Source organism: Streptomyces sp. 549 (assembly GCF_030124175.1).
Lineage (GTDB): Bacteria > Actinomycetota > Actinomycetes > Streptomycetales > Streptomycetaceae > Streptomyces.
The window spans coordinates 1-393,718 of record NZ_JASKMT010000003.1; the positions used below are offsets into that span (position 1 = coordinate 1).

374 protein-coding genes, 4 tRNA genes and 5 pseudogenes are annotated in these 393,718 nt (G+C 71.9%); 162 read left to right on the forward strand and 221 right to left on the reverse strand.

All coding sequences use genetic code 11. From position 1 onward, the window contains the following. The first annotated feature begins 1,027 nt into the window (after positions 1 to 1,027). From QNO07_RS04105 to QNO07_RS04120, 5 genes are all read left to right on the forward strand, one after another. Positions 1,028 to 2,230, forward strand: a complete 1,203-nt coding sequence (locus tag QNO07_RS04105) for an IS701 family transposase (protein ID WP_283990076.1) — start codon at positions 1,028 to 1,030, stop codon at positions 2,228 to 2,230. A 37-nt stretch (positions 2,231 to 2,267) separates the two neighbouring features. Beyond that, positions 2,268 to 3,860, forward strand: coding sequence for an FAD-dependent monooxygenase (locus QNO07_RS04110; protein ID WP_283990077.1), 1,593 nt, complete (start codon positions 2,268 to 2,270; stop codon positions 3,858 to 3,860). Positions 3,861 to 4,002: 142 nt separating this feature from the next. After that, a complete protein-coding gene (locus tag QNO07_RS27515) occupies positions 4,003 to 4,197 on the forward strand; it encodes a hypothetical protein (RefSeq protein WP_349636803.1) in 195 nt (64 codons plus the stop codon). Continuing rightward, positions 4,170 to 4,361, forward strand: coding sequence for a hypothetical protein (locus QNO07_RS27520; protein WP_349636807.1), 192 nt, complete (start codon positions 4,170 to 4,172; stop codon positions 4,359 to 4,361). Before QNO07_RS27515 ends, QNO07_RS27520 begins: the two co-directional genes overlap by 28 nt. A 920-nt stretch (positions 4,362 to 5,281) precedes the next feature. After that, positions 5,282 to 5,944, forward strand: a complete 663-nt coding sequence (locus QNO07_RS04120) for a ScbR family autoregulator-binding transcription factor (protein ID WP_283990078.1) — start codon at positions 5,282 to 5,284, stop codon at positions 5,942 to 5,944. Positions 5,945 to 5,948: 4 nt separating this feature from the next. Here the strand turns inward: QNO07_RS04120 and QNO07_RS04125 are convergent, their stop codons facing one another. From QNO07_RS04125 to QNO07_RS04140, 4 genes are all read right to left on the reverse strand, one after another. Further along, complete coding sequence (locus QNO07_RS04125; protein ID WP_283990080.1) at positions 5,949 to 6,530, reverse strand: TetR/AcrR family transcriptional regulator; 582 nt, start codon at positions 6,528 to 6,530, stop codon at positions 5,949 to 5,951. Positions 6,531 to 6,654: 124 nt separating this feature from the next. Next, a complete protein-coding gene (locus QNO07_RS04130; protein WP_502961782.1) occupies positions 6,655 to 8,310 on the reverse strand; it encodes an FAD-binding oxidoreductase in 1,656 nt (551 codons plus the stop codon). A 77-nt stretch (positions 8,311 to 8,387) separates the two neighbouring features. Further along, the gene (locus QNO07_RS04135; RefSeq protein ID WP_283990082.1) at positions 8,388 to 10,028 is read right to left on the reverse strand and encodes an FAD-binding oxidoreductase; all 1,641 of its coding nucleotides are present in this window, start codon (positions 10,026 to 10,028) and stop codon (positions 8,388 to 8,390) included. A gap of 119 nt (positions 10,029 to 10,147) precedes the next feature. Next, complete coding sequence (locus QNO07_RS04140; protein WP_283990083.1) at positions 10,148 to 10,606, reverse strand: SRPBCC family protein; 459 nt, start codon at positions 10,604 to 10,606, stop codon at positions 10,148 to 10,150. A gap of 301 nt (positions 10,607 to 10,907) precedes the next feature. On the opposite strand from QNO07_RS04140, the gene QNO07_RS04145 reads away from it, so the two are divergent. The 18 genes and pseudogenes from QNO07_RS04145 (at position 10,908) to QNO07_RS04230 (ending at position 30,115) form a co-directional block, all read left to right on the forward strand. After that, positions 10,908 to 12,317 (forward strand): MFS transporter, encoded by a 1,410-nt coding sequence (locus tag QNO07_RS04145; protein ID WP_283990084.1) that lies wholly within the window; start codon positions 10,908 to 10,910, stop codon positions 12,315 to 12,317. Between the two features lie 94 nt (positions 12,318 to 12,411). Beyond that, positions 12,412 to 13,173, forward strand: a complete 762-nt coding sequence (locus QNO07_RS04150) for an SDR family NAD(P)-dependent oxidoreductase (protein ID WP_283990085.1) — start codon at positions 12,412 to 12,414, stop codon at positions 13,171 to 13,173. 386 nt (positions 13,174 to 13,559) lie between these two features. Further along, positions 13,560 to 13,814 carry a helix-turn-helix domain-containing protein gene (locus QNO07_RS04155; RefSeq protein WP_283990086.1) on the forward strand — a complete coding sequence of 85 codons (255 nt, stop codon included), beginning with the start codon at positions 13,560 to 13,562 and terminating at the stop codon, positions 13,812 to 13,814. Between the two features lie 39 nt (positions 13,815 to 13,853). Then, the gene (asnB, locus tag QNO07_RS04160) at positions 13,854 to 15,704 is read left to right on the forward strand and encodes an asparagine synthase (glutamine-hydrolyzing) (RefSeq protein ID WP_283990087.1); all 1,851 of its coding nucleotides are present in this window, start codon (positions 13,854 to 13,856) and stop codon (positions 15,702 to 15,704) included. 188 nt (positions 15,705 to 15,892) lie between these two features. After that, positions 15,893 to 17,053, forward strand: a complete 1,161-nt coding sequence (locus QNO07_RS04165) for a 3-deoxy-7-phosphoheptulonate synthase (RefSeq protein WP_283990088.1) — start codon at positions 15,893 to 15,895, stop codon at positions 17,051 to 17,053. A gap of 61 nt (positions 17,054 to 17,114) precedes the next feature. Continuing rightward, a complete protein-coding gene (locus QNO07_RS04170; protein WP_283990089.1) occupies positions 17,115 to 17,888 on the forward strand; it encodes a 2,3-dihydro-2,3-dihydroxybenzoate dehydrogenase in 774 nt (257 codons plus the stop codon). Between the two features lie 22 nt (positions 17,889 to 17,910). After that, entirely contained in the window at positions 17,911 to 18,558 is a 648-nt protein-coding gene (locus QNO07_RS04175) for an isochorismatase family protein (protein ID WP_283990498.1), read from the forward strand. Continuing rightward, complete coding sequence (locus tag QNO07_RS04180; RefSeq protein WP_283990090.1) at positions 18,555 to 20,480, forward strand: anthranilate synthase family protein; 1,926 nt, start codon at positions 18,555 to 18,557, stop codon at positions 20,478 to 20,480. Before QNO07_RS04175 ends, QNO07_RS04180 begins: the two co-directional genes overlap by 4 nt. Next, positions 20,468 to 20,800 (forward strand): hypothetical protein, encoded by a 333-nt coding sequence (locus QNO07_RS04185; protein WP_283990091.1) that lies wholly within the window; start codon positions 20,468 to 20,470, stop codon positions 20,798 to 20,800. Before QNO07_RS04180 ends, QNO07_RS04185 begins: the two co-directional genes overlap by 13 nt. A gap of 152 nt (positions 20,801 to 20,952) precedes the next feature. Further along, a pseudogene (locus QNO07_RS04190) lies at positions 20,953 to 22,145 on the forward strand (3-hydroxybenzoate 6-monooxygenase). 37 nt (positions 22,146 to 22,182) lie between these two features. Further along, positions 22,183 to 22,365, forward strand: a pseudogene (locus QNO07_RS04195) (chorismate synthase); the annotation flags it as partial. Between the two features lie 292 nt (positions 22,366 to 22,657). Then, entirely contained in the window at positions 22,658 to 23,053 is a 396-nt protein-coding gene (locus QNO07_RS04200; protein ID WP_283990092.1) for a hypothetical protein, read from the forward strand. Positions 23,054 to 23,117: 64 nt separating this feature from the next. After that, a complete protein-coding gene (locus QNO07_RS04205) occupies positions 23,118 to 25,358 on the forward strand; it encodes an amino acid adenylation domain-containing protein (protein WP_283990093.1) in 2,241 nt (746 codons plus the stop codon). Positions 25,359 to 25,394: 36 nt separating this feature from the next. Then, positions 25,395 to 26,651, forward strand: coding sequence for a hypothetical protein (locus tag QNO07_RS04210; RefSeq protein WP_283990094.1), 1,257 nt, complete (start codon positions 25,395 to 25,397; stop codon positions 26,649 to 26,651). A gap of 179 nt (positions 26,652 to 26,830) precedes the next feature. Continuing rightward, complete coding sequence (locus QNO07_RS04215; protein ID WP_283990095.1) at positions 26,831 to 27,820, forward strand: serine/threonine protein phosphatase; 990 nt, start codon at positions 26,831 to 26,833, stop codon at positions 27,818 to 27,820. Further along, complete coding sequence (locus tag QNO07_RS04220) at positions 27,817 to 28,965, forward strand: protein kinase domain-containing protein (RefSeq protein ID WP_283990096.1); 1,149 nt, start codon at positions 27,817 to 27,819, stop codon at positions 28,963 to 28,965. The genes QNO07_RS04215 and QNO07_RS04220 overlap by 4 nt, the downstream gene beginning before the upstream one ends. 14 nt (positions 28,966 to 28,979) lie before the next feature. Continuing rightward, positions 28,980 to 29,690, forward strand: coding sequence for a vWA domain-containing protein (locus QNO07_RS04225; protein ID WP_283990097.1), 711 nt, complete (start codon positions 28,980 to 28,982; stop codon positions 29,688 to 29,690). Then, positions 29,687 to 30,115, forward strand: a complete 429-nt coding sequence (locus tag QNO07_RS04230) for a hypothetical protein (RefSeq protein WP_283990098.1) — start codon at positions 29,687 to 29,689, stop codon at positions 30,113 to 30,115. Before QNO07_RS04225 ends, QNO07_RS04230 begins: the two co-directional genes overlap by 4 nt. An 85-nt stretch (positions 30,116 to 30,200) precedes the next feature. Here QNO07_RS04230 and QNO07_RS04235 read toward each other — a convergent pair whose 3' ends face one another. Continuing rightward, a complete protein-coding gene (locus QNO07_RS04235) occupies positions 30,201 to 30,608 on the reverse strand; it encodes a hypothetical protein (protein WP_283990099.1) in 408 nt (135 codons plus the stop codon). Positions 30,609 to 30,786: 178 nt separating this feature from the next. Between QNO07_RS04235 and QNO07_RS04240 the strand changes: the two genes are divergently transcribed. Next, on the forward strand, positions 30,787 to 31,197 hold the full coding sequence (locus tag QNO07_RS04240) for a hypothetical protein (protein WP_283990100.1): 411 nt from the start codon (positions 30,787 to 30,789) through the stop codon (positions 31,195 to 31,197). A gap of 752 nt (positions 31,198 to 31,949) precedes the next feature. Here the strand turns inward: QNO07_RS04240 and QNO07_RS04245 are convergent. Continuing rightward, complete coding sequence (locus QNO07_RS04245; RefSeq protein WP_283990101.1) at positions 31,950 to 35,237, reverse strand: S8 family peptidase; 3,288 nt, start codon at positions 35,235 to 35,237, stop codon at positions 31,950 to 31,952. A gap of 157 nt (positions 35,238 to 35,394) precedes the next feature. Here QNO07_RS04245 and QNO07_RS04250 point away from each other — a divergent pair, with 157 nt between their 5' ends. Next, the gene (locus QNO07_RS04250) at positions 35,395 to 38,691 is read left to right on the forward strand and encodes a tetratricopeptide repeat protein (protein ID WP_283990102.1); all 3,297 of its coding nucleotides are present in this window, start codon (positions 35,395 to 35,397) and stop codon (positions 38,689 to 38,691) included. Positions 38,692 to 38,787: 96 nt separating this feature from the next. Here the strand turns inward: QNO07_RS04250 and QNO07_RS04255 are convergent, their stop codons facing one another. Beyond that, positions 38,788 to 39,039 carry a hypothetical protein gene (locus QNO07_RS04255; protein WP_283990103.1) on the reverse strand — a complete coding sequence of 84 codons (252 nt, stop codon included), beginning with the start codon at positions 39,037 to 39,039 and terminating at the stop codon, positions 38,788 to 38,790. A gap of 4 nt (positions 39,040 to 39,043) precedes the next feature. Beyond that, complete coding sequence (gene mca / locus QNO07_RS04260) at positions 39,044 to 39,916, reverse strand: mycothiol conjugate amidase Mca (protein ID WP_283990500.1); 873 nt, start codon at positions 39,914 to 39,916, stop codon at positions 39,044 to 39,046. A 148-nt stretch (positions 39,917 to 40,064) separates the two neighbouring features. On the opposite strand from mca, the gene QNO07_RS04265 reads away from it, so the two are divergent. Together QNO07_RS04265 and greA are read left to right on the forward strand one after the other, a co-directional pair. Continuing rightward, positions 40,065 to 40,484: a DUF4307 domain-containing protein gene (locus QNO07_RS04265; protein WP_283990502.1), complete on the forward strand. Its 420-nt coding sequence runs from the start codon at positions 40,065 to 40,067 to the stop codon at positions 40,482 to 40,484. Between the two features lie 157 nt (positions 40,485 to 40,641). Then, a complete protein-coding gene (greA, locus tag QNO07_RS04270) occupies positions 40,642 to 41,139 on the forward strand; it encodes a transcription elongation factor GreA (protein ID WP_283990104.1) in 498 nt (165 codons plus the stop codon). A gap of 106 nt (positions 41,140 to 41,245) precedes the next feature. On the opposite strand, the gene QNO07_RS04275 is transcribed toward greA, so the two are convergent. The 3 genes from QNO07_RS04275 to ilvA all read right to left on the reverse strand — a co-directional run bounded on the left by QNO07_RS04275 (position 41,246) and on the right by ilvA (position 44,575). Then, positions 41,246 to 42,115: an ABC transporter permease gene (locus QNO07_RS04275; protein WP_283990105.1), complete on the reverse strand. Its 870-nt coding sequence runs from the start codon at positions 42,113 to 42,115 to the stop codon at positions 41,246 to 41,248. Further along, positions 42,112 to 43,107: an ATP-binding cassette domain-containing protein gene (locus QNO07_RS04280; protein ID WP_283990106.1), complete on the reverse strand. Its 996-nt coding sequence runs from the start codon at positions 43,105 to 43,107 to the stop codon at positions 42,112 to 42,114. The genes QNO07_RS04275 and QNO07_RS04280 overlap by 4 nt, the downstream gene beginning before the upstream one ends. 211 nt (positions 43,108 to 43,318) lie before the next feature. Continuing rightward, entirely contained in the window at positions 43,319 to 44,575 is a 1,257-nt protein-coding gene (gene ilvA, locus QNO07_RS04285) for a threonine ammonia-lyase (protein ID WP_283990107.1), read from the reverse strand. A 319-nt stretch (positions 44,576 to 44,894) separates the two neighbouring features. Here ilvA and QNO07_RS04290 point away from each other — a divergent pair, with 319 nt between their 5' ends. From QNO07_RS04290 to QNO07_RS04300, 3 genes are all read left to right on the forward strand, one after another. Beyond that, positions 44,895 to 45,401: a MarR family winged helix-turn-helix transcriptional regulator gene (locus tag QNO07_RS04290; RefSeq protein WP_283990108.1), complete on the forward strand. Its 507-nt coding sequence runs from the start codon at positions 44,895 to 44,897 to the stop codon at positions 45,399 to 45,401. A gap of 198 nt (positions 45,402 to 45,599) precedes the next feature. Then, positions 45,600 to 46,145, forward strand: a complete 546-nt coding sequence (locus QNO07_RS04295; protein ID WP_283990109.1) for a sigma factor-like helix-turn-helix DNA-binding protein — start codon at positions 45,600 to 45,602, stop codon at positions 46,143 to 46,145. Continuing rightward, positions 46,142 to 46,393, forward strand: a complete 252-nt coding sequence (locus tag QNO07_RS04300) for a hypothetical protein (RefSeq protein ID WP_283990110.1) — start codon at positions 46,142 to 46,144, stop codon at positions 46,391 to 46,393. The genes QNO07_RS04295 and QNO07_RS04300 overlap by 4 nt, the downstream gene beginning before the upstream one ends. A gap of 42 nt (positions 46,394 to 46,435) precedes the next feature. On the opposite strand, the gene QNO07_RS04305 is transcribed toward QNO07_RS04300, so the two are convergent. Next, entirely contained in the window at positions 46,436 to 47,578 is a 1,143-nt protein-coding gene (locus QNO07_RS04305) for a cystathionine gamma-synthase (protein WP_283990112.1), read from the reverse strand. A gap of 200 nt (positions 47,579 to 47,778) precedes the next feature. On the opposite strand from QNO07_RS04305, the gene QNO07_RS04310 reads away from it, so the two are divergent. From QNO07_RS04310 to QNO07_RS04325, 4 genes are all read left to right on the forward strand, one after another. Further along, on the forward strand, positions 47,779 to 48,993 hold the full coding sequence (locus QNO07_RS04310; protein ID WP_283990113.1) for a hypothetical protein: 1,215 nt from the start codon (positions 47,779 to 47,781) through the stop codon (positions 48,991 to 48,993). 133 nt (positions 48,994 to 49,126) lie between these two features. Next, a complete protein-coding gene (gene msrA, locus QNO07_RS04315) occupies positions 49,127 to 49,792 on the forward strand; it encodes a peptide-methionine (S)-S-oxide reductase MsrA (protein WP_283990114.1) in 666 nt (221 codons plus the stop codon). A gap of 189 nt (positions 49,793 to 49,981) precedes the next feature. Next, positions 49,982 to 50,338: a DUF6247 family protein gene (locus tag QNO07_RS04320; protein ID WP_283990116.1), complete on the forward strand. Its 357-nt coding sequence runs from the start codon at positions 49,982 to 49,984 to the stop codon at positions 50,336 to 50,338. Continuing rightward, positions 50,335 to 50,607, forward strand: a complete 273-nt coding sequence (locus QNO07_RS04325) for a hypothetical protein (protein WP_283990117.1) — start codon at positions 50,335 to 50,337, stop codon at positions 50,605 to 50,607. Before QNO07_RS04320 ends, QNO07_RS04325 begins: the two co-directional genes overlap by 4 nt. A 103-nt stretch (positions 50,608 to 50,710) precedes the next feature. Here the strand turns inward: QNO07_RS04325 and QNO07_RS04330 are convergent, their stop codons facing one another. Further along, positions 50,711 to 51,088 (reverse strand): VOC family protein, encoded by a 378-nt coding sequence (locus QNO07_RS04330; protein ID WP_283990119.1) that lies wholly within the window; start codon positions 51,086 to 51,088, stop codon positions 50,711 to 50,713. 501 nt (positions 51,089 to 51,589) lie between these two features. Here QNO07_RS04330 and QNO07_RS04335 point away from each other — a divergent pair. From QNO07_RS04335 to QNO07_RS04355, 5 genes are read left to right on the forward strand one after another with little or no spacing between them, the layout of a single operon-like run. After that, entirely contained in the window at positions 51,590 to 51,772 is a 183-nt protein-coding gene (locus QNO07_RS04335) for a hypothetical protein (RefSeq protein ID WP_283990120.1), read from the forward strand. Between the two features lie 13 nt (positions 51,773 to 51,785). Continuing rightward, positions 51,786 to 52,481, forward strand: a complete 696-nt coding sequence (locus QNO07_RS04340) for a hypothetical protein (protein WP_283990121.1) — start codon at positions 51,786 to 51,788, stop codon at positions 52,479 to 52,481. Continuing rightward, on the forward strand, positions 52,478 to 53,503 hold the full coding sequence (locus QNO07_RS04345) for a DUF6895 family protein (RefSeq protein WP_283990123.1): 1,026 nt from the start codon (positions 52,478 to 52,480) through the stop codon (positions 53,501 to 53,503). The genes QNO07_RS04340 and QNO07_RS04345 overlap by 4 nt, the downstream gene beginning before the upstream one ends. After that, the gene (locus QNO07_RS04350; protein WP_283990124.1) at positions 53,500 to 54,435 is read left to right on the forward strand and encodes a DUF6895 family protein; all 936 of its coding nucleotides are present in this window, start codon (positions 53,500 to 53,502) and stop codon (positions 54,433 to 54,435) included. The genes QNO07_RS04345 and QNO07_RS04350 overlap by 4 nt, the downstream gene beginning before the upstream one ends. After that, positions 54,432 to 55,505 carry a serine hydrolase domain-containing protein gene (locus QNO07_RS04355; RefSeq protein WP_502961774.1) on the forward strand — a complete coding sequence of 358 codons (1,074 nt, stop codon included), beginning with the start codon at positions 54,432 to 54,434 and terminating at the stop codon, positions 55,503 to 55,505. The genes QNO07_RS04350 and QNO07_RS04355 overlap by 4 nt, the downstream gene beginning before the upstream one ends. Positions 55,506 to 55,977: 472 nt before the next feature. Here QNO07_RS04355 and QNO07_RS04360 read toward each other — a convergent pair whose 3' ends face one another. Continuing rightward, entirely contained in the window at positions 55,978 to 56,979 is a 1,002-nt protein-coding gene (locus QNO07_RS04360) for an SGNH/GDSL hydrolase family protein (protein ID WP_283990126.1), read from the reverse strand. A 226-nt stretch (positions 56,980 to 57,205) separates the two neighbouring features. Beyond that, on the reverse strand, positions 57,206 to 57,550 hold the full coding sequence (locus QNO07_RS04365; RefSeq protein ID WP_283990128.1) for a DUF1330 domain-containing protein: 345 nt from the start codon (positions 57,548 to 57,550) through the stop codon (positions 57,206 to 57,208). 228 nt (positions 57,551 to 57,778) lie between these two features. On the opposite strand from QNO07_RS04365, the gene QNO07_RS04370 reads away from it, so the two are divergent. Continuing rightward, the gene (locus QNO07_RS04370) at positions 57,779 to 58,321 is read left to right on the forward strand and encodes a type 1 glutamine amidotransferase domain-containing protein (protein WP_283990129.1); all 543 of its coding nucleotides are present in this window, start codon (positions 57,779 to 57,781) and stop codon (positions 58,319 to 58,321) included. 181 nt (positions 58,322 to 58,502) lie between these two features. Here the strand turns inward: QNO07_RS04370 and QNO07_RS04375 are convergent. Beyond that, positions 58,503 to 59,744, reverse strand: a pseudogene (locus QNO07_RS04375) (L,D-transpeptidase); the annotation flags it as partial. Between the two features lie 256 nt (positions 59,745 to 60,000). Beyond that, complete coding sequence (locus QNO07_RS04380; RefSeq protein ID WP_283990130.1) at positions 60,001 to 60,429, reverse strand: hypothetical protein; 429 nt, start codon at positions 60,427 to 60,429, stop codon at positions 60,001 to 60,003. 104 nt (positions 60,430 to 60,533) lie between these two features. Between QNO07_RS04380 and QNO07_RS04385 the strand changes: the two genes are divergently transcribed. Beyond that, positions 60,534 to 60,899: a hypothetical protein gene (locus QNO07_RS04385; protein ID WP_283990131.1), complete on the forward strand. Its 366-nt coding sequence runs from the start codon at positions 60,534 to 60,536 to the stop codon at positions 60,897 to 60,899. A gap of 21 nt (positions 60,900 to 60,920) precedes the next feature. Here the strand turns inward: QNO07_RS04385 and hutH are convergent, their stop codons facing one another. The 5 genes from hutH to QNO07_RS04410 form a co-directional block, all read right to left on the reverse strand. Further along, positions 60,921 to 62,480: a histidine ammonia-lyase gene (hutH, locus tag QNO07_RS04390; RefSeq protein ID WP_283990132.1), complete on the reverse strand. Its 1,560-nt coding sequence runs from the start codon at positions 62,478 to 62,480 to the stop codon at positions 60,921 to 60,923. Positions 62,481 to 62,577: 97 nt separating this feature from the next. Continuing rightward, a complete protein-coding gene (locus QNO07_RS04395; protein ID WP_283990133.1) occupies positions 62,578 to 63,711 on the reverse strand; it encodes a GGDEF domain-containing protein in 1,134 nt (377 codons plus the stop codon). Positions 63,712 to 63,865: 154 nt separating this feature from the next. Then, complete coding sequence (locus QNO07_RS04400) at positions 63,866 to 64,660, reverse strand: enoyl-CoA hydratase/isomerase family protein (protein ID WP_283990135.1); 795 nt, start codon at positions 64,658 to 64,660, stop codon at positions 63,866 to 63,868. Between the two features lie 90 nt (positions 64,661 to 64,750). Beyond that, complete coding sequence (locus tag QNO07_RS04405; RefSeq protein ID WP_283990136.1) at positions 64,751 to 65,905, reverse strand: adenylate/guanylate cyclase domain-containing protein; 1,155 nt, start codon at positions 65,903 to 65,905, stop codon at positions 64,751 to 64,753. A gap of 24 nt (positions 65,906 to 65,929) precedes the next feature. Then, positions 65,930 to 66,826 carry a biotin--[acetyl-CoA-carboxylase] ligase gene (locus QNO07_RS04410; RefSeq protein WP_283990138.1) on the reverse strand — a complete coding sequence of 299 codons (897 nt, stop codon included), beginning with the start codon at positions 66,824 to 66,826 and terminating at the stop codon, positions 65,930 to 65,932. A 258-nt stretch (positions 66,827 to 67,084) separates the two neighbouring features. On the opposite strand from QNO07_RS04410, the gene QNO07_RS04415 reads away from it, so the two are divergent. The 5 genes from QNO07_RS04415 to QNO07_RS04435 all read left to right on the forward strand — a co-directional run bounded on the left by QNO07_RS04415 (position 67,085) and on the right by QNO07_RS04435 (position 71,990). Continuing rightward, the gene (locus QNO07_RS04415) at positions 67,085 to 68,692 is read left to right on the forward strand and encodes an acyl-CoA carboxylase subunit beta (protein ID WP_283990139.1); all 1,608 of its coding nucleotides are present in this window, start codon (positions 67,085 to 67,087) and stop codon (positions 68,690 to 68,692) included. A 13-nt stretch (positions 68,693 to 68,705) separates the two neighbouring features. Further along, positions 68,706 to 68,909 carry an acyl-CoA carboxylase epsilon subunit gene (locus QNO07_RS04420; RefSeq protein ID WP_283990141.1) on the forward strand — a complete coding sequence of 68 codons (204 nt, stop codon included), beginning with the start codon at positions 68,706 to 68,708 and terminating at the stop codon, positions 68,907 to 68,909. Between the two features lie 132 nt (positions 68,910 to 69,041). Beyond that, a complete protein-coding gene (gene mmpB, locus QNO07_RS04425; protein WP_283990142.1) occupies positions 69,042 to 69,170 on the forward strand; it encodes a morphogenic membrane protein MmpB in 129 nt (42 codons plus the stop codon). Between the two features lie 51 nt (positions 69,171 to 69,221). Then, on the forward strand, positions 69,222 to 69,839 hold the full coding sequence (locus QNO07_RS04430; RefSeq protein WP_283990144.1) for a nucleoside triphosphate pyrophosphatase: 618 nt from the start codon (positions 69,222 to 69,224) through the stop codon (positions 69,837 to 69,839). Between the two features lie 372 nt (positions 69,840 to 70,211). Next, complete coding sequence (locus QNO07_RS04435) at positions 70,212 to 71,990, forward strand: acetyl/propionyl/methylcrotonyl-CoA carboxylase subunit alpha (protein WP_283990145.1); 1,779 nt, start codon at positions 70,212 to 70,214, stop codon at positions 71,988 to 71,990. A gap of 125 nt (positions 71,991 to 72,115) precedes the next feature. Here the strand turns inward: QNO07_RS04435 and QNO07_RS04440 are convergent, their stop codons facing one another. Both QNO07_RS04440 and QNO07_RS04445 read right to left on the reverse strand, forming a co-directional pair. Beyond that, positions 72,116 to 73,039: a DeoR/GlpR family DNA-binding transcription regulator gene (locus QNO07_RS04440; RefSeq protein WP_283990147.1), complete on the reverse strand. Its 924-nt coding sequence runs from the start codon at positions 73,037 to 73,039 to the stop codon at positions 72,116 to 72,118. Positions 73,040 to 73,173: 134 nt separating this feature from the next. Continuing rightward, positions 73,174 to 74,604, reverse strand: coding sequence for an NAD(P)H-quinone dehydrogenase (locus QNO07_RS04445; protein WP_283990504.1), 1,431 nt, complete (start codon positions 74,602 to 74,604; stop codon positions 73,174 to 73,176). A gap of 97 nt (positions 74,605 to 74,701) precedes the next feature. Between QNO07_RS04445 and QNO07_RS04450 the strand changes: the two genes are divergently transcribed. From QNO07_RS04450 to QNO07_RS04460, 3 genes are all read left to right on the forward strand, one after another. Beyond that, positions 74,702 to 75,139, forward strand: a complete 438-nt coding sequence (locus QNO07_RS04450; protein ID WP_283990148.1) for a gamma-glutamylcyclotransferase family protein — start codon at positions 74,702 to 74,704, stop codon at positions 75,137 to 75,139. A 146-nt stretch (positions 75,140 to 75,285) separates the two neighbouring features. Next, positions 75,286 to 76,098: a purine-nucleoside phosphorylase gene (locus tag QNO07_RS04455; protein ID WP_283990149.1), complete on the forward strand. Its 813-nt coding sequence runs from the start codon at positions 75,286 to 75,288 to the stop codon at positions 76,096 to 76,098. A 193-nt stretch (positions 76,099 to 76,291) separates the two neighbouring features. Beyond that, a complete protein-coding gene (locus QNO07_RS04460; RefSeq protein WP_283990506.1) occupies positions 76,292 to 77,986 on the forward strand; it encodes a phospho-sugar mutase in 1,695 nt (564 codons plus the stop codon). Between the two features lie 88 nt (positions 77,987 to 78,074). Here the strand turns inward: QNO07_RS04460 and QNO07_RS04465 are convergent, their stop codons facing one another. The 3 genes from QNO07_RS04465 to QNO07_RS04475 form a co-directional block, all read right to left on the reverse strand. Next, entirely contained in the window at positions 78,075 to 78,608 is a 534-nt protein-coding gene (locus tag QNO07_RS04465; protein ID WP_283990150.1) for a GNAT family N-acetyltransferase, read from the reverse strand. 114 nt (positions 78,609 to 78,722) lie between these two features. Then, positions 78,723 to 79,337 carry a PH domain-containing protein gene (locus tag QNO07_RS04470; protein ID WP_283990151.1) on the reverse strand — a complete coding sequence of 205 codons (615 nt, stop codon included), beginning with the start codon at positions 79,335 to 79,337 and terminating at the stop codon, positions 78,723 to 78,725. Positions 79,338 to 79,436: 99 nt separating this feature from the next. Then, positions 79,437 to 79,676, reverse strand: coding sequence for a hypothetical protein (locus tag QNO07_RS04475; RefSeq protein ID WP_283990152.1), 240 nt, complete (start codon positions 79,674 to 79,676; stop codon positions 79,437 to 79,439). Positions 79,677 to 79,846: 170 nt separating this feature from the next. Here QNO07_RS04475 and QNO07_RS04480 point away from each other — a divergent pair, with 170 nt between their 5' ends. The 5 genes from QNO07_RS04480 (at position 79,847) to QNO07_RS04500 (ending at position 85,180) form a co-directional block, all read left to right on the forward strand. Then, positions 79,847 to 81,025, forward strand: coding sequence for a sensor histidine kinase (locus tag QNO07_RS04480; RefSeq protein ID WP_283990153.1), 1,179 nt, complete (start codon positions 79,847 to 79,849; stop codon positions 81,023 to 81,025). A gap of 100 nt (positions 81,026 to 81,125) precedes the next feature. Next, entirely contained in the window at positions 81,126 to 82,082 is a 957-nt protein-coding gene (deoC, locus tag QNO07_RS04485) for a deoxyribose-phosphate aldolase (protein ID WP_283990507.1), read from the forward strand. Positions 82,083 to 82,092: 10 nt separating this feature from the next. Further along, positions 82,093 to 83,523 carry an aldehyde dehydrogenase family protein gene (locus QNO07_RS04490; protein ID WP_283990155.1) on the forward strand — a complete coding sequence of 477 codons (1,431 nt, stop codon included), beginning with the start codon at positions 82,093 to 82,095 and terminating at the stop codon, positions 83,521 to 83,523. Then, on the forward strand, positions 83,516 to 84,427 hold the full coding sequence (locus QNO07_RS04495) for an aldehyde dehydrogenase family protein (RefSeq protein ID WP_283990156.1): 912 nt from the start codon (positions 83,516 to 83,518) through the stop codon (positions 84,425 to 84,427). The genes QNO07_RS04490 and QNO07_RS04495 overlap by 8 nt, the downstream gene beginning before the upstream one ends. Before the next feature lie 156 nt (positions 84,428 to 84,583). Then, positions 84,584 to 85,180: a pentapeptide repeat-containing protein gene (locus QNO07_RS04500; protein ID WP_283990158.1), complete on the forward strand. Its 597-nt coding sequence runs from the start codon at positions 84,584 to 84,586 to the stop codon at positions 85,178 to 85,180. A gap of 65 nt (positions 85,181 to 85,245) precedes the next feature. Here QNO07_RS04500 and QNO07_RS04505 read toward each other — a convergent pair whose 3' ends face one another. Further along, the gene (locus tag QNO07_RS04505; RefSeq protein ID WP_283990160.1) at positions 85,246 to 85,599 is read right to left on the reverse strand and encodes a hypothetical protein; all 354 of its coding nucleotides are present in this window, start codon (positions 85,597 to 85,599) and stop codon (positions 85,246 to 85,248) included. 126 nt (positions 85,600 to 85,725) lie between these two features. On the opposite strand from QNO07_RS04505, the gene QNO07_RS04510 reads away from it, so the two are divergent. Next, the gene (locus QNO07_RS04510; RefSeq protein ID WP_283990161.1) at positions 85,726 to 86,331 is read left to right on the forward strand and encodes an ATP-binding protein; all 606 of its coding nucleotides are present in this window, start codon (positions 85,726 to 85,728) and stop codon (positions 86,329 to 86,331) included. 157 nt (positions 86,332 to 86,488) lie between these two features. On the opposite strand, the gene QNO07_RS04515 is transcribed toward QNO07_RS04510, so the two are convergent. After that, complete coding sequence (locus tag QNO07_RS04515) at positions 86,489 to 87,406, reverse strand: SigE family RNA polymerase sigma factor (RefSeq protein WP_283990162.1); 918 nt, start codon at positions 87,404 to 87,406, stop codon at positions 86,489 to 86,491. Between the two features lie 216 nt (positions 87,407 to 87,622). On the opposite strand from QNO07_RS04515, the gene afsQ1 reads away from it, so the two are divergent. The 5 genes from afsQ1 to QNO07_RS04540 all read left to right on the forward strand — a co-directional run bounded on the left by afsQ1 (position 87,623) and on the right by QNO07_RS04540 (position 91,421). Next, complete coding sequence (afsQ1, locus tag QNO07_RS04520; protein WP_283990163.1) at positions 87,623 to 88,300, forward strand: two-component system response regulator AfsQ1; 678 nt, start codon at positions 87,623 to 87,625, stop codon at positions 88,298 to 88,300. Beyond that, positions 88,198 to 89,793 carry a sensor histidine kinase gene (locus tag QNO07_RS04525; RefSeq protein WP_502961783.1) on the forward strand — a complete coding sequence of 532 codons (1,596 nt, stop codon included), beginning with the start codon at positions 88,198 to 88,200 and terminating at the stop codon, positions 89,791 to 89,793. Before afsQ1 ends, QNO07_RS04525 begins: the two co-directional genes overlap by 103 nt. Then, positions 89,790 to 90,437: a hypothetical protein gene (locus QNO07_RS04530; protein WP_283990165.1), complete on the forward strand. Its 648-nt coding sequence runs from the start codon at positions 89,790 to 89,792 to the stop codon at positions 90,435 to 90,437. Before QNO07_RS04525 ends, QNO07_RS04530 begins: the two co-directional genes overlap by 4 nt. An 89-nt stretch (positions 90,438 to 90,526) precedes the next feature. Continuing rightward, positions 90,527 to 91,126, forward strand: a complete 600-nt coding sequence (locus tag QNO07_RS04535; protein WP_283990166.1) for a VanZ family protein — start codon at positions 90,527 to 90,529, stop codon at positions 91,124 to 91,126. Positions 91,127 to 91,223: 97 nt separating this feature from the next. Then, positions 91,224 to 91,421 carry a PspC domain-containing protein gene (locus QNO07_RS04540; RefSeq protein WP_283990168.1) on the forward strand — a complete coding sequence of 66 codons (198 nt, stop codon included), beginning with the start codon at positions 91,224 to 91,226 and terminating at the stop codon, positions 91,419 to 91,421. Between the two features lie 145 nt (positions 91,422 to 91,566). Here QNO07_RS04540 and QNO07_RS04545 read toward each other — a convergent pair whose 3' ends face one another. After that, on the reverse strand, positions 91,567 to 92,436 hold the full coding sequence (locus tag QNO07_RS04545; RefSeq protein WP_283990170.1) for a hypothetical protein: 870 nt from the start codon (positions 92,434 to 92,436) through the stop codon (positions 91,567 to 91,569). A gap of 140 nt (positions 92,437 to 92,576) precedes the next feature. Beyond that, positions 92,577 to 93,746 carry an adenosine deaminase gene (locus QNO07_RS04550; RefSeq protein WP_283990171.1) on the reverse strand — a complete coding sequence of 390 codons (1,170 nt, stop codon included), beginning with the start codon at positions 93,744 to 93,746 and terminating at the stop codon, positions 92,577 to 92,579. A gap of 159 nt (positions 93,747 to 93,905) precedes the next feature. Between QNO07_RS04550 and QNO07_RS04555 the strand changes: the two genes are divergently transcribed. Continuing rightward, positions 93,906 to 94,646: an alpha/beta hydrolase gene (locus tag QNO07_RS04555; protein ID WP_283990172.1), complete on the forward strand. Its 741-nt coding sequence runs from the start codon at positions 93,906 to 93,908 to the stop codon at positions 94,644 to 94,646. A 73-nt stretch (positions 94,647 to 94,719) separates the two neighbouring features. Here QNO07_RS04555 and QNO07_RS04560 read toward each other — a convergent pair whose 3' ends face one another. Both QNO07_RS04560 and QNO07_RS04565 read right to left on the reverse strand, forming a co-directional pair. Beyond that, entirely contained in the window at positions 94,720 to 95,934 is a 1,215-nt protein-coding gene (locus tag QNO07_RS04560) for a spore photoproduct lyase family protein (RefSeq protein ID WP_283990173.1), read from the reverse strand. A gap of 197 nt (positions 95,935 to 96,131) precedes the next feature. Further along, positions 96,132 to 97,094 (reverse strand): LysR family transcriptional regulator, encoded by a 963-nt coding sequence (locus QNO07_RS04565; protein ID WP_283990174.1) that lies wholly within the window; start codon positions 97,092 to 97,094, stop codon positions 96,132 to 96,134. Between the two features lie 92 nt (positions 97,095 to 97,186). On the opposite strand from QNO07_RS04565, the gene QNO07_RS04570 reads away from it, so the two are divergent. Then, positions 97,187 to 98,458 (forward strand): MFS transporter, encoded by a 1,272-nt coding sequence (locus tag QNO07_RS04570; protein ID WP_283990175.1) that lies wholly within the window; start codon positions 97,187 to 97,189, stop codon positions 98,456 to 98,458. Positions 98,459 to 98,759: 301 nt separating this feature from the next. Continuing rightward, complete coding sequence (rox, locus tag QNO07_RS04575; RefSeq protein WP_283990508.1) at positions 98,760 to 100,238, forward strand: rifampin monooxygenase; 1,479 nt, start codon at positions 98,760 to 98,762, stop codon at positions 100,236 to 100,238. 55 nt (positions 100,239 to 100,293) lie between these two features. On the opposite strand, the gene QNO07_RS04580 is transcribed toward rox, so the two are convergent. The 11 genes from QNO07_RS04580 to QNO07_RS04630 all read right to left on the reverse strand — a co-directional run bounded on the left by QNO07_RS04580 (position 100,294) and on the right by QNO07_RS04630 (position 113,883). Beyond that, positions 100,294 to 101,562 (reverse strand): thymidine phosphorylase, encoded by a 1,269-nt coding sequence (locus QNO07_RS04580; protein WP_283990176.1) that lies wholly within the window; start codon positions 101,560 to 101,562, stop codon positions 100,294 to 100,296. Between the two features lie 84 nt (positions 101,563 to 101,646). Then, a complete protein-coding gene (locus QNO07_RS04585) occupies positions 101,647 to 102,054 on the reverse strand; it encodes a cytidine deaminase (RefSeq protein ID WP_283990178.1) in 408 nt (135 codons plus the stop codon). Further along, the gene (locus QNO07_RS04590) at positions 102,051 to 103,310 is read right to left on the reverse strand and encodes an ABC transporter permease (protein WP_283990180.1); all 1,260 of its coding nucleotides are present in this window, start codon (positions 103,308 to 103,310) and stop codon (positions 102,051 to 102,053) included. The genes QNO07_RS04585 and QNO07_RS04590 overlap by 4 nt, the downstream gene beginning before the upstream one ends. Next, the gene (locus QNO07_RS04595; RefSeq protein ID WP_283990181.1) at positions 103,307 to 104,422 is read right to left on the reverse strand and encodes an ABC transporter permease; all 1,116 of its coding nucleotides are present in this window, start codon (positions 104,420 to 104,422) and stop codon (positions 103,307 to 103,309) included. Before QNO07_RS04595 ends, QNO07_RS04590 begins: the two co-directional genes overlap by 4 nt. Further along, on the reverse strand, positions 104,419 to 106,029 hold the full coding sequence (locus QNO07_RS04600) for an ABC transporter ATP-binding protein (protein WP_283990509.1): 1,611 nt from the start codon (positions 106,027 to 106,029) through the stop codon (positions 104,419 to 104,421). Before QNO07_RS04600 ends, QNO07_RS04595 begins: the two co-directional genes overlap by 4 nt. Positions 106,030 to 106,277: 248 nt before the next feature. Further along, a complete protein-coding gene (locus QNO07_RS04605; RefSeq protein WP_283990182.1) occupies positions 106,278 to 107,321 on the reverse strand; it encodes a BMP family lipoprotein in 1,044 nt (347 codons plus the stop codon). Between the two features lie 259 nt (positions 107,322 to 107,580). After that, positions 107,581 to 108,846, reverse strand: coding sequence for a M20 family metallopeptidase (locus QNO07_RS04610; RefSeq protein WP_502961784.1), 1,266 nt, complete (start codon positions 108,844 to 108,846; stop codon positions 107,581 to 107,583). A 137-nt stretch (positions 108,847 to 108,983) separates the two neighbouring features. Beyond that, on the reverse strand, positions 108,984 to 110,186 hold the full coding sequence (locus QNO07_RS04615) for a hypothetical protein (RefSeq protein ID WP_502961775.1): 1,203 nt from the start codon (positions 110,184 to 110,186) through the stop codon (positions 108,984 to 108,986). Continuing rightward, the gene (locus QNO07_RS04620; protein ID WP_283990183.1) at positions 110,167 to 111,135 is read right to left on the reverse strand and encodes an N-acetylneuraminate synthase family protein; all 969 of its coding nucleotides are present in this window, start codon (positions 111,133 to 111,135) and stop codon (positions 110,167 to 110,169) included. Before QNO07_RS04620 ends, QNO07_RS04615 begins: the two co-directional genes overlap by 20 nt. A 13-nt stretch (positions 111,136 to 111,148) precedes the next feature. After that, the gene (locus tag QNO07_RS04625; protein ID WP_283990184.1) at positions 111,149 to 112,375 is read right to left on the reverse strand and encodes a cytidylyltransferase domain-containing protein; all 1,227 of its coding nucleotides are present in this window, start codon (positions 112,373 to 112,375) and stop codon (positions 111,149 to 111,151) included. Positions 112,376 to 112,503: 128 nt separating this feature from the next. Beyond that, entirely contained in the window at positions 112,504 to 113,883 is a 1,380-nt protein-coding gene (locus QNO07_RS04630; protein WP_283990185.1) for a DUF6716 putative glycosyltransferase, read from the reverse strand. Positions 113,884 to 114,070: 187 nt separating this feature from the next. Here QNO07_RS04630 and QNO07_RS04635 point away from each other — a divergent pair, with 187 nt between their 5' ends. Both QNO07_RS04635 and QNO07_RS04640 read left to right on the forward strand, forming a co-directional pair. Beyond that, positions 114,071 to 115,132: a glycosyltransferase family 2 protein gene (locus QNO07_RS04635; RefSeq protein ID WP_283990187.1), complete on the forward strand. Its 1,062-nt coding sequence runs from the start codon at positions 114,071 to 114,073 to the stop codon at positions 115,130 to 115,132. Beyond that, entirely contained in the window at positions 115,129 to 116,454 is a 1,326-nt protein-coding gene (locus QNO07_RS04640; RefSeq protein ID WP_283990188.1) for a hypothetical protein, read from the forward strand. Before QNO07_RS04635 ends, QNO07_RS04640 begins: the two co-directional genes overlap by 4 nt. A 72-nt stretch (positions 116,455 to 116,526) precedes the next feature. Here the strand turns inward: QNO07_RS04640 and QNO07_RS04645 are convergent, their stop codons facing one another. Further along, the gene (locus QNO07_RS04645) at positions 116,527 to 117,108 is read right to left on the reverse strand and encodes a SecDF P1 head subdomain-containing protein (RefSeq protein WP_283990189.1); all 582 of its coding nucleotides are present in this window, start codon (positions 117,106 to 117,108) and stop codon (positions 116,527 to 116,529) included. A 136-nt stretch (positions 117,109 to 117,244) separates the two neighbouring features. Beyond that, positions 117,245 to 117,766: a gluconokinase gene (locus tag QNO07_RS04650; RefSeq protein ID WP_283990190.1), complete on the reverse strand. Its 522-nt coding sequence runs from the start codon at positions 117,764 to 117,766 to the stop codon at positions 117,245 to 117,247. Between the two features lie 290 nt (positions 117,767 to 118,056). Between QNO07_RS04650 and QNO07_RS04655 the strand changes: the two genes are divergently transcribed. Further along, entirely contained in the window at positions 118,057 to 119,061 is a 1,005-nt protein-coding gene (locus tag QNO07_RS04655) for a L,D-transpeptidase family protein (RefSeq protein WP_283990191.1), read from the forward strand. Between the two features lie 362 nt (positions 119,062 to 119,423). On the opposite strand, the gene QNO07_RS04660 is transcribed toward QNO07_RS04655, so the two are convergent. From QNO07_RS04660 to QNO07_RS04670, 3 genes are all read right to left on the reverse strand, one after another. Next, positions 119,424 to 120,560 (reverse strand): hypothetical protein, encoded by a 1,137-nt coding sequence (locus QNO07_RS04660; protein WP_283990192.1) that lies wholly within the window; start codon positions 120,558 to 120,560, stop codon positions 119,424 to 119,426. Continuing rightward, positions 120,560 to 121,207: an RNA polymerase sigma factor gene (locus QNO07_RS04665; protein ID WP_283990194.1), complete on the reverse strand. Its 648-nt coding sequence runs from the start codon at positions 121,205 to 121,207 to the stop codon at positions 120,560 to 120,562. Before QNO07_RS04665 ends, QNO07_RS04660 begins: the two co-directional genes overlap by 1 nt. Before the next feature lie 345 nt (positions 121,208 to 121,552). Then, on the reverse strand, positions 121,553 to 123,163 hold the full coding sequence (locus QNO07_RS04670) for a beta-N-acetylhexosaminidase (protein WP_283990195.1): 1,611 nt from the start codon (positions 123,161 to 123,163) through the stop codon (positions 121,553 to 121,555). A 283-nt stretch (positions 123,164 to 123,446) separates the two neighbouring features. On the opposite strand from QNO07_RS04670, the gene QNO07_RS04675 reads away from it, so the two are divergent. The 7 genes from QNO07_RS04675 (at position 123,447) to QNO07_RS04705 (ending at position 129,546) form a co-directional block, all read left to right on the forward strand. Beyond that, on the forward strand, positions 123,447 to 124,010 hold the full coding sequence (locus QNO07_RS04675; protein WP_283990196.1) for a 2-oxo-4-hydroxy-4-carboxy-5-ureidoimidazoline decarboxylase: 564 nt from the start codon (positions 123,447 to 123,449) through the stop codon (positions 124,008 to 124,010). 133 nt (positions 124,011 to 124,143) lie between these two features. Beyond that, entirely contained in the window at positions 124,144 to 124,524 is a 381-nt protein-coding gene (gene sdhC / locus QNO07_RS04680) for a succinate dehydrogenase, cytochrome b556 subunit (RefSeq protein WP_283990197.1), read from the forward strand. A gap of 6 nt (positions 124,525 to 124,530) precedes the next feature. Then, positions 124,531 to 124,986, forward strand: a complete 456-nt coding sequence (locus QNO07_RS04685; RefSeq protein WP_283990198.1) for a succinate dehydrogenase hydrophobic membrane anchor subunit — start codon at positions 124,531 to 124,533, stop codon at positions 124,984 to 124,986. A 19-nt stretch (positions 124,987 to 125,005) separates the two neighbouring features. Beyond that, positions 125,006 to 126,760 carry a succinate dehydrogenase flavoprotein subunit gene (sdhA, locus tag QNO07_RS04690; RefSeq protein WP_283990200.1) on the forward strand — a complete coding sequence of 585 codons (1,755 nt, stop codon included), beginning with the start codon at positions 125,006 to 125,008 and terminating at the stop codon, positions 126,758 to 126,760. After that, a complete protein-coding gene (locus QNO07_RS04695; protein ID WP_283990202.1) occupies positions 126,760 to 127,530 on the forward strand; it encodes a succinate dehydrogenase iron-sulfur subunit in 771 nt (256 codons plus the stop codon). Before sdhA ends, QNO07_RS04695 begins: the two co-directional genes overlap by 1 nt. 291 nt (positions 127,531 to 127,821) lie before the next feature. Beyond that, positions 127,822 to 128,274, forward strand: coding sequence for a phospholipase (locus QNO07_RS04700; RefSeq protein WP_283990203.1), 453 nt, complete (start codon positions 127,822 to 127,824; stop codon positions 128,272 to 128,274). Between the two features lie 264 nt (positions 128,275 to 128,538). Next, a complete protein-coding gene (locus QNO07_RS04705) occupies positions 128,539 to 129,546 on the forward strand; it encodes a trypsin-like serine peptidase (RefSeq protein WP_283990204.1) in 1,008 nt (335 codons plus the stop codon). Positions 129,547 to 129,651: 105 nt separating this feature from the next. Here QNO07_RS04705 and QNO07_RS04710 read toward each other — a convergent pair whose 3' ends face one another. Continuing rightward, entirely contained in the window at positions 129,652 to 129,867 is a 216-nt protein-coding gene (locus tag QNO07_RS04710; protein ID WP_283990205.1) for a DUF397 domain-containing protein, read from the reverse strand. After that, positions 129,864 to 130,694, reverse strand: coding sequence for a helix-turn-helix domain-containing protein (locus QNO07_RS04715; RefSeq protein WP_283990207.1), 831 nt, complete (start codon positions 130,692 to 130,694; stop codon positions 129,864 to 129,866). The genes QNO07_RS04710 and QNO07_RS04715 overlap by 4 nt, the downstream gene beginning before the upstream one ends. Positions 130,695 to 130,811: 117 nt before the next feature. Here QNO07_RS04715 and QNO07_RS04720 point away from each other — a divergent pair, with 117 nt between their 5' ends. The 8 genes from QNO07_RS04720 (at position 130,812) to QNO07_RS04755 (ending at position 136,301) form a co-directional block, all read left to right on the forward strand. Next, positions 130,812 to 131,024 carry a hypothetical protein gene (locus QNO07_RS04720; RefSeq protein ID WP_283990209.1) on the forward strand — a complete coding sequence of 71 codons (213 nt, stop codon included), beginning with the start codon at positions 130,812 to 130,814 and terminating at the stop codon, positions 131,022 to 131,024. Beyond that, positions 131,021 to 131,239, forward strand: coding sequence for a hypothetical protein (locus tag QNO07_RS04725; protein WP_283990210.1), 219 nt, complete (start codon positions 131,021 to 131,023; stop codon positions 131,237 to 131,239). Before QNO07_RS04720 ends, QNO07_RS04725 begins: the two co-directional genes overlap by 4 nt. Then, positions 131,236 to 131,454 carry a hypothetical protein gene (locus QNO07_RS04730; protein ID WP_283990211.1) on the forward strand — a complete coding sequence of 73 codons (219 nt, stop codon included), beginning with the start codon at positions 131,236 to 131,238 and terminating at the stop codon, positions 131,452 to 131,454. The genes QNO07_RS04725 and QNO07_RS04730 overlap by 4 nt, the downstream gene beginning before the upstream one ends. An 823-nt stretch (positions 131,455 to 132,277) precedes the next feature. Next, entirely contained in the window at positions 132,278 to 132,880 is a 603-nt protein-coding gene (locus tag QNO07_RS04735) for a hypothetical protein (RefSeq protein WP_283990213.1), read from the forward strand. Between the two features lie 611 nt (positions 132,881 to 133,491). Continuing rightward, positions 133,492 to 133,752, forward strand: a complete 261-nt coding sequence (locus tag QNO07_RS04740; RefSeq protein ID WP_283990215.1) for a hypothetical protein — start codon at positions 133,492 to 133,494, stop codon at positions 133,750 to 133,752. Positions 133,753 to 133,887: 135 nt separating this feature from the next. Next, positions 133,888 to 134,463: an MOSC domain-containing protein gene (locus tag QNO07_RS04745; RefSeq protein WP_283990513.1), complete on the forward strand. Its 576-nt coding sequence runs from the start codon at positions 133,888 to 133,890 to the stop codon at positions 134,461 to 134,463. A gap of 65 nt (positions 134,464 to 134,528) precedes the next feature. Further along, a complete protein-coding gene (locus QNO07_RS04750; RefSeq protein ID WP_283990216.1) occupies positions 134,529 to 134,780 on the forward strand; it encodes an SCO4848 family membrane protein in 252 nt (83 codons plus the stop codon). 51 nt (positions 134,781 to 134,831) lie between these two features. After that, the gene (locus tag QNO07_RS04755; protein ID WP_283990218.1) at positions 134,832 to 136,301 is read left to right on the forward strand and encodes a metallophosphoesterase; all 1,470 of its coding nucleotides are present in this window, start codon (positions 134,832 to 134,834) and stop codon (positions 136,299 to 136,301) included. Here QNO07_RS04755 and QNO07_RS04760 read toward each other — a convergent pair. Next, positions 136,205 to 137,992 (reverse strand): sensor histidine kinase, encoded by a 1,788-nt coding sequence (locus QNO07_RS04760; protein ID WP_349636804.1) that lies wholly within the window; start codon positions 137,990 to 137,992, stop codon positions 136,205 to 136,207. The genes QNO07_RS04755 and QNO07_RS04760 overlap by 97 nt on opposite strands. Further along, positions 137,989 to 138,813, reverse strand: coding sequence for a response regulator transcription factor (locus QNO07_RS04765; protein WP_283990219.1), 825 nt, complete (start codon positions 138,811 to 138,813; stop codon positions 137,989 to 137,991). Before QNO07_RS04765 ends, QNO07_RS04760 begins: the two co-directional genes overlap by 4 nt. A gap of 220 nt (positions 138,814 to 139,033) precedes the next feature. Here QNO07_RS04765 and QNO07_RS04770 point away from each other — a divergent pair, with 220 nt between their 5' ends. Both QNO07_RS04770 and QNO07_RS04775 read left to right on the forward strand, forming a co-directional pair. Then, a complete protein-coding gene (locus QNO07_RS04770) occupies positions 139,034 to 141,643 on the forward strand; it encodes an MMPL family transporter (protein WP_283990220.1) in 2,610 nt (869 codons plus the stop codon). A gap of 140 nt (positions 141,644 to 141,783) precedes the next feature. After that, the gene (locus QNO07_RS04775; protein WP_283990221.1) at positions 141,784 to 141,981 is read left to right on the forward strand and encodes a hypothetical protein; all 198 of its coding nucleotides are present in this window, start codon (positions 141,784 to 141,786) and stop codon (positions 141,979 to 141,981) included. Here the strand turns inward: QNO07_RS04775 and QNO07_RS04780 are convergent. The 5 genes from QNO07_RS04780 to QNO07_RS04800 form a co-directional block, all read right to left on the reverse strand. Further along, positions 141,971 to 142,627: a hypothetical protein gene (locus tag QNO07_RS04780; protein ID WP_283990222.1), complete on the reverse strand. Its 657-nt coding sequence runs from the start codon at positions 142,625 to 142,627 to the stop codon at positions 141,971 to 141,973. The genes QNO07_RS04775 and QNO07_RS04780 overlap by 11 nt on opposite strands. After that, positions 142,624 to 143,133: an RNA polymerase sigma factor gene (locus QNO07_RS04785; RefSeq protein ID WP_283990223.1), complete on the reverse strand. Its 510-nt coding sequence runs from the start codon at positions 143,131 to 143,133 to the stop codon at positions 142,624 to 142,626. Before QNO07_RS04785 ends, QNO07_RS04780 begins: the two co-directional genes overlap by 4 nt. Positions 143,134 to 143,237: 104 nt before the next feature. Then, entirely contained in the window at positions 143,238 to 144,095 is an 858-nt protein-coding gene (locus QNO07_RS04790) for an SCO4651 family lipoprotein (RefSeq protein ID WP_283990224.1), read from the reverse strand. Positions 144,096 to 144,414: 319 nt separating this feature from the next. Next, a complete protein-coding gene (gene ppk2, locus QNO07_RS04795; RefSeq protein WP_283990225.1) occupies positions 144,415 to 145,407 on the reverse strand; it encodes a polyphosphate kinase 2 in 993 nt (330 codons plus the stop codon). Positions 145,408 to 145,517: 110 nt separating this feature from the next. Then, entirely contained in the window at positions 145,518 to 145,907 is a 390-nt protein-coding gene (locus QNO07_RS04800; RefSeq protein ID WP_283990226.1) for an STAS domain-containing protein, read from the reverse strand. Between the two features lie 396 nt (positions 145,908 to 146,303). Here QNO07_RS04800 and QNO07_RS04805 point away from each other — a divergent pair, with 396 nt between their 5' ends. Beyond that, positions 146,304 to 146,477 carry a CsbD family protein gene (locus tag QNO07_RS04805; protein WP_283990227.1) on the forward strand — a complete coding sequence of 58 codons (174 nt, stop codon included), beginning with the start codon at positions 146,304 to 146,306 and terminating at the stop codon, positions 146,475 to 146,477. 425 nt (positions 146,478 to 146,902) lie between these two features. Further along, positions 146,903 to 147,073: a hydrophobic protein gene (locus tag QNO07_RS04810; protein WP_283990228.1), complete on the forward strand. Its 171-nt coding sequence runs from the start codon at positions 146,903 to 146,905 to the stop codon at positions 147,071 to 147,073. Positions 147,074 to 147,178: 105 nt separating this feature from the next. On the opposite strand, the gene QNO07_RS04815 is transcribed toward QNO07_RS04810, so the two are convergent. Then, positions 147,179 to 148,048, reverse strand: coding sequence for an endonuclease I family protein (locus QNO07_RS04815; RefSeq protein WP_283990229.1), 870 nt, complete (start codon positions 148,046 to 148,048; stop codon positions 147,179 to 147,181). A gap of 405 nt (positions 148,049 to 148,453) precedes the next feature. Here QNO07_RS04815 and QNO07_RS04820 point away from each other — a divergent pair, with 405 nt between their 5' ends. Further along, on the forward strand, positions 148,454 to 150,019 hold the full coding sequence (locus QNO07_RS04820) for an ABC transporter substrate-binding protein (RefSeq protein WP_283990230.1): 1,566 nt from the start codon (positions 148,454 to 148,456) through the stop codon (positions 150,017 to 150,019). A 203-nt stretch (positions 150,020 to 150,222) separates the two neighbouring features. Then, complete coding sequence (locus tag QNO07_RS04825) at positions 150,223 to 151,494, forward strand: D-alanyl-D-alanine carboxypeptidase family protein (RefSeq protein WP_283990231.1); 1,272 nt, start codon at positions 150,223 to 150,225, stop codon at positions 151,492 to 151,494. On the opposite strand, the gene QNO07_RS04830 is transcribed toward QNO07_RS04825, so the two are convergent. The 3 genes from QNO07_RS04830 to trpS all read right to left on the reverse strand — a co-directional run bounded on the left by QNO07_RS04830 (position 151,448) and on the right by trpS (position 154,225). Continuing rightward, positions 151,448 to 152,419, reverse strand: a complete 972-nt coding sequence (locus tag QNO07_RS04830) for a YihY/virulence factor BrkB family protein (RefSeq protein ID WP_283990232.1) — start codon at positions 152,417 to 152,419, stop codon at positions 151,448 to 151,450. The two genes, QNO07_RS04825 and QNO07_RS04830, sit on opposite strands and share 47 nt — an antisense overlap. 130 nt (positions 152,420 to 152,549) lie before the next feature. Then, positions 152,550 to 153,146, reverse strand: coding sequence for a 2'-5' RNA ligase family protein (locus QNO07_RS04835; protein ID WP_283990233.1), 597 nt, complete (start codon positions 153,144 to 153,146; stop codon positions 152,550 to 152,552). A gap of 65 nt (positions 153,147 to 153,211) precedes the next feature. After that, on the reverse strand, positions 153,212 to 154,225 hold the full coding sequence (gene trpS, locus QNO07_RS04840; protein WP_283990234.1) for a tryptophan--tRNA ligase: 1,014 nt from the start codon (positions 154,223 to 154,225) through the stop codon (positions 153,212 to 153,214). A 414-nt stretch (positions 154,226 to 154,639) separates the two neighbouring features. Between trpS and rocD the strand changes: the two genes are divergently transcribed. Beyond that, positions 154,640 to 155,842: an ornithine--oxo-acid transaminase gene (gene rocD / locus QNO07_RS04845; RefSeq protein ID WP_283990235.1), complete on the forward strand. Its 1,203-nt coding sequence runs from the start codon at positions 154,640 to 154,642 to the stop codon at positions 155,840 to 155,842. Between the two features lie 63 nt (positions 155,843 to 155,905). Here rocD and QNO07_RS04850 read toward each other — a convergent pair whose 3' ends face one another. The 7 genes from QNO07_RS04850 to QNO07_RS04880 all read right to left on the reverse strand — a co-directional run bounded on the left by QNO07_RS04850 (position 155,906) and on the right by QNO07_RS04880 (position 165,849). Further along, a complete protein-coding gene (locus tag QNO07_RS04850; RefSeq protein ID WP_283990237.1) occupies positions 155,906 to 156,871 on the reverse strand; it encodes a glycine betaine ABC transporter substrate-binding protein in 966 nt (321 codons plus the stop codon). Between the two features lie 354 nt (positions 156,872 to 157,225). Then, positions 157,226 to 158,323: a DNA alkylation repair protein gene (locus QNO07_RS04855; protein ID WP_283990238.1), complete on the reverse strand. Its 1,098-nt coding sequence runs from the start codon at positions 158,321 to 158,323 to the stop codon at positions 157,226 to 157,228. A 181-nt stretch (positions 158,324 to 158,504) separates the two neighbouring features. Further along, positions 158,505 to 159,476: an ABC transporter substrate-binding protein gene (locus QNO07_RS04860; RefSeq protein WP_283990239.1), complete on the reverse strand. Its 972-nt coding sequence runs from the start codon at positions 159,474 to 159,476 to the stop codon at positions 158,505 to 158,507. 101 nt (positions 159,477 to 159,577) lie between these two features. Then, positions 159,578 to 161,617 (reverse strand): ABC transporter permease, encoded by a 2,040-nt coding sequence (locus tag QNO07_RS04865; protein WP_283990240.1) that lies wholly within the window; start codon positions 161,615 to 161,617, stop codon positions 159,578 to 159,580. Beyond that, complete coding sequence (locus tag QNO07_RS04870) at positions 161,614 to 162,726, reverse strand: quaternary amine ABC transporter ATP-binding protein (RefSeq protein ID WP_283990241.1); 1,113 nt, start codon at positions 162,724 to 162,726, stop codon at positions 161,614 to 161,616. Before QNO07_RS04870 ends, QNO07_RS04865 begins: the two co-directional genes overlap by 4 nt. After that, positions 162,726 to 164,267, reverse strand: a complete 1,542-nt coding sequence (locus tag QNO07_RS04875) for a GMC family oxidoreductase (protein WP_283990242.1) — start codon at positions 164,265 to 164,267, stop codon at positions 162,726 to 162,728. Before QNO07_RS04875 ends, QNO07_RS04870 begins: the two co-directional genes overlap by 1 nt. Before the next feature lie 79 nt (positions 164,268 to 164,346). Continuing rightward, entirely contained in the window at positions 164,347 to 165,849 is a 1,503-nt protein-coding gene (locus tag QNO07_RS04880; protein ID WP_283990244.1) for an aldehyde dehydrogenase family protein, read from the reverse strand. Between the two features lie 204 nt (positions 165,850 to 166,053). Between QNO07_RS04880 and QNO07_RS04885 the strand changes: the two genes are divergently transcribed. Then, positions 166,054 to 166,842: a LolA-like protein gene (locus QNO07_RS04885; protein ID WP_283990246.1), complete on the forward strand. Its 789-nt coding sequence runs from the start codon at positions 166,054 to 166,056 to the stop codon at positions 166,840 to 166,842. Between the two features lie 105 nt (positions 166,843 to 166,947). Here the strand turns inward: QNO07_RS04885 and QNO07_RS04890 are convergent, their stop codons facing one another. From QNO07_RS04890 to QNO07_RS04905, 4 genes are all read right to left on the reverse strand, one after another. Next, positions 166,948 to 167,937: a malate dehydrogenase gene (locus tag QNO07_RS04890; RefSeq protein ID WP_283990247.1), complete on the reverse strand. Its 990-nt coding sequence runs from the start codon at positions 167,935 to 167,937 to the stop codon at positions 166,948 to 166,950. Positions 167,938 to 168,182: 245 nt separating this feature from the next. Further along, on the reverse strand, positions 168,183 to 169,280 hold the full coding sequence (locus tag QNO07_RS04895) for a helix-turn-helix domain-containing protein (protein ID WP_283990248.1): 1,098 nt from the start codon (positions 169,278 to 169,280) through the stop codon (positions 168,183 to 168,185). A gap of 484 nt (positions 169,281 to 169,764) precedes the next feature. After that, entirely contained in the window at positions 169,765 to 170,388 is a 624-nt protein-coding gene (locus QNO07_RS04900) for a DUF3017 domain-containing protein (RefSeq protein ID WP_283990249.1), read from the reverse strand. 3 nt (positions 170,389 to 170,391) lie between these two features. Then, complete coding sequence (locus tag QNO07_RS04905; RefSeq protein ID WP_283990250.1) at positions 170,392 to 171,258, reverse strand: bifunctional methylenetetrahydrofolate dehydrogenase/methenyltetrahydrofolate cyclohydrolase; 867 nt, start codon at positions 171,256 to 171,258, stop codon at positions 170,392 to 170,394. Between the two features lie 237 nt (positions 171,259 to 171,495). Here QNO07_RS04905 and QNO07_RS04910 point away from each other — a divergent pair, with 237 nt between their 5' ends. Together QNO07_RS04910 and QNO07_RS04915 are read left to right on the forward strand one after the other, a co-directional pair. Beyond that, on the forward strand, positions 171,496 to 172,179 hold the full coding sequence (locus tag QNO07_RS04910; RefSeq protein ID WP_283990251.1) for a hypothetical protein: 684 nt from the start codon (positions 171,496 to 171,498) through the stop codon (positions 172,177 to 172,179). A 101-nt stretch (positions 172,180 to 172,280) separates the two neighbouring features. Then, positions 172,281 to 172,841: a hypothetical protein gene (locus QNO07_RS04915; protein ID WP_283990252.1), complete on the forward strand. Its 561-nt coding sequence runs from the start codon at positions 172,281 to 172,283 to the stop codon at positions 172,839 to 172,841. Between the two features lie 430 nt (positions 172,842 to 173,271). Here the strand turns inward: QNO07_RS04915 and purH are convergent, their stop codons facing one another. Together purH and purN are read right to left on the reverse strand one after the other, a co-directional pair. Further along, a complete protein-coding gene (gene purH / locus QNO07_RS04920) occupies positions 173,272 to 174,852 on the reverse strand; it encodes a bifunctional phosphoribosylaminoimidazolecarboxamide formyltransferase/IMP cyclohydrolase (RefSeq protein ID WP_283990254.1) in 1,581 nt (526 codons plus the stop codon). Continuing rightward, complete coding sequence (purN, locus tag QNO07_RS04925) at positions 174,849 to 175,481, reverse strand: phosphoribosylglycinamide formyltransferase (protein ID WP_283990255.1); 633 nt, start codon at positions 175,479 to 175,481, stop codon at positions 174,849 to 174,851. Before purN ends, purH begins: the two co-directional genes overlap by 4 nt. A gap of 296 nt (positions 175,482 to 175,777) precedes the next feature. On the opposite strand from purN, the gene QNO07_RS04930 reads away from it, so the two are divergent. The 3 genes from QNO07_RS04930 (at position 175,778) to QNO07_RS04940 (ending at position 178,503) form a co-directional block, all read left to right on the forward strand. Continuing rightward, entirely contained in the window at positions 175,778 to 176,599 is an 822-nt protein-coding gene (locus QNO07_RS04930) for a hypothetical protein (protein WP_283990256.1), read from the forward strand. A gap of 130 nt (positions 176,600 to 176,729) precedes the next feature. Continuing rightward, complete coding sequence (locus QNO07_RS04935; protein ID WP_283990258.1) at positions 176,730 to 177,416, forward strand: GntR family transcriptional regulator; 687 nt, start codon at positions 176,730 to 176,732, stop codon at positions 177,414 to 177,416. Between the two features lie 79 nt (positions 177,417 to 177,495). Then, positions 177,496 to 178,503, forward strand: coding sequence for a 1-aminocyclopropane-1-carboxylate deaminase (locus tag QNO07_RS04940; RefSeq protein ID WP_283990260.1), 1,008 nt, complete (start codon positions 177,496 to 177,498; stop codon positions 178,501 to 178,503). A gap of 58 nt (positions 178,504 to 178,561) precedes the next feature. Here QNO07_RS04940 and QNO07_RS04945 read toward each other — a convergent pair whose 3' ends face one another. Beyond that, positions 178,562 to 180,418: a cell division protein PerM gene (locus QNO07_RS04945; protein ID WP_283990261.1), complete on the reverse strand. Its 1,857-nt coding sequence runs from the start codon at positions 180,416 to 180,418 to the stop codon at positions 178,562 to 178,564. A gap of 161 nt (positions 180,419 to 180,579) precedes the next feature. On the opposite strand from QNO07_RS04945, the gene QNO07_RS04950 reads away from it, so the two are divergent. Continuing rightward, positions 180,580 to 181,632 carry a SigE family RNA polymerase sigma factor gene (locus QNO07_RS04950; protein ID WP_283990262.1) on the forward strand — a complete coding sequence of 351 codons (1,053 nt, stop codon included), beginning with the start codon at positions 180,580 to 180,582 and terminating at the stop codon, positions 181,630 to 181,632. Positions 181,633 to 181,738: 106 nt separating this feature from the next. Here the strand turns inward: QNO07_RS04950 and sucD are convergent, their stop codons facing one another. The 5 genes from sucD to QNO07_RS04975 form a co-directional block, all read right to left on the reverse strand. Beyond that, on the reverse strand, positions 181,739 to 182,623 hold the full coding sequence (gene sucD, locus QNO07_RS04955; RefSeq protein ID WP_283990264.1) for a succinate--CoA ligase subunit alpha: 885 nt from the start codon (positions 182,621 to 182,623) through the stop codon (positions 181,739 to 181,741). 45 nt (positions 182,624 to 182,668) lie between these two features. Continuing rightward, entirely contained in the window at positions 182,669 to 183,841 is a 1,173-nt protein-coding gene (gene sucC, locus QNO07_RS04960) for an ADP-forming succinate--CoA ligase subunit beta (protein ID WP_283990266.1), read from the reverse strand. Between the two features lie 318 nt (positions 183,842 to 184,159). Continuing rightward, the gene (locus tag QNO07_RS04965) at positions 184,160 to 185,368 is read right to left on the reverse strand and encodes a VWA domain-containing protein (RefSeq protein ID WP_283990267.1); all 1,209 of its coding nucleotides are present in this window, start codon (positions 185,366 to 185,368) and stop codon (positions 184,160 to 184,162) included. Continuing rightward, positions 185,365 to 187,935 carry a DUF5682 family protein gene (locus QNO07_RS04970; RefSeq protein ID WP_283990516.1) on the reverse strand — a complete coding sequence of 857 codons (2,571 nt, stop codon included), beginning with the start codon at positions 187,933 to 187,935 and terminating at the stop codon, positions 185,365 to 185,367. Before QNO07_RS04970 ends, QNO07_RS04965 begins: the two co-directional genes overlap by 4 nt. A gap of 17 nt (positions 187,936 to 187,952) precedes the next feature. Beyond that, positions 187,953 to 189,053 carry an ATP-binding protein gene (locus tag QNO07_RS04975; RefSeq protein WP_283990268.1) on the reverse strand — a complete coding sequence of 367 codons (1,101 nt, stop codon included), beginning with the start codon at positions 189,051 to 189,053 and terminating at the stop codon, positions 187,953 to 187,955. Between the two features lie 194 nt (positions 189,054 to 189,247). On the opposite strand from QNO07_RS04975, the gene QNO07_RS04980 reads away from it, so the two are divergent. Together QNO07_RS04980 and QNO07_RS04985 are read left to right on the forward strand one after the other, a co-directional pair. Beyond that, positions 189,248 to 190,594 carry an SWIM zinc finger family protein gene (locus QNO07_RS04980; RefSeq protein ID WP_283990269.1) on the forward strand — a complete coding sequence of 449 codons (1,347 nt, stop codon included), beginning with the start codon at positions 189,248 to 189,250 and terminating at the stop codon, positions 190,592 to 190,594. A gap of 128 nt (positions 190,595 to 190,722) precedes the next feature. After that, on the forward strand, positions 190,723 to 192,468 hold the full coding sequence (locus tag QNO07_RS04985) for a DUF5691 domain-containing protein (protein WP_283990270.1): 1,746 nt from the start codon (positions 190,723 to 190,725) through the stop codon (positions 192,466 to 192,468). Between the two features lie 43 nt (positions 192,469 to 192,511). Here the strand turns inward: QNO07_RS04985 and icmB are convergent, their stop codons facing one another. Continuing rightward, complete coding sequence (icmB, locus tag QNO07_RS04990; protein ID WP_283990272.1) at positions 192,512 to 192,922, reverse strand: coenzyme B12-dependent isobutyryl CoA mutase small subunit; 411 nt, start codon at positions 192,920 to 192,922, stop codon at positions 192,512 to 192,514. Positions 192,923 to 193,194: 272 nt separating this feature from the next. Between icmB and QNO07_RS04995 the strand changes: the two genes are divergently transcribed. The 3 genes from QNO07_RS04995 to QNO07_RS05005 all read left to right on the forward strand — a co-directional run bounded on the left by QNO07_RS04995 (position 193,195) and on the right by QNO07_RS05005 (position 196,677). Continuing rightward, positions 193,195 to 193,971, forward strand: a complete 777-nt coding sequence (locus QNO07_RS04995; protein WP_283990273.1) for an alpha/beta fold hydrolase — start codon at positions 193,195 to 193,197, stop codon at positions 193,969 to 193,971. 206 nt (positions 193,972 to 194,177) lie between these two features. Further along, a complete protein-coding gene (locus tag QNO07_RS05000) occupies positions 194,178 to 196,058 on the forward strand; it encodes a M23 family metallopeptidase (RefSeq protein WP_283990517.1) in 1,881 nt (626 codons plus the stop codon). Positions 196,059 to 196,353: 295 nt separating this feature from the next. Further along, the gene (locus tag QNO07_RS05005; RefSeq protein ID WP_283990274.1) at positions 196,354 to 196,677 is read left to right on the forward strand and encodes a MiAMP1 family antimicrobial peptide; all 324 of its coding nucleotides are present in this window, start codon (positions 196,354 to 196,356) and stop codon (positions 196,675 to 196,677) included. 75 nt (positions 196,678 to 196,752) lie between these two features. On the opposite strand, the gene pcrA is transcribed toward QNO07_RS05005, so the two are convergent. After that, positions 196,753 to 199,236: a DNA helicase PcrA gene (gene pcrA, locus QNO07_RS05010; RefSeq protein ID WP_283990275.1), complete on the reverse strand. Its 2,484-nt coding sequence runs from the start codon at positions 199,234 to 199,236 to the stop codon at positions 196,753 to 196,755. Positions 199,237 to 199,294: 58 nt separating this feature from the next. On the opposite strand from pcrA, the gene QNO07_RS05015 reads away from it, so the two are divergent. Further along, positions 199,295 to 199,912, forward strand: coding sequence for a DUF1707 SHOCT-like domain-containing protein (locus QNO07_RS05015; protein WP_283990277.1), 618 nt, complete (start codon positions 199,295 to 199,297; stop codon positions 199,910 to 199,912). Positions 199,913 to 200,153: 241 nt separating this feature from the next. On the opposite strand, the gene QNO07_RS05020 is transcribed toward QNO07_RS05015, so the two are convergent. Beyond that, complete coding sequence (locus tag QNO07_RS05020) at positions 200,154 to 200,279, reverse strand: hypothetical protein (RefSeq protein WP_283990278.1); 126 nt, start codon at positions 200,277 to 200,279, stop codon at positions 200,154 to 200,156. A gap of 104 nt (positions 200,280 to 200,383) precedes the next feature. Here QNO07_RS05020 and QNO07_RS05025 point away from each other — a divergent pair, with 104 nt between their 5' ends. Beyond that, a complete protein-coding gene (locus tag QNO07_RS05025) occupies positions 200,384 to 201,451 on the forward strand; it encodes a C40 family peptidase (RefSeq protein WP_283990279.1) in 1,068 nt (355 codons plus the stop codon). 27 nt (positions 201,452 to 201,478) lie between these two features. Here QNO07_RS05025 and QNO07_RS05030 read toward each other — a convergent pair whose 3' ends face one another. Further along, complete coding sequence (locus QNO07_RS05030; RefSeq protein WP_502961776.1) at positions 201,479 to 201,841, reverse strand: nuclear transport factor 2 family protein; 363 nt, start codon at positions 201,839 to 201,841, stop codon at positions 201,479 to 201,481. 500 nt (positions 201,842 to 202,341) lie between these two features. On the opposite strand from QNO07_RS05030, the gene QNO07_RS05035 reads away from it, so the two are divergent. Both QNO07_RS05035 and QNO07_RS05040 read left to right on the forward strand, forming a co-directional pair. Then, positions 202,342 to 203,625, forward strand: a complete 1,284-nt coding sequence (locus QNO07_RS05035; protein WP_502961777.1) for a hypothetical protein — start codon at positions 202,342 to 202,344, stop codon at positions 203,623 to 203,625. A 284-nt stretch (positions 203,626 to 203,909) separates the two neighbouring features. Continuing rightward, entirely contained in the window at positions 203,910 to 204,431 is a 522-nt protein-coding gene (locus QNO07_RS05040; protein ID WP_283990281.1) for a DoxX family protein, read from the forward strand. Between the two features lie 115 nt (positions 204,432 to 204,546). On the opposite strand, the gene QNO07_RS05045 is transcribed toward QNO07_RS05040, so the two are convergent. From QNO07_RS05045 to QNO07_RS05055, 3 genes are read right to left on the reverse strand one after another with little or no spacing between them, the layout of a single operon-like run. Next, positions 204,547 to 205,026, reverse strand: coding sequence for an OsmC family protein (locus tag QNO07_RS05045; protein ID WP_283990282.1), 480 nt, complete (start codon positions 205,024 to 205,026; stop codon positions 204,547 to 204,549). Positions 205,027 to 205,064: 38 nt separating this feature from the next. Continuing rightward, positions 205,065 to 205,316, reverse strand: coding sequence for a hypothetical protein (locus tag QNO07_RS05050; protein ID WP_283990284.1), 252 nt, complete (start codon positions 205,314 to 205,316; stop codon positions 205,065 to 205,067). Further along, positions 205,313 to 206,809: a PspC domain-containing protein gene (locus QNO07_RS05055; RefSeq protein ID WP_283990286.1), complete on the reverse strand. Its 1,497-nt coding sequence runs from the start codon at positions 206,807 to 206,809 to the stop codon at positions 205,313 to 205,315. Before QNO07_RS05055 ends, QNO07_RS05050 begins: the two co-directional genes overlap by 4 nt. Positions 206,810 to 206,944: 135 nt before the next feature. Here QNO07_RS05055 and QNO07_RS05060 point away from each other — a divergent pair, with 135 nt between their 5' ends. Together QNO07_RS05060 and QNO07_RS05065 are read left to right on the forward strand one after the other, a co-directional pair. Next, positions 206,945 to 208,216, forward strand: a complete 1,272-nt coding sequence (locus QNO07_RS05060) for an ATP-binding protein (RefSeq protein ID WP_283990287.1) — start codon at positions 206,945 to 206,947, stop codon at positions 208,214 to 208,216. Further along, positions 208,213 to 208,917, forward strand: a complete 705-nt coding sequence (locus tag QNO07_RS05065) for a LuxR C-terminal-related transcriptional regulator (RefSeq protein WP_283990288.1) — start codon at positions 208,213 to 208,215, stop codon at positions 208,915 to 208,917. Before QNO07_RS05060 ends, QNO07_RS05065 begins: the two co-directional genes overlap by 4 nt. Before the next feature lie 80 nt (positions 208,918 to 208,997). Here the strand turns inward: QNO07_RS05065 and QNO07_RS05070 are convergent, their stop codons facing one another. After that, on the reverse strand, positions 208,998 to 209,420 hold the full coding sequence (locus QNO07_RS05070) for an ATP-binding protein (RefSeq protein ID WP_283990289.1): 423 nt from the start codon (positions 209,418 to 209,420) through the stop codon (positions 208,998 to 209,000). Positions 209,421 to 209,618: 198 nt separating this feature from the next. Here QNO07_RS05070 and QNO07_RS05075 point away from each other — a divergent pair, with 198 nt between their 5' ends. Next, a complete protein-coding gene (locus QNO07_RS05075; protein WP_349636806.1) occupies positions 209,619 to 210,497 on the forward strand; it encodes a helix-turn-helix domain-containing protein in 879 nt (292 codons plus the stop codon). A 2-nt stretch (positions 210,498 to 210,499) separates the two neighbouring features. Beyond that, on the forward strand, positions 210,500 to 210,694 hold the full coding sequence (locus tag QNO07_RS05080) for a DUF397 domain-containing protein (protein WP_283990291.1): 195 nt from the start codon (positions 210,500 to 210,502) through the stop codon (positions 210,692 to 210,694). Positions 210,695 to 210,865: 171 nt separating this feature from the next. Here QNO07_RS05080 and QNO07_RS05085 read toward each other — a convergent pair whose 3' ends face one another. After that, positions 210,866 to 211,504 carry a Uma2 family endonuclease gene (locus QNO07_RS05085; RefSeq protein WP_283990293.1) on the reverse strand — a complete coding sequence of 213 codons (639 nt, stop codon included), beginning with the start codon at positions 211,502 to 211,504 and terminating at the stop codon, positions 210,866 to 210,868. Positions 211,505 to 211,657: 153 nt separating this feature from the next. After that, positions 211,658 to 213,259, reverse strand: a complete 1,602-nt coding sequence (gene guaA, locus QNO07_RS05090; RefSeq protein WP_283990294.1) for a glutamine-hydrolyzing GMP synthase — start codon at positions 213,257 to 213,259, stop codon at positions 211,658 to 211,660. A 290-nt stretch (positions 213,260 to 213,549) separates the two neighbouring features. Between guaA and QNO07_RS05095 the strand changes: the two genes are divergently transcribed. The 3 genes from QNO07_RS05095 to QNO07_RS05105 all read left to right on the forward strand — a co-directional run bounded on the left by QNO07_RS05095 (position 213,550) and on the right by QNO07_RS05105 (position 216,573). Continuing rightward, positions 213,550 to 213,903, forward strand: a complete 354-nt coding sequence (locus QNO07_RS05095) for a chorismate mutase (protein ID WP_283990295.1) — start codon at positions 213,550 to 213,552, stop codon at positions 213,901 to 213,903. A gap of 434 nt (positions 213,904 to 214,337) precedes the next feature. Then, positions 214,338 to 214,964, forward strand: coding sequence for a hypothetical protein (locus tag QNO07_RS05100; protein WP_283990296.1), 627 nt, complete (start codon positions 214,338 to 214,340; stop codon positions 214,962 to 214,964). A gap of 541 nt (positions 214,965 to 215,505) precedes the next feature. Beyond that, positions 215,506 to 216,573, forward strand: coding sequence for an LAETG motif-containing sortase-dependent surface protein (locus QNO07_RS05105; RefSeq protein WP_283990298.1), 1,068 nt, complete (start codon positions 215,506 to 215,508; stop codon positions 216,571 to 216,573). 140 nt (positions 216,574 to 216,713) lie between these two features. Here the strand turns inward: QNO07_RS05105 and QNO07_RS05110 are convergent, their stop codons facing one another. Together QNO07_RS05110 and QNO07_RS05115 are read right to left on the reverse strand one after the other, a co-directional pair. Further along, positions 216,714 to 218,549, reverse strand: coding sequence for an FAD-dependent oxidoreductase (locus QNO07_RS05110; protein ID WP_502961785.1), 1,836 nt, complete (start codon positions 218,547 to 218,549; stop codon positions 216,714 to 216,716). A 252-nt stretch (positions 218,550 to 218,801) separates the two neighbouring features. Then, positions 218,802 to 220,400, reverse strand: coding sequence for a succinic semialdehyde dehydrogenase (locus tag QNO07_RS05115; RefSeq protein WP_283990300.1), 1,599 nt, complete (start codon positions 220,398 to 220,400; stop codon positions 218,802 to 218,804). A gap of 89 nt (positions 220,401 to 220,489) precedes the next feature. Between QNO07_RS05115 and QNO07_RS05120 the strand changes: the two genes are divergently transcribed. Beyond that, a complete protein-coding gene (locus QNO07_RS05120) occupies positions 220,490 to 220,672 on the forward strand; it encodes a hypothetical protein (protein WP_283990301.1) in 183 nt (60 codons plus the stop codon). Here the strand turns inward: QNO07_RS05120 and QNO07_RS05125 are convergent. Both QNO07_RS05125 and QNO07_RS05130 read right to left on the reverse strand, forming a co-directional pair. Continuing rightward, entirely contained in the window at positions 220,642 to 221,049 is a 408-nt protein-coding gene (locus QNO07_RS05125) for a tetratricopeptide repeat protein (protein ID WP_502961778.1), read from the reverse strand. The genes QNO07_RS05120 and QNO07_RS05125 overlap by 31 nt on opposite strands. 109 nt (positions 221,050 to 221,158) lie before the next feature. After that, the gene (locus tag QNO07_RS05130; RefSeq protein ID WP_283990302.1) at positions 221,159 to 221,719 is read right to left on the reverse strand and encodes a CGNR zinc finger domain-containing protein; all 561 of its coding nucleotides are present in this window, start codon (positions 221,717 to 221,719) and stop codon (positions 221,159 to 221,161) included. Between the two features lie 97 nt (positions 221,720 to 221,816). Here QNO07_RS05130 and QNO07_RS05135 point away from each other — a divergent pair, with 97 nt between their 5' ends. Continuing rightward, the gene (locus QNO07_RS05135; protein ID WP_283990303.1) at positions 221,817 to 223,052 is read left to right on the forward strand and encodes an MFS transporter; all 1,236 of its coding nucleotides are present in this window, start codon (positions 221,817 to 221,819) and stop codon (positions 223,050 to 223,052) included. Between the two features lie 43 nt (positions 223,053 to 223,095). Here QNO07_RS05135 and QNO07_RS05140 read toward each other — a convergent pair whose 3' ends face one another. Further along, positions 223,096 to 225,531 carry a serine/threonine kinase C-terminal domain-containing protein gene (locus QNO07_RS05140; RefSeq protein ID WP_283990304.1) on the reverse strand — a complete coding sequence of 812 codons (2,436 nt, stop codon included), beginning with the start codon at positions 225,529 to 225,531 and terminating at the stop codon, positions 223,096 to 223,098. 461 nt (positions 225,532 to 225,992) lie between these two features. On the opposite strand from QNO07_RS05140, the gene QNO07_RS05145 reads away from it, so the two are divergent. Further along, on the forward strand, positions 225,993 to 227,825 hold the full coding sequence (locus QNO07_RS05145; protein ID WP_283990306.1) for a glycoside hydrolase family 15 protein: 1,833 nt from the start codon (positions 225,993 to 225,995) through the stop codon (positions 227,823 to 227,825). A gap of 7 nt (positions 227,826 to 227,832) precedes the next feature. Here the strand turns inward: QNO07_RS05145 and QNO07_RS05150 are convergent, their stop codons facing one another. Next, positions 227,833 to 229,737 (reverse strand): serine/threonine protein kinase, encoded by a 1,905-nt coding sequence (locus QNO07_RS05150; RefSeq protein WP_283990308.1) that lies wholly within the window; start codon positions 229,735 to 229,737, stop codon positions 227,833 to 227,835. Between the two features lie 107 nt (positions 229,738 to 229,844). Beyond that, complete coding sequence (locus QNO07_RS05155) at positions 229,845 to 231,551, reverse strand: glycerol-3-phosphate dehydrogenase/oxidase (RefSeq protein WP_283990310.1); 1,707 nt, start codon at positions 231,549 to 231,551, stop codon at positions 229,845 to 229,847. 183 nt (positions 231,552 to 231,734) lie between these two features. Here QNO07_RS05155 and QNO07_RS05160 point away from each other — a divergent pair, with 183 nt between their 5' ends. Beyond that, on the forward strand, positions 231,735 to 232,997 hold the full coding sequence (locus QNO07_RS05160) for a nucleotide sugar dehydrogenase (protein WP_283990311.1): 1,263 nt from the start codon (positions 231,735 to 231,737) through the stop codon (positions 232,995 to 232,997). A 42-nt stretch (positions 232,998 to 233,039) separates the two neighbouring features. On the opposite strand, the gene QNO07_RS05165 is transcribed toward QNO07_RS05160, so the two are convergent. Beyond that, positions 233,040 to 233,567 (reverse strand): DUF6584 family protein, encoded by a 528-nt coding sequence (locus QNO07_RS05165; protein ID WP_283990312.1) that lies wholly within the window; start codon positions 233,565 to 233,567, stop codon positions 233,040 to 233,042. 235 nt (positions 233,568 to 233,802) lie between these two features. Here QNO07_RS05165 and QNO07_RS27660 point away from each other — a divergent pair, with 235 nt between their 5' ends. Further along, entirely contained in the window at positions 233,803 to 234,165 is a 363-nt protein-coding gene (locus QNO07_RS27660) for a hypothetical protein (protein WP_502961779.1), read from the forward strand. A 102-nt stretch (positions 234,166 to 234,267) separates the two neighbouring features. Here QNO07_RS27660 and QNO07_RS05175 read toward each other — a convergent pair whose 3' ends face one another. The 4 genes from QNO07_RS05175 to QNO07_RS05190 all read right to left on the reverse strand — a co-directional run bounded on the left by QNO07_RS05175 (position 234,268) and on the right by QNO07_RS05190 (position 238,691). Beyond that, the gene (locus QNO07_RS05175) at positions 234,268 to 235,383 is read right to left on the reverse strand and encodes a GuaB3 family IMP dehydrogenase-related protein (protein ID WP_283990313.1); all 1,116 of its coding nucleotides are present in this window, start codon (positions 235,381 to 235,383) and stop codon (positions 234,268 to 234,270) included. A 166-nt stretch (positions 235,384 to 235,549) separates the two neighbouring features. After that, positions 235,550 to 237,052, reverse strand: a complete 1,503-nt coding sequence (guaB, locus tag QNO07_RS05180) for an IMP dehydrogenase (protein ID WP_283990315.1) — start codon at positions 237,050 to 237,052, stop codon at positions 235,550 to 235,552. A gap of 80 nt (positions 237,053 to 237,132) precedes the next feature. Then, positions 237,133 to 237,717: a sigma-70 family RNA polymerase sigma factor gene (locus QNO07_RS05185; RefSeq protein WP_283990317.1), complete on the reverse strand. Its 585-nt coding sequence runs from the start codon at positions 237,715 to 237,717 to the stop codon at positions 237,133 to 237,135. A gap of 362 nt (positions 237,718 to 238,079) precedes the next feature. After that, a complete protein-coding gene (locus QNO07_RS05190) occupies positions 238,080 to 238,691 on the reverse strand; it encodes a response regulator transcription factor (RefSeq protein WP_028426699.1) in 612 nt (203 codons plus the stop codon). A 455-nt stretch (positions 238,692 to 239,146) separates the two neighbouring features. On the opposite strand from QNO07_RS05190, the gene QNO07_RS05195 reads away from it, so the two are divergent. Then, on the forward strand, positions 239,147 to 239,458 hold the full coding sequence (locus QNO07_RS05195) for a WhiB family transcriptional regulator (protein WP_283990319.1): 312 nt from the start codon (positions 239,147 to 239,149) through the stop codon (positions 239,456 to 239,458). A 165-nt stretch (positions 239,459 to 239,623) separates the two neighbouring features. On the opposite strand, the gene QNO07_RS05200 is transcribed toward QNO07_RS05195, so the two are convergent. Then, the gene (locus tag QNO07_RS05200; RefSeq protein WP_283990320.1) at positions 239,624 to 240,523 is read right to left on the reverse strand and encodes a LysR family transcriptional regulator; all 900 of its coding nucleotides are present in this window, start codon (positions 240,521 to 240,523) and stop codon (positions 239,624 to 239,626) included. An 81-nt stretch (positions 240,524 to 240,604) separates the two neighbouring features. On the opposite strand from QNO07_RS05200, the gene QNO07_RS05205 reads away from it, so the two are divergent. Both QNO07_RS05205 and QNO07_RS05210 read left to right on the forward strand, forming a co-directional pair. Continuing rightward, complete coding sequence (locus tag QNO07_RS05205; protein ID WP_283990321.1) at positions 240,605 to 241,267, forward strand: MOSC domain-containing protein; 663 nt, start codon at positions 240,605 to 240,607, stop codon at positions 241,265 to 241,267. A gap of 167 nt (positions 241,268 to 241,434) precedes the next feature. Continuing rightward, positions 241,435 to 242,208, forward strand: coding sequence for an SDR family NAD(P)-dependent oxidoreductase (locus QNO07_RS05210; protein WP_283990322.1), 774 nt, complete (start codon positions 241,435 to 241,437; stop codon positions 242,206 to 242,208). 139 nt (positions 242,209 to 242,347) lie between these two features. Here the strand turns inward: QNO07_RS05210 and groL are convergent, their stop codons facing one another. Further along, a complete protein-coding gene (gene groL, locus QNO07_RS05215; RefSeq protein ID WP_283990323.1) occupies positions 242,348 to 243,973 on the reverse strand; it encodes a chaperonin GroEL in 1,626 nt (541 codons plus the stop codon). Between the two features lie 102 nt (positions 243,974 to 244,075). After that, positions 244,076 to 244,384 carry a co-chaperone GroES gene (groES, locus tag QNO07_RS05220; RefSeq protein WP_283990325.1) on the reverse strand — a complete coding sequence of 103 codons (309 nt, stop codon included), beginning with the start codon at positions 244,382 to 244,384 and terminating at the stop codon, positions 244,076 to 244,078. 296 nt (positions 244,385 to 244,680) lie between these two features. Here groES and QNO07_RS05225 point away from each other — a divergent pair, with 296 nt between their 5' ends. Continuing rightward, a complete protein-coding gene (locus QNO07_RS05225) occupies positions 244,681 to 245,301 on the forward strand; it encodes a Uma2 family endonuclease (RefSeq protein ID WP_283990326.1) in 621 nt (206 codons plus the stop codon). A gap of 40 nt (positions 245,302 to 245,341) precedes the next feature. Here the strand turns inward: QNO07_RS05225 and QNO07_RS05230 are convergent, their stop codons facing one another. Next, positions 245,342 to 246,364, reverse strand: a complete 1,023-nt coding sequence (locus QNO07_RS05230; RefSeq protein WP_283990327.1) for a polysaccharide deacetylase family protein — start codon at positions 246,362 to 246,364, stop codon at positions 245,342 to 245,344. 243 nt (positions 246,365 to 246,607) lie between these two features. On the opposite strand from QNO07_RS05230, the gene QNO07_RS05235 reads away from it, so the two are divergent. After that, positions 246,608 to 247,747, forward strand: coding sequence for a THUMP-like domain-containing protein (locus QNO07_RS05235; protein ID WP_502961786.1), 1,140 nt, complete (start codon positions 246,608 to 246,610; stop codon positions 247,745 to 247,747). 46 nt (positions 247,748 to 247,793) lie between these two features. Here QNO07_RS05235 and QNO07_RS05240 read toward each other — a convergent pair whose 3' ends face one another. The 4 genes from QNO07_RS05240 to tsaB are packed head-to-tail and all read right to left on the reverse strand — an operon-like array spanning position 247,794 to position 250,405. Next, positions 247,794 to 248,027: a hypothetical protein gene (locus tag QNO07_RS05240; RefSeq protein ID WP_283990523.1), complete on the reverse strand. Its 234-nt coding sequence runs from the start codon at positions 248,025 to 248,027 to the stop codon at positions 247,794 to 247,796. 20 nt (positions 248,028 to 248,047) lie between these two features. Beyond that, positions 248,048 to 249,214: a tRNA (adenosine(37)-N6)-threonylcarbamoyltransferase complex transferase subunit TsaD gene (gene tsaD / locus QNO07_RS05245; RefSeq protein WP_283990329.1), complete on the reverse strand. Its 1,167-nt coding sequence runs from the start codon at positions 249,212 to 249,214 to the stop codon at positions 248,048 to 248,050. After that, a complete protein-coding gene (rimI, locus tag QNO07_RS05250; RefSeq protein ID WP_349636805.1) occupies positions 249,207 to 249,737 on the reverse strand; it encodes a ribosomal protein S18-alanine N-acetyltransferase in 531 nt (176 codons plus the stop codon). The genes tsaD and rimI overlap by 8 nt, the downstream gene beginning before the upstream one ends. Continuing rightward, positions 249,734 to 250,405, reverse strand: a complete 672-nt coding sequence (tsaB, locus tag QNO07_RS05255; RefSeq protein WP_283990330.1) for a tRNA (adenosine(37)-N6)-threonylcarbamoyltransferase complex dimerization subunit type 1 TsaB — start codon at positions 250,403 to 250,405, stop codon at positions 249,734 to 249,736. Before tsaB ends, rimI begins: the two co-directional genes overlap by 4 nt. 138 nt (positions 250,406 to 250,543) lie before the next feature. Here tsaB and QNO07_RS05260 point away from each other — a divergent pair, with 138 nt between their 5' ends. Next, the gene (locus QNO07_RS05260; RefSeq protein ID WP_283990331.1) at positions 250,544 to 251,107 is read left to right on the forward strand and encodes a hypothetical protein; all 564 of its coding nucleotides are present in this window, start codon (positions 250,544 to 250,546) and stop codon (positions 251,105 to 251,107) included. 97 nt (positions 251,108 to 251,204) lie between these two features. Here the strand turns inward: QNO07_RS05260 and QNO07_RS05265 are convergent, their stop codons facing one another. From QNO07_RS05265 to QNO07_RS05275, 3 genes are all read right to left on the reverse strand, one after another. Then, a complete protein-coding gene (locus QNO07_RS05265) occupies positions 251,205 to 251,411 on the reverse strand; it encodes a hypothetical protein (protein WP_283990333.1) in 207 nt (68 codons plus the stop codon). Between the two features lie 229 nt (positions 251,412 to 251,640). Then, entirely contained in the window at positions 251,641 to 252,150 is a 510-nt protein-coding gene (tsaE, locus tag QNO07_RS05270; RefSeq protein WP_283990334.1) for a tRNA (adenosine(37)-N6)-threonylcarbamoyltransferase complex ATPase subunit type 1 TsaE, read from the reverse strand. Between the two features lie 728 nt (positions 252,151 to 252,878). Continuing rightward, positions 252,879 to 254,231: a DUF8189 domain-containing protein gene (locus QNO07_RS05275; RefSeq protein WP_283990335.1), complete on the reverse strand. Its 1,353-nt coding sequence runs from the start codon at positions 254,229 to 254,231 to the stop codon at positions 252,879 to 252,881. A gap of 374 nt (positions 254,232 to 254,605) precedes the next feature. On the opposite strand from QNO07_RS05275, the gene QNO07_RS05280 reads away from it, so the two are divergent. Next, positions 254,606 to 256,207 carry an ABC-F family ATP-binding cassette domain-containing protein gene (locus QNO07_RS05280; RefSeq protein WP_283990336.1) on the forward strand — a complete coding sequence of 534 codons (1,602 nt, stop codon included), beginning with the start codon at positions 254,606 to 254,608 and terminating at the stop codon, positions 256,205 to 256,207. 101 nt (positions 256,208 to 256,308) lie between these two features. Here QNO07_RS05280 and QNO07_RS05285 read toward each other — a convergent pair whose 3' ends face one another. From QNO07_RS05285 to QNO07_RS05300, 4 genes are all read right to left on the reverse strand, one after another. Then, positions 256,309 to 257,286 (reverse strand): oxygenase MpaB family protein, encoded by a 978-nt coding sequence (locus QNO07_RS05285; protein ID WP_283990337.1) that lies wholly within the window; start codon positions 257,284 to 257,286, stop codon positions 256,309 to 256,311. A gap of 57 nt (positions 257,287 to 257,343) precedes the next feature. After that, the gene (locus QNO07_RS05290) at positions 257,344 to 258,546 is read right to left on the reverse strand and encodes an alpha/beta fold hydrolase (RefSeq protein WP_283990338.1); all 1,203 of its coding nucleotides are present in this window, start codon (positions 258,544 to 258,546) and stop codon (positions 257,344 to 257,346) included. Beyond that, on the reverse strand, positions 258,543 to 259,688 hold the full coding sequence (gene alr / locus QNO07_RS05295) for an alanine racemase (RefSeq protein WP_283990339.1): 1,146 nt from the start codon (positions 259,686 to 259,688) through the stop codon (positions 258,543 to 258,545). The genes QNO07_RS05290 and alr overlap by 4 nt, the downstream gene beginning before the upstream one ends. A 115-nt stretch (positions 259,689 to 259,803) precedes the next feature. After that, positions 259,804 to 260,367 carry a hemerythrin domain-containing protein gene (locus QNO07_RS05300; protein ID WP_283990340.1) on the reverse strand — a complete coding sequence of 188 codons (564 nt, stop codon included), beginning with the start codon at positions 260,365 to 260,367 and terminating at the stop codon, positions 259,804 to 259,806. Between the two features lie 262 nt (positions 260,368 to 260,629). Between QNO07_RS05300 and QNO07_RS05305 the strand changes: the two genes are divergently transcribed. The 3 genes from QNO07_RS05305 to QNO07_RS05315 all read left to right on the forward strand — a co-directional run bounded on the left by QNO07_RS05305 (position 260,630) and on the right by QNO07_RS05315 (position 263,478). Next, the gene (locus QNO07_RS05305; protein ID WP_283990342.1) at positions 260,630 to 261,835 is read left to right on the forward strand and encodes an FUSC family protein; all 1,206 of its coding nucleotides are present in this window, start codon (positions 260,630 to 260,632) and stop codon (positions 261,833 to 261,835) included. 157 nt (positions 261,836 to 261,992) lie between these two features. Next, positions 261,993 to 262,229: a DUF6480 family protein gene (locus QNO07_RS05310; RefSeq protein WP_283990343.1), complete on the forward strand. Its 237-nt coding sequence runs from the start codon at positions 261,993 to 261,995 to the stop codon at positions 262,227 to 262,229. 67 nt (positions 262,230 to 262,296) lie between these two features. Further along, complete coding sequence (locus QNO07_RS05315; RefSeq protein WP_283990344.1) at positions 262,297 to 263,478, forward strand: zinc-dependent alcohol dehydrogenase; 1,182 nt, start codon at positions 262,297 to 262,299, stop codon at positions 263,476 to 263,478. Between the two features lie 109 nt (positions 263,479 to 263,587). On the opposite strand, the gene QNO07_RS05320 is transcribed toward QNO07_RS05315, so the two are convergent. The 5 genes from QNO07_RS05320 to QNO07_RS05340 all read right to left on the reverse strand — a co-directional run bounded on the left by QNO07_RS05320 (position 263,588) and on the right by QNO07_RS05340 (position 268,868). Further along, complete coding sequence (locus tag QNO07_RS05320; protein WP_283990345.1) at positions 263,588 to 264,475, reverse strand: SDR family oxidoreductase; 888 nt, start codon at positions 264,473 to 264,475, stop codon at positions 263,588 to 263,590. Between the two features lie 157 nt (positions 264,476 to 264,632). Continuing rightward, the gene (locus tag QNO07_RS05325; protein WP_283990346.1) at positions 264,633 to 266,069 is read right to left on the reverse strand and encodes an NAD(P)H-hydrate dehydratase; all 1,437 of its coding nucleotides are present in this window, start codon (positions 266,067 to 266,069) and stop codon (positions 264,633 to 264,635) included. A gap of 95 nt (positions 266,070 to 266,164) precedes the next feature. After that, positions 266,165 to 266,533: a holo-ACP synthase gene (locus tag QNO07_RS05330; RefSeq protein ID WP_283990347.1), complete on the reverse strand. Its 369-nt coding sequence runs from the start codon at positions 266,531 to 266,533 to the stop codon at positions 266,165 to 266,167. Positions 266,534 to 266,609: 76 nt separating this feature from the next. Further along, positions 266,610 to 268,457: a glutamine--fructose-6-phosphate transaminase (isomerizing) gene (gene glmS / locus QNO07_RS05335; RefSeq protein ID WP_283990348.1), complete on the reverse strand. Its 1,848-nt coding sequence runs from the start codon at positions 268,455 to 268,457 to the stop codon at positions 266,610 to 266,612. 66 nt (positions 268,458 to 268,523) lie between these two features. Then, a complete protein-coding gene (locus QNO07_RS05340; RefSeq protein ID WP_283990349.1) occupies positions 268,524 to 268,868 on the reverse strand; it encodes a hypothetical protein in 345 nt (114 codons plus the stop codon). Positions 268,869 to 269,222: 354 nt separating this feature from the next. On the opposite strand from QNO07_RS05340, the gene coaA reads away from it, so the two are divergent. The 3 genes from coaA (at position 269,223) to QNO07_RS05355 (ending at position 272,174) form a co-directional block, all read left to right on the forward strand. Continuing rightward, on the forward strand, positions 269,223 to 270,143 hold the full coding sequence (gene coaA, locus QNO07_RS05345; protein ID WP_283990525.1) for a type I pantothenate kinase: 921 nt from the start codon (positions 269,223 to 269,225) through the stop codon (positions 270,141 to 270,143). A 214-nt stretch (positions 270,144 to 270,357) separates the two neighbouring features. Continuing rightward, positions 270,358 to 271,329 carry an ABC transporter ATP-binding protein gene (locus QNO07_RS05350; protein ID WP_283990350.1) on the forward strand — a complete coding sequence of 324 codons (972 nt, stop codon included), beginning with the start codon at positions 270,358 to 270,360 and terminating at the stop codon, positions 271,327 to 271,329. Then, positions 271,326 to 272,174, forward strand: coding sequence for an ABC transporter permease (locus QNO07_RS05355; protein WP_283990351.1), 849 nt, complete (start codon positions 271,326 to 271,328; stop codon positions 272,172 to 272,174). The genes QNO07_RS05350 and QNO07_RS05355 overlap by 4 nt, the downstream gene beginning before the upstream one ends. A 122-nt stretch (positions 272,175 to 272,296) precedes the next feature. On the opposite strand, the gene glmM is transcribed toward QNO07_RS05355, so the two are convergent. The 3 genes from glmM to rplM all read right to left on the reverse strand — a co-directional run bounded on the left by glmM (position 272,297) and on the right by rplM (position 274,900). Next, positions 272,297 to 273,655 carry a phosphoglucosamine mutase gene (gene glmM / locus QNO07_RS05360; protein WP_283990352.1) on the reverse strand — a complete coding sequence of 453 codons (1,359 nt, stop codon included), beginning with the start codon at positions 273,653 to 273,655 and terminating at the stop codon, positions 272,297 to 272,299. Between the two features lie 256 nt (positions 273,656 to 273,911). After that, a complete protein-coding gene (gene rpsI, locus QNO07_RS05365) occupies positions 273,912 to 274,415 on the reverse strand; it encodes a 30S ribosomal protein S9 (protein ID WP_283990353.1) in 504 nt (167 codons plus the stop codon). Between the two features lie 41 nt (positions 274,416 to 274,456). After that, positions 274,457 to 274,900: a 50S ribosomal protein L13 gene (gene rplM, locus QNO07_RS05370; protein ID WP_283990354.1), complete on the reverse strand. Its 444-nt coding sequence runs from the start codon at positions 274,898 to 274,900 to the stop codon at positions 274,457 to 274,459. A gap of 306 nt (positions 274,901 to 275,206) precedes the next feature. Between rplM and QNO07_RS05375 the strand changes: the two genes are divergently transcribed. Beyond that, positions 275,207 to 276,214, forward strand: coding sequence for a YdcF family protein (locus QNO07_RS05375; protein ID WP_283990526.1), 1,008 nt, complete (start codon positions 275,207 to 275,209; stop codon positions 276,212 to 276,214). 77 nt (positions 276,215 to 276,291) lie between these two features. Here QNO07_RS05375 and QNO07_RS05380 read toward each other — a convergent pair whose 3' ends face one another. The 3 genes from QNO07_RS05380 to QNO07_RS05390 form a co-directional block, all read right to left on the reverse strand. After that, entirely contained in the window at positions 276,292 to 276,834 is a 543-nt protein-coding gene (locus tag QNO07_RS05380; RefSeq protein WP_283990355.1) for a Uma2 family endonuclease, read from the reverse strand. A gap of 126 nt (positions 276,835 to 276,960) precedes the next feature. Beyond that, complete coding sequence (locus QNO07_RS05385; RefSeq protein ID WP_283990358.1) at positions 276,961 to 278,580, reverse strand: ABC-F family ATP-binding cassette domain-containing protein; 1,620 nt, start codon at positions 278,578 to 278,580, stop codon at positions 276,961 to 276,963. Between the two features lie 61 nt (positions 278,581 to 278,641). After that, the gene (locus QNO07_RS05390) at positions 278,642 to 278,896 is read right to left on the reverse strand and encodes a GntR family transcriptional regulator (RefSeq protein ID WP_283990360.1); all 255 of its coding nucleotides are present in this window, start codon (positions 278,894 to 278,896) and stop codon (positions 278,642 to 278,644) included. 194 nt (positions 278,897 to 279,090) lie between these two features. Here QNO07_RS05390 and QNO07_RS05395 point away from each other — a divergent pair, with 194 nt between their 5' ends. The 7 genes from QNO07_RS05395 (at position 279,091) to QNO07_RS05425 (ending at position 285,895) form a co-directional block, all read left to right on the forward strand. Further along, the gene (locus tag QNO07_RS05395; RefSeq protein WP_283990361.1) at positions 279,091 to 279,474 is read left to right on the forward strand and encodes a hypothetical protein; all 384 of its coding nucleotides are present in this window, start codon (positions 279,091 to 279,093) and stop codon (positions 279,472 to 279,474) included. Next, positions 279,471 to 279,878, forward strand: a complete 408-nt coding sequence (locus QNO07_RS05400; protein ID WP_283990362.1) for a hypothetical protein — start codon at positions 279,471 to 279,473, stop codon at positions 279,876 to 279,878. Before QNO07_RS05395 ends, QNO07_RS05400 begins: the two co-directional genes overlap by 4 nt. Before the next feature lie 113 nt (positions 279,879 to 279,991). Next, a complete protein-coding gene (locus QNO07_RS05405) occupies positions 279,992 to 280,516 on the forward strand; it encodes a DUF421 domain-containing protein (RefSeq protein WP_283990364.1) in 525 nt (174 codons plus the stop codon). Positions 280,517 to 280,620: 104 nt separating this feature from the next. After that, positions 280,621 to 281,469 carry a hypothetical protein gene (locus tag QNO07_RS05410; RefSeq protein ID WP_283990366.1) on the forward strand — a complete coding sequence of 283 codons (849 nt, stop codon included), beginning with the start codon at positions 280,621 to 280,623 and terminating at the stop codon, positions 281,467 to 281,469. Between the two features lie 169 nt (positions 281,470 to 281,638). Then, the gene (locus QNO07_RS05415; protein ID WP_283990367.1) at positions 281,639 to 282,688 is read left to right on the forward strand and encodes a glycerophosphoryl diester phosphodiesterase membrane domain-containing protein; all 1,050 of its coding nucleotides are present in this window, start codon (positions 281,639 to 281,641) and stop codon (positions 282,686 to 282,688) included. Between the two features lie 83 nt (positions 282,689 to 282,771). Continuing rightward, positions 282,772 to 283,863: a hypothetical protein gene (locus QNO07_RS05420; RefSeq protein ID WP_283990368.1), complete on the forward strand. Its 1,092-nt coding sequence runs from the start codon at positions 282,772 to 282,774 to the stop codon at positions 283,861 to 283,863. A 79-nt stretch (positions 283,864 to 283,942) separates the two neighbouring features. Continuing rightward, on the forward strand, positions 283,943 to 285,895 hold the full coding sequence (locus tag QNO07_RS05425; protein ID WP_283990369.1) for a hypothetical protein: 1,953 nt from the start codon (positions 283,943 to 283,945) through the stop codon (positions 285,893 to 285,895). A gap of 55 nt (positions 285,896 to 285,950) precedes the next feature. Here the strand turns inward: QNO07_RS05425 and QNO07_RS05430 are convergent. The 36 genes and pseudogenes from QNO07_RS05430 to QNO07_RS05605 form a co-directional block, all read right to left on the reverse strand. Further along, a pseudogene (locus QNO07_RS05430) lies at positions 285,951 to 286,229 on the reverse strand (DNA-binding protein); the annotation flags it as partial. A 36-nt stretch (positions 286,230 to 286,265) separates the two neighbouring features. Then, on the reverse strand, positions 286,266 to 286,667 hold the full coding sequence (locus tag QNO07_RS05435) for a hypothetical protein (RefSeq protein WP_283990370.1): 402 nt from the start codon (positions 286,665 to 286,667) through the stop codon (positions 286,266 to 286,268). Positions 286,668 to 287,101: 434 nt separating this feature from the next. Beyond that, positions 287,102 to 288,010, reverse strand: coding sequence for a tRNA pseudouridine(38-40) synthase TruA (truA, locus tag QNO07_RS05440; protein ID WP_283990371.1), 909 nt, complete (start codon positions 288,008 to 288,010; stop codon positions 287,102 to 287,104). 82 nt (positions 288,011 to 288,092) lie between these two features. Continuing rightward, on the reverse strand, positions 288,093 to 288,704 hold the full coding sequence (gene rplQ, locus QNO07_RS05445) for a 50S ribosomal protein L17 (protein ID WP_283990372.1): 612 nt from the start codon (positions 288,702 to 288,704) through the stop codon (positions 288,093 to 288,095). Between the two features lie 182 nt (positions 288,705 to 288,886). Next, positions 288,887 to 289,909, reverse strand: a complete 1,023-nt coding sequence (locus QNO07_RS05450; protein WP_283990374.1) for a DNA-directed RNA polymerase subunit alpha — start codon at positions 289,907 to 289,909, stop codon at positions 288,887 to 288,889. 265 nt (positions 289,910 to 290,174) lie between these two features. Further along, positions 290,175 to 290,579, reverse strand: coding sequence for a 30S ribosomal protein S11 (rpsK, locus tag QNO07_RS05455; protein WP_004571845.1), 405 nt, complete (start codon positions 290,577 to 290,579; stop codon positions 290,175 to 290,177). 66 nt (positions 290,580 to 290,645) lie between these two features. Then, complete coding sequence (rpsM, locus tag QNO07_RS05460) at positions 290,646 to 291,026, reverse strand: 30S ribosomal protein S13 (RefSeq protein ID WP_283990377.1); 381 nt, start codon at positions 291,024 to 291,026, stop codon at positions 290,646 to 290,648. A 191-nt stretch (positions 291,027 to 291,217) separates the two neighbouring features. Further along, entirely contained in the window at positions 291,218 to 291,331 is a 114-nt protein-coding gene (rpmJ, locus tag QNO07_RS05465) for a 50S ribosomal protein L36 (RefSeq protein ID WP_003956441.1), read from the reverse strand. A 59-nt stretch (positions 291,332 to 291,390) separates the two neighbouring features. After that, the gene (gene infA / locus QNO07_RS05470) at positions 291,391 to 291,612 is read right to left on the reverse strand and encodes a translation initiation factor IF-1 (RefSeq protein WP_003948620.1); all 222 of its coding nucleotides are present in this window, start codon (positions 291,610 to 291,612) and stop codon (positions 291,391 to 291,393) included. Positions 291,613 to 291,881: 269 nt separating this feature from the next. Beyond that, entirely contained in the window at positions 291,882 to 292,718 is an 837-nt protein-coding gene (gene map, locus QNO07_RS05475; RefSeq protein ID WP_283990383.1) for a type I methionyl aminopeptidase, read from the reverse strand. 134 nt (positions 292,719 to 292,852) lie between these two features. Continuing rightward, positions 292,853 to 293,503, reverse strand: coding sequence for an adenylate kinase (locus tag QNO07_RS05480; RefSeq protein WP_283990384.1), 651 nt, complete (start codon positions 293,501 to 293,503; stop codon positions 292,853 to 292,855). Further along, a complete protein-coding gene (gene secY / locus QNO07_RS05485) occupies positions 293,503 to 294,819 on the reverse strand; it encodes a preprotein translocase subunit SecY (RefSeq protein WP_283990385.1) in 1,317 nt (438 codons plus the stop codon). Before secY ends, QNO07_RS05480 begins: the two co-directional genes overlap by 1 nt. Positions 294,820 to 295,022: 203 nt before the next feature. Then, positions 295,023 to 295,478, reverse strand: a complete 456-nt coding sequence (rplO, locus tag QNO07_RS05490; RefSeq protein ID WP_283990386.1) for a 50S ribosomal protein L15 — start codon at positions 295,476 to 295,478, stop codon at positions 295,023 to 295,025. 1 nt (position 295,479) lies between these two features. After that, positions 295,480 to 295,662 (reverse strand): 50S ribosomal protein L30, encoded by a 183-nt coding sequence (rpmD, locus tag QNO07_RS05495; protein ID WP_283990387.1) that lies wholly within the window; start codon positions 295,660 to 295,662, stop codon positions 295,480 to 295,482. Next, entirely contained in the window at positions 295,662 to 296,267 is a 606-nt protein-coding gene (gene rpsE / locus QNO07_RS05500) for a 30S ribosomal protein S5 (protein WP_283990388.1), read from the reverse strand. The genes rpmD and rpsE overlap by 1 nt, the downstream gene beginning before the upstream one ends. A 41-nt stretch (positions 296,268 to 296,308) precedes the next feature. Further along, positions 296,309 to 296,692, reverse strand: a complete 384-nt coding sequence (gene rplR, locus QNO07_RS05505; protein ID WP_283990390.1) for a 50S ribosomal protein L18 — start codon at positions 296,690 to 296,692, stop codon at positions 296,309 to 296,311. A 3-nt stretch (positions 296,693 to 296,695) separates the two neighbouring features. After that, positions 296,696 to 297,235 (reverse strand): 50S ribosomal protein L6, encoded by a 540-nt coding sequence (rplF, locus tag QNO07_RS05510; protein WP_283990391.1) that lies wholly within the window; start codon positions 297,233 to 297,235, stop codon positions 296,696 to 296,698. A gap of 23 nt (positions 297,236 to 297,258) precedes the next feature. Then, on the reverse strand, positions 297,259 to 297,657 hold the full coding sequence (gene rpsH, locus QNO07_RS05515; RefSeq protein ID WP_283990392.1) for a 30S ribosomal protein S8: 399 nt from the start codon (positions 297,655 to 297,657) through the stop codon (positions 297,259 to 297,261). Positions 297,658 to 297,894: 237 nt separating this feature from the next. Continuing rightward, the gene (locus QNO07_RS05520) at positions 297,895 to 298,080 is read right to left on the reverse strand and encodes a type Z 30S ribosomal protein S14 (RefSeq protein ID WP_004571834.1); all 186 of its coding nucleotides are present in this window, start codon (positions 298,078 to 298,080) and stop codon (positions 297,895 to 297,897) included. 2 nt (positions 298,081 to 298,082) lie between these two features. Next, positions 298,083 to 298,640, reverse strand: coding sequence for a 50S ribosomal protein L5 (gene rplE / locus QNO07_RS05525; protein WP_283990394.1), 558 nt, complete (start codon positions 298,638 to 298,640; stop codon positions 298,083 to 298,085). Continuing rightward, entirely contained in the window at positions 298,640 to 298,963 is a 324-nt protein-coding gene (gene rplX, locus QNO07_RS05530; protein WP_283990395.1) for a 50S ribosomal protein L24, read from the reverse strand. The genes rplE and rplX overlap by 1 nt, the downstream gene beginning before the upstream one ends. A 2-nt stretch (positions 298,964 to 298,965) precedes the next feature. Continuing rightward, positions 298,966 to 299,334, reverse strand: a complete 369-nt coding sequence (rplN, locus tag QNO07_RS05535) for a 50S ribosomal protein L14 (protein ID WP_283990396.1) — start codon at positions 299,332 to 299,334, stop codon at positions 298,966 to 298,968. Positions 299,335 to 299,444: 110 nt separating this feature from the next. Next, positions 299,445 to 299,726 carry a 30S ribosomal protein S17 gene (gene rpsQ / locus QNO07_RS05540; RefSeq protein WP_283990397.1) on the reverse strand — a complete coding sequence of 94 codons (282 nt, stop codon included), beginning with the start codon at positions 299,724 to 299,726 and terminating at the stop codon, positions 299,445 to 299,447. After that, on the reverse strand, positions 299,723 to 299,950 hold the full coding sequence (gene rpmC, locus QNO07_RS05545; RefSeq protein WP_283990398.1) for a 50S ribosomal protein L29: 228 nt from the start codon (positions 299,948 to 299,950) through the stop codon (positions 299,723 to 299,725). The genes rpsQ and rpmC overlap by 4 nt, the downstream gene beginning before the upstream one ends. After that, positions 299,950 to 300,369 carry a 50S ribosomal protein L16 gene (gene rplP, locus QNO07_RS05550; RefSeq protein ID WP_283990399.1) on the reverse strand — a complete coding sequence of 140 codons (420 nt, stop codon included), beginning with the start codon at positions 300,367 to 300,369 and terminating at the stop codon, positions 299,950 to 299,952. Before rplP ends, rpmC begins: the two co-directional genes overlap by 1 nt. 5 nt (positions 300,370 to 300,374) lie before the next feature. Beyond that, the gene (gene rpsC, locus QNO07_RS05555; protein WP_283990401.1) at positions 300,375 to 301,229 is read right to left on the reverse strand and encodes a 30S ribosomal protein S3; all 855 of its coding nucleotides are present in this window, start codon (positions 301,227 to 301,229) and stop codon (positions 300,375 to 300,377) included. Continuing rightward, positions 301,229 to 301,576, reverse strand: coding sequence for a 50S ribosomal protein L22 (gene rplV, locus QNO07_RS05560; protein WP_283990528.1), 348 nt, complete (start codon positions 301,574 to 301,576; stop codon positions 301,229 to 301,231). The genes rpsC and rplV overlap by 1 nt, the downstream gene beginning before the upstream one ends. Before the next feature lie 44 nt (positions 301,577 to 301,620). Then, the gene (rpsS, locus tag QNO07_RS05565; protein ID WP_028427761.1) at positions 301,621 to 301,902 is read right to left on the reverse strand and encodes a 30S ribosomal protein S19; all 282 of its coding nucleotides are present in this window, start codon (positions 301,900 to 301,902) and stop codon (positions 301,621 to 301,623) included. Positions 301,903 to 301,914: 12 nt separating this feature from the next. Then, positions 301,915 to 302,751 (reverse strand): 50S ribosomal protein L2, encoded by an 837-nt coding sequence (gene rplB / locus QNO07_RS05570; protein WP_283990405.1) that lies wholly within the window; start codon positions 302,749 to 302,751, stop codon positions 301,915 to 301,917. A gap of 39 nt (positions 302,752 to 302,790) precedes the next feature. Further along, positions 302,791 to 303,138: a 50S ribosomal protein L23 gene (rplW, locus tag QNO07_RS05575; protein ID WP_283990406.1), complete on the reverse strand. Its 348-nt coding sequence runs from the start codon at positions 303,136 to 303,138 to the stop codon at positions 302,791 to 302,793. Further along, positions 303,138 to 303,821, reverse strand: coding sequence for a 50S ribosomal protein L4 (gene rplD, locus QNO07_RS05580; protein ID WP_283990407.1), 684 nt, complete (start codon positions 303,819 to 303,821; stop codon positions 303,138 to 303,140). The genes rplW and rplD overlap by 1 nt, the downstream gene beginning before the upstream one ends. A gap of 5 nt (positions 303,822 to 303,826) precedes the next feature. Then, positions 303,827 to 304,471, reverse strand: coding sequence for a 50S ribosomal protein L3 (rplC, locus tag QNO07_RS05585; RefSeq protein WP_283990408.1), 645 nt, complete (start codon positions 304,469 to 304,471; stop codon positions 303,827 to 303,829). Between the two features lie 13 nt (positions 304,472 to 304,484). Beyond that, positions 304,485 to 304,793: a 30S ribosomal protein S10 gene (gene rpsJ / locus QNO07_RS05590; RefSeq protein WP_016473429.1), complete on the reverse strand. Its 309-nt coding sequence runs from the start codon at positions 304,791 to 304,793 to the stop codon at positions 304,485 to 304,487. A 561-nt stretch (positions 304,794 to 305,354) separates the two neighbouring features. Next, the gene (locus QNO07_RS05595) at positions 305,355 to 305,897 is read right to left on the reverse strand and encodes a hypothetical protein (protein WP_283990410.1); all 543 of its coding nucleotides are present in this window, start codon (positions 305,895 to 305,897) and stop codon (positions 305,355 to 305,357) included. Beyond that, complete coding sequence (locus QNO07_RS05600) at positions 305,894 to 308,092, reverse strand: hypothetical protein (RefSeq protein WP_283990411.1); 2,199 nt, start codon at positions 308,090 to 308,092, stop codon at positions 305,894 to 305,896. Before QNO07_RS05600 ends, QNO07_RS05595 begins: the two co-directional genes overlap by 4 nt. Positions 308,093 to 308,105: 13 nt before the next feature. Beyond that, positions 308,106 to 308,558: a hypothetical protein gene (locus QNO07_RS05605; protein WP_283990412.1), complete on the reverse strand. Its 453-nt coding sequence runs from the start codon at positions 308,556 to 308,558 to the stop codon at positions 308,106 to 308,108. Between the two features lie 309 nt (positions 308,559 to 308,867). Between QNO07_RS05605 and QNO07_RS05610 the strand changes: the two genes are divergently transcribed. Further along, positions 308,868 to 309,590 carry a S1 family peptidase gene (locus tag QNO07_RS05610; RefSeq protein ID WP_283990413.1) on the forward strand — a complete coding sequence of 241 codons (723 nt, stop codon included), beginning with the start codon at positions 308,868 to 308,870 and terminating at the stop codon, positions 309,588 to 309,590. A gap of 145 nt (positions 309,591 to 309,735) precedes the next feature. On the opposite strand, the gene QNO07_RS05615 is transcribed toward QNO07_RS05610, so the two are convergent. After that, on the reverse strand, positions 309,736 to 310,596 hold the full coding sequence (locus QNO07_RS05615; RefSeq protein WP_283990414.1) for a helix-turn-helix transcriptional regulator: 861 nt from the start codon (positions 310,594 to 310,596) through the stop codon (positions 309,736 to 309,738). A 323-nt stretch (positions 310,597 to 310,919) separates the two neighbouring features. Between QNO07_RS05615 and QNO07_RS05620 the strand changes: the two genes are divergently transcribed. The 7 genes from QNO07_RS05620 to QNO07_RS05650 all read left to right on the forward strand — a co-directional run bounded on the left by QNO07_RS05620 (position 310,920) and on the right by QNO07_RS05650 (position 318,036). Beyond that, a complete protein-coding gene (locus QNO07_RS05620) occupies positions 310,920 to 311,843 on the forward strand; it encodes an NADP-dependent oxidoreductase (protein WP_283990415.1) in 924 nt (307 codons plus the stop codon). A 161-nt stretch (positions 311,844 to 312,004) separates the two neighbouring features. Next, on the forward strand, positions 312,005 to 312,514 hold the full coding sequence (locus QNO07_RS05625; protein ID WP_283990417.1) for a hypothetical protein: 510 nt from the start codon (positions 312,005 to 312,007) through the stop codon (positions 312,512 to 312,514). Positions 312,515 to 312,570: 56 nt separating this feature from the next. Continuing rightward, positions 312,571 to 313,086 (forward strand): stress protein, encoded by a 516-nt coding sequence (locus QNO07_RS05630; protein ID WP_283990418.1) that lies wholly within the window; start codon positions 312,571 to 312,573, stop codon positions 313,084 to 313,086. A 37-nt stretch (positions 313,087 to 313,123) separates the two neighbouring features. Then, on the forward strand, positions 313,124 to 313,525 hold the full coding sequence (locus QNO07_RS05635; protein WP_283990419.1) for a hypothetical protein: 402 nt from the start codon (positions 313,124 to 313,126) through the stop codon (positions 313,523 to 313,525). An 84-nt stretch (positions 313,526 to 313,609) separates the two neighbouring features. Then, positions 313,610 to 314,017: a hypothetical protein gene (locus tag QNO07_RS05640; RefSeq protein ID WP_283990420.1), complete on the forward strand. Its 408-nt coding sequence runs from the start codon at positions 313,610 to 313,612 to the stop codon at positions 314,015 to 314,017. A gap of 246 nt (positions 314,018 to 314,263) precedes the next feature. Next, positions 314,264 to 316,351, forward strand: coding sequence for an AAA family ATPase (locus QNO07_RS05645; protein ID WP_283990421.1), 2,088 nt, complete (start codon positions 314,264 to 314,266; stop codon positions 316,349 to 316,351). A 254-nt stretch (positions 316,352 to 316,605) separates the two neighbouring features. Beyond that, positions 316,606 to 318,036 (forward strand): hypothetical protein, encoded by a 1,431-nt coding sequence (locus QNO07_RS05650; protein ID WP_283990422.1) that lies wholly within the window; start codon positions 316,606 to 316,608, stop codon positions 318,034 to 318,036. Between the two features lie 155 nt (positions 318,037 to 318,191). On the opposite strand, the gene tuf is transcribed toward QNO07_RS05650, so the two are convergent. The 15 genes from tuf to QNO07_RS05725 all read right to left on the reverse strand — a co-directional run bounded on the left by tuf (position 318,192) and on the right by QNO07_RS05725 (position 337,269). Further along, positions 318,192 to 319,385 carry an elongation factor Tu gene (gene tuf / locus QNO07_RS05655; RefSeq protein ID WP_283990424.1) on the reverse strand — a complete coding sequence of 398 codons (1,194 nt, stop codon included), beginning with the start codon at positions 319,383 to 319,385 and terminating at the stop codon, positions 318,192 to 318,194. Between the two features lie 224 nt (positions 319,386 to 319,609). Beyond that, positions 319,610 to 321,733, reverse strand: coding sequence for an elongation factor G (fusA, locus tag QNO07_RS05660; RefSeq protein ID WP_283990425.1), 2,124 nt, complete (start codon positions 321,731 to 321,733; stop codon positions 319,610 to 319,612). A 38-nt stretch (positions 321,734 to 321,771) separates the two neighbouring features. Next, on the reverse strand, positions 321,772 to 322,242 hold the full coding sequence (gene rpsG / locus QNO07_RS05665) for a 30S ribosomal protein S7 (protein WP_283990426.1): 471 nt from the start codon (positions 322,240 to 322,242) through the stop codon (positions 321,772 to 321,774). A 2-nt stretch (positions 322,243 to 322,244) separates the two neighbouring features. Next, a complete protein-coding gene (rpsL, locus tag QNO07_RS05670) occupies positions 322,245 to 322,616 on the reverse strand; it encodes a 30S ribosomal protein S12 (protein ID WP_003948652.1) in 372 nt (123 codons plus the stop codon). 290 nt (positions 322,617 to 322,906) lie between these two features. Then, positions 322,907 to 323,380 (reverse strand): DUF1707 and DUF4190 domain-containing protein, encoded by a 474-nt coding sequence (locus QNO07_RS05675; protein WP_283990529.1) that lies wholly within the window; start codon positions 323,378 to 323,380, stop codon positions 322,907 to 322,909. 328 nt (positions 323,381 to 323,708) lie between these two features. Continuing rightward, positions 323,709 to 327,608, reverse strand: coding sequence for a DNA-directed RNA polymerase subunit beta' (locus QNO07_RS05680; RefSeq protein WP_283990530.1), 3,900 nt, complete (start codon positions 327,606 to 327,608; stop codon positions 323,709 to 323,711). A 111-nt stretch (positions 327,609 to 327,719) separates the two neighbouring features. Next, positions 327,720 to 331,202 carry a DNA-directed RNA polymerase subunit beta gene (rpoB, locus tag QNO07_RS05685; RefSeq protein ID WP_283990427.1) on the reverse strand — a complete coding sequence of 1,161 codons (3,483 nt, stop codon included), beginning with the start codon at positions 331,200 to 331,202 and terminating at the stop codon, positions 327,720 to 327,722. Positions 331,203 to 331,806: 604 nt separating this feature from the next. Next, the gene (gene rplL / locus QNO07_RS05690) at positions 331,807 to 332,193 is read right to left on the reverse strand and encodes a 50S ribosomal protein L7/L12 (RefSeq protein WP_283990428.1); all 387 of its coding nucleotides are present in this window, start codon (positions 332,191 to 332,193) and stop codon (positions 331,807 to 331,809) included. A gap of 120 nt (positions 332,194 to 332,313) precedes the next feature. Next, complete coding sequence (gene rplJ, locus QNO07_RS05695) at positions 332,314 to 332,868, reverse strand: 50S ribosomal protein L10 (RefSeq protein ID WP_283990430.1); 555 nt, start codon at positions 332,866 to 332,868, stop codon at positions 332,314 to 332,316. A 381-nt stretch (positions 332,869 to 333,249) separates the two neighbouring features. After that, positions 333,250 to 334,149 (reverse strand): SCO4651 family lipoprotein, encoded by a 900-nt coding sequence (locus QNO07_RS05700; RefSeq protein ID WP_283990431.1) that lies wholly within the window; start codon positions 334,147 to 334,149, stop codon positions 333,250 to 333,252. A gap of 202 nt (positions 334,150 to 334,351) precedes the next feature. Further along, positions 334,352 to 335,068, reverse strand: coding sequence for a 50S ribosomal protein L1 (gene rplA, locus QNO07_RS05705; RefSeq protein ID WP_283990432.1), 717 nt, complete (start codon positions 335,066 to 335,068; stop codon positions 334,352 to 334,354). A 77-nt stretch (positions 335,069 to 335,145) separates the two neighbouring features. Then, positions 335,146 to 335,580, reverse strand: a complete 435-nt coding sequence (gene rplK / locus QNO07_RS05710; RefSeq protein ID WP_283990433.1) for a 50S ribosomal protein L11 — start codon at positions 335,578 to 335,580, stop codon at positions 335,146 to 335,148. Positions 335,581 to 335,803: 223 nt separating this feature from the next. Next, positions 335,804 to 336,724, reverse strand: a complete 921-nt coding sequence (gene nusG, locus QNO07_RS05715) for a transcription termination/antitermination protein NusG (protein ID WP_283990434.1) — start codon at positions 336,722 to 336,724, stop codon at positions 335,804 to 335,806. Between the two features lie 71 nt (positions 336,725 to 336,795). After that, positions 336,796 to 337,077, reverse strand: coding sequence for a preprotein translocase subunit SecE (gene secE / locus QNO07_RS05720; RefSeq protein ID WP_283990435.1), 282 nt, complete (start codon positions 337,075 to 337,077; stop codon positions 336,796 to 336,798). Between the two features lie 119 nt (positions 337,078 to 337,196). Next, positions 337,197 to 337,269, reverse strand: a tRNA-Trp gene (locus tag QNO07_RS05725). 262 nt (positions 337,270 to 337,531) lie between these two features. Here QNO07_RS05725 and QNO07_RS05730 point away from each other — a divergent pair. Continuing rightward, positions 337,532 to 338,791, forward strand: a complete 1,260-nt coding sequence (locus QNO07_RS05730) for a pyridoxal phosphate-dependent aminotransferase (RefSeq protein ID WP_283990436.1) — start codon at positions 337,532 to 337,534, stop codon at positions 338,789 to 338,791. A gap of 269 nt (positions 338,792 to 339,060) precedes the next feature. Further along, positions 339,061 to 340,086 (forward strand): adenosine deaminase, encoded by a 1,026-nt coding sequence (locus QNO07_RS05735; protein WP_283990437.1) that lies wholly within the window; start codon positions 339,061 to 339,063, stop codon positions 340,084 to 340,086. A 56-nt stretch (positions 340,087 to 340,142) separates the two neighbouring features. Here QNO07_RS05735 and QNO07_RS05740 read toward each other — a convergent pair whose 3' ends face one another. Then, positions 340,143 to 340,769, reverse strand: a complete 627-nt coding sequence (locus QNO07_RS05740) for a TetR/AcrR family transcriptional regulator (RefSeq protein ID WP_283990438.1) — start codon at positions 340,767 to 340,769, stop codon at positions 340,143 to 340,145. Positions 340,770 to 340,857: 88 nt separating this feature from the next. On the opposite strand from QNO07_RS05740, the gene QNO07_RS05745 reads away from it, so the two are divergent. Then, positions 340,858 to 341,487 (forward strand): NAD(P)-dependent oxidoreductase, encoded by a 630-nt coding sequence (locus QNO07_RS05745; protein WP_283990439.1) that lies wholly within the window; start codon positions 340,858 to 340,860, stop codon positions 341,485 to 341,487. Positions 341,488 to 341,588: 101 nt separating this feature from the next. Here the strand turns inward: QNO07_RS05745 and QNO07_RS05750 are convergent, their stop codons facing one another. The 6 genes from QNO07_RS05750 to QNO07_RS05775 form a co-directional block, all read right to left on the reverse strand. Next, complete coding sequence (locus QNO07_RS05750) at positions 341,589 to 342,644, reverse strand: UDP-N-acetylmuramate dehydrogenase (protein ID WP_283990441.1); 1,056 nt, start codon at positions 342,642 to 342,644, stop codon at positions 341,589 to 341,591. Between the two features lie 127 nt (positions 342,645 to 342,771). Next, the gene (locus tag QNO07_RS05755; RefSeq protein WP_283990442.1) at positions 342,772 to 343,206 is read right to left on the reverse strand and encodes a MaoC family dehydratase; all 435 of its coding nucleotides are present in this window, start codon (positions 343,204 to 343,206) and stop codon (positions 342,772 to 342,774) included. Next, the gene (locus QNO07_RS05760) at positions 343,203 to 343,661 is read right to left on the reverse strand and encodes an FAS1-like dehydratase domain-containing protein (protein ID WP_283990443.1); all 459 of its coding nucleotides are present in this window, start codon (positions 343,659 to 343,661) and stop codon (positions 343,203 to 343,205) included. The genes QNO07_RS05755 and QNO07_RS05760 overlap by 4 nt, the downstream gene beginning before the upstream one ends. A gap of 142 nt (positions 343,662 to 343,803) precedes the next feature. Next, complete coding sequence (rpmG, locus tag QNO07_RS05765) at positions 343,804 to 343,968, reverse strand: 50S ribosomal protein L33 (RefSeq protein WP_003956487.1); 165 nt, start codon at positions 343,966 to 343,968, stop codon at positions 343,804 to 343,806. A gap of 95 nt (positions 343,969 to 344,063) precedes the next feature. After that, positions 344,064 to 344,136 (reverse strand) — tRNA-Met (locus tag QNO07_RS05770). A gap of 48 nt (positions 344,137 to 344,184) precedes the next feature. Then, positions 344,185 to 344,257 (reverse strand) — tRNA-Thr (locus tag QNO07_RS05775). A gap of 343 nt (positions 344,258 to 344,600) precedes the next feature. On the opposite strand from QNO07_RS05775, the gene QNO07_RS05780 reads away from it, so the two are divergent. Both QNO07_RS05780 and QNO07_RS05785 read left to right on the forward strand, forming a co-directional pair. Then, a complete protein-coding gene (locus tag QNO07_RS05780; RefSeq protein WP_283990446.1) occupies positions 344,601 to 345,869 on the forward strand; it encodes an amidohydrolase family protein in 1,269 nt (422 codons plus the stop codon). A 75-nt stretch (positions 345,870 to 345,944) separates the two neighbouring features. Further along, complete coding sequence (locus QNO07_RS05785; protein WP_283990448.1) at positions 345,945 to 346,604, forward strand: NAD(P)H-binding protein; 660 nt, start codon at positions 345,945 to 345,947, stop codon at positions 346,602 to 346,604. A 233-nt stretch (positions 346,605 to 346,837) separates the two neighbouring features. Here the strand turns inward: QNO07_RS05785 and QNO07_RS05790 are convergent. Next, positions 346,838 to 346,919 (reverse strand) — tRNA-Tyr (locus QNO07_RS05790). 187 nt (positions 346,920 to 347,106) lie between these two features. Between QNO07_RS05790 and QNO07_RS05795 the strand changes: the two genes are divergently transcribed. After that, positions 347,107 to 347,595 (forward strand): YajQ family cyclic di-GMP-binding protein, encoded by a 489-nt coding sequence (locus QNO07_RS05795; protein WP_283990449.1) that lies wholly within the window; start codon positions 347,107 to 347,109, stop codon positions 347,593 to 347,595. 157 nt (positions 347,596 to 347,752) lie between these two features. Here QNO07_RS05795 and QNO07_RS05800 read toward each other — a convergent pair whose 3' ends face one another. The 18 genes from QNO07_RS05800 to QNO07_RS05885 all read right to left on the reverse strand — a co-directional run bounded on the left by QNO07_RS05800 (position 347,753) and on the right by QNO07_RS05885 (position 368,591). Beyond that, on the reverse strand, positions 347,753 to 348,154 hold the full coding sequence (locus tag QNO07_RS05800; protein WP_283990450.1) for a YccF domain-containing protein: 402 nt from the start codon (positions 348,152 to 348,154) through the stop codon (positions 347,753 to 347,755). Further along, positions 348,151 to 349,014: a zinc metalloprotease HtpX gene (htpX, locus tag QNO07_RS05805; RefSeq protein ID WP_283990451.1), complete on the reverse strand. Its 864-nt coding sequence runs from the start codon at positions 349,012 to 349,014 to the stop codon at positions 348,151 to 348,153. Before htpX ends, QNO07_RS05800 begins: the two co-directional genes overlap by 4 nt. A 293-nt stretch (positions 349,015 to 349,307) precedes the next feature. Beyond that, positions 349,308 to 350,816 (reverse strand): NADH-quinone oxidoreductase subunit N, encoded by a 1,509-nt coding sequence (locus tag QNO07_RS05810; RefSeq protein ID WP_283990452.1) that lies wholly within the window; start codon positions 350,814 to 350,816, stop codon positions 349,308 to 349,310. Then, positions 350,813 to 352,390, reverse strand: coding sequence for a complex I subunit 4 family protein (locus QNO07_RS05815; protein ID WP_283990453.1), 1,578 nt, complete (start codon positions 352,388 to 352,390; stop codon positions 350,813 to 350,815). Before QNO07_RS05815 ends, QNO07_RS05810 begins: the two co-directional genes overlap by 4 nt. Before the next feature lie 3 nt (positions 352,391 to 352,393). Continuing rightward, positions 352,394 to 354,406 carry an NADH-quinone oxidoreductase subunit 5 family protein gene (locus tag QNO07_RS05820; RefSeq protein ID WP_283990454.1) on the reverse strand — a complete coding sequence of 671 codons (2,013 nt, stop codon included), beginning with the start codon at positions 354,404 to 354,406 and terminating at the stop codon, positions 352,394 to 352,396. Further along, positions 354,403 to 354,774 (reverse strand): NADH-quinone oxidoreductase subunit NuoK, encoded by a 372-nt coding sequence (nuoK, locus tag QNO07_RS05825; protein WP_283990455.1) that lies wholly within the window; start codon positions 354,772 to 354,774, stop codon positions 354,403 to 354,405. Before nuoK ends, QNO07_RS05820 begins: the two co-directional genes overlap by 4 nt. Beyond that, complete coding sequence (locus QNO07_RS05830; RefSeq protein WP_283990456.1) at positions 354,774 to 355,331, reverse strand: NADH-quinone oxidoreductase subunit J family protein; 558 nt, start codon at positions 355,329 to 355,331, stop codon at positions 354,774 to 354,776. Before QNO07_RS05830 ends, nuoK begins: the two co-directional genes overlap by 1 nt. Beyond that, positions 355,328 to 355,957: a NuoI/complex I 23 kDa subunit family protein gene (locus tag QNO07_RS05835; RefSeq protein ID WP_283990457.1), complete on the reverse strand. Its 630-nt coding sequence runs from the start codon at positions 355,955 to 355,957 to the stop codon at positions 355,328 to 355,330. The genes QNO07_RS05830 and QNO07_RS05835 overlap by 4 nt, the downstream gene beginning before the upstream one ends. 5 nt (positions 355,958 to 355,962) lie before the next feature. Further along, complete coding sequence (locus tag QNO07_RS05840; protein WP_283990458.1) at positions 355,963 to 356,919, reverse strand: complex I subunit 1/NuoH family protein; 957 nt, start codon at positions 356,917 to 356,919, stop codon at positions 355,963 to 355,965. After that, the gene (locus QNO07_RS05845) at positions 356,919 to 358,016 is read right to left on the reverse strand and encodes an NADH-quinone oxidoreductase subunit C (protein ID WP_283990459.1); all 1,098 of its coding nucleotides are present in this window, start codon (positions 358,014 to 358,016) and stop codon (positions 356,919 to 356,921) included. The genes QNO07_RS05840 and QNO07_RS05845 overlap by 1 nt, the downstream gene beginning before the upstream one ends. Next, positions 358,013 to 358,729 (reverse strand): NADH-quinone oxidoreductase subunit B, encoded by a 717-nt coding sequence (locus QNO07_RS05850; RefSeq protein WP_502961780.1) that lies wholly within the window; start codon positions 358,727 to 358,729, stop codon positions 358,013 to 358,015. Before QNO07_RS05850 ends, QNO07_RS05845 begins: the two co-directional genes overlap by 4 nt. Then, complete coding sequence (locus QNO07_RS05855) at positions 358,720 to 359,097, reverse strand: NADH-quinone oxidoreductase subunit A (RefSeq protein ID WP_283990460.1); 378 nt, start codon at positions 359,095 to 359,097, stop codon at positions 358,720 to 358,722. Before QNO07_RS05855 ends, QNO07_RS05850 begins: the two co-directional genes overlap by 10 nt. 91 nt (positions 359,098 to 359,188) lie before the next feature. Then, complete coding sequence (locus tag QNO07_RS05860) at positions 359,189 to 360,613, reverse strand: DUF6177 family protein (RefSeq protein WP_283990461.1); 1,425 nt, start codon at positions 360,611 to 360,613, stop codon at positions 359,189 to 359,191. A gap of 88 nt (positions 360,614 to 360,701) precedes the next feature. Beyond that, the gene (gene eccCa, locus QNO07_RS05865) at positions 360,702 to 364,745 is read right to left on the reverse strand and encodes a type VII secretion protein EccCa (protein ID WP_283990462.1); all 4,044 of its coding nucleotides are present in this window, start codon (positions 364,743 to 364,745) and stop codon (positions 360,702 to 360,704) included. Positions 364,746 to 364,752: 7 nt separating this feature from the next. Beyond that, on the reverse strand, positions 364,753 to 365,946 hold the full coding sequence (locus tag QNO07_RS05870; protein WP_283990464.1) for a CpaE/TadZ family protein: 1,194 nt from the start codon (positions 365,944 to 365,946) through the stop codon (positions 364,753 to 364,755). 8 nt (positions 365,947 to 365,954) lie between these two features. Continuing rightward, positions 365,955 to 367,295, reverse strand: coding sequence for a type VII secretion integral membrane protein EccD (eccD, locus tag QNO07_RS05875; RefSeq protein ID WP_283990466.1), 1,341 nt, complete (start codon positions 367,293 to 367,295; stop codon positions 365,955 to 365,957). Beyond that, on the reverse strand, positions 367,289 to 367,621 hold the full coding sequence (locus QNO07_RS05880; RefSeq protein ID WP_283990467.1) for a hypothetical protein: 333 nt from the start codon (positions 367,619 to 367,621) through the stop codon (positions 367,289 to 367,291). Before QNO07_RS05880 ends, eccD begins: the two co-directional genes overlap by 7 nt. An 85-nt stretch (positions 367,622 to 367,706) precedes the next feature. After that, entirely contained in the window at positions 367,707 to 368,591 is an 885-nt protein-coding gene (locus tag QNO07_RS05885) for an RDD family protein (protein ID WP_283990468.1), read from the reverse strand. A 984-nt stretch (positions 368,592 to 369,575) separates the two neighbouring features. On the opposite strand from QNO07_RS05885, the gene QNO07_RS05890 reads away from it, so the two are divergent. Together QNO07_RS05890 and QNO07_RS05895 are read left to right on the forward strand one after the other, a co-directional pair. Further along, positions 369,576 to 369,887, forward strand: a complete 312-nt coding sequence (locus QNO07_RS05890; RefSeq protein ID WP_283990469.1) for a hypothetical protein — start codon at positions 369,576 to 369,578, stop codon at positions 369,885 to 369,887. Positions 369,888 to 370,009: 122 nt separating this feature from the next. Continuing rightward, entirely contained in the window at positions 370,010 to 370,603 is a 594-nt protein-coding gene (locus QNO07_RS05895; protein WP_283990470.1) for a hypothetical protein, read from the forward strand. Between the two features lie 82 nt (positions 370,604 to 370,685). Here the strand turns inward: QNO07_RS05895 and QNO07_RS05900 are convergent, their stop codons facing one another. The 5 genes from QNO07_RS05900 to QNO07_RS05920 all read right to left on the reverse strand — a co-directional run bounded on the left by QNO07_RS05900 (position 370,686) and on the right by QNO07_RS05920 (position 375,598). Continuing rightward, a complete protein-coding gene (locus tag QNO07_RS05900; RefSeq protein WP_283990471.1) occupies positions 370,686 to 371,423 on the reverse strand; it encodes an immunity 49 family protein in 738 nt (245 codons plus the stop codon). Positions 371,424 to 371,553: 130 nt separating this feature from the next. Then, the gene (locus tag QNO07_RS05905; protein ID WP_283990472.1) at positions 371,554 to 374,493 is read right to left on the reverse strand and encodes a hypothetical protein; all 2,940 of its coding nucleotides are present in this window, start codon (positions 374,491 to 374,493) and stop codon (positions 371,554 to 371,556) included. Further along, complete coding sequence (locus QNO07_RS05910) at positions 374,490 to 374,882, reverse strand: DUF6507 family protein (protein WP_283990473.1); 393 nt, start codon at positions 374,880 to 374,882, stop codon at positions 374,490 to 374,492. Before QNO07_RS05910 ends, QNO07_RS05905 begins: the two co-directional genes overlap by 4 nt. Positions 374,883 to 374,938: 56 nt before the next feature. Beyond that, complete coding sequence (locus QNO07_RS05915; RefSeq protein WP_283990474.1) at positions 374,939 to 375,247, reverse strand: pore-forming ESAT-6 family protein; 309 nt, start codon at positions 375,245 to 375,247, stop codon at positions 374,939 to 374,941. Between the two features lie 18 nt (positions 375,248 to 375,265). Then, on the reverse strand, positions 375,266 to 375,598 hold the full coding sequence (locus QNO07_RS05920) for a hypothetical protein (protein WP_283990475.1): 333 nt from the start codon (positions 375,596 to 375,598) through the stop codon (positions 375,266 to 375,268). Positions 375,599 to 376,014: 416 nt separating this feature from the next. Between QNO07_RS05920 and QNO07_RS05925 the strand changes: the two genes are divergently transcribed. From QNO07_RS05925 to rarD, 7 genes and pseudogenes are all read left to right on the forward strand, one after another. After that, positions 376,015 to 377,310 carry a sensor histidine kinase gene (locus QNO07_RS05925; protein ID WP_283990476.1) on the forward strand — a complete coding sequence of 432 codons (1,296 nt, stop codon included), beginning with the start codon at positions 376,015 to 376,017 and terminating at the stop codon, positions 377,308 to 377,310. Continuing rightward, on the forward strand, positions 377,307 to 378,626 hold the full coding sequence (locus QNO07_RS05930) for a sensor histidine kinase (RefSeq protein WP_283990477.1): 1,320 nt from the start codon (positions 377,307 to 377,309) through the stop codon (positions 378,624 to 378,626). The genes QNO07_RS05925 and QNO07_RS05930 overlap by 4 nt, the downstream gene beginning before the upstream one ends. A gap of 164 nt (positions 378,627 to 378,790) precedes the next feature. Further along, positions 378,791 to 379,444 (forward strand): response regulator transcription factor, encoded by a 654-nt coding sequence (locus QNO07_RS05935; protein ID WP_502961787.1) that lies wholly within the window; start codon positions 378,791 to 378,793, stop codon positions 379,442 to 379,444. 195 nt (positions 379,445 to 379,639) lie between these two features. Further along, positions 379,640 to 381,565: a 2-oxoacid:acceptor oxidoreductase subunit alpha gene (locus QNO07_RS05940; protein ID WP_502961781.1), complete on the forward strand. Its 1,926-nt coding sequence runs from the start codon at positions 379,640 to 379,642 to the stop codon at positions 381,563 to 381,565. Then, entirely contained in the window at positions 381,558 to 382,658 is a 1,101-nt protein-coding gene (locus QNO07_RS05945; RefSeq protein WP_283990482.1) for a 2-oxoacid:ferredoxin oxidoreductase subunit beta, read from the forward strand. Before QNO07_RS05940 ends, QNO07_RS05945 begins: the two co-directional genes overlap by 8 nt. A 136-nt stretch (positions 382,659 to 382,794) precedes the next feature. Then, positions 382,795 to 383,403: pseudogene (locus QNO07_RS05950) on the forward strand (MmyB family transcriptional regulator); the annotation flags it as partial. Positions 383,404 to 383,603: 200 nt separating this feature from the next. Further along, positions 383,604 to 384,620: an EamA family transporter RarD gene (gene rarD / locus QNO07_RS05955; RefSeq protein ID WP_283990483.1), complete on the forward strand. Its 1,017-nt coding sequence runs from the start codon at positions 383,604 to 383,606 to the stop codon at positions 384,618 to 384,620. Between the two features lie 42 nt (positions 384,621 to 384,662). Here the strand turns inward: rarD and QNO07_RS05960 are convergent, their stop codons facing one another. From QNO07_RS05960 to kilB, 5 genes are all read right to left on the reverse strand, one after another. After that, positions 384,663 to 385,043 carry a DUF4180 domain-containing protein gene (locus QNO07_RS05960; RefSeq protein WP_283990484.1) on the reverse strand — a complete coding sequence of 127 codons (381 nt, stop codon included), beginning with the start codon at positions 385,041 to 385,043 and terminating at the stop codon, positions 384,663 to 384,665. Then, positions 385,040 to 385,480, reverse strand: a complete 441-nt coding sequence (locus tag QNO07_RS05965) for a helix-turn-helix domain-containing protein (protein WP_283990485.1) — start codon at positions 385,478 to 385,480, stop codon at positions 385,040 to 385,042. Before QNO07_RS05965 ends, QNO07_RS05960 begins: the two co-directional genes overlap by 4 nt. 94 nt (positions 385,481 to 385,574) lie before the next feature. After that, positions 385,575 to 386,150: a dihydrofolate reductase family protein gene (locus QNO07_RS05970; protein WP_283990486.1), complete on the reverse strand. Its 576-nt coding sequence runs from the start codon at positions 386,148 to 386,150 to the stop codon at positions 385,575 to 385,577. A 148-nt stretch (positions 386,151 to 386,298) separates the two neighbouring features. After that, a complete protein-coding gene (locus QNO07_RS05975) occupies positions 386,299 to 386,946 on the reverse strand; it encodes a dihydrofolate reductase family protein (RefSeq protein ID WP_283990487.1) in 648 nt (215 codons plus the stop codon). Positions 386,947 to 387,189: 243 nt separating this feature from the next. Beyond that, positions 387,190 to 387,654 carry a plasmid transfer protein KilB gene (gene kilB, locus QNO07_RS05980; protein ID WP_283990488.1) on the reverse strand — a complete coding sequence of 155 codons (465 nt, stop codon included), beginning with the start codon at positions 387,652 to 387,654 and terminating at the stop codon, positions 387,190 to 387,192. Positions 387,655 to 387,817: 163 nt separating this feature from the next. On the opposite strand from kilB, the gene QNO07_RS05985 reads away from it, so the two are divergent. Next, positions 387,818 to 388,564 (forward strand): VOC family protein, encoded by a 747-nt coding sequence (locus tag QNO07_RS05985; protein ID WP_283990489.1) that lies wholly within the window; start codon positions 387,818 to 387,820, stop codon positions 388,562 to 388,564. A gap of 64 nt (positions 388,565 to 388,628) precedes the next feature. Here the strand turns inward: QNO07_RS05985 and QNO07_RS05990 are convergent, their stop codons facing one another. From QNO07_RS05990 to QNO07_RS06005, 4 genes are all read right to left on the reverse strand, one after another. Further along, positions 388,629 to 389,324, reverse strand: coding sequence for an ester cyclase (locus QNO07_RS05990; RefSeq protein ID WP_283990490.1), 696 nt, complete (start codon positions 389,322 to 389,324; stop codon positions 388,629 to 388,631). Positions 389,325 to 389,479: 155 nt separating this feature from the next. After that, complete coding sequence (gene cpt / locus QNO07_RS05995) at positions 389,480 to 390,013, reverse strand: chloramphenicol phosphotransferase CPT (RefSeq protein ID WP_283990491.1); 534 nt, start codon at positions 390,011 to 390,013, stop codon at positions 389,480 to 389,482. Between the two features lie 188 nt (positions 390,014 to 390,201). After that, the gene (locus tag QNO07_RS06000) at positions 390,202 to 390,774 is read right to left on the reverse strand and encodes a DUF6199 family natural product biosynthesis protein (RefSeq protein ID WP_283990492.1); all 573 of its coding nucleotides are present in this window, start codon (positions 390,772 to 390,774) and stop codon (positions 390,202 to 390,204) included. Positions 390,775 to 391,632: 858 nt separating this feature from the next. Continuing rightward, positions 391,633 to 392,439 (reverse strand): AAC(3) family N-acetyltransferase, encoded by an 807-nt coding sequence (locus QNO07_RS06005; protein ID WP_283990494.1) that lies wholly within the window; start codon positions 392,437 to 392,439, stop codon positions 391,633 to 391,635. 184 nt (positions 392,440 to 392,623) lie between these two features. Here QNO07_RS06005 and QNO07_RS06010 point away from each other — a divergent pair. Then, positions 392,624 to 393,718, forward strand: a 1,095-nt coding sequence (locus QNO07_RS06010; RefSeq protein ID WP_283990497.1) for a M28 family metallopeptidase, incomplete at its 3' end; no start/stop codon positions are given.

Genomic DNA, 393,718 nt, shown 5'->3' on the forward strand with positions numbered 1-393,718 from the left:
AGACCGCACTCGCAGCCTGACCACCACACCAATGGTGTCCGTCAAAGCGGAACAAGCTCAGTCCGCGTGCTGGAGGAGGTAGGGCGACTGCGAGTCAGCCAGTCGGTTCACGTCTGCATCGTCGCACGGTCCACAGCGCCGGGCCCACCTTGCGAGGCCGCAGCCTGGGAGCGAAAGCCGCACGCCGTACTCCCCTCCTTACAGCCCGCATGCGTAGAGGCAGTGTCAGGACCATGACCACCCGGCGCCCAGACAAGTGGAGAGCCTGCTCAGGGAAACAACCGATGGCGTGATCCCACTCAGCCGCACCGCCAGGCTGGCTTCCCGCCGAACGATGTGGCCGCTCAGGAGTGGGCGACGCGCGGGCGTCTACCCCAGGACCCGCGGCCTCAGCCCGTCACTGCCCCTTGTGCAGAGGCATGCCTTCGCGGAAGCCTCCCTGGTGAACGACCCGGTTCAACCGGAGGGCAGTACGTGATGACCGTCCCGCGGGTCCGACTCGACGCGGCTGCTTGGAGTTTCAGTGCATACGGCCTGGCGAAGTCGAGTCGATCACCGAGTGGTGCGAGCGGGCTCCTGAAGACACCCGTCGAGGCAAGAGGCAACCGAAGCACCCGTCGCCGTCCCGCACGAGCGCTGGAGCGGGAACTCCACCTGCTGGCCATCTCTCGGACACGCAGTTGACGGGAAGGCAAACCTTATTGCGAAATGAACGGTCAGTTTGGTATTGCGGGTTCAACACCCTTCCCACATCACTCGACCGCAACACGCCCACGCCGCCACGACCCCGCAGGTGAAGACGCAAACCGGCTCGAGGAGGGGCTCTACCTGCGCATATCCCGAGAGCGTGGCGGAGCGGGCCAGAGTCGCAGGAATTCAGGCCGTTCCACTGGGGCATGTGATCTGGATGACCATGGCCAATTACTAAAACGTGTGTTCAACTAGACTCGGCCAACGGACAAGGGGGGCTCCTGATCCAGCCGCGGGGAGGCGACGGGTCCAGGTGTCCGGCGGAGGGGTTGTCATCGTGGACGTACACCGTTTTCATCGCACACACGAGATCGTCTGGAGCGGGGTCGCCGACGATTTCGTCACCGAGTACAGCCGACGGATGGTGATGTCGCTGCCGCGCCGCGACCAGCGCGAGAACGGCGAACTGTACATCTCCGGACTGCTGTCGCTCACCAGCCGCAAGTCGATGCGCTCGATAGCGTCGATGACCGGAGACGGGGCGGCTGAGCAGCGGCTGCAGCACTTCATCAGCAAGTCGTCGTGGGACTGGGGCCCGGTGCGCAGAGCTCTGGCTGCAGACCTCGACAAGGCGCTCGACCCCCTGGCGTGGGTGGTGAAGCCCATGGTGGTCCTGAAGGCGGGCGAACACACCGTCGGAGTGACCGAATCGTACGTTCCACATCTCGGACGCGTCGTCAACAACCAGCACTCGTACGGCGTCTGGCTGGCCAACGACAAGCAGAGCGCACCGGTCAACTGGCAGCTGAGACTCTCCGGGAAGTGGCTGGCCGATGCCGAGCGCAGACAGCGCGCGGAGATTCCGGAGTGGGTCGGCACCGACGACGTTGGCGTCCCGCCTGCGGCGGCAGCCGCGCTTGAGCTCACTCAGGCGTGGGGGCTGAGGCCTCGTCCGGTGATCGCAGAGGCCCGTGCGGAAGAGGCGAGAGGCTTAGTGCGGCACCTGTCGGCTGCGAAGGTCCCCTTCGTGCTGCGGATTACCGGTGCCACACGGCTGAACCCGTGGAGCGCGGTGCGGGAAGGCCGAGCGATCCGGGCGATGACGGCGCAACACCTAGCCGAAGGGGCGGACCGCAGCGGACGTCCGGTCCGGTGGCTGGACCGCATTGATCCCGTCGGCCGGTCCGCCCTGGTCACCAGCACCGATGTCGTGCTGCCGCCCGGCTCCGGTACCCCGCCGCTGCGGCTGGTCGGCGTGCAGCGTCCTGGAGAACGAAGGGCGCGGGAGCTGTGGCTGTCGAACATGACCGATGTACCTCCCGCGCACGTGGTGCGCCTGGGCCGCCTCCGCGAACGCGTCGACCAGGACTTCGCCGAGATCAGTACCAAGGTGGGCGCGATGGACTTCGAGGGCCGCACCTTCAGGGGCTGGCACCGGCACATCACTCTCAGTGCCGTGGCGCAGGGCATCGTCACCCTCTCCGCGGTACCCGACCATTCAGTGGCGCTGCCGAGCGGCGACCGCCTGCAGATCGCCTGACTGACCTGCCTCAATCCCACAGGAACAGAGGCGCCACATGGAGAGGAGGCCAGCAGCCGTGGTCTCGGGCGGCACAAGGGAAACAGCCGGTGAACTGAACCCGGACGTGGTGATCGTCGGCGGTGGGCCGGTCGGCATGCTTCTGGCCGGCGAACTGAGCCTGCACGGGGTCCGTACGACCGTGTTCGAGAAGGCTCTGCGGCCCTCGAGTGAGTCGAAAGCGGGAACCCTGCACGCCAGAACCGCACAGTCGCTGCATCGGCGCGGGCTGCTGGAGGCCGTGCAACCGGGTCAGTACACAGCCGGACGGGCCCCTCGGCAGCACGTGCCGTTCCACTTCGGTGGTCTGCCACACCTCGACCTGGCCCCGGCCGTCGAGGAGTTCCCCGCAGTGGTCGCCAGTCCGCAGGTCTACGCGGAGGCAGTCTTCGCCCAACGCGCCATCCGACTGGGCGCGCGGGTGGTGCGAGGCGCTGAGGTGACCGATGTCCGCGAGACCGACCGTCAGGTTGAGGTGACCACCCGCCAGAAAGGTGGCATGACGAAGCGGGTGCGAACAAGCTGGGTCGTGGGGTGTGATGGTGCCCGCAGCGTAGTACGGCAGAACGTCGGCATCGCGTTCGGCGGCACGCTGCCGACCATCTCCTGTCTGATGGGGGACGTCCGGTTGTCCGACCCCTCCAGCGCACCGAGCGGCTGGAACCGGACCCCGCGGGGCTGGACGATCTTCTGGACCAATCCCGCAGGCCACAGCCGCATCGGCACGTACGACTTCCGGGGCCCGCACCCCGACCACAGGTCCCCTGTCACCTTCCATGAGTTCAAGTTGGAGGTCGAGCGAATCACTGGCTGTTCAGTCGAGATGGACACGCCCCGCCATCTCTCCCGGTTCAGCGACGCCGCGCTGCTGGCAGAACGCTACCGATGCGGACGCGTCCTGCTGGCCGGGGACAGCGCGCACGTGCACTTCCCCGCCGGGGGCCAGGGTCTCAACACAGGCCTTCAGGACGCGGTCAACCTGGGGTGGAAGCTGGCCGCCTGTGTGCGGGGGGAAGCGCCGACCGGACTGCTCGACACCTACCACACGGAACGGCGCCCCGTCGCCGCACGGGTGTTGGACAACGTCCGAGCTCAAGTGGCGTTGATGCACCCGGGCGCGCCCACCGACGCCCTGCGCAGACTGTTCGCCGACCTCATGAGCGTGGACGAGGTCAACTCATACCTGGCAGGCATGGTCAGCGGCTCGGACATCGCCTATGACGTGGGGCGGCCCGCTGACATGCTGGCGGGACGCTTCATCCCCGAGACACGGCTGAGGACGGCCAGCGGCACGACCGGCCTGGCGGCGCTGCTGCACGCCGGGCGGCCGGTGCTGCTCGACCTGGCGAACCGGGCGGATGTCCGGCAGGCGGCAGCGGGCTGGGCTGGGCGAGTGGACGTCGTCACAGCCCACGCGCTGGAGGATCTGCCTGCGGACGCGCTCCTGCTGCGCCCCGACGGTTACGGAGCCTGGAGCGCGCCAGCCGGAGGGTCCAGCGCCGCCGGACTGCACGCGGCGCTGCGGCGCTGGTTCGGTGAACCGGTCGACGGCACGGAGACGGCGGACCCGCCGGAAGGATTGCGACTGTGACGGACGCTCCTCGACTGCTCAGCGGGGATGCGGCTCTCATCACCCGAGGCCAGCAGCGGCATAGGCGCCGCCGCCCACGTCTTCGCCCGGGAGGGGGCCGCCGTCATCCGCCGCCCGCCGGGAGGAGCGGCTCGCCGAACTCGTGCGGGACCTGCGCAACGACGGTCACAACGCCTCGTACGTCGTGACGGACGCGTCGCACCCCGAGGACACCGCACGCGCCGCACGGCACCTCGTCGAGGTACACGGCCGACTGGAGGCCGCGTTCAACAACGCCGGTGTGGGCGGTGACCGGCACTGCTCCACCTCATGGACGACACCGTGTACGACACCGTGATGGACACCAACGTGCGCGGGCTCTGGAACTACCTGCGGCACGAGATCGCCGCAACGTTGGAAAGCGGAGGAGGGGCCGTGGTCAACACGGCCAGTGTGGGCGGGCTGGTGGCGATCCCCCAGCCGCCCCATACGTGGCTGCTGGGCACGCGGTCGTGGGGCTGACGAGGGCGGCGGCGGACGAGTACGCGGGGCGCGGCATCCACCATGACGGCGCCGCTGCGGTACGTCGACCGAGCAGTCGCCTCGATCAGGCACGGCGCGTCCAGTTCCACGTAGCTCTCGAAGGCGTCGGCGGCGAACACCGGCCGGAAACCCGGACCGACCAGCGCACGGGCGCCCTGCTGGACGGCCTCGACCAGGACCAGCCCGGGGATGTGGTCGATCTGGTGGTCGAGCAGCAGCCCGGTTGCGCGTCTCGATGCGCAGCCGCCGGCGACCCGGCGCGGCGGGGGCGAACAGCCCGCCGGCGTGCCGGAACTCCGCGGTGATGTGCAGCCCGGCCGGGGCGCTGCCACGGCGGCCGCGCCCGGCACAGTGGGCGAGGACGTCCAGCGCGACGGGCCCGTGTGCGGGCAGCGGCTGCTCCGGGCCGACGGTGAGGCTCAGGTTGTGTGACAAGGTCTCGTTGGTGCGGGGCACCGCGTAGGCAGAGTGCGCGATGAGCAGGCCGGCCTGGCCGTAGGTCGCGGCCACGAGCATCGGACCAGCATCTGTCTGGAGCCCGGAGACCGGCACTCGGCCGCCACGCGCCTCGGGCCAGGAGGCGGTGAACCGGCACTCGGCCGGTCCGGCCCTGGCCCAGCGCGTCAGGTGCACTGAGGAGCGGTGCGTGAGGTGCAGGTGGTCCATGAGTATGTCGCCAGACCCCTCTGGTCCGGTACCGTCCAGCGGATCGGTTCCGGTGGCCTCCCGTCTCCACTGGCTCGCCGCGCGCGGGACAGCAGCTCAGGCACCTCGTGTCCCCATACGCTAATCTGACGGCCCTCACCGGGCCGCGCCCTGGGCTGGATTGCATAATCAACGTTCCATTATCCCATCCCCAGCCGAAGTCGAGGAGTGCAGTGGCATCGAAGGCACGTGGCATGCGCACCCGCAGGCAGTTGCTGGACGCTGCCGCTTCGACGTTCCTGGAGTACGGGTACGAGGGCGCGAGCATCGGCGAGATCACCAGCCGGGCGGGGCTCACCAGGGGCGCCGTCTACTTCCACTTCACCTCGAAGGAGGAGCTGGCCCAGGGCGTACTGGACGAGGCTGTGACCACCGAGGGGGTAGGGCCGCAGCTGCTCAAACTCCAGGAGCTGGTCGACGCCGCGATGGCGCTGGCTTACCGGCTGCCGAGGGAGCCGGTGCTGGCCGCGGCGCTGCGTCTCGCGGTGGACAACGGGGTTCGCCGCGGCGTGCGCACAGCATGGCCGGAGTGGATCGCGCTACTCACCGGAATGCTCGAGGAAGCCAAGCGCAGTGGGGAGACGCTGCCGCACGTGGATGCGGGTCGGACGGCGCGGCTGGTGATGAGCAGCTGGACGGGGGCCGCCCTCGTCCTGGACAGGGTGCCCGACGGCCACGATCTGGAGCACCACATCGGCACGCTGCTCGACCATCTGCTGCCGTCGATCGCGGTTCCGGCGGTGCTTGCCCGGCTGGACACCGCGGCCGGGCGCGGTGCGCGGCTGGTAGCCGCGGCGGTGCAGGACGCCCCCCGGCTGTGTTCTCCCGTGGGAACCGGCGTACGGGCCCCGTTGTGAGCGGTCAGTCCAGCGCGGCCAGTGCGAGGCGGGCAGCATCCCGCAGTCGCCGGGCTTCCGGCGCGGCCCGCGCAATCACCCGCACCCCCTGCATCACCACGAGCAGGAAGTGAGTGATCTCGTGGGGGTCCTTGTCGGCGGCCAGCTCGCCCTGAGCCTGGGCCCGGAGCAGGGAGGAGGCCAGCGCCGTCTCCACGACACTCCAGCTCACCTCCACCTGGCGGGTGACCTCCTGGTCGCGTGGGGACAGTTCCACCGCCGCGTTCACCACCATGCAGCCCCGGCGGTGCGGGTCGGTCAGAGCCTCGGTGACCCAGCTCTCCACGAAGGCACGTACGGCCGGCAGAGCCGGTCCCGGCTGTGCGAGCGCGGTGACGAAGCCTGCCTCACTGCCCCGCAGATACCGTCGCATAGCGGCCAGGTACAGGTCGTGCTTGCTGCCGAAGGTGCCGTACAGGCTGGCCCGGCCGATGCCCAGGTGCTCGACGAGGTCGGCCATCGAGGTTGCTTCATAGCCCCGTTCCCAGAACAGTTCCATCGCGCGCCCGAGCACCGTATCGGGATCGAATTCCTTGGTTCTGGCCATGTCCCCGAGGCTAACAAAAACAGACCGGGCAATCCAGAAAGCCAGCGCCGGGACAGCCGGGCGGGCCTTCCAGCTGTCGGGCGCCGGTGGGCGGTGTCCGGGGCCGGTGGCGGAGCGCGATTGCTCAGCGCCCCGGCAGCCGGATGGACTGGCCGTGCCGGAAGAAGTCGGTCGGGTCCCACTCGGCCTTCACGCGCTGCAGGCGCGGGTAGTTCTCGCCGTAGTAGAGCGTGGTCCAGGGCACGCCCGACCGGTTGCGGCGCGGGTCGCTCAAGTCGATATCGGGGTAGTTGACATAGCAACCGTCGGTGTTCCTGTCAGGCAGCGGCACACCTCCGGTTCTGGCGTAGACGTCCTCGTAGATGTCGCGCAGCCAGGCGATGTTGATGGCGTCCTCGTCGGCTGAGTGCCAGTACGTCTGGTACAGCAGCTTGAACGCCGAGTCTCGGTGGACGGAGGCAGTGGCAGTCCGCGACACGGAGTTGACGGCTCCCCCGTAGGAACTGAGCAGCACCATGGCGTTCGGGTTGGAGAAATCGGTGCGGGTCAGGTGCCGGTACATCGTGGCGATCTGCTGCCGGGGAATGTTGCTACGCAGGTAGGCCGACTTGTAGTCGCCGCGCAGAGTGGGGTCGACCAAGACCGGGTTGGTGACTCCCAGGTAGCGCGTGGCCTGGAGCCAGGGCAGCCGCTGCGGGGTGGCGAGGTCCGGCATCGGCCCGTGTTCGCCCATCGCGTTGGTCACCGCGCCGTGAGGCACACCCACGCCCTCCGAAACGGCCCGCAGGAACGTGTCCAGCAGTCCACGGGCGTCTGGGACCGTGGCGTCCGCTTGGGTCAGCAGACCGATCTGACCGTTGCAGCGGTGGTTCAGGCTCAGGTTGGCGACCAAACCGTCGTACGGGCTGCCCGGCGCGGCGTGCGCCTCGTGCCAGGCGCCGTAGTTGCGCACCAGGCGGGTGAAGGCCTGCTCCGTCATCTCCCCCCAGGGCCAGGCAACCGCGCTGAGCAGCACTTGGGCCGGAGGCCTGGGAAGCAGCTCGCCGGGCGTGGTGCCCGTCGCGCCCGGCGTGCGGAACCAGTACCGCGTCACCACACCGAAGTTGCCCCCGCCTCCGCCGGTGTGGGCCCACCACAGATCGCGGTTGGGGTCGTCCTGCTCTCGGGTGGCGACCACCACGCGGGCCTGGTGCCGGGCGTCCACGACGACCACCTCGACGGCGTACAGGTGGTCCACGATCAGACCGTCTCTGCGGCAGAGCATGCCCCAGCCGCCGCCACTGACATGCCCACCCACACCCACCGAGTAACACACGCCGCCCGGCACGACGACTCCGTACGCTTTGTAAAGACGCTCGTAGACATCGGTAAGCGTGGCGCCTGCCTGAACCTCGAAGGCGCCGCGCTGCTCGTCGAACCGCACCTCAGTCATCTCGGAGAGGTCGATGACCGTCTCAACGGCGTCGTTGAAGACGAAGTCCTCATAGCAATGGCCACCACCGCGCACGGTGAGCCGCTTGCCCGCGTCGACCGCCTGCTGGACCGCGCTGTGTACCTGCTCGGTGGAGGCGGTCAGACGAACGCTCTCCGGCCGGGCCGTCCAGCGCTGGTTCATGCCGCGCACCAAGTCGGGATAGCGGGCGTCGCCGGGCCGGACGGAAGCAGCCGGGAACGGCGCCGCCTCCGCTGTCCCGGCCGCACCCGCCGCCGTCAGCGCGGCAGCGGGGCGGCCGACGGCGACCGGCACCCCGGCGCCGGCCAGGACGGCCGCGCCCGCCATCAGCCGTCGCCTCGACCAGCCGGCCTCCGCGGAGTCTCCAGCACGGTCGTCGGGGAAGGAGGTACTGGACATCACGGTCACCCCGCCTTGATCGACAGCGAGTGGTTGAAGAGGTCCTTGGGGTCCCACTGGGCCTTGACCGCCTGCAACCGCCGGTAGCCGGACTTGAAGTACAGCTCGTACCACGGGATGCCCGAGCGGTTGTACCGCGAGTCCGCGAGGTCCGCATCGGCATAGTTGATGAAGCAGCCGTCGGTGTCGGCGTTGGACGCGGGCACGCCGCCGGAGGCCGCGTACACGTCCTGGTAGAAGGAGCGGACCCAGTTCAAGTGGGTGGCGTCATGGGCAGGGTCGGTCCAGAAGCTCACGTAGTGGAGCTTGAGGATCGAGTCACGCTGCGGGACCGCCGTGTCCCCTGCCGGCACGGTGTTCGTCTTGCCACCGTACGCAGTGATCATGACGAGCGACGCGGGGTGAGCGTGGTCAATGCGCGTCATGTGCTTCCAGAACGCCTTGAGATTGGCGTCGGTGAACCCGCGCCGCATGTACGCCGACTTGCCCTTGAAGCGTGTGGTGGTGTCGGTGCCGGTGAAGCCGGGCCACTGGGTGACCGCGTGCAGCCAGGAGATCTTGCGGCGGTCGTCCACCCGGAAGTCGACGCCGGTTCCCTCGTTGACTGCGGCCAGGTAGGAGTCAAGCAGCGCGCCGGCGTTCGGTGCGGACGCGTCCACCTGCGTCGTCATGGAGAACGAACCAGCCGATCTGTGCTGGGGCTTGAGCTGGCTGAAGAGGGTTGCGTACGGCGACTCGGGCGAGCTGTTGGCCTCGTACCACTTGCCGAAGTTGCGCAGCAGGCGGGTGAACGCAGCCTCGGTCATGTCGCTCCATGACCAGGTGACGTTCGAGACGAGGACTTCGGACGGCGGCTTGGGCAGTTGTTCGGACGGGGCCGTGCCGGAGACGTCGGGCGAGCGGAACAGATACCGGGTGACCACGCCGAGGCTGCCGCCACCCCCACCGGTGTGCGCCCACCACAAGCTGCGGTTGGGGTCGTTGTCCTCGCGAGTGGCGACCACCTTCGACACCCTGCCGGCCGAGTCGACGACGACCAGTTCCACGCCCCACAGGTGGTCGACGATCAGGCCGTGCCGCCTGGACAGCGGGCCGTACCCGCCGCCGGACACGTGCCCGCCTATGCCCACGGTCGGGCAGCTTCCGCCCGGCAGGGTGACGCCCCACTGGCGGTACAGGGTCCGGTACACGTCACCGAGGCGGGCGCCCGGCTCGACGTAGAAGGCCCCGCGAGTCTCGTCGTACCCGATCGCGCTCAGGTTGGACAGGTCGATGACGGTTCGGACGCGGTCGTTGGTGACGAAGTCCTCGTAACAGTGGCCACCGCTCCGCACCGCGAAGCCCTTGCCGGCGCGGACAGCCTGCTGGACGGCGCGCAGGACCTGGGCCGGCGTGCTGACCAGCTGGATACTGTCCGGAGTGCCCACCCATCGCTGGTTGCTGCCCCAGGTCAGGTCGGGGTAGCGGTGATCCCCTGGCGTTACCGTGACGACGGCCGCTCCGGCTTCCGCCGCCCCGGCCGCGGCGGCCTTCGACGGCTCAGCGGCGGCAGCCGCCGGTGCGGTGGCGACGGCGGGCAGTACGGCCGTCACGCCACCTGCCAGCGCGACGTTTCTGGCGAACGCGCGACGGGAGTGGCCTGGCATGGTCGTGTGCTCCTCTTCCGGATTCCGGGCAGGTCGTGTGTGGGGCGTGCGGCACTTGGGGGACGCGTGATCCGGTGCCCCGTGGAGGGAGGGAATGGGGGAATCTGCCGGCGCAGCGGTCAGCGCGCATCGCGCTGGACGAGACCGTCGACGATGAACTGCAGCGCGTCCGAGAAGTAGCGCTTCGTCTCGTGCAGGAAGTATCGGGTCTGCTCGGCTTTCTCGGCACCGGCGGGGCTGAGGACGACGCGCAGGGTCAGCGTGGGGCGACCCGTCTCGTCCGTGCCGAGTTCGTTGACGATCTGCTCGATGCAGGGGTCGTTGACCGGCCGGAAGACGACTCGCTCGTGGTCCTCGAAGCTCACGCGCTCCTGCACCCGGTCGGCGTCGCGGACGGTGATCTCACGAAGGAACCCGTCGTCGTAGCGTTCCAGCACGCGGCAAGCCGTCACTGCCGGTACGTACGGGCTGGGGTTCTCCGCCTTGTGGAGCAGCCCCTCCCAGACCTGGTCGGCGTCCGGCCTGACCGGGCTCTCGCCCGGACCGGCGACAGGGAGTGTCCAACTGAGAATGGCCATATGCCAGTGCCTTCCTGATCCGTGGGTCAGCTCGGAGTCTGGTCGGCCCGCGGCCCCAGGACATCGCATGAACGTGCGATCTCTTGTGCTCCACAACCGCACAGCATGGGTGCCGATCTTGTTCCGCGGCCGACCTGCCGTCGGCTCGTCACTGGCCGGGACAACCTGCTCGCGTCGTGCTTCGCCAGAGTGGCGACCTCTAATCTAGATCGATCGTTCCGGAGTGTGGTAGCTTTCAATCGCCGCAAGCAAGGGGAATCCGCAAGGACTTCGGCCTCTATAGTGGAATGAGCATTCATTTATGGGTTCCGTCTCTGTGGACGACTCGCCCTACACGGCCCCGCCTCGGATGCGGGCCGGGCTGTCCTTCGCACTCCTGGGCGCCGTCCAGGTCACTCTGATCGCGACAATCACCGTGATCACGGTGGCCCTACCGGTGATCCAGCGAGATCTGCAACTGACCGACACGGATCTCGTCTTCGCCACCTCCGCGTACAGCCTGTCCTTCGGAGGGCTGCTGGTCCTGGGTGGCCGTCTTGCCGACCTGCTCGGTCACCGGGCGGTGTTCGTGGCGGGGGTGGTGGTTTTCGGTACCGCCTCAATCGCTGCCGCAGCCGCCACCTCGCTGTGGGTCCTGGTGGCCGCCCGGTTCGCGCAGGGCATAGGAGCAGCCCTCGCGGCCCCCGCCGCGATGGCACTGCTCAGCTCGGTCTTTCCGGAGGCGGCACGGCGTACCCGGGCGCTGGCCGTATGGGGAGTGCTTGCCAGTATCGGGGCCAGCTCCGGCACCATCCTGTCCGGGGTGATCCTCTCCTGGGTTCAGTGGCGCTGGGTGTTCGTCGGGCCGGCCGTCGTCTCCGCGGTGATCGTCCTGTTCGCGCCACTCCTGCCGACGGGTCCGCCACGCCGACCCGAACGGCTCGACATCCCGGGCGCCCTGCTCATCACCGCGGGACTGACCGCGTTCATCTTCGGGCTGGGCGAGTCGGACTGGCTGTGGATCGGCATCGGCGCCTCGGGTCTGGCCCTGTTCGCGGTGACCCAGGCTCGGTCGTCCCGGCCACTGGTGCCGCCGGCGCTGCTGGCGTCGACCCACAGGCTGGCAGCGCTGCTGGCCATCGGCCTGACGGCCGCCGCGATGGCGTCGTACTTCTTCCTCCTGGCGATCTACTTCCAGAAGACGCTGGACTACTCCCCCCTGCGCACCTCGGCGGCGTTCCTCCCGCCCGTCTTCGCGGTGCTGTTCACCGCGACGGTCGGCGGCTGGGCCACGCGCCGGTTCGGGGCCGGTCTCCTGACGGCTGCGGGGCTGGCTCTTGGTGCGGCCGGGTTGGGCCTGCTGAGTCAGCTCGGCGCGGACTCGTCGTACTGGGGGCTGCTCGTGGTCGGGATCACGCTCTTTCCGGTGGGAGCCGGATTCACCTTCTCCGGGGCGACCGTGTGGGCCGTGCAACGCACCGCCTCCGAGGAGGCCGGCCTCGTGGGAGGGGTCGTGAACACGGCCATGGAGATCGGCCCTCCGGTCGGCCTGGCCGTCCTCGTCCCGCTCGCCGTCTCACACGCCGCGGGGCACGGAGGCGGCGGGGCCGCAGCGGACGGGAGCGGCTACGGCTTCGCCTTCGGCACGGCGGCCGTCGCTCTGGCCGTGACAGCCGGGCTCGTACTGCTCCTACGCGCAGCGGCTTCTTCGAAGGCCGCGACGCGCGGCTGAGTACCGGTTGACCGCGGGCGCGGCGAGTGTCGTGGTCCGCGACTGATACCACCCGAAGCACAACACGACATCACAACATGGAAATGGAGTTCTCATGAGTGCACGCTTCACCGACAAGGTCGTTCTCGTCACCGGAGCCGGTGGCGTACTGGGCCGGACCGCGGCGCTGTCCTTCGCCAAGGAGGGCGCGACCGTCGTTGTCGCCGACGTCAACGAGAGCGGCGTGAGCGAGACGGTCAAGTTGATCGAGGCCGAGGGCGGCAAGGCCTCTGGCGTCGTCGTCGACGTCACCAGCTCCGAGAGTGTCAAGGCGATGGTGGACACCGCTGTCTCCCGCCACGGCAGTCTGCACGTCGCCTTCAACAACGCCGGCATCCTCGGTGGCGGCACGCCGGTCGGCGAGCACGACGAGGACGTGTGGGACAAGGTGCTCGCAGTCAACCTCAAGGGCGTCTTCCTCGCGCTGAAGCACGAAACCGCGCACATGGCGGTCAACGGCGGCGGCGTCATCGTCAACACCGCCTCCAACCTGGGCGCCCACTGGCGCCTGGCCGGCATGAGCGCCTACTCGACATCCAAGGCCGGCGTCAGTTTTCTGACCCGGACCGCCGCACTTGAGTACATCGAGCAGGGCGTGCGCATCAATTCCATCAGCCCCGGCCCGATCGACACTCCGATGTCCTACCTCCCGGGCGAGACCCGCGAGCAGCGTGACGCCCGCCTGGCCCCCACCGTTCCGCTGGGGAGGGTTGCCGACCCGCAGGAGGTCGCCAACGCCGTCCTGTGGCTGGCCTCGGAGGAGTCCAGCTACGTCGTGGGGCACGACCACGTGATCGACGGCGGTGCCACCGCCTGACCATCGGAAGGCGTACGGCGCGGTGACGCGCCACGAGGGGGGCTGCGGACGCCGCGGCCCCCCTCAGGCATGCCCAGTGATGTGGCGTTCCCTGCCGAGCTGACGAAGTCTGTCGGTTCTGACGCAGTCTCCCGGACCTGACGGAACGCTGCGAAGCCCACGGAGTCCTCCTTCCGTGACGACATCCCACTCACGTCAGGTTGTGCCGGGTGCCTGACATTTCCCGGCGCGTCTGACGATGTCGCGCATTCCGCTTTGCCGTCCAGCCAGAAGGCAAGGCAGTCTCGTACCCGTGACCTCCCCGGAAACGCAGCGGATCTCACACAACCGCAACGTGTGGCGGATATTCACCGACTTCGTAATGAAGTGATACGGAAAGCGAGTCGATGCAGACGCTCAAGGCAACGAGGAGGGCTCGTCCGACCAGCTCCCGATCGGGATGGAGTTCGCTGACACCGGCCGAGTTGCAGGTAGCTCGCCTGGTGGCCGTAGGACTGAGCAACCGTGCCGTGGCAGAAGAACTGATGGTGTCCCCGCACACGGTCAACACGCATGTGCGGAACGCGTTTCTGAAACTCGATGTCTCCAGTCGGGTGCAGTTGACGCGACATGTACTACTCCATGACCCGGAAGCTTTTTGACCGCGCACTCCCACATTCAACGAAAGGACCTGAATCTTCATGTGTGGAATGGCCGGATGGGTGAGCTATGGACGCGACTTGAGCGGGTCGGCTGAGCTCGTCTCCACGATGACCGAGACCATGACCTGCCGGGGCCCTGACGAGGGCGGCCTGTGGGTGTCGGAGCGCGCGGTACTCGGGCACCGCCGCCTCGCGGTCATCGACCTGGAGGGCGGTCGACAGCCGATGGCCGAAGCGGAAGACGGCAGCCTCCCGGTCATCACTTACACCGGTGAGGTATACAACTTTCCGGAACTACGGGATGAACTGGCCTCGCTGGGGCACGAGTTCCACACGTCCAGCGACACCGAAGTGGTACTTCGGGCCTATCTGGAGTGGGGTGCCTCGTTCGCCGATCGTCTCAACGGCATGTATGCGTTCGCCATCTGGGATCCGCGTACCGAGGAACTCCTCCTGGTCCGCGACCGGATGGGCGTCAAGCCCCTCTATTACTACCCGACCGCGGACGGCGTGATCTTCGGCTCCGAGCCCAAGGCCGTCCTCGCCCACGACGAGGCAGAGGCGATCGTCGACGCCGAGGGCCTGCGGGAGATCTTCGGTATCGTCAAGACGCCGGGCCACGCGGTGTTCAAGGGCATGCGCGAGGTGCTGCCGGCCACCGTGTTGCGGTTCTCGCGCGGCGGCAACAGCGCCACGACGTACTGGAAGCTGGAGGCCCGCGAGCACACCGATGATCTGGAGACCACGGTGGCTCGGGTCAGATCCCTGCTGGAGGACATCGTCGACCGGCAGCTCGTCGCGGACGTCACCGTCGGCACGCTGCTCTCCGGCGGACTCGACTCCAGCGCCGTGACGGCGCTCGCAGCAGCCGCCCGGGCCCGGCGTGGCGTCACCGAGCCGATCCGGGCCTTCTCCGTGGACTTCGTGGGACACGAGCAGCGCTTCGAGTCCAACGTCCAGTGGGAGGACCCGGACACCCCGTTCGCCATCGAGGTGGCCGAGCGGGTGGGTGCCGAGCACATCATCGTCGAGCTCGACAGCGACGACATCCTCGACTCCGAAGTCCGGAACGCGGTGCTGCGGGCACAGGACCTGCCGGTGTCCACCGGCGACATGGAGTACTCCCTGTTCCTGCTGTGCCGCGCCCTCAAGGAGCGCATGACGGTGGCACTCTCGGGCGAGGCGGCCGACGAACTGTTCGGAGGCTATACCTGGTTCCACGACAAGGAAGCCGTGGAGCTCGACAGCTTCCCCTGGCACCACCCCTTCGAGAAGGCCGGCGGTATCGGCGCCCTCCGGGACGTCGGGTTGTGGGGCCGCCTCGACCTCGACAGCTACGTCAAACAGCGCTACTCGGAGGCTCTCGAGGAGGTCCCGCGCCTTCCCGGAGAGAGCGGCCACGAGGCCCGGATGCGCGAGCTGACCTATCTCAACATCACGCGGTGGGAGAACTTCCTGCTGGACCGCAAGGACCGCATCAGCATGGCCGTCAGTCTGGAGGTCCGGGTGCCGTTCACCGACCACCGCCTGGTCGAATACGTCTACAACACCCCCTGGGCGATGAAGAACTTCGACGGGCGGGAGAAGAGCCTGCTGCGCTCAGCCATGCGTGGAGTACTGCCCGACTCTGTCCTGGACCGGAAGAAGAACCCCTACCCGTCCACTCAGGACGGCAAGTACGAAGTCGCCCTGCGGCAGAAGGTCGAGGAGATTCTCACCGAGGGCGCCCCGGTCCTGCGAATAGTCTCCGAGGAGGACGTGCGGCGGCTGCTCGACCGGCCCGTGGGCTCCTTCGCCATCGGCGGTCCCTGGAGTGCCCGGGCCGTCCTCGAGCGCCTGGTCGAGTTCAACGCGTGGGTCTCCGAGTACGACGTCCGCGTCGAGATCTGACCGACCCCGCACCCACGCAGGCAGGCATGGCGCGGACACAGCACCCCCGCTGGTGCAGTCACCCGCCTGTCTGCGTGCTGGCCGGCGCCATGCCGACGCCCGCACCCGTTCTGCACTCGCTCCCGATTCCCTGATGCCGTCCCGCGACGGTGTACCGGCCTATCATCCGTGGGGTTCCAGTGACCGACATGTCATCGCATCTCCGCATGCTGCCCGCACTTCAACAGCCTGACTGGTCAGGCGAACGGCACGTGTCCCAGGTACGCGACGAACTGGCGCACATGCCGCCGCTGGTCGATGCCGAGGCGGTGCACCACCTGAACGACCTCCTGGCGGAGGCCGCCGCCGGGCACATCCAGATCGTGCAGGCGGGCGACTGCGCCGAGGACCCGGCCGAATGCAACCCGACCGACATCGCCCGCAAGGCCGCCCTGCTGGACGTGCTGGCGGGCACCATGAAGCTTGCCTCGCTGAAGCCGGTACTACGGGTGGGGCGGCTCGCCGGTCAGTTCGGCAAGCCGCGCTCCCGGCCCACCGAAGTCGTCGGCGGTGTGGAGCTGCCGGTCTACCGAGGCCACATGGTCAACCGCCCCGAGCCTGCGCCGGAAGGGCGCCGTCCCAACCCCGCACACCTGCTGTCCGGTTACCGCGCCGCCAGCGACGCGATGCACCACCTTGGCTGGCGTACGTCCCGGAGGCACCGCCTCGAGCTTCCCGTGTGGACCAGCCACGAGGCACTGCTACTGGACTATGAGATTCCTCTGCTGCGCCGCGAACCGGACAACTCCCTGCTGCTGACCTCGACGCACTGGCCGTGGGTCGGGGAGCGCACCCGACAGGTCGGCGGCGCACACGTCGCGCTCCTCGCCGCCATCAGCAACCCGATCGCCTGCAAGGTCGGTCCCGGCGTCTCGGTGGATGAGTTGATCGCCCTGTGCCAGAAGCTGGACCCCGAACGGCGTCCCGGCCGGCTGACGCTCATCGCCCGGATGGGCGCGGAGGCCGCCGCCGACCGGCTGCCGGAACTGGTCCAGGCGGTCGTCTCGGCGGGACACCCCGTCATCTGGCTCAGCGATCCCATGCACGGCAACACCGTCAACGGCCCGGACGGGCTGAAGACCCGGTTCCTGGAGACCGTCGTGCGGGAGATCGACCACTTCCAGCAGGCCGTGCGCGAGAACGGTGGCACGGCCGGTGGCCTGCACCTGGAAACGACGCCGGAAACGGTCACCGAGTGTGTGCGCAACGCCTCGTTCCTCGACCGTGTGAGCGAGAAGTACCTGAGCTACTGCGACCCGCGGCTCAACCCCTCGCAAGCCGTCGAGGTGGTCTCGGCCTGGCGTGGTTGACCGGGACCGGGTTCTTGGACCGACACCGACCGCAGCGCCACGTCCACGATACGGAGGAAACATGGAAGGCAGGATCGCCCTGGTCACCGGGGCGGCCGGGGGTATCGGCGAAGCCATCGTGCGTACCCTTGCAGAGCGCGGCGCCCGGGTCGCCGCGGTGGACCGGGACCCGGCTCGGCTGGCGGAGGCCGTGGCCCGACTGACCACCCGGGAGTTGCGGGTCACCGCCATCCCCGCCGACATCACGTCGAGCGCGGACGTCAACCGGGCCGTCGACGCCGTCGAGGACACCGTGGGACCGGTGGACTACCTGGTCAACTCGGCGGGCGTGCTGCGGCTCGGCGAGACCCGCAAGCTCACCGACCGAGACTGGACCGACACCTTCGCCGTCAACGCCACCGGCGTCTTCCACGTCTCCCGTGCGGTGGTGGACCGCATGGTGGCCCGGGGTGGCGGGGCCGTCGTCACAGTCGCCTCCAACGCCGCCGGCACCGCACGTACCGAGATGGCCGCGTACGCCGCCTCCAAGGCCGCGGCGGCCATGTTCACCAAATGCCTGGGCCTCGAGGTGGCTCCTTACGGCATCCGCTGCAATGTGGTCGCCCCCGGCTCCACGGACACGCCGATGCTGCGCGGCATGCACGAAGGCGACACCGCCGTCCGTACCTCCGTGACCGGAACGCCTTCGGCCTACAAGGTCGGCATCCCCCTCGGCAAGGTCGCCCGGCCCGAGGACATCGCCGAAGCGGTCGCCTTCCTGCTGTCAGACGAAGCCGGCCACATCGCGCTACACAGTCTGACCGTGGACGGCGGGGCGACACTCGGTGTCCAGTGAGGAGAGTACGGTGACCAGCCCCATCCTGGGCATCCCGCCCATCGAGTCCTACCCGATACCCGCCGCCGGCGACCTGCCGGCCGACACGGTCTCCTGGGTCCCCGACCCGCGCCGGACCATCCTGCTGATTCACGACATGCAGCGCTACTTCCTGGCGCCGTTCGCCGGCAGCAACACGCCCGGCGGTCCGCTGGTACGCAACGCGGTCCTGCTCCGCGAGTGGTGCGCCACCGCCGGCATCCCGGTGGCGTACACCGCCCAGCCCGGCGACATGAGCGTCGAACAGCGCGGCCTTCTGAGCGACTTCTGGGGACCGGGCATGCGCACATCGCCCGAGGACCGCCAGGTGATCGACGAGCTGGAGCCCGCACCCCAGGACTGGCTGCTCACCAAGTGGCGCTACAGCGCCTTCGTGCACACCGACCTACTGGAGCGGATGCGTTCCGCAGACCGCGACCAGCTCATCATCTGCGGCGTCTACGCCCATATCGGTGTGCTGATGAGCGCGGTGGATGCCTTCACTCACGACATCCAGCCGTTCCTCGTTGCGGACGCGACGGCCGACTTCTCCGCCGCCTACCACCGGCTGGCCCTGACGTATGCCGCTGAGCGTTGCGCCCGCGTGGCCACCACCAAGCAGTTGCTGACCGAGTTGGAGGCTGCCCGGTGACCGGTCCGCACCACACCACTCAGCACCGCGCCGACCTGCTGGAACGAGTCCTCGACAGCCGCCCACCCACCTTCGCCCTTCTGCACCGGCCGCACACCACCGGCTCCGGCGTCGTCGACCTCGTACTCGGTGACATCACCGGGTGCGACTCGCTGACGGACGTTCCGCTGGCGGAAGCACCGGACCGGGACGGAGCCGGCAGCACGGACGGCCGGCACGAGGTACTCGTCCTGGTGCCTTACCGGCAGCTCGCCGAGCGCGGGTTCGCCGCCGTCGACGACGGCGAGCCCCTGCTCGTCATGAAGGTGGGCGAGCAGGACTCGCTGCCGCTCGGCGAGGTTCTTCGCCGTCTGCCCGACCTACCGGTATCTCTGACGGGCGGCCGCTTCGACACGGACGACGACGACTACGCCTCGGTGGTGCGCCGGGTGATCACCGACGAGATCGGCAACGGCGAGGGCGCCAACTTCGTCATCAAGCGCTCATTCACCGCGAGCATCCCCGGATACACTCCGGCGACCGCCCTGTCGTTCTTCCGGCGGCTACTGGAACGCGAGACCGGCGCCTACTGGACGTTCCTGATCCACACCGGTGAGCGCACGTTCGTCGGCGCGACACCCGAGCGGCACATCAGCCTGCACGACGGCACCGCCGTGATGAACCCCATCAGCGGCACCTACCGCTACCCGGCCGACGGCCCAGCCCTCAACGGCGTACTCGATTTCCTCGGCGACCCCAAGGAGACCGACGAGCTGTACATGGTCGTCGATGAGGAACTGAAGATGATGGCCCGGATCTGCGAGACCGGCGGCCGGGTGACCGGCCCCCACCTCAGGGAGATGGCGCGGCTGGCGCACACCGAGTACTTCATCGAGGGCCGCACCAGCCTGGACATCCGCGACATCCTGCGTGAGACGCTGTTCGCACCGACCGTCACCGGCTCCCCGCTGGAGAGTGCCGCGAAGGTCATCAACAGGTACGAGCCCGCCGGTCGTGGCTACTACAGCGGCGTCGCCGCCCTCATCGGCCGGGACGCTTCCGGTACCCGCAGCATGGACTCCGCCATTCTCATACGCACCGCTGACCTCGACCGCTCCGGCCGGCTGCGCATCGGCGTCGGGTCGACGCTGGTGCGCCACTCCGACCCGGCGTCCGAGGTCGCCGAGACCCGAGCGAAGGCAGCCGGGCTGCTCGCGGCGCTGGACGGCGCCGGTTCCGCCCGCCTCGCCACCGAGCCGCAGGTCCTCAGCGCACTCGCGCGGCGCAACGAGACCATCGCCGACTTCTGGCTGACCGGGGCGACCGAGGGGGGTGTCGAAGGCGCCACCGAGCTGGCGGGCCGCAGCGTGCTGGTAGTCGACGGGGAGGACACCTTCACTTCCATGATCGGTCACCAGCTCATCTCGCTCGGCCTCACGGTGACGGTGCGACGGTTCGATGAGCCGTACGACATCGACGCCCACGACCTTGTCGTGATGGGACCCGGCCCGGGCGACCCCCGCGTCACGGGCGACCCGAAGATCGCGCATCTGCGTGGCGCGCTCGGCCGACTGCTGCAAAGCCGTCGTCCGTTCATGGCGGTCTGCCTGAGCCACCAGGTGCTCGCCATGCTCCTAGGCCTGCCGCTGGTCCGGCGGGACGTACCCAACCAGGGCGTGCAGCGCGAGATCGATCTCTTCGGGCGGCGGGAGCGCGTCGGCTTCTACAACACCTTCGCCGCACGCTCCGACTCCGACAAGGCCGAACATCCTGTCCGCGGCGTCGTGGAGCTCTGCCGTGACCCCGGCACCGGCGAGATCCACGCCATGCGCGGCATCGGGTTCGCCTCGCTGCAGTTCCACTCCGAGTCAGTGCTCTCCCAGCACGGCGTGGCCGTTACCGCCTCCCTCATGACGGAGGTGCTGCGCTCGTGCAGGCGGTGATCGTGTGGTGGGACCTCGCCGACTCCGCACAGACGGTGCAGTCCCTGCGCTTGTACCTGCGGGACGAGGCCGTGGACCGCTTCGCCCAGGTGCCCGGTCTGCGAGTGAAGTTCTGGCTCTCCGACGCGGCGCGGCAGCACTGGGGCGCGATACTCCTGTGGGAGTCCGCTGAGGCCGCTGCGGTTCCGCTGGCACCGCGGGCTGCTGAACTCATCGGCTACCCCCCTACTTCTGTGTCCGCCTTCGCCGTCGAGGCCACCGTCGAGGGGCTGTTCACCGCAGGGGCCCTCGCCGGCCGCGGACTCGCGTTGGAGGGGTGAACGCGAGCCGCCGACACCACGGCACGCCCGGAGGCTTCGACCGCGCACACCGGTCTCCAAGCACACCACCGAGCGCTGCGGGCCGCGCGTCCGCACCGCGCCGGGCGGCCGTCATCCGACCGTACGACATTGGAAGGGATTGCTCACACATCATGGCGAGGATCATTGTCGCCGGGGGCGGAATCGGCGGCTTGGCAGCCGCGCTCAGCGTCGGACGGCGAGGGTATGAGGTCGTCGTACTGGAACGCCGTCGGGCCTTCGAGGAGTTGGGCGCCGGCATCCAGCTGGGCCCTAACGCCTTCTGGGCCTTGGACCGCCTCGGCGTGGGCGCGGACGTCCGCGACAAGGCCGTTTTCATAGACGAGCTGCGCTTGATGGACGGCACGTCGGGTGCGTGCGTGACCCGGATGCCGCTCACGGATTCCTACCGCGCGCGGTTCCGCAACCCGTATGCCGTCGTGCACCGCGGCGACCTGTACGAGCCGCTCCTGCGGGCCTGCCGCGCCATCTCCCGTATCAAGCTTGTCGCAGGTGCCTCGGTGACCGGCTACTCGCAGGACACCGCTGGAGTCACGGTCGCTCTGGCGGACGGCACCTCGGTCACGGGCGACGCGCTAATCGGCGCGGACGGGATCCGCTCGATGGTCCGCACCCAGCTCGTCGGCGACGGTGAACCGCGGGTGTCGGCCATACCATCTACCGCTCCGTGATCCCGATGGAGAAGGTCCCCGAAGACCTGAGATGGAACGCCGTCACCCTGTGGGCGGGCCCTGCATGGCACTTCGTCCACTACCCCATCGGGGGCGGCAAGCACCTGAACCTCGCCGCCACCCGCGACGACGGCGCGACCGTGGCCGTAGCGGGGGAGCCCGTCGAGCGCACCCGAGTGCTGTCGGACTTCCCCGGCCTGGGCAACACCACACGCCGCCTGCTGGAGCTCGGAGAGAGTTGGAGGACCTGGGTCCTGTGCGACCGCGACCCCGTAGGCAACTGGACGGACAGCCGGGTGGCGCTACTCGGCGACGCCGCCCATCCCATGCTCCAGTACGCGGCCCAGGGCGCGTGCATGGCACTGGAGGACGCCGTCGTCCTCGGCGAACTGCTCGACCACGACGCCATCGCCCCGAGCCTGCAGAAGTACGCCACGGAGCGCTACGATCGCACGGCCAAGGCACAACTCGTCGCCCGCGAGATGGGTACCCGGCTGTACCACCCCGCCGGCGACGAGGCAAAGGCCCGCAACACCATGCTGTCCGCCTTCTCCGAGGCCGACCTGCACGACAAGGTCGACTGGTTGCACGGCTTCCCGCCCTCGGGCGGCCTCACCAGCGGAGCGGTTCGTTGAACGCCCTGCGCCGGCTGTCCGCAGAAGAGCCCCAAGCTTCGACGAGGCGCGCCCGATCCTGGAACGGGCCTCAGCACGCGGGACGGCGGTGCGGGTGGCGCTGGGGGAAGTGGCGCAGTCGTAGCCGAGTGAGACGGTATGCACCGAAATCCTCTCCCACGTCGTGGCAGTGGCGGAGGCGAACGCCCCGTACGGCGTCTACCCAGCCCCGGCCGATGTGCCAGCTCAAGTAGCCTGCTCAGCGGCCCGATGATCACTGCCAAGGCCACGCGCGGACCCCGACGCTTCGCGCCGGGAACCTCACCTCGCGGACAAGGCGTGAAGCCACCACGGCAGAGGGGTCGCGCACCAGTTGCAGACGGTTCACGTGCCCGCTGATCTTTGCAAAGGACAACTTTCAGCCAACCTGTGCCAAGGATGGGAAAAGGCCCACTCATCTTCCACTCGCGTGGCCTAGCTTTCGAGACGGACCGCATGTGCCATCGGTCCGTGGGTGAATTCGGGGGAACGAGATGGATCCTGTGACGGCTGTCGCGGCCGCGGGTGTCGCGCTCGTGGTCAAGGGGGCGTTGGAGAGCGCGGGCCAGGAGGCCGGGCGTTCGGGTTGGGACGGCGGGGCGCGGCTCGTCGCGCGGATCCGAGCGCGGTTCCGCGGCGACTCCACCGCCGTGGCCGCGCTCGACGAGGCCACCCGGGCGCCCAGCGACGAGAGCGCCCAGCAGGCCCTGGAGCGAGTGCTTGCCGCCCACATGCTGCTCGACCGCAGCTTCGAGCACGAGGTGCGCCAGATGGTGAACGAGGCCGTTGCCGCCCGGGGCAGTGGTGCGCAGGTCAATGCGGCACTGATCAAGAACTCCCAGGTGTTCAACGAAAAGGTCGAGGTCAAGGGCGACTGGAACATCTCGTAGTTGTCCGAACGCCCTCCGCGCAGTTGACTTCACGTCACCGCCACGTCCGGAAGACCAAGATCCCTTGAGTGAGGAAGCAGCATCGGATTCCCGACCGCCGGTCGTTACCGCACCTGGCAGCGCTCCGACGGAGGCCCCGTCGCCTACGAAGGACTCCCCGAAAGGCGAGCCGCGCCCCTTTGACGAGGAAGAGGACGGGCCCGTCAGTGAGTCGGACGCGCTGCGTTCGCTCACCTCGGACAGGGGGCACGACGACGCCGAGCAGGTCGAGGCGCGGCGGGCGTCTGCCATCGCCGACCTCATCGCCGCACGCCTGAGCGACGACGCGTCGGGAACACGCATCGGCACGCTCGCGCTGTTCAACGAGACCGTCAGCTTCGGAGGCGGATTCCACACCGAAGGTGTGCGCGAAACGGCGGCATCCCGGTGCACAGGTGTGGTGGTCGTTCTCGACAGCGTCGAACTCGCTGAGTACACCGATCTGTTCGTCCAGCCCGACGGGTACGACGCGGCCCTCGACGACCTTCGGGAGCAGGCCTTGCTCGTGCTGACCGGGCCGCCCGGCAGCGGGCGCGCGGCCACCGCCGTCAACCTGCTGTCCGAGGCCACCGCCCTCAGCGGCAGCCAGGACGGTGGCTGTCACCGCCTGCTCGATCCGACAGCCCTGACCGAGCCCGGCTGGGAGCCGCCCGCCAAGAACTGCGGCTATCTCGCGGAGGTCGATGAAGGACCTGCGGGCGTGGGGGGGTTCGGGCCCCGCCAACTGGGTTCCGTTGCCGCCGCACTGCGTGCGGCCGGATGCCGGCTTGTCCTCACCGGCGGCCGCGACCTCGCGCTCGCCGCCACCAGCACGAGCGGTAGCGAGACGTTCGCACGTCACGAACTCAAGCCGCCCGACCCACTGGTGATCCTTGAGCGCCGGGTGCTCGGCCATGCGCCGGAGCCCGGGGCCCGGGCTCAGCTGCACGCGCTTCTCAAGGCCGCCAACGCCGTCAGCGCGCTGCGGGAACAGACCGCTGCCCGGCACGCCGTACGACTCGCGTCGGTGATCACCGCGGACGGCGATCTGGCAGCCGCAGTCACGGCTCTGCGTGATCCGAGCGACCAGGTCCGTTCCTGGTTCCAGCAGTACCGGACGCCAGAGGCGGTCGCCTTCGCGCTCGCCGCCGCGGTGCTGGAGGACAGCAGCTACCTCACTGTCGCCGAGGCCGCCGTGAAGCTGCACAGCGCGCTGACACCGCCCGAACCGGCTCCGCCGGATCTGCGGTTCGCCGACCGTCTCGCCGATGAGCAGCAGTGGATCCGGCTAGATTCTCCCCGCTCGGGACCGCTCGGTGCGGGCGGTCCGCCCCGGGTCCGGTTCCGGGGCCCGCTACTCGGCCAGGCCGTCCTGGTCCATGCCTGGAGCACGCTGGACGGGCGCCGGGATGCCTTCATCGAGTGGCTGCGCCGGTTGCTCGGCCACCGCGACCTCGAGGTGCGGGCCCGCGCCTCCGTCGCCGCCGGTGTCCTCGCCTGGGCGGACCACCACTACGCGGTGCACCGCTTCCTCACCGGCTGGGCGGGCTCCACGTCCTGGCCGCCGCGGCAGGCCGCCGCGACCGCACTCGGCGTGGCCGGCAGCCGGCCCGAGACTGCCGGGGCTGTCTGGGAGTTGCTGGACGAATGGGCCCGGGGCGGCAGCTCCGCGTACCAGCGGCGCCTCGCGGGCACCGCGGCGAACGCGGCGGGCGGGATCCTGGGACGTTCCGCCCCCGACCGCGCCGTCGGCGTGCTGCGCGGCGCGCTCGACCGCGGCGACGACTGGGGCACGCTGCCTGCGGTCGCCTGGGGCGGCGTCCACCTCCTCCATCAAGGACAGGCCGCCGCGCTCCTGGACGCCTACCTGGACTGGTCCGCCCCCCAGGACCTGTCCCCCATGGTTGTCAAGACGCTGTCCGCCTTCGTCTTCGCGGTCTCCCGGCCGTACGAGCGCCCGTCGGCGGACGTGGGAACGCCGGGCGTCGGGGGTGTGCCCCTGCTGCTCACTTCCCTGCCCGAGCACGGCGAGCAGGTCGCGGAGCTGTGGGCGCGCGCGCTGGCCAGGCGGCCGGTCCAGGACTCCGCGCTGGCGGCCCTGCGGGAGTGGATCGACACCTACGCGCCCTTGAGTCCAGAGAACCTCGACCGCGTCACGGCGCTCCTCGCCGACATCGCCCGCAGGCCCGGCAAGCACCGGGAGCGGCTGCTGTGGTGGCTCGGCAAGTGGGCTGCCGACCGCGACCGCCCCTCGGTGAACGCGGCGCGGCTGAGCCGCCGCATCTGACCCGTAGACGCAAGAGAGCGAGGTGACAGCCAGACCATGCAGGAACAGACGTACGATCCGGTCCTCGATGTCGCGGAGCTGCCAAGGTGGCGGCTGACGAGTCCGCTCCATCCGCCGGACCCCGGCCGGGCCCTGGTCCTGGTCCGGGACAGCGGCCCATCGTTGACGATCCGCAGCGGGGAGGAGATCCCGTCCGCGCGGTACGGCACCTATCGCTCGGTGTTCACGGTGGATGTCGGGGAGCACCGCCTCGTCCTGGACATCCCGCTGCTCAGTCGCGACCCCACGTTCTCCTTCCGCAGCCGCGTCGATCTGACCTGCAGGGTCGCGGACCCGGCGGAGGTCGTCGCCCGCGGCATTCGTGACATGAGCGGTGCCCTGTACGGGTATCTGCGCAGGACGCTGCGGGAGGTGGCGCGGGACCACGACATCGCCGACTTCCACGAGGCGGAGCAAGCACTCAACACCGCGCTCGCCTCGTTCACCGGCGACGACGCCGTCCGGCTGCGCAACATCCACGTCGAGTTGCTGGTGGACGAGGACGAGATCGCCGCCAGTGGGCGCGAGTTCCGGGACGTGGTGCGGGAGACCAGGCTCTCGCGCATGCGGCGCACCCGGCACGTCGAGATGATCCGCGAGGAGGGCGTCGACGGCCTCATCGGCGAGATCATGGAGAAGGAGGGGCCGCGCGCCGCTCTCGCCTGGATCGAGAAGAGCGAGGCGGAGAAGCGCGAGGCGAAGCGCGAGGTCATGCGGATGGTCCTGGAGCGCGGCGACCGTGACCGGGAGCCGTTCGAGCAGACTGAGCTGGAACGCGCTGTTCTGGACGAGGTGCTTCGGGACGGAGACGGTTTCTTCGAAAGGGCGACACGGCGCGGGCGCCTGCGCGGTTCGCTGTCCCGGGCCATTGAGCCGGCCACGCCCGAACCCATCGGGGACGACTTCCCGGCGCCGCCCCTCAGGGGCGAGGTGCTGCGCGAGGGCCACGAGACGCGGGGCACTGCCAGTCGGAGCTCCACAGACCCTGGGGCCGACCACCCACGCGGGTTCCCCGCGGACGACGCCCCGGGCGGCGGGCGGCTCACCGGCCGTGGCGCGCGCCCGGGACCTGCCGCCGCCTCCGGCCCACCGCCCGAGGACGAGCCGCTACCGGCCCCGGGCGGTGCCCCGCCCTCGCCTACCTCCCCTCCCTCGCGTCTCTCCGCTCCCGAGTCGCCGAAGCCGAAGCCGAGAGTGAGCCGGGTGCGCGGCACCGCCAAACGCCGGCCCGCCGACCCCGGCGGGGAGCCGTGATGGACCATTCCCGGCAGGACGGCTACGTCCCGCCCCCTCAGTTCCGGCCCTCACAGACCGGGTCGGGGGCGGCAGCGCTCATGCCCGGGCCCGCCGCGGCCAGCGAGCCGCCGGCGTCTCCGCTCACTCCACCCCAGCTCGCCTGGGGCGAGGCAAGGGGATGGGTACAGGCGCTGTCCGTGTGGACTGAGCGGATCCCGGGGCGCGGAGAGGACGCGGAGCCATTCGTCGCCCACCACTGGGAGTCCGGGCAGGGACTGCTCGCCGTGTTCGACGGTTCGGGCGGCGCCGGCGCGGCCCCGGCGTGGCAAGCACCCGACGGCACGTCCCGTACCAGTGCCTGGGTGGGCGCGCGCACCGCCCGGCTGGCCACCGAGTGCTGGCTCCACGACGTCACAAGGGACCGTCAGGACGTAGAACCGCAGTCGCTGCACACGTATCTGAAGTACTTCCTCGACAAGGCACCGCAGCGGCACAGCAAGATCGGCGGCACCATGCGCCGCCAGCTGCCCACCACCCTCGCGGGCGTCCACTACCAGGTCGCCGACGGAGAGGCGGAGGTCGAGCTGCGCCCGCTGTGGGCGGGTGACTCACGGGCCTACGCACTGCTGCCGGAGAGCGGGCTGCACGTCCTCACCCGCGACCACACCCAGGAGAGCGACGCACTGGAACTCCTGCGCAGCGACCCGCCGATGACCAACATCGTCTGTGCAGACCGGGAGTTCGACATCGACACTCATCACCTGGTCATGCGGCTGCCGTGCGTGCTCGTCGCGGCCACGGACGGGTTCTTCGGCTACGTGCACACACCTGCCGACTTCGAGGATCTCCTGCTGCGCACTCTGCAGCAGGCCGGGAGCGCGGCCGAGTGGGCCCACCTGCTCCGCCACCAGGTGGAGTCCTTCACGGCCGACGACGCCTCCCTCGCACTGCTGGCCCTGAACTACCGGGACTTCGACGACCTGCGTGCTCGATTCTCCCGCCGGCTGGAGCAGTTGTCCGCTCAGCAGTCGCGGGGCAGGCCGAGTGCCCTCACCGCGGTACCGGACCCCATCGCGGAGCCGCACGACACCGCGGCCCGGATCAGAGCCTGGCAGGACCAGTCGTGGCAGGTGTACCGCCGCGACTACGAGTCGTATCTGCCACACCCGCCCGAGGAGCTCGTATGAAGCAGGGAGACGTGATCGCGGGCTACCGCATCACCACCGCGCCCACCAACGCCAACGGCGGGAAGTGCATCTGGGCGTTCGCTGAGAAGTCCGGCTCCGCCTACTTCGTCAAGCAGTTCCTCGAACCCAAACGGCCCAAGAACGACGACCGTGACTCGCCTAGCCTGCGGATCAGGCGGCAGCTGGCCCGGGAGTTCGAGGAGCGACATCGCACGATCATGAAGCTGCTGCGCCCCGACGCCCCCGGCGGCGGCAACCTCGTGCTCGCGACTGACTTCTTCCACGAGGGCAGTACCTACTACAAGGTCACCGAGCGCATCGACACCTCCAGCCTGGAGAAGCCGCAATCGCTGGAGCCGCGCCAGAAGATGGTCCTGCTCAAGACGCTCGGGACCAGCTTGAGGCAGCTGCACGACATCGGCGTGGTACACGGGGACCTCAAGCCGCTCAACGTGCTCGTGCAGAAGCGGGACGACGCGGCTTTCCACACGGCGAAGCTGATCGACTTCGACGACTCGTACGTCGCGGGGAAGCCGCCCGCGCCTGAGGACATCTCCGGCGACTCCCTGTACGGGGCACCGGAGTGGCGACGCTATCTGCAGCAGGACGGCTCCGTCGGGCCCGATCGGCTGATGTGCGCCGTGGACGTCTTCGCGCTCGGTCTCATGACCCATCTCTACCTGACGGGCGAGCTCCCTCGCCACGACAGGCGGTTCGGCTCTCCGGCGGACGCGGTTAACGGTGGCGGGCGGCTGCGCCTCGATCCGCGCCTGTCGGACGAGATGCAGGGGCTGATGCGGGCGATGACCCAGGCGGACCCCAAGCAGCGTCCGCGCATGGTGACGTATCTCAAGGCCCTGTCGGATCCGAAGGTCTGCGCCCTCCAGCACCGCAGGCCCGGCTCCGCGGCGCCTGTAGAGCCCTCCGCAGGGGAGAGTTCCGCGCCGCACGCACGATCGAGCCGGGTCCGCGCCAACCTCAGGCCGCGTACGGGCGGCCCCGCTCCCGTTCCGCGTCCCGCGGTGACCGATCCCCCACCCCCTGAGCCGGCCACCGGGCCGGCCCCCGCCAGCCCGCCCCCTACCAGGTCCTCCCGCGTCCGCATCAACCTTGGCGACCGCGGCCGTGACCGCAACACACCGTGAACCAGGAGACTTACATGAACCCCGTCAACGACCAGTACCAGGGCAACCTGCAGTACGCCGTCGACATCGTGCTCTGCGTCGACGCGACCGCCAGCATGTTCCCCGTCCTCGACCACGTGAAGTCGAGCGCGCTGCAGTTCCACGACCGCCTCACCGACGTGATGGCGAAGAAGGGCAAGGCGATCAGCCAGCTGCGGCTGAAGACCATCGCGTTCCGGGACTTCGGTGACGATCCGGCGACGGCGATCGAGCAGACCGACTTCCTGCGCCTGCCCGAGCAGGCCGAGGACTTCGAACTTTTCGTGCGCGGCATCGACGCGGGCGGCGGCGGTGACATCCCGGAGTCCGGTCTCGAAGCGCTCGCCCTCGCCATCAACTCCCCCTGGGAGACGGGCTTGGACCGCAGGCGCCACGTCATCGTGATGTTCACGGATGCCCCCGCTCACCCACTCGGCACCGTAGGCGCCTCCGCGCAGACGTACCCGGCGAACATCCCACGCTCCATCGACGACCTCTTCGAGCAGTGGGGGTACGCCCGCAGCCAGACCGCCGTCATGGAGCAGTCGGCCAAGCGACTCGTTCTGTTCGCGCCGGGCCAGGAGCCGTGGAAGGAGCCGATCTCCGAGGAGTGGGATCTGACCCTGCACTTCGAGTCCAAGGCGGGCGAGGGCCTTGAGGAGTTCGAGATGGACGAGATCATCGAGACCATCGCGAACAGTCTGTGACCCCGCTACTGGAGTGGCCCGGGTTCCGACTCGACTACGCCGAGGGCGTCCTGAGCGTGGGGTTGCCCGCCACCGCGGACCTGGAGGTCAAAGCCGAGCGCTGCGTCGAGGTCTCTCTACGCCCCAGACCCGAGGGCAGCTCCGGACAGCTGCTGTTCTGCTTCCGGAGTGCACCGCCCGAGGCGGCCGACCTGATCGCGGTGCGGGTCGTTGTCCCAGCCGTCCACTTCCGGGACGTCGAGCAACTGATCCAGCGTCTGCGGCGCGACCACGGCGTGCCGGACCGGCAGGCCGACGAGGACGGGACCGCGGAGCTCGCCCGGGTTCCCCCGGGGACGGACGGCTGGGTCCTGGCGCCCACGGGCTCCGCATCCGAGAAGCTGTTCGACGAGGTCATGGTTCGGGTCGAGAGCGACGCCGACTGAGCCGGGCCCCTCCCGACCCACTCGACCAGGAAAGGCAGTACAGGGTGGCGGCAACAGCCAACTGGCGCTGCGCGGACTGCGATGTCTACAACGAGCCTGCGGAGAAGGCCTGCACGATCTGCGGCAGCACCCGACGCGCGCCCGCTCCACCCAAGGCCTCTCCCAGCAGGAGCGCCCCGCGGCCGGCGACGAAACGACCGTCACCGGCCAGACCGGCCGCGGACTGGCGCTGCGCCAGATGCGACACCAACAACGTCGCGTCGGACGCCTCCTGCTTCGTCTGCGGTACCGGCTGGAAGGCAGCGGCAAGACCCGCGGCCAGACCGGCCGCGAAGAAGTCGGCGCCCAAGTCCGCCTCGCCTGCGTCGGGCGGCTCGGCAAGACCGGGGGCCAAGAAGCCGACCCCGAAGAGGACCTCGTCCTCGTCGAGCTCGTCAGCCAAGAAGGCCGCCACGAAGCGGCCGGCCCCGAAGCGGCCGTCGTCCACCCGCACGCCGGCGAGCCCGCGCCCCGAGAGTCTCTTCCACCCGCCGCCCACAGCCACGACGGGCTACACCCCGGCCACTCCGCGGCCCACCCCAGCGCCTACCCCGCCTCCCGCGCCCCGCTGGTCACCGCCACCGGCTCCAGCGAAGAGCAACAACTGCGCGAGTTGTCTGGGCACCCTCGTCATGAGCATCGTGCTCCTCGTGGTCGGCCGGAGCTGCGTCAGCGCACTGGACGGCTCCACCTCCGGCCCCCCTGATGGTTCCGCCACACGACCGAGCACTTCCGCCACCTGCCCACTGCGCGTCGCCGACGCGCTGCCGTCGGGTGACGGTGCGGAGCTGGTCGAGGCCTTCCGCACGAGGAACAAGCAGATCACGCTGTGCCGCACCAGCGGGGGAAAGCTCTACTACTTCGGCGAGTTCAGCGATCGCCGTGAGCCGGGCATCGCCATGCCGGCCAAGCGGATCAGCGGCGGGTACGAGGCGCACAACCCTCCGTACCGCTACGACATCCGCGACAGTGTCGTGACGATCTACAAGTCGGGCGCGCGCATCGGCCAGGAAGAACTGAGTCCGGAGCCTTCACCCAAGTGATCCCGTCGTGCTCGCCGCAAGGCGGCCGGTGCCGGGCCCACCGTCTCGGGCGGGCGGGTAGCCGGGGCGTCGTCTGCCCGGTCGGGGCCGGAGGGGATGCGGTCGTTGCCACCCGCATTCGTCGGCGGCCGACGGCGCCGGTACACGGGGGACCCGCAGGCGGATCACGGGGGCTGGACTCCCATGTGGCCGGTGAGCCTCACGAGCAGCAGCAGCTCCTGCTGCACGACGAAGCCGAACTGATCACCCGCGGCCCGTGCGGAGGCGTCGGCCGCCTCCGCACGGGCCGCGCACCGTTCTCCGCCGGCCGTTCCCGCTGGTGCTGGAGCACCGCGAACAGGCCGACCGCCAGGTGGCTCGCCCGGTAGAGCCCGGTCGCCAGGATCATGAAGGACCGGGCGCGTCGCAGGCCCGACCCGGCCGCTGCCGTCCCCGGCCGTGCCGCCGGTCGCCGTAACCGTGAGAACACCGTCGGCACGTCCCCGCCTTCCCGGTCCGGTCGCGGCGCGGAGTCCGACGTCGTCCGGTGCGGAACGGGCTGGGGACCTCGGCGCCGACATGTGTGCACGACGCCCCGTATTCTGCCCCCGCATATGCCCGCCCAGACCCGCCGCGTACGGACGGATCACGCCGGTTCGCCGGGAGCCGGGCCGCTCCCCGCGACCCCCGCCGCACGGGTGCGGCCCGCCGGAAGGGTCTCCGGCGGGCCGCTGGACCACGTCACCGGGCGGGGCCCGGGACGCGGGGTGGTGCTACTTGCCGCGGTAGGCGTCGATCAGGGTCTGGGTGGTGGTGTTGCCCTTCTTGTCCACGGCCTTGGCCTTGAACGAGACGGCCTTGCCCTTCTTCGGGGTCTTCACCTTCACCTTGCCCTTGGTGACCTTCAGCGTGGTCCACTTCTTGCCGCCGTCGTAACTGGCCTGGACGGTGAGCGACTTCAGCTGCTTGCCGGCAGCCGATCCCTCGACCTTGACCGGCACGGTGAGCGTGGAGCCCGCCTTGGCGGTCGCGTCCAGCGCCAGCTTCGGCGCGAAGCGCACCGCGCTGGCGGGCAGCGCGGTGTCCTTGTTCGTCCGCTGCGAGGTGAACGAGTAGGAGGCGCTGACCTTGGTGCTGACGGTCGCCACGCCGCTGCGCTGGATCGTCGTGACGAGCCGGTAGTTCGCCTTGCCCGCCGGCACCTCGAACTCGGCGAAGTCGATGACGTCGCGCACCGTCCGGAACTTGTTGCCGTTGCGGTAGAGCGTCGTCGAGGCCTTGGTGTAGGTGCTGCCGCCCAGGTGGCCGGCAGCGTCGGCGAACGGGTTCACCGCACCGTAGATGGTGTTGCCGGAGCGGAACAGGCCCTGGTACTTGCCCAGCTTCGGCGCGAACACGGCGTGGTTGAAGCTGGTCGTCCGGCTCTTGCCCGCGGTGTAGGCGCGGGGGTTCTCCTGGTAGACGGCCTCGAAGTCGCCCTTCTTGTCGAGCTGGTAGAAGTCGTGGCCCCACTTGAGGCCGGCGGCCCGCACGTACACGGTGGTGGTGCGCGGCAGCTTGTGGGGCGCCGGGAAGCCGCCGCCCATCGACACGGTCGGCGTGGTGACCAGCACACCCGTGCGGCCCTTGGCCGAGGCGCCCTCGCGGGCGACGACCTTCGCCATCTGGTTCTGCTTGGTGTGCTGGGTCAGCCCGGTGTACATGCTGCCCTTGCGGGCGTGCGCCGAGCGGTACTCGGTGGCGCCCCTGGTCCAGGTGGTGGCGGCGGCGGCGTTCACCTTCGTGCCGGAGGGCAGTGCGCCGACCTGCGCGGTGCGGAAGCCCTGGCTCAGACCGTCGGTGATGAAGCCCATTCCGTAGTAGATGTCCCGGCCGCTCTCCATTTCGAACTCGGCGGTCAGCTCGGTCTGCTTGGCCTTCTTGTCGGCCACCGTCATGGTCATCGGCTTCGCCTTGCGGGCGTCGTAGACGAGCGTGGTGTCCTTCGTCAGGTTCAGCATCGGCGTGACGAGCCAGTCGATGCCGAGCACCGCCGTGCCCGCCTTGTTGAACAGTCCGACGCTGGCGTCAGCGGTGTAGGCGCCCTTGGGGAGCCGGACCGTCGCCGGGGATGTGGGGTCGAACGACACCCACTGGTGGGAGGTCAGCGAGACGAGGTCGCCGAACCAGTCCTTGGCCGGCTTGCCGTCGCGGCCGATGGCGCGCATCGTCACGTTGTACGACTCGGCCTCGCGGTCGACGGCAGCGGCGGTGCGCACCACCTGGCCGCCGCCGGTGGCGGCGATCTGGAGGCTGTAGCCGCCGTTGAGGTTGCCGCCCGGGCGGGTGTCGGCGGTGACGTCGACGGTGGCGGTGCCGCCCGCCGGGACGGTCAGCTCGGTCGCGGCCAGCGTGAACATGCCGGCCGGGGCCGGCTTGCCGGTCGGGCCGGTGCCGGTGCCGGCCAGCTTCAGCGTCACGTCGGTGTCACCCAGGTTGCGGTAGGTGAGCGGCTTCGTGATCGGCTTGTCGTCCGTGTGCGGCCACTGCGCGGTGCCGAAGCTGATCGACGAGGGCTCGGCGACGATCTGCTGGTTGATGGCGCGCGCCAGGTCGGCGCGTCCCGAACCGGTCTGGAACGCCGAGTAGCCCTTGGCCGCCTTTGTGGAGGCGGTCAGGACGGACTTGATGCGCTCACCGCTCCAGTCGGGGTGCTGCTGCGCGAGCAGCGCCGCCGCGCCGGCGACGTGCGGCGTAGCCATCGAGGTGCCGGAGATGGCGACGTAGCCGGGGGCGACCGGGGCGCCCTCCTTCTCGATGAGGCTGCCCTTGGCCGCCGCCGCGCCGATGTCCACTCCGGGCGCGGTCAGGTCGGGCTTGACCGCGCCGTCACCGATGCGGGGGCCGACGGAGGAGAACTCCGCGAGCTTGTCCTTCTTGTCGACGGCGCCGACGGTCAGCGCGGCGTCCGCGCTGCCCGGCGTGCCGACGCTCTGCGGGTTCGGGCCCTCGTTGCCCGCCGCGATCACGAACAGCGCGCCGCTGGAGGCGGACAGCTTGTTGACCGCCTCCTCCATGGGGTCGATGTCGGCGGTGTCGCCGCCGCCGAGGCTGAGGTTGATGACCTTCGCGCCGCGCGCTACGGCCCACTCCATGCCCTCGATGATGCCGGAGTCGAAGCCGTAGCCGTCGTCGTCGAGGACCTTGGCGTTGAGCAGCCGGGCCTTGGGGGCCACACCCTTGTACTTGCCGCCGGAGGCCGCGCCGGTGCCGGCCGCGATGGAAGCGACGTGTGTGCCGTGGCCGACGAGGTCGCGGGTGTTGCGGGAGTCGCTGAAGTTCTTCGACGCGACGACCTTGGTACCCGACAGGTCCTTGTGGGTGGTGTCGATGCCGGTGTCGAGGATCGCGATGGTCGTGCCCTCGCCCTGGTAACCGGCCTGCCAGGCGGCGGGGGTGCCGATCTGCGGCACGCTCTTGTCCAGGCGCACCTGCCGGATGCGGTCGAGGGAGACGGTGTCGGTGCCGGCCTTCTCGGTGAGGGCCTTCCACGCCGCCGCCGCGTCCTCCTCGGCGACGGTGACGGCCTCACCGTTGACGGTCGGGAGGCCGGCCCGGATCTCCGGGTCCGCCGTGGCCCGCAGCGCGGCCTTGGCCGCGGGGCTCTTGCCGCGGTAGGTCACGATGAACGGCACGCCGGTGCCGGCGGTCTTGCGGTACTGCTCGCGGCTGAGTTCGGTGACGTCGAAGAGTCCCCGGTCGACCTTGCCGGCCCGGATCAACTTCTCGGCGTCGTGCGGCAGGACGAAGGTGCTGTCGCCGGTCCGCTGCGTCCGGACGGGTATGTGCTCGCGCCCCTGGGCACGTATCAGCCCGGTGACCTTGCCCTGCGGGTCAAGCAGGACGCGGTCGCCGGTGAGGAGGGTGACGGTGCTTCCGTCGGTCCGGCCCGTCGTGTTCCCCACCCGCTCGGCCCCCTGGGCCTTCAGCGCGGTGGGCGCGGGCTGCGCCGCGTACGACGGGCCGGTGGCGCCCGCCGTCAACGCGATCACCACGGCTGTCGCCAGCGCGGTGGCACCCATTGTGGACTTGTTTCTCAACTTTCCCCCTGGTGATGTGTGTTCACCAATCGGGGACCCCGTGGCCCCCGCGATCAGAAGTATGCCGTGAGGGTCATGGGGTGTCGTACCTGGACGGAAAACCGAAGAACTGTTGTTACGAAACGACCGAGAGGTGTGTATGGCGGGGGCAACGAGCGAACTGCGGGAAAGCGACCGGCTGGAGGCGGAGCGCCTGCTCGCACAGGCCGTCGAGGAGGAGGTGCGCCGGTCCGGCGGCACCGCGGACGGCCAGGTGCTGTACGCCCGCGCCCGCGCCTCGCTGGACGAGATGACGGCGCGGGCACACGAGGAGTACGCCGGGTACGTGCGCGCCGTGGACGCGGCGTCGCCGAGCCGGCTCTCCGAACGGTTCACCGGGCGGTCGCTGGGCCCGGCCGCGGGCGGAGTGTCGGCCGCGGCGGTGGCGATCCTGCTGTTCGACCGCGGTCACGGCTTCGCGGAGGCGATGGGCGCTGCGGCGGTCGTCGCGGCCGTCGGCGTCCTGGGCGTGGTGACGCAGGCCCTCGTCGCGCACCTGTGGGCGGCTCAGCGCGGCGCGGGCACTCAGCAGCAGCCCGGCGGCGTCGAGTCGTTGAAACGGGAGTGGCTGACGGCCCTGGAAGTGCGGGGCGTGCGGCCCTTCCTGGAGCAGCAGCGCATGGTGGTACCGCGCCAGCAGCGCGGCGGCAGCGCCGCGGTGCAGCGGCGCCGGGCCCAGCCGCAGCTGCGCGGCCGGGACCGCAGCGCCGCCGCCCGGCAGCGCAACCTGCTGGAGCAGTCGTTCGTACAACTCCCCTCTCCTGAGGCGCAGTTCGCCGGACGCCGGGTCGAACTGGGGCAGATCGCCCAGTGGGTGCGGCAGGGCCGGGCCAGCACCGCCACCCGCTCCACCGTGGTGGTGCTGCACGGGCCGGCCGGGTCGGGGCGGTCCGCACTGGCCGTCCGCGCCGCCCACGACCTGCGCGACCTGTTCCGCGGCGCGTGCCTGGTGGACCTGCGCGGCGACTCCTCCGAGGGCAAACCGCTCAGCACCCGCGACGCGCTGCTGCACCTGCTGAACCGGCTGGGCGCTCCCCGCGAGCAGCTGCTGTTCCGCGGCTCGGGGCGGGAGGGCCCGCAGGACGACCAGCACCAGCGCCGGCTGGTGGAGCTGTACCACCGCCACCTGGCCGAACTGGCGGTCACCGTGGTCCTCGACGACGCCACCGACGCCGAGCAGGTGGCGGCGCTGGTCCCGGCCCGCTCCGACTCCCTGGTGCTGGTGACCGCCCCGGGTCCGCTGGACCTGCCCGAGGACCTGCCCGCCCACGTGCACCAGTTGGAACTGGGCCGGCTGGACGAGGCAGGGGCGGAGGAGGTGCTGCGCGCGGCGGCGCCGGCCGGCGGCCCCTACGACGCGAGCGGCTACGAACGGGTCGCCCAGTGGTGCGGCGGGCTGCCGTTCCCACTGCGGCTGGCCGGGTCCGCGCTGAGCGCCGACCGCACCGCGGCCCGGGTCGCGGACGACCTGGCCGCCTACGGCCCGGCCGGTTCGGTGGAGCCGGTGCAGCGCGCCCTGGCACTGCGCTACGCCGACCAGCCGGAAGCGGCACGCCGGCTGCTGCGGCGGCTGGCGCTCGCCGGGCGGGCCAGCCTGGGTCCGGCCGCCGGGGCGGCACTGCTGTCGACGACCGAACGGGAGGCGGGCCGGCAGCTCGCTGAGCTGGCCCGGGCCGGGCTGATCCAACCGGCCCGCGGCGACCGCTACCGCCTGCACGGCCTGGTGCGCCGGTTCGCCCGGTCCAGGCTGCTGGACGAGGAGCCCGCCGAGGAGCGGAGCGCCGCGCAGGAGCGGCTGATCCGCAGCTACGCCGAGCTGGCCGACACCGTGATCCGCATGGTCGACGGCAAGACGTCGACCCGCGCGGACCACTTCGGCAGCCACGGCTTCCCCTCGCTGGACGCGGCGCTGCGCTGGCTGGACGACGAGTCCAGCTTCATCACCGCCACACTGCGGCACGTCAACGAGGGCGTCGACCAGGCAGCCGTGCTGCACCTGCTGGGCGCGCTGTGCGACTACTGCCTGCTGCGCGGCGACCTGTACCGGTTGGGCGAGCTGAACGAGCTGACGCAAGCCGTCGACCGGGGACTGCTGACCCGGTCCGTGCAGTGGCGCACCGGCGTGGCGGCCCGGCAGCTGGGCGAGCTGGACCGTTCGCACACCACGCTGTCGTCGGTGGTGAACCTCTACCTGGAGGCCGACCACCAGGCCGGGGCCGCGCGCACCCTGCGCGAGCTGGGCATCACCCTGCACCACCAGGGGCAGCTGCCCGAGGCCGCCGCGAAGCTCACGGAGGCGCTGCGGCTGCAGACCGGTGAGGGACTGGAGGGCGACCGGGGGTGGACGCTGCACGCCCTGGCGGCGGTCGAACGGGACCGCGGCCGGGTCGGGCCGGCCATCGACATGCTGCACCGGTCGCTGGCACTGCACCGGGCCAGCGAGAGTGTGCACGGCCAGGCGTGGGCCCACTTCCAGCTCGGCCAGACGCTGCTGCTCGTCGGGGACGTCGCGGGCGCCGAGTCGGAACTCGACGAGGCACGCGAGGACTACCGGCGCAGCCAGGACCGGCGCGGCCAGGCGTGGGTGGAGACGCAGCTCGCCCGCGCCCGCCTGTACGCGGGTGAGTCGGCAGAGGCGCTGGAGTCCCTGGTGGGTGCGCTGGCCCGGCACCGGGAGAGCGAGGACGCCCGGGGTGAGGCGTGGACGCTGTACTACCTGGGGCTGGCTCACGAGGAGGCCGGGGACCGGGACAGCGCCGTGCAGGAACTGGAACGGGCCAGGTCCGGATTCAGCCGGATGCGGGATGTCTACGGACTGGCCTGCGCCCGGCACCACCTGGGCCGCGTCACCCGGGACCAGCGGGCCGCGAAGACCGGGACCCTGCACAACAGCGGCTTCGCCCGGCAGCTGCTCCAGGACGCGAGGACGGACTTCCGCCGGGTCGGCGCCGCGCACGGCGAGGCCTGGTCCTGCCTGGAGCTGGCGGTGGTCGACGCCGGCAACGCCAAGGCCGTGCAGGCCCTGGAGCTGGCCGACGAGGCGCTGCGCCTGTTCACCGGCGGCTACGGCGACACGGCCGGTGGCGGGTCCGCAGCCGGGGACGACGACGGCGCGGGCGACCGGCGGGGAGCGGACTGGGCGCGGTTCCTGCGCTGCACGCTGCTGCCGTTCGCCTCACCGGGCGGCTCCGAGGTGGGCGCCGCCGTGGCGCAGCAGGAGCTGGCGTCACTGCGACGCGAGGGCCACCCGCAGCGCGACCCGGCGGTGGAGGAGGCCGCCGAGACCTACGCCCTGATGCTGGACCGCGGGGTGCAGCCCGAGTCCGGCTGGCAGGCCTGGCACCTGGGCCTGGTGCCCACCCGGCAGGCCCGCGACGTGCTGGGCGTCACCGGCTGAGCACCGGGCACCCCGCGCCCGGGCACACCGGCCCGACAGCCCGGCACACCAGCTTGCCGGGCCGGGCGGGGTGCGCCGGGCCGCCGACTGCGGCCGTCAGCTCCGGCCACGGCCCGCGGGGCCGGAGGCCGGAGCTGACGCGCCCGGCTTCTCGGCGTCCTCGGGCGCCTCGTCGAACTCGACCTTCTGCATCTGCCGGTTCATCGACTTCATCAGGAACCAGACGGCCAGGCCCATCGCTGCGAAGACGAGAAAACCGAGCACGCCCGGCGTGACCTTGTTCTCGTCGAACGTGTCGGCGAGCTGGACGAGCTCGGGCGCGTACATCAGGCTCTCCATGGCACTCATGACGTCAATTGTCGCGGATGCCGGCGAAGAGGTCGTCCTCGGGTAGCGAAGTGTCCACCAGCGACTTGGCCAGCTCGTACTCCTCCGTCGGCCAGACCTCCTGCTGGATCTCCATCGGCACCCGGAACCAGCCGCCGTCCGGGTCGATCTGCGTGGCGTGCGCGATCAGCGCCTTGTCGCGGATGGCGAAGAAGTCGGCGCACGGCACGAAGGTGGTCAGCTCGCGGTCCTTGCGCTGGAACTCGTCCCACCGCTCCAGCCACTCCCCGTAGGGGGAGTCCATGCCGCGGCTCAGCAGCGCCTCGTGCAGGGCGAGCGTGCGCTGCCGGTTGAAGCCCTGGTTGTAGTAGAGCTTCTGCGGCTGCCAGGCCGGGCCCGCCTCCGGGTAGCGGTCCGGGTCGCCGGCCGCGTCGAAGGCGATCATGGAGATGGTGTGCGTCATGATGTGGTCCGGGTGCGGATACCCGCCGTTCTCGTCGTACGTCGTCACGACGTGCGGCCTGAACTCGCGGATCAGCCTCACCAGCGCCCCGGCGGCCTCCTCCGGGTCCTGCAGCGCGAAGCACCCCTCGGGCAGCGGCGGCAGCGGGTCGCCCTCCGGCAGCCCGGAGTCGACGAACCCCAGCCACGCCTGCTGCACGCCCAGGATCTCGCGGGCCTCGTCCATCTCCTTGCGGCGGACCTCGTGGATGTTCTCCTCGACGTACTTGTCGCCCTTCAGCCTCGGGTTCAGGATCGAGCCGCGCTCGCCACCCGTGCAGGTGGCGACCAGCACGTCCACTCCCTCGGACACGTACTTCGCCATCGTCGCCGCACCCTTGCTCGACTCGTCGTCGGGATGCGCGTGGACGGCCATCAGCCGGAGCTGCTCAGTCAAGACAGTCAAGACCCGTTCCTCGTTAACTCGTCACGACCCCACGGCCGTCAGCGGGCTTCGCGGGCGGCTCCTATAGTGACCGACCCCGACCCCTGTTGTATTCCCGGTCCACCGTCCCGGGTACTTTGGTCCCGTGGCCACGTCTGACATGTCTCACCAGCACGAAGCACCGCCCGAGGGCCGGTACGGGCGCTCCGGCGGCGACGAGGCCCGCACCGACCGGCGGCTCAAGCTGCTCGGTGCCGTGCTGGGAGCGGCCTTCCTCGGCCTGATCGGCTGGATCGGCTTCTCGCACATCTCCAGCGGCAGCCAGATCAGCGGTGAGCTGATCAAGTTCCAGGTGGTCTCCGACGAGGAGGTGCGGGCGCACCTGGAGGTCCGCAAGGGCTCCGACGTGGAGGGCGTCTGCGCGGTGCGCGCGCTCTCCGAGGACAAGGCGGAGGTCGGCCGCGCCGACTTCGCCTTCGACGGCGCGCGGAGCCGCATCGACGAGGTCGTCTCGCTGCGCACCACCGCCCGCGCCACCTCCGCCCAACTGCTCCGCTGCCAGCGCACGGACGGCGACTGAGCGGACGGACACGGAGTGTCACAGCTCTGACACCGAACGCTCGCCCTTCTTCCGTTTTCCCCGGTAATTGTTAGAGTCGACGTTTCGCCCACCCTCGAAGGCGCACCTTCTCGGGTAGGGCGTTGCTTTATATCCCGAGTACCTGCAAGGAGCACCTGTGACCCAGACCAGCGACAACGTCACCTGGCTGACCCAGGAGGCGTACGACCAGCTCAAGTCGGAGCTGGACTATCTGTCGGGTCCCGCACGTACCGAGATCGCCAAGAAGATCGAGGCGGCCCGGGAAGAGGGTGACCTGCGAGAGAACGGCGGATACCACGCGGCGAAGGAGGAGCAGGGCAAGCAGGAGCTGCGGGTACGCCAGCTGACCCAGCTCCTGCAGAACGCGAAGGTCGGTGAGACCCCCGCTGACGACGGTGTGGTCGAGCCCGGCATGGTCGTCACGATCGCCTTCGACGGCGACCCGGACGACACGCTCACCTTCCTGCTCGCCTCGCGGGAGTACGCCAGCTCCGACATCGAGACCTACTCCCCGCAGTCGCCGCTCGGCAAGGGCGTCAACACGAAGAAGGTCGGCGAGGACGCCGAGTACGAGCTGCCGAACGGCAAGATGGCCGCGGTGAAGATCCTCGACGCCAAGCCCTACCAGGGCTGAGCCGCACCGGGCCCGGCCCGGCCTCGGACGTTGCGGAACCCCCGGCGACCGCACGCCGGGGGTTCCGCCGTGTCCGGAGCCGGACACGATCGCTCCGCGCGCGGCCTCAGACGGTGGCCGAGCGGTACTTGCGGACGGCCAGGGTCCGGAAGACCAGCACGATGAGCACCGAGTACAGCACCGACGCCAGCACCGGGTTCTGCATCGGCCAGGCGTCCGGCGCCTGGTAGCCCGGCGGCAGGTTGCCGAACAGCTCGCGGGCAGCGACCACCGTCGCACTGAACGGGTTCCACTCGGCGACGTGCTGGAGGAACGCCGGCATGTTCTGCGACGGCACGAACGCCACCGAGACGAACGTCAGCGGGAACAGCCAGATCAGGCCGCCGGAGGTGGCCGCCTCTGGCGTGCGCACGCTGAGGCCGATCAGCGCGCCGATCCAGGTGAAGGCGTAGCCGAGAAGCAGCAGCAGGCCGAAGGCGGCCAGCGCCTTCGGTACGCCGTTGTGCGCGCGCCAGCCGACGAGCAGCGCGACGACGGCAAGGACCACCAGAGTGAGCGCCGTCTGCACCGCGTCCGCCAGGGTGCGTCCGGTCAGTACCGCGCCGCGGGCCATCGGCAGGGAACGGAACCGGTCGATGAGGCCCTTGTGCATGTCCTCGGCGATGCCGGCCCCGGCGCCCGCGGTGGCGAAGGTGACGGTCTGCGCGAAGATGCCCGCCATCAGGAACTCGCGGTAGGCGGCCGGGTCCAGCCCGGCGCCGGGAATGTTGATCGAGCCGCCGAAGACGTAGCTGAACAGCACCACGAACATGATCGGCTGGATCAGCCCGAAGATCACCACCTCCGGGATGCGCAGCATCCGCAGGAGGTTGCGCTTGGCGACGATCAGCGAGTCGGAGACCGACTGGCCGATGCCGCCGCCCTTGGGAACGACGGGTCGGGGCGCCGTTCCGGTGGTGTCGGTGGGGGCACTCATATGGTCGCCTCCGTGTTCTGGTCGTCGGTGGAGTCGCCGCCCTCAGCCCGCTCGGCTGCGGCGTGGCCGGTGAGCGAGATGAACACGTCGTCGAGCGTGGGACGACGCAGCGCGATGTCGTCGATCTCGACACCGCGCCCGTCGAGGTCGCGGATGATCTCGGCGAGCAGCTTCGCGCCGCCGCTGACCGGCACGGTCAGCTTGCGGGTGTGCTGGTCGAGGGTGACCGCGCCCTTGCCGACCCCGCCGAGGACCTCCCGGGCGGCGTCGATCTGGTCGCGTTCGTGGACCACGACCTCCACCCGCTCCCCGCCGGTGCGGGCCTTGAGCTGGTCGGAGGTGCCGCGGGCGATGACCTTGCCGTGGTCCACGACGGCGATGTCGTCGGCCAGCCGGTCGGCCTCCTCCAGGTACTGGGTGGTCAGCAGCAGCGTGGTGCCGCCGGCCACCAGTTCCTGGATGACGTCCCACAGTTCCTGCCGGTTGCGCGGGTCGAGGCCGGTCGTCGGCTCGTCCATGAACATCACCGGCGGGCTGACCACCAGCGCGGCGGCGAGGTCGAGCCGGCGGCGCATGCCGCCCGAGTAGGTCTTCGCGGTGCGGTCCGCGGCGTCAGCGAGGTGGAAGCGCTCCAGCAGCTCCCCCGCCCGGCGCTTCGCGTCCCGGGCGGACAGCTGGTACAGCTGTCCCACCATCTGCAGGTTCTCCCGGCCGGTGAGGTATTCGTCGACCGCGGCGAACTGGCCGGACAGGCCGATCGAGCGGCGTACCTCGTTGGGCTGCTTGAGCACGTCGAGGCCGGCGACGACGGCTCTGCCGCTGTCGGGCACCAGCAGCGTGGTGAGCACCCGCACGGCGGTGGTCTTGCCCGCACCGTTGGGGCCGAGAAGCCCCAGCACGGTGCCTTCGGGGACGTCGAGGTCGACGCCGTCCAGTGCCCTGACCTCTCCGAAGGTCTTCACCAGACCTTCGGCGTAGATGGCGCCTGGCATGAATGGTCTCCCAAGGTATGGGGTGTGATGTGCAAAGCGTAGGTTCGCCGGACGAAACCGGCATCAGAAAGGCGCACGGCGACCACGTCCATGACGCGGGCCGCGGGCCGCGGTGACCGCCGCCACTCTACGAGAACGCGATGTATCGCGTCATCCGCTTTTCCGCCCGGTTTTCGCTTCCGCGGGGGCGGGACGTGGTGCGGTGCGGGGCTCAGGCGCGCGGGCCGGCGGCGCCGCGGCTGTCGCCGGGGAACGGGTGCACGGTGTACCCGGCGCGGCGCAGCGCCTCGGCGACCTCGGCGCAGTGCTCGGGGCCCTTGGTCTCCAGGTGCACCTCGACCTCGGCCTCGGTCAACCCCAGCCGCGGATCGGTCCGCACGTGGCTGACGTCCAGGACGTTGGCGTCGGCGGCCGACAGCTCGCCCATCAGCGCGGCCAGTGCGCCCGGCCGGTCGGTGAGGCGCAGCCGCAGCGACAGGTAGCGGCCGGCGGCGGCCATGCCGTGCCGCAGGGTGCGCTGGAGCACCAGCGGATCGACGTTGCCGCCCGACAGCACCGCCACGACCGGGCCCTCGAACGCCGCCGGATCGCTCAGCAGCGCCGCGACCGGGCTGGCCCCGGCGGGCTCGACGACCAGCTTGGCGCGTTCCAGGCACAGCAGCAGCGCGCTGGACAGCGCGTCCTCGGAGACGGTCCGGATCTCGTCGACGAGGTCGCCGACGATCCGGAACGGGACCTCGCCCGGCTGGCCCACCTTGATGCCGTCGGCCATGGTGGCCACCGAGTCCAGCGCCACCGGCCGGCCCGCCGCCAGCGACGGCGGGTACGCGGCGGCGCCCTCCGCCTGCACGCCCACCACCCGCACGTCGGGACGCAGCGCCTTCACCGCCAGCGCGACACCCGCCACCAGGCCGCCGCCGCCCACGCCGACGACGATCGTGCGAACCTCGGGGCACTGCTCCAGGATCTCCAGCCCGACCGTGCCCTGGCCGGCCACCACGTCGGGGTGGTCGAAGGGGTGGATGAACACGGCGCCGGTCCGCTGCGCGTACTCCACGGCCGCGGCCAGCGACTCGTCCACCACCTGCCCGTGCAGCACCACCTCGGCGCCGTACTCACGGGTCGCGGCGAGCTTGGGCAGCGGCGCGCCGACCGGCATGAACACCGTGGAGCGCACACCCAGCAGCGACGCGGCCAGCGCCACGCCCTGCGCGTGGTTGCCGGCACTGGCCGCGACCACGCCCCGGGCACGCTCCTCGGCGGTCATCGCGGCGATCCGCACGAAGGCGCCGCGGATCTTGAAGGAGCCGGTGCGCTGGAGGTTCTCGCACTTGAAGTGCACGGGGGAACCGACCAGCTCGGTGAGATGCCGGCTTCCCTCCATCGCCGTCATCCGGGCGACGCCCGCGAGCACCTTGTGGGCGCTGTGGACGTCGTCGACGGTGAGGGCACGGGGGCTTTCAGCCATGCGGCCAGTGTGGCAGCACCGGGCCCCTCGCCACGAACCGAGCCGCCGGGCCCGAGCCGGGCGTGAGCGGAAGCCGAGCCCCAGCCCGGACCGAACCCGAACCCGAACCCCAGCCGCGAACCCCAGCCGTGCCGTGCCCGTGCCGTGCTGCCGTGCCGTGCCGTGCCGTGCCGCCCGGAACGCCTCCGGAGGCCGGTCGGCAACGATCTCGGTGCCGATCCCGCAGCAGCGGCACGGGACTCCGGCAACCGGCGTACTCTGTCCCCCACCCTCACCGCAGTTCCGACGTCGTACCTCCAACGAAGCGAGCACCCCGGCCATGCCCACGCACCCGGACATGACGACTGACACCGACCAGAACCGCACCGACTCCCCCCTCCTCGACGCGATGCAGCACCAAGTCGCGCTCTTCGCCCGCCGAGCAGAGCAGACCCGACTCGGCGGCGTCGGCCAGGCCCGCAACTCCATGGACCGCGCCGCGTACCTCCTCCTCAACCGCCTTGACCAAGACGGCCCGACAGGCGTGAAGGCACTCGCCGCCGGCATGGGGATCGACTCCTCCACCGTGACCCGGCAGGTCGCGCCACTGGTCGACTCCGGTCTGGTGAAACGCACTTCGCATCCCGAGGACGGCCGTGCCGTCGTCCTCCAGCTCTCCCCGCGCGGCGCCGGGCGGTTGGAGCAAGTACGCTCCTCCCGACGCGAGTTGATGGCGCTGCTGACCGAGGACTGGTCGCAGACTGAACGCGACACGTTCTGCGACCTGCTGACCCGGTTCAACGAGGCGCTGTCCGAGCTGCATTCGCCGGACGCCTCCTCCTCCTGACGCGGAGCCCCGCCCCTCCTCCCTCCTGCTTTCCGCAGTTCTGCGCACCTCCCCGCGGCACGTCCCGGCCGCCGCACGCCCGCGGTCACCCGCGACGGCCGGGCTGGGGCTGACCGGCCCGGCCGGGAAACCGCCGTGGCGCGTTCGTGACCGGGCGGCCCCTTGACCGGGCGGGCGGTCCGGAGCCCTACTGGCAGGGTGGGAGAGCGGCGGGAAGCCCGGGATCGCCGTCTCGCCCGTGACTTCGACACGTTCGTCACGGGTGCCGGCGGCCGGCTGCTGCATGTCGCGGCGCTGCTCACCGCCGAACCTGCCGAGTGCTGCCCGGCCGCGCGCCGGCTGCTGACCGCGGCGCTCGCCCGCACCTACGCGTCCTGGCCCGGTCTGCACGGCGAGGACCCCTACGACCGGGCCCGGCAGGAACTCGTCGCCCTGTTCGCACACACCGCGTGGCGGTACCGCCGTGCGCGCGGTGGGCCGCTGGGCCGGCTGACGCCGCTGGAACGGCTGGTGGTCGTGCTGCGGTTGCACGAAGGGGTCGCCGAGGAGCAGGCCGCCGCCGTGCTGGGGCTGCCCCCGGACCGGGTGCGGGCGGTGTGCGCCCGCGCCGTGACCGCCCTGCGCCGCCCCGCACCCGCGACGCCCGCCGGGGCCGGTGCGACGGGCGCGGCTGCCGGGGCTGGCAGCACTGGTGCGGCTGCCGGGGCGCTCGGCGAGCCGCCCCTCGCGGAGGTGCCGCGATGAGCGCGCAGGAGCGCAAGGAGCAGCAGGTCAGGCAGCTGATGGACGGTCCGCGACCGGCCGTGCCGCCGGAACTGGGCAGTCAGGCCGCCGACATCGGGCGGCGGCGGCTGCACCGCCGCCGGGCCGCGCTGGCCGCACTGTGGACGGTGCTGACGCTGGCCACCGCCGTGTTCTGCGTCTGGGCCGCCGTCACCCGGCCGTGGGAGGCGCCACCCGACATGGTGACGCCCCCGCTGTACGGCTGGTGACCCCGAGCGGGCCACCCGCCGTGCGGCGGGGGCGTTCGTACGTCAGCCCAGGGCCGCGGTGAGGTCGGCCAGCAGGTCGTCGACCGACTCGATGCCGACCGACAGCCGCACCAGGTCCGAGGGCACCTCCAGCGCCGAACCCGCCACCGAGGCGTGCGTCATCCGGCCCGGGTGCTCGATCAGCGACTCCACGCCGCCCAGCGACTCACCGAGGATGAACAGCTCCGCGCGGTTGCAGACCTCCACCGCCGCCTCCTCGCCGCCGGCGACCCGGAACGACACCATGCCGCCGAAGGAGCGCATCTGCTTCGCGGCGATCTCGTGCCCGGCGTGCGACTCCAGGCCCGGGTAGAACACCTCGGCGACCTTCGGGTGCGCGGCCAGCGCCTCCGCGATGCGGGCGGCGTTCGCACTGTGCCGGTCCATGCGGACGGCGAGCGTCTTCACTCCGCGCAGCACCAGCCACGCGTCGAACGGCCCGGCGATGGCGCCCATGGCGTTCTGGTGGAACGCCAGCTCCTCGCCGAAGGCCGCGTCGGAGGTGACGAGCGCACCGCCGACCACGTCGGAGTGGCCGCCCATGTACTTCGTCGTCGAGTGCACGACCACGTCCGCGCCCAGCGCCAGCGGCTGCTGGAGGTAGGGGCTGGCGAAGGTGTTGTCGACGACGAGCCGGGCCCCGGCCGAGCGGGTGATGTCGGCGACCATGGCGATGTCGGTGATGCCCAGCAGCGGGTTGCTGGGCGTCTCCACCCACACCGCGCGGGTGGTGTCGCGCAGCGCGCCGCGGATCGACGCCGGGTCGGAGGTGTCGGCGACGGACCACTGCACGCCCCAGCGCTCGGCGACCTTCGCGAACAGCCGGAACGTGCCGCCGTAGGCGTCGTTCGGGATGACGATGTGGTCGCCGGGGGACAACATGGTCCGCAGCAGGCAGTCCTCGGCGGCGAGGCCGGAGGCGAACGCCAGGCCGCGGCTGCCGCCCTCCAGGGCGGCGAGGTTCTCCTCCAGCGCGGTCCTGGTGGGGTTGGCCGAGCGGCTGTACTCGTAGCCGCCGCGCAGGCCGCCGACGCCGTCCTGTTTGTAGGTGGAGACCTGGTGGATCGGCGGGACGACGGCACCCGTGAGGGCGTCCGGCTCCTGCCCGGCGTGGATCGCAACGGTCTCGAAGTGCTGGTGGCTCATGGGTCGAGCCTACGGGCTGTTCCGCGGTCCCCGCCGGACGAGCGCACGGTTCCCGATCCGTCGCATCCGCAGGGCGGCGAAGCGCTGCGGCTGCCGTCGTGCGCCCGCCGCGACTGCCGGACTGGCTGACTGGCTGACTGGCTGACGGGCTGAGGGACTGGCCTCGGGGCTCCGTACCGGGGACGCCGTACCGTGGACCCATGGAGTTCTTGCTGTCCCTCTTGCTCGTCGGCGCCGTCGTCGGCCTGTTCCTGATTCCCGCACTGCGGCGGCGCAAGGCCGTCAAGGACGCCGGGCGGGGCTTCGCCCGGGCGAACGACCCGCACACCTACGGCTTCGTGCCCGCCGAACAGCTCGACGTGCGCCTTCCCGGCCCCGACCAGGAGCTGGTCGACGCGCTGTCGGAGACCCAGCGCACCCAGGACTGGCGTCCCGTGGCCCGGCTGCTGGCGCTGAGCGCCGACTCGCCGGAGCACTGGGAGCTGCGCTGGCAGCGGGTGCAGTCGCTGGCGGGCGCGGCGGCCGTCGAACTGGCCCAGAGCCGCTCCGCGGGCGTGTCCGGCGACGCGGCCCCGGCGGAACCGGGCGGCATCTCCTTCGACAAGGCCGCCGGCCCGTCGTTCGACAAGCAGGCCCCGGGCGCGGCGAACCAGGACGGCCGCTGGCTGCGGAACTGGCGTGCCGAACGGCCCGACGACGCGGGCGGCGCGCAGGTGTACGCCCAGTTCCTGGTGTGGCAGGCGCTCGCCGAACCCGACTCCGCGGACCACCGCATCGTCCTGGAGGAGGCGCGCAACGTGGCCCACGAGGCCACCGCGCTCGCCGACGCCGACCCGACCCCGTTCATCACCGAGCTGTTCATCGGACGGGCGCTGGGCTACCGCAAGGCCGACTTCGAGTCGCTGTGGCACCAGGTGGTCCGCCGGTCCCGGCACCACATGGGCGCGCACCTGGCGGCGCTGCCGTACTGGTCGGAGAAGTGGCACGGCTCCCGCGACGAGGCGTACGCCTTCGCGCAGAGCGCCGCCGCGTCCGCGCCTCCCGGCAGCCTGCTCCCGGCGCTGCCGCTGTTCGCCGTCTACGCCCACCTGCCCGACGCACAGCTGGTGCGCGGCATGTACCAGAGCAAGATCGTCGAGGACGCGATCGAGGCCGCCGAGTTCGCGGTCGACGGCGTGCCCGACGAGCACCCGGTGCGGCCCCACGTGCTGCACCTGCTGCTGTGCTTCCTGGTGCGTGCCGAGCGCTACGACGAGGCGATGGAAGCTTTGCGGGTCGTCGACGGTTATGTGGGGGCGAGCCCGTGGGTCGACAGCGGAAGCCCGGTGACCGAGTACGCGGCCTACCGGGCGCTCGCCGTCGCCGGCTACGAGAGCCAGGGCGGCGACACCGCCGCCACCCCGCCCCCGCACTGATCCCCGCCCGGCTCCCCGGCTCCCCGGCTCCCCGGCTCCCCGGCTCCCCGGGCCACCGTCCGCCACCGCCCACGCCGCCCGCCCGTCCCCGCTCGCCGCCCACGCCGTCGAGACGAAGCGCCAAGGAGCGACCATGCTGTTCAGCCACCACAAGAAGCAGCTGCCCACTGCCGAGGAAGCCCTCAGGGGCCGCCCCGAGCCCGCCTTCGACGTCCCCGACCGGCACACCGTGCTGGGCAACCCCCTGGCCGACCCCTACCCCGAGCACCTGGAGACGGCCGACTTCGGCATGGGCTGCTTCTGGGGCGCCGAGCGGATCTTCTGGCAGCGCGAGGGCGTGTGGACGACGCTCGTCGGCTACCAGGGCGGCCGGACTCCGAACCCCACCTACGAGGAGGTCTGCTCGGGCCGCACCGGGCACACCGAGGCCGTCCGTGTCGTCTTCGACCCGGCGAAGGTCGGCTACGGCCAGCTGCTGAAGCTGTTCTGGGAGTCCCACGACCCGACCCAGGGCTTCCGCCAGGGCAACGACGTCGGCACCCAGTACCGCTCGGCCGTCTACACCCACACGCCCGCCCAGCAGAAGGAAGCCGAGGCGTCCCGAGAGTCCTACCAGCGCATGCTGGCCGCCTCCGGCTACGGCGACATCACCACCGAGATCCTGCCCGCCGAGGACCTGCCCTTCTACCCGGCCGAGGCGGCCCACCAGCAGTACCTCGACAAGAACCCGGCCGGCTACTGCGGCATCGGCGGCACGGGCGTCTCCTGTCCCGTCGGCGTCGTCCGCGCCGAGGGCTGAGCAGCTGCGGCGAACAGCCCGGCTTCGGCCGACGGATGACTCGTCCCGCCCCACTCGCTTCGGAGGGGGCGGGCGAGTCAGTCGGCGCAGAGGGCGTATCGGTTCTGCCTCACCCGTTCGAGCGGTCAGGCAGCGTCCACGCCCGATAATCTGACGCGCGGGACAAGAATCGCGCCCATGGGAGCAACCATGACCTACACATCCTCCGCCGGGCAACCGCTCATCCCCCAGCCCCCAGCCACGGTGGCCGCGCTGCGTCAGGCAGTCCGCCAGATCGCGCCAGCCGCTCTACCGGCCTTCACTCGTGAACTGGACCTTGCGGCCGACCAGTCCCGCCAGGGTTCCGACCTGGCGCCACTACAGCGTTTTGTCGCCCAGTGGGCCGTGTACGTCTACATCGAGCGTCAACCCCACCTGTCAGCGTCTCTCCGGGGCTGGGAGGAGAACGCCGAGACGGGCGATGCCGCCCAGGCGCAGCGAGCCGCCTCAGAGATCGGCCGCATCCTTGATCAGGCCCACGCCGCCGTCGGCGTTCCGTCCCGGTGAGTGAGAGGTGGCGGTGGGAGTACGACCCTGACCACGCCCACGTGGCAGGCGGCATCCCCGCGCACGTCGTGGCGGAGGTGGAACGTCTGGCCGACCAACTCGTGGACCTGGCCGCCACCGGCATCGACATCAGCGATTTGGGCAACGGCCCCCGCCCAGGCGGACTGCGCCGGATGGACGCCGCCGGCGGATGGTTCTACTTCCTCGTCGCGCCTCGTGACCTGATGATCATCGTCGTCCGCATCGTGCCGCCTTTCGACGCGCTGTAGCCCGATCACAGCAGGCTGGTTCAGAGGACCGGTGGCAACACGCCGCTCGGCGTGCTGCCCGTACGGGCAGCGCCCCGCCCAGCGCCGGGTGTCCGCCGCGCTGTCAGGCGGTGGCGAGGGTGAAGGGGTGTCCGGAGGGGTCGGCGAAGGCGCGTACGTCGCGGGTGCTGCCGTTCTCGTCGACGTCCAGCGGCTGGCCGCCGAGGCCGATGATCTCGCGCTCGGCCTGGTCCACCTCGTCGGCCGCGACGAGCAGCCTGACGTACGTCTGCTGCGTGATGCCCGCCTGCGGCCAGACCGGCGGCACCATGTTCTCGTTGCGGCGCACCTGGAGGTACGGGCCGCCCGGGCCTGACACGGTCAGGTGCTCGAGGTCGGTCTCCACCTGTATCTCGCCGCCCAGGAGTTGGGCGTAGAAGTCGGCCAGCTTCTCGGGCTCGCTCGAGTCGAGCACCAGCACGATCGCCCTCTGATTGGCCATGGTCTCTCTCGTTTCTGCTTGTCCGTCAGGATGAGGCTGTGCACTCGTTCGCCGCCTACCCCGGATGGCAGCGCACACGCGGCCTGATCTCGGCTCAACTCCCCTGTTGACAAGGTGAGGTGCAGGTTCCGCAGCCGGCGGGCACGGCGACCGGGTGACTTGCGGACGGCCCCCGTGACCGGTCGGCGGCGGCTCACGGCCGCGGCGAGGCGCGCGTGCGGACCCCCGCCGCAGACCGGCAGCAAACCGGTCGCGGACCGGCCACCCCTACCCCGAATTCGGTACACCCGCCATTCGGCGGCTCCGCCATGTGCTCCCTCCGCCGCTTCTCCGCAACTCACCCGAGAGAAATCACGGCAGGCGTGAAGTTGATTCTTCATAAACGTGCCCGGTTGAATTTTCCAACAATTGGCGTAGTCGGTCGAGCAGTTGCGAGGGCCCCGAATCTGGGTTGAACTGGATGACGTAAGCGAAAATCGCTTCCCACAAGGGGATGGTTTGATGTACTCCACGGAACAGACCGCCAAGGACGTACAGAAGTCTCTTGAGATGGACGTCGACGCGGCACTGAACCCGGCTGAGGCTGACGGCACCTACCGCGACTCGCGTGAATGTGCGGCGCTGCTTCTGCTCGCCGGCGCACTGCTGCTGTCGCCGCCGACACCTCGACCGAAGAAGGGATGACGGGGCTCGTTTGATGGAGCAGTTGTCGGGCGCAGTGTGCGACCTTGCTGCGGAGGTGGTCTCCGTCCTCACGGGCGGGGATCACCGTCCCGTCGCGGGGTCGGCCGCCATGGGCGGCGACGAAACGGTGGGGGTGGCAGCGGTCCGCGTGCTCGGGGCCGACGTGCTGCTCCCCAGCACGATCTTCCGCCGGGCAGCCGCGCAGCCGGATCTTGACCTGGTGCTTGCCGCCGTGCGGGCCTACCCGCCCGGCCCCGGCGCTTCGGTGTCCACCGCGTGGAGCCACTGGGCGATGACCCACACCCTGCGCCAGGTCGCCGGGAAAAACGCGCCGACCTGGCCGGACGCCGTGTCGGCGGAAACGGAGGAGCCGGACGCGTCCTGGCTGTCCACGGCCTCGTGGCAGGAGCTGACGCACCAGTTGGCCGTCCTGGGCGCGCTCGCCGTGCCGGCGGCCTCGTCCCGGGTCGCCGTCGAGGCCTCCCGCCGCCCGGTGGACATCTCCCGCGGCTTCGTGCGCGCGGTGCGCCGCCGGGACTGGCTGCAGGCGGCCGGGGCGGCGCGGTGGCTGGCGGTGACGGGCGGCGTGCCGGACTCCCTGGGGCTGGACGCGGGCCTGGAGTTCGTCCTGCACATGGGCGGCGCCGACCCGCGGGTGGCGCTGCACGCGCACGCCGCACAGCTGATGCTCGCCGGGGGTGAGCGGTGAAAGCGGAAATGCTGGACCGGTTCGCCCTGTCCTGCCTGCAATGGGCGCACCGGAACAGGGAACGGTTCCGCATTTCCCGCGACGTCACGGACCCGGAAACCGATCTGAACTGGACGATGAAACCGCTGGGGGAACTCGCCCAGCTGAGTGGTTCCGTCCGGCAGCTCACCGGCAGCGGGCCGGTGCAGCGGCTGGCGCGGGAACTCCAGGAACTGTGCTGGCAGGAAGTGCGGTCCGGAAAGGTACTGCTCGACCTGTTCCGCGCGGAACCGCAGGCGACCTATCCGCTGGAGATCTACGCCGCGTTCGCCGGTGCGGGAATGCGCGACCAGGAGTTCGAGCGGTTCGCGGCGACCGTCTGCGGAACCCGTGCCTGGCGGCTCACGGAGCAGGAACCGAACCGGCGGCTGGGCATTCTCAACGCCGAGCGGCGCAGCGGCTTCACCCCGCACGGGCCGTTCGGTCCGGCGCTGCGGCGGACCTGGCTCGGCGGCCTGCCCGAGCCGTGGACGTTCGAGCGCGCGGCGGGCTACCACCTGACGCACGCCGTCTTCCACGTCACCGACTGGGGTGCGGCCCCCCACCGGCTTCCCGCGGACCTGGGCGACTACCTGCGCATGTGGCTGCCGTGCTGGCTGGACGCCTGCCTGGAGGCCGAGCAGTGGGACCTGTGCTGCGAGCTGCTGGCGGTCGGCGCCAGCCTGCCGGAGCCGCCGCCCGGGGAGTTGCTGGACCCGGCGTGGCTGCGCCTGTCGGAGGTGCAGGGCGCGGACGGCTCGCTGCGCGAGACCGGGTCGGCGCCGACCGGCAAGGGCCCGGAGCTGGCGTTCGCGTACAGCTACCACTCGACGCTCGCCGCGGCCTTCGCGGCGACGCTCAGCGCCGGACGGCAGCGGCAGGGAGACCGGCCGCAGGCACAACAGCAGCAGGCGCAGCCGGCGCGGGGACGGCAGCGGCAGAGAGGGCGACGGGACGGCGCGCCGGACCGCGCCCCGAGTGAGTGGACGGGGGAACGCGTATGACGACGCCGGTTGCGGACACCGGCCTGCTCCACGGCGTCGGGGCCCGTGCCATCGAGTGGCTGCACCGGCACCGGGACGGGTTCCGGCCCCGGCAGGACGCGGACACCTCCGACTGGGAGGTGAAGGACCGGCTGAAGCCGATCGGGGAGCTGGCGCTGATCGGCAAGGTGCTGTTCCGGGAGGGCGTCGCCGGCTCCCGGCAGGCGGCGCTGACCCGGCAGCTGCTCGACCACGCGTGGCGGGAGCTGCTGGACGGCGGGCAGCTGCTCACCTGGATGCAGCGGCACGAGCCGCTGTCACCGATCCCGTTCGAGATCTACGTCCCGTTCAAGGAACTGGGCTACTGCGAGCCCGCGTTCGAGGACGCGGCCCGGTTGGCGCACCGGCTTCGCAGCTGGGCGGCGATGGAGGCGGTACCGGTCCGGCGGCTGGGCATCGCCGCCTTCGAGCGGCGCTTCGGGCTCACCCCGCACCTGCCCGTGGCGGACGCCCTGCGCGACACCTGGCTGGGGCGCAGGCCCGAGCCGTGGACGGTGGAGCTGAACCTCGGCTACTCCGTCACGCACACCGTCTTCCACCTCACCGACTGGGGTGAGAACCCGGCCGGGCTGCCCGAGGACATCGCCGGCTACCTCGCGGACTGGCTGCCCGCCTGGACGGACGACTGGCTGGAGATCGGCCACTGGGACCTGCTCGGCGAACTGCTGGTGGTCGACGCCTGCCTGCCCCGGCCCTCGCTGGACGCCCGCGTCTGGGAGGCGTTCGCCGCCGCCCAGGCGCCGGACGGCGCGGTGCCGGCCCACGGCCCGATGCCGGAGGGTGAACCGGACGACGTGTTCGACGCCGTCTACCACCCGACACTGGTGGCCGCGTTCGCCTCGGTGCTGGCCACCTCCCGTTCCATGGGCGCCCTTTCGGACGCCACCCCGTGAGCGGTCCGGAACCCGGGACGCGGCAGGTGGAGTTCACCGGGGACGGCTCCGGCCGTGCCGCGGGACGGCGGGTGCGGGAGCGGCTGGCGGACGCCGTGCGGTCGGTGGACGCGCCCGACGTGGTGTTCGCCTGGTCCCGCGACGGCGAGCGGGTGGTGTGCAGCGGCGGCACCGCGCCGCGTCCGCCGGTCGGCCGCGACCGGCTGCGGTACGAGATCGGCTCGGCGGGCAAGACCTTCACCGGCCTGCTGCTGGCCGACCTGGTCCGCTCGGGTGAGGTGCGGTGGCTGGACCCGGCCGCCGCGTTCCTGGCGCCGGACCTGGCGCCCGGCCGCAGACCGGTGAGTCTGCTGCACCTCGTCACGCACACCTCAGGACTGCCGCGCCTGCCGGCGGACTTCTACCCGCAGGCCCTCCCGCGCTGGACTGGCAACCCCTACGCCCGCTACTCCGCCGCGCGGGTGGTGGCCGCCTTCCTGCGCGGGCACCGGCGCCACCGGCCGGGCAGCCGGTGGCGGTACTCCAACTTCGGGGTGTCCGTCCTCGGCCACAGCCTGGCCGCCGCCACCGGCACGCCGTGGGCGGACCTGCTGGACGCGCGGGTGCTGACGCCGCTGGGGCTCGCCGGGACCGCGACGCGTCCGGCCGGTGGGCACCGCGACGCCGTGGGCCACGGCCGGGACGGCCGCACGCCCGTGCCGCCGCTGCTGATGGGCGGCTTCGAGCCTGCCGGCGCGATGCGGGCCACCCCGCACGACCTGCTGCGCTACCTGGAGGCCCATCTGGGGCCCGCCGGGACGCCGCTCGCTGACGCCCTGCGCACCGTGCGCCGTCCGGTCCTGCGCCGCGGCCCCGGCCACCGCCACGTGCACACCGCGACCTGGTTCCAGGAGGACACCGAACGCGGGCCGATGCTCTTCCACTCCGGAGCGACCTGCGGGCAGCAGGCCTACCTGGGCTTCCGCCCGGCCACGGGGACGGCCGTCGCCGCCGTGTGCACCCGGCGCTTCCGGCTCAGCGACCCGTTCCTCCCGGCTGCCTGCGCGCTGCTCGCCGACCCCGCGCTGTGACCCGGCTGCCGCGCTGTGACCCGGCTGACGCGCCTCGCGCCGGTGCCGTTCCCGGTGGGCGGTCGCGGGCATGCCGGAGCCGGAGCCCGGCGGCTGTCCGGGCTCCGGCTCTGCTCGGCACGCAGCCGCGGGTCGGCGCACCAGCGGTGCACGGCCCTGCGGCCACTGCGGAGCGGCAGCGGTACGACGTCACAGGAATCGAGTGGAGTCGGAGGAACGGGACGGAACAGGTAGCGGAAGGAGGTCAGTTCATCGGGCTCCCGGCGGATCGGTGGCGGACGCGGGTCGAGGGGTGTCGGACGAACACGGCAGGTGCGGCTGGATCTGCCTCGGAGGTGGAACGCCCCAAGGCTGCCCATCTCCACGGGCCCTGCACCTGCCGCGCCCCCGCTTCACCCGAAAGCGTCACACCACACCCGGCACGCTGACCTGCCACGAACGACCGGTGCGGGCAGGGCGGGGCCGGGTGCGGTCAGCGGCGCAGGTGGGCGTGCACGGTGTCCGCGATGGCTTGGGTGTACCGCACGATGCCCGGGGACGGCACCGGGCAGGGCCGCGGAGTGGACGTCGTCGGGGCCAGGCAGAAGTGCAGCAGATCGTCGGAACGGTGCATGCGGGCCGTCCCGTTCTCGCAGAAACCCGCGCGGGCCCGCTCGGCGGCGGTGCACGGCAGCCGCTCGGCGTAGGCGTAGCGGTCGGCTGCCGGGGCGACGCGGGCGCCCGCGTCGGCCAGCACGCCGCCGGTGGCCCGTGCGTGCGCGGTGTAGAGGTCGTTGACCCTGCGCACGCGGTCGGGGCGCATCGCGTCGGGCCCCTGGAGTACCCAGACCAGCGTCGGACGGGCGAGGCCGGCGTCCCGGGCCGCGTCGTGGATCTCCCGCGTCAGCGCCCGTGCGTCGTCGGCGTAGCGGGCGTAGTAGGCGGCGGTGTCGGACTCCGTCTGCCGCATGCACGGCGTGTAACCCCAGGAGTTGCCCCAGAACTGGAGCACCACGGTGGTGGGCCGGAACGCGCGGACGAGTTCGGCGGCCTTGTCCTCGGGCGGCACCAGCGAGTCGTCCTGCCGCCCGGCCAGGTAGTCGCAGAGCGTCGTGCCGGAGTAGGGCGCGCCGCGGTAGGCGTGGCCCCGCTCGGTCAGGCGGTCGCCCAGCTCCCGCTGGGTCTCCGTGCCGAGCGAGTCACCGAGGTACAGCACCCGGCCGGACGCCTCCCGCTCCCCCGCGCCCGAGCCGTCCGCGGCCCGGGACTGCTGCGGTGCGGGGGGCTCGGCGGAGGGGCCGGCGGACGGCGGGGCGGACGGCGACGGGGACGCCGGGGTGGGGGCGGGCGAGGCGGGCAGGTACTCCGGGCGGTCGTCGGGGACCGCGGGGGTGGTCCGGGCCTCGGACGCCGTCAGCCCACCGAGGCCGAGCAGGCCGATCAGGCCCAGCGCCAGCGCGCCTGCCGTGCACAGCAGCCACCACCGCACGCGCATGAAGTCTCCCCCCACGTCCCACATCCCACGGCCCGTCACGGTCGGGGACGGGCCGTACCGGCGGGCGGGGTTGTGGTGTCCTGCCGCCGGTGGTCAGCCGACAGGACACCACAACCCCACCCGCCGGGGGAAGGGCCAGCCGAAACCGCGCCGGGCCCGGGAAACGGCTCCGGCCCGGGCATATGGGCGGGCCCGGGCACAAGACCGGACGGACCGTCAGGACGTGTCAGACGTCCAGTGCCTCGGCGAGCGCGTCGGCCTTGGCGGCCGGGTCGTAGTCGGGGCCCACACCCTCCACGATGGCCACGTCGCCCCCGAAGTGCTCGGTGCGCAGCGGCAGGATGCGCTGGTACGCCGGTGAGCGGTACCAGGCGTGCGCGGTGGCGGCGTCGGGGAAGGCGATGAGCACCAGGTCTCCCGGCCAGGAGCCCTCCAGCACGTCCAGGCGCCCGCCGTGCACGAGGAACCGCCCTTCGAAGGGGTCGAGGGTTTCCTGGATGCGGCGGATGTACTCCAGCACGTCAGGGTGCGGGCTGCCGGAGTGCAGGTGCGCGATCCCGTAAGCGGTCATGGGCGGCCTCCGTGAGGTGTCGGGCGGTGCCGGGCGGACCGGGAGGGCCGGATGCCGCGGCACGGTCCACCTGAGCCTCGCCGGGAGCGCAGGCGCCGTCGATTACCCGGCAGGTCATGCCGGACGGACGCCGACTTGACGTTTCGCTCCGTGCGCGGGCATACGTCCTCGTTTGCAGGGAAACCGGTCTCCCGTCCGTGCACCACATCAGGGAAGGAAGTGAGGGACGTGCGGGTTGCCTTTCTCGTCGCACACGAAGGCGTCGAACAGGTCGAGCTGGCCGAACCGCGGCAGGCGGTGACCGACGCCGGGGGAACGGCGTATCTGCTGTCCACCACCGACGACGACGTGCAGGCCTTCGACCATCTCGACAAGGCCGACACCTTCACCGTCGACCGCCGGGTCTCCCAGGCCAGGGTCGAGGACTACGACGGGCTGGTGCTGCCGGGAGGTGTCGCCAACCCCGACGCTCTGCGGATGGACAGCACGGCGGTGGCCTTCGTCCGCGAGTTCTGCCAGACCGGCAAGCCGGTCGCGGCGATCTGCCACGCGCCCTGGGTACTGATCGAGGCGGACGTGGTCCGGGGCCGCATGCTGACGTCCTGGCCGAGTCTGCGGACGGATCTGCGCAACGCCGGCGCCGACTGGGTCGACGAGCAGGTGGTGGTCTGCGAGCGCGGGCCCAACGTGCTGGTCACCAGCCGCAAGCCGGACGACCTGAAGGCGTTCGGCGAGGCGTTCGTCGCCGAGTTCCGCAAGGTGGCCGCCTGACGGCGGTCCACCGCACCGCAGCCGGGCCGCGGCGACGCGCCCGAGCACGCCGGAACACGCGGAGCGTGCGCGACATGACGCAGGCGCCCGGGGGGGCCGGCGCCCCCCCCGGCGCCTCCGGCCTGTGCGGGCGCGCGTCCCCGCCGGGCCCGGGGCCGGGCCCGACGGCCCCGCGGCCGCCCCACTCGTTCCAGGACATGTTCCAGCCGTTGAGGCCGTTGTCCGGCGCGATGGAGCGGTCCGGGGAGTTCTTCACGACGACCAGGTCGCCGACCATGGACTGCTTGAAGAACCAGGCGCCGTCGGTCGAGGGGTCGTCCGCGCCCTTGACGTCCTTCAGGCCCACGCAGCCGTGGCTGGTGTTGCCCGAGCCGAAAGGCGCGCCCCAGTAGTTGCCGTGGATGAAGGTGCCCGAGGTGGACAGGCGCATGGCGTGCGGCACGTCGGGGATGTCGTACTCGCCCTCGCCGTCGTCGTCGGTGAAACCGACGGTGGCGCCGTTCATCCGGGTCTCCTTGAACATCTCGGAGACCACCATCTGACCGTTGTAGGTCGGGTTCTCCTTGCTGCCCGCGGAGATCGGGATGGTCTTGAGCGTCTTGCCGTCCCTGACCACGGTCATGGTGTACGCCGCCGTGTCCACGGTGCTGACCTGGGAGCGGCCGACGGTGAAGCTGAAGCTGCGGTCCTGGACGCCGGTGACGCCGTTGGCGCCCTCCACGCCGTCCAGGCTCATCTTCACGTCGACCTTCGAACCGGCCTTCCAGTAGTCCTGGGGCCGGAAGTCGAGCCGCTTGTCGCCGAACCAGTGGCCGACGATCTCCTGGCCGCTGCTGCTGTTGACCTCGATCGCGGCCTGGACGTCCTTCTTGTTCTCGATCGGCTTGTCGAAGTTGAGCGAGACGGGCATACCCACCCCGACGGTCGAGCCGTCCTCGGGGGTGAAGTAGCCGATGAAGCTGTTGTCGGGCGACACCGTGCTGAAGGTGGAGTTCTCGGTCGCCTCGCGGTCCTCGCCGTCCTTCGCGACGGCCTCGATGCGGTACTCGGTCGCCCGCTCCAGCCGGTTCGAGGGCTTCCACGACGTGCCGTCGCCGCTCAGCTCGCCCTCGACGGCGTCGCCGCTCTTGACGGCGGTCATGGTGACCTTCTCCAGCTTGCCGCCCTTGACCTTGACCGCGACGTCGTTGTTGATGCCCGCGTTGTCCGCGCCGTTCTTCGGGGTGATGGTTATTCGGGCGTCCGAGGAGTTCTCCGCCGCGGCCCGGTCGGCCTTCGACCGCTCCTCGCTCTTGTCGGCGCCGTCACCGCCACCACCACCACCACCGCTGCAGGCGGAGAGCACAAGCACACCACTGGCGAGAGCCGCCGTCATCGCAAAGCCCCTGCGGTGGTTCCTGACCGGGTTCACTCGCATCTCCATACGCCTTCCAAGCCCCTGACTCCCGAGAACGACCCCGCCCGAAATCCGGGCATGTCACGTCACAGTTGTACGTACGAGAACGCAAGGGAGCTGTGGCGCGTTCCACCCGGAGCCCGATTGTGGGCCAGGACACGCCCCAGTGTGGCGGAGATCACCGCGCGGGCGCCACGCCGCCCCGCCCCGGAGCCTTTCCGGGCCGTCCGGGGGCGGGGGCGCGTCGGCACCGCGTGGAGAAGCGGAAGGGGGCGCGCGGAACCTACCGGCCGCCCGCCGGATCCGCCGACCGGTCACGGGCCGCCCCGGCCGGGCCGGGGGCGGCGGACGAGGCGGTCCCGAGGCCGGGCGGCTCGTCCTCGTCGAGCGGCTCGTCCAGCTCCTCGAACTGCCACTGCTCGGCGTCGGGGTCGTAGTCCACCGTCTCGCTGCTCCACGACGCCTGGGCCAGCTGGACGCCGGGAACCGCGCTGACCAGGTCGATGGGATCGACGAGGTACGCCAGGGCCTCGGCGGGGTCGCCGGTGACCGCGGCGGTGGCGTGGCCCCGTTCCTCGTCGGGCATCAGCTCGTCGCCGCGGATGTGGTCGAGTGCGGCCCGGCCGAGCTGTTCCGGGTCGGCGACCTCAAGAACCAGCTCTACCTGGAGCCGTACGTGGCGGGCGGAAGCGGAATCTTCTTCACCGTTCATGCCACGGAGGGTAAGCGGCTTGCCCGCCCGGACTTCCCCACGACCCGCCGCCGTCGCTAACATCGGTTTCCGCACTGCTGTTTCACCGCACGAAGGGGGCCCGAGTGGCCGCACACCGCCGCCCGCTGGTGACCTCCGCCGTGGCGGGAGGGCTGCTCTGCGCTCTGTGGTTCGTGCCTACGGCAAAGGCGACGCACGAGACGGAGCCGCAGGCGAGCCCGCCCCCGGCGGCGACCACCACCCAGTCGGACGTCTCCGGGCAGGACGTCTCCGGGCAGGACGCCGCCGGGCAGACCGCCGACGCACAGAACGCGGAGCCGGAGGCCGCGTCGCGCGCTGCCGGCCCCCGGCTCGCCGACACCGGAAGCTTCGACACCACGCCGTACGTCACCGGCGGCATCGCCTTCCTGGGCGTGGGCGCCGGGCTGATGGTGCACGCGACCCGGCGCTCGCGCACCGTCGCCCTCTGACGCCCACGGCCCTCCCGGGCGTCAGGCCAGCGGGCCCGTGACGGACTCGGCGGCCCGGACCAGGCCGCCGTGCCGCACGAAGGCGTCGGCCGCCGCCAGGTCCGGCGCGAGGAAGCGGTCCTCACCCGCGCCGCCCACCCCGGCCGCGCGGGCCGCGGCGAGCACGGCCCGGGAGGCGGGCGCGGGCTCAGGGGCGCCGACCGCCGCCGCACGCAGTTCCAGCGCACGGGCGGCGGCGTACAGCTCGACCGCGACCACCCGCGTCAGGTTGTCCACGGCGGTGCGCAGCTTGCGGGCCGCGGACCAGCCCATCGAGACGTGGTCCTCCTGCATGGCCGACGACGGGATGGAGTCCACCGACGCGGGCACGGCGAGCCGCTTCAGCTCGCTGACCAGGGCGGCCTGGGTGTACTGGGCGATCATCAGCCCGGAGTCGACCCCGGCGTCGTCGGCCAGGAAGGGCGGCAGGCCGTGCGAGCGGTTCTTGTCGAGCAGCCGGTCGGTGCGGCGCTCGCAGATCGACCCGAGGTCCGCCGCCGCGATGGCGAGGAAGTCGAGCACGTAGGCGACGGGCGCGCCGTGGAAGTTGCCGTTGGACTCCACCCGCCCGTCGGGCAGCACTACCGGGTTGTCGACGGCCGCCGCGAGCTCCCGCTCGGCGACCAGGCGCGCGTGGTCGAGCGTGTCCCGGCCCGCGCCCGCCACCTGCGGGGCGCACCGGACCGAGTAGGCGTCCTGGACGCGGGGGGCGTCGTCCTGGTGGTGCCCGGTCAGCCCCGACCCCGCCAGGACCTTGCGCATGTTGGCGGCGCTCGCGGCCTGCCCGGGGTGCGGGCGGATGGTGTGCAGGTCGGCGGCGAGCACCCGTTCGGTGCCCAGCAGCGCCTCCAGGGACAGCGCGGCGGTGATGTCGGCCGCGGTGTGCAGCCGGGCCAGGTCGGCGCAGGCCATGACCAGCATGCCGAGCATGCCGTCGGTGCCGTTGAGCAGCGCCAGGCCTTCCTTCTCGCGCAGCTCGACGGGGGTGATGCCGTGCGCGGCGAGCAGTTCGCCCGCGGGCCGGACCGTGCCGTCGGGGCCTTCCGCGTCGCCCTCGCCCATGAGCGTCAGGGCGCAGTGCGAGAGCGGCGCCAGGTCACCGGAGCAGCCGAGCGAGCCGTACTCGTGCACGACCGGGGTGATGCCGGCGTTGAGCACGTCGGCCATGGTGAGCAGTACCTCGGGTCGGACGCCGGTCCGTCCCGAGGCCACGGTCTTCAGCCGCAGGAACATCAGCGCCCTGACCACCTCCCGCTCGACGTGCGGGCCCATGCCGGCCGCGTGCGAGCGCACGATGTTGCGCTGGAGCCGGGCGCGGAGTTCGGGGCTGATGTGCCGCACGGCGAGTGCGCCGAAGCCGGTGGAGACGCCGTAGACCGGGTCGGGCTTGGCGGCCAGCTCGTCGATGAACTGCCGGGAGGCACCCACCTCGGCCAGCGACTCGGCGGAGATCTCGACCCGGGCGGCGCCCCGGGCCACGGCGATGACGTCGGCCGCGGTCACACCGGAGGGGCCGACCACGACAGTGTTCTGCATATCCATATTCACGCACCCTAGGCACTGAATCTGAATCTGTCACGGGTGGTGCCCGCACCGACCCCTTACCGATCATCGACCGCACCGGCCCACCGGCCACCGGTCACCGGCCGCGGAAGCGGCGGCGGTCGCCGGGCGGCGGCGGGGTCTCGTCGGCGAGGTGCACTATCTCCCGCCCGGCGACCACCGGCTTCACCGACTGGGCGGCCTTCGCCCGGTACTGCGCGGCGTCGGCCAGCCGCAGCAGGCGGCGGGCTGACCGGACCGGACCGATGGGGTCGCCCGTCGAGGCCACGCCGCAGGCGACACCGCGTCCGCCGTCCAGGTCGAGCGCGCGCACGCACAGCTCACCGGCCACCCGGACCACCTCGTCCGCGGGCGGACCGACCGCCAGCAGGCAGAACTCGTCCCCGCCCAGCCGCGCCGCGAGCGCGCCCGGCAGTATCGCGCCGCACCGGGACAGCAGCGAGCCGAATCGTTCCAGCAGGCGGTCGCCCGCGTCGTGCCCGTAGGCGTCGTTGACCTCCTTGAGGCCGTTGACGTCGCAGACGACGAGGCTGACCACGCTGCCGTCCGCGCGGTGCCGCTCCAGCACCTCGTCCAGGCGCATGTCCACCGCCCGCCGGTTCCCCAGGCCGGTCAGCGGGTCGGTGAAGGCGAGCCGTCTGACCTCCTCCAGCCGCTCGGTCTGCGCGACGCCCGAGGCCAGCACCGCCGCGAGCACGGTGGCGAACTCCGCGTCCGCACGTGTGAAGACCGGGTCCGCCGGGCCCCTGGCCACATACAGCTCACCCCAGGCCCGGCCGTGCAGCACGATCGGCGCCACCACGCAGCTGCCGCGTCCGCGCCGGCGCAGCGCCGCGACCCGCTGGTGGCAGTAGGCGCCCTCCCCCGCGGACGGGGACGGTTCAGCGGTGGCCCTCTCCACCCAGGCGTGCGGTTCGCCGCCGCCGCCCGCCCAGCGCTCGTGCAGGAACTCGGTGATCTCGGGGAAGTCGTGCACGGGGTAGCACTCGTCGGCCGGTTGCGGCTCCTCGCCCTCGGCCAGTTCGCCGTCGTTGACCAGCACCCGCAGCTGACCGCGGTCCCGCTCCCAGACCGAGACGGCGGCGAAGGTCCCGGCCATGGCCGTCCGCGCCCGTTCGGCCGCGACCCGGGCGACCTCCCGCCTGCCGCACGCGGCAGCCATCGCCTGGGCGAGTCCCACCACCGCCTGCAACCGCGCGTCGTCTGCCATACGTCCCAGGTTATGGTTCTTCGCCCCGCTCCGCCCTGCACGGCACCGGCCGGCGGGCGTCCCGTACACCTACGGCGCACCACCCTGTCCGCGCCGGGCGCACGCCGGGCGCGGACAGGGCCCCGGGCGGTTCGGGCTCACGACGCCGGGACGGCTACTCGCCCGGCCACTGCGGCGTGCGCTTCTCGTTGAACGCCGCGACGCCCTCCGCCCGGTCGCCGGAGAAGGCCACCGCGCGCCAGGCCGCGTCCTCGACCTCCAGGCCCGCGGCCAGCCCCAGCCCCCAGCCGGTGCGCAGGGCGCGCTTGGCCGCCCGCAGCCCGACCGGTGAGTTGGCCGCCATCCGGCGGGCCAGCGAAAGCGCCTCCGCGGTGTCCTGCCCCTCCTCCACCAGCAGGTCGACCAGGCCCAGCTCCGCGGCCTCCGCGGCCTCGACCCGGCGCGCGGTGAAGACCAGTTCGGCCGCCCGCGCGGCCCCCACCCGGCGCGGCAGCAGCTGCGTGCCGCCGCCACCGGGAATGACGCCCACCGACACCTCGGGCAGCCCGACCACGGCGGTGCGGTCGGCCACGATGACGTCGCAGGACAGCGCCAGTTCGAAGCCGCCGCCGAGCGCGAAGCCGTGCACCGCGGCGACGGTCGGCATCGGCAGGTCCAGCACACCGGTGTAGGCGGCACGGGCGTGCGGGCGCTGGCGGACCAGCTCGGCGTCGGTGAAGGAGTTGCGCTCCTTGAGGTCCGCGCCGACGCAGAAGGCCCTCTCGTGCGTGGAGGCGAGCACCACCGCCCGCACCTCGCGGTCCGCGGCGAGCGCGGCGCACGCCTCGGCGAGGCCGCGGGCCAGCTCGGTGGACACGGCGTTCATCGCCTTCGGCCGGTCGAGCACCAGCTCGGCCACATGTGTGGCGGCGTCCTTGCGGACCTCGACCCATTCGCCGTAACGCTCCATGGCACGTCCTCCCCAGGGGTTAACGATCGCTCACACCCTAAGGGCTGGCCCTGCGGCGGCGAAGGCCGTGCGGCGGCGGTGCGGGCAGCGTCACGGGCGGCGGGTGAGCAGCCACGGCTCGACGATGCCGAGGCCGCGGACCGGGCGCTGGTACAGCGGTTGGAGCGCGAAGCGGTACGTGTCGCCCCCGGGCCCGTCCTGCTCGGAGTCCTTCTCCGACTCCGGGGCGTCCCCCGCGCCCGTCAGCTCGTCCCGCACCGAACCGTCCACCAGCACGGTGTCCTTCGGCGCTATCGACGTCAGGCGGCTGGCCAGGTTGACGGTGTTGCCGAAGACGTCGCCCATGCGCGTGGTGACGGTGCCGAAGGCCAGCCCGACCCGCAGCTCCGGCATCGTCTGGTCGTTGGACAGCGTCTCGATCATCCGCAGCCCGATCTCCGCCGCGGTCCCCGCGTCGTCGGCGACGTAGAGCACCTCGTCGCCGAGCGTCTTGATGAGCCGTCCTCCGTTGGCGACCACCAGGTCGGCGGCCGTGGTCTCGAACGCCTCGACCAGTTCACCGAGTTCGTCCTCCTCCAGCCGCCGGGTCAGCCGGGTGAAGCCCACCAGGTCGGCGAAGGCCACGCAGAGCCGCCGGTCGACCATCTCCTCGTCGTCCTGGGCCTGCACCACCCGGCCGGTGGCGGCGGCGAGCTGCCGCCGCCACACGTAGACGAGGAACTCCTCCAGCTCCGGCAGCAGCAGCTCGACCAGCGGGTAGGTGACCTCCATGCGGCTCATGCCCGGCTCCGGGGAGACGGTCAGGCCGGCCAGGAAGGAGTCGATCTGCCACTCCGCGAGCCGTGCGGTGGTCTGGCCCGTGGAGCGGGCCACCTGGATCGCCGTCGCCTCGTTCAGCAGGCCCGCCTCGACGAGTCCGGCCAGCCGCCGCAGCGCCAGCACGTCCGCCTCGGTGAGCGCGCGGGCCTGGCCGATGTCGGCGAAGCCCATGGCCCGCCAGAAGCGGGACGCCAGCTCCATCGGCACACCGGCGGCCCTGGCCGCCTGGAAGGGGGTGTAGGTGCGCTCCGCCCCGAGGATGAGCTGCTCGACCTTCAACGCGATCGGGTCGTCCTCGGCGCTGTCCTCGCGCGACGGGACATCCGGTTCGTCCGCGGTCACACCCCGCCCCTTGCCAGATCCGTGCGCACTGCTGTTCCGATCGTCTCCGCCGGCGCCCGCCGCACGCGCCGCAGCCCCAACCATACGGCAGATGTGCCGTAGCTCACGTCATACCGGCGGTCGCAGGTGCACGACGTCACCAGCCGAGACGGGCTGCAGCACGCCGTCGGAGGTGGCCAGGACCAGGCATCCGTCGCCGTCCACCGCCACCGCCTCGCCCTCCGCGGCGTGCCCGCCCGGCAGTTCGGCGCGCACCGGGCGGCCCAGCGTGGCGCAGCCCGCCGCGTACGCCTCCGCGAGCCCGCAGGCCGCCGCGTCGCCGCCGGCGTCCCGCCACCGGGTGTACCAGGTCTCCACGGACCGCAGCACCGCGCGCAGCAGCGGGTCGCGGTCGGTGCCCTGGGCCCCGGCCAGCAGCAGCGAGCCGGCCTGCGGCACCGGCAGCTCGTCGGCGCGCAGCGAGACGTTCAGCCCGATGCCGACGACCACCGCGCTGTGCTCGGGGTCACCGATCAGCTCGGTGAGCACACCCCCGATCTTGCGTTCGGAACCGTCCACGTCGGCCAGCAGGTCGTTGGGCCATTTGAGAGCGGTGTCGACACCCGCGGTGCGGGACAGCGCGGTGGCGGTGGCGACGCCCGCGAGCAGCGGCAGCCAGCCCCAGTGCCGCAGCGGCACGTCAGGCCCCGGGCGCAGCACGAAGGACAGGAACAGGCCGCTGCGGGCGGGGGCCGTCCAGTCGCGGTCCAGTCGGCCGCGCCCGGCCGTCTGCCGCTCGGCGACGAGCACCGTGCCCTCCTCCACCGGCCCCTTGTGGAGCCGTTCGACGAGGTCGGAGTTGGTCGAGCCGGTCTCCTCGACGACGTCCAGCTCCGTCCACAGCCCGTCCGGGTCGAGCAGGGCCCGGCGCAGGGCCGCCGCGTTCAGCGGCGGGCGGTCGAGGTTCGACCAGCGGCTGCCGGGACCGTCGTGCGGGGGCCTGTTCGGGGGCATATCGGGTGTCATGGGCCCACCCTAGGTGTGGCCAACGCCGCACCGCCGAAATGTGCTCACGCCGATACGCTACGAGTCGGTAGGTTCCGCCTGCCGGTACCTCCGGTGTGCGGCCGGCGCCCGGTGCGTCGCCCGCATCCGCGGAGGCCGCCGGGGGCGACCGCCTGCCGGGAAGGTCCCGACCACGCAGCGAGCGCGTACCAGGCACCCGATGTCCCGGAGACGACCGGGCGGGGTCTGGGCGCCGAGGACGACTAGGAGCCGCTCCCCGTGTCCGAGCAGGAAAACCCGGCCCCCGCCACGCACCAGGGCCACACCACGGCGGGCAAGATCGCCGACTTCCGGCAGCGGGCCGCCGAGGCCACCCACGCGGGCTCGGCGCGCGCCGTGGAGAAGCAGCACGCGAAGGGCAAGCTGACCGCTCGCGAGCGGGTGGAACTGCTGCTCGACGAGGGCTCCTTCACCGAACTGGACGAGTTCGCCCGGCACCGCTCGACGAACTTCGGACTGGAGAAGAACCGTCCCTACGGCGACGGCGTCGTCACCGGCTACGGCACGGTCGACGGGCGCCCGGTGTGCGTCTACTCGCAGGACTTCACCATCTTCGGCGGTTCGCTGGGCGAGGTGTACGGCGAGAAGATCGTCAAGGTGATGGACTTCGCGCTGAAGACCGGCTGCCCCGTCGTGGGCATCAACGACGGCGGCGGCGCCCGCATCCAGGAGGGTGTGGCGGCGCTCGGGCTGTTCGCCGAGATCTTCCGCCGCAACGTGCACGCCTCCGGGGTGATCCCGCAGATCTCGCTCGTCATGGGCCCGTGCGCGGGCGGCGCGGTGTACTCGCCGGCGATCACCGACTTCACCGTGATGGTCGACAAGACCTCACACATGTTCATCACGGGCCCCGACGTCATCAAGACCGTCACCGGTGAGGACGTGGGCTTCGAGGAGCTGGGCGGCGCCCGCACCCACAACGCGACGTCCGGCGTCGCGCACCACATGGCGGGTGACGAGAAGGACGCCATCGAGTACGTCAAGGCGCTGCTGTCCTACCTGCCGTCCAACAACCTGTCCGAGCCGACGGTCTACCCCGAGGACGTGGACCTGGAGACCTCGGACCGGGACCGGGAGCTGGACACGCTCATCCCGGACTCGGCGAACCAGCCGTACGACATGCACACCGCGATCGAGCACGTGCTGGACGACGGCGAGTTCCTGGAGACGCAGGCCCTGTTCGCGCCGAACATGCTCACCGGCTTCGGCCGGGTTGAGGGCCGCCCGGTCGGCGTGGTCGCCAACCAGCCGATGCAGTTCGCCGGCTGCCTGGACATCGACGCCAGCGAGAAGGCGGCCCGCTTCGTGCGGACCTGCGACGCGTTCAACGTGCCGGTGCTGACCTTCGTCGACGTGCCCGGCTTCCTGCCCGGCACCGAGCAGGAGTTCAACGGCATCATCCGGCGCGGCGCGAAGCTGATCTACGCCTACGCGGAGGCGACGGTGCCGCTGATCACCGTCATCACCCGCAAGGCGTTCGGCGGCGCCTACGACGTGATGGGGTCCAAGCACCTCGGCGCGGACCTCAACTTCGCCTGGCCGACGGCGCAGATCGCGGTGATGGGCGCCCAGGGCGCGGTGAACATCCTGCACCGCCGGGCGCTGGCCGCCGTCGAGGACGCCGAGGAGCGCGAGCAGTTGCGGGCGCGGCTGACGGGCGAGTACGAGGACACGCTGCTCAACCCGTACGTCGCCGCCGAGCGCGGCTACGTCGACGCGGTGGTGCTGCCGTCGGAGACACGCCGGCACATCATCCGCGGGCTGCGCACCCTGCGCACCAAGCGGGAGCAGCTGCCCCCGAAGAAGCACGGCAACATCCCGCTCTGACAGGAGGCTGTCCATGATCAAGGTTGTCCGGGGCAACCCCACCCCCGAGGAGCTGGCCGCCGCACTGGCGGTGGTGCAGGCCCGGGCGTCGGCGGCAGCCGCCGCGGCGCCCGGCCCGCAGCCCCCGCCGGAGTGGTCCGACCCCGCCCGTGTGGTCCCGCGGCGCCTGCCGCAGCCGGGACCGACGGCCTGGCGTTCCACCTTCTGGCCGGTCTGACCGGCCCTGACCGCCCTGACCGACCTGACCGCCCTGGCCGACCTGACCGGAGCCGGGGCGAGTCGTACGGCTGCCGCCGCCTGAGTACCCGTACTCAGGCGGCGCGGCACGATCCGTCGCAGGCTGGGAGGCATGCTGTGGTCCGACCCCGACGACCAGCCCCCCGAGCTGCTGCGAGCCGCGCAGGCGCGCCTGCGGCGGGCGGGGTGGGTGCTGGCCGTCGTACTGTTCCTGCTGACGCTGGCCATCGGCGTCAAGTAGGGCATCCGCCGGCTTCCCGGGCAGCCTCGCCGACCTCCTACGATGGGGCCCATGACCACTCGCGCCCTTCCGGCCCGCCGCCTTGTCCTGGCTTCGCAGTCCCCGGCCCGCCTGGGGCTGCTGAGGCAGGCCGGGCTGGCGCCCGAGGTGATCGTCAGCGGGGTCGACGAGGACGGCGTCACCGCGGCGACCCCCGGCGAGCTGGCGCTCGACCTGGCGAAGGCGAAGGCCGCCGCGGTGGCGGCCCGGCCGGAGGCCGCCGGCGCCCTGGTGGTGGGCTGCGACTCGGTGCTGGAACTGGACGGCCGGGCGCTGGGCAAGCCCGCCGACGCGGCCGAGGCCCTCACCCGGTGGAAGGACATGCGGGGCCGCTCCGGGGTCCTGATGACGGGCCACTGCGTCGTCGACACCGCCGACGGCCGCCGGGCTGCGGCGACCGCCGCGACCACGGTGCGCTTCGGCGAGCCCTCCGACGAGGAGATCGCCGCCTACGTGGCCTCCGGCGAACCGCTGCACGTGGCCGGCGCGTTCACCCTCGACGGCCGGTCGGCGCCCTTCATCGACGGCATCGACGGCGATCCCGGCAACGTCATCGGCCTGTCCCTGCCGCTGCTGCGGCGCCTGCTTGCCGAGCTGGACGTGCCGCTCACCGGCCTCTGGACGGCCTGACCGCCCGCCCCGGGCCGCAGCCCCTCCCCGCACCGTCCCTACCGCCCGGTAACGTGCAGCGCGGCAGGTCGCTTCCGGCGTGCGCCGGGGGCAACGGCCCGACGGCGGACGCCCCGCAAAGAAAACCCCGGCGCTTAGTGGAGATCCCACAAAAATCCCGGTGAACTCTCCGCATGAACCTGCCGAGATCTAGGCCACATTCCAGGATTCAAGTCAGACTCGTTGACCCGGCGTACCGTGGGGGAACAGGGGAATCCCGGGGTGGCCGAGCGCCCCCACTACAGTGCGTGTGGGCAAGCTCACCCCACCGGACGACTCGGCGTGCGGTGTCGCCAGTACCTAAACTCAGCTTGTTTCAAGGAGGGAGTCATCGTGCGCAAGGTGCTCATCGCCAACCGCGGCGAAATCGCTGTCCGCGTGGCCCGGGCCTGCCGGGACGCGGGGATCGCGAGCGTTGCCGTCTACGCCGAGCCGGACCGGGACGCGTTGCACGTCCGGGCAGCCGACGAGGCTTTTGCATTGGGCGGTGACACTCCGGCAGCGAGCTACCTGGACGTCGCCAAGGTCCTCAAGGCCGCCGCCGACTCCGGTGCTGACGCGATCCACCCGGGATACGGCTTCCTGTCGGAGAACGCCGAGTTCGCCCAGGCCGTGATGGACGCCGGCCTGATCTGGATCGGCCCGCCCCCGCAGGCCATCCGCGACCTCGGCGACAAGGTCGCCGCCCGGCACATCGCGCAGCGCGCCGGTGCGCCGCTGGTCGCCGGCACCAAGGACCCGGTGTCGGGCGCCGACGAGGTCGTCGCCTTCGCGGAGGAGCACGGCCTGCCGATCGCCATCAAGGCCGCCTTCGGCGGTGGCGGGCGCGGCCTGAAGGTCGCCCGCACGCTGGAGGAGGTGCCCGAGCTGTACGACTCGGCGGTGCGCGAGGCGGTGGCCGCCTTCGGCCGCGGCGAGTGCTTCGTCGAGCGCTACCTCGACCGCCCGCGGCACGTCGAGACCCAGTGCCTGGCCGACACCCACGGCAACGTGGTGGTCGTCTCCACCCGTGACTGCTCCCTCCAGCGCCGCCACCAGAAGCTCGTCGAGGAGGCGCCCGCGCCGTTCCTGACCGAGGAGCAGAACGCCGAGCTGTACCGCGCCTCCAAGGCCATCCTGCGCGAGGCGAACTACGTCGGCGCCGGAACCTGCGAGTTCCTGGTCGCCGTCGACGGCACCATCTCCTTCCTGGAGGTCAACACCCGCCTCCAGGTCGAGCACCCGGTCACCGAGGAGGTCACCGGCATCGACCTGGTGCGGGAGATGTTCCGCATCGCCGACGGCGAGGAGCTGGGCTACGACGACCCGCCGCTGCGCGGTCACTCCTTCGAGTTCCGTATCAACGGCGAGGACCCGGGCCGCAACTTCCTTCCCGCGCCGGGGACCGTCAGCACGTTCGCCCCGCCGTCCGGACCCGGTGTCCGACTGGACGCGGGCGTCGAGTCCGGCTCGGTCATCGGCCCCGCCTGGGACTCGCTGCTCGCCAAGCTGATCGTCACCGGTGCCACCCGCAGGCAGGCGCTGGAGCGGGCGAAGCGCGCGCTGGAGGAGTTCCGCGTCGAGGGAATGGCCACGGCGATCCCGTTCCACCGCGCGGTGGTGCAGGACCCGGCCTTCGCGCCGGAGGTGCACGGCCGCGAGGGTGAGGCGTTCACCATCCACACCCGGTGGATCGAGACGGAGTTCGTCAACGAGGTCAAGCCGTTCACCGGTCCCGGCACCGACGAGGACGAGGACGGCGACACCCGCGAGACGGTGGTCGTCGAGGTCGGCGGCAAGCGCCTTGAGGTCTCGCTGCCCTCCTCGCTCGGCATGCCGCTGGCCCGCGCGGCCGTGGCGGGCGGCGCCAAGCCGGCCCGCCGCAAGAGCGCCAGGAAGTCGGCCTCCGCCGCGTCCGGCGACGCGCTGCCGTCGCCGATGCAGGGCACCATCGTGAAGGTCGCCGTCGAGGAGGGCCAGCAGGTCGCCGAGGGCGAACTGATCGTGGTGCTGGAGGCGATGAAGATGGAGCAGCCGCTCAACGCGCACCGCGCGGGCACCGTCAAGGGGCTCAGCGCGGAGGTGGGCGCGTCCATCTCGTCCGGCACGGTCATCTGCGAGATCAAGGACTGACCCCGCCGCCGGCCCGCACCTGTTCGACCGGCAGCCCGGCAGCGTCCCTCGTGGACCTGCCGGGCTGCCGCGTGGGGTGCGGGGAGCCGGGAGCACGCCGCGCGGCGGGACCCGGCGGCGTCCGCTCAGCCTCTGCGGCGCGGCGCCAGGTCGGCCACCTGGGCCCCGGCGGCCCGCAGTTGCGGTGCCGGGCCGCCGCCGGGCCCGTGGGTGCGGCGCTGCACGGGCAGCGGCACCTCGCGCCGACCGGCGCTGTCCACCGCGGGGCCGGTACCGGCCACCGCGATCTGCACGCCCTGGTCGGCGAGCGCCTGGAGTTCGGAGGCAGCCCGGTCGTCCTGCAGCGGCGGCTCGTCGGTGACCAGCCGGGTGATCAGGTCGGTGGGCACGGTCTGGAACATCGTGTCGGTGCCCAGCTTCGTGTGGTCGGCCAGCACCACCACCTCGGCGGCGGCCTGCACCAGCGCCCGGTCCACGCTGGCCGACAGCATGTTGGACGTGGACAGGCCGCGTTCGGCCGTGAGGCCGCTGCCGGAGAGGAAGGCCCGGGACACCCGCAGCCCCTGGAGGGACTGCTCGGCCCCGCTGCCCACCAGTGCGTAGTTGGAGCCGCGCAGGGTGCCGCCGGTCATGACGACCTCCACCCGGTTGGCGTGCGCGAGCGCCTGGGCCACCAGCAGGGAGTTGGTGACGACGGTGAGGCCGGGGATGCGGGCGAGGCGGCGGGCCAGCTCCTGGGTGGTGGTGCCGGCGCCCACCACGACGGCCTCACCCTCCTCGACCAGACCGGCGGCGAGGTCGGCGATCGCCGTCTTCTCCGCGGTGGCGAGGTGCGACTTCGGCGGGAACCCGGTCTCCCGGGTGAACCCGCCCGGCAGCACCGCACCTCCGTGCCGGCGGTCGAGCAGTCCTTCTGCCTCCAGCGCGCGCACGTCACGGCGTACGGTCACTTCGGAGGTCTGGACGACGCGGGCGAGCTCACGGAGCGACACGGCTCCGTTGGCGCGCACCATTTCTAGGATCAGTTGGCGACGTTCTGCAGCGAACACAGAACTGACAGTAACGCCAACGACCGTCTACTTTCAGCACTATGCGGTGATTAACCGAAGTTGTTCCGTCGCGACCGGCCCTCGTGGTATATACGGCCGACAACGCCCGGATCGGATCGCCGGGCCGGTGCGGGTCAGGCGTCCGCGGCCTTGCGGGTGTGCAACTGCCGCGCCACCTCGGCGAGCGAGCCGGACAGCGACGGGTACACCGTGTACGCCTTGGCGATCTGCTCCACCGTCAGGTTGTTGTCCACGGCGAGCGAGATGGGGTGGATCAGCTCGCTGGCGTGCGGCGAGACCACCACGCCGCCGACCACGATGCCGGTTCCGGGCCGGCAGAACAGCTTCACGAAGCCGTCCCTGATGCCCTGCATCTTGGCCCGCGGGTTGCGCAGCAGCGGCAGCTTGACGGCCCGCGCGTCGATCCGCCCCTCGTCGATGTCGGACTGCGAGTAGCCGACGGTGGCGATCTCCGGGTCGGTGAAGATGTTCGCCGAGACGGTCTTCAGGTCCAGCGGCGCGACCGTCTCGCCGAGGAAGTGGTACATCGCCGTGCGGCCCTGCATCGCGGCGACCGAGGCCAGCGCGAACACGCCGGTGCAGTCACCGGCGGCGTACACCGAGGGCGCGGAGGTGCGCGAGACCTTGTCCGTCCAGATGTGGCCGGAGTCGGTCAGCTTCACCCCCGCCTCCTCCAGGCCGATGCCGGAGGTGTTGGGCACGGCGCCGACCGCCATCAGGCAGTGCGAGCCGGTGAAGACGCGCCCGTCGTCGAGCGTCACCTCGACCCGGTCGTCCAGCCGCTTCACCGACTTGGCCCGGGAGCGGGCCATGACGTTCATGCCGCGGCGCCGGAACACGTCCTCCAGCACGGCCGCCGCGTCCGGGTCCTCGCCCGGCAGCACCCGGTCGCGGGAGGAGACCAGCGTGACCCGGGAGCCGAGCGCCTGGTAGGCGCCGGCGAACTCGGCACCGGTGACACCGGAGCCGACGACGACCAGTTCCTCGGGCAGCTCGTCCAGGTCGTAGACCTGCGTCCAGTTGAGGATGCGCTCCCCGTCCGGGCGCGCGTCGGGGATCTCCCGCGGGTGGCCGCCGGTGGCCAGCAGGACCGCGTCGGCCACCAGGGTCTCCTCGGTGCCGTCCACCGCCGTGACCACCACCCGGCGCGAGCCGTCCGCGCCCTGGTGCGGCTCCAGCCGCCCGTGACCGCGCAGCACCCGGGCACCCGCTCGGGTGACGGAGGCGGTGATGTCGTGCGACTGGGCCAGCGCGAGGCGCTTCACCCGGCGGTTGACCTTGCCCAGGTCCACCCCGATGGCGCGCTCGGCGGCGCTGTCGCCGACGGTGATGCCCAGCTCCTGGTAGGAGGCGTCGAAGCTGGTCATCACCTCGGCGGTGGCGATCAGCGTCTTCGAGGGCACGCAGTCGGTGAGCACCGAGGCACCGCCCAGCCCGTCGCGGTCCACGACGGTCACCTCGCCGCCGAGCTGCGCGGCCACCAGTGCCGCCTCGTAGCCGCCAGGTCCGCCGCCGATAATCACGATCCGAGTCACGTGCTCCAGTGTCTCGCACGCCGCCCGCGCGCACCCGTCCGGCCCCCCGCCCGCGCCACGGCCCGTCCGCCGCTGCCCCGCGCGCCCCTCCCGTACCCTCTTACGCATGTCGCTCTACGCCGCATACGCCGGAAACCTCGATGCCCGGCTGATGTCCCGCCGCGCACCGCACTCCCCGCTGCGCGGCACCGGATGGATCTCGGGCTGGCGCCTGACGTTCGGCGGCGAGCACATGGGGTGGGAGGGCGCGCTCGTCACCATGGTCGAGGCGCCCCGGTCACAGGTCTTCGTCGCCCTGTACGACATCGCGCCCATGGACGAGGACTCGATGGACCGCTGGGAGGGCGTCGGCCTCGACATCTACCGGCGGATGCGCATCAAGGTGCACACGCTGGACGGCGACGAGCCGGCCTGGACGTACGTGCTGAACGGCTACGAGGGCGGCCTGCCCTCGGCCCGCTACCTGGGGGAGATCGCCGACGCCGCGGAGTCCTGCGGCGCCCCGCACGACTACGTGATGGAACTGCGCAAGCGCCCCTGCTGACGGCCGCTCCCCCGGCGTGCGCCCGGCGTCGGCCGTGCCGCCGGAGGCGTCGGAAAGTACCGCGAACCGGTCCCTCGGTTTGTGGTTTCCACCGTACTCGCGCCGCCTTTCTACGCGCGTAGGCGAAGAGCGGTTACCCTCGTCGCGTGAACGCATCCGATATCACCGCCGACCCCCATGGTGCCGCCGAAGCCGCCGCCGCCCGCCTGCGCGAGCTGACGGGCGACGAGAGCCACGACGTCGCCCTGGTGATGGGTTCCGGCTGGGTACCCGCCGCCGAGGCTCTCGGCCGCCCCGAGCACGAGTTCCCCGTCACCGAGCTGCCCGGCTTCCCGCCGCCCGCCGTGGCCGGGCACGCCGGCAAGATCCGCTCGTACCGGATCGGCGACCGCCGGGCCCTGGTCTTCCTGGGCCGCACGCACTACTACGAGGGCCGCGGCGTCGCCGCCGTCGCCCACGGGGTGCGCACCGCGGTCGCCGCCGGCTGCCGCACGATCGTGCTCACCAACGGCTGCGGCGGCCTGCGCGAGGGCATGCGGCCGGGCCAGCCGGTGCTGATCAGCGATCACATCAACATGACGGCCACCTCACCCATCGCGGGCGCCAACTTCGTGGACCTCACCGGCCTGTACTCGCCGCGCCTGCGCGCCGTGTGCCAGGAGGTGGACCCCTCCCTGGAGGAGGGCGTCTACGTGCAGTTCCCCGGCCCGCACTACGAGACGCCGGCCGAGATCAACATGGTCCGCGCCATCGGCGGCGACCTGGTCGGCATGTCCACCGTGCTGGAGGCCATCGCCGCCCGCGAGGCGGGCGCGGAGGTGCTCGGCATCTCCCTGGTGACCAACCTCGCCGCCGGCATGACCGGCGAACCCCTCAACCACGAGGAGGTGCTCCAGGCCGGCCGGGACTCCGCCGTGCGCATGGGCACCCTGCTGGCCAAGGTCCTCGGCCGGCTCTGACCGACCCCCGACAGACGGCCCGGCCCGGCCGACCACCGCGTCAAGCCGCGGCGGGCGGGGCACCCGTGCCGCCCGCGCGGCACGCAACGCACATCACTCGCGAGAGGCAGGGACCGTGACCCACAGGGACGACGCGAGCACGCGCGTCACCGCGGACGAGGCGGCGGCGCAGCAGGGCTTGTCGGGGGAGCAGGTGGCGACCGGAGGCACGGTCGCCGCCGAGGACTCGAGCAGCGCCGCCGAGCAGGCGCGGCGGTGGCTGGCGGAGGACCCTGACCCGCAGACCCGGCAGGAGCTCGCCGACCTGCTGGAGCGCGCCGGGAGCGAGCAGGCGGCCGGCGAGGAGCTGGCCGCGCGGTTCGCCGGCACGCTCCAGTTCGGCACCGCCGGGCTGCGCGGTGAGCTGGGCGCCGGGCCGATGCGCATGAACCGGGCCGTCGTCATCCGTGCCGCGGCCGGGCTCGCCGCCTACCTGCGGGCCGAGGGCCACGACGGCGGGCTGGTCGTCATCGGCTACGACGCCCGGTACCGCAGCGAGGACTTCGCCCGGGACACCGCGGCCGTGGTGAGGGCCGCCGGCCTGCGGGCGGCGCTGCTGCCCCGGCCGCTGCCCACGCCGGTGCTGGCGTACGCCGTCCGGCACCTGGGCGGGGTGGCGGGGGTCATGGTCACCGCCAGCCACAACCCGCCGCAGGACAACGGCTACAAGGTCTACCTGGGCACGGGCTCGCAGATCGTTCCCCCGGCCGACGTGGACATCGCCGCGCAGATCGCCGCCGTCGGCTCACTCGCGGACGTGCCGCGCGCCGAGTCTGGCTGGGAGGTGCTCGGCGAGGACGTCGTCGACGCCTACCTCGACCGGGCGGTGTCGGTGGTCGCACAGGACGCGCCGCGCGACCTGAAGGTGGTGCACACCGCGCTGCACGGCGTCGGCACCGCGACGCTCGTGGAGGCGTTCACCCGGGCGGGGTTCCCCGCGCCGCTGACCGTCGCCGAGCAGGCCGAGCCGGACCCGGACTTCCCGACGGTGGCGTTCCCCAACCCGGAGGAGCCCGGCGCGATGGACCTGGCGTTCGCGGCGGCCCGCCGCGAGCAGCCGGACCTGGTCGTCGCCAACGACCCGGACGCGGACCGCTGCGCGGTCGCCGTGCCCGACGCGTCCGCCGAAGGCGGCTGGCGCATGCTGCACGGCGACGAGGTCGGTGCGCTGCTCGCCTCCCACCTGGTCTCCCGCGGCGCCACCGGCACGTTCGCCGAGTCGATCGTCTCCTCCAGTCTGCTGGGCCGGATCGCCGCGGCGGCCGGGCTCGCCCACGAGGAGACGCTGACCGGCTTCAAGTGGATCGCCCGCGTCGACGGCCTGGCCTACGGCTACGAGGAGGCGCTGGGCTACTGCGTCGACCCCGAGGGTGTACGCGACAAGGACGGCGTCACCGCCGCGCTGCTGATCGCCGAGCTGGCCGCGGCACGCAAGGCCGCCGGGGGCACGCTGACGGGCCTGCTGGACGAGCTGGCCGTGGCCCACGGGCTGCACTCCACCGGCCAGCTGTCGGTCCGCGTCTCCGACCTGTCCCTGATCGCCGACGCCATGGGTCGGCTGCGCGGCAACCCGCCGACCGAGCTGGCCGGGCTGACGGTGGAGTCGGCCGAGGACCTCACCCTGGGCTCGGACAAGCTGCCGCCGACCGACGGGCTGCGCTACCGCCTGGGCGGTGAGCTGACCGCACGGGTGATCGTGCGGCCCAGCGGCACCGAGCCCAAGCTGAAGTGCTACCTGGAGGTCGTGGTTCCGGTCGCGGACGCCGCCGCGCTGCCGGCGGCGCGCCAGCGGGCCGACGCGGCGCTGGACCGGCTGCGCACCGACCTGGCCGCCGCAGCCGGCATCTGACCGCGCCCGGCTGCCCCCCGTCCCTCCGGCCGCCTCTCCGCCCGTCCGCCCCTCCGCTCTCCTGTGGCGGGGCGGGCGGGCGGTGCCGTCACCAGACGTCGCCGTCCCGCCAGTCGCAGGTCAGCTCACCGGTGAGCGCCAGCGGCACGGAACCGGGCAGCACGAACACCCCGCCGTCGTCGTCGGGGGTGGGCTGCGGTCCGCCGGGGCCCAGCACGGACGTCGGGCCCCGCCAGCGCTGCCAGCCGCGCGCGGCGTAGAACCCCAGGGCCTGCTCGCTGGAGCTGAGCGCGCCCAGCTGGTAGCCGCCGCGCACCAGGTGCTCAACGGCGTCCATCAGCCGCGCGCCGAGGCCGCGTCCGCGGTGGCCCGCGTGCACCGCCACACCCTCCACGTAGCCGGCGCGCAGCGACCGGCCGCGGTGCAGCAGCCTGCGCTGCACCACGCAGGCGTGCCCCACGGTCCTGCCGCCCTCGCGGGCGAGCACGTGCATGCCGCCCAGGCCGTGGTCCCAGTCGTGGTCGTCGAAGTCGCCGTCGAACGCCTCGGTGAGCAGCGCGCGGACGGCGGCGAGTTCCGCGGTGTCCAGCTGGGCGGTGTGCGCGACGGTCAGGCCGGCCATACCGGCTCCCTCCTGCGGTGGCGGTGGTGGTGGTGGCTGTTACGGCCGTGGCTGTTGTGTCGGCCGGCGGCGGGCCCGGCCGGGGCGCCCGGCGGGCGGGGCGTGCCGGGGCGCTCAGCCGGCCAGAAGGGCGACGAGCAGGGCGAGGGCGCCCGCGGCGGCCGGGCCCAGGATCTCGTACGCCCAGCGCACCGACACACTGCCGGTGCGGTCCGCGCGCTGCCGCGCCAGCTCGCGCAGCTCGCCGATCGCCTCGTCCGAGGGCGCCTGCCGCTCGGTGCTGATGTCCTCCACCCGGCCCATGCCCAGCAGGCCGCCGGGCGGGCGCCCGGAACTGATCCGCTCGTTGTGCCGGTTGGCCTTCTTGCGCTCGCGCAGCGACACCGGGATGGCCCACAGCTGGTAGGTGGCGCCGTCCGCGAGGACCTCGCTGGAGTAGCCGGACCGCACGGTGGCGACGGACGCCCACGGCAGTTCCACGGTCCGGAAGGGGTTGCGGACCCGCAGCCGGTCCTCGCCGGCGAGCACCGCCGGGCGCAGCGTGAAGGCGACCACGAGCGGCACGGCCAGCAGCAGCGCCGCCGCGGCGACCAACGGGGTGCTGCCCTCCCCGCGGATCATGGCGTCGCCGCCCAGCCAGGCCGCCAGGCCAAGCATCAGCACTCCCCCGGCCACGGCGGTGCCGGAACGGTAGACGCGTTCTGCGGGGGCGGTGGGCTCACTGGTCATGCACCGATTCTGCCCGACCGTCCGCATCGCGGACGTTGCGGTCCCGCATCGTTCGCCCGACCGGCCGCCCGGCCCGGCGCGGGACAGCCCCGGGCCGGGTCAGGCCGACGCGAGCAGGGTGACGGTGCCGGCGATCACCACGGCGGCCAGGATGGCCCAGCGCTCGGTGCGGTGCAGGAAGGCCGAGCCGCCGGAGCGGCGCTGCTGCCGGTGGACCACGACGGAGAAGCCGATCACCGCGGGCACGGTGAGCCAGGCGTTGACCTGGAAGGCGCCGATGACCGCCAGTACCGCGAGCGCGCCGATGAGGGCGGCGACAGGACGTACGGGAAGTGTCATGGCCGCCACCATAGACGAGGCTTTTGTCATGCATCGACCGACTCGCCCCGTCGCACCCCCGCCGCTTCACCGGGACGGCTGCGCCCGGTCCGGCTGTTAGGTTCGGTGGCCACATCGACAGGGGGCGCCGTGGACCGCACAGGGGTGGGCCGAGAGGCCGAGGTGGCCCGGTGGAACCCGTGAGGTTCTCCCGCCGCGCGGAGGACGCGGTACTGCTGGCGCCCGCGGCGCTGGAGCTGCTGACGATACTGAGCTTCGCCTCGGCGCTGGAGCTGGGCTGGCACGCCGCCACCGTGGCCGTCCTGCTGCTGCGCCGCCGCTGGCCGCTGCTGGTGCTGGTGGCGGTGCTGCCGGTGGCGTTCGGCGGCTACCTGCTGCTGGCACCGATGGTCGCGCTGTACCAGGTGGCCAGGGACGTGCCGGGGCCGCGGCTGGTGGCGGGCGGCGCGGTCGCGCTGTTCGCCGCCGGGCTGATGCCGTGGTGGCCCGCCGCGGGTGAGCCCTGGTCCTACGAGGACGGCCTGTTCGGTGTGCTGTCCGCCGCCATGCTGAGCGCCGGCCCGGTGGCCCTGGGCCGCCTGGTGCGGGTGCGCGCCGAGCTGTCCGCGCGGCTGGCCGAGCTGGCCCGCGCCCAGCGCCGCGAGCAGCGGCTGCTCGCCGAGCGGGCCGTCACGGAGGAGCGGGCCCGGCTGGCGCGCGAGATGCACGACGTGGTGTCCCACCAGGTCAGTCTGATCGCGGTGCAGGCCGGCGCCCTGCAGGTCACCACCGGCGAGCCGGAGAGCCGGGAGCGGGCCGGCACGATCCGGGAGCTGGGCGTCGCCACCCTGGAGGAGCTGCGGCACCTGGTCGGGGTGCTGCGCACGGCCCGCGAGTGCCCCGGCCTGGCGGAGGTGCCTGCGCTGGTCGCGGCCAGCGGCCTGGACGTGCGCCTGGACCGGTCGGCGGCCGGGCCCTGCTGGCCGGAGGCGGTGGAGCAGGCGGCGTACCGCACGGTGCAGGAGGCGCTGACCAACATCCGCAAGTACGCCGCCGACGCCTCCGTCGAGGTGTCGCTGGGCCGCCTCGGCGACGCGCTGACGGTGGTGGTGCGCAACGCCCCGCCGGGCTCCCCCGCCACCACCCCCGCCCCCGGGCCCGGCCTGCCCGTCGGGGGCGGCCACGGGCTGCGGGGCCTGCGGGAGCGCGCCGAGCTGCTGGGCGGTCGGTTCGAGGCCGGTCCGACGCCGGAGGGCGGCTTCCTGGTCCGCGCGGTGCTGCCGCCGCCCGCCGGGGCGCACCGGGCGGAGCCGGACGACGACGCGGGGCCGGACGGCGACGCGGACCCGGTGGCCGCTGTTCCCGGCTGAGCCGGTCCGGCCCGCGCCGGACCGGTCCCGCGCCGTGCAAACGATTCGACCTCGGGGGATGACAGGTCGCTACGCGCGTAGATATGCTCCTCTGGTGACCATGCCATCCACGCACACCGCAGTATCCGCACTGGCGGACGTGACCGCGTCCGACGCCGCGCTGCGCCGGTTCCTGCACGGCCTGCCCGGTGTCGACGGCGTCGGCCTGGAGGCCCGCGCCGCACAGCTCGGCACCCGCTCGATCAAGACGACGGCCAAGGCGTACGCCATCGACCTGGCCATCTCCATGATCGACCTGACGACCCTGGAGGGCGCCGACACACCGGGCAAGGTCCGCTCGCTGTGCGCCAAGGGCGTCCGCCCCGACCCGACCGACCCCGAGACCCCCTCGGTCGCGGCGATCTGCGTCTATCCGGACATGGCCGCCACCGCCAAGGAGGCGCTGGCCGGCTCGTCGGTGCGGGTGGCGTCCGTCGCGACGGCCTTCCCCGCCGGCAGGGCGGCGCTGCCGGTCAAGCTCGCCGACACCCGCGACGCGGTCGCGGCCGGCGCCGACGAGATCGACATGGTGATCGACCGCGGCGCGTTCCTGGCCGGGCACTACCTGCGGGTGTTCGAGGAGATCAGGGCCGTCAGGGAGGTGTGCGGCACCGCCCGGCTGAAGGTCATCTTCGAGAACGGCGAGCTGTCCACCTACGACAACATCCGCCGCGCCTCCTGGCTGGCGATGCTGGCCGGGGCGGACTTCATCAAGACGTCCACCGGCAAGGTCGCCGTCAACGCGACCCCGGCGAACACGCTCCTGATGATGGAGGCCGTACGCGACTTCCGGTCGGCTACGGGTGTGCAGATCGGCGTGAAGCCGGCCGGCGGCATCCGCACCACCAAGGACGCGGTGAAGTACCTGGTGATGGTGAACGAGACCCTCGGCGACGACTGGCTGAGCAACGAGTGGTTCCGCTTCGGCGCGTCCAGCCTGCTCAACGACCTGCTGATGCAGCGCCAGAAGCTGCGCACCGGGCGCTACTCCGGTCCCGACTACGTGACGGTGGACTGAGGCACACACGATGACTTTTGACTACGCTCCCGCCCCCGAGTCCCGCGCGGTGGTCGACATCGCGCCGTCCTACGGGCTGTTCGTCGACGGCGAGTTCCGCGAGGCCGCCGGCGGCAAGGTGTTCAAGACCGTCTCCCCGGCCACCGAGGAGGTGCTCTCCGAGGTCGCCCAGGCAGGCGAGGAGGACGTCGAGGCGGCGGTGAAGGCCGCCCGCAAGGCGTTCGAGAAGTGGTCGGCGCTGCCCGGCGCCGAGCGCGGCAAGTACCTGTACCGCATCGCCCGCATCATCCAGGAGCGCTCCCGCGAGCTGGCCGTGCTGGAGTCGCTGGACAACGGCAAGCCGATCCGCGAGACCCGCGACGCCGACCTGCCGCTGGTCGCCGCGCACTTCTTCTACTACGCCGGCTGGGCCGACAAGCTCGACCACGCCGGTTTCGGCCCGGCGCCGCGCCCGCTGGGTGTGGCCGGACAGGTCATCCCGTGGAACTTCCCGCTGCTGATGCTGGCCTGGAAGATCGCCCCGGCGCTGGCCACCGGCAACACGGTGGTGCTCAAGCCCGCCGAGACGACGCCGCTCTCGGCGCTGTTCTTCGCCGACATCTGCCGCCAGGCCGGGCTGCCGCGCGGTGTGGTCAACATCCTGCCCGGCTTCGGGGACACCGGCGCCGCGCTGGTCGCGCACGAGGGCGTCGCCAAGGTCGCCTTCACCGGTTCGACGGCGGTGGGCAAGGAGATCGCCCGCACTCTCGCCGGGTCGAACAAGAAGCTCACCCTGGAGCTGGGCGGCAAGGGCGCCAACATCGTCTTCGACGACGCGCCGCTCGACCAGGCGGTCGAGGGCATCGTCAACGGCATCTTCTTCAACCAGGGCCAGGTCTGCTGCGCGGGCTCCCGGCTGCTGGTCCAGGAGTCGGTGCAGGACGAGCTGCTGGACTCCCTGAAGCGCCGCCTGGGCACGCTCCGGGTGGGCGACCCGCTGGACAAGAACACCGACATCGGCGCGATCAACTCCGCCGAGCAGCTGGCGCGCATCACCGCGCTCGCCGACGCGGGCGAGGCGGAGGGCGCCGAGCGCTGGTCGCCCCGGTGCGAACTGCCTTCCTCGGGCTACTGGTTCGCACCCACGCTGTTCACCGGCGTGTCCCAGTCGCACACCATCGCGCGCGACGAGATCTTCGGCCCGGTGCTGTCGGTGCTCACCTTCCGCACCCCGGAGGAGGCCGTCGCCAAGGCGAACAACTCCGCCTACGGGCTGTCGGCGGGTATCTGGACGGAGAAGGGCTCGCGCATCCTGGCGGTCGCGGGCAAGCTCCGCGCCGGCGTGGTGTGGGCCAACACGTTCAACAAGTTCGACCCGACCTCGCCGTTCGGCGGCTACAAGGAGTCGGGCTTCGGCCGTGAGGGCGGCCGTCACGGTCTGGAGGCGTACCTCGATGTCTGAGATGTCTGAGCGGAACGGCCGGTCGGAGCGCCTCAGCGTGCTGAAGACCTACAAACTCTTCATCGGGGGCAAGTTCCCCCGGTCCGAGAGCGGGCGGGTGTACGAGGTGACCGACTCCAAGGGCGGCTGGCTGGCCAACGCACCGCTGGCGTCCCGCAAGGACGCCCGCGACGCGGTGGTGGCGGCCCGCAAGGCGTTCGGCGGCTGGTCGGGCGCGACGGCCTACAACCGCGGCCAGGTGCTCTACCGGGTCGCCGAGATGCTGGAGGGCCGCCGCGACCAGTTCACCGCGGAGGTCGCCGCCGCTTCGGGCCTGTCGAAGTCCAAGGCGGCTGCCCAGGTGGACGCCGCCGTGGACCGCTGGGTCTGGTACGCCGGCTGGACCGACAAGATCGCTCAGGTCGCTGGCGGCGCCAACCCCGTCGCGGGCCCCTTCTTCAACCTGTCCACGCCGGAGCCCACGGGTGTGGTGGCGGTGCTCGCTCCGCAGGACTCGGCGTTCCTCGGCCTGGTGTCGGTGATCGCCCCGGTGATCGCCACCGGCAACACCGTGGTGGTGGTGCCCTCCGAGAAGGCACCGCTGCCGGCGCTGTCGCTGGCCGAGGTGCTGGCGACCTCCGACGTGCCGGGCGGCGTCGTCAACGTGCTCTCCGGCCGGGCGGCCGAACTGGGCGCCCCGCTGGCCGCGCACAGCGACGTCAACGCGCTCGACCTCACCGGCGCTGACGGCGAGCTGGCCCGCGAGCTGGAGGTCTCAGCCGCCGACACGCTCAAGCGGGTGCTCCGCCCGCGGGCGCAGGACTGGTCCGCCGACCAGGGAACTGGCCGCCTGCTGGCCTTCCTGGAGACGAAGACGGTCTGGCACCCCACGGGCAGCCTGGGCGCAGCCGGTTCGTCCTACTGACGGCCCGCTGACGGCCCGCTGACGGCCGCCGGGCTGTACCCGAAAGGGCCGCCCGCCCCCGTTCGAACCCCGCTCCCCCGCCGTCCGGGGAGCGGGGTTCCGCCGTTTCCCGGCCACGCGGTGCCGCTGTCAGTGGCGGGAGGTTGAATCGGCCCCATGGACGACGACCCGGACGAGGGCCGCGTGGTGCGCGGCGAGGACTGGTACGGACGACACCTCGCGGGCACCCGCCACCTGCGGTGGACCTTCTACGACACGGACTGGACGGAGGTCGCCGACGAGGGCGCGGTCTTCGAGGAGTGCACGTTCTCCGGGGTCCGCTTCAACGCCTCCCGCCACACGGGCGCGGCGTTCACCAACTGCGTGTTCAGCAACTGCACGTTCTTCGACACCCGCTTCGACAACTGCAAGCTGGTCGGCAGCCAGTTCAGGAGCTGCACCTTCCACCTGTTCGCGGTGGACGGCGGCGACTGGTCGTTCACCACCCTGCCCGGCGCCGAGCTGCGACGGGCCGAGTTCGACGGCGTCCGCATGCGGGAGTCCGACCTGAGTGGCGCCCGCCTGGAGGAGGCGGTGCTGCGCCACTGCGATCTGTCCGCATGCGCCCTGGAGGGCGCCGACCTCTCCGGCGCCGACCTGCGCGGCAGTGACCTCTCGACCCTCGACCCGCTGACCGTGCGGCTGCGCGGCGCGCGGATCGGCCTGGAGCAGGCGGCGGTGCTCGCCACCGCCCTGGGCCTGCGCGTGGAATGAGGCACCCGCCGCCGCCCTGCGCCCGCCTCTGCGGCGACGGCCCCTCGACCGGGCCGCGCCGCCGGTCAGCCGGGGAGCAGCCCGGTCAGCTCGCCGGTCAACGGCAGGCTGCCCAGAGTGCCGCCCTGGGTGAGCGGTGCGGTGAGCTGCGTGGTGCCCAGCGGCTGGAAGTCCGCGATCTGGGTGCCGACGCCGTTGTCGAGCGGGTCCACTCCGGTGTTGGCCAGCGGGTCGAGCTGGAGCTGCTTGATCGGGGTGACGGCGTGCCCGACGGTGCCCAGCGGGTCGGAGGTGTTGACGATGTCGGCCTGCGCGGCCCCGCCCGAGACCAGGGCGACAGCGCCGGCGGCGGAGAGCGTGAGCCCGGCCTGGAGCAGGGTGCGGGCGCGGGGGCGGGCGTGACGAGCGTGCGAGGCCATGAGTACCTGTCCGTCGGTTACGTGGTGTACACGGGCGGCATCGAAGCGTAGTACCGCGCTGTCGGTCCGGTCACGTCCGTCACCGGGGGCTCACCCGGACGGGGGAATGCGGGACAATGGGTTCCCGTGACCGCCAACGCCCACGTGATTCTGCTGACCGGCCCCTCCGGCTCGGGAAAGTCCTCGCTCGCCGAACGGACCGGCCTGCCGGTGCTGCGTCTCGACGACTTCTACAAGGAGGCCGGCGATCCGACGCTGCCGCTGCTGCCGGGCGGCGCGACGGACTGGGACGCCCCCGCCTCGTGGGACGCGGACGCCGCCGTCGCGGCCGTGCACCGGCTGTGCACGACGGGCCGCACGCCGGTTCCGGTGTACGACATCTCGGCCAGTGCCCGCACCGGTGAGTCGGAGGTCGTGCTCGATTCGACCGGCCTCTTCGTGGCGGAGGGCATCTTCGCCGCCGACATCGTGGGCCGCTGCCGCGAACTGGGCCTGCTCGCCGACGCGCTGTGCCTGCGCGGCCGGCCCTCCACGACGTTCCGGCGCCGCCTGCTGCGGGACGTGCGCGAAGGCCGCAAGTCACTGCCGGTGCTGGTGCGGCGCGGGTGGCGGCTGATGCGGGCCGAGCCCGGCATCGTCCGGCGGCACACCGACCTCGGCGCGTACGCCTGCCGCAAGGACGAGGCGCTGGCCCGCATCGCGACCGCGGCCCGCACCCCAAGCAGCGTCTGAGCCGCACCCCGCGCGCACTGCACACAGCAGAGGACGGGCACTGGCAGACCCCCCGGCCGCCCGTGCCCGTCCCCCCTTGCTCCCCCGTACCCCGCTCCCCTCGGGACTCCCCGTTACCCCCGTGCCTCCCCCGTTTCCCCCCGGCTCCGGCAGTCGCTCACGCGACCAGTTCGCCGAAGCACTCCTTCTGGTCCCGCCCGAAGGCCAGGACCTCGTCGTCGCGCAGCCGCCGCAGCGACCGCCAGATGCTGCTCTTGACCGTGCCGACGCTGATGTCGAGTATCTCGGCGATCTCCGGGTCGGTACGGCCCTCGTAGTACCGCAGGACCAGCATGGTGCGCTGCGGCTCGGGCAGCCGGGCGAGCGCCTGCCACAGCACGGCCCGCAGCTCGGTGCCGCGCATCGCGTCCTGGTCGTCGCCGCTGGGCGACTCCGGCAGTTCCTCGGTCGGGTACTCGTTGAGCTTGCGCCGGCGCCACGCGCTGATGTGCAGGTTCGTCATCGTGCGGCGCAGGTAGCCGCCGACCGCCGCCTTGTCGCTGATCCGGTCCCACGCCCGGTAGGTGGAGAACAGCGCGCTCTGCAGCAGGTCCTCCGCCTCGAAGCGGTCGCCGGTCAGGTGGTAGGCGGTGGCGTAGAGGGAAGCGCGGCGCTCCCGCACGTAGGCGGTGAACTCCGCCTCCGAAGCGGAGGCGGTGAGGCCAACCTCCGAAGCGGAGGCGGTGAGGCCAACCTCCGAAGCGGAGGCGGTGAGGCCAACCTCCGAAGCGGAGGCGGTGAGGCCAACCTCCGAAGCGGAGGCGGTGAGGCCAACCTCCGAGATGCTGTCGCCGCGCTCCCCCGCCGCAGGCCCGGTGTCGCTGTCGCCGCGGCGGTCCCCCCGGGCCGCCACGGCACCCCCCTCGGGCACCCCGGCGATGTAGGCCGGGAACGCCGGGCGCTGCCGCCCGGTGCCGCGAGCGCACCCCCGCCCGCTCACGGCACCGGACTTCTCCGTGCTCCGGACGGGAACCGAGGGGGTGTGCAGACGCGTGTGAAGTACTGCGCTGGTGTGGGTCTTGTGCAGTGTGGTCATCTCGCGCCTCCCTCGGAAAGCCAGCCCGTCGCTTGCCTTGTGACGAACAGCCTGCCGGGCCAGTTTCATGACGGGGTCCCCCGATTGTCACAGCGGTGTCACAGCGGTCGGCGGCCGACGGCTGCGGCGGGCTGCGGACGGTGAAACCGGGTCCTCACCGAACCGTGCCCGGCCCACGGTCGTCCTGGGGGCCCCTGATGGGCCAGAATGGCGCGCGTGCCATTCCTGTTGCTGATCGAGGACGACGACGCCGTCCGTACCGCCCTGGAGATGGCCCTGACCCGTCAGGGCCATCGCGTGGTGACCGCCGCGTCCGGCGAGGACGGCCTGAAGCTGCTGCGCGAGCAGCGCCCCGACCTGATCGTGCTGGACGTGATGCTGCCGGGCATCGACGGGTTCGAGGTGTGCCGCCGTATCCGGCGCACCGACCAGCTGCCGATCATCCTGCTGACCGCCCGCAACGACGACATCGACGTCGTGGTGGGCCTGGAGTCCGGCGCCGACGACTACGTGGTCAAACCGGTGCAGGGCCGTGTGCTGGACGCCCGCATCCGCGCCGTCATGCGGCGCGGTGAACGCGAGGCGAGCGACTCGGCCGCGTTCGGCAGCCTGGTCATCGACCGGTCCGCGATGACGGTGACGAAGAACGGCCGCGACCTCCAGCTCACGCCGACCGAGCTGCGGCTGCTGCTCGAACTCAGCCGCCGCCCCGGCCAGGCCCTGTCCCGGCAGCAGTTGCTGCGGCTGGTGTGGGAGCACGACTACCTGGGCGACTCCCGGCTCGTCGACGCCTGTGTGCAGCGGCTGCGCGCCAAGGTCGAGGACGTGCCGTCGTCCCCGACGCTGATCCGTACCGTGCGGGGCGTCGGCTACCGGCTGGACTCCCCGGCGTGACGGCTGCTCCCGGCCGGGTGCGGAGCCGGCTCGCCGGGGTGCTGCCCAGTCTGCGGCTGAGGCTTGTGGTGGTGTTCGCGCTGGTCGCACTCACCGCGGCGGTCGCCGCCTCCGGCATCGCGTACTGGCTGAACCGCGACGCCGTGCTCACCCGCGCGCAGAACGCCGCCCTGGACGACTTCCACCGGACGCTGGGCGAACGGGCCGGCGCGCTGCCGCCCCGCCCTGAGTGCTCCCGGCTGAAGGAGACCGCCGAGGCGATGGCGACCACCACGCAGAACTACCAGGTGGTGCTGCTGGACCGGCAGCAGGACGGCCAGCGCTGCGCGGTGACGTCCGGCGGCCGGTTCTCCCTGGACGACGTGCCGCGCAAGCTGCGCGACGCGGTCACCGAGGAGCGGCCCGTCAACACGGGCAACAGCGCGCCCTACCACCTGTACTGGCAGCGGATATCCATCGACGACACCCCGTACCTGGTGGCCGGGGCGACCGTCGTCGGCGACGGCCCGACCGGCTACATGCTGAAGTCGTTGGAGCCCGAGCGGGACGACCTCAACTCGCTGGCCTGGTCGCTGGCCATCGCCACCGCGCTGGCGCTGATCGGCTCCGTGCTGCTCGCCCAGGCGTCGGCCTCGACGGTGCTGCGCCCGGTGCAGCGCCTCGGCGACGCGGCCCGGCGGCTCGGCGAGGGCAAGCTCGACACCCGGTTGCAGGTGTCCGGCGGTGACGAACTGGCCGAGCTGTCCCGCACCTTCAACGCGGCGGCGGCGTCCCTGGAGGAGCGGGTGGCCGACCTCAGCGCCCGCGAGCAGGCCAGCCGCCGGTTCGTCGCCGACATGTCGCACGAGCTGCGCACCCCGCTCACCGCGATCTCCGCGGTCAGCGAGGTGCTGGAGGACGAGCAGGACAACCTGGACCCGATGATCGCGCCCGCCGTGCAGCTGGTCGTCAGCGAGACCCGGCGGCTGAACGACCTGGTGGAGAACCTGATGGAGGTGACGCGCTTCGACGCGGGCACCGCCCGGCTGGTCCAGGACCACGTCGACGTCGCCGACCAGATCACCGCCTGCATCGACGCCCGCGCCTGGCTGGACGCCGTCGAACTGAACGCCGAGCGCGGCGTGATGGTCCGCCTCGACCCGCGGCGGCTCGACGTCATCCTGGCCAACCTCATCGGCAACGCGCTCAAGCACGGCGGGTCACCCGTGCGGGTGGCGGTGCGGACCGACGGATGCGACCTCCTGGTGGAGGTCTCCGACCGGGGGCCCGGTATTCCCGAGGACGTGCTGCCGCACGTCTTCGACCGCTTCTACAAGGCCAGCGCCTCCCGTCCCCGCTCGGAGGGCAGCGGTCTTGGACTGTCCATCGCCATGGAGAACGCCCACATCCACGGCGGTGACATCACCGCGCGCAACAGCCCGCACGGCGGTGCCGTGTTCACGCTGCGGCTGCCGCTGGAGGGCAGGCCCACGCCCGAGGAGGACGAACGGTGAGCCCCCACCGCACCCCCCACCCCGCCCCGCGGCAGCCCGCGAGGGCCCCCCGCAGCCTGCGGGCGGCGGGCGCCGCGGCGCTGGCCGCGGTCGCGCTCACCGGCTGCGGGATTCGCGCCACCGCCGTGCCGGTGGACGCCGGCGCCGCGCCGTCCAGAGTGGCCTGCGCGCTGCGCGGCGACGACGCCGGGTCCGACACCGGTACCGCGACCCGCGTGTCACTGGTGTGCAGCTCCCGGGTGGTGGACGTCGAGCGGCGTCTTGACCTGCCGAGCGACGGCGATCCCGCCTCGCGGACCGCGCTCGCCCGGGTGCTGCTGGCCGAGCTGCGCCGCGAGCCGGGCCCGCAGGAGCGCCAGTTCGGCTTCGCCACCGCGGTCCCCGACGACCTGCGCGTGGTGGGCCCGGCCGACGGCGACCCCCGCACGGCGCTGCGCCTGAACCGCGTGCCGCGTGAGCTGCCGGGCTTCGCACTGGCACAGATCGTCTGCACCTACGCCGACTCCGCGCTCGCCGACGCCGACAGCCGGGTGGTGCTGGGCGGCCCGGCCGGCGACACCGGCGAACCGCTGCGCCGGTTCGGCTGCTCGGCGGAGCTGCGCACCACGGAGCAGGCCGCGGACGGCGCGGGCGCACCGCTGTGACCTGTACAACCGTGGTCCGACCGGGTGATTGCTGGTGACGTGGGGAACACCCGGGAACCGGGTCGGCGACCTCAGGCGTCCTCCTTGCCGTGCAGCGTCATCGACCCGGCGGCAGTGCCGCCCCTCGGCTCCGGACGGCGGCTCGATTCGTCCTCGCCGGTTACCTGCTGTTCGTCGCCTGGCTGACGCTGCGTCCCCTGACGGTCCCCTGGATCGACCCGGCCAGCCTGGAGCTGTTCGCCACCGTCGAACGCGAGCTGGCCCGCGGTCCGCGCGAGGCGCTGCGCACGCTCGGCGGGGAGGTGCTGCTGCTGTCCCCGCTCGGGGTGCTGCTGCCGCTGGCCTCCGCCGCGGTCGGCTCGTGGATCGGTTCGTTCGTACGCACCGTGTCGGCCGGCGGCCTGCTGGCCCTCGGGCTGGAGGCGCTGCGCTCGGTCGTGGCGGGCCAGATGCTCAACGTGGACTCACTGCTGCTCAACACCACCGGCGTCGCGCTCGCCCACCTGCTGCTGCTCCCGGTGGTGCGCCGGATCGTGCGGCGGCCGGAGCGTCGTGAGCGGCGGCCCCGGCAGGGGCCGGGACGGCCCGGACGGCTGCGGCGGGCGGCTCAGGGTCTGACCCCGAGAGCTCCCAGGGTCGACATCGCCCCGTGGGCCGACGCCTCCGGACACCGGGCGCCCTACGTTTGACGCATACCGGGAGAACCTCCCGGAAAGGCTGCTTCCCGCCCGGTCAGGCCGGGCAGACGGACGGCAGCGACCGGCGGACGAACGAAGGAGTCACGTGATGGCGGCACTCTCCCGGCCCCAGGAGAACAGGTGGATCGCCGGTGTGTGCGCCGGCCTCGCCCGGCGCTTCGGGATCTCGGCCAACTCGATGCGGGCGATCTTCCTGGTCTCGTGCCTGCTGCCCGGACCGCAGTTCCTGATCTACATCGCCCTGTGGGTGATGCTTCCCGACGAGGGAGCGGCCAAGTCCTGGTGAGGCGCCCCGCGCCCCGGCACCCGGCGCGCACACGCACCCGCGGCCCGTCCCCCTGCACCTTGGGTTCCAGGGGGACGGGCCGCAGCCGTGCGGCCCCGGCACCGGTGGGGGCGCGGGGTGCCGGGGGCTCTGCGCCCGTGGACGATCAGGCGGGGAGACCGCCCGCGAGGTCGCCGGAGATGTCACTGGAGAAGGCGCCGCCGGTCAGCCCTTCGAGCGGCAGGCCGCCGGTCAGCTGCTCGGTGGGCAGGCCGCCGTTGAGCACGTCGGTGGGCAGGCCCCGGCTGGCGACGGCGTCGGTGGGCAGACCGCCGACCCGGCGGCTCTCGGCGGGCACGGCGTCAGTCGGCAGCGCGCCGGTGAGGGAGTCGGTGGGCAGGGCACCGGTCAGCCCGTCCGTCGGCAGGCCGCCCGTCAGGCTGTCGGTGGGCAGGGCACCGGCGCGCAGCGTGTCGGTGGGCAGGGTGCCGGTGGACCCGGAGGTCAGGGCGTCCACCGGGAGCGCGCCCAGCAGGTCGGCGGTGGGCAGGCCGCCGGCGTCCAGCGCGTCGGTGAGCGGCGCGGTGCTGAGCACGTCGGCGGGCAGGGCACCGGTCAGGGGGTCGGCGGGCAGGCCGCCGGTCAGCTGCTCGGCGGGCAGGCCGCCGGAGAGCACGTCGCTCAGCACGTCGGTGGGCTGGGCGTCGGCGGGCAGCGCGCCGGTGAGCGTCTCGGTGGGCAGGCCGCTGCGCAGGTGGTCGCCCGCGACGGGGAGGCCGCCGAGCAGTTCGCCGGCCGGGCCGGACGCCGGGCCGCGCGGGTCCTCGACCTGCTCGACCATGGCGTAGGTGGCCTCGGAGGCGCGGGCCACGCTGTCCGGGAGGTCCAGGACGGAGTCCTCCACGCTCATCGTCTCGACGCCCGCGAGGCTCGCGTAGGTGTCGGCGGGGTCGGCCGCCGCGGCGGAACCGGCGGCTCCGGCGAGTGCGGCGCCGAGCGCCGCGGCGCCGAGGGTCTTGATGGGGGCCTGCTTCATGTCAGCTACGTCCTCTTACGTGGTGGCTTCGGGCGGCTCACCGAACGTAGTCAGGTATTCACTCCGGTCGCAAACACCGCAACGCGGCCGGGGGTGAATCGTTCCCGGCCGCGTCGCCCATGGCGCCGTGTGGTGGCGCGTCAGCTCTGGTAGCGCGAGGAATCGCTGGTCACGGCGTGCACGGCGGGGGTCTGCCGGAACAGCCATGCGGACTTCAGTTCGGCGTAGCCAGGCTTGATCACGTCGTTGATCATCGCGAGACGTTCGTCGAAAGGAATGAACGCCGACTTCATCGCATTGACCGTGAACCACTGCATGTCGTCGAGCGTGTAACCGAACGTCTCCACCAGGTGGGTGAACTCGCCGGTCATGCTGGTGCCGCTCATCAGGCGGTTGTCGGTGTTCACCGTCGCGCGGAACTTGAGCCGCCGCAGCAGGCCGATGGGGTGGTCGGCGTAGGAGGAGGCCGCGCCGGTCTGCAGGTTGGAGCTGGGGCACAGCTCCAGTGGGATGCGCTTGTCGCGGACGTAGGAGGCCAGGCGGCCCAGCTGCACCGAGCCGTCGTCGGCCACCGTGATGTCGTCGATGATGCGCACGCCGTGGCCGAGGCGGTCCGCGCCGCACCACTGGAGTGCCTGCCAGATCGACGGCAGCCCGAACGCCTCACCGGCGTGGATGGTGAAGTGGTTGTTCTCCCGCTTGAGGTACTCGAAGGCGTCGAGGTGGCGGGTGGGAGGGAAGCCGGCCTCGGCGCCGGCGATGTCGAAGCCGACGACACCCTGGTCCCGGAAGCGGTTGGCGAGTTCGGCGATCTCCAGGGCGCGGGCGGCGTGCCGCATCGCCGTGAGCAGGGCGCCGACCCGGATGCGGTGGCCCGCGGCGAGCGCCCGGCGCTCACCCTCGCGGAAGCCCTCGTTCACCGCGTGGACGACGTCCTCCAGGGAGAGGCCGGCCTCCAGGTGCTGCTCGGGCGCGTACCGCACCTCGGCGTAGACGACGCCGTCCGCGGCGAGGTCCTCGGCGCACTCGGCGGCGACCCGGAACAGGGCGTCGCGGGTCTGCATCACCGCGCAGGTGTGGGCGAAGGTCTCCAGGTAGCGTTCCAGCGAGCCGGAGTCGGCCGCTTCCCGGAACCAGACACCGAGGGCTTCGGGCTCCGACTCGGGCAGCGCGTCGTAACCGGCGTCCCGCGCCAACTCGACGATGGTGGCCGGGCGCAGGCCGCCGTCGAGGTGGTCGTGCAGGAGCACCTTGGGGGCGCTGCGGATCTGCTCCGCTGTGGGCTGCTGGCTGAGGGTCTCGCTGGTCATCTCCGCACTCTAGTTCCTACGCGCGTAGATTCCCAGTGCGGCGGCCCCGGCCCGCCGTCCTGCCCACGGTCCGGCCCTGGCGGGGGCGGGCAGGGGTTCGAAGCGGAAAGTCCGGTTCGGCCGGTGTTCCACCAGGGCGTCTTCTGCCATCGTTCTCCCATGGTTCAGCAAGCGCTGCCCGCCCGGGACGCCCGGTTGGGGCGAGCCGCCGGTGCGACGGGCACGGTGCACGGTGTGGTCCTGGTACTACCCGGCGGGGAGCCGGAGTCGGTGCGGCGCACTTCGGCGCGGACCGCGGCGGCCGTGCGCCCGCTGGTCCGCCACCTGGCCCGGGCGGCCCCCGAGGAGTCGCTGGTGGCGCACGTGGTCCACTACCGCTACCGCGGCTGGAACGGGGAGGCGGCGCACCCGGTGGCGGACACCGCCTGGGCACTGGACGAGGTGGCCGACCGCTACGGGGACGTGCCCGTGTGCCTGGTCGGCACCGACCTGGGCGCCCGCGCCGCGCTGCGGGCCGCCGACCACCCCGCGGTGGTGTCCGTGGCGGCACTCGCGCCGTGGCTGCCCGCGGTGGGCGAGGAGCCGGTGCGGCAGCTCATCGACCGCCGGGTGCTGCTGGTGCACGGCACCGACGACCGGCACACCGACCCGGAGCTGTCGTACCGCCTGGCCGAGCGGGCCAAGAAGGTCAACGCCGACGTGTGCCGGTTCGAAGTACACACCGAACGGCACACGTTGCGGCACCGCAGGGCCGATGTGCAGGCACTGGCCGCGGACTTCGTACTGGGCACGCTCTGCGGCCGGGACTTCTCCCGGCCGTTGACGGACGCGCTGGCCGCGCCGCCGCCGCTGGGCCTGCGCATGCCGCTCGCCACCGGCTTCGGCCGCCACCCGCGCTGACCCGCCGCTCAGACGTGCCCGGGAGTGCGGCCCGGAGGTGCGGCCCGGTCGCCGGTGGCGGTGGTGGGCGGCCTCAGAAGGCGTACCGCAGGCGCAGCCAGGGCGCGTGGGTGGCGATCAGCCCGCGCAGGGTCTCGACGGCGGCGCTCTTGACGCCGGTGCGGTAGCGCACGTTCCAGCTGCCGTTCTCGGAGCGTTTGGCCTGCTGGAGTTCGGGCCGCCACAGCACCTCCTCGGCCTTGGGGTGCCAGCCGAGGTTGACCTCGTGCAGGTCCCTGTTGTGGGTGAGCAGGATGGCCTCAGCGGCTGCCTGCCGCTTCACCTCCGGCGTCAGCACGTCGTCCATCTCCCGCAGCAGGTCCGCCCAGGCGTTCTCCCAGCCGGGGCGCAGCACCACCGGGGAGAGGTTGAAGTGCACCTCGTAGCCCGCCGGCAGGAAGTCGTTGGCGGCGGCGATCCGGTCGGTGACCGGGCTGGTGCGCAGGTCGAGCAGCCTGGAGTCCTCCGACGGCATGACGGAGAAGCGGATACGGGTGCGGCCCTGCGGGTCGAGCCCGAGCAGGTCGGGGTTGACGAACTTGGTGGCGAACGACGCCTTCGCGGTGGGCCACCGCCGGAAGGCGCGCACCAGGTCCGCGGTGTTGTCGCAGAGCAGCGCGTCCACAGAGCAGTCGCCGTTCTCCCCGACGTCGTACACCCAGGCGCGCGGATCGCACTGGTTGGGTTCCGGCTTGGGGCCCTGGCGGGCGACGTGCCGGCCCAGGTGGTCGATGACGCGCTCGATGTTGGTGAACACCGTGATCGGGTTGGCGAAGCCCTTGCGGCGCGGCACGTAGCAGTAGGCGCAGGCCAGCGCGCAGCCGTTGGACGGGCCCGGCGCGATCCAGTCGGCGGAGCGGCCGTTGGGCCGGGTGGTCAGCGACTTGCGTTCGCCCAGCACCAGCGTCTCGCTCTTGACCCGCACCCAGCGCTCGACGTTGCCCTCGTTGCCGTGCAGTTCCGGGATGCGCCAGTGCGAGTCAACCTCCACCACGCGTGCATCGGGGAAGCGCGCGAGGATCTGCCGGCCGCGTACGGACGCGGCGGCGGCGGGCTCGGCGTAGACCTCCCGGACGTCCAGCAGCCGGGCCGCCTCCGGCGAGTCCCGGAAGGCGGGTCCGGGTGCGGCGTGTGCGGCGCCGGTGGGCGAGGCGTCGGGCGGGGCGTCCCCCGCCTCCGGGCCGGTCAGTGCGTCCAGGCCGAACAGCGTGTCGGCCTCGCCCTGCGGGCGGCCGGGCGAGGGAGGCATGCGCTGCTCCGCGGGTCGGTGGCGCCCCGGCCCCGGCGCCCTGGACGGGCGGCCGACCGAACGACCGGCGACGCCGTCCAGTGTACAAAAGCGACCGGATTGCCCGCTTGGTCCGGGGTGCGCGCAGCCGTGGTCCGGGTTGTGCGCAGCCGCTGACGACGCACCGCCCGAGCAGGCCCCCGCGACCACCCCCGGGGTCAGGCCAGGAGTCGGCCGCGGCGGCTGAGCAGGAACCGCTTGAAGGCGGCCACGGGCGGGGTGTCGGGGTGGCCGTCGAGCCAGGCGACGCCGATCTCCCGGGCGGCTCTCGGCGCCGTGACCGCCAGCTCCCGCACGCCGGGCCGGGGCACCGTGGGCGGCGGCAGCAGTGCCACACCGAGACCGGCGGCGACCAGGCCGCGCAGCGTCTCGGACTCCTCGCCCTCGAAGGCGATCCGCGGCCGGAAGCCGGCTTCGGCGCACAGCGCGTCGAAGATGCGCCGCATGCCGTAGCCGGGTTCCAGCGTGATGAACGACTCGTCGCGGGCCTCCGCGAGCCGGACCCGTTTGCGCCCGGCCAGCCGGTGGTCGTCGGGCACCACCAGCCGCAGCCGCTGCTCGTCCAGCCGCCGCACCACCAGGTCGGGGGCGTCCGGCACCGGCGAGATCAGGCACAGGTCCAGGTCGCCGGCGCGCAGCCGCTCCAGCATCGCCTCGCCGTAGTTCTGCACGAGCGAGAAGCGGATCCGGGGATGGTCGGCGCGGAAGGTGCGGATGAGTTCCGGCACGGTCTCCGAGCCGAGCGTGTGCAGGAAGCCGAAGGCCACCTTGCCGGTGGCCGGGTCCGCGTCGGAGCGGACGGCCTCCGCGGCCTGCTCGACGGAGGCGAGCGCGGGCTCCACGGAGTTCAGGAACGCCCGCCCCGCCGCGGTGAGCGAGACCGTCCGGCCGTGCCGGGCGAACAGCGCGACGCCGAGGTCCGCTTCCAGCCTGGCCATGGACCGGCTGAGCGTGGACTGCGGTACGGCCAACTCCCGGGCGGCCCGGGTGACGTGCTCGTGGCGGGCCACGGCGACGAACTGGGCCAGCCGCGGGGTGAGCGTCGCTGCCCAGGAACCGGCGTCGATGTCCGCTGTGCGTGGTGTTGCCGCGATGTCTTTTTCGTTTCCTGACGGTGACACAGCACCCCCTCACCTGGCTTCATGCACCACTGCATCAGTATCTGCGAGTTTGTGCATTGGACGCATCAGAGTCGCGACTCTACCTTCGAACCATGCCTTCCGTTGATACCGGGGCACCCGCCACCGTGGGTGCCTCCGCTCCGCCGTTCCCCGCCCCCGGCAACCGCCGGATCAATCTCGCGCTGTTCGCCGTGGGCCTGGCCACCTTCGCGCTGCTGTTCTCCACCCAGGCGCTGCTGCCCGCGCTGTCCGCCGACTTCGGCGTGACTCCCGGGCAGGCCAGTTGGACGGTGTCGGCGGCCACGCTCGCCCTCGCGGTGTGCGTGCTGCCGCTGAGCATGCTCTCCGAGCGGTTCGGCCGGCGGCGGCTGATGACGGTGTCGGTGGCGGTCGCGGTGGGAATCGCGCTGGTGCTGCCCCTGGCTCCGAACCTCACCACGCTGATCGTGCTGCGCGCGGTGCAGGGCGCGGCGATCGCGGGCATCCCGGCGTCGGCTATGGCGTACCTGTCGGAGGAGCTGCGGCCGAGCGCACTGGTCGGCGCGATCGGCCTGTTCGTGGCGGGCAACAGCGTCGGCGGCATGACCGGGCGCATCCTCACCGGCTGGGTCGCGGACGGCTGGGGGTGGCGGACGGCGCTGCTGGCGGTGGCGCTGCTCGCGCTGCTGGGCGCGGTGGTCTTCCGTCTACTGGCTCCCCGGGCCCACAACTTCACCCCCGCGCCGCTCGCCCCGCGCGCGCTGGTGCGCACCGTGCGCGGCCACCTGGGCGATGCGCTGCTGCGCCGGCTCTACGCCATCGGCATGCTGTTCATGGTGGTCTTCGGCGCGGTGTACACCGTGGTCGGCTACCGGCTCGTGCAGGAGCCGTTCTCGCTGTCGCAGGGCGTGGTCGGTTCCGTCTTCGTCATCTACCTCGTCGGTACCGCCTCGTCGGCGGCGGCAGGGCGGATCGTGGGCCGCCTCGGCCGGCGCGGCACGCTCTACCTGGCGATCGGCACCACCGCGGCCGGGCTGGCACTGAGCCTGGTGGAGAGCCTGACGGCGGTCCTGGCAGGCCTGGTACTCATCACGGCGGGCTTCTTCGCCGGGCACGCCACCGCCTCGTCCTCGGTGAGCCGCAGCGTCAGTTCCGGCCGGGCGCAGGCCTCGGCGCTGTACCAGATGGCCTACTACCTGGGCAGTTCGCTGGGCGGCACGGTCGGCGCGCTCGCCTTCCACGCCGCCGGCTGGCACGCGACGGTGCTGATGGCGCTGGCCGCCCTGGCCGCCGCGGGCGGCATCACGGTCTACGCGACCCGCCGCGCCGTCGTCGAGCGCCGCCAGGCCGCCGCCGCGGCCACCGTCACCGCCGCCCCGGCCTGACACGCGGACCGGCCGCCCGCCCCCGGTGGGGGGGAACGGCCCGCGGAAACAGCAAAGGCAAGGAGGTCACCGCCTCCTTGCCACTCTCAAGGTATAGCCGACCGGGGGGCTTGCCGCAAGGCCCGGGGTGTGCCGCAGAATCGCCACTCGAAGCCGGAACCTGCGGATTTCAGCGGTTCGCCGGGTGCGTGTGCTTCTGTCGCTCCACGGATGAGCTTCTGCGTCCCGGGTGCCGCAGGAGACCGTGCGCACCCGCCGCAGCGACCGGCCGGTAGACGACCTTGTGGGACGGGGCGAGGACATGATCGACGTGATCGTTGCCGGCGGCGGGCCGACCGGCCTGATGCTCGCCGGTGAACTGCGGCTGCACGGCGTGCGGGTGGTGGTGCTGGAGCGGGAGCCGGAACCGACCGGCCCGTCCCGCTCGCGCGGGCTGCACGCGCGCAGTGTGGAGGTGATGGCCCAGCGCGGCCTGCTGGAACGGTTCCTCGCGCATGGTGAGAAGTTCGCGGTCGGCGGCTTCTTCGGCGGCATCGACCGGCCGTGGCCCGAGCGGCTCGACACCGCGCACTCCTACGTGCTCGCCATCCCGCAGCACGTCACCGAGCGCCTGCTGACCGAGCACGCCACCACTGCGGGCGCCGAGATCCGGCGCGGCCAGGAGGTGACCGGGCTCAGTCAGGACGCGGACGGGGTGACGGCCGAGCTGGCCGACGGCACACGGCTGCGTGCGCGCTACCTGGTCGGCTGCGACGGCGGTCGCAGCACGGTGCGCAGGCTGCTCGGTGTGGGCTTCCCCGGGGAGCCCAGCAGGGTGGAGACGCTGCTGGGCGACGTGGAGGTGGACGTGCCTCCGCAGACGCTGGCCGCGGCGGTGGACGAGGTCCGCAGGACGCACCTGCGGTTCGGCGCCATGCCGCTCGGGGAGGGGGTGTTCCGCGTCATCGTGCCCGCCGAGGGTGTGGCCGCCGACCGCGGCGTGCCGCCGACCCTGGAGGAGCTGAAAGAACGGCTGCGGGTGTTCGCCGGCACCGACTTCGGCGTGCACTCGCCGCGCTGGCTCTCCCGCTTCGGTGACGCCACCCGGCTGGCCGAGCGCTATCGGGCCGGCCGGGTGCTGCTGGCCGGGGACGCGGCCCACATCCACCCGCCGACCGGCGGGCAGGGGCTCAACCTCGGGCTGCAGGACGCGTTCAACCTCGGGTGGAAGCTGGCTGCCGAGGTCAACGGCTGGGCGCCCGAGGGGCTGCTGGACAGCTACCACAGTGAGCGGCACCCGGTGGCCGCCGACGTGCTGGAGAACACCCGGGTGCAGATGATGCTGCTGTCACCGGAGGCGGGTCCGCAGGCCGCCCGCCGGCTGCTGTGGGAGCTGATGGGCTTCGAGGAGGTGAACCGGTACCTGATCGAGAAGGTCACCGCGATCGGGGTCCGCTACGACCTCGGCGACGGGCACCCCCTGCTGGGCCGTCACCTGCGGGACGTCGAGCTGGAGAGCGGGCGCCTCTACGACCATCTGCACGGTGGCCGGGGCCTGCTGCTTGACCGCACCGGCCGGCTCTCGGTGAAGGGCTGGTCGGACCGGGTCGACCGGCTGGTCGACGTCGGCGGCGCCGGCGGCACGGACAGTACCGGCGACACCAACGGCACCGGCGGCGCCGATCGGCTGGACGTGCCCGCGGTGCTGCTGCGGCCGGACGGCCACGTGGCGTGGGTCGGCGACGAGCAGCAGGGCCTGGAGGGCCCGCTGGCGCGGTGGTTCGGCGCGCCCGCCGCCTGAGCGTGCGGCCCGCCGCCGCTGCGCGGTGCGGCGGCGGGCCCGGGACCGGGCCGGATCAGGCGATGCGGCTGAGCACGATCGGCCGGTCGGTGTGCTCACCGCCGACGTCCACCGCGTCGTCGAGCGCGGAGAGCGCGTACGGGAACGCCTCGGGAGTGTCGGTGTGCAGGGTCATCAGCGGCTGGCCCTCGCGTACCTCGTCGCCGGGCTTCGCGTGCAGCTCGACGCCCGCGCCCGCCTGCACCGGGTCCTCCTTGCGCGCCCGGCCCGCGCCGAGCCGCCACGCGGCGACCCCCACGGCATAGGCGTCGAGGCGGCTCAGCACGCCGGACGCGGGGGCGGTGACCACGTGCTGCTCCCGGGCCACGGGCAGTTCCGCGTCCGGGTCGCCGCCCTGGGCGGAGATCATGCGGCGCCAGTGGTCCATCGCGGAGCCGTCGGCCAGCGCCTTCGCCGGGTCGGCGTCGGGCAGGCCCGCCGCGTCGAGCATCTCGCGGGCCAGCGCCAGCGTCAGCTCCACCACGTCGGCCGGGCCGCCGCCGGCGAGCACCTCCACCGACTCGCGGACCTCCAGCGCGTTGCCCGCGGTCAGACCGAGCGGGGTGGACATGTCGGTGAGCAGCGCGACCGTGCGCACGCCGTGGTCGGTGCCCAGGCCGACCATGGTGCTGGCCAGTTCGCGGGCGTCCTCGACGGTCTTCATGAAGGCGCCCGAGCCGACCTTGACGTCCAGGACGAGGGAGCCGGTGCCCTCGGCGATCTTCTTGGACATGATGGAGCTGGCGATCAGCGGGATGGCCTCGACGGTGCCGGTGACGTCCCGCAGCGCGTAGAGCTTCTTGTCGGCGGGGGCCAGGCCGTCACCCGCGGCGCAGATCACCGCGCCGACGTCGCGCAGCACGTCCATCATGCGCGCGTTGGACAGCAGCGCCTGCCAGCCGGGGATGGACTCCAGCTTGTCCAGGGTGCCGCCGGTGTGGCCGAGGCCCCGCCCGGAGAGCTGCGGCACGGCGGCGCCGCAGGCGGCGACCAGCGGGGCGAGCGGCAGGGTGATCTTGTCGCCGACGCCGCCGGTGGAGTGCTTGTCGGCGGTGGGGCGCGGCAGGGACGAGAAGTCCATGCGCTCGCCGCTGGCGATCATCGCGGCGGTCCAGCGGGCGATCTCGGCACGGTCCATGCCGTTCAGCAGGATCGCCATGGCGAGCGCGGACATCTGCTCGTCCGCGACGGCGCCCCGGGTGTAGGCGTCGATGACCCAGTCGATCTGCTCGGGGCTGAGCGGCTGCCCGTCGCGCTTCGTGCGGATGACAGAGATCGCGTCCATGTGGTGCTCCTTGCGTGTCGAGCGGAATGCGGGCGGGCCCGGCCGGGTCCGTGCGGGGACTGTTCCGGCCGGGCCCGGCGGGGCTCAGCGGTTGGCGAGGTCCTCGGGGCCGAACGCGTCGGGGAGGAGTTCGGCCATCGGGCGCACACCGTGTGCGGTGTCCACCAGCAGGTCGGGCCCGCCGTGCTCCCACAGCAGCTGGCGGCAGCGTCCGCACGGCATCAGCAGGTCGCCGTTGCGGTCGCAGCAGCTGAAGTGGGTGAGCCTGCCGCCGCCGGTGGCGACGAGTTCGGAGACGAGCCCGCACTCGGCGCACAGCGCGACCCCGTACGCGGCGTTCTCCACGTTGCAGCCGCTGACCGTCCGGCCGTCGTCGACCAGGGCGGCGGCTCCGACGGGGAACCCGGAGTAGGGGGCGTAGGCCCGGGCCATCGCGGCCCGGGCCTGCCGCCGCAGGCCCTCGAACGGCGAGCCCTCGGGCACGGCCGTCACTTGCCCTCGCCCTTGCGGTAGGGCTTGCCGTTGGCCTTGGGCATGCGCAGCCGCTGGGCGGACAGCGCGAGCACCAGCAGCGTCGCGACGTAGGGGGCGGCGCTGACGAACTGGCTGGGGACCTCGTCGACCGCCAGGTACCAGCCGAACAGGCCCAGGGCGGTGGCGCCCGCGGCCAGACCGGTCAGGTACTTCTTGCGGTAGATCTCCCACGCGCAGGCCAGCACCAGCAGGATGGCCAGGAGCAGCAGCAGGGCGTGCACGTTCTGCCCGCCGCCGCGCAGGTTGAGGCTGTCGGCGTAGCCGAAGAGGCCGGCACCCAGCGCCATGCCGCCCGGCATCCAGTTGCCGAAGATCATCGCCGCTAGGCCGATGTAGCCGCGTCCGCCGGTCTGCCCCTCCTGGTAGATGTTCGACGCCACCTCGGCGAGGAACACGCCGCCGAGCCCGGCGAAGCCACCGGAGATGACCACCGCGAGGTACTTGTAGCGGTAGACGTTGACGCCCAGGGACTCGGCGGCGATCGGGTTCTCGCCGCAGGAGCGCAGGCGCAGGCCGAAGGAGGTGCGCCACAGCACCCACCAGCTGCCCGGCACCAGCAGCAGCGCCACCACGGTCAGCAGCGACAGGTTGGTGGTGAGGCCGCCGGCGAAGCCCGCCAGGTCGGAGACGAAGAACCAGTGTTTCTGGTTGAGCGTCTGCATGGCGTCGGAGAAGCCCGGCACGGTGATGCGCTCGATGGCCTCGATGGGCGGCGACTGCTTCACGGTGCCGCCCTCCATCTCGGCGAAGGTGAAGCTGGCCAGGTAGCGGGTGACGCCCACGGCGAGCACGTTGATGGCCACACCGGACACGATGTGGTTGACGCCGAAGCCGACGGTGGCGATGGCGTGGATGAGGCCGCCGAGCGCGCCGCCGAGGATGCCGAAGATGACTCCGGTCCACGGGCCCCACTGCACACCGGCGTAGGCGCCGAACCAGGTGCCGAGGATCATCATGCCCTCGAGGCCGATGTTGATGACGCCGGCGCGTTCGGCCCACAGGCCGCCGAGGCCGGCGAGGCCGATCGGCACGGCCAGGTGCAGCGCGGTGGAGACCTGGCCGACGGAGGAGATGCCGTTCGCGCCGGTGATGAGGCGCACGACGGAGAACAGCGCCAGTCCGGCGGCGAGGACGAGCATCCACTCCGCGAGGCTGAGGCGGCGGCGTCCGCCGGGCTTGGGCGCCGTGGCCGGCTTGCTGAGGACGGTGCTCATGCCGAGGCCTCCTTGGCGGTGTGCGGGCCGTTCCCCGCGGCGGCTGCCAGTTCCTCGCCGACCTTCTGCTGCTGGCGGCGCAGGCCGTAGCGGCGTACGGACTCGTAGCTGACGACGACGGCGATCACGATCAGGCCCTGCATGATCGTCGCGATCTCCTTCTCGTAGCCGTTGTAGTCGAGCGTGGCCGACGCCTTGTCGAGGAAGGCGATGAGCAGCGCGCCGAGCGCGATCCCGATCGGGTGGTTGCGGCCCAGCAGGGCGATGGTGATGCCGGTGAATCCCACGCCGGCGGGGAAGTCGAGGCTGTAGGTGTGGGAGTCGCCGAGCAGGACGGGCATGCCGGCCAGGCCGGCGATGCCGCCGGAGATGACCATGCTGGCGAGGACCATCCTCTTGGCGTCGACACCGCTGGCGGCTGCCGCGCTCTGGCTGGCGCCGGTGGCGCGCAGGTCGAAGCCGAAGCGGGTGCGGCCGAGCACCAGCCAGTAGACGAGGCCGCACAGCGCGGCGACGACGATGAAGCCGTAGATCTCGCCGGCCTCGCCCATGTCGAAGCTGGGGAACCAGCCGGACTCGGGGATGGCGCCGGTGTTGAGGTTGTTGCCGCGCTGCTGGCCGAACTGCGCCGGCAGGATCAGGTAGGCGATCAGGCTGGTCGCGATGGCGTTCAGCATGATCGTGGAGACGACCTCGCTGACGCCGCGGGTGGTCTTCAGGATGCCCGCGATGCCGGCCCAGAACGCGCCGACGAGCATCGCCACGGCGAGGATCAGCAGCACGTGCAGCGGGGCGGGCAGGCTGACGGACGCACCGACCAGCGCGGCGGCCATCGCCGCCAGGCGGTACTGGCCGTCGACGCCGATGTTGAACAGGTTCATCCGGAAGCCGACCGCCACGGCCAGCGCGGCCAGGTAGTAGGTGGTGGCCTGGTTGATGATGAGCACCTGGATGTCGGCGTTGGCCGCGTACTCGATCATCAGCAGGTACGGCTCGACCGGGTTGCGCCCGGTCAGCAGCAGTACGGCGGAGGTGAGCAGCACGGCGACGCCGATGGCGAGGACCGGTCCGGCGGCTGCCAGGATGATGCGGTCCTTGTCGAACTTCTTCATCGTTCCTCTCCCCCGGCGTCCCGCGGGCCCTCGGCCGCGTCGCGGTCGGAAGCTTCCAGGTGGCCGCTGGCGGCACCGGTCATGGCGGAGCCCAGCTCCTCCGGAGTGATGGTCGCCGGGTCGGCGTCCGCGACGAGCCGGCCGCGGTAGATGACACGCAGCGTGTCGGAGAGGCCGATCAGCTCGTCGAGGTCCGCCGAGATCAGCAGCACGGCGAGGCCCTCGCGCCGGGCGTCGCGGATCTGGTCCCAGATCTGCGCCTGCGCCCCGACGTCGACACCCCGGGTGGGGTGCGCGGCGATCAGCAGCCGCGGGTGGTGGCTCATCTCGCGGCCGACGATCAGCTTCTGCTGGTTGCCGCCGGACAGTGACGCCGCGGTGACCTCGATGCCGGGCGTGCGCACGTCGTACTCGCGCACGATGCGCTCGGTGTCGGCGCGGGCGGCCTTCAGGTCGAGCCAGACGCCGCGGCTGTTGGGCGCCTCGCTGACGTGGCCGAGGATGCGGTTCTCCCACAGCGGCGCTTCCAGCAGCAGGCCGTGCCGGTGGCGGTCCTCGGGGATGTAGCCGACGCCGCCCTCGCGGCGCCTGCGGGTGGCCCAGCGCGTGATGTCCTGGCCGCCCAGCTCGATGAGGCCGCCGTCCAGGGGACGGGTGCCGATGAGTGCGTCGATGAGTTCCGTCTGGCCGTTGCCCTCGACGCCCGCCAGGCCCAGCACCTCGCCCTCGTGGATGGTGAAGCCGATGCCGTCCAGCAGCTTGCGGTGGCCGTGCGCGGCGTCGTCCGTGAGGGTGAGGTCCTCCACCCGCAGCATCGGCCTGGTGGTGACCGTGGACTCGCGGGTCTCGGGAGAGGGCAGTTCGCTGCCGACCATCAGCTCGGCGAGCTGCCTGGTGGTCACCTCGGAGGGCTGGACCGAGGCGACGGTGGTGCCCCGGCGGATGACGGTGATCTCGTCGGCGACCGACAGCACCTCGCCCAGCTTGTGCGAGATGAAGATGACGGTGAGGCCCTCGGCCTTGAGTTCGCGCAGGTTGGCGAAGAGTGCGTCCACCTCCTGCGGGACCAGGACGGCCGTCGGCTCGTCGAGGATCAGGGTGCGCGCGCCCCGGTAGAGGACCTTGAGGATCTCCACCCGCTGGCGGTCGGCGACGCCGAGGTCCTCCACGAGCACGTCCGGCCTGATGCCCAGGCCGTAGGACTGCGAGATCTCGTTGATCCGGTCGCGGGCGCCGGACCCGATGCCGTGCAGCTTCTCGCTGCCGAGAACGGTGTTCTCCAGCACGGTCAGGTTGTCGGCCAGCATGAAGTGCTGGTGCACCATGCCGATGCCCTGTGCGATGGCGTCGCCCGGGCTGCCGAAGGCGACCGGCTCGCCCTGGACGCTGATGGTGCCCTCGTCCGGCTTCTGCATGCCGTAGAGGATCTTCATCAGGGTCGACTTGCCGGCGCCGTTCTCACCGACGATGGCGTGGACCGTGCCCGTGCGGACGGACAGGTGGATGTCGTGGTTGGCCACGACTCCGGGAAAACGTTTCGTGATCCCTGCCAGTTCGACGGCTGGCGGGCTGCTGGAGGCGTTGATGCTGCACTCTCCTCGGGGAATAAGGAGTCGCTCGGGGTTGGTTGCCGCGCTGCCGGGAAACACCGGTAAGACGCCGGGAAGCTGCCGGAAGCTGCCGGGAACCCAGGTGGGCGAGGGTTGACGCTACCGTGCCGGGACTCGCGCTACGCGCGTAGAGCGCGGGGCCGGATACCGGCCCGCCCGGGAGAGGTGGGGTACCCCTCCCGGGACGGGCCGGAGGTTGCCGCCGCTGCCCGGCCGGCGGCCGGCCGGGCGGCGACCGCGGGACGTCAGGGTGAGGTCTTGACGGTGATCTTGCCGTCGATGATCTCGTCCTTGGCCTTCTTGACCGCGTCCTGCAGCTCGGTCATCTCGGTGAAGGCCGGGTTGGAGTCGGCCAGGCCGACACCGTCGTCCTCCAGGGAGAAGCGCTGCACGCCCTCCAGCGGCTTGCCGTCCTGCACGGACTCGATCAGCGCGTAGACCGCGCCGGAGACGTCCTTCGTCATGGACGTGAGGATGCTGTCCTTGAACTTGGCCAGCGTCTTCTGCGAGTACTGGTCTGAGTCGACACCGATGACCCACTTGTCCTTCGCGGCCGCGGCCTCGATGACACCCTGGCCGGCGAGGCCGGCGGCGTGGTAGACGACGTCCGCGTCGTCGTCCAGCTGGCCCTGTGCGGCGGCCTTGCCGAGGTCCGGCTTGGAGAAGCCGCCCATGTCCGGCGGCTGCGTCAGGTACTGGCGCTTGATCTCGACCGAGTCGTCGGTGTCCTTGACACCCTGGACGAAGCCGGCCTCGAACTTCTTGATCAGCGGGATCTCGACACCGCCGACGAAGCCCACCGTCTTGGTCTCGGTCGTCTTGGCGGCGGCGACACCGGCCAGGTACGAGCCCTGCTCCTCGGTGAAGACCATGTTCACGACGTTGTCGGCCTTGACCGTGTCGTCGTCGATGAGGCCGAAGGTGACGTCCGGGTTCTTCTTGGCGGCGTCCTCGATGGCCGCGGCGTAGGCGAAGCCCACGCCGATCACCGGGTTGTAGCCCTGGCGGGCCAGCTCGTTGAGGCGGTTGACCTTGTCGGCGTCGGCCTCTCCGTCGGAGGGCTCGACGTCCCGGCCCTCGAAGCCGAACTCCTTCTTGGCCTTCTCCAGGCCCGCGAAGGCGGCGTCGTTGAAGGACTGGTCTCCACGGCCGCCGACGTCGTAGGCGATCGCTGCGCCCTTCTCCTCGTCGGAGTCGGACTCGGTGGAGGTCCCGCCGCACGCGGCGGTGGTGAATGCGAGGGCCGCGGTCGCGGTGACCGCGGCGGCGACTTTGCTGAACCGACGCAAGAGAGGGTCTCCTTCGACTCCCGAAGCGCCTCTTCCGGCGCTGGCTTCGGCTCAGAGTAACGCGCGTAGATGTCAGGTAAAGGGCCGACTGGCCTCCGTTACCGATTCGGTGTTAACGGAGGGTTTCAGCCACCCCCACCGACAGTGCCGGGCAGGCGAAGAAAGCGTTTTCAGCTCGGCCCCGGTCCGGATTCGGACCGGATTCGGACCGGGTTCGGTCTGAGGTCGGACCGGGCTCGGACCGCGGCCGGGCCGGGGTTCACTCCCCGGCGGCGTCCAGCAGGGCGGCGGCCGTGAACAGCTCCACGCCGACCGTGATGGCGCTCTCGTCGGCGTCGAAGTCGCCCTGGTGGATGTCGCGCGGGACGGTCTCGCCAGGCGGGCGCACACCCAGCCGGGCCATCGCACCTGGCACGTGCTCCAGGTACCAGGAGAAGTCCTCGCCACCCAGGCTCTGCTCGGTGGACTCCACCGAGTCGGCGCCGCGCCGGGCCGTCATCGCCTCGCGCAGCAGCGCGGTGCTGGTCGCCTCGTTGACGACCGGAGGCACGCCGCGGATGTAGTTGATCTCGGACTTGGCCCGGTACATGCCGGCGACCTCGTCGACCGCGGCGTGCACCAGGTCCGGCGCCAGGCGCCAGGCGTCCAGGTTGAGGCAGCGCACGGTTCCGGACAGTTCGGCGTGCTGCGGGATGACGTTGCACGCGTGGCCGGAGACGACCTGCCCCCAGGTGAGCGCGAGCCCGGAGCGCGCGTCGACCCGGCGGGAGAGCAGCGCGGGGGCCTCGGTGACCACCTTCGCGGTGGCGGTGATCAGGTCGGTGGTCAGGTGCGGACGAGCGGTGTGGCCGCCCGCGCCCTCCAGGGTGACCTCCAGGCGGTCGCAGGCCGAGGTGATCGGCCCGGTGCGCAGGCCCAGGCGGCCGGCGTCGACCCGCGGGTCGCAGTGCAGGGCGAGGATGCGGCCGACGCCCTTCAGCGCGCCGCTCTCGATGGCCTCGGTGGCGCCGCCGGGCAGGACCTCCTCGGCCGGCTGGAAGACCAGCCGCACCGGCCGCGGCAGCCGCCCCTCGCGGGCCAGCTCGGCCAGCACCAGGCCCGCGCCGAGCAGCACGGTGGTGTGCACGTCGTGGCCGCACGCGTGCGCACGGTCCGGCACGGTGGAGCGGTAGGACACGGACTTGGTGTCCGGAATGGGCAGCGCGTCGATGTCCGCGCGCAGCGCCAGCATGGGCCGGGCGGCCTCCCGGGGTGCGTTCTTGCCGGGCTTGCCGGGGAGGATGTCGCAGATCAGTCCGGTACCGGAGTCGAGTACCCGCGGCTTCAGGCCGGCACGCTCCAGCCGCGACTTGATCGCGGCGGTCGTGCGGAACTCCTGGTGCCCCAGCTCGGGGTGCATGTGGAGGTCGCGGCGGAAGCCCACGAGCTCAGCCCGGAGCGCCTCCGGGAGTGCGCCGGGCAGGGCGGGCAGTCCGGGCAGGGACGTCTCATCGGTGGTCCGGGTGCTGGACTCTGATGTCAGCAGGTGGTTCACCCAACCGAGCGTATGCCCAGTAGGGGGGCTCATGGCGACTGATCAAGGAAAGTTAAGCCACTCAGGGGAAAATTTTACTGACGGCTCGTGCATAGCCGCATACTCGATTGGGTATGGCATGACGCCCACTACGTCGCCGGTCGGGCCCCCACTCGCGCCAGGCGATGCACGTCGCGGGCCGTTCCGGTCACCCCGGCGAGAAAGCTCTGCGCCCTGGGAGACGCGTGTGACGTGAGCCATGCGGGATCCACATCACACACCGCCACCTTGACCTCGGTACCTACCAGGGCCAGCGGCAGCGTGTGCACCACCGTGGACGGGAAGCTGAGGATGGTACGGCCGATCGGCCCCCGCCGCGCCACGAGCTCCAGCGGCAGGTCGGGACGGACGATCTCCAGCCCGGCGGCCACGGAGACCCGGTGCAGCTTGTCGGGGCTCTCCCGGCGGTGCGCGAAGTAGCGGGTGGCGCCGTGCCGGGCGGCCAGCGCCACGACGGCCTCCAGGTAGCGGTCCGCGTCCACCACGCCGGTCTCCACCAGCGAGGTGCCGACGAGGTCGGTGCCGCGGGTCAGCCGGGGCGGGCCGAAGCGGGCCCGCGTCCAGGCGAAGGTGTTGGCGGTGACGGCCACCTGCCCGGGGGCCTCGACCGGCATGGCGCTGAAGACCTCCACCGGCCGTGCGCCCCCGGCGGTCAGGCGGCGGCGGGCGGCGGCCGAGACCGGCGCGAAGGCCAGCGCGCGGGCGCCGCCCGCGCCCTTGCGGTGCCAGCGCACCAGGTGCCGGTCGCCCTGCGCGAGCTGGTTGACGAACTCCATGGTCGCCGTGCCGTCGTCCACCACCGTCACCGCGACGTCCGGGTCGGACATGGCCAGCAGCAGCTGGACGTAGCGGGAGAAGGGGTCGCCGATGACGATGCGCGCGGCCCGGCGCAGCGGCCGGACCAGTGCCGACACCGTCCTCAGCGGCGCCAGCGCGCCGCCGCGGGCCTGCGCCCACTCCACGCGGTGGCCCTCGTCCCGGGCCAGCTGCGCCATCCGGCGCAGCTGGCCGCGGGTCATCGGGTCGTGCGGCGGCAGCACGACCACGGTCAGCGGCGGCCCGGGGCGGGCCGCGGGGCCCGCCTCCGTGTGGACCGAGGGACCCGCCCCGGGGCCCGGCTGCCGCTTCCCGGCCGGCTGCCCGCCGTGCTGGAGATGCGACCACTCCAGCACGTTGAGCAGCTGCACCGGGCTCTCCACGAAGGCGAGCACGCCCCCGGCGCGGACGCGGTCAGGCGCGTCCGCGGCCGGGGAACCGCCCCGCCCGGTGACGTCAGACCTGCGCCGGCTCACGGGCGTCCGTCTCGGAGGCGGCCTTCTCGGCGTTCCCGGCGTTCTCCGCCACGACGCCCTGGAAGCGGCGCAGCTTCTTCATCGGGCCCAGCTCGCTCTCGTACACCTTCTTGACGCCGTCACCGAGCGACGCCTCGATGGTGCGGATGTCGCGGACCAGGCGCTGCAGGCCGCCCGGCTCGACGGAGGCGGCCTGGTCCGAGCCCCACATGGCGCGGTCCAGGGTGATGTGGCGCTCCACGAACGCGGCGCCGAGCGCGACGGCGGCGAGCGTGGTCTGCAGGCCGGTCTCGTGGCCGGAGTAGCCGATGGGCACGTTGGGGTACTCGGCCTGGAGCGTGTTGATCACCCGCAGGTTCAGCTCCTCGGCCTTCGCCGGGTAGGTGGACGTGGCGTGGCAGAGCAGGATGTTGTCGCTGCCCAGCACCTCCACCGCGTGCCGGATCTGCTTCGGTGTGGACATGCCGGTGGACAGGATCACGGTGCGGCCGGTGGCGCGCAGCGAGCGCAGCAGCTCGTCGTCGGTGAGCGACGCGGAGGCCACCTTGTGCGCGGGCACGTCGAACTTCTCCAGGAAGGCGACGGCCTCGGTGTCCCACGGGGAGGCGAACCAGTCGATGCCGCGCTTGCGGCAGTGCTCGTCGATGGCCCGGTACTCGTCCTCGCCGAACTCGACGCGGTGGCGGTAGTCGATGTAGGTCATCCGGCCCCAGGGGGTGTCGCGCTCGATGTCCCACTGGTCGCGCGGGGTGCAGATCTCCGGGGTGCGCTTCTGGAACTTGACCGCGTCGCAGCCGGCGTCGGCGGCGGCGTCGATCAGCGCGAAGGCGTTGTCCAGCTCGCCGTTGTGGTTGATGCCGATCTCACCGGTGACGTAGACCGGGTGGCCGGGGCCCGCGGTCTTCGAGCCGAGGGTGCGCAGACGGTTGCCGGCGGGAGTTGCAGACATGGTGGGTGGTTCCTTAACTCTCGAGAGTGGGGCCGAGAATCCACGAGGCGATCTCGCGGATCGCGCCGAAGCCTCCGGGGACGGAGGTGACCGCGCGGGCTGCGCCGCGTACGACGTCGTGGGCGCCGGCCACGGCGACCGGCCAGCCGACCAGGCCGAAGCACGGCAGGTCGTTGACGTCGTTGCCGACGTAGAGCACGCGCTCCGGCGCGATGCCCTGCTCCTCGCACCACTGCTTCAGTGCGAGGTCCTTCCGGTCGATGCCGTGCAGCACGGGGACCTGGAGCTTCCTGGCCCGTGCGGCGACGACCGGGTTCTGTTCCGTGGACAGGACCAGCAGCTTCAGCTCCGCCCGGCGGAGCGCGGCGATGCCGAGTCCGTCGCCGCGGTGCACGGCGACGAGTTCCCGTCCTTCGGAGTCGACGAGCACCCGGTCGTCGGTCTGGGTGCCGTCGAAGTCGAGTACCACCGCGTCGATGTCGGCGCGGCCCGGCAGGGCGGGCGCGCGGCGGGCGTCGAGCAGCGGGGCCAGGGCGCGGGCCCTGGCGAGTTCGTGCGGGTCGTCGATCTCCAGGACCCGCGCGGGGTCGGTGCGCACCGGCTGGGTGCGGCCGAAGAACCGGTGCCCGGCCGTGCGGAACCCGTCGGCCCGCATGGCGTATGCGGCGCCGGTCTCCAGCAGGTCCTGGGGGCGGTCCTGGCGGCGGGGGCGGAAGGACTTGTCGTGGTTGACGCCGTAGCCGCCGTCCTGCGCGTCGCCGCTCTCCCCGGCGGTCCCGTCTTCGCCGGTGCCGCTGCCGTCGCGCCACAGGAAGCCGTGGAAGGGGGCCACCGTGAGCGAGCTGTCGGCGCCGTCCTCCAGGACGGCCGCGGCCACCGCGGCCACGTCCTCCCGGTCCAGGAACGGGCTGGTGCACTGGACGAGCAGCACCACGTCGGCGTCGGTGCCGTGCCGCTCGCGGTGCGTGTCCATCGCGTGCAGCACCGCCGCCTCGCTGGTGGCGGTGTCACCGGCGATGGCCGGGGGCCGCTCGACGACCCCGGCGCCCGCGCCGCTGGCGGCGGCGGCGATCGCCGGGTCGTCGGTGGAGACGACGACGTCGGTGACGTGCCGGGCGGCCAGGCACTCGCGGACGGCCCGCACGACCAGCGGCACACCGCCGACGGGTGCCAGGTTCTTCGCGGGCACGCCCTTGGAGCCGCCCCTTGCGGGGATCACGGCGAGGACGGTGGCGGGCACGGGGGCTCCTTGCTGGTCGCTTCGGTCGTGCTGCGTGCTGCGGTTGTGGTGTGTGCCGGGGTTGTGGCGTGCACCGGTGTCGGGGCGTGCGCCGGGGGCGGGACCGGCGCCGGCCGCGGCGGGGGGTGTCACAGCTGCCCCATGCGGCGGATGACGGGCGCGACGCGCTGCACGCCGTGCCGGTAGGCGCCGCGGGCGGCGCGGCGCACGGCGTTCCGCGCGGCGCGGCGCACCGCCGAGACGGGCCGCGTGTCGGCGGTGGAACCGGCCCGCGGGGTGCCGTCGGGACCGAGGCCGTGCCGGGCGAGCACACCCGGCAGGTAGCCGGGTGCGGTGGTCGCGGTGTAGTAGGGCCGCACGGGGGGAAGTTCGGCACGGTCGCACAGTGCGGCGAGCCGCTTCCCGGCGGCGTCGAAGACCGCCTCCCGGGGCCCGGTGGAGGTGACGCCCTGGTGCGCGGTCCAGTCCGCGTCGGCCCGGGGCAGCAGGCCCGCGTCGAGCTGGTCCCAGGAGGCCAGGCAGCCGGAACCCAGGAAGTGGTGGTTGCCCAGCTCCTCGCGGACACCCAGGTCGGTCAGCACGGCGGTGGGGATCTGCCGGTGCAGGGACTCCAGGGCGGCGGTCGAGCTGACCGTCACCAGCAGGTCGGTGCGGTCCAGTACCTCGCCCATGTGCCCGTACGTCAGGCGGCAGTTGGCGGGCAGGCCGCCGGGCAGCCGGTTCGCCAGCCGCTGGTAGGGCTGCTCCTCGATGTGGGTGGTCTGCTCGCCCGGCTTGCTGCGCAGCTTCACCAGCACCTCGCGGTCCGGGTGCGCGGCGGCGTGCTCGGCGGCGCGGCGCAGCAGGTACAGCCGGTGGGCGCGACTCGCCGGCACCGACGGCTGCACGGCGAAGGTGACGGTGAACGGCCGCTCGCCGGAGGGCTGGTAGGGGGCGCCGTCGAGGAACGGCAGCGCGCACTCCACCACCGGCTCGGTGCCGGCGCCCACTCCGGCGTAGACGGCGCGGAACCGCTCGGCGTCGTAGGCGGAGTTGGCCAGGACGAGGTCCGCGCCGTTGCGCAGCAGCAGCCCGTCGGCGAGCTTCTCGTAGACGACGCCCACGTACCCCGTGACCAGCACGGGCCGCGGGCCACCGGCCGCGTCCGCCCAGCGCCGGCCGACGCCGTGCAGCATCGCCTGCACGGTGCCGCCCACGCAGGACAGCACCACCGCGTCGTAGGGCCGCCGCCCGGCGGGCACCGCGCCGTCACCCTGCGGCGACGGACCGACCGCGTCGAGGAACTCGGCGGCGGTGACCTCGCGCAGGGAGGCGGCGTCCACGCCGACCTCGGCGAGCTGCCGTGCGGTCGGGGTGGCCCTGCCGTTGAGCAGCAGGCCGTCGATCACCGCGCCGGGTGCGAGGCGGTGCGCGGTGAGCGCACCCCACTTCCAGCGGGTGTCTGAGTCGGCGAGGACGGCGACACGAAGCGGTCGGTCACCGGTCTCGGGAGCGGTACGAGTGGGCACGTCGACGACGCTAGGAAGCAAGAGGGCTGAGCGGCCCAACGCGAATACAACAAACGGTTAACAGCACACCGACTTACGGCCAACCGCCTTTTGAGGCAAGGCCATTCACCGCGAATACATACGGAGTTCACGTAACGGCCGGGCGGCGGTAAAGACGTCCGCCGGGTGGACGTCTAACGTCACCCGCGTGGTTAAGCTCTCGGTCATCGTGCCGTTCTACGACGTGCGGCCCTACGCGCCGGACGCACTGCGCAGCCTGCGCGCCAACGCCCGCCCCGGCTACGAGTTCCTGCTGGTCGACGACTGCTCGACGGACGGCACGGCGGAACTGCTGGAACGGGCCGCCGAGGAGATCCCCGGCGCCCGGCTGCTGCGGCACGAGCAGAACGCCGGAATTTCCGCCGCCCGGAATACCGGCCTGTCGGCGGCGCGCGGGGAATACGTCACCTTTCTCGACGGCGACGACTGGCTCGCCCCCGGCCACTATCCGGAACTGGTGTCCGCGATCGAGGAACTCGGCTGCGACTTCCTGCGCACCGACCACGTGCGCGCCACGGGGACGAAGCGCACCGTGCGCCGTGTGCCGCACGGGCGGCGCGGCGTGGTGCTCGACCCGCGCGCGGCGATCCTGCCGACCGGCCGGACCACGTGCGTCGACTACTCCTACGCCTGGGCGGGCGTCTACCACCGCCGCCTGCTGGAACAGGGCCTGCTGCACTTCCACCCGGGGCTGCGCACCGCGGAGGAGCGGCCGTGGATCTGGCGGCTGCACCGGGAGGCGGCCTCGTTCGCCGTGGTCGGGCTGCTGGGCGTCTTCTACCGGCGCGGCGTCACCTCGTCGCTGACGCAGATCGGCGACGCCCGCCAGCTCGACTTCGTCCGCGCCTTCGACCTGCTGGTCGAGGAGACCTCACGCGACCCCGAGGCCGCGGCGCTGCTGCCGAAGGCGGTGCGGACGTACTGCGCGGTCATCCACCACCACCTCGTCAACGACCGCTACGACGCGGCCATGGCCCGCCGCGTGCGGACCGCGGGCGCCGCCGCGCTGCGGCGCCTGCCCGCCGCCCTCGTCACGGAGGCGCTGGACACCATGGACGCCCACCGCTCGGTTCGGCTGCGCCGCCTGCGCCACCGCCCGTCCCTGGCAGCGCGCCCGTCACCGCCCGCCGCAGGTGTGGCCGGGCGGCCACCCGCGGACGCCACCGCAGCCGGCCCCCGCACGGCGAACGCTGCGGAGGCGGACCGGTGACCGCCTCCCGCCACCTGGCCCCGACGCGCCTGTTCGTCGCCACCAGCGCCCTGGAGGCCGCCGTGCACGCGGCGGCACTGCACGCCGGGCTGTTCCCGGGCCCGGCCCGGAACCTGCTCGTCACCGCCGACACCTCACCCGTGCCGGAGGTGTCATGGACCGCCACCGGCCCGCTGCCGACCGACCCCCGCTTCGACGGCGTCCTGTCCTGGAACGCCGCCGTGCACCCGCGCCACCCCGCGTCCTGGCAACCGCGGGAGTCGGACGAGCCGCTGTGGGAGCGCCTGCTGCGGCAGTGGTGGCAACTGGGCGACGGTCCTGTTGAGTTGGTCGCGGCCGATCCGGAACACGCGCTGGCCCAGGTCTTCGCCGACTCCCCCGTCGACGTCTGCGTCGGCAGCACCGCCGCCTACCTGCCGTCCGCCGCCGCGCCGGACACCCGCACCGGCACCCGCGTCGGCCGGCTGCTCCACCTCGACCTGCTGCCGGGCGTGACGCCGCTGCTGCTGGACGAGTTCGGCGTGCCCGCCCGGACCGTCCCCGCCGACGCGCTGCGCGCCGTGCTCGCCGACCACCCGGCGCCGTCCCCGCTGGCCGGCTCGCCCGGCTCCCCGACTCCCGGCTCCCCGACTCCCGGCTCCCCGACTCCCGGCTCCCCGACTCCCGATTCCCCACCCCGCGGGACGGCGCTGCTGCTCGCCGGGCCCGACAAGCGGTCCGCCGCGCGCACCCTGAGCGCCGCCGCGGACCTGGGCCACCACGACGCCACCGTGCAACTCGACGCCGCCCGGCTGCTGCGCAGCGGCCCGGCCTGGCGGGAGCAGGCGGAAGCGGCAGGCGTGCGCCTGCACGTCCTGCCCGCCGCCGAACCCGCCGCCCTAGGCTGCCGTCTGCTGCGCCCGGCAGCGGTGATCGGCGAGGCGTCCCCGGAACTGCTCCTGGCGCACGCGGTCTTCGACGTGCCCGCGCACCGCGTGGGCAGTGTGCGCGCCACCGCGGGCGGCAGCCCGGAACGGGCGGCGCTCGCCGTGGTGGCGGACGCGCTGTGGCCGTCCGGCGACCGCCCGGCCGCGAGCCCGTCGGAGCTGGCCGGGCGCCTGCGCGCCCTGGCCTACCTGCGTCGGCCCGCCGCCCTGCCGGAGCTGCGCGGCGACGCCCTCCGTCACCTCGACGACCTGCCGCCCGCGCTTGTCCCCCGCCGCACCCGGGCGGCCCTGGGCCTGCCCGGCGGCCTCCCCGCCCCCTTCACCACTGCGGCGCGCACCCCTGTGGCCCGCCGCACCGTCCGCCGCCTCCGCGCACTCCGCCCGCCGGCGGAGTGACGGGACCGCCGACTGGCCGGGCGTCTGCTGAGCGCGCACTCCAACGGGACAGCGGGACAGCGGATCAGCGGGTCACTGTGCGCCGAGGTCGGCGCCGAGGTCGGCGGCGAGGGCTTCGGCCTGCTTGCGGTCCTGGTAGCCGGTGAACTGGAGTTCGCCGTTCTTGATCGTCTCGTTCACCTGGGGGGCCATCAGCAGACGGTCCGCGCCCAGCAGTACGGCGACCCGGTTGGCAGGGGCCTGGTTCTTGGCGAGCCGGGCGGTGAAGTCGGCGAACGAGGTGGCGTCGGCCTCGGTCAGTGAGACCTGCACGGTCCAGCCGATGCCGGACGCCGTGCCGTCGGCGGTCTCGACCGTCCGCGTCCGGGACACGGTGAGGGCGGGGTCGGCCAGCGTGAGGCAGCCGTCGCCGCCCGCGACCTCGACGGTCGCCTTGCCGTCGGCGGAGGCGCCTTCGGGGCACTTGCTCTCCGTCACCGCGTCCACCTGATGGAACGTCAGTTTCTCGGCGAGCGGCCCGCCGGTCGCCTCGGCGCCCTTCGCGGAGTCCGCGCCGGCGTCCTTCTCCCCGCCGCCGCAGGCCGTGGCGGTGAGCGCGAGCAGGGCCGCGCCGATCACGAGGCGTCCGCGCACGCTGTGCAGAATGTTGGTCATGCGCGGATTGTTCCACTCGTCCACACCGAACCGGCCCCGTTCCGCGCCGGGTCACCGGGGAGAGTTCGCACACGAACCTGTGTCCCAGCCCTGCGTACCGCCGCCCCCGTGCCGCCGGCAGGAGTGACGCAGGCGTTCAGCTCCCGCGAGACGCCTCGGCCCCGGGCAGGACGCCAAGGGCCCGCTCGGTCAGCGTGGGCGGTTCCGCCTCGACGGAGAGTGTGACGCCGCGCTCGTCGTCCCCCAGCGGCTCCAGCGCCGCGAACTGCGAGTCGAGCAGGTCCGGCGGCATGAAGTGGCCGGTGCGGCCGTGGAGCCGGGCGGCGATCAACGACCGGTCGCCTGCCAGGTGCACGAAGAACACGTTGGGCGCGACGGCCCGCAGTCGGTCCCGGTAGGCGCGCTTCAGCGCCGAGCAGCTGACCACCCCGCCCAGGCCGTCCCGGGACCGGGCCCAGGCTCCGACGGCGTCGAGCCACGGCCGACGGTCGTCGTCGTCCAGCGCGACACCGACCGACATCTTCGCGATGTTGGCCGGCGGGTGGAAGTCGTCGGCCTCCGCGTAGGGCACGTCCAGCCGGGCCGCCAGCAGGCTGCCGAACGTCGTCTTGCCCGTTCCGGACACGCCCATGACCACGACGGTGTCGGGAGCCTGCATTCCTGACCTCACTCTTCACTCTTCCCTTCGGTGTCCGCCGCTGCTGCTCGCCCTGCCACCTGTCCGTCGCCGTCGGCGGCACGGCTGCGGTGCGGGTACCCGTTCCAGCCGGGTCTGCCCCTGCTCCGGCCCTCCTGCGCGGCGGCGGGGGTCGGCTGTCGAGGAGTGGGCCGGGCCACAGGAGGGAACCGATTGGGGGCGGATCGCGTCTCGTGAGCCAGACGGCGTGGAGTGTGCACGGGTCCGTCGGTGGGGTGATCCGGTACACGATCAGGAGCGGGGGTTCGGTGATGACCTGGGGAACACGCAGGCCGGCACGGACGCTGGGTGCCCTGGCGTCGGTGGCCGCCCTGGCCCTGACGGTCGGGTGCGAGGCCCGTGCGGTGGAGGGGGCCGGCACGGATCCCGGGCCGCAGCGACCCTCCGAGGCCGGGTCGCACCTGTCGGTCGACACCGGCTGGGACGACCCGAAGCCCGACACCGACGCCGAGCGCAGGGCCCCGTCCCAACCCGAGCCCGCCTCCGGGTCCCGTACGCCGGCGCCTGCGGACGCCAAGCCCGGCGGCGACTCCCCGCGCCCGCACACACCGGCGCCCGCCGCGTCCGCACCGGCCAAGCCTTCCCCGGCCGCACCTGCGACGACGGCGCCGCCGCCCGACCCGTCGGCGCCCGTACTGGCTGAGGGGGCGCAGGGGTCGGCCGTGCGTGAGGTGCAGGCCCGGTTGTTGCAGCTGCGGTTGTTCGAACGCAACCCGACCGGCTACTACGGCACGATCACCTCGACCGCCGTGCGCTCCTTCCAGGGGTCCCGCGGTCTGGCGGCAAGCGGCACGACGGACGCGGCGACCTGGCGGACCCTGCGGGCCCAGACGCGGAAGCCGACGGCGATGGAACTGGACCCGCCGACGAGCCTGCCGCTGGCCGTCCCCGATCCGCGGTGCACGACCGGGCGGGCGCTGTGCGTCAGCAAGAAGAGCCGCACACTGGCCTGGATGGTGAACGGCCGGGTCGTCTCGGCGATGGACGTCCGGTTCGGCACGGAGTACACGCCGACCCGGGAGGGCACCTTCAAGGTCGACTTCAAGAGCCGCGACCACCACTCGACGCTGTACGACACCCCGATGCCGTACGCCATGTTCTTCAGCGGCGGGCAGGCCGTCCACTACTCGGCGGACTTCGCCGCCGCCGGCTACAACGGCGGTTCGCACGGCTGCGTCAACGTGCGGGACAAGGAGAAGGTCGCGAAGCTCTTCGACGCGGTCAAGCCGGGCGACAAGGTGATCGTCTACAGCTGACAAGCGGAGAGGGAGGAAGAGGCGCGGGCGGGATCGGGGGAACGAATCCCGCCCGCGCCATCGCGCGGCCCCGTAGGTACGGGGGGAACCCCGGGTGCCGCGCTCGCCGATGACCAGTCGGCTCACTCTGTACTGCGCCGGACGGCGAAAAAGTGTCACACCTGCGCCGCACGGGTGCCCGAACGGGCGTCAGCGCCGGTCGCAGGAGCGTGTCACGGGCGCGCGTCGGAGCACGGCGGCGGGCGGTCGGTGCGGGGTGCCGGCGCGTCGGCGGGCGGGGAGGGCGGTCGGACGGGCCACACCGCCGGGGCTCCAGCGTTCACGCCCTCCGCAGCAGCGGCGGGCCTGGGACAGGAACGGGCCTACGGCAGGGTGACGGGCGTTGCGTCGGGTTCGGGGCTCGCTGCCGAGGCGGTGTCGCCGGGCTCTTCGACGACCTCGTCGCCGCCTTCGTCGCCTCCCTCGTCACCGCCCTCGCTCCCGCCGCCGGGCCCCTGACCGCCGGGGTTACCGCCACCGCCGGAACCGCCGCTGCCACCGGAACCGCCGCCCGGGCCGGAACCGCCCCCGTTCCCACCGGAGCCGTTCCCACCACCGCCGTTGCCGTTCCCGCCGGAGCCGTTGCCGCCGCTGCCGTTCCCGCCACCGTTGGAGCCGCCGCCACCCGAACCGCCGGAGCCACTACCACCCGAGCCGCTACCCCCAGAGCCGCTACCGCCGGAGCCGCTGCCGGGCGCACCCTGGCACAGTTCGGTGGCCCTGGCCGGGCCGCCGGCCGCGAGTTCCAGTTCGCGGCGGTCGACGGCGGACAGCTCGGCGGCGAGGTAGGCATCGCACACCGACGCGGCCACCGCCCGGTCGGGGTGCGCGGGGCCGTACGCACGGAACGGGTTCAGCGGCAGTCGTACGGGAGCGTCGCGGCTGCCCTCGGTGCCGTCCGTGCGGCTGCGGCCGTCGTCGGGGCCGCCGCCCGCACCGGCCTGGGTGTCGCCGGACCGCAGCGGCGCCGGGGCGCCGGGAGAAGAGGTGTCGCCCCGGGCCGGGCCGGAGCCCGGCGAGGCGGAGCCGCCGGGCCAACCGCCCGGGTGGTCGGAGTCGCCCGGTACCGGGCCGGTGCTGGCGCCGCCGTCGAAGGGGGTGGGGAACACGCCGGTGGTCGCGGCGAACGCGACGCCGCCCAGGGTGAAACCGGCGACGGCCACGGCGAGGCCGGCCCGCAGCGGGCGTCCGGAGAGGCCGGCGGTGCGCATCCGGCGGGACGCCCGGGCGGGCAGTCCACCGCTGGTCGCGGATGTGCCGCGGGCGGCCCGGAAAGCGGCGAGCGCCGCCGTCTCGCCGGGCAGTTCGGTGTCACGGGGCAGTTCGGGCGGCTGTGCGAGTGCGTGCAGGGCGGTGGCCAGACGCGCGGCGTCCGGGTCGGCTGCGGGGTCGACGGGCCCGCCGCTCAGCAGGCGCTCCGCGGCTTCCTCGTCGAGCCAGCCGTACCGCTCGTCGGACATCACGTTTCTCTCAGCGTTCGCGCGGCCCTTTCCGTCACACCTCGCGCGCCGTTCGGGCGCTGATCTGGAATGGCCTCGTCCGGCCCGTCGGGCAGCGCGTCGCCGTCCAGCATCTCCGCCAGGCGCCGCAGTCCGCGGTGCGCCGCGGTGCGGACGGCACCGGACCGCTTGCCCAGGACCTGGGCGGCGCTCTTCGCGTCAAGCCCCATCACGACACGCAGCACGACGGCTTCCGCCTGGTCGTCGGGCAGCCGCCCGATGAGCGCCATGGTGCGTCCGGTACCGAGCGCCTCGATCGCCTCGTCGGCGGTGTCCGCGCCCGCGGGCAACCCGGTCAGTTCGCTCTCGTCACCGCCGGTGACGGGGCGGCGGCTGCGGGCCCGGATGTGGTCGAGGGCCCGGTTGCGGGCGATGCGGGCGGTCCAGCCGCGGAACCGGTCGGCGTCGCCGCTGAAACCGGCGAGGTCGCGCGATATCTGGAGCCACGCCTCGGATGCCACGTCCTCCGCGTCGGCCTCCGGCACGAGTGTGCGCACATAGCCCAGCAGCCGCGGCTGGACGGCACGATATACGGCACGGAAGGCGGTTTCGTCGCCCTGCTGTGCCGCACGCACCGCGGCGGTGAGTTCCGCCTCGTCCCCCTGCACGCTGACGTCCTGCCCTACTTTGCGTGGTGGTCCCGGCCACGCCCCTGGCCGGGCGAACCGCTCGGTTCGGTCTGTTCAACCTTCGACCAAACCCTGTTGTGCAGAACGCTACGGCCTTTCCCGCTCTCCCGTCCATGCCGGACCGGTGAGTAGATGTACTTGCATCTGTACTTGCAGGCGAACGTGCACGGGCTCCGGACGTGCTGTGTAACACATTGCGGCCCCTCGGCGCTGAGTGGAGTGCGGACCTGCCTGCGCAGTCCGTACTCGACGACGGCCGGGGTCTCTCCTGTGGGGGGTGGCGACTCCGGCCGTCTTCGGCGTTTCGGGGCCATGCCCCGGCGACTACCCGGTCCGGTCCGCGAGTGCGGTGAAGTCCTCCCAGCTCAGCGGCGGTTTCCCCGGGTCCCACACCTTCTGCGCCAGAGCCCGCAGCGGCATCCGGATACCGTCCGCGACCTGCTGCGGCGTCTGTGCGTCCGCCAGGTCGCACCACACCGCGAACCGCCCGCCGAGCACCCGGTCGGGGCCCGAGACACCCTCCGGCACCGCCTCGGAGCCGCGCAGCACGGCCGGCGTCCACTCCCGGTAGATGCGCTCCCCGGTGGGATAGGTGAACTGCTGCGGCTCACCGAGCACGTAGTAGAGGTACTCGTCGTTGACGTTGACGAGGTTCCACCCTTCGTCCAGATAGGCGAGTGGTTGCCGGGCGCCTATCTCCTTGCCGGTCCAGTACGTCACCTCCCGGCCCGGCGAAGGGCGCACGCTGCCGCCGGCGTGCATGCCGTCGTTCCACACCTGCGGCGTGCGGCCGAGGTCGGCGGCGACGGCCGCCCGGTCGTTGAGCCAGCCGGCCGCCAGGTCCTGCACGGTGGCCTGCGGTCCGTGGCGCTCCCGGGCCGCACGTCGCAGGCCCGGGTAGGACGCTCCGGGGTCGGCAGCGGTCAGCGGCGCGTACTCGTCCCCGCCGAGGTGCAGGTAGGGACCGGGGAACAGCTCCGCGACCTCGCGCAGCAGCGCGTCGACGACCTCGCCCGCCTTCGGGTCCGCGATGTCGACGGCCCCGCGCACCGGCTTGCCGGACGCGTCGCGCAGTTGCAGGTCGGGGTGGGCGTCCAGGACGGCCTGGAGGTGGCCGGGCGAGTCGATCTCCGGGATGACGGTGATGTGCAGGGACGTGGCGAGGTCGACGATCCGCCGCACCTCGCGGCGGGTCAGGTGCGGATCGGACACCACCTCGGGGTGGCTGCGGCTCTCGATGCGGAACGCCTGGTCGTCGGAGAGGTGCAGGTGCAGCTGGTTGAGCTTGAGGTCGGCCATCTCCCGCAGGCGGTCCTCGATCCACTCGGCGCTGAAGTGCTTGCGCGCGACGTCCAGCATCAGGCCGCGCTGCGGCCGGTCCGGCCGGTCCCGCACCTCGCCCTCCGGCATCCGCCCCCGGTCGCGCACGGTCTGCAGCAGGGTGCGCGTGCCGTAGAACACTCCGGCCTCGGCGCTGCCCACGACGGTGACCCGTTCGTCCGCGGTGCGCAGCACGTAGCCCTCCCGGCCGCCCGCCGTGCCCGGCCGCAGTGCCAGCTCCACGTCGCCCGCACGGGCGGGGGCGGCACCGAGCCCGATTCCCAGCTCCCGGGCGAGTGTGCGGGCCTCGTCGACCAGGGGGCCGTCCGGGTCGGTGACCACCCGGCTGCCGTCGGCGGGCTGCCAGCCCGGGCCGCGCCCGGCCGACCACTGCCGCACCGACGGCACGGTCCGGGGCTCGGGTGCCGGTTCGACGCGGAGGGTCGTCCGGGAGGGGGCCGGGGCGGTGGTGCGTCCGGCCGAGGGCCCGGCGGCGTCGCGGGACCCGTCCCCGCCCCGGTCGGTGACGACCACCAGTACCGCGACGACCGCGGCGACGGCGGTGACCAGAGCGATCACGACCGGCGCTAGCCTGGGCGGGCGCCTGTGAGCCATTCGGCCACGGTATTACCCGTTCGAGTGGATCGCGCGTCAGCTCACCCGCGCGGGTGTCCTCCCGCCGGGTGAAAGTTCGCTCGTCCGTCGCGTTCCGTATCCCGCACCTCGCTACGGTGGCTCTTGCTTTTCGCAGCCGCCGCGCACCCCCCGTGACGGACGCTGTGACGGGCGCCCCCACGGACGCCGCCATCCCGTCACAGCCCCGGGCCCCGCGCGGCGCAGGCGGGGTCCGTCCGTCCCGTCCCGTCCCGCTGCCACACCGTCCCGCAACGAGGAGCCCATGGAGCCCACGCGCCTGCCCGCCCCGCGCGCCAGCCTGTCGCCCCTCGACCGGCTGAACGACGCCGACCGGACGGCGGCGGAGGCGGCGCTGCTCGCGTGCTGCGGCAGCCGCCGCTGGGCCTGGCGACTGGCCGGACACCGCCCCTATCCCGACGCCGAGTCCCTGCTGGCGGCGGCCGAGGAGGCCAGCTACGACCTGACCTTCGCGGACCTGGCCGAGGCGCTGGCCGCCGAGTCCGGCCGTCCGCTGCCCGAGTGCGGCGACGCCGCACCGGCCGCGGCCCCCGACGCGCCGGGTGCGCGCGCCGCGCGCACCGCGCTGGAGGCGGCGCGGGCCGCCTACGAGAGCCGCTTCGGGCACGCCTTCGTCATCTGCCTGGACGAGCTGCCGCCGACGCAGCGGCTGGACGGCATGCTGGCCGGCATCCGCACCCGGCTGGGCAACGAGGCCGACGAGGAACGGGCGGTGTCGGCGGACGAACTGCGCCGCCTGGCGCGGGGCCGACTGCTGCGCCTGGTCGTACACGACGTCACGGTCCGTAGCCCTTCCGTGCCTGATTGATCACATCCACGCCCCCAGCGCAAGGTCGGCGACGACTCATCGCTACCATGGCGGCGGCCGGTGGACCGTACCCGGCCGGGCCGACCGACACTGAAGCCGGCAGGCCCCAATCCCCGCTCCCGGAGGGTTTTCCGTGCCGGCTGGAACGCTGTACCGCGGCCGGGAAGGCATGTGGTCATGGGTGGCTCATCGAGTCACCGGCGTCCTCATTTTCTTCTTCCTGTTCGTACATGTCCTGGACACCGCACTCGTCCGCGTCTCCCCCGAGGCGTACGACGAGACCGTGGCCGTCTACAAGACCCCTCTCGTCGCACTGATGGAGTACGGCCTCGTGGCTGCCGTCCTCTTCCACGCGCTCAACGGCCTGCGGGTCGTCGCGGTGGACTTCTGGTCGAAGGGCGCCAAGTACCAGAAGCAGATGCTCTGGACCGCGATGGGCATCTGGGCCGTGCTGATGGCCGGCGCCTTCTGGCCCGTCCTGTCACACGCCTTCCACGAGCTGTTCGGGAGCTGATGACCCATGTCTGTTGAATCCCCGCAGAGTGCGACCCCCTCGGTGGACAACCCCGCACCGCTCATCGAGGCGCCCCGCGCCCGGACCAGCAAGACGCCCAAGGCGACCCGCACGAACTTCGAGCTGTACGGCTGGCTGTTCATGCGCCTGTCCGGCATCCTGCTCGTGGTCCTCGTCCTGGGGCACCTGCTGATCCAGCTGGTGCTGGACGGCGGCGTCAGCAAGATCAGCTTCGCCTTCGTGGCCGGCCGCTGGGCCTCGCCCTTCTGGCAGGCCTGGGACCTGATCATGCTGTGGCTGGCGATGCTGCACGGCGCCAACGGGCTGCGCACCATCATCAACGACTACGCCGAGCGGGACAACACCCGGTTCTGGCTGAAGATGCTGCTGTACACCGCGACGGTGTTCACCGTCCTCCTGGGCACGCTGGTGATCTTCACCTTCGACCCGAACATCCGCTGAGGGCTGAGGTACCGACCCAATGAAGATCCACAAGTACGACACGGTCATCGTCGGTGCCGGCGGTGCCGGCATGCGTGCGGCCATCGAGTCGACGAAGCGCAGCCGCACCGCGGTGCTCACCAAGCTGTACCCCACGCGTTCGCACACCGGCGCCGCCCAGGGCGGCATGGCCGCCGCGCTGGCGAACGTGGAGGAGGACAACTGGGAGTGGCACACCTTCGACACGATCAAGGGCGGCGACTACCTGGTCGACCAGGACGCCGCCGAGATCCTGGCGAAGGAGGCCATCGACGCCGTCCTCGACCTGGAGAAGATGGGTCTGCCGTTCAACCGGACGCCGGACGGCACCATCGACCAGCGCCGCTTCGGCGGGCACTCCCGCAACCACGGTGAGGCGCCGGTCCGCCGGTCCTGCTACGCCGCGGACCGCACCGGCCACATGATCCTCCAGACGCTGTACCAGAACTGCGTCAAGGAGGGCGTGGAGTTCTACAACGAGTTCTACGTCCTGGACGTGCTGCTCAACGAGGTCGACGGGGTCAAGAAGACCGCCGGCGTCGTCGCCTACGAACTCGCCACCGGCGAGATCCACGTCTTCCAGGCGAAGTCCGTGATCTTCGCCTCGGGCGGCAACGGCAAGTTCTTCAAGGTGTCGTCGAACGCGCACACCCTGACCGGTGACGGCCAGGCCGCCGCGTGGCGCCGCGGACTGCCGCTGGAGGACATGGAGTTCTTCCAGTTCCACCCGACCGGCATCTGGCGGATGGGCATCCTGCTCACCGAGGGTGCCCGCGGTGAGGGCGGCATCCTGCGGAACAAGGACGGCGAGCGCTTCATGGAGAAGTACGCGCCGGTCATGAAGGACCTCGCGTCCCGTGACGTCGTCTCGCGGTCGATCTACACCGAGATCCGCGAGGGACGCGGCTGCGGTCCGGAGGGCGACCACGTCTTCCTGGACCTCACCCACCTGCCGCCGGAGCAGCTCGACGCGAAGCTGCCCGACATCACCGAGTTCGCCCGGACCTACCTCGGCATCGAGCCCTACACGGACCCGATCCCGATCCAGCCCACCGCGCACTACGCGATGGGCGGCATCCCGACGAACGTCCAGGGTGAGGTGCTGGCCGACAACACCACGGTCGTGCCGGGCCTGTACGCCGCCGGCGAGGTCGCCTGCGTGTCCGTGCACGGCGCGAACCGGCTGGGCACCAACTCGCTGCTCGACATCAACGTCTTCGGGCGCCGGGCCGGCATCGCCGCCGCCGAGTACGCGTCCACGGCCGACTACGTGGAACTGCCGGAGGACCCGGCGGGCCAGGTCGTCGAGCAGGTGGAGCGGCTGCGCGCCGCCACCGGCAACGAGCGGGTCACCGAGATCCGCAAGGCGCTGCAGGAGACCATGGACAAGAACGTCATGGTCTTCCGCACCGAGCAGACCCTGAAGGAGGCTGTCGAGGATGTCGCCATGCTGCGCAAGCGGTACCTCAACGTCAGCGTCCAGGACAAGGGCAAGCGGTTCAACACCGACCTGCTGGAGGCCATCGAGCTGGGCAACCTGCTCGACCTGGCCGAGGTGACGGCCGTTTCCGCCCTGGCCCGCAAGGAGTCCCGCGGCGGTCACTACCGCGAGGACTACCCGACCCGCGACGACGTCAACTTCATGCGCCACACCATGGCGTACCGCGAGGTCGGCGCCGACGGGACCGAGTCGATCCGGCTGGACTACAAGCCGGTCGTCACGACCCGCTACCAGCCGATGGAGCGTAAGTACTGATGAGCAGCCCCACCCTGGACAAGGTCGAGGACGCGCGGCCCGCGAGCGGCGACGACCTGCCGTACATCACGGCCACCTTCCGCATCCGCCGGTTCAACCCGGAGGTCGCCGCAGAGGCGAGCTGGGAGGACTTCACGGTCGAGATCGACCCGAAGGAGCGTGTCCTCGACGCCCTTCACAAGATCAAGTGGGAGATGGACGGGACCCTGACGTTCCGCCGCTCCTGCGCGCACGGCATCTGCGGGTCCGACGCGATGCGGATCAACGGCCGCAACCGGCTGGCCTGCAAGACGCTGATCAAGGACATCAACCCGGAGAAGCCGATCACCGTGGAGGCCATCAAGGGCCTCACCGTCCTCAAGGACCTCGTGGTCGACATGGAGCCGTTCTTCCAGGCGTACCGGGACGTGATGCCCTTCCTGGTCACGACCGGCAACGAGCCGACCCGGGAGCGCCACCAGACCGCCGAGGACCGCGAGCGGTTCGACGACACCACCAAGTGCATCCTGTGCGCGGCGTGCACGTCGTCCTGCCCGGTGTTCTGGAACGACGGCCAGTACTTCGGCCCGGCGGCCATCGTGGGCGCCCACCGCTTCATCTTCGACTCGCGTGACGAGGCCGGCGAGCAGCGGCTGGAGATCCTGAACGACCGGGACGGCGTGTGGCGTTGCCGCACGACGTTCAACTGCACCGAGGCGTGCCCGCGCGGCATCGAGATCACCAAGGCGATCCAGGAGGTCAAGCGCGCGCTGATCACGCGCCGCTTCTGACCCCCGCGACGCCCGACGTGCGTGTGTCGGCCCCCGTACCCGCTCCGGCGGTGCGGGGGCCTTCGCGTGGGCGGCGGCCCCGGCTGCGACGGCCCCGGCCGCGTCGGCTGCCCCGGCTTCGACCCGGCCCAAACCCGTTGCGTGGTGGAGAAGTTGAACACCTGTCGTCGAGCAGTTGTGCCTTCCTGTGTCACACCGCTACCCAAGTGTCATGTTCACTGCTGAAGCTGGTGCCTCCCCACACAGACCGCCGTCCGCGACCCGGACCGGCGGCCGACACGGAGGTCACCAATGCGTCGGAGTGCCACCAAGACCCTGGCCGCCTCGGGCATCGCACTCACCGCCGTCATCGCGGTCGGCTCCCCGGCAAACGCCGCTCCCGCCGACAAGCCCCAGGTGCTGGCGAGTTGGACCCAGACCAGCCAGGCCAGCTACAACGCCTGGGCCTCAGCCAACGCCAACAAGGCCGCCTGGTCGGCATACGGCTTCGACTGGACCACCGACTACTGCTCCTCCTCGCCTGACAACCCGTTCGGCTTCCCCTTCGCCGCGTCCTGCAACCGGCACGACTTCGGCTACCGCAACTACAAGGCCGCCGGCACCTTCCCGGCGAACAAGAACCGCCTGGACAGCGCCTTCTACGAGGATCTGAAGCGCGTCTGCGCCCGCTACTCCGGCGCCACCAAGTCCTCCTGCGACGGCACCGCCTGGACGTACTACCAGGCGGTGCGCCTGGTCGGCTGACCCTCCCAGCATGATTGCCCCCACACGCTCCCGCCCCGGCCCCGGCCCCGGTGACCGGGGCGGGCGCGGTGCGTCCGCCGTCGGCGGCAGCGCCCAGCGGTGCCTTTTCGGCCAGCTTCTTGACGTGCCCCTGCCCAAAGTGCCCGCTGCCTGTCACCCTGCTGGTCTGCACGTCCCCACCGCTCGTCTGCTCGGGCCGCCGCACCCCGCGGCCCGTCCCCCACCGCCGCGCCCACCGGCGCGGCCACCGCAGAAGGAGTACGCGTGAGACGCACCCCCCGAACCCTGCTGGGCACCCTGCTCGCCACCGGCGCGCTGCTCGCCACCGGCGCCCTCGCCGGCCCGGCCGGAGCCGCTCCCGCCCCCGACACCGTGCACGAGGCCGCCCGCACCGCCGCCGCGCAGGAGCGGGTGCGGGACTTCTGGACCCCGGCCCGCATGCGAGCGGCCACCCCGCTCGACCTGCGCACCGCGTCCCCCAACGCGGCGAAGAGCGCGGCGAAGAGCGAGACGGGGCTCGGCGCACCGCAGACCGTGCGGCCCACCGCACCCGCCGCGAGCAGCCCCCAGGCGGACGTCGGCACGCTCGCCTTCCCGCAGCGCGGAGGACCGTGGACCAGCGGCGGGGACGTCGTCACGACGGCCGGGCGGGTGTTCTTCACCTACGGCGGACGCACCGCGTCCTGCTCCGGCAACGCCGTCACCAGCGCCAACCGCAGCACGGTGATCACCGCCGGGCACTGCGTGAAGATGGACGGCGCCTGGCACACCAACTGGGCCTTCGTACCCGGCTACCGCGACGGCCAGCGCCCCTACGGCACCTGGGCCGCGACCCGCACCCTCGCCACCGCCGCCTGGACGGCCCGCGAGGACATCAACCAGGACGTCGGCGCCGCCGTCGTCGCCCCGCTCGGCGGGCAGCGGCTCACCGACGTCGTCGGCGGGCAGGGGTTGGCGTTCAACACCGGCTACAACCGCGACATGTACGCCTTCGGCTACCCCGCCGCCGCCCCCTACGACGGCGAGCGGTTCATCTACTGCAGCGGCCGGACCTCACGCGACTTCCTGCTCTCCCGCAGCCACGGCATGACCTGCAACATGACCGGCGGCTCCAGCGGGGGCCCGTGGTTCACCGAGTTCAACGAGAGCACCGGACGCGGACTGCTGTCGTCGGTGAACAGCTTCAAGTACAACTTCCTGCCCAACTCGATGTACGGCCCCTACTTCGGACCCGAGGCCCAGACCCTGTACCAGCAGGCCCAGGCCGGCTGACCCCGCCTGGCCCGGAGGCACCGGCCTCCGCAACCCCCGACAGGGTTGCGGAGGCCGGTACTCGGTTCGACCAGGCGCACGGGCAGCCGTCACGACCTACGCAGGTCAGGCCGCCGGGAAACCATCCCGGCCGACACCGGCCACGAACGCCGCCCAGGCGGACGAGCCGAACACCAACGCATCCCCCTCCGGCACCTTGGAGTCCCGCACGGGCACCACGCCGGGGAACCCGTCAGCGACCTCCAGGCACTCGCCCCCGTTGTTCCCGCTGTAACTGGACTTCCGCCAAGCTCCCTCAGGGACACGTATGAGGTCGGTCATGAGTGACATTCCTTCAGGACGGAGTCGATCAACGGTGCTGTCTCGTCCGGAGCCAGCGCCGTCGCCTTGAGCAGATCATAGGCTTCGGACGCCTCCCTGACCTCCTCGCGATCGGCCAAAACGTAGCCCCGGGGAAAGCCGTCCACATGGACCACGTCCGCCCCCTCCTCGAATGACAGGAGCCCGAACGGGCTGCTCCAGCCGTGATAGGGCCGACCCCGTTCCGCGATGATCTGTACGACATGCGGGGGCGTCCGGGCGACCTCCCGAAGCCGCAGCAACTGCGCGACCATCACGTCAGCGTCCCCAACGGTTCGACGAAGCACGCCCTCGTCAAGGATCAGCCAGAGCCGGGGCGGTTCCGGCCGCTGGAGGATGTGCTGCCGTTCCATTCGCGCCGTGACCAGGTCGTCGAGATTGGTCGGGCGGCCCGTGCGCAGCACAGCCCGCGCGTACGCGGCCGTCTGCACGATCCCCGGCACCAGTTGCGGATGGAACATGTTGATGGCCGTAGCCGACAGTTCAAGCTCGACGTACTCCCGGAACCAGGGCGGGAACGCATACCGCATGGCGAGCGGCCACAGCCGCGCGAACCGGCCACCCGCGCCGGGGAACACCCGGTCGCAGGACTCGGCGAACTCCCGATGCGGCACTCGCTGTCCAGCCTCGATCTTCGCCACCAGCGAGTAGCCGCAGTTCGCCGCCTTACCCAACTCCGCCCGGGAAAGCCCCAACCGCTCGCGCTCCAACCGGACCTCCGACCCGAAGTGGGCAAGCGCCGAAGCAGCCGGGTCATTCGGTGCGATCTGGTCTCGTTCCACTCGCATGGGCGCCTGTACTCCCCCTTGGACAGTCGTGCTTGTCCAGCCTTCTCCCCTTCCCGAGCATAGAAGCACAGGGCGACGCTTGATGTACGGAAAGTGAAACCGACTCCGAGGTGCACCATGACGTCTCCCCCACCGGAAGCCCCCGACCTGCGACGCGTAGCAGACGCAGCCCTGCTCGGCCTCACCCCCGCCCTCGCCACCCGAGACCTGGAATGGCTGACACCACCGACGCCGCCACGCCACCCCGTCACCTTCACCGCCCCGGACGCGCTGACCGCCGACGACTGGCACCGCGTCCTCACCGGCCTGCGCCACCGGGTCCGCCAGTGATCGCCGCACGGTCGGCTGGCGAAGCCGCCCTCGCCGCTGACCAGTTGCGCGCTGCCCTGACCGCAGCAGGCATCCGGGTCACCGGGACGGGAGTCGATCCGCTGGTGTGGGACTCCCTCGCAGACGGGCCGATCCGCCTCGTCGAACTCGGCAGCGCCCACCCGTCGGACGTGCACCGACTCGCCGCCATCATCCTCGCGGGGGCGGGCACATGACCGACCGTTGGGGCCTGGAGATCGTGCGCGACGCCGCACGCGACGAGGTGGGCGTCATCGTCGTCCACGGCCCGGTCCACGTCGTCCTGCGCCCCATCGGCGGTGGACCCCACTGGCAGGCCGCACTCACCGACATCGGACCCGTCACCCGCCCCGAACTCCTCCGCGCCAAGGTCCGCGACCTGAACCAGCGCAGCACCAGAGGGCGTCCCTGACAGCGGCAGGCCGTTCCTCACCCGGCCCACGCCTTCACAGCCAACACAGCTGATGCTGTTGACCCGGCCGGACCGGAACGGAGTGGAAGGCGTCGGCGTTGGCAGGAACGGAGCCGCCGCCGCGCGGTGGCGGCAGGAGCCGACTTCCGAAACCGGGCTGACCTGCCAATGGCAGGGACATAGCGGTAACCGGAAGTAACGTCGGCCCACACGGTCCGGGTGGCATGCCAGAAGCTCAGACCTTGCTCAAATTCATGTCTCATAAACGTACTTGCCGCTTAGGATGTGCAACGCGCCGTGTCTCGGCGCGGCTTTCGGCTCCTGACCAGAGCCGGCGCCGTCACCACGGCGGCCCACGCCGCCGCAACTCAGACGGGGTTCGATCTTGCGCACGTCCAGTCGACCATCAGATCGGTACGGATTCCTGGGGGTAATATCCGCGCTTTCCGCCGCCGCACTTCTCGTACCTGCCGCTCCATCCTGGGCACACTCGCCCTCCCACGGGGGAGCGGCGAGTGCGAATGAAGCTGCCGCCGTGGTCGAGAGGACAACAGGCACCGAGGATGTGACGTCAGTTACTCCAACCGCACATGGTGCTGCCAGCGCAGTGACACGGACCAGCGAACGCAGCGTCACTGTCACCATGCCATCGAGCGCAGATGGCCATATCGACGCCGAGTCCGATGGCCGTGATTCGGTCAAGATCAGTTTGGAAGGCGCGAGCAAGAACTCCCCAGCGAAACCCTCGACCACCGGCACTGTCTTGTACGAGGACGCCGTCGTGGCTACAGATCTGTAGGCACAAGCAACCTCCGATGGCGGCGTGCGCACGCTCGTCACTCTCAAGAACCCCTCAGCCCCCAGCGAGTACCGGTTTCGCGTCGAACCTCAACCTGGTGTCGGACTGGTCGAGGACGGAGCCGGTGGATTCCTACTGGCCCGCGACCCCCAGGACGGCGTCGGCGAGGTAGTGGGCGCGCTGGAGGCCCCCTGGGCGAAAGACGCCAACGGCCGCCCCGTCCCCACCAGCTACCGGCTGGAAGGGAACACCGTCATTCAGACGGTCGAGACCTCCCGCGACACGGCGTTCCCAGTGGTGGCGGATCCCAAGATCACCTTCGGAGCCGGAATCTACTTCAACGCCTGGGGAGCCGAGTGGAAGGCATACACCATCGCGGCAGGAAGCGTCGCATACTTTGCCAATGTCGCGGGTTGTGCCTTTACTGACAAGGTCCCCCACCTGGTCCTCAAGAGGGCTGCAACGGTGATTTGCTCTGCGGTGGGTTACAAGACCCTGAAGGACTGGGGCACCTTCCTTCGCACTACGATCAAGGACAAGAAGCTGATCGGGGGAGCTTGTTATCAAACCAGGCTCACCCCGAAGAACAGTAAGCTCACTAAGGTCAGTGCGGGAAACTGTAAGTAGATTCGACTCATTCACCGCTCGCCCATTGCACCGAGAACAAGCGTCAGGACCCTTTATGGAAACGCCACCATTGAAAAGGCCTTGGTGGGGATGGGCGACCGTCTTCCTCCTTGCTTTGGTCGCTGCTGTACTGCTTGATCTCGGGTGGTACTGGGCTGCAGTGATCGGGGTCGGTGCCACGGCGGTATTCGAGTACGCCTGGAACTGGTACGCCTCCAAGCGTATGACTGAAGAGCGAAAGCAAGGCCCCCATTTCGGGTGAGCGCTGCTCGGTCCTACCGCTGTGACACAGAGGCGGCTCACCTGTCGCGGCAAGGCTCGGCGGGATCGCCTCGTCAGGCCTTGCCGCTCCCGGCCGTGCCGGCCTTTGCGACATCGGGCGATACCGAGGTGCGTAGCCCGTGCGCCTGAGATCGAGGCGTCGTCCCCAGCCCCACCGTGTGAATCGGGTCGGCAGTCACCGCCTGGCCGCTTCAGGACGCCCCGAGAGCGGTAGTCAGGCCGAGTGCACGGACCGCAGGCGCGCCCAGTGGGCCGTTCGGGTCATCGGGCGTGCGGCATGCCCTCGGACGGTGCAATCAGGGACTGTGAGGACGAGGGCTGGTGGACTGATGGCTCACCACTTCCTACTCCTTCAGGAGCAGAACATGATGCGTATCCGCACCACTGCCGCCGCTGCCGCCCTGGCCGCCGCTGGTCTGTTCGCCGGTGCCGGCGCCGCTGCCGCCTGCGATGGTCCCGGCCACGGCCACCACGGCCCCAGCCACGGCTACACCCCGGCGCAGGTGCTGGCCGCTGACTGCAACTCGCACACCTCCCAGAAGGGCGACTTCAGCTCGTCCTTCACCGGCAACGTCTGCATCAACTTCTGATCGGTTGACGGCTCGCCCGCCCCGGAGCACAACCGCTCCGGGGCGGGCTTCGGCGTCCCAGGGAACCCCTCCCGCATGCCACCCACCCGTCGACTTGGGGATGCGAGGATGGACGTTGGAAGGGGTGGCGGCGGCATGGACGACGGCAGGAGCAGCGGCGGGCAGACGCGGCACGGGTCGGTGGTGGCGGTGGCCAGGGACGGTGAGCACCACTTCAGCAAGCAGCCGCAGCCGGGTGTGCGGCTGCTGGCCGGGCTCGGGGTCGAGGGGGACGCGCACCTCGAGGTGACCGTGCAGCACCGCTCCCGCGTCGCGCAGGATCCCGACCAGCCGAACCTTCGCCAAGTGCACTTCATCCAGGAAGAGTTGTTCGCCGAGCTGGCCTCGGCCGGGCACACCGTCCGCCCCGGGGACCTCGGCGAGAACGTGACCACGCGCGGTGTCGACCTGCTGGCCCTGCCCACCGGCACGCTGCTGCACCTCGGCGCGGAGGCCGTGGTCGAGCTGACCGGGCTGCGCAACCCCTGCCGTCAGATCGACGGATTCCAGGACGGCCTGCTGCGTCAGGTCGTCGGCCGTGACGCCGACGGCACGCTGGTGCGGAAGGCCGGCGTCATGGGCGTCGTGCGGCACGGCGGCGAGGTGCGGCCCGGTGACCCGCTCACCGCACGGCTGCCCGGCGGCGAGCACCTGCCGCTGCGAAGGGTCTGAGCGGCGCCGCAAAGGCGCCGGGCCCGACCGGGAGCTGGGGGACGAGCCCCCGCATACTGGACGGTATGAAGCTCAGCCGTCCCGTTTCCTGGTTCCTGCTCGCCTTCGGAGTGTGGTCATGGTTCATCTGGGTCACGTTTGTCAAAAACTTGTGGAACGACGCCAGCGGGCTCGCATTCGACGAGGCGGGTGACCCCACCGGGTACTTTTGGGTCCACCTGCTGCTCGCGATCACCTCGTTCGTCCTGGGGACGGTGATCGGCGTCATCGGCCTGCGCGGTCTTCGCGCGCTGAGGCGCACGGAGAGTCGTTCCTGAGCCGGCGGGCGTTGTCGAGTCGACGTCCCGGCGGGGCGGGAAGGTCCAGTCATGGCCGTATTCATCGTGGTCCTCCTGTCGATCCTGAGCGTCTTCACCGCGGCGCACTACTACCTGTGGCGGCGCCTGGTGCGGGACGTGTCCGCGCCCCGCACCTGGTACCGGCGGGTCGGCACGGTGCTGATCGTCGCGCTGCCGGTGGTGATGATCGCCGCCCAGCTCACGGGCCGGACCGGGACGCCGTTCGTGGTCCAGCAGATCCTGGCGTGGCCGGGCTTCATGTGGTTCGCGCTGCTGGTGTACCTGCTGCTGGCCCTGCTGGTCCTGGAACCGCTGCGGCCCCTGGCCCGGCGGTTGCTGGAGCGGCGTGCGGTGCGGGCGACGGACGAGGTGGCGGCGATGGCAGCCGGGTCCGCCGGGTCGGTGAAGGACGCGGACGCCGAGGAGGTGCCGGCCGGTGTGGGCGCCGCCCACCGGCGGGCCGGATCGGCCGCCGACGGATCGGCCACGGCGGGTGACGCCCCGGCCACCACTCCGGGGCACGCCAGCGGCGACAGTGACGCGGTGGACGGTGACACGGCGGCGGGCGCGACGGAAACCACGGGCACGACGGAGACCACGGGCACCACAGCCGCCGCAGGCACCTCAGGCGACGCGGGCGCCCAGGCTGCGCCTGGCTCGGACGCGGGCGGGCAGTCGCGGCGGCTGTTCCTGTCCCGGGCCGCCGCCGTCACCGCGGGCGCGGTCGCCGCGGGCACGGTCGGCTACGGCACGTGGGGCATGCTCGGCGCCGGACCGAAGCTGAAGCGGGTACGGGTGCCGCTGGCGAAGCTGCCGCGTGCGGCGGACGGCTACCGCATCGCGGTGGTCAGCGACATCCACCTGGGCCCGATCCTCGGACGGTCGCACACCCAGCGCATCGTCGACCTGATCAACAGCACCAACGCCGACGCGATCGCCGTCGTCGGTGACCTGGTGGACGGCTCGGTGGAGCACCTCGGCGGCGCCGCCGCACCCCTGGCGCAGCTGTCGGCGCGGGACGGCTCGTACTTCGTCACCGGCAACCACGAGTACTTCGCGGGCGCCGAGGAGTGGGTGGACCACGTCCGCGAGCTGGGCCTGCGGCCGATGGCGAACGAGCGGACCGAGCTGCGCCACTTCGACCTGGCCGGGGTCAACGACGTGGCGGGTGAGGACTACGGCGACGGGCCCGACCTGGAGGCCGCCCTCGGCGACCGCGACGCCTCGCGTGCGTCGGTGCTGCTCGCCCACCAGCCGGTGGTCATCCACGACGCGGCCCGTATGGGCGTGGACCTCCAGCTGTCCGGGCACACCCACGGCGGCCAGATGTGGCCGGGCAACATCCTCGCCGACCTGGCCAACCCGACCCTCGCCGGGCTGGAGAGCTACGGCGACACGCAGCTCTACGTCACCCGGGGCGCCGGGGCCTGGGGGCCGCCGGTGCGGGTCGGCGCCGAGGCGGACATCACCGTCGTGGAGCTGGCCTCCAGGCAGGCCTGAGCCACCTCCCGGGCGTCCACCGGGTCCGTTTCCCGGCCCCCGGCCTGGGCCTGCTGCCGGGCGGCGGGCGTTCCGGGCACGTCCGGGTCGGCACCCGCCGCGTCCGCTGCGGGCAGCCGGACGGTGACGGCGAGCCCGGCGCCGGGTGCGGTGGTCACCGAGACCTCGCCGCCCAGTGCGTCCGCCCCGGCCCGGACGATGGCCATGCCCAGGCCGCTGCCCTCGGTGGCGCCGGTGCGGAAGAAGCGGTCGAAGATGCGCTCGGCGTCCCGCGGGTCCATGCCGGGGCCGTCGTCGGCGACGCGCAGCACCACCTGCTCCCCGGACCGGGCCACATGCAGCCGCACCGCGGCCTCCGGCGGTGTGTGCACCCGCACGTTGGCCAGCAGGTTCGCCACCACCTGGCGCAGCACCGGCTCGTCCGCCAGCACCAGGCCGTCCCCGGCGGCCGGGCCACCCGCCTCACCCGCCCCCTCACCGGCACCCTCACCGGCGTCCACAACCGCCGGGACGGCCAGGCTGACCGGTCCCTCACCACCCCCCGGCAGGTCGAGTTCGACCGGTCGGCCGGGCTGCTGCGCGGACAGGTCGGCGGCGGCCTCCCGGACGAGGGCGGGCAGGTCCACCGGACGCGGGCGCAGCTGCGGGCCCTGGTCGATCCGGGCCAGTGCGAGCAGTTCGTCGACGAGCCGCGCCATGCGCTCGGTCTCGGCCGTCATCCGCGACAGGGCGCGCCGCTGCTCGGCGGGCTCGGTGATCATGCCGCGCTCGTACAGCTGGAGGTATCCGCGGATGGCCGACAGCGGGGTGCGCAGCTCGTGCGAGGCGTCCGCGACGAACCGGCGCAGCTGCTCGGCGGCGTGCTCGCGGGTGAGGAAGGCCGCCTCCACCTGGTGCAGCATGGCGTTGAGTGCCGTCCGCAGCTGCTCGACCTCGCAGACCGCCTTGCCCTCCCGGCCGGCTACCCGCCGCGACAGGCTGGAGCCGTCGGGTGAGCCCTCGGCGATGGCCGAGGCCGTCTCCACCATGTCCTCCAGCGGGCGCAGCCGCCTACGGGAGCCGTGGAAGGTGGCGAAGCCGAGGCCTGTGATCAGCAGGATGCCGGCGACGAGTTCCAGCTTGACGACCTTGCGCACGACGGCGTGCACGGACTGGGTGGAGGTCGCCATCAGCACCAGTTCGCCGTCCGCCAGGCGCACGGCGGTCGCCCGGTAGTGCACGCCGCCCGCCTCCACGTCGTGCGGTTCGTCCGAGGCGAGCAGGGCGCGGGGGTCGTCGACGGCGTCGGCCAGCGCCATCTGCGCGTCGTGGGGTTCGCGACCGCGGACGTCGCGGGCGCGGCCCTCGTCGTCAAGCAGCGCGACGACGGTCTGGTGGCCGGTGATGCTGTGCGGATCGGCCGGGCCGTCCGGCCGTCCGAGGTCGGCCACCGCGGCGAGCGCGGCAGCCTGCTCGACGCTGAGCCCGGACCGCTGCACGCTCTCCCGGCCGGCCGTCAGATCGTTGTCGATGTTCGACATCAGGTAGTGCCAGATGCCGCCGACGCTGACGCAGGTCGCGACGACGATGCCCAGCGTGACCATGGCGATCGAGCTGAGCGTGAGCGTGCCGCGCAGCGTGGGCATGCGGGCACCGGCCGGGCAGCGGCCGAACCCGCGGCGCAGGCGGAGGGTGAAGGGGCTGGGGATCATCCCGCCGCCCCCGGCAGGGGCGCGGCGGCGGGCGCGTGCAGGCCGTAGCCGACACCGCGGCGGGTGCGTATCAACGGCGGGCCGAGCGGGGCTAGTTTGCGCCGCAGATAGCTGATGTAGGTCTCGACGACGGTGGACTCCACACTGTGCTCGAAGCGCCACACGTGCCGCAGCAGCTGCTCCTTGGGCACGATCCGGTCGGCGTGCCTCACGAGGTGCCGCAGCAGGGCGAACTCGGTCGGGGTGAGGTCGGCGGACCGCTCGCCGCGCCGCACGGTGTACGTGGCCTCGTCCAGCTCCAGGTCGCCGTGGGTGAGCACCGGCGGGCGAGGGGCGGGTGCCGCGTCCGGCTCGGGGGCGGCGGGGCGGATGCGGCGCAGCACCGCGCGCAGCCGGGCCACCACCTCGTCCACGTTGAACGGCTTGGTGATGTAGTCGTCGCCGCCGAGGGTGAGGCCCTGCACGACCTCGGCAGGGGCGTCCCTGGCGGTGAGGAACACCACCGCCAGGTCGGTGCGCTCCGCCCGCAGCACCCGGCACACCTGCCGCCCGTCGCCGTCCGGCAGGGCGATGTCCAGCAGCACGGCGTCCGGGTGGTGCTGCCGGGCGGCGGCGACCGCGGCGTGCACGCCGCCGGCGAGGACCACGTCGAACCCGTGGAAGCGCAGGGTGATGCCCAGCACGTCGGCGATGCTCGGCTCGTCCTCGACGACCAGGACCGTCGCGTTCCTGCCGCGGCCCGGAGCGCTGTCGAGGCTGCTGCGAGCACTGCCGTGGCCGGTGCGAGCGCTGCCGTGGCTGCTGCCGGGGGCGGAGTTCATGGACCCAGTATCTGGCTGAAGCACCGGGATTACTCCACAGAACCCTTGGAGCTTCCTGTGATTCCGGGCCGCCGTTCCCTGGCGGGTGGCCGGACGACGCACTGTGTTGCCTGCCCGGAAAGCCCGTCCGCGTACCGTGCGGACGACGTGCGGGGAGGTCCGCCGGCGCCCGGCAGGGGCGGCTGCGCGGACCGGAAGACATCAGGGGAGATGGGGAAGCATGGCGGCATTGGCACGTTGGTGCCTGCGGCATCGATGGGTGGTGATCGGCCTCTGGCTGGTCACGCTGCTCGGTACGGGGACGGGGGCCGCGGTCGCGGGCAGCTCGTACGCGGCGGTGTTCAGCAGCCCGGGCAGCGAGTCGAGCAAGGCGATCGAGCGCATGCAGGAGGCGTTCCCGGACCAGGCCGGCGACACCAGCAGTGTGGTGTGGCGGGTCGCGGACGGTTCGGTGCGCGACCCGGAGGTTCGGGAGCGCATGACCGAGGTGCTGGACGGCATCGGCGGCATGCCGGACGTCGGCCGGGTGGTCAGCCCGTACAGCGAGGAGGGCGCCGCGCAGGTCAGCGAGGACGGCACCATCGCATACGCGCAGGTGACGTTCACCGAGCAGGCGTTCGAACTGAAGCCGGCCAACACCGAGGCGCTGATCGAGCACGCCCGGGAGGCGGCCACCGACGACCTGGACGTCGCGCTGGGCGGCATGGCGATCGAGCAGACCCAGAATCCGGCCGCAGGGCTGGCCGAGGCGGTGGCCATCGTCGCCGCCGCGATCGTGCTGTTCGTGGCGTTCGGCTCGCTGTTCGCGATGCTGCTGCCGCTGCTCAACGCCGGGTTCGCGGTGGGCACCGGCGTCGCCGTGACGATCCTGCTCACCCACGTGTGGGACCTGCCGGACGTGGCGACGCTGCTGGGTTCGCTGATCGGCCTGGGCGTCGGCATCGACTACGCGCTGTTCATCGTCACGCGGCACCGCAAGGGCCTGCGCATGGGCCTGGACCCGCACGAGTCGGCGGTGCGCGCGATGAACACCTCGGGGCGGGCGGTGCTGTTCGCCGGCGGCACGGTGTGCGTGGCGCTGCTGGCGATGTTCACCCTGCGCCTGCAGTTCATGGACGGCATAGCCATCGCCACCACGCTGACCGTGGTGCTGAGCGTCATCGCCGCGGCGACACTGCTGCCCGCCATGTTCGGCGTGCTGGGCCTGCGGGTGCTCAGCCGCAAGGAGCGGCAGCGGCTGGCCGAGGACGGCCCGGTCGACGACGAGACCGCGTCGGGGCTGGCGATCCGCTGGTCGGGCGTGGTGCAGCGGCGCCCGAAGCTGCTGGTGGTGGTGTCGATGGTGGTCATGCTGGTTCTGTCCATCCCGGTGCTGTCGCTGCGGCTGGGTGCCAACGACCAGGGCAACCAGCTGGAGTCGCAGACCACGCGGCAGGCGTACGACATGCTGGCGGACGGGTTCGGGCCGGGCTTCAACGGTCCGCTGCAACTGGTCGGCGAGACGCCGGGGGCGGCGGAACGCAAGGCCCTCGCGGACGCCACCGAGGAGATATCCCAGCTGCCGGGTGTGGTGGTGGCCTTCCCGGCCACGCCGCCGGACGCCGACGTCTCGGTGGTGCAGGTCGTGCCGACCACCTCCCCGCAGGCCGAGGAGACCGACGAGCTGATCGACTCGCTTCGGGAGCGCTTCGCGGACGGCGAGGTGACGGTGTACATCGGCGGTGGCACCGCCATGCAGAAGGACTTCGCCACGCTCATCGGAGACCGGCTGCCGGGCTTCATCCTGCTGATAATCGGCCTGGGCGCGCTGCTGCTGATGCTGGCGTTCCGCAGCATCGTGGTGCCGCTGACGGCGGCCGTGATGAACCTGATCGCCGCCGCGGCGTCGTTCGGCGCGCTGGTGGCGATCTTCCAGTGGGGCTGGGGTATCGAGCTGCTGAACATGGGCAAGGAGGGCCCGATCCTGGCCTTCCTGCCGGTGATCATGCTGCCGCTGCTGTTCGGCCTGTCCATGGACTACCAGGTGTTCCTGGTCAGCCGCATGCACGAGGTGTGGGTGCACACCGGCGACAACGCCCGCGCGGTGCGCGCCGGACTCGCCGACACCAGCCGGGTCATCAACTGCGCCGCGCTCATCATGATCTGCGTGTTCGCGTCGTTCATCCTCAGCGGCAGCCGGGAGGCCGGCATGGCCGGCATGGGCCTGGCGATCGCGGTGGCCCTGGACGCGTTCGTGCTGCGCACCCTGCTCGTCCCGGCCGCCATGCACCTGCTGGGCCGTTCCAACTGGTGGCTGCCGCAGTGGCTGGACCGCCGCATGCCGCACCTGTCGGTGGACCCGCCGGACGAGCCGCTGCCGCAGGACGCGGCTCAACACGCCTTCGGTGGCGCGGGCATTGACGGCGGTGGCGGTTCGGGGCAGAACCGGGTGCCGGTGCTGGTCGGTGCGGAACCCGGCCGGGAGGGCGACGCGGGAGCCGCGTCGAGTGGCGCCGCCACCGCGTCGAGCAGCGGCACGTCGGCCGCGGGCGGCCGGAAGGGCTCCTCGGCGGCGGACCCGGGCGGCCCGGTGATCCGCGGCACCGTCCGGGACGCCCTGGGCGTGCCGCTCCCCCGCGCGGCGCTCACCCTGCTCGCCTCGGACGGCCGGCAGGTGGCCAAGGTCCGCTCGGCGGAGGACGGCGGCTACTCGGTGTCCGCCCCGGGCAGCGGCTCCTACGTGCTGGTCGCCACCTCCCCGTCGCTGGGCGCCCGTCGTGAGGACGTGCTGCTGGGCGACGGCCCGGTGGACCTGGACCTGCACATCGAGGTCCCGGGCACGGGCGGCTGAGCGCCGGCCGGTGAACGAACGGCCGGCAAGCGCCGGCCGATGGACCGGAACGACCACGGCGGTACCCCGTTCGCACGGGTGCCGCCGTGGCGCTCGACCGCAGGGCAAGGTGAAGGGACGTCGGAGAAGGGGGAGTTCGGGTGGCCGCACACTGGATGGACAACACCTGGGGTGACCTCTTCCTCGTGGGGGGTGGACTCGTCATCACGCTGTCGCACACCGACCCCGTGTGGAAAGCGATCACGGCGGTGTTCACCGCCGCCTGGGTGGTCATCGCAGTCCACCGCGTGGTGCAGGCACGCAGGAAGCGGGAGGACGGCACCGTCCTCAGCGAGTGAGGCCGAGGGCGGCGAGCACGCCGTCACTCAGCCGAACGTGGTTGTCCGGGCCGGGCACGGCCCGGCCGCCGTCCACGCCGTAGGCGCCCTGCACGCTGTTGACCAGGGTGAACCGGCCGTCGTGCTGGCGCTCCAGCAGGAACACGTACGGCCGACCGGGCCTGAGGTCCGCCGTCTCGGGGCCGCTGCCGGGGGTGGTGTAGGAGACCTCCAGACCGCCGGCGGGCGCCCGGCCCTTTGCCTCGGCCAGCACCTCGGCGTCGGCGACCGTGAGCCGTGCTCCGTCCGTGCCCTCCGCCCGGCCCGGGCCGAGGCGGGCGGTGACGATCAGGTCGGCGGACTCCTCCAGATCGGCCGTGGTCGCGTGGTACGGCTCGTCGGCGACGATGCCGCCTCCGCCGTCGGCGCCGTTGAGCAACAGCACGCCCACCGCCACCAGTCCCGCCGCGGCCACAGCGGCCACGACGACCACCGGCCCGCCCCACCGGCGCCGCAGCGGCGGTGACGCCGGCTCTGCGGCCATGGTCTCGGCCGGGCCCGGGCCGACCAGTTTCGCGAGCCGGTCGGCCGCGTCGGCCGACAGGCGGCTGTCCGGCACGGGGGGAACGGGATTCGCTCCTGCCACCAACGTCCTCACTGACTTCATGCCGACTCCTCGGGGGCGGTGTGGAGGTCGCGGAACGCCCTGCGTGCGCGGTGCAGCCGCACCCACACGGCCGGTGCCGTGCAGCCGAGCACCGCCCCCGCCTCCGCCGCGCCGAGACCGTCCCAGTAGGTCAGCAGCAGCACCTCGCGGTGTCTCCCGGGCAGCCGTTCCAGGGCGTCGAGCACCGCGGAGTCGGCCGGGCCGGCCGGGGCGCGGCCCAGCTCGTCGGCGACCCGCCGGTGCAACTCGCCCAGCCGGGCGGCGGCCCGGTGGTGGTTCCGCAGCAGGTTGCGGGCGGTCACGAACAACCAGCCCGGCGAAAGTTCGCCGCCGCCGAGGGTGTGCTCCCAGGCGATCCGGAAGGTCTCGGCGGTCACCTCCTCCGCCGTGCCGCGCTCGCCCGTGCGGCGGTGCACGAACGCGAGCAGCCGCGGCTGCTCGCGCCGGTACACGACGGTGAACCGTGCGGCGCGCTCCCGGTCCCTGGCCGTCTGCTGGGTTTCCACACGCTGTGTATGTCCCGGCGCCGCCGGTTCCTTACCCCCCGAGGTGGACGCGTAGGGAATGCGGCGGGAAACCGCCCGAAACCTCGGACCGCGCGGGCCGGGGATCAGTTGCCGGGGCCGGCCGGGTCCTCGTGCTGCGGGCTCTGGCCGGCGACCCGGTCGGTCATGTCGGCGGTGTCGTCGGCGGGCGGCGCCTCGACGTCCACCTCGGTGCCGAAGTCGGACAGTTCGAGCACCGTGCTGATGCTGCCGCCCTTGCCCGACTCGCCGCCGGCGCCGGGTACCGTCACGTCCACCTGCTGACGGCGAAGCCGTCCCTCGTCGTCGAGCCAGACCTCCATCGGCACCGACTCACCCAGCTGGCGCGTCAGTTGGCGCTCGGCTCCAGCGTCGCCGCCGGCAAGCCTGCGCACGTCGACCTCGACCCGGTAGTGCGTGGTGTTGACGCCCGTCACCTTCTCGGTGCCGAGTTCCTTGACGCCCTGGTCGGACAGCGCCTTCAGGTAGTCCAGGGACTCCGCCGGGTTGGGCGCCACGTTGCCGCTGTCGCCGTTCTGCTTCTGGAGCTTCTCCAGGTCGATCTTCATCCAGCTCCTGCCGTCGGGCAGTCCGGCGTCCTGGCCCTCCGGCGGCTTCTGGTAGAGCACCTTGTCGACGACCCGCTGCTCCATCTGCTGGCCGTCGGCACCGATCTTCATGGAGCTGGTGCCGTCCTGGAGGTTGATGACCCCCTCACCCTCGACGGTCTGCTTCTGCCCCTCCATGTCGATCTCGACGGTGAGCGCCAGCGCGGCCGTCCCGGCCTCCCGCGTCTTCTTGTCGGCGGCCGTCACCGCCTGGTTCGAGCCCTGCTCGCCGGGAGCCGACGACTCGGGGGCCTCCCGGCCTCCCTCGGCCTCGCCGCCCTCGTCCGCGGCGCCGCCGCATCCGGCCAGCAGCGCGCAGGAGACCACGCCGGCCACGACCGCCGTTCCGATCCGGATTCCTCGTGCCGAACGCCGCACCGCATCCACCCCTTGGGTTCTCAGGTCACTCGCTGCTCTGGCGCACCGGCCCGGGCGGGCGCGGGCGCGTCTGACGCGTAGAACGAGCGCGTTCCCCCGGATGTGCCCGGCATGCGCCCGTCGGACTCACGGCGGGAGCGCACGCGAGCGGTGGTGCCGGCTCAGCGGCGGCGGCCGGCGCCGTCCTGGCGGCGCCTGCGTACCGAGCGGGCGTAGTGGTGCAGCAGGACGCGGGTGAGGAGCAGGGCCGTCAGGATGCCCAGGAGCAGCAGCAGCTTCACCGCGGACCGGTCCGGCCGTCGCGGCCCTGCGACCCGGCGGGCGGGGCGTGGGCGGCGTCGCGGGCGGTGAGCAGCGGTGTCGGGGAGAGGTCGCTGGTCTCCTCACCCGGCTCCAGCAGGGTGTCGGCCGGGCCGACGATCAGCGGGTCGGGTTTGCCGACCGCCTCCGGGTCCTTGGCCGCGTACTCGAAGCGCGACAGCACGTGCCGCATGGCCTCCAGCCGACCGCGCTTCTTGTCGTTGTTCTTGACGACGGTCCAGGGCGCGTACGCGGTGTCGGTGGCCCGGAACATGTCGATCTTGGCTTCGGTGTAGGCGTCCCACAGGTCCAGCGAGGCCAGGTCGGTGTCCGACAGCTTCCACTGGCGCACCGGGTCCACCTGGCGCTTCGCGAACCGGGTGCGCTGCTCGGACCGGGACACGGAGAACCACAGCTTGACGAGGTGGATGCCGTCGTCGGTGAGCATGCGCTCGAACAGCGGCGCCTCGCGCAGGAACAGGGAGACCTGCTCGGAGGTGCTGAAGCCCATGACCTTCTCGACGCCGGCCCGGTTGTACCAGGAGCGGTCGAAGAAGACGATCTCACCGGCCGCGGGCAGATGCGCCACGTAGCGCTGGAAGTACCACTGCGCGGCCTCCCGCTCGGTGGGCTTCTCCAGGGCGACGACCCGCGCACCGCGGGGGTTGAGGCGCTCGGTGAAGCGCTGGATGGTGCCGCCCTTGCCCGCGGCGTCCCGGCCCTCGCAGACCACGACGATGCGCTGGCCGGTGTCCTTGGCCCAGCGCTGGAGCTTCAGCAGTTCGATCTGGAGCACCCGCTTGACCCGGTCGTACTCCTTGCGCTTGACCTTGCTGTCGTAGGGGTGGTTCTCCCGCCAGGTGTCCGGCGTGTTGCCGTCGGCGTCCCTAAGGGTGGGCTGCTCGGGGTTGCGGTCGTCCACGGTGAGGCCGTGCAGCAGCCCCTTTCCGCCGTGGCTGTCGGCACTCATTCGGCCTCCTCGTCGGGATGGGGCGGTGCCCGGCGGGGATCGCCGCACACGCTCGCGGCGGGCACCTCCTCGATGGTCTCAGAACGCGGACCGGTCGGAGGGCGTACCGCTCAGGGGCGGGCGACGCGGTCCGACGGGCCCTCGGCGGGGCAGGTCAGGGCGGTGTCGACACCGTCGGCCACGGTGAAGACGTCCGAGACGCCGGTCACCTCGAACAGCCGCAGCACCTGCGAGTGCAGCGGGCCGGCGAGCACCAGCTCGCACCGGTTGCGGGCGGCGAGCAGCAGGTTGAGGATGCTGGAGTCGGCAAAGGTGACGGCGGAGAGGTCGAAGACCACCCGTCTCCCCTCCCTCACCGCGGCGTCGAGGGCGAGTCTCGCCTGCGGCTCGGTCTCGACGTCCACTTCACCGGCCAGCACGATGACCGTGGCCCCGCCTCGCCGGTAGCTGGAGGCCGGGATGGGCTCGCTCGAATCGACCTGCTCGTGAAAAGTTGTCATACGGCAACCTTTCCATGAATCCTGCGGGCGCTGGACTCACTCAGGAGTCGCGTTGATCACCCGTCCGGCAGCACGCACGACGGAGTACCCCTCCGACCTGCCGGTACATGGAGTCCCACGATCAGCCCAACCCAAACTTCCGATCCGGCGATTGCCCAAACTTTTCCTTCCGCATACCCGCGCGTGCGGGTGCGGGGCGACCCGGCGCCACCGACGGTGACGCACGGCACCTCCTCGGGCACCGGCGGTCACACTCGGCGGGGGCGTTACCGACCGGGACGGACAGGGGCTCGTGCGCTGCGGGGAATCCGCGCCGAAAGAATCATGTTTATCGAACCGGATCCCGGTCACCCGTATCGATGTCCGCAGCCTCGATTGCGCAAGGAGCTGAACCCCGTGTCTGGCGATGAAAAGAGCAAGTCCAAGCTCGAGCAGGCCAAGGGCAAGGTCAAGGAGACCACCGGCCGCGCTCTGGGTAATGAGCAGATGGAGGCCGAGGGCCGAGCGGAGCAGACCAAGGGAGATGCCCGCCAGGCCAAGGAAAAGGGCAAGGACATCTTCAAGAACTGAGCTTCCGCGCGCAGTGACCTTCCGCGCACCGCCAGTGGGCGGCAGCCGGAAACACTGACCGAAGCATCGAGGGGCTCGACGGGCGGCCCCGCGCCGCCCGTCGAGCCGCCTCGGCTCTCAACAGAACACCGCACCGAACGCGCCCCCGGCCCCGGAGTCGGTGGGCGCATGCCTGGCCCGCATATCTGACATGTACATGCCCGCCACTCGCTCCCTGGGTCCTGCCGACGGGGAAACGAGGTCGGCGAGTACGGCGGACTCCTCGGTCCGCCTCCCCGGTGAGGGCCGGGGTGATCACCTGGGACCGTGCACGACCCCCGTTCGATCACCCCTCCTGTTGTCCACTTTCCAAAAGAAGAATCCATGAAATGTCGTGCGCATGACTCCAAGGAGTCGGGGCACACGACAGCTCGGAGGTAATAACTATGGTTCCCCTGCTCATCGTTCTTCTGCTGGCCCTGATCCTCTTCGGTGCGGGATTCGCCGTCGAGCTGCTGTGGTGGGTCGCTATCGCGGTCCTGGTCATCTGGCTCCTGGGCTTTGTGGTGCGCCCGGCAGCGAGCGGCGGCAAGCGCGGTCGTTGGTACCGCTGGTAATCAGAAGCACGGTTGACGGAATTCCGGGGCCGGTGAGCGGAAAACGCTCACCGGCCCCTTTCCGTGCCCGGACACCCGGCAGCAGGCGCCCCGGAGAACCAGCGGTCACCAGATGTGGGCGACCCACTCCGGGTGGTCGACGAAGGGGTTGCGGTTCTGCTGGTAGTCGTCGTGGATGACGTCGTTGCGGCGCTTCTCGAAGGCGTCCGGCGGGTCCGCCGCATGCCACTGCCTGAGCACCGACAGGCGGCCCGTCAGCGGAGCCGACCCGTTGTCCACCCGGTCGTTGACCTCCAGGTCGGCGAACCCGTCGCCCCCCTCGTAGCGCACCGCCATGTAGAAGACCATGCGGGCCACGTCGCCCTTCACCGCGTCCCGCGGTTCGAAGGAGTCCGCGTCGGTGAGATTGCCCGCCGCGCCGGCCACCGGGCTGCCGCCCAGGTCGAAGTCCTTGTTGCCGCGGATGCCGTTGACGGTCACGTCCGCAGGCCGCAGGTGGTGCAGGTCCGTGCCGGGCCCGGCGGCGGTACCGAATCCGCCGCGCGACTGCGGCCAGACGTGCTCCCGGTTCCAGTCGCCGGTGCTGCCCCCGTGGGCCTGCTTGCTCTGGGACCGGCCGGTGTAGAGCAGCACCACGTTGGCGGGGTCCGCCGGGTCCTCGTCGGTCGCCTTCAGCGCGTCCCACACCTGGGCGTAGGACAGGGTGCGCTGGTCGCTGACGATGGCGTGCAGGGCGCTGCGGAGTGCGTCGCCGGTCTTGCCGACCGCGTCCTGGTAGTACGAGGCGTCGAGCGCGGCCGTGGCGGCGTCCCGAGGGGCGGTGGTGGTGGCGGCGGAACGTTCCGGCAGCGTGCCCGCAGGCTCAGGGGCAGCGGCGGCGGGCCCCTGGGTGGCCAGGCCGGCGAGGCCGGTGAGCAGCAGCCCGGCCGCCGCGCAGGCGAGGGGTTTCCAGCGGGGGGTACGAGGGACGGGCATGTGGGGTTGTCCTCTCCCGTGATGCGGGTGCGGCAACGGGCCCGCGGGCGCGGTGCGGTGGTGACGGGGTCGGGTGGCGCGCGGTGGTCGAACGACGCGCGGCGCTGGTCGTGGTGGTGCGGACAGGGCGAGCGTGGCACGGGCGGGTCCGGGGCGGCGTGAACGCCGGGCGCCGGTTCGGTGACGGCTCGGTGGAGCCCGAAGTTCGCCTGCGCGTCCGGGAGTCGGTGGCACAGCGGGGCGAATCGGGCATTGTGACACCCCGGCCGGGCGACCCGGCCTGGACGATCCGAGCGCCGAAGGAGGCGGCCTCGCCCGCGAATTGGTCCCGGTGTGGTGCGCCGCCCGCCGGGCTGTGGTTGGGTGATCACCATCACAGTTCCCTGTAAGGATGGGAGTGGTGAGGTGCGGGGCAAGCAGACCGGACTGACCCTTCGGATAGCCGTGCTCTGCGTCGTGCTGCTCCTCGCCGCCGCGGGCGGTTGGCGGCTGCTGCACGGAGGCGGCGACGCGGACCGGCCCATCGTGGTCGGCACCACCGGCGAGGTGACGTCGCTGGACCCCGCCGGTGCCTACGACGCCGCGTCCTGGGCGCTGTTCAGCAACGTCTACCAGTCGCTGCTGACCTTCCAGCCCGGCTCGGCGACGCCGGTACCGGACGCGGCCGAGTCCTGCGACTTCGTCGGCGGCGGCCTGACCACGTACCGCTGCACGCTGCGGGAGGGGCTCACCTTCAGCAGCGGGCGGGAGCTGACCGCGCAGGACGTCCGGTTCTCCTTCGAGCGCATCCTCGGCATCGGCCACGACCAGGGGCCGTCGCCGCTGTTCGAGGCGGTGCGCGAGGTCAGGGCCGAGGGGAACACGGTGGAGTTCCGGCTGAAGTCCGCCGACGCGACACTCCCGCTGAAGCTGGCGGGCGGGGCCGCGGCCATCGTCGACCGCGAGCGGTACGACGAGGACCGGATCCGCGCCGGTGACCAGGTCGACGGTTCGGGACCGTTCGTGCTGGCCGAGTACCGCAAGGGCGAGCTGGCCCGGCTGGTCCCCAACACCGGTTACCAGGGTGCGATGGGCAAGCCGGCCAGCCCGGTCACGATCCGCTGGTTCGCCACCTCGGAGGCGCTGGCGACGGCCTGGGACAAGGGCGAGGTGCACGTCAACAACGGGCAGATGCCCCCGTCGGTGCTGGCCGACCTCGACGCCTCCGATCCGGCGGTGGAGGTGACCGAGCAGGCCGGTGCCGACATCCGCGTCACCGTGTTCAACACCCGGGAGGGCTCGGCCACCGGGCCGGTGGCCGTGCGGCAGGCCATCGCGGCGCTGGTGGACCGGCAGCGGCTCAGCCGGCAGGTGCACCAGAACACCGTGGAGCCGCTGTACTCCCTCATCCCGCAGGGCATGACGGGTCACGGCACGCCGTTCTTCGACGCGCACCCCGAGCCGGACCGGGCGGCGGCCGTGGCGCTGCTCGCCCAGGCGGGCATCAGCACGCCGGTGCGGTTCCAGCTGGCGTACAGCCGGGGGTCGGTCACCGACGAGGAGGCACGCGAACTCAAGCGGCAGTTGGAGGACTCGGGGCTGTTCGAGGTGACCGCGACGAAGTACGACTGGGAGGACTTCCTGCGGGGCTTCGCCGCAGGCGAGTTCGACGCGTACGTGCTGGGCTGGGTGCCGGACTACCCGGACCCCGACACGTACACCGCGGCCCTGGTCGGCAGCAACAACTCGCTGCACAACGGCTACCGCAGCAAGCGGGTGGACGGGCTGATCCGGGCGACCCAGCGCAGCCAGAGCCGCAGCCGCATGATGGAGGAGTTCCGGACGATCCATGTGGAGGTCGCCCGGGACGTGCCGATCCTGCCCCTGTGGCAGAAGAAGGACTACGTGCTCAGCAATCCCGAAGTGGCCGGTACCCAGTACCTGTCGGACAACAGCGGCATGTGGCGGCTGTGGAAGCTGGAGTGGCTGTGACGCCGCAGGCCGACGGTCCGGGGCGGAGTGGCCGCTGCGAGGCGGTGAGTACCGCAGGTCCGAGTGGCCGAGAACATCCCCCACATGGATGCGGTCCGTCACTCTGAAGGCGTCCGCCGCTGCCCGTTCCGGGCGGAAAGCGGTACGTTCCGAGTGTGCCGAAGAATCTTCATACTGTCGCTTCTTTCATCGCCCGCCCGGCGGTGACCTTCGCGGTCCTGGTGCCCGCACTGCTGGCCGGGGCGCTCCCGGCCCACGCCGACCGCGCCCGCGCGGCGGACCCGGAGAAGCCCGAGCCGCCGCGGCAGATGTCCACCGTCGGCGGTGAACTGCTCGGACGGCCCGGCACGCAGATGCGGCCCCTCGCCGGCCAGGACGCGCCGAAGCTGCCCAAGGGCGTGACGGCCCGCGCCTGGATCGTGGCCGACGCGGAGAGCGGCGACGTGCTGGCCGCCCGCAACGCGCACTGGCGGCTGCCGCCCGCGTCCACGATGAAGATGCTGTTCGCCGACACGCTGCTGCCGAAGTTCGACAAGCAGGCCCACCGGCTGGTGCTTCCGGAGGACCTCGCCGGCATGGGCCCGGGCAGCAGCGCGGTGGGGGTGAAGGAGGACTACTCCTACCGGGTGCACGACCTGTGGAACGGCGTCTTCCTCAGTTCCGGCAACGACGCGGTGCACGTGCTGGCCGCGATGAACGGCGGTATGGCCGAGACCGTGCGGCAGATGAACGAGCACGCGCACGCCCTGGGCGCCGACGACACCCGGGTGGTCAGCCCTGACGGCTACGACGCCGACGGCCAGACCAGTTCGGCGTACGACCTGACGCTCATCGCCCGGTCCGGCATGCAGAAGCCCGACTTCCGCGCCTACGCGGCCACCGTGCGCGCGGAGTTCCCCGGCGGCGGCACGGAGAAGAAGCGCAAGCACTTCCAGATCCAGAGCACCAACCGGCTGCTGACCGGCGACTGGGGGCTGGAGCCCTACGAGGGCCTCGCCGGGGTGAAGAACGGCTACACCAGCAACGCCGGGTTCACCTTCACCGGAGTGGCCGAACGCGGCGAGCGCACGCTGCTGGTGACGGTCCTGCACCCGGACAAGGACGAGGGCCGCAACCAGGTCTACAAGGAGGCGGCCAAGCTGCTGGACTGGGGGTTCGCCGCCTCCGGCCGGGTCGATCCGGTGGGTGAGCTGGTGGCGCCGGCCGACGTCCGGGAGGCGCGGGCCCGGGACGCCCGCAAGGACGGGCGGGACGGGGACGCCCGGCAGGGGTCGGGGGCGCCGCCGGGACCGGCCGAGCAGAACCTCGCCTCCGGGCCCCGGGAGTCCGGCGGCGTCGGCACCGCCCTGGGGCTGGCCGGCGCGTTCCTCGTCGTCCTGGGGGCGGTGGGCCTGCTGGTGCGGCGGCAGTGGCCGACCCCGGCGGCGGTCACCCGGCGGACACCGTCTTCCCGTCCCCGGCGGGACCGTCCCTGACGTCCGCCCGCGCCGCCGGGCCGGCGTTGCTGCCGGCCGTTCCGGCGCCCGGCCCGGCGTCCGGGTCGGAGGGGTCGTCGCGGTGCTCGGTGGCCGACCACGCGGCGCAGAACAGCAGCAGCCTGGACATGAAGTTGATCCACAGCAGCAGGGCGATCGGCACGCCGAAGGCGCCGTACATGCTCTTGCCGGCCACCCCCGTGAGGTAGCCGCCGAGCAGCAGCTTCAGCAGCTCGAAGCCGACCGCGCCCATCACCGCCGCCTCCACCAGGGTGCGGCGGCCGGGCGTGACGCCGGGCACCCGGGTGAGCACGTAGCCCAGCAGCAGGAAGTCCACCAGCAACGCGGCGGCGATCGGCAGCAGCCGCATCAGCCAGCCCACCGGGCCGGCGTGCTCGATGCCCAGCCGGTCGGCCGTCCACTCCACCGCGCCGACCGCGAACGTCGAGCCGGCCAGCGACAGCACGCCCACGGCGCCCAGGCCGAGCAGCACGCCCAGGTCCTTCAGCCTGCCGACGACCAGGTTCGGCTTGTCGTCCGGCAGCTTCCACACCTCGCGCAGGCACTCACGCAGCGACCGCACCCAGTTCAGGCCGGTGAACAGCAGCAGCACACCGGCGATCAGCCCGACCGTGCCGGCGTTGTCGACGAACGTCTGGAGGCCGATCTGGTCGGAGATGCCCGGCACCTGGTCGCTCAACCACTCCTGGCCGTCCTCGATCTGCTGGTCCGACAGGAACGCGGCGGCGACCGCGGCGCCCAGCGCCAGCATCGGGAACACCGACAGGAAGCTGATGAAGGTGATCGCGGCGGCCAGCCGGGCCCAGTGCGTCTCCTCCAGCCGCTCGTAGGCGCGCCACAGGTGCGTACGCATCAGGCGGACGAGCAGCGGGCCGATGACGGGCTGCCGGATCAACCACTCCATGGGCCCGTTTCTACCCGCTCAGCCGCCGCCCACCGCCCCCGACAGGCCGGAACCCCGCACGGGAGCGCCGGGCACGCGTGTTCGCCGTACCGCTGGGTCCGGGGCCGTCCGCACGTCCGTGCGGCGGGCGTCAGGGGGCGGGCGCGGGCGGGCGGGACGTGTGGGACTGCTGGGGCAGGCCGGTGCGGGAGGCGCAGCCGGGCAGGCCGCCGAAGCGGAACTCCCGCTGGAGCCGCCACACGCCGTCCCCGCCCTGCTCGTAGAGCGCGAAGCCGGTGGTGAGCCACACCGCCTCGAAGTCCGCCAGCTCCGTGTAGGCGGTGTCCATCGCCGCCTCGTCGATGCCGTGCGCGACCGTGACGTGCGGGTGGTACGGGAAGTGCAGCTCGCGGGCGAGCGGGCCCTGCGCGTCGCGCACCCGCTCCTGGAGCCAGCCGCAGGCCGCGCCGCCCTCCACCACCTGGACGAAGACCACCGGCGACAGCGGGCGGAAGGTGTCCGTGCCGGACAGCCGCATCGGGAAGGCCCGCCCGGCCGCGGCGACCGCGGCCAGGTGCTCCTCCACGGCGGGCAGCGCGGCGGTGTCGACCTCGGTGGGCGGCAGCAGGGTGACGTGCGTGGGGATGCCGTGGGCCGCGGTGTCGCCGAAGCCGGCGCGCTGCTCCTGGAGCAGGCTGCCGTAGGGCTCCGGGACCGAGATCGATACACCGAGCGTGACGGTCCCCACGTGGGTCTCCTTTCCTGGCCGGGCCCGTCGCGGTGGACGGGCGGTCAGCGGCGGTCGGCCGCCGTTCAGTGCTTCGCGGGCAGGAAGCCCACCTTGTCGTACGCCTGGGCGAGGGTCTCGGCGGCCACTGTGCGCGCCTTCTCCGCACCCTTGGCCAGGAGTGAGTCCAGCGTCTCCGGGTCGTCCAGGTACTCCTGGGTGCGGGCCCGGAAGGGGGTGATCCAGTCGGTGACGACCTCGGCGAGCTCGGTCTTCAGCGCGCCGTAGCCCTTGCCCTCGAAGCGCTGCTCCAGCTCCGCGACCGAGGTGCCGGTGAGAGTCGAGTGGATGGTGAGGAGGTTGCTCACGCCGGGCTTGTGCACGGCGTCGTAGCGGACCTCGCTCTCGGTGTCGGTGACCGCGCTCTTGATCTTCTTGGCGGTGACCTTGGGCTCGTCCAGCAGGTTCACCAGGCCCTTCACGGACGAGGCGGACTTGCTCATCTTGATCGACGGGTCCTGGAGGTCGTAGATCTTCGCCGTCTCCTTCAGGATGTACGCCTGCGGCAGGGTGAAGGTCTTGCCGTACCGGCTGTTGAAGCGCTCGGCGACGTCCCGGGTGATCTCGATGTGCTGCCGCTGGTCCTCACCGACCGGCACCTGCTCGGCGTGGTAGAGCAGGATGTCGGCGATCTGCAGGATCGGGTACGTGAACAGGCCGACGGTGGTGCCCTCGGAGCCCTGCTTGGCTGACTTGTCCTTGAACTGCGTCATCCGCGACGCCTCACCGAAGCCGGTGAGGCAGTTCATCACCCAGCCCAGCTGCGCGTGCTCGGGCACGTGGCTCTGCACGAAGAGCGTGCAGCGCTCGGGGTCCAGCCCGGCGGCGAGCAGCTGGGCGGCGGACAGACGGGTGGCCGCGCGCAGCTCGGCCGGGTCCTGCGGGACGGTGATGGCGTGCAGGTCGACCACCGCGTAGAAGGCGTCGTGGCTCTCCTGGAGGGCCACCCACTGGCGCACAGCGCCGAGGTAGTTGCCGAGGTGGAAGGAACCCGAGGTCGGCTGGATTCCGGAGAGCACGCGGGGGCGATCGTTGGCCATGCGGCCATTCTGGCAGAATGCCGCGCCCTTCCGGGCCGCCGGGCCGCACCGCACGGGCCGGTGCGCCGGCGGCGCCACGGCGTCCGACCTGGCAGGACCAGCTACGACGAAGAGGCACAAATGCGGTCACCGGTTCGGTGCTGTGTCGCGAAACACCCCCGCCCGGAGCACGCGGGCGGAGCACTGCGCGCGACCGCGCGGACTCCGCGCCGGCCCCGCGCCCGGCCCTGTGCGCCGGGCGCGGGTTCCGGCGTGCGGGCCGTTCGGCCGGAAGAACCGCGCCGGGAGGCCCGCACGGCCACAGTTCACCCGACTCAGGACGGTCGGCTCCGCAGAGTTTCGCCCGCCGCCCGGTGGCGGACGATAGAAAGAGGCACCGCCTGTCCGGATCGACCCCATGAACGGAGCCCAGCGATGTCCACTTCAGCTGAGTTGATCGCCGCCGCGGAGGCGCACAGCGCGCACAACTACCATCCGCTCCCCGTCGTGGTGGCGTCCGCCGAGGGCGCCTGGATGACGGACGTCGAGGGGCGCCGCCACCTGGACATGCTGGCCGGCTACTCGGCGCTGAACTTCGGCCACGGCCACCCGCGGCTGATCGCCGCCGCCAAGGCGCAGCTGGACCGGGTCACGCTCACCTCCCGGGCCTTCCACCACGACCGGTTCGCGGCCTTCTGCACGGAGCTGGCCGCGCTGTGCGGCATGGACGCGGTGCTGCCGATGAACACCGGCGCGGAGGCCGTGGAGACGGCCGTGAAGACGGCCCGAAAGTGGGGTTACCGGGTCAAGGGCGTGCCGGACGGGCAGGCGCGGATCGTGGTCGCGGCGAACAACTTCCACGGCCGCACCACGACCATCGTCAGTTTCTCCACCGACGAGGAGGCGCGCGCCGACTACGGGCCCTACACGCCCGGCTTCGACATCGTGCCCTACGGCGACCTGGCCGCCCTGGAGGCGGCCGTGGGCGACACCACGGTGGCGGTGCTGCTGGAGCCCGTCCAGGGCGAGGCGGGGGTGCTGGTGCCGCCGCCCGGCTACCTGGCGGGCGTGCGGGAGCTGACCCGGTCGCGCAACGTGCTGTTCGTCGCCGACGAGATCCAGTCCGGCCTGGGTCGGACCGGCCGCACCTTCGCCTGCGAGCACGAGGACGTCGTGCCGGACATGTACGTGCTGGGCAAGGCGCTGGGCGGAGGTGTCGTCCCGGTGTCGGCGGTCGTCTCCTCCGACGAGGTGCTGGGCGTCTTCCGGCCCGGCGAGCACGGGTCCACGTTCGGCGGCAACCCGCTGGCCTGCGCGGTGGCGCTGGAGGTGGTGGCGATGCTGCGGACCGGCGAGTACCAGCAGCGGGCCTCTGAGCTGGGCGAGCACCTGCACCACGAGCTGGGCCTGCTGGTGGGCGGCGCGGTCCGCGAGGTGCGCGGGCGGGGCCTGTGGGCGGGTGTGGACATCGACCCGGCGCGCGGCACCGGGCGGGAGATCTCCGAGCGGCTGATGGCCGAGCGGGTGCTGGTGAAGGACACCCACGGGTCGACGATCCGGATCGCGCCGCCGCTGGTGATCAGCAAGGAGGACCTGGACTGGGGTCTGGACCGGCTGCGCGCGGTACTCGGGGAGTGAGCTGAACACGCGGGGCGCACGCCGACCGGCGTGCGCCCCGATGTGCCGTCCCGGGAGGGCGGCTCAGGACTCCAGGCCCCAGAGCCACTTCTTCCAGATGCCCTCGTTCTCCTTGGCCCAGCGCTCGGCCGCGCCCTCGGGGGACATGCCGTCGCCGGCGATCATCTTGGCGACCTTGTTCTGCTCGTCCTCGCCCCACTCGAAGTTCTTGAGGAACTCCGCGGCCTTGCCGCCGTCCTGGGCGAAGTCGGCGTTGAGGTACTTCTGCAGGTCGGTCTGCGGGTAACCGCACTCGACCTTCTCCTCCTGGGCGTCGCACCCGGCGTAGTACTCGGGCAGCCGCACCTCGGCCAGCTCCACCTCGGCCTCCACCCAGTGCGGCGTCCACCAGTAGGTGAGGAAGGGCTTCTCGGTCTCGGCCTGCTTGCGGATCCGCTCCAGCTGGGCGTCCTCGGAACCGAGGTACTCCAGGGTGAGGTTGAGGTCCAGGTTCTTGATCAGCGCCTCGTCGTGGGACTTGTACGAGGGGTCGCCCTGGTACAGCACACCCTGACCGCCGCTGCCCTGGGTGCCGAACATGTCGGCGTACTTGTTGATGTTCTCCCAGCGGGTGACCTCGCGGTCCTGGTCCGCCAGGTAGCGCGGCACGAACCAGCCGATGCGGCCGGTGACGCCGAGCTGGCCGCCGGGCACGACCGTCTTCTCCTTCTCGACGTACTTGGCGTACTGCTCGGGAAGGTCCCAGTCCTCCAGGATGGCGTCGGCCTTGCCCTCACCCAGGGCCTTCCAGCCGTCCGCCTCCTCCATCTCCTCGACGGTGACCTCGTAGCCGAGTTCCTTCTCCAGGATGTACTTGGCCACCGCCACGTTCGCCTGGCCTCCCGCCCACAGCGGGGAGACGAGGGCGACGGGTTCGCTCTTCGCCGCGGAGTCGGACCCGCAGGAACTCAGCACCAGCAGCGCGAACGCTCCGGCACCGGCCGTGAGGGACCTGCGGACGGACTGCCGATCGGCGCGTATACCAAGCATGGGCGTGTCTTCTTCGACCTGAACGGGCCCGTGGGGCGCCCGGAAGCGGGAAGGGGGAAAGCGGAAATACCCAGACCATAACAGGGCACTACGACGGACAAAGAGCCGCAGAACCCCTGCAAAGGCATGCTCCGGTGGTGTGCTCTAGGCCACACCGGAGCACGTGTGCGGGGCATGTGCGGCACAGGGTGGTGATCAGGTGACTGCCCGTCCACCGAGCGGCCCGCGCCGTCCGGCTGGTCGGACGGCCGACCCGCCGACGCGGCCCTGACTCCCCCGCGCCCCGGCCCACTTGACGGCCCGGGCGGGCACACGGACAGCACGGCCGGCAGCCGGAAGGCGGTCGGCCGGTACTCAGCCGACGTGCAGCTGAAAGGTGGTCAGGCCGGACCGGCTCCCGTTGATCTGCACCTCCATCGCGTGCTCGCCCGGGTGGTAGCGGCGGGTGGTGATCGGCCGGAAGGAGTGGCGGCGTTCCAGCACCAGTTCGGCGCCCGCCGCGAGTGTGCGGGTGGTGAGCTTGAAGACCTTCTCCGACGAACTGCCGTCGGCCTTGCGGTGGTGCACCACGTAGTCGACGGCGAGCCGTACCTCGCGGTCGCCGTCGTTGGCCACCGTGACGGTGAACGGCAGCATCTCCCCCACCGCGACGGACCGGGCGCCCAGCACCGGCCCGGTGACCCGCAGACCGGCCGCCGGCACGAAGCCCAGCAGTGCCAGCGCCGCCGCGTCGCCGCGCTTCACCAGGGTGCGCAGGGCGTGCCGGACGACCTTCGGCGTGTGCGGGTCGGGGTGCTCCAGCCAGCGCGCGGCGGTGGCGACGGCCAGCTCCGGGTGCGCGCGGCTGATGTCGTTGAGGTGGTTGGCGACGGACCGGCGCACGTATTCCGACGGGTCCCGGTGGAGGGCGTCGAGCAGCGGCAGCACCAGCTCGGGCCGCTGCTGGAGGCCGGGGACCCGGCGCGCCCACGGCAGCAGCGGCCGGGTGCCCTCGCTCGCGAGCCGCCGCACGTGCTCGTCGGGGTGGGTGGTCCACTCCCGGGCCGCGGCCAGGGTGGTGTGCAGGTCCGCGGTGAGGAAGGTGCGCAGGGCGTACTCGCAGGTGAGCCGCCCGGTCAGCTCGGCCGTCAGCCGCAGTCCGGCGCCGAGGTGCTGCCGCGGGGGCGCCGTGGCGCGGTCGGCGACGGCCTCGGACAGCGGCCAGACCAGCCAGCCGCCGAACTCCGGGTCCTTCAGCGCCCGGCGGACCACGGCGTCGAGCGCGGGGTAGTCGGCCGGCAGGTCGGTGAGCAGCGCGTCGCGCAGGGCACGGGCGCGGTCGCCCAGCCCCAGGCCGTGCAGGGCTGCGGCGGCCTGCCGCAGCGCGGGCAGCTCCGCGCCGGACGCCTCGGCCAGAGCGGCCCGCAGGCGTTCCACCTCCGCCGTTCCGAGCAGTTCGTCCGCCGTGGGCATGCCCGCGCCTCACCTCCGCCGTACGGGCCGCCGCCGGTCGGCTGCCGCTCCCGGCAGTCTGCCCGACGCCGCTGACAACCCGCTCCGGCGACCGGCGCCGCATGCGGCAGGCCCGGAACGCGGGTGCGTTCCGGGCCTGTGGCCGGTCAGTGCCGCTGGCAGCGCCGCTCAGGTGTGCTGCTCAGGAGGCGGGCAGCCACTTCTTCCAGGTGTCCTCGTTCGCCTCGATCCACTTGGCCGCGGCGTCCGCCGGGTCCATGTCCTCGCCGGCGATCATCTTGGCGACCTCGTTCTGGTCCTCGGTGGTCCACTCGAAGTTCTTGAGGAACTCGGCGGCGTCACCGCCGTTCTTCGCGAAGTCTGCGTTGAGGTACTTCTGCAGCATCAGGGTCTCGTAGCCGCACTCGGTCTTCTCGGCGGGGTCGTTGCACCCGGGCTCGTAGTCCGGCAGCTTGACCTCGACCATGTCGATGTCGGCGTTCATCCACTGCGGCTCCCACCAGTAGGTGAGGAAGGGCTCCTTCGCCTTGTACAGGCGCGAGATCTCCTTCAGCTGGGCCGCCTCGCTGCCGGTGGGCAGGATCTTGTAGTCCAGCTTGTGGTTCTTGATGAGCTGCTCGTCGTAGGAGGTGTACGAGGGCGCGGCACCGATGAACTGGCCCTTGTCGCCGGACTCGGACGTCTTGAAGTCCTTCGCGAGCTTGTTGAGGTTCTTGTAGTCCAGGACCTCGGGGTTCTCGTCCGCGTAGTACTTCGGCACGAACCAGCCGATGTGGCCCTCGACACCGAGGTCGCCGCCCTTGACGACGGTCTTCTTGTCCTCGACGTACAGCTTCTCCTTCTTGGGCACGCCGCCCCAGTCCTCCATGATGGCGTGCGCCTTGCCGCTGTTCAGTGCGTCGAACGCGACCGGCTCGTCCATCTGCTGCTGGGTGACGGTGATGTCGAGCTCGTCCTCCAGCAGCTTCGCCGCGACGGCGACGTTCGCCTGCGCGCCCACCCAGGAGGGGACGGCGAGCGTGACCTTCTTGACCCCGCCCTCGCCGCCGCTGCTGGTTCCGCCGGTCTCGGCAGCGCCGCAGGCGCTGAGCGCCACCATGCCGAGCACACCGGCGCCGGCGACGAGGGAGGTACGTATCCGCTTGCTGTGCATGAGAGCTGGTGCTCTTTTCTGTGAGGAGGACGTGCCGGAGGGTGTCAGGGCCCGGAGCCCGCCGGCGGGCGACGGGCGGGCCGAGGGTTCGGCGGCCCGGGTCACCGCGCTTCCTTCGCGCGGCGGCCGGGCTGGGTGAGGCGGTCGAGCAGCACACCGAGGCAGACGATGGCGATGCCCGCGGGCAGGCCGATCGCGAGGTCGCCGCGGGACAGCCCGGTGATGACGTCGTTGCCGAGGGCGCCGCCACCGACCATGCCGGCGATGACCACCATGGACAGCACCAGGACCACACCCTGGTTGACGGCGACCAGGAGCGAGCCGCGCGCCAGCGGCAGCTGCACCTGGCGCAGCTGCTGCCAGGTGGTGGCGCCCATCGAGCGGGCGGCCTCCAGCGCGGCCGGATCGACCTGCTTGAGGCCCTGCGTGGTGATCCTGATGACGGCCGGCAGCACGAAGACCACGGCCGCCGCGATACCGGCGGTGCGGCCGGCGCCGAACAGCGCGATGACCGGGATCAGGTAGACGAACTGCGGCATCGTCTGCATGGTGTCGAGCACCGGGCGCAGCAGGCGCTCGATCCGCTCCACCCGGGCGGCCACGATGCCGATGGCGAAACCGACCAGCAGGGTGACCAGCAGGCCGAGCAGCACCTGGGAGAGGGTGTTCAGCGACTTCGACCACAGGCCCATGACGCCGATCGCGGCCAGTGCCAGCGTCGCGGTGATCGCGGCCCGCCAGCGGCCGACGGCCCAGGCGAGGGCCGCCGCCAGCAGCAGCAGCGCCCACCACGGTGAGGCGTCCAGGCCGTTGCGCAGCGGGTTGAGGACCCAGTTGGCGAAGTTGTTGGCCCAGGTGATGGTGCCGCCGAAGACGGGCACGCCGGAGCCGAGGGAGCTTTCGAACCAGTCGGTGAAGCTGTTGACCGGCTGGGAGATGTTGATCCGCCAGTCGGCCGGCCAGGCCGGTTCGGAGATGCGGCTGCCGAAGACGGCGAGCAGGCCGGTCAGGGCGGCGAGGCCGGTCCAGGCGGGCCAGCCGCGCAGCCGGTCGGCACGGCCGGGGCCGCGGCCGTGGTCGGTGCTCTCGTCGATCCGGGCGCCGGCCGCGGCGGTGGTGCGGTCCAGCAGCACGGCGAGCAGCACGATGGCGATGCCCGCGGTGAGCGCCTGGCCGACGTTGACCTTGCCGAGCGCCTGGTAGATCTTGTCGCCGAGGCCGCCGGAGCCGACGACCGAGGCGAGCACGACCATCGACAGGCACATCATGATCGTCTGGTTGAGGCCGAGCAGCATCTCCTTGCGGGCCAGCGGCAGCCGCGCGGTGAGCAGCCGCTGCCAGGAGCTGGCGCCCAGCGACGCGGAGGCCTCCAGCGTGGCGGGGTTGGCGTTGCGCAGGCCGAGCGAGGTCAGCCGGGCCATGGGCGGCGCCGCGTAGATGATGGTCGCGATCAGCGCGGAGGGCACGCCGATGTCGAAGAGCAGCACGAACGGCAGCAGGTAGGCGAAGGCCGGCATCACCTGCATGGTGTCGAAGACCGGGCGCAGCAGCCGCTCGCAGCGGTCGGACAGGCCGGCGGCGAGGCCGAGCAGCAGTCCGAGCAGGGCGGACACCGCGACGGCGACCGTCATCAGGGCCAGCGTGTCCATGGTGGGCGCCCACATGCCGAGCAGGCCGCAGACGGTGAACACCGCGAGCGCGGTCGCGCCGGTGCGCAGCGCGCGCCGCCGCAGGTTCGCGCCGCCGGCGTACCAGGCGATGAGGGTGCCGAGGACGGTGACGCCGACCCAGCCCATGGAGGTGAACAGCTCGCTCAGGCTCGCCACCGAGGACTCGGCGGTGTTGCTGATGTGCAGCAGGAAGTACAGGAAGATCCAGTGCGTGTCCCGGTTGTTGACCAGCCAGGTGTTGAGGTCCTCCAGCGGGGTGCGCACGTCGTAGACGAGGGCGCTGGGCCAGGTGCCGGCGCCGGTGACGACGGCGCTGACCACCACCACCAGCAGCGCGGCGAGGACGAGCACCACCCTCGGGTTGCCGAGGGCGCGGCGCACCGGGTGCTGATCGGACGGCGCCGGTGGCGGGAGCGGATCCTCCACCACCGGCAGGCCGGTCTTGGTGAGCACGGCGGGGGCGGCACTCATACGGCCGCCACCTCCCGGCCCTCGGGTTCCTGGTCGAGTCCGGCGACCACCGCGAGCAGCTGCTCGTTGTCGACGACACCGAGGGTGCGGCCGGACTCGGCGACGCGGACGTGGTCACCGGTACGCGCCACGGCTTCGATGGCGTCGACGACGAGGGTGCCCGGCGCGATCGCCGGCCCGGTCCGGGCCTCGGCCCCGACGGGGGGCCGCATGGCGCGGCGCACGGTGATGACCTGCTCGCGCGGCACGTCGCGGACGAAGTCCCGCACGTAGTCGTCGGCCGGGTTGGCGACGATCTCCTCGGGGGTGCCGAGCTGCACGATCGCGCCGTCGCGCATCAGCGCGATGCGGTCGCCCAGCTTCAGCGCCTCGGACAGGTCGTGGGTGATGAAGACCATGGTGCGGCCCTCTTCGCGGTGCAGGCGGATGACCTCCTCCTGCATGTCCCGGCGGATCAGCGGGTCGAGGGCGCTGAACGGCTCGTCGAACAGCAGCACTTCGGGGTCGGAGGCGAGGGCGCGGGCCAGGCCGACGCGCTGCTGCTGGCCGCCGGAGAGCTGTCCGGGGCGGCGCTCCCCCAGGCCGTCCAGGCCGACCTTCTCCACCATCTCGGCGGCGCGGGCCCGGCGTTCGGCGCGGGGCATGCCCTGGATCTCCAGGCCGTAGGCGATGTTGTCCAGGACGCTGCGGTGCGGCAGCAGCCCGAAGTGCTGGAAGACCATCGCGGCGCGGTGCCGGCGCAGTTCGCGCAGCCGGCCCTTGTCCATCGCGATGACGTCCTCGCCGTCGATCTCCAGCCGGCCGCTGGTGGGTTCGATGAGGCGGGTCAGGCAGCGCACCAGGGTGGACTTGCCGGAGCCGGAGAGGCCCATGACGACGAAGACCTCACCCTTCTGCACGTCGAAGGAGACGTCCCGCACGGCGGCCGTGCAGCGGGTGCGGTCCCGCAGCTCGGTAGCGCTGAGCGCGGCCAGTTCGGGGTCCTTGGGTATTCGTTCGGCCTTGGGTCCGAACACCTTCCACAGGTTCCGGACGGAGAACACCGGCTCGGTGGCTGCGGGCTCGGGGCGGTTCGCGGCGGACTCGCCGGTCTCAGCGGGCGCAGACATCAGGCAACACCTCCCGGTGTCGTAGAAGCGTGCAACAGGTCGGCTGCCTTCTCGCCCACCATGAGCACGCCGATCATCGGGTTGACGGCGGGCATGGTCGGGAAGACGGATGCGTCCGCGATGCGGATGCCCTGCAGTCCCCGGATCTTCAACTCCGGGTCCACCACGGCATTCTGGTCGTCGGGTGCGCCCATCCGGCAGGTACCGGCAGGATGGTAGACGGTGTGGGCGACCTGGCGCGCGTAGGCGCTCAGCTCCTCGTCGCCGGTCACCTCCGGGCCGGGGCACACCTCACGCTTGAGCCACTTGGCGAACGGCTCGCTCCGGGCGATCCTCCGAGCCAGCTTGATGCCGTCGACGAGCGTCTGCCCGTCGTAGCCCTCCTCGTCGGTGAAGTACCGGAAGTCCAGGGCCGGCTTGACCTCGGGGTCGGCGCTGGTGAGGTAGAGCCGGCCGCGGCTGCGGGGCTTGGGGATGTTCGGCGTCATCGACACGCCGTGCTCGGGCCGTTCGTAGCCCAGCCGCTCGGGGTTGTCGGTGAACGGGATCTGGTAGAAGTGGAACATCAGGTCGGGACCTGGGGAGTTCGGGTCGCGGCGGACGAACAGCCCGGCGTCGGAGTCCATCGCGGAGTTGTCGGGGATGGGCCCGTCGGTCTCCCAGACGATGACCGACTCCGGGTGGTCCAGCAGGTTCTCGCCGACCCCCGGCAGGTCGTGCGACACGTCGATGCCCAGCGCGCGCAGGTCGTCGGCGGGCCCGATACCGGAGAGCATCAGCAGCCGCGGGGTGTCGACCGCGCCGGCGCACAGCAGCACCTCGCGCTCGGCCCGCACCAGCTGCTCGGTGCCGTCCTTGCCGCGGACGTGCACCCCCGTCACCCGGTCGCCGTCCAGCTCCAGGCGGAACGCCCAGGTCTCCAGCATCAGGTGCAGGTTGGGGCGGTCGCCGGCCTCCATGTGCGGGTGCAGGTAGGCCACCGAAGCGGAGGAGCGCTTGTTGTCCTCCGGGTGGTAGGCCAGGTCGAAGAACCCGGCACCCTCGTGGAACGGCTGCTTGTTGAAGCCCTCGACGCGCGGCACGCCGAGCGTGTCGACGGCCGCCGCGACCCAGTCGCGCGCGATGGCGTTCCGGTCCTTCTCGTCGACCGGCACGATGTTGTTGCGCAGCCGCCCGTAGTAGGGGTCCATCGTCGCGGCGTTCCAGCCGGTGGCGCCGGCCGCCTCCCACTCGTCCCAGTCGGACGGCAGCGGCTTGAACGAGATCAGCGTGTTGTGCGACGAGCAGCCGCCCAGCACCCTCGCCCGGCTGTGCCGGATGTGCGAGTTGCCCTGCGGCTGCTCGGTGGTCGGGTAGTCGTAGTCCAGCTCGCCGCCGAGCAGCCCCAGCCAGCGGCGGAGCGTCAGCACCTCCGGGCGGTCGATGTCGGACGGGCCGCCCTCGATGACGGCGACGCGCACGTCGGGGTCCTCGGTCAGTCGGGACGCGATCACTGATCCCGCGGTGCCGCCGCCGATGACGACGTAGTCGTAAACGCTCATGGGGTGGGTGCTGCTCCTTGAGGGGTGTTGCTCGACCTTGAGGGAGGTTGCGCTACGCGAAGGGGTGCCGGGAAGGTGCTCAGCCGGCGAACCAGCGGACGGGGGAAGGCCGCAGGTTCTCATAGACGTGTTTCGTCTCGCGGTACTCGTCGAGACCGGTCAGTCCCAGTTCCCGTCCGACGCCGGACTTGCCGAAGCCGCCCCACTCCGCCTGCGGCAGGTAGGGGTGGTAGTCGTTGATCCAGATGGTGCCGTGCCGCAGCCGGGCGGCGACCCGCCGGGCCCGTGCGGTGTCACCGGAGAAGACTGCGCCGGCGAGGCCGTACTCGGTGTCGTTGGCGAGTTCCACCGCGCCGTCCTCGTCGGTGAAGGTCTCCACCGTGAGGATCGGTCCGAAGGTCTCCTCCCGCACGACGCGCATGCCGCGGTGGCAGTTGTCCAGCACCGTCGGCTCGTAGAAGTAGCCGCTCGCGGGACGCACGTCGCTCGGCTCGGGCCGCTTGCCGCCGCAGCGCAGCGTGGCGCCCTCGGCGAGCGCGGACGCCACGTAGTCCTCGGTCTTGTCCAACTGCTGCTGGGAGACGAGCGGTCCGCACTCGACGCCCTTCTCGGTACCGCGGCCCAGCTTGATGCGCTCGGCGCGGCGGGCCAGTTCGGTGACGAAGCGCTCGCGCACCGACTCCTCGACGATGAGACGCGCACCGGCCGAGCAGACCTGGCCACTGTGGATGAACGCGGCGTTCAGGGCCTGGTCGACGGCCGTGTCGAAGCCCTCCTCGGTGGCGCAGGCGTCGGCGAACACCACGTTGGGGTTCTTGCCGCCCAGCTCCAGCGCGACCTTCTTGACGCTGGGCGCGGCGGCTTCGGCCACCTTGACGCCGCTGATCAGCCCGCCGGTGAAGGACACGAGGTCCACGTCGGGGTGCTCGGCCAGCCGGGCGCCGACGGGCATGCCCGCGCCGGTGACGACGTTGCCGACGCCGGCCGGCAGTCCGGCCTCCACCAGCAGCCGCATCAGGTGCACGGTGCTCAGCGGGGTCACCTCGCTGGGCTTGACGACGAAGGTGTTGCCCGCGGCCAGCGCCGGGGCGATCTTCCAACTCGCCTGGAGCAGCGGATAGTTCCAGGGGGCGATCATCGCGCAGACGCCGACCGGCTCGTGCACGACGACGCTGTGCACGTCGGCGTCGCCCGCGTCGACCACCCGGCCGCCGGACTCGTTCATCACCAGGTCGGCGAAGTAGCGGAAGGCACTGGTGACGTCGTCGACGTCGTAGCGACCCTCCTCCACGGTCTTGCCGGTGTCGCGGGACTCGATGAGCGCGATCTCCTCGCGGTCGCGCTGGAGCAGGTCCGCGACCCGGCGCAGCAGGGCGGCCCGTTCCGCGGTGGGCGTGCCGGGCCACTCGCCGGAGTCGAACGCCCGGCGGGCGGCGGCGACCGCGGCGTCCGTGTCCTCGGTACCGCCCTCGGCGACCGTCGCCAGCACGCTGGCGTCGGCCGGGTTCAGCACGTCCCGGGTGTCACCGGCTGTAGCCGCCCGCCACACACCGTCTACATGGATCGTTTCGAGTCCCGACACGTCTGTTTGCTGCCTTTCCCTACCGATTTGCCGTGCGCAGTCCGCGGTGGCAACTGGCACCCCTGCCCCGAACCGCACATTCCATGTCTGCAAGTGTCCAACAAACTCGAATAAGTGGTCCTGGTCACCTCTGACACGCCCGCTGATTCTGTCACCTAGCGTGAAGGACCGAAGTGTCTCGGTATCGCTGTGGAGGTCAGGACGTTGCGAAGGAAGCACGGCGTACCGCTGTGGACGGTGTGCGCCTCCCTGGCGGCCGGCCCGCTGCTGGCGGGCTGCGGCTGGGTGGGCGGCGGGCTGGCGGAGCGGTCCGGCCCCGAGGTGTCCGAGCAGGCCGGGGAGGCCCTGCGGTCGGCGGAGTCGCTGCGGGTGCGGATCAGCCTGGACGGCGGGACGGACAGCGCCACCGAGGTCGACCTCACGCTGGACGACGAGGGGAACTGCCGCGGCACGGTGGCCCAGGCGGGCGAGGGTTCCGCCGAGTTGGTCAGACGCGGCAACGAGGTGTGGCTGAGGCCCGACGAGGCGTTCTGGAAGAGCCGGGCCGGTGCGGCCGGCGAGAACTCCTACGCCCTGTTCCGGGGCCGCTATCTGCACGGCTCGGTGGACGACCCCGTACTCGGGGGCCTGTCGGGGACCTGCGACCTCGCGGGTCTGCGCGAGTCGTCCGCGGAGACCGGCGGCGACTGGGGCGCGCCGCGGACCGGCACGCTCGACGGGGTGCGCGTGGTCAGCGTGACGCGCAGGGAGAAGCACGGCTCCACGACGCTGCACGTGGCCCGTGAGGGCACGCCGTACCCGGTGCGGGTGGACAAGTCCGGGGCGGAGGAGTCGGGAACGATGCGCTTCTCGGACTTCGGCACGCCGGTCCCCACCCGCGTGCCGTCGGCCGCGGAGTCGGTGGACGTCGACGAGCTGCGCCGCAACCGTGCCCGCGGCACCGGCGCGGAGGCGGCTCCGGGCGCGGATACCGGGCCCGGGCCTGCGGGCTGAGCCGCGGAGAGGGACGGCGGGCGGGTCCCGGAAGGGGGCGCCGCTCCGGCCCGCGGGCCGGAGCGGCGACGGCCGGCGGCGTACCGCCGGCCTGCCGGGCGTGGGTCAGAGCAGGCCCAGGCCGCGGACGGCGTCGCGCTCCTCGGCCAGCTCCTGCACCGAGGCGTCGATCCGGGCGCGGGAGAAGTCGCTGATCTCCAGGCCCTGGACGATCTCGTAGCGGCCGTCGGTGCAGGTGACGGGGAAGGACGAGATGAGGCCCTCGGGCACGCCGTAGGAACCGTCCGAGGGGATGCCCATCGAGGTCCAGTCGCCGGCCGGCGTGCCGTTGACCCAGGTGTGCACGTGGTCGATGGCCGCGTTGGCGGCGGACGCCGCCGAGGACGCGCCGCGGGCCTCGATGATCGCCGCACCGCGCTTGGCGACGGTCGGGATGAACTCGTCGGCCAGCCACGCCTCGTCGTTGACCGTCTCGGCGGCGTTCTTGCCGGCGACCTCGGCGTGGAAGACGTCCGGGTACTGGGTGGCGGAGTGGTTGCCCCAGATGGTGAGCTTGCGGATCTCCGACACCGGCACGCCGGTCTTCTTCGACAGCTGCGACAGCGCGCGGTTGTGGTCCAGGCGGGTCATCGCGGTGAAGCGCTCGGCGGGAACGTCGGGCGCCGCCGCCTGCGCGATGAGCGCGTTGGTGTTGGCCGGGTTGCCCACCACGAGGACCTTGACGTCGTCCGCGGCGTGGTCGTTGATGGCCTTGCCCTGCGGCTTGAAGATGCCGCCGTTGGCCTCCAGCAGGTCCCCGCGCTCCATGCCCTTGGTCCGCGGCCGGGCGCCCACCAGCAGCGCCACGTTGGCGCCGTCGAAGGCGGTGTTCGGGTCGTCGGAGATGTCGATGCCCTGCAGCAGCGGGAAGGCGCAGTCGTCGAGCTCCATGGCGGTGCCCTCGGCGGCGCCCAGGGCCGGGGTGATCTCCAGCAGGCGCAGCCGGACGGGTACGTCCGGGCCGAGCAGGTGGCCGGACGCGATACGGAAGAGCAGCGCGTAGCCGATCTGGCCGGCGGCTCCGGTGACGGTGACGTTGACGGGAGTGCGGGTCATGGCGGGTCTCCGTTGAACCTGACAGTGGCGGCTGGATCGCTTGGATCCCGGAGATCTCTCCACATCAAGAGATCCCGCGTCAGGCTACCGTGCACGGCCCCTCGTCCACACGCAGGGCAGCCGCCCGCTCGAAGAGGGGGAGGGCGGGCGACTGCCGGGCGCGTCCTGCACCCGTGGGGGGGGTTGCGCATCCGCGTTCCCCGAAGTCGCGGGTCCATGCACACGACTTCCGCGGGCGGCGGAGGCTACTCGGCGGCCGTGGTGCAGCCCTGCGGACCCGTGCCGCCCTCCAGGCAGACCCGGGCGGAGCTGTCGGTCTTCGCGGCGACCATCTTGGTGTAGCCGTCGGTGTTCTCACCGACCTCGTCCGTCTGCGACTTCTTGTGCGCGGTGATGCGGACCGTGGCGCCGGGCTCGGCGTCGGTGACCCGGGCCCAGGCGGCCTTGCACACGTCGCTGTAGCGGACCTCGATGTAGGCGTTGCCGATCATGGCGTCGGACGTCGTCTCGGCGTACTGGCCGCCGCAACCCATCGTCTCCGGGTCCTTGCCGGCGCAGTCGGCGCCGGTGCACTCGACCCCGGCCGGGAGCTTGGGGTCGACCTTGGTCGGCACCGGCTCGGGCTCCGGCGCGGCCTGGCCGCTGCCGCCCAGGTCGAGGAAGAAGAAGGCGACTCCTATGACGGCGAGCGCACCCGCCACCCCGGCGAGGAACATCAGGCCGCGGCGGGCGCCGGAGGGCTTGCCGCCCCTGCCCGCGCGGGAGGACGGTGCCGGACGGGCGGCCGGGCCGGGCGGCTCGGGCGCACGGAACTGCGCGGCCGGGCCGGTGCCGTTCGCCGTGCGCTGCGGCGCCGGGGACTGGCGGCGCAGTACCGCGGTGTGCTCGAAGGACTCGGGGGCGGTACGCACCGAGCCGGAGGCGTGACCGGCCGCGACGGACGACCGCTGGGCGGCCGGCTTCGCCGTGCGCCCGCGGGGCTTCTTCACGATGGGCGTGGAACCGGTCTTCGCAAGCGCCTCGCGGGCCTGGGAGATCCGGATGGCCTCCATCGTCATGTCGTGGCGCATCTCGGCCCGGCTCCAGGCGCGTTCGGCGAGCTCCCACATGGTGGCGAGGTGGCCGACGTCCGTCCGGGTCGCCTCGGCGAGCGCGGATATCGCGCCCTGCGGCGGGAGCAGCCTGCCGTTGAGATACCGTTCCCAGGACGTCCTGCTGTAGCCCGTGCGGTCGGAGACCGCGGCGAGGCTCAGGCCGCTGCGGTCGACGACTCTCCGCAACTGGTGTGCGAACTCGCTGATCTCCGGATCCAGTTCTTCCGGCAGCGCCTTCCAACGAGGCATGGCCCTCCCCTTGTCCCCCGGTACGTGCTGTGTGGCTCCCCCTCGAGCCGCGCGGTCCCGATGGTGGCTCTCGCCGTCCGGTGGGAAGTCGCGCTAGCCCAGTGTGCCACCTGGCAGAGCCCCGCTCACGTCAGCCGGAGCATTCCGCATCGCTTGCGAGCGGGGGCGGGGAGCGCACTCCATCACCGTGCGCGCCGGAGTGCGCCCGGTAAGTCACACCCGCTGCCGCCCGTGCCCGGTGGGGAAACCGCGGATGAACACGGGGTGCGGCGCGTTCACCGGCTCGTGGCGGCCGGCGGGCGGTCGGCCGACGCGGCGGCCCGCTTCCGGCCGTCCGGGTTCCGGTTCCTTCTCCGGCGCACCGGTGTTGTTCCCACGTCGTGACACAAACTTCACGTGCGCGGGCCGCTCCGGGGCCGGAACGCCGCCGACTTCGAGGGGCGAGGGCGTTCCGGCCCCGGAGCCGGAGGGCGCCGCCGGGCCGTCAGCTGACGGAGAACCGGAGGATGTCCTTGAGGAACGGGATCTCCAGCCACGGGTCCGGCTGCAGCATGAGCGCCAGCAGCACGATCAGCGTGCCCAGCGTGCCGTAGGTGAGCAGGTCCGTGAACCGGGACCGCACGGCCAGCATGCCCACCGACGGCACCAGCCGCCGCAGCGCCGCGCCGGCCAGGACGGACGCCCCGACGACGAGGGCGCCCAGCCGCGCGTCCACCACGAGCAGCAGCAGGCCGAGGCCGACTCCGCTCATCACCGTCAGCAGCGGCCACTGCCGGTAGGGCGCGGGCGCGTCCCCCGGCGCGGCCCGGCCGCCGCCCTCGGGGCGGGCGGTGCCGCGGGTGAACACCGGGAAGCGCCGTCCGCGCCGGCGCTCGCGCGCCCGTGCCTGCGCGGCGACGGGGGCGGGCGCCGGCACAGGTGCGTCGGGGGCTTCGGGCGCAGGCGCGTCGGGTGCGGACACGTCGGCGGCCTGCCCGGCGTCAGCGGCCTGCCCGGTGCCGGTGGGCGCGTCAGCGGCGGAGGTGTCCGCCGCCGCAGGCCCGGGGTCGGGGACCGGACGGCCGTCCGGGGCGGGCGGGCCGGCAGGGCCGGGGGTCTGCGCGTCCAAGGCTCAGCCCGCGATCCGCGCTGCCGCCGCCTCGGCGGCCTCCACTACGTTCACCAGCAGCATCGCCCGGGTCATCGGTCCGACACCGCCGGGGTTGGGCGACAGCCAGCCGGCCACGTCCGCCACGCCAGGGTGCACGTCGCCGGCGATCCGCCCGTCCGCGCCCCGGCTGACTCCAACGTCCAGCACCGCCGCACCGGGCTTGACGTCCTCCGCCTTGACCAGGTGCGGAACGCCCGCGGCGGCCACCACGATGTCGGCCCGGCGCAGGTGCGAGGGCAGGTCGCGGGTGCCGGTGTGGACCTGGGTGACGGTGGCGTTCTCCGAGCGGCGGGTCAGCAGCAGCGGCAGCGAACGGCCCACCGTGATGCCGCGGCCGACCACCACGACGTCCGCGCCCTTGATCTCCACACCGTGGCGGCGCAGCAGTTCGATGATGCCGTTCGGCGTGCAGGGCAGGGCGGCGGGCTCACCGAGCACCAGCCGGCCCAGGTTCGTCGGGTGCAGGCCGTCGGCGTCCTTCGCCGGGTCCATGAGCTCCAGCACCCGGTTGGTGTCGATGCCCTTCGGCAGCGGCAGCTGCACGATGTAACCGGTGCACTCCGGGTTGGCGTTGAGTTCGGCGACGACCTCCTCGATCTCCTCCTGTGTCGCCGTCGCGGGCAGTTCGCGCTGCAGCGAGGCGATGCCCACCTCGGCGCAGTCGCGGTGCTTGCCCGCCACGTACTTCTGGCTGCCGACGTCGTCACCCACCAGGACGGTGCCCAGCCCCGGCGTCACCCCCAGGGTCCTCAGTGCCTCCACACGGGTGGCGAGTTCGGATTTGATCACGGCCGCGGTGGCCTTGCCGTCGAGAATCTGCGCGCTCATGACCCCATCCTCCCGGATCGAGGCTTGAGGTCACCAATCCAGGGGCAAACCGGCGTTGCAGCCTCGCCACGGTTCGCGGACCCGGCTGGACAGCCCCGGCGCCCGGCGTCGATGATGGCATCCAGTGCTGCGGCCGAACGGGGACGGCTGGGGGGACACGGCACTGGGTATCTCCCTCATTCTTCCTCGGGCCGGACGGTGCCGCAGCCGCCACGAACCGCTCGGAGAGAGACGCGTATGAGCTACCCCGACCCGCACCACCCCTACGGCGGCCAGCCGCCGCCGCAGGGACCGCCGCCGCAGCAGCAGCCGCCCTACGGCTACCCGCAGCAGCCGGGCGGGTACGGCTATCCGCAGCAGCAGTCGGGCGGGTACGGGCATCCGCAGCAGAACGGCTTCCAGCAGCCGGGCGGTTATCCGCAGCAAGGCGGGTACCCGCACCAGCAGCCGGGGCCGCCGCCCTACGGCCACCCGGGCCATCCGCCCGGCGCCTGGGGCACGATGCCCGGGCAGGTGGTCACGGCCCGCGTCCTGCTGTTCGTCGCCGGGTCGATCTGGACGCTGCTCGCGCTGATCTCGCTGGTCGTCGGACTGACCGCCCAGCGCATCAGCGCGGACCTGCCCGGCGGCATGGGCGACCTCGCGGCCGGTCTCGCGGTGCTGTTCTTCCTCCTCCTCGGCGGTATGGGCGCGCTGCACATCGTGCCGGCCTCGATGTTCGGCAAGGGCCGCACCGGCACCCGGATCACCGCGATCATCGCCGCCTCGGTGAACGCGCTCGTCGCCACCCTCGCGCTGTTCGGCGGGGAGGGCGACACCAACCCGGTCCTCGCGCTGCTGTGGCTGGCCACCGCGATCGTCACCATCGTGTTCTGCTCGCTGCGCCCGGCCTCCGAGTGGTTCAACCGCCCCACGTACTGAGCGGCCCGGCCGGCCCGGTGCCGCCCGGCCCGGCCCGCGCCACGTCCCCGGCTGTCGGGGTTCCCGACCGTCGATGTTCCCCGAACGAGAAGGTAACGAAGATGACCACGCCCGACCCGAACAACCCGTACCAGACCCCCCAGCAGCAGCACCCGCAGCAGCCCGGCGGGTACGCCGCCTACCCGCAGCACCCGCAGCAGGGCGGGTACCCCGTCGGCCAGCCCTACGGCGGCGGCCCGCAGATACCCGAGGTGGTACCGGGCAAGGTCAAGAACACCCGCGTCATGATGTTCATCATGGGCGGCGCCCAGGGCCTGCTGTCCCTGCTGCTCCTGCTGGTCCTGGCGGTCGCCACCGAGGACTTCATGGACGCCGTCTCCGACTCCGCCGGTGTCGAGGTGCCCGCCGGGCTGATGGGCTTCTTCCTGGTGCTCTACCTGGTCCACGCCGCCGCGGGCATCTTCCTCGCCCTGAAGTTCAAGCAGGGCGGCAGCGGCATCCGCGTCGGCGCGATCGTGTGGGCGGCCTTCACGGTGCTGTTCGGCCTGACGGCCATCCCGCTGGGTGTGGTGTGGATCGCGCTGGGCGTGTTGTGCATCGTGTTCCTCTCCAACGGAGAGAGCGCGGCCTGGTTCAAGCGCTTCGAGCAGCCCCGCTACTGACGGGACCGCACGGCATGCGGCGAGGGCCGGACCCGGCAAGGGTCCGGCCCTCGCCGCATGCGCCCCGCCGACCGGCGGGGGCGCGCCTCCCCCGGCGGGGGGAGGCGCGCGGCGCCGAACTCACCTCAGGGACGGTCGCCGCTCAGCTGTGCGCGGCTAGGGTGAAAACACCGCCGCCGCCCCGGTCCCACCAGGTCGGAGCGGTACCGCAGGTGCGACGCCCCGCACCCCGCACGACCGCGAGAGCCGCGTCCCTGACCACGGCGCCGAGCACCCGGTCGTGCCGGGGCGCGCGCACCGCTGCGGAGCAGGGCGGTGGAGGAACTCGCCCTGGTTCCACGCCCGACGGCCGCCGCCGGACGGCGTGCATGACGGCCCGGCCCGGACACCACCGGGCCGGGCCGTCTGCCGCACCCGGCCCGTGCGCGGCTCAGTGGAAGAAGTGCCGGGTGCCGGTCAGGTACATCGTCACGCCGGCCGCCTCGGCCGCCGCGACCACCTGGTCGTCGCGGACCGAACCACCGGGCTGCACCACGGCCTTCACGCCGGCGGCGGTCAGCACCTCCAGGCCGTCGGGGAACGGGAAGAAGGCGTCGGACGCGGCGTACGCGCCGGCGGCGCGCTCCTCCCCCGCCCGCTGCACGGCGAGCTTCGCCGAGTCGACCCGGTTGACCTGGCCCATGCCGACGCCGACCGTGGCCCCGTCCTTGGCCAGCAGGATCGCGTTGGACTTCACCGCCCGGCAGGCCCGCCAGGCGAACGCCAGCTCGTCCAGTTCGGACGCCGACAGCGCCTCGCCCGTCGCCAGCGTCCAGTGCGCCGGGTCGTCGCCCTCCGCCTGGAGCCGGTCCGCGACCTGGAGCAGCGCGCCGCCCTCGATCGGCTTGACCTCAAGGGGCTGGGCCGGAGCGTCAGCGCAGCGCAGCACCCGGATGTTCTTGCGGCCCGCGAGCACCTCCACGGCGCCGTCCTCGTAGCCGGGGGCGACGATCACCTCGGTGAAGATCTCCGCGACCTGCTCGGCCATCTCCCGCGACACCGGCCGGTTCACCGCGATCACCCCGCCGAACGCCGACAGCGGGTCGCAGGCGTGCGCCTTGCGGTGCGCCTCGGCCACGTCGGCGCCGATCGCGATGCCGCACGGGTTGGCGTGCTTGATGACGGCCACGCACGGCTCGGCGTGGTCGTGGGCGGCGCGGCGGGCGGCGTCGGTGTCCGTGTAGTTGTTGTAGGACATCTCCTTGCCGTGCAGCTGCTCGGCTGCGGCCAGGCCGCCCGTTCCGTCGGTGTAGAGGGCGGCGGGCTGGTGCGGGTTCTCGCCGTAGCGCAGCACCTGCGCACGCTCGAACGTGCTGCCCAGGAACTCGGGGAAGCGGGTGTCACCGGCGTCGCCTTCGGTGGCGTCCGCCGCGTAGCCGTCGGCGAACCAGGAGGCCACCGCCACGTCGTAGGCGGCGGTGTGCCGGAACGCCTCCGCGGCGAGGCGCTTGCGCGTCGCCAGCTCGAAGCCGCCGTCGGCCGCGGCCTGCAGGACGTCCCCGTAGCGGCCGGGGTTGACGACGACCGCCACGGACGGGTGGTTCTTCGCCGCCGCCCTCACCATGGAGGGGCCGCCGATGTCGATCTGCTCGACGCACTCGTCCGGGCTCGCACCCGAGGCGACGGTCTCCCGGAACGGGTAGAGGTTCACCACGACCAGGTCGAAGGGCTCCACGCCCAGCTCGGCGAGCTGCGAGCGGTGGTCCTCCAGCCGCTGGTCGGCGAGGATGCCGGCGTGCACCCGCGGGTGCAGCGTCTTGACCCGGCCGTCGAGGCACTCGGGGAAACCGGTCAGCTCCTCGACCGGGGTCACCGGCACTCCGGCGCCGGCGATCCGGGCGGCGGTCGAGCCGGTCGAGACGAGCTGCACACCGGCGGCGTGCAGCCCCTGCGCCAGTTCCTCCAGCCCGCTCTTGTCGTAGACGCTGACCAGCGCGCGGCGGATCGGCCGCTTCGTACCTTCGGCAGTCATGCCGGAACCCGTACCTTTCGTCCTTCAATGGAATAGCCCTCGCGGGCCAGACGGCCCACCACGTCCACCAGGAGCCGTCGTTCGACGTCCTTGATGCGTTCGTGCAGGGCGGACTCGTCGTCCTCAGCGCGGACCTCCACCGCCTCCTGGGCGATGATCGGACCGGTGTCGACGCCGTCGTCGACAAAGTGGACGGTGCACCCGGTCAGCTTCACGCCGTAGTGCAGCGCGTCGCGCACGCCGTGCGCGCCGGGGAAGCTGGGCAGCAGCGCCGGGTGGGTGTTGACAAGCCGGCCGCCGAACCGGGCCAGGAAGTGCTTGCCGACGATCTTCATGAAGCCGGCCGAGACCACCAGGTCCGGCCGGTGCGCGGCCGTGGCCTCGGTCAGTGCCCGGTCCCACTCCTCGCGGGTGGCATGGTCGCCGACCCGGCAGACGAAGGTGGGCAGGCCCGCGCGCTCGGCGCGCTCCAGACCCGTGATGCCGGTCCGGTCGGCGCCGACCGCCACCACCTCGGCCCCGAACCCGGCGGGACCGTGCTCGGCGACGGCGTCGAGCAGCGCCTGCAGGTTCGTGCCCGACCCCGAGACGAGTACGACGAGCCGGGCGGGGGACGCGGGTGCAGCCACGGCGGGCCTTCCTTCACAGGAGCGGGAGCAGCCTTCACGAGAGCGGGAGCAGCGTGCAGGCCGAACCGGCGGCGCCGGTCGGGCTTGTGCGATCGGACGAACGCGGCGGGCGGGAACACTCAGGGAACCCTACGAAGCGCTCGGCCGTCAGCAACGATACCGGCAGTCCCGTGCAGCCCCCACGGGACGGGCCCCGGGCCAGCAGGTAGCGTCGGGCCCAGGGTTCCGTCGGATCCGCGCCACCCAGGGCGCCGCGGACCGCCGCACGGACACACGAAGGGGAAGAAACACACCACATGACGGACCGACGCCGCTCCACCGGACAGTCCGGGCAGGAACAGTCCGGGCACGAACAGTCCGGGCAGGAACAGTCCGGACAGCACGACAACCCCTTCGCACCGCCGCCCGCGGACCGCCCCGACCAGCCCTGGCAGCCCCGCCACCGGCCCGAGGACGAGCAGGACGGCGACGGGTCCGGCAGCGCGTCCGGACCGGGGTCGGGGACGGGGTCGGGCGACGAGCCGTCGGACCGCAAGCGGTGGGGCAGCCAGTGGAGCAGCCGGCAGCCCGGACGCGGCGGCGGCGGCTTCGGCAGCCGCAACGGCGGCGAGCCCAAGGGCAACGGGAACGGCAAGCCCGACGGGTCCGGCGGCCTGCGCTGGGACCCCAGGGACCCGGTGCAGCGGCATTCCCGCTACGCCCTGCTCTCGGGCATGTGGGGCTTCTTCTTCGCGCTCTTCAACATCCCGCCGGTCGCCCTGCTGCTGGGCGCGCTGGCCCTCTACTGGGGCATCAGCGCGCTGCGCGGCGCCCCCGGCGCGACCCGTAAGGACGGGGACGCGGGCGGTGAGCGCCGTGGTCTCGGCGGCGCGGGCGGCCGTGACACCCCGGGACCGGCACCCGCCGTGCGGACCGTGCGCCAGCAGACCACGGCGGCGATCAGCGGCATCGTGATCGGCTCGCTGTCGCTGCTGATCGTGGCGGCGACCTTCTCGTTCCAGTTGATCTACCAGGACTACTACCACTGCGTGGACGACGCGCTCACCACCACCTCACGAGAGGCGTGCGAGCGGCATCTGCCGGAGCGGCTGCGCCCGCTGCTCGGTGAGCGCGACTGAGCACAGAGAGGCAGCGACACAGCGACGGGTGGGGCGGGCCCCGGACGGGCCCCGCCCCACCCGTCTGCGCGCCGGGCCCGCGTGGTCCGGCCATTGACAGGTGAGAGGTCGGCGGCGTGCAATATATTGCATGCCGGTACCGGAGAGCCGAGGACTTGTCAGCCGCTCACTGCTGCGGGAGGACGCCTACCGGGCGATCCGGGACGCCATCGTGGACGGCACGCTCGCCCCGGGCGAGCGGCTGCACGACGCCTCGCTCGTCGCCTGGCTCGGCGTGAGCCGGACCCCGGTCCGGGAGGCCCTGGCCCGCCTGGAGCAGGCCGGGCTGGTGCAGACGAAGCCCGGCCGCCACACCCTGGTCAGCCCGCTCGACGTGCGGGCGGTGCACGCCGCCCAGTCGGTCACCGCCGCCATGCACGAACTCGCCGTGAGGGAAGCCGTGCCGCACCTGTCGGCCGCCGAACTCGACGCCATGCGCGAGGCCAACACCCGGTTCGCCACCGCCCTGCGCGGCAACGACGTCGATGCGGCGCTGCGGGCCGACGACGACTTGCACGACGTGCCCGTCACCGCCAGCGCCAACGCGGCGGTCCGCACGGTCCTGGAACAGTTCACGCCGGTGCTGCGCCGGGTGGAGCGGCTGCGCTTCTCCTCGCTGTGCGGTCGCGCCTCGGTCGCCCAGCACGACCGCATCATCGCGTTGTGCGCGGCCGGGGACGCCGAGGGCGCCGCCGCCGCGACCCGGCTCAACTGGCAGACGCTGACGCCGCTGCTCGACACCCGGCTGGGCGACGACGGCCCGGACCAGCGGCCCTGAGCCGCCGCGCACGCACCCCGTGCGGCGTCCGTCCCCGGCGGAAGCCGTTCCGCTTCCCCGACTCCCCCTGGAGGCTCCCGTGTCCCTCGACGACTTCGACCGCCACCCGCTGCTGTTCGGGCCGAGCCCGGTGCACCCCCTGGACCGGCTGAGCGAGCATCTGGGCGGCGCCCGGATCTGGGCCAAGCGGGAGGACTGCAACAGCGGCCTGGCCTACGGCGGCAACAAGACGCGCAAGCTGGAGTACCTGGTCCCGGACGCGCTGCGGCAGGGCGCGGACACCCTGGTGAGCATCGGCGGGGTCCAGTCCAACCACACCCGGCAGGTCGCCGCCGTGGCCGCCCGGCTCGGCATGCGGGCCGTGCTCGTCCAGGAGAGCTGGGTGGACTGGCCGGACGCGGTGAACGACAAGGTCGGCAACATCCTGCTGTCGCGGGTGATGGGGGCGGAGGTCCGGCTCGTCGAAGCGGGCTTCGGCATCGGGTTCAAGGACAGCTGGAACCAGGCACTGGAGGACGTCCGGCAGCGCGGCGGCACCCCCTACGCCATCCCGGCCGGCGCGTCCGACCACCCGCTGGGCGGCCTGGGCTTCGCGCGCTGGGCCCGCGAGGTCGAGGCCCAGGAACGAGAGCTGGGCGTCTTCTTCGACACCGTGGTGGTGTGCAGCGTGACCGGCAGCACCCACGCCGGAATGATCGCCGGCTTCGCGGGCCAGGACCGGCCGCGCCGGGTCATCGGCATCGACGCCTCCGCCAGAGTGGCGGAGACCCGTGCGCAGGTGGCGAAGATCGCCCGCAGCACGGCGGAGCTGATCGGGCTCGGCCGCGACCTGCGGGATGAGGAGATCACCGTCCTGGAGGGCTGGGCCGGTGAGGAGTACGGCGTCCCCGTCGAGTCCACGCTGGACGCCATGCGGCTCACCGGCAGCCTCGAAGGAGTGATCATCGACCCGGTGTACGAGGGCAAGTCGATGGCCGGGCTCATCGACCTCGTCCGTGACGGCGACATCCCCCGGGACGGCAACGTGCTCTACGCGCACCTCGGCGGCCAACCCGCGCTGAACGCCTACAGCGGCCTGTTCCGCTGACCTGCACGCGGGCGCGGGCGGGTCGCGGCGTCGCGCCGGGGCAGGCGCGGGCGGGTGGTCACGGCGTCGCGCCGGGACCGGCGGACGCGTCCCGCTCCGCCCGCCGCCGGGCCCGGCGCTCCGCCCGCCGCTCGGCGCGGGTCGGCGTGAACGGCGAGGCCGGCATGGACGACTCGGGCGCGGCGGACGGTGTGGGCTCGGTGGCGGAGTCGGCGTCGGGGCGAGTGGCGGCGGTGGTGCGGGTGGCGTTGGTGGTGCGGGAGCCGCCGGTCTCCGGCGTCGGACGGGGGCGGTTGCGGCCCGCGCCGAAGAGGCGGCGGGTCAACCCGCGCCGCCCGCCTGCCCGGCCGTCCCCCGCGCCGTACGGCTCGTCCGGGGTCGCCGGGGCGCTCGGGGTCCTCGGGGCGGGTGCCGCGGTGGCGGGCGGGAGGCGGTGGCGGGCAGTGCGGCGCCGGGAGGGGGCGGTGGCGGAACCGTCCGGCTCCGGGCTGCCCGGCGAGGGGATCGAGGTCGCGGGGCCGTCCGGTTCGAACGCGGGGACCAGGCCGCCGGACGCCTGCTTGATCGCCGCCCACCGGGTCCGGCGGGCGCCGGTGGCGTGCCAGTCCTCCACAGGTGCGGGCGGCGGCGGGCTCGGCAGCAGCGACGCGCACCACGCCCCGGCCCGGCGGCAGCCGACACCGGCGGCCAGCAGCAGGTGCGGATCGCGCAGCCGCCACCAGCGGACCGCCAGTGCCGCCGGGGCGGCGACAAGCAGCGTCCACCCGCAGGCCGCCAGCCCCGTCAGCCAGGGCACCGGCCCGAAGTCCGCCAGCGCCCCCGAGCCCAACGGCCCGCCTGCCAGTTCGCTCAGCAGTGCCATCGCCAGACCGCACCCCGCCGCCGCCAGCAGCACGGTGGCCAGCGTGCCGCGCCTACCCGTCGAGCCGTGCCCGCTGCCTGGCACGGGGACGGCGACGCGGGCCGTGTACCAGCCCGCCGCCAGACCCGCGGCCAGCGGCAGCGGCGCGGCCAGCGCCCAGGTCAGCGGCCCTCCAGGGCCCTCGCCGGGGAGGGCGGCGAACAGCGGGAAGTGCGGCAGCTGGGGCGTGGCCCCGGCAGCCAGCGGCCCGACGGAACTGCCCGCGCCGACCGCGAACCCGGGCCCCAGGCCGTAGGCCGCACCCCACACGGCGGCGTTGGGCGCCAGGGAGACACAGAGCAGCAGCACCGCGATACGACCCGACCAGGCGTCGGTGAGCTGCGGAAACGCCTCAGCCGCGGAAACGCCGTGCCAGACCAGCGCGCCCGCCGCCAGCAGCGCGCCGCCGCCGCACAGCACAGCGGTCGCCACTCCGGTGGCGCCCGCCGCGGTGCGCACCCGGGTCCAGCGCAGCCAGGGCGGCAGACGCCGCCAGTCGCTGCGCGGGGCCGGCCGGCCCGCGGTGACCCAGGCACCGACCGCGATCGTGGCCACCGTCACCGCGGGCAGCCGCACTGCGGCGCTGAGCAGGTCCACCCGGACCGACGTGCCGAAGGAGAACCAGCAGGTGAGAGCCGCCACCAGCAGGTAGCCGACGCTCAGCCAGGGCACGGTGGCCCGTGCGGGGCCCTCCGCGGCCCGCGCGACCCGGTAGAGCAGGGCCAGCGGCAGGACCGCGAGCAGCAGCGGGACCACCCCCACGGGTGCCGGGGCCCCGCTCAGGGTCTGGGTGCGGACCAGTTCGGCGCCGTGCGCCATCAACCACAGGCCGGCCGCCGTCCGCAGCGCGCCACCGGCTCCGCTGTCCGGGTAGGGGGACGTGATCCACAGCAGCAGGACGAGCATGGCGAGCGCGGCCAGGCCGAGACAGGCCGCGAAAGCCCCCTCGACCAGTCGGTTGGTGACGGCCGTCGGAATCCGGCGGCGCGAGCGGAGGTGCTTCGTTTGGCTCACGCCCACATGCTGCCAACAACACCCGTTTCGACGTGGTAGCGCGCAAAAACTCGTTGTGTCGCCCAATATGTCGTTATGCACTTTTTCAGACCGGGCACTCGTGCGGTCCCCGCACATCCGAGCCCTGTTGCCGATGGTGCGCGACCCGTCGAGAGGCAGCCATGACGGAACTCGATCAGCGGGCGGCACCCCGCCGCCGCGCAAAGGAGGGATCCGGTACCGGGTCCGGTGACCAGGACCGGGGCAGGGCCCCCTCGTGGGCGCGCAGCGAACGGGAAGCCCGCCGGTTCGCGTCCCGTGCCGCCCACCGCAGGCCGGCCGTCGAACCGCGTGCCGGGGCGGCCGGCGATGTCGAAGAGGTCGAAGAGGTCGAGGCCGCCGAGGGTGGCGAGGCCGCCGAGGACAGCGACGCGGTCGAGGGTGTTGAGGCCATCGCGGCTGGTGAGGACGACGGGGAGGTAGCGGACGGGCCGGACGGGCGTTCCCGGTCGGGGTGCGACGCGGTCGGTGCGGCAGCCGCGTTCGACGCGCTCTACACCCGGCACGTGCGGCCTCTGACCCGGCAGACGTTCCTGCTGACCGGCCATCGCGGCCTCGCCGAGTCCGCCGTCCGCCGCGCCTTCCACACGGCCTGGGAGCGCTGGCCCGAGGTGGCGGTGGACCGGGACCCGGCGGGCTGGGTCCGCGCCTGCTCGCACGAGTACGCGCTGTCGCCGTGGAACCGGCTGCGGCCCGGTCACCACTCCCCGGAGACCTACGCCGGGCTGCCGGAGGACAAGGAGTGCCTTGACGCGCTGCTCAGTCTGCCGCCCTGCTACCGGCGCACGCTGCTCCTGCACGACGGCATAGGGCTGGGGCTGGCCGAGACCGCGGCCGAGTCGGAGGCGAGCACTCCGGCGACGGCGGGCCGGCTGGTGCACGCCCGGGAGGCGCTCGCCGGACTCCTGCCCGAGGTGGACGGCACCCCGCCGGAGCAGCGGGGTGAGCTGATCGGCGGTCTGCTGCGACGGGTCGCCGCCGCCCAGCCGGTGCGCACGGTGCCGGCACGCATCGTGCGGACCGGCAGCGAGCGGCAGTCGAGGCGCTGGATAGTGGCCGCCTGCGGCCTCACCGTGGCCATGGTCGCGGCGACGTCGTTCACCGTCGCCACCACGGAGAGCGGCACGCTCATTCCGCAGGTGCTGCCCGCCGCGCTCCAGCAGCTGTCCCGCTGACGGCGGCAGCACCCGTCGGTTCGGGCGCTTACGGGTTCGGGCCCGCCCCCGGTGGAAGGGGGCGGGCCCGAACCCGTCACGCGAGGGCCGCGATGCGGCCCGGGCGTCAGCCGCCGAGGATCTGGCGCGCCAGGCGCGCGGTCTCCGACGGGGTCTTGCCGACCTTGACACCGGCGGCCTCCAGGGCCTCCTGCTTCGCCTGGGCGGTGCCCGACGAACCGGAGACGATGGCGCCGGCGTGGCCCATGGTCTTGCCCTCCGGCGCGGTGAAGCCCGCGACGTAGCCGACGACCGGCTTGGACACGTTGGCCTTGATGAAGTCGGCCGCGCGCTCCTCGGCGTCGCCGCCGATCTCACCGATCATGACGATCAGGTCGGTGTCGGGGTCCGCCTCGAACGCGGCGAGCGCGTCGATGTGGGTGGTCCCGATGATCGGGTCGCCGCCGATGCCGACGCAGGTGGAGAAGCCGAGGTCCCGCAGCTCGTACATCATCTGGTACGTGAGCGTGCCGGACTTCGAGACCAGGCCGATGCGGCCCGGCTTGGTGATGTCGGCCGGGATGATGCCGGCGTTGGACTGGCCCGGCGTGATCAGGCCCGGGCAGTTGGGGCCGATGATGCGGGTCTTGCCGCCCTTGGCGCCGGCGTGTGCCCAGAAGGCGGCGGTGTCGTGCACCGCGATGCCCTCGGTGATCACCACGGCGAGCGGGATCTCGGCGTCGATCGCCTCGATGACCGCGTCCTTGGTGAACTTCTCCGGCACGAAGATGACGGTGACGTCAGCGCCGGTGGCCTCGACGGCCTCCTTCACGCCGCCGAAGACCGGGATCTCCTGACCGTCGAAGTCGACCGTGGTGCCCGCCTTGCGCGGGTTCACGCCGCCGACGATGTTGGTGCCGGAAGCCAGCATGCGCTTGGTGTGCTTCTGGCCCTCGGAGCCGGTCATCCCCTGGACGATGACCTTGCTTTCCTTGGTGAGGAAAATAGCCATGGGTTGTCGTTGTCCTCGTCTGTCCTCGTCAGTCCCGGTCCGGGGTTACTTCGCTGCCAGCGCGGCAGCACGGTCGGCGGCGCCGTCCATGGTGTCGACCTGCTCGACCAGCGGGTGGGCGGCGTCGGTGAGGATCTTGCGACCCAGCTCCGCGTTGTTGCCGTCCAGGCGGACGACCAGCGGCTTGCTGACGTCCTCACCCTTGGACTTGAGCAGTTCCAGCGCCTGCACGATGCCGTTGGCGACAGCGTCACAGGCGGTGATGCCGCCGAAGACGTTGACGAAGACGGACTTGACCTCGGGGTCGCCCAGGATGATCTCCAGGCCGTTGGCCATGACCTCGGCGGAGGCGCCGCCACCGATGTCGAGGAAGTTCGCCGGCTTGACGCCGGAGTGCTTCTCACCGGCGTAGGCGACGACGTCCAAGGTGCTCATCACGAGGCCCGCGCCGTTGCCGATGATGCCGACCTGGCCTTCGAGCTTCACGTAGTTGAGGCCCTTGGCCTTGGCCTTGGCCTCGAGCGGGTCGGCCGCCTCCTTGTCCTCCAGCTCGGCGTGGCCGGGCTGGCGGAACTCGGCGTTGGCGTCCAGGGACACCTTGCCGTCAAGGGCGATGACCTTGCCGTCGCCGGTCTTGACCAGCGGGTTCACCTCGACGAGCAGGGCGTCTTCCTTGATGAAGACGTCCCACAGCTTCTGCAGGGTGAAGACCACCTGGTCGTGCAGCTCGGCGGGGAACTTCGCCGCCTCGACGATCTCTCGGGCCTTCGCCTCGGTCACGCCCTCGATGGCGTCGACGGGGATCTTGGCGAGCGCCTCCGGCTTGGTGGCGGCCACCTCCTCGATCTCCACGCCGCCCTCGACGGAGGCCATGGCCAGGAAGGTGCGGTTGGTGCGGTCCAGCAGGAAGGAGACGTAGTACTCCTCCGCGATGTCCGCCGTCTGGGCGAGCATCACCTTGTGAACGGTGTGCCCCTTGATGTCCATCCCGAGGATCTGGCCCGCCTTGGCGACCGCGTCATCCGGGTCGGAGGCGAGCTTCACACCGCCGGCCTTGCCTCGGCCACCGGTCTTCACCTGCGCCTTCACAACCGCGCGACCACCAAGTCGCTCGGCCACCGCGCGCGCCGCCTCGGGCGTGTCGATGACTTCACCGGCCAGCACCGGTACGTCATGCTTGGCGAAGAGATCCCTCGCCTGGTACTCGAACAGGTCCACGCGCGTCCGTCCCTCATCAGTTTTCGCGGTTCGTTTTCAGCGTGGGCGTGCCGCGTGGCCGCGTCAGCGATGTCCGCGGCATGTCCGCCTTGCAGATTAGCCCCGCCTCTCTGCACGGCATAAATTCCACGTCACACCGGCGCGGTGAGACCGGTCACATACGGCCTCCGGCCGGCTGCGCCCCGCCACCTCCACAGGTGGAGCACGCGCCGCCCGCACCCGGCGCACTCCCGGCCCGCTCCCACCGCGCGGCCCCGCCCCGGCACGCCCGCCCCTCATCCCGGTACGCCCGTCGCGGAGGCTGCGGCGGGGCAGGGATCACTCGGCCGGAACCGGCAGCGGACGCTTCTCTATCGCCGCGGCCATCACCTCGGGAAAGTGGTCGGGCGTGCAGGCGAACGCCGGCGCACCGAGTGCGGCGAGCGCCGCCGCGTGCTCCCGGTCGTAGGAGGGCGCGCCCTCGTCGGAGAGCGCCAGCAGGGTGACGACCTGCACACCTGATCCCTTCATCGCGGCGACCCGTTTCAGCATCTCGTCACGGATGCCGCCCTCGTAGAGGTCGCTGATCAGTACGAGGACCGTCTCCGCGGGCCGGGTGACGCGCGACTGGCAGTAGGCCAGTGCCCGGTTGATGTCCGTGCCGCCACCGAGCTGGGTGCCGAACAGCACGTCGACCGGGTCGTCTAGCTGGTCGGTGAGGTCCACCACCGACGTGTCGAAGACGACCAGCCGGGTGTTCAGGGCACGCATCGAGGCCAGGACGGCACCGAAGACCGAGGCGTACACCACCGAGGAGGCCATCGAGCCGGACTGGTCGATGCAGAGGATGACGTCCTTCTTCACCGCCTGCGAGGCCCGCCCGTAGCCGATCAGCCGCTCCGGTACGACCGTGCCGTACTCCGGCAGGTAGTTCCGCAGGTTCGCCCGGATGGTGCGGTTCCAGTCGATGTCCTGGTGCCGGGGCCGGTTCACCCGCGCGCTGCGGTCCAGCGCGCCGGTCAGCGTCGCCCGGGTCCGGGTGGCGAGCCGCTGCTCCAGCTCGCGCACCACCTTGCGCACGACGACGCGGGCCGTCTCCTTGCTGGTCTCGGGCAGGGCGCGGCCCAGGGACAGCAGGGTGCCCACGAGGTGCACGTCGGCCTCGACCGCCTCCAGCATCTCCGGTTCGGCGAGCATCGCGGCCAGGCCGAGGCGGTCGATGGCGTCCCGCTGCATGACCCGGACCACCGAGCTGGGGAAGTAGGTGCGGATGTCTCCGAGCCAGCGCGCCACCCGGGGGGCCGAGCCGCCGAGGCCCGCGGTGCGCTCCTGCCCGTAGACCTGGGAGAGCGTGCGGTCCATGGCGGCGTCCCGGCCGGTCAACTCGCAGCCTGTGCCCTCGGCGCCCTCACCGCCGCCGAGCACCAGCCGCCAGCGCCGCAGCCGCTCCGCCGGGTCGCCGCCGGAGCCCGTGGCCGCCGTGAGGCCGGGGCCGGGGTCGGGGCCGGGGCCGGTTGCGGGTCCGGTGGCGGGGTTCGTGGTGCTCATCGCAGGGCTCCCGCGGTGATGGGGTGCGGCTCGGAGGAGGGCGGCGGCAGGGGCGGTGTCCGGGTGCCGGGGCTCGTGTGGGTGCCGGGGCTCGTGGCGGCGCCGGGAGGCGAGGTGGCACCGCGGGTCGGCGCGCCCGGTGGCTCGGGCAGGCGGCCGAGCAGCAGGCGGAGGGTGGGCAGCACGGCGTCCGCGCGCGCCGCGTCGAGCGCGGCATCGAAGCCGGTGGCCGCCGCCGGGGCGGGCGGTCCGCCGCGGACCCCCGTGCCGCGGCGGACCAGCTCGCCGACCGTGCGGCGCACACCGGCCTCGAACACCGAGAAGGTGCGCCGCAGCAGCGGGAGCACGTCGGTGAACACGTCCTGCGGGATGTCTGCCAGCCAGGTGTCGACCAGGCTGAGCAGCCGCTCGTCGTGGACCAGCAGCATGCCCCCGCCGGAGAGGAAGCCCTCCACCCAGGACGCCGCTTCCTGCGGCGGTGCCGCGGGTGACAGCGCGAGACCCATGACGCGGGCGGCGTCCTGCTCCGGGAGGTCGCCCGCGTCCAGCAGCAGCCGGGTCGCCCGGCCGCGCAGCAGCCCCGGCACGCGGTCCCGGCGGGTGAGGGAGCCGAGCATCGCCCGCCACCGGGCGCTCAGCCCCTCGGTGTCGAGCAGCCCTACGGCCTGATGGGCGGCGTCGAGGTCGCCGCGCATCGCGGCGGCCCCGTCGGCGTCCAGCCCGGCGCAGGCGGGCGGCAGGCCGACGCAGACCCGCTCGGCCAGCCCTTCGGCGACCTCGCGCAGCGCGACGGCGTCGGTGCCCCGTACGTCGCCGTACCGCGCGGAGCGCACCAGGGCGGGCAGGGCCTGGGCGAGGTGGCCGACGTCGGCGTCCAGCGCGGCCCGGTCGGCGAGCACCCGCATGACCACCGGCAGGGCGTCGCCGAGCCCGGCGAGCAGGCAGCGTTCGGCGAGCGCGGTGACGTCGGCGAGCGCGCCGGCCTCCGTCGCCAGGGCCTCGGCCCTGGCGGTGGCGGCGCCCTCGACCGTGGTCCCCCAGACGCCCGCTTCGGCGATCCGTACGGACAGTTCCGGCTGCCAGCGCAGGGACCAGCTCTCCCGGAAGGTTCCGGTACCGCCCCGGGCGCGGACCGGTTCGCCCCACTCGACGCCGAGCAGTCGCAGCCGGTGCAGGAGCCGGCTGCGGGCCGCGTCGGTGCTGTTGCGCAGGTCCAGTTCGAGTGTGCGCTCGTGGGCCTCCGGCTTGAGACGCAGCGAGCGGTGCAGCCGGTCGAGGTCGCGTTGCAGCGGGACGGCCGGGGCGTCCGGCGGGACCTCCCCGAGCACGTCGCCGACGATCAGCCGGTCCCTGATCAGCTCGTACGGCACGTCGGAGCCCTCGCAGAGCACGGCCCGGACGGCGTCCGAGGTCTCGCTCAGCCCGGCGAGGGGCCGTCCGCGCATGGCGGCCAGCGCCTCCGCCAGCCGCACCGCCTCGATGACGTGCGCCGACGAGACGGGCAGGTCCTCCTCCCGCAGCAGGGCCGCCACCTTGGTCATCCACCGGGTGACGGGCCGGTCGGCGGCGGTGAAGAGGTGCCCGTACCAGCCGGGCGACTCGATGCCCGCGCCGTAGCCGCTGTGGCGGGACAGCCGGCGGTGCGTCCAGGGCACCCACGAGATCTCCGCCCGCACCTTGGGCAGCCCCTTCAGGAGCTGCCGGTCGGCGGTGACGGCCCGCCGTTCGCGCAGCGCGGGCACGTGCCAGGCACCGCACACCACCGCGACCCGGTCCGCGCCGAACTCGCGCACTGCCTCCCGCAGGCGCAACCGCATGTGCGCCTCGCGCACGTCGTCGCGGTGGTCGCGGGAGTCGCCGGTCTCCGGAGCGCCGGGGGCAGCGGCGGCGCCCGGGGCCGGGCTGTGCACCTGCCGCAGTGCCGTCATGGCCTCCTCCAGTGCCCGGAACGCACCGAGCGCTCCGGCCGCCGCGGCCGTCCCGGCGGCGGCGCCGGTCGCGCCCTCCCCCACCGGGCCGTCGGTCGTGCCGCGGTGCTCGACGACGTCCTCCCACCAGCGCTCGGGATCGTCGTGGCCGGCCGTCTCGGCGAGCACCGCCAGCGGGTCGATGCGCACGGCCCGGCCGCGCGTGGCCTCCTGCCGCGGGGCCTCCTGCTCCGAAGCCTCAGGTCGCGGGCCCTCCTGCCCCGGTTCTTCCAGCCCCGGTTCTTCCGGCCCCGGCCCGGCGGGCGTGGCCGACTCGCCGGCCGGGTCGTCGCTCATCGCCAGGCTGTGGGCGGCCGGGAGGTCGATGAAACGGACGGGCACGCCGCGTTCGACGGCCCAGCGCAGGGCGACCCACTCCGGTGAGAACGCCGCAAGCGGCCAGAACGCCGCCCGGCCCGGCTCGTCACCGCCGGCGTGCGCCAGCAGCGCCACGGGGGGCCGCATGCGGGCGTCTCCGGCGAGGTGCAGCACCGGATCGGCCTCCGGCGGGCCCTCGACCAGCAGCACGGCGGGCTCGGTGGCGCGGAGTGCGGCGAGCACGGCCCGGGCAGAGCCCGGACCGTGGTGGCGCACCCCCATCAGCAGCGGCCCGGCAGTCACGCGCCGACCTCGCGGCAGGCCCGGTAGAGGTCCTGCCAGCCCTCGCGCTCACGCACGACCGTCTCCAGGTACTCCTGCCAGGCGACCTGGTCCGTGGACGGGTCCCGGACCACGGCCCCGTGCACTCCGGCGGCGACGTCCGAGGCCCGCAGCACGCCGTCACCGAAGTGGGCGGCGAGCGCCAGCCCGCCGGTGACGACCGAGATCGCCTCGGCGGTGGACAGGGTGCCGGAAGGGGTCTTGATCCGGGTGCGGCCGTCGGCGGTGACGCCGCCGCGCAGTTCGCGGAAGACCGTGACCACCCGCCGGATCTCGTCGATACCCTGGGCGGTTCCGGGCAGGTCCAGCGACCGGCCGATCTGCTCGACGCGGCGCGAGACGATGTCCACCTCGGCCTCCTCGGTGGCCGGCATCGGCAGCACGACGGTGTTGAAGCGCCTGCGCAGTGCGCTGGACAACTCGTTGACCCCGCGGTCGCGGTCGTTGGCGGTGGCGATGAGGTTGAAGCCGCGCACGGCCTGCACCTCGCTGCCCAGCTCCGGGATGGGCAGCGTCTTCTCCGACAGCACGGTGATGAGGCTGTCCTGCACGTCGGCCGGGATGCGCGTCAACTCCTCGACCCGGGCCGTCATGCCGTCGGCCATGGCCCGCATCACCGGGCTGGGCACCAGCGCCTCGCGGCTGGGGCCGTGCGCGAGGAGTTGCGCGTAGTTCCAGCCGTAGCGCACGGCCTCCTCGGAGGTGCCCGCGGTGCCCTGGACGAGCAGGGTGGAGTCACCGCTGACTGCGGCGGCCAGATGCTCCGACACCCATGTCTTCGCGGTGCCGGGCACGCCGAGCAGCAGCAGCGCCCGGTCGGTGGCGAGCGTGGTGACGGCGACCTCCACGATGCGCCTCGGGCCCACGTACTTCGGGGAGATGACCGTGCCGTCGGGCAGGGTGCCGCCGAGCAGGTACAGGGCCACGGCCCACGGCGAGAGCCGCCAGCGCTCCGGGCGCGGCCGGTCGTCGGCCGCCGCCAGCGCGGCGAGTTCGTCGGCGAACGCCTGCTCGGCGTGCGGTCGCAGGGCTGCCGACTCGTTCTGGGTGACGCTCACAACTCCCCCTCGTCCTCCGGTGAGGCCCGGTGGTCCGGTACTGGTTCCCAGCCTGCACCCGCCCTCTGACAATCGCCGCGACCTGGGACTTCGTCAGATCACAGGCCCGCGGGGCGAGTCGGGGCGGTCATCGGACGACGCACGGCGTCTGCTTACGGGTCCCGGTGTCAGTGGTCGGTCGTACGGTCGTTCCCATGACTGGAGACCAGGTCCGCTGGACGGCGGAACAGGTGCTGGCCCTCGCGCCCGACGCCGCGTCGCGCAAGGCCGGCGGCAAGCTGTCCGGGCCCGCGCCCTGGTCGGGCACGGGCACCGGCGGCGGGGCCGTGTGGGGGCTGTGCAAGGGCAGCGGCAGCACGCCGTACCGCACGGTGGTGGACGTCGACGACCCCGCGTACAAGTGCAGTTGCCCCAGCCGCAAGTTCCCCTGCAAGCACGCCCTGGGCCTGCTGCTGCTGTGGGCGGCGGGCCCGCAGGCGGTGGCGCCGGGCACGGAACCACCGCCGGAGTGGGCCGGGACGTGGATCACCGGCCGCCGCACCCGGCCGCCGCAGGGGGCCGCCCGCCCGGCCACCGCGGCACCGGCCGACCCGGCCGCCGCACGGCGGCGCACCGAGCGGCGCCTCGCCCGGATCACTGCGGGCGCGACGGAGTTGGAGGAACGGTTGAACGACCTGCTGCGCGGCGGCATCGCCGGTGCGGACCGCGCCGGCTACGGCGCCTGGGACGAGACGGCGGCCCGGATGGTGGACGCCCAGGCACCCGGCCTCGCCGGGCGCATCAGGGAGCTGGCCGCGATACCGGCGTCCGGCGCCGGCTGGCCGGGCCGGCTGCTGGAGGAGTGCGCCCTGCTGCACCTGCTCGACCAGGGGTTCCTGGGGCTCGACGGGCTGCCCGAGCCGCTGGCCGCCACGGTGCGCGCGCAGGTCGGGCTGACGGTCGACACCGCGGGGCTGCTCGCCGACCGGGAGGCGCTGCTGCGCGACGAGTGGCTGGTCGTCGGCCGGTCCGACACCGATGAGGGCCGCCTGGCGGTACGGCGGCTCTGGCTGCACGGCACCCGCTCGGCCCGGTTCGCCCTGCTGCTGTCCTTCGGTCCCGCCGGGCGGTCCCCCGAGACGGCGCTGCCGGTCGGCAGCACACTCGACGCCGAGCTGGCGTTCTACCCGGGCGCCGAGCAGGTGCGTGCCGCGCTGGGCGAGCGCCACGGCTCCTCCCCCGCCGGGCCCGTACCGCCGGGGACGGACGTGGGCACGGCGCTCGCCGCCTACGGTGCGGTGCTGGCGTCGGACCCATGGGCGGACGACCGCCCGACCGTGCTGTCCGGGGTGGTGCCGGTCCCCGACGGCGCGGAGGGCAGGTGGCAGCTGGCCGACGCCGACGGCACGGCGGCACTGCCGCTGGTCTGCGACGCTCGGTCCGCCCTGTGGCGGCTGGCAGCGGTCTCCGGCGGCGGGCCGGTCACGGTGTTCGGTACCTGCGGGCACCGCGGGTTCGTACCGCACACCGTCTGGTCCGGCTCCCAGGCGGTGGCGCTGTGACGTCCGGGACTTCCACGACGGCCCCGACAGCCCGGGCGGCTGCGGCAGGCGCGGCGGGTGCGACAGGCGCGGCGGCGGCGAGGGCTGCGACGGCGCAGGCGACAGTGACTGACGCGGAGGTGGCGTCCATGACGGGCTACGCGGCGGTGGGCGACCCGGCGGACAACCCGACGGGCGACCGCCCAGGCCGGGAGGCCGCCCGCTCGGAGGCGGCAGCCCCAGACGCCGATGGCCAGGCGGGCGCCCGCAGCCAGCCGGAGGCAGGCGGGCAGGCTGAACAACCCGGCGGCCAGCCGGTGGCCGGCGAATCGGCGGCCACCGGCTGGGAGGAGCTGGTCACGGCCGCGTTGCTCGGCGCCGAGCGCCGCCCCCCGCCCGGCGGCTCGACCACCGCCCTGCTGGACCTCGCGGCGGTGGCGACCGTGCGCCGACGGGCCGGGTTGCTGCCCGCGAGGGCGGCGGCACTGCCCGCCCCGGCACCCGACGACCCGCGGCCCGCGCTGCCGGCTGCCGCGGGGCGCCGGCTCTCCCTGCTGCTCGCCGGGCGGACGGAGGGGGCCGGCAGCGGTGGCCGGCGCGGCAGCACACCGGATCTCGGCGAGCTGCTGCCGCAGTGGCTGGCGGCGGCCAACGGCCACGGCTACCGGCCGCCGCCCGCGCTGCTGCCCACCTTGCTGGACGCGGCGCGCGCCCGCACCGATCTGCGCGCGGCGGTCCTGGAGTTCGCCGGGCCGCGCGCCCGGTGGCTGGCGGCCCTCAACCCGGAGTGGAGGTTCGCCCTGCGCAGCAGCGCGGGCCGGGTCCCGGCCCTGCCGCACGAGGCGGAGGCGCAGGGCCGCCTGTGGACGGAGGGCCTGTTCGCCGAACGGGTGGCGTTGCTGGCCGCGGTCCGTCGCCGCGACCCGGACGCAGGGCGCCGGCTGCTGGAGAGCACCTGGTCCACCGAGCGGGCCGAGGACCGCCTGATGTTCCTCGACTCGCTGCGGGAGCAGCTGGGCGCGGCCGACGAGCCGTTCCTGGAGCAGGCGCTCGGCGACCGCAGCCGGACGGTCCGGGCCACCGCCGCCGAGCTGCTGTCGGCCCTGCCGCAGTCGGCACTCGCCGCCCGCATGTCGCAGCGGGCCCGCTCCTGCGTCAGTGCGGACCGCACGGGGCTGACCGCCCGGCCCGGCCTCGTAGTGGAGGCGCCGCACGAGTGCGACGCCGGTATGCAGCGGGACGGTGTGGTGCCCAAGCCGCCCGCGGGGCGGGGCGAGCGGTCGTGGTGGCTGAGCCAGGTGGTGGAGGCGGCCCCGCTCGGCGACTGGTCAGCGCATCTGGGCGGCCGGAGTCCCGCCGAGATCGTGGCGCTGCGGGTGGCGGACGACTGGCAGGCCGACCTGCACGCCGCCTGGGCGCGCGCCGCGGTCCGCCAGCGCGACGTCGCCTGGGCGCGGGCGCTGACAGGCAAGCCGTCCGCGTCGGCTGCGGACACCCCCGGAGACTCGGCCCGCCTGCTGGCCGTGCTGCCGGAGGCGGACCGGGCGGACTGGGCGGCGGAGTTCGTGGCGGCCCACGGCCTGTCGGAGGCGTTCCGCGTCCTGGGCACCTGCTCGGTTCCCTGGTCGGAGCAGCTGGGCCGGGCGGTGGTGGACGCGTTGGAGATCGCGCGGGACGCGGGCAGCTACCCGTGGAGCTTCAGCGGTGTGCTCGGCCTGGCCGAGCGCTCGCTCGACCCGCGGCACGCCGACCGCCTGATACCGCTGGCGGCGCATCCGGACGAGTCGGAGGCCGGCGCGCCGGGGGCCGGCGGCTACTGGGCGGAGTCGTTCCAGCGGCTCGTGGCCACTCTGCACACCCGCGCGGCGATGCTCGACGAGCTGGCCGACACCTGAGCGCCCTGAGGGCAGGGTCTTGGGCAGGGTCTTGGGCAGGACCTCAGGCGGACACAGAACGCACGTGGGTGCGGACCCACTCGACGATCTCGGTGGTGGGGGCGCCGGGGGTGAAGATCTCGGCGACGCCGCGGGCCTTCAGCGGGGCGATGTCGTCCTCGGGGATGATGCCGCCGCCGAACACCTTGATGTCCTCCGCCTCGCGCTCCCGCAGCAGGTCGAGGACCTTGGCGAAGAGGGTGTTGTGCGCGCCGGAGAGGATCGACATGCCGATCGCGTCGGCGTCCTCCTGGATCGCGGTGTCCACGATCTGCTCGGGCGTCTGGTGCAGGCCGGTGTAGATGACCTCCATGCCCGCGTCACGGAGGGCGCGGGCGATGACCTTCGCCCCGCGGTCGTGGCCGTCGAGCCCCGGCTTGGCGACCACCACGCGGATCGGACCCGACACACCCATCACTGCCTCCATCGACGTTGACTGCGGCGCCGGCTCCGCTGCTGGGTGCCGGTGTGAACGAACGTTATCCCCCAGCATCCCGTACCCGATCGTTTTGAGGTGCGGGGGGAGGGGGAAATCACACAGTGGGACAACTTCATCATCATGCGCCGCCCACACGGCGCAGACCAGTCACCGCGACGGCCCCGTTCGGCCGGAGCGGGGAGCCGCGACAAGGTCGCCGCCCCGGTAGGCCGCTGGCGGCGTACCGGGCGGCCCCCGGGGGTCAGCAGATGGATCAGGCCTCACCGAAACTGACCGCGCTGTGTGCAACCGCCCTGGAGGCGGTGGCGCTGGCGGGGCGCCTGGTCATGTACCCGTCCGGGCTGTGGCAGGAGGCCCCCGCTCCCCGGGCACCCTCCGACATCCCCGGGCCGCGTCCGGTGCTGCTGCTGCACGGCTTCGTCGACAACCGGTCCGTCTTCGCCCTGCTGCGCCGCTCGCTCGCCCGCAACGGCTGGCAGCAGGTCGTCTGCCTCAACTACTCCCCTCTCACCTGCGACGTACGTACGGCTGCCGAGTCGCTGGGCCGCAGCATCGAGGAGCTCTGCGCGGTCACCGGCCACCAGCAGGTGGACGTGGTCGGACACAGTCTCGGAGGGTTGATCGCCCGCTACTACGCGCAGCGACTGGCGGGCGACACGCGCGTACACACACTTGTGACCCTCGGCACTCCGCATTCCGGGACCAGCGCGGCGGCGCCGCTCTCGGTGCACCCCATCGTGCGGCAGATGCGGCCCGGGTCGGAACTGATCGAGGAACTCGCCGCACCCGCCCCTGGTTGCGCGACCCGGTTCGTCAGCTTCTGGAGCGACGTGGACCGGGTGATGGCACCTGTGCTGACAGCCCGGCTCGACCATCCCGACCTGCTGGTTCGCACCGTCCGGGTTCAGGGCGTCGGGCACCTCGCCATGCCCGCCCACTGGGCCGTCGCGGCCCGGGTCCGGCAGGAGTTGCAGGAGGCGCTGCCGGGTGTGCCGAAAGCCGGACCGGCGTACGGGATCGCGTGATCCCGCGAGGGCCGAACGGCACCGGCAGCGTCGAACAGGGTGCGAACGGAGGCTCGACTACCGGCCGGTAGCCGCCGAAAGGCGGTCGATTGCCCTGGTTTCCCGGGGGTGAAACCTGCGGAAGATTGTCGCCGCCGCTCGGCGCCGGGTACAGTCGCGGCACTGCTCTGGCAGCCCCTGTCTCCGAGGCGAAAGAGAAGTTGGTGGTGAACGACCGTCCCCCATCGGGAGTTACAACCCCGACCGGTACCGCTCACGACGCCTCGTATCCCCCCTACGACGCGAGCTACGCACCGTCCGACGGACACGGTGTGCCGTACGGCTACCCCGCCGGCGGCGCCTACGCCGACGATCCGCTTTTCGGTGCGATGCCGGACAACCACGGACAACCGACGGCCACCGGTTTCGACGCCTTCGCCGCGACCGGCCACCACTCGGACAACTCCGCCCCTCTCACGGACAACTACGGCACCGGTGCCTACGACACGGGCAGCCACCAGACAGCCGGTCACGATTTTGCAGCGTCCTGGCAGGACGCTCCCGAGCAGAACGCTCCCGACCCGCGGCACTTCCCGGACCCCTCGTCCCAGCAGGGCAACTCCGGCTGGTCGCCGGACTCCTCGGGCCAGTGGAGCACCGTCCCCGACGCCGCGCACGGCGCCTACCCCGCTGACCCCTACGTGTCGGACGCCTACGGCTTCGACCCGTACGCCGGGGGCGGCAGTACCGGCGGTTACGGCACCGGCGCGTACCGGACCACCGAGTGGGACGGCGGCCAGGCGGGGCAGCCGGGCGACCAGCACCACGATCCGTCCCCCGGCCAGGACGGCGGCTACGCCGAGCAGGCCGCGGACGGCTCCGGAGCCAACGGCTGGGAGAGCGGCGCCTACGCCACCGTCAGCTGGGAGCCGGTCGCCAACGCCTCGGGCAGCTGGGACACCGGCAGTTGGGATACCGCCGCCTTCACCTCCGTGCCGCGCCAGCCCTCGGGCAGCCGCACCGGCGAGTACCCGGCCGACCCGGATCAGCACACCGGCGGGTACCACGGCGAAGGCCACCACCCCGACGACCCGAACCCCGACGGTCCCTCGCACGATGCCGACACGGCGGAGAACGACTTCCGCAACACCGGCCTCGCCGAATCCGGTAAGCAGCGCGACGAGTTCCGCGACAGCGAGTACTCCTCCAACGACTACGACGCCTACGACCACGACCACGACCACCGTGCCGAGCACGAAGCCCACGCGGGAGCCGACGGCCTCGGCGCGGACGCGCTGCCCGACGAGGAGCCGCCGGTCCGCGAACCGGTGGGAGCAGCGGGAGCCGCCCACCCGGCCGCACCGTCCTCACGCGGACGGCGGCGCGCGGTCAAGCCGCGGCGCTCGGCGCTGCTGACGGTGGCCGTGCCCTCGGTCGCCGTCATGGGGGTGGCCGGCATCGCCGCCGCCTCGGTCGGCGCTCCGGCGGAGGACCTCGACGACAAGCCCGTGCAGGCCGCTGCCGACGGTGCGCCGGTGAAGCCGTCGGCCGCCAACCGGAAGCTGGACACGCAGTTGGCCGGGCTCTCGGCGGACGCCGGGGACTTCGCCGACCGGGCCAGCCGGACGCAGGAGCGCATCGACCTCAAGGAACGGCAGGAGGCCGAGCGCAAGCGCAAGGAGGCGGAGGCCATCCGCAAGGAGGCGCTGCGTCCGAAGTTCGCCCTGCCCGTGGCCCAGCACGGACTGAGCGCCTACTACGGCCAGGCCGGCATCAACTGGATGTCCGTGCACACCGGCATCGACTTCCCGGTCGGCTACGGCACCCCGGTGCTCGCCGCCACCGACGGCACCGTGTCGACCAAGTGGGACCTCTCCTACGGCAACATGGCCATCGTCACCGCGGCCGACGGCACCGAGACCTGGTACTGCCACCTCAGCAGCACCAAGATCCGGTCCGGACCGGTGAAGGCGGGCGAGACGATCGGCTACGCCGGCAGCTCCGGCAACTCCACCGGCCCGCACCTGCACTTCGAGGTACGCCCCGGCGGCGGCTCGGCCGTCGACCCCGTCGCCTGGTTCCGCACCAAGGGCCTGGACCCGACGTAAGCGATCAGGGCAGGCCCGGTGCCCACCGGGCTCCGGGCAGCCCTCCCGCCGTGCCCCGAACGGCCGGTCCGCGACAGCGGACCGGCCGTTCGGCGTGTGCGGCGTGTGCGGGCTCCCCGTCATGGTGCGAGTCGGGGCGCGCCCGCCCGTGCCGCCGGTGCACGCCGTCGCACGCCCCCGCTGTGCGTTCGCACGCCACTTCCGCACCCATAACCCTGTGAAGTCGAATGAGTACACACCGTGCCGACCGGGGCGACAGAGCGCCTCCGGCACACGGCCACAGGTCAGGAGTGCCATGCGCAACCGTCGAACCCTCCGTGCCGCCGTCACCTCGCTCGTGATGGCCGTCGTACTCACCTTCGGCACCGGCGCCGCGTTCGCCAGCAGCTTCCTCAGCTGGGAGGGCCCGCAGAACACCGGTCGCGCCAAGGAGGTGCACGCCTGCGGATGCCACAACATCGACGACAGGTTCAAGGCGGCCTACCGCTTCACCTACACCGGCCAGACCGCCGCCATGTACAACGCGCGGGACTGCCGGGGCGTCGTGCACTACACCTTCCGCGGCAACGCGGAGAGCAAGCAGCCCTTCGGCTGGAAGAGCATCTTCTTCCACTGCTGAGCCCGCGGTCCCCGCCGCCCCGGAAAAGCGCGGCGCCCGGCATCCCGCGGGAGGGATGCCGGGCGCCGCGGTGAGTCAGAGCTTCTCGACGGGGGCGTAACGCAGCAGCAGGCGCTTGGGCTTGGGATCGCCGAAGTCGACGGTGGCCTCGGAGCTGTCGCCGCTGCCCTTCACCTCGACGACCGTGCCGAGGCCGAAACTGTCGTGCGTCACCCGGTCCCCCACCGACAGCTGGACCACGGTGCGCTCCTTCGCCCTGCGGGTGGCGAAACCCGAGGCGCCGCGGCGCGAGACGGACGACAGCATCGAGCCGCCGATGCCCGAGGTCGGCGCCATCGATCCGCCACCGCCGCCCGCGCTGCCGCCGGTGCGGCGCCACTCCAGGTACTCCGGCGGGATCTCCTCCAGGAAGCGCGAGGCCGGGTTGTAGGAGGGCTGGCCCCAGGCGCTGCGCAGCGTGGACCGGCTGACGTAGAGCCGCTCCCGGGCGCGGGTGATGCCGACGTAGGCGAGCCGGCGCTCCTCCTCCAGTTCCTTGGGCTGGCCGAGTGCCCGCATGTGCGGGAACACGCCGTCCTCCATGCCGGTGAGGAACACGACGGGGAACTCCAGGCCCTTGGCGGTGTGCAGGGTCATCAGCGTGATGACGCCCGCTCCCTCCTCGGCGTCGTCGGGAATCTGGTCGGAGTCGGCCACCAGGGCGACCTTCTCCAGGAAGTCGGCCAGCGTGCCGGGCTCGTCCTCGGCGCGTTCCTGCTCGAACTCCAGCGCCACGGCAGCGAGTTCCTGGAGGTTCTCGACCCGCGTCTCGTCCTGCGGATCGGTGGACGCCTGGAGTTCGGCCAGGTAGCCGGTCTGCTCCAGAACCGCTTCCAGCACGGTCGCCGGGCCCGCGCCGGCTTCGACGACGGTGCGCAGCTCCTCCATCAGGACGTTGAAGCGCTTGACGGCGTTGACCGACCGGGCGGCCATGCCGTACGCCTCGTCCACCCGGCGCAGCGCGTCGGGGAACGTCGTCTTCTCGCGTGCGGCGAGGGCGTCGATCATGGCCTCCGCACGGTCGCCGATGCCGCGCTTGGGCACGTTGAGGATGCGCCGCAGCGGGACGGTGTCCTCGGGGTTGGCCAGCACCCGCAGGTAGGCCAGGACGTCGCGGACCTCGCGGCGCTCGTAGAAGCGCACCCCGCCGACGACCTTGTACGGCAGCCCGACCCGGATGAAGACCTCCTCGAAGACCCGGGACTGCGCGTTGGTGCGGTAGAAGACGGCGACGTCACCGGACTTGGCGTCCCCGGCGTCGGTCAGCCGGTCGATCTCGTCGGCGACGAACTGGGCCTCGTCATGCTCGGTGTCGGCGACGTAGCCCGTGATGCGCGGTCCGCTTCCGGCCTGCGTCCACAGGTTCTTCGGGCGGCGGTTCTCGTTGCGCTCGATGACGGAGTTGGCCGCGCTGAGAATGGTCTGCGTGGAGCGGTAGTTCTGCTCCAGCAGGATGGTGCGCGCGTCCGGGTAGTCCTCCTCGAACTGGAGGATGTTGCGGATCGTCGCGCCGCGGAAGGCGTAGATGCTCTGGTCGGCGTCGCCCACGACGCACAGCTCCGCCTGCGGCGGGCCCGGCTCGCCCCCCGGCGCGGCCGGGGCCGACCCCGGCTGCGAGGGGCCGACCAGCTCCCTGACCAGGGTGTACTGGGCGTGGTTGGTGTCCTGGTACTCGTCGACCAGGACGTGCCGGAAGCGTCGGCGGTAGTGCTCGGCGACGTCCGGGAACGCCTGGAGCAGGTGCACGGTGGTCATGATGATGTCGTCGAAGTCCAGCGCGTTGGCCTCGCGCAGCCGGGACTGGTACATCGAGTAGGCCTCGGCGAGCGTCTTCTCGAAGCCGTCCGCCGCCCTGGACGCGAAGTCCTCCTCGTCGACGAGTTCGTTCTTCAGGTTCGACACCTTCGCGCTGAACGCCTTCGGCGGGAAGCGCTTCGGGTCCAGGTCGAGGTCCCGGCAGACGAGCGCCATCAGCCGCTTGGAGTCGGCGGCGTCGTAGATCGAGAACGACGACGTGAAGCCCAGCTTCTTGCTCTCCCGCCGCAGGATGCGCACGCACGCGCTGTGGAAGGTGGACACCCACATCGACTGGGCGCGCGGGCCGACCAGCTCCGCGACGCGCTCCTTCATCTCACCGGCGGCCTTGTTGGTGAAGGTGATGGCGAGGATCTGCCCCGGATGCGCGCCGCGGGCGGCCAGCAGGTGGGCGATGCGGTGGGTGAGCACCCGCGTCTTGCCGGAGCCGGCACCGGCGACGATCAGCAGGGGCGACCCGCTGTGCACCACCGCGGCGCCCTGCTGCTCGTTGAGGCCGTCCAGCAGTGCCTGCGGATCGATCACCGGGCGCGGCGCACCGTCCCGGTAGTAGGCGTCGCGGCCCCCTGTGTAGGCGCCCGTGAACAGCCCTTCCGGCACCTCCTCGGTGGGCGGGTCCGAGGGGTGCGCGGAGTCGGGCGGCGGTTCCTGGCCCGCGGGGGGCTCGAGGTCCGCCAGGAAGCTGTCGTCGAAGAGGCTGCTCATCGCCTACCGAGTCTAGGCCGCCCCACTGACGGCGCCGCCGACTCCTAGAATTGTCCCCATGACTGACCCCTCGCGTGCGCCGGCGCCCCGTCCCGGTCGTGATCCTGATCTGCGGGCCTCGCACGCCGACCGGGAAGCGGTCGCCGAGTTGCTGCGGCAGGCCGCGGGAGACGGGCGGATCGACCTGGAGGAGCTGGAGGAGCGGCTTGAGCGGGCCTTCTCGGCGCGCACCTACGGCGAACTGGCCCCGCTGACCGCCGATCTGCCGGTGGAGACCGCGGCGGTCGATCCGCGCGACGAGCAGCCGATGGAGCTGCGGTCGGGTGTGGGCGACCTCTCGCAGGCCGGCCACTGGGTGGTGCCGTCCCGGATCACCGCGGTGTCGCGGATGGGCAACATCGTGATCGATTTCACTCAGGCCGTGTGCCGGCACTCCGAGGTGTTCCTGGAGGTCAACGCCGGCATGGGCAACGTCACGGTGATCGTCCCCGTGGGCTGGTCGGTGCGCTCGCACGGGCTGAAGGCGTCGATCGGCTCGGTCCGCAACCGGGCGACCGAGCCGCCCGAGCCGGGTGCGCCCACGCTGGAGGTGTCGGGCCGCGCGGCCATGGGCGACGTGCGCATCCGCCACCTCAACCGCTGGGAGACCTGGCGCCGCCGCGACAGGTCCTCGTAGCAACGCGGCCCCGAACAGTCCGCGGCCGGGATGACGGCGCCCGGGTTGACAACGGCCGCCTGGACAACGGCCGCGTTGATAACGAATAGGTATCGGGACATACCGCTCGCCGGTCCTCCCAAGCGCCCCGGGGCCTGACCACGGACACGTCCGTGCCACAGCGCGGTCCGTCCCGGTTGACCCGCACGTCGGCACCCCCGGCGTGTCCGACGACGGTGACGTGCGCGGCGACGACGGTGGCCTACGCGGGGCGGGTGACGTACGCCGGGCGGGTGTCGTACGCGGCGCCGGTGACGTAGAAGCACGCGGCGGCGGGTTCCGCGACCCCCTTGCGCACAGTGGTCGGTTCCCGGTACAGAACCGGCACCGCCGGACATTCGGTGGTCAGTACCGGGCGGAAGAAGGCCACGGAACGGCCAGTCCCGGTCACCGTCCGCTCGGCTCGCGCCGTCCGTTCTAGCGTCCAGATCCATGGCCGCGCACCGAAAGATCCGCACCCCCCGCAACTCCAAGCCCCGTTCCGCCACCTGGGCCCTGGCCCTGGCGGGAGCCGCCACCGCGACGGCCGCCACCTCCGGCGGCACCGCACAGGCCGACCCCCGCCCCTCGGCGGAGCAGGTCAGGACGAAGGTGGACCGGCTGCACCACGAGGCCGAACAGGCCACGGAGCGGTACAACGGCGCCACCGAGCAGGCCGGCAAGACCGAGCGAAAACTCAACTCGCTCCGGGACGAGGCGTCCAGACAGACCGCGCGGCTCAACGCCGTGCGCAACTCCCTGGGTTCCTACGCGACCGCGCAGTACCGGCAGGGCGGTGCCATCGACCCCACCGTGCAACTGGCCCTGTCCTCGGCGCCGGAGGAGTTCCTGCGCCGGGCGGCGGCAGCCGACCGGGTGGGCCACCAGCAGGCCCGGACGCTGGACCGGCTGAGGACGCGGCTGCGCGGAGTGCAGCAACTGCGTTCCGAGGCCGACGCGAAGCTGTCGGCGCTGCGGGCGGCACAGCGCACCGCGAGGGAGCACAAGCGGACCGTCGAGACCAAACTCGCCCAGGCGGACCGGCTGCTGGCGCAGCTGGCACCGGCCCAGCGCGAAGCACTGCTGGCGCAGGACGGCCACGGCGGTCCGGAGGCCGCACGCAGCTCACGTACCGCGGCGCGCGGCGGGATCGGCCCCGACCAGGCGGCCGGGCCCCGGGCGACGCAGGCCATCGCCTACGCGCGCACCGCCCTGGGCAAGCCGTACGTGTGGGGCGCCACCGGGCCCGGCGCGTACGACTGCTCGGGGCTGACGCAGGCGGCGTGGCAGGCGGCGGGCGTCGCCCTGCCCCGGACGACGTACACCCAGGTGAACGCCGGGCGGCGCGTCGCCCGCAGTGAACTCGCCCCTGGCGACCTGGTGTTCTTCTACTCCGGTCTCAGCCATGTCGGCCTCTACATCGGCAACGGCCAGATGATCCACGCACCGCGCCCCGGCGCCCCGGTCCGCGTCGCCCCCATCGACGAGATGCCCTTCAACACCGCCACCCGCCCGGCCTGAGGCGGCGGCCGTCCGCATCCGCGCCGCTCAACCCGCCAAGGTGCCCTGGTGGAAGTACATGCGCCAGCCGGATTCCGTCCTGCGCCACAGAGAACTGCGCCATGCCCGGCGCCCGTCGTCGGTGAGGTACGTCAGGTGGACGATGCCCGGGGCGAGGACGGTCCCGCTCATCTGGCTGACCTCGACCGGAGGCCCCGGGTCCGCGGAGCCGGCGCTCGTCACGGTGAGGATCGACGTGGCGTCCCAGCGCCTTCCGGAGGCTCCGATCTCGGTGAAACCAGGGTCCAGGAGCTCCGAGACGAGGGCCGGCGAAGCACGCACCTCGGGGTCGAGAAGCCGCATCTCCGCCGCGACGGCCGCCTCAACGGCCCGCTCGTCCTCGTCTGCCACGTGTGCACCCTACGGGCGGCGATGCGCGGATGAGGCAGGGGCCGGACGTCGAGGGCGGGGGCCGCCGCGGTCGGGCCGGACGTCGAGGTCGGTCGCCTAGGGCGAGGGCTGCCGCTGCCCAGCCGGACGGGGCGGGGTGGCGATCAACTCACCACCGGATCAACTCACTCGTTCGTGTGAGGCGCGAAACCGGGAGCGCCGGGCCCGGCGCGCGCCCCCGCTGGGCGGAGGGCGCCCCGCCGGCCCGGGCGTCGCCCGAGCCGGACACGGAAACCGCACGCCAGGGCGCTGCCCGACGACGTCGGGGGTGGGCAGCGGCCCGGCAGGACGGGTGCGCCCGGCGCCCCCGGTCCGGCGGCGGTGGCCGCGGCCGTCGCCCGGCGGCTGCCGCAGCCGTCCCCGGCGGCCCCGAAGGGTCGCGCGGTACGGCACAATCCCCTTGCAACATCCGGAAGTTGGCGGCGATCGGGCCACCGGCAGAGCGAACAGGGCGGGTACAGGTGGCGGTGGACACCTCTCGGGACAAGTCGGGCGACACGGTGCCCGGCGAGCGGCGGTCCGCGCACCGCGCGTTGTGCGACTGCGCGCACTGCCCGCACAGCGCCGTCCACCGGTACCGCGAGGCCCTGGCGGGCTTCCTGCGGCGGCGGGACGAGCTGGTCGGTGGCGGCGGTGTGCCGGCCGCGCTGGCCCACTCCCCTGCCGCGGCCCGCCAGTGGGTGTCCGACGAACTGACCCTGGCCGCCGTCTCGGTCGCCGACCGGGCCCGGGACGTCGAGTCCGCCCGGCCTGCCCGCCAACGGCAGCGCGCTGTCGCCGTCGTGTGGGCCGCCGTGGTGCTGCTGCTCGCCGCGCAGGCGGTCACGGCCGCCCGCACCGGCTGGACCGACACCCGGACCGCCGCGCTGCTCGCCGCGGTCGCCACCGCGTCCGTGTTCACGCTGGCCGTCTACCGGCAGCGGGCGGCGGACGGTGTGCCGGCGCCGCTGCTGGGTGACGACAACCGGCTGTCCACCTCACGTGCGGTCGCCACCGGCTGGGTGCTGCTGACCGCGTTCGCCGTACTGATGGCCGCGCTGCGGCTGGCGGTCTCAGGTGCGGACGGCGCCGCCGGGCTCGCCCCGGAGCGCGGCGCTGCCCTGCTCGCCGTGCTGGCGCTGACCTGCGCGGTGGCGGTGGCCGGTCCGTGGCTGACCGCCTCGCGGGTCCGCAGCGGCCGGTCCCAGAAGGTCCCCGCCGAGCGGCCCCGGGCCGTCGACCTGGTCACCGACGACGCCGGACGCGGCAGCTTCCCCGCCGCCCAGTACCTGCTGTGCGCCGCCGTCTCGCTCGGCTACGCCACCGCGTCCCTGGTCAGGGAGCCCGACCGGCTGCCCGACCTGCCCTGGGGGCTGGTGCTGCTGACGACGGTATCGGCGGCGGTGCACCTCACCGGCCGGCTGGCCGACGCCGGGCCGCCGGTCGTGCTGTCCGTCGTACGGGCGCGGGCGGCGGGCGACCTGGACGCGTCGATCCGGCCGGGCGACGACATCGAGATCCGCGGCGCCGGCTTCGTGCCGCCGGGGGCGCAGCCGCCGCACCTGCTGGCCCGCACGATCGTCCGTATCGGCCCCGTGCACGCGCACGTGCCGCTCATCCCCGTCAGGGGCGGCTTCGTCAACCCGGCCGACACGGCGCTGAGGGTGCCCGTGCCGGCCGAGGTGGAGCCGGGCACGCTGGAGGTTCAGGTCGTCACGGCGGCCGGTGCGGAGTCGAACCGCTACACGATCGAGGTCACGGACTGAGGGAGGGCTGGAGCCACCTCCGCCGACCGTCCGGTGGGTCCGTTGACCCGCCGAGGCCGGACGGGCAGGCTGAGGGCGGTAACCACGGGTACGCGCTGAACCCGCCGCCCGGCGCTCACGTACTGCCTCGCGAGAGATCAGCGGGGAGCACTCCCCGGCCGTCCGCGCCAGCGGCCGGCACCACGCACACCGGCACGACCGGCACCACGGACGCCGGCATCCCGGTCCGCGCCGGGCCACCGGCGGCACGGGACCGGCTCACCTCGGCGGGAAGGGGCAGCACCATGGCTCACTCGGCTCACCCGGATCGGCACGACGGTCCACAGCGCGACCCGTCCGACACGGGTCCCCGGAACGACACCGCCCGGCTGGCGCTGCTGCCGCTGCGGCTGTTCCTCGGCGTGACCTTCGTCTACGCCGGTCTGGACAAGCTGACCGACCCGGCGTTCCCGGCGTCCATGACCGCGCTGCTCCAGTCGATCCCGGGGGCCGCGGCGCCCTGGCTGCTGGACCTCGCGCTCAACGACCCGGAGAGCTTCGGCTACGCCATCGCCTTCGGGGAGATAGCCGTCGGCCTGGGCACGCTGGTCGGCCTGCTCACCCGCCTCGCCGCGCTCGGCGGCGCGCTGATCTCGCTGTCGTTCTGGCTCACCATCAGCTGGGACGTCGGCCCCTACTACTACAGCCAGGACCTGCCCTACCTGGTGGCGTGGATCCCGCTGATCATCGCGGGCGCCCCGCTGTTCTCACTGGACGCGTGGATCAGCCAGCGCCGCAGGCGCCGCGGCAGCCGCCTCTACGGCTGACAGGCCACGAGCCACCCGTGCCACCCCGCCCCCTGACCCGAAGCTGCTCAGCGGAGGCTCCCGGAGGGGCGTCGGCCGGTGTGCCCCTGTGAGCCGGGGGCTGCCGGAACGCTGTTCAGTCCTCCCTGACCCGTACGACGGGGGTGTGGGTGATGGGGAAGTTCACCGAGCGGGCGATGAAGCACACGGCGGCCACGTCGCCGTGCAGCGAGCGGGCCCTGTCCGCCATCGACGCGTCGGCGACTGTCACCTCGGGACGCAGGACGACCTCGCTGATCTGGCCTCCTCCGCCACTCTCGTCCATGGTCATGACTCCGCGGGCGTGGTCCTCGTACTCGGTGACGGTGACCCCGCCGGCAGCACACAGGTGGAGATACCAGAGCATGTGGCACTGAGCGACGGAGGCCACGAGCAACTCCTCAGGGTTCCATCGCGCGGGATCACCGCGGAACGCGGGATCCGAGGAGGCGGCGATCCCGGCTTTGCCGTCCGCCAGCACCTCGTGGTCCCGGCTGAAGGACCGGTAGCTGTCCGTGCCTGATCCGAGGTTGCCCGTCCACTCGACCGTGACGCCGTAGGCGTGCGTTGTCGTCATGGGCCAGAGCCTAGAAGCCGCCGGAGCGGTACCGCGCCCTAACAGCGCCCTCCGCCGCCCGTTCCCGCGCCGCTTCCCAGCTCGCCGCGGGCGCGGCGGTCGCGGCGGACCAGGTGGTCCACCGCGGCGACCAGTCCGGCCAGCAGCAGCGCGGCCGGCAGCATGCCCACCAGCACCGTGCCGGGCACCGCCACCTCGCCGGCCTCACGCAGCAGGAAGACCGCCGCGACGCCCATCAGGGACAGGCCCAGCACCAGCCGGGCCGGGTCAAAACGCTGACGCCTGCTCATTCCGCCGACTCCCTCTCGCTGCCGACCGCAGCCCGACCGTGCGCAGCCGAACCGCTCACAGCCGTACCGCGCGCCGCGTCATCCCGAGTGCCGGCCCCCGACACCGACTCCGGGCCCGCCCCTGACCCGGCCTCCTCGCCCGACCCTGACCCCGCCTCGTCGCCCGTCCCGTCACCGGCCTCGTCGCCCGGTCCGGTGACCGGGACCTGCTCGACCACCACCTCGCCTACGCCCACGTCCAGCCGCAGTCGCACCGTGCCGCGCGCGGGCTGCTCACCGCGGGGTTCGATGGTGTAGTTCTCGTTCAGCCCCAGGCCGCCCCCGTGCACCGTCCCGTCGTCACCACCCTCGTACCGCTGGCTCGGCAGCCGGTAGCCGCCGGCACCGATCTTGAGCTCCAGGTCCAGTGTCATGTTCTCCGGTACGCGCACCACCGCCTCTCCCGCGCCGAGCTGCAGCGTGGTGGCCACCTTCTCGTCCTCGCCGAGTCGCAGCCCGGACAGGTCGAGCACGCTGCGTCCGGTGCCCACGTGGTACTCCTCCAGGACCTGGTCCGACCGGGTGGGCGCCCACGTGGTGTCCATCCAGTCGGTGGTGATGGTCTTCGGCACCACCGTCGCCGCGGTCAGCAGACCGGCCGTCATCAGCACGACCAGGACGGTGCCCGCTCCCGTGCGCCCGACGAAGGCGCTGACCGTCAGCCCCAGGCCGAGCACGGCCAGCCCCGCGCTGAGGCCCAGCACCAGCACCGTGCCCAGCGGATGCGCCGACCAGCTGAGCGCCGCCACCAGCCCGGTCGCCAGCATGGCGGACAGGCAGACCAGTCCGCCGATGGACCGCTCCCTGGGCGAGCGGACCACCTCCTTGGTGGCGGTGTACACCGGCATGGGCGCGCCGCCGGGCACCGTGGTGACCTGGGCGTCCTCCGGGCCCCACAGGTACCCGTCGCCCGCCGCCGCCGTGCCCCGCCACCACGACGGCGACGACGGGACCGGCGGCGCCTGCGCCTCCGGGGGCGCGGCGGGCGGTGGCTCGTGGCCGTCGTCGACCTCGCCCTGCCGGTTGCGCGCCCAGTGCACGGCCGCGCCGACGGCGACCGCGACCAGCAGTGAGAAGGTGATGCTGCGGCTGCTGCCCAGGGAGGCGAGCACCAGCCCGCTTCCGGCGAGCGCGCACAGCACCGCCGCCAGCGACGAGCCCTCCACCCGGCCGGACAGCATGCGCCGGCCCTCGTTCTCGTCCTCGCCCTCCAGCGGCACGAGCAGCCAGGCGAACCCGTAGAACAGCAGCCCCAGACCGCCGATCACCGACAGCACCGCCAGCGGCACCCGGAAGATCACCGGGTCGACACCGAAGTGCCGTCCCAGCCCGCCGCACACGCCTGCCACCACCTTGTGCCGCGCGCTGCGCTCCAGCCGGGCGGGCGGCGGGCTCTCGGAGGCGGCCGCCCGGCGGGCGGAGGCCGTCCCGGCGGGCTCCTGGTCCTTGGTCATGGCTCCATCCTCACCGCCGGGGCGCCCCGGCGGTATCCGGGACCTGCCCGGAAGTGTCCCTGACTTCCACGGTCGGGGGTCGTTCAGGGGCCGACCCTGATGTGCCCAGGGGACGGCACGTGTGACGATCGGTCCATGACCACCGCCGCGCCGCCGCCCCCTCAGGCGTTGCCCCTGCGCAAGCTGTACCGCAGTTCCGAAGGCCGCTGGCTCGGCGGCGTGGCCCGGGGTCTCGCCGGGCACCTGGGACTGCCCGTGTTCTGGGTGCGGGCGGTCTTCCTCATCCTGTTCGTGAGCAGCGGCCTGGGCGCGCTGCTGTACGCCGTCTTCTGGTTCGTGGTGCCGCTGGGTACGGGCGGCGTCGACGCGTCCCGCGGGCCGCGGTCCATGACGTCGGCGGACGGCCGCCGGCACCTGATGCGGCACGCCGACAAGGGGCACGTGCTCGCCGTCGTCGTGGTGATCGCCGCGCTGGTGGCGCTGGGCGAGAACCTCCAGTTCGGGCAGGCCAACGCCTACGTCTGGCCGCTGCTGCTGATCGGCGTCGGCGTCGCCGTGGTGTGGCGGCAGGCCGACAACTCGCGGCGCGCGCACTGGTCGGAGGTCAGCCGCCGCAGCCGGCTGCTGCCGCTGGCGAGGTCGGCGGCGGGTGTCATCCTGGTCGGCGTCGGCGTGACGGGCTTCGTGGTGATCCAGGGGTCGGGACGGCAGCTCGGCTCGGTGCTGCAGGCGTCCGTCGCGGTCCTCGTCGGCATCGCGCTGCTGGCCGGCCCCTACCTGGTGCGCATCACGCAGGACCTCTCGGAGGAGCGCCTGATGCGCATCCGCGCCCAGGAGCGGGCCGAGGTCGCCGCACACGTGCACGACTCGGTGCTGCACACCCTCACCCTGATCCAGCGCAACGCGGACCAGCCGCGGGAGGTGACGCGGCTGGCCCGCGCCCAGGAACGCGAGCTGCGCGCCTGGCTGTACAAGGGCGGCGAGGGCAACGGCAAGGCCGAGGAGGACGAGCCCAGCACGCTCGCCGAGGCCGTGAAGGCGACAGCAGCCGAGGTCGAGGACCACCACGGCGTCCCGGTCGAGGTGGTGTGCGTGGGCGACTGCCCGCTGGACGAACGGCTGGGTGCGCAGATCCAGGCCGCGCGCGAGGCGATGGTGAACGCGGCCAAGTACGGTGGCAGCGGCGGCGCGGTGCAGGTCTTCGCCGAGGTCGAGGGGCGGACGGTGTTCGTCTCGGTCCGCGACCGCGGTCCCGGCTTCGACATGGACGCCGTGCCCGCCGACCGTATGGGGGTGCGGGAGTCCGTCATCGGGCGGATGGAACGCAACGGCGGTACGGCCCGGATCCGCACGGCCCCGGGTGAGGGCACCGAGGTGGAGCTACAGATGGAGAGGGCTGAGCCGTGAACGACACGACCGAGGCGACCGACGTGAGCGAGGGGCAGGCCCGCCGGGTCCGGGTGGTGCTGGTGGACGACCACCGCATGTTCCGGGCCGGGGTCCAGGCCGAGATCGGCGAGACCGAGACCACCGGAGTGGAGGTCGTGGGCGAGGCCGGCGACGTCGACCAGGCCGTCACCGTGATCACCGCGACCCGCCCCGACGTGGTGCTGCTCGACGTGCACCTGCCGGGCGGCGGCGGCGTGGAGGTGCTGCGGCGCAGCCAGTCGATGATGGGCGACGCCGAGCAGCCGGTGCGCTTCCTGGCGCTGTCGGTGTCCGACGCCGCCGAGGACGTCATCGGTGTCATCCGCGGCGGTGCGCGCGGCTACGTCACCAAGACCATCACCGGTATCGACCTGGTGGGGGCGATCTTCCAGGTCTCGGAGGGCGACGCGGTGTTCTCGCCGCGACTGGCCGGGTTCGTGCTGGACGCCTTCGCGTCCACGGACGCACCGCCCGTCGACGAGGACATGGACCGCCTCACCCAGCGCGAGCGCGAGGTGCTGCGGCTCATCGCGCGCGGTTACGCCTACAAGGAGATCGCCAAGCAGCTGTTCATCTCGGTGAAGACCGTCGAGTCGCACGTCTCCGCGGTCCTGCGCAAGCTCCAGCTCTCCAACCGCCACGAACTCACCCGCTGGGCCACCGCCCGCCGCCTGGTCTGAGGCAACCCCGCGACGGCCGGGCGACGGTCGGGAGGTGGCGGCCGGGAGGTACGGGGGCACGGAGGTACGGGGGCACGGGCTCAGCGCAGGTCGATCTCCGCCCAGACCGTCTTGCCGACCGTGCGCGGGAGGACGCCCCAACGGGAGGCGAGCGCGTCCACGATGACGAGTCCCCGCCCGGACATGTCCTCGTCACCGGCCTCGCGCAGTCGCACGGCCCGCTCGCCGCGCGGGTCCGTCACCTCGACCCGGACGACCGAGGCCGTCAGCAGCAGGCGGACGCGGAAGAACCTGCCGCGCACGCAGCCGTGCAGCAGCGCGTTCGCGGCCAACTCGCTGACCAGCAGAGCGGTGTCACCGGCGAGTTCGGCGTGCCCCCACTCGCAGACCAGCCGCGCCGCCCGCCGCCGGGCCAGCTGCACACTCCCCGCGAACGGCGTGTAGTCAAGCCGGTCCTCGCGGAGGGCCGCAACGGGAGGCGCACTGCGGTCAGACTGGGTCACTTTTCCTCACACCTTTGCGGGGATCGGGCAGGCCGTGCGCGCCCCGATCAACCCCGAGTAGCGCCCACATCACCCAAGGTAGCCATCGATCGATACTCGCATCAAGTTGTTCTTGCAGAAATATTTCCTGAATTGGTGTTCGACGGGAAGCTGACTGGTTGCAGACAACACCGGCGGCCGGATAGGAAGACGAGCATGATGGGGACCAGGGCAAGCCGAGGGGCGACGGTGTCTACCGTGCTGGGCCGCCGACTTGGCGGGGAGTTGCTCCGCATGCGGGAGTCCTGCGGTATGCGGCAACCACACGCGGCAGCGGCGCTCACCAGTTCCGTGGCGAAGGTCGCCAAGATGGAACGGGGCATGGTCCCCATACGCGACCCAGACGTTCGCGCCCTGTGCCACCTCTACGGGATGAACGACGATTCGGCGATCGAACGCCTCCTCCACCTGGCGAAAGCCGACCGAGATCGCCGTAGGGCCAAGGGCTGGTGGGACCAGTACCCACAACTCGCGGCCATGTCGGAGTACTTCGCCTTGGAGGAGATGGCCACCGAGGCCCGTAGCTGGGAACTGGCATTCATCCCGGGCCTCTTGCAGACACCTGACTACGCTCGTGCGCTCGCCGTCGGCAACCACGACTGGGAGGACATCGACGAGGTGGAACCGTTCGTCGAGGCGCGCATGACCCGGCAGGCCCGCCTTCACGACGACCAGCCGCTCCGGCTCTGGGCGATCATGCACGAGGCGGTGCTTCGCCAACTCGTTGGCGGCCCACACGTCATGAGGGCTCAGCTGTCGCACCTGCTGGAGATCTCCGGACTGCCGCACATTCGCGTCCAGGTCCTCCCCTACCAGGTGGGCGCCCATCCGGGGATGACAAGCGCGTTCACCGTCCTGTCCTTCGCGCAGCCCGGAGCCCTCGACGTGGTTCGCGCGGATACACTCTCGGTAAAGCTCTGGCTGGAGAGCGAGGCGGACGCCCAGCACCACAGCTCGGTCTTCGACCGCATCGCCCGGCTGAGCCTGTCTCAGCACGACTCCGGCGGACTCATCAACAGCATCCGCAAGGAGATGTAGCCGTGGCCGAGTTCCACTTCCGCAAGTCGAGCTACAGCGGCGGTCAGCCTGACTCCCAATGCGTGGAAGTGGCTGTCAGCGCCCCCGTATCCGTCGCCGTCCGGGACTCCAAGCGGCCCGGCGGGCCGCAGCTCCGCCTCTCACCCGCCGCCTGGACGGCCTTCCTCGGCCGTCTCCGGGACGAGCCGCAGACGTAGCCTCGTCGCTCGGCCTGTCGGGGCTCGGCCTGTCGGGCCGCGACACGTACACCGCTAAACAAGTGACTGCGGCGCTGTGATCAGCTTGAATCCGGGTGCGTCACGGGCCTTGGCTGCGCCCGCACGCGGACGCCCGCGTTGCCGCCCGTTCGGGGCGGGCGGCGGCGCGGCTCACATGCGGTCGATGGCGGTGAGGTCGATGCTGATGTCGAAGGGCACGGAGACCTTGAGCCGGTTGTGGTGAATGCCGGTCACGGCGTAAGCACGCGTAGCCGGGTCCAGTTCGTAGACGTAGACGACCGGCTGGTTCTGCTCGCCGGTCTTCTCCACCCGCCAGAAGTGCGGGATGCCGGCGGCAGCGTACTTGCGGGGCTTGGTGTCGCGGTCCCGCTCCTCCGACTCCGGTGAGACGACCTCGACGGCCAGCACCACGTCAGGGGCGTCGTACCGCGTGCGGTTGCAGTCGTTGGCGGCCTCGGCCCGCACGACCACCAGGTCCGGTTCGGGCACGGTTTTGGAAGTCAGCACCACCGCCATCTCACGACGGACACGGAAGTGCTCAGGCACGTCCGTGCGCAGGCCGTGTTCCAGCAGATACAGCGTCAGCGTGTGGAACTCCCGCTGCGGACTCACGAAGACCAGGCTCCCGTCGATCAGCTCGGTGTGCGGCGGGAGGTCCGGCAGCGTGAACAGGTCGTCCACCGTCCAGCCGTCCTGCGGCGGCATCGGCCAGTGCGGGGCAGGGCCAGCAGCGCCGTCACCTGCGACGGACGCTTCGGACATCGGCGTGGCGGTCATGGTTCCTCCCATGAGCACGAGCATGGAGCCTTACGCCAGCGTACCCACCAGAAACGCCGCCACCACCGTTCGAACGAGTGAACGGTGGCGGCGGCGTTTGACGTCGGCCGGGTGTGACGCCCGGGGCTCAGCGCACGCCGGGGAACCGGAGGCGAGCGCGAGCGGTCACTCCCACTCGATGGTGCCCGGGGGCTTGCTGGTGACGTCCAGCACGACCCGGTTGACGTCCTTGACCTCGTTGGTGATGCGGGTGGAGATCTTGGCCAGCACGTCGTAGGGCAGCCGGGACCAGTCCGCCGTCATGGCGTCCTCGGAGGACACCGGGCGCAGCACCACCGGGTGGCCGTAGGTGCGGCCGTCGCCCTGGACGCCGACCGAGCGCACGTCGGCGAGCAGCACCACCGGGCACTGCCAGATGTCGCGGTCCAGGCCGGCCGCCGTCAGCTCCTCGCGGGCGATGGCGTCCGCCTCGCGCAGCAGGTCAAGGCGGTCCTTGGTGACCTCGCCGACGATGCGGATGCCCAGGCCGGGGCCGGGGAACGGCTGGCGCTGGACGATCTCCTCCGGCAGGCCCAGCTCCTGGCCGACCATGCGGACCTCGTCCTTGAAGAGCTGCCGCAGCGGCTCGACGAGTTCGAACTCCAGGTCCTCGGGCAGTCCGCCGACGTTGTGGTGGGACTTGATGTTGGCGGTGCCGGTGCCGCCGCCGGACTCGACGACGTCCGGGTAGAGCGTGCCCTGCACGAGGAAGGCGACCTCCTCGCCCTCGGCGCCGGCCTCGGCGACCAGTTCGGCCTGGGCCTGCTCGAAGACCCGGATGAACTCCCGGCCGATGATCTTCCGCTTCTGCTCGGGATCGCTGACCCCGGCGAGTGCGGACAGGAAGCGCTCCTCGGCGTCGACCACCTTCAGCTGCACGCCGGTGGCGGCGACGAAGTCCTTCTCGACCTGCTCGGTCTCGCCCTTGCGCATCAGGCCGTGGTCGACGTAGACGCAGGTCAGCTGGTCGCCGATGGCGCGCTGCACGAGGGCGGCGGCCACCGCGGAGTCCACGCCGCCGGAGAGGCCGCAGATGGCGCGCTTGGTGCCGACCTGGGCGCGGATGGCCTCGGTCTGCTCCTCGACGATGTTGCCGGCCGTCCAGTCCGGGGCGATGCCCGCACCCCGGTAGAGAAAGTGCTCCAGGACCTGCTGGCCGTGCGTGGAGTGCAGCACCTCGGGGTGATACTGGACGCCGTAGAGCTTCAGCTCGTCGTTCTCGAAGGCCGCGACGGGCACCACGTCGGTGGACGCCGTCACGTCGAAGCCCTCGGGCGCCGCCGAGCAGGCGTCACCGTGCGACATCCACACCTGCTGGTCGAGCGGGGTGCCCTCGAAGAGGGTCGAGCCGGCCTTGGAGACCTTCAGCGGGGTGCGTCCGTACTCCCGCGCGCCGGTGTTGTCGACGGTCCCGCCGAGCACCTGGGCCATCAGCTGGAAGCCGTAGCACATGCCGAACACCGGCACGCCGGCCTCGAACAGCGCCCGGTCCAGGCCGGGTGCCTCCTCGGCGTATACGGAGGACGGGCCGCCGGAGAGAATGATCGCCTTCGGGTTCCTGGCGAGCATCTCGGCCACCGGCGTGGTGGACGGCACGACCTCGCTGTACACCCGGGCCTCGCGGACGCGGCGGGCGATGAGCTGGGCGTACTGCGCGCCGAAGTCGACGACGAGGACCGGGTCCGGGGAGCTGACCGTGTCGGGCGCGGCATGGGGCGTTGAAGCCACGAGGCTGCCTTTCGGCGGTGGAGCGGGAGGAATGCCCCGAGTCTACCGGCCCGGACGTCGATCGCCGCCCCGCCCTGGGGCATACTGGACCCGTGACTCAGCACCGCACCCGCATGACCTTCTGGTTTACCTATGGCACCGGCCCGACCGGCTGCCATGGGTGGCGTTGCTGACCTCACGAACAGCGACTTTCACCGGGCGCCCCGGGCCGATCAAGGCCCGGGGCGCCCGTTCGTCTCCCGACCCGGGTCGAGACGGCTCGCGGGGCCCACCACACTCAGGGAGCCCCCGTGCACACCACCAAGACCCAGCCCACCGCCGACGCCCACGCCGCCTCCGGCCACGCCCCCACCGACCTCCATGCCGCCACCGCGGCCGGGACGCCGGGGTCGGCGGCGGAGGCGGCCGAGCTGATCGGCGCCGCCCGGGAGCGGATCGACACGCTCGACGGCCGCATCATCGAACTGGTCCGGGAGCGCATGGCGGTCTCGGCCGGCATCCAGCAGGCGCGTGTGTCCACCGGCGGTCGCCGGGTGCACCTGTCGCGTGAGATGGAGATCCTCAGCCGCTTCCGCGCGGAGCTGGGCCGACCCGGCACCACCTTGGCGATGACCCTGCTGGAGCTCTGCCGGGGCCGTGCGTGAGCACCGTGCGTCCGCACGGCCTGTCACCCGTACGGCGCGTGACCGGGCCGAACGGCGTTCGTTGAGTGAAGTGTCCCCGATGACGCTGGAGGCCCGGCGGCAATGGGGTGGCACCACCGGAGCGATGAGACGGACGCTCTCCCGACGAGGTGAGGCGTCCGTCGTGGGACCTCGCTCCGGTGTTGTGGCCGGACAGCAGGGGACAGCCGCCCGGTCACGGATGACGCGGCCGGTTTCCGGGGACGCCCGGAGCCGGCCGCGTCGCATGTCCGGCCCGCAGCGCGGAGTCGTCCGTCGCCCTGCGCGGGTCGCCCATTGCGGCGCCCTTTCATCACACGAATGCGCCGATCAGGTGGAATGCCGTGCTTTCCCGCCCGCGCCGCTCGTTCACGCAGCAGTCAGGTACCGGGGGGTATGAGAGGAGCAGGACCCGCATGAGGTTGGCGAAGCAGGGCGCGTTCACGGCACTGGCGATGTGTGCGGCTGCGGCGGTGACCCCCGCCGGCACGGCAGCGGCGGCGGACGGCTCGCAGGTCCCGGTGGAGGTACCGCTGGAGAGCGTGGAGATGGTGCTGCCGCTCGACGCGCCGACGATTCACGCGACCGTTCCCTCCCAGCCCATCCTGCCGCCCTCGACCCCCGAGGTCATGAAGGACGACCAGCTGATGGTGCCGCTGCTGCCCGCCGTCGGCACGATCCTGGACACGCCGACTGCGGACGTGGCCGTACCGCTGCCCGGCACCGACCGGCACGAGCACTCCACGACGGCCCGGGTGAGCGTCGACAGCACGCCGCTGACCGCGATCACGCCGGCGCTCGACGCGGCGCTGCCGCTGACCAACCCCGGCGCGGAGGAGTCGGGCATGCCGCGTCCGGCGATGCCCGACGCGACCCTGACCACGCCGACGCTCCAGGGCGAGCGCGGTGCCGTGGTCGACGTGGTCGACGGCCACGGCCAGTCGCGAATCCCGGTGCACAGCACCACGCAGGCCGCCTCCCAGCTGCTCGGTTTTGCCACCGGCACCGTACTGGGCGCCGGCGACGGGCTGCTGCCGGGCTGACCCGGCCAACCGCTGGTGCTCCGCCGGACGCTGGTGCTCCGCCGGGCGCGGCTCCCGACAAGCGGCGTCCGGCGGTGTCCGGGAGAGGGCGCTCGGAGAGAGCGTGCGGAGAGAGCGTCCGGCGGGTGGTGTACTTCGGGTGGACGATTACTGGAACTCGGAATTCCGCAAGCGTTTTCTTTGCACTCCCGCACGGCAACGCAGGAATCAGCGGGCGGCGAGGAAGTAGAAGTGAAGCGGGACGGGAAAACCTCGACGCATTGAGCAGGAAAAGGTTGCCTGGGGTTTGGTCACGAAAAGGCAACGACCCCTGTGGATCGCACAGTGACATAGCCCACAGGAAAACCGCGTCAAGGGTGGGCAACTGCCCTGACGTGACCGTTTTGACCGCCAGGCGTTACGCCTTAGGTCACTTCTGTCCCGTTCATACCTCCTGACAAGGCGTTTAACTCGGCTTTACTCTGCAGTTCTGCCGAGCCGCGCCCCACCGCAGCGACGGCCCCTTCACTTTTGCCATCACCCGACCACGAAGAGGTCATCCATGCGTATCCGCCGTGCAGTTGCGGCCGCCGCCGCGACCGCCGTCATAGCCCCCGCCGCCCTGCTGGCGGCGTCGGCTGCCCACGCGACGGAGAACACCGAGCCGCCGTCCGCGAGCGAGTCCGCCGAGCCGACCCCGGACACCACCGAGGCGACGGACGAGGAGACCTCCGCGCCGGAGACCCCCGCCGAGGAGACCGAGGGCGAGGACAAGACCGCTCCGGAGGAGACGGCCCCCGCCGACGAGAACTCCGAGTCCGAGGCCCCCGCGAACGAGAGGGACAAGGACGAGGAGAAGGACAAGGAAGACGAGAAGGAGGGCGAGGGCGAGAAGGACGGCTCCCGCCCCTTCGAGTGCGAGGTCGACGAGGACGGCGACGAGGTCTACCAGATCAGCGATGACCTGAAGACCTCCCTGACCGGCCTGCCCGACGCCGTTGTCGCCGGCTCCGGCTGGAACACCTTCCAGCTCCAGATGCACAACACCGGCAAGTCCGCGATCGACGGTGTCTCGCCGTTCGTCGCCGTCTGGGCCGAGAACGAGGAAGACGTCTTCTTCGAGGAGTTCGCGCTCCAGGCGTACGACACGGCCTCCGGCAAGTGGCAGGTCGTCAGCGACGGCATCGGCGCCGGCGGCTACTTCACCCAGGTCTCGCTCAAGGCCGGCGAGAAGCGCACCTTCCAGCTGCGCCTCAAGGTCGACGCCGAGGTGCCCTACTCGCTGGGCATCGCCGTCGGCGCCGGCGAGTACTCCACCGCCGACGGCGGCTGCTGGGTCTCGCACGACGACAACGGCTGGGTGTACCTCTTCGAGGTCCTGGAAGAGGGTGCCAAGCCGGGCAAGCCGGGCGAGGCCAAGCCCAAGCCCCAGACCGGTGGCAAGAAGCCGATCGAGGCGGACAAGGTCTCCGAGGTCAAGGTGACCGGTGAGCTGGCCGCGACCGGTTCGGACTCCAACCTGCCGATGTTCGCCCTCGCGGGCGCGGCTGCCGTCGCCCTCGGCGCCGGCGCCATGTTCGTGGTCCGCCGCCGTCGCAACGACGACGCGGACGCCACCGCCGCTGCCTGAGGCAGCGCGGGCGTGAACGCCTGACACGAACGGGCCCGGCCTCCCCCTCGCGGGGAGGCCGGGCCCGTTCGTGCTCCCGGAGCGGGGCGCCCCCGGGGCGAGCGCACGTCAGGGTACGCGCCGCGTGTGGGAGTGGCGGGTCAGTCCATCAGCTTGGGCGGCACGACCGGGATGGGCAGCACAGGCGGGCTGAGCGCGCCGAACGCGTCCGCCGGCACCGCCGGGGAGGCGGGCTCGACCGCGGGCAGCCGGACGTACTCCGTGCCCTGCTCGGGCCGGGCGTCCGCGTCACCCTTGTTGGGCCACAGCGACATCGCACGCTCGGCCTGCGCCGTGATGGTCAACGACGGGTTGACGCCGAGGTTCGCGGACACCGCGGAGCCGTCCACCACGGAGATCCCCGGGTGCCCCCAGAGCCGGTGGTAGGCGTCGATGACGCCCTGCTCGGGGTCCGCGCCGATCGGGCAGCCGCCGAGGAAATGCGCCGTCAGCGGTGTCCCCATCACCTCGCCCACGTTGGTGCCGGCGAAGCCGTTGATCTCCTCGGCCAGGTGCCGGGCCGCCTCGGCGCCCTGCGGGATGTGGACCGGGTTGGGCGCGCCGTGGCCCTGCGCGGCGGTGAGCAGTCCCCGGCCGGGCCGCTTGCGCCTGCGGAAGGTGGTCAGGGAGTTGTCGTGGGTCTGCATCACCAGGCCGATGATGATGCGCTCGGACCACCGGTAGTTCGACAGCGAGCGCATCAGCTGCACCGGATGTCGCAGGCAGGTCACCGCGTGGGCCAGCAGCCGCGGCATCCGCGTGGACTGCCGCGACTGGAGCGTGGTGAGCGAGCCCATGGCGTTGGAGCCCTTGCCGTACCTGACGGGCTCGATGTGGGTGTTGGCGTCCGGGTGGATGGACGAGGTGATCGCCACACCCCGGGTGAAGTCGAGCGTGCTGTCCTTGCCGTGCTTGGCGCGGTAGCGCCGGCTGACGGTCTGGGCGCCGACCAGCGCCTCGGAGTTGGTGCGGGTGAGATGGCCCAGGCGGGGCGACAGGTGGGGCAGCCGGCCCTCGTCGCGCATCCGGTGCAGCAGCGTCTGCGTGCCGTAGGTGCCTGCGGCGACGACCACCCGGCGGGCGGTCAGCACCCGGGGACGGCCTCGGCGGCGCCGGTCGGTGCGCACGGTGGTGACGCGGAAACCGCCCTCGCCGTCCTCCTCGACGCCCGTCACCGTCGTCATGGGGACGACCGTGGCGCCCGCCTTCTCCGCCAGGTACAGGTAGTTCTCGTTGAGCGTGTTCTTGGCGCCGTGGCGGCAGCCCGTCATGCACTCGCCGCACTCCGAGCAGGCGCTGCGCGCCGGTCCCGCGCCGCCGAAGTAGGGGTCGGGCACCTCTGTCCCCGGGGGCACGACGGCCTTGCCGTCGGCGTCCCTGCCGTCGCCGAAGAAGACGCCGACGGGCGCGAAGTGGAAGGTGTCGCCGACCCCCATGCGCTCGGCGACGGCCTTCAGGTGCACGTCGGAGGGCGTCATCGTCGGGTTCAGCCGGACGCCGAGCATGCGGCTGGCCTGCTCGTAGTGGGGGCGCAGCTCGTCCTGCCAGTCGGTGATGCCGGCCCACTGGCGGTCCTGGAAGAAGGCCTCCGGCGGCACGTAGAGGGTGTTGGCGTAGTTGAGCGAGCCGCCGCCGACCCCGGCACCGGCGAGGATCATGACGTTGTTCAGCAGGTGGATGCGCTGGATGCCGTAGAGGCCCAGCGCGGGCGCCCAGAGGTAGTTCCGCACGTCCCAGGACGTCTTCGGCAGCGTCTCCCGGCTGAACCGGCGACCGGCCTCCAGCACCCCGACGCGGTAGCCCTTCTCGGTGAGGCGCAGGGCCGACACCGAGCCGCCGAACCCCGAACCGATGACCAGGACGTCGAAGTCCCGGCCGTCCTTCCCCGGGTCGCCGTCTCCCGGGTCGGCGCCACCGGTCGCGGCGGGAGCGGTCACGACTGCGGGGTCGGGGGTGGTCGGCTCGGCGGGGGCTTCCCGGTCGTGCGGGGGCCGGGGCCGGACGGGCTCATGCGGGGACACGGTGACCTCCGGGAGGACGTGCGGATCGGGAAGCCGGGCGGGGCCGGGGTGCTGTCGGGACGGGCCTCAGGGGTGTGTAGGGCGGTGGGGGCGGTGGGGGCCGGTTGTGCGGGGCCTGCGGGGGCCGCGTCCCGTTCCGTGGTGGGACGCGGCCCCGCTGGTCTTCGATCAGCGGAGGCGGAGTGCCTTCAGCGCCTTGAGCGAGCGGGTCATGAACTCGGCGTAGCCGGCGTCGTCCATGCCGAGGGAGGGTGCCATGGGCAGCAGCCGCTGGTGGGCGATGGTCTGCGCCTCGGTGTACTTCAGGATGCCCTCCGAGCCGTGCCGCCGGCCGAGCCCGGAGTCGCCCATGCCGCCCATCGGCGCGCCCGTGCTGCCGTAGGCCGCGGCGTAGCCCTCGTTGATGTTGACGGTGCCGCTGCGCAGGCGGGCGGCGAGCGTGCCGGCGCGCCGGGCGGAGCCGGACCAGATGCTGGCGTTCAGCCCGTACGGCGTGTCGTTGGCGCGGGCGACGGCGTCGGCCGGGTCGGTGAAGCGGTAGACGGAGACCACCGGCCCGAACGTCTCCTCGGTGCAGACGGCCATCGGCTCCTCGACGCCGTCGAGCACCGTCGGCTCGTAGAACAGCGGGCCGACGTCCGGCCGCGGCCTGCCGCCCGCGAGTACGGTGGCGCCCTTCTCGACGGCCTCCTCCACGTGCCGGGTGACGTTCGCCAGTTGGGCCTGCGAGACGAGCGAGCCCATGTCTGCGCCGTAGGCCAGGGCGGAGCCGAGCCGGACGGCCCGGGTCCGGGCCACGAACCGCTCCAGGAACGCGTCGGCCACCGCCTCGTGCACGAAGAGGCGCTCGATGGAGATGCACAGCTGCCCGGCCGAGGAGAAGCAGGCCCGCACAGCACCGGCCGCGGCCCGGTCCAGGTCGGCGTCGTCCAGCACGATCATCGCGTTCTTGCCGCCCAGCTCCAGCGAGCAGCCCACCAGCCGGGCCGCCGCACGCTGGGCCACCTCGCGTCCGGTGCGGGTGGAACCGGTGAAGGACACGTAGTCGCCCCGGTCCACGACCTCGGGGCCGATGACCGGCCCGTCACCGAGCACGACCTGCCACAGCTCGGCGGGCAGCCCGGCCTCGATCAGCACGGACCGCGCCCACAGGGCGGTCAGGGCCGTCTCGGTGTCGGGCTTCATGACGACCGCGTTGCCCGCGACGAAGGCCGGCAGCGCGTCACCGACCGACAGCTCCAGCGGGTAGTTCCAGGGGGCGATCTGCCCGACGACACCGCGCGGCTGCCGCAGCTCGCGCGTCTGGGTCAGGACGGGGATCGCGCCGGTGTGCCGCTTGGGCCTCAGGTAGGCGGGCCCGCGGCGGCCGTAGTGCCGCGCGCTGTTGGCGACGGCCTGGACCTCCTCGTGGGCGTGCAGCCGGGCCTTCCCCGTCTCCAGCTGGATGAGGTCCAGCACCTCGCTCTGGCGCCGGAGCACCAGGTCGTGGAACCGCAGCAGCACCGCGGCGCGCTCCCGCACCGGGCGGTCCGCCCATTCCCGCTGCGCCGAGCGGGCCCGGTCGAACGCCTCGGCCACGTCCTCGGGGGCGGCCAGCGGCAGGTCCGCCAACTTCTCCCCGGTGAAGGGGCTGTGGCATGCCGTGGTGCCGGAGCCGGGCACGCCGGCGGTGAGCCGGGCTACCAGTTCGGGCGTGACCACGTCGGCCGCTGTGCGGGCACCTGAGGGAGTGGGCGCCACCGGGTTGCTGTCCTGCGAGTTGGTCATAACGGCGAGCGTAAGCCCGTGGCACCGACCGTGGGTACCCACCGGTAACCATTTTCACGGAATCCGCCAGTGAATGCTGGCAGATAGCGGTGGCTGTGGTCTGCCGGCTGGTCACGGCCGCCGGGCACACCGTGCTCGCCGCCGTCGACGAGCCCCACCTGCCCGTGGCGCTGGCCACCGCCCTCGCCGTCTTCACCCTGACCACCCGCCTGTGTTCTCGGCGCGCCCGTGCGGCCGTCGGTCAGACCGTGGCGTCGAGGTCTTCGGCGTAGAACCCGATGGCCCTGCGGTAGTCCCGCACGGCGGGGTCCTGGCTGGTGGTGGCCAGCAGCGTCAGCAGCAGGCGCATGGCTTCGTGGTGCTCGCCGGTGTTGTACAGCGCCATCGCGAGGAACGTGCGCAGGCCGCCGTCGTCGGGGTACTCCGCCACACCCCGGCGCAGGACCTCGACAGCACGCGGGTAGTGGCCCAGCACACGGCAGGTGCTGCCCAGGCCGAGCAGGGCACCCCGGCGGTCCTCGTCGGACAGGCCGGTTCCGGCCAGGCACCGCTCGTAGTAGGGCACGGCCTCGGCCTCCAGGCCCATGCGGTCGTGCGCACAGGCCGTCCGGTACGCCAGCCCGGTGTCGTCCGGGAACCGGTCGGCCAACTCCGCAAGTCGGCGTCAGGCCTCTTCCGGATGTTCGTCCTCCACAGCACTCATCCGCCCATCCTCGCAACCGTCACGACTCCTCCGGCGACCCACCCGGACCGCCCGGTCACCCGTCGCGGCGTCTGCGGCTTCGGTGCGCGGCCACCCGTGCACGCGAAGCGCACCGCGTGGAGCAGTAACGCCGGGGGCTTCCGGGCGCGTCGTCCAGGTAGTACGCGGAACAGCCGGCTGCGGCGCACACGCCCCATGTGAGGCGGCCGTGTTCGCTCAGTCGCTGGGCGAGGGCCATGCTGCTCGAAGCGACGAACCACTCGTCCCACCCTGCTTCGTCGCCACGGTCCACGTGGAGGTGCCAGCCGTGGCCGTCGTGCCGGGTCAGCCTCGGCCTCGCCCCGCAGGCGTCCAGCAGTTGGTTGAGCGCCTGTGCGGCCCGATCCACGTCCGTTTCGGCGAGGACGGCGGACATCCGGACGACGGCCCGGCGCAGGCCCTCGGCGTCCGCCGCCGAGAACGCTCCCCCGGTGAGGTCCTCGGGCCGTTCTCCGTGATGCAGCAGAATCTCGGCCAGCCCGCTCCTGGCGAGGTCGGGCTGCTCGCGTAGCGCGTTCGCGAGAGTGAGCAGCCGATGCGCCGGACGGAAACCTCGCGGGGAGTCAGGGGTACCCATCTTCTCCTCCTTCTACGAACCTGCCCCGCGTCCCCGCCGAGGCCTTGTAACGTCTTATATAGATTAGCCGTTACGAAGGTGGTGAGGAGTGGCGCGCGTGTCCTACCCCGTGCGGCTCTACACGGCGACGGCGTTCTCCGCTCGGCTGGCCGACGAGGGCATGCCGGTTGCCGTGGTTCTGCTGGCCCTCCACCGCACCGGCAGCCCGGGGCAGGGGGCGTTCGTCCTCACCGCGTGGCTGGCTCCGCATGTGCTGGCCGCACCGCTGACCGGCGCGGCGGTGGCGCGCGTACGCCGTCCGGTGGCCCTGTACGCGGGCGCGCTGGCTGCCTTCGCCGTCTCGATCGCGGTGCTGTCCCTGGCGGTGGGCCGGCTTCCCACCGCACTGTCGTGCGCGATCGCCGTGGCCGGAGGGAGCTGCGGTCCCTTCGTCTCGGGTGGGCTGTCCAGCCTGGTGGCCGGGCTCGCCTCGCCCGGCCCCGCCCGGGACAATGCCTACGCGTGGGATGCGGCGGTCTACAACGCGGCCTCCGCAGCCGGACCTGCGGCTGTCGCCGCGCTTGCCGCGCTGCTGTCCCCGGCCACCGCCATGGTCGTGCTCGGTGGCAGCTCCGCGTGCGCCGCCGCGTTGGTCGTCGGCGTCCTCCACGGGCGCGCACCGGACGCACCGCCGAGTCCCCGCGAGGCCGCCGTCAGTGTGAGGACTCCGGTGCTGCGAGAGGCGGTCGCCGGGCTGTCCGTGATCATGAGCGTGCGGGAGCTTCGGGCCGTGACCGCTGCCACCAGTACGGCGTTCGTGGGTCTCGGTGCGCTGTCGACCACCGCCGTGCTGCTCACCGACAGCTGGGGGCGTCCGAGCCTCGCCGGACTGCTGCTGACGGGTTTTGCCCTCGGTGCGCTGGCCGGGTGTGTGCTCGCCGCGCGGCAGCGCAAGCCCTGGACCGCCCACCGCATGGTGACCGTGGGCCTGTCGGGAACCGGCCTGGCGCTGGGCGCCGCCGCGTGGAGCCCTCATCCGGCACTCAGCGCTGCCGTCTTCGCCGTGGCCGGGATGTGCGACGGCCCGGTGCTCAGCGCCACCCTGCGCCTGCGCGCGGATCACACACCTGCTCGCCTGCGCGCCCACGTCTTCACGGTCGGCGCCGGGTTGAAGATCTCGGCAGCGGCGTGCGGCGCCGCGCTGGTCGGCGTCGCCGCGGGCATGCCGCCGGCGCTGCTCCTGCTCACCATCGCCGGACTGCAACTCGCCGCCGCACTGCTCTACCTGCTGCTGCGAGCGGCCCCGGACCCGGACCCGGACCCGGGCCCGGACCCGGCCCCGGGTCCGCTCTGATCCCGCCGCTCCCACGTCGCGGGGCCGCACGCCCGAACGGGTGTCAGCCGGTGGCGCGGTAGGTGTCGACGATCTGGGAGAAGTGGGCGTCGATCTCGGCCTGTCTGCTCTCCGGGCCGCGGACGAGCACCACGTGGTACTTGTTGCCGAGCACCATCGCCCGGTTGCGCAGCACCACCTTGCCGCTGCCGCCTTCCCAGCCGAACTCGCCCTCGGCCATGGCTGTCTCGCCGACGGTGATGCTGCGGACGCCGCTGACCGTCTTCCAGCCGTTGCTGTCGCGGTAGGCGGCCAGCTCGGGCTGGTCGGCTAGCTGGTAGGCGCGCGGGTCGGTGCCGAAGCGGTCGGTGCCGTCCCGGCCGGGCACCACGACGACCTCCAGGTCGCCCTTGCTGAACCGGACCTGGCCGCCGCTGGTCTGACCCCGGGCCCAGCCCTCCGGTACCGCGATGCGGAACCCGGACGGATCGTCCCGGATGGTGTAGCCGGCGGGCGCCGGGCCGCCCGGCTGGGTGGACTGCGGGGTCCGGTCGCTGCCGGGTGTGCTCGGTGCGGCGGACGCGGACGGCGGGGTCGAGGGCGCGTCGGCACTGGGAGCGGGGGCCGGCTCGGCGTTGCCGGGGTCGTCGCTGACCGTGCCGCGCTGGTTGGTGGTGCCGCCCGCGGTGTCGGCCTTCGGCATGAAGGCCACCGCGTAGACGACCGCGCCGACCAGACCCAGCAGCACCAGCACGAGCAGCAGGCGGCCCAGCCGCTGCGGGTTGTGGGCACGCTGCGCGCGGCGGTGGCGGCGCCGCTCGACGTGCACCGGATGCTTCTCCGCCTTGCGTCGCCTGACCAGTTCACCGCGTCGCCGCAGGATCGGCAGGCGGCGCGGGTCGGTTCGACCGCCGGGCTCCAGCAGCGGCTGCGCGGTGACGGTGCGGCGGCCGACTTCGGGTTCGGGCGCGGACCGGATGATGGACCGCAGCCAGCCGCTCAGTTCCTCGAACTGCGTGCGCTCGGTCGGGTCGGGACGCAGCAGCGACTCGATGACGGGACGCAGCGCGCCGCACTCCTCGGCGAACGCGGGCGGCTCGGAGCAGACGCACTGCACCAGGTCGGTGACGCTCTCCTCCGGGTAGGGGGCGTGGCCCTGGACGGCGCGGAACAGCAGCGCGCCGAGGGCCCACAGGTCGGCGGCGGGGCCGACGGGCGGGGCCAGCCGCCAGTTCTCGTAGACGGGCCCGGCCTGTTCGGGCGCCCAGCGTTCGGTGACGGCGCCGACCATCGTCATGCGGGCCTGCCGGGCGCGCTCGGCGGCGAGCGCGGTGGTGGGCCCGCGGTAGCGGCCGTCGTCACCGGGATCGGGTGCGCCCCAGGCGACGGACCGCTCGTCGTCCTCGTCGTCCGGGGTGTCCGGGGCGGCCTGGCCGTCGGCGCCGGGGCGCTCCTCGTCCCAGTCGTCGGCGTACGGGTCGGCGGAGTGCGCGTCGTCGGCGTACGCGACCTCCCCGTACCCGCCATCCCCGTACCCGCCGTCGCCGTACGCCCCTTCCCCGTACGCGACCTCCCCGTGCGGCCCTTCGCCGTCGCCGGTGCGGCGGGCGGTGTAGGGGGCGGGCAGGTCGGCGGGGAACGGGGACGGGGCGCGGGTGGCAGGTCCGGGCTTGTCGCCGCCCCAGGGGCCGTGCCGGGGCCGCTCCTCCTCGGCGACGCCCGCGCCGCTGCGGGCGGCGGCGGCGCCGGCCCGGTAGGCGGCGATGGCACCGCTGCGGGCCGCGCGGTGCGGCACGGCCGCACGTCCGGCGGACGACTCCGCGGTCTTGGTCGGTTCGACCGCCGCCGGGGCCTTCGCGGCCTGGCCGCGTCCGCCGGCAGGCGGGGCGGGCGGTCGCGGGTCCGGGGCCATCGGGCCCTCGGTGGGCAGCGGGTCGTAACCGCAGAGCGCCTCCTCCGCGGCGCCCGACGCGAGACCCGTGAGCAGGGCCCGGCCGTCGTCGCAGATCAGCACGGAGCGGGCGGTGATGTTGCGGTGGGTCCACCCGAAGGTGTGGACGGCGCTGAGCGCGGCGAGCAGGTCGGCGGCGATCTCGGCGGCCCGGTGCGGGCTCAGCGGCCGGTCGGCGAGCACGGCGGCCAGCGGCCGGGCGGCGACGAGTTCGCTGACGATCCACAGGCCGTCGTCCTCGACGAAGACGTCGAAGACCTGGTCGAGGCGGGGGTGGTCGGGTATGCGGGCGGCGGACAGGGCCGCCTCGACGGCACGGCGGACGGCGGGGTCGGCCGGGGCCCGGGTCGCTCGGCCCGCGGTGAGGCCGCCACCGGGTTCGCCGACGACCTCGGCGTCCACGACCTCGGGCAGCGGGACCTGGCGGACGAGGACCTCCTGCCCGCTGGCGGTGTCGTAGGCGCGGGCCTCGCGAAGTTCGTACTCGTCGGAAGGAGGAAGCGGCAAGCGGTAGCGCTCGGCCAGCAACCTGCCGGCGTAATCGTCCACAACGCCTCCCCACAGCGTGCGAAACCGTCAAATCCGCTCCGCATCGGCCTGATTGCGGATGCGTACGGCCTCCGGACATTCACGATACGTGGCAACTCGGCCCAGTGGGACGGCTCCGGGCCAACTGCGGCCGGTCCGGGACCGGGGCGCGGGGCGTGCGCCGGGGGCCTCGGCCGTGCTCTCCGGGCGTCGCAGGTGCGCGGCCGGAGACTTCACCCGTTCGGCGGCGGCCGTGTGGTCGCGGCCGGCGGCCCGGGCGATGCTGTGACGTGATCAGAGGAGGCGGATCGATCCCGCACGGCACCCACCGCTCCGACGGCACCCACCGGACCACCACACCCACCGACGTGCCCACGTCACGGAGGCCCCGAGCACGGTCGTGGCCGCCCCGCGCACGGTGTTGACGGTCCCGAGCACGGTGACGACCCCGAGCACGACGGTGAGGACCCCGGAGGAGGACGATGCGACGCTATCCGCCCATCGCCGAGCACGGCCTGATCGGGGACCTCCAGACCTGCGCACTGGTTTCCTCCGAGGGGGTGCTGAACTGGTTCTGCGCACCGCGCTTCGACTCCCCGAGCGTCTTCGCCGGGCTTCTCGACCACGACCGCGGCGGCTACTTCGCGATCACCGTGGACCATCCCGGGACCACCGTGCGGCAGTTGTACCTGGCCGACACGGCGATCCTCGTGACGCGCTTCCTCTCCCGGCAGGGCGTCGGCGAGGTCGCCGACTTCATGCCGCTCGGTTCGCCGGGCACGGTCAGCGACCGCCACCGGATCGTGCGGATCATGCGGGTGGTGCGCGGCACCGTGCAGTTCACTCTGCGGTGCCGCCCCCGCTTCGACTACGGCCGCCAGACGCACGGACTTGTCCTCGGTGAGCGCGACGCCCACTTCCGGGGCCCCGGCATCGCCGCCCACCTTCAGGCCGTCGGCCCCGTCCGGTTGGAACGCGACGGAGAGGACGTGGAGGCCGCGGTGGAGCTGCGTGCGGGCCAGTTGGCCGCGGTCGTGCTGACGACGGACAGCGCGGATGCCGAGCCGCCCTCCCCGGTCACGCCGGAGTCGCTGCACGCGGAGTTCGACGCCGTGCGGCGCTTCTGGCACACCTGGGTGGGCCGGTGCCGGTACCGGGGGCGCTGGCAGGAGACGGTGAACCGCTCCGCGATCACCCTCAAACTGCTCACCTACGCGCCCACCGGAGCACCGATCGCCGCCGCGACGACGGGCCTGCCCGAGGAGGAGGGCGGAGAGCGCAACTGGGACTACCGCTACACGTGGGTCCGCGACGCCTCCCTGTCGGTGCGCGCCATGATCGATCTCGGTTTCACCGAGGAGGCCCACGCCTACCGTGCCTGGCTGGGTGCCCGGTTGCGTGCGGGGAACGCGCCGAACGGGGAGCCGCTGCAGATCATGTACCGCGTCGACGGTGAGCCGGACCTGGCCGAGGAGGTGCTGGACCACCTGGAGGGGTGGCGCGGCTCGTCTCCGGTGCGGGCGGGCAACGGGGCCGCCGGGCAACTGCAGCTGGACATCTACGGGGAGGCCGTCCATGCGTTCTCGCTGTCGAGCGGCTCCGCGGACGTGGCCTCCTACGAGGGGTGGCAGAGGGTGACGGGTCTGCTGGACTGGCTCACCTGCAACTGGGACCGGCCCGACGAGGGGATCTGGGAGACCCGGGGCGGGCGGAAGGAGTTCACCTTCAGCCGTCTCATGTGCTGGGTGGCCCTGGACCGGGGCATCCGCCAGGCGGCTGCCCACGGGCGCCCCGCGGACCTGCCTGGCTGGACCGCGGCCCGCGACGCCCTGTTCCACCAGGTCATGGAGCGCGGATGGAGCGAGGAACGCCAGGCGTTCGTGCAGCACTTCGGCGGTGACGTGCTGGACGCGTCGCTGCTGCTGATGCCGGTGGTCGGCTTCCTCTCGCCGCGCGACCCCCGCTGGCTGTCGACGCTGGACGCCATGGAGGACGAGTTGGTCCGCGACAGCCTGGTCCACCGCTACGACCCGGCTGCCGCGGCGGACGGCATCAGCGGTGTGGAGGGGACCTTCTCCCTGTGCAGCTTCCTCTACGTCGACGCACTCGCGCGAGCGGGCCGGCTGGACCAGGCCCGCTACGCGTTCGACAAGATGCTCACGTACGCCAACCATGTCGGCCTGTTCGCGGAGGAGATCGGGCCGACCGGCGAGCAGTTGGGGAACTTCCCGCAGGCGTTCACCCACCTCGCCCTCATCACGGCGGCGATGGCCCTCGACGCCGAACTCGACCGGGCCGCTTCCTCGGCGGCCTGACCGCCTGTCAGCCGGCGGGCTTGAAGGTGTCGAAGGCGGTGTCGCGCAGCGTGGCGCACTCCTTGCCGTCCCACTCCGACGCCTTGCACGTGATCATTATGGCGTAGCCGCGGCTGCCGTCGACCTTGAAGCCGCGGTTGAGAACCCGGACCCTCGCGCCGCTCTGGGTCCGTTCGAACTCCCAGTCGGAGACGGTCGGGTAGTCCCGCCACTGCACGGCCCGCATGTCCAGCTTCTTGTAGTCGGTGCTGGCGCCGGCGACGGCCGCCTCCAGCAGCCGCCACGCCTGGACGGCGTCGCTGCGCGGGCTGTTGCTGAAGTCGACCTGTATGCGCGGTAGCGAGTCGGGGGCGGCGCCGTACTTGCCGCCGGAGCTGACGCCGGCCGTGCCGACGCGGCTCCAGTCCTTCGGCATCGCCATGCTGAACCGGAACTGCTCGTCGGTCACCATGGCGTACCCCTCGGGCAGTGCGCTGTCGCCTGACCCCTTGCCCGCGCTGTCCTGGGCGTCGCTGCCGGCCTCCGAGCCCTCGTCGGCCCCGTTGCCGGCCGAGTCCTCGGAGCTGCCGTCGGCTTTGCCGCTGTCGGCCTCCGAGGCGTCCTGCTTGCCGTCGTCGCCGTTCTTGCCGTCCGCTGTGTCCTGGCCGTCCTGCTCCGCCTGGCCGCCCGCGGCGCCGCCGGCGGCGCTGCCGTTGTCCTTGCCGGAGTTGCCGGAGTCCCCGGCGCTGCCGTTGAGGGCGAAGGCGAGTACCGCGCCCAGCACACCGAGCACCACGACGGCCACCACCGCGATGACCGCGCCGCGCTGCCGCCACGCGGCGGGCAGCCGGGCGACGAGTGACGAGCCGCCCCCGTCACCGGGCTTCGACGCCCCGCCGGCCCCTGAGGCGTTGGCGGTGCGCACGGACGCGGCGGGCTTGGTGGACGGGCCGGGGCGTTGGGAGGGCATGCGGGCGGTGGAGGCGGCGGGCGGCTTCGCCGGGATGGCGACGGTGGCGGTGGCCGTGGAGGTGTCCTTGCCGGGCTTGTCCGCCGGCTCCTCCGGGGCGTTGGCCACGGCTTCCAGGAGCGGGCGCGCGCCGGCGTTGTCGAGCCGCTTCTCGGGGTCCTTCAGCAGCAGCCCGTAGATGGCCTCCTCCAGGCCGCCGGCGTTCTGCGGCGGCTCCAGCGGGTCGGTCATGACGGCGGTGAGGGTGGCGATCGCCGAGCCCTTGTCGTAGGGCGGGTGGCCCTCGACCGCGGCGTAGAGCAGACCGCCGAGCGACCACATGTCGGCGGGCGGGCCGGGCAGCTGGCCGCGGGCGCGCTCGGGCGAGATGTAGGAGGGCGCGCCGACGAGCATGCCGGTGGAGGTGACCGACGGGTCGCCCTCGACCTTGGCGATGCCGAAGTCGGTGAGCACGACCCGCCCGGTCTCCTCCTCGATCAGCACGTTGGAGGGTTTGACGTCGCGGTGCACGATGCCCTCGCGGTGCGCGGCCCGCAGCACCGCGAGGATCGACAGGCCCACCTCCGCCGCCCGGCGCGGCTCCAGCGGGCCGTCCTCCCGGATGACGTCGGCGAGGGAGCGGCCCTCGACGAGTTCCATGACGATCCAGGGGCGGTCGTCCTCGTCCACCACGTCGAACACGGTGACGGCACTGCCGCTGCGGATCCGGGCGATGGCCTTGGCCTCACGCAGGGTCCGGGTGATGAGCCGGCGCTTCTCGTCCTCGTCGATGTCCGAGGGGAAGCGCAGCTCCTTCACCGCCACCGTGCGGCTGAGGATCTCGTCCTCGGCCCGCCACACCGTGCCCATGCCGCCGCGACCCTGGACCCCGCCGAGCCGGTAGCGACCGGCGAGCAGCCGCCCGGTCTCCCTGCCCTTGGTGGCGGCGTCGGCTCCGACAGCCCTGTCGCCGTTCTCGCCCATGCTTCCCCTCGCGATCAGCCCGCCCCAGCAGTTGCCCCATTGTCACCCATGGACGGCGGGTCTCGGGCAAGGGCACCGGGCGAACTGCGATACGTCCCACAGGGGAACTACAGGGGAACGATGTCCGGTGCGCCCAACCGGGCGGCGTCGGCGGCCTGGTCGTCGGGCTGGCGCTGCGACTCGCGCTCCGCCTCGACGCGCTTCTCGTAGTGCTCGACCTCCTTCTTGATCTGCTCCTCGTCCCAGTCGAGCACCGTGGCCATCAGTTCGGCGCACTCACGGGCGCTGCGGGTGCCGCGGTCGAACGTCTCGATGGAGATGCGGGTCCGGCGGGTCAGCACGTCGTCCAGGTGGCGCGCGCCCTCGTGCGAACAGGCGTAGACGATCTCCGCCTTGAGGTAGTCGTCGGCCGCCGGCAGCGGCTCGCCGAGCGCGGGATCGGCGGTGACGAGCGCCAGCACCTCGTCTACCAGCGAGCCGTAACGGTTCAGCAGATGCTCGACGCGGGCCACGTGCAGGCCGGTGCGGGCGGCGATGCGGGCGCGCGCGTTCCACACCGCGGAGTAGCCCTCCGCGCCGGCCAGCGGCACGTCCTCGGTGCAGCAGTCGGCGACCCGGCGGTCCAGGCCGCGGACCGCCTCGTCCACCGCGTCCTTCGCCATCACCCGGTACGTCGTGTACTTGCCGCCCGCTACCACCACCAGGCCCGGCACCGGGTGCGCCACGGTGTGCTCGCGGGAGAGCTTGCTGGTGGCGTCGGACTCCCCGGCCAGCAGCGGGCGCAGACCCGCGTACACGCCCTGGACGTCGTCCCGGGTGAGCGGCGTGGTCAGCACCGTGTTGACGTGCTCCAGCAGGTAGTCGATGTCGGCGCTGGAGGCCGCCGGGTGGGCCTTGTCCAGGTCCCAGTCGGTGTCGGTGGTGCCGACGATCCAGTGCCGCCCCCACGGGATGACGAAGAGCACGCTCTTCTCCGTGCGCAGGATCAGGCCGGAGGAGGAGTTGATGCGGTCCTTGGGCACGACCAGGTGGATGCCCTTGGACGCCCGCACGTGGAACTGGCCGCGTTCGGCGATCAGGCCCTGGGTGTCGTCCGTCCACACGCCCGTGGCGTTGACCACCTGCTTGGCCCGCACCTCGAACTCGCCGCCCTGCTCCAGGTCCTCGATGCGGGCGCCGACGACCCGCTCGCCCTCGCGCAGGAAACCCACCACCCGGGCCCGGTTCGCGGCGTGCGCGCCGTAGGCCACTGCGGTGCGCACCAGCGTGGAGACGAACCGGGCGTCGTCGGTGCTGGCGTCGTAGTACTGCAGCGCGCCGACCAGCGCCTCCTTCTTGAGCCCCGGCGCCACCCGCAGCGCCCGGCGGCGGGAGAGGTGCCGGTGCACGGGCAGGCCGCGGCCGTACCCGGAGGACAGCGACATGGCGTCGTACAGCGCGACCCCGGAACCGGCGTACCAGCGCTCCCAACCCTTGTGCTGGAGCGGGTAGAGGAACGGCACCGGCTTCACCAGGTGCGGGGCGAGGCGGCCGAGCAGCAGCCCGCGTTCCTTCAGCGCCTCGCGCACCAGCGCGAAGTCCAGCATCTCCAGGTACCGCAGACCGCCGTGGATGAGCTTGCTGGACCGGCTCGACGTGCCGGACGACCAGTCCCGCGCCTCGACGATGCCGGTGGTCAGGCCGCGGGTGGCGGCGTCCAGCACGGTGCCGGCGCCGACCACTCCCCCGCCCACGACCAGGATGTCGAGCTCTCGTTCGGCCATTCGGGCGAGTGACTCCGCCCGCTCGGCCGGTCCCATCGTCGCTGTCCTCACGCTGCCTCCCGTGGTGTCGCGCGTCTCAGGCCCTCACCAGCCGATGGTCCCCTGTTTCCGGCACCCTGACCCGGATCTGGCACGGCTCGCGATATCCACCATATCTGTCATATATGCGCTTAACCTGACGTAACGCCGCTCCGCGTCTCCCGTCCACGACGTCCGGGAAGGATGTCCGCCACCATGCCCGCAGATCTCGCCGTACTCGGCCTCGGTCACCTCGGTATGCCCGCCGCCCAGTCCGCCACCAACGCCGGCATCGGAACCCTCGGCTTCGACCCCGACGCTCGCGCCGTCGCGGAACTCGCCGCCGGACGCGCCCCCCTGGACGGCTCGCTGCCCGCCTCGGCCGTGCGCCGCATGCTCTCCGCCGGCTTCCGCGCCACCAGCGACCCGGCCGTGCTCGGCCGCGTCCGCACCGCCCTCATCTGCGCGCCCACCCCGCTCGGGGAGGACGGCGCACTGGACCTCACCGAAGTACGCGCCGCCACCACCGCCCTGGCCGGACGGCTGCGCCCGCGCACCACCGTCGTGGTCGAGTCGACCGTGTACCCGGGCACCACCGAGGAAACCCTGCGCCCGCTGCTGGAACAGGGCTCGGGGCTGCGGGCCGGCCGCGACTTCCACCTGGCCTGCGCGCCCGGCCGCCTGGACCCCGGCAACCGCGCCTACGACCACGCGCGCACCACTCGCGTGCTCGGCGGCCTCACCCCCGCCTGCACCGAAGCGGCCGCCGCGTTCTACGGCCGGTTCACCGACAAGGTCGTCCGGGCCCGCGGCATCCGCGAGGCCGAGACGACCAAGCTGCTGGAGACCAACTTCCGGCACGTCAACATCGCCCTGGTCAACGAGATGGCGATCCTCTGCCACGACCTCGGCGTGGACCTGTGGGACGTCATCCGCTGCGCGGAGACCAAGCCCTTCGGCTTCCAGGCGTTCCGCCCGGGACCCGGCGTCGGCGGCCCCGGTGTGCCCATCGACCCCACGTACCTCTCCTACCGCAGCCGCGCACTGGGCCATCCGCTGCGGCTCGTCGAACTCGCCCGCGAGGTCAACGACCGCATGCCGCGCTACGTGACCCAGCGCGCCACCGCCCTGCTCAACGAGCACGGCAAGTCGGCCCGCGGCGCCCGCATCCTGCTGCTGGGCGTCACCTACAAGCAGGACCTCGCCGACCAGCAGGGCGCCCCGGCCCGGGAGATCGCCACCCGTCTGATGGACCTCGGCGCCCAACTCAGCTACCACGACCCGTACGTGCCGCAGTGGCAGGTCTCCGGCCAGCCCGTGCCGCGCGCCGACTCGCTCTACGAGGCGGCAGCCGACGCGGACCTGACGCTGCTGCTCCAACACCACCGCACCTACGACCTCCAGGGCCTCTCCGCCAAGGCGCAACTCCTCCTCGACACCCGAGGCGCCAGCCCGGCGGGGGCCGCGCACCGGTTGTAGGGATCAGGGGACGTGCTCGTCGGGGGCGCGGATCGACAGGGATCAGAAGAGCATGCCGAGCAGCGTGACGAGGCCCAGCATCCAGAGCGCGAAGGAGGCCCCGACGGCCAGGAAGCAGCCGATGCCCGCAAGCCGGTCGCTGACGTCGGTGCCGCTGCCGCCGCCCTCCTCGTCGTCGTCGTCGTCGCCCAGCTCGTCACCCCAGTAGACGGGCCGGCCGAGGGCGGCGGAGCAGGCGGCACGCACCGACGCCAGCTGCTCGGCGGCGAAGGCGGAACCGGCGTCGGACTCCTGGCCGCGCCAAGCCAGGGCCTTCATGCGGCGGCGCGGATGGTGGTAGCGGGCCTCGAAGCGGGCGGTCTCCTCCTCGTCGCGGTCCTCGCACAGGTACATCCACCGACCCGCCTCCGCCGCCTCCCCGTGCAGTCGGTACACCTCGGCCAGCCTCCGGCGCAGCGTCAGGTCCTGCGGGTAGCTCGACACCAGCCCGCGCAACCGCTGGCGGGCCAGCGGCGTGCGACCGGCGGCAAGGTCGGCGTCCACGCGGGCAAGGGTCTCGGTCCGGGCCATGGCCTGATGATGGGCGAGGCGACGCGGCTACGCCAGCCGTTTCCGCGACGGCCCAAGCCCGCCGTGGGACCGCGTCCGGTCCTGCCCCGCTTCGGAGGCTCGTGGGGCCGCTGCGACCTGACGGACAGGCGGGTCGACGCCGCCTCAGAACCGCTTCTGACCAGGATCGTTGTCAGTGGCCGCCGGTAGAATCGAAAGTGTTCGAACGGTGCGTCAATGTCCGGGGAGGATGCCCATGAACGTCGTCGTCACACCGCTGCCCGTGCTGCCTGGGACCGCACACTCGAAGGCCGTGCGGTCGGCCTCCGTGAAGTCCGCCCAGTCGAAGTCCGCCCACGCCGCGAGCACGTCGGCGTCCCCCGCGTACCGGAAGCCGCTGCGGGTGAAGCCGCTGCCGGCCGGGCTGCCGCGTGAGTGGTACGAGGACCACAACCGCAGGCTGAAGGCGCTGCGCCTGGCCACCGCCCTGCTCGCCACCGGCGCCTACCACCCCTCCCAGGCACGCAACCGGCGCATACGCGCCATCGCTCCGCTGATCGGCGTGCGCCCGCCGTCCGACACCACCTGCCGCATGGTGCGCTCCCTGCTGAGCCTCTGACCTCCGGGAAACCGCACCCGGGAACGCCGCAGGGCCTGCCCGGCAGTCGTGCTGCCGGGCAGGCCCTGCGAGGTGCGGAAGAGGTGCGGAAAGCGGCAGGCGTCAGCGGGAGCGGCCGACGGTGACCTCGACGCGCTGGAACTCCTTGAGGTCGGAGTAGCCCGTGGTGGCCATCGCCCGGCGCAGCGCGCCGAAGAAGTTCATCGACCCGTCCGGGGTGTGCGACGGGCCGGTGAGGATCTCCTCGGTGGTGCCCACGGTGCCCAGGTGCACCTTCTTGCCGCGCGGCACGTCCTCGTGCACGGCCTCCATGCCCCAGTGGTGGCCGCGGCCGGGCGCGTCCTCGGCACGGGCCAGCGGCGAGCCCATCATCACGGCGTCGGCGCCGCAGGCGATGGCCTTCGACAGGTCGCCGGACCAGCCGACGCCGCCGTCGGCGATGACGTGCACATAGCGGCCGCCGGACTCGTCCATGTAGTCGCGGCGGGCCGCGGCCACGTCGGCGACCGCGGACGCCATCGGCACCTGGATGCCCAGCACGCTGCGCGTGGTGTGCGCCGCGCCGCCGCCGAAGCCGACCAGCACGCCGGCCGCCCCGGTGCGCATCAGGTGCAGCGCCGCGGTGTAGGTGGCGCAGCCGCCCACGATGACCGGCACGTCCAGCTCGTAGATGAACTGCTTCAGGTTGAGCGGCTCCGCCGCCGAGGACACGTGCTCGGCGGAGACGGTGGTGCCGCGGATGACGAAGATGTCGACCCCGGCGTCCACGACGGCCTTGGAGAACTGCACGGTGCGCTGCGGCGACAGGGCGGCGGCGGTCACCACTCCGGCGTCCCGCACCTCCTTGAGGCGCTGGCCGATCAGCTCCTCCTTGATCGGCGCGGCGTAGATCTCCTGGAGGCGGCGGTTGGCGCGCGTCTCGTCCAGCTCTGCGATCTCGGCGAGCAGCGGCTCGGGGTCCTCGTGCCGCGTCCACAGGCCCTCGAGGTTCAGCACGCCCAGCCCACCCAGCTCGCCGATCCTGATGGCGGTGCGCGGTGAGACCACCGAGTCCATCGGGGCGGCCAGGAACGGCAGCTCGAAGCGGTAGGCGTCGATCTGCCAGGCGATCGAGACCTCCTTCGGGTCGCGCGTGCGCCGGCTCGGCACTACGGCGATGTCGTCGAAGGCGTAGGCCTGGCGCCCGCGCTTGCCGCGCCCGATCTCGATCTCAGTCACGTGGTATTGCCCTTCCGCTCTCGGCTTGCGTCCCAGTATCGCCGACGTGCCGGACCGCTCGTGCGGCGAGCGGCCCGGCGGACGGCGGCCGGGCCGCCGCTGCTGCGGGCGGCCCGGCCGGGACGGTCCTTGGGTCGGCGCCGCCTCGCGGGCGGCGCCGGTTCGGTCAGCGGCGCGAGTAGTTCGGCGCCTCGGTGGTCATCTGGATGTCGTGCGGGTGGCTCTCCTTGAGGCCGGCCGCGGTGATGCGGACGAAGCGGCCGCGCTCCTTCATCTCCGGCACGGTCCGGCCGCCGACGTAGAACATCGACTGGCGCAGCCCGCCGGCGAGCTGGTGCACGACGGCGGAGAGCGGGCCGCGGTAGGGCACCTGGCCCTCGACGCCCTCCGGGATCAGCTTGTCGTCGCCGCTGACGCCCTCCTGGAAGTAGCGGTCCTTGGAGAAGGAGCGCTGCTCGCCGCGGGTCTGCATGGCACCCAGCGAGCCCATGCCGCGGTAGGACTTGAACTGCTTGCCGTTGATGAACAGCAGCTCCCCGGGCGACTCCTCGCAGCCCGCGAGCAGGCTGCCGAGCATCACGGTGTCGGCGCCGGCCACCAGGGCCTTGGCGATGTCCCCGCTGTACTGGAGGCCGCCGTCGCCGATGACCGGCACCCCGGCCTCCCGGGCCGCCAGCGCGGCCTCGTAGATGGCGGTGACCTGCGGCACTCCGATGCCGGCGACGACGCGGGTGGTGCAGATGGAGCCCGGACCGACGCCGACCTTGATGCCGTCCACGCCGGAGTCGATGAGCGCCTGGGCGCCGTCCCGGGTGGCGACGTTGCCGCCGACCACGTCCACCGAGGAGTTCGACTTGATCTTGGCGACCATGTCGCCGACCAGGCGGGAGTGCCCGTGCGCGGTGTCCACCACGACGAAGTCGACACCGGCCTCGATCAGCGCCTGGGCGCGCTCGTAGGCGTCGCCCGCCACACCGACGGCGGCGCCGACGATGAGCCGGCCCTCCTCGTCCTTGGCGGCGTTCGGGTACTTCTCCGCCTTGACGAAGTCCTTGACGGTGATCAGGCCCTTGATCCGGCCCTCGCCGTCGACCAGCGGAAGCTTCTCGATCTTGTGCCGACGCAGCAGCTCCATGGCCGCTTCGCGGGCGATGCCGACCTGGCCGGTGACCAGCGGCATCGGGGTCATGACCTCGCGGACCTGGCGTTCACGGTCGAACTCGAAGGCCATGTCGCGGTTGGTGACGATGCCGAGCAGCTTGCCGGCCGCGTCCGTCACGGGCACGCCGCTGATCCGGAACCGGCCGCAGAGGGCGTCAGCCTCGCGCAGTGTCGCGTCCGGGCGGATGGTGATCGGGTCGGCGACCATGCCCGACTCCGACCGCTTCACCCGGTCCACCTGGGCGGCCTGGTCCTCGATGGACAGGTTGCGGTGCAGCACGCCCACGCCGCCCTGCCGAGCCATGGAGATGGCCATCCGCGCCTCGGTGACCTTGTCCATCGCGGCGGAGAGCAGCGGGATGTTGACCTTGACGTTGCGCGAGACGTGCGAGGAGGTGTCGATGTCCTGCGGCGCCATATCGGACTCGCCCGGCAGCAGCAGCACGTCGTCGTATGTCAGCCCGAGCATCGCGAACTTCTCGGGCACTCCGTCGACGTTGTCAGTCATGACACCTTCCCCAATGGTCTTGCCCCGGCACGTTGGTCCATGCTAACGGCCGAACGGGACACCCCCGCACTCAGTGGACACTACTGCTCGGCGAGCGCCCGCAGGCGGCTGAGCGCTCTGTGCTGTGCGACCCGGACGGCTCCCGGCGACATGCCGAGCATCTGCCCGGTCTCCTCCGCGGTCAGCCCCACCGCGACCCGCAGCAGGATCAGCTCGCGCTGGTGGTCGGGCAGGCTGGCCAGCAGCTTCTTGGCCCAGGCGGTGTCGCTGCTGAGCAGCGCGCGCTCCTCGGGGCCGAGCGAGTCGTCGGGCTGCTCGGGCATCTCGTCGGACGGCACGGCGGTGGAGCCGGGATGCCGCATGGCGGCCCGCTGGAGGTCGGCGACCTTGTGGTGGGCGATCGCGGCGACGAACGCCTCGAAGGGCTTGCCGGTGTCGCGGTAGCGCGGCAGCGCGCACAGCACCGCGAGGCAGACCTCCTGGGCGAGGTCGTCGACGAAGTGGCGCGCGTCGCCGGGGAGCCGGCTCAGCCGGGTGCGGCAGTACCGCAGCGCCAGGGGGTGCACGTGGGCCAGCAGGTCGTGGGTGGCCTGCTCGTCACCGTCCACAGCACGCCGGACGAGCGTGCCGATGGCCGAAACGGCCGTGGGCTCGTCATCGCGCATCGGTCCATGGTGCACCGACCCCGCGGAATCCGTCGCACCGAGCTCCTGGTTGTGCACCGAAGCGTTATACCGGAGTGCGCTCGAAGCCATCCCGCCAGCCCTCCCCAATCCGGGTAGATCCCCGCCTTCTCCGCCGGTGCCCGGCTGCTGTGCCCCGGGGCCTGGCGGCACCGGGCCGGGCTTGTCCGTCATCAAGGCCCCTCGCTCGGATGAGAAGCCCCGGCGGCGGCCGGGGAGGAATCACCCTCCAGCATGCGGCATCGGGCGGCAATGTGCGGAGTCCGCGCGTCGCCGATCCGGCCCGGGACGCACGGTGCCTCCCACCCGTGCAGGTGGGAGGCACCCCGGCCGCAGGTCGGCGGTCAGCGCACCAGACCCCACCGGAAGCCGAGGGCCACGGCGTGCGCCCGGTCGGAGGCGCCGAGTTTCTTGAACAGCCGGCGGGCGTGAGTCTTGACCGTGTCCTCGGAGAGGAACAGCTCCCGGCCGATCTCGGCGTTCGAGCGGCCGTGGCTCATGCCCTCCAGCACCTGGATCTCCCGGGCCGTGAGGGTCGGCGCCGCGCCCATCTCGGCGGACCTGAGCCTGCGCGGCGCGAGCCGCCAGGTCGGGTCGGCCAGAGCCTGGGTGACCGTGGCCCGCAGTTCCGCCCGGGAGGCGTCCTTGTGCAGGTAGCCGCGCGCTCCGGCGGCGACGGCGAGCGCCACGCCGTCCAGGTCCTCCGCGACGGTCAGCATGATGATGCGGGCCCCCGGGTCGGCGGAGAGCAGTCGCCGCACCGTCTCGACGCCGCCCAGGCCGGGCATGCGCACGTCCATCAGGACCAGGTCGGACCGGTCGGCCCCCCAGCGGCGGAGGACTTCCTCGCCGTTGGCCGCCGTGGTAACCCGCTCGACACCGGGCACGGTCGCGACCGCGCGGCGCAGCGCCTCTCGGGCGAGCGGGGAGTCGTCGCATACGAGGACGGAAGTCATGGCCGCCCTCCGCTGCTGCTGCGCATCACCTTGAGCCTCCAGGCTGTTACGAATCGTCACCTGAGCGGTCGACTGCCCCGGACACCTGCCCGAGTGCGTATTACGCCAACCGCCTCGCACACTCAACGACGGTCACCCAAAAGAGTTACGGGTGAGCAGATCGGCCTTCGGCACCCTGTGTGAGCGCGTGCGCACCCAGGGAGTCGAAGCGGTCACCCTCTTCGAGCAATCCCACTGTGCCCTATATGGAGGCTTTTGCTTCCCTTTTGTGGCGTCCATGGCTAAATTCGCAAAGAGTCATATTTACATCTACTAAGAAGATAGATGTACGGTCGGCAGTGTCGTGGTCGCTCTGAGTGCACGAGAGCGTCCCTGGTGAGTGCTCCGCTCCGACCACCGCCTCCGGTGCCCACGGCCGGCCGACCACCAGCAGCAGTGCTCCGAGAGGACGAGCAATGGCAGATTTCTCCCGCCTTCCGGGCCCCAACGCCGACCTGTGGGACTGGCAGCTCCTGGCAGCGTGCCGGGGAGTCGACAGTTCGCTCTTCTTCCACCCCGAGGGGGAACGCGGCGCCGCCCGCAGCGCACGCGAGACGTCCGCGAAGGAGGTGTGCATGCGCTGCCCGGTCCGCGCGGACTGCGCGGCACACGCCCTGGCCGTACGGGAGCCGTACGGCGTCTGGGGCGGCTTGACCGAGGACGAACGGGAAGAGCTGATGGGCCGGGCACGCACCCGCCTGGTGACCGCGCAGGGCCCCGCCCACTGACCCGAGCTCCGGGGAACACAGGCGAAGAAACGTATCGGCAGCGCTTCCGGGTGACGGCGGAAGAGGCCGCCGCCACCCGGCGCCGCCGCAGCGGGCCACAGCTGCGGCGGGCGCGCGTCGGCCCGCCGGGCGGCGGGCGGACGCGGGTCAGCGGGCGGACGCGGGTCAGCGGGCGGCGGTGCGGGCGAGGCGGTCCAGCATCGCCGCGACCGCGGGCACACGCGCAAGGTCGGGCAGGGAGAGCGCGACGACCTCGCGCCGCACCTCCGGCACCATCTCCACCGTGCGCACGCCGGTGGTGCGCACGGACTCGACCGCCAGCTGCGGCAGCACAGCCACGCCGAGCCCCGCCCCGACCAGTCCGACGACGGCCGGGTAGTCGTCGGTGGCGAAGTCGATGCGCGGGCTGAACCCCGCCGCCTCGCACACCTGCACCAGGTGCCTGCGACACCTCGGGCACCCGGCGATCCACGGCTCCTCGGCGAGTTCGCCGATGCCGACACGCTCGGCCCGGCCGAAGCGGTGACCGTCGGGCACCAGGCCCACCAGGCGGTCGGTGACCAGCGGGCGGACCACCAGGTCGTGCCACTCGTCCGCGTCACCGGCGTCACCCGGATAGCGGAACGCCAGCGCGATGTCGCAGTCGCCCGCGCGCAGCATCTCCACCGAGCGCGGCGGCTCGGCCTCCACCAGCGACACCCGGGTGCCGGGGTGGTCGGCCCGCAGCGCGGCGACGGCGGCGGGAACCAGGCTGGAGCTGCCACTGGGGAAGGACACCAGCCGGACCCGCCCGGCACGCAGCCCGGTCAGCGCGGCGACCTCCTCCTCGGCGGCGGTCAGCGAGGCGAGCACCGACGCGGCGTGCCGCGCCAGCACCTCGCCGGACTCGGTGAGCCGCATCTCCCTTCCCGTCCGGATCAGCAGGGGCGTGCCCACCGACTGCTCCAGCGCCTTCATCTGCTGGCTGACGGCGGGCTGGGTACAGCCGAGCTCACGGGCCGCGGCGGAGAACGAGCCGGTGCCGGCGACCGCACGCAGCACCCGCAGGTGACGGGCTTCGATCATTCCCCCACCATAAGCGACACTTGGGGCGCGGTGCGAATATCCTCTTGCCACTTATGGAGCATGCGTCCTACCGTTCCCGGTATGCAGCTGATCTCCGTGAACCTCGGCACCGCGACGCCGCTCGAGCACCCGCACGGCGGCAAGGAGGCCACCGGCATCACCAAGCGCCCCGCCGCCGGACCGGTGCGGATCAGCGCCCCGGGCCCGAAGGGCGTCGGCGGCAGCGGCCTCGCGGGCGACACCATCGTCAACCTCAAGCACCACGGCGGCGACGACCAGGCCGTCTACGCCTTCGCCCGTGAGGATCTCGACCACTGGGCCGCCGAGTTGGGACGCCCGCTCCCGCACGGCTCGTTCGGGGAGAACCTCACCACCGGCGGCGTCGACGTCAACGAGGCCCTGATCGGTGAGCGTTGGCGCATCGGCGGGCCGGACGGGCCGCTGCTGGGGGTCAGTTGCGCGCGCATTCCGTGCCGCACGTTCGCCGACCGGCTGGGTGAGCGGGGCTGGGTGCGGAGGTTCACGCAGGCGGCCCGGCCGGGCGCGTACCTGCGGGTCGTCGAACCGGGCGAGGTGCGCTCGGGGGACGTCGTCGAGCGGACGCACCGGCCGGACCACGAGGTGAGCGTCACGTTCCTCTTCCGCGCGTGCACCACCGAACCGCACCTGCTCCCCGGGGTGCTGGCCGCCGGGGACGCGCTTCCGGCCGACATCCGGGCCGCGGCCGGCAAGCGCACCGACTGAACCACCGGCCCCGGCACGCACATGGCGCCCGCGCCCGCGCACCCGGCGCACCCGTCGTATCCGCCGCACCCGAGAGGAAGTGGCCCGGAGGGGGGCGAAGCCGGGCACCGGGGACAGGGTGCCCGGCAGCAGCACGGCGGCCACCGGGCGGCCGCTACCGTTCCGGTATGACGACTGCACTGATTACCGGGGCGACCGCCGGCCTGGGTGCCGCCTTCGCCCGCAGGCTCGCCCGGGACGGGCGTGACGTGGTGCTGGTCGCGCGGGACGCCGACCGGCTGAGCGACCACGCGACCGAGCTGCACGACCGCCACGGCATCGAGGCGTCCGTGCTCGCCGCGGACCTGTCCACCGACGAGGGCATCAGTGCGGTCGAGGAACGTCTCGCCGACCGCACCCACCCGGTGGACCTGCTGGTCAACAACGCGGGATTCGGGCTCAAGGGCCGCTATCTGGAAGTCCCGATGGCGGACGAGCTGACCATGCTGAAGGTGCACTGCGAGGCGGTGTTGCGGCTGACGTCGGCGGCGGCCGGGCAGATGCGCGAGCGGGGCCGCGGCGGGGTGGTGAACGTGGCGTCGGTGGCGGCGTTCGTCCCGCGCGGCACCTACGGGGCGAGCAAGGCGTGGATCGTGCAGTTCACCCAGGGCGCCGCGGAGGACCTGGCGGACAGCGGTGTGCGGCTGATGGCACTGTGCCCGGGGTTCGTGCGCACGGAGTTCCACGAGAGGGCCGGCATGGCGGTGGACTCGGTGCCGAGCTGGATGTGGCTGGAGGCGGACCGGGTGGTGGAGGCCGCGCTCAAGGACCTCGCCCGGGGCAAGACACTGTCGGTGCCGGACCCGCGCTACAAGACGCTGATGGGCGCCACCAAGCTGGTGCCGCGCGGCGTGCTCGGCAAGCTGTCGTCCGGCTCGGGCCGCCGCTACGGCCCGCAGTGACGAGCCGCGGCCACGGGTGACGGGCTGCGGCCCCCGGTGACGGGTCAGGCCCGCCGCCCCGGGTGAACCTGCGGGGTGGCGGGCCTGAACGGCACGTCCGGGGTGCGGCACCCGCCGCGAACGGCGGGCGCCTGCGGCGTCAGTGCGAGTGGCCGTGACCGTGGCCGCCGTGGTTGTCCTCGTCCTCGGCGGGCTTCTCGACGACCAGGGTCTCGGTCGTGAGCAGCAGCGACGCGATGGAAGCGGCGTTCTCCAGGGCGGAACGGGTGACCTTCACCGGGTCGATGACGCCGGCCTTGACCAGGTCGCCGTACTCGCCGGTGGCGGCGTTGAAGCCCTGGCCCTTGTCGAGCTCGGCGACCTTCGAGGTGATGACGTAGCCCTCGAGGCCGGCGTTCTCGGCGATCCAGCGCAGCGGCTCGACCACGGCACGACGCACGACGGCGACACCGGTGGCCTCGTCGCCGGTCTTGCCCAGGCCGCCCTCCAGCACCTTCGCGGCGTGGACGAGAGCGGAACCGCCACCGGAGACGATGCCCTCCTCGACCGCGGCGCGGGTCGCGGAGATGGCGTCCTCCAGACGGTGCTTCTTCTCCTTGAGCTCGACCTCGGTGGCCGCGCCCACGCGGATCACGCAGACGCCACCGGCCAGCTTGGCCAGGCGCTCCTGGAGCTTCTCGCGGTCCCAGTCGGAGTCGGTGGACTCGATCTCGGCCTTGATCTGGGCCACGCGGCCCTGGACCTCGTCGGACTTGCCGGCACCGTCGACGAGGGTGGTGTCGTCCTTGGTGACGGTGACGCGACGGGCGGAGCCGAGCACCTCAAGGCCGACCTGGTCGAGCTTGAGGCCGACCTCCTCGGCGATGACGGTGGCGCCGGTCAGCGTCGCCATGTCGCCGAGCATCGCCTTGCGGCGGTCGCCGAAGCCGGGGGCCTTCACCGCGACGGCGTTGAAGGTGCCGCGGATCTTGTTCACCACGAGGGTGGAGAGCGCCTCGCCCTCGACGTCCTCGGCGATGATCAGCAGCGGCTTGGAGCCGCCGGCCTGCATGATCTTCTCCAGCAGCGGCAGCAGGTCCTGGATGGAACCGATCTTGCCCTGGTGGATCAGGATGTACGGGTCGTCGAGGACGGCCTCCATGCGCTCCTGGTCGCTCACCATGTACGGCGACAGGTAGCCCTTGTCGAAGGCCATGCCCTCGGTGAAGTCCAGGTCGAGACCGAAGGTCTGGGACTCCTCGACGGTGATGACACCGTCCTTGCCCACCTTGTCCATCGCCTCGGCGATCAGCTCGCCGACCTGCTTGTCCTGAGCGGACAGTGCGGCGACGGAGGCGATGTCCGACTTGGAGTCGATCGGGCGGGCGGAGTCGACCAGCTCGTCCGACACGGCCTTGACGGCGGCGTCGATGCCCTTCTTCAGCGCGGCCGGGGAGGCACCCGCGGCGACGTTGCGCAGGCCCTCGCGGACCAGCGCCTGGGCCAGCACGGTGGCGGTGGTGGTGCCGTCACCAGCGATGTCGTTGGTCTTGGTGGCCACCTCCTTCACCAGCTGGGCGCCCAGGTTCTCGTACGGGTCGTCGAGCTCGACCTCACGGGCGATGGTGACGCCGTCGTTGGTGATGGTCGGCGCGCCGAACTTCTTGTCGATGACGACGTTGCGGCCCTTGGGGCCGATGGTCACCTTGACGGTGTCGGCCAGCTTGTCGACGCCGCGTTCGAGAGCGCGGCGGGCGTCCTCATCGAACTTCAGGATCTTGGCCATGGCTTACGGGTGTCCTCTCAGTCCTCAACATGCGAACCGCGCCCCGGCCCCGGCTGTCGGAACAGTTGGGATCAGGGCGCGGAACGGAAATACTGTGGTGGCTTACTTCTCGACGATCGCGAGAACGTCGCGAGCCGAGAGGACGAGGTACTCCTCGTTGTTGTACTTCACCTCGGTGCCGCCGTACTTGCTGTAGAGCACGATGTCGCCGACCTTCACGTCGAGTTCGACACGCTTGCCGTCCTCGATCCGGCCCGGGCCCACAGCGAGGACGGTGCCCTCCTGGGGCTTCTCCTTCGCGGTGTCCGGAATGACCAGGCCAGAGGCCGTGGTCTGCTCGGCGTCGAGCGGCTGGACCACAATGCGGTCCTCGAGCGGCTTGATGGCAACCTTGGAGCTGGCGGTCGTCACGATCCGACCTCCCCCTTCGGAGATCTCACGGGGTCAATGTCTGGGGTACGACCTGGTAGGTCCGTCGTCGCGGGTGCCGGACCTGCCTGCCGTACTTCTGGCACTCCCTTAGGGAGAGTGCCAACGCCGACATTATGCCGCTGCTAGCACTCGGTCAAGCCGAGTGCCAATCCAGCGCCCCCGCACACGTCCCCCGGCAGCCCTTCGCACCCCGCCGGACGCCCACGGAAGCTACCCTGGGCGAAGGACCGCAACGCGCCGCGCCAAGCGTCGTGCCGAGCACAGAGGCTGCGCGGATGACCGCAGAACCAGTGACCTCCGAAGCGGACGACGCCCCCCTGCCGGCCTGGTTCTATCCCCCGCCGAACGGTTGGACCGCCGACGACCTGGACCGGCTGCCACCGTCCGCGCCCCGCTTCGAACTGATCGACGGAACCCTCGTGTTGCGCTCGCCGCAGACCTACTTCCACAGCACGGTGATGCGGCGGCTCGCCAACGCGATGGAGATCGCAGCCCCCGGGGACCTCCGAGTGGTGGTGGAGATGACCGTGCGGCTCGGCGAGAGGCAGCGTCCCGAGCCCGACATCCTGGTCGTCAACGCCGCGCCGACCACCACCCGTACCGCCTTCACCCCCGACGAGGTCGAACTCGCCGTGGAGATCGTCTCCGCCGAGTCCCGCGAACGGGACCGCAGGGCGAAGCCCCAGCGGTACGCAGAGGCGGGGATCCGGCACTTCTGGCGGGTCGAACGGGAGGACGGCGGCGGCGGTGCCGGGCAGGACGCCCCGGTGGTGCACGTCTGCGAACTCGACGACACCACCGGGAGCTACGTGCCCACCGGCATCCACCGCGGCCGGATGACCGTCCCCGTGCCCTTCGCGATGGACATCGACCTGACCGCGCTCTACCGGCGCTGAACAGGGCCGGCCCGCCCGGTGTCCCGGGCGGGCCGGGGCGTCAGATGTAGTCCTCCAGCTTCGCGAAGGCGTAGCCCTGGTCGGCCGCCACGCGCAGGGTGCGGCGGACCATGTCGGTCATGCTCCCGCCCCACTGCTCGGGGCCGCGGAAGTGGGTGAGGATGATGTCGCCGGGGTGGAACCTCTGGTCGGCCCGGCTCCAGTCGAAACGTTTCGCCCAGGCCTCCTCGGCCCACAGTGGGACCGCCCTGATGCCGCAGGAGGCGGCGGCGCGCAGCGTGTCGCGGTTGTAGGCGCCGTAGGGCGGACGGAAGAGGCCGGGCGCCTCGCCCATCTCCTTCCTCAGCACCTCCTGCTGCCCGCAGATCTCCTTGCGCTGCTGCTCGTAGGAGAGCTTGGGCATCTCCTTGTGGTGCAGGGTGTGGTTGTGGATGGCGACGCCGTCGTCCCGCATCCGCCGGAAGTACCCGTAGTCGTCGTTGGAGACGTAGTCCGCGAGGAACGCGCTGTAGGGCACCTCCAGCTCCCGCAGCATGGTCAGCAGCTCGGGGTCCTTCTCGTGGCCGTCGTCGATGGTCAGGAAGACGACCTTGTCCTCGGTCGGCACGCGGGTGATCACCGGCGGCAGTCCGCGGCCCGACAGGTGCCAGGGGTCGCTGACCGGTTCCAGCCGTTCGGCGGGCGGCGGGGGCGGGCGCAGCGGCAGCTTCTTCACCTTCCACCGCACCGCCGCGGACGCCCGCCGGGCCTCGGCCCGGCGCAGCCGGTCGGCGTAGGCGGCCAGCGAGGCGGCGGCCAGTTCCGCCTGGGCGCGCTGGGGAGCGCCCAGCGCGGGCTCGGGGCCGGCCAGCAGGGCGCCTGGCCGCCCGTCCGGCAGCCCCGGCGCGGCGGGCACACCCGGCGCGCCGGGCAGCACGCCGGGCCGTCCCGGCGCCTCACCGGCCAGCGGTTCGTCCAGTCGGGGCGGGGTGTCGGCGGTGTCGGGGCCTCCGGTGGCCGCGCAGGAGACCGCGAGCAACACGACCAGGGAGACGCCGCAGGCTCGGCGCAGGCGGCGTTGCACGGGGCGGTTGTGCACTCCGTGTCCCATTTGTGTGATGAGCGACATAACGCCGGATGCTGTCACCGGGACCGGCGCGGGCGGCGTCGGCATTCCGTGCGGGCTGGGAAAATGGCCCGTGTGGCCGCATCCGAATCACCCGACACGCCCGACACGCCCGGCGCCGCTCTCCACGGCGAGCAGTCCGCGGTCCGAGGCGCCCCCGCAGCACCCGACGCCGACGCCGACGTCGCCGACTTCGAGGCGCTGCTGACCGACGAGGGGCAGCAGCTGCTGGACGAGCTGCGCGACCACGACCCGGCCCGCGAGCTGGCCCTCGCCACCCGGTTGCGCCGCGACCACCCGCCGCACCTGGTGTCGGCGGCGCTGGGGCAGGCCCGGCTGCGGCAGCGGGCGGTGGCCAAGTTCGGCGCGGACGACGCCCACCGGATGTACTTCACGCCCGACGGCGTCGAGCAGGCGACCCGGTCCTCGGTGGCCGCGTACCGGGCCCGGCGCATCGCCGACCTGGGCGTCGGCCGGCTCGCCGACCTGTGCTGCGGCATCGGCGGCGACGCGCTCGCCCTCGCCCGCGCCGGTGTCGACGTGCTGGCCGTCGACCGCTCGCCGCTGGCCTGCGCCGTCCTGCGGGCCAACGCCGCCGCGCTGGGGCTGGCCGACCGGATCGAGGTGCGGCAGGCCGAGGTGCACGACGTCGCCCTCGGCGGCTTCGACGCCGTGTTCGTCGACCCGGCCCGCCGGGGCGGCCGGGGGCGGATCTTCGACCCGGAGTCCTACTCGCCGCCGCTGTCCTGGGCCCTGGAGGTGGCCGCGCGGGTGCCGCACGCCGCGCTGAAGATCGCGCCGGGCGTGCCGCACGAGGCGCTGCCCGAGGCAGCCGAGGCCGAGTGGATCTCCGACGGCGGCGACGTCAAGGAGGCCGTGCTCTGGTTCGGCGGCACGCCGGGCCGCCGCGCCACGCTGCTGCCCGGCGGCCACTCGCTGCCCGGCGCCGGGCTGCCCGATCCGGAGCCGGGCCCGGTCGGCCGCTACCTGCACGAGCCGGACGGCGCGGTGATCCGGGCCCACCTGGTCGCCGAGGTGGCGCAGCAGGTCCACGGCCGCCTGATCGACCCGACGATCGCGTACCTGACGGCGGACGAGCTGCACCGCACGCCGTTCGCCCGCAGCTACGAGATCACCGACGTGATGCCCTTCCACCTCAAGCGGCTCAAGGCCCTGCTGCGGGAACGCGGGGTCGGGGTGCTGACGGTGAAGAAGCGGGGTTCGGCCGTGGAGCCCGAGGAGTTCCGCCGCCGGATGAAGCTGTCCGGCCCGCACTCCGCGACCGTCTTCCTCACCCGCGTCGCCGGCGCCCCCTCGATGCTGCTCGGCCACCCGGTCTGACACCCCGGCGGCTCGTACGCCGCACCCGGCCCCGGCGGCTCGTGCGTCACACCTGCTGGAAGCGCCAGCGGTGGACCGGTCGGGCGGTGGTGCCGGGGGGCGGGTCGGGGATCTCGGGCAGGTCGGCGTCGTAGGCCGCGTGCCACCAGGTGATCACCAGGACGCGGTCACCGGGCGCGGTGAACGTCTCGCGGCGGACGGGTTCCGGGGCGAGCGGCCGGGTGCGGGCCCAGGCCAGCAGGTCGTCGGCCCGTCCGGGAGCCGCCTTGGCCTCCCACATCAGGGCGGTGGTGGTCGTCGTCACGAGTCGTAGAGGTTCTTCCTGCTGAGTTCGTGCACGTGGTCGTGGTCGTGTGCATGCCCGTGGGCGTGGTCGTGCGGGTGGTCGGGCGGGTGGTCGTGGTCCTGCTCGTGCGGCTGGCCGGCGCCGGGCACGTGGGGTTCGGTGACGGGCAGGGAGGAGTCGGCGGGCAGGTCCCAGTCGGAGGCGGGACGGTTGCGCGCGACCATCTCCGCGCCGAGCGCGGCGACCATCGCCCCGTTGTCGGTGCACAGCTTGGGGCGCGGCACCCGCAGCGTGATGCCCGCCGCGGCGCAGCGCTCGGCGGCCATGGCGCGCAGCCGGGAGTTGGCGGCCACGCCGCCGCCGATCATCAGGTGCTCGACGCCCTCGTCCTTGCAGGCCCGGATCGCCTTGCGGGTGAGCACGTCGGTCACGGCCTCCTGGAAGGAGGCGGACACGTCGGCGACCGGCACGTCCTCACCGGCCCTGCGGCGGGCCTCGACCCAGCGGGCGACGGCTGTCTTCAGGCCGGAGAAGGAGAAGTCGTAGGGGGCGTCGCGCGGGCCGGTCAGACCACGTGGGAAGTGGATGGCGGTCGGGTCGCCCTCCCTGGCCATCCGGTCGATCAGCGGGCCGCCGGGGAACCCGAGGTGCAGCACCCGGGCGACCTTGTCGAAGGCCTCGCCCGCCGCGTCGTCGATGGTGGCGCCCAGCGGGCGGACGTCGGAGGTGATGTCGGGTGCGAGCAGCAGCGAGGAGTGGCCGCCGCTGACCAGCAGCGCCATCGTCGGTTCGGGCAGCGGGCCGTGCTCCAGCTGGTCGACGCAGATGTGCGAGGCCAGGTGGTTGACGCCGTAGAGGGGCTTGCCCAGCGCGTAGGCGTAGGCCTTGGCGGCGGACACGCCGACCAGCAGCGCCCCGGCCAGTCCCGGGCCCGCGGTGACGGCGATGCCGTCCAGGTCGGAGGCGGCGACTCCGGCCTCCTTCAGGGCGCGCTGCACGGTGGGGACCATGGCCTCCAGGTGCGCGCGGCTGGCGATCTCCGGGACGACGCCGCCGTACCGGGCGTGGTCGTCCACGCTGGATGCGACGGCGTCGGCCAGCAGGGTGTGGCCGCGCACGACACCGACGCCGGTCTCGTCGCAGGAGGTCTCGATGCCGAGGACAAGCGGCTCGTCAGCCATGGGCGGTGGTTCCTTGGTCGGTGGGTGCGGCGGCGTCGGGCGCCTCGGTGTGCGGGCGGCGCATCACCAGGGCGTCGACGTTGCCGGGTTGGTAGTAGGCGCGCCGGAATCCGACGGGCTCGAAACCGAAGCGTGCGTACAGGCGCTGGGCGCGGTCGTTGTCGACCCGCACCTCCAGCAGCACCTCGGTGCAGGCGAAGGCGGACGCGGCGGCGAGCAGCGCGGTCAGCAGCCGCGACCCGAGTCCGGTGCCCTGGTGGTCGGGGGCGGTGGCGATGGTCTGCACGTCGCCGGTGCCGTCGACGGCCGCCAGGCCGCCGTAGCCGACCAGGCGGCCGGTCGCGGTGACGGCGACGAGGTAGCGGCGGTTGGCGTGCGGGCCGCGGGCGTGGGCGAGTTCGGACCAGAACATGCCGGGCGACCAGGCGTCGTCGGGGAACAGCTCGTGCTCCAGGGCCAGCACCGGTTCGATGTCCCACCAGCGCATCTCGCGGAGCGTCACCTCCGCCGGGTGCCGCGTCACGTGGGCGTGACCACCTTGTAGTTGGCGGGCACCTGCGCGTCGGGGCGCCGCAGGTAGAGCGGTTGCGGCGGCAGGAAGCCCGGCCCGGTACCGGGGTTGTCCCGGAGGATGCCGACGGCCAGTTCGGCGAGGGCGGCGGCCGACTGGTGCTGCGGCAGGTCCGGGCGGACGCCGGTGAAGGTGTCGGCGTACAGCACGGCGCCCGCGCCGGCCGCGGTCAGACCGGCGACCTGCTCGGCGATCCCGGCGGGGCGGTCCACCGCCGGTTCGGTGGCCCGGGTCCGGTGGTCGGTGTAACGCGCCCAGTAGACCTCCTTGCGCCGGGCGTCGGTCGCGACGACGAAAGGCTCGGCGAGGCCGGTCGCGAAGGCGATGCCGTCGAGCGTGCACAGACCGTGCACGGGCACGTCGAGCGCGGCGCCGAAGGCGGCGGCCGTGGCCAGGCCGACGCGCAGACCGGTGTACGGGCCGGGGCCGACGCCGACCACGACGCCGGTGAGCGCGGACGGTGTCAGGCCCGCGTCGGAGAGCACCCGGTCGACGGCCGGCAGCAGCAGTTCGCCGTGGCGCCGGGCGTCGACCTGGTCCCGGGAGGCGAGCACCCGGTGCCCGTCGTGGAGGGCGACGGTGACGGCGGGGGTCGCGGTGTCGAGAGCAAGCAGCAGCACGGGCCAAGCCTACGGCTCGGGCGGCGCGGGGTGCGCGCCCGCCCGGTGGTCCGGCACGGCCCCGGCGGGCCGGGAACGGCGGTGCTCTGCTGCTAACGTCAGGTGTGGACCAGTCAGCTGTACGAGAGGTGACCCACCGTGGCGCGGAACAGCGCGGGGATGTTCGTGGCCGGGTTGACCGCGGCGGCCCTGGCGGTTGTCGGCGTGCTCGCCTACCAGGCGTCCGCCGCGCAGGACAAGGCCCCGCAGGCGCGGGAGTCCAAGCCCCCCGCGACCTCCTCCCCGGCGCCCGGCGCCTCTCCCGAGAAGGCCGCCGACCCGGCCGCCCTGCCCGCGGACTCCGGCACCGGCCGGCGTGTGGTGTACGCGCTGGAGGCGGGACGGGTGTGGCTGGTGGACGAGAGCGGCAAGGTCAACCGCACGTACGAGGTGACGCCGGGGTCGGTCAGCCCGCTTCCCGGCGAGTACACGGTGTCGTCCCGTTCGGCGCACATCACCGGTTCGGACGGTGTGCCGGTGGAGAACGTGGTGCGGTTCGCGCAGGTCGGTGAGGCCGTGGTCGGCTTCAGCGCCGCTCTCGACGGCAAGGCGCCCGCGCCCGACCCGGAGAAGAAGACCGGCGGCATCCGCGAGAAGCGCAAGGACGGCGCCGCGATGTGGGTCTTCGCGACCATCGGCACGAAGGTCGTCGTCATTCCCTGACGCCCGTTCCCTGGCGCCCGGTGTCGCCCCCTTGACCCGCAGGACGCCTCACCGCGTCACGTGGCGCGGGCGTGTGCGTGTCAGGCGGTAGTGCGTGTCAGGCGGCGTCCGGTGTGGCCGCGTCGCCTGAGGAGGCCCGCGGCGAGTGGTCCCGTCCGCCGCGCGGAGTCCGCTCGGTGCCGGACGCCTGCCCGCGCTCCGGCGCTTCCGGCGGGGTGGAGACCGCTTCAGCGGCGGCGCAGGACGCGAGCAGTGCCGCGAACGGCGGGTCACCGGCCGACGACGACCGGGTGTGCTGCGGCATGACCCCTCCTCCCTCCGGGTTAGGTCTACCTAACCCGACCTGACTCCCATGGGAACACGCACCCCGCCGCCTACGCAAGATTTTACCGACAGTGTGTCGGAACAGCGGCCCGCGAGAGCGGAGGCGCGGTTCGGGGGTGGCACGACTGATTCCGCCGCAGGGGCGCGACCGGATGCCCCCGACCGGTGATCGCCGTGACAGGGGGCGTGACGAGGGGGAGCGGGCCGGGTCAGGCCGGTGCGGTCAGGGCGGCCAGGTCCGCGTCCCGCCAGCGTTCACCCACGCCGGTCAGCGTCACGGTCCGCTCGTCCGGGCCGCCGTCCTCCGCACCGGCCGCGTCCGCGCCGATCGCGCGCTCGATGACCACGTGCAGCCGGTCGTCGGACAGCTCCTCGACCTTGCCGTCACCCCACTCGACGACCACCACCGACTCCGGCAGCGAGACGTCGAGGTCGAGGTCCTCCATCTCGTCCAGTCCGCCACCGAGCCGGTAGGCGTCCACGTGCACGAGGTCCGGGCCGCCGTGCAGCGACGGGTGCACGCGGGCGATCACGAAGGTCGGCGAGGTGACCGCGCCCCGCACCCCCAGCCCCTCCCCCAGACCGCGGGTGAGCGTCGTCTTGCCCGCGCCCAGCTCACCGGTGAGCAGCACCAGGTCCCCGGGGCGCAGCACGGCGGCCAGCCGCCGGCCCAGTTCCTGCATACGTTCCGGCGTCGTGACGGTGATCGCAGTGCGCATACCGACGATGCTAAGCGCTGCCCGGCCCTCCCCCGGTCCCTCCCCGGCGGACGGCCGCCAGGGGCCGGAAAATCCGGGAAGCCGCGGCGCCGGCGCTGCTAGCCTCGTTGCCATGGCTCGAGGTATCTGGTCGCAGAGGACGCGCTCCGCCCGCTGACGGCGGCGCCCCTCACTCTGCTGAATCCGCGCACGCCGTCCCGGTTCCCGCCGGGCGGCCACTTCCCGCTGCCCGGCTCCCCTGCGAGCTGCGGAGCACGCGTTGAACCCCACCTCACGCCCTGATGCCACCCCTGCCACCACCCCCGCCACCACCGTTGCCACCGCCCCTGCCCTCAACGCCGAAGCCGGGTCACCGCCCGTCGGGGCCGGGGGCAGCGCGCACGTCCGCGCCGACGGCGTTGGCGTCGTGCGCGCGTCCCGACGGGTGCTGGACGGCGTCTCGGTCACCGTCTCCTGGCTTTGTCCACGAGAATGGACAGCAATTGTTCAGCACTTCGGACAGCACTGGGGGGAGCTCTCGAATCGAACAGCAAGCAGTTGCAAGGAGCGGCGTTACGGCATCGAACCGATCGCCCAACTGCGCGATACTCCTCGGCTCTCACCGCGCCAAGGGCGGCGCGGTCCAGTTCTCTTCGCGCGCCGCCAGATGGGTGACAGACACCGGTAGGCCGGGGCGGGTGGGGCCCCTGCCGACCGGTGATCAGGACCGGTCGGCGGGAGCGCGGTGATCAGCTGGCGTCTTCCTCCGCGGCGATCTGTGCCTGCACTTCGGCGCTGTCGGTGCCAGCTGCGCGGTTGCCGTAGCCGCGGTGGATGACCATGAGTTGGTCTTGCGTGCCGTTCTTGTCGCGGTAGACGACGACCGCTGGTCCGGCGCCGCTGGTGTGGCCGGGGAACTTCTGGTCGTCGGTCCAGGGGCCGCTGCCGGGCTTGTAGCTGGTCCACCACAGGTTCTGGTCCCCGTTGCCGTGGCCGCGGTGGACGCAGTAGAGCCTGTTGTCGAAGACTGCCAGGCCGGGCCCTTCCAGGCTGGAGTGGGCGCGGAACTTGTTGTCCGAGCCCCAGCCCCCGGCGCTCGTGTAGGTGGTGTGCCACAGGGAGGTGTCGGCGCCGCTGCCTCGGTGGACCATGTGGAGCGTGCTGCCATACACCGCCAGTGCAGGGTTCGAGGCTGTGGAGTGGCCGGGGAGCGGGGTGTCTTGGGCCCAGCCTCCGGCGCTGGTGAAGGTGGTGTGCCACAACGTGCTGTCAGAGGTGGCGCCCTTGTGGACGCAGTGCAGCTTCCCGTCGTACACCGCCAGAGCCGGGCCGACAGAGCTGGAATGGGCGCCGAGCGGCCTGTCTGCGGACCAGCCACGGCCGTCGAAGGTGGTGTGCCACAACTTGGTGTCGCTGCCGTGCCCGCGGTGGACGCAGTGCAGCTTCCCGTCGTACACCGCCAGAGCCGGGCCGGCGGCGCTGGAGTGCGCGCCGAACTCCGTGTCCACAGACCAGCCGTTGTCGGGGTCGAACGAGGTCCACCACAGCTGCTGGTCGTCGAAGCCGCGGTGGACGAGGATCAGACGGCCGTTGAACACCGCCGCCGCCGGGTTCGCGGCGCTGGCATGGGCCGGGAACATGGTGTCCTCGTTCCACTGAAAGTGACCGGTATCCGCGCTCCGACCGAACACCGTCCACCACAAGTTGGGGTCCTCGGAGGGATTGATACCGATCGGGATGAGCATCGTCGGCGAGATCCACGGCGAGACCAGCTTGCAGCCATACCCCCTCGACACCGCCTGCACCCAGACCTTCTGCGCCATGGCCGCCAGAGTGACCAGCGTCGACAGGGGCTCCTTGAGAGCTTCGCCGAGGATGTCCGCGAGGAGGTCCTTGATCTCGAGGTACGCGTCCACCGCCGCCTGGTTCAGGTGAACCTCAAACCCCCACCACTTCGCCTCGAACCGAACGGTGGCGCCCAGCGTCTCAAGCTCCTTGCGTGCGTGCTCCGCCCTTTCCACCAGCTCCGGCGGTGGCGTGTCGTAGAGCCCGCTGTTCTGCGGCGCGCTGTCCTGGGACTCGGTGGACTGGTCAATGGCCATGGTTTTTCCTCTCCACTGGTGAGTGTCGTACCGGCTTGCCCGGGCTCGTGACTCGAGGATTCCGGCGGACATCAGGATGCACGCATAGCGCAGAGTGATGACTGCATAGAGTCACTGATTGGCCTCAGGGCTACTCAATCTGGCGGAAAACAGCCACGACCAGCCTTACGGTGAAAACCGACCCGGCTGTCGCCAGGCGCGGACGGGAGCGACGGCGCACGCGCCCGCCCACGGCGGTGTCCTACCTGGCTTGAGCCCCGGCACCGCGTCGAGCCACGGCCCTTCCTGCCAGGCGGTCCGCTCCCACTGGCTGTTCCCGACTGCCCCGACCCTGCCCTCAAATCGAACGCCGGCAGGGCTGAGTGCTGTCCGGAGTGCTGAACAATTGCCGTCCAAACTCGTGGACAAGGCCAGTCTCCGCGCGGTCGCGCGTCGCCGTCGTAAGCGAGAACGGCCGCGGCAAGACCACGCTGCTGCACGTCCTCGCCGGAGTGGTCACCCCGGACGAGGGCACCGTGCGGCGCACCGGGACGATCGGCCTGGCCCGGCAGGAGCTGTCCGCACGGGACGGCGAGACCGTCGGCAGCCTGACGGCGGAGGCGCTGGGCCCGCCGCTCGCGGCGCTCGCCGCGCTGGACGCGGCGACCCTCGCACTCGCCGAGGGTGAACCCGCTGCCGACGACCGCTACGCCGCCGCGCTCGACGCCGCGACCCGGCTCGACGCGTGGGACGCCGGGCGCCGGGTCGACGTGGCCCTCGCGGCGCTCGGCGCCTGCCGCGACCGCGACCGGCCGCTGTCCACGCTGTCGGTCGGGCAGCGCTACCGGGTCCGGTTGGCGTGCCTGCTCGGCGTGCGGCACGACGTGCTGCTGCTCGACGAACCGACCAACCACCTGGACGCCGACGGCCTGGACTTCCTGACCCGCAGACTGCGCGCGCACGACGGCGGGCTCGCCGTCGTCAGCCACGACCGGGCGCTGCTGCGTGACGTCGCGAACCGGTTCCTGGACCTCGACCCGACCCGCGACGGCAGGCCGCGCCTGTACGCGGGCGGCTACGACGCCTGGCAGGCGGCCCGGCGCCGGGAGCGCGAGCGCTGGGAGCAGGACCACGAGGAGCAGCAGGCCGAGCACCGGCGGCTTCAGGAGGCGGCGTCGCGGGCCCGTGACCGGCTCTCCACCGGCTGGCGGCCGGACAAGGGGACCGGCAAGCACCAGCGCCAGTCCAGGGCCCCGGGTGTCGTCCAGGCGCTGAAGCGGCAGCAGGACGCCTTGGAGGCGCACCGGGTCGACGTGCCGGAGCCGCCGCCCGTGCTGCGGTGGCCCGACCTCGCGGTGCGGCCCGGGGCGCCGCAGGCGCGGGCGCACGGGGTGGCGGTGGACGGGCGGCTGCCCGGCCCGGTCGATCTCACCCTCGACGGCGGCGACCGGCTGCTCGTCACCGGGCCCAACGGCGCGGGCAAGTCCACGCTGCTCGCCGTGCTGGCGGGTGCGCTGGAGCCGACGGACGGGCACGTCCGGGCGGCCCGGGGGGCGCGGATCGTCCTGGTGACGCAGGAGACCGCCGAGCAGGACCCCGCGCTCACCGCCCGCGAGGTGTACCGGCGCCATGTGGAGCGCCTGGTGGCCGGCGGGACGGTGCGGGACGCCGACGCCGTGCCGCTCGGCACGCTCGGCCTGCTGGGGTCGGACGCCCTGCGGACTCCGGTGGGCCGGATGTCGCAGGGGCAGCAGCGGCGGCTGGACCTGGCGCTGGCGCTGTCCGGGCGTCCCGGGCTGGTCCTGTTGGACGAGCCGACCAACCACCTGTCGTCAGCGCTGGTCGAGGAGCTGACCGGCGCGATCCGCGGCACGAGCGCTGCCGTCGTCGTCGCGACGCACGACCGGCAGTTGCTGCGGGACCTCGCGGACTGGCCCCGGCTGGACCTGCCCGGGGGTCCCGGGCCGGGCGCCCGATCCTGCACCGCCCGGACGTGACGCGGCCACCGGGCGGGACGACGGCCACCGGGCGGGAAGCGACTGCCGGGCGTGAGGCTGCCACCGTGCCGCCGGGGCTGTGTGCCTGGCGGAATCGGGGCCTACGTGCCGGACGGGTTCTCCGGGCCCTCCGCACCTTCCGGGCCCTCCGCACTTTCCGGCCCCTCCGCACCGGCTGGCCCCTCCGCGCACGCCGGCCCCTCCGCACCCGCCCGGGCGGCCGGGGCGGGCTCGCCGGCGCCGGTGGACCAGCGGCGGCGGGCGGCCCGCAGGTGCGGGCCCTCCTTGACCGTGCGCGGCAGCAGCGACAGGCCGGCGCGCAGGGCACGGGCCTGGACGTCGGTCACGGGGGAGACGAGACGCCAGCCGGGCAGCCCGTACATGCGGCGGGCCCAGCCCGGCAGCATGGCGAAGGCCAGCCCGGCGAGGCCGACCCAGACCGGGCGGGCCGGGGTGGCGAACTGGACCCAGGTGGGCAGCGGCGGCAGCAGCGCGAACCGGGCTGCCTCACGGGCCGCCGGGGTGAGCTTCAGCTCGCCGCGCATCGCGGTGAAGTAGTCGGCCAGTTCCGCCGTGCCGGAAGGGACCGGGTGGTCATCGGGTACGCCGACGAGGTGCGCCACCCGGGCCTGCTCGCGGAGGTAGGTGTCCGCCTCCGCGTCGGTCAGGCGCAGGCCGGAGCGGCGGGTGACGCCGAGGAAGGAGTCGACCTCGCTGCAGTGCACCCAGGTCAGCAGGTGGGGGTCGTCGGCGCGGTAGTCGAGGCCGGTGACCGGGTCGGTGCCGCGCACGTGCAGGTGCACCTGCCGCACCTTCGCCACGGCCGCCTCGACCTCCGGGCCGGTGCCGTAGGTGACCGCGCCGATGAAGGAGGCGGTCCGGTAGAGGCGGCCCCACGGGTCCTCGCGGAACGCGGAGTGCTCGGCCACCCCTGCCATCGCCAGCGGGTGCAGCGCCTGGAGCAGCAGCGCGCGCAGTCCGGCCAGTCCCATTGCCGGGTCGGCGTGCACGCGCCAGGAGACCGACCCGGCGCCGAAGAGGCCCTCGGCCGGGATGCGGGTGTGCGCGGCGGACGCCATGCCCCCATGGTGCCTGGCCACCCGCTCGTCCGTCGGGCCCGGACGGCGGCCGGGTGCTCAGCGCCGGGTGGTGCGGGCGCCGCGGGCCGCGCGGGGGATGCGGCGGCCGGGGGGCGGCGTGCAGGCCCGTTCCATCAGGTCCAGCAGCCGCCCGTTGAGCAGTTCGGGCCGTTCCAGCATGAGCAGGTGGCCGGTGTCGGGGACGATCTCCAGCAGGGCGTCCGGCAGCAGCGAGGCGATCGCCTCGCTGTGGGCGTGCGGGGTGAGCTGGTCCTTGTCGCCGGCCATCACCAGCGAGGCGCAGGCGGTGAACGCGGTCAGCGCCTCCGTCTTCTCGTGGCCGTGGAACGCGGGGTAGAACTCGGCGACGACGTCGATCGGGGTGGCCTCGATCATGCGCTCGGCGAAGCGGGCCACCGCCGGGTCGACCGTGCGCGGCTCACCGAAGGAGTAGTGCTTGACGAGGCCGGCGAGCAGGTCCGCGGTGGCGGCCCGGCCGCGTTCGACCAGCGTCGAGTAGGCGGCCAGCGTGTGCAGCACACCGGGTACCACGCGGCGCAGCGCCCGCATGCCGGAGGCGGGCAGTCCGTAGGTGACCTCGCCGAGGCCGCCCGCCGAGGTGGCGACGAACGCCGCGCCGACCACACGTTCGGCGACCCAGTCGGGGAACTGGGCGGCCAGCGCCATCATCGTCATGCCGCCCATGGAGTGCCCGACCAGCACCACCGGCCCGTCGGGGACGGCCGCGTCGAGCACCGCCCGCAGGTCCCGGCCCAGCCGTTCGATGCTCACCGGCACCGCGCCGCGGGCACCGGCGGCCTGCGCCCGGCCGCGTTCGGACCGGCCGTGGCTGCGCTGGTCCCAGTAGACGGCCCGGACGGTGCCCAGCTCGCGCAGCGCCTCCCGCTGGAAGTGCCAGGAGTCCTGGGTGAGGCAGTAGCCGTGGCTGAACACCAGGGTGGGTGCCGGGTCGGTGCGGCGGAAGCGGTGGCGGCGCGGGGGCTGCTCGGTGGGCTCGTCGACCTCGTAGTGCAACTCGGTGCCGTCGTCGGCGATCGCGGTGCCGGCGGTGCCGCGCAGCGTGCCGTAGGGGCCGGTGGCGTCCAGTGCCAGCTTGGCCTTGCGGCGCACGGACCGCTGCACGGTCAGCCGTTCGACCGCCACGCCGGCCGCCACCACGCCCAGCGCCGCCCCGGCGACGCCTGCCCGGCGCGCCCAGCCCTCTGCCGTCACGGTCTGCTCTCCGCTCGTGCTGCTCACTCCCCCGCGTACAGCCGCGGTACCCGGGGGCCGATGCGAGTGATGATCTCGTACCCGATGGTGCCCGCCGCACGCGCCCAGTCCTCTGCGGTGGGTTCGCCGCGGTCACCAGGGCCGAAGAGTACGGCCTCGTCGCCCACCGCGGCACGGTCGCCGCCGAGGTCGACGACGAACTGGTCCATGGCGATCCGCCCGGCGACCGTGCGCGGCTTGCCCGCGACGAGCACCGGCCCGGTGTTGGATGCGTGCCGCGGGATGCCGTCCGCGTAGCCGGCCGGGACGAGGGCCAGCGTGGTGGGGCCGGGCGTGGTGTAGGAGTGGCCGTAGGACACGCCGTGCCCGCCGGGCACCTCCTTGACCTGCGCGAGGGCGGCGACGAGCGTCATGGCGGGGCGCAGTCCGAAGTCCTCGGGCACGCCCACCTCCGGCGACGGCGACAGGCCGTAGACGGAGACGCCGGGGCGTACCAGGTCGAAGTGGGACGCGGGCAGCGTCAGCGTGGCGGGCGAGTTGGCCATGTGCCGCACCTCGGGCCGCAGCCCGGCGCGTTCGGCGGCGCCCAGGGCCTCGCCGAACGCGGCGAGCTGGGCGGCGATCGAGGGGTGGCCCGGCTCGTCCGCGCAGGCGAAGTGCGACCACACGCCGGTGACCTGGACCAGTCCGGACGCCTCGGCCTCGCGGGCCGCCGCCACCAGGTCCGCCCAGTCGGCGGGCTGGCAGCCGTTGCGGCCCAGGCCGGTGTCCGCCTTGAGGTGGACGCGGGCGGTACGGCCGGTGCGCAGCGCGGCGGCGGTGATCTCGTCCAGGGCCCAGCGTCCGCTCGCGGAGACGTCGATGTCCTCGGCGACGGCCTCCGCCCAGGGGCCGCCCGGCGTCCACAGCCAGCACAGCACGCGTCCGCGGTCGCCACCCGCGCGCAGCGCCAGGGCTTCCTCGGGCGTGGCCGTGCCGAGCCAGCTCGCGCCCGCCTGGCGGGCGGCACGGGCGCAGGGCAGGGCACCGTGCCCGTAGGCGTCGGCCTTCACCACGGCCATCAGCTCGGCGCCCGAGGCCCGGGCGCGCAGGGCGCGCACGTTGCCGCGCAGGGCGTCCAGGTCGATCTCGGCGCGCAGCCTCGGCGGCGTACGTGGTGCGGTGTTCACCGCTCCAGTGTCTCAGGGCGCCGCAGCGCCCCGCCGCCGTACCCGCCGGACGCCCCGGGCGGGTCCCGGCGGCCCGGGCTTGAACGGGCGGGCCCGGTGGCGCAGGCGTGAACGGTCAGTCGTCCTTGCCGCGGCCGGTGATCGCGTCCCGCAGGCGGTCGACGAAGCCGACGCCGGGGGCCAGCAGCTTGTTCGCGGGCGGCGTGTCGGGGGCCGACGGGTGCGGCCGGGTGGGGGCCGCGCTCTTGGCCCGCCGGACCTGGTCGCCGAGCTCGTCGAGCTTCTCCTCGCCCGCGGTGGCCCGCAGCCGGGGGAAGAGGTTCTGCTCCTCGTCGGCCACGTGGGAGCGGATCTCGGCCGTGAGTGCGCTGACCAGGCGTTCGAACTCGGGCTCACCCGGTTCGGTGCCTTCGAGGTCCTTCATCAGCTGCTCGGCGGTGGCGTGCTCCTTGATCTCCTTGTCGGCGATCGCGTCGCCGTCCGGCAGGTACTCGCGGACCGCCGGGTAGACGTACGCCTCCTCGGCGATGGAGTGCCTGACCAGTTCGATCGTGACCTGCTCCACGAGCGTCTTCCGCCGGGCGTCCGCCAGCGGCAGGCTGTCGATGCGTCCGAACAGCTCCTCGACCTCCCGGTGGTCGGTGGTGAGTTCGTCGATGACGTTGCCGCCGTGTCCCATGTCTGCCTGGTCTCCTTCGTGTCGTCTCACCCGCCGGGCGGGTCGGCGGGAGTACGGGTATCCGCGACCCCCGTCCCCTCAAACACCGGACCGGGACCCGCCCGCCTGCCGCCGCGTCGGCGGGCGGGCGGGGACGGACGGGGGGATAGTCGGCGCCAAACGGGTACCGGGAGGGCTGCCGCCGGCACGAGCAGCCCGGCGGCAGCCCTCCGATCCCCGTCCGGGGCCCCGCGCCGGGGCCCCCGTGTCCGTCAGGTGAGTGATGTCCTTCCCAGCAGTGCGAGGTGCGGCCGGGCGTGCCGCCACGGCCGTCCGGAGTGAGGCGGCGTACGTCGCGGTGGCCTTGGCGAAGGCCGTGCGGCAGTCCGGTCGTGAACGGGTCCTGGTCGTCCAGTCGCTGAAGAGCGCGCTGGCGGCGCTGATCGCGTGGGCGCTGGCCACCTGGTGGCTGCCGGACCCGCTGTCGCTGATGGCGCCCTGGGTCGCGGTGGTCCTGGTGCAGGCCACGGTGTACCAGTCGGTGTCGCAGGGCGTCCGGCAGGCCCTCGCCATCGTGCTGGGCACGGCGCTGGCCACCGGGACGGCCCTGCTCGTGGGGCACACGATGACCGCGCTCGCGCTGGTGCTGCCGGTGACGCTGCTCATCGGCAACTGGCCCCGGTTCGGCGGACAGGGCATCTACGTCGCGACGTCCGCCATCTTCGCCGTGGCGGGCGGCGGGCTGACCCTGGAGGTCAGCGCGGAACGGGTGGCGGCGGCGCTGATCGGCGCGGCCGTGGGCATCACGGTCAACGCGCTGCTGTTCCCGCCCGCCTACCTGCGCAGCACCCGCGAGACGCTGCTCTTCGCGACCCGGGAGGCCGGGAAGATCCTGGACGCCATGGCCGACGGGGTCCGCGACGGCCTGACCGCGGAGGGCGCACGGCGCTGGTTCGACCGGGCGAGCCGGTTGCCGACGCTGGTGGAGGACGTGCGCTCGGCGACCCGCTGGAGCGAGGAGAGCGTGCGCATGAACATCCAGCACCGCCGCAGCCTGCAGGAACCCACCCCCGACTCGTCGTACCGTGACGCGTCGTACCACTCCGCGTCGTACCACTCCGCGTCGTACCACGACACCGTGAACACGCTGTGGCACCTCAGCGACCACATACGGGAGATGAGCCGGACCCTGCTGGAGGTCGCCGACAGCCGGCCCGACGGCGTCCACCCGGTGGCCGCCCACTCCGACGCGTTCGAGAGGTTCCTGCGGGTCGTCTCGGCTGCCGTGACCGCGTACGGCGAGTCCGCGGCCCGCACAGGCCAGAACGCGCAGCAGGAGCTGGAGCACGCCCTGGAGCAGCTGGACGGGGCGTACGACCGGCTCCGGCAGCAGCTCGCCGAGCGGCCCGTGGCGGACTCCACCGAAGCGGAAGTACTCGGTCCGCTACTCGCGGAGGCCCGCCGCCTCTCCCGGCAGCTCGGAGCCTGACGCCGCGGGGGCCACGCGTGCCACGAGTGTCCCGCGCACCGGGGGCCGGGGTGTCCGCGGACGCGGAGGGTCCGAAGTCCGGCGTGCCCGGGGACGCGGTGGGGCGTTTCGCCCGTGCGGAGGGTGTGAAACCTGGCATTCCAGGCACTCGTGGGGCATGGACAACAACACCGACCCGGACCCCCGCCGTACTCCCGGCCTGAAGCCGGGCGGCACGGTGCCGCCCGGTGAGACGCCACCGGGCGAGGACAGCACGTCGGGCGCCGGCCCCAGGGACACCCAGAACCCGACGAAGGGCTGGGCCAAGGGACCGCTGGCCGCCATCGCGGTCGTGACGGGCCTGATGGCGGCGTTCTTCCTCGTCTACGCCGTCTTCCTGTGGACCAGGGCTTGACCTACTTGAACGGCGGCCCGGCGGGTACCCGGCCGGCCCTGGGACCCCGGCAAGGAGGCGAGGCGACATGAAGGCGAACGTGTGGCACGGCAAGCGGGACGTCCGCGTCCAGAACGTGCCCGACCCGAAGATCCTGAAGCCGACCGACGCGGTGATCAAGGTGACGTCGAGCGGCCTGTGCGGTTCCGACCTGCACCTCTACGAGGTGCTCGGGCCGTTCATGACCCCCGGCGACATCCTCGGCCACGAGCCGATGGGCGTCGTCGAGGAGGTGGGCGCCGAGGTCACGGACCTGGCGCCCGGTGACCGGGTGGTGGTGCCGTTCCAGATCTCCTGCGGTTCGTGCTTCATGTGCCTCCAGGGGCTGCAGACCCAGTGCGAGACCACCCAGGTGCGAGACCAGGGCTCGGGGGCCGCGCTGTTCGGCTACACCAAGCTCTACGGCTCGGTACCGGGCGCGCAGGCCGAGTACCTGCGGGTGCCGCAGGCCCAGTACGGGCCGGTCAAGGTCCCGCACGGCCCGTCCGACGACCGGTACCTGTACCTGTCGGACGTGCTGCCGACGGCCTGGCAGGCCGTGGCCTACGCCGACGCGCCGAAGGACAGCACGCTTGTGGTGCTCGGCCTCGGCCCGATCGGCGACATGGCGTGCCGGATCGCGCTCCAGCAGGGCGTGCGGCAGGTGATCGGCGTGGACCTCGTGCCCGAGCGCCTGGAGCGCGCCCGCGCCCGCGGCGTGGACGTGCTGGACCTCAACGAGCTGGACGACCCTGCCGAAGCGGTCCGCGAACGCACCGAGGGCCGCGGCGCGGACGCCGTGATCGACGCGGTCGGCATGGAGGCGCACGGCAGCAAGGCCGGCAAGCTGCTCCAGGACGCCTCCGCGATGCTGCCGGGCCGCATCGCGGAGAAGGTGGCGTCCAAGGCGGGCGTGGACCGGCTGGCGGCACTGAACATGGCCATCGACATGGTCCGCCGCGGCGGCACCGTCTCGCTGAGCGGCGTGTACGGCGGCATGGCCGACCCGCTGCCGATGCTGGTCCTGTTCGACAAGCAGATCCAGCTGCGCATGGGCCAGGCCAACGTCAGGCGGTGGATCCCCGACATCCTGCCGCTGCTGACCGACCAGGACCCGCTGGGCGTGGAGGACTTCGCCACCCACCACGTGCCGCTGACCGAGGCGCCGGACGCCTACAAGCTGTTCCAGGAGAAGAAGGACGGCATGGTCAAGGTCGTCTTCCAGCCCTGACGCCCCGCCTGCGCCGCGTATCCGCGCGGGATGTGACGGCCCGGAACCGAGTCGGACCCGGTGCCGGGCCGTCAGGTCCTGCGGGTGACGGGCACCCTCCAGGGCCCCTTCAGGGCAGCGGCGTGCCGCCGGTGGCGTTGACGATCTCCGCGGTGATGTAACTGGCCTCCTGCGAGGCCAGGAAGACGTACGCGGGTGCCATCTCGGCGGGCTGCGCGGCCCGGCCGAGCGGGCTCTGCTTGCCGAACTCGGAGGTGTCGGGCATCGTCGCCGGGATCAGCGGCGTCCACACCGGGCCGGGGGCCACGGCGTTGACCCGGATGCCGCGCTCGGCGAGGTTGCCGGCCAGTCCCTGCGTGAACGAGATGATGGCGGCCTTCGTCATCGCGTAGTCGAGCAGGTGCGTGGACGGCTTGTAGCCCTGCACGGACGTGGTGTTGAGAACGCTGCCGCCCTCCGGGATGTGCGGCAGGGCCATCTTCGTCAGCCAGAACATGCCGTACAGGTTGGTGCGCATCACCCGGTCGAACTGCTCGGTGGTGATGTCCTCCAGCCCCTTGGGCTGGGCCATCTGGTAGGCCGCGTTGTTGACGAGCACGTCGATCCGGCCGAACTCGTGCACGGCCCGGTCGACGAGGCGGCGGCACTCGTCCTCCCGCTGGATGTCGCACGGCAGCGGCACCGCGCGGCGGCCGGCGTCCTCGACCAGGGACACCGTCCGGCGGGCCTCTTCCTCCTCCTCCGGCAGGTACGCCAGCACCACGTCGGCGCCCTCCCGCGCGAAGGCGAGCGCGACCGCGCGGCCGATGCCCGAGTCGCCGCCGGTGATCAGGGCCTTTCGGTCCTCCAGTCGGCCGCTTCCCCGGTAGGTGTCCTCACCGTGGTCCGGTTGCGGATCCATGTTCTCGGTGTACCCGGGGTGCTCGTCCTCCTGCTGCGGGAACGGGGGCTGCGCATGCTGCTCGGCGGGGTTCTGCTGGTCCTCGGTCGTGGGCACTGTTCCTCCAGGCTTGTCCTGCTATGCCGAGACGTCTGGGTACCCGTGCCGTGCCCCGCGAAACGAGCCCGCCCGCCGACGGCGAGCGGCGCGAAAGCCTCCGTGCGCCACGTCACTTGGCCCGGCGTCCGCCCACCCGTCCGGTGCGGCCTGGCGCTCAGTCGTTCGGGGCGACCTGGTGCCAGGCGGCGGGCAGGGCCTCGGCGACGTCCGCCGCGGTGGGCGGCGCGGCGGCCAGCCGGCCGGCCAGGCCGTGCAGGTAGGCGCCCGCCGACGCGGCGTCCACGGCGTCCAGGCCGGCCGCCAGCAGCGACCCGACGAGCCCGGACAGCACGTCGCCGCTGCCCGCGGTGGCCAGCCACGGGCTGCCCGTCGGGTTGACCCGGGCGGTGCCGCCGTCCGGGCCCACCACCACCGTGGTCGCGCCCTTCAGCAGCACGGCGGCGCCGAAACGTTCCGCGAGCCGCCGCGCGGAGTCCAGCCGTGCCGCCTCGACCGACTCCCGGGACGTGCCGAGCAGCGCCGCCGCCTCCCCGGCGTGCGGGGTGAGCACCGTCGGGCAGGGCCGCCGCCGGACCTCGTCCGGGTCGAGCAGCCGCAGGCCGTCCGCATCGACCAGGACCGGCACCCGGTCCTCCAGGACCTCGCGGACGGCGCGTTCCGCCTCGTCACCGGAGGCCAGCCCGGACCCCACCACCCACGCCTGCACCCGGCCGGCCGACCGGGGCGACCCCTTCGACACCAGCACCTCCGGGTGCCGGGCCAGCACCTCCTCGGACGCGTGCCCGGCGTACCGGACCGCGCCCGCGCCTCCGCGCAGCGCCCCCGACACGGCCAGCACGGCCGCACCGGGGTACGTCGCGGAGCCGGCGGCGACGCCGACCACACCGCGCCGGTACTTGTCGCTCTCACCGTCGGGCTTGGGCAGCAGGCGGGCCAGGTCGGCGTGCTGGAGCGCTGCGGCGTCCGGCACGGCGGGCAGCAGCGGTCCCAGGCCGATGTCCACCAGCCGCAGCGCACCGGCACGCGACCGGCCCGGGTCGATCAGCAGGCCCGGCTTGTAGGCGCCGAAGGTGACGGTGGCCGCCGCCCGGACGGCCTCACCCGCCACCTCGCCGGTGTCCGCGTCCACGCCGCTGGGCAGGTCCACCGCCAGCACCGGGCCGCGCACCCGCTCCAGCAGTGCGACGGCGGCCTCCCGCAACCCGCCCCGGCCTCCGATGCCGGTGATGCCGTCCACGACGAGGTCGGCCCGGCCCAGTACCTCGTGTGCGTCCGGCCCGGTCGCCGTGCGGCCCCCGGCGGTGCGCAGCGCGGCCAGCCCGCCCTGGTGGACCCGCGCGGGGTCCACGGGGACGGCGACCACGCCGGCGCCGCGCCGGGCCAGCCGCGCCCCGGCGTACAGGGCGTCACCGCCGTTGTCGCCGCTGCCGACCAGCAGCGCGACCCGGCTGCCGTACACCCGTCCCAGCAGTCCCGCCGCCGCCACGGCCAGCCCCGCCGCGGCGCGCTGCATCAGCGCGCCCTCGGGCAGCGTCGCCATCAACTCCCGTTCGGCGGCCCGAACCGCCTCCACCCGGTATGCAGTCCTCATACCGGCCAGTGTCGCAACCACCGGGCCGGGCCGCGGCCCGACGTGCGGGCTGCGGGTAGCGAGCTGCGGGCCGCCCGTCGGGCCGCCCGGCGCGGTCAGCCTTCGGCGATGACCACGGCGGACGCCACCCCGGCGTCGTGGGACAGCGAGACGTGCCACTCGCGCACGCCCAGTTCCTCGGCGCGGGCCGCGACCGTGCCGTGCACCACCAGCGACGGCCGGCCGGAGTCGGCCGTGCGCACCTCCGCGTCCGTCCAGTGCAGCCCGCCGGGCGCACCGAGCGCCTTCGCCAGTGCCTCCTTGGCGGCGAACCGGGCGGCGAGCGAGGCGACGCCGCGGCGCTCCCCGCTGGGCAGGTACAGCTCGCCGTCGAGGAACAGCCGGGCGGCCAGCCCGGGGGTGCGCTCCATGGACTGCGCGAACCGGTCGATCTCCGCCACGTCGATGCCCACGCCGATGATCACCGCCGCTCCCCCGCCCCGGTCCGGCCGGAGCGGACGCGGGCGGCCCGGTGGCCTCCAGCGGTGTGCCGGGTGCCGCTCACTCCACCGTCACCGACTTGGCCAGGTTGCGGGGCTGGTCCACCTCGTTGCCGCGGGCCGTGGCCAGCTCGCAGGCGAACACCTGGAGCGGCACCGTCGCCACCAGCGGCTGGAGCAGCGTCGGCGTCGCGGGCACGCGGACCAGGTGGTCGGCGTAGGGCACCACGCTCTCGTCGCCCTCCTCGGCGATCACGATGGTCAACGCGCCGCGCGCCCGGATCTCCTGGATGTTGGAGACGATCTTGTCGTGCAGCACCGAGCGTCCGCGCGGGGAGGGCACCACGACGACCACCGGCAGGCCCGGCTCGATGAGGGCGATCGGCCCGTGCTTCAGCTCCCCGGCGGCGAAGCCCTCGGCGTGCATGTAGGCCAGTTCCTTCAGCTTCAGCGCGCCTTCCAGGGCGACGGGGAAGCCGACGTGCCGGCCCAGGAAGAGCACGGTGTTGTTGTCCGCCAGCGACCTGGCCAGCTCCCTGACCGGCTCCATCGTGGCGAGCACGGCCTCCACGTCGTCCCCGATCCGGGCCAGCTCCCTGATCACGGAGTCGATCTCGTCGCCCCACTTGGTGCCGCGCACCTGACCCAGGTAGAGCGCCACCAGGTAGCAGGCCACCAGCTGCGTCAGGAACGCCTTCGTCGAGGCGACGGCGACCTCGGGCCCGGCCCTGGTGTAGAGCACGGCGTCGGACTCACGCGGGATCGTCGACCCGTTGGTGTTGCACACGGCCAGCACCCGGGCGCCCTGCTCACGGGCGTGCCGGACCGCCATCAGGGTGTCCATGGTCTCGCCGGACTGGGAGATGGCGACGACCAGCGTGCGGGCGTCGAGGATCGGGTCGCGGTAGCGGAACTCGCTGGCCAGCTCGGTCTCGCAGGGGATGCGCGTCCAGTGCTCGATGGCGTACTTGGCGATCATCCCGGCGTGGTAGGCCGTGCCGCAGGCGACTATCACCACCTTGTCCACCTCGCGCAGCACCGAAGCGGGGAAGCGCAGCTCGTCCAGTCGCAGCACCCCCGCGTCGTCGATCCGGCCCAGCAGCGTGTCCGCGACCGCCTTGGGCTGCTCGGCGATCTCCTTGAGCATGAAGTAGTCGTAGCCGCCCTTCTCGGCGGCCGACACGTCCCAGTCGACGTGGTACTCGCGGACCTCGGCGGGCGCGCCGTCGAAGCCGGTGACGGTGACGCCGCCCCGGCTCAGCTCGACCACCTGGTCCTGGCCCAGCTCGACGGCCTCCCGGGTGTGCTCGATGAACGCCGCGACGTCGGAGGCGAGGAACCACTCGCCGTCGCCGACACCCACCACCAGCGGCGAGTTGCGCCGCGCGCCGACCACCGTGTCCGGCTCGTCGGCGTGCACCGCGACCAGGGTGAACGCGCCCTCCAGCCGCCGGCACACCTGCCGCATCGACTCGGCCAGGTCACCGCAGGAGGAGAAGGACTCGGCCAGCAGGTGCGCCACGACCTCCGTGTCGGTCTGCGACTCCAACCGGTGCCCGCGCTCCTCCAGTTCGGCACGCAGCGCGGCGAAGTTCTCGATGATGCCGTTGTGGACGACCGCGACCCGGCCCGCGTTGTCCAGGTGCGGGTGCGCGTTGGCGTCGGTCGGTCCGCCGTGCGTGGCCCAGCGGGTGTGCCCGATGCCGGTGCCGCCGCTCGGCAGCGGCTGCTCGACGAGCAGCTTGCTCAGGTTGGCGAGCTTGCCCGCCTTCCGCGCGGCGGCCAACCCGCCGTCGGCGAGCACCGCCACTCCCGCCGAGTCGTAGCCCCGGTACTCCAGCCGCCGCAGCCCGGCGATGACCACTTCGAGGGCGGACTGCCCTCCCACGTATCCGACGATGCCGCACATGCGGGCAGCCTACGACGCCCGGGGCGGCGGGTCGGCCGCCGCAGGGCGGTTCGGCGGTTCGCGCGGTCAGCGCGTGGCCGCCGCACGGCCGGGGGCGAGGGGACGGGTGCGGGGACGGGTGTGATGGCGGGTGTGGCCCAGCACCCGGTCGGCGGCCAGGCGCCGCAGCAGCCGCAGGCCCGTGCGGGCGCTGGGGTGCGGCAGGTGTGAGCGGCGGCGTGCGCCGGCCCCGCGGGGAGACGGGACCGGCGGCACCACCCCGGCGGCGGCCTCGTGCAGCAGGGCCAGGTATTCGGCTTCCTCACAGCGGGGCTTGCTGCCCATCCGGTACAGGTCGAGCGTGTCGTCCGGATCGTCGGCGATGTCCTCGTCGGGCAGGTGCTCGATGAGATCGTCGAGGTGGGAAGGCATAAGGCCCCCTCATGCCGGCCCGGCAGGACGGCGTCGTCGGTGCAGGGAACGTAACGCCGACCGCCGGGTAGGTACAGGGTTTTGTCATATTCGGCCGGAGGCGTTCGGAGCCGCGCCGAGGGGGCACGGGACCGTCCCCGCTCCCGTCGCGCGCGGCGCACGCCCGTCCGGTACGCCGGGCGTGCAGCGCACACCCGCCCGGCACGCCGTGCGCCGCTCGGGTGCCCCGGGCACGCCCGGCCGGCCCGGCACGCGGACAATGGGACCGTGCCCCGCATCCCCGCAGCGACCCCCTCCTCGCCGAAGCCGCCGACCGCAGCGCGGCGGCGCGGCGACGCCACGCCCACGCCGTACGTGGACCTCAGCCGCGCCGAGTGGAGCGCGCTGCGCGAGCGCACGCCGCTGCCGCTGACCGCGGACGAGGTGGAACGCCTGCGCGGACTGGGGGACGTCGTCGACCTGGACGAGGTGCGGGACATCTACCTGCCGCTGTCCAGGCTGCTGAACCTCTACGTCGGCGCGACCCACGGCCTGCGCGGCGCGGTCAACACCTTCCTCGGCACCGGCGCGCAGACCGGCACGCCGTTCGTCATAGGTGTCGCGGGCAGCGTCGCCGTGGGCAAGTCCACGACGGCCCGGCTGTTGCAGGCGCTGCTGGCGCGCTGGCCGGAGCACCCGCGGGTGGAGCTCGTCACCACCGACGGGTTCCTCTTCCCCAACGCCGAGCTGCACCGGCGCGGGCTGATGTCCCGCAAGGGCTTCCCCGAGTCCTACGACCGCCGGGCGCTGACCCGGTTCGTGGCGGACGTCAAGGCGGGCAAGGGCAACGTCAGCGCGCCCGTCTACTCGCACCTGATCTACGACATCGTGCCGGGCGAGCGGCTCACCGTGCGGCAGCCGGACATCCTCATCGTGGAGGGCCTGAACGTGCTCCAGCCGGCCCTGCCCGGCAAGGACGGGCGGACCCGGGTGGGCGTCGCCGACTACTTCGACTTCTCCGTCTACGTGGACGCCCGCACCGAGGACATCGAGCGCTGGTACCTGGACCGCTTCCGCAAGCTGCGGGAGACGGCCTTCCAGAACCCGTTCTCCTACTTCCGCAAGTACACCCAGGTCTCCGAGGAGGAGGCCATGGAGTACGCCCGCACCACCTGGCGGAACATCAACCGGGCGAACCTGGAGCAGAACATCGCCCCGACCAGGAGCCGGGCCGGCCTCGTGCTGCGCAAGGGCCCCGACCACACCGTGCAGCGCCTGTCCCTCCGCAAGCTCTGAACGCCCGCACGGCCACCGGGCCGTGCGGCGCCCCCGCCCGGACGGGACGGCACGAACGTCCGAGCCGTTCGGTAACGTGTTCGCCCGGGGAGGGCCCCAACGGTGCTGACGGACGGCGCCGCGGCCGTGAAGACGTCCCGCGACCACGGGCGTCGGCAGGGCCCTTGGCCCATCTCCCCGCAGCACGGACCACGCGACGGACGGGGGAACACCGATGACGACCACTCATGCCCTCTCCGAGGCGGGCGGCAGCCCACCTCCGGAGAGCGACACGGTCATCCACGTACGGGATCTGCGGATGCGCTACCGCAGCCATGATGTGCTGAAAGGTGTCGAGTTCACGGCACGGCGAGGCGAGGTCCTCGTGCTGCTCGGCCCGAACGGCGCGGGCAAGACGACCACGATCGAGATCCTGGAAGGCTTCCGGATGCGCTCGGCCGGTGACGTGACGGTGCTCGGCACCGACCCGGCCCGCGGCGGCGAGGAGTGGCGTGCGCGCCTGGGCATCGTGCTGCAGTCCTGGCGCGACCACGGCAAGTGGCGGGTGCGGGAGCTGCTGGCCCATCTGGGTTCGTACTACGCGCCGTACTCCACCGCCCTCGTCCGGCGGCCGTGGGACGTCGACGAGCTGCTCCACTCGGTGGGGCTGACCGAGCAGGCGGACAAGCGGGTCGGGAGCCTGTCCGGCGGGCAGCGCAGGCGTTTCGACGTCGCCGTCGGCATCGTGGGCAGGCCCGAGTTGCTGTTCCTGGACGAGCCGACGGCGGGCCTGGACCCGGAGGCCCGGAAGGAGTTCCACGGGCTGGTGCGCGGGCTCGCCGACGAGAACACCACCGTGCTGCTGACCACGCACGACCTCGCCGAGGCGGAGAAGCTCGCCGACCGAATCCTCATCCTGGCGGGCGGCCGGATCGTGGCCGACGGAACGGCCGGGGAGTTGTCCCGGCTGGCGTCATCCGAGGCCACCGTGCGCTGGACGCGGGACGGACGGCCCTTCGAGGAGGCGACCGCCGAACCCACCCGGTTCGTGCGGCGGCTGTTCGAGGAGCACGGCGAGGCGATCGACGATCTGGAGGTGCGCCGGGCGAGCCTGGAGGACACCTACCTGACGATGGTGCGGGCGCTGGAGGCGGAGAGCGACTCCGGCGAGCAGGCGGCACACACTTTCAAGGAGGTACCGCGATGAGTCCGGTGTGGTATGCGGCGGGTGTGGGAGTTCGGCGCGGCTGGACGGAACTCCGGCAGACCTTCACCACCGGCCAGGACCTGTTCGGTTACGCGATCTGGACGGTCCTGCTCATCGTGCCGCTGTTCCTGCTCAGGGACGACGTGCTGGACAGCGGCGTGTCGGTCGGCGCGTTCATGCTGCCGAGCCTGGTGGGGATGACACTCGCGTTCACCGGGCTGATGACCACGGCGCAACTGCTCGCGACCGAGCGCGAGGACGGAACCCTGCTGCGGGCCAAGGCCGTGCCCCACGGCATGGTCGGCCATCTGGTCGGCAAGATCATCATGGTGTCGGGTACGGCCCTCGCCTCCATGGCGCTGCTCTTCGCCGTCGGCGTGCTCCTGGTGGACGGGGTCGCCCGCCAGGGCGGCAGTGCACTGCTGACGCTCGTGTGGGTGGTGCCGCTGGGGCTCCTGGCGACCCTGCCCATGGGGGCCGTCATCGGCTCACTCGTCGACAGCCCGCGCACCGTCGGCCTGCTGATGCTTCCGGTGATGGGGCTCGTCGCGATCTCCGGGATCTACTTCCCCCTGTCGAACCTGCCCGAGTGGCTGCAGACCGTGGGGCAGGTCTTCCCCGTGTACTGGCTCGGCCTCGGGCTCCGGTCCGCGTTGCTGCCGGCCGAGGCGGTCACCGCCGAGATCGGCGAGTCCTGGCGGCTCCTGGAGACCGCGGGTGTGCTGGGCGCCTGGACGGTCGCCGGGCTGCTCCTGGCACCCTCCGTCCTGCGCCGGATGGCCCGCCGCGAGTCCGGGGCCGCGGTGGCGGAACGACGCCGCAAGGCGATGCAGCGGGTCGGTTAGCGGGCCAGCGGCGCCAACGTCAGGGGGTCGCCCGCCGGGTTTCCGGCAGGCGACCCCCTGACACACGCTCAGCTCCCGGCGCGCCACGTCCGCGCCCACGAGGGGACGGGCTGCGGGCGGGCTCAGCCCAGGGTGGTCTTGACGACGTCGGCGAGGCGGCCGGCGACCGCGCGGGCCTGCTCGATGTCGGCGGCCTCGACCATGACCCGCACCAGCGGCTCGGTGCCGGACGGGCGCAGCAGCACCCGGCCGGTCTCGCCCAGCTCACGCTCGGCGTCGCCGACGGCGGCGGCCAGCTCGGCGGAGGTCTTCACCCGGGAGCGGTCCACGTCCGGCACGTTGATCAGCACCTGCGGCAGCCGCTCCATCACGGCGACCAGCTCGGCAAGCGGCTTGCGGGTCGCGGCGACCCTGGCCGCCAGCATCAGGCCGGTCAGCGTGCCGTCGCCGGTCGTGGCGTGGTCCAGGGCGATGACGTGCCCGGACTGCTCGCCGCCGAGCGAGTAGCCGCCGCGCTTCAGCTCCTCCAGCACGTAGCGGTCGCCGACGGCGGTCTGCAGCAGCTCGATGCCCTCGCGCTCCATGGCGAGTTTGAAGCCCAGGTTCGACATGACCGTGGCGACCACGGTGTTCTTCCGCAGCGCCCCGGACTCCTTCATCGCGAGCGCCAGCACCGCGAGGATCTGGTCGCCGTCCACCTCGGCGCCGTCGCCGTCCACCGCGAGGCAGCGGTCGGCGTCGCCGTCGTGGGCGACGCCCAGGTCCGCGCCGTGCTCCAGCACCGCGGCACGCAGGCCGTCCAGGTGGGTGGAGCCGCACTGGTGGTTGATGTTGAGGCCGTTCGGCTCGGCACCGATGGTGACGATCTCCGCGCCGGCGCGGGCGAACGCCTCCGGCGACACGCGGGCGGCGGCGCCGTGCGCGCCGTCGATGACGACCTTCAGGCCGTCGAGCCGGTTCGGCAGCACCCCGGTCAGGTGGGCCACGTAGTTGTCGAAGCCCTCGGCGTAGTCGGTGACGCGGCCCACGCCGGAACCGGTGGGACGGTCCCAGCCGTCACCGGAGCTGTGCCCCAGGTACAGGGCCTCGATGCGGTCCTCCAGCGCGTCGGCCAGCTTGTGGCCGCCGCGGGCGAAGAACTTGATGCCGTTGTCGGGCATCGGGTTGTGGCTGGCGGACAGCATCACGCCCACGTCCGCACCGAGCGACCCGGTGAGGTAGGCGACCGCCGGGGTCGGCAGCACACCCACCCGCAGCACGTCGACGCCCGCGCTGGCCAGCCCGGCGACCACGGCGGCCTCCAGGAACTCCCCCGACGCACGCGGATCGCGGCCCACCACCGCCACCGGGCGGTGGCCCTCGAAGGTGCCCGCCTCGGCGAGCACATGCGCCGCCGCGACCGAGAGCCCGAGCGCCAGCTCGGCGGTGAGGTCGGCGTTGGCGACGCCCCGCACCCCGTCCGTTCCGAAGAGTCGTCCCACGTGATTCCTCCGAGATGTGCAAACCGTGACCGCCGGGGCTGATCCGGACGGCTCTTCCAGGTATACGCCCCGCGTGCGGCGGTGTGCAGTCGCGGGGCCGTCGGCACGCCGGTGCGGCGGCTGGCCCCGCCGACGGGGCCGAGGGCCGGGTCCGTCGTGCGCGGTCCGTCGTGCGCGGTGGCGGAACGGGAACGCCCCGGCGGCACGGGAAGTGCCGCCGGGGCGTTCGCGCTGCGACAGGGCAGCGAAGCGCGAATCAGCGCTTGCTGTACTGGGTGCCCTTACGGGCCTTCTTCAGACCGGCCTTCTTCCGCTCCACGGCACGCGCGTCACGGGTCAGGAATCCGGCCTTCTTCAGCGGGGCGCGGTTGTTGTCCACGTCCGCCTCGTTCAGCGCACGGGCCACGCCCAGGCGCAGCGCACCGGCCTGGCCGGAGATGCCGCCGCCGCTGATGCGGGCGATGACGTCGTAGCGGCCGTCGATCTCGAGCACCTTGAAGGGCTCGTTGACTTCCTGCTGGTGCACCTTGTTGGGGAAGTAGCCCTCAAGGGTGCGACCGTTGATCCGCCACTGGCCGCTGCCCGGCACGATGCGAACGCGCGCGATGGCGTTCTTGCGTCGGCCGGTGCCGCCTGCGGGCTGCGGGTCGCCGAACCGGGAGGAAAGCGACTCGGTGGTGAACTCGTCGGTCTCGGGGGTCTCGGTGGTGTACTCCTCGACCTCGTCGACGACGGGGGTCTCGGCAGTGGTCTCGGCCACGGTAATCCTCTGCTTCTCTTCAGTCTGTACGGTGGCCGGACTTACTGCGCGACCTGGGTGATCTCGAACGGGACCGGCTGCTGGGCACCGTGCGGGTGCTCGGAACCTGCGTAGATCTTCAGCTTCGAGAGCATCTGACGGCCCAGGGTGTTCTTGGGGATCATGCCCTTGATGGCCTTCTCGACGGCCTTCTCGGGGTTCTTCGCCAGCAGCTCGTCGTAGCGCACCGAGCGCAGACCGCCCGGGTAGCCCGAGTGGCGGTAGGCGAGCTTCTGGGTCGCCTTGTTGCCGGAGAGGTGCACCTTGTCGGCGTTGACGATGATGACGAAGTCACCCATGTCGACGTGCGGGGCGTATACGGGCTTGTGCTTGCCCCGCAGGAGGGTGGCGGCCTGAGAGGCCAGCCGGCCCAGGACGACATCCTGGGCGTCGATGACGTGCCACTGGCGCTGGACGTCGCCGGGCTTGGGGCTGTACGTACGCACGGTCGTAGCCTTCGCTTCTTCAGTGAGTGGGTCCTGACAAGGCCACCAGGCAGATCACAACAGCCGTGACCGCACATCGGGACGCAACCGAGTGCAGATCGCTGGTCATCGACCGGTAGGCCGGTGTAAGGGCCCCTCACGTGAGAATGAGCAAGCCAATACACATAACGAACCGGCAGAATACCGCTCCCCACCCGTACGGGTCAAAACCGCCGCCCGATCCCCGTTCGGCCCAGCCCGCACGACACGACCACCCGGCCCGCACTCCCTCAGGAGACCCGTCCCACGATGACCGACATGATCGAGATGGCAGCCTTCGCAGTGTCCGCACTGTTCATGGTGTTCTTCCTGGTCAGCGTACGCGCGGACCGCCGGCGGTTCCGCAACGCCGTCCTGCTGGGCCTCAGCCTCACCTGTCTGCTGCTGGGCCTGCTGCTGCAGATCCCGCAGCTCCCGCCGGTGACGGCCGACATCGTGATCATGCTGGTCGTCCTGGTCCCGGCGCTGGGCCTGCTGGCCCTGGGCGTGTTCCTCGTCGCCAACGGCCTGACCATGGTCAGGAAGGAGGGGCGCAGCCTCGGCAACCTACTGTCCCTGCTCACCGGCCTGGCCGTCTTCGCCGTGATCGCCCTGCTGCTGGCCGCGCGCAGCGGCGGCTCCGCCGCACTCGACGGCCTGATGACGACAACCGTGCTGCTGAGCGCCTACGTGTCGTTCCTCTTCGCCTGCTTCCTCGGTTACGCCTACCTCTACGGGCGCCTCGCGGTACGCGGCGACGTGGACTACGTCGTCGTGCTCGGCGCCGGCCTGCTCGGCGGCGACCGCGTGCCGCCGCTGCTGGCCGGCCGGCTGCACCGCGCCCGGCAGATCTACCTGGCGCAGACCGGACGCGGCAGCCGCCCGCCGCTGCTGCTCACCTCCGGCGGACAGGGCCCCGACGAGAAGGTGCCCGAGGCGCGGGCCATGGCGGACTGGTTGCTGGCGCGCGGCGTGCCCGAGGAGCACCTGCGGCTGGAGCGGCGGTCGCGGACCACGCAGGAGAACATGCAGTTCAGCCGGGCCCTGATGGTGGAGGAGAAGCCGGACTACCGGTGTGTGGTCGTCACCAACAACTTCCACGCCTTCCGGGCGGCCATGACGGCCCGCCGGGCCGGAGTCAACGGCCAGGTCCTCGGCTCCCCCACGGCCCGCTACTTCTGGCCGAGCGCCACCATCCGCGAGTTCGTCGCCGTCTTCTGGGAGCACCGGGCCGTCAACCTGGTGGTGTGCGCGGTTCTGCTGGGCCCGGGCCTGCTGGTGACACTGGACGGCTGAGCGGGCGGTGCATGCGCGCGGGGTCAGCGGGCGGCCGGCCGAGTGGGCCCGCCGAGTGGCCGCCCGGCCCGGCGGGCTCACTTCCGGGGGAAGCCGGAGGTGTCGAGCGTGACCGTCCGGCCGTCGGCGAGCGGCATCTCCACCGGTTCACCGAACGGCACTTCCTCCCGCCTGCCGTAACCGGACGGGCGCGGCTCGTCGAGCAGGGTGCACAGCGCGCGGAACGGGTCGACGATCACGTAGGAGGCGACACCGAACCGGCCGTACTTGGCGACCTTGGTGATGTAGTCGTTGGGGTCGTCCGGTATCGAGACGAACTCGACCACCGCCAGCACGTCCGTACAGACGTAGCGGTTGCCGTGCCGCACCGCGTCCGGAACCAGTACGGCAACGTCCGGAGCGAGCGAGGTCTCACCGGGGAAGTCCACGAACACGTCGGAGGCCGTGCGCAACGACCTTCCGTGCTTGTCCCGGATCTGGGTGCGGATCTCGAAGACGGTCTCGTCCTGGTCCGGCCCCTGGAGGGTCATGATCACCCTTCCGTCCACCACCTCGACGACGTACCCCTCGGTGCTCAGCGGGCCGGAGGGGTTCCGCCGCAGGTCGTCGAGCAGTGTCATCCGCCTGTTCCTCCCACACCGGTCGCCGTCGCCTTACCGTCCACCGCAGCCCATGGTCTCACGTGACCCGACTCACACACCGGCCCAGCCGTAGCCGCAGCCGGGGCCCGCCCGCCCGCCGACCGGTCAGCGGGCGCGGACGACGCGGCCCTCGTCCCAGACCGGCTCGGGCGTCTCGCGGACGCGGCCGTCGGCGCCGAACAGCAGGTAGCGGTCGAAGCCGCGGGCGAACCAGCGGTCGTGCGTGACGGCGAGCACCGTGCCCTCGTAGGCCTCCAGGCCCGTCTGGAGTGCTTCGGCGCTCTCCAGGTCCAGGTTGTCGGTCGGCTCGTCCAGCAGCAGCGCCGTCGTCCCGGCCAGCTCCAGCAGCAGGATCTGCAGGCGGGCCTGCTGGCCGCCGGACAGCCGGTCGAAGGGCTGCTCGGCCTGGCGGTCCAGCTCGTAGCGGCGCAGCGCCGCCATCGCCTGGCCGCGGTCCTTGGCGTGCTCGGTCCACAGGATGTCCAGCAGGGTCCGCCCCGCCAGCTCCGGGTGGGCGTGGGTCTGCGCGAAGTGGCCGGGCACCACCCGCGCGCCCAGCTTCCACGTCCCCGTGTGGCCGACGTCCTCCCCGGCGAGCAGCCGCAGGAAGTGCGACTTGCCAGAGCCGTTGGAGCCCAGCACCGCGACCCGCTGGCCGTAGAAGACCTCCAGCGAGAACGGCTTCATCAGGCCCGTCAGCTCCAGGTCCGCACACGTCACCGCGCGCACGCCGGTCCGGCCGCCGCGCAGCCGCATGCTGATCTCCTGCTCGCGCGGCGGCTCCTGCGGAGGCCCGGCCTCCTCGAACTTGCGCAGCCGGGTCTGCGCCGCCTGGTAGCGGGACGCCAGCCCGTCGTTGAACGCCGCCTTGTTCTTGAGGGTGTTCACCAGCTGCTTCAGCTGGGCGTGCTTCTCGTCCCAGCGGCGGCGCAGCTCCTCGAAGCGGGCGAACCGCTCCCGCCGCGCGTCGTGGTACGTCGCGAAGCCGCCGCCGTGCACCCACACGTCGGACCCTGCCGGGCCGGGCTCGACGCTGATGATCTTCTCGGCCGAGCGGGCCAGCAGCTCCCGGTCGTGCGAGATGAACAGCACGGTCTTCTTCGTCTCGCGCAGCCGCTCCTCAAGCCAGCGCTTCCCGGGCACGTCGAGGTAGTTGTCCGGCTCGTCGAGCAGCAGCACCTCGTCCGAGCCGCGCAGCAGCGACTCCAGGACCAGCCGCTTCTGCTCGCCGCCGGAGAGCGTGCGCACCAACCGCCACTGGGCCTTCTCGTACGGGACGCCGAGCGCGGCCATGGTGCACATGTCCCAGCGCGTCTCGGCCTCGTAGCCCTGCGCCTCCGCCCAGTCGGACAACGCCTGCGCGTACCCCATCTGCGCGGCCTCGTCGTCGCGCTCCATCAGCGCCAGCTCGGCCGCGTCCACGGCGTGGGCGGCGGCCCGGATGCGCTGCGGCGCGACGGAGACCAGCAGGTCGCGCACGCTGCGCTCGTCCCGCACCGACCCGACGAACTGCGGCATCACGCCCAGCCCGCCGCTGACGGTGACCGAGCCGCCGTCGGCGGTCAGCTCACCGGCGATCAGCCGCAGCAGCGTCGTCTTGCCGGCGCCGTTCGCACCGACCAGCGCCACCGAGGCGCCCTCGCCGACCCGGAACGACACGTCGTCCAGCAGCACCCGCCCGTCCGGCAGTACGAACTCCAGATGCGCGGCTTCGACGTGTCCCATGGGACCCGATTGTGACGGTGGCGGAGCCCGGTTACCAACCGGGTTTCCGCGGGGGCGGCGCCTACTGGCTCTCGCCGTCGTCGGCCTGGGCTTCGGCGTTGATCACGAATGTCCCCTTGTGCGGCAGGGTCGCGACCAGCCCACGGCGGCGCAGCTCCCGCAGAGCGCGCCGGGCGGTACCGATGCTCACACCGTGGATCTGCGTCATCGCACGTTCCCCGGGCAGTGCGGCACCGATCGGAAGCTTGCCCGACGCGATGTCCGCAGCGATGAGGTCCGCGAGCTTCTCGTATTCGTAGCGCGGCAACTCGGTCATACGTCCAGCCTGCCGCGCCCTGGGGCGTCCTACATCACTAGGACGCGGCCGGACGCGTCGAGCAGCGATGGAACTCAGTGGGGTGCACAGGGACGCAGTAGTCGCTAGAGTGATCGCTGCAACAACCAGAAGACCCCCGCGACAGCGCCAACTGTCCGGGGGCGTGGCCAACAGCTGACTCAGGAGCTGCTGACGTGATTCACCCTAGCCTTCGGGCTCTTGCTGCCCTGCTACGACAGGCGTTCCCGCCCCCGGGACGCCACCGCAGGGTCGCCGCCGCACCGGACCTGCCCGGTGACGCCACCCCCGTCCCCGTCTCCCGCCCCACCCGGGCGTCGTTGAGGCCGCTGCCCCGCCCCCGGTCGCCCTACGCCCGCGACACCGGGCCGCTCGTCACGGGTCTGCCGCCGGGCCGCCCGTTCGCCCCCGCCCAGTGGTGGCACGACGAGGACGGCTCAGGGCACACCGACGAGGGCCACGCGCAGCGACGGCGGCGCCGGGAGCTGTGGCTGGCGACGATCGGCATCGACGCCGGACCGTCCCGGATCCACGGCGTGCTCGTCGGTGGCGCCCAGTGAGCGAGGCACGGTGCGGCTCGCGCCCGCCGCTGCCGGACTGGTGCTGCGTCCGGCCGTCCGGTCACGTCGGCAACTGCCGCGACGGCCGTGGCCGCCGATGGGTGTGCCGCGACCGCGCCCTCGCCGACGCCTGGGCCGGCACCGCGAACGCCCGAGGCCTCACCGCCCCGGACCTCACCGCCTTGGCGCCGCAACGTCCTGTGCCGGGGCACCTCCACCCGCCGCCCGGCTACGCCTCGTACGCCTGCCGCATCGGCACCCACCACGGTTGCGCGGAGGACCTGCCCAGGGAGGCGGCCACTCCGGGCGTCGTCTACGAGAGCTGCGGCTGCGGCTGTCACTCCCGCCGGGCGGGCCTCGGGCCGGACACCAGCCGGGACCCGACTGCCGCTGAGCACAGCTGATGAGGTGACCCGTCCGCCGACGGTGGCACGCACCCCCGCGCGTGCCACCGAGGCGGGTGAGACGGGTGCCGCAGGGGCGGGAGACGCCCCGAAGCCTGGGTACCCGCCGGCCCATGCTCTTCAACTCCGCAGGTGACCTGGTCCGCGTACTCGCCATGGCGGCGCTGGCCTACCTCATCCTCATCGCCGTGGTCCGGGTGTCCGGCAAGCGGACGCTGGCGAAGATGAACGCCTTCGACATGGTGGTCACGGTCGCGCTGGGATCGACCCTGGCCACCATCCTGCTCAACCGGCAGGTCGCTCTCCTCGAAGGGGTGCTCGCGCTCGGGGCGCTGGTCGCCCTGCAGTTCGTCACCGCCACGGCGTCGGTGCGCCTCCGCAGCGTGCGGCGCCTGGTGAAGGCCGAGCCGACGCTGCTCCTGAGCGACGGCCGCATGCTGGACGAGGCGCTGCGGAGCCAGCGGGTCACGCCGGACGAGGTGCGCCAGGCGATCCGCGCCCAGGGAACGGGCGCGGTGGAGGACGTGCGGGCCGTGGTGCTGGAGACCGACGGCAGCTTCAGCGTGGTCCCTCGTTCGCAGTACGGGTCGGGCTCCGCCCTGGACAACGTCGCGAAGGAGCAGAGCCCGGGACGCTGACCCGAGCCGAGAGAGCGTCAACGCGCGTGCCGCCCGGCCCTGTACGTCCGTATCCCGCGTCCGCCGCAGGGACGCACCCGAGCCGGGCCACTAAGATGCGCGCCATGAGCTTTGGCCAAGGGGGGCCCGCCTGGGGCCAGGGCCCCTCCGGGGGACCGCAGACGCCGGACTGGAACGCGCTCGCCGAGCAGGCCGAGGCGGCCAAGGCCCGGAAGCGGCGACTGCTGCTGATCGGCGGCGGCGCGCTGGCGACGGTGGCAGTGGCCGCCGTGGTCGCGGTGACGGTGGTCAGCAAGAACGGCACGCCGTCGGACCGGCCGTCCGCCGCCCTGCCCTCACCGGAGCAACTGCCGCCCAGTCCGGCGCAGCCGAAGCCGTCGTTCAACACCGAGGCCCCGCCGCCGCCCAACCCGATGGAGTTCATCTCCGACCCGGAGAAGGACACCGCGCCGATCAGCGTCGCCACCCTCTTCCCCGGCAAGTCGATGGAGAGCGGGGAGAGCGCCTACACGAAGACGGCGAGCAGGTCCGCCAAGGACTGCGCGAGTGTGGCCACCGCCGCGCTCGGTCCCGTCCTGACCGCGAACGGCTGCCAGGAGGTGCACCGGGCGACCTACGTACGGGACGGCATCGCGGTCACCGTCGGCATCGCCGTCTTCGAGTCCGAGGCGGCGGCGAAGAAGGCCAAGGACAACGCGCAACCCAACATCGCGCCGCTGCCCGGCGGCGGCACCCCTGAGTTCTGCCGCTTCGCCGCCTGCCGCACCAGCGCCAACTCCGTCGGCAGGTACGGCTACTTCACCGTCTCCGGCTACCTGGACGGCACCAACGTGACGACCGAGGAGACGAAGGCGCGCGCCGCCGGACTCGACGTCGCCCGCTACGCGTTCGGCCAGATCCGGCAGCGCGGCGAGGAGCAGGCGACCGCCGCGGCGACCAGCGCCCCCGACTGAACGCCGGGGCCGGGCCCGCCCGTCGGGACCCCTACCGGCGAGCACCGCTCGAACACCGCCCGCTACCATCAGCGACGCAGCTCGGCCGTCGGGACCGGGCACGGCACCGAAGGCCCGGCGATCCGCCCGGCCCGGTCGCGACGCGGAACCACACAGGGGCAGGGGGGCCATGTCCGAGCAACCAGGCATGGACGGAAGCAGCGGCGGACACCGCTCCACGTGGTTCAAGCCCGGGGTCGTTCCGCTTCATCCGCTGTTCGCGGGTGACATCCTCGGCGGCAGCCTCCAGACGCTGAAGCAGTACCGCGGCCCGCTCTACGGCCTGGTCTACGGCGTCGCGGGAGTCGCCGCGCTGATCGTCGGTGTCGCGGTGGTGGTCGCCCACTCGACTACGGGCGGCCTGCTCTGGGACCTGCTCAACGGCTGGGAGTACGCCACCGCCGGCATCACCGCCACCGAACGCGGCATGCTCGTCGGTGCCCTGGTCATGCTGGTGGCCGTGCTCACGGTGGTGACCGTCGTCGCGGCCACCCTGATCCAGGGCGCGTCGGTGGTCGTCACCTCCTACGCCGTCCTGGGACGTGCCGTAACCGCGCCCGAGGTGTGGCGGAAGACGCGCGCCCGGTTCTGGGCGCTGCTGGGCACCGGCCTGATCACCGGCACGGCCGTCTCCGTCCCCGTGGTCCTCGGGTTCCAGGTCCTCACCAGCCCGATCTTCCTCGGCGACCCGGACGGCCGCAGCGCCCTCACCCAACTCCTGGCCGTGCTGGTGCTGTTCGCCTGCCTCGGCGTCGGGGCCTACCTCTACGTCCGCCTGCACCTGGCCGCTCCGGCCTGCGTCCTGGAGGACCAGTCGCCCACCGTGGCGCTGCGGCGCTCGTGGCGGCTGCTGCACCGGTCCTGGTGGCAGGCGTTCGGCATCACCGCGCTGGTACGGATGCTCGTCATGATCGCCGACCAGATCGCGCAGTTCGTGGTGATGATGGTCGCCATGGTCGTCATCGTCCCGGCCCTGACGAACTTCGAGTCGGACCTGGGTCTGCTGGTGGCCGGCATGATCGCCGTCGGGCTGCCCCTGCTGGCCGCCTCCCTGGTCACCACGCCCTACGCCTACGCGGCGGCGACCCTGCTCTACACCGACCGCCGCATCCGCACCGAGCGCTTCGACCTGCAGCTGATCGCCCTGACCCGGCCTCAGCCGCCGACGCCCCAGTCCTAGGCGCCACCCGCACCAGCCGTACTACCGGCACCATCCGCACCATCCGCACCACCGACCAAGCACGTACCCACGGGGGAACACACATGTCAGGCTTCCCGCCTCCAGGCCCGCAGCAACCGCACAGCCCGCACCACGGACCTCACCAGGGCCCGTACCAGGGCTGGCACGTACCGCCGAACAAGCCGGGCGTGATCCCGCTTGCCCCACTGCTCGTCGGTGACCTCCTCGGCGGCGCCTTCAACACCATCCGCAGACTCAGCGGGCCGCTCTACGGCTACGTCGGCAAGGTCGCCGGGCTGGCCGCACTGGTGATCAGCTCGGCCGTCCTCCTCGCGCACACGGTCGCCGGCGTCAGCCTCTGGGACGCCGGCAGAACCGGTTCGGGGGGCGCCGGCGGCACGTTCGCCCTCGGGGTGCTCATCCTGCTCGTCACGGTGTGCGTGGCCGTGGTGCTGGTCGCGGGCTCCGCAGTCGAGGCCGCGACGCTTGTCGCCGTCTCCCACGCGGTCGTCGGCACCCGGCCCGCGCCCGGTGAGCTGCACACCCGGGTGCGGGCGAAGCTGCCGTCCCTCGTGCTCTGCCGGCTCCTGCTGGCCCTCACCGCAGGGTGCCTCGGCGCCGCGGGTTACGGCATGCTCGTCAGCACCTTCGTGTTCGGCGCCGCCCAGACATCCCTGGCCGGTGTGCTGCCGCTGCTGCTCGGCGGGCTCGCCGCTCTCACCGCCGCCGCCTACCTCTACGTGCGGTTCGCCTTCAGCTCGGCCGTCTGCGTTCTGGAGGGCAAGCCGCCGATGGCGGCGCTGCGCCGCTCGGGGCGGCTGGTGAAGGGCGCCTGGTGGCGGACGTTCGGTGTCACCGCGCTGGCGAGCGTGTTGTCCGGCGCGCTCGCCCAGGTCGCGCAGAGCGCGCTGCTCGTCGTCGCCGTACCGCTGACGTTCCTCGCCCTCGCGACCGGTGACGCCGGCTCGACGGGCACGGTGGTGGCCCTGCTGATCGTCGCGCTGGTGATGGTCGCGCCGACCGTCACGATGCTGCCGTTCACGTACGCCATCGCCGCACTGCTCTACACCGACCGGCGCATCCGCACCGAGGACCACGCCGCCACCCTGGCAGCGGCCGCCGGCCCCGGCCCGTGGTCGCCCCAGCCGCCAACCCGGCCCGGCTCCCCTGCCTGACCCGCGCCCGCCACTGACCGCCCTGCCCCCACCCACCCGGCCTGCCCTGGCCGCCGTCCTCTGCCGAAGGTTCCATCCCGTGCGTTCCCCGTTCGCCGTGTCCCGGATGCTCAAGCACGCGCCCGCCGTCAGAGCCGGGCTGCCGCCTGCCGCGGCGCTGGAACTGGACCCCGACGACCCCGCGCTGCACGCCGCCCGGCTCGCAGCGTCCGCCGGTGACCACCGCCCCGCCGCCCGCCTGCTGGCGGCCAGTCGTCAGCAGCAGGACTGGGCGCTGCGCAGCACCCACGTGTGGCAGCTCGCCAAGCACACCGAGCACCATCCGGGCTGGCTGGACACGTGGCTGAACGATTCACCCCAGGACCCGGACGCGCTGCTGGTGAAGTCCGCCTGGTACATCCACCACGCCTGGACGATCCGCACCGGCCACCGGGCGAAAGACGTCGCCGAGGACCGCTTCCGCGCGTTCTTCTCCGTCCTGCACGACGCCGTCCCGACGCTCAGCGAGGCCGCGCGGCTCAACCCGGGCGACCCCGTGCCGCTGCAACTCGCCCTGACCCACTGCCGGGGCATCCAGGCACCCCGCGAGGTCTTCGAGAGCTACTGGGCCGAAGCGCTGAGGCGCGACCCGGACGACTTCGACTGCCACCAGTCGGCCCTCCAGTACCTGTGCGACAAGTGGTACGGCTCGCACGAGGAGATGTTCGCCTTCGCCGAGCGCGCCGCCGAGACCGCGCCCGAGGACTCCAAGCTGCGACTGCTGCCGCTGATCGCCGCCATCGAGTACGTGGTCGTCTCCGAGGACGACCACACGGACGGCCCGGTCACCGAGGAACGCGTCGAGGCCGCCATCGCCTGCGCCCAGGCCCTCGCCGCCCGCTGCGTGCCCGGCGACCCCCGCACCGCCGACGTGCACAACCACCTGGCGCTGGTGCTCAGCCTGTGGGGCCGTCCGCACGAGGCCCTGGAGCGGTTCCGGGCCGCCGGCACGCACGTCACCGAGTTCCCCTGGGCGTACCTGAGTGACGAAGCACGAACGGTCTTCCTTGAGCACCGCGAGGAGGTCTGCCTGCAGATAGCCGCCGACGTCCCCCTCTTCGGCACTCCCCCGGCTCCACCCGCACCCCCGCTCGGCAACCCGGCGGCGGACCGCGACGCCGCGCCCGCCACAGGTGCACCCGCCGCCTCCGCGTCCGGCACGACCGCCGACCCGGCGGCGGCTTCAGCCCCCGGGTCGCAGCGGGTCTGGTCCCTGGCCGTCGCCGCCGCCCGCCCCGACACCGTCGCCGAGGGGGCGTCGATGTCCGGCGTGCCCCTGCGCGTCGCCCCGGCCGGTTCCGCCCACAGCCACGTCGAGCGCGCCCCCGACACCGCGCCCGCCAAGCGCTCCGGGTTCGGCGCCCAGACCGTAACCGACGCCGCCGGCATCCTCACCACCGGCGAGACCTGGCCGACGCTCGTCCTGCACCGCAGCGGCGAACGCCACGGCTTCAGCCTCGTGCACAAGGGCAAGCTGACCGCGTCCCACTGGTGGGACCCGCGCGCCGGCATCACCGACCACGCCGAAGCCACCGCGACCGCTGAAGCCCTCGCGCTCGCCTACGACCTGCCCGATGCGCGCCCCCTCACCCGACTGCTGCGCGGGTCAGGCGACCCCCGCCACCAGCTCGACGCGCTGCTCACCGCCCTCGCCCTGCCTGCACTGCCCGAAGGCCTGGACGACCGACCGGAGGTCCTCGCCACCACCCCCGGCACCCGCCTCGTCGCCCGCCGCGGCCTGCGCGAGGGCTTCCACGAAGCCCTCTCCGGCGCCGACGCCCGCTCCGCCACCCCGACATCGGCCACCACCTACCGCACCACCGGCTGGTGGCTGCTGCGCTCGGTCGGCCTGGTGGTCCTCACCGGCTTCGCCGTCTACGCCTGGTGGTCCCCCGACATCGGCTGGTTCCGCGCCGTCCTCGCCACCCTCGGCGCCTTCTACCTCGCCAAGCAACTCATCAACGCCGTCCTCCACCCGGGCCGGGGCGCCTGAGCCTCGCGGCTCTCGACGCGCCCGGCCGAGCTGTGGCCGCGAACCGGAGGCGTCGTCAGAGACGGACGAGATGCACCCGGTCACCGCACAGCTTGGCGATGTCGTCGACATCGGACGTCAGCAGGGCCACCGGGCCCTGCTGACGAAGGGCTGCTTCAGCGATCATGGAATCGATCGCGTACTTGTGACCGTGCAGGCCAGCGCTCTTGAGCAGCGCGGCCGACGCCTCGGCCGCCTGCTGGGTGACGTGCTCCACCTTCAACCGTGACAGTGCCCAGTTGAGACGCGGCAGGTTCACACGCGCACGGCCGACCTCGACGACGGCGTTGGCACCGGTCGCCCCGGTACTGGCCGTAACCGCATTCTCGCCTCAGCGGCGACGAATGATCTCATCACCCAACACCTTGATGACTTCCGCCATCTTGTCGTCCACACTCAGCGGGGCTGCCAGCGTTTCGATCCATTCACGCAGGTCGATGGCGTTCAACTCTCCCCACTCTGCATGCAGGACAGCCCTCCGTGCGATCACATCCCAACGATGCCGATGCCCCGAAAGCTGATACCAGTCGACCAGGACCTGGGCCCTTCCCGGCGTGTCACTCGACCGGATTCCCGAGATCAACCCTTCACGCAGGTGATTCAGCGCCGACGCATAGATCGGACTGCCGTTCAGGACGTCCGCATCACTGGATAGCTCGAACTTCAGCTCCATGCCAGCACGTAGAAGTGCTTGCACCTGAGTAAAGTCGTCGAACTCAATCAACTCTGACACGAGAGAGTTCTCCTTCTCTGACCCGGAACGCCGTCCCGTGCCGCCCGCGACTTCTCCCCCTGCGGCGTCACCAGATCTCCACTCCGCTGAATCGAACGATTCTTGTACAAGATCCTCGACCGCTGCGGTCCGTCCGGGTAGGGGCAGGTTCAAGATGCCGCTCTGTCCAGATCCTCAGGGGACTTTCGACCGCTACGACGCCGCAGGAAGTGCTGCACCAGCAATACCACCCAAACCACCAGGAACACCGCCGCGGCAACTCTCGCCCAGGTCGCGGTACCGCTGCTGGCTGCTGTCCACGCACAGAACAGGATGCTGAAGTAGATCCACCCCGGGCCGTCCCTGAACTCATCCCTCGGACTTCGCGACATCTCCGCTCCCCCCTGTAGTCGCATGTGCCGCATGGCTGAGCATTGCCTGCCCACCCCGGCCCCTCAACAGCACCCCGCGTCGAGCGCCGACCCCGTACCCGCCACCCCCGTACCCGCCGCCCCCGTGTCCCCCGCTCCCGGCAGGGTGCGGCGGTTGCGGGCTTCGCGGTTGCGGGCGCCGAGGTGGGCGTCGGCCGGGTAGCCGACCTGCTCCAGGGTGAGGCCGTGCGGGCGCACCACGTGGACGGCGGAGTCGCGGACGCCTGCGGCGAGTACCTCGCCGGGCCAGGTCGGCGGGCGGTGGCCGTCGCCGACGAAGAGCATGGCGCCCACCAGGGAGCGGACCATGTTGTGGCAGAAGGCGTCCGCCTTGACGGTGGCCTCCAGCACGCCGTCCGGGCGGCGGACCCAGTGCAGCTCCTGGAGAGTGCGGATGGTCGTGGCACCCTCGCGCTTCTTGCAGTACGCCGCGAAGTCGTGCTCGCCCAGAAGGCGTTGGGCGGCGGCGTTCATCGCGTCCTCGTCCAGCGGCCAGTTGTGCCACAGCACGTGGCCGCGCTGGAGCGGGTCGACGCCGCCGGGGTGGTCGCTGACGCGGTAGGCGTAGCGGCGCCAGATCGCGGAGAAGCGGGCGTTGAAGTCGGTGGGGGCCTCGCTGACGCGGTGCACGCGGACGTCCCAGGGCAGGCGTCCGGCGAGGCGGCGAAGCAGCCGCTCCCGGTGGTCGGCCCACAGCTCGGCGGGCAGGTCGCAGTGCGCGACCTGCCCGCGGGCGTGCACGCCCGCGTCCGTGCGCCCGGCGACGGTCAGCTCGACCGGCGCGCCCAGGCGCAGGACGACGCGCAGCGCCTCGGCCAGCTCGCCCTGCACGGTGCGGCGGCCGTGCTGGACGGCCCAGCCGGAGAAGTCCTTGCCGTCGTAGGACAGGTCGAGCCGTACCCGGACGAAGCCGGGCTCCGGTGCGTCGCTCACGAAGGTGATCCTCTCGGGGAACGGCGTACGGGCCCGCCCCCGGAGGGACGGGCCCGTACGTTCACTGCGGGGAAGGGGACGCTCAGGCGTCCTTCTTCTCCTCGGCGGCCTTGTCGGCGTCGCCCTTGTCGGCGTCAGCCTCGGCAGCGTCTGCCTTGTCGGCGTCAGCAGCCTTGTCGGAGTCGGTGGCCTCGGCGTCGGCCTGGGCCGCGTCCTTCGGCTCGTCGTCCTTCGCCGCGTCCTTCTTCAGGTCCGCGACGGCCTGCTCGCCGGCGGCGTCCTTGGCGGAGCGCTTCGTGGCGGCCTCGGCCTCACCGACAGCGGTCTGCTGCACGGTCAGGGCCTCCACCAGCTCGATGACCGCCATCGGCGCGTTGTCGCCGCGACGGTTGCCGATCTTGGTGATCCGGGTGTAGCCACCCGGGCGGTTCTCGTAGCGGGGGCCGATCTCGGTGAAGAGCGCGTGGACGACGCTCTTGTCCAGGATCGTGCGCATGACCTGGCGGCGGTTGTGAAGGTCGCCCTTCTTCGCCTTGGTGATCAGACGCTCCGCGACCGGGCGCAGGCGGCGGGCCTTCGCCTCGGTGGTGGTGATGCGGCCGTGCTCGAAAAGGCTGGTGGCGAGGTTGCCAAGCATGGCCTTCTGGTGCGCCGCGCTGCCGCCCAGACGGGCGCCCTTGGTGGGCTTCGGCATGGTGATTCTCCTTGTTCTCTGCACCGGCCGTGTCAGGTACCGGTGTCAGGCCGGACCGGCGGACGCCGGACCGGGGTGTGCCGTCCCGGTCACCCGCGAGGGGCACGCGGAACGGCACGAAGCCCCGGGACGGGAGGCGTGAGCTGCCCGTCCCGGAGTGGATCATGCTGATCCGTACTGGATCAGTACTGCTCGGTCTCGACGAAGCCCTGGTCGGCGTCGTCGTCCGCGCCGAAGGCGTCGGCGGCGGCCGTCGGGTCGAATCCGGGCGGGCTGTCCTTCAGGGCCAGGCCCATGCCGGCCAGCTTCGCCTTGACCTCGTCGATCGACTTCGCACCGAAGTTGCGGATGTCGAGCAGGTCCGCCTCGGAACGCGCCACGAGCTCACCCACGGAGTGGATGCCCTCGCGCTTGAGGCAGTTGTAGGAGCGGACGGTGAGTTCCAGCTCCTCGATCGGCAGCGCCAGGTCGGCGGCGAGCGCGGCGTCGGTGGGCGAGGGGCCCATGTCGATGCCCTCGGCGTCCACGTTCAGCTCGCGGGCCAGGCCGAACAGCTCGACCAGCGTCTTGCCCGCGGAGGCCATGGCGTCACGGGGACGCATGGACTCCTTGGTCTCGACGTCGACGATGAGCTTGTCGAAGTCGGTGCGCTGCTCGACTCGGGTCGCCTCGACCTTGTAGGTGACCTTCAGCACGGGGCTGTAGATGGAGTCGACCGGGATGCGGCCGATCTCCTGGCCGAGCTGCTTGTTCTGCACGGCGGAGACGTAGCCGCGACCGCGCTCGACGGTCAGCTCCATCTCCAGCTTGCCCTTGGCGTTGAGCGTGGCCAGGACCAGGTCGGGGTTGTGCACCTCGACACCGGCCGGCGGCGCGATGTCCGCGGCGGTGACCAGGCCGGGGCCCTGCTTGCGCAGGTACATCACGACCGGCTCGTCGTGCTCCGAGGAGACGACGAGCTGCTTGATGTTGAGGATCAGGTCGGTCACGTCGTCCTTGACGCCGGGCACGGTGGTGAACTCGTGCAGGACGCCGTCGACCCGGATGCTGGTGACAGCCGCACCGGGGATCGAGGACAGGAGCGTGCGACGCAGGGAGTTACCGAGGGTGTAGCCGAACCCCGGCTCCAGCGGCTCGATGACGAACCGGGAGCGGAACTCGTCGACGACCTCTTCGGTCAGTGAGGGGCGCTGAGCGATCAGCATGGGTGATGCCTCCAGATCTTCGGCAACCGCTATTTGATGCCGAGCTCCCGGACGGACGTCCGGGACCTGATACTGCAAGGGTACGGGCGACCTGCCGCCGCAGCGACAGACCGCCCGCACTCAAACCGGTTCTGCTCGTACTACTGGGTACTACCGACTACTCGGTACTACCGACGAGCGACCGGTACTGCTGGGTACTGCTGAGCGTGCCCGATCGGACGCCCGAGGAGCGGGCGGGCACCTGGGTGCCGCCCGCCCGCTTCGGTCAGACGCGGCGGCGCTTGGGGGGACGGCAGCCGTTGTGCGGGGTGGGCGTGACGTCCTGGATCGAGCCGACCTCAAGGCCGGTGGCCTGGAGGGAGCGGATCGCGGTCTCACGGCCGGAGCCGGGACCCTTGACGAACACGTCGACCTTGCGCATGCCGTGCTCCTGCGCACGGCGGGCGGCGGACTCGGCAGCCATCTGCGCCGCGAACGGCGTGGACTTGCGCGAGCCCTTGAAGCCCACGTGACCGGCCGAGGCCCAGGAGATCACGTTGCCGGTGGGGTCGGTGATCGAAACGATGGTGTTGTTGAACGTGCTCTTGATGTGAGCGTGCCCGTGGGCGACGTTCTTCTTCTCCTTGCGGCGCACCTTCTTGGCGCCGGCCGTACGGCCCTTCGGAGGCATATAGTTCTTCTCCCGTGGAGGTGGTCGGTCCTACAGCTCGGACCGCTGGGTAGCGTCCGGTGAGGACTACTTCTTGCCCGGCTTCTTCTTGCCGGCGATCGCGCGACGCGGGCCCTTGCGGGTGCGGGCGTTGGTCTTGGTGCGCTGGCCACGGACGGGGAGACCGCGGCGGTGACGCAGACCCTCGTAGTTGCCGATCTCGACCTTGCGACGGATGTCGGCCTGGATCTCCCGACGGAGGTCGCCCTCGGTCTGGAAGTTGGCGTCCACGTAGTCGCGGAGCTTGATGAGGTCTTCCTCGGCGAGGTCGCGAACCCGGGTGTCCGGGTTGACGCCGGTGTTCTCCAGGGCTTCCTGGGACCGGGTGCGGCCGATGCCGAAGACGTAGGTGAGGGCGACCTCCACGCGCTTCTCGCGCGGAAGGTCAACGCCTGCAAGGCGTGCCATTGACGTGGCTCCTGATGGCTATTCGGAGGTCTGGCGCAGCACCGTTCCCGTAAGGCTCCTGAGCGTTACGAGCCGGGTCCCCGGCCTCCGACCGGGGGTGTCGTCCCCACACTTCACGTGGGGGGTCGGGTGACTGCGTCTCTATCTGTCTGCTTGCGTCGCGCGAAGAACTGCGAGGTGCGGGTCGTGCGTCAGCCCTGGCGCTGCTTGTGGCGCAGGTTGTCGCAGATGACCATGACCCGGCCGTGACGGCGGATCACCTTGCACTTGTCGCAGATCTTCTTGACGCTCGGCTTGACCTTCATGGGATGTGAGGTTCTCCGGGTCAGGCCACCACCTCGCCGAGACGAGGCGCCGGCAAGATCTACTTGTAGCGGTAGACGATCCGTCCACGAGTCAGGTCGTAGGGAGACAACTCCACCACGACCCGGTCGTCGGGAAGGATACGGATGTAGTGCATCCGCATCTTGCCGCTGATGTGCGCGAGGACCTGGTGCCCGTTTTGGAGCTCCACCTTGAACATCGCGTTCGGGAGAGACTCGACGACGGTGCCCTCGATCTCGATGGCCCCTTGTTTTTTGGCCATGCTTGAGCGCTTCACCTTCCGTGGATCGGCTACCTGTGATCGGTCCGGGCATACGGATACACCAGGACCGACGAGCCAGTCTACGTCAGGGACCCCGGAAAGACGAATCCGGGGATTCTCCCCCGATTACAAGATCCCTAAGCGGGTAGAGGCGGCGGATCGCACCGAACCGGGGCGATCACGACAGCCGCCCGGCACCCGCCTCACCCGGACGGGGGACGGGCGACGCCGAGCGGGTCGACGCCCGCCGCCCCCGGCGGCGCCTGGCTTCAGCCCAGCGGGTCGGGTGCCGCCTCGATGCCGTACTCGGCGAGCTTCGCCCGGCCGCCGTCCGGCGCGGTCAGCACCAGCGGGCCCTGCTCGGTCAGCGCCACCGAGTGCTCCCAGTGGCTGGACCAGCTGCCGTCGTTGGTCTTGACCGTCCACTCGTCGTCGAGCACGTGCGTCTTCGCCGTGCCCAGGCTCACCATCGGCTCGATGGCCAGGCACATGCCCGGCACCAGCTTCGGCCCCTTGCCACGGCGGCGGTCGACGTAGTTCAGCAGGTGCGGGTCCATGTGCATCTGGCTGCCGATGCCGTGGCCGCCGTAGTCCTCGACGATGCCGTACTTGCCGGACGCCGGACGCGGCTGCCGCCGGACGTAGCCCTCGATCGCCTTCGAGATGTCCACCAACCGGTTGCCCTTGCGCATGGCGGCGATGCCGGCCCACATGGACTCCTCGGTGACCCGGCTCAGCTCGACCACCTCGGCGGAGTGCCCCTCACCCACGAACACGGTCAGTGCGGCGTCACCGTGCCAGCCGTCGATGATCGCGCCCGCGTCGATGGAGATCAGGTCGCCCGACTTCAGCACCGTGTCCCGGCTCGGGATGCCGTGCACCACCACCTCGTTGACCGAGGTGCAGATGTTGCCGGTGAAGCCGCCGTACCCCAGGAAGTTGGGCTTGGCGCCGTGGTCGGCGAGCACCTTCGCCGCGACCTCGTCGAGGTCCTTCGTGGTGGCCCCCGGCACGGCGGCCTCCTTGCAGGCGCGGTGCATCGCGGCGACCACCAGCCCTGCCGCACGCATCTTCGCGATCTGCTCGGGGGTCTTGAGCTCCACCATGGGGACTGCGCCTTCCTCAACCGTTGTGAACCGCTGTGCTGTGTGGACCGTCGTGCCGCGCACGCCTGCCGTGCATACACGATACGGCGGCGGCGCCCACCAGGGCACCGCCGCCGTATCGCTGAAGAGGTCCGTCAGTCGCGGCCCAGCGCCGCCATCGCGCGGCGCGTCACCTCGGAGACCTCGGCCAGGGCCGGGATCGTCGTCACCAGCTCCTGCGACTTGTAGTAGTCGATGATCGGCTCGGTCTCCGTGTGGTAGACCTCCAGGCGCTTGCGCACCGTGTCCTCGCGGTCGTCCTCACGCTGGTACAGCTCGCCACCGCACACGTCGCACACCCCGTCCGCCTTCGACGGGCTGTAGACGACGTGGAAGATGTGGCTGCTGTCCTTGCGGCACATCCGGCGGCCGGCGATCCGCTTGACCACCTCGTCCTCGGGGACCTCCAGGTCCAGCACCGCGTCCAGCGTCAGGCCGCCCTCCTTGAGGATGACGTCCAGCGCCTCGGCCTGGGCCACGTTCCGCGGGAAGCCGTCCAGCAGGAAGCCGCCCTCGGCGTCCGGCTGCTCCATGCGGTCCTTGGCCATGCCGATGGTGACCTCGTCCGGTACCAGCCGGCCCTCGTCCATGAACGCCTTGGCCTGCTGCCCGAGCGGGGTGCCCTGGCTGATGTTGGCCCGGAACAGGTCGCCGGTGGAGATGTGCGGGATGCCGAGACTTCGGGCGAGCAACGCGGCCTGCGTGCCCTTTCCCGCACCAGGCGGCCCAACGAGGAGGATACGCATCAGCGGAGGAACCCTTCGTAGTTGCGCTGCTGGAGTTGGCTCTCAATCTGCTTCACGGTCTCCAGACCGACGCCCACGATGATGAGGATGCTTGTTCCTCCGAACGGGAACTCGCCCTGGGCGTTGAACGCGATCAGCGCAACGGTAGGCACGAGTGCGATCAGACCAAGGTAGATCGATCCGGGCCACGTGATGCGGTTCAGCACGTAGCTCAGGTACTCCGCCGTGGGACGGCCGGCCCGGATGCCCGGGATGAAGCCACCATACTTCTTCATGTTGTCTGCAACTTCTTCGGGGTTGAAGGTGATGGAGACGTAGAAGAACGCGAAGAAGACGATCAACAGGAAGTACGTGATGATGTAGATCGGCGCGTCCTGGCTCTGGAAGTTCTGCTGGATCCAGTCGGCCCAGCCGGACTGGGATCCGCTGAACTGGACGATCAGAGCCGGGATGTAGAGCAGCGACGAGGCGAAGATGACCGGGATCACACCGGCCTGGTTCACCTTGAGCGGGATGTAGGTCGAGGTGCCGCCGTAGGAACGCCGGCCGATCATGCGCTTGGCGTACTGCACGGGGATGCGGCGCTGCGCCTGCTCGACGAAGACGACGAGGCCCACCATCCCCAGACCGCAGACGATCACGGTGCCGAACTCGATCCAGCCGTCGGCCAGCGTGCCGGAGCCCTTGATGGCCCACAGCGCGGCGGGGAAGCCCGAAGCGATGGAGACGAACATCAGGATCGACATGCCGTTGCCGATGCCCTTGTCGGTCACCAGCTCACCGAGCCACATGATGAGCGCGGTGCCCGCGGTCATCGTGATGACCATCGAGATGATGGTGAACATCGACGGGTCGGGCACGATCTGGCTGCCGACCGTGCAGTTCTGGAAGAGGCTGCCGCTGCGCGCGGTCGCCACCAGGCCGGTGGCCTGGAGCACGGCGAGCGCCATGGTCAGGTAGCGGGTGTACTGGGTGATCTTCGCCTGGCCGGACTGGCCCTCCTTCTTGAGGGCCTCCAGCCGGGGGATGACCACGACCAGCAGCTGGAGGATGATGCTCGCCGTGATGTACGGCATGATCCCGAGCGCGAAGATCGTGATCTGCATCAGCGCGCCGCCGCTGAACATGTTGACCAGGTCGAAGAGGCCCTTGTCCCCGCTCCCGGCCTCAGTCACGCACTGCTGGACGTTCTCGTAGCTCACGCCCGGCACGGGGATGTGGGCACCCAGCCGGAAGAGCACGATGATGCCCAGCGTGAACAGCAGCTTCTTGCGCAGGTCGGGCGTCTTGAACGCCCGGGCGAACGCGCTGAGCACGGTACCTCCTGCGCCCCCCGCGTGTGGCGCGAGAGGTGACGGTCTTGTGTAACGACGGATAAGAGAACTGGTAAGCGTCCGCGCCGGTCGCGACGCGGAAGCAGGCAGTGCCCGCCACCATACCGGCGACAGGCCCTCCCTAGGAACGACCAACCGGGGATGCCCGTTCCTGGGCATCCCCGGTTGGTCTCACGCCATCATGCTCAGACGAGCTCGGTGACGGTACCGCCGGCAGCGGTGATCTTCTCCTTGGCGGAGCCGGAGACGGCGTCCACCGTCACCTGCAGCGCCACGGAGACGTCGCCCGAACCCAGCACCTTCACGAGGCTGTTCTTGCGAACCGCGCCCTTCTCGACCAGGTCGGCAACCGTGACCTCGCCGCCCTCGGGGTAGAGGGACGCGAGCTTGTCCAGGTTCACCACCTGGTACTCGGTGCGGAACGGGTTCTTGAAGCCCTTGAGCTTGGGCAGCCGCATGTGCAGCGGCATCTGCCCACCCTCGAAGCGCTCCGGAACCTGGTAGCGGGCCTTGGTGCCCTTGGTACCACGACCGGCCGTCTTACCCTTTGACGCCTCACCACGACCGACACGGGTCTTGGCGGTCTTGGCGCCCGGGGCCGGACGGAGGTTGTGGACCTTCAGCGGCTTCTGCTCCGCCATCTCAGTCGACCTCCTCAACCGTCACGAGGTGCCGCACGGTGTGAACCATGCCGCGGAACTCGGGGCGGTCTTCCTTGACGACCACATCGTTGACACGCTTCAGACCGAGGGTCCGCAGCGTCTCACGGTGGTTCTTCTTCGTCCCGATCACGGACTTCGTCTGGGTGACCTTGAGCTGAGCCATTACGCGCTCACCCCAGCCCGCGCCCGCAGCAGAGCTGCGGGAGCGACGTCCTCCAGAGGCAGGCCACGGCGGGCAGCGATCTCCTCGGGGCGCTGAAGGCCCTTCAGAGCGGCCACCGTGGCGTGCACGATGTTGATCGGGTTGGACGAGCCGAGCGACTTGCTGAGCACGTCGTGGATACCGGCGCACTCCAGCACGGCACGCACCGGGCCACCGGCGATGACGCCGGTACCGGGGGAAGCCGGCTTGAGCAGCACGACACCGGCCGCCTTCTCACCCTGGAAGGGGTGCGGGATGGTGCCCTGGATCCGGGGGACCTTGAAGAAGTTCTTCTTGGCCTCCTCCACACCCTTGGCGATGGCAGCCGGCACCTCCTTCGCCTTGCCGTATCCGACACCGACGGTGCCGTCACCGTCGCCCACCACGACAAGCGCGGTGAAGCTGAAGCGACGACCGCCCTTGACGACCTTGGCGACGCGGTTGATCGCGACGACACGCTCGACGTATGCGGTCTTGTCAGCAGCCTGACCGCCGCCGCGCCCGTCCTTACGGTCCCGCCGCTCGCCGCCACCGGCGCCGCCTCCGCGGCGCTGGGGTCCAGCCATTGGAATTACCTCTCTCTATGTCCGCTAGCTACGGAACCGGCTCAGAACTTGAGCCCGGCTTCGCGGGCGGCGTCGGCCAGGGCGGCAATGCGCCCGGCGTACTTGTTGCCACCGCGGTCGAAGACGACAGCCTCGACGCCGGCGGCCTTGGCACGCTCAGCGAGCAGTGCACCGACCTGCTTGGCCTGCGCGCTCTTGTCACCCTCGCCACCGCGGACGGAGACGTCCAGCGACGAAGCGGAGGCCAGCGTGTGGCCTGCGATGTCGTCGATGACCTGGGCGACCATGTGCCTGTTGGAGCGGGTCACGACCAGCCGCGGGCGCTCGGGAGTACCCGAGATCCTCTTGCGGATCCGGATGTGACGGCGCTTGGCGGCAGCCCGCTTGTACGCGTCGCCCTTGGCGATCTTCACGCCGTATGCCATGGCTTACTTACCCGCCTTTCCGACCTTGCGGCGGATGACTTCGCCCTCGTACTTGACGCCCTTGGCCTTGTACGGGTCGGGCTTCCGCAGCTTGCGGATGTTCGCGGCGACCTCGCCGACCTTCTGCTTGTCGATGCCCTCGACGCTCAGCTTGGTCGGGGACTCGACCTTGAAGCTGATGCCCTCGGGGGCCTCGATCAGGATCGGGTGGCTGTATCCGAGCGCGAACTCCAGGTTGGAGCCCTTCGCCTGGACGCGGTAGCCGACACCGCTGATCTCGAGACGCTTGCTGTATCCCTGGGTCACGCCAGTGATCATGTTCGCCACCAGCGTGCGGGACAGGCCGTGCAGGGCCTTGTTCCGGCTCTCGTCGTTCGGGCGGGAGACGACGATGACGCCGTCCTCACCCTTGGCGACCTCGATGGGCGAGACGACGGTGTGCGCGAGAGAGCCCTTGGGGCCCTTCACCGCGACCGTGCGGCCATCGATGGTGACGTCCACACCGGCGGGAACCTGGATGGGGAGCTTGCCGATTCGCGACATGGCTTTTCCTCCGTTCCCTTCCGCTACCAGACGTAGGCGAGGACTTCCCCACCCACGCCCTTCTTGCTGGCCTGCTTGTCGGTGAGGAGCCCGTGGGACGTGGAGATGATCGCCACGCCCAGGCCGCCGAGCACCTTCGGCAGGTTGGTGGACTTTGCGTAGACCCGGAGGCCAGGCTTCGAGATGCGCTTGATGCCGGCGATCGAGCGCTCGCGGTTCGGGCCGAACTTCAGCTCCAGGACGAGGGACTTGCCGACGGTGGCGTCCTCGACCTTCCAGCCGGTGATGTAGCCCTCCTGCTGGAGGATCTCCGCGATGTGCGACTTGATCTTGCTGTGCGGCATCACGACGTCGTCGTGGTAAGCCGAGTTCGCGTTCCGCAGACGGGTCAGCATGTCTGCGATCGGATCGGTCATGGTCATGTGATGGCCTTCGGCCTCTCTCGCCGGGGTTTCCTGTATGCGCCATCCCTCTCCCCGCTCATCGGCGGGACGGGTGCGGCGCGGGGACCTACGGCGTAGTAAGCGACGTTGAGCGGGCAGTGCCCGCGGGCGGTCACGGGCGGCGGGCGCCCAACCCCACAAGCCTACGGCATGTGAGGCGGGCTCCCGCCGGCCAGGATGCTTACCGAGAGTTCCAGGAGTCCCGCGTTGCGGGGACTACCAGGAGCTCTTGGTCACGCCCGGCAGCTCGCCGCGGTGAGCCATCTCACGAAGGCACACGCGGCACAGGCCGAACTTGCGGTAGACGGAGTGGGGCCGGCCGCAACGCTGGCAGCGCGTGTACGCACGCACCGCGAACTTCGGCTTGCGGGCGGCCTTAGCGATCAGAGCCTTCTTCGCCACGGTCAGTTCTCCTTGAACGGGAAGCCGAGGTGACGAAGAAGGGCGCGGCCCTCGTCGTCGTTGGTCGCCGTGGTGACCACGGTGATGTCCATGCCCCGGACCCGGTCGATCTTGTCCTGGTCGATCTCGTGGAACATGACCTGCTCCGTGAGACCGAAGGTGTAGTTGCCCCGGCCGTCGAACTGCTTCGGCGACAGCCCGCGGAAGTCGCGGATGCGCGGCAGCGCGAGCGACAGCAGGCGGTCCAGGAACTCCCACATCCGGTCGCCGCGCAGCGTCACGTGGCAGCCGATCGGCTGACCCTCGCGCAGCTTGAACTGCGCGATGGACTTCCGGGCCTTGGTGACGGCCGGCTTCTGACCGGTGATCGTGGTGAGGTCGCGGATGGCGCCCTCGATCAGCTTGGAGTCGCGGGCGGCGTCGCCCACACCCATGTTGACCACGATCTTGGTGAGACCGGGGGTCTGCATGACGTTCTCGTACTTGAACTCGTCGTGCAGCTTGCTCTGGATCTCTTCGCGGTAGCGCAGCTTCAGGCGCGGCGCAGTGGTGGCAGTCATCAGATGTCCTCACCGGTCCGCTTGGCAACGCGGATCTTGTTGCCGTCCTCGTCGAAGCGGTACCCGACGCGGGTGACGACCTTGTTGCCGTCCTTCTCCACCACGAGCTGGACGTTGCTCACGTGGATCGGGGCCTCGGTCGTGACGATGCCGCCGGTCTTCGAACCACGGGCGGTCTGGCCGGCCTTCGTGTGCTTCTTGACCCGGTTGACACCCTCGACCAGGACGCGGTCCTCGCGGGGGAAGGCCACGATGACCTTGCCCTGCTTGCCCTTGTCCTTACCGGTGATGACCTGAACCAGGTCGCCCTTCTTGATCTTCATGCTCACAGCACCTCCGGCGCGAGCGAGATGATCTTCATGAACTTCTTGTCGCGCAGCTCTCGGCCCACGGGGCCGAAGATACGGGTGCCGCGGGGGTCGCCGTCGTTCTTCAGAATGACGGCGGCGTTCTCGTCGAAGCGGATGTAGGAACCGTCGGGACGGCGGCGCTCCTTCACGGTGCGCACGATGACCGCCTTGATGACGTCACCCTTCTTCACGTTGCCACCGGGGATCGCATCCTTCACGGTGGCAACGATCACGTCGCCGATGCCCGCGTAGCGGCGACCGGAACCGCCGAGAACACGGATGCAAAGGATCTCCTTCGCACCAGTGTTGTCGGCGACACGCAGTCGCGACTCCTGCTGGATCACGTCTATCTCCTGATCGTCTGCCGGTTCCCGGCAGGGGCTCCCGGTCACCGGGTGGCCCCTGCCGAGCCTGGCGGAACTGAAATCCCGAGCGGACTCGGAACCTTATGGGGTTACTTCGCCTTCTCGAGGATCTCGACGACGCGCCAACGCTTGGTCGCGGACAGCGGCCGGGTCTCCATGAGGAGGACGCGGTCGCCGGTGCCCGCGGCGTTCTGCTCGTCGTGCGCCTTGAGCTTGCTCGTACGGCGGATGACCTTGCCGTAGAGGGCGTGCTTGACGCGGTCCTCGACAGCGACAACGACGGTCTTGTCCATCTTGTCGCTGACGACCAGACCCTCACGGGTCTTGCGGTCGCCGCGCTGGCTGTTTGCAGTCACATTCGTCTCGCTCATGAAGCGCTCTCCACCGTCTCGATGCCGAGCTCGCGCTCACGCATCAGGGTGTAGATCCGGGCGATGTCCTTACGAACGACCTTGAGCCGGCCGTTGTTCTCGAGCTGTCCGGTCGCCGCCTGGAAGCGGAGCTTGAACAGCTCCTCCTTGGCTTCGCGGAGCTTGAGGAGGATCTCCTCGTCGCTCAGCTCGCGGAGCTCGTTGGCCTTGGTTCCGGCCGCCATCACGACTCACCTGCCTCGCGCCGAACGATCCGGCACTTCATCGGAAGCTTGTGAGCAGCGCGGATGAGCGCCTCACGAGCAATCTTCTCGTTCGGGTAGGACAGTTCGAACATCACCCGACCGGGCTTGACGTTCGCGACCCACCACTCCGGCGAACCCTTACCGGAACCCATGCGGGTCTCGGCAGGCTTCTTCGTCAGCGGACGGTCCGGGTAGATGTTGATCCAGACCTTTCCACCACGCTTGATGTGACGAGTCATGGAGATACGAGCTGCCTCGATCTGCCGGTTCGTCACGTAGGCGGGGGTGACGGCCTGGATGCCGTACTCGCCGAAGGCAAGCTCGGTTCCGCCCTTGGCCATACCACTGCGCTTCGGGTGGTGCTGCTTGCGGTGCTTGACCCTGCGCGGGATCAGCATGACGGTCAGGCCTCCGTTCCGCCGGTAGAAGTGGACGCAGCCTCCGCCGCCGGAGCAGCGGTGGCGTCACCCTTGGGTGCCGCCGCGGCCTCGGCCGGCGCCTGCTGCGGCTTGCGACCGCCGCGGCCGCCGCGCTCGCCACCGCGACGCGGACGGTCACTGCCGCCGCCACCGCCACCGCGGGACGGGCGGTTGCCCGCACGCGCCGCGGCGTTCTCGGCGCGGACCTCGGCGATGTTCTTGACGTCGCCCTTGTAGATCCACACCTTCACACCGATGCGGCCGAAGGTCGTCTTGGCCTCGAAGAAGCCGTAGTCGACGTTCGCACGCAGGGTGTGCAGGGGCACACGGCCCTCGCGGTAGAACTCCGAGCGGGACATCTCGGCGCCGCCGAGGCGACCGCCGCACTGGATCTTGATGCCCTTGGCGCCGGCCTTCATCGTCGACTGCATGCTCTTGCGCATGGCCCGACGGAAGGAGACCCGCGACGAGAGCTGCTCGGCGACGGCCTGGGCCACCAGCTGAGCGTCCGTCTCGGGGTTCTTGACCTCGAGGATGTTGAACTGGATCTGCTTGCCCGTGAGCTTCTCGAGCTTGCCGCGGATCCGCTCGGCCTCGGCACCACGACGGCCGATCACGATGCCCGGACGGGCGGTGTGAACGTCGACGCGCACCCGGTCACGGGTCCGCTCGATCTCGACCTTGGAGATGCCGGCCCGCTCCATGCCCTGCGTGAGCAGGCGGCGGATCTCGACGTCTTCCTTGACGTAGTCCTTGTACAGCTTGTCGGCGTACCACCGGGACTTGAAGTCCGTGGTGATGCCGAGCCGGAACCCGTGCGGGTTAACCTTCTGGCCCATTACCGGGTTCCTTCCTTGCTGCTGACGACCACCGTGATGTGGCTGGTCCGCTTACGGATCCGGTAGGCGCGGCCCTGGGCACGCGGCCGGAACCGCTTGAGGGTCGGGCCCTCGTCGACATACGCCTCGGAGATGACGAGGCTGTCGGCGTCGGTGTGGTCGTAGTTGTGCGCGGCGTTGGCAATGGCGCTGTCAAGCACCTTGCCGACCGGCACACTCGCGGCCTGCGGAGTGAAACGCAGGACCGCCTGAGCCTCCGTGGCGTCCATGCCACGGATGAGGTCCACCACCCGGCGGGCCTTCATGGGCGTGACGCGCACGTAGCGCGCCTGGGCCCTGGCTTCCATGGTTGTCCCTTCGGTGTAAGTCATGGTCTTCGCACTCCGCCCGATCAGCGACGACGGGACTTGCGGTCGTCCTTCACGTGGCCGCGGAAGGTGCGGGTCGGCGCGAACTCGCCAAGCTTGTGGCCGACCATCGACTCGGTGACGAACACCGGGACGTGCTTGCGGCCGTCGTGCACCGCGATCGTGTGGCCGAGCATGGCCGGGACGATCATGGAGCGGCGGGACCAGGTCTTGATGACGTTCTTGGAGCCGGCCTCGTTCTGTACGTCCACCTTCTTGCTCAGGTGGTCGTCGACGAAGGGCCCCTTCTTGAGACTGCGCGGCATCTAAACCCGCTCCTAGCGCTTCTTGTTCGTCTTGCGGCGGCGGACGATGTACTTGTTGCTGGCCTTCTTCGGCGAGCGAGTACGTCCTTCCTTCTTGCCCCACGGCGAGACCGGGTGCCGGCCACCGGAGGTACGACCCTCACCACCACCGTGCGGGTGGTCGATCGGGTTCATGACCACACCGCGGACGGTCGGGCGAACGCCCTTCCAGCGCATACGGCCGGCCTTGCCCCAGTTGATGTTCGACTGCTCGGCGTTGCCGACCTCGCCAACGGTGGCGCGGCAGCGGACGTCGACCAGGCGGATCTCACCGGACGGCATGCGCAGGTGGGCCATCGAGCCCTCCCGCGCCAGCAGCTGCACGGAGGCACCCGCGGAGCGGGCGAACTTCGCACCGCCGCCGGGCCGCAGCTCGATGGCGTGCAGCACGGTACCGACAGGGATGTTGCGCAGCGGCAGGTTGTTGCCCGGCTTGATGTCTGCGCCCGGACCGTTCTCGACGCGGTCGCCCTGCTTCATGCCGGCCGGCGCGAGGATGTAGCGCTTCTCGCCGTCGGCGTAGTGCAGCAGCGCGATGCGCGCGGTGCGGTTGGGGTCGTACTCGATGTGCGCGACCTTGGCCGGCACGCCGTCCTTGTCGTGACGACGGAAGTCGATCACCCGGTAGGCGCGCTTGTGGCCACCGCCCTGGTGGCGAACGGTCACACGACCGGCGTTGTTACGGCCGCCCTTGCTGTGCAGCGGGCGGACCAGCGACTTCTCCGGCGTGGACCGCGTGATCTCGACGAAGTCGGCGACGCTGGAGCCACGACGGCCCGGGGTCGTCGGCTTGTACTTGCGGATACCCATTTCTCAGTCCTCGTCCGATATCGGACGACTCGACCTCCGCTAGGAGACCGGGCCGCCGAAGATGTCGATACGGTCGCCCTCGGCGAGGGTCACGATGGCGCGCTTGGTGTCCTTGCGCTTGCCGTAACCGGTGCGGGTGCGCTTGCGCTTGCCCTGGCGGTTGATCGTGTTGACCCCAGTGACCTTGACCTGGAAGACCGTCTCGACGGCCTGCCGGATCTGGGTCTTGTTCGCACGCGGGTCGACGATGAACGTGTACTTGTTCTCGTCCAGCAGCGCGTAGCTCTTCTCGGAGACCACCGGCTTGACCAGGATGTCACGGGGGTCCGTGAAGGTCTTGCTGGTGACCTCGGCTGCCTCTGCCTTGACGGCAGTGGTCTCGCTCATCAGGCGTCGCTCCCTTCGAGCTCGGCCTCGGAAGCGGTGGCCTTGCCGGCCGCAGCCGGTCCGGCCACGAAGGACTCGAAGGCGGCCTTCGTGAAGACCACGTCGTCGGAGACGAGCACGTCGTACGTGTTCAGCTGGCCCGGCTCCAGGATGTGCACCTGGGGCAGGTTGCGGGCGGACAGCCACGCGGCCTCGTCGGCCCGCTCGGCGACCAGGAGCAGGTGCTTGCGCTCGCTGATCCTGCCGAACAGGGTCCGGGCGGCCTTCGTGGACGCGTCACCCTCGACCACGCCGGAGACGACGTGGATGCGGTTGTTGCGGGCCCGGTCGGAGAGGGCGCCACGCAGGGCGGCGGCCTTCATCTTCTTGGGGGTCCGCTGCGAGTAGTCACGCGGCTGCGGGCCGTGGACGACGCCACCGCCGGCGAACTGCGGCGCACGGGTCGAACCCTGGCGGGCGCGGCCGGTGCCCTTCTGGCGGTAGGGCTTGCGCCCACCACCGCGGACCTCGCCACGGGTCTTGGTCTTGTGCGTGCCCTGGCGGGCAGCGGCCAGCTGGGCGACGACGACCTGGTGGATCAGCGGAACGCTGACCTGGGTGTCGAAGATCTCCGCGGGGAGATCGACGGACCCGGCCTTGTCGCCTGCCGGCGAGAGGATGTCAATGCTGGTCGGGGTACTCATCTTCCTCAGACCCCCTTGGCCGCGGTACGGACCAGGACGAGGCCGCCGTTCGGACCGGGGACCGCGCCCTTGATGAGGAGCAGGCCCTTCTCCGCGTCAACGGCGTGGACGGTCAGGTTCTGGGTGGTGACCCGCTCGTTGCCCATACGGCCGGCCATGCGCATGCCCTTGAAGACGCGGCCCGGGGTGGCGCAGCCACCGATCGAACCCGGCTTGCGGTGCACGCGGTGCGCGCCGTGGGAGGCCTTGCCGCCGTGGAAGCCGTGACGCTTCATGACACCGGCGGTGCCCTTGCCCTTGGACTTGCCGGTCACGTCGACCCGGACACCGGACTCGAACACCTCAGCGGTGATCTCCTGGCCCAGGGTGTACTCGCTGGCGTCCGCGGTGCGGAGCTCCACGAGGTGACGGCGCGGGGTGACCTCGGCCTTGGTGAAGTGGCCCTTGAGGGGCTTGTTCACCTTGCGCGGGTCGATCTCGCCGAAGGCGATCTGGACGGCTTCGTAGCCGTCCTTGTCTGCACTGCGCACCTGGGTGACGACACAGGGACCGGCCTTGACCACAGTGACCGGGACGACACGGTTGTTCTCGTCCCAGACCTGGGTCATGCCGAGCTTCTCGCCCAGGACGCCCTTGATCTGCTTAGCCATTTTTCCCGACCCCTCAGAGCTTGATCTCGATGTCGACGCCGGCCGGAAGGTCCAGGCGCATCAGCGAGTCAACGGTCTTGGGCGTCGGGTCGAGGATGTCGATCAGGCGCTTGTGGGTGCGCATCTCGAAGTGCTCGCGCGAGTCCTTGTACTTGTGCGGCGACTTGATGACGCAGTACACGTTCTTCTCAGTGGGCAGCGGCACCGGGCCCGCGACCGACGCACCAGTACGCGTCACCGTTTCGACGATCTTCTTCGCCGAGTTGTCGATGACCTCGTGGTCGTAGGCCTTGAGCCGGATGCGGATCTTCTGTCCCGCCATGGCTACTTCGTAGTCCTGTCTCTCGTAACGCTCTGGAACCCGGTGCTTCCCACTCCACCTCCGACCCACGCGGTCGGGCGTGTCGCTTCCCCTCCCGTACGTCGCCGCACGGGAATCCTTGCTGCAAGGAAGCTGGGGGAAAGAAACCCACCGGATGCCTGGCTGGAAGCCCCTCCTGCGCTTCCCGGAAGATTCCCGTACGTCCGCCCCTGATAAGGGACGACGAGTACGTTGGGACTCGCTTCCGGTCCTCCCGGCGGGAGGCGCACAGCATCGGCACTCAACCGAGCAACCTGGACAGTGTGCCATATGGGGCAGACCCCATGCCAATCGGCCTCAGCACGCCTCGACGCGCCCCTCGGGGGGCGCGGAGAACGGTGGCCGAGCCGCCTCCCGGTCCCCTACCACGTTCCGGGGCCGCCCGGCGAGTGGGGTGCCACGTGACCCCGCCCTCACCGGCTACGCCCAGCAGCCTACCCCTCGCGCCCCGGTCCCAATCCGACCACCACGCGGGAGCGGTTCTGCGTTTCTACCCGCAGCCGTTCTCCTGCGCAGCCGTCCCTACTCGCAGCCGTTCTCCTGCCTGGCGCCGGAGACGTAGGCCACGGTGAACGCCTCCAGGGCCTCACGCCGCTCCCCGGTCTCCGCCGGGTGGAGGCTGTCCGATGCGACCTGCACGGCGAAATAGGCCGGCCCTGCTCCTCCGCAACGGGCGGTGACCACACTCCCCTGGTCGCCGAGAACCCCCGAACCGGGGAACGGAAGCCTCTCGAGCGGCTTCAGACCGGAGTACCGCAGCGTGCGCGCCTCGACTGCCGGGTCGTTGTAGGCGTCCAGCGGGACGAAGGTCACCGTCAGAACGTCCGCCCTGTCAACCACCAACCAGCAGTCGCCGTACCGCTCCGGGAAGACCTCGCCCCGCTCCTTCAGCGACTCCCCCGCGGGCAACAGCGGCTCAACGACCTCCGGAGCAAGTTCGACGCCGCAGACACGTTCCGGAAGGGCGTACTCACCGCCGCCGCCCCCGGTGCACGCCGTGAGGGAGGCGGCCAGAGCCGCGAGGCAGAGAAGCCCGCCGACCACCCGAGGCTTGAGCACCTTCATTCGAGACCTCCCGCGTTCTTGCCGACGTCCTGGTTCGCGTTATTGGCAGCGTCCCTGATCACGTTGTAGATGCCGCTATTAGCAGAGAAGCCTACCTTGCCATCCGTCCAATCCTTGTTTTCCAGGTACCAATCCTCGGCAAGAGAGGCCAACTGCGCGTTCCTCGATTTGAAAGTGGTGCGATTTTCTTCCGAAAGCTCCTGCTGCAGTCGTTTCTGTTCGTCTTCTGCCAGACTGGTTGCCCCTAGATCCAGACCGCGCTGGAGGCCATCACCGCCGCCTGGAATTAGGCTGAGAAGTGCACCAACCCCGTGGTATCTCCAGTTCTTCTTCCATCCGATTTCACTCAGCCCGTCACCATACCGGTCACCGACCGTTTCGTATCGGACCTGCTCCATGAATCCCACCGTAAGCCCCGCAGCGACAAGGCTGTCCTCCGGGTTTTCCGCACCGGCTCGAAAGTCCTTGCGCATGGCGACCTCCAAGCCCACGTTGAGATCCGCATGAGCGTCCTGATCACGGGACACTTGTTTGGCGACCTCAGCAAGATCTTCCCAGTTAAGCGGAGGCCGGTTGCTCAGATCACTCGTCGTAGCGTGTACGACGCTGCCATGGCTGACCAGTACCTTCGCCATGTCGTCACGTAGCTCTGCGGGAAAGTCATCACCCCGAGCGGCGAGATGCTTGAGAGAGCCTTCGAGTACCTTCCTATGCTGTCCGGTGTGCTCCACTGGCCGGGAGTCTTCCCCGTCCGGACGCACGCCAGTGGCACCGGCGAGGAGCGCCTCTCCTGTTGCCTCATACGCGGCACTGGGGCCCTTATAATCGTCAGCATTCTTGCCGTGCCCAAGGGCGTTCGAGGGAATGTCGTTGAAGGACGGCCTGTCCTTCAACGCCCATTCCGCATTGTCCTGCGGCTCGGTCGAGCTGAAGAAGTCCGTAGCCGCTTCCGGGTTGCGGGAGAGCGCCTTCATGAAGCCCGTCATGGGATCACGACCGGCGTCCTGGTCATCGCCATAATGGAGCTGATCGATCCGGGCGTAGGAGGGGCTCTTGTCCCAAGGCAGCACGTTCTCGCGAGTTTTACCGCCAGGCCCCGGGTCGCGGACGTCGCCGGTGTTCTCCTTCTCGTACTTCACCAGCGCGTCGCCGTAGTCGCCCAGGAACTCGCGCTCGTAGACCCCATGCCGCATCAGGCCGCTCATCGCCTGGAAGCCGTAGACGCGCGACCGAGTGGATGGTCTGCTGAGGCCGCTGACGTCCTGGCCACCCAGGGCAATGACTCGTTCCTTGAACGCAGCCATGGCATCGCTACCCGAACGGGTCGCGGTGGCGACCGTGGTGCCGAGCTGCTTCTCCATGACGGCCAGCAGTTCTGTCCGCTCTTCCCTGCCCTTCAGCCCGTTGGCTTCGTTGTTCTGCCAACGGTCGAGGTCGGCCGCACCGGCGTAGAACCTCAGCGTCCGGTCCGGGCCGAGGCCCGTCGCCACGCGCTCGGCGAAGACGGGATCGTCCGCGTTCCGCTGGAGCAGCCTGTTGAAGCGGTCGAGATCCTTGTTGCTCAGCTCGGTGGGATCCTTGCGGCCGAGACCGACCGCCTCGTTCGAGTCCTTGATGCTCCGCTCGGCGGCGTCAAAGCTCTTGAAGCCCTCGGACCGGAAGTCGTACTTCTCGGTGGCATGGAACCTGAGCGCCGTCGCCGTCGTCCGGTCGGTCTCGGCTGCGGCGTCGAGGATGTCACCGATCTCCTTGGCCACCGCGTCCAGTTGCGCCTGCGTCGGCTCCTCGATCTTCGCGTCCCCCGCCACGTGGGGCGGAGGGACGGAGGCGCGTACACCGCCCTTGGCGTTCACGTAGATGTTCTTCTTCGCCGCCCGGTCGACTGCTTCCGCAAGGTCCTGCTTGTGCTTGGTGAAGCGCGTGTGGGCACCGCTGAGAACGGTGTGGATGCTGCGCGCGGCGGTCACGGCGTCCTGGAACTCGGACGCCGTGGTGGTGACGAAGCTCTTGGTCACCACGGCGTTGTGCCCTTTCCAGTCAGCCGCCTTGGCCTTCTTCTCCAGGCTTGCCGCACTGGTGCCGCCGTCGCCGCCGTCGGCGAGTTTCACCAGTTTTCCGACCATCTGCTCCCAGTCGGTCACCGCTGTTTTCAGCTTGCCCAGCCGCAGGTCGCTCAGTTCCTGGAACGTGACCACGAGACGACCGCCCTCACTTTATGTAGTCGTGGATACGGGAGACGGTCATCTCCTTGCCCTCAGCGTTGCGCATGCTGGTGGTGATTTTCTCCTCGTCCTTCGCATGCGCTCCCCTCGTGTAGTCGAGGTGGTTGGAGATGTGGGCGCACGCCTCCTTCAACGTGCCCACCTTGGTGATCCAGGCATCGTGCAGCTCCGTGAGCGCCTTCCCGCAGGACATCCCGTCGGCCGTGAGTCCGGTGGCGGCTTCGGATGTGGACTCGCGGGCGTGGTCGCCGTCGTCCGTGAGGCGCAGACGCAACTCGTAGGCCATGCCGCCGAGTGCACCTAGTTCGTCGTCCCTGACTGCCAGGTCTCTGCCCCCGGCGTCGCCGGGCCTGCCGTAGCCGCCGGAACCGTCGTCGAGGCCATTCAGCCGGGTGGCAGTCACCCGCTCCCGGGCCTGCTCCCACTCGCTCCAGGTCATACAACCCCCATGGCTCCCTCGCCCGTTGCGCTGCCGATCTGCGAACGACAGTACCTGTGCACGTGACGTTCGCGGCGGGTGGCCCATACGAACCAGGGCGCGCACCGGATGCCGCTGCCGGGGGCTGCGTCCCGGGCGCCGGGACCGGGGCACTTGGGGCCCGATACGAGCGAAGTGGCTGGTCGGGGCGGGTATAGCACGGCGTTATAGCCAGATGTGAGTACCCAAGTTGAATGTTCATCAGCAAGTCTGTGCGCGGTAACCCCCCACCGCACACGCCCCCCAGCGTGTCTTCCCTAGCGAGGAACCTTGCGAATATCCAGGCTTGTTCCTGCCCTCGTGGCCGCAGTGGTCTCCGTTCTGGCCCTTCTCGTCCCCACCGCCACAGCCGCCGACGCCACTCCCCCGCCGAGCACCAAGGCCCCGCAGCCCATCATCGGCGGAGGCCAGGCCCAGAGCGGTCCCTGGGCCGCCCGCCTGTTCTCCAACGGACGGGAGACCTGCTCCGCGACGATCATCGCCCCGACGTGGATCCTGACCGCCAGGCACTGCGTGACCGGCGGCGGACTGTCGTTCCGCATCGGCAGCCTCGACCAGCACAACGGCGGAACCGTCGCGAACGGCGTGCAGACCGTCAACCACAGCTCGGACCTCTCGCTGGTCCGCCTCGACCGGTCGGTCAGCGCGACCTACGCCCGCCTCGGCCAACCGGGCTCTGTGCAGGTCGGCCAGAACGTCCAGGTCTACGGCTGGGGCGCCACCTCGCGGTGCGGCTCCGAGGCCAACTGCCAGTCCCAGTTCCTCAAGGTCGCGAACGTCACCGTGACCGGTGCCTGCCGTGACGCCTACGGCGGCTCGGCGATCTGCGCCCGCCGTGGCGACGGCATCACCGCCGGCGGCGACTCGGGCGGCCCGATGATGGCGAACGGCATCCAGGTCGGTGTCGCGTCCACCAGCGACCGCCAGACCACGACCGCCTACACCAACGTGACCGCCTACCGCGCCTGGATCCAGTCGGTGGCGGGCGTCTGACCCATCCCCGTCTCCCCGCACGACCGAGCCGGTGCCTCCGACCTACACGGAGGCACCGGCTCTGCGCGTGAAGCTCCTCCGGCCCGGCACCTCACCACCGTCGACCGTCGACCGTCGACCGTGGCGGGAACGCACCACCCCCGCGTCAGACCGCCGACAGGCCGGTGGCCGCCCAGCTCCCCAGGAGCCTCAGGGCGGTCTCGGCGGTGCTGTCGGGGGCGGTGAAGACCACCAGCGCCTGGCTGTCCTCGGCCGGCAGGCTGAGCGTCTCGTAGGTGAGCGTGAACCTGCCGACCACCGGGTGGGTGAAGGTCTTGGTGCCGTGGGTCTTCTCCCGGACCTCCTGCGCCGCCCACAGCTCCCTGAACTCGTTGCTGCACCTGCTGAGTTCGGCGACGAGGTGACACAGCCGGGCGTCGTCCGCGTGGCGGGCGGCGGCGAAGCGCAGGAAGCCGACGGTCTGCCGGGCCACCTCCGGCCACTGCGGATACAGGTCGCGTGCCGAGGTGCACAGAAAGATGTGGCGGGCGATGTTCGGCGGTCCGAACGACGCGTCGGCGAGACCGGGGACGAGGGCGTGGGCCAGGTCGTTGGCGGCCAGCACGTCCATGCTCGGCGCGAGCACGTAGGCGGGTGTGGCGCCGACGGCGTCGAGCAGGCGGCGCAGCCCCGGGCGCACCCGGGGCGGCTGCGGCTCGGACGGTGCGACGTGCGCGAGACGGGTGCGGGGCCGTCGTGCCAGGTCTCGGAGGTGGGTCCGCTCGGTCGGTCCGAGCCGCAGGACGCGGGCGAGCGCCTCCAGAACGGCGTCCGAGGGGTTGGCGGCGCGGCCCTGCTCCAGCCGGACGTAGTAGACGAGGCTGACTCCCGCGAGTTCGGCCACCTCCTCGCGGCGCAGGCCGGGCACCCGGCGTCGGCCCAGCGTCGGCGGGAGCCCGGTGGCCTGCGGGGTCAGCTGGGCGCGTCGTGATCTGAGGAACGCGCCGAGTTCCTGCGCCGGGTCCATGCACTGCCCCTGATCGTCGTCCGTCTCCGTGCGGTCATGGCAGGCGGTCGCCGACCGCCCTCCGCGCCGACCGCTCTCCGCCGCCGCCAGTATGCGCGCCGGGCAGCGGGCCGTCCTGTCCTTGCCAGTACCACCCTCGGACGCCGACGGGTGCCGCCCCGCCCCGAACCCCGCCGCCGTCGAGCCTGGTACTCGCGGGGTACTGGCTCGGCGGTCGGGCCGGGTCGACGGTGGTCACGGGTGCGACCGCACCGGCCCGGCCGCCACCGGCTGAGGCATCCGCAGAGGCAGCAGAAGCAACAGAAACAGCAGGAGCAGCGAAGATGCGTGCAGTGACGTTCTCCCGGCACGGCGACGGCAGCGTGCTGGAACTCACCGACCGGCCCGTTCCGCAGCCCGGCGACGGTGAGGTGCTGGTCGAGGTACGGGCGGCGGGGGTGAACCCGATCGACTGGAAGTTCAGGGAGGGTGCGGTGAGCTTCGGTCAGCCGTTCCCGCAGGGCATGGGCTGGGACGTGGCGGGGGTCGTCGCAGGCGGCGCTCCCTCGGGCGGAGCGGGCGGAGCGGGCGGGTTCACGGCCGGGGACGAGGTGTACGGCATGCTGCCGCTGACCTCCCCGGGGGCGTACCAGCGGTTCGCCGTGGTCCCGGCCTCGGCGCTGGCGCCCAGGCCGGCCGGGCTGCCGCTCGGGCAGGCCGCCGCGGTGCCGATGGCGGCCCTGACGGCGTGGCAGTCCCTGGACGCCGCCGGAGACCTCGCGGGGCGACGCGTGCTGGTGCATGCCGGCGCGGGCGGGGTCGGGCACTTCGCCGTGCAGTTCGCGAAGGTCCGCGGTGCGCACGTCCTGGCGACGGCGTCGCCGCGCAACCGGGACTTCCTGGTCGGACTGGGCGTCGACGAGGTCGTGGACCGGACGTCGGGCGGGCTGCCCGTCGAGCCGGTCGACGTCGTCGTCGACGCGGTGGGTGGGGACGTGCAGCGGAACTCGTGGAAGGTCCTCAACCCCGGCGGCACGCTTGTCACCCTGCCGGAGCCGATCGACGAGTCGCACCGCGTGCCCGGCGTGACGGGCCTGCGTGTGGTGGTCACCCCCGACGGCGACACACTGCGGCGCATCGGCGCGCTGGTCGACGCCGGTCGCGTCCGCGTCGAGGTCCAGCAGGCGTTCTCCCTGGAACAGGCCGCGGAGGCCCAGCGGGTCAGCCGGTCCGGTCAGGTGCGCGGCAAGCTGGTGCTGCACCTCTGAGGCCGCGCCTACGGTGTTCGTCACTCCGGGATGCCGGTGATCACCGGCATCCCGGAGTGAGCACAAGTGGGCAGCAGTTGAGCTGGTAAGTGAGCGGCTTCCAGCCCAATGATCCGAAGGCCGCGGCACATCGGCCGGGCAAGGATCAGGGGAGAGTCCACATGAACACCTTCCGGAAGCAGGCGACGGTGCTGGTCGTCGGCGCCGCGACCCTCGGCAGTCTGCTGGTACCCGCCTCCATGGCGGCGGCGGCGCCCGCGAAGCAGAACACCGCGGTGACCCAGCCCGGGGAGGTCCGGGCGGCCGGAATCAAGATCGACGTGGTGACTTCCACCGTGGACATCAGCAACCGCCTCTACAACATCATCAGCCAGGCCATCGCGCACAAGCAGAACCGGTCGGGCTACGTGAAGAGCCTGCGCGAGGGCGCGTTCTACGACGCCCGCGAGCGCTACAACGTCATGATCATCAAGGCGGACCACAAGTACTCCTCGAACCTCAAGCGCATCGTGTACGACGCCAAGGTGAAGGGCGGGAACTACCCGACCTTCCGGGTGATCGTCTTCGAGTCGGGTTCGTTCACCAACCGCGGTGACGGCGGCTACGACAACTGGGCCTTCCGCGGCTGGTACAAGCGCGACGGCATGACCGTCAACTTCCGCAAGAAGTGAGTCGGCACGGCCACCACCGTGACACCCCCGCCGTCGCAGCCGAGAGGAACAACTCCATGAACCGCCAGAACCTGAAGACGTCCCTGGTCGCCGTGCCGCTGGTGACCGCCGCCCTGCTGGGCACCGCCGCCCTTCCGGCGCACGCGGCGAGCCCGGCCGCCACCACCGCGACCGCCGTCGCTGAGCAGTCCGTGTCGGTCGCCGCCGACGCGCCGAAGCCCAGGGTGATCATCCACACGGACAAGGGCGCGAACGGCGTCCAGGTCGCCAACGCGATCAGCAACATCCGGGAGAAGAACCGCGGAAAGTTCGTCGAGAAGGCACGGGACGCCGCCTTCGAGAAGAGCGGCAAGCGCTACAACGTCGTGATCATCAACCTCGCCCAGAAGCACAAGGAGAACCTCAACACGGTGCGGCTCTACGCCAACGTCCAGTACGGGGGCATCTACTACGGGCTGTACATCGCCGAGACCGGCACGTTCACCAACCAGGGCGACGGCGGCTACATCAACTGGGCCTTCCGCGGCTGGTACAAGCGCAACGGCATGACCGTCACCTTCCGCCGCCCGTAATGCGCTTGGCAACCACCCCGAAAGAGGACCCGTACACATGAAGACCAAGCAGCGCGCAGCGGCCTACGGCCTCGCCCTGGTCGCGATGGCCGGCGCACTCACCGTCATGTCCCCGCAGGCCGCCATGGCCGCCGACATCTCTCCCTGCGACCTGAGCAAGAAGGTCCAGGAACTACGCGCCTGGGACACCAACGGCAAGTACAACATCATCGTGTGGAAGGAATCGGCCCGCAAGAGCTCCAAGTTCAACGGCGTCCAGGTCCGGGGTCACACCCGCAACGCCACCTGCAAGACCGTCACGGGCGACAAGGCGAACTACTTCTGGATGGTCTTCCGGGACGGCGAGTTCACCCGCAAGGGCGACGGCGGCTACCGGAACTGGGCCTTCAGCGGCAAGTTCACCCGCAACGACAACCACGTGAAGTTCCACCGCCGCTGACCCCGGCCGGGCACGGCACCTCCGCCGTGGTTCTCCCGCGGTGTCCCCGCGCTTCGCGCGCCCTCCCGACGAAGGAACCGTGACATGAAGACCCTGCGCAAGAACGCAGCCCGCAGCGTCGCCCTGCTCGCAATGGCCGGCGCGCTGAGCGTGACCGTGCCGCAGACGGCGACGGCCGCGAGCGACTACCTCAACCCGTGCGACCTGAGCACGAAGATCCAGGAACTCCAGGACTGGGGCTCCGACAAGAGCAACAACATCGTCGTCTACAAGGACTCCGCCCACAAGTCGAGCAACTTCAACAACGTCGTCGCCCGTGGCAAGACCACGGCGAAGCCCTGCAAGCAGGTCTTCGGCACGGCCACGTACCACTGGGTGGTGTTCAAGGGCAGCGGCAAGTTCACCCGCAAGGGCGACGGCGGCTACCGGAACTGGGCCTTCTACGGCAAGTTCACCCGCAACGACAACGTGGTGACGTTCCACCGTCGCTGACCTACCTGAACGCCGTTCGGGGCGGGCTGACGCCCCTCCGGCAAGCACCGTGGAGGGGCGGGAGTGCCGTTGCCGGCACCCCGCCCCTTCCGCGCGCCATCACGCCGCAGGGCGAAACACGCAGGTCGGAGGGTGTGCAAGAGTCCGGCAACCGGCGTCCGCTATTACTGTCCTTGTCTCGGGGGAAACTTCGAAGCGGGGAGACCGACCGTCATGGAATCGTCGACACGCGGAGCTGACCACTCCGTGACCACCGACTCGCACGCCGCCTTACTGCAGACCCGGCTGACCGCGGCCCGTGACCGGGCCTTCGTGGGCAGGGAGGAGGAGCTGGAGCTGTTCAGAACCACCCTGGCCGGCGGCCCCGACAGCCGGCCGGTGCTCTATCTGCACGGGCCGGGCGGCATCGGCAAGTCGACGCTGCTGCACCGCTTCGCGGTGGAGGCGCAGCGCGCGGGACGTGCGGTCGTCACCGTGGACGGACGTGCGCTGGAGCCGACACCCGAGGCGTTCACCGCGGCAGCCGCCGCCGCGCTCACCGAGCCCGAGGCCGTCCTGCTGGTGGACACCTTCGAGCGGTGCCAGGGCCTGGAGGGCTGGCTGGTGCACCGGTTCCTGCCGCGGATCCCGCTGGGTACCACGGTGGTCGTCTCCGGCCGGGACGCGCCCAGCCCGCGCTGGACGGCGGACTCCGCCTGGACCGACCTGCTGCACACCGTGCCCCTGGGCGATCTCGCCCCTCACGAGGCGGCACTGCTGCTGCGGCGTCGCGGCGTACCGGAGCGGTTCCACGACGCGCTGCTGTGCTTCACCGGCGGCAACCCGCTGGCGCTGTCGCTCGCCGCGGCGGTGGCCGTGCGCGAAGGCGCCGCGTCAGCGGACTGGGCGCCGACGCAGGACGTCGTCTCGACGCTGCTGTGCCAGCTGGTGGGGGACCTGCCGGGGCCGGAGCACCGAAGGGCGCTGGAGGTGTGCGCGCACGCCCACGTCACCTCCGAGGCACTGCTGCGCTCAGTGCTGGGCGACCGTGCGACCGACCTGTTCGCGTGGCTGCGCCGGCAGCCGTTCGTGGAGTCCACCCACGCCGGGCTCTGCCCGCACGACGCGATCCGCGAAGCGCTCGGCGCGGATCTGCGCTGGCGCGACCCGGACGGCTTCGCCGACATGCACCGCCGACTGCTCCAGGCCCAGTTGGACAGGATCCGGACAGTGTCCGAGACGCAGCTGCTGCCCGCGGTCGCCGCCCTGCTGTTCCTGTACCGGACCGACCGGCAGCTGTCCCGGCTCCAGGTGTGGGACTGCGAGGGCCAGGTGCGGGAACTGCTCTACGAGCCCGCCCACCGGGAGCAGGTCCTGCGACTGGCCCGCCGGGCGGAGGGCGAGGACGCGGCGGCACTCGTCGCGTTCTGGCTGGACCGCTGTCCGGAGGCGTTCCGCGTCTACCGCTCCACGCGGCGCGACACCGTCGTCGCCTTCTCCGCCTGGCTGCGGATGCAGGAACCCGTCGGCACGGACGTGGACCCGGTCGTCGCCGCGGCCTGGACGCATGTGCGTGCGGCCGGACCGCTGCGCGCCGGGGACAGCGTGGGCATCGCCCGCTTCTCCGTCGCGCCGGAGGAGGACGCCGGAGCGACGGCGTCGCCCGATCTGATGCAGGTTCGGGCCCTCGGGGAGATCCTGCGGGCCGACCGGCTCGCCTGGTCGTTTGTCGTCACCCCTGCCGAGGGGCACGGCGACGGCCGCTTCCTGCACTTCGACATGCACTCCCTGCCCCACCGCCCGCAGACCGGCCACCGCACCCACCGGCTGCTCGCCCACGACTGGCGTACCCACCCGGTGGCGCCCTGGCTGGAGGAACGGACCAGGGTGATGCTCTCCGGTGCTCCCGACACGGGCACAACGTCCGACAACGGGCAGCTCACCGTGCTGTCCCGGGCGGAGTTCGACTCCGCCGTCCGCGACGCGCTGCGGGCCCTGCGCGACCCCGAGCAGCTGCGGCGGAACCCGCTCAGCCGCAGCCGCGTCGTCGTGGATCACGAGGTCAGCCTCGACACCGCCCTGCGGAACGCGGTCGAGGCGCTGCCGAAACAACGCGGCGGCGACAAGCAGCACCGCGCGCTGGCGACGACGTACCTGGCGGGCGCGCCCACCCAGGAGGCAGCCGCCCGGCGCCTGCAACTGCCGTTCAGCACCTACCGCAGGCACCTCAGTGCCGCCGTGCGGTGGGTGTGCGACTACCTGTGGCAGCAGGAGGTCAACGGCGCGGACGCTCCCCGTCCTGCCGAGTGCGGCCGCCGCCTCGACTCCGGTTCGGCGGCACCCGCCGGCTGGTAGCACCCGCCGACCTACGGCGGCCTCGGCCAGGCGGACGGGCAGGCGGACGGGCAGCCGGACGGGCAGTGCGGGCACCCGGCCGGGTGCCCGCACTGCCGAGCGGGGGCGAATCCCCTCCACCACTCCGACGAACCAGCCTGTTCCGTGCCGAAACCGGGTACACCGGGACGTCCACCCCGCGCGACGGCCGCACCGCCCGGCCCACCGTCCGTGCGCCGAACGGGCCGCGCAGAGCCTCCGGAGGAAGACGTCACGTGCGCACCAGCTCCCCGCCGCTCACGACCGACGACGGCACTCCCCCACCGCAGGCGCCGCCGGACGGGTGGCGGCGGGCCCACCGGGGGCTGCTGCTCGTCTGCGGCGGGTTCGCCCTGCTGTCCGCCGTGCTGGTGCCGCTGACCCTGCCACTCGGCTGGGACGAGCTCGTCTACGCCAGCCGCTTCGGGCCGTTCGGCCCCGCGACGCCGTTCAGCTCACCTCGCACCCGCGGCGTGCCGCTGCTGGTGGCGCCCGTCGCCTCCTGGAGCGACTCCCTCGTCCTGCTGCGGGTGTGGCTGCTGCTGCTGGCCGCCGCCGCGCTCTACCTGGGATTCCGGCCGTGGCTGAAGGTGCTGACGCGCCCGCACGCCGTCTGGGTGGCCGCGGCGCTGTACGGCACGCTGTGGGTGCCGCAGTTCTACGCCGCGTCCGCCATGCCCAACCACTACACCGCGATGGGCGCCGCCGCCGCGACGGGCTGCCTGCTCCAGCGGCGCCCGTGCCACTTCGGGGTGGTGGCCGGCCTGGCCGTGGTCACCCTGATGCGGCCCAACGACGGGGCCGCCGTCGCCGCGCCGCTGCTCATCGCCGCGGTGGCGGTCCCGGCCTGGCGAAGCCCGGGGCGGGTGGCGGGTGTGGTCGGCGGCGTCGCGGCCGGGTTCCTGCCATGGCTCGTCGAGGCCTACCAACGCTACGGCGGGGTGATGGAACGCCTCGCCGACGCCAGCGAGGTGCAGGGCGGCATGCGTCCGGTGTTCTCCGTCGTCCACCACCTGACCGCGCTGGACGGGCCGCTGCTGTGCCGGCCGTGCGAGGGGGACACCGTGCGGCTGTGGGCGGTCGAGTGGTGGGTGCTGCTCCCGGCCCTGGTCGCGTTCGGCCTGTGGGCCACCCGGCGCTCGGGCCGGGCGACGGCCCCGCTGTGGCTGGCCGTGGGCGTCGCGCTCGCGGCCTCGGTGCCGTACTTCTTCTTCGTGCCCTACGCGGCGCCGCGGTTCCTGCTGCCCGCCTACGCGCTGCTGGCACTGCCCGCCGCGCTCGGTCTGCTGGCCGCCGCGGACCGCGCACGCAGGTCGCGGCCGGCCGCCGCGGCGCTGGTGCTGGTGCTGCTCGGGCACCTCGCCGTCCAGGCGGGGCTCGCCTACCGGCACGGGAACATCCAGGAGAAGGTGCGCGGCGACTGGCGCAAGGTCGCGGCGGTCCTGCACGAGAACGGGGTGCGCCCCCCGTGTGTGGTCACCAGTGGCATCGGCACCATCCCGCTGGCGCACACCGCGGGCTGCACCTCGCTGGAGACCGACTGGGTGGAGGAGCCGGACGCGGTGATCCTGCGCGAGACCGAGCCCCCGCCCTGGGCGGAGGACTGGCCCCGCCACCCGGTGCCGGGCACCCACCAGCCGGGCTGGGCGGTCGTCATCCGCCGCTGACACCCGCCGGTCGGTACCGCCGCCCCCGGGAAGGGGCGGCACCCGCACCCGGGAAGGGGCGGCACGCAACGAGCAGGGCCCGTACGTCCGCCGTGAGGCGTTCGTACGGGCCCTGCTCCCGGCCGGGGCCGGTAGGTGCTCCAGGGAGCGTCAGGTCACTTGACGATCTTGGTGACCTGGCCGGCGCCCACAGTCCGGCCACCCTCACGGATGGCGAACTTGAGGCCTTCCTCCATGGCAACCGGCTGGATCAGGTTGACGGTCATGGAGGTGTTGTCGCCCGGCATGACCATCTCGGTGCCCTCGGGGAGGGTGACGACGCCGGTCACGTCCGTGGTACGGAAGTAGAACTGCGGGCGGTAGTTGTTGAAGAAGGGGGTGTGACGGCCACCCTCGTCCTTCGACAGGATGTAGGCCTGGGCCTCGAACTCGGTGTGCGGCGTGACCGAACCCGGCTTGATGATGACCTGGCCGCGCTCGACGTCCTCGCGCTTGATACCGCGAAGCAGCAGACCGACGTTCTCACCGGCCTGACCCTCGTCCAGCAGCTTCCGGAACATCTCGATGCCGGTCACCGTGGTGGTGGTCTTGTCCTGCTTGATGCCGATGATGTCGACGGTCTCGTTGACCTTCAGCACACCGCGCTCGATACGACCGGTGACGACGGTGCCGCGACCGGTGATCGTGAAGACGTCCTCGATGGGCATGAGGAACGGCTTCTCGGTGTCCCGCTCGGGCTCCGGGATCGACTCGTCCACAGCCTTCATCAGGTTGAGGACCGACTCGCCCCACTCCTTGTCGCCCTCGAGCGCCTTCAGAGCGGAGACCTTGACGACCGGCAGGTCGTCGCCCGGGAACTCGTACTCGGAGAGCAGCTCACGGACCTCGAGCTCGACGAGCTCCATGATCTCCTCGTCGTCCACCATGTCGGCCTTGTTCAGCGCGACAACGATGTACGGGACGCCGACCTGGCGGGCCAGGAGCACGTGCTCCTTGGTCTGCGGCATCGGGCCGTCGGTGGCGGCGACCACGAGGATGGCACCGTCCATCTGGGCGGCACCGGTGATCATGTTCTTGATGTAGTCCGCGTGACCCGGGCAGTCGACGTGGGCGTAGTGACGGCTCTCCGTCTGGTACTCGACGTGCGCGATGGAGATGGTGATACCGCGCTGGCGCTCCTCGGGAGCCTTGTCGATCTGGTCGAAGGCCGAGGCCTCGTTGAGGTCGGGAAACGCGTCATGCAGCACCTTGGTGATCGCCGCGGTAAGAGTCGTCTTACCGTGGTCGATGTGACCGATGGTGCCGATATTGACGTGCGGCTTAGTCCGCTCGAACTTCGCCTTCGCCACTGGGGTCCTCCTGTGGACTGGTGCTGTACGCCCCCCGCTCTTGCGGAAGGTTTTCAGGTGGTCGGTGAACCGGCCAGGACCCCGAGGGGGACGCCCTTGACCTGTTCGTATCTAGGGGCTGGCGCTCGGGGCGACCGGCGACTCCACGCTTTCGCGTGTTGTCGTCGGCGCCCCGGAGGCCTTTGCTACAGCCTAAGGGGTGAGATTACGGCGGCGAACCGACGTCACTCGCCCCGGACCTTCGCGATGATCTCCTCGCTGACGCTCCGGGGAACCTCCGCGTAGGAGTCAAACTGCATCGAGTAGCTCGCGCGACCGGAGGTCTTGCTCCGCAGGTCGCCGACGTAGCCGAACATCTCGGACAGCGGAACCAGGCCCGTGACGAGCTTGGCGCCACTGCGGTCCTCCATGGACTGCACCTGGCCACGACGCGAGTTGATGTCGCCGATCACGTCACCCATGTAGTCCTCGGGTGTGGTGACCTCGACCTTCATCATCGGCTCCAGCAGGGCCGGGCTGGCCTTGCGGGCGGCCTCCTTGAAGGCCATCGAACCGGCGATCTTGAAGGCCATCTCGGACGAGTCGACGTCGTGGTAGGCGCCGTCGAGCAGCGTCACCCGGACACCCGTGAGCGGGTAGCCGGCGAGCACGCCGAACTCCATGGCCTCCTGGCAGCCGGCGTCCACCGAGGGGATGTACTCCCGGGGGATGCGGCCACCGGTGACCTTGTTGACGAACTCGTAGCCGTCGCCCTCGAGCGGCTCGATGGCGATCTGCACCTTCGCGAACTGGCCGGAACCACCAGTCTGCTTCTTGTGCGTGTAGTCCAGCCGCTCGACGGGCTTGCGCAGCGTCTCGCGGTAGGCCACCTGCGGCTTGCCGACGTTCGCCTCGACCTTGAACTCGCGCCGCATGCGGTCGACGAGGACGTCGAGGTGAAGCTCGCCCATACCGGAGATGATGGTCTGGCCGGTCTCCTCGTCGGTCTTGACCTGGAAGGACGGGTCCTCCTCGGCCAGCCGCTGGATCGCGATGCCCAGCTTCTCCTGGTCGCCCTTGGACTTCGGCTCGATGGCGACCTCGATCACCGGGGCCGGGAACTCCATGGACTCCAGGATCACCGGGTTCGCCGCGTCGCAGAGGGTCTCGCCCGTGGTGGTCTGCTTCAGACCCATGACGGCGACGATGTCGCCGGCGCCCACAGCGTCGATCTCCTCACGCTTGTTGGCGTGCATCCGGTAGATCTTGCCGATGCGCTCCTTCTTGCCCTTCACGGAGTTCAGCACCTGGGTGCCGGTCTCCAGGCGACCGGAGTAGATCCGGACGAAGGTGAGCTTGCCGAGGTGCGGGTCGCTCATGATCTTGAACGCCAGCGCCGACATCGGCTCGTCCTCGGACGGCGTCCGACGGATGACCTCCTCGGAGTCCTTGACGGACTGACCCTCGACGGCCTCGATGTCGAGCGGCGACGGGAGGTAGCGCACCACGGCGTCGAGCAGGGGCTGGACGCCCTTGTTCTTGAACGCGGTACCGCAGAACACCGGGGTGACGGTGGTGGTGCCCTCGGCGCCGGTGGAGGCGAGGGTGACGCGGCGGATGGCCGCCATGAGCTGGTCCTCGGTGGGCTCGACGCCCTCGAGGTACAGCTCCATCATCTCCTCGTCGTGCTCCGCCACCGACTCGAGCAGCTTGCCGCGCCACTCGTCGGCCGCCTCGGTGTGCGTGTCCGGGATGTCGACGACGTCGTACGCCTCACCGAGCTTGGTGTCGGCCGACCACACGAGCGCCTTCATCTGGACGAGGTCGACCACGCCCTTGAAGTCCATCTCGGTGCCGATCGGCAGCTGCATGACCAGCGGCATCGCACCGAGGCGGTCGACGATCATGTCGACGCAGCGGTGGAACTCGGCACCGGTGCGGTCCAGCTTGTTGACGAAGCAGATCCGCGGCACGCCGTAGCGGTCCGCCTGACGCCACACCGTCTCCGACTGGGGCTCCACACCGGCGACACCGTCGAACACCGTGACGGCACCGTCGAGCACACGCAGCGAACGCTCCACCTCGACGGTGAAGTCGACGTGGCCCGGGGTGTCGATGATGTTGATGGTGTGGTCGACGTCGTTGAGCGGCCAGTGACAGGTCGTCGCGGCCGACGTGATGGTGATGCCGCGTTCCTGCTCCTGCGCCATCCAGTCCATCGTGGCGGCGCCGTCGTGGACCTCACCGATCTTGTAGCTGACGCCCGTGTAGTACAGGATCCGCTCGGTGGTCGTCGTCTTGCCCGCGTCGATGTGGGCCATGATCCCGATGTTGCGGACCCTGGCCAGGTCAAGTGAAGTGGTAGCCATAAGGCTTCGGTCTTCTCTCGGTCTCGATGGGGTAGCGACTACCAGCGGTAGTGCGCGAAGGCCTTGTTGGACTCGGCCATCTTGTGGGTGTCCTCACGCTTCTTCACGGCCGCGCCGAGGCCGTTGGAGGCGTCGAGCAGCTCGTTCATCAGCCGCTCGGTCATGGTCTTCTCGCGGCGGGCCCGCGAGTAGCCCACGAGCCAGCGCAGCGCGAGGGTGGAGGAGCGGCCGGGGCGGACCTCGACCGGCACCTGGTAGGTGGCGCCACCGACACGACGGGAGCGGACCTCGAGGGTCGGCTTCACGTTCTCGAGCGCGCGCTTGAGCGTGATGACCGGGTCGTTGCCCGACTTCTCACGCAGACCCTCCATGGCGCCGTAGACGATGCGCTCCGCGGTGGAGCGCTTGCCGTTGAGCAGCACCTTGTTGATGAGGGACGTCACCAGAGGAGAGCCGTAGACCGGGTCGATGTGGACCGGGCGCTTCGGGGCAGGGCCCTTACGAGGCATTCTTACTTCTCCTTCTTGGCGCCGTAGCGGCTGCGAGCCTGCTTGCGGTTCTTGACGCCCTGCGTGTCGAGGGAGCCGCGAATGATCTTGTAGCGAACACCCGGCAGGTCCTTCACACGGCCGCCGCGCACGAGCACGATGGAGTGCTCCTGCAGGTTGTGGCCCTCGCCCGGAATGTAGGCCGTGACCTCGATCCCGCTGGTCAGACGCACACGCGCGACCTTACGCAGGGCCGAGTTCGGCTTCTTCGGGGTGGTGGTGAAGACACGCGTGCAGACGCCGCGACGCTGGGGCGAACCCTCGAGCGCGGGCGTCTTGTTCTTCTCGACCTTGTCCTGCCGGCCCTTGCGGACCAGCTGCTGGATCGTGGGCACAGTTTCTCCGGTTTCTGTGTGCCGTCTCGGTGAAGCTAACCTGGGCCACATCTCCGACCCACGCGGTCGGGTGTGTCGAATGCTGCACGGTCCCGCTGTGGGTGGGAGATGCAGAAATCGGCCTCGCCTGCTGGGCTTCTCGCGCTTGATCGGGCGCGTGCAGAAGCGCAGGGGATACCCCAGGCACAAGGTCAGAGCGTACCTACCGCATCGGCTGCGGTCAAAAGCGAAGGAACACGCACAGCCCCGCCACCGGTTTCCCCGCCCGCGCGCACGCGGGCGGGCGGCGTTCAGGAGCCCGCGGCGAAGCCCACGACGAACAGCATCATCAGCGCGGCGAACCCGAGCGCCAGGTAGCCCAGCACCAGGCCGGCCACCGCGTAACCGTCGCCGCGCTCACCGGTCCGCCGGATGTCGGCACGCGCCTTGTGCCCCAGGACGACCGCCGGGATCGCCGTCACCCCCCAGGTGAACGGGGTGAGGATGCCGCAGACCAGCGCCGCGGTGGCGCTGCCGTTGGTGACGCTCACAGGAGGCGGCACCGGCGCCCAGAAGGTGGCGGGAACGGGCTGGCTCTGCATCTGCGGCAGCGGGACCGGCCCCTGGGGCAGGTCCGCGATGAGGGGCTGCAGCTCGCCGTAGGTGCCCGCCTGGTGCAGCAGGTGCAGCCGCCGCTCGTACTCGGAGTGGCCGAGTCTGCCCTCGGCGTATCCGGCCTTCAGCACGTCCGCGGCCCGCTCCCGGTCCGCGTCGGACGCACGCATCATCGGGGTGCCCGGCTGGCCGCCGGCCTGGGCGCCCTGGGCGTACGGGACCGGCGGTCCGGGCCGGCCGTGGTGGCCGCCCTTCCCGTAGGGCTCCGGTGGACCGAACTGCCCGCCTTGCCAGTGGAGCGACATCCACAGCACCTCCCCGCATAGCGCACGTACAGCCCGGCGTCTCCCATTGTCCTTGACGCACGGGGGGATCGCCGGGTTCCCCGGCCACGGATCCGTCACAAGCCGCGGACATGCCGCAGGGCGGCTCCCCCGGAGGGGAACCGCCCTGCGCCAGCGAACCGCGAACCGCGAACCGCGAACCGCGAGATACTGCCTACTGGTTGTACGGACCGTAGTCGTAGTCCTCCAGCGGGACCGCCTGGCCGGAGCCGGTGCCGAAGGGCGAGTAGTCGATGTCGTCGTAACCGACGGCCGAGTACATCGCGGCCTTCGCCTCCTCGGTGGGCTCGACCCGGATGTTGCGGTAGCGGGACAGGCCCGTACCGGCCGGGATGAGCTTGCCGATGATGACGTTCTCCTTGAGGCCGATCAGGGAGTCCGACTTGGCGTTGATCGCCGCGTCGGTGAGGACCCTGGTCGTCTCCTGGAAGGACGCCGCCGACAGCCACGACTCGGTGGCCAGCGACGCCTTGGTGATACCCATCAGCTGCGGACGGCCGGAGGCCGGGTGGCCGCCTTCCGTGACCACACGACGGTTCTCGCCCTCGAACTTCGACCGCTCCACCAGCTCGCCGGGCAGCAGCTCCGCGTCGCCGGACTCGATGATCGTCACACGGCGCAGCATCTGCCGGATGATGATCTCGATGTGCTTGTCGTGGATCGACACGCCCTGCGAGTTGTAGACCTTCTGCACCTCGCCGACCAGGTGGACCTGGACGGCGCGCTGGCCGAGGATGCGCAGCACGTCGTGCGGGTTGACCGCACCGACCGTGAGCGGCTGGCCGACGGTGACGTGGTCACCCTCGCCCACCAGCAGGCGCGAGCGCTTCGAGACGGCGTACGGCATCTCCTCGGAGCCGTCGTCGGGGGTGACGACGACCTTGCGGGTCTTCTCGGTCTCGTCGATGCGGACCCGGCCCGCGGCCTCCGAGATCGGGGCCACACCCTTGGGGGTACGGGCCTCGAAGAGCTCGACGACACGCGGCAGACCCTGCGTGATGTCGTCACCTGCCACACCACCGGTGTGGAAGGTGCGCATCGTCAGCTGGGTGCCGGGCTCACCGATCGACTGGGCCGCGATGATGCCGACGGCCTCGCCGATGTCCACCAGCTTGCCGGTGGCCAGCGAACGGCCGTAGCACATGGCGCAGGTGCCGACGGCGGACTCGCAGGTGAGGACCGAGCGGGTCTTGACGGTGTCGACACCGTGGCGGACCAGCTCGTCGATGAGCACGTCGCCCAGGTCGGTGCCGGCCGGGGCCAGTACCTTGCCGTCGATGACGATGTCCTCGGCGAGGCAGCGCGCGTACACGCTGGTCTCGGCGTCGTCCGCCTTGCGCAGCACGCCGTCGGCGCCCTTCGCGGCGAACGACAGCTTGAGGCCGCGCTCGGTGCCGCAGTCCTCCTCGCGGATGATGACGTCCTGCGAGACGTCCACCAGACGACGGGTCAGGTAACCCGAGTCGGCGGTACGCAGCGCGGTGTCCGCGAGGCCCTTACGGGCACCGTGCGTGGAGATGAAGTACTCCAGCACGGACAGACCCTCGCGGAACGACGCCTTGATCGGCCGCGGGATGGTCTCGTTCTTCGCGTTGGACACCAGACCGCGCATACCCGCGATCTGCCGCATCTGCATCATGTTTCCGCGAGCGCCCGAGTCGACCATCATGAAGATGGGGTTCGTCTTGGGGAAGTTCGCGTTCATCGCCTCGGCGACCTCGTTGGTCGCCTTGGTCCAGATCGCGATCAGCTCCTGCGACCGCTCGTCCTTGGTGATCAGACCGCGCTCGTACTGCTTCTGGACCTTCTCGTCCTGCGCTTCGTAGCCGAGGATGATGTCCTTCTTGGCCTCGGGCACGACCACGTCGGAGATGGCGATGGTCACACCGGACCGGGTGGCCCAGAAGTAACCGGCCGCCTTGAGGTTGTCCAGCGTCGCGGCGACCGTGACCTTGGGGTACCGCTCGGCCAGGTCGTTGACGATCTGGGAGAGCTGCTTCTTGCCGACGGTGTAGTCGACGAAGGAGTACTCCTCGGGCAGCAGCTCGTTGAACAGCGCCCGGCCCAGCGTCGTGACCAGGCGGAACGAGTCGCCCGGCTGCCACTCCGACTCGCCGTCCTCCGGCGCCGGCGGCGTCCAGCCCAGCGGGGGCTGGGTGCCGACGGGGAAGCGGATGTCGACCTTCGCCTGGAGGGACAGCTCTCCCGCGTCGAACGCCATGATCGCTTCGGCGGTGGACGAGAACGACCTGCCGTCGCCCTTGGTGACCCGCTCCGCCTCGTCGGTGGTGAGGAAGAACAGACCCAGCACCATGTCCTGCGTGGGCATGGTGACCGGGCGGCCGTCCGCCGGCTTGAGGATGTTGTTCGAGGACAGCATCAGGATGCGGGCCTCGGCCTGCGCCTCCGCGGACAGCGGAAGGTGCACGGCCATCTGGTCGCCGTCGAAGTCCGCGTTGAACGCGGTGCACACGAGCGGGTGGATCTGGATGGCCTTGCCCTCGACCAGCTGCGGCTCGAAGGCCTGGATGCCCAGGCGGTGCAGGGTCGGTGCGCGGTTCAGCAGCACCGGGTGCTCGGCGATGACCTCTTCGAGCACGTCGTACACCACGGTGCGCTGGCGCTCGACCATGCGCTTGGCCGACTTGATGTTCTGCGCGTGGTTGAGGTCCACCAGGCGCTTCATCACGAACGGCTTGAACAGCTCCAGCGCCATCGCCTTCGGCAGACCGCACTGGTGCAGCTTGAGCTGCGGGCCGACGACGATGACCGAACGGGCCGAGTAGTCGACGCGCTTGCCGAGCAGGTTCTGCCGGAAGCGGCCCTGCTTGCCCTTGAGCATGTCGCTCAGGGACTTCAGCGGACGGTTGCCGGGACCGGTGACCGGACGACCGCGGCGGCCGTTGTCGAACAGCGCGTCGACGGCCTCCTGGAGCATCCGCTTCTCGTTGTTCACGATGATCTCGGGCGCACCGAGGTCGAGCAGGCGCTTCAGGCGGTTGTTCCGGTTGATCACGCGGCGGTACAGGTCGTTCAGGTCGGAGGTCGCGAAGCGGCCACCGTCCAGCTGCACCATCGGACGCAGGTCCGGCGGGATGACCGGCACGCAGTCCAGCACCATGCCCTTGGGGCTGTTGCGGGTCTGCAGGAACGCGGAGACGACCTTGAGGCGCTTGAGCGCGCGGGTCTTCTTCTGCCCCTTGCCGGTGCGGATGATCTCGCGGAGCTTCTCGGCCTCCTCGTCGAGGTCGAAGGTCTCCAGGCGCTTCTGCAGCGCCGCGGCACCCATCGAACCGTCGAAGTAGGTGCCGAAGCGGTCACGCAGCTCGCGGTAGAGAAGCTCGTCGCCTTCGAGGTCCTGGACCTTGAGGCTCTTGAAGCGGTTCCACACCTCGTCGAGACGGTCGATCTCGCGCTGGGCGCGGTCGCGCAGCTGCTTCATCTCGCGCTCGGCGCCCTCGCGCACCTTGCGGCGCACGTCCGCCTTGGCGCCCTCGGCCTCCAGCTCTGCGAGGTCGGACTCCTGCTTCTTCGCCCGGTTCTCCAGGTCGGAGTCGCGGCGCTGCTCGATCTGCTGGCGCTCGACGGAGACGTGGGCCTCCAGCGACGGCAGGTCGCGCGTGCGGCGCTCCTCGTCCACGTACGTGATCATGTACGCGGCGAAGTAGATGACCTTCTCAAGGTCCTTCGGGGCGAGGTCGAGCAGGTAGCCCAGCCGCGACGGAACGCCCTTGAAGTACCAGATGTGGGTGACGGGGGCGGCAAGTTCGATGTGCCCCATCCGCTCACGGCGCACCTTGGCGCGGGTCACCTCGACGCCGCAGCGCTCACAGATGATGCCCTTGAAGCGGACTCGCTTGTACTTGCCGCAGTAGCACTCCCAGTCCCGGGTCGGACCGAAGATCTTCTCGCAGAAGAGTCCGTCCTTCTCGGGCTTGAGGGTGCGGTAGTTGATGGTCTCCGGCTTCTTGACCTCGCCGTGGGACCACTGACGAATGTCGTCAGCGGTGGCCAGGCCGATCCGCAGCTCGTCGAAGAAGTTGACGTCGAGCACTCTCGTCAATCCCTCTCAGGGTCGTGTCAATCAATGGTCTGAACGGGGGTCCGGGGAGAGAGCCGGGGGACACATACCGCAGTCTCCTGCGGGTGTCCCCCGGCCAGCCCGTCAGACCTCTTCGACGCTGCTCGGCTCCCGCCGGGACAGGTCGATACCGAGCTCTTCCGCGGCGCGGAAGACGTCCTCATCGGTGTCACGCATCTCGATGGACATGCCGTCCGAGGACAGCACCTCCACGTTGAGGCACAGTGACTGCATCTCCTTGATCAGCACCTTGAACGACTCGGGGATGCCGGGCTCGGGGATGTTCTCGCCCTTGACGATGGCCTCGTAGACCTTCACGCGGCCGGTGACGTCGTCGGACTTGATGGTCAGCAGCTCCTGGAGGGCGTAGGCGGCGCCGTACGCCTCAAGTGCCCACACCTCCATCTCGCCGAACCGCTGGCCACCGAACTGGGCCTTACCACCCAGCGGCTGCTGGGTGATCATGCTGTACGGGCCGGTCGAACGGGCGTGGAGCTTGTCGTCGACCAGGTGGTGCAGCTTCAGGATGTACATGTACCCGACCGAGACCGGCTCCGGGAACGGCTCACCGGAGCGGCCGTCGTAGAGCTGGGCCTTGCCGGACGGCTGGACCAGGCGGTCGCCGTCGCGGTTGGGCAGCGTGTGGCCGAACAGGCCGGCCAGCTCGTCCTCGCGGGCGCCGTCGAACACCGGGGTGGCGACGTTGGTACCGGGCTGGACGTCGTCCGCGCCGATCGCCTTGAGGCGCTCCATCCACTCCTCGTTGCCCTCGACCTTCCAGCCGCGGGACGCGAGCCAGCCCAGGTGGATCTCCAGGACCTGGCCCGGGTTCATCCGGGAGGGGACGCCGAGCGGGTTGAGGATGATGTCGACCGGGGTGCCGTCCTCCAGGAACGGCATGTCCTCGACCGGCAGGATCTTCGAGATGACGCCCTTGTTGCCGTGACGGCCGGCGAGCTTGTCACCGTCGGTGATCTTGCGCTTCTGGGCGACGTAGACGCGGACCAGCTGGTTCACGCCGGGGGGGAGCTCGTCGCCCTCCTCGCGGTCGAAGAGACGCACGCCGATGACCTTGCCGGTCTCACCGTGCGGCACCTTCAGCGAGGTGTCGCGGACCTCACGGGCCTTCTCACCGAAGATGGCGCGCAGCAGGCGCTCCTCCGGCGTCAGCTCGGTCTCGCCCTTGGGCGTGACCTTGCCGACCAGGATGTCCCCGGCCTCGACCTCGGCACCGATGCGGATGATGCCGCGCTCGTCGAGGTCGGCCAGGACCTCCTCGGAGACGTTCGGGATGTCCCGGGTGATCTCCTCGGGGCCCAGCTTGGTGTCCCGGGCGTCGACCTCGTGCTCCTCGATGTGGATCGAGGAGAGCACGTCGTCCTGCACGAGGCGCTGCGACAGGATGATCGCGTCCTCGTAGTTGTAGCCCTCCCACGGCATGAAGGCCACGAGCAGGTTCTTGCCGAGCGCCATCTCACCTTCTTCGGTGGACGGGCCGTCGGCCAGCACCTGGCCCTCGATGACGCGGTCGCCCTCGTCCACGAGCACCTTCTGGTTGAAGGAGGTGCCCTGGTTGGACCGGTAGAACTTGGCGATCCGGTACGTGGTGTACGTGCCGTCGTCGTTGGCGACCGTGACGTAGTCCGCGGAGACCTCCTGGACCACACCGTCCTTCTCGGCCTTGATGACGTCGCCGGCGTCGACCGCGCAGCGGTACTCCATGCCGGTGCCGACCAGCGGGGCCTCCGCCTTCAGCAGCGGCACCGCCTGCCGCATCATGTTGGAGCCCATGAGCGCGCGGTTGGCGTCGTCGTGCTCCAGGAAGGGGATCATGGCCGTCGCGACCGACACCATCTGGCGCGGCGAGACGTCCATGTAGTCGACCTCGGTGCCCGGGATGTAGTCGATCTCGCCGCCGCGGCGGCGGACCAGTACCCGGTTCTCGGCGAAGGTCATCTCGTCGGTGAGCGGCGCGTTGGCCTGCGCGATGACGAAGCGGTCCTCCTCGTCGGCGGTCAGGTAGTGCGCCTCGTCGGTGACGACACCGTCGACGACCCGGCGGTACGGGGTCTCCACGAAGCCGAAGGCGTTGACCCGGCCGTAGGAGGCGAGCGAGCCGATCAGACCGATGTTCGGTCCTTCCGGCGTCTCGATCGGGCACATGCGGCCGTAGTGCGAGGGGTGCACGTCACGGACCTCGAAGCCGGCCCGCTCACGGCTCAGACCACCGGGGCCCAGCGCGGACAGACGGCGCTTGTGGGTCAGGCCCGACAGCGGGTTCGTCTGGTCCATGAACTGGGACAGCTGGCTGGTGCCGAAGAACTCCTTGATGGAGGCGACGACCGGCCGGATGTTGATCAGGGTCTGCGGCGTGATCGCCTCGACGTCCTGGGTCGTCATCCGCTCGCGGACCACACGCTCCATCCGGGCCAGGCCGGTACGCACCTGGTTCTGGATGAGCTCGCCGACGTTGCGCAGGCGGCGGTTGCCGAAGTGGTCGATGTCGTCGGTCTCGACGACGATCGAGTCACCCTCGGCGCTGACCGTCTCGGTCTCGCCGGCGTGCAGCTTCACCAGGTACTTGATCGTGGCGATGATGTCGGCGTTGGTGAGCACGCCGGAGTTCAGCGGCTCGTCACCGCCGAGCTTCTTGTTGATCTTGTACCGGCCGACCTTGGCCAGGTCGTAGCGCTTCGGGTTGAAGTAGAGGTTCTCCAACAGCGTCTGCGCGGCCTCCTTGGTCGGCGGCTCGCCCGGACGCAGCTTGCGGTAGATGTCGAGCAGCGCGTCGTCCTGACCCTGGGTGTGGTCCTTCTCCAGGGTGGCGCGCATGGACTCGTACTGGCCGAACTCCTCGAGGATCTGCTCGGTGGTCCAGCCGAGCGCCTTGAGCAGGACGGTGACGGACTGCTTGCGCTTGCGGTCGACGCGGACGCCGACCATGTCGCGCTTGTCGATCTCCATCTCCAGCCAGGCACCCCGGGACGGGATGATCTTGGCGGAGAAGATGTCCTTGTCGGACGTCTTGTCGATGGAGCTGTCGAAGTAGACGCCAGGTGAGCGGACCAGCTGCGACACGACGACACGCTCGGTGCCGTTGATGCAGAAGGTGCCCTTGTTCGTCATGAGCGGGAAGTCGCCCATGAAGACGGTCTGGGACTTGATCTCACCGGTCTCGTTGTTGGTGAACTCAGCCGTGACGAAGAGCGGGGCGGCGTACGTGAAGTCGCGCTCCTTGCACTCGTCGATGGAGTTCTTGGGCGGCTCGAAACGGTGGTCGCGGAAGGTCAGGGACATCGACCCGGAGAAGTCCTCGATCGGGGAGATCTCCTCGAAGATCTCCTCCAGACCGGACTTCGTGGGGACGTCCTGCCCGCTGTCCAGCGCAGCCTCGACGCGGCTCTTCCATGCCTCGTTGCCGAGCAGCCAGTCAAAGCTCTCGGTTTGGAGCGCAAGGAGGTTGGGAACCCCGAGGGGCTCCTTGATCTTTGCAAAAGAGATACGCAGCGGGGCGGTGCTGGCGCCGTTGTTCGAATTGACGGTCGAGGCGTTGCGCGAGGCGGCCAAGAGGGGGTCCTTCCGAGGGCTCGGACTCACTACGCGCATACCGGTGCCCCCGGGTGACGGCAGGGGCGACTAACAGGCAGCGCAAAGAGTCAGTGTAGCCACAAGGCACACTGATGTCCAGAACGGAATTCCGGAGATCGGCGCAGGGCCTCTCTCTCCCTCCGGGAGGGGTCTCCCCCTCGTTGTTGTCAGCTGCGTGAGCTGCGTTGCCGGCCTGCTCTTCGTCATCCCTCAGCGACGTCCCTCGGCGTCTGCCGCAAGACTTCCCACATCGCCGCCGATCCATGCCTGGGACCCCGAACCGATGTGCCGCCGTACGCGGCGCACAGAACGCGACGAAGCGTTCCGAGAATCGCGTGCCGCGTGCGGTTCGTCAAGGCCCCCACCCCGTGGCGGCCCGGGCGGGCCACCGGCGCGAGGGCGGCGGTGATCACCCTACCGCGCATGTCCTCGCAGGCAAGGAAGGCTGCGCGGCAACGCCGAAGGGCGACCACCCGAACGGGTGATCGCCCTTTGGCGTGTGCCGTCACGCAAGGGTGACGAGCACGGAGGTGACGCTGCGCGCGGCAGCAGGCTGGCCTCCTAGAGGGAGGTCAGCCGTGGATCACTTGACCTCGACGGAGGCGCCGGCAGCCGCGAGCGACTCCTTGGCCTTCTCCGCGGCCTCCTTGGTGACCTTCTCGAGGACCGGCTTCGGGGTGCCGTCGACCAGGTCCTTGGCTTCCTTCAGACCCAGCGAGGTCAGCTCACGCACGACCTTGATGACCTGGATCTTCTTCTCGCCCGCACCGGTGAGGATGACGTCGAACTCGTCCTGCTCCTCCTCGACGGCGGCGCCGCCGCCCTGACCCGGAGCAGCGGCGACGACGGCGGCCGGAGCGGCAGCCTCGACGTCGAACTTGTCCTCGAATGCCTTCACGAACTCGGAGAGCTCGATGAGGGTCATCTCCTCGAACTGCGAGAGCAGCTCGTCCTGGGTGAGCTTCGCCATGATGGCGGTCCTTCCACTAAATCGGCTGGTGCCGGATGTCCTGCGTATGGGGAGGCGGGCGTGTGCCTTGCGGCGTACTTCGTCACGGACCCGCTGCGACTGCTTGGGAGCCTGGATCGGCTATTCGGCAGCCTCGGCGGGAGCCGGCGAACCGGCACCGCCCTGCTCGACCTTGTCGCGAAGCGCGTCCGCGGTGCGGACGAACTTCGTGAGCGGGGCCTGGAAGGTCGCGGCGGCCTTGGCCATCGACGCCTTCATGCCACCGGCCAGCTTGGCGAGCAGCACCTCGCGGGACTCGAGGTCCGCAAGCTTCTTGATCTCGTCGGCGGACAGCGCCTTGCCGTCGAGGACTCCGCCCTTGACCTCGAGGGCGGGGTTGTTCTTGGCGAAGTCACGAAGACCCTTTGCCGCCTCGACCGGGTCACCGGTCACGAAGGCAACTGCCGTCGAGCCCGTGAGGAACTCGTCGAGCGTGGTGACCCCGGCCTCCTTGGCCGCGATCTTGGTCAGCGTGTTCTTCACCACACGGTACTGAGCGTTGTCACCGAGCGAGCGGCGCAGCTCCTTGAGCTGCGCCACGGAAAGTCCGGTGTACGCGGTGACCACAGCGGCGTTGGAGTTGCGGAACCTGTCCGTCATCTCCTCAACGGCTGCGACCTTGTCGGGCGTCGCCATGAGCCTCGGCCTCCTTTCCGGGTGATGGTCCTTTTGGCCGGTCTTACGACCGTCCACTTCGCCCGGCCTCCGACGGACTCCGCGAGGAGTGCCGCAGTCGGCTGGGCACGCGCCGGACCGCCCGTACGGGCACACAAGGAGAGGAGCTGCACACGACGAACGCCCCGGTGCAGGCACACGGGGCGTCACTCGACCGCACGGGCTTGCGCCCCTGCGGGAGTCTTACCTCATACACCTGCACGGGCCGTCCGCCACAAAAGCGGATCCTTCGGCCGCCGTGAGCTGTTGGGCACACGGCAACGACCAGCGGTCTTTGGCTACCGGAGCACTGTAAACGCCCGGCCCGTGCAGAGGCAAATCCGTCCCGTAGGGGACGATCCGTCAGGCGCCGCCCGCCTCCTTGAGCATCTCGAAGATGTCCACGGTCTCGTCGGCCGGCGGGGCCTTCACATCGGCCTTGGAACCGTACTCGCTGAGCCGCTGGCTGACCTTCAGGTCACCCTCGGGGGTGGCCATGTCCGTGTCGATCCGCACCGGGAGGTCGTCGCCGTCGATCCAGACCCCGATGTCGAAGCCCTTGATCCCGGACTCCTTCATGGACTTCAGCAGCTCCTCGCGCTGCTTCTTGTCCAGCACGTCGAGCGACTTGTTCGACTTCATCGCCTCCTCGACGGTCAGCGTGCCCCGGTAGTGGCGGGTGTCGACGCCGTCGAGCTTCTTCTCGCCCACGTACTCGATCTCGGGCGAGTCCAGCAGCAGGGCGACCTGCTGCGCCGGGTCCTGCTGCGTGTTCTCCATGCCGCTGGTCATCGCCGTCAGCAGATCCTGGTCACCGGCGGCCTCCGCGGCGGCCTTCATGTCGAGCTTCATCCAGCTCTTGCCGTCCGGAGCGCCACTGGCCTCACCGGCGTTCATGTACATCACGCCGTCGAGCCAGAGCACCCGCATCTCCCCCGGGCCGCCCTCCTCGGCGAGCGCCTCACCACTGGTGGTGATGTCCATGACCATCGGGTCCCAGCCCATGACGCCCTTGCTCGTCATGTCGCCGTCCGGCGTGGAGATGGTCATGTCGACGCGGGCCGACTTCGCCTCGGCGGTCTTCTGGGCCGCGGCCGTCATCACCTTCAGCGCCGAGCGCGCCTCGCCCGCCCCTGCGGCAGCCGACGTCTCCTTGGAGTCCTTGCCCGGGTCGGCGGCCTTGTCGTCCCCGGTGCAACCGGTGAGCGTCACCGCCAGCACCACGGCCAGCGCTCCCAGTGTGCTCCTGCCGGTCCTGTGCATGTTTCTCCCCCTGCTGGGCCCTGAGCGCATGCCTGAGCGCATCGCAGGGCCACTGATCGTTTTGGAGCCCATACCGTATCCCAGCCCTCGGACACCCGTACGACACGCCCCGGGCACGGCGAAGGCGGGCCTCCGCCACCGTTTCCGGTGGCGGAGGCCCGCCTTCTGCCGTGCGGGGTGTGGATCAGCCGTGGCCGACCGGTCAGACGGACTCGTCCTCGGCCAGGAGGTTGCGAGTGCGGTTGCCGTCCAGCGGGATGCCGGGGCCCATGGTGGTGGCGATCGACGCCTTCTTGATGTACCGGCCCTTCGCCGCGGACGGCTTCAGGCGCAGGATCTCGTCGAGGGCGGCTGCGTAGTTCTCCACCAGCTGCTTCTCCTCGAAGGAGGCCTTGCCGATGATGAAGTGCAGGTTCGCGTGCTTGTCCACGCGGAACTCGATCTTGCCGCCCTTGATCTCGGTGACGGCCTTGGCCACGTCGGGGGTGACGGTGCCGGTCTTCGGGTTCGGCATCAGACCACGCGGACCGAGCACGCGGCCGAGACGACCGACCTTGCCCATCAGGTCCGGGGTGGCGACGACGGCGTCGAAGTCCAGGCGGCCCTTGCTGACCTCGTCGATCAGTTCGTCGGCGCCGACGATGTCGGCGCCCGCGGCCTCCGCGGCGGCTGCACGGTCACCGGTCGCGAAGACCAGGACCCGGGCGGTCTTGCCGGTGCCGTGCGGGAGGTTCACGGTGCCGCGGACCATCTGGTCGGCCTTGCGCGGGTCGACACCCAGACGCATGGCGACCTCGACGGTCGAGTCGAACTTGGACGAGGCGGTGTCCTTGGCGAGGCGGACGGCCTCGAGCGGGGCGTAGACGCGCTCCCGGTCGATCTTGGCCTCCGCGTTGCGGAACGTCTTGCTGCGCTTCACTGCTGCTCCTGGGTTCTGAGGTGGAGTCGTGGTGCGGGCCGCGCCGGCCCTCCCACGGTGTGGTGCGAGGTGAGCTGTCAGCCCTCGACCGTGATGCCCATGGAACGGGCGGTGCCGGCGATGATCTTCTCGGCGGCGTCCAGGTCGTTGGCGTTCAGGTCGGGCATCTTGTTCGTGGCGATCTCACGCACCTGCTCGCGGGTGATCTTCGCGACCTTGTTGACGTGCGGCTCGCCGGAGCCCTTCTCGACACCTGCAGCCTTGAGGATCATCTTCGCGGCCGGCGGGGTCTTCGTGATGAAGGTGAAGGAGCGGTCCTCGTAGACCGTGATCTCCACCGGCACGACCCAGCCACGCTGCGACTCGGTCGCGGCGTTGTAGGCCTTGCAGAACTCCATGATGTTGACGCCGTGCTGGCCCAGCGCGGGGCCGACCGGCGGAGCCGGGTTCGCGGCGCCGGCCTGGATCTGGAGCTTGATGAGCCCCGTGACCTTCTTCTTCTTGGGAGGCATGCTCTCTCCGGGTCTTGAGTGAGAGGATTTGAGCCGAGCCATCCGTCATCCGGATGGAGGCATACCGCACCACGATAGCCGGTACCCCCCGAGGGAGGAAACCGGCAGGTCAGAGACCACTGTGCCCGGCCCCTACTCCGCCAGTTCCCAGCACGCGGAAGCGCCCCCGCACACCGCCGGTGACCGGCGGGACGGGGGCGCTTCCGGAGTGTTCTCGGGCGGCTCAGTTCTTCTGGATCTGGTCGAAGCTCAGCTCGACCGGGGTCTCGCGGCCGAAGATCTCGACGAGGCCCTTGACCTTCTTGGAGTCGGCGTTGATCTCGTTGATCGTCGCCTGCAGGGTCGCGAAGGGGCCGTCGGTGACGGTGACCGAGTCGCCGACCTCGAAGTCCAGCACCTGCACCTCGAGCTTGCGGCTCGGCGCGGGGCGGCCCTCGGCCTCGGCGGCAGCCGCGGCGGCCTTCTCCTCGGCCTCCGGGGCGAGCATCTTGACGACCTCGTCCAGCGTCAGCGGGTACGGGTCGTAGGCGTTGCCCACGAAGCCGGTCACGCCGGGCGTGTTGCGGACGACGCCCCAGGACTCGTTGGTGAGGTCCATCCGTACCAGGACGTAGCTGGGAAGCTTGTTCTGGCGGACGGTGCGGCGGTCGCCGTTCTTGATCTGGACGACCTCCTCCTGCGGCACCTCGGCCTGGAAGATGTAGTCCTCGACGTTGAGCGACACGGCGCGCTGTTCGAGGTTGGTCTTCACGCGGTTCTCGTAACCGGCGTAGGTGTGGATCACGTACCACTCGCCGGGCAGGGCGCGCAGTTCCTCGCGCAACGCCACGACCGGGTCGACCGGCTCGGGCTCCTTCTCGGCCGCCTCGCCCTCCGCGTCGGCCTCGCCCTCCGCCTCGCCGTCCACGGCTTCGGCGTCCTCTTCGGGCGCGGCGTCGGCAGCAGGCGCGGTGTCCTCGTCGGCCCCCTCGGCAGCCCCGTCCGCGTCCTCGACGCGCACGGCGGCGGACTCGGCGGGCTCACCGGCCGCCGCGTCGGCAGCTTCGGCCTGGTCGACGCTGCCGTCTGCCGCCTCGACGATGTCGAGCGCGGCGTCGTCGCCCTTGGCGGACTCGGCGGCGTCGTTCAGGTTCGGGTCAGACACGTGGCTGCTTCTTCCTGGCTCTTGGGGTCGAACATACGGAGGAGCACCACTAAGGCGCCTCCGCGTACGGATCAGCCGAAGACGAAGTCGACGGCTTCCGAGAATCCATAGTCAATCACGAACACCAGGCCGATGATGATGAGCACAAAAATGATCACCACGATGGTGTACGTCGTGAGCTGGTGCCGGGTGGGCCAGACGACCTTGCGGAGCTCCGCGACGATCTGACGGTAGAAAAGCCCGAGTCGGGCGAGCGGGCCCTTCTTGCCCCGCCGGCCGCCGCGCCTCGGCTTGTTGTCGTCAGACGACCGTCCGGGCTCGGGGACCTCGGCAGTGTCCGTGATCTCCGCCACTCGTCCTCACCTGATCCGGAGTCGTGAAAAGCACCGCCGTGCAGCGTCCGATCCTGCCTTACGGCGGTGCAATTCAGTACGTACGCCTGCACGCACCGTCTCTGGTGAAGATGCGTGAGCAGGGCCGGAGGGACTTGAACCCCCAACCGCTGGTTTTGGAGACCAGTGCTCTACCAATTGAGCTACGACCCTTTGTGGTTCCTCCAACCTACCGCATTCGGGCGGGTGCACGGAGTGCGCGCCTGACGACGGTCGGCGGAGGCCAACGACGGTTGAGTGTACGTGCTCGACGGCCGGTCGTCGAACACGTTGCCCCTCCGGGCCTGGCGAACGCCCCGGCCGTCCCGGTGCGCGCGGCCGCCGCCCGCGCGGGGCCGTGCCACTGGGTGGGACGCCCGCCGCCAAGCCGTGGGACCCCGTGCCGGGGCCCGGCGGAGTCTGCAACGATGCCGGTATGAGCGCTGCAACCCCTCCCGCACAGTCCCCGTCCACCCAGGGCTCCGCGCCGACCGAGCGCCGGGTGTCCGCCCGCGTCGGCTCGATCTCGGAGTCCGCCACCCTCGCCGTCGACGCCAAGGCGAAGGCGCTGAAGGCGGCCGGCCGGCCGGTGATCGGCTTCGGCGCGGGTGAGCCGGACTTCCCGACGCCCGACTACATCGTCGAGGCCGCGGTGGAGGCGTGCCGCGACCCGAGGTTCCACCGCTACACCCCGGCCGGCGGGCTGCCCGAGCTGAAGCAGGCCATCGCCGACAAGACGCTGCGCGACTCCGGCTACCGCGTCGAGCCGGCGAACATCCTGGTCACCAACGGCGGCAAGCAGGCGATCTACGAGGCCTTCGCCGCGATCCTCGACCCGGGCGACGAGGTCATCGTCCCGGCCCCGTACTGGACCACCTACCCCGAGTCGATCCGGCTGGCCGGCGGTGTGCCGGTGGACGTGGTGGCCGACGAGACCACCGGCTACCGGGTGTCCGTCGAGCAGCTGGAGGCCGCGCGCACCGAGCGCACCAAGGTCCTCGTGTTCGTGTCGCCGTCCAACCCGACCGGTGCCGTCTACACCCGCGAGCAGGTGGAGGCGGTCGGCCGCTGGGCCGCCGAGCACGGCCTGTGGGTGCTGACCGACGAGATCTACGAGCACCTCGTGTACGGCGACGCCGAGTTCCACTCGCTGCCCGTGGTGGTGCCGGAGCTGGCCGACCGGTGCGTCGTCGTCAACGGCGTGGCGAAGACGTACGCCATGACGGGCTGGCGGGTCGGGTGGGTCATCGGCCCCAAGGACGTCGTGAAGGCGGCCACCAACCTCCAGTCGCACGCCACGTCCAACGTGAGCAACGTGGCCCAGGCCGCCGCTCTGGCCGCGGTCTCCGGTGACCTGGACGCGGTGGCGACGATGCGGGAGGCGTTCGACCGGCGCCGCAGGACCATCGTGCGCATGCTCAACGAGATCGACGGCGTGGAGTGCCCCGAGCCGGAGGGCGCCTTCTACGCCTACCCCTCGGTGAAGGGCCTGCTCGGCAAGGAGCTGCGGGGCCGCCGTCCGGCCAGCTCGGTGGAGCTGGCGGAGATCATCCTGGAGGAGGCCGAGGTGGCCGTCGTCCCCGGTGAGGCGTTCGGGACGCCCGGCTACCTGCGGCTGTCCTACGCCCTGGGCGACGAGGACCTGGCCGAGGGCGTGTCGCGGATCCAGAAGCTGCTGGCCGAGGCCCGCGACTGATCGGGCGACCGGACCGGGCCCGCACCTCTGCTGAGCTGCGGCCCGCCGGTCCGGCGGCGGAGGGGCGTCCGGGAGGGTTCCGGGCGCCCCTCCGCGTGTTCGGTGGGGCGCTCTTTTGAGGAAAGCCGCTTCCGACCGGGTCCGGCATGCGGCAGGATCTTGGGATGGAGAGTGTTCGTCCCCCCGGCGGTTCCAAGGTTCCTGCTGGTCCCGCCAGTCCCGCCAGTCCCGCCAGTCCCGCCAGTCCAGGCGGTCCCGGCGGTCCCGGCGTGCCCGCGGCTTCCGGCCGCGATGTCCGGCTGCTGCCGAAGGCCCATCTGCACCTGCACTTCACCGGCTCGATGCGGTCCGGCACGCTGCTGGAACTCGCCGACCGGTACGGCGTGCACCTTCCGGAGGCGCTGAGCAGCGGGGAGCCGCCCAGGCTGCGGGCGACGGACGAGCGGGGCTGGTTCCGCTTCCAGCGGCTGTACGACATCGCCCGGTCCTGCCTGCGCACCCCCGAGGACATCCAGCGGCTGGTCCGCGAGGCCGCCGAGGAGGATGTCAAGGACGGGTCGCGCTGGCTGGAGATCCAGGTGGACCCCACCTCCTACGCACCGCGCCTGGGCGGCCTGATCCCCGCACTGGAGATCATTCTCGACGCGGTGGACCGCGCGTCCAGGGAGACCGGCCTGCACATCCGGGTGCTGGTCGCGGCGAACCGCATGAAGCACCCGCTGGACGCCCGAACCCTGGCCCGGCTCGCCGTGCGGTTCCGGGACCGGGGCGTCGTCGGCTTCGGCCTGTCCAACGACGAGCGGCGCGGATTCGCCCGCGACTTCGACCGGGCGTTCGCCATCGCCCGCGAGGGCGGGCTGCTCGCCGCCCCGCACGGCGGCGAGCTGTCCGGGCCGTCGAGCGTGCGGGACTGCCTGGACGACCTGCAGGCCGGACGGGTCGGGCACGGGGTGCGGGCCGCGGAGGACCCGCGGCTGCTGGCCCGGCTGGCCGACTCGGGCGTGACCTGCGAGGTGTGCCCGGCGTCGAACGTGGCGCTCGGCGTCTACGAGAAGCCCGAGGACGTGCCGCTGCGCAGGTTGTGGGACGCGGGTGTGCCGATGGCGCTGGGCGCCGACGACCCGCTGCTGTTCGGCTCCCGTCTCGCGGCCCAGTACGACCTCGTGCGGGAGCACCACGGCTTCACCGACGAGGAGCTGGCCGAGCTGGCCCGCCAGTCGATCCGCGCCGCGCAGGCCCCGCAGGAGGTCCGGGCCGCGATCCTCGCCGACATCGACGCCTGGCTCGCTTCCTGAAACCCTCCCGCTCCAACCCGCTCCAACCGCTCCACCCGGTTGCGGGCCCCGTTTCCCTACACGCCGATGCCGGCCAGCAGGGTGCGGGCGAGGCCGGCGGCGAAGTCCTCGGTGCTCTGCGGCGGCTCGGCGCCACCGTCCGCGTCGTAGGCGAAGGCGCGCTGCGCGCAGGCACCGAGCAGCAGCGCGGCAGCGGCGTGCGGGTCGGCGTCCGCCCTTACACGTCCGGCCGCCTGCTCGGCGCGCAGGTACGCCTGCAGGCTCTCGATCGGGACGTGCGGTCCGGTGCCCAGTTCCCGCATCGCCTCCTGGTGCCGTCGGCGCAGCCGCGGTTCGGCGTAGAGGGAGGCGGCGATGGGGAAGCTCTGCCGGTAGAAGAGCAGTGCCTGCCGGGCGATCTCGGTCAGGCTCTGCTCCACCGTGCGCTCGCCGGGTGCGGCGGTGAGCTGCTCCAGCAGCGGGTTGAGGGCGGGCAGCCGTTCGCGCAGCACGGCGACGAACAACTCCTCCTTGCTGCGGAAGTGCTTGTAGAGCGCCGCCTCCGAGCAGTTCGCGGCGCGGGCGATCTCCTTGGTGGTGGCGCGGGCCAGGCCGAGGGTGAGCAGCAGCGAGTGGCCTGCGTCCAGGATGCGGGTACGGGTCAGGGGCACGGGCGCGGTCGCGTCAGCCGGTGGCGGCGTCATACGGGGGCTCCCTGGGGGTTGACGGCAGAGTGAGTGTTTACTCACCCTGGCGAGATGAGTAAACACTCACTCACTTGGGAGGGGCAAGATGCAGCTCACCGTTCTCGGCGCAACCGGCGGCACCGGCAGGCACCTCGTCCAGCAGGCGCTCGACGCCGGCCATGAGGTCACCGCGGTGGTGCGCGACCCGGCCAGGCTGCACCTCGGCGCGCATCCGTCGCTGGAGGTGTTCCCGGCCGCGCTCACCGAACCCGGGCAACTGCTCGCCGCGTTACGGGGACGGGACGCGGTGCTGTCCGGCCTCGGCGGCAAGCCGCCGGTGGCGCAGCGCACCGCGGCCGTCGTGCTGGACGCCATGCGGGAGGCCGGGGTGCGGCGGCTGCTGGCGGTGAGCGCGGCCCCGGTGGGGCCGGTGCCTCCGGAGGAGGGGCCGCTGTTCCGCGCGGTGCTGAACCCGCTCGTCCGGTTCGCCTTCCGGCACGTCTACGCGGACCTGGCCGCGATGGAACGACGGCTGCGCGAGTCGGGCACCGAGTGGACGGCGGTGCGCCCACCGCGTCTGCTGGACTGGCCGTTCACCGGCCGCTACCGCACCTGTGTCGGCGGCAGCGTGCCGCGTCGGCACACCGTGTCCCGGGCGGACCTCGCCTGCGCGATGCTCGCCATGGTCGAGGACCGCGCCACGTTCCGGCAGCCCGTCGGCGTCGCCTCGGCCTGACGGACGCCCGCACCGGAACGGAATCCGTCGCGTCCCGGCGCGTACCGCTGTGCTCCGGTGCGTACCGCTGTGCTCCGTCGTGTACGGCTGTGCGGGTCGGCTCAGAGTGCGCAGCCGACGGTGACCGGCTCGTTGACGAGGGTCACGCCGAAGGCGGCGTGCACTCCGTCGCGGATCTCGCGGGCGAGCGCCAGCAGGTCCTCGGTGGCCGCGCCGCCGCGGTTGGTCAGCGCCAGGGTGTGCTTGCCCGAGATGCGCGCCGGGCCGCTGCCGTAGCCCTTGGTGTAGCCGGCCCGGTCGATGAGCCACGCCGCGGACGTCTTGGTCCGGCCGTCACCCGCGGGGAACGCCGGGGGTGCCGCGTCCGGGCCGAGGCGGTCGGCGACGCGGGCGGCGAAGGCGGCGAACGCGTCGTCGTCCAGGATCGGGTTGGTGAAGAACGAGCCGGCCGACCAGGTGTCGTGGTCCTCCGGGTCGAGCACCATGCCCTTGCCGGTGCGGAGCTTCAGCACCGCCTGGCGGGCTTCGGCGGCCGGCACCCGCTCGCCCTGCTCGACTCCGAGCAGCCGGGCCGTCTCGGCGTAGCGCAGCGGCGCGGACAGGCCGCCCGCGTCCTCCAGCCGGAAGCGGACCCGCAGCACGACGTAGCGGTCCGGGTCGGCCTTGAACCGGCTGTGCCGGTAGGAGAACCCGCAGTCGGCGGCAGGCAGCGTGACCGTGCGCAGCTCCCGGCGGTCGAACGCCACGACCTCGGACACGGTGTCGGCGACCTCCTGCCCGTAGGCGCCGACGTTCTGGATGGGCGTCGCCCCCGCGGACCCGGGAATGCCCGCCAGGCACTCCACCCCCGCGAGCCCGGCCTCGACGGTACGGGCCACCGCCTCCGACCAGTTCTCCCCGGCGGCCAGCTCCAGCGCGGTGCCGTCCAACCGGTAGCCGGTGGTGGCCAGGCGCAGCGCGGTGCCCTCGAAGCCGGCGTCGCCGATGACGAGGTTGCTGCCGCCGCCGACGATCAGCAGCGGCGTGTCTGCGGCGTCTGCGGCGCGTACCGCCTCCACCACCTCGTCGTCGGTGGTGGCGGTGAGCAGCCGGGTCGCCGGTCCGCCCAGCCGGAAGGTGGTCAGCGGGGCGAGGGGGGCGTTGGTGAGTTCCTGCACGGGGACAAGCGTAAGGGGGCGCCGGTGCGTCACCGCCGCCCCCTCGTCGTCATGTCTCGTCCCGTCGCCGCGGCTCGTCGGCGCGGCTCGTCGGCGCCTGGCGGAGCCGCCCGGCGCCGGGCGGTGGTCAGGCGAGCCGGACCACCGCGCGGGACATGCCGAGCACCTTGTTGCCCGCGCTCGTCGCGAGCAGGTCCACACGGACGGTGCGCGCGTCGTCGTCCAGCTTGGCGGCGACCTTCGCGGACACCTCCACCACCGCGCCCTTGTCGTCGTCGGGCACCGGCACCGGCTTGGTGAACCGGACTCCGTACTCGACGACCGCGGCCGGGTCGCCCGCCCAGTCGGTGACGACACGGGCGGCCAGGGCCATGGTGAACATGCCGTGTGCGATGACGCTCTCGAGGCCGACCTCGGAGGCGAACCGGTCGCTCCAGTGGATCGGGTTGAAGTCGCCGGAGGCACCGGCGTACTGGACCAGCGCGGCGCGGGTCACGGGGAAGGTCTGCGCGGGCAGTTCGGTGCCCACCTCGACGTCGGCGTACCTGACGGTGGCGGTCATCGCTCGCCCTCCTCGGCTGCTCGGGCGACCAGCTTGGTGAAGGCGGTCACGACGTGCTCGCCCGCCTCGTCGTGGACCTCGCCGCGGATGTCCACGATGTCGTTGCCGGCCAGGGACTTGACCGCCTCGATGGTGGACGTCACCGTCAGCCGGTCGCCGGCTTGGACCGGGCGGGAGTACACGAACCGCTGGTCGCCGTGGACCACCCGGTCGTAGTTCAGGCCGAACGCCGGGTCCCGCACCACCTCGCCGGCGGCCCGGAAGGTGATGGTGAACACGAACGTGGGCGGCGCGATCACGTCCCGGTGGCCGAACTGCCTGGCCGCCTCCGGGTCCGTGTACGCCGGGTTGGGGTCGCCGAGTGCCTCGGCGAACTCGCGGATCTTCTCCCGGCCGACCTCGTACGGGGCAGTGGGCGGAAAGTTCCGCCCGACGAAGGACTGGTCGAGCGCCATGGCCCGCTACCTCCTGGGAATGTGAGAGCTGGCACGTGCGGGACAGGGCTGGCACGTGCGGGGCGGGGCCGGGGACACGGCCCCGCGAAAACGCCTCAAGGCCGCCCCCGGAACGGGAGCGGCCTCAAGAACGAGCCTGGTGTTATCGCGTTTCGCGGTGCGCAGTGTGCGAGTTGCAACGCGGGCAGTGCTTCTTCATCTCAAGACGGTCCGGGTTGTTACGCCGGTTCTTCTTGGTGATGTAGTTCCGCTCCTTGCACTCCACGCAGGCCAGCGTGATCTTCGGGCGGACGTCGGTGGCAGCCACGTGAGTGCTCCTTGGACGGCGGATGGACAGGGGTTCAACACATGAAAGAGTAGCCGATCGAAGGACCGACCCCACAATCGGCTACTGCGGTGAAGTAGCGGCGACCGGACTTGAACCGGTGACACAACGATTATGAGCCGTTTGCTCTACCGACTGAGCTACGCCGCCACGATGTGAACGGTCCCCCGCCCAACCGGGCGGACGACCTCACACCAGAGCCCCAATACGGAATCGAACCGTAGACCTTCTCCTTACCATGGAGACGCTCTGCCGACTGAGCTATTGGGGCGAGCGATGAAGACATTACACGCTCGGCCGCCGAAGGCGAAATCCGTATCGGCGGGGCCTCCGACCGCGCCACCGCCCCCTCCTCCGCCCCTCGTTCCGCCCCGCCCCGGCCCCCTCCTCCGTCCCGCCCCGCCCCACTCCTCCACGCCTTGCTCCCACTGCTCACGGACCACGCCGGTACCACTGCGTGGGCCACGCCGGTACGACTGTGTGGGCCACGCCGGTACGACTATTCAGCGCCTGCCGCTTCCGGCGGCGACCGCGTCCTACGCTCGACTCGCACGGCGTGAACCTGCGGCGGCCCGGGGGTGCCGGCCGCCGCCATCTCAGCGAGCGGGAGCCCGATGTCGGACAGTCAGCCGCACGAGCCGGGCAAGCCGGGAAGCACCGACCGGCCGGCCTCGGCCCACGAGGGCAGCAGCCTCGTCCTGTGCGGTGCCCGCCTCGCCGACGGGCGCACCGTGGACGTACGTCTGGCCGACGGCCGCATCGAGGCCGTCGGCACCGCCGGCAGCCTCTCCCCCACCGCCGCCCCCGGCGGCACCCGCGTCGACCTCAACGGCTTCCTGCTGCTCCCCGCCCCCGCCGAACCGCACGCCCACCTCGACACCGCGCTCACCGGGCAACCCCCCGGCCCGCCCGGCCGCGAGGCGCACGAGGCACAGCGCCGCACCACCGAGGCCGCCCTGCTGCAACTCGGCCACGGCGCCACCGCGTCCCGCACCCACGTCCGGATCGGAGACGTCGCCGGACTCGCCGCGCTGGAGGCCGTGCTCGCCGCCCGCCGGGCGCTGCGCGGCCTCACCGAACTGACCACCGTCGCCGTGCCCCGGCTGCTCACCGGCGCCGCCGGTGCCGACGGCCTCGCCATGCTGCGGGACGCCGTGAAGATGGGCGCCAACGTCGTCGGCGGCTGCCCCGACCTCGACCCCGACCCCGGCGGCTACACCGAAGCGGTGCTGGAGCTCGCCGCCGAACACGGCTGCGCCGTGGACCTGCACACCGACGCCGACGACCCGGCACGCCTGGCCCGGCTCGCCGCAATGGCGGGCGGCCTGCGGCCCGGCGTCACTCTCGGCCCCTGCGGCGGCCTCGGCCGCCTCCCCCACGAGGCGGCGTCCCGCGCCGCCGACCAACTCGCCGCCGCGGGCGTCCGCGTCGTCACCCTGCCCCAGGGCGGCTGCTCCCTCCTCACCCGCCGCACACCCGAAGTCACCGCGCCCGTACGGCTGCTGCGCGCCGCAGGCGTGCACGTCGCGGCCGGCAGCGGGGCCCTGCGGGACGCCGCCAACCCCGTGGGCCGCGGCGACCCGCTCGAAGCCGCCTACCTGCTGGCCACCCTGGGCGAGCTGGCACCGGACGCCGCATACGAGGCAGTCAGCTCCCGCGCCCGGGCCGTCATGGGGCTGCCCGAGGTGCGCGTCGAGGCGGGCTTCCCCGCCGAACTCCTCGCCGTGCGCGGCCAGGACGTCCCCGGCGTGCTGTCCCTGTCCTACAGCCGGGTGGTACTGCACCGCGGCCGGGTCGTCGCCCGGACCAGCGCCGTCCGCGAGTTCTGCGACGCCGGCGACACCGCCGACACCCTCGACCTCCCACGCCAGGCCCAGGGCTGAGGCCCGCTCGGGGGCGGCGCAGACACGAGCGCGGGAGCCCGGCTTCCGCTGCGGTGAAGGCGTACGGTCGGGAGAATGCGCACAGTCATCGCTGGTGGAAACGGAAAGATCGCGCTGCGGCTGGAGCGGTTGCTCGCCGGGCGCGGAGACGACGTCGCGGGCTTGATCCGCAACCCCGACAAAGCGGAGCAGGTCCGATCGACCGGGGCGCAGGCGCTGGTCTGCGACCTGGAGTCGGCGACGGTCGACGAGGTGGCCGAACTGCTCGTGGGCGCGGACGCCGCCGTGTTCGCCGCGGGCGCCGGCCCCGGCAGCGGCCTCGAACGCAAGGACACCGTGGACCGCGCCGCCGCCGAACTGCTCGCCGACGCCGCCGCGAAGGCCGGCGTGCGGCGCTTCCTGGTCGTCTCCTCGATGGGCGCCGACACCGACCCGCCTGCCGACACCGACCCGGTGTTCGCCGCCTACCTGCGCGCCAAGGGCGCCGCCGACGCGGCCGTCCGCGCCCACGACGACCTGGACTGGACGATCCTGCGCCCGGGCATGCTCACCGACGACCCCGGCACCGGCCGCGTGCACCTGGCCGAGTCCACCGGCCGCGACCGCATCACCCGCGACGACGTGGCCACCGTGCTCGCCGCCCTGCTCGACACCCCCGCCACCGCCGGCCGCACCCTCGAACTCGTCAACGGCGACACCCCGGTGCCGGACGCGGTGGCAGACCTGACCCGCTGACCAGTAGCGGAGCCCGTGGACCCGAGGACGCCCCCGGCAGGCGAAGGCCGCGGGGCGTCCTCTGTCGATGTCCTCCACCGTCCTCGTCCACCGGGCGTCCACGGGGCGTCCACCGGGGACGGCCGGGGAACGCGGAAGGGTCAGCGTCGCAGTGCCGGCACAGGAGGCCGGAGATACCAGAAACGGCCCGTGACCTGCGATCAACGCAGGTCACGGGCCGTTCTGCTTCCGTGTGGCGGCGCCAGGATTCGAACCTGGGAAGGCTGAGCCGGCAGATTTACAGTCTGCTCCCTTTGGCCGCTCGGGCACACCGCCTGGGAATGGCTGCCGGGAGCCGTGCTCCGTGGCAACGGGGTAAACCTTACCCGATGGTGGGGGGTGCCTCGCCACTCGGTTCTGGGCGGGGCGGGCCGGGGGCGGCGCGGCTAGGCTTGCGGGGCGCGCGGCCCGCCGGGGTGGGCCGTCTTCCCTGATCACCCTACGTACGAGGAGCCAACTCACGATGGCCGACTCCAGTTTCGACATCGTCTCGAAGGTCGAGCGGCAGGAGGTCGACAACGCGCTCAACCAGGCCGGCAAGGAGATCTCGCAACGGTACGACTTCAAGGGCGTGGGTGCTTCCATCGCCTGGTCGGGCGAGCGTATCGAGATCAAGGCGAACTCCGAGGAGCGCGCAAACGCCGTGCTTGACGTGTTCCAGACCAAGCTGGTGAAGCGCGGGATCTCCCTGAAGGCGCTCGACTCGGGCGAGCCGCAGGCCTCCGGCAAGGAGTACAAGATCTTCTCCTCCGTGAAGGAGGGCATCTCGCAGGAGGACGCCAAGAAGGTCGCGAAGATCATCCGGGACGAGGGCCCCAAGGGCGTCAAGGCGCAGGTCCAGGGCGACGAGCTCCGGGTCAGTGCGAAGAGCCGGGACGCGCTGCAGGAGGTCATCGCCCTGCTGAAGGGCAGGGACTTCGACTTCGCGCTGCAGTTCGTGAACTACCGCTGAGCGTGAACCGCTGAACGCGGACCACCACTGAACGCGGACCACCGCTGAACGCGGACCACCGCTGTCCGCACGGCACCGCCCATGCCGTTGTGCCGCCGCCGAGCGGCGGCACAACGGCGGCACGGCCGCAGCGGCGGACGACGCGCGCTGCGGGCGGCTACCAGCGGTAGGCAGGATAGGTGGGGGCGTCGGTGGGGACGATCTCGCGGCCCAGCGGCATCAGCGACACCGGGATCATCTTGAAGTGGGCGATGCCGAACGGGATACCGATGATGGTGACGCAGAACGCGATACCGGCGGCCAGGTGGCCCAGCGTGATCCAGATGCCGGCCACCACGAGCCAGATGATGTTGCCGATGCCGGAGGCGATTCCGGCGCCGGCCTTGGGCGCGACCCGGTAGCCGAATGGCCAGAGCGAGTACACCGCGATGCGGAAGCAGGCGATGCCCCACGGGATGGTGATGATCAGGATGCAGCAGATGAGTCCGGCCACCGCGTAGGCCATCGCCATCCACACGCCGGAGAAGATGAGCCAGAGGATGTTGAGGATTGTCTTCACGGGCGCCAGCCTGCCATTCGTTCGAGTCGGGCGATGCGTTCGGCCATCGGGGGGTGCGTCGCGAAGAGCCGGGAGGCGCCTGTCCGGCGCTGGAAGGGGTTGGCGATCATCATGTGGCCGGCCGTCTCCAGGCGGGGCTCGCGGGGCAGCGGCAGCCGGTCGGTGCCCGCTTCCAGTTTGCGCAGGGCGGACGCCAGGGCGAGCGGGTCGCCGGTGAGCTGGGCGCCCGCGGCGTCGGCCTCGTACTCGCGGGAGCGGCTCACCGCGAGCTGGATGAGGGTCGCGGCGAGCGGCCCGAGGATCATCACCAGCAGCATGCCGAGCAGCCCGGGGCCCTCGTCGTCGTCGGAGCGGCCGAACGGGATCAGCCAGGCGAAGTTGACGGCGAAGAGCACCGCTGACGCCATCGCGCCGGCGACGGAGGCGATGAGGATGTCGCGGTTGTGGACGTGGCTCAGTTCGTGCCCGAGCACGCCGCGCAGTTCCCGTTCGTCGAGCAGGTGCAGGATGCCCTCGGTGCAGCAGACGGCGGCGTTGCGCGGGTTGCGGCCGGTGGCGAACGCGTTGGGTGCCTGGGTGGGCGAGAGGTAGAGGCGCGGCATGGGCTGCCGGGCGGCGGTGGAGAGCTCCCGCACGATGCGGTAGAGCTGCGGGGCCTGGAACTCGCTGACGGGCCGGGCGCGCATGGCGCGCAGCGCGAGGCGGTCGCTGTTCCAGTAGGCCCAGGCGTTGGTGCCCAGGGCGACGACGAGGGCGACGACGAGGCCCGTGCGGCCGAAGAGGCTGCCGATGACGAGGATGAGTGCGCTCATGGCGCCCAGCAGCAGCGCCGTCCGCAATCCGTTGTGTCGGCCGTGCACGGTACGCCCTCCAGTGGTGCAGCAGAGCAACCCTGATGTCCGATGGGGGTGGCTCGCCTGTTCGGCGGACCCCACGGAGGGACAACGCCGCCCGGCGGATGCAGGTTCCCCGCGCGCCGGCGCACGGCGGCGGCCCGTCCCAGGTCGGTGGCGTACGGAGGGGGCGGGGCAGTACAGGACGGCCCAGGCAGGGCACCGCGCGCAGACGGCCGCAGAGGGCCGCAGGCCCCGTGAGCACCCGACAACCACCAGTGAGCACCCGCAGGCGCCCGTGAGCACTCCGCCCGGGCGTGTCAGAGCAGGGTGACGTTGACGAACCGGAGGAGGAGCTGCGGCGCGCCGGAGGTCGCCACCGCGAGGGCTGCGGTGAGGGCGAGGGCGCAGGTGAGGGGGACGGTGAACGGCTGGCGGGCCGGGGCGGGCTCGGGGGCCGGGCGGAACAGCAGCGCGGTCCACTTCAGGTAGTAGACGAGCGCGATGGCGACGTTGGCGGCCATGACGGCCGCCAGCCAGCCCAGGCCGCCGTCGACGGCGGCGGCGAAGACGGTGACCTTCGCGAACAGCCCGATGACACCCGGCGGCAGTCCGGCCAGGCACAGCAAGAAGAAGCCGAGCGCCAGGGCCGCGACGGGGTGGGCGGCGTAGAGGCCGCGGTAGTCGGTGACGCGGTTGTCCTGGGCCCGGCGGCCTACGTGTGCGACGACGGCGAACGCGCCGAGGTTGACCACCGCGTACATCAGCGCGTAGACGACGGTGGCGCCGACGGCGCGCTGCGGGTCGTCGGCGGTGGCGGCTGCGGCGATCGGCACGATGAGGTAGCCGGCCTGCGCGACGGAGGACCAGGCGAGCAGCCGTACCGCGCTGCGGTCGGCGTCGGGGCGCTGGCGCAGCGCGGCGACGTTGCCGGCGGTCATGGTCAGGGCCGCCAGGACGGCGAGCGCGGGTCCCCAGGTGCCGGAGTAGGCGGGGAAGGCGTGCACGGTGACGAGGATCAGCCCGCCGAAGCCGACGGCCTTGCCGATGACGGACAGGTAGGCGGCGACGGGGACGGGGGCGCCGACGTAGGTGTCGGGGACCCAGAAGTGGAACGGCACCACGGCCGTCTTGAAGGCGAAGCCGACGAGAGTGAGGGCGACGCCCGCGGTGGCCAGCGTGGACAGGGCCGGGTCGACGTCGGCGAGGCCGTCGGCGATGGCGGCGAGGTGCAGGCTGCCGGTGGTGGCGTAGACGAAGCTGACGCCCATGAGGGTGACGGCGGTGGCGACGACGGACGACAGGAAGAACTTCAGTGCCGCCTCGGAGCCCTTGCGGTCGCCGCGGCGCAGCGCGACGAGGGCGAACGCGGGCAGGGAGGCGACCTCCAGGGCGATGATGAGCGTCGCCAGGTCGCGGGCGGCGGGCAGCAGTGCCGCGCCGGCCGCGGAGGACAGCAGCAGGAACCAGTACTCGCCGGCCGGCAGGGCGCTGTCGCGCACGGTGGTGATGGACAGCAGGGCGGTGACGAGCGCGCCGCCGAGCACGAGCAGTTGCAGGGCGAGCGCGAAGCTGTCGGCGGTGTAGCTGCACAGGGCGGGGTCGGTGGTGAGGCAGAAGGTGCTGCGGTCCGCGCCGGCGAGCGGCAGCAGGGTCAGCAAGGCGACCGCGAGGGCGCCGGTGGCGAACCAGCCGAGCAGCGGTCTGCGGCGCTCGTCGAGGAACAGGTCGGCGACCAGGACGAGCAGTCCGGCCAGGGCGGTGAGCGCGGGCGGGGCGATCGCCTGCCAGTCGACGGACTGGATGACGTCCGCGGCGGTAACGGTCATCGGCTGACTCCTGGCAGGAGGTTCTGCACGGCCGGGTCGGTGAGCCCGAGGATCAGGGCGGGCCAGAGCCCGGCGAGCAGGGTGAGGACGACGAGCGGGGTCCAGGCGGCGTACTCGTGGCGGCGCACGTCGGGCAGGGCGGCGTCGGCCGGTGGCCGGTCGCCCATGCAGACGCGGCGGACCACGAGCAGCAGGTACGCGGCGGTCAGCAGGGTGCCGAAGCCGGCGGCTGCCATGAAGACCAGGTAGGCGGGCCGGTTCAGGCCGTCGGCGGGATGGTAGGCGCCGAGCAGGGCGAGCATCTCGCCCCAGAAGCCGGCCAGGCCGGGCAGTCCGAGGCTGGCGACTGCGGCGAAGGCGAGCAGGCCGCCGAAGCGCGGCGAGCGCCCGTAGAGGGCGGCTCCCCCGCCTGCGGCCAGCTGGTCGAGGTCGGTGGTGCCGGTGCGGTCCTTGAGCGCGCCGACGAGGAAGAACAGCAGGCCGGTGATGAGGCCGTGCGCGAGGTTGGCGAACAGTGCGCCGTTGACGCCGCCGCGGGTGAGGGTGGCGATGCCCAGCAGCACGAAGCCCATGTGGCCGACGGACGAGTAGGCGATGAGGCGCTTCAGGTCGCCGCCGGCGCCCTGCCGGACGAGGGCGAGGCAGGCGAGCGAGCCGTAGAGGATGCCGACGACGGCGAACGCCGCGAGGTAGGGCGCGAAGTAGTGGGCGCCTTCGGGGGCGATGGGCAGCACGATGCGGACCAGGCCGTAGGTGCCCATCTTCAGCAGCACTCCGGCGAGCAGCACCGAGCCGACGGTGGGGGCGGCGGTGTGCGCGTCGGGCAGCCAGCTGTGCAGCGGCCACATGGGCGTCTTCACGGCGAGGCCGATGCCGATGGCTAGCACCGCGAGCAGCTGGGTGCCGCGGGCCAGGCCTGCGCCCTGCTGCTCGGCGAGGGCGACCATGTCGAAGGTGCCGGCCTCCAGGCCGACGAGGAGCAGGCCCAGCAGCATCACGACGGAGCCGACGAGGGTGAACAGGATGAACTTCCACGCGGCCTTCTCGCGTCCGGCGCCGCCCCAGCGCGCGATGAAGAAGTACATCGGGATGAGGACCATCTCGAAGGCGAGGAAGAACAGCATCAGGTCGAGCACCGCGAAGGTGGCGAGCGTGCCGGTCTCCAGGACGAGCAGCAGTGCGACGAACGCCTTGGGTGAGGGTCCGCCGTCGCCGCGCCGGGCGTAGGTGTGCAGGGCGCACAGGAACGTCAGCAGCGCGGTGAGCACGATCAGCGGCAGCGAGATGCCGTCCACTCCGAAGTGCAGCCGGATGTCGAGGGCGGGGATCCAGCTGATGTCGGTGGTGGCCTGCATCTGGCCGGCGCGGTCGTGGTCGAAGCCGGCGGCGAGGACCAGGGAGGCGAGCAGCACGAGGCCGGTGACGGTCACGCCGTGGCGCAGTACCGCCTGGTCGGGGCTGCTGCCGCGCAGGCCGGGCGGGGCGGGCAGCAGTGCGGCGGCGGCGCCGAGCAGCGGCAGCAGGACGACGGCCAGCAGCAGCAGCTGGAGCACGGTGTCGTTGAGGACGGGCACAGCTCACGCTCCGGCGACGAGGACGGCGATGACCAGCACGAGGGAGCCGGCGAGCAGGGCGCTCAGGTAGGTCTGCACGTTGCCGGTCTGGGCGCGGCGCACGGCGCTGCCGAGCCAGCCGGGCAGGGTGCCCGCGCCGGTGACGTAGCTGTCGACGACCTCGCGGTCAAGGAAGCGCACCAGGCGGGCGGCGCCGCGGACGGGCGCGGTGAACAGCCGGTCGTAGAGCGCGTCGAGGTGGAAGCCGGTGGCGGCGTGCCGGTGCAGCGGGCCGAGCAGCAGGCGGCCGGGGTCGGCGGGGTCGGCCGCGGCGGCGGCGCTGCCGTAGGCGGGCCGGTGGCTGGCGATGGCCTCCGCCTCGGAGACGGCCGGGTCGGCGCCTGGGTGGGCGGCGACGGCGCCCATCGGCACCCGGTCGGCGCGGGCGGCGGTGTGCCGCCAGGCGCCGACCATGACGAGTCCGCCGACGAGGGCGGCGGCGGTGCCGAGCACGGTGGTGGTGAGGGTGGGGTCGAGGCTGCCGCCGCCGAACCACTCGGGCAGTCGGCCGTAGAGCAGGCCGAAGGCGAGGGACGGCACGGCGAGCACCCACAGGACGGCGTTCATGCTGAGCGGCTGCCGTCCGTGGTCGGGAGCGGGTTCGCCGCGGCCGTGGAAGGCCAGCAGCCACAGGCGGGCGGCGTAGGCGGCGGTGAGCAGCGCGGTGGCGAGTCCGGCGGTGAGGACCAGCCAGCCGGCGGAGGCGGGTACCGGTCCCGCCGGGTCGAGTGCGGCGTGCTCGGCGGCGGCCAGTACGGCTTCCTTGGAGAAGAAGCCGGCGAAGGGCGGGACGGCGGCGAGCGCGAGCAGCGCGACGGTCATCGTCCAGTAGGCGTCGGGGGCGCGCTTGGCGAGGCCGCGCATGCGGGACATGGCGGCGAGCGAGTTGGTGCCGGCAGCGTGGATGAGCACGCCCGCGCCGAGGAACAGCACCGCTTTGAACGCGCCGTGCGAGACGAGGTGGAAGACGGCCGCGCCGCGGTCGGCTACGGCCAGCGCGCCGGCCATGTAGCCGAGCTGGCCGACGGTCGAGTAGGCGAGCACCCGTTTGACGTCGTCCTGGGCGAGCGCGGCGAGCGCGGAGCCGACCATGGTGACGGCGGCCATGACGGCGAGTACGACGAGCGCGGCCGAGGAGGCGGTGAAGACCGGCAGCAGGCGGGCGATGAAGTAGACGCCGGCCGCGACCATGGTGGCGGCGTGGATGAGGGCGGACACCGGTGTCGGGCCGGCCATCGCGTCGGGCAGCCAGGTGTGCAGCGGGAACTGCGCCGACTTGCCCGCGACGCCGGCCAGGAGCAGCAGCGCGATGAGCGTGGGGTGGTCGAGCTGGAAGTCGGACAGGCTGGAGGTGAGGCGGGTGGTGATGGTGCTGATGCGGAAGGTGCCGGCCTCGGAGCCCAGGGCGAGGATGCCGATGAGGAACGGCACGTCGCCGAGCTTGGTGACGAGGAATGCTTTCAGCGACGCGGCGCGGGCGGCGGCGGTCTCCCAGTAGTGGCCGACGAGGAAGTACGAGCAGATGCCCATGACCTCCCAGCCGACGAGCAGCACGATCAGGTCGTCGCTGTAGACGACGAGCAGCATGGCTGCGGTGAACAGGGAGACGAGCGCCGCGTAGGAGGCGTAGCGCGGGTCGTCGTGGAGGTAGCCGGTGGAGTAGATCTGCACGCAGGTCGCGACGACGGCGACGAGCACCGCGACGAGCACGGCGAAGCCGTCGAGGTGGAAGGCCAGCTCGACGGGGAGCGCGCTGTTGCCGGTGCCGGTGAGCCGGACGGCGGCGGTCACGGCCTGGTCGCCGGTGCCACCGCCCTGCCGGACGGCGACGACGACGGCGAGCACCGCGGCGGTGGCGGTGGGCAGCACGGCGAGCGGGCGGACGAAGCCGGGGGCGCGGCGTCCGAGGAGCAGACCGGCGGCGGCGCCGAGCAGCGGGAGCAGGGGGACGAGCACGGCGAGGGTGGTGAGTGTCACGCGGTGGCCTCCGCCTTCTGCGCGTCGGTGCCGTGCGGCGGCTGCGGGGCGGTGCCGGGCGGTTCCTCCGCGAGGTCGCGCAGCCGGTCGAGGTCGGAGCTGCCGCGGTTGCGGTGCACCTGGAGCACGATCGCCAGGCCGATGCCGATCTCGGCGGCGGCGACGGCGATGGTGAAGAGGGTGAGGGTCTGGCCGGCGTGCAGCGTGTCGCGCAGCCACACGTCGAAGGCGACCAGGTTGAGGTTGACGGCGTTGAGCATCAGCTCGACGGAGATCAGCACCAGGACCGCGTTGCGGCGGGCGAGCACTCCGTAGAGGCCGACGGAGAACAGGAGGGCGGCGAGCACCGCGGGGTAGGCGAGATGCATCAGCGTGCTTCCTTCTTCCGGCGGGAGGAGAGCACGATGGCGCCGACGAGGGCGGCAAGCAGCAGCACCGACAGGGCCTCGAAGGGCAGCACCCAGTGGCGGAAGAGGGCTTCGCCGATGGTGGCGGTGTCGCCCTGCGGGGTGCCGAGGTCGAGGTAGGTGGAGCGGAAGGCGTCGACGACGACGGTCACCAGGGTGACGGCGGCGGCGAGCGCGACGGCGAGCGCCACGGGCCGGTTGCCGGAGTCGGCGTCCTCGGACCGGCCGATGGGCGCCTTGGTCAGCATCAGGCCGAACAGGAGCAGTACGACGACCGAGCCGACGTAGATGAGGACCTGCACCCAGGCGATGAACTCGGCCGTCAGCAGCAGGTACTCCACGGCGATGCCGCCGAGCGCCACGACGAGCCACAGCGCGGCGTGCACCAGCTGGCGGGTGGTGACGGCGAGGATCGCCGCACCCAGGGTGACGGCTCCGACCAGCAGGAAGACGATCTCCACGCCGGTGGGTGACAGGAACCCGGGTGACTCGGCGGCGAGGGTCACGGCGGCGCTCATGCCTCGTCCCCCTGCCCGGCCTGCGGGCCCTGGTCGGCCTGCCCGGTCGGCGGGGTCGTTTCGCCGGTCTGCTCGGCCTGCGAGGTCTGCTCGGCTGCCTCGGCCTGCTGGGCGGCGAGTCTGTCGGCGGTCTTGCGGGCGGCGGCGACCTCCTTGGGCTCCTCGGCCGCCGGGTCGAGCGGCGGCGGCTCGGGAACCGTCCACATCCACTCGCGCAGCTTGTCCCGCTCGTGCGTCAGCTCGCGGATGTCGGTCTCGGCGTACTCGAACTCCGGTGACCAGAACAGCGCGTCGAACGGGCACACCTCGATGCAGATCCCGCAGTACATGCACAGCGAGAAGTCGATGGCGAACCGGTCCAGCACGTTGCGGCTGCGCTCCCGGCCGCCGGGGGCGGCGGCGGGCAGCGTCTCCTTGTGCGAGTCGATGTAGATGCACCAGTCGGGGCACTCGCGCGCGCACAGCATGCAGACCGTGCAGTTCTCCTCGAACAGCCCGATGACACCGCGGCTGCGCGCGGGCAGCTCGGGCTGGACGTCCGGGTAGTGCGCGGTGACCGAACGACGGGTCATCGTGCGCAGGGTGACGGCCAGGCCCTTGGCCAGACCGGAGCCGGGAAGGCCCATGACGTCTAGAACACCACCTTCACTACGCCGGTGAGCGCGATCTGCGCGAGGGCGAGGGGCACCAGTACCGTCCAGGCGAAGCGCTGGATCTGGTCGGCACGCAGCCGGGGCCAGGCGACCCGCATCCAGATGACGAGGAAGCTCAGTGCGCCGGTCTTCAGCAGCATCCACAGCCAGCCGAGCTGGTCCGGCCACGGGCCGTGCCAGCCGCCGAGGAACAGTACCGAGGTCAGCGCGGACACCACGACGATGCCCGCGTACTCCGACAGCATGAACAGCGCGAAGCGCAGCCCGCCGTACTCGGTGAGCGGGCCGAAGATGATCTCCTCGGGGGCGAACGGCGCGTCGAACGGCGGCCGGTGCAGCTCCGCGACACCGGCGGTGAAGAAGACGAACGCGCCGATCAGCTGCCAGGGCAGCCACCACCACTGCCACGCGTCGAGGATGCCGGGCAGCGACAGCGTGCCGGCGGCCATGGCGACGGACGCGGCGCTCAGCAGCAGCGGCAGTTCGTAGGCCATCAGCTGGGCCGCGGTGCGCATGCCGCCGAGCAGCGAGTACTTGTTGGCGGACGCCCAGCCGCCCATCACCTGGCCGATCACGCCGACGCCGAGCACCGCGAGCACGAAGAAGATGCCCGCGTCGACGACCTGCCCCACCACCCCGTTGGGGGCGATGGGGATGGCGATGAGCACCACCAGGTACGGGACCAGGGCGACGGCTGGCGCGAGCTGGAAGACCCGCCGGTCGGCGGCGGCCGGGACGACGTCCTCCTTCTGCGCGAACTTCACCCCGTCGGCGACCAGCTGGGCCCAGCCGTGGAACCCGCCCGCGTACATAGGCCCGACCCGGCCCTGCATGTGGGCCATGACCTTGTGCTCGGCCTGCCCCACGAGCAGCGGCAGGGTCAGGAAGGCCACCATGACCGCGAGCAGCCGCCACGCGACGTCGAAGAACTCCATCAGTCCTCCTCCCCTGCGCGCTGCCGCCGCTCGGGCTCGGGGGCGGCACCGTCCGCCTGGCCCGCGCCGCTCCCCGGCTCGGGGGCGGGGGACGGCTCGGGGGCGGGGGACGGCTCGGGGGCGGGAGACGGCTCGGGTGTCGCGTCCGGCTCGCGGGCGGGCTTCGCCTCCTGCGGGCCGGCGGGCTCGCCGAAGGCGGGTTGGGGGTCGTGCCAGGGTGCGTCGGCGGACCGGCCGGGCGGCGCGGACCGGCGTGGGGGCCCCGATGGCGTGGGGGCGGCGTCAGCTCCGGGCGTGGCTGCCGGGGCGGCCGCGGGCGGGGCGGCGTCGGCCGCCGGTGCTGACGGCTGCTGGCTGGCCGAGCCTGCGGAGGCGCTGCGGGTGCGGCGCGGCGGGCGTTCGCCCGCCGCCGCGCGGCCCCGGGCGGGGCGCGCGGGCGCCGGCGGGAGCTGGCCCTTGAGCGGGCCCCACTCGTTGGGGTCGGGCACACCGGGCGGCAGCATCTGGCGGCGTTTGGGGCCGCCGTGACCGGCCGCCGCCGAGGACTCGCCCGGCTCCTTCGCGCCCGGCCACGCCTTGGCGACGCGGGCTGCCAGCACGAAGTCCTTGCGCAGCGGGTGGCCCTCGAAGCCGTCCGGCAGCAGCAGCGGCGCGGGCGCGTCGTGGCCGGTGAACTCCACGCCGAACATCTCGTGCGTCTCCCGCTCGTGCCAGACGGCACCGGCGAAGACGCCGGTGACGGTCGGCAGGGCGGGCGCGTCGTGCGGCACGGTGGTGCGCAGCACCAGCCGCCGCAGTCCGCCCGGCGCACCGGCCGTGTCCGGACCGTCGGAGGCGTCCGCGTCCGAGCCGTCGGCGGCGGGCAGGGCGACCAGGTGGGCGCAGATGCGGAAGCCGGCCTCGCCGTCGTCGACGGCGCTCAGCCAGTCGAAGAAGGTGCAGCCCAGCGCGGTGCGGGCGGTCTCCATCGCGCCGGGCCAGTCTGCGGCGGGCACGTCGACGGTCAGCAGGCCGTAGGCGTGTGCGGCGGTCGCGTCCGGCCCGAACAGCTCCTCGACCGGCTGCGGCAGCAGGTCCTCGGCGGTGGGCTCGGTCATCGTCCGTCCTCCGCCGGTGCGTCCGGGGCAGACGGTGCGCCCGAGACAGGCGGTGCGTCCGGGGCAGGCGGTGCGTCCGGGGCAGGCGGTGCTTCAGCCGCGGGTGCGGGCGGCGGGCTGACCAGGCCGCTGGTGAGTGCGGCCGTGGACGGCCCGCCGCCCGGGGCGGCGTAGCGGTCGGCCAGCGACTCGTGGGCGATGCGGTCCTGGAGCGTGAGGATGCCCTGGAGCAGCGCCTCCGGGCGCGGCGGGCAGCCGGGCACGTAGACGTCGACGGGGATGATCTGGTCGACGCCCTTGGTGACGGAGTACGAGTCCCAGTAGGGCCCGCCGCAGTTGGAGCAGGCGCCGAAGGAGATGACGTACTTCGGCTCGGGCATCTGCTCGTAGAGCCGCTTCACGGCCGGGGCCATCTTGTCGGTGACCGTGCCGGAGACCACCATCAGGTCCGCCTGGCGCGGGCCGGGCGCGAACGGGATGACGCCGAGCCGGATGAAGTCGTGGCGGGACATGGACGCGGCGATGAACTCGATCGCGCAGCAGGCCAGCCCGAAGTTGAACACCCACAGGCTGTAGCGGCGGCCCCAGTTGAGCACGACCTTCATCGGCTGAGGTGCGAGCCGCGACAGCACGCCCAGGCGGGCGGGCGCGTCGGAGGGCGGGGAGCCGGCGTCCGGGGCGGGACCAGGCAGGCCGAGCGGTGTCACGCCCATGTGAGGACGCCCTTCTTCCATGCGTACAGCAGACCCACGGCGAGGAAGCCGAGGAAGATGAACATTTCGACCAGGGTGGCTCCGCCGTACCCGGGCGCGGCGAACACCGTGGCCCAGGGGAACAGGAAGATCGAGTCGATGGCGAAGATCACGTAGAGGAACGCGTAGACGTAGTAGCGGACCTGGGTGTGCGCCCAGTCGTCGCCCACGGGGTCGACGCCGCACTCGTACGTCAGCATCTTCTCCCGCGTCGGCACGACGGGCCGGAGCAGGCGGCCGGACCCGAAGGCCACGGCCACGAAGAGCACCCCGACCACGGCGACCAGCCCGACGACCGAGTAGCCGTGGAAGTAGTCCGGCACGTCCATCCGTCCCTAGGGTCCGTGTCGCTGTGGTGGGCGTTCGTCGATCTGTACGCACGGGAGTCTAGGGCCTGCTCCCGGTGACGGCAGTAGCCCGTCACCGGGTCGGGCTGGTTGTCCCCGTTTCGTCCTCGGTGCGCAGATGCTCCACGAGCTTGCGGAACCCGTCCCAGCCGGCCTCCCGCAGCGGGTAGTGGAACCCGGCCTCGTGCAGCGGGCCGAGCTGGACGGGCCGGTCCGGCAGCGGGGGGCGCCGGGCGCGGGTGACGCCGATGCCGCGCACGTCCCCGCTGCCCAGCGTGAACGCCACCGGCGTCGGCGGCATCTCCACCTGCGGGTGGAACGTCAGGTCGGCGCGGGCCTCGCGGCGCTGGACGAGCATGGTGACCAGGCCGTGCTCGGCGACCAGCCGGGCGGCCAGGGCGCGCAGTTCCTCGTCGGCCGGGTCGTCCTCGCCGGGGCGCAGGCCCATGGCGAAGGTGATGTCCTCCTCGACGCCGCCGGTGGTGCGGGACACCCGGACGGTGGCGAGCGCCGGGCGGTCGGGGCGCCCGACGACGACCAGCCAGGTCGCCTGCGGGGCGCGTTCGCGGGTGTACTCGGTCAGTTCGTGCCGCGACCAGGTCAGGCAGGCCGGCTCGCCGGTGCCCCAGCCGCCCGGGGTGCTTCCGGCCAGCCGCCACCACAGCGTCTCCAGCGCGCCGCCGAGCAGCAGGTCCCGGTCGGCGGGCTGCCGGGTGCGGATCGTCACGGCGAGCTGCCGTTCGCCGCCGGCGGTGAGGCTGCCGGTGCTGCGGGCGTGCTCGGTGAAGGCCGCTGCGGGGCTGCCGGTGCTGGCGAAGGTGCCGTCCTGCCAGCGCAGTTCGGCACCGGACAGGCCGTCGTAGTAGCCGCCCTCGCCGTCGTTGACGACCCAGCGGTTGGGCAGCCCGGACAGCGCGGCGCGGGTGGGGAGCGTCAGCCGGGACGTGCGCGGGGTGACGATCTGCAGGCCGCGTCCGCTGGCGGCGGCGGCGCGCAGCGCGTCCGACAGCCAGGCCGTCATGGCGACGACCGGACGGTCCTGGATGACGACGGCGGAGCTTTCGGAGAGCACGTCGACGGCCGGTTGCGCGGCGGCCGGGGCCGTGACGGAGTCGACCTCGGCGACCGGTTCGGACACGCCGCCTCCGGGGGCGGCGTCCGCGGGCCAGACCACGCCGCCGAGCTGGGCGGCGAGCCGCCCGGCGACGGTGCCTGCGAGCCGTCCCGCGTTGCGGGCGGCGGTGGCGGCGCGGACCTCCGTCCACCACACCGGCCCGTCCACGTCGGTGCCCAGCAGCCGGCGGACCTCGCCGGGCACCTTGACCAGCATGGGCGCCTCCACCGAGGCCAGCGGCCGGCCGTCGGCGTCGCACAGTTGCAGGACCGCGCCGTCACCGGCGGTGTCCAGGCGGGTCTCGGGCCCGCCGGACATCAGCCCGGCGACCAGGCTCCACGCGTCCGGCATGCGCTCGGTCAGCGCGATCACGTCCTGCGTCATGCGGTGGTCACTCCTCCCCCGGGTTCTTCATGGACCGCCCTGTGCACGGTGTGCGTGCACGGCGTGCACGTCACGCCCGTCACACCCGTCACCGGCTGCGGTGGTCGGGGGCGGCGGGCGGTGAGCTGTCGTCGAGCGCGGTCTGCACCAGGCGGTTCGGTTCGCCGCGCCGCACGAACGTGCCGCGGCCGGTGGGCCGGGCCGCCGCGTGCACGCCGGGGAAGAGCTGGCCCTCGGTGCGGTCCCCGGTCATCACCAGCGCCGCCGTGCCGCTCTCCCGCAGCGTCATCAGGAACGGCTCGTACAGCGCCCGGGACGCCCCCGCGACGCGCCGGGTGAGCACGAAGTGCAGGCCGATGTCCGGTGCGGACGGCAGGTAGGGCAGGAACGGCTCCAGCGGCTGCTGCCCTGCGGACGCCAGGACGTCGTAGTCGTCGACGAGCACCACGATGCGCGGCCCGGTGGGCGCGGAGCCACCCGCGGCGAGGACCTCCGGCGCGACGGAGTCGTCCGGCATGCGCTTCTCCAGCTCGGTGGAGATCGCCCCGGCCAGCCCGAACGCCAGCTTCGGATTGTGCGCGTACCCGCCGCGGTACTCCTCCGGCACCAGGCTGTGCAGGCCGCGCCGCGGGTCCATGACGGCGAACACCAGCTCCTCGTCGTCGTAGCGCGCCATCAGGCCGCGGGCGACCAGCCGCAGCAGGTTCGTCTTGCCGCACTCGCTGTCGCCGAACACCACCAGGTGCTGGTCGTGCCGGAACAGGTCGAGCATGACGGGTTCCAGCGCGCCCTGGTCAAGGCCGATCGGCACCCGGCGCGGCTCGTCCTCGGCGGACGGCAGCCGGCGCGGGCTGAGCCGGGCGGGCAGCACCCGCACCGGCGGCGCGGGCTCCCCCGACCAGGCCGCGCGGACCGTGCGCACGGCCTGCTCGGCGGCGGCGCCCAGGTCGTCGGCGGACGCGAGTGAGTCGATGCGGGGCAGCGCGGTGTGGGCGAACAGCTTCGCCGCGGTCAGCGCCCGGCCCGGCTCGTCGGCGGCGAGCGTCTCGGCGAGCCGCCGGTTGACGCTGCTGTCGCCGGGGTCGTTGAGCCGCAGCTCGATGCGGGTGCCGAACGCCGACTGGGCGGCGATGCGCACGTCGTTCCAGCGCAGCATCGCCGCGACGACGTGGATGCCGTAGCCGCCGCCGCGCTTGAGCAGGTCGGTGACGGCCTCGTCCAGCTCCTCGAAGTCGTCGCGCAGTTCACCGAAGCCGTCGATGACCAGCACCACGTCGGTGCAGCCCAGTTGGGGCAGCTTCCCGTCGGCCCGCATGCGGCGCAGCTGCTCCACGGAGTCGATGCCGTGCTCGCGGAAGACCTCCTCGCGGGCGGTGAGCATGCTGCGCACCTCCTCGACGGTGCGCATCGCCCGTTCCCGGTCCGCGCGCCCGGCGACGCCGCCGACGTGCGGCAGGCCGGCCATCGTCTGCAGGCCGCCGCCCACCAGGTCCAGGCCGTAGACGCCGACCTCCTGCGGGGTGTGGGTGAGCGCCAGCGACAGCATCAGGGTGCGCAGCAGCGTCGTCTTGCCGGACTGCGGGCCGCCGATGACGGCGGCGTGGCCGCCCGCCGACGTCAGGTCCAGCAGCCACTGGCCCTGCCACTGGCGGGCGGGGTCGTCCAGCAGGCCCAGCGGCACCCGCATGGGCCCGGCGGGGCGGTGGGTGAGCTGCATGCCGCGCCGCCCGGCCTGCACGGGTCCGCCGACGGCGTCGAGCGGCAGCGCCTCCGGCAGCGGCGGCAGCCAGATCTGCGGCACCGGGGTGGCGGCACCGGCCAGCCGGTCGACCAGCGTGGACAGCAGGGTGGGGCCGACGGTGCGGCGGGCCGGGGCGGGCGAGGCGGACTGCCCGTCGGCGTTGCCGTCGGTGGCACCGCCGTCGGTGTCGTCGAGCGTGTTGTAGGCCGGGTAGGGCAGCACCGCGGGCCGCTCGTCGTCGTCGGTGCCGCGCCGGGCGGGCCCGGTGTGCGGGCCGGAGACGTAGCTGGCCTTGAACCGCTCGTAGGCGCTGGTGTCGACCTTGAGGTAGCCGAAGCCGGGGATCGGCGGCAGGTGGAAGGCGTCGGGAGTGTCCAGCACGGTGCGGGACTCGTCCGGGGAGAAGGTGCGCAGCCCCAGCCGATAGGAGAGGTAGGTGTCCAGACCCTTGAGCTTGCCGCCCTCGATGCGCTGGCTGGACAGCAGCAGGTGCACGCCGATGGACCGGCCGATGCGGCCGATCGACAGGAACAGGTCGATGAAGTCCGGCTTGGCGGTGAGCAGTTCGCCGAACTCGTCGATGACGACGAACAGGTGCGGCAGCGGGGCGAGTTCGGGGCGCTGGGCGCGGGTGGCGGCGTAGGTGGAGATGTCGGCGATGTTGCCGGCGTCCTTCAGCACCTGCTGGCGGCGCTTGACCTCGCCGGCCAGCGAGGAGTGCACCCGCTCGACGAGCCCGGCGCGGTTCTCCAGGTTGGTGATGATGCCGGCGACGTGCGGCAGCGACGCGAAGGGCGCGAAGGTGGCGCCGCCCTTGTAGTCGACGAGCACCATCGCGAGGTCCTCCGGCGGATGGGTGGCGACGAGCGCCAGGACGAGTGTGCGCAGCAGCTCGCTCTTACCGGACCCGGTCGCGCCGACACACAACCCGTGCGGTCCCATGCCGAGTTCGGCGGACTCCTTGAGGTCGAGCAGCACCGGCTCGTGGTTGTCGCCCAGCCCGATGGGGACCCGCAGGAACGCCTGGTCGCCGCGCGGCGCCCACATCCGGTCGACGTCCAGGTCGGCGGGGTCCTCGATGCCCATCAGCTCGGTGAAGTCGACCGGCCCTGACAGCGGCGCGCCGGACGCGGCGGACTCCGGGGACAGCCGCAGCGGGGCGAGGCTGCGGGCGATGCCGAGCGCGCCTGCGGGCGTCACCTCGTCCAGCGTGCCGCGGACCACGACGGGCTCCTCGCCGCGCAGGTCCTCGACGGTGACGCCGTGGCCGTCGTCGTCGACGGTGATGCGCACCGACACCTGCCCCGGCTCGTCGATGCGCCGGGACAGCAGGTGCAGCACGGTGACGCCCATGTCGGCCAACGGCACGGCCTCGTCGGGCCGCACCGGTTCGTGCGCCGGTTCGCCGTGGCCGTCGCTGAGCACCAGCAGCCGCTTGCCCAGCCGCAGCGCCTCCCGTCCTGCGAGCCCGCGCCGCACCTCGGCCGCGTAGGCGGCCCGGGCGCGCAGCTCCCCGGCGAGCGCCGCCGACAGCGCCCCCGGCCCTGGCGCGATGCGGCGGGCGCTGACCGGACCGTCCCACTCCTGCGGGTCCAGCACGTGCGGCAGCCACTTGGCCCACTCCCAGTCCGCCAGCCGCTCCTCGGCGGCGGACAGCGCGAACGCCAGGTCGTCGGGGGCGTGGCAGACCGCCGCGTTCACCGCCAGGGCGCGGACCGCGCGAAGCACGTGCGCGCGGGAGCCGATCACGGTGACGTTGCCGGCCCGGTCCAGGGGCACGGTCAGCGGCATGTCGGGCGCGGTGGCGAACCGGTCCTGGAGGCCGGCGGCCTCGTTGAGCATGAACCGGTCGGGCGGGGTGAGCACGGTGCCGCTCTGGCGTTCCATGGTCAGGGTGCGCACCGGGGTCTCGCCGGTGCCGACGCGCATGTCGAGGAAGTCCCGGTCCAGGCGGCGGCGTTCCCACAGCCGGGCCGGATCGCCGACCAGGTCGTGCAGCGCCTCCGGCGGCGGGGCGAGCACCCGGGCGGCGGCCCGGCGCTCGCGGTCCTCCGCGCTCAGCTCCTCGCGCAGCTCCTCCAGGTACTCCAGGTAGCGTTCGCGCTGCGTGCGGCGGGTGCGCTGGGCCCGGCCGCGCTGCGAGAACAGCAGCAGCACGCCGCCGATGACGGCGACGACGAGCACCACCGCGCCGATGGCGGCGAACTGGCTGCTGCGGATGACGGTCATCATCACCACCGAGCCCATCACCCCGGCCATCGGCAGCAGCGAGGTCGCGGCCGAACCGCCCTTGCCGTCCGGCAGGTTGGGCGGCGGCTCGACGAACCGCTCGGCAGGTGCGGGCAGCGGGCGGGTGGTGCGGGCGGGACGGTGGACGACGCGGGTGCTCATCGCGGGCTCATCGCCGCCGGGTACGGGAGACCGCACGGTCCATGGCGGCGGCGGCGAGTGCCGCAGCCGCCTCCCGGGTGGCCTGCCCGAGCAGGTCGGTGCGTATCTCCCCGCCTGCGGCGAGGTGCCGGTCGTAGGGCAGCACCTGCACGCGGGCGCCGCCGGCCTCCAGGCAGGCGGCGGCGGCCTTGAGGTCGAGGCCGGTGTCGGGCGCGGTGCGGGTCAGGGCGACCACGGTCGTCGGCAGCATGCTGCGGTGCAGCCCGCCCAGCCAGTCGAGCACGGTCCGGGTCGCGGCGACGCCCTCCACTGTCGCCGGGCTGACCAGGACCCGCGCCTGGGTGGTGGTCAGCGCCGTCCTTGCGACCTCGGCGGGCAGCGTCTCGCAGTCCACGACGGTGGTGCCGAAGCAGCGGCGCAGCGACGTCATCACGATGCGGTAGGTGTCGACGTCCAGTTGCGCGCCGACCGAGCCCTGGCTGCCGGGCAGCAGCCAGCCGCCTCCCGCGTAGGGCAGCAGGTAGCCGGTCAGCTCGGTGATCTTCATCGACGGGTCGACGATGCGGGCCAGGTCGGCGCAGGACCAGCGCACCTCGGTCGCGCCCAGGCGCCGGGGCAGCGTGCCCAGCGCCGGATCGGCCTCCACCGTCAGCACCGGGTCGGTGCGGTAGTGCGCGTACGTCAGCGACAGCAGCGCGGCGACGGTCGACTTGCCGGACCCGCCGCGGATGCTGGTGACGGCGATCTGCCGTCCGGTGGTCACCGTCTGCTGGATGGCCTGCGCGGTCTCGGTGGCCGTCGCCGCGTCGTGGGCGGCGGACGCCACCAGGCGCCGCAGCAGCAGCCCGGCCCGCCGGGCGACGGAGTCGCCGTGCCGCGGCCGGCCCTGCGCCGCGGCCAGCTCCGGCGCGAGCACCGGGACCGGCACCGGGCTGGGCGGCGGCCCGGGCCGCGTGCGTGCCCGCGCGGCGGCCCCCAGGTCCGCCGGCAGCTGCGCCGGAGCGCGCGGCGGGACGGGGGTGGGGGCGGCTGCTGCGGGTTCCGCGACGGGGGCGCCTGCTGCGGGTTCCGCGACGGGGGCCGCGGGGGCGCCGCCGGGCGCGGGCGCTGGGGCGCCGCCGGGCGCGGGTGGGCCGCCCGGGCCGCCTGTGCCGCCCAGCTCGCGGAACACCTCGTGCTGCCAGTCCCCCTGCGCCGACATAGGCCCTCTCAGAACGTGTTCAGCAGGCGCCCGTAGACACCGAACGCGCCGAGCGCGACCGGTATCAGGACGACCACGCTGATCGACTCGACCAGGTTCATCAACCGCCGCAACCGCACCCGGACATGGTCCGGCGGGCGTACGACGAGCACCACCAGCGGCAGCAGCGCCACCACGGCGAGCAGCGTGAGCACCGGCGCGGGGCCGGTGCCGTCCTGCCCGGCCCACAGCACCAGCAGCCGCACCACGAGCAGCGCGCCGGCCGCCTGGAGCGCCACCACCTCCACCGCGAGCGGGTAGGCACGCGACCTGGAGAACAGCACCACGGCGATCAGCGACGTCACCGCCACCGTCCACGGCGTGAGCCGCTCCCCTTCTCCGACGGCGAGCCAGCCCGCCGCCGCGGCGGACGCCGCCGTCACCACCGTCGCCAGCGCCAGTCCACGGTGGGTGGCGCTCAGCGCCAGGTCCACGCGGTGCCGGCTGACCGAGGCGCCACCGGCCCGCTGGTCGTCCAGGCGGGTCAGCCCCGCCCCCATCAGGGCGAGTCGCGGCAGCACGCCCAGGGCCAGCACCGAGGCCACACCCACGGCGACCGCGGCCCGTTCGGGCGCGGTGAGCGCCCGTGCCAGCTCCCAGCCGCCGACCGACGCGACCACCGCCGCCGCCCCCACCAGTCCGCCGCGTCCCACCGCCGTGCACAGGCCGAGCAGCACCAGGACCAGCGTCACCGCCAGCCCCACGGCGGCCAGCCGGGCGGACGCCGAGTCGGTGATCGTCCAGCCGCCCAGCACGCCGAGCGCACCGCCGAGCAGCAGCAGCGCGGTGCCCAGTTCGCGTCGGCGCAGCCGCGCGGCGAGCGCGCCGGAGGCGGCGGCGACCGCCGCCACCGCGACCGTGCCCGCGGCCACCGCGCCGGCGTCCAGCCACAGCCGGGCGCACACGGCGGTGACCAGTGCCAGCAGCACGCTGGCGGTACCCGCCGTCCACACCCGGGTCCGCTCACCCCAGCGCCAGCCGCGCACGTCGAGGTCCTCGGCCACCTCGTCGGTGACGTCGTGCACCACGGGTGCGGCCGGTGTCTCCTGCTCGCGCACCAGGCGCAGCACGGCGCCGTCGGCGATGTTCGCCGAGGCGAGCGTGTCGTCCTGGGCCAGTACCGAACCGTCGGGTGTCACCAGGCGGCGCAGCATCGGCTTGGCGGCGACCCGGTCGCCGAGCATGCGCAGGATGTCCGGCAGGAGTTCACCCACCGGCTCGTCCGCCGGCAGCACCAGGTCGATACGGCGGCGGTCGCCCACCAGCGTCACCCGGCTGAGCCCGGTGCGCTGCCCTGCCGAGGTCACCATGCCGCCATCGCCCCCGATGTGCCGGTCGTGCCCGTGGTGCCGGTCGCCGCCGCCGCCCGTTCGTCCTGCGGGGCCGGGGCGGGCTGCGCGGCGCTGCGGGGCCTCGGGGAGGAGAAGCCGCCATCGCTCATCCGGTCCGAGATGAAGGACCAGCCCACGCAGCCCGCGCACAGCACCGCGGCCAGCGCGACTCCGCCGAAGATCTTGCCGAAGCTCTCGTCGAGGGTGCGGCGGATGCGCTGCGGCCCGAACAGCAGCGCGTCGCGCAGGCGTCGGCGGCGTACCGCCACCGACTCCAGCAACTGGCTGTCGTAGTCCCGCGCCATCGGCTCCCCTCCCACCCGCGTGCGCCCGAGTCACCTTACGACGCAAGCATCCGCAAGGTCCCGCCCGGTACGCACACCGGTTCGGTCAGCCCTGCGTCCTGCGCACCACGACCGACCGGAACAGCTTGTCGTGCAGGCACTGCTGAAACGGTTTGTCCCAGCAGCACCACAGCGAGTTGAGCATGCCGACGACCGGCAGTCCGACCGTCAGCAGCCAGAACAGCTCGCGTCCGACCGCCTGCCAGAACCCGAGCCGCCCACCGTCCGCGGGCCGGGCGACGCGCACTCCGCAGATCAGCTTGCCCAGCGTCCAGCCGACCCGGGACACCGGCAGCGCGAAGTACAGCGCAGCCGACACCGGGATCCACACACCGATCAGCACCTGGGGCAGCACACTGTCCGTGCCGTCGATCCACATCGACAGCGGCACCGTCCCGACGAGGAGCAGGAGGTACCACAGCACGAGGTCGATGACCCGGGCGCCGAGCCGGGCCCCCTGGTTGGCCAGCGCCCACGGCGGCGGCCCGACCGGCGGCACCCCGTACCCCGGTGACGGCTGCTGCCCGGCCCAGCCCCCGGGGGGCGGGTAGCCGCCGGGCTGGTAGCCGCCGGCGGGCGGGTAAGGCCCTTGCGCGTACTGCGCCTGCGGCGGGTGAGGGCCCTGCGGGTACGGCGTCTGTGCGTACCCCGGGTGCGGCGGCTGGGGCGCGCCCTGCTGGTAACCAGGCGGTGAGTAAGCGGCGTTGGCGCCCTGCGAGCGGCCGGAGGCGACCGGCTGCCCGTACGACGGCGGCCCGGCGGCCGGAGGCGGCACATACGCCGCGCCCGGCGCCGCATGCGGCGGGTGGCCGTACAGCGCCGGGGAAGGCGGCGCGTCGGCCGGTGTCGCCTCGGCGGACGGCGACTGCGCAGGGGGCGGGACTTCGCCGTCCCCGGGCTGCTGCGGTGAAGACGGGGGCGGGGTGGTCAACGTCGCTCCTGGAGGTCCACGGTCAGGGTCTGCGTCCACGCGCGGCTCGCGGCGGCACGAGCCCGCCTACTCTAGGAAACGGCCACAACGATCCGCGCACCGCGTACGGAGAACAGGTAGAAGTGGCCCGGAGCTGACCGTGGACGCCAGGGGTGGGGGGCTCCCTTCCGCCACACCTATCCACTCCATGTGCCGCAGCCGGGCCCGCCCGTCCGAGGCCTTCCCCACCAACCGCACCTGACCGAGCCACTTCCGCTTTCCTTCTCCGCTGCGGCGCGTGAGCAGGGCTGTTGCAAAGTCCCGTGCTCTCGGTATCCGCGCTGGTCAGCGCGAGGGTAGCTCGCAGTGCATCCTCGTAGACGTGATGGACCGTCAGGGACTACGGCGTTCGTCGGAGGCTGTGGTCAGCGGAGACGCTCTGCCCGAACATCCATCTGGTCGGCGGGACTCGATCTGCCGACGGACTTTGCAACAGCCCTGGGCGCGTGAGGCGGCGGATTCCAGGTCGGACCTGCGGAGGTCGGATCCTGGCTCAGACGGGGGACTTTCAGCCAGGTGACCAACACCAGCTGCTGGAAAGGCAGAGCCCCGCCCCGGAATAGAACTCGGTCAGCTTCCACCAGCCTGTTGCGACAACCTTGCGAGGAGGTCCTGCACCTCCTGAAATGCATCGCGCCTCCTGAAATGCACCGCACCTCACGATGCAAGCCCTGCCCAGGGCGCTCTCCATCGAGCCGGTGTAGCTCAGATTCACCTCAAGTATTCGACATCATATTGACCGTGACCAGACAGACACCCTAGGTTTCGTCAATCAAAACGGGGGCGGACCATGGGGGAAGTAGGCACCGCTTGCCGTGTCCTCACACAGACACCGGACCAGGGGGAACCACGTGAGCAACAGACAGAGGACCACAGGCTTACGCAGCATCGCGGGAGGGGCCATATGTGCCCTTGCGGCTAGAGCTCTACCGCAGATGGCGCCCCATGGTGGAGACCGGCGTCACCACCGAGAAGAAGCTGAGCAAACGACCCGAATGGAACAAGGGAAAGGGCGCCGGCAAGCGCTGCGGCGACTTGACGACCGGTACCTGGTCAAGAACCAGCTCGAGCGGTAAGAGCTACTCGCTCTCCACTGGCGTGAAGATCCAGAAGATCATCGGCATTGATCTCAGCACCAGCCGCAACTACGCCTCCAACTCGAAGCTCACCTACAGCCTCAGCAAGTCCACCAGGATGCTCTGCGGCAACAACGAGAAACCGGGACAGGCAAGCAAGATCGCGCAGTACCGCAACTAAGGAAGGGCGCTGTGCCAAGCGTAACGGAAGCCCGCCGGCCCATGCCCCGAGCATGCCCCCGGCGGGCCTCCCGCTCAGCGGGACTGATACTGGCCACCACCGCATTCCTCCTCACCTCCTGCATGCTGACCAACGAGGACAGAAAGACGCACAGAGAGGATGAAGGGCCACTCTCGTCGCAAGCGTACGGAATTCTCCTGTCAGCCCACGCACCTGAATCCCAACCCTGGGATGCGGCCTTCGGCGGCCATCAACTGTGCACCACCGACGGCTCCGCCATCGAGATCGAAAATTTTCGCCTGAAAACAGAGGTGAACCCCCTCAAGAAGGAACTGAGGCTGCGAACCCTACGCCCCAGCGATTTACGCCCTGGCTGGGAAGACGAAGATTCCAACATGTACAACGTGAAGTACAGCAGCGTCGGAAGACTTCCGGACACCCAGGACGGCCGCCTCCCAGGAACCATCACTCAGGCGAAGCCGGGCTTGAAGATCACCCAGAACTGCGACCAGGTAGAAATCGAGAACGGATACACCGAACTCTTCGTCCAGTTCAAGGTAGGAAAGCGCGGAGCCTACATGAACAACATGTGGATCGACTACCGCGCCAACGGCAAACCCTACACTCTGGACCTCGAATGGGGCGCCATCGCCTGCGGCGACGACATCCCCCTCATCGACGGCCAGGACTACTGCGAGGAAGAAGAAGACGGCTGAACGTTTCGAAAGCTCGGCTGTAGACCTGACATCCGCGGTGCCGAGAACGGCGGCTTGCCCGCTCAACCACGGGGCGCGCGGCTCAGGTTGGGAACTCCCCCAGCCAGGTGCCCTGCACCAGGTGCTTGGGGATGTACTCCGACTCCACCTCGATCGGGAAACCGGCGTCCTTCGCCAGACACGCCATCGCCAGCGGCCCGAGGGCGATCGCACCCGCCGAGCTGGTTGCCCGTTCCTCGTCCGCCGTCCAGTACTCCTTGTGCAGCTCCAACGCCTGCTTCAGCGCCGCGTTGAAACCCTCGTGATCCTGACGAAAATACCGATAGAACAGATTCAGCGGCGGATACAGAATCTTCAGCATCAGCTCACGACTGGCCACCCGAACTCTGGCCGGATCCGTCCCCTCGAACGCTGAGGTGAACTTGTCGCCGAAGTTCGGACCCTCCTGCCAGTAGGTCTGCAACGCGTCTACCCAGTGGTAGATGTACTCGTCGTACACCGCCCCTGAATCCCGCAGCAGTTGCAGGGGAACGTGGCTCAATCGCGTCATCCGCCCCTGCTCACGGCAGATGAGCGCGAGGTAGTAGGCCGTCAGCCAGTTTCCGGCGTCAGTGAAATGCTGTGGGCCCGTCGCCGGGATGGACAACTCCTTCCCAGCGATCCGGCATCCCGCTGAACCTTCGACCCGTACCCCCGCTTCGAACAAGGCAGAACCCACCTGCATCACCGAAACGCACGCTTCCCACGTCTCCAACTCGCCAGCCGGCGGATCGATGGCGCAACGTACCGCCAGATAAGCAGTGTTGGAGTCAAGCGCCATACCGAAGGACCGAGGATGGGCCGTGAGGGAGTCAATGCTCTCCCTCGCGTCCAGACTCAGAATGTCGGCGACAGCCTTGAGGTTTCCTTCGGGAAAGGGATGCCTGGGCACTCTCTCCACAACCACTCCCTTAATCGATCTTGAACTGCTTCATCTGGTAACCACCATATCGAGAGCCGTTCGGGTCGGCCTTGACCAGGACGTAGTCTACTTTTCCGCTGTCAAGAGCGATGCGCAGTTCCCTGGCGAGCGCGACCTCCTCCGCATCGATCCGCGTCCTGGTACGCATCTCCTGCAGGATGGTCTCGAAGTACTCTCGGGTTCCCTGCATTACGCGGCGGCCGTTGAGGCCGTTGCGGTCGCCCAGTTGGGCCTTGGTGGAGCCCTTGGCCTCGACGACCACGTAACGCCCGTCGGGCCCCTTCCAGATCTGGTCGAAGCGGTTGTTGCCGGTGGCCTTGTTGTCGACGCGGGTGAAGTCCGGGTAGTGGTCCGGCATGGCGTGGTACTCGGCGGCCAGGTCGCCGAGCTTCTCGCTGTTGAGGTTGGAATCCCTGTGCTTCGGGCTGTGGTCGGCTTCGGCGCGTTCGACCGCTGCCTGGTTCTCGGGTGTCGGGTCGGCCTTGTGGGCTTCCCTTGTCTTCGCGAGGTCCTTCTCCGCCAACTGGTCAGCGTCGATGGCCTCCTGCCGACGCGCGGCAGCGTCCTCCAGCGTCTGCACGTGCTCCGGCCGGACGGAGGCACGGTCGCCCAGCACACCGTTGCCGTCGAGGTAACGGGGCGGGGAGGCGGGCGGCATGTCGCTGGCGGCGATCCACCGGGGACCGCCGGGCGCGTTGACGTCCCACCTCAGCTGCGGCAGCAGGTCACCGAAGGCGTCCGGCGTCTCGACACTGCGGCGGTGACCGACCTTGTTGTAGTACTGCTCGAACCACTTCCCGTCCGGGGCGTTCGCCAGGTCGAGCTGGTGGCGGACGACCTCCTCCGGGGTCATGCCGGTGCGGTCCGTCGGCAGCGGGGAGGCGTCGTCGGCCGTGCGGCCGGCGGCCGGGACGGCGCCGGGGTCGTCCGGCAGCGCACCCGCTCCGGGCGGGCCGTCCGACAGCCCCTGGCCGCCGGTGGGTCCGTCCGGCAGAGCGCCCGAGGGCGGGCCGTCGAAGCCGCCCGCCACGGGGCCGCCGGGAGGACCGCCCGTGCCGCCGCGCCCGGCGTTGTCGGCTGCGCCGCCCGCCGGGCCGCCGCCCGGGGTCTCCCGGGCGGCGCCGCCGGGCAGGCCGTCGCCGGTCGGGCCGGTGGGACCGTTGGGCCCGCCGCCGGTGCCGTCCTGCCGGTAGCCGGCGGTCGGCCCGTCCGGCCCGAAGCCGCCGGGTCCCGTGCCTCCGGGCACGGTGCTGCCCGGCACGGTGCTGCCCGGGACAGTGGACCCCGGCGCGGTGCTGCCGGGGGTTGTGCCGGGGACCTCGCGAGGGCCGCCGGGCAGGTTGTCGCCGAGGCCCGGAACCGGGCCGCCCGGGGTGAGGTCGCCGGCTGCGCTGCCGGGTGCGCGGTCGCCGCCGCCGACCGACACCAGTTCCGGCTCCCGCACAGCGGCGTTGTCGACCACGTTGCCGGCCGGGTTCGCGGGACCACCGGCCGGGTTCGCAGCGTTGTCGGCCGCGCCCGCGGGGTTGCCTGCCGGGTTGCCGCCGTCGAGCACCGCCCGGTCGCCCGCGGACGGTTCGACCATGGCGTTGTCGCCGGACTGGACGGGTCGGCCGCCCGGGTCGAGCAGGCTGCCGTCGGGCGTCAGCAGGTTGCCGTCGGGCAGCTTCACCGAGCCGTCGGGGATCTCCACGGCGGTGCGGCCCGGCGGCAGTTCGGGCAGCGGGCCGGTCTGCGGGATCACCTGGCCGTCGGGCAGGGCGAGACGGCCGTCGGGCAGTTCGATGGCCTTGATGGTGGTGAGGCCCTTGAGGCCCGCCGTCACGTCGCCGATCTTCGGCAGGGCGCCGAGGGTGGCGGAGACGCCCTTGCCGATGTAGGTCATGGGGTCGGCGATGTGGCCGACCTTGCCTGCGGCGTTGGCGATCTTCCCGGCCGTGCCGGTCTTCGCGACGAGGCCGGCTCCGCCGGTGCCGATGGTGGTGACGACGTTGAAGACGACCAGTCCGGCGGCGCGGGCCGGGTCCTTGCCCCACTCGTCCCACGCCACCAGGGACTTGCCGACCTCCTTGGTGGTGTTCATGCTCTCGTCGACCCAGTCCTTGACCGCGCCGTCGGGCAGGAACTGGGTGGCGAGCAGGGCACCGGGGGTGGAGAGCACGGCGAGGCCGGTGGCGAGCTGACCGAGGCCCTTCCAGGACTCCTTGAAGGTGTCCCAGCCCTGGAGGCCGACGAGTCCGCCCAGGCCGACCAGGGTGCCCCAGACGCCGTCGACGATGAACCCGTCCCACACGAAGCTCTTGAGGTGGTGGTGCACCTCGTACCAGTGGCGCTTCTCCTCGACGGCCTTGCCCCAGGGCGTCTCCCCGGCCTGCCTCATGTCGTCGACGCTGAAGCCGTACATGTTCTCGGCGCCGGTGCCGTCGTCCGCCGCCCACTGGGTGCCGCCGACCAGACGGGTGATCTTGTTGGCGGCGGCGCGCTCGGCGGCCCAGAACTCGGCGACGGCGGTGGAGATGTCCTGGAGCAGGTCGTTGTTGCGGTCGGTCTTGTCGCCGTCGTACTGCCAGTCGTCGTCGTCCTTGATGGAGTTGACGAACGCCGTCGCCTCCCCCTTGAGGCGGCGCAGCTTGGCGACGATGGGACGCGCCTCGGTCGCGAAACCGTCGAGCGCGGTGCCGACCTTCTCCAGGTCGTCCGCGAAGTCGTCGGCCCGGTCCGAGACCGGCTTGGTCGTGGCGAACAACTGGTCGGCCTCGGGGGCGTCGTAGAACGCCTTGAGGCCCTGGAAGTCGGTGTGGATGCGCGAGCCGGTGCTGCGAATGGTCCGCGCGTCGCCCTTCAACGCCGAGGCGTCCTGCTCCAGTTGCTCCAGGTTTCCGGTGAACTCCGGTATGCCGGAGGGGTCCACCCGCTCGACGCCGCTCACTTGTCGGGTCCTCCGTTGCCGCCGTTGCCGCCCTTGCCGAGGTTGAGGTCGGGGGCCTTGAGCGCCTCCCGCTGGGCCTCCTCGGCCATGGCGAGGTCACCGGCCAGGTAGGCCTTGGTGGCGTTGGTGGCGCCTTCCAGGGACTTGCCGGACCGTGCGGCGACGAACTGCAGGTCCTTCTGCGTCCCCTCCGCGAACTGTGCCAGCGCGGCACCGACCAGGCCGGCTTCCGGGCGCTCTCCGCCCATGGCGAGCGTGCCTGCCGACTTGGCGGCGCTCTCCAGGTTGTCGCTGTAGGACTTGACCTTCTTCTCCAGGCCCCTGGCGACCTCGGCGGTCTTCTCCAGCGCCCCGCTGATCCCCTCAGGCTTGAGATCCCAGCCCGACACGGCCTACCCCCACTTCCCCCGAAACGGGTCCTCCTCGGTTCCGGCGCCCTGACCGGTCAGCCGATTCCGTCCACTGCCGACTTGGCCCGCTGCAGGGTCTGCTGCGCGGTGCCGTCGTTCTTCTCCAGCGTGGTGCGCAGCAGCTTGATGATGGCCCGCACCTCGTTGGCCGAGCGGTTCCAGCGCTGCTCGGCGCCGTGGTACTGCTCGGAGACGCCGTCGGCCTGGAAGTCGGCCATCGCCGCCTTCACCTGCCGGTCGCGGTCGCCGATGACCTGCTCCAGCTGCCCGATGATGCCCTGCAGGCTGCCCTGCACCTCACCGGAGGCCGCGGTGTCGTAGCTGCGGCGGTCCTCACCAGCCATGGTTTCTCCCCCTTGAGGTCAGCGGCCGGAGAACCGGGCCGCGTCGAAGTTGGCCGACGCCATCGACTGACGCGCGTTGTCCGCGGTCTCCTGCTCACCCGAGCCGAAGGCCTGCTCCATGCCGGACTGGCCACCGAGGATCGAGCTGAGCGCGCCGTTGAGCGAGGCGGTGATCTCGTCGGAGTTGGCCTTGAAGGCGTCGAAGGCCTGCCGGCCGGCGCCGTTGAACTTGCCCTCCAACGGCTGTGCCGCGACGACGAGTTGCTTGATGAGGGTGCCCAGGTCGGTGGACGATCCGCGCGACTGCTTCATCAGCGTCGTCAGCGCCTGGTTCCCCATGTCGAACTTCATTCCCACGAGCTGTGCCCTCCCGTTCGTGGTGTCCCGGTGTGCGTGGCGCACCGGCTTCCCCGTTGCCGTGCACGGTGGTTGGACGAGCGGGTGAGGCCTTCGACCCCGCCGAGCCGCCCACCGGTACGACCTGTCATGCGTACCAACATCACAGATGCGAAGGCAACGTCCGTTCCGGGACCGAGACACATTCCACACGGATCCCTCCGGCACCGGGACTGCCCCCGCACACCCGAAGAGACGTACGAAGGACGTGCGCCGGTTCCCCTCTCCCGCCTCCCGTCCCACGAGTCACCCGGCCCACGCCTCCGTCCCCGCCAAAGCGCCAGGTCCCTGCCCGGGTAGGGAAAACCCCACCTCGGCTCACCGACGGCCCCCATGGCCCGGGAGGCCGGGGACGCGGCAGGCTGAGCACCATGAGCGCCAGACCCGACCTCCCCGACCCACCGGAACCGCCAGGTCCCGCCCCCACAGCCGACACCACAGCCGACACCACCGCCACGGCCACGGCCGACAAGAGCGCCGCCGCCGCCGACCAGGACGAGCGGCTGCCCGCGCCGCGTGCCGCGCTCTCCGCCGTGACCTGGAAGGAGATCGCCCATCTGCTGGCCAACCTGCCGATGGACCTCCTGGGCTTCGTCTACGTCTGCGTGTGGATCTTCTGCGGGGCACTGCTGTCGGTCACCGTGGTCGGGCTGCCGGTGCTGGCGCTCGGCCTGGTGGGCTGCCGCTGGTTCGGCTCCCTGGAACGGGCCAGGGCGCGCCTCCTCCTCGACGTCCGGGTGGACGACCCGTCGCCGCTGCGGGCGGCCCAGCCGGGCTTCCTCGGCTGGCTGTGGGCGCAGCTGAGCGACCCGGTGGCGTGGCGGCACGCGCTCTACTGCTTCGTGCGCTTCCCGTGGGGCGTGCTGACGTTCACGGTGGCGCTGGTGTCGCTGTTCGCGGCGTGGCCGCTGCTGCCGTGGGTGGCGCGGCTGCTGACGCTCGGCGACCGGGCGATGGTGCGCGGGCTGCTCAGCCCCTCCGACGGACTGGAGTTGCGGATCGCGGAGTTGGAGTCGGATCGGGTGACGGTGACGGACACCGCCAGCGCGGACCTGCGCCGCATCGAACGCGACCTCCACGACGGCGCACAAGCCCGACTCGTCGCCCTCGCCATGGACCTCGGCCTCGCCAAGGAGAAACTCACCGAAGACCCCGAAGCAGCCGCCCGCATGGTCGACGAAGCCCACGGCGAAGTCAAAGCCGCCCTCACCGAACTCCGCGACCTCGCCCGCGGCATCCACCCCGCCATCCTCACCGACCGCGGACTCGACGCCGCACTGTCCTCCCTCGCCGCCCGCTGCACCATCCCCGTCACCGTCACCGTCGACACCACCACCCGCCCCGCACCCGCCATCGAATCCATCACCTACTTCACCGCCTCCGAACTCCTCCAGAACATCAGCAAACACGCCAACGCCCACCACGCCACCCTCGACCTGTGGCGCACCGACAACCGACTCCTCCTCCAAGTCACCGACAACGGCCAAGGCGGCGCAACCGCCCACCACGGCACCGGACTCGCCGGACTCGCCGAACGCCTCGACTCCGTCGACGGCCACCTCCTCATCCACAGCCCACCCGGAGGACCCACCACCATCACCGCCGGCCTCCCCTGGCGCGACCGCACCAAGACCCCCACGAACCCGCTGCCCGAGGAAACCCCATGAACCTGCTGCGTGCCCCGCTCTCGGGGCGTACCTGGCGGGAGTTCGGCTACCTGTTGACCGGCCTGCCCGTCGCCGTCACCGCCTTCAGCGTGCTGATCACCCTCTTCTCGGCCAGCGCGGGCCTGCTGGTGACCTTCGTCGGGGTGCCGCTGCTCGCCTTCACCCTGCTCACCGCCCGCGCGCTGGGGCAGCTGGAACGGGCCAGGGCCCGGGCGCTGCTGGGGCTGGACGTCGCCGAGCCGGAGCCCGTCGGCCTGTCGGCCGGCGGCAGCGGGCCGATGGCGAGGATCGGCGCGGTGCTCAAGAACGGCGCCTCCTGGCGGCACCTGCTGTACGGGATCGTCTACTTCCCGTGGGCGCTGTTCTCGTTCGTCTCGGGACTGGTGCTGTGGACGTGCGGCTGGTCGATGCTGACCTATCCGCTGTGGTTCTGGGTGTTCCCGACCTGGACCGACCAGCCCGGCCTGCAGCTCTACGGCGACGGGGAGGGCAACGGCGTCTGGCTGGACTCGCCGCCGGAGATCGCGCTGACGTCGCTGGCAGGCCTGCTGCTGGTGCTGGGCACGCCGTGGTGGTTCCGGGCCCTGACGGCCGTGGACCGGCTGATGGTCAGCGGGCTGCTGGGCCCCTCCCGGCTGGCGGCACGCATGTGGGAGTTGGAGTCGGATCGGGTGACGGTGACGGACACCGCCAGCGCGGACCTGCGCCGCATCGAACGCGACCTCCACGACGGCGCACAAGCCCGACTCGTCGCCCTCGCCATGGACCTCGGCCTCGCCAAGGAGAAACTCACCGAAGACCCCGAAGCAGCCGCCCGCATGGTCGACGAAGCCCACGGCGAAGTCAAAGCCGCCCTCACCGAACTCCGCGACCTCGCCCGCGGCATCCACCCCGCCATCCTCACCGACCGCGGACTCGACGCCGCACTGTCCTCCCTCGCCGCCCGCTGCACCATCCCCGTCACCGTCACCGTCGACACCACCACCCGCCCCGCACCCGCCATCGAATCCATCACCTACTTCACCGCCTCCGAACTCCTCCAGAACATCAGCAAACACGCCAACGCCCACCACGCCACCCTCGACCTGTGGCGCACCGACAACCGACTCCTCCTCCAAGTCACCGACAACGGCCAAGGCGGCGCAACCGCCCACCACGGCACCGGACTCGCCGGACTCGCCGAACGCCTCGACTCCGTCGACGGCCACCTCCTCATCCACAGCCCACCCGGAGGACCCACCACCATCACCGCCGGCCTCCCCTGGCGCGACCGCACCAAGACCCCCACGAACCCGCTGCCCGAGGAAACCCCATGACGGGCCCGGCAGCCGGCCGCAGCGGGCACGCGTCCGGTGCGCGGACCGTCGGGGCTCCGGGGGGCCGCCGGTCTGGAATGCTGGGCGGCTAGCTCAGGGACAGGGCACGGCAGGTGCCGGAAGCGGGGACGGGGGAACGGGTGGTCGAGGTGGACAGGGTCCGGGTGGTCATCGCCGAGGACTCGGTGCTGCTGCGGGAGGGCCTGACGCGGCTGCTGACCGACCGCGGCCACGAGGTGGTGGCGGGCGTCGGCGACGGCGACGCCCTGGTGCGGGTGGTCGGTGAGCTGGGCGCGGCCGGGGAGCTGCCCGACGTGGTGGTGGCCGACGTGCGCATGCCGCCGACGCACACCGACGAGGGGGTGCGGGCGGCGGTCCGGCTGCGCGCGCGGTATCCGCAGGTCGGGGTGCTGGTGCTGTCGCAGTACGTGGAGGAGCAGTACGCGACGGAGCTGCTGGCCGGCTCCAGCCACGGCGTGGGCTACCTGCTGAAGGACCGGGTGGCCGACGTGCGGGACTTCGTCGACGCGGTGAGCCGGGTCGCCCGGGGCGGCACGGCGCTGGACCCCGAGGTCGTCGCGCAGCTGCTGGGCCGCAGCCGCAAGCAGGACGTGCTGGCCAGGCTGACGCCGCGGGAGCGCGAGGTGCTGGGGCTGATGGCGGAGGGCCGCACCAACTCGGCGGTCGCCAAGCAGCTGGTGGTGAGCGACGGCGCGGTGGAGAAGCACATCAGCAACATCTTCATGAAGCTGGGCCTGTCGCAGAGTGACGGAGATCACCGTCGGGTGCTGGCAGTTCTCACCTATCTGAAGTCGTGACGCTCGTCCGACAATGAAGTGAGCCTCCATCGTGGGCCGTCAGGGTGACGGGGGCGAGGGTGGTGGAGGGCGAGGTGGGGGTCGGCCGGCATGTCAGGACTCGGGCAGAAGCCGGTCAGATCCGGGTGAAACGGCGTCTCACGGCGGTGTCCACCATATGATCGCCTCCAGGAAGGCAAACCTTACCCACGTACGATGGACAGTGAGCCGCCGCCTCGAGGGAGGTCTTTGCACGTGACCAGTCAGGTCAGCCACGACCGCGCCAAGGAAGTCAGGCGCCTGGACCGGGTGATCATCCGGTTCGCGGGGGACTCCGGGGACGGCATGCAGCTCACGGGTGATCGTTTCACCTCGGAGACGGCGTCCTTCGGGAACGACCTCTCCACGCTGCCGAACTTCCCCGCCGAGATCCGCGCACCCGCCGGCACGCTGCCCGGCGTGTCGTCGTTCCAGCTGCACTTCGCCGACCACGACATCCTCACCCCGGGTGACGCGCCGAACGTCCTGGTCGCGATGAACCCGGCGGCGCTGAAGGCGAACATCGCCGACGTGCCGCGCGGCGCCGAGGTCATCATCAACACCGACGAGTTCACCAAGCGGGCGATGGCGAAGGTCGGTTACGCGACCAGCCCGCTGGAGGACGGCTCGCTGGACGCGTACTCCGTGCACCCGGTACCGCTGACCACCCTCACGGTCGAGGCGCTGAAGGACTACGAGCTGGGCCGGAAGGAGGCGGGCCGGTCGAAGAACATGTTCGCGCTGGGCCTGCTGTCGTGGATGTACAACCGGCCCACGGAGAACACCGAGTCCTTCCTGCGCGCCAAGTTCGCGAAGAAGCCGCAGATCGCCGAGGCGAACGTCACCGCCTTCCGGGCGGGCTGGAACTTCGGCGAGACGACCGAGGACTTCGCGGTCTCCTACGAGGTCGCGCCGGCGTCCAAGGCGTTCCCGGCCGGGACGTACCGCAACATCTCGGGCAACCTGGCCCTGTCCTACGGACTGGTCGCCGCGTCTCAGCAGGCGGACCTGCCGCTGTACCTCGGCTCGTACCCGATCACCCCGGCCTCGGACATCCTGCACGAGCTGGCCAAGCACAAGAACTTCGGCGTGCGGACCTTCCAGGCCGAGGACGAGATCGCCGGCATCGGCGCCGCGCTGGGCGCGGCCTTCGGCGGTTCGCTCGCGGTGACCACCACCTCCGGTCCCGGCGTGGCGCTGAAGTCGGAGACGATCGGGCTGGCCGTCTCCCTGGAGCTGCCGCTGCTGATCGTCGACATCCAGCGCGGCGGCCCGTCGACCGGTCTGCCCACCAAGACCGAGCAGGCCGACCTGCTCCAGGCGATGTACGGGCGCAACGGCGAGGCGCCGGTGCCGATCGTGGCACCGGCCACCCCGGGCGACTGCTTCGACGCGACGCTGGAGGCCGCACGCATCGCGCTGGCCTACCGCACGCCGGTCTTCCTGCTCTCCGACGGCTACCTCGCCAACGGGTCCGAGCCGTGGCGCGTCCCCGACATCGACGAACTGCCCGACCTGCGGGTCCAGTTCGCCACGTCGCCCAACCACGTCAAGGACGACGGCACCGAGGAGTTCTGGCCCTACAAGCGCGACGAGCGCACGCTCGCCCGCCCGTGGGCCGTGCCGGGCACGCCGGGCCTGGAACACCGCATCGGCGGCATCGAGAAGCAGGACGGCACAGGCAACATCTCGTACGACCCTGCGAACCACGAGTTCATGGTGCACACCCGCCAGGCCAAGATCGACGGCATCGAGGTGCCCGACCTGGTGGTGGACGACCCCGGCGGCGACGCCCGCGTGCTCGTCCTGGGCTGGGGTTCGACGTACGGGCCGATCACCGCGGGGGTGCGCCGGGTGCGCGCCGCCGGAGGCGTGGTCGCCCAGGCCCACCTGCGGCATCTCAACCCGTTCCCCGCCAACCTCGGCGAGGTACTGCGTTCGTACGACAAGGTGATCGTGCCCGAGATGAACCTCGGACAGCTCGCCACTCTGCTGCGCGCCAAGTACCTTGTCGACGCGCGGTCCTTCACGCAGGTCACCGGTCTGCCCTTCAAGGCGGAGCAGTTGGCCAACGTCCTCAAGGAGGCCATCGACCATGGCTGAGGTTCTTATCGGGGGAATCCAGCGGCAGCCGACCGACGCGCTGTCGCTGGTACCCAAGGCCGACGCCCCGCAGAGCGCCAAGGACTTCAAGTCCGACCAGGAGGTCCGCTGGTGCCCGGGCTGCGGCGACTACGCCGTGCTCGCCGCCGTGCAGGGCTTCATGCCGGAGCTGGGCCTGGCGAAGGAGAACGTCGTCTTCGTCTCCGGCATCGGCTGCTCCTCCCGCTTCCCGTACTACATGAACACCTACGGGATGCACTCCATCCACGGCCGCGCACCGGCCATCGCCACCGGCCTGTCGACCGCCCGGCGCGACCTGTCGGTGTGGGTCGTCACCGGGGACGGCGACGCGCTGTCCATCGGCGGCAACCACCTGATCCACGCGCTGCGCCGCAACGTCAACCTGAAGATCCTGCTGTTCAACAACCGGATCTACGGTCTCACCAAGGGCCAGTACTCGCCGACCTCCGAGGCCGGCAAGATCACCAAGTCCACGCCGATGGGCTCGCTGGACGCGCCCTTCAACCCGGTGTCGCTGGCGCTCGGCGCCGAGGCCGGCTTCGTGGCGCGGACGGTCGACTCCGACCGCAAGCACCTCACCGAGGTGCTGCGTCAGGCGGCGGACCACCCCGGTACGGCACTGGTGGAGATCTACCAGAACTGCAACATCTTCAACGACGGCGCCTTCGAGGTGCTGAAGGACAAGCAGCAGGCCCAGGAGGCCGTGATCCGGCTGGAGCACGGAGCGCCGATCCGCTTCGGCGTGCCCGCCGAGGACGGGCTCGGCTCCAAGGGCGTCGTCCGCGACCAGGCCACCGGCGACCTGCGCATCGTGGAGGTCGCCGAGCACGGCACCGACGGCATCCTGGTCCACGACAGCCACTCCGAGTCGCCGACCAACGCCTTCGCACTGTCCCGGCTCGCCGACCCGGACACGCTGCACCACACGCCCATCGGCGTGTTCCGCGACGTCCGCCGGCCGGTCTACGACACCCTCATGGCCGACCAGCTGGAGACGGCCGTCGAGCAGCACGGCAAGGGCGACCTGTCCGCGCTGCTGCACGGCAGGGACACCTGGACCGTCGCCGGCTGACCCGGCAACGCCCACCCGGCACACGCCCACCCGGCACAGCGCGGCGGCCCGGGACCCCTTGTACGCGGGTCCCGGGCCGCCGCGCTGCCGTCCCCTGGCTGGGACGGGTCCCGGACGGCACGATGGAGGGGTGAACCCCACCGCCCACGTGCAGCCGGGGCTGCTCGGCCTGCTGGACCGGCTCAGCACCACGCCCGCCCAGCCCGCCCAGGTCGTCACGGACCTGCACGAGACGCTGGCGCAGAACGAGCCGGCCGCCGCGCTGCTCGGCCGCGAGACGCCGCGCCGGGGTCGGGAGGCCAGCTTCGTCTACCGCTGGTTCACCGACCCCTCGGCCCGCACGCTCTACCCGCCCGAGGACCACGCCCACCACTCGCGGGTCCTCGTCGCCGACCTCCGGGCAGCCGGGGCCCGACGCGGCCGGGACACCGGGGTGGCCGCGATGGTGGCGGAGCTGCACGGCCGCAGTACGGAGTTCGCCGCCCTGTGGGACATGCCCGACGTCTCCCTGCACCGCACCGACCGCACGCGCATCGTCCACCCCACGCTGGGCGTGATCGAGCTGGAACGCCACTGCCTGCTCAGTGAGGACGGCCGGCAGCGGCTGCTGTGGTTCAGCGCCGAGCCCGGTACGGAGGGTGCCGCCCGACTGGGGCTGCTGCCCGTGATCGGCACGCAGGACGTGACGGGCGGCGAGGGCGCGTCCCGCCGTCCGCATGGCGGCTGGGACCCGAGCGCGGGCTGACCCGCCCGTCCCTCACACATGCCCGGCTCGCCACCCGCAAAGCGTCCGCATAACGAACACGCATGTCGCTTTCCGGACAGCGCGGCGCCATGCCACGGTCACGGAATGCGACAGGAGTGTTCCGTGTTTACGAACATGACAAGCGGACCCCCGTGGCGCTACCTTCGAGGGGTTCACCGGGGGCGTACAGGGGAGGAACCATGTCGTCGAGGAGTGAGGCCCGCACCGGGCTGCTGTTCGGGTTCGCAGCTTTCGGCATGTGGGGACTGCTCCCCCTGTACTGGCACCTGCTGTCGACGACGGCGGCCAGCGAGGTCCTGTCCCACCGCATGGTCTGGTCGCTGCCCACGGCCGTGCTGATGCTGGTCGTGGTACGCCGCTGGTCCTGGATACGCACCCTGCTGCACCAGCCCCGCAAGCTCGTCCTGGTCGCCCTGTCCGCCGCACTGATATCCGTCAACTGGTGGCTGTTCATCTGGGCGGTCAGCGTCGGCCGGGTCCTGGAGGCGTCGCTCGGCTACTTCATCAACCCCCTGATCACCATCGCCATCGGCGTCGTGGTGCTGCGCGAGCGGCTCCGCCCGGCGCAGTGGACGGCCGTCGGCGTGGGCGCGCTGGCCGTGGTCGTCATGTCGATCGCCTACGGGCAGATGCCGTGGGTGGCGCTCGTCCTGAGCGTGAGCTTCGCCGCCTACGGGCTGGTCAAGAAGCAGACAGGACTCGACGGCCTGGAGGGGTTCAGCGCCGACTCCGCCCTCCAGTTCCTGCCCGCGCTCGGCTTCCTGGTGTTCCTCAGCGCCCGCGGCGAGTCCACCTTCACCACCGAGGGACCGACCCACGCCCTGCTGCTGGCCGGAGCCGGACTGGCCACCGCCCTGCCGCTGATCTTCTTCGGCGCCGCCACCGTGCGGGTGCCGCTCTCGACGATCGGGCTGATGCAGTACATCGCCCCCTCGACCATGTTCGTGCTCGGCGTCGCCGTCTTCCACGAGGAGATGCCGCCCGAGCGCTGGGCCGGCTTCCTGCTGGTGTGGCTCGCCCTGGCCCTGCTGACCTTCGACGCGCTGCGCAACGCCCACCGGGGCCGCGCCCGGCTGCGCGCCACCGCCGCCCAGGTGGTGCCGGAGAACGCGGCGGCGGCCAGGGAAGCGGCGGAAGTCAGGGAACCGGCCGTCGCCGCCTGCACCAGCACCCCCGCCGAGCCCGGCCGCCGCTGACGCCGCACGCCGGGGGCGTCGCCGCCACAGCAACGCCCCCGGTCAGCCGGCGAGTCGGGCCCGCAGCTCGTCCAGGTCGGCGACACACCACAGGCCGCCGCCGCGGTTGCCCTCGCGGACCAGGTCGCGCAGGGCGGCGCTCGCCGCCGTGTGCGCGCTGATGTCCCCCACCACCGCCAGGCCGACGCCGTACTGCACGAACTTCTGCGTCACCTCTCCGGCCACTCCGGTGCGCAGCTGGAAGAAGTCCTCATGAAGGCGGCCGGCCGGGACAGCCGCCCAGACCGCGCCACCGCCGAACGCCGTGCCGACGACGTCAAGGGCCTCCTGCACGCCCCGGATCGAGGGCCCCTCGTCCGCGCACACCAGCACGGCCACCTCGCCCATGTGCTCGATCCGGTCGCCGCGTCCGTCGTACGTCATGACCCCTCCTCCGTCACCATGGCAAGGACCTGCAGCGCACCCGCGACCCGGCTCGGCCCGCCCAGCAGGACGATGCGCGCCGAGGCCCGTACCTCGTCGTAGGCGGTGTGGACCTGGAGCGCGCCCTCACCGCCCTCGTGGTGCGCCACCGCCGCGCCGAGCAGGACGTCGATGCGGTGCACCGCGTCCGGGGAGACCGCGTCCAGGTGCACCGTCGCGGACACCTGCGTCCGAGGGCTGCGGCGGACGTCGTCACCGGCGGGCGGGGACGCCGAACGACCGGTGAACGCCTCCACCTCCTCGGAGGCGATGCGGTACCGCGAGCCGAGTCGGGTCGCCTTCAGCCGCCCGTCGCGGATGTAGCCGCGCACCGTCTTCGGATGCAGGCCGAGAAGCTCGGCCACCTGGTCGACGGTGTAGAGCTGCCTGTCCCCCACAAGCTATCCGATCCTTCCCTCACACTCCACAGAATTCCCTACAAGGTAGCAGAGAGGGAAGAACAAGGAAGTTTGTAGAAGCAGCGACACTCGTCTAAGGCAGGGGTCGGTGCGTCACCCGGTGGCGGAGGTAGACAGCCTTCGAGCTGAACGTACGGGTCTCGACGAGGTCGAGATCGACCCGACGCTCACGCCGGGGAAAGAACGGGGTGCCGCCGCCGACCAGCACCGGGTAGACCACGGCCCGGTACTCGTCGATCAGGTCCGAGGCTGCCGCCTCGGCGGCGAGAGTCGCGCCGCCGATCGCGATGTCGCCCTCCCCGGGCTGGGCTCGCAACCGCTCGATCTCCTCCGCCAGGCCGCCGGAGACCAGGCGGGCGTTGCCCTGCACCTCCGACAGGGTGGTGGAGAACACCACCTTGGGGAGCGGCTTCCAGAGCGCGGCCCATTCGAGCGTGGCGCTGTCGAGCGATGGGTCCTGGTCGGCGGTCTCCCAGTACAGCATCGTCTCGTACAGCCGCCGTCCCAGCAGGTGGACGCCGACCTCTCGGATCTCGTCGATCCAGAAGCGGAAGACCTCGTCGTCGGGCACCGTCCAGTCGAAACCGCCGTCCGGCGCGACGATGTAGCCGTCAAGTGAGACGTTCATCGAGTAGGTCACGCTGCGCATCAGAAGCCCTCCTCGGGTACGGGTTCGACACTACGACCGTCTGCCGCCGGCCGCCGCAGGACTCGTCACGGCTGGCGGAACGCTCTCGGATGCCACCGCCCCAGGCAGGAAGACCGTCACGAGGGTCGGCGCTCTCAGGAGTCCGGCCTCACTTCCGCCAGAACAGGTGGTGCGTCACGCCGCTCGGGCTGGGCACGGCGTCCTGGTGGAACCGGTCGAGCAGCTCATCGGGGGACTCCCACAGCCGGGCCCCGGAGCCGAGCTTCGTCGGCGCGACCGCCACATGCAAGGTGTCGACGAGGTCGGCGTCGAGGAACTGCCGGATGATCGTGGCCCCACCGCCGAGCCGGACGTCCCGGCCCTGAGCCGCCTCCTTCGCCTGGGCGAGCACCGCGGCCGGGTCGCCGTCGACGAAGTGGAACGTGGTGTCGGAGAGCGTGAACGACGGGCGCCTGTGGTGCGTCATGACGAACACCGGCGTGTGGAACGGGGGCTCGTCACCCCACCACCCCTGCCACTCGTGGTCCTGCCAGGGCCCGCGCTGCGGCCCGAACTTGTTGCGGCCCATGATCTCGGCGCCGATGTTGCGGGCGTAGTCCCGCGTGAAGTAGTCGTCCAGACCTCGGCTGCCACCAGGTTCGGAGCGGTAGATGGGTGGGTGGTCGGTGGCGAAGGCCCAGGCGAGCAGGTTCCCCGGATCGGCATGGCCGAACGGCTTCTCCAGGCTCTGGCCCTCGCCGGCGCCGAACCCGTCGCTCGAGACGGTGAAGTTCTGGACCCGCAGCAACTGGCTCATGCCGCTCCTCCTGCTTCGCGCTTTCTGGTCACTCGACGAACGGTAGACCGGCCGGGCCTGGAAAACTCATCGCCGCATCGTGTCCGGCGAGGGCGGCGGGTCTTCCGGCCCTTGCCTTCGCCGCGGGCGGCCGCGGGCTGGCGGGTCAGCTCCCGGTCGGCCACCAGCACCCCGTTGACAGGCCTGTGCGGACGCTGCCCGGCCCCGCTCTCCAGTCGCATCAGCGACCCGCGGAATACGGGCCTAGACGTGCCCGCGGGCCGTCGCCACGAACACGTCGATCAACTCCCGGGTCGCGTCCCGTCGGGTGACGACGTCAGCGCGGTCCTGCGCACGGTTGATGTCGCCGATCGCCCTGAAGGCGGCGACCGCGGCGGTGACCAGTTCGGGCGCGTCGGTGATCAGCTGGAGCTGGAACAGCTTCTGCTGCGCACTGGCGCGCTGCTCGAACGAGCGCCCACGCAGAACGACTTCATCCTCCGCGTCACGGCCCTCGTGCACGCAGAACCAGTGGTGCAGCATGGCCTGGCGGAAGTCGACGAGCAGTCCAGCGTAGGTGCCGTAGACGTCCAACCGCTCCTGGCGCAGCCGCTCCCTGCGAGCGGTCTCCTCCATGCGCCGGACGGACCGCTGCTGGAAGACATGCGTCACCGTGGAGCCCAGCAGCGTACCGAGGACCGCGATGACACTCGTGGCTATGGCATTCATGCGCCTCATGCAACCAGACCACCGGACCGGCAGACCCCCGGCGGGCAGCGCGGGTCCAGTCGTCACTCGCGGCTCCCGGCAGCCGCCTGCGTTTGCGGAAATCCGCTTGCGGACCGGCCGGGGCCGGCGGTAGTCAGGGCGTCGAGACGACAAGGAGCGACACATGACGACCCGTCCGGGCTCACTGAACGAGTTCTGCTGGATGGACCTCAAGACCCGCGACACGGCCGGCACCGCCGCCTTCTTCGCGAAGACGCTGGGCTGGCGCTTCGCGGTGGACGAGGACGACTGGCGCAAGGCCGTCAAGATCTCCGCCGGCGGCCATCTGATCGGCAGTGTCAGTGACCTGGCGAATCCGGTCTACCCACCCGGAACACCCGCGCACGTCGCCTACTACCTCGCGGTCGACGACGTCGACCGCCGTACCCAAGCGGCGACGGCGAAGGGCGCTCGCCTGGTCCTTCCTCCCTTTGACGCGGGTGATCAGGGCCGCATCGCGACATTGGTCGACCCGGTGGGTGCCGCCTTCTCCCTGTGGCAGGCCCGCCACTTCGCCGGATGGACGTACCCGCCCGGCACAGCGGGTGCTCCGCACCGCATGGTGCTGGCCTGCGACCAGCCCGACCGAGCCCGGGACTTCTACCGGGAGCTGACCGGCACTCCCATGGCCTGTGCCGACTTCGTCCCCGCACCCGGGCGCGACGTATCCGCCCCGCAGTGGGAGCTAGCGGTCGAGGTCGCTGATCTCGACCGCTTGGTCAGCCGTGTGGACCACCAGGGCGCGCACCACCAGGGCCAGCACGGCCTGGGCCAGGGCTCCATCACCGACGACGAGGGCTCCGGTCGCCGGGCTGCCCGGTTGAGCAGCCCGGAGGGTCTCACCTTCCAGATCCGCAGTGCGGAGACGTGACCGGCAGGCCGTGCCGGTAGACCGGGCACGGACCTTCAGCCCGTGCCGTGGACCTGCCGGTGTGCTATCCCTCGATCACGCCCAGCTGCTGCATGATGCCCATGTCGTCGGTGTTCCACCAGCTCTCGGCGAACTTGCCGCCTACGCAGCGGAAGGTTCCGTGACCGGTGCCCGTGACCTCCTTGTTGGTGGCCTCGATGCCCTTGTAGGCGCCGACCTGCCGACCGGCGAAGCTGAACCGCACCGCCACCGTGTCGCCCTCTGCGACCATGCTCTCGACGACGGTCCGCGGCTGGAACGCCTCCATGATCTCCCGGGTCTCCCGCTTGGCGTCCTCCATTCCCATGTCGTACGAGGACAGCGACGGGTCGTGTTCGCGGTAGTCGGACGTGCACAACTCGTCCATGACGTCGGAGTTGCCGCCGTTGACGACCTCGTCGAAGAAGCGGCGCACCGTCTCCTTGTTGAGCTGCTCGTCCCGGATGACGTCCAGGTCGGTGAAGGAGGGCTCTGTCTCGCAGAGCGCCACCATCTCCCGGAAGATCCGGTCCGTCTCCGGCAGCTGGGAGTTCTTCATCGCCTCCTCGTAGGAGGGGAACTCGACGATCTCCACGATGTGCGAGGCGTCCGAGCGGTCCTGCCCCATCATGGCGTGCGTCGCCGTCCGCTTGCCCTTGGTGGCCTCCGCCCAGGAGTCCATCACCCTGTTCAGCTCGTCGACGTGGTTCGTCCGACAATCGATCACTTGAACGAATGACATGACGCTCATCTCCTATTAGTCCGGAGCGTCCTGATCATTCCAAGTTACGCCTGTCCTACCGGCCTGTCTCGTGGGAGTGAAGCGCTGATCCGAGGGAGGAAGCGCAGGTCAGCGGTGCGTGATCGCGGTGACTCGCTGCGTTGCCGATCCCGCTGTCAGCCGGCGCGCTCGATGATCGCCCGCGCACACACCAGGGACTCGGTGTGCGTGGTGTCCACCTCCAGGTCGTAGACCACGCCTCGGTGAACCGCTTCCGCCTGCGCCTCGGCCATTCCCCGGACGCGGTCTCCGCGTGCCACCTCACGGGCTGCGGCCACCGCACCGTCACACCTGACGCCGACCCACAGCACGGCCACTCCGCCCAGAGCGTTCCGCCACCGCTGCTGGGACGCCGCTCCACCGAGGAAGACCTCGTCGATGACGATCCTGGCGCCTGCCCTTGCCATCGCCGCGATGCCGTCCGTCCAGGCCGCCTCCAGCTCCCGGAAGTCCGCCCCGACGCTCACCTCGCCGTCCGCCGCCAGCGTGATCCCCGCGTCCGAGTCCTGCATCCTCGCGGGTAGCGCGTCCACGAACGAGTCACATCCGAACGCCATCCACAGGTCCGGCAGTTCGGCTTGCAGACACCGCACGATCTCGGACTTCCCCGAGCTGGAGCCACCGTTGAGAATGATCATCTGAGTCGTCATGACGCCACGGTACGGCGCCGGGGGCACAGCTCAGGTGGTGGTCGGCCACCGTAGTCCGCCAGGACCGGCCACAAGCGGCGTCACGCCCGCGTCACACGGTCGAAGGCCGCGTCAGCGAACCCACGCGGCCGCAGCTCTGGCCGGCGTGCAGGCAGCACGACCGGCCCGCCGAGGAGTCGGCTTGGCTACTAGCAGGCCTGGTCCGTCGCACTGGCTGAGAGGGTGACGCGCGCGACGCGCTCGGCGACGGCCTCGCCGTAGTCGGTGACCGGTTCCAACTCGGTCTCGCGGACGCGCAGGCAGTACGCGTCGCTGGTCCCCTCCGCCGTGATCGTGTAGCTCTCGTCTCCGGTGCTCTCGATCTCCACCGAAAGCGATCTGGGTGCCGCCTGACGCACGGCCTGCGATACGCGACCTTCGTAGGAGCCGCTGCCCGCCGGCTCGGTGAGACGGGTGAAACGGGTGTGGCTGTCCTGGTCGAGGTCGCTCACCGCGGCGTCCACCGTGTCGCGGAGTTTGCTCCCCGCTGACCCGAACCCCAGGTCCCCGTCCTGTAGCTGGAACCAGAGGGTGCCAAGGAGCACCGCGCCGAACAGAAGGCTCAGGCGTCGTACGGCGTGGGCGGCGTTGGAGGGTTCGTTGGCTTCCGGGTTTCGGAACTGCCAAGCGTGCAGGACCTGCCAAGTGGTCCGGCCCGGAAGGATCGCCATGACGAGTGCGAGCACTACCACGACGAGCATGAAACCCGTGCCTGGAGCCACTGCGTCCCCTCTGTCTCGCCTTTCCCTCTGATGGACGCGGGTCGTCCCCGTCCGGTTGCGGTTTCTCCCTGACCAGGAGCGCGTGACGTTCTTGCAACCGTCACCTACTTCATCGACGGCACGTTCGTGCACCAGGACTCCGAAGGTGGCGGCGGGACCATCGACGGCGGGCTCAGCAACCGCGCATCCGGTGATCGAATCGGATGCCACCGCACATCCAACCACCACGACCACCAACCCGGCGGTCCCATGCGCTCAGAGCACTAGCCGGTCCTCTTTCGGGCTCGGCGTCGGAGGTGCTCGAAGCCGGCTCTCGCGTAGAGGTAGTCGAGGGCGAGCCCCGCTCCGCTGGCAACCCACCTCACGGTCCTCAGCAGGATCTCTTCCACGGCGTCCTTCTTTCCACGACCTGTGTTGCCCTTGGAGACTCCGCCACCGCCGGGATGGTTGCGCCCTGGCCACAGGACAGGGCTGGACCGTCAGCGCACCTTCGCCAGACGACTCGCCGTCCCCTGACGGGGGCCACCACGCATGAACGACGGGAGCCGCAAGGCACGTCGGAGCGTGCCCCGGGGCTTGGAGCGCGCGCTGGCCGCCGGGCTCTCACTGCGCTCGCGGATGGGCCACATGTCCGTGGGTATGGCAGGAAGGGTGCGGCGCTGTACTGATCGCCGTGCTGTGGGCGACCCAGCCGGACCCCTTGCCCGTACGCACCCGGGCCGCCTTCGCCGGGCTGATCGCCGTCGGACTGACGGGACCTGGCAGAGCCGACCTGACCTGGCCGTCGGCGGCAGCCTGCCGCGCCCCTCCCCCGGCGGTCTCCCCCGGCGGCTCCGTGGCCGCGTCGTGCACCGGCTCTCACCCGCCCCCGTACGGCCGGTTGTCGGCCAGCCAGCGTTCGGCGTGGGCGACGGCGTCGGGAAGCGCGAAGAGCCGGGCGGGGGCGGCACCCACCGTTCCCCGCGCCACGGGTCGCTCGCGCTCGAAGTCGGCGCCCAGTTCGTCGAAGCGCTCCTCGTTGACGGAGACGTCCCGCACGGTGTGCCAGCGACGGCCGTCGGGCGTCAGTACGGCGAAGGCGTTGTCGAACCGAGGCGCGGGGACGCGGTACTCGGCCAGGTGGAGCGCCGTGCAGGAAGCGAACCCGGCGCCGAGCAGGAGGACCTGCGCACCGGCCTGCTCCAGCCGGGCGAGCGGGCTGCGCTCGCCCAGTGCGCAGTCCAGCGCGTGCCCGTCGGTGATCGCGGCGGCGCGGGGGCCGATCGCCGCGAAGGAGGACTGCGGGTGCGCGCTCCGCACCGCGCCCGGCCAGTTCCGCACCGCCTCGGGGACGGCGCCCATGCCGAAGGTGGGGGTGGTGCGCGGGTCGTAAGGCGGCATGGCGGCCCGGATCCGGGGCCACCACGCCTCGGGCACCGGCGGGTTGGCCCAGGCAGCCGGATCCGAGTTGTCCGCGGAGTGGGTGGGGACGACAAGCGTGCCGGTGCGACCGAGTACGTCGAGCAGCGCCCGCACGACGGTCGGCGCGCCGCCGCACACCCAGCCGAGCGAGCTGAGCGAGGTGTGCACGAGAACGGCCCCTCCCTGGCGGAGCCCGAGGTCCCGCAGGTCGCGGGTGAGGGTCTCGCGGGTGCACAGGGGCCCGGTGGGCGCGCTGGTTGCCATGACCGGGCAGTATGCCCGGCGAACCGCCTGAGGGACCACCGGATTCCGACGCGTCCCCACCGCAGGGGTGCGTCCCCGTGTCCGCTGAGCGGTCATTCAACACCGTTATACGCAGAGCGTCTTGACAGTGCACGCACCTCGCCCGAGCATCATGCTCACGTCAACCACCTGACTGGGAGCCCTCATGGTCGCTCACCCCCCGCACCCCGCCTTACGGAGACCGGCACGCCGTCGCGCCGCCCTCGCCACGGGCCTCGTCGCCGTACTCGCCGGTGGCCTGCTGGCAACCGCGCCCACCGCCGCCGCGACCCCGTACGGCACCTCGACCGCGTCTGCCACCGCCGCGCAGGACACGGCAGCGGCTCTGGCCGCCCCCGACATCCCGCTGGCCAACGTCAAGGCGCACCTCACGCAGTTCCAGTCCATCGCGTCCGCCAACAGCGGCAACCGGGCGCACGGCCGGCCCGGCTACCTGGCGTCGGTCAACTACGTGAAGGGCAAGCTGGACGCCGCCGGATTCCGCACCACCGTGCAGCAGTTCACGGCGAGCGGCGCCACCGGCTACAACCTCGTCGCCGAATGGCCGGGCGGCGACCCGAACCGCGTCCTGATGGTCGGCGGGCACCTGGACTCGGTGACCAGCGGCGCGGGCATCAACGACAACGGCTCGGGCTCCGCGGCGATCCTGGAGACGGCACTGGCCGTCGCCCGCGCCGACCTGAAGCCCGCAAAGCAGCTGCGTTTCGCCTGGTGGGGCGCGGAGGAGCTGGGCCTGCTGGGCTCGCGGCACTACGTCAACAACCTGCCGTCCGCCGAACGCGCCAAGATCGACGGCTACCTCAACCTGGACATGATCGGCTCACCCAACCCCGGCTACTTCGTCTACGACGACGACCCGCAGCTGGAAGCGGTGTTCAAGGACTGGTACGCGGCACGAGGCGTCCCGACGGAGATCGAGACCGAGGGCGACGGCCGGTCCGACCACGCCTCGTTCAAGAACGCCGGCATCCGCGTCGGCGGCCTGTTCACCGGGGCCGGCCGGACGAAGACCGCCGCGCAGGCGCAGAAGTGGGGCGGCACGGCCGGCCAGGCGTTCGACCGGTGCTACCACTCGTCCTGCGACACCACGTCGAACATCAACGACACCGCGCTGGACCGCAACAGCGACGCCCTGGCGCACGCCGTCTGGACACTCGGCCAGGAGACGACGCCGCCGCCCGGCGGTGGTGAGTACGAGAACACCGACGACCTGGCGATCCCGGACAACGGCCCGGCCGTG

Excerpts from the sequence above, each read along its gene's own strand:
- QNO07_RS04110 (WP_283990077.1), top strand. The coding sequence starts at position 2,268 with ATGGAGAGGAGGCCAGCAGCCGTGGTCTCGGGCGGCACAAGGGAAACA.
- QNO07_RS27520 (WP_349636807.1), top strand. The coding sequence starts at position 4,170 with ATGGACGACACCGTGTACGACACCGTGATGGACACCAACGTGCGCGGG.
- QNO07_RS04120 (WP_283990078.1), top strand. The coding sequence starts at position 5,282 with ATGCGCACCCGCAGGCAGTTGCTGGACGCTGCCGCTTCGACGTTCCTG.
- QNO07_RS04125 (WP_283990080.1), bottom strand. The coding sequence starts at position 6,530 with ATGGCCAGAACCAAGGAATTCGATCCCGATACGGTGCTCGGGCGCGCG.
- QNO07_RS04130 (WP_502961782.1), bottom strand. The coding sequence starts at position 8,310 with ATGGCGGGCGCGGCCGTCCTGGCCGGCGCCGGGGTGCCGGTCGCCGTC.
- QNO07_RS04135 (WP_283990082.1), bottom strand. The coding sequence starts at position 10,028 with ATGCCAGGCCACTCCCGTCGCGCGTTCGCCAGAAACGTCGCGCTGGCA.
- QNO07_RS04140 (WP_283990083.1), bottom strand. The coding sequence starts at position 10,606 with ATGGCCATTCTCAGTTGGACACTCCCTGTCGCCGGTCCGGGCGAGAGC.
- QNO07_RS04145 (WP_283990084.1), top strand. The coding sequence starts at position 10,908 with ATGGGTTCCGTCTCTGTGGACGACTCGCCCTACACGGCCCCGCCTCGG.
- QNO07_RS04150 (WP_283990085.1), top strand. The coding sequence starts at position 12,412 with ATGAGTGCACGCTTCACCGACAAGGTCGTTCTCGTCACCGGAGCCGGT.
- QNO07_RS04155 (WP_283990086.1), top strand. The coding sequence starts at position 13,560 with ATGCAGACGCTCAAGGCAACGAGGAGGGCTCGTCCGACCAGCTCCCGA.
- asnB (WP_283990087.1), top strand. The coding sequence starts at position 13,854 with ATGTGTGGAATGGCCGGATGGGTGAGCTATGGACGCGACTTGAGCGGG.
- QNO07_RS04165 (WP_283990088.1), top strand. The coding sequence starts at position 15,893 with ATGTCATCGCATCTCCGCATGCTGCCCGCACTTCAACAGCCTGACTGG.
- QNO07_RS04170 (WP_283990089.1), top strand. The coding sequence starts at position 17,115 with ATGGAAGGCAGGATCGCCCTGGTCACCGGGGCGGCCGGGGGTATCGGC.
- QNO07_RS04200 (WP_283990092.1), top strand. The coding sequence starts at position 22,658 with ATGGATCCTGTGACGGCTGTCGCGGCCGCGGGTGTCGCGCTCGTGGTC.
- QNO07_RS04210 (WP_283990094.1), top strand. The coding sequence starts at position 25,395 with ATGCAGGAACAGACGTACGATCCGGTCCTCGATGTCGCGGAGCTGCCA.
- QNO07_RS04220 (WP_283990096.1), top strand. The coding sequence starts at position 27,817 with ATGAAGCAGGGAGACGTGATCGCGGGCTACCGCATCACCACCGCGCCC.
- QNO07_RS04225 (WP_283990097.1), top strand. The coding sequence starts at position 28,980 with ATGAACCCCGTCAACGACCAGTACCAGGGCAACCTGCAGTACGCCGTC.
- QNO07_RS04240 (WP_283990100.1), top strand. The coding sequence starts at position 30,787 with ATGAGCATCGTGCTCCTCGTGGTCGGCCGGAGCTGCGTCAGCGCACTG.
- QNO07_RS04245 (WP_283990101.1), bottom strand. The coding sequence starts at position 35,237 with ATGGGTGCCACCGCGCTGGCGACAGCCGTGGTGATCGCGTTGACGGCG.
- QNO07_RS04250 (WP_283990102.1), top strand. The coding sequence starts at position 35,395 with ATGGCGGGGGCAACGAGCGAACTGCGGGAAAGCGACCGGCTGGAGGCG.
- QNO07_RS04255 (WP_283990103.1), bottom strand. The coding sequence starts at position 39,039 with ATGAGTGCCATGGAGAGCCTGATGTACGCGCCCGAGCTCGTCCAGCTC.
- QNO07_RS04265 (WP_283990502.1), top strand. The coding sequence starts at position 40,065 with ATGTCTCACCAGCACGAAGCACCGCCCGAGGGCCGGTACGGGCGCTCC.
- QNO07_RS04275 (WP_283990105.1), bottom strand. The coding sequence starts at position 42,115 with ATGAGTGCCCCCACCGACACCACCGGAACGGCGCCCCGACCCGTCGTT.
- QNO07_RS04280 (WP_283990106.1), bottom strand. The coding sequence starts at position 43,107 with ATGCCAGGCGCCATCTACGCCGAAGGTCTGGTGAAGACCTTCGGAGAG.
- ilvA (WP_283990107.1), bottom strand. The coding sequence starts at position 44,575 with ATGGCTGAAAGCCCCCGTGCCCTCACCGTCGACGACGTCCACAGCGCC.
- QNO07_RS04290 (WP_283990108.1), top strand. The coding sequence starts at position 44,895 with ATGCCCACGCACCCGGACATGACGACTGACACCGACCAGAACCGCACC.
- QNO07_RS04300 (WP_283990110.1), top strand. The coding sequence starts at position 46,142 with ATGAGCGCGCAGGAGCGCAAGGAGCAGCAGGTCAGGCAGCTGATGGAC.
- QNO07_RS04305 (WP_283990112.1), bottom strand. The coding sequence starts at position 47,578 with ATGAGCCACCAGCACTTCGAGACCGTTGCGATCCACGCCGGGCAGGAG.
- QNO07_RS04310 (WP_283990113.1), top strand. The coding sequence starts at position 47,779 with ATGGAGTTCTTGCTGTCCCTCTTGCTCGTCGGCGCCGTCGTCGGCCTG.
- msrA (WP_283990114.1), top strand. The coding sequence starts at position 49,127 with ATGCTGTTCAGCCACCACAAGAAGCAGCTGCCCACTGCCGAGGAAGCC.
- QNO07_RS04320 (WP_283990116.1), top strand. The coding sequence starts at position 49,982 with ATGACCTACACATCCTCCGCCGGGCAACCGCTCATCCCCCAGCCCCCA.
- QNO07_RS04330 (WP_283990119.1), bottom strand. The coding sequence starts at position 51,088 with ATGGCCAATCAGAGGGCGATCGTGCTGGTGCTCGACTCGAGCGAGCCC.
- QNO07_RS04335 (WP_283990120.1), top strand. The coding sequence starts at position 51,590 with ATGTACTCCACGGAACAGACCGCCAAGGACGTACAGAAGTCTCTTGAG.
- QNO07_RS04340 (WP_283990121.1), top strand. The coding sequence starts at position 51,786 with ATGGAGCAGTTGTCGGGCGCAGTGTGCGACCTTGCTGCGGAGGTGGTC.
- QNO07_RS04350 (WP_283990124.1), top strand. The coding sequence starts at position 53,500 with ATGACGACGCCGGTTGCGGACACCGGCCTGCTCCACGGCGTCGGGGCC.
- QNO07_RS04360 (WP_283990126.1), bottom strand. The coding sequence starts at position 56,979 with ATGCGCGTGCGGTGGTGGCTGCTGTGCACGGCAGGCGCGCTGGCGCTG.
- QNO07_RS04365 (WP_283990128.1), bottom strand. The coding sequence starts at position 57,550 with ATGACCGCTTACGGGATCGCGCACCTGCACTCCGGCAGCCCGCACCCT.
- QNO07_RS04380 (WP_283990130.1), bottom strand. The coding sequence starts at position 60,429 with ATGAACGGTGAAGAAGATTCCGCTTCCGCCCGCCACGTACGGCTCCAG.
- hutH (WP_283990132.1), bottom strand. The coding sequence starts at position 62,480 with ATGGATATGCAGAACACTGTCGTGGTCGGCCCCTCCGGTGTGACCGCG.
- QNO07_RS04395 (WP_283990133.1), bottom strand. The coding sequence starts at position 63,711 with ATGGCAGACGACGCGCGGTTGCAGGCGGTGGTGGGACTCGCCCAGGCG.
- QNO07_RS04400 (WP_283990135.1), bottom strand. The coding sequence starts at position 64,660 with ATGGAGCGTTACGGCGAATGGGTCGAGGTCCGCAAGGACGCCGCCACA.
- QNO07_RS04405 (WP_283990136.1), bottom strand. The coding sequence starts at position 65,905 with ATGGTTGGGGCTGCGGCGCGTGCGGCGGGCGCCGGCGGAGACGATCGG.
- QNO07_RS04410 (WP_283990138.1), bottom strand. The coding sequence starts at position 66,826 with ATGACACCCGATATGCCCCCGAACAGGCCCCCGCACGACGGTCCCGGC.
- QNO07_RS04420 (WP_283990141.1), top strand. The coding sequence starts at position 68,706 with ATGATCAAGGTTGTCCGGGGCAACCCCACCCCCGAGGAGCTGGCCGCC.
- mmpB (WP_283990142.1), top strand. The coding sequence starts at position 69,042 with ATGCTGTGGTCCGACCCCGACGACCAGCCCCCCGAGCTGCTGCGAGCC.
- QNO07_RS04430 (WP_283990144.1), top strand. The coding sequence starts at position 69,222 with ATGACCACTCGCGCCCTTCCGGCCCGCCGCCTTGTCCTGGCTTCGCAG.
- QNO07_RS04450 (WP_283990148.1), top strand. The coding sequence starts at position 74,702 with ATGTCGCTCTACGCCGCATACGCCGGAAACCTCGATGCCCGGCTGATG.
- QNO07_RS04465 (WP_283990150.1), bottom strand. The coding sequence starts at position 78,608 with ATGGCCGGCCTGACCGTCGCGCACACCGCCCAGCTGGACACCGCGGAA.
- QNO07_RS04470 (WP_283990151.1), bottom strand. The coding sequence starts at position 79,337 with ATGACCAGTGAGCCCACCGCCCCCGCAGAACGCGTCTACCGTTCCGGC.
- QNO07_RS04475 (WP_283990152.1), bottom strand. The coding sequence starts at position 79,676 with ATGACACTTCCCGTACGTCCTGTCGCCGCCCTCATCGGCGCGCTCGCG.
- deoC (WP_283990507.1), top strand. The coding sequence starts at position 81,126 with ATGCCATCCACGCACACCGCAGTATCCGCACTGGCGGACGTGACCGCG.
- QNO07_RS04490 (WP_283990155.1), top strand. The coding sequence starts at position 82,093 with ATGACTTTTGACTACGCTCCCGCCCCCGAGTCCCGCGCGGTGGTCGAC.
- QNO07_RS04495 (WP_283990156.1), top strand. The coding sequence starts at position 83,516 with ATGTCTGAGATGTCTGAGCGGAACGGCCGGTCGGAGCGCCTCAGCGTG.
- QNO07_RS04500 (WP_283990158.1), top strand. The coding sequence starts at position 84,584 with ATGGACGACGACCCGGACGAGGGCCGCGTGGTGCGCGGCGAGGACTGG.
- QNO07_RS04505 (WP_283990160.1), bottom strand. The coding sequence starts at position 85,599 with ATGGCCTCGCACGCTCGTCACGCCCGCCCCCGCGCCCGCACCCTGCTC.
- QNO07_RS04515 (WP_283990162.1), bottom strand. The coding sequence starts at position 87,406 with ATGACCACACTGCACAAGACCCACACCAGCGCAGTACTTCACACGCGT.
- QNO07_RS04540 (WP_283990168.1), top strand. The coding sequence starts at position 91,224 with ATGGCGGCACTCTCCCGGCCCCAGGAGAACAGGTGGATCGCCGGTGTG.
- QNO07_RS04545 (WP_283990170.1), bottom strand. The coding sequence starts at position 92,436 with ATGAAGCAGGCCCCCATCAAGACCCTCGGCGCCGCGGCGCTCGGCGCC.
- QNO07_RS04550 (WP_283990171.1), bottom strand. The coding sequence starts at position 93,746 with ATGACCAGCGAGACCCTCAGCCAGCAGCCCACAGCGGAGCAGATCCGC.
- QNO07_RS04555 (WP_283990172.1), top strand. The coding sequence starts at position 93,906 with ATGGTTCAGCAAGCGCTGCCCGCCCGGGACGCCCGGTTGGGGCGAGCC.
- QNO07_RS04560 (WP_283990173.1), bottom strand. The coding sequence starts at position 95,934 with ATGCCTCCCTCGCCCGGCCGCCCGCAGGGCGAGGCCGACACGCTGTTC.
- QNO07_RS04570 (WP_283990175.1), top strand. The coding sequence starts at position 97,187 with ATGCCTTCCGTTGATACCGGGGCACCCGCCACCGTGGGTGCCTCCGCT.
- rox (WP_283990508.1), top strand. The coding sequence starts at position 98,760 with ATGATCGACGTGATCGTTGCCGGCGGCGGGCCGACCGGCCTGATGCTC.
- QNO07_RS04580 (WP_283990176.1), bottom strand. The coding sequence starts at position 101,562 with ATGGACGCGATCTCTGTCATCCGCACGAAGCGCGACGGGCAGCCGCTC.
- QNO07_RS04590 (WP_283990180.1), bottom strand. The coding sequence starts at position 103,310 with ATGAGCACCGTCCTCAGCAAGCCGGCCACGGCGCCCAAGCCCGGCGGA.
- QNO07_RS04595 (WP_283990181.1), bottom strand. The coding sequence starts at position 104,422 with ATGAAGAAGTTCGACAAGGACCGCATCATCCTGGCAGCCGCCGGACCG.
- QNO07_RS04620 (WP_283990183.1), bottom strand. The coding sequence starts at position 111,135 with ATGTCTGCAACTCCCGCCGGCAACCGTCTGCGCACCCTCGGCTCGAAG.
- QNO07_RS04645 (WP_283990189.1), bottom strand. The coding sequence starts at position 117,108 with ATGACCAACATTCTGCACAGCGTGCGCGGACGCCTCGTGATCGGCGCG.
- QNO07_RS04650 (WP_283990190.1), bottom strand. The coding sequence starts at position 117,766 with ATGCAGGCTCCCGACACCGTCGTGGTCATGGGCGTGTCCGGAACGGGC.
- QNO07_RS04655 (WP_283990191.1), top strand. The coding sequence starts at position 118,057 with ATGACCTGGGGAACACGCAGGCCGGCACGGACGCTGGGTGCCCTGGCG.
- QNO07_RS04660 (WP_283990192.1), bottom strand. The coding sequence starts at position 120,560 with ATGTCCGACGAGCGGTACGGCTGGCTCGACGAGGAAGCCGCGGAGCGC.
- QNO07_RS04670 (WP_283990195.1), bottom strand. The coding sequence starts at position 123,163 with ATGGCTCACAGGCGCCCGCCCAGGCTAGCGCCGGTCGTGATCGCTCTG.
- QNO07_RS04675 (WP_283990196.1), top strand. The coding sequence starts at position 123,447 with ATGGAGCCCACGCGCCTGCCCGCCCCGCGCGCCAGCCTGTCGCCCCTC.
- QNO07_RS04685 (WP_283990198.1), top strand. The coding sequence starts at position 124,531 with ATGTCTGTTGAATCCCCGCAGAGTGCGACCCCCTCGGTGGACAACCCC.
- sdhA (WP_283990200.1), top strand. The coding sequence starts at position 125,006 with ATGAAGATCCACAAGTACGACACGGTCATCGTCGGTGCCGGCGGTGCC.
- QNO07_RS04695 (WP_283990202.1), top strand. The coding sequence starts at position 126,760 with ATGAGCAGCCCCACCCTGGACAAGGTCGAGGACGCGCGGCCCGCGAGC.
- QNO07_RS04700 (WP_283990203.1), top strand. The coding sequence starts at position 127,822 with ATGCGTCGGAGTGCCACCAAGACCCTGGCCGCCTCGGGCATCGCACTC.
- QNO07_RS04710 (WP_283990205.1), bottom strand. The coding sequence starts at position 129,867 with ATGACCGACCTCATACGTGTCCCTGAGGGAGCTTGGCGGAAGTCCAGT.
- QNO07_RS04715 (WP_283990207.1), bottom strand. The coding sequence starts at position 130,694 with ATGCGAGTGGAACGAGACCAGATCGCACCGAATGACCCGGCTGCTTCG.
- QNO07_RS04720 (WP_283990209.1), top strand. The coding sequence starts at position 130,812 with ATGACGTCTCCCCCACCGGAAGCCCCCGACCTGCGACGCGTAGCAGAC.
- QNO07_RS04730 (WP_283990211.1), top strand. The coding sequence starts at position 131,236 with ATGACCGACCGTTGGGGCCTGGAGATCGTGCGCGACGCCGCACGCGAC.
- QNO07_RS04740 (WP_283990215.1), top strand. The coding sequence starts at position 133,492 with ATGGCTCACCACTTCCTACTCCTTCAGGAGCAGAACATGATGCGTATC.
- QNO07_RS04745 (WP_283990513.1), top strand. The coding sequence starts at position 133,888 with ATGGACGACGGCAGGAGCAGCGGCGGGCAGACGCGGCACGGGTCGGTG.
- QNO07_RS04750 (WP_283990216.1), top strand. The coding sequence starts at position 134,529 with ATGAAGCTCAGCCGTCCCGTTTCCTGGTTCCTGCTCGCCTTCGGAGTG.
- QNO07_RS04755 (WP_283990218.1), top strand. The coding sequence starts at position 134,832 with ATGGCCGTATTCATCGTGGTCCTCCTGTCGATCCTGAGCGTCTTCACC.
- QNO07_RS04760 (WP_349636804.1), bottom strand. The coding sequence starts at position 137,992 with ATGATCCCCAGCCCCTTCACCCTCCGCCTGCGCCGCGGGTTCGGCCGC.
- QNO07_RS04765 (WP_283990219.1), bottom strand. The coding sequence starts at position 138,813 with ATGAACTCCGCCCCCGGCAGCAGCCACGGCAGCGCTCGCACCGGCCAC.
- QNO07_RS04770 (WP_283990220.1), top strand. The coding sequence starts at position 139,034 with ATGGCGGCATTGGCACGTTGGTGCCTGCGGCATCGATGGGTGGTGATC.
- QNO07_RS04780 (WP_283990222.1), bottom strand. The coding sequence starts at position 142,627 with ATGAAGTCAGTGAGGACGTTGGTGGCAGGAGCGAATCCCGTTCCCCCC.
- ppk2 (WP_283990225.1), bottom strand. The coding sequence starts at position 145,407 with ATGAGTGCCGACAGCCACGGCGGAAAGGGGCTGCTGCACGGCCTCACC.
- QNO07_RS04800 (WP_283990226.1), bottom strand. The coding sequence starts at position 145,907 with ATGACAACTTTTCACGAGCAGGTCGATTCGAGCGAGCCCATCCCGGCC.
- QNO07_RS04810 (WP_283990228.1), top strand. The coding sequence starts at position 146,903 with ATGGTTCCCCTGCTCATCGTTCTTCTGCTGGCCCTGATCCTCTTCGGT.
- QNO07_RS04815 (WP_283990229.1), bottom strand. The coding sequence starts at position 148,048 with ATGCCCGTCCCTCGTACCCCCCGCTGGAAACCCCTCGCCTGCGCGGCG.
- QNO07_RS04830 (WP_283990232.1), bottom strand. The coding sequence starts at position 152,419 with ATGGAGTGGTTGATCCGGCAGCCCGTCATCGGCCCGCTGCTCGTCCGC.
- trpS (WP_283990234.1), bottom strand. The coding sequence starts at position 154,225 with ATGGCCAACGATCGCCCCCGCGTGCTCTCCGGAATCCAGCCGACCTCG.
- rocD (WP_283990235.1), top strand. The coding sequence starts at position 154,640 with ATGTCCACTTCAGCTGAGTTGATCGCCGCCGCGGAGGCGCACAGCGCG.
- QNO07_RS04850 (WP_283990237.1), bottom strand. The coding sequence starts at position 156,871 with ATGCTTGGTATACGCGCCGATCGGCAGTCCGTCCGCAGGTCCCTCACG.
- QNO07_RS04855 (WP_283990238.1), bottom strand. The coding sequence starts at position 158,323 with ATGCCCACGGCGGACGAACTGCTCGGAACGGCGGAGGTGGAACGCCTG.
- QNO07_RS04860 (WP_283990239.1), bottom strand. The coding sequence starts at position 159,476 with ATGCACAGCAAGCGGATACGTACCTCCCTCGTCGCCGGCGCCGGTGTG.
- QNO07_RS04865 (WP_283990240.1), bottom strand. The coding sequence starts at position 161,617 with ATGAGTGCCGCCCCCGCCGTGCTCACCAAGACCGGCCTGCCGGTGGTG.
- QNO07_RS04870 (WP_283990241.1), bottom strand. The coding sequence starts at position 162,726 with ATGTCTGCGCCCGCTGAGACCGGCGAGTCCGCCGCGAACCGCCCCGAG.
- QNO07_RS04875 (WP_283990242.1), bottom strand. The coding sequence starts at position 164,267 with ATGAGCGTTTACGACTACGTCGTCATCGGCGGCGGCACCGCGGGATCA.
- QNO07_RS04890 (WP_283990247.1), bottom strand. The coding sequence starts at position 167,937 with ATGACCCGCACTCCCGTCAACGTCACCGTCACCGGAGCCGCCGGCCAG.
- QNO07_RS04895 (WP_283990248.1), bottom strand. The coding sequence starts at position 169,280 with ATGCCTCGTTGGAAGGCGCTGCCGGAAGAACTGGATCCGGAGATCAGC.
- QNO07_RS04905 (WP_283990250.1), bottom strand. The coding sequence starts at position 171,258 with ATGAGCGCGCAGATTCTCGACGGCAAGGCCACCGCGGCCGTGATCAAA.
- QNO07_RS04910 (WP_283990251.1), top strand. The coding sequence starts at position 171,496 with ATGAGCTACCCCGACCCGCACCACCCCTACGGCGGCCAGCCGCCGCCG.
- QNO07_RS04915 (WP_283990252.1), top strand. The coding sequence starts at position 172,281 with ATGACCACGCCCGACCCGAACAACCCGTACCAGACCCCCCAGCAGCAG.
- purH (WP_283990254.1), bottom strand. The coding sequence starts at position 174,852 with ATGACTGCCGAAGGTACGAAGCGGCCGATCCGCCGCGCGCTGGTCAGC.
- QNO07_RS04930 (WP_283990256.1), top strand. The coding sequence starts at position 175,778 with ATGACGGACCGACGCCGCTCCACCGGACAGTCCGGGCAGGAACAGTCC.
- QNO07_RS04935 (WP_283990258.1), top strand. The coding sequence starts at position 176,730 with ATGCCGGTACCGGAGAGCCGAGGACTTGTCAGCCGCTCACTGCTGCGG.
- QNO07_RS04950 (WP_283990262.1), top strand. The coding sequence starts at position 180,580 with ATGACGGAACTCGATCAGCGGGCGGCACCCCGCCGCCGCGCAAAGGAG.
- sucD (WP_283990264.1), bottom strand. The coding sequence starts at position 182,623 with ATGGCTATTTTCCTCACCAAGGAAAGCAAGGTCATCGTCCAGGGGATG.
- QNO07_RS04965 (WP_283990267.1), bottom strand. The coding sequence starts at position 185,368 with ATGAGCACCACGAACCCCGCCACCGGACCCGCAACCGGCCCCGGCCCC.
- QNO07_RS04970 (WP_283990516.1), bottom strand. The coding sequence starts at position 187,935 with ATGGGGGTGCGCCACCACGGTCCGGGCTCTGCCCGGGCCGTGCTCGCC.
- QNO07_RS04980 (WP_283990269.1), top strand. The coding sequence starts at position 189,248 with ATGACTGGAGACCAGGTCCGCTGGACGGCGGAACAGGTGCTGGCCCTC.
- QNO07_RS04985 (WP_283990270.1), top strand. The coding sequence starts at position 190,723 with ATGACGGGCTACGCGGCGGTGGGCGACCCGGCGGACAACCCGACGGGC.
- icmB (WP_283990272.1), bottom strand. The coding sequence starts at position 192,922 with ATGGGTGTGTCGGGTCCGATCCGCGTGGTGGTCGCCAAGCCGGGGCTC.
- QNO07_RS04995 (WP_283990273.1), top strand. The coding sequence starts at position 193,195 with ATGGATCAGGCCTCACCGAAACTGACCGCGCTGTGTGCAACCGCCCTG.
- QNO07_RS05005 (WP_283990274.1), top strand. The coding sequence starts at position 196,354 with ATGCGCAACCGTCGAACCCTCCGTGCCGCCGTCACCTCGCTCGTGATG.
- pcrA (WP_283990275.1), bottom strand. The coding sequence starts at position 199,236 with ATGAGCAGCCTCTTCGACGACAGCTTCCTGGCGGACCTCGAGCCCCCC.
- QNO07_RS05015 (WP_283990277.1), top strand. The coding sequence starts at position 199,295 with ATGACTGACCCCTCGCGTGCGCCGGCGCCCCGTCCCGGTCGTGATCCT.
- QNO07_RS05025 (WP_283990279.1), top strand. The coding sequence starts at position 200,384 with ATGGCCGCGCACCGAAAGATCCGCACCCCCCGCAACTCCAAGCCCCGT.
- QNO07_RS05040 (WP_283990281.1), top strand. The coding sequence starts at position 203,910 with ATGGCTCACTCGGCTCACCCGGATCGGCACGACGGTCCACAGCGCGAC.
- QNO07_RS05045 (WP_283990282.1), bottom strand. The coding sequence starts at position 205,026 with ATGACGACAACGCACGCCTACGGCGTCACGGTCGAGTGGACGGGCAAC.
- QNO07_RS05050 (WP_283990284.1), bottom strand. The coding sequence starts at position 205,316 with ATGAGCAGGCGTCAGCGTTTTGACCCGGCCCGGCTGGTGCTGGGCCTG.
- QNO07_RS05055 (WP_283990286.1), bottom strand. The coding sequence starts at position 206,809 with ATGACCAAGGACCAGGAGCCCGCCGGGACGGCCTCCGCCCGCCGGGCG.
- QNO07_RS05060 (WP_283990287.1), top strand. The coding sequence starts at position 206,945 with ATGACCACCGCCGCGCCGCCGCCCCCTCAGGCGTTGCCCCTGCGCAAG.
- QNO07_RS05075 (WP_349636806.1), top strand. The coding sequence starts at position 209,619 with ATGGGGACCAGGGCAAGCCGAGGGGCGACGGTGTCTACCGTGCTGGGC.
- QNO07_RS05085 (WP_283990293.1), bottom strand. The coding sequence starts at position 211,504 with ATGGGAGGAACCATGACCGCCACGCCGATGTCCGAAGCGTCCGTCGCA.
- QNO07_RS05100 (WP_283990296.1), top strand. The coding sequence starts at position 214,338 with ATGAGGTTGGCGAAGCAGGGCGCGTTCACGGCACTGGCGATGTGTGCG.
- QNO07_RS05105 (WP_283990298.1), top strand. The coding sequence starts at position 215,506 with ATGCGTATCCGCCGTGCAGTTGCGGCCGCCGCCGCGACCGCCGTCATA.
- QNO07_RS05115 (WP_283990300.1), bottom strand. The coding sequence starts at position 220,400 with ATGACCAACTCGCAGGACAGCAACCCGGTGGCGCCCACTCCCTCAGGT.
- QNO07_RS05130 (WP_283990302.1), bottom strand. The coding sequence starts at position 221,719 with ATGGGTACCCCTGACTCCCCGCGAGGTTTCCGTCCGGCGCATCGGCTG.
- QNO07_RS05145 (WP_283990306.1), top strand. The coding sequence starts at position 225,993 with ATGCGACGCTATCCGCCCATCGCCGAGCACGGCCTGATCGGGGACCTC.
- QNO07_RS05150 (WP_283990308.1), bottom strand. The coding sequence starts at position 229,737 with ATGGGCGAGAACGGCGACAGGGCTGTCGGAGCCGACGCCGCCACCAAG.
- QNO07_RS05160 (WP_283990311.1), top strand. The coding sequence starts at position 231,735 with ATGCCCGCAGATCTCGCCGTACTCGGCCTCGGTCACCTCGGTATGCCC.
- QNO07_RS05165 (WP_283990312.1), bottom strand. The coding sequence starts at position 233,567 with ATGGCCCGGACCGAGACCCTTGCCCGCGTGGACGCCGACCTTGCCGCC.
- QNO07_RS27660 (WP_502961779.1), top strand. The coding sequence starts at position 233,803 with ATGAACGTCGTCGTCACACCGCTGCCCGTGCTGCCTGGGACCGCACAC.
- guaB (WP_283990315.1), bottom strand. The coding sequence starts at position 237,052 with ATGACTGACAACGTCGACGGAGTGCCCGAGAAGTTCGCGATGCTCGGG.
- QNO07_RS05185 (WP_283990317.1), bottom strand. The coding sequence starts at position 237,717 with ATGCGCGATGACGAGCCCACGGCCGTTTCGGCCATCGGCACGCTCGTC.
- QNO07_RS05190 (WP_028426699.1), bottom strand. The coding sequence starts at position 238,691 with ATGACTTCCGTCCTCGTATGCGACGACTCCCCGCTCGCCCGAGAGGCG.
- QNO07_RS05195 (WP_283990319.1), top strand. The coding sequence starts at position 239,147 with ATGGCAGATTTCTCCCGCCTTCCGGGCCCCAACGCCGACCTGTGGGAC.
- QNO07_RS05200 (WP_283990320.1), bottom strand. The coding sequence starts at position 240,523 with ATGATCGAAGCCCGTCACCTGCGGGTGCTGCGTGCGGTCGCCGGCACC.
- QNO07_RS05205 (WP_283990321.1), top strand. The coding sequence starts at position 240,605 with ATGCAGCTGATCTCCGTGAACCTCGGCACCGCGACGCCGCTCGAGCAC.
- QNO07_RS05210 (WP_283990322.1), top strand. The coding sequence starts at position 241,435 with ATGACGACTGCACTGATTACCGGGGCGACCGCCGGCCTGGGTGCCGCC.
- groL (WP_283990323.1), bottom strand. The coding sequence starts at position 243,973 with ATGGCCAAGATCCTGAAGTTCGATGAGGACGCCCGCCGCGCTCTCGAA.
- QNO07_RS05225 (WP_283990326.1), top strand. The coding sequence starts at position 244,681 with ATGACCGCAGAACCAGTGACCTCCGAAGCGGACGACGCCCCCCTGCCG.
- QNO07_RS05240 (WP_283990523.1), bottom strand. The coding sequence starts at position 248,027 with ATGTGGGAGGCCAAGGCGGCTCCCGGACGGGCCGACGACCTGCTGGCC.
- tsaD (WP_283990329.1), bottom strand. The coding sequence starts at position 249,214 with ATGGCTGACGAGCCGCTTGTCCTCGGCATCGAGACCTCCTGCGACGAG.
- QNO07_RS05265 (WP_283990333.1), bottom strand. The coding sequence starts at position 251,411 with ATGCCGCAGCACACCCGGTCGTCGTCGGCCGGTGACCCGCCGTTCGCG.
- tsaE (WP_283990334.1), bottom strand. The coding sequence starts at position 252,150 with ATGCGCACTGCGATCACCGTCACGACGCCGGAACGTATGCAGGAACTG.
- QNO07_RS05275 (WP_283990335.1), bottom strand. The coding sequence starts at position 254,231 with ATGGCCATTGACCAGTCCACCGAGTCCCAGGACAGCGCGCCGCAGAAC.
- QNO07_RS05285 (WP_283990337.1), bottom strand. The coding sequence starts at position 257,286 with ATGGCGTCCGCCGCGCACACCCGCATCCCGGCCGAGGGCCTCTTCGGC.
- QNO07_RS05300 (WP_283990340.1), bottom strand. The coding sequence starts at position 260,367 with ATGGGACACGGCGGCAACGTCATCGACGAACTCACCACCGACCACCGG.
- QNO07_RS05305 (WP_283990342.1), top strand. The coding sequence starts at position 260,630 with ATGTCCTTCCCAGCAGTGCGAGGTGCGGCCGGGCGTGCCGCCACGGCC.
- QNO07_RS05310 (WP_283990343.1), top strand. The coding sequence starts at position 261,993 with ATGGACAACAACACCGACCCGGACCCCCGCCGTACTCCCGGCCTGAAG.
- QNO07_RS05315 (WP_283990344.1), top strand. The coding sequence starts at position 262,297 with ATGAAGGCGAACGTGTGGCACGGCAAGCGGGACGTCCGCGTCCAGAAC.
- QNO07_RS05325 (WP_283990346.1), bottom strand. The coding sequence starts at position 266,069 with ATGAGGACTGCATACCGGGTGGAGGCGGTTCGGGCCGCCGAACGGGAG.
- glmS (WP_283990348.1), bottom strand. The coding sequence starts at position 268,457 with ATGTGCGGCATCGTCGGATACGTGGGAGGGCAGTCCGCCCTCGAAGTG.
- QNO07_RS05340 (WP_283990349.1), bottom strand. The coding sequence starts at position 268,868 with ATGCCTTCCCACCTCGACGATCTCATCGAGCACCTGCCCGACGAGGAC.
- QNO07_RS05350 (WP_283990350.1), top strand. The coding sequence starts at position 270,358 with ATGACGACCACTCATGCCCTCTCCGAGGCGGGCGGCAGCCCACCTCCG.
- QNO07_RS05355 (WP_283990351.1), top strand. The coding sequence starts at position 271,326 with ATGAGTCCGGTGTGGTATGCGGCGGGTGTGGGAGTTCGGCGCGGCTGG.
- QNO07_RS05375 (WP_283990526.1), top strand. The coding sequence starts at position 275,207 with ATGGCAGCCTTCGCAGTGTCCGCACTGTTCATGGTGTTCTTCCTGGTC.
- QNO07_RS05380 (WP_283990355.1), bottom strand. The coding sequence starts at position 276,834 with ATGACACTGCTCGACGACCTGCGGCGGAACCCCTCCGGCCCGCTGAGC.
- QNO07_RS05385 (WP_283990358.1), bottom strand. The coding sequence starts at position 278,580 with ATGGGACACGTCGAAGCCGCGCATCTGGAGTTCGTACTGCCGGACGGG.
- QNO07_RS05390 (WP_283990360.1), bottom strand. The coding sequence starts at position 278,896 with ATGACCGAGTTGCCGCGCTACGAATACGAGAAGCTCGCGGACCTCATC.
- QNO07_RS05405 (WP_283990364.1), top strand. The coding sequence starts at position 279,992 with ATGCTCTTCAACTCCGCAGGTGACCTGGTCCGCGTACTCGCCATGGCG.
- QNO07_RS05410 (WP_283990366.1), top strand. The coding sequence starts at position 280,621 with ATGAGCTTTGGCCAAGGGGGGCCCGCCTGGGGCCAGGGCCCCTCCGGG.
- QNO07_RS05415 (WP_283990367.1), top strand. The coding sequence starts at position 281,639 with ATGTCCGAGCAACCAGGCATGGACGGAAGCAGCGGCGGACACCGCTCC.
- QNO07_RS05420 (WP_283990368.1), top strand. The coding sequence starts at position 282,772 with ATGTCAGGCTTCCCGCCTCCAGGCCCGCAGCAACCGCACAGCCCGCAC.
- rplQ (WP_283990372.1), bottom strand. The coding sequence starts at position 288,704 with ATGCCGAAGCCCACCAAGGGCGCCCGTCTGGGCGGCAGCGCGGCGCAC.
- QNO07_RS05450 (WP_283990374.1), bottom strand. The coding sequence starts at position 289,909 with ATGCTGATCGCTCAGCGCCCCTCACTGACCGAAGAGGTCGTCGACGAG.
- rpsK (WP_004571845.1), bottom strand. The coding sequence starts at position 290,579 with ATGCCTCCGAAGGGCCGTACGGCCGGCGCCAAGAAGGTGCGCCGCAAG.
- rpsM (WP_283990377.1), bottom strand. The coding sequence starts at position 291,026 with ATGGCACGCCTTGCAGGCGTTGACCTTCCGCGCGAGAAGCGCGTGGAG.
- rpmJ (WP_003956441.1), bottom strand. The coding sequence starts at position 291,331 with ATGAAGGTCAAGCCGAGCGTCAAGAAGATCTGCGACAAGTGCAAGGTG.
- infA (WP_003948620.1), bottom strand. The coding sequence starts at position 291,612 with ATGGCCAAAAAACAAGGGGCCATCGAGATCGAGGGCACCGTCGTCGAG.
- map (WP_283990383.1), bottom strand. The coding sequence starts at position 292,718 with ATGGTGGAGCTCAAGACCCCCGAGCAGATCGCGAAGATGCGTGCGGCA.
- QNO07_RS05480 (WP_283990384.1), bottom strand. The coding sequence starts at position 293,503 with ATGCGTATCCTCCTCGTTGGGCCGCCTGGTGCGGGAAAGGGCACGCAG.
- rplO (WP_283990386.1), bottom strand. The coding sequence starts at position 295,478 with ATGGCGGAGCAGAAGCCGCTGAAGGTCCACAACCTCCGTCCGGCCCCG.
- rpmD (WP_283990387.1), bottom strand. The coding sequence starts at position 295,662 with ATGGCTCAGCTCAAGGTCACCCAGACGAAGTCCGTGATCGGGACGAAG.
- rpsE (WP_283990388.1), bottom strand. The coding sequence starts at position 296,267 with ATGGCTGGACCCCAGCGCCGCGGAGGCGGCGCCGGTGGCGGCGAGCGG.
- rplR (WP_283990390.1), bottom strand. The coding sequence starts at position 296,692 with ATGGCATACGGCGTGAAGATCGCCAAGGGCGACGCGTACAAGCGGGCT.
- rplF (WP_283990391.1), bottom strand. The coding sequence starts at position 297,235 with ATGTCGCGAATCGGCAAGCTCCCCATCCAGGTTCCCGCCGGTGTGGAC.
- rpsH (WP_283990392.1), bottom strand. The coding sequence starts at position 297,657 with ATGACCATGACCGATCCGATCGCAGACATGCTGACCCGTCTGCGGAAC.
- rplE (WP_283990394.1), bottom strand. The coding sequence starts at position 298,640 with ATGACTGCCACCACTGCGCCGCGCCTGAAGCTGCGCTACCGCGAAGAG.
- rplX (WP_283990395.1), bottom strand. The coding sequence starts at position 298,963 with ATGAAGATCAAGAAGGGCGACCTGGTTCAGGTCATCACCGGTAAGGAC.
- rpsQ (WP_283990397.1), bottom strand. The coding sequence starts at position 299,726 with ATGAGCGAGACGAATGTGACTGCAAACAGCCAGCGCGGCGACCGCAAG.
- rpmC (WP_283990398.1), bottom strand. The coding sequence starts at position 299,950 with ATGGCGGCCGGAACCAAGGCCAACGAGCTCCGCGAGCTGAGCGACGAG.
- rplP (WP_283990399.1), bottom strand. The coding sequence starts at position 300,369 with ATGCTGATCCCGCGCAGGGTCAAGCACCGCAAGCAGCACCACCCGAAG.
- rpsC (WP_283990401.1), bottom strand. The coding sequence starts at position 301,229 with ATGGGCCAGAAGGTTAACCCGCACGGGTTCCGGCTCGGCATCACCACG.
- rplV (WP_283990528.1), bottom strand. The coding sequence starts at position 301,576 with ATGGAAGCCAGGGCCCAGGCGCGCTACGTGCGCGTCACGCCCATGAAG.
- rpsS (WP_028427761.1), bottom strand. The coding sequence starts at position 301,902 with ATGCCGCGCAGTCTCAAGAAGGGGCCCTTCGTCGACGACCACCTGAGC.
- rplB (WP_283990405.1), bottom strand. The coding sequence starts at position 302,751 with ATGGGTATCCGCAAGTACAAGCCGACGACCCCGGGCCGTCGTGGCTCC.
- rplW (WP_283990406.1), bottom strand. The coding sequence starts at position 303,138 with ATGAGCGAGACCACTGCCGTCAAGGCAGAGGCAGCCGAGGTCACCAGC.
- rplD (WP_283990407.1), bottom strand. The coding sequence starts at position 303,821 with ATGAGTACCCCGACCAGCATTGACATCCTCTCGCCGGCAGGCGACAAG.
- rplC (WP_283990408.1), bottom strand. The coding sequence starts at position 304,471 with ATGGCTAAGCAGATCAAGGGCGTCCTGGGCGAGAAGCTCGGCATGACC.
- rpsJ (WP_016473429.1), bottom strand. The coding sequence starts at position 304,793 with ATGGCGGGACAGAAGATCCGCATCCGGCTCAAGGCCTACGACCACGAG.
- QNO07_RS05595 (WP_283990410.1), bottom strand. The coding sequence starts at position 305,897 with ATGAAGGTGCTCAAGCCTCGGGTGGTCGGCGGGCTTCTCTGCCTCGCG.
- QNO07_RS05605 (WP_283990412.1), bottom strand. The coding sequence starts at position 308,558 with ATGACCTGGAGCGAGTGGGAGCAGGCCCGGGAGCGGGTGACTGCCACC.
- QNO07_RS05615 (WP_283990414.1), bottom strand. The coding sequence starts at position 310,596 with ATGGACCCGGCGCAGGAACTCGGCGCGTTCCTCAGATCACGACGCGCC.
- QNO07_RS05620 (WP_283990415.1), top strand. The coding sequence starts at position 310,920 with ATGCGTGCAGTGACGTTCTCCCGGCACGGCGACGGCAGCGTGCTGGAA.
- QNO07_RS05625 (WP_283990417.1), top strand. The coding sequence starts at position 312,005 with ATGAACACCTTCCGGAAGCAGGCGACGGTGCTGGTCGTCGGCGCCGCG.
- QNO07_RS05630 (WP_283990418.1), top strand. The coding sequence starts at position 312,571 with ATGAACCGCCAGAACCTGAAGACGTCCCTGGTCGCCGTGCCGCTGGTG.
- QNO07_RS05635 (WP_283990419.1), top strand. The coding sequence starts at position 313,124 with ATGAAGACCAAGCAGCGCGCAGCGGCCTACGGCCTCGCCCTGGTCGCG.
- QNO07_RS05640 (WP_283990420.1), top strand. The coding sequence starts at position 313,610 with ATGAAGACCCTGCGCAAGAACGCAGCCCGCAGCGTCGCCCTGCTCGCA.
- fusA (WP_283990425.1), bottom strand. The coding sequence starts at position 321,733 with ATGGCTACCACTTCACTTGACCTGGCCAGGGTCCGCAACATCGGGATC.
- rpsG (WP_283990426.1), bottom strand. The coding sequence starts at position 322,242 with ATGCCTCGTAAGGGCCCTGCCCCGAAGCGCCCGGTCCACATCGACCCG.
- QNO07_RS05675 (WP_283990529.1), bottom strand. The coding sequence starts at position 323,380 with ATGCGTGCGTCCGACGCGGACCGGGAGCGGGCCGCGGACGTGCTGAAG.
- rplL (WP_283990428.1), bottom strand. The coding sequence starts at position 332,193 with ATGGCGAAGCTCACCCAGGACGAGCTGCTCTCGCAGTTCGAGGAGATG.
- rplJ (WP_283990430.1), bottom strand. The coding sequence starts at position 332,868 with ATGGCGACGCCCGACAAGGTCGCAGCCGTTGAGGAGATGACGGACAGG.
- QNO07_RS05700 (WP_283990431.1), bottom strand. The coding sequence starts at position 334,149 with ATGCACAGGACCGGCAGGAGCACACTGGGAGCGCTGGCCGTGGTGCTG.
- rplK (WP_283990433.1), bottom strand. The coding sequence starts at position 335,580 with ATGCCTCCCAAGAAGAAGAAGGTCACGGGGCTCATCAAGCTCCAGATC.
- QNO07_RS05730 (WP_283990436.1), top strand. The coding sequence starts at position 337,532 with ATGAGCGCTGCAACCCCTCCCGCACAGTCCCCGTCCACCCAGGGCTCC.
- QNO07_RS05740 (WP_283990438.1), bottom strand. The coding sequence starts at position 340,769 with ATGACGCCGCCACCGGCTGACGCGACCGCGCCCGTGCCCCTGACCCGT.
- QNO07_RS05745 (WP_283990439.1), top strand. The coding sequence starts at position 340,858 with ATGCAGCTCACCGTTCTCGGCGCAACCGGCGGCACCGGCAGGCACCTC.
- QNO07_RS05755 (WP_283990442.1), bottom strand. The coding sequence starts at position 343,206 with ATGACCGCCACCGTCAGGTACGCCGACGTCGAGGTGGGCACCGAACTG.
- QNO07_RS05760 (WP_283990443.1), bottom strand. The coding sequence starts at position 343,661 with ATGGCGCTCGACCAGTCCTTCGTCGGGCGGAACTTTCCGCCCACTGCC.
- QNO07_RS05780 (WP_283990446.1), top strand. The coding sequence starts at position 344,601 with ATGTCGGACAGTCAGCCGCACGAGCCGGGCAAGCCGGGAAGCACCGAC.
- QNO07_RS05785 (WP_283990448.1), top strand. The coding sequence starts at position 345,945 with ATGCGCACAGTCATCGCTGGTGGAAACGGAAAGATCGCGCTGCGGCTG.
- QNO07_RS05795 (WP_283990449.1), top strand. The coding sequence starts at position 347,107 with ATGGCCGACTCCAGTTTCGACATCGTCTCGAAGGTCGAGCGGCAGGAG.
- QNO07_RS05810 (WP_283990452.1), bottom strand. The coding sequence starts at position 350,816 with ATGACCGTTACCGCCGCGGACGTCATCCAGTCCGTCGACTGGCAGGCG.
- nuoK (WP_283990455.1), bottom strand. The coding sequence starts at position 354,774 with ATGCATCTCGCCTACCCCGCGGTGCTCGCCGCCCTCCTGTTCTCCGTC.
- QNO07_RS05830 (WP_283990456.1), bottom strand. The coding sequence starts at position 355,331 with ATGAGCGCCGCCGTGACCCTCGCCGCCGAGTCACCCGGGTTCCTGTCA.
- QNO07_RS05835 (WP_283990457.1), bottom strand. The coding sequence starts at position 355,957 with ATGGGCCTTCCCGGCTCCGGTCTGGCCAAGGGCCTGGCCGTCACCCTG.
- QNO07_RS05840 (WP_283990458.1), bottom strand. The coding sequence starts at position 356,919 with ATGGAGTTCTTCGACGTCGCGTGGCGGCTGCTCGCGGTCATGGTGGCC.
- QNO07_RS05845 (WP_283990459.1), bottom strand. The coding sequence starts at position 358,016 with ATGACCGAGCCCACCGCCGAGGACCTGCTGCCGCAGCCGGTCGAGGAG.
- QNO07_RS05850 (WP_502961780.1), bottom strand. The coding sequence starts at position 358,729 with ATGGGCGTGACACCGCTCGGCCTGCCTGGTCCCGCCCCGGACGCCGGC.
- QNO07_RS05855 (WP_283990460.1), bottom strand. The coding sequence starts at position 359,097 with ATGGACGTGCCGGACTACTTCCACGGCTACTCGGTCGTCGGGCTGGTC.
- QNO07_RS05860 (WP_283990461.1), bottom strand. The coding sequence starts at position 360,613 with ATGACGCAGGACGTGATCGCGCTGACCGAGCGCATGCCGGACGCGTGG.
- eccCa (WP_283990462.1), bottom strand. The coding sequence starts at position 364,745 with ATGAGCACCCGCGTCGTCCACCGTCCCGCCCGCACCACCCGCCCGCTG.
- QNO07_RS05870 (WP_283990464.1), bottom strand. The coding sequence starts at position 365,946 with ATGTCGGCGCAGGGGGACTGGCAGCACGAGGTGTTCCGCGAGCTGGGC.
- eccD (WP_283990466.1), bottom strand. The coding sequence starts at position 367,295 with ATGGTGACCTCGGCAGGGCAGCGCACCGGGCTCAGCCGGGTGACGCTG.
- QNO07_RS05880 (WP_283990467.1), bottom strand. The coding sequence starts at position 367,621 with ATGGCGCGGGACTACGACAGCCAGTTGCTGGAGTCGGTGGCGGTACGC.
- QNO07_RS05890 (WP_283990469.1), top strand. The coding sequence starts at position 369,576 with ATGGTGGAGACCGGCGTCACCACCGAGAAGAAGCTGAGCAAACGACCC.
- QNO07_RS05895 (WP_283990470.1), top strand. The coding sequence starts at position 370,010 with ATGCTGACCAACGAGGACAGAAAGACGCACAGAGAGGATGAAGGGCCA.
- QNO07_RS05900 (WP_283990471.1), bottom strand. The coding sequence starts at position 371,423 with ATGGCGCTTGACTCCAACACTGCTTATCTGGCGGTACGTTGCGCCATC.
- QNO07_RS05915 (WP_283990474.1), bottom strand. The coding sequence starts at position 375,247 with ATGGCTGGTGAGGACCGCCGCAGCTACGACACCGCGGCCTCCGGTGAG.
- QNO07_RS05920 (WP_283990475.1), bottom strand. The coding sequence starts at position 375,598 with ATGAAGTTCGACATGGGGAACCAGGCGCTGACGACGCTGATGAAGCAG.
- QNO07_RS05925 (WP_283990476.1), top strand. The coding sequence starts at position 376,015 with ATGAGCGCCAGACCCGACCTCCCCGACCCACCGGAACCGCCAGGTCCC.
- QNO07_RS05930 (WP_283990477.1), top strand. The coding sequence starts at position 377,307 with ATGAACCTGCTGCGTGCCCCGCTCTCGGGGCGTACCTGGCGGGAGTTC.
- QNO07_RS05940 (WP_502961781.1), top strand. The coding sequence starts at position 379,640 with ATGGACAGTGAGCCGCCGCCTCGAGGGAGGTCTTTGCACGTGACCAGT.
- QNO07_RS05945 (WP_283990482.1), top strand. The coding sequence starts at position 381,558 with ATGGCTGAGGTTCTTATCGGGGGAATCCAGCGGCAGCCGACCGACGCG.
- rarD (WP_283990483.1), top strand. The coding sequence starts at position 383,604 with ATGTCGTCGAGGAGTGAGGCCCGCACCGGGCTGCTGTTCGGGTTCGCA.
- QNO07_RS05960 (WP_283990484.1), bottom strand. The coding sequence starts at position 385,043 with ATGACGTACGACGGACGCGGCGACCGGATCGAGCACATGGGCGAGGTG.
- QNO07_RS05970 (WP_283990486.1), bottom strand. The coding sequence starts at position 386,150 with ATGCGCAGCGTGACCTACTCGATGAACGTCTCACTTGACGGCTACATC.
- QNO07_RS05975 (WP_283990487.1), bottom strand. The coding sequence starts at position 386,946 with ATGAGCCAGTTGCTGCGGGTCCAGAACTTCACCGTCTCGAGCGACGGG.
- kilB (WP_283990488.1), bottom strand. The coding sequence starts at position 387,654 with ATGAATGCCATAGCCACGAGTGTCATCGCGGTCCTCGGTACGCTGCTG.
- QNO07_RS05985 (WP_283990489.1), top strand. The coding sequence starts at position 387,818 with ATGACGACCCGTCCGGGCTCACTGAACGAGTTCTGCTGGATGGACCTC.
- QNO07_RS05990 (WP_283990490.1), bottom strand. The coding sequence starts at position 389,324 with ATGTCATTCGTTCAAGTGATCGATTGTCGGACGAACCACGTCGACGAG.
- cpt (WP_283990491.1), bottom strand. The coding sequence starts at position 390,013 with ATGACGACTCAGATGATCATTCTCAACGGTGGCTCCAGCTCGGGGAAG.
- QNO07_RS06005 (WP_283990494.1), bottom strand. The coding sequence starts at position 392,439 with ATGGCAACCAGCGCGCCCACCGGGCCCCTGTGCACCCGCGAGACCCTC.